Here is a 461,373-nt window from a genome sequence, read left to right as displayed (position 1 = left end):
CGACGTGGATGTCGTCCGCTGGGACCCAGCGCGTTCGCCGGACGAAACCATGCGCGCCAACGTCGCCCGTCTCACGCGGTCGGTGCGCAAGTGGCGTACGCATTTCGGCTGCGACGTGACCGACGCGCGCATCGTGGCCTTCACCGATAGCGTGACCGCTGAATTGACGTCCGCTTCCCTCCCCGATGAACGCTAGCGTGACCGCTGCCTCCACGACCCCGCCCCTGCCGCCCTTCACACTCGATCGCGTGTGCATCGTGATGATGAGTGCGGTCGGGGACGCCGTGCACGTGATGCCGATCATTCACGCGATCAAGGCGCATTCTCCCGCGTCGCGCATCACGTGGGTGCTGCAGCCGGGACCGGCCACGCTGGTACGCGGACACGCGATGGTCGACGACATCGTGCTCTTCGATCGCTCGAAGGGGTGGAAGGCGTTCCTCGACACCCGTCGCGAACTCGCATCCCGTCGCTTCGACGTCGTGCTGGCCCTGCAGGTGTACTTCAAGGCGGGCCTCATCACGAGTTTCGCGAACGCACCGGTGAAACTGGGCTTCGATCGCGAACGCGCACGCGACGCCAACTGGTTGTTCACGACCCATCGCATACCGCCGCACGCCGGCCAGCATGTGCAGGATCAGTACTTCGAGTTCATCGATGCACTCGGCGTACCGCACGGCGCGCCGCAGTGGACGTTGGGCCCGTGGAACGACGAAGAGCGGGCGTGGCAGCGCGACTTCCATGCGCAGTTCGATCGGCCGATCGCGCCCATTGTCGTGGCCACCAGTAAAGAAGCCAAAGACTGGATGCCCGAGCGCTGGGCCGCCGTGTGTCACCTGCTGTGGAACGAATTCGGGCTGCAGCCGGTGCTCGTGGGCGGGCGCTCCCCTCGCGAGGTGGCGGCCGAATCGATCATCCTGCGCGACGCGCCGATGGCGCACTCAGCCCTCGGCAGCGGCCTGCGTCGGCTCGCGGCGATTCTCGACGGAGCGGCGGTCGCGCTCTCCCCGGACACCGGCCCGTTGCATCTGGCCGTGGCGTTGCGCACACCCGTGATCTCGCTGCTCGGGTACACCAACCCCAAGCGGGTCGGACCGTACGATTTCTCGCGCGATCTGATGATCGATGCCTACGGCGATCCTGGTGAGGCGTATCCCCTCGATATGACGTACCGCCTCGACCGGATGCAGCGCATAACGGTGGACGACGTACGGGCCATGCTCACGCGGTGGCAGGAACGCTATCGCGCCCCGCTGTCAGCGACCGTGAGTGGGCCGAAAGCGTAGCTGAACCCCAGATCTCGCAGCAGTCCGACCATACGGCCCAGCGGGAGTCCCATAACGGCGAAGTAGTCGCCGTCGATGCGCTCGACGTTGGTGGCACCGAAGCCTTGAATGCCGTATGCACCGGCCTTGTCCATCGGCTCACCAGTGTCCACGTACGCGGCGATCTGCTCGGCGTCGAGGGGCCGGAAGGTCACCGACACCGACTCGACCCCGGACAGCGTCACGCCGCCGTGGGCGACCGCCACGGCCGTGAACACCGTGTGGGTACGGCCGCTCAGCCGGGTGATCATAGCGATCGCCTCCGCCCGGTCGCCGGGTTTACCCAGGATGTCGCCGTCGATCACGACGATCGTATCGGAACCGATGACCACGGCATCCGGATGCTGTACGGCCAAGGTATGCGCCTTATCCCGTGCCAGACGTTCGCAATGCGGCACCGGCGCTTCGTCGGGATGCACCGATTCGTCCACGTCGGCGGGGCGCACCTCATGGGCGATGCCGATCAGTGCGAGCAGCTCACGACGGCGCGGAGACTGGGACGCGAGAATCACCCGAGGACGGGTTCCCGGAGCGGATGAGAGCGGAGCGGAGGAAGCCATGCGACTAAGTTTAGGCGACCGCAATTCTCCTCGCATCCCACACGCGCATGTCCGACGAACAGGCCCATTTCGAGACGCTCGCCATCCGCACGCAGACGCCGATCTCGGCCGAACGCGAGCACTCCGTCCCGTTGTATCTGACGTCGAGCTTCCGATTCGACGACGCCGAGCATGCGCGGGCGCTGTTCACGGAAGAGATCGCGGGCAACATCTACAGCCGGTATGCGAATCCGAACACCGACGAGTTCGTGCGCAAACTCTGTCTGCTCGAGGGCGGCGACGATGGCATCGCCACCTCCTCAGGCATGTCGGCGGTGTTTACCGCCATCGCGTCGCGCGTGTCGTCGGGTGATCACGTGCTGGCGTCGCGTGCACTCTTCGGCTCGACCCACCAAATCTTTACGCGCATTCTGCCGAAGTGGGGCGTGGCGTCCGACTATGCCGACGCGTCGGATCCGTCGTCGTGGGAGCGCCTGGTTCGTCCAAGCACGAGGCTGATCTTCATCGAGACGCCGTCGAACCCGGGGCTCGAATTGCTGGATCTGCGCTGGCTTGGCGAATTCGCGGCAGCGCGAGGAATTCCGCTGGTGGTCGACAACTGTTTTGCCACGCCCTATCTGCAGCGTCCGCTCGCGCTCGGCGCCAACGTCGTGATTCATTCGGCCACGAAATACATCGACGGACAGGGGCGTGCGCTCGGCGGCGCGATCGTCGGCGATGCCTCGTACATCGCCGACTGTCGCTTCTTCGCGCGGCATACCGGCCCGGCGATGAGCGCGTTCAACGCGTGGCTGCTGTCGAAGTCGCTGGAGACCTTGGCGGTACGCATGGACCGCCACTGTTCGAATGCGCTCGCGCTGGCGCAGCATTTCGAGGGACATCCCGCGTTGTCGGCGGTACGGTATCCGTTTCTCCCGTCGCACCCGCAGCACGATCTGGCCCGCGCCCAGATGTCGCAGGGCGGCGGCATCGTTGTGCTGGAGGTCAAGGGCGGCCTCGACGCGGGACGGCAGTTCCTCGACGCGGTGCAGATGGTGTCGCACTCCGCGAACCTGGGCGATACACGCACGATCGTGACGCATCCGGCGTCGACGACACACTCAAAACTGACGCCGGCAGAGCGCGCAGCCGTCGGCATTACCGATGGACTGATTCGGGTGAGCGTCGGTCTCGAACATGCTGCCGACATTATCGCGGATCTGGAACAGGCGCTGACGCGGGTCGACGCGCAGCGGTAGCCGCTCGCCCAAAGATCTCGCGGTCAAGCGTGCCGTGGCATGGCACGGCATGGCATGGCAAATGCCACATGTTCGGGTGGCATGCCGTAGCCGTGATGGTCGTCACGCGGCTGCATTGGGAAGCTGCGGGTCCGCGGGGCGAGCGGCGGCTGTCAAGCAAACGTGACACCTACGGCGACCGAAATCGTGGCCAAGCTTACAGCGAATCGAGTCCGCTCAGGCAGACGCGCTTACCGCCTCGCGTTCAAGCCAGATCGTGACCGGCCCATCATTTACCAGCTCGACGTCCATCGTGGCGCCGAACTCCCCTGTATGAACAACTATTTCGTGCTGGCGCAAAAGCATCACGAATTGGTTATATAGTGTGATAGCGGTTTCCGGTCGGGCGGCGTCGACGAAGCTTGGACGCTTTCCCTTTCTGACATCGGCGTACAGCGTGAACTGCGATACGACCAAGAGCTCACCTGCGCTCTCGGCGAGATCGTGATTAAGTTTCCCGTTGGTGTCTGCAAAGAGGCGAAGGCCAACGATCTTGTCGGCCATCCACCGGAGTTCCGCGTCGGTGTCAGTGTGCGTGAACCCCACCAACAGCAGATAACCAGACTGGATGCGCCCGGAGACTCTCGATCCCGCCTCGAGATCATTCGGCCGGATACGAACTTCGGCCTTGCTCACACGCTGAAGAAGAATTCGCATAGCGCGAAAGTCTGGCATTGCACTCCGATTCTCGGAAGTGCAACAGGAAAATGTCAATCATGACGACCGTGCAACCACGACTTGCGCTACACTTTGATCTGACGCCGCGCTCTGCCGCGACAGACGCCGACTCTGCCTTTCTGGCCGCGTGTGTTGCGTGGCTCGGACTTGATCAGGGCCAGCAGTTAAGCTGGGAAACGCCCTCCAATCACACGCTCGATGGCGGACGAATCCTCCGGTGGGCACCGTACCGCGAAGGCGGCACGGCATTGGCCGACATCGTGGTGCACGCGCCCGATCCACTCGACCGCTCACTGCAATGGTCCACCCACGTCACGTACGTGGTGACCACGAATACGAGCGGGTCGGTTCACCGTCAGGTGAACATCCGCGTCGGAACCGAAGGAGGCCTCAGCAATGGCGCGCCGCCGCCGGTCCGCCCGCCGCGATTGCTCTCCGAGCTCGACACGCAGTTCACGCTCGTGTCGAACGACGGCCCGCTCCAGCGGATTCCGACGCAGCTCGAAGCAGGCACGCTCGACGCCTTCGTGCGCTTCGTTCTCTGCGATCCGGCCCGCACGATGCCGGTGCTGCTGCTCACGGAATTGCCCGATGGCGGCTACGTGCTGCCACCCGAGCAGTTCGCCGCCGAGATGTTCGGATTGGGCCTCTGTTTCATGCTGCGGCACTCCGATACGTTCGCACTCTCTGACGCCGTGGGCGGTCACGCGCGCAGTGTGTTTCTCGGATCGGCCCGTGCGTACCTGCCTGGCTTCACGCTCGAATCCGATCCATTCCAGCACCCGCTCGTTCTGGCGCGTGCGCTGGCTCTTCCTGGCGAACGTCGCCGGTTGGTCCAGCGCCTGGCCGAAGTGTCGGTGCAGCGACCGTTCTCCGACCCGGCCATCGTGGACACGCTCCGCGATCAGCGGGCGTCATCGTACGGCAAGCGCCCCGACGCCACGGAGGCCCTCGCGGCCGCCGAGTCGGGCGTCGAAATGGACAAGGGCCAGCTGATCTCGCTGGTTCGCCAGTACGAGGACGCCGTGCGTGCCGCCGAGGGTGAGCTGTCCCGCACCCGCGAACGCCTCGTAGAGGCACGCGAGCAGCTCGAAGCCGAGCGTGCCTCGGCCCGTGCCCTCCGGACCACGCTGGCCGCCCACAAGGAGCGCCAGCCGATCTCGAAGCCGGCCAGCGATGCTCCGCAGTCCGTGCTCGAAGCGGTCGAGCGCGCGCAGGCGCTGTACTCGGATGCGCTCCGCCTGCTCCCGTCGGCCTTCTCTTCCTCGCGCGAGTCGTCGTTCCCCGACCCCGACACGGCTTGGTCGTATCTGAAGGCGCTCGGTGAAGTCGGCCGTCGTCGTCAGGATCGTGCCCTCGGTCGCCCGCTCGGCGAAGTCTTCACCGACCTCGGCGTGGATTTTTCACCGGGACCGTCCGACGGAAGTCGGAAGACGCCGTACATCTTCCGCGACGGCGAGCGCGAGATCGAATGCGCCGACCAGCTGCGCAAGGGCGCGAACCCGCTCACCTGCCTGCGGATCTACTTCACGTCGTCGGAAGACGGCGGGTTCGTGATCGGCCACGTTGGCCGTCAGATCGAAGTGGTTGCCCCGCCGGCGCCGGTGGCGGCTCCGCCGGAGTAGGCGCCACGGTGGCTTCTGGTGTGATTTCAGAGCGGAAGCTGTTTGGACATGAACGTGTGAACGACAAACGGAAGTGCCGCTTCGATGATATCCGAAGCGGCACTTCCGTTTGCTGTTCACACGTGCGCCACTGCGCTTACTTCCGGTGTGATATCACACCGCGTGCGACCGCGGCCACATCGCGCCCAACCGTGGTCAGGGGGCCGTTTCGTGGAACACGACGCTCGTTTCGTGCTGCAGCGCGCGGCGAAGCGCCCAAGCATCCGAGAAGAGCACGACCACATGGCCCTTGTGGTCGAACAGCTTGAGCCGCCCCTGCCCCGTGGCCACCCGCTCCACATCGGCCTTCGGGCCCGTGATCCACCGCGGCCAGCGGTACGTCATTTTTTCGAACTTGCAGGGGGCCGCGTACTCGTGCTCGAGGCGGAAGGCCATGACGTCGAACTGCAGCTGCCCCACGGCGCCCACGATGGGCTGTGAGCCGGCCGACGTCTCGGCGAAGAACACCTGTGCGGCACCCTCCTCCGTGAGCTGACGCAGCCCGCTGTCGAACTGCTTGCGCTTGAGCGGATCGGCCGGAATGGCGCGGGCGAAGTGCTCGGGTGGGAAGCGCGGGATGCCCTGGAACTCCAGCTTGCCGTCGCCACCGAGCGTGTCACCGATTCGCAGGTTGCCTCGGTCCATGATGCCGATCACGTCGCCGGGCCACGCCTCGTCGATGCTGACGCGATCGCGCGCCATGAACTGCTGCGGCGCGGCCAAGCGAATCGGCTTTCCACTGCGCTGATGCAGCACCTGCATGTTCGCTTCGAAGTGGCCGGACACGATGCGCACGAATGCCACGCGATCGCGGTGCTTCGGATCCATGTTCGCCTGGATCTTGAACACGAAGCCAGTGAAATCGGTGCTCTCCGGTTCCACGTTGCCGGTATTCGTTTCGCGCGGTCCGGGCGCCGGGGCCAGCTCGAGAAACTCGCGCAGAAACGGCTCGATGCCGAAGTTCGTCAGCGCCGAGCCGAAGAACACCGGCGTGAGCGAGCCGTCGATGACGCGGTCGTGATCGTAGGTGTGGCCAGCGGCATCGAGCAGATCGATGTCGGTCATGAGGCGATCGAATGCACTCTCGCCCATCGTCTCGATCAGTGCGACGTCGTCGATGCTCACGATCGTGTCATCGGCACGGGTGGCACCGCGGTCGCCACTGCGCTCGAACAGGTGCACCTCGCGCTTGAGGCGATCATAGACGCCCACGAAGATGTCATTGTCGAACACCGGCCACGTGGCGGCGAAGCAGTCGATGCCGAGATCGGCCTCGACGTCCTGAATGAGCTTGAGCGGATCTTCGCCGTGGCGGTCGCACTTGTTCACGAGCGTGAAGATCGGCGTGCGACGCCGCTTGCACACCTCGAACAGCTGCCGCGTGCGCTCTTCCACACCGCGGCGGTTGTCGAGCAGCATGATGGCGCAGTCGGCGGCGACCAGCGTGCGATAGGTGTCTTCCGAGAAGTCTTCGTGACCCGGCGTATCCAGCAGATTGAGCTGATACCCCAGGTACTCGAACTGCAGCACGGAGCTGGTCACCGAGATACCACGCTCCTGCTCCAGCTTCATCCAGTCGGACGTGGCGTGCCGCGTGGCACGCCGCGCCTTGACTGAGCCGGCCAGGTGGATGGCGCCGCCGTACAGCAGCAGCTTTTCGGTGAGCGTGGTCTTGCCGGCGTCGGGATGCGAAATGATCGCAAACGTCCGGCGACGGGAGATTTCGTGTGCGAGGCGCTCAGCGGCAACTTCGGGGGAGACAGCGTCAGTCATCCCGAAAGCTAAGCGCCCGTGGGGGGTATCCGAAACGGTTACTCGACCGTCACCGACTTGGCGAGGTTACGCGGCTGGTCGACGTTGCAGCCACGCTTGACGGCGATGTAGTAGGCCAGCAGCTGCAGCGGGACGCTGGCCAGGATCGGTGTGAGCAGGTCGACCGTTTCAGGGATGCGGAACTCGTAATCGAGCTTGCCGGCCAGCGACGGCTCTTCGCGCGTGGTGATCGCGATGATCTTGCCCTTGCGCGCCTTCACCTCCTGGATGTTCGACGTGATCTTGTCGAACACCGCATCATGCGGCGCGATGCAGACCACCGGCATCATCTCGTCGATGAGCGCGATGGGGCCGTGCTTCATCTCGGCCGCCGGGTAGCCTTCGGCGTGGATGTAGGAAATTTCCTTGAGCTTGAGCGCGCCTTCGAGCGCCGCCGGGAAATTGTAGCCGCGGCCGAGGTACAGGAAATTGGACGCGCGCTTGAATTCTTCGGCGAGTTCTTCGATTTCCGGAGCGCGATCCAGAATGGATTGGATCTGCGCCGGGAGGTCGGCCAAGGCCTGTGCGATCTCGCGACCACGTGCCACACTCAGATTCTTGAGGCGCGCGAGCTTGAGCGTGAACAGGGCCAACGCCACGACCTGGCTGGTGAACGCCTTGGTCGACGCCACACCGATTTCCGGGCCGGCGTGCAGATAGATACCGCCGTCATCTTCGCGCGCGATCGTGGAACCGACCACGTTCACGAGTCCGAGGGTGCGGGCACCGCGACGCTTCGCTTCGCGCATGGCGGCGAGCGTGTCCGCCGTTTCGCCCGACTGCGAGATGACGATGCACAGCGTGGTCGGCGTCACGATCGGATTGCGATAGCGGAACTCCGACGCGTACTCCACTTCCACGGGGATGCGGCACAGCTCTTCGATCATCATCTCGCCGATGAGCGCGGAGTGCCAACTCGTGCCGCACGCGGTGATGATGATGTTGTCGACCTTGAGCAGGTCTTCCTTCGAAATGTTCAGACCACCGAGCTTCGAGAAGCCTTCCTCGAGAATGAGGCGACCACGCATGGTGTTCTCCACTGTGGTTGGCTGCTCGAAGATCTCCTTGAGCATGAAGTGCGGATAGCCACCACGCTCGATCTGCTGCAGATCCCACTCGATACGCGTGACGGGCTTGTCGCGAATCGCCGAATCGAGGTCCATCACCTTGTAGCCGTCGCGCGTCACGACGGCGATGTCGCCGTCGTCGAGGTAGACAACGTTGCGCGTGTGTGCCAGAATCGCCGAGGCGTCGGATGCAATGAAGTATTCGTTTTCGCCGACACCGATCAACAGCGGGCTGCCCTTTCGCGCGGCCACGATCTTGTCTTTCTCGTCACTCGTGATGGCGGCGAGACCGTAGGTGCCATCGCACTGGCGCAGCGCTTCGATCACGGCCGCTTCGAGGTTGCCGGCATAGGCCGCCTCGATGAGGTGGGCGAGCACTTCGGTATCGGTGTCCGACTTGAACACGAATCCGCGAGCTTCCAGCCCGGCTTTGAGCGCCGTGGCGTTCTCGATGATGCCATTGTGCACCACCGCGATCTTGCCGTTCTGGCTCGCGTGCGGGTGCGCATTGACTTCCGTTGGCGGACCATGCGTGGCCCAACGCGTGTGGGCGATACCCATCGTGCCCTGCGGCGGATCGATGGCGATCGCCGCCTCGAGACGCGAGATCTTGCCCGCGGCTCGGCGCGTTTCGACACCCTTGCCGTTCATGATGGCGACGCCCGCCGAGTCGTACCCACGATACTCGAGGCGCTTCAGCCCTTCGAGCAGCATGGGGGTCGCGATCCGATCACCAACGTAGCCGACGATTCCGCACATGGTCGTTCGAGGTCTAGAGTGATCCGAGAGCCGACAGCGGCTCCCGGGCCTGCATGATCAACGTGCGCGCATCCTGCTCGGTGGGTCCTTCCGCAATCACGCGTACGATTGGTTCGGTCCCCGACGGGCGCAGGTGCACCCAGCGGTCGGGCCAATCCAGCCGGAGTCCATCTTGAGTATCGGCCACGGCGTCCGGAAATGCGGCGCGCAGCGCCACATAGACGGCGTCGAGCGGTGCCTCCGGACGATCCAGCTTGTCCTTCACGATCACGTACTTCGGCCGCTCGGCGATCACCTCCGACAACGGACGAGCTTCCTCCAACATCAATTGCAACAACAGCGCCGCGCCGACCGGCGCATCCCGTCCCAAATGCATTTCCGGAAGGATGACGCCGCCATTGCCCTCGCCGCCGATCGTCGCGCCCAGGTCACGCATGGTCATCGCTACGTTCACCTCGCCCACTTTGGCGAAATGGAAGGGCACGCCCGCGTCGCGGGCCACGTCGGCCACGACCTTGCTCGTGGAGAGGTTGGTCACCACCGGGCCCGGTCGGTGCCGGAGCACGGTGCGGGCCGCCAAGGCCAGCGTGTAGTCCTCGCCCGGTGCGATGCCGTTGTCGAGCACGAGCGCGAGGCGATCCACGTCGGGGTCCGTCGCGAACCCGATATCAGCTTCGGTGGCCTTCACGAGCGCGGCCAACTCACCGAGGTTCTCCGCAACCGGCTCCGGCGGACGATGAAACTGGCCGTCGGCTTCCATGTTGATCGCGTACACCTCGCAGCCGAGCTCGGTAAGGAGCTGTGGCATGATGACGCCCCCCGCGCCGCGGCAGCAATCGAGCGCGACACGGAAGCGACGGGCCCGGATACCGGCCACATCGAGGTACGGCAGCGCCAGCACCTGATCGATGTGACGCTGGACGGCCTCCGTGTCGTGTACGATCTCGCCGAGCGCGTCCCAGGTCGCTCGCGGAATGCCGCTCTCCATCAGGGCGCGCATTTCGGCGCCTTCGTCAGCCGATAGGAAGAGCCCTGAGGAACCAATGAACTTGAGGGCGTTCCACTCGATCGGGTTGTGGCTCGCCGTGATGCCAAGGCCGCCGGCCGCGTGGTGGTGTTCGACAGCCAACTGAATGGTGGGAGTGGGCGCCATGCCGATGTCGATCACGGTGCAGCCAACCGACTCCAGTGCACCATGCACGATGCGCGTGAACATCGGTCCGGAGACCCGACTGTCACGCCCCACGACGATCGTGCGTGAACCGTGCCGCGAGGCCCACGCGCCGAAGGCGGCGGCGAATGTCGCCACGACTTCAGGAGTCAGCCCATATCCGACACGTCCGCGCACACCGGACACACTCACCATCAGCCCTTCGAAAGCCATCTTACTCCTCGGTAAATCGGCGTGTTTTCGGGTAATCCCGCAAGCTAGACGCAGATCCTCTTCCGGCCAACACGGTCATGAATGTGGATTCATCCGTTCGTCACGGGATCCCGCCGATAGACGATTCAGGACGGTCGCCCGTTACGGCCGTGGCACTCGCCCCCACAGTGCACTACTCTCTGCTGACATGTCCGATCCACTTGCCCTCCTCCCGCTCGCCATCGCGGCCGGCGGCGGCCGTCTCGGCCCGTTTGACGCGTCGCAACTGGTGGCCGCCGGACTCACGCTCCTGCAGCGATCGGCCCCGCTGGTGCGCGCGCTTGCCGGCAAGCGATCGGCGATCCTTCTCACGGACGGCCCCGAATTGCTGGTGGCCCTCGCAGCGTCCGACGGACGGGGCGCTCTGCTGCTCCGGATAGACGCGACGCCGGAGGAGATTGCGTGGCAGCTCGCCGACGCCGAGGTGGGCGCGGTGTTCACCCGCCGGACGCTCGTGAGCCGGCTGCCCGAGGGCCTGCCCGTGGTGCTGCTCGACGATGCGCCGCGTCAGGCGCAGGTGGTCGTGCCGGGTCGCACGAATGACGTCGATCTGGGATCGCACCACGGACTCGAGCTCGAAGGGGATACGGCCGCGGAGGGCCGCCACGAGGAGTGTGTCGTGGTCTATGGCGCTTCGGGACGGCGCGAAGTGCACACCCATCGCGACCTGATTTCCGCCGGACGCGCGGCGGTCAGGGAGTTGCTGCTCACGCCCGTTGATCACGTGTTGTCGCTGTTACCGTGCAGCGATCCGGACGCACTGGCGGTGTGCGTGGCGGCCCCCCTGATGGCCGGCGCCCGTGTGTCATTCCTCTCGCCGCGCAGCGCCGACGACGTACTGACCGCCCTCGAACCGGGCGATGTCTCCATGCTAGCCGGTCGATGGCACACCGCGACCGGCCCTCGCGTCGCGGCGTATGGCGCCACGAGCGCCATACACCAGCTCCGCGACGGACAGCTGGTGCTCGCTTAAGCGACGATTTGCATGCGGGTTTGACGCTGCACGCTGCGATCGGGACGCGGAATCGCACCGGTGGCCAGTGCCCGCTCGAAGGCGGCCACGCACGTCGGATCGAATTGCGACCCGGCACAGCGCCGGAGTTCGATCACCGCGTCCTCGACGTGCATGCCATCGCGATACGGTCGGCCGCTCGTCATGGCGTCGAACGAGTCGGCGACGGCCGTGATGCGCGCCTCGAGTGGGATCTCGTGACCACGCAGGGTGTCGGGCGTACCGTGTCCGTCGAATCGTTCATGGTGCGAGCGCACCACGGCCAGCGCGTGCGGCATGTCGCCCAGCAAAGGTGCCAGCAGTCGCCATCCGATCACCGGGTGCTCCATCACGTGTGCGTACTCGGCATCGGTGAGCGGACCAGCCTTGTTCAGCACGGATTCACGCACGCCGATCTTGCCGATATCATGCAAGCGGCTGCCGAGTTCGAGCTCGTTTAGCAGGGCCGGCGCGACATGCAGCTCACGGGCGATCGCCATCGCGTACCGGCTCACGCGCGTGGAGTGTCCCCATGTGTACGAGTCCTTCACTTCGAGCGCTTCCGCCAGCGACTGCAGGGCGGCGAGAAACAGTTCCTCGTACTTGCGTGCTTGCAGCGCGACCCGCGCCTCGAGCTCAGAGCGATACGACTGATTTTCGATGAGCAACCGTCGCTTTTCGAGCGCCTGCACGACACGAGCGCGTAGCTCTTCGATCGCGAAGGGTTTGGTGAGGTAGTCGAGCGCGCCGGCGTCGAGGCACCGTACGGCCAGGTCGACATCGGACACGGCCGTGATCATCACCACCGCGGTCTCGGGCCAACGTGCGCGGATCTGCGTCAGCAGCTGCGCGCCGTCCATCCCCGGCATGTGGTAATCGGAAAGCACCAACGGCGACGGGGTCGCCGCTTGGATCTCGAGCGCCTCCGCGCCACAGCTTGCTTCGAGGCATTCGAAACCTTCGGCCTGCATGAGACGACGGACCACGGCGCGCATCGACGTTTCGTCGTCCACGATCAGACAGCGGCGCGCGGCGCCGGCGAGTGCACTGGCAAAGCGCATCAGGCCGCCGGCTTCGGATCGCGCGGCAGTGTGGGCCAGACAACGGCCTGCGGCTGCCGTGCGACGGGACGAGGGCGCGCGTCGCGACGCAATCCGAATGGCACGACTCGCCGACGCTCGGTCACGACAGTAGCTTCCGCCCCAAGTTCGCCTCGGACCACACGGAGCCCATGACGCGCATTTACGACGAAGACCTCACGGGTGGCATGGCCACTCGCGCCATCCACGCCGGCCAGCGCCCCGACCCGGTGTCGGGTGCCATCATGACACCGCTCTACCTCACGTCCACCTACGTGCAGGAAAGCATCGGCGTCAACAAGGGGTACGAATACGCCCGCGGGAAGAATCCCACCCGACAGGCGCTCGAACGGAACGTCGCGACACTCGAGGGCGGTACGCACGGGTTCGCGTTCGGCAGCGGCATGGGCTGCCTCGACTCGATCATGAAGCTGTTCCGCGCCGGTGATCACATCGTGTGCGGGGAGAACGTGTACGGTGGCACGTTCCGTTTGTTTGATCGAATCCTGCGTCATTTCGGCTTGTCGTTCACGTACGTGGATACGGATGATCCGCAGCGGGTGGCTGATGCGATGACGTCGTCAACCCGAGCACTGCTCGTGGAGACGCCGACGAACCCCCTTATGCGACTCACCGACCTGGCCGCCATGAGCGACATCGCCAAGCGACACCAGGCGCTACTGATCGTGGACAACACCTTCGCGACGCCGATCTTCCAGCGTCCGTTGGAGCTGGGCGCCGACATCGTCTGGCATTCGACCACGAAGTACATCAACGGTCACTCTGATATGATCGGCGGGCTCGCGGTCGTTCTTGAGGATGAGCTGGCCGATCGGCTCCAATTCATCCTGAACGCGGCCGGCGCCGTCCCTGGCCCGTTCGATGCGTGGCTGGCCCTGCGCGGTACCAAGACCCTCCCGCTCCGCATGAAGCAGCACGACCTCAATGGCCGCGCTGTGGGCGCATGGCTGCTGGAGCGGTTGGGCGAAGACCGGGTGATCTATCCGGGCCTCGCGCACCACCCGCACCACGAGCTCGCCAAGAAGCAGATGAGCGGGTTCGGCGGCATGATGACGCTCGACCTCAAGACCATCGACAATGCCCGGAAATTCCTCGAGCGGGTGCGGGTGTTCTCGCTGGCCGAGTCGCTGGGCGGCGTGGAGAGTCTCACCAACCACCCGTTCAGCATGACGCACGGGTCGGTGCCGGCCGACATCAAGATCGCCATGGGACTGAACGACGGCATGGTCCGTCTGTCCTGCGGCATCGAGGACGCGGAGGACCTGATCGCCGATCTCGACGGTGCGCTCGAAGGGATCTAATCCCGATTCGCCGCTGCGTGGAACTTGAGCACCCTCCCGCCGTAGGGAGGGTGTCTCCAGCCCCCTCATCATGCCCGCCACACCGCTTACGCAGATCTCGTCGGTCACTTGGGAACATCCGGCCGACCGAGCCGCCCTGCAGACGCTGCGCGCCCTCCCTGGATTTGACGAAGTGGTGCGCAAGATCGCCAGCGTGTTCGGCGAACGCGGCGTCCGCAATCTCTTCCTTGGCGACGCCGTCCTGGTCGGTCCGACCCAGCGCCCTGCGCTATACGCCCTCTATCAAGAGGCGCTTCAGGCACTCGACTGGCCAAACGCCGGGCAGCCCATGCCGCAGTTGTACGTGGCGCAGAACCCCATCGCCACGGCCGGCGCGGTCGGTTTCGATCAACCGTTCATTGTGGTCAACTCCGGCGTGCTTGAGTTGCTCGAGCCCGAGGAGCAGCGCTTCATTCTGGCACAGCAGCTCGGGCACATCATGACCGGGCGCACCACGTACCGCACGATCGCCCTGATCGTACTCTTCTTCGGCATGAGCGCGCTGCCGCTGCTGGCGTCGATCGCGCTACTGCCGTTCCAGCTCGCGCTGCTCGAGTGGTACCGCAAATCGGAACTCTCGGCGGACCGTGCGGGCATGCTCGGCACGCAGGACCCGCGCGCCAGCCTCATGACGTTCCTCAAGCTGGCCGGCGGACGCGCCTACGGCGACACGATTGACCTCGACGCCTATCTCGCCCAGGCCGCCGAATACGAAGTAGGCGGCACGGCCTGGGACAGCGTGATCAAGGCGCTCAATACGGCACTGCGCGAGCATCCCTTTCACACTGTGCGCGCCGGTGAACTGCAGCGTTGGCAGCAGTCGGGCGACTACACGCGCGTTGTCGTCGGTGAATACATCCGCCGCGGCACCGAAGCCGAGCGCCCGCTGCGCGATGATCTGCGCGACGCGAAGGATTACTACGCCGACAAGGCGAAGGCCGCCGCGGAGACCGTCGGTGACGTCATCAACCGTGCCGCCGACGCGTTCCGCGATGCGTTCAAGACGGCGGCCAGTGCGGCCAGTATGGGTGACGATATGCCGCCTCCGCCGCCGCCGGCTTCCCCACCACCGCCGCCAGCGCCCGAGCCGCCGGCTGGAGTGTAATGAGAGGGTCGGTTGACCTGATGACGCAGTGAAGCAGAGGGCGCAGAGTACGCAGAGTACGCAGAGAACAGCATTTTTCTCTGCGTACCCTGCGCCCTCTGCATCTCTGCGCGATCGTTTCTTGGAGGATGACTCGTTCGCGCTTCACTTTCGATTTGGACTAGATTTCCCGCCATGAAAATCCTGCTCCTCGGCTCTGGCGGCCGCGAACATGCCCTCGCTGACGCACTCGCGCGCGAGAATACCACCATCGATCTCGTGGCCGGTCCGGGAAATCCAGGGATCGCGCAGTTGGCTCGTGTGGTCTCGGTGAATGCCTCCGACCCGATCGAAGTGGCGGAACTGGCCGAGCGCGAGCAGGTGAAGTTGGTGGTCGTCGGGCCCGAGGCGCCGTTGGCGATCGGTCTGGTGGATCATCTGCAGCACATCGGCGTGCCGGTGTTCGGGCCCACGATGGGTGCGGCCAAGGTGGAGACGTCGAAGGCCGACACGAAGGCGCTCATGATGGCCGCCGGCATTCCGACCGCGCGCGCCGAGACGCACAAAAAGTCGGTGGATGCGAAAGACGCGGTGCGTGCCCGCTTCGGCGTACCCGTGGTCATCAAGGCCAGCGGACTCGCCGCGGGAAAAGGCGTGATCATCTGTCACACGCTCAGGGAAGCCGACGCGGCGATCGAGCGCGTGCTCGAGGACAAAGCGTTCGGCGAGGCCGGTAGCGAGTGTCTCGTGGAGTCGTTCATGACCGGCGAAGAGCTGTCGCTGTTCGCGGTGACCGACGGCTACAACGTGATGCCGATGATCGGCGCGCAGGATCACAAGCGCTTGCTCGACGGCGACGAAGGCCCGAACACCGGTGGCATGGGAGCGTACACGCCCGTGTCGTTCTCCACACCATCGCTCGTAGACGACGTCACCGAACGCATCTTCCTGCCGACCCTGCACGCCCTGCGGAAGCGCGGCACGCCCTTTACGGGACTGCTGTACGCGGGCTTGATGCTCACGGAAGAAGGCCCGAAGGTCGTCGAGTTCAACTGTCGTTTCGGTGATCCCGAGACACAGGCGATCTTGCCGATGCTGACCAGCAGCCTGCTCGATCCCATGATGACCGTGGCCCATGGTGGCCGCATCGGCAGTCTGTCGCCGTTCACGTGGCGCGACGGCGCATCGGTGACCACGGTGGTCGCATCGCAAGGGTATCCCGATGCGCCCGTCACTGGCCAGCACATTACACTGCCGTCGTTCAGCGACGATTTGCGCGTGTATCACGCCGGCACCGCGCGCGCCGACGACGGCTCGCTCCGAACGAGCGGCGGTCGCGTATTCGCCGTCACGGCGATGGCCGATACCTTCGCCGACGCGCAGGACGCCAGCCGTGAGGCGGCGTCGCGCATCGAGTTCGAGGGGGCGATCTTTCGCGGCGACATCGGCTGGCGGGAAGCGGCGCGACTTGCCTGAACTTCCCGAAACGGAAACCATCGCGCGCGATCTCGACGCGATGGTGTGTGGTGCCACCATCGTCGGCGTCGAGGTGCTCAAGGCCGACGTGCTCCGCGAAGCCGACGCCGCGGGCTTTGCCGAGGCGCTGACCGGACTCACGATCGCACACGTCTGGCGCCGGGCCAAACTGATCGTGCTCGACATGCGTCCCCGAACGGCGGCGAGTCACGCCGCCGAGCCACCGTGGCGCGTGGTGGTGCAGCCACGCTTTACGGGCGGCATGGTGGTTGATGAGGGCTCGCTCTCGGCGGCCGATCGGGCCTACGTGGCCGTTACGCTCCGCCTGCAGGATGGTCGGGCCCTGCACTACCGCGATGTGCGGCGGCTGGGCACGGTGGCGCTCATGTCACCCGAACGTTTCACGAACTATTCGACCGCATTAGGTGCCGAACCTCTTGACCCGCAGCTCGGCGACGCCGAGTTTTCGGGACTTGTTCGGGAGTCGCGTCAAGCCATCAAAGTGTTTCTGATGGACCAGAAGCGACTTGCCGGCGTCGGCAACATCTACGCGAACGAGGCTCTGTGGCTGGCCGGGATCGATCCGTCGCGCGAAGCGCGCACACTCTCCGAGCAGGAAAGCGCGGAGCTGCGAGCGCAGCTCTGCGCCGTGTTGACGGCGTCCATTGCGGCCCGCGGCACGAGCTTCCGCGACTACCGGGATGCGCGCGGTGAACGAGGCGCTTTCGTCGAGCAGTTGGCCGCCTACGGTCGCGCCGGCGAGCCCTGTCTCGCCTGCGGCCGTCGTCTGGTCGGCACGCACGCGATCGACGGCCGCAGCACCGTCTTCTGCTCGCACTGCCAGCGGTAGGCTCGACGGTACACGGCGCGGCAAGTCGCGCCCCAAACTGGCCACGCAGCTCGACCTGGCGGTCGGTTCGCCCGACGCCGACGTGCAGCGATTGCGGGAGCAGGTACGCGAGCAGATGCGCAACGAGCCGGGCGTGTACCTCATGCGCGGCGTGCACGGCGAGGTGCTGTATGTAGGCAAGAGCACGCAGGTGCGCACGCGATTGCTGTCGTATTTCCGCCTGCCGTGGCCCGAACACCGTCATGCGCGGCTGCTGCGCGAAACGGCGCGCATCGAATGGGAGCCGATGCCGAGTGAATTCGCGGCATTGCTGCGCGAAGTACGGCTCATTCGCGCGCATCTCCCGAAGTACAACATCAAGGCGGCGCGCCCGCTCGATAAGTGGTGGGTGATCACGGTGGCCGGCGGCCCCGCGCCGCGGCTGCGCATTCAGCGCGCAAGTGCCGCCGCCCGTGCCAAGCAGGCGGCACAGGTGATCGGACCGTTCGCGTCGCGTCGTCCGCTGGTGGAGGCGTTACGCGTCTTGAACGACGCCTTGGGGCTGCGTGACTGTACCGATCGCGTGCCCATGGTATTGCACGACGCGGTCGACCTGTTCGACGATATGGTGCATCCATCGCTCACGCGTACACCCGGCTGCCATCGCTACGAGACGCGACGCTGTCTCGGTCCGTGCGTCGGCGCCACCACGGAGTACGCGTATCGCGCGCAGCTTTCCCGCGCGCGCGCCGTGCTGGAAGGACGCGACGATTCGCCGCATCAGCAGCTCGTGCGCGAAATGTCGGCCGCCAGCGCGGCGCTGAGCTACGAGCGGGCCGGGTGGCTGCGCGACCGGCTCACGGCGCTGCAGGAACTCGACGCTCAACTCGCACGCGTGCGTGAAGCGATCACCAAGCCGAGTTTCGTGTACGCAATGCCGGGGCGCGACGGCGACGACCGGTTGTATCTCGTGCGACACGGTCGCGTGGTGGCCGAAGCGCGCTGCCGCGAACCGGAATCCGTGACGGCGCTCCAGGCGCTGGAGCAGCGCGGCGTGCAGGCGCCTACCGGTGCCGTGGTCGACCAACTCGATGAACTGCTCATGATCGAGTCGTGGTTCCGCACCCGGCCCAACGACGCGGTGTACAAGGCGGAGACGGTCGTGGGGGCACTGGAAACGTTGGTGCGAAATTCGGACAGACTCACGTGAGTTGGGAGTGCTGAGTTCAAGTTCGGAGTTACGAGTTGGCTCACTCACGACTCGAAACTTCGACTCACCACTTAGAACTCACGTGAGTCTATCCACCTACTCCAATTCGTCATCCTCCGCCACGACCTCCTCCGGAATCCCCAGCGGAATCAACTCCACGTCCGCCTTGCCGTTCAGGATGTACAGCTTCGCCACGCTTGGCTGCAGCTTGAACCGACGCGGACCGGCGGCGCCCGGATTGACGACGATGCGCTTCGCCGCCTTGGTGATCAGCTGGACGTGCGTGTGCCCGTACACGATCACATCGGCGTTCATGTATGCGCTCACCAGTCGCGGCGGGTTCACGCTGCTGATTTCATGCCCATGCGTGACGACGATACGCACCCCGTCGATCGTTTCTTCGATGCGCTCCACCAAATCGGCGCGGCCGGGCGCATCGGTGTTGCCCCACACCGCCTGGATCGGCGCGATCGTTGCCAGCTCGATCAGCACTTCGGGCGGCCCCACGTCGCCCGCATGAAAAATGCGCGACACGCCGTCGAGCGCCGCGAAGACCTCGGGGCGCACCAGTCCATGCGTATCGGAAATCAGGCCGATGATCGTGGCTTCCTTCATGTGTTCGTCTGATCCTGTGCAAGGTGGTCGCGTCGTCGGGTGAGTTCGGCGAGCGCGCCCTGTCCGTCGGGTGTGTCGGGAAAGCGATCAGCCATGCGCCGGAGTTCTACCATGGCGCGACCGGGTTCGGCCAACACTCCAAGATACAGGTCGAGGAGTCGATGTGTGGCATAGAGTTCCACGGCGGCCGGCACGTTGGGCACCCGACGCAACTGATTGAGCACCTGCGCGGCGACCTGAGGATTGCCGCCAACGCCGGCTTGAAACTCCGCCTCGACGCGAAGCAAGGGAATATCGTGCGGGTACTTGGTACGCAATGCCGCGAATTCCGCCGCGGCTTCGTCGTACTGGCCGCGCGCCGCCAGTGATTCGGCATGGCTCGTGATCGCCGCCGACGCCCGGGAGCCGCGCGGAAACAGAAAGGCCTGCAATACTCCCGATCCGATCCGTTGCGCGAGCAGAATGGCGAGCAACCCCGCTATGGCCAGAGGGACGGCAAACCCGAGGGCCACGAGAAACCGCGTTGTCCCTTTGTAGCCCAGGATGGACGCGAGCAAGAATCCGAACGGGCACCAGAAGACGAACACGAGAAAGACCTTCGTCGCCTTGGTCTTGAACTCGTGGCGGTACTTGTCCGGCGTCAGCGTGATAGGCTCAATCTTGATTGGCGGCATTCGACGCTACTCGCCTTCTCCGCCCCAGCGCTTGCCCAGCGTGTGCTCCACCTCAAGATGATCGAGCACCCGCGCCACGATGAAATCCACGAGATCGTCGATGCTAGCCGGCTTGTGGTAGAAGCCCGGCGCCGCCGGAATCACCGTGGCACCAGCCCGCGTGACCTGCGTGAGATTCTCGAGGTGAATGAGCGACAGCGGTGTTTCCCGTGGAACCAGAATGAGCTTCCGCCGCTCTTTGAGCGCCACGTCGGCCGCGCGCTCCACCAGCGAGCGTGACGTGCCGTGCGCAATCGCACTCACCGTGCCCATGCTGCACGGGCACACCACCATGCCGCTCGATCTCGCTGAGCCCGACGCCGGTGCGGCCCCACGATCATTGTCATCGAACACCGTGACGCAGGCGTCGAACGCGTCGGCGCCGGCGTGTGCGCGCAACGTGTGCAGGTCGGGGATGTCGCTTTCGGTGGCCAGCAAGCGGAATCCGTGACTCGACACGATCAGCCAAGTGGGCATCTGCCGTTCAACCAGCTGTTGCAGCAAGCGCACCGCATAGGGTGCTCCCGAGGCGCCGGTGATCGCCAGAACGATCGGGTGTCGAGCAGCCGCCTGCGTCATACCCGTGCTCCGGAAGCGAGGAAGCGAGCCACCGCAAAGACCGTGAGAAAGCCCAGCGAGATGATGCCGTTCATCGTGAAGAAGGCCGCGTCGAGCTTGGTGAGATCATCGGCCTTCACCATGCGATGCTCCCACACCAGCATCGCCGCCACGAAGACCACGCCGCCCCACAACACCGTCTGCACAACCGCCACGCCAGTGCCCAGCGGATGCGTGGAGACCACGATGGCCAGACAGCTCAGCGCGATCACGTGCAGCGTGCGCGAAAAGCGAATTGCCTTCGGCACCCCGATCGCCGATGGCATGCTGTGCAAGCCATTGGTGCGATCGAACTCCGCGTCCTGCAACGCATACAGCATGTCGAAGCCGCCGCTCCAGCACACGATGGCTAGTGCCAACACGCACAGAAACCACCACGGGTCGCTCCACGCACCCGTCACCGCGAGATAGCCGCCCACCGGTGCGATGGACAACCCGAGTCCGAGCCACAGATGCGAGTATCGCGTGAACCTTTTGGTGTAGCTATAGCCCAACACCCACAGCAGCGCGACGGGACTCAGAGCAAGACAGAGCGGATTCAGCTGCCACGCCGCGATCACGAACAACACGCTGGCCACGGCCACTGACCCCTTGGCCTGCGCCAACGACAACGTACCCGCCGGCAACTCTCGCTTGGCCGTACGCGGATTGATCGCATCGACATCGCGATCGACGATGCGGTTGAACCCCATTCCGGCAAAGCGCGCCGCGGTAAACGCCAGTAACACCCAACCGACCATCGCGATCGTGACCGGTGCCACCACACTCGCGCAGAGCACGCCCACCAACGCAAACGGCATCGCGAACACTGTGTGCGGCAGCTTCACGAAGTTGGCCAGTCGCACGAGCAGCGATTCGCCGGACATGAGCTGGCCGTCGCGGGCCCCCTTCGGCGGCACGACGCTGCTCACGACTTGCCCAACGGAGGCAGTCCCAACTTCGACCACTTCGCATCGACGGCACGACGGGTGGCGTCGTCCATCGTGATCACCTTGGGCCACGCGCGCGTAAAGCCTTCTTCAGGCCACTTTCGCGTGGCGTCGATGCCCATCTTGCTGCCGTACGTGAATGCGCGGCTGGCGTGATCGAGTACGTCGACCGGCCCCATCGTGAACCGCACGTCGCGCTGCGGATCCATGTTGTTGAGCGCCACCCACCACGCTTCGACGGGGTTGCGCACGTTGACTTCCTTGTCCACCACCACCAGCACCTTCGCCAGTGACATCAGCCCTTGGCCCCACAAGGCATGCATCACCTTGTCGGCGTGCCCCGGATACTTCTTGTCGATGCTCACGAACACGAGGTTGTGAAAGCCCCCCTCGGCCGGCATGTGATAGTCCACAATCTCCGGCGTCGTGAGCTTGAGCAGCGGCAGGAAGATGCGCTCGGTGGCGTGGCCGAGATAGAAATCTTCCATCGGCGGGCGGCCCACGATCGTGGTGGAATACACCGCGTTCTTGCGCATCGTGACGGCCGTGACGTGCACCTTCGGATACAGATCGGCTTCGGAGTAGAAGCCGGTGTGGTCGCCGAACGGCCCTTCGACCACCAGCGCCTCGGCCGGATCGATATAGCCCTCGATCACGAACTCGGCGTCGGCCGGCACCTCGAGATCACACGACACCGCCTTCGTGAGCTTCACGGGATCGCGACGCAGAAATCCGGCGAAGAGAAACTCGTCGATGTTCGGCGGGAGTGGTGCGCTCGCCGAGAACATGCTGGCCGGGTCGGCGCCGACGACGATGCACACCGGCATCTTCTCGCCGCGCTCGGCCATCTGTCGCATATGCTCGGCGCCCGTCTTGTGACGCTGCCAGTGCATCGCCACCGACTTCTTGTCGAGCTGCTGCACGCGGTACATGCCGACGTTGCGAATGCCACGCACGGGATCTTTGCTGATCACCGCCGTCATCGTCACGAACGGGCCGCCGTCTTCGGGCCAGCAGTGCAGTACGGGGATCTTGTCGAGATCGATCTCGTCGCCCTGCCACACGATGTCCTGACACGACGGGCTGCCGCTCTTGGTGCGCGGCGGAAACTTCGACACTTCGAGCAGGCGCGGCAGCAGCGAGAGTTTGCCGAGGAATCCGTCGGGGACCTTGAGATCCATCAGCGCCGTGATGCGGTCGCCGATGGCGTCGAGATCGTCCACACCCAGCGCCATCGCCATGCGACGCATGGAGCCGAACAGGTTGATGGCCACGGGATACTGCGAGCGTGTCCCGTCGCGGAGAATCGGATGTTCGAACAGCAGCGCCTTGCCGCCGCCGGGCATCTTGGACACGCGGTCGGCAATCTCGGTGATCTCGAGATGCACCTTCACCGGTTCGGTGATGCGATGCAGTTCGCCGGCCCGATCGATGGCCGTGATGAAATCGGAAAGCGTATCGAGAGACATCAGAGACCAACCGGGCGGTACGTGATGGCGTTCCTTCGTGCGTTACTCACGCCGTCCCCACGTGAATCGCGGCGATGCCGAAGGTGAGGCGTTCCCACGTGACCGTGGTGAAGCCCGCGCGGCGCATGTGGCCGGCGAGCGTTTCTTCGGTGGGGAAATGCGATACGGACATCGGCAGATACGTGTACGCGCTGCCATGGCCGCTCACGAGGCGTCCCACTCTCGGCAACACGTGATGGAAGTACAGGTGATAGAACGTGCGCACGATCGCCAACGGCGGCGTGGAGAACTCGAGAATGACAAAACGGGCACGCGGCTTGAGCACCCGATGCACTTCGCGCAGTCCCGCATCGAGGTCGGCCACATTGCGGATGCCGAACGCCACAATCGCGCCGTCGAGGGAGGCCGTGGCGAAGGGCAGCGCCAGCGCGTCGGCGCCCACGGGGGCGAGGACCTCACGCGACGCCTTGCCGTTGCCGTGCCGGAGCATCGGGACGGCGAAATCGGCACCGGCCACGAACCCGGTGAATCCCGGCTGCTTCACCAGTGCGGCACCCACGTCGAGGGTCCCCGCGCACAGGTCGAGGTAGCTGCCCGCCGGCCGCTGGGTCCACTGGAGGGCGCGCAGGGCTTTCCGCCGCCACGCCTTATCGATGTTCATCGACAGGACGTGATTGAGCAGGTCATAGCGCGGCGCGATGTCCGAGAACATTTGCTGCACGTACTCGCGCTTCCCTTCTCCACGGGCGGCCTGTTCGGCCCGGCCGGTGGATTCAGCGCGTTCGGTGGCCTCGTTCGGAGGCGGGACGACTGGCATTTGCGAAACATCGACAGGCGGGGGAGTGCGAGCAAGCGCACGCCCGTGCTAGGTTATGCGATCCGATGCAGACTCTCGACGAGCTGGGAACACTCCCCGATGCCGATGTCGTTCGCCTAGCGCAGCAGGGCCGTGAGCTCGCGTTCCGCGAGCTGGTGCGCCGCTACGAACGGCCGGTGTTTTCGCTCGTCTTCCGTATGGTCCGTGACCGGGAGACGGCCGAGGACCTCGCGCAGGACGCATTCGTCAAAGTCCTGAACCACATCGACAAGTACAGCCCCGAGTTCAAGTTCTCGAGCTGGCTGTTCAAGATCGCGAACAATGTGGCGATCGATCATCTCCGCCGACGACGGCTGGATACGATCAGCATGGACGGCTCCCCGCACGCCTCGACGGCCAGCGAGGTCGAGGCCACGACCCTCAACCTCGAGTCCGAGCAGGAGAGTGCTCTTGACGAGCTCGAGGCGAAGGAGCTGGGTTCGGCCATCGAACAGGCCATCGCGAAGCTGCGACCTGAGTATCGGGCCTGCATTATGCTGCGTCATGTGGAAGGCCGCGCGTACGAAGAGATTGCGGCCACGCTCGACCTGCCCCTGGGCACGGTGAAGACGTACATCCACCGGGCCCGCCACGAGCTCCGAAAGGCGCTCGAGGGGCTGCGGGACTGAGAGATCACGCTGGACCCATTCATGAAGTGATCTTCCTCAAGATCACTGAAACCCTGTGAAACCTGACGGCGGGCAGGCGCGTAGTTCCCCGTGGAGGCACCAATGCACGACAGACACCTGAGATCAGACGAAATCGAGCTCCTGCTGGATGGGGAGGAAGGCTTTGGCGTCGCTCCTTTGAGAGCGCACGTCAAATCGTGCATTTCGTGCCGTCAGGAACTGGAGAGTGCTCAGGAGCTGATGTTCGCGCTCGACGCCCTTCCCGACTTTGCCCCCTCCGTGAACTTCTCCGATCGGGTCATGTCGCAGGTTCAGGTGTTTGAGCCGTGGCACGCCGCGGCGACCCGCACCGTCGCGCAGTTCGTCCCGGCCACCCGGCCGGCCCGCATTGCCGCTGGCTTCGGCGCGGCGATCACCGCGGGACTCGCGACCGCCGGTGCGACGTGGGTTGTGGCGCGCGCCGACATGGCATTCATCCTCACGCAGCTTGGCGCCGAAGGCGTGCGCGAGCAGGTCGTGGCCGCCTCCAACGACGTGGCGTCCACGGTGCTGGGTCAGCCGGGCATCGCCGCCATGCAGAGCGGGTCGCCGGAAATGGCGGCCATCGCGGTGGGCGGCTTTGTCGCCATCGTGGGGATGGGGGTCGTCGGGCTTCGCGCCCTCGCCACCGCCTCGCGTCGCGCCCGTTGAGGTCATGACATGCTGACGGCGACCACCAACCTGCTCGCGGTCGCCGGCGTGTTCGGCATCGGCCTGCTCATCGGCCTCGTGGTGCTCATGACCGCCGAAGAGGCGCTCACCGCCGTCGCCAAGACCGCGGCGCGCGACATCTCCGGCAGCTTCTGGGTCGGTCTCCTCTGGCAGCTGTTAGCGGTACCCTTGCTGGTGGTGCTGCTGGTCGCGTGCGCCATCACCATTATCGGCATTCTGGTGATCCCGATCGCCGCGCTGGCATGGGCGCTGGCCTACGCCGGTGCGTTCACGCTGGGCATCCTGGCCGTGGCATTGGTGATCGGTCGTGCTCTAGCCGGACGTGGTGCAAGCAGCAGCGAGCGCGGTGCGGCCTTGCGCGGCTTGGCCGTTGGGTTGGCCACGCTCAGTCTGATTTGGTTCGGCGCGGCCGTGGCTGCCAAGGTGCCGGTGGCCGGCGCCATCGCGCGGCTTGTTGCCGTGGCGTTCACCTGGGCGGTGGCCACGGTGGGACTGGGTGCCGTGGTGAAATCGCGCATGGGCGTCGCGCAGCTCTCGATGCGTTTCGGGGGCTCGCGTTTCGGCATGTCGGGCTTCACGTCGCGGTGGGGGGCGGCATCGACCACCACGACCACCGAAGTCGCGGCGCCCGGTTGGCAGACGCCGACGCCCGTGCAGGGTGTGGTGGCGGCACGGCGACCCGTCAGTACCGACAGCAGCGCGGGGAACGGCGCTGGGTTGTAGTCGGCGCGGCCGAGTTCAGCGCAGCGGGTTCTCGTAGCGCAGTCCGCGAAAGCGCGCGAAGTCGCCATCGGCGCTGTGCAGCGTGGCGCCGCGTTCGATGCAGAGTGCGGCGAGATGCGCGTCGGTGGTGAGGTTGCCGCCACGGCCGGCTTCGGCCAGCAGCGTGCGCATGATCGCCCAATGGCGCGCGCCAGGTTCCAGCGTACTCACCACTGGCTGCGAGAACCATTCATCGACGTTCCCGATGACGTCAACAAGCGCGAGCGGCGAGCGAAAAATCCGCGGGTTCGTGCTGATGCGTACGACGCCCATCACGGTCACCCAGGTGAGACCGACAGGCTCGTCGCCGTTGAGCAGCGTGCGCCACCAATCACGCGCACGAGTGCACTGCGGGCTGTCACGATTGAGCGTGTACACCAGCAGGTTGACGTCCGGGACAATCACCCCTCAGCGCCCCTCGTTCATTTTCCGAATGATCTCTTCGTCTTCGAGATCGTCCACGATCCACCGGGCTTTCACGAGATCGTAGCCCTCTCGTATCGGGCCCATGCTGTACGAGCGAGGCTCGTAGTGCGTCGGGGCGACCGAGGGGGCTTCGTCGAGGCCGCGAAGAATCACCCGATGCAGCAGCGCCTTGAACGGCACGCCTTCGCGGTGGGCGGTGTCACGGAGACGCTGAAGGAGCGCGTCGTCGAGATCGATGGTCGTACGCATAAATGATGCTAACGCATCACCTAAATGATGTCAACGCATCACTGGTGCGAGCTCAACGGCCTGCCCACGCGACAGGCGCAGTCGGGCGGCCGCGTGCCCGTCGCGGACGGCGATCTCCACGAAGCCGCTCGACCCCACCAGCGCCACGAGTTCGCCGGGCGCGGCCTCGCCATACGTGCGCACCACGCGCACCTGGTGGCCACCCACCTGCACCGCCGCGCCGTCGCGGGCGGCCAAATTGGTGATCGCGTTGCCGAAGCGATCGATGGTGAGGATCTCACCGTGCAGGGCGCCGTCTGGAGCGCGGCGCGGCTGCGCCGTGCGCAGTCGTACGGGCTGCGTAAACGGCTCGCCGATCATGTCGATCGAAACGCCGCGTGCCAGCTGCGCGGCCGCCGGCGCGAACACATCACGCGCGTGGAAGGTGGGCGACGCCTGCACGTCGACGGTGAGCGAAACCACACGTGCATCGAGCGCGAACAGCGCCGGCGACAGCACGCCGTTGTCGGGACCCACCAGATACCGCCCTTCGCTGCACACCGCGATCGCCTCGCGCGACGTGCCCACGCCTGGGTCGACGACCACGAGGTGCACGGTGCCCACCGGAAAGCGACGCCAGTAGCGCGCAACCGTGAGACGGGCGAACGCCACATCCTGCGCCGGCACATCGTGCGTGAGATCGAGCAGCGGAATGCCGGGCGCTAGCGTGGTGAGGACGCCCTTCATTTCGGCGACGTAGCCGTCGGCGGTGCCGAAGTCCGTGAGTAACGTGATGGCGGGAGCGATCATGTCGTAACGTGCGCTACACCCGCACGCGACGCCACCGTCCGCTGCCCCACAGCGCCGCCATCAGCAGACCACGCGCGGCGGCCGTGAGCGCCAGCGTCCACCACAAGCCACTCGTGCCCCACTGTGCGGCCGCCCACGCACCGATGGGCAACCGCAACAACGTGATGGTGCTGGATCCGATCATCGGCCACAGCGTCCATCCAGCGCCTCCCATCGCACTCTCCAGCACCACCTCGGCGCCGAGAAACAACTGCGAGAACGCCGCAATGCGCAGATACCGCGCCGCTTCGGCAATCACCGCCGGATCGGTGGAGAAGATCGCGGCAAAGTCTTCAGCAAAGAAGAACGACGCCCCCGCCATGACCGCGCCCACGACACTCACGATCCCGGTCGCAGTCCACCCTGCGCGTTCAGCCCGATCGGGATCGTCGGCACCCATGCTCTGCCCCACGATCGCGGCCACCGCCGCGCCCATGCCCACCGACACGACATACACCACGCTCTCGATGCGAAAGCCGAGCCCGAGTGCCGCAAGGGCTGGCGTGCCGAACTGCGTGGTGATGCGCGTGAGCAGCACGTAGATCGCGCTGAACGCCACGCCCGTGAGCGCGGCCGGTGCGCCAACACGCGCAATGCTCGCGATCACATCCCACCGCGGCTTCGCCCAGCGCAGCATGCTGCGCCGTTGCAGAATGATCACGCCGGCAATGCAGCCGAGTCCGCGCGGTACGAGCGTGGCGAGCGCGGCGCCACGAATACCGAACGCGGGCACGGGCCCCGAGCCGCGAATGAGGATCGGGTCGAGCACGAGCCCGAGCACGGTGGTCACCGCGAGGATGTACAGCGGCGTACGCGTGTCGCCCTTCGCACGGAACGCGGCATCGACGGCGAAGAAGCCGAAGATGAGCGGCATGCCGAGCAGATAGGTGCCGAGATATTCGCGACCGATCGCGCTGACACTGGCGCCGGTGTTCATCACGGCAAAGAGCCAGTGCAACAAGAACGGCGTGGCCAACGCGATCGCACCGCCCAGCAGCAGTGCCAGCACGAAGCCTTCGCTGATCGTGCGCGCCGCTTCCGACGGGCGACGCTCGCCATGACGACGCGCGGCGATCGCATCGAGTCCGATGCTGACCATTTCGCCGATCGAAATCACAAGCCAGATCCAGAAGATCGAGCTGGTGGCGGCGGCGAGCGCATCGGGGCCGAGCGTACGTCCGATCCAATACGTGTCCACGTTGTGAAACGTGGTCATGAGCAGATTCGCGACGACCGCCGGCAGCGCCACGCGGCGAATCGTGAGGGCTAACGGCTCCCCGACGAGTGCGCCGCGTGGCGCGTTGTCTTCAGCGTGCGATTCCGCCTTCGCGTCAGTTCCCGTAGATGCTGACAAGGCGCTCCACGACACGCTGGGCGATCGCTTCGAGTTCCTTCGCGGCGCGCGACGTCGGCTCAGCGTCCACAATGGGACGGCCGGTGTCGCCGCCTTCCTGAATGCGCGGATCGAGCGGCACCTGTCCGATGAGCGGCAGGTTGGTTTCTGTAGCCAACCGCGCGCCACCACCAGTGCCGAAGACGGCGATCGGCTTGCCGGTTTCGGGGTTCTCGAAGTACGACATGTTCTCCACGATGCCGAGCACGGGCACGGCAGTGCGCTCGAACATCTTCACGCCGCGGAGCGCGTCACCGACCGACACCTGCTGCGGCGTGGTCACGATCACCGCGCCGTGTACCTGCGTTGCCTGCACGAGCGAGAGCTGCGCGTCGCCGGTGCCCGGCGGCATGTCGACCAGGAAGTAGTCGAGCTGTCCCCACGCGACGTCCTTCAGGAACTGCGTGAGGATCTTCATGACGATCGGGCCGCGCCAGATGGCCGGCTGCTCCTTCTCGATGAGGAAGCCGATGGACATCACCTTGATGCCGTAGGCCTCGAGCGGGATGATCTTTTCATCCACGACTGCGGGCGCCGCATCGACACCGAGCATGAGCGGCAGGTTGGGGCCGTAAATGTCGGCGTCCATGATACCGACGCGCTTGCCCATCTTGGCGAGCGCGACCGCGAGATTCACGGCCACGGTGCTTTTGCCCACGCCGCCCTTGCCCGACGACACGGCAATGATGCGACCGAGCTGCGGATAGGCGACCGGCTCGGGGACCTTGGGCGGCGCCTTGGGGGCGGCATCCATGACGGGGAGGGCGCGTCCCATGCCACCCGTGGCGGGCGCTTGCGGCTGATTCATGGCTGGCGGTGCGGAGGTCGGCGCGCGACGCGCCGGCGTGGGTTCGGTCTGCGCGGGGTCGCGCACATCAACGCGGACATCGGACACGCCCGCGAGCGCCTCGATGGCCTGGCGGACGTCGCGCACGAGGGTGGCGTCGTCCTGGGCGGCCAGCAGGAGCGTGAGGCGCACCTTGCCGTCGACCGTGGTGGCGATATCCCGCACCATGTCGGCGGCCATGACATCGGCGCCGGTACGGGGGTTGCGGACCGCGGCGAGAGCGCCGGTGATCCGCTCCATGAGAGGCTGCATTGGAGAGTCGGGTTATCGGGATGACTACGTGCTGAAAAGTAGGCATCGCGACGAAGCGCTCCAAGCGGGGGACTGACGTTCCCGACGGCGTCCGGCGGTGAAATGGCCATGCCGGCAGCAATCCGGTGACAGCGCGCTGACGCGGGGGTGCTATGGTGGCTCCGTCGCGCGGATCCGGGCCGCGATGACCGGTGCGACGCACTCCGCGGCGCGCCACTTCACGGATAGATCCCGAGGTTTGTCATGATGATGACCATTCCCCGCGCCGCCTTCGGCGTGTTCGCGTTGCTGTTCACGGTGGCCACCGTCGATGTGTCGCGCGCGATGGCGCAGTCGTCGACGGTGACGTCGACGGCGTGTTCGATGGGCACGCTCACGGCGTGCGGCACGCAGCCGATTACGACGTGCGAGACCTCCATCCAGTTCAACCTCAACGTGTTCATGCAGAGCGGAGGGTTCACGTTCACGCAGACGAAATGCGTCGCAGGCTACAAGACCCTTTATAAGGACCGGACTTCCATCTCGACCGGTACGACGACGACTGGCCCGTTCAAGACGTGCAGCGCCGCGACGACCAGCGGATCGTCGGATGACGGGTTCGAGGCGAACATCGAGCTCTGCGAAGACTGATGCATCGCGCCCCGACCCTTTGGCACTGGGTGGTCGCGGGGCTTGTGGTCTCGCTCGCCGGCGTCGGATACGACGTCGCGCGAGCGATGCCGCAGCGCACGCTTCCCGACGCCATGCGTCACTTTACTCACGAGGCGGCGCCGATCGCTCCGCCGAGTGGGCGGGTGACAGCCGCCGTGCCGGCCGCCGTCCTCCTGCAACTCAGCGATTGCTCCGGCAATCTGCGCATGCTGCATGTGCTTCACCGCGGATCAACGAAGCGGCACATCCAGCTTGCCGTAATCTGGTATGTCGGACCGGTCTCTGACTCGACGAACATCCGGGCCGAACTGCCGGCCTGGACAGCCGCCATCCCGCTACGCCCTGCACCGACTCCCGTCGTGCAACAGTTCGCGTCGTTGGGTCACACCACGACGCCCGCGCTGCTCGTCCTCGACCAGGAAGGGCGCGTGCGCTTCACGACGCAGAGTCCACGTTCATCACGCGAAGTGGCCGGGCTGCGGAAGATCATCGAAGGACTCACCTGGATCGAGGAACTCTGAATGCCTCTGACGCCTCGCCTATCGCATCGCGCGTTTGCCGGGATCATCTTGGCCCTGGTTGTCAGCGCCCCCGACAGCAGCACCGCCGTTCATGCGCAGCAATCACCCACGATTCGTCGATTCCGCGCGGATTCCTTCTATATCCGCGAGTGGGTGCGCGGCGGCACCAAGGATCCGGATCTTCTGGTCGAACCACGCTCCCTCGCTGTCACCGAGCACGTGGTTGTCGTGCTCGACGCAGGCACGCGAGAAATCCACGCGTTCGATCTGACGACTGGGGCAAAACGATTCGTGCTCAATGCGACCGGCGAAGGTCCGGGAGAGTTCAAGCGACCGATGCAGATTGTGGCGTCCGCACGGCATGTGGGTGTGCTCGATGCGGCCACGAGTCGGCTCACCGTCTACTCGGATTCCGGACGATTTCTCTGGACGACTCGCGTGCCGGATGGCCCGGTGGTGGAGACGATATGTCTCCTACCGCGTGGGCTCATCCGCGTGAAGTACCTCGGCGCCACACGAGCAATCGCGATGATCGATAGTAGCGGCAGGACCCTTTCGCGCACCTCGCTGCCGGTCGTCACCGCCCTGCAGAAGGCACCGTCATTCGCCAACTCCGCGTACATCGCCGACGGGTGCGCAGGAGAGTCGATGGCGGTCGCGCCGTTCTTTGGCGGTTCGTGGTACAGCATTTCGTCGAGCGGCGCCGCGAAACGCTTCTCGTACATCGAAGCGGGCGACGAAGCTGTGGTGGTCACAAAACAGCGTCGACTCGAGCGCACGGCAACGCACGTCACGACGCAGACCACGATGACGACGGAAGTGAGTCCCATTGCGCGCGGTGCGATGCAGCGCGGCGACACCGTCATTATCGAGGCGGGAGCCACCAAGACGTATCCGCACCAGCTCCTCGACTATTACCGCGCCAGCGACGGCGCATATCTCTATTCCCGTCGACTTCCATTCACTCCCACCGCACTCGCCATTGCTCCGGACGGTCGACTCTTCGCCGCGTCTATCGGCACGGAGACTTCACTGGTCGTAGCGCTCTCCACCACGCCGCTTTCCCCTCGCGACATCGCCAAACAGAAGCAGAGGAAATAGTACACGGCGACCGCACCCATTCACCTACCCTACCCTGCCGCCAAATCCCCGCCCGTCAGATACGCGCGCGCATCGGCCACCACCTGCTCCTGCACCTCGGCGAGATTCCCCGTCAGCAAGGCGCCTGATGCCTTGGCGTGGCCTCCGCCGCCGTAGCGACGCGCGAACTGCTGCACGTCGACGGAGCCGGTGCTGCGGAACGACACCTTCACCTTGCCGTGGCCAAGATCGCGGAAGAACATCGCCATGCGCGTGCCGGAAATCGAGCGTGGGTGTTCCACGATACCATCGAGTTCCTCGCTCGTGATGTCGAAGCGCTCCATCGCGCCGGCGGCCACCGAGATGTACGACAGGCCTATCTCAGGGTCGGCATGCAAGGTGGAGAGCGCCTCGCGCAGTAACTGCAGGCGTCCCACGCTCACCTGCGCGTAAATGCGCCGGTACATCTCCTCCGGGTTCACGCCCGCGGCCAACAACGCCGCCGCGATGGAATGCGCGCGCGGCGAGGTGTTGCTGAAGCGGAAGCTGCCGGTGTCGGTGAGGATCGCCGCGTATAGCGACTGCGCTACCGCGGGGGTGACCTCGAGCCCGAGCGTCATCGCGATATCGAACACCAACTCGCCCGTGGCACAGGCGGCGGTGTCGGCCACGGCGATGTGCCCCACGGGCTCATCGCCGGCCACGTGGTGATCGACCACCGAAATCGGCACCGTCAGCGCACGCACCGTGTCGGCCAACTGCCCGAGTCGGCGAATGTCGTTGATGTCGAGCACGATCAACGCATCGATCCCGTCAAGCGCGGCGGCCCCGCGCGCGCTCGCCTCCTCGATATCATCGCCGAGGAGAAAATTGAACATCGCCGGCCACGGCGTGGGATTCACGATACGTGCATGTATCCCCCGTTGCGCCAGCAGGCGTGCCAACGCCGTCTCCGAACCGCACCCGTCGCCATCCGAATTGATGTGCGTCGACAGCGCCACCGTCATACCCGGGCGCAGCGTCGCAAACCACGTCTCGATGGCGTCACGGCGTGTCGTCGACGCCGTCAGCACGCCATCACTCATTTGGCGCCGCTGGCCTTGTCCTGCTTACCGATCTTCGAATTGCCCATACCGTACACGAAGTAGACCGTCATACCGATCGCGGTCCAGACACCGAGCAGCGTCCAGGTGAGCTTGGGCAGCTGGTACATCATGTACAGCGTGGCACCGGCGCCCATGATGGGAACGAGCGGCACCCAAGGCGTACGGAACGGACGCTCGAGTTCCGGCGACCGCTTGCGGAGCACAAGCACGCCGATGCAGACGGTGGCAAAAGCCGCCAACGTTCCACCCGACACCAGCTCACCGAGCAGGCCGAGCGGAAAGAAGCCGGCAATGACGATCGCGATAAGACCGACGATCCAGGTAGAAGCCGCTGGCGTCTGATACTTCGGATGCACCTTCGCGAAAATCTTCGGCAGCAGACCGTCACGCGACATCGTGTAGAAAATGCGCGGCTGGCCCATGAGCATCACCAGCACGACCGACGACAAGCCGGCCACGGCGCCGATGTTTACCAGATTCTCGAGCCACTTGAGCTGCGGGACCGCCTCGAGGGCGGCCGACACCGGGTGAGCCACGCCAAGCGACTGGAAGGGCGCGAGTCCGGTCATCACCAACGACATCAGGATGTACAGCACCGTGCAGATCAGCAGCGAGGCAATCATGCCGATCGGCAAGTCACGCTGCGGATTCTTGGCTTCCTGCGCGGCCGTGGACACGGCATCGAAGCCGATGTACGAGAAGAACACCACCGGCGCCGCACGCAGCACGCCCGACATGCCGTACTTCGTACTGCCATCGGAGTTGGTGACCATCTCGGGGATGAACGGGTGCCAGTTGTCGGTGTTCACGTACATGAAGCCGAACCCGATCACCAACAACACGATCACCATCTTGATGGCGACGATGATGTTGTTGAATGTGGCCGATTCCTGAACACCACGCACCAGCAGCATCGTCAACGCCAGGATGAGCAGGATCGCCGGAAGATTGATCAGGCCATCCACCGCATTACCGCCGGCCGCCGTGCACGCTTCGCGCGTGGCGAAGGCAATCTTGGTTGCGGCATCGGCGAGCACACCGCCGGTGTTGGTGTTCACGCACGTAAAGGCGCGGACCACTTGATGCCCGTTCTCTACCGTCAGCGGCGCCGACGCGAACGCGGCAGGGACATGAATACCCACCGTGTCGAGCATCGCGCTGAAGTACCCCGACCAGCCCACCGCGACGGTCGCTGCGGCGAACAGATACTCGAGCACCAGATTCCAACCGATAAACCACGCCACGCCTTCACCCATCGTCGCGTAGCTGTACGTATAGGCCGAGCCGGCGATCGGAATCATCGACGCGAACTCTGCATAGCAGAGGCCCGCGAACAGACACGCGAGACCAGCCAGCACGAAGGACAGCGACACGCCGGGTCCGGCGAAGTTGGCCGCTGCAGTGCCCGTGAGCACGAAGATGCCGGCGCCGATGATGGCGCCGATGCCCAGCATGGTCAGGTTGAGCGCGCCGAGCGTTCGCTTCAGGCCGCCCTCGGAACTTGCGGCCTCGGCGCGGAGCGCCGTGATCGACTTCTTGGACCAGATTCCCATCGGTCGGGGGTTGTGGGGACAGGGTGGGGTAGGACACGGGCGTCGGCGCTGCCGACACCCGGGGATGGATCCTCGGACGGAACGATACGCGCTGGACCGCAAACGTGTTACATGACGTTTGCGGCCTGAGGCGATTTCTCCGCGCGCGTCAGGCGCCGGCCCGAGGGACCAGACGCAGAAATCAAAGCGAGTAGTTCGGCGCTTCGCGGGTAATGGTAACGTCGTGCGGGTGCGATTCCCGCAAGCCGGCGGTCGTGATGCGCACGAATTCCGCTTCCGTGCGCAGCTGCTCGATCGTGCCACAGCCCACGTAGCCCATGCCGCTCCGGAGGCCGCCGATCATCTGGAAGATCACGTCGCCCACCGCGCCCTTGTACGGGACGCGTCCCTCGATGCCTTCCGGCACGAGCTTCTTGGGGGACATCTCGCCGTCCTGGAAATAGCGGTCGGCTGATCCGTCCTGCATGGCCGACAGCGAGCCCATGCCGCGGATCATCTTGAAGCGGCGTCCCTCCAGCAGGAACGACTCGCCCGGGCTCTCCTCGGTGCCAGCCAGCATGGAGCCCATCATGACACTGGAGGCTCCGGCGGCCAGCGCCTTGACGATGTCGCCGGAATATTTGACGCCGCCATCGGCGATCACGGGGATGTCGCCGGCGCCCTCAACCGCGTCCATGACCGCAGTCAGCTGCGGCACGCCAACACCGGTCACCACGCGCGTCGTACAGATCGAGCCCGGCCCGACGCCCACCTTCACGGCATCGACCCCGCGCTCCACCAGCGCCGCCGCACCCGCTCGCGTGGCGACATTGCCGGCCACCAGCTGCACCTCGGGGAAGGCCTCACGCACCTTTGCGGTGGCCTGCAGCACCCCTTCGCTGTGGCCATGAGCCGTATCGATGATCAGCACATCGACGCCGGCCTGGATGAGCGCCCGGGCCCGATCGAGATAGTCCCCACCCGCACCGAGCGCGGCCGCCACGCGAAGGCGGCCGTGAATGTCCTTGTTGGCGTCAGGATACTGACGACGCTTGTGAATGTCTTTCACGGTGATGAGGCCCTTGAGCACGCCGTGCTCGTCGACCACCGGCAACTTCTCGATACGGTGCTTCCCCAGGATTCGCTCAGCCTCATCGAGCGTCGTGCCGACCGGGGCGATCACCAGATCTTCCGAGGTCATCACGTCGCGGAGCGGGCGGTCGAGATCGCGCTCGAACTGCAGATCGCGGTTGGTGAGGATGCCGACCAGCAATCCACTGGCGTCGACAATCGGCACGCCCGAAATCTTGAAGCGCATCATCAACGCCACTGCTTCCCGGAGCGACGCGGTCGGCGACAGCGTAATCGGATTCAGGATCATGCCGCTCTCGCTGCGCTTGACGCGGTCGACCTCGGCCGCCTGCCGGTCGATTGACATGTTCTTGTGCAGCACCCCGATGGCGCCAAAGCGCGCCATCGCGATCGCCATCTCGCTTTCCGTGACCGTATCCATCGCGGCCGATGCGAGGGGGACGTTCAGCGTGATACCACGGGTGAAGCGCGAGACGAGGCTGACTTCCCGCGGATGCGTCAGCGAATGACGCGGGGCGAGGAGCACATCATCGAAGGTCAGCGCGAGATCGTCGCGCACACGTGAGGGCGACCGTGCACCATTGTTGGCGATGCTGGACGGGGAACGCGAAAGCCCGCTCGCCGACGTGGAGTCGGCGGCGGGCTGATGCTGCTGCGATTGGTAGTCTGTCGTCGAGGGTGCCATCTTGAAGAGTAGACGGCCTCCGCAGCGCTGTCCAGCGGTCAGCGCCCGGCCATTTTGCGGAGACGACGACGGAGCCGCACGGGCAGGAAGAATCCGGCCGCACTCACGAGCCGTGCGAGATTCACATCCTCGAGTTCTTCCGGGTCCCCGCGCCAGTGATCGAGCAACACGGTGCGCCCCGCATTGGCGACCAGCCGCTGCAGCGCGGTCATGAGCAGGAACAGATCGTCGATCTCACCAAGGAACGGGATGAAGTCTGGAATGAAATCGATCGGCGACACCATATAGGCGCCGGCGGCCAGCACGAGAAAACGGTCGAACTTCGACACGCGGCTGTCGCCCACCAACCCGAGCAGCAAGCGAAGATAGGCGGGAATCTGTTGGATGGCCCGCAACACCGAGCGTTTCATGCCCGTCTGCGGCCGCGCTGACTCGTCGTCGTCCTCGCTCGGACGGCGACGGCGCGCCCGACGCGGCGCATCGTCGTCGGGAGGCGCCGATTCCTTACGACCGCGGCCTGTGAACAGGCCTCGCTCTGGACGTCCGGCCCGACGGTCGGCCTCGCGCTCCCGGGCCAACTTGTCGAAATGGCGCTCACGCGCCGGCTCCGGCGGCAAATCTTCAAGACGATCCGTGGTCATGCGTTCTCTCGGTCCAACAGGTTCAAGGCCGCGCTACGCGCTGTTGCGCTATGCGGCAGCACTGGGCGGGGTCGGTGGCACTCCCGGAGGTGCAGGTTGCGTGCCCGGCTGCGGCGGCGTGGTCGTCGCTGGCGGCGGAGCACCCACCTGATCGGCGGCTGTCTTGGCCGCGCTCACCACGTCACCCGCCACCGTCATGGTGGTCTGGGCGACGCCGTTCAGAACGCCCATCGCCTTGTTCAGGAAGCCCATCGTTTCAGACACGGTGCTCACGGCGACGCCGCCGGCGCGCAGTTTGTCCTCCACGCCCTCGGCGAACCGCGTGAAGACGTTCGCTACCGGGGCCGACTTCTCGGCGTACTTCGACTCCAGGAACTCGACGTAATCAAGAATCTGATACAGTCGCTCGTCGGCGAGCGTGTCGAGTTTGCGATTGATTCGGTCGCGGACGTACGGGTTCATCGAACCTCCGGCGTCTCTCGGACGCTCATTCGGGCGGGACAGGATGGCTGCCCTGCCCTACGGCTCAGCCGCGCCAGCGTTTCCGTTCGCCGCGCGCATCAATATGGCAATATGGCGTGGAGAAGCGTCGGCTGCTGTACACGCCCAGTCCGCCGGCGAGCTCGGGGTGCAGCCGTTCCACCCAATCCACGGCCTGCTCGACCCGATAGGCGTCGAAAATGGTGAGCTTACCGTCTCCGTCGGCGTCTATCGCGACGTCGGCCGCATCACCATACAAGTGCCGCGAGTCGCGCGCGGATCCTTCGACGCCAGAGTTGTGAATCGGGGTGCGGAAGCCGCTATGCACCTCGACATCGAAATCCATGCGCTCCTCACCACGACGGCGGGCCAGCTCGCGCATGACCAGTTCGATCTTGTCGAGTACGCGCGGGTCGACGGCCACATAGCGAGGCCACACCGTTTGCCGATCATGCGTGACGAAATCGCGCACTTTGATGTGGCGGGTAAGCTGCAGATCGAGATCCGCTTCACGCACCTCGGCAAATCCGGCCGGACGCTCCGCCTGCTCGTCATGCGCCCATTCGGCGGGATAGCGGCCGATCTGGTAGCCGTTCAGCGTGCTCCCGAGCTTGAGCTCGAACGGAACCAACACTGCCAGTCGCGGCTCGGTGATGCGTTGCACGACGCCGGCTCGCGTGACGGCGAGTTCGTAGAATCCCGGCGTGAGCGGGGCAAGCAATGTGTCACCACGCAGCGGACGCGCGACGTCGGCGGAGCTGTTGCTGCGCACCTCAATCCACTGGTACGTGAAGCCCTGCGCGTTCCCACGCACGCGTACCGGAAACGCGACGCGTTCTCCGGCACGCACAAAATGCATCTGCACATCACCGCTCACGCCGCGCGACTCGGGGCCGGCTTCGACCACCGGTACCGCGAGCTTGGCGCTCTCGGCCGATGAACCGGCCAGCAGCTCCGCCGGCGGCTGATACAGAATCGCCGCCGTGATCGCGGCCATCCCGCTCAACACCAGTGCCGCGCGACGACGAATCACAGCGCCCCCCAACGCGCGCGGGTCCCACGCACGTCGATGTGGACGAACGGGCCGTGCGCCGAGGTGGCTTTGTAGATGCCGACACCACCGGTGAACTCGGGATGATCGCGTTCCACGTTCTCGGCAGCCTGAGCGAGGATCTTGGCATCGCGGGTGTCGATGCGACCATCGCGATTGAGATCGCTCATCCAGTCACGCTCACCGTTCACGACGTACACATCGGCCGCATCGCCGTACTGATGCCGGCTGTCCTGCACGCGTCCGCCGGCGCCAACGCCCTGTTCGTTGTACTGCGGGGTGCGGAAACCCGACATCACGCGAAGCCGATTGGCCGGGATGCCCATGCTGCGCAGTTCGGTCAGCACGAGCTCGAGCTTGTCGACGAGCGGCTCGCGGAGCACGAGATACTTCGGCCATACGGTGGCCTGGTCGTGCGTGAGGAAATCGCGCAGCCGGAAATGCTCCGAGATCGGCGTGTCCTGATTGCGCGCCGTGACTTCGAGGAAGCCATCGGGATTGCTGTAGGCCGCCGATCGGATAGAGCGCTTCTCGCTCGGAAAGAAGCCGATGCGATAGCTGCCGATACGTCCCTGCACTTTGTCGGTGAAGGGTCGCATCGTGATGAAGTGAAACGAACCAGCGGTGTCGTTGGCGGCGTAAACGCCGGCTCGCGACACGGCGGAGTCACCGAACAGTTCGCGCAACAGCGGAATACCGGCCGCGCGGGTCGGGCTAAGAAAACGGGCCCGAAGCTTGCGACTACGACCCTTCAGGGAGTCGAGGAGCGGAATGCGCGGCGTGGCCGCGACCGATCGCGAGGTAGACCGGGCAGCGGCGCGCGCCGCTGCGGATTCGGCGTATCCGGGACGGGCAAACGCCACTAATCCGGCGCATGCGGACGCACCGGCTAGCATAATGGCGAGCCGGGTGAAACGCGCTTGCTGACGGCGCCGCGGGGAGGATGTCTTCTCCTGGGCTGCCTGCTGGGTATGGAGAGTTTTCTGGGTCACGGAATCGGGTTTGTCGCTCAATCCAAGGACGATCGAGCGGCAGTCAGGAAATATAGCCGACCCGGTGTTCAGTAGATGTAGACCGGAGTGCCGACCGCGACACGTTCATACAGCGCGGCTATGTCTTCGTTCCGCAATCTGACACATCCATGGCTCACAGCCTGGCCAATCGATGCGGGGTTGTTGGTGCCATGCAATGCGTAGCCATCGCCGAGGTACAGGCGGTGGGTGCCGAGCACATCGGCGTACTTCCGCTGGTTGGTGCCGTAGGGCGGGATCACAATCTTGCCGTCCGCCACGATCTCCCGGCCGTCGCTCGCCGTGAGTGGGCGGGCGGTGCCGTCAGCGCCCCGACGCACCACGTCGTTTCCCTGCACGATGATCTGGGATCCATCGCGAAGCTGGAGGGGCACCCCACGAACGAGCTGTACAATGCCGAGCCTGCGCTTGTTGGCTTGCTCCTGATAGTGCCAGTCTGGCGGGATCCAAGCCGGGGCCGAATCCCGGCGCTGCACGGTGAGGCGCCCTCGGGGCGTCTCGAATCGGAGGATCTTGTTGTTGCCCTTGATGACCAACTGCTTGCCGGAACCGGTCGCAACCCGGGCCGTGAAGAGCACGCTGTCGCGATGCTTGTACCAGACGCGGCGATCGGCGATCGAGACCACCAGATAATCGGAGTCGGTCGGGGGCGGTGCTGGCGTTTCGTCGAGCGCAGCCCGAAGACTGTCGGTCGCGAGACCGGCCTGCAGTTCGGCCTGCTCCAGCGCCTCGCTGTTGTCGTTGAATACCATGCGGGCCACGTCGCGCTCAAAACGGTCGCGCAGCGTCAGCCGAACGAGCCACGCCGCGTGCCCGACCGCCACGGCGACCAGCAGCAAGAGCCAGAGGGGCGCGCCGCGCCATCCGGTGCGGCGCCCTGCGAGCGTGCTGCCGTGCGGATTGATCGAAGTGGTGGTCATTAGAAGAAGTAGACCCGCATGCCAGGGGAAAGATTCTCGCGGATTGCGGCGAGGTCGACCGCAGGTACGCGAATGCTGCCGGGCATCACATATGTGCTGTCGGCAAGTGGCCCCGACGCCGGAAGCGCGTAAATAAGCGTCCCCCCCGAGGTCACGATGGCCCCGCGACCGACCCAGCCGCTATCGGCGCGCACCGCCGGGACCGGCAGGCCTCGATCGATCCAGACCCACGCTGGGAGCTCGTACCGATCACTGGTGGTGAGCAGGCGCTGGACGGCCCGAACGCCACGCGGGATCACCACGTGCACGGTGTCGGGGGCCAGACCGACGCGACGCTCCGGTCCAATCAGGGCCTTGATCTCGCGCAGCCGGGCGGCTCCGCGGTCGAGCGCGAGGTACGCGGAATCGGTGCTGACGGCGAGATGCAGGGCGTCGTCGCCTTCCGCCTGCCGGCGCATGAGTTCCAACATCAACTCGGCCCGGTCCGCCTGCGCGGAAACAATGGCATCGGCGCGGGTACGCTCGAGCGTGGACATGCCGGCGCGCAGCCGCGTGGACTCCTCGCGATAGCGCGCCCGGCGCAACAACAGGAATCCATCGAACAAGCCGATGGCGAGCAGCAGGAGGACCAGCAACAGGCTTCGTCGACGAACGCGCATCAGAGCTCGATTGAGGACAGAACAGCCGGCGGGCGGTGGTGTCGCGGTCGCGGCGTCCAGTAGATTCCAACAGTTGGACCTGCTCCAACGATCCCAAACCGGATCGCGGACGGTGTCATGCTTCCATGGCGCCTCCGGTACCCTCCCAGCTTACCCCATTACCTGATGACCGCGCGACCCGCACGTGCCGTTGCCCTCATCATTCTTGATGGGTGGGGCTATCGGGAAGACCCTGAATCGAATGCGATCCTGATGGCGAGCACGCCCAACTGGAATCGCATCTGGGCCCACGAGTCGCGCACCCTGTTGACCGCGTCTGGACGAGCTGTTGGTCTTCCCGAGGGGCAGATGGGCAACAGTGAGGTCGGACATCTTAATTTGGGTGCCGGACGGGTCGTGATGCAGGATCTGGTGCGGATCGACAGTGCCATCGAGAACGCGAGCTTCTTCCAAAACCATGCGCTGGTACTCGCGTGCGATCGCGTCAACGCATCCGGCGGCACGCTCCACCTCTTGGGTCTCCTGGGTGACGGTGGCGTCCACGCGCACGACGCGCACCTGCTGGCGCTGGTGGAGCTGGCGCAACAGCGCGGGGTGAAGCGGGTCGTGCTGCACGCCATGCTCGATGGTCGCGACACTCCGCCGCAGTCGGCCATGGGCTATTTGCGTGAGATCCTCGCGAACGTGGGTGGCCGCGCGGAATTGGCGTCGGTATCCGGACGCTACTACGGCATGGATCGAGACAATCGCTGGGAACGCACCGGCCTGTGGTATCGCGCCGCCGTGCGCGGCGAGGCTCCCGTGGAAGTCGATGCACTAGCGGCGCTGCAGCGCGCGTACGACGCCGGCACCACGGACGAGTTCGTGCTGCCGTACGTGATGTCCGGGCCCGATGGCGCGGCCCTCGCGCCGATGCGCGACGGCGACGCATTGATCTGCTTCAACTATCGCAGCGATCGGATGCGTCAGACGCTTCGTGCCCTAGCGATGCCCGGCTTCACCGGCTTCGATACCGGCGTGCGTCCGGCGCTGTCCATCACCACGATGACAAGTTACGACGACGCATTTCCCTTCCCGGTCGCCTTCGCGCATCAATCGATGCGCCATCTCGTGGGCGAGGTGATTTCCGACGCCGGTCTGACACAGCTGCGCATCGCCGAGACGGAGAAGTATCCGCACGTCACGTTCTTCTTCAACGGCGGGCGCGATGCACCCTTCCCCGGCGAAGAGCGGCACATGATGCCGAGCCCGAAGGTTGCGACGTACGATCTGCAACCCGAAATGAGCGCCGCCGGCGTCTGCGACATTCTCTGCGATGCGCTGGCCGATCGCACGCATGACTTCATGCTGTGCAACTTTGCCAACACCGATATGGTCGGCCACACCGGATCGATTCCAGCGGCGATCCGCGCGGTGGAAGCCGTTGACTCGTGCCTCGGTCGTATCCTCGAGGCCGCCGAGCGCGGCGGCGCGCGGTTGATCATCACCGCCGACCACGGCAACGCCGATGTCATGGTCGATCCGATCACGCGTCAGCCGCACACCGCGCATACCACGAATCCGGTACCGCTCGTGATACTCGACCCCGATGCATCGGTGCCGCTGCGACGCGGCGGTGCCCTGTGCGATGTCGGGCCGACCGCGCTTGCATTGCTCGGCCTCGCGTTACCTCCAGAAATCACGGGTCGCGACCTGCGCGACCTGCACGATCGCTCGCCTTCAGCCACCGTGTGATGCCCGCTCTGTCTACCGCTCTGTCTACCGTTCTGCGCTCTCCGCTGCCGTCCACGTTGTCGTCCTCCGCGTCCATCGCCCGTGTTCGGCGGTCCGTCGCCCGATTCGGCGTGGTCGCGCTGGGAACCTTGATGCCGACCGTCGTCACGGCGCAGGTGGGTCACCTGCCCGCCAACAGTCCGTTCGAAGACGTGAAGCTGGGGCAGAATCTGTCGATCATGGGTGGGTGGATGGCAATGAAGCGTGACCCGGCCGATGTCGCGCCCAAGTCGTCACTTGCCGCGGCACTGCGCTACGACATTGCGATCGGCGGGCCGGCGTCACTGTACGTGCGCTACCTGGTGGCGCCCTCCGAACGGAAGCTGCTGCTGCCCACGAATCCGCGCGCCACGCGCGTGATCGGTACGCCGGGCGTGACCACGCACGAACTGGATGGCGGTTTGGACCTGGCACTGACCGGCAAGAAGACGTGGCACCGACTGATTCCGTCGCTGAATGGCGGCGCGGGCATCGTGAGTGATTTCTCGTCGGCCGATACGGGATCGTACCAGTTCGGTACGAAGTTTTCTTTTTCGTACGGCCTCGGCGTTCGCTACCTGCCGCGCAAGGGACCGATGATTCGCGTGGATCTCACGAACTTCTTGTGGCAGTACGACTATCCCGACCGCTATTTCGTGAAGGCGGCGGACACGACGTCAGTACTGACCGATACGCGCAACCGCTCGGCGTGGCGCGGATCGCGTACGGTCACGGTGGGCGTTACGCTGCCGCTGTTCCGCTGATCGCGCATGCCGCGCACGTCACTCACCCGCCGCGTGACGTTCGCCGCGGCGCATCGCTATCGTCGCCCCGACTGGAGCGATCAGGAGAACGCCGAGGTGTTCGGCGCGTGCGCACATCCGAACTATCACGGGCACACCTACGTCTGCGATGTGACCGTGGCCGGCCCGGTCGATGAAGAGACGGGCTTCGTGGTGGACCTCGGTTTTCTCGACCGCGTACTGCAGCGGGAAGTACGTGACCGGTTCGACCATCGGAATATCAATCTCGACGTACCCGAGTTCGGGGACGGGCGACTGATTCCCACCGGCGAGAATCTCTCGCGTTTCATTTGTGAGCGCGTGCAGGGAGCGCTCGCGCACACCACCGCCGTCGTGATCCGCGTGCATCTCGCCGAGGATCTCACGCTCAGCAGCACGTATGAGGTGGATGCATGATGGTGCCTTCAAGACTCGGCGTCACGGTGCTGTCGCTCACGTTCGGGGCCGCGTTAGCCGCCGGATGTGCGCGCGGCCCGACGACCTCGATGGTCGGTCCACGGGCGGAGCCGAGTGCACCGATCATGATGCCGGCCGCCGTGGTTCCGGCGCCGACCACGCAGGGCATTCTGCAGGGCATCGTCGACTCGGTGCTGGCGGCGCCGATGTGGCGCAATGCACGCTGGGGGCTGTTGATCGTGGATGCTGAGCGCGGTGACACGATTCTGAGCAACGACGCCGACAGGTTATTCATGCCCGCGTCGAACGAAAAGCTGCTCACCGGTGCCATCGCGTTGCAGACGCTCGGGCCCGACCATCGGTGGCGCACGCCGGTGCTGTTACACGGCCGCCAGCGAGGTACGACGTGGCAAGGCGACGTGCTGGTGTCGGGAAGCGGCGATCCCGGCGTGAGCGACTCTCTGAGCGGCGGCTCGGCCATGAACGCGTTCGTGCCGATACGCGACGCGCTCGCAGCCCGCGGTATCGCGCGCATCTCCGGCCGCGTGCGCGCTGTCGGTGATGCGTTCCCCGGAATGACGACGGGTTTCGGCTGGGCGTACGACGACTTCGATGCGGCGTACAGCGCGGCGGTGGACGAACTGATGTTCAACGAGGGCGTGCTCGTGCTGAAGGCGCGAGCGTCCACCCGGGTGGGTGGTGCTGTCATGGTGACGAGCGCGCCGACTCGAGCGTATCCACGGCTGCTGGTGCAAGCCACCACGCGCGATTCGGTGGCGTCGGCCACTGGTGGTACGCGTCCGCCCCGCCTCGAGGCCGTGTACGACAGTATCGGCGATCGCGTGGTGGTCTCGGGCACGTTGGCGATGGGTGATAGCGCATCGATTACCCTGTCGTATCGACATCCCAACGATGCGTATGTGGCCGCACTCACGCAGTCGCTAAGCGATGCTGGCGTTCAGGTAATCGGACGTGCTCTGGCCAGGGCGGATACGCTCGGCCGTGCGGCAGATACGGTGGTCGTGCTGCAGTCGGCGCCGTTGTCCGCCGTGCTACGTCGCATGCAGAAACCGTCGCAGAATCAGATCGCGGAACTGCTGTTCCGTACGTCGGGGTTACGGGCCAGCGGCGATGGCTCCGCCGACAGCGCGCGCGCCGTGGGCGTACGGACGTTGGCGGGATGGGGCATCACCTCGGCCGATGCGGCGTACCGCGATGGCAGCGGACTGTCGCGGCACGACTACGTGACGCCGCGAGCAATCGTGAAAGTACTCGATGCGATGCGCCGGTCGCCGTGGTTCACGACCTATCGCGATGCGCTGCCCATTGCCGGCGTGGACGGCACGATCGGCAATCGCATGAAAGGCACACCGGCGGCGGGCAACGCGCGCGCCAAGACCGGCACCGTGGACAAGGCCCGCTCCCTCTCGGGGTATGTGACGACGGCCGATGGCCGGCTCATCATGTTTTCGATGTTGAGCAACAACTTCACGGTGCCGACGCGTGAGGTGGAGCGCGTGCAGGATCTGCTGGTCACGACGCTGGCCGGCCGTACACTGGGCGGCATCGCGCCGCGCGTCGAACGGTGAACGACGCGCCGACACCGGCATCGACCGCGCCACTGCCCTTCGACGAGGCGCTCGACGCCATTCTGCGGCAGGCCGACGGCCACACGACCGAAACGGAGCAGCTCGCGCTCGTACAGTCTCTCGGGCGCGCGCTCAGTGCGTCGGTCCGCAGTCGCGTGGCGTTGCCGCCGTGGGACAATGCCGGCATGGACGGCTACGCGGTCCAGCGTGCCGACGTGATGGGAGCCACGCGCGCGGCCCCACGCGTGATGCCCATCCTCGGGATCAGCGCGGCAGGTGCCGACGCGACGGCGCTCCCATGGGTGCAACAGGGCACGGCGCTGCGCATCATGACCGGCGCGCCGATGCCACCGGGCGCCGATGCCGTGATTCGCATCGAAGACACCGACGGAGGGATCGAACGGGTCTCCGTGTTCGATGATCGCGATGCGCAGGGGCGTGCAAACGTGCGCCCCCGCGGTGAAGATGTCGCCGCCGGCAGCGAACTCTTCGCGCGCGGCACCACGATTGGCGCGTCTCACCTGGGCGTACTGGCGAGCATCGGCGCGCACACGGTTCCCGTGTATCGCACACCGCGGGTGACGATCGTGTCGAGCGGCGACGAGCTGGTGCTGCTCGATCGATTCGAGGAGGTCGAGGCCGGACAGCGCATCGTGTCGTCATCCAGCTACGCACTGCCGGCGCTGCTGCGATCGGCGGGCGCCGACGTGCGAACGGTGCCGCTGGTGCCCGATACCCTTCACGCGCTGACCGATGCATTGGCTGGCGCCCTTGATGGCGGCTGTGATTTGCTGATTACGACCGGCGGCGTGTCCGTCGGCGCCCACGACTACACCCGCGAGGCGCTCGCTGCGCTCGGCGGTCGACAGACATTCTGGCGCGCGCGCATCCGTCCTGGCGGACCGATCGGCACCGGCATGGTGCGCAACGTGCCGTGGCTTGGCCTGCCCGGTAATCCGGTGTCGACGATGGTGACCGGCGCACTGTTCGCGTGGCCTTTGATTCGCCTGCTGGGTGGACATGCTGGTTATCGACCGCTACGGATCCCGGTGCGGTTTCTCGACAGCGCTGAAACTCCGGCGCCGCTCACCCATTTCCTGCGCGTGGTCCTCACGGCGGGCGCCGACGGCATGCCCGAAGCACGGCTGGCTGGCCCGCAGGGGTCCAACCTGCTGCGCACCATGGCGCTCGCCAACGCGCTGCTGATGATACCGCCCGACGTATCCCGCGCCGACGTCGGCACGACCTTCACCGCGATTCTCTTGCCCGATGTTCCCCTGATGACTTCATGACTCGTCCGATCCTGACCGACCTGCATGGCGAGGCGCTCGACGAGGCGTTGGGACGCTGCTTCTCCCTCGCCACGGAAACAGTGGATATCGGCGGCCGCGCGATCACGCTCGTGAAACCGGAGAATGCCGATCACTTGATCAGCGAAGCGGACTACGTGATGGACGAACGGCTGCCGTACTGGGCAGACTTGTGGCCATCGGCTCGTGTGCTCGCCGCGACGATCGCGCGCGAAGCCGGCGCGGGACGACGATTGCTGGAGATGGGCTGCGGACTCGGGCTCGCGACGGTGGGTGCCATGCTGGGTGGCTTCGACGTGACCGCAACCGACTACTACGACGACGCGCTCCACGTGACCCGCGGCAATGCCGCGCGCAATCTGGGCCACGAGCCCACCGTGCGTATGGTGAACTGGCGCGAATGGCCCACCGATCTTGCCGTCTTCGACGTGGTCATGGCCGCCGACGTGCTGTACGAGAAAGAGTACGCCATCCTCGTGGGCGAGTGCATGGCGCGCTCGCTGGCGCCCGACGGCGTGGCGATCGTGGCCGACCCCGGTCGCTTGGCCCTGCCCATGTTCCGCGACAATCTCGTGCACGTGGGACTCGAGATCTTCGACACCGTCACCACGAAGTTCGAAGAAGGCCCGGTGAAGCAGGAGATTCAGGTCATGCGCTTGCGACGCTGCTAGCGCGCGGCCGCCAAGGTGTCGGCCATGACGCGGAGCAGATCGTCGGTGCCGAACGGCTTGGCGATCAAGGGAACGTCGCCCATGCCTTCCACCGAGTGCTCTTCGAGCTCGTCGTAGCCCGAGAAGAACACCACCGGGAAATCTGGCGCGAGGCGACGGATGCGCAGCGCGAGCTGCACGCCGTCCATAACGGGCATGCGCAGATCGGTGAGCACAATCGCGATCTGGTCGCGATGGGCAACGAACTGTGCGAGCGCTGCCTCTCCATCGCCTGCCTCGAGCACGCGCCATCCGTGACGCGCCAGCAGCCGACGGGTCGTCGTGCGGACCGCCTCATCGTCATCAACCAGCAGCACGCCGTCGGCACGATCGCCGTCATCCGTCGCGGGCGTGATGGAGACTTGGGGAACGAGCATCGACAACGGCAGCTCGACGTGCATTGTCGTACCCTGACCGAGCGCACTGTCCGCGCGCACCGTGCCGCCGGCCTGCGTGACGACACCGTATACGACCGAGAGCCCGAGCCCGCTGCCGGTCCCCAGCGCTTTGGTGGTGAAGAATGGCTCGAAGATCCGCAGCCGCGTGAGCTCGTCGATACCAACTCCCGTATCGGTCACGGTCAGTAACGACATCGCTCGTGCCTCGTCGACGCGGACCACGATATCCAATTGTCCGCCGTCCGGCATGGCATCCCGCGCGTTCAGCACGAGGTTGAGCAGTACCTGCTCCAACTGACTGCGATCACCCACGACGAGTGCGTTGGCCACGTCCGCATCGATCCGCACGTCCACCGCGGGCGGGATCGAGGAGCGCAGCAGCGGGAGGGTGTCACGAACCAGCGCCGCGAGATCAATACACTCGGTCGCACGAGTTTGCCGCCGGCTGAACGCCAGCAGTTGCCGCGTCAGACCGGCGGCACGATCCGCCGTCTGCAGGGCGCTTTCAAGATCGGCCCGCGTGGCGCTGTCCACGGGCAGCTCATACATCGCGAGTTGCACGGCATTGCGTATCGCCGCCAGCAGATTGTTGAAGTCGTGCGCGACGCCGCCGGCGAGCTGCCCGACGGCCTCCATCTTCTGCGCCAGATCGAGTCGCTGCTGCACGATCGCGCGTTCGCGATCCAGCTCCAATCGGCGCGTCTGGTCACGCCAGGCGACGACGGAGACCCGCCGTCCATTCAGCAGCGTGTGTCGCACACTCACCTCGACCGGGACCTCGGTGCCATCGGGCTGCTGATGCACCCAGTCGAAGGTGTGCGCGCCGCGTTGGAGGGTGACAGCCCCAAGATCCCGCGACTTGGTATCAGAGGGCGTGCCGTCGGGTTGAATCGGTGGCGAGAACTCGGCTGGACGGCGGCCCACGAGTTGCGCTTTATCAACGAGGCCAAGCATACGCAGCGCGGCCGGATTGCAGTCGACGACGCCGGAATGATCGGAGATGAGCAGACCGTCCTGCGCGTGCTCGAACACCAGTCGGAAGCGTTCCTCCGCTTCCTTGCGCGCCGTGATGTCTTGCCCGATGGCCACGATGCCGATCGGTGTGCCGACGGCGTCCAAGACGCGGCTGACGTTCCAGAGCAGCGTGCGCCGTTGCCCGTCCGCCAAGATCGTGTCGTTCTCGAAGTTCAGCGTGTCCTTTCCGCCGAGGACGGCCTGAATGTCGGCGGCCACGGCGACCTGATGCTCGGGTGCGATGAACGTGGCGACGTAGTCCTGCCCCAGCGCATCACCGCGCGGCGTCTGAAACAGATCTTCGGCGGCGCGGTTCCACGCAAAAATGCGCTGGTCCGGATGCAGGCCCAGAATGACACTGCCGGACGTTTCCACGATGGCCGCCAGTAGGGGGCCTTCCGCTGCGTCACCCAACGTCCATTGCGGCTTGTCGAGCATTGGCCTCTGCACATCGTTGACGTCGCGCATGCGTTTCGCCCGCGCACTGCGCCCGCCGCGTCGCGGGACGGAAGGAAGTTATCGGGTCGTCGCGTCGCCTCCAACTGCGTCAGCCACCCCGGCCTCGACAACAGTGACGGGCCGATCCCCCACTGACTGTCGCGCCAGCCCCACAGGTGGGTCGTCGCGGACGCGTGCTTCCCTCTGAGAGCCGGTTGGCACCATCCTTCCAGTAGAGCGGGCCATGACCTCGCCGACGCGTATCACCTGGCTGCGGGCGCCGCTGCTGGCCCTCGCAATTCTGCTCTTCGCGCTCCTGCTGCTGTTGCCCATTGCGGCAATCCAGGCGCAGACGGTATCCGCCTCCGCTCCCGCCGCTGTGGTGACGGTCGACGGCGAAGTGAGCGACATGGTTGTGAAGGGCAAATCGTTGGAGGTGCGCTATCGCAACACCGGTACGACCGCCACCGAGATCGTCGGCGAAGTGCAGGTCCGCCTGGGCGACGACTCGCTGGTCGTGGCGGTGCCGCTGGTGGAGGGCAAGCGCATCGACGCGGGCAAGCGGGAGACGTTCCGCGTCGCGATGCCCTCGCTGCCGCCGGGAAAGTACACGATCTACGCGGTCGTGAATTTCGGCGGTGATTCACTCACGGCGGCCCAAGCCGAACTCGAAATCCGGCCGTAAGCGCGCTACGCTTGGGCATGCTCACTTGCGTGCCCAAAGGATTATCAGTCGTGCGGCCGGCGTTGGCCGGTCTGCTCGTTGCCGCCCTGACCACGGCGGCCTCCGCCGCGGCCCAGGAAGCCCCTTCCCGGCCGCCAGCCGACGCGCCCTACCGCGACGCCCGTCGCGCGCCGTCGGAGCGGGCACAGGACCTCCTCGCGCGCATGACGCTCGACGAAAAGTTCTGGCAGCTGTTCATGATTCCCGGCGATCGTGATGACGCGTCGCACGATTATCGCCACGGGTCGTTTGGTCTGCAGATCAATGCGCCGGCCGGTATGCGCGCCGAGGCATTGCGCAGCGACACGTTGAACGCGGGGGTGGTCGCGCGCGCCCACACTGAGCGCATCAACGCGCTGCAGCGCTGGTTCGTAAGCGACACCCGGCTGGGCATTCCGCTGTTGCCCTTCGAGGAAACGCTGCACGGACTCGGCCGCGAAGGAGCAACCACCTTTCCGCAGGCCATCGGATTGGCCGCCACGTGGGACACGGCCTTGGTGAGCCGCGTGGCCGGTGCGATCGCCAGCGAAGCGCGCAGCCGTGGCATCCGCCTGTCGCTGTCGCCGGTGGTGAATATCGCCAATGACGTGCGTTGGGGCCGAGTCGAAGAGACGTATGGCGAAGACACCTGGCTCACGTCGGCCATGGCCCGTGCATACATCTCAGCCCTCGAAACGCGCGGCGTCATCGCCACGCCGAAGCACTTCGTGGCCAACGTCGGTGATGGAGGGCGCGACAGCTATCCGATCGAGTTCAGCGAACGGCTGCTGCGCGAGCGCTACTATCCGCCGTTTCTCACGGCGATCCGCGATGCCCATGCCGGGTCGGTCATGAGTTCGTACAACTCGGTAGACGGCTCACCATCCACGCAGAACCGCGCCTTGCTGACCGACGTGCTGCGCGGTGAATGGCGGTTCAGCGGATTCGTGATGTCCGACGCGGCCGCCACGGGCGGGTCCACGGTGTTGCACCACACCGAGGCCAGCACGGCCACGGCCACGCGGCACGCGCTCGAGTCGGGACTCGACGTCATCTTTCAGTCGAGCTACGAGCAACACCGCCCGTATCTCGCCGCGTTCCGCACCAGTGGCCTGTCGATGGCGGTGATCGACAGCGCGGTGGCGCGCGTGCTGCGCGCCAAGTTCGCGATGGGGCTGTTCGAGTCGCCGTACGGCAGCGCCGACAGCGCGGCGGCGCTGGCCCGTTCGCCGGCGCATCGCGCGCTGGCGCGTGAGTCGGCCGTGGCGTCGTTCGTGTTGCTACGCAACGAGCGCGCGCGGTTGCCGCTCGCGTTGGGTACCAAGCGCATTGCGCTGATCGGCAGCGACGCCACCGAGGCGCGCGTTGGTGGCTACTCGCCGCCGGGAGCGCGCGCCGTGAGCATCGTCGACGGCATTCGCGCCGCGGTGCCGGCGGGGACCGTGCTGCGCGTGAGTGAGGGCGTGCCACGCATCTGGAAGCCGCTGGTGGTGATTCCCGCCGCACATTTCACGACGGTGCGCGACGGCGCCACGGTGCCCGGGTTACGCGGCGAGTACTGGCCCAACATCAGCTTCGACGGTACCCCCGCGATCACCCGCACCGACGCGCAGATCGACTTCGGCTGGACGCTCAACTCGCCCGGCCGCGGCATCCCGTACGACTGGTACTCGGCGCGATGGACCGGCACGCTCACGGTGCCGGCTGGCGGCGCGCGCACGATCGCGATAGAAGGCAACGACGGCTATCGCCTCTTTGTGAACGATACGCTGCGTATTGACCGGTGGCGCAAAGCGTCGTACGGCACACAGAGCGCACGTGTGTCGATGGCCGGCGGATCACGGCATCGCGTGCGTCTCGAGTACTTCGAGGCCACCGGCAACGCGCGACTCAAGTTTGTGTGGGACGCTGGCGTACGCGACCCGCAGCCGGCAGCGATCGCACGCGCGGTGGCCGATGCCCGCGCGAGCGACGTGGCGATCGTGGTCGCCGGCATCGAGGAGGGCGAATTCCGTGACCGTGCGTTGCTTGGACTACCCGGCCGTCAGGAAGAACTCATTCGTGCCGTCGCGGCCACTGGTACACCCGTGGTCGTGGTGCTCGTGGGCGGCAGTGCCATCACGATGCCGTGGCTCGACCGCGTGGACGCCGTGCTCGATGTGTGGTATCCCGGCCAGGATGGTGGGCATGCCGTGGCCGACGTGATGTTCGGCAAGGCGTCACCGGGTGGAAAGTTGCCGCTCACGTTTCCGATGCACGAAGGTCAGGTGCCGCTGCATTACGCGCACAAGCCCACCGGGCGCGGCGATGACTACCTGGACCTCACGGGACAGGCGCGCTTCCCGTTTGGACACGGCCTGAGCTACACGACATTTGTGTATCGCGATCTCGCCGTCGACGTGCGCCCCAAGAGCGACAGCGTGGCCTTACTCGTGTCGCTCACGGTCGAGAACAGCGGCGCACGCCGTGGCGATGAGGTAGTACAACTCTACCTGCGCGACGTGCTGGCGAGCGTGGCGCGGCCGATGATGGAGCTGGCCGGTTTCACACGCATCGCGCTCGCCCCTGGGGCGTCACAGCGCGTGACCTTCAGCGTGCGTCGCGACCAACTCTCGCTCCTGGATGCAAACATGCGCCGGGTCGAAGAACCCGGCGCATGGCGCATCATGGTCGGCGCGTCATCCAAAGACATCCGCCTGCGGCGTGAAGTCGACGTGCCGTGATCAGGCCGGCACGATCGGCAACAACCGCGACGCCACCACTTCGGAGATGTCGAGCACCGGCACGCTGCTGCCGGCACCGGTCACACCGTCGGTGATCATCGTCATACAGAACGGACAGGCGACGGCAATCTGATCGGCGCCCGTGGCCAGCAGCTCTTCGCTGCGCTCCACGTTGACGCGCTTGCCGACGTTCTCTTCCATCCACATGCGACCGCCACCGGCGCCGCAGCACATACCACGGCTCTTGGTGCGCGGCGGTTCCACGAGCTCCATGATCGGCAACGCCCGCTTGAGCGTGTTGCGCGGCGCGTCGTAGATCTCGTTGTAGCGACCGAGGTAGCACGAGTCGTGGTACGCCACCTTGAGCCGCTGCCCGTGCTCGGTGTCGAGCGGCACACGCCCGGCCTCGAGCAACCGCTCGATGTAGTCGGTGTGGTGAATGACTTCGTAGTTACCGCCGATATCCGGAAACTCGCTGCCCATCTGATGGAAGCAGTGCGGGCAGAACGTGACGATCGTCTTCACGTTATAGCCATCGAGCGTTTCGATCACACCCTTGGCGAGCATCTGGTACAGATACTCGTTACCCATGCGACGCGCCGGATCACCGTGACACGTCTCTTCCTGGCCGAGAATCGCAAAGCGCACATTGGCCGCTTGCAGGATACGCGCGAACGCCACCGTGATCTTCTTGGCGCGATCGTCGAACGACCCCATGCAGCCGACCCAGAACAGGATGTCGGCCTTCTCGCCCTTCTCCACCAGCTCGGCCATCGTGGGGATGTCCATCCCCTCGGCCCACTGCGCCCGGTCCGACGCACTGAAAGCCCACGGACTGCCGTTGCGCTCGAGACTCGTGAGCGCCGGTGCCAGCTCCTCGGGGAAGCGCGACTCCATGAGCACCAGATCGCGACGCAACTCGTTGATGATGTCGAGTTGGTCGATGCTGACCGGGCACTCCTGCACGCAGGCGCGGCAACTCGTGCACGCCCAGAGTTCTTCTTCGGTGATCCAGTCGTCGAGCAGATTCTTGGCAAGGACCGCCGTCTGTTCTTCAGTCGCCGTACCACCGCTCGCCGCGATCGCATCGAGCGTCGTGGCCTTTTCGGTCAAGCGGGCGCGCGTTTTCACCACGATCATGCGCGGCGACAACAGCTTGCCGGTGGTGTTGGCCGGGCACACGGCCGTGCAGCGGCCGCACTCGGTACACGAGTAGCCGTCGAGGAGATTCTTCCAGCTCAGATGCTCCACATCGGCGGCGCCGAACTGCTCGGCGTTCTCCGCTTCCAGATCCATCGGGCGCATAGCGCCGATGCGACCGGGGCCGCTCGTGTTGGAGAACCACACGTTGATCAGCGACGTAAGCACGTGCAGGTGCTTCGAGCCCGGCAGGTGATTCAGGAAGTACAGAATCAGCACCGCGTGAATCCACCACGACGCCCGTGCCACCATGTGGGCGGTTTCCGGCGCCACGCCGCTGAACAGGGGCAGCAGCAAGCCGGAGATGATACGGCCGTCGGTCGGTGCTCCCGTGCGCAGCTCCATCACGAACAGCAGCATCAGCGTGAGCATGAGCGTCGCGATCATGCTCAGGATGAACACGGCGTCGGCGCCACTCACCTCGGCGAAACGCTTCGGCTTGATCACCAGACGACGGTACAGCAAGTACACGACGGGGATCAGCACGAAGACCGCGAAGATCTCCTGCGACACCACGTACGGCAGGTACAGGAACCGCGGAAGGATCAAATCCCACGTGAAGGGCGTGTAGAGCCCCTGGATCATGATCTCGATCGTGCCGAGACCAAGCACACAGAAGCCCCAGAACACGAGGGCGTGCATCATGCCGCCAACCGGGTCGCGCAGAATCTTGCTCTGCCCGAGCCCGATCAGCAGGAAGTTCTTCGTGCGCTGATCGGGGTGGTCGGTACGGACTTCATCGTGGCCGATATTCAGCCAGCGGTTCAATCGTTTCGCGCTGCGGGCGAAGAACCCGAGCGCGACGGCGAGAATGACCGCGAAGACGAGATTCGAGACCCCGAACATGTTCCCGGTCAGCCCTGCGCCTTCGCGGCCTTCACGGCAGCGGTGAGCGCCGGCATGATCTCGAACACATCACCCACGATGCCATAGTCGGCAATCTTGAAGATCGGGGCGTCCTTGTCCTTGTTGATCGCCACGATCGTCTTCGACGTGCGCATGCCGGCCAAGTGCTGAATGGCGCCCGAAATGCCAACGGCCACGTACAGATTCGGGCTCACGTTGCGTCCCGTCTGGCCGATCTGATCCGAATGCGGGCGCCAGCCTTCATCGGTCACCGCGCGGGTTGCCCCCACGGCGGCGTTTCCGAACGCATCAGCGAGATCTTCGCACAGCTTGAAATTCTCGGGTGCCTTGAGACCGCGACCACCGGCCACGATCACCGGCGCGTCGTTGAGATCGAGCTTGCCGGTGTTGCCCTGCTTGAGCTCCACCACCTTCACCCGTGACGACAGCGGATCAGCGGCCGACGTGATCGAGGTGGTGGCGAGCGCACGCGGCGCCTCGGCCGGCTGGAACGCCGCCGGACGCACCGACAACAGCGCAGGCGAACCGGAGAGCGCCAAGGTGGCGATCACCTTGCCGTTCATGTTGAAGTGCTGTCCCAACACCGTGCTGCCTTCGACCGTGAAGCCGGTGAGGTCGGCCGCGAGACCGACGCCCAACTTGGCCGCCACGCGCGGCGACAAGTCGCGTCCCTGCGCGGTCGCGCTGAACAGCGCGTAGCCATAGGTGCCGGTACCCAGCTGCTGGGCCACCGTGGCCGCGAGCGCTTCCGGATTGTACTGCGCAAAACCGGCGTGTTCGAGCACGAGTACCGTGTCGGCGCCGTACTGCGCCAACGACGACGCCTTGGCAGCGATGCCAGCGTCACCAGCGAGCAGCGCATGTACGCTGCCGCCACCGGAGAGTTCGGCGAGGGCGCGACCGGCCGTCACGGCTTCGAGCGCCACCTTGCGCAGGTCGCCGCCACGCACTTCTGCGAATACGAGAACGTTGGCCATCTCAGAGCACCTTCGCTTCGGTCTGGAGGAGTCGCACGAGCTCCGGCACCGCGGCAGCACTGTCACCGAGGATACGTCCGGCAGCCCGTTCGGGGGGCAGCGCCATCTTGTGCACCGTCACCTTCGCGTCGCCGAGCTGCGCCGGCTTCACATCGAGCGGTTTCTTCTTGGCAGCCATGATGCCCTTGAGCGACGGCAGCCGTTCCTTGTTCAGGCCATCGTCGATGGTGAGCACCGCAGGGAGCGGGAACTCCATGACTTCCGTCGCGCCTTCGAGCGCACGTTCGGCGCGACCGGTGGTGCCGGTGATGTCGAGCTTGAAGACGTTCGTCACGCACGGCAGATCGAGCAGCTCGGCCACCATCGGGCCCGTCATCTGATTCATCGAATCGATGGCGATGCGTCCAAAGAGGACGAGGTCATAGCCGCCCTCCTTGATTTCGGCGGCGAGCGCGCGCGCAATGGCGAGCCCGTCGGCCGGAATGCTGTCGGCCTTCAGCAGCACACCACGATCGGCACCCATCGCCAGCGCCTTGCGGATCTGTTCCTGTGCCGCGTCAGGTCCGAGGGAGATCACGGCTACTTCGCCCACATTGCCGTTCTTCTCCTTCAGCTGCAGCGCGGCTTCGATCGCCCACAGATCGAAGTCGTTGACGTCGTACTTGAGGCCCGCTTCATCTACGCGGGAGCCGTCAGCGGTAATGGCGAACTTCACTTCCATAACCGGGACGCGCTTAATGCACACGGCGATCTTCACCGCGGACGCTCCGTAAAAGAGGCTGAAAAGAGGCTGAGAGGTAGGAACTACTTCGAAGGGGAAGCTAGGCGCGGGTACCCCCGCCGGCAATGCGACGGGAGCGTCACCTTTTCGTAGCGCCGCTCACCCCTACTTGAACGCGTTCAGTCCCGTGATCGCCTGTCCGAGAATCAACGAGTGCACATCGTGCGTACCCTCGTAGGTGTAGACGCTTTCGAGGTTCGCCATGTGGCGCATCGCGCTGTACTCGGCGAGGATGCCGTTGCCGCCGAGCAAGCGACGCGCCTCGCGAGCGATGTCGGTCGCGATGCTGACGTTGTTGCGCTTGGCCAACGACACCTGCGTGGGCGTGAAGTTACCGGCGTCTTTCAGGCGACCCAGGTGCAGCGATACCAGCTGCGCCTTCGTGAGTTCGGTAAGCATGTCGGCGAGGCGCACCTGCTGGATCTGGAAGCCGCCGATCGGCTTGTCGAACATCACGCGATTCTTCGAGTACGAGACCGCCTCCTCGAAGCAGGCCATGGCGGCACCGAGCACGCCCCACGAGATGCCGTAGCGCGCCTGCGTGAGACACATGAGCGGGCTCTTGAGTCCCTTCGATTCGGGGAGAATCGCGTCCGCCGGCACATGCACGTCGGTGAGCACCAGCTCCGACGTGTGGCTGGCGCGGAGCGAGAGCTTGCCATGCTGGTCCTTGGCGTGGAAGCCCGGCAGTGACGTGTCGACGACGAAGCCGCGGATGCTGCTATCGTCGGTGCTCTCACCGGTCTTGGCCCAGATGATGGCGACGTGCGCCTTGGATCCGTTGGTGATCCACATCTTGCCGCCGTTGATGATCCAGCTGCCGTCGGCCTGCTGCTTGGCGCGGGTGATCATCCCACTCGGATTCGAACCGTAGTCGGCTTCGGTGAGGCCGAAACAGCCGATCATCTCGGCCTTGGCGAGCTTGGGCAGATAGTGCTGTTTCTGCGCCTCGGATCCGAAGGCGAAAATCGGATACATAACCAAGGCGCCCTGCACCGACGCGAACGAGCGGATGCCCGAGTCGCCGCGCTCGAGTTCCTGCATGATCAGCCCGTAGGCCACGCTCGAGAGGCCGGCGCAGCCGTACTCCTCGGGGAGGTTCGCACCCAACACGCCAAGCTCGGCCATCTCGGCCACAAGCTCGTCGGGGAAGCGTCCCTGCACGTAACACTCGCCGATGATCGGCAGCACGCGCTCGTCCACGAACTTGCGAATCGTGTCGCGAATGGAGCGCTCTTCTTCGGTGAGCGCCGCATCGATGTTGAACAGGTCGGCGGCGTGCGCCTTGAGCTCGACGGAGGGCAGCGCGGGGATCGCGCTCGCGGACAGGAGTTCAGTCGCCATGTAGGAAGCCTTTCAGCTGGAGAAGCGGTGAGTAGTCGGCGAAATCTAGCGTGTTACCAACGTGAAGCGACCATCACGCTCGAGTTTGGTTGACATATGAGTGAATGCGCGGTCGTATGACTTGGTTCACACGACATGACTTTTTTCTCATGAGGACATGATGCTTCGTTGGCCGTCGTTCGTTCGTTCCGCCGTCCTGACCCTCGCCTTGGCCGCCTGTTCGAGCGGCGGCGATGGTGGGACCACCCAACCTCCCGTCACCCAGAGCATCGGGCTGTCGCTGTCCGCCACGTCGGGCACGATCGCCCGCGGCGCCTCGGGAAATTCCACGATCACCGTGAGTCGGGTGGGTGGCTACACGGGAAGCGTGGCGCTCACCGCCGAGAACCTGCCGACCGGTGTCACGGCCGATTTCACGCCGTCGACGTTAGCCGGCTCGGCGACCAGTGCGACGGTGGTGTTCAACGTCGGAACGACGGCTGCGGCCGGATCGAGTACGATCACGGTGCGCGCGGCGGGCGGCGGTGTGACGGCCGTAACGAGCACGTATGCGCTCACGATTCCGACACCCGCGGTGGCGCTCACGGCGGGCACGGGAGCCAGCTCCATCGTGGTGGGCGGATCGGCCACCGTGCCGATTACGATCACGCGGTCCAATGGATTTACCGATGTGGTCACGTTGGCGGCGAGTGGACTCCCCGCGGGCGTCACGGCGACGTTCACCCCGGCGACCATCGCTGCGGGTTCGACCACCAGCACGCTCAGTCTGACCGTGGCCGGCACTGCAGCGGCGGGCGCCAGCACGATCACGATCAGCGCGTCGGGCACCGGCGTAACGACGCAGACGGCGAGCGTGGCGCTCACGCTCACGGCGGCGGCCACACCGGCCATCTCACTGACCTCGACGCCCGCCGCCGTGAGCATTGTGGCGGGCGCGAACGGCACCACGGCGATCGGCCTGTCGCGCACCGGTGGTTTTGCCGGTGATGTCACGCTGGCCCTAGAAGGCGCACCGGCGGGTGTGACGGGCGCATTCTCGGCTAATCCAGTGCTCGCCGCTGGCACGACGAGCACGCTGACGATTACGACCACGGGCGCCGCGGTGCCGGGCATCTACAATCTCACGGTGCGTGGCACCGGTACGGGCGTCACGGCGACGACCACCACGGTGGCGGTTACGGTGACGGCTGCCCCCGGCATCACGGTCGCGGCCACGCCGACGGCGGTGTCGGTGGCGGCCGGTAGTGCGACCACGACGGCGGTCACGATCACGCGCGCCGGCGGCTACGCGGCGGATGTGGCGCTCGCGGCTACGGGACTTCCCGCGGGCGTCACAGCCGGCTTCGCGCCGGCGACGCTTACGGGTGCGACGCTCACGAGCACACTGACGCTGACGTCAACCACTGGCGCAGCGGTTGGTGCGGCGGCGATTACGGTGACCGCCTCGGGCACCGGCGTGACCTCGCAAACGGCCTCGGTGAATCTCACCGTGACTGCAGCGCCGACGTACACCATGGCCGCCACGGCGGTGAGCGCGCAGCAAGGCACCGCGGGCGCCAGCACTGTCACGCTCACGCGCGGCGCAGGCTTTGTCGGTACGGTGAACCTCGCCGTCACGGGATTGCCGGCTGGTGTGACGGCCACGTTCAATCCGGCAGCGGTGACGGGCACGACGTCGACGCTCACGCTCACCGTGGGCGGTGCGGTTGCCGCGGGCAACTACACCGGCGTGATCACGGGCACCACGGCGGGCTTAGCCAACGTGACGGCGAACGTGGCGCTCACGGTCACGTCACCGGGTGGTGGCACGGGGAACGTGAACTGGCAGTTCTGTGAAGCGGGACGCTTCCCGCTGTGGTTCGCGTTCCGTGACGGAACGACCGGCGCATGGACGCGGGTGACCGCCGGCGCCAACCAGACGTACGCGTTCACCATCAATAGCAGCGTGGGCGGCGTGGCGTACGCGCAGCCGCTGAGCGGCGGACCGGCGCAGGTCACGATCAATTATTTCACGCGCGCCGAACTCACGCAGATGGGCACGCTCGAGTGCGTGAACAATCGCGCGACGAAGGCGCTCACCGGCTCGTTCGCCGGACTGGGTGCAGGCCAAACGGGAACGGTGAATGTCGGTAGTTCGCTAGGTTCGGCAGCGTTCCCCACCACCACGTTCAGTCTCGACGCGGATGACGGGGCGACCGATCTCCTTGGGTTCCGGACGACCACGGTCAGTGGCGGAACCTCCGTCTCGATCGTAGCCGATCGAGCGGTTCTCCGACGCGACGTGAATTATGCGGCGAGCAGCGCGATTCCCGTGATTGACTTCAACGGCGCCGAGTCGTTCCCGGTGCAGACCGCGCAGTTCACGGTAAACGGCGGCGGCAGTGACCTCGTTCAGGTCTACGCCAACTTCCAGAGCACCAACGGCAACTTCTCCGGCTTCGCGTTCGGTGCGCTGTTCGGTGGCGCGTCGCCATATACGGTGTACGGCATTCCGCTCGCGCGCACGCGTGACGGCGACCTGCACATGGCGATCGCCCTCGCCAGCACGCTCAGCGGTTCGGAGGTTTCTCAGACGCGTCTCGTTGCGCAGTACAATCGTGAACTGGCGAATCGCACGCTCACGATCGGCCCGTCGCTCACCCTGCCGGCCATCACCGTTACTGGCACGTCCCCCTTCGCCCGACTGAAGTCGAGGGGCACATGGCAGACGGAGTATCCGGATGCGGTCGGCGCCGGATTCACGCAATCCAGCGGTACGGCGCGTTCCTGGACGTTGTTGGCGTCGCGCGGATATTTCGGTGCGTCTGCAGAGTATGACCTCGAGACCCCTGACTTCAGCGGCGTGGCCGGCTTCGACAACAACTGGGGGCTTCGCACCGGCGTCGCGACGACCTGGACGACGAACGCACAGGGCGGCCTCACCGGCTTCAACCAGATCATCGAAGGCGCATCCTTCAAGATTGCTGCGCGAATCGGTACGGTGACGCCGTAGGTCTTACCGATTGAGCAGGTCGTGAAGACGGGAGCCGCGCACGGTGCACGGCTCCCGTCTTCATATTCGTAGTCAACGCGGAACCTTTCACCACGCGTGTGCGCCGTCACCGAGCGCGCGAATATCGGACCGACACTTGCTTGGAACCCATCGCACGTGACCGCGCGTGTTGGCGCGGCGTACTTCTCAGCCTGTTCAAGCGAGACGATGCGATGAAAGCTTGGTTACCGTTCCTTCTCTCCGCGGCTGTTTTCACTTCCGCGTGCTCTGACGATGACATCGTCAACCCGTCCAACACCCTTGGCGTCAGCCTCGGCCAGACCGCCTCAGCCGTCGTGGTCGGCGGCAACACGACGGTGCCGATCACGCTCACACGCGGTGGTGGATTCAGCGGATCGGTGAATCTGTCGGCCGAGAATCTTCCCACGGGCGTCACCGCGACCTTCACGCCCGCCACGGTCGACGGCGCCAGCACGAGTAGTGTGCTCACCCTCACCGCCGCCAGCACCGCCGCCGCCGCCACCAGCACCATCACGGTACGTGCGACCGGCAACAACGTGACCGCCGGCACCGCGACGCTGCCGCTCACGGTGTCCAGCAACGGGCTCACACTGTCCGCCAGCGCGACCACCGCGATGGCCGCGCAGGGAGCCGCCACGACGATCCCCGTGGTGATCAATCGCATCGGCACGTTCACGGGTGATGTCACGCTGTCTGCCGAGAATCTCCCCACTGGCGTGACGGCGGCATTCTCACCGGCCACGATCACCGGCACCAACCGCGTGACCACGCTCACGCTGACGGCCGCCAGCACGGCGACCGCGGGTCTCAGCACGATCACCATTCGCGGCGCCGGCACCGGCGTCGGTGCGCAGACGCAGACGATCGCATTCACGGTCTCGCCGTCGGCAACGGCCGGCTTCGGCTTGTCGATGTCGCCGGCGGCGTTGTCGGTACAGGCCGGACAGTCGGTGGCCAGTGCGATCACGATCGCACGTCAGAACGTCTTTGCCGGCAGCGTTCAGCTGGCGGCCGCCAGCGTGCCAACGGGTATGACGGTGACGTTCACGCCAAACCCGGCGCCGGGCACGTCAGTAGCAGTCACCGTCGCAACGACGTCGGCCACCGCCGCGGGCGTGTACGTCATACCGATCACGGGCACCTCGACCGGCGCCGCGAATTACGTGAGCACGCTCACGGTGATCGTCAGCGCGCCGTAACGACACAACTCAGCCCGTCGCTTTGCGTCGCTTCTCGAGCGGCGTGACATCACGGCGCGCGGCGGGGGTAATGCCCACGTCGCGCGCCTTTTGTCGGAATGCCGTGCCGTGATCCACCGGCTGCCCGGTTTCGTGCTGCCACTGATGCACCATTTCGTGCAGCAGTGTGTGCATCGCCTCGCGCCATCCATGTCGCGTGATGTGCGTCCGTGACATCACGATCTCGGGCGGCGTGTGACGCGAGCCCGGATCGTAATGCCCGAGTCGCGTGGCCATCTTCCCCGACAAGCGCAGCGGAATCGCTGTCAGCGTACCCTCGAACCACTTCGCGTTGAGTTCGCGATGCGCTTCCATGAGCTGCGCGATGATCGCGACGTCACCTGGACGCGCCGGTTCCTGTCGGCGCACCGAGGGGCCGCGCTCGACGTCGAAGGCCAGAATCGCTTCGCGCGCCGTCGTCCGCTCGGTCTTGTTACGTGCCGTTGCGAAGGCTACGATGGCCCGCAGCACCGATTCCGGTGCCTCGGCGTAGCCTTCGTGAATGCGTAGCGTACGGCCGATCAGCGACACCATCACGGTGCGTGTGCGCATGAGCACCAGCGCATCCACGCCGCGCAGCCCGAGATCTTCGAGGCGCGAAAACAGGACCGCGGTGCGGGCCCGCACCGCCGTGCGACCGCGCGACGGACGCGTATCATCGGCCACCGGCTTCGGCGGCACCGGCACGAATGCCGGCGTGAGCACCGGCGAAAACACCTGGGTGAACAGCTGCGACACGGCGCTGGTCACGTTCTGCGTGAACGAGGGCGCGGGCACGGTTGGCGGTGTCGCAACGGGCGCCACCGGCAACGACGATTCCGACGCGGCCGGAGCCGCGTCGAAAAAGTCGAACCCTAATTGCGTGTGCCGGCGACTCATCGAGGCGGAAGATGCGCCCCCTACTGGGCTCCGCGCAACGTATTGACCATTTCGGTGAGCGCGTCGATCTCGTCGCCCACGATGTCATGACCAATTCCCGGATAGATCCGCAAGTCGACCGACGCGCCAAGCTGACGGAACACCTCGGCCGACGACCGCACGATGGCCTCGGGGATATGCCCATCGGCGTTCCCGCACGCGAGCAGCACCGGCGTTCCGCCCAGCGACCCACGGTCATCACGCGCCACCAACGGGTCGCCGATCAAGCCGCCCGCCAGCGCCGCGACGCCACCGAAGCGCACGTCGGACTTCGCCGCCATGGTGGCGTATTCGAGCATCAGACAGGCGCCTTGCGAGAAGCCCACTAAAATGATGCGCTCACTGGGAATGCCCGCCGCCCGTACCTGCTCCACCGCCGCCCCGACCGACGCCAACGCACTGCTCAACCACGGCTCGTTCTGCTCGCGCGGATCGAGAAAGCGCTTCGGATACCAGCTGTTGCCCACGGCCACCGGTGCCACCAACGCGGCGTCGGTGGCCTTCGCGGCCTTGGCGATCGGCAACATGCCCTCGGCGCTGCCGCCGCGCCCGTGCACCAGCACGAGCGCGTACGACGCCTCCGTGAGCGGCGTGCCGGATACGAGTGGGGGCACGCCGCCGTGCGGTCCTGTCCGTTCTGCTGCTGTGTCGCTCACGACATCGCCTCCATCGTTTCAGGAATCGGCAGTGACCGACCCGGGTGTGAGAGCATCCCTCGATCACCGTCGAACCCGTCGTAGGGCCACGGCGACCGGTCGATGTCTTTAATGTTCGCCTCAATCTGCTCGCGATGCTCCTCGAGCCAGGGCGGCAGTCGCAGCGTCGAGCCGGTCGTGCTCACCGGCTCGTCCACGAGGAACCCCGGGCCCATCGTGGCCAGCTCCACGATGTGTCCATCGGGATCCTTGGTGTAGATACTCTTGAAGTACACGCGGTCCATCACCGGCGACACGTTGATACCCGCGTCGAGCAGTCGATCGCGGAACATGAGCTGCTCCGTTTCGTTGGCCACGGCAAGCGCGTAGTGATGGCCCTGCCCCGTGCCCATGTGCGATCGGCGCTCCGTCGATGGGCGCTCGAGATACGTCACCAGCGACCCGGGGCGTGCATCGGGGCTGCCCCACGACCAGTGGCGCGTGCCGGGATCATCGAAGTTTTCGGTCTGCTTCACAAGCGACAGGCCCAGCACGCCGCGCAGGAATTCGTCGGTGCGTTCCACGTTCGCCGTCATCGCGGTGAGATGGTGCATGCCGCGGGTGAGCGCCATTGCCGGATCGATCGTCGTGACCGGCTCCGGCCACGTGAGCGTTGCGATCAGCGCTTCATCGCGACCACCGCGCACCAATTCCGCCGGCGGCGTGCGTTGCATCGTGGTGCCGGCCTGCTCGTTGAAGAGCATGCCAGGGCCGTCGGTGGCGATTTCGAGAATCACACCATCGGGGTCGCGGAAGTAGATCGACGTGAAGTACTGTCGGTCGTACGGACCACGCACGCGCAAGCCGAGATCGGTGAGGCGACGCTTCCAGCGCAGCAGCGCATCGCGGTCAGCGACCCGCAGCGCGAAGTGATGCGTGCCGCCGATGCCGGTACGGCCGCGTGGCGCCCGCGGCCACTCGAAGAAGGTGACCACCGTGCCTGCACTGCCGGTTTCGTCGGCGAAATACAGGTGGTAGCTGCCCGGGTCATCGAAATTGACCGTCGTCTTGACCAACCGAAGGCCGAGCACGCGGGAGTAGAAATCCACGGTCCGCTGCGCGTTGCTGGCGACGAGCGTGATGTGGTGAAGTCCGAGAATCGAAGACGTGGTGGACATACAGTCCTCCTGCCCGTCTGGCGGGCGGTTAATATCTTAGTACTAAGATATACCCCTTTCCGCCTATGTCAAGCGGGACTCCCGCCGGTCCAGTGTGGCGGACATCGGCCCCGGCGCAAAGGCGCCTTGACGGTATCCCCACGCCTGCACGGTCACGTGTGCGGCCGTGGCTTCGATGACGTTCAGGGCCGAAGGGCGATGCTTTCGACTACGGCTTGAGAGCGTGTTGGCCCCGCTCACCAGAAACCGCCCGGTACGGCGCTGCACGACCTCGGTGCGTTCCTCGTGGTCGTGGCCGGTGCAGACCACGTCCACCGGCAGTGCCGCTAAACGGTCGAGCGCGGCTTCCGGCCGCTTGAGTCCCCACCGGTGCGACAGTCGGCCGCGCACCACGTTGTGATGCACCACGAGCAAGCGAAGGTCACCCGCCGGACTCGCGGCCATCTCGCGCTGCGCCCACTCGAACTGCGACGCGGTCAGCCCGCCCTTCACGCGCCAGTCACGCGGATACCACGTGACTGCCTGCGGGAGCATGCCGGCCGCCGAGTTGAGCCCCACCATCGTCACGCCCGGCACGCGCACCACGGGCTCCAGCACCGGGTTGATGTACTGCGTGTAGCCCTCGTGCAGTCGACTGGCATCGCCCCAGCCGAACGGGGCATGCCACCAGGCGGTGTCGTGATTCCCTGGGACCTCGATCGTGGGCGCGATCGCGCGAAACTGATCGAGTATGCCGCGGGCGCGTTCGAACTCTTTCACGCGCGCGCGCTGCGAAAAATCGCCAGAGATCACGATGGCGTCGAAACGCGACGCGGCCGCCACCTCGAGGGCAGCGGCCACGTGCACGGCCACAAACGGGTGGCCGCAGTGAATATCCGATACGTGCAGGACGCGACGGAGCACCGCGCCTGTTTCCGGATCAGCCAAGGCGCGCGATCACAGCGTCGGTGAACTGATCGGTGGTCGAGGTGCCGCCGAGGTCTCGCGTGAGCACAGCACCGTCGCGGATGGTGCCTTCGAAGGCGTTCCGGATGCTCGTCGCGCGACCGCGGTCGCCGATATGATCGAGCATCATGCACGCCGCGAGCACGAGCGCTCCCGGGTTGGCGACGTTCTTGCCGGCGATGTCGGGCGCGGTGCCATGCACGGCTTCGAAGATCGCCGCGTTGGTGCCGAAGTTCGCGCCGGGCGCGAGGCCGAGACCGCCCACGAGCCCCGAGATCTCGTCGGAGAGAATATCGCCGAAGAGGTTGGTGGTGACCACCACGTCGAACTGCTCGGGGCGCATGACGAGGTGCATCGCCATGGCGTCGATGATGCGCTCTTCGAACTGCACACGGCCTTCGTACTCGCGGGCGATCATGCGACCGACATCGAGGAACAGCCCCTGTGAGAACTTGAGGATGTTCGCCTTGTGCACCAGCGTGACCTTCTTGCGGTTGTGCGCGATCGCGTAGTCAAAGGCGTAGCGTACGATACGCTCCGAGCCATGCCGCGTGATGATCGCCACCGACTCGGCTGCCGCCTTCGGATCGTCACCGATCTTCACGTAGTGCTCGACGCCGATGTACAGCCCTTCGGTGTTCTCGCGCACCAGCACGATATCGACGTTATCGAAGCGCCCTGGCACGATCGTGTACGCCGGCCGGACGTTGGCGTAGAGATCGAACGTCTTCCGCAGGGCGACGTTGATGGAGCGGAAGCCTTCGCCGACCGGGGTCTCCAGCGGGCCCTTGAGGGCCACGCGGGTGCGCTTGATCGAGTCGAGAGTAGCGTCGGGGATCGGATCGTTCCAGCGCGCCACGCCGGCCATGCCGGCGACCTGACGGTCCCATTCCACATCGGCGCCAGCGGCGGCCAGGATGCGCACGGTGGCGTCGGCAATGGACGGTCCGATGCCGTCGCCGGGGATGAGCGTTACGGGAGTAGCCATGACGAATAAGATCGTCTGCCGCGCACGGGGAGTGAAGTCGCGTGCTGGAATGCCGCAAATCGGGCGACGGCACGTCCAAACTTGAGTACGCCCTGCCCCAGTTTTCCGAATTTTGCACGGGTCTTCATTGACACGGGCATGTACCAGAGCGTACACCGTATGCCATGTCCTCCCCCTCCCCTACCTCCGGCCTGCTCAAACAGGTCCCGTGGATCGCCATCGCTGTGCTCGGCGCCGGCGCCCTCGCCACCGTCGCCCTGAACAAGGGTGAGACGATCAGCGCTGCGTGGTTGCTTACCGCGGCGGTCTGCACCTACCTCATCGCCTACCGGTTCTACAGTCGCTTCATCGCGGCGGACATCTTCGGCCTCGACGCCACCCGGTCGACACCGGCTGAGCGACTCGATGACGGTCGTGACTACGTGCCGACCAACAAGTGGATCGTGTTCGGCCACCATTTTGCGGCCATCGCCGGGCCTGGACCGTTGGTTGGTCCCACCCTGGCGGCCCAGTTCGGCTTCCTCCCCGGCGCCCTCTGGATTCTCGTGGGCGTGGTGTTGGGCGGTGCGGTGCAGGACTTCGTGATCCTCTGTGCCTCGATCCGCCGCGATGGCAAGTCGTTGGGTCAGATGGCGAAGGAGGAGATCGGGACGGTGGCCGGTGCCACGGCGCTCGTCTCCATTCTCGGCATCATGATCATCCTGATCTCGGTGCTGGCGCTGGTCGTCGTCAACGCCCTGCGCGACAGCCCGTGGGGCACGGTCACGATCGGCCTGTCGATCCCGATCGCGATGTTGATGGGCGTGTATCTGCGCTGGATCCGGCCGGGTGCCGTACTCGAGGCGACCGCCGGCGGCCTGGTGCTGCTGTTTCTGTCGCTGTACGCGGGCAAGTGGGTATCGGAGTCGGCCACGTGGGCGCCGGTGTTCACCCTGAGCGGCGTGACGCTCTCGCTGTCGATCATGGTGTACGGCTTCTTTGCCTCGGTGCTCCCGGTGTGGATGCTGCTCGCGCCGCGTGACTACTTGTCGGCGTTCGTGAAGATCGGCGTGGTGCTGGCGCTCGGCGTCGGCATCATCGTGGTGCTCCCGGACATGGAGATGCCGCCGGTCACGAAGTTCATCGACGGCACCGGACCAGTGTTCTCCGGCAAGCTATTTCCGTTCGTGTTCGTGACGATCGCGTGCGGTGCCATCTCCGGCTTCCATGCGCTGATCTCCTCGGGCACCACGCCCAAGCTGCTGCGTCGCGAGCCGGATGCCCGCTTGATCGGCTACGGTTCGATGCTCACCGAGTCGCTGGTGGCCACGATGGCCCTGATCGCCGCGTGCGTACTCACGCCCGGCATCTACTTCGCGATCAACTCGCCGGCAGCCGTGATCGGCACGACCGCCATGAGCGCGGCCGACACGATCAACGGGTGGGCGTTGTTCAAGACGATTTCTGCCGCGGATCTCGAGCTGCTGGCCCGCCAGGTCGGTGAGAATTCACTCCTGTCCCGCACCGGTGGAGCGCCCAGTCTTGCCGTCGGTATGGCGCACCTGTTCTCGCGCGCGCTCGGTGGTGAATCGGCGATGTCGCTGTGGTACCACTTCGCGATCATGTTCGAAGCGCTGTTCATTTTGACCACGCTCGATGCCGGCACGCGCGTCGGCCGTTTCATGCTGCAGGATCTCCTCGGTCAGGTGTACAAGCCGCTCGGCCGCGTGTCCTGGTATCCGGCGGTCGTGTTCTGCTCGGGGTTGTTCGTGTCGATGTGGGGATACTTCCTGTATCAGGGTGTCACGGATCCTCTGGGTGGCATCAACTCGCTGTGGCCGCTGTTCGGCATTTCGAATCAGCTGCTGGCCACTGTGGCGCTGTGCGTCGGCACGACCGTGATCGTGAAGATGGGTAAGGCGAAGTACGCGTTCGTCACCATCATCCCGTTGGTGTGGCTGGTGATCGTGACGGCGACGGCTGGCCTGCTCAAGATCTTCTCGAGCGATCCGAAGCTGGGCTTCCTGTCGCACGCGCGGCTGATCGAAGGACAGATCGCGGGCGGCACGCTTCCGGCGAACATCAAGTCGCTCGAAGCGGCGCAGCGGATGATCTTCAACGACCACCTCGACGCGGCCGTGGCCGGCTTCTTCCTCGTGTCGGTGGTCGTGATTCTGACCGCGTCGATCATCGAGTGGGTGAAGGTGATGAACGGCAGCAAGGCGGCGGTATCGAGCGAAACGCCGTACGTGCGCACCCAGCTGGTCGACGCGTAACGCGGTTCGCGTAACGCAGTTTGCGTGCGGTACGATGCACACAGGGGGCGACGGCAGATGCCGTCGCCCCCTGTTTCGTCAGCGCAGCGTTCGACAGTAGTCGACGCGCGCCTCGATGGTGTGTGGTAGCAGCCAGCGAAGCATCGGCACGCTGGAGCCGGGGGTCGCGCGCGTTGCCGCCGCCAACCAGGTAGGGCCATCGGAGAACGCGTCGAGCCGCTGATGCATCCGCCGGCGGAGGTCCGGCACGTTCGGCACGCCGGTCATGGCGTCGATCGCGCGATCGAGGGCGGCGTGTCGCGTCGTGGAGGCACCGAACAGCATTTCGCGCGTACGGACGCAGGCGCCGTCGGCGATCGCCTCGAGCAGTCGGACGCGCGACGTGAACGACCGTGTCGTATCAGCGGCCTCAGCGAGCACGGCGGGCGAGAGCGGGTCCACCCGTCCCGCCACGCGGGCAGTGGGCGGAAGCCGTCGGGCCGTATCACCCGCCGCGTACACACTCGCCGCCGTCGACGAGACCACCGCACCCGAGACCGCGAGCAGGGACAAGATCAAGACACGACTTGTCGTCATCGACGTCGGCAGGGACATGGGCGGGACTCTGGCTCTCGCAAAAAGGCGGGTCACGAACGAACTTACGGACAGGCCGCGCGCCGACCGACCCGACGTCGGGCGCTCACCCACCCTACGAGCCAGCACGACCGAGGTCACCCTCGTGTCACGCCGGCGACTCTCATCGTCACGCCATGTCACTCGCAGCGAATGCCACGCCGTGGAAAGTCACGATGCGTCGTTGGATCGCGACCGTGCATCGGATCATCGGCGCCCCGGATTACGAGACGTATCTGGCGCACATGCAGCGCAAGCATCCCGGATGCACGCCGTTGGATGCCCGGGCCTTCGAGAAGCAGCGGCTCGTGGACCGATACAAGCAACCCGGCTCGCGCTGCTGCTGAGCGTGCCGGGCTAGGCCTCGGCGGGGGTCAAGGGCACCAGTGACATGATGACCGCGGCGACGATGGCCAGCGCCGCCCCCATCCCGAATGCCGTCGGCGAGCCGAGGCGGTCCCAGACGACGCCGAACACGATGCTCGCCGGCAACGCTGCCACGCCGACCGTTGCCTGATACCAACCGAAGGCCGTACCACGACGCGCCGCCGGGACCAGATCGGCCACCAACGCTTTCTCCGTGCCTTCCGTGAGGCCGAAGACGACGCCGTACACGCCAAAGAGCGCCCAGGCATGCCACGGTTCGGTCGCCAGCGAGAAACCGGCGTACACGGCCGCGTAGAGCCCCCAGCCGGCCACGATCAGCGGGCGACGCCCCACGCGATCCGACAACGCGCCGGCCGGTGTACTCGACGCACTCTTCACCAGGTGCAGCAGCACCCACACCAACGGGATCAGCGCCGTGGGTACCCCGAGTTGCGAGGCCCGCAGCAGCAGAAAGGCGTCGGTGGAGTTCCCCAGCGTGAACACGAGAATCGGCACCATCGTGAGCCAGAACGAGCGTGGCAGCGCACTCGCCGGACTGGTCGGTGAAGCGGCCACTTTGACACGGGGAACCGCCGGTTCCCGCTGCTCACGGACGAAGGCAATGGCCACCATCACCGCTAGCGCTCCCGGAATCGCCGCCACCCAGAAGACGTGGCGTATGGGCATGCCAAGCCACTGGAGACATGCCAACGCGATCAGCGGACCGACCACCGCGCCGGCGTGATCGGCCGCCCGATGGAATCCGAAAGCCCGACCGCGAAATTCGAGCGGTGTGGATGCGGCCAGCAGCGCATCGCGGGGGGCGCCGCGAATGCCCTTCCCGACTCGGTCGACCAAGCGAATGGCCAGCACCTGCGTGGCGCTCTGCGCAATGGCCACCAATGGGCGCACCAGCGACGCGATCGTGTAGCCGGCCACGATCAGCGGCTTGCGGCGGGATACCCGATCCGACCACCATCCACTGGCCAGTTTGAGCAGCGAGGCCACCGCCTCGGCGCCGCCCTCGATTACGCCCACCATACTGACCGTCGCGCCCAACGTGCCCACCAGAAACAGCGGCAGCAGCGGCGCGATGATTTCGCTCGACGCGTCAGTGAGAAAACTGACCGCAGCGAGCGCCAGCACATTGCGCGTCGGTATCCAGCGCGTGGCGGGCGTCGGTGCAGTCGTTGGCGGGATGGAGCTCATGCGATGACCACGACGGACTCCGGGAAGAACTGGCTGACGCCGCTGCTGGCAAGCTGGCGAGCACAGCGCGCGTGGATTCTCGAACAACAAATCGCGATCGCCCGCGTCGCGGCACCAACGGGGAACGAAAGCGAACGGGCGGCGCTGCTGCAACAGGACTGGCGCAACTGTGGCCATCACGTCACGAGCGACGGCGCCGGCAACGTGATTGCTCGGGTGGATCCCACGGCGACGCCCCATCGCACCGATGGCCGACCGCTGGTCTGTCTGGCGCACCTGGATACGGTGTTCGACGCCGCTGAACCGCTCGCGGTGCGGCAAGACGGTACGCGCACCTATTGCCCCGGCATCGGGGACAATGGACGCGGACTGGCCGCGATGTCGGTGCTGGCGCGCATCCTTCGGCAACCCGACGTACGGGCGCGATTGCAGCGGCCGATCGAACTCGTGCTGACCGTCGGGGAAGAAGGCGAAGGGAATCTGCGCGGCGCGACACAGTGGTTCGACGATGCCTCCGCCCGCGGCGCGATGCCGGTCGCGGCCGTGGCCATCGACGGCCCCGGCGACCGAACCATCGTCCACCACGCCGTGGGTTCACGGCGATGGCGCATCGCCTTCACCGGTGTGGGCGGGCACAGCTGGGCCAATGCGACGACCCCGAACCCGGTGCACGCCGCCGGTGCCTGCATTGCCGCGATCGCCCGTCTTGCCGACGCCTCCCGCCCCTACGGTGTCATCGCCGTCACCCGCATGCACGGTGGCGAACATCTCACCGGCGTGCCGACGCACGCGTGGATCGACGTTGACCTGCGGTCACTCGATCCGGAGCGACTGCGCACGATGGCCGGTGAAGTGGAGCGTATCGTTCGGCGCGCCGCACTCGATGCATCGCAGCACACGCCCGCGCAGGCGCTACGCTACACCATCACCACGCTCGGCGATCGGCCCGCCGGCATGATCGACGAACAGCACCCGCTCGTTATCGCCGCCGCGGCGGCCACCCGCGCCGTGGGACGCGTTCCGCAATCAGCGTCCGCATCCACCGATGCCAACGTGCCGCTCTCACGGGGCATCCCGGCCATCGCGATCGGCGCCGGTGGGTCGGGCAGCGCCGCTCATACGGCGAACGAGTGGTACGATGACACCGATAGTGACATCGGCATCGAGCGGTTACTCCGTCTGATCGTCGCGCTCGGCACCGCCGAGCGGCTGTCCGGCTAGTCCGCGCGGCTACACACGCGCGGCCGCACACGCGCGGCCGCACACGCGCTTACGCCCACGCGCTTATGCGCCGCGTGTGTCGTCGTCGATCACTTCAAAGGCCGGCGCACTCGGCCGCGTGGCGAAAAACAGCGCACGATGCGATGCCGATCCGTGTGTGCGCAGATAACGGTCTCGCCACCGCGACGCAAATCGCTCGGCATCTTGCGCCGAGACCATCGCCCACACACTTCCACCAAAGCCGGCGCCGAACGCGCTCGCGGCGTGCGCGCCGAGTTCGCGCGCGTAGCGCGCGAGATGCACCGTTTCCGCGATCTGATTCTCGAGCGCCCGCTCGGCACCGCCCTGGGAGCGATCCACCAGTGCGCCGAACTGCTTCACGTCACCGTTGGCCAACGCGTCGGCGGCAGTCGGTACGATCACGAACGTCTCGTCGAAGAACTGCTCGAGACGCGCGACGAGATGATTGGCCGTGAACTCCTGATCGGCCACGGCCCGCGCGGCGTCGACCAACGTCGCTGGTACCCGCGTCACGGGGCCCTGAGATGCCAACTCGAAGGCCTCGCGCAATGAACGAGCCGGCGTCTCGGCCTCCCCGCCGCCGTGGAGATTCCATGCATCCACGAGCCGATGCGCCGTGCGCGCCGCACGATTGTACCGCTCCTTGGCCGCGCCGGTTTTCGCCGCGACCACACCGCTCACGCCGATCACGAATGTGAAATCGGCGAGCCAGGGAACCGATCGCTCGTACGTCACCGGCGCCCAGCGAAACATCTCGAGTCTATCGGGTTCACCGCACAGAATCGCCGTCTGATCCTGCGCACCACCGAGGGTGCCCACGCCACGTTCGCCAGCCAGCAGCCCGTAGTCGGCGCCATTCTCGAGAGCACCGATGTAGCCGGCTAGTGCCGCACGATCGGTGATCGTGGTGCGCCACGCGGGCAACGCGGGAAGCTCCGACAGCTCTGCAAAGGCCAGGCTAAGTCCCACGGTGAGTGCACTCGAACTCGAGACGCCAGCCGCCGGCGGCAGGTTGCTCGCCAACGCGATGTCGGCCCCACAGACCGCGCTGCCGAAGTTGGCGATCAGGCGACGCAGGACTGTGCGCGGATACACCGCCCACGGCAGCGCACTGCGGGTCGGTGCATCGAAGGCAATCGAGATCGATTCACGGCGTCGCGCATCGCGCAGCACGGCCACTCTATCATCGCGGCGGCGGGCCACCAGCACGATGCCGCGTTCGACCGTACACAGCAGCGAGCGGCCGCCGGCATAGTCCACATGTTTACCAAGTACTTCGATGCGTCCGGGTAAGATCCACACCCGACGGTGGTCCGATGGCACACTGGCATCATCGAGCGCCTGATGCGCATCGCGCAGCAACGAGCGGTACGCGTTCGCCACGAGTGGCGAGAAGCCGACACTGTTGAACGACCGCCGCACGAACTGTTCGCTGAGTGGCGGAAACGCGTCGAGCGTCATGGCCGCGGATCGACCGATGACAGGCGATCCACGACGCCGGCAATGTCCGAGCGACGTGACAAATCGAGCACCGGCGCACTCAGGCGAACGGCGCGAACCGGCACGCCCTCACGAAGCGCAAGCGCTACGGCTTCCGGCAACTCGAACTCGCCGCGCGCCGACACCGGCACGCGGTGGCAGGCCTCCACAATCGCCGGCGTGACGGCCCACAAGTTCATGCCGACCCACTTCGCCGCGTCGCTCGTGAGATCGAACGCGTCGCCGGGCTTCTCCAGAATGCCGCACAACATGCCATCGCGCGATAGGTCGAGTACCGCGTAGGCGCGCACACGTTCTGCATCGATGTTGCCGTCGCGCACGAGGACCTCCCGATCGAACGCCACGACGCCGGCGCTGTCTTCGGTCGCAAGTTCGCGAAAGGCCGCCACCGGGTAGTAATTGTCGGCGTTCAGCACCAGAAACGGCGCATCGCCGAGCACGGCGGCGGCTACCGTCACGGCGTTGGCCGTGCCAATCGGCGCCGGCTGCACCACGAAGCGAAGGCGCACACGCGTGGGCGGCGCTTCGCGCGTGAAGTACTGTCGCACCGCGTCGTGATCCGGCCCGATCACGAGCAGCACATCGACGATGCCCGCATCGGCCAATGCCGAGAGGACATATTCGAGAAAGGGACGCTTGATCGGAATCATCCCCTTCACCCCGGATTCCGCGGCCGCCACCTGCGAGGCCTCGAGCGTTGCCGTGTCGTCAGTGCGACGCATGCGGGTGCCGAGGCCTCCGGCCATGATGACGGCCGAACGGATCATGTCGGACTTGGGCCCTGCGGTGCAGTGGACGTCCGCCACGCACCGCGGGTGAAGTCGGGGAACTTGATGGGCGCGCTACCCTTCTTGATTGACTGCTCGCACAACGCATACGGCACGCTCCACGCGGCAGCATCGTACACGTCGAAGTCAGGCGCGAGCCCTTCGCGCATGCACTGCACGAGACGGTAGGCCATGATGAAGTCCATGCCGCCATGGCCGCCGTTCTTGCGGGCCATGTCGCCGACCGCCGTCCAGAGCGGATGCTCGTACTTGTTCTTGAATTCGGCCAACGGCGTCCACTTCTCGCCACCGGCGGCGCCGTCGATATACAGGCGTGCGGGATAGTCGTTGAAGATCGCCTTGGATCCCTGCAGGTTGTTCAGCCGCGAATACGGACGCGGATTCACGACATCGTGCTGCAGCAGGATCGTGCGTCCCTTGGCCGTCTTGATCAGCGACGTGTTCATATCGCCGGCTTTGTAGCGTTCCTTCCATTTCGGACTGTCCTTTGGCTCCGCCTTCTCGCGCCACTCGGAGAGTCCGGCTTCCGGCGACGACATCGATACGACGTACTCGAACTTGTCGCCGCGATGAATGCCAAGGTACTGCGCGACCGGTCCGAGCCCGTGCGTGGGATAGAAGTTCGTGTCGCGTTCGGTGTGCGGGAAGCGACGCCAGAGCCCTTCGTCCTTGTTCTCGAACAGGATCTCGCGCAGGTCGTGCAGATACGCCGCCTCCGCGTGCAGCAACGTGCCGAATACGCCTTCGCGTACCATGCGCAGCACAGTGAGCTCGCTGTTGCCGTAGCAGCAATTCTCCATAAGCAGGCAATGCCGCTTCGTCTTCTCGGACGTGTCGACCAGTTCCCAGCACTGGTCGACGGAGAGCGCGATGGGCACTTCGCTGCCGGCATGTTTGCCCGCCCGCATCGCGGCCAGGACGACCGGCGTGTGCCACGGCCATGGAGTGGCGGTGTAGACGAAGTCGATATCGTCACGCTGCACCAGCCGTTCAAAATCGCGTTCTCCGTTGGTGTACAGCGCCGGGGCCTTGCGCCCCGCTTTCACCACCCGGTCGGCCGCGCGTTGCGCCTTCTCCGGGACGATATCCGCGAGTGCGGTAATCTCCACGCCTTCGATGGCGAGCAGTTCGCCCAGCACGGAGCTTCCGCGCAGCCCCGTGCCTACGATCGCGACGCGCACCGTGGCGTACTTCTCGAACGGGACGCCGAGCATGCTGCCGTTTCCGGCCAGCCGCGGCGGGGTGAGATCCACGCGCCAGTCATCCGTGCTGGCCAGCAATCGCGCTGGCGCACCCGTGACTGCCGCAGCGGCCAACGCCGCGGCCGCCCCACTCAACAGGTCACGGCGCGACACGCCTCGCGATTCGCCTCGCGATTCGCTTCGCGATTCACCGTGATCGCCACCGTTCGATTCGTCGCTCACGTGTCCATCCGAATGTCGGAGTCATCGCCGAGGTTCATGCTGCCTTTCACGCCCCGCACCACCACGCGGTCGCCCAGAAATGCGTCGTGCAACTGGGCATGTTCGACTGTCGTGTGCTCGCCGATCACCGCGTTGGCAACGGTCGAATGGCGCACCGTGCTGCCCGTGCCGAGCGACACATTCGGTCCAACGGTGGCATGCTCAATGGTGCAGCCGTCTTCGATGTACACCGGCTCGACGATCGTCGCGCCTTCGCCAAGAGCGGCCGGGCGACGGGCACGTCCTTTCTCGAGCATCGTGCGGTTCGTGTCGAGCAAGGTCTCGAGCTGACCGGCATCGTACCATCCGGCGACGTCCACCACTTTGATCTTGGCGCCATGATCGATCATGTACTGGAACGCATCGGTGAGGTACCACTCGCCTTTGTTTGGCGCCGTAGTCAGCACGTGATCGATGCCCTCGTACAGCAGCTTCCAGTTCTTGATGTAGTACAGGCCGATGTTCGCCCGCTTCGAAATCGGCTCTTTCGGCTTCTCGACGATCTTCGTCATGTGGCCGTGCTCGTCGGTGACCACCACGCCGAAGCGCTGGTAATCCTCGACTTCCTTGGTCCAGATGATGCCGTCGTCGTCGCTGTTCTTGAGAATGCTCAGGTCGGCATCGAAGATCGTATCGACGAAGATGATCAGTACCGGCTGGTCGACGAACGGCTTCGCCAGCGCGACCGCGCCCGCCGTGCCGTCCTGCACCGCCTGCTCGATGAACATGCTCGGGATCTCGTACGTCGCGCGCGTGAACGCTTCGACCTTCTCCTTCAGATGTCCGGTGATGTACACCACCTGTTCCACATTGCCGAGCTTGAGCACGTCGTCCATGACGTAGCTCATCACGGGGCGGCCAGCGACCTTCAGCATCGGCTTCGGCGTCACGTGGGTGTGCGGACGAAGGCGCGTGCCTTTCCCGGCGAGGGGGATAATGACCTTCATGTCGAATTCGATCCCGAGTGGCGGGGTGAGTCGGGCGCTCCTGCAGATCGACGCAAGATGCAGAACGGCGCCGTCCTCGGGGAGGGGCGGCGCCGTTCGAAGTGCTGAGGGATCGCGATCACGAGCGAGCGCGTCAGGGGGCGCTGGTGCCCTCGCGGCCGTATCGATCCTTGATCCGGACCACATCATCCAGTTCCGGCGTGCTGGCTTCCAGCACATCGCAATCAGTGATCGCTTCCATGTAGTGGATCGTGCCCGGCGTGATCCGGAACGACTGACCGGTGGTCAAACGCTGGTCCTGCAGCTCGGTCTCGCCGGGCAGCTGAACCCAGTACTTCATTTCGCCCTGCAGCAGATAGACGGTTTCGTCCTTCCGCTCGTGGTACTGCACGGACAATGCCTGTCCGGCGGTGATATGCAGGATCTTGCCCACGTACCGATCGGTGTGGGCCCAGATCGTCTCATGTCCCCACGGTTTCGGCACATGCCGGACTTCGACGCGACCACTCATGCAACGCTCCAGAATCGTAGACGAATCATGCGACCGATCCGCTGACGTCAGCGGGTCGGCAATACCAATCGATAGAACCGGGCTGTGGGGCTCTCCGTGCTGCCGTATGGATCGAGCCAAAGGGCGTCGGGCGCCTCGTCGAGCCGGAACTGCACCAGCTGTACATCCTTGAGCGGGTCGGTGCGAATCACCGTCCACCCAGTCGCCGTCCGCACGCCCACCGGCATCGGATGCCGGTATTGTCCCACGCGTGCGAGCTGCGCCGTGACGACCCATTGGAACCGCCCAGCCACTTGCTCCTTACGGACGACCGGCGCCCGCAAGGCGTAATCGATGACCCCGGTCTGCTGCACCCACTGATCGAAGAACCAGCCGAGCTTCCGCTCGCCGACGCGTTCCGCCGTGGCCTGCATCGCCCAGCGATCCACATGCCGGAACTGCCACATCGCGTAGTACTCGCGCAGGAAGCGCTGAAACGTTTCCTCGCCCAGCACATCGTGCAGCGCCTGGTACATCGACTGGCCGCGATCATACACCGACGCGTTGTACGCGGCGAAGCTGCGGAACAGATCCGCCCGCGACCCGATCGGCTCCGCGGTCCCCTCGCGCACCGTGGTCGCCTGCTCGCCTGACATGGAATCGAGTCGAGCACGCAAGCGACGAACGGCCGTGTCGGCGGGCTGTGATGGATTCCGATCGTTCGCCATCTCGAGCCGGGCGGCCAGCAGCACGCGTGAGTCTCCGGCTTGCAACAACTCCTGATACGAACTCAACCCTTCGTCCATCCAACCGCTCTGCCACTCGTTGTTGGCGAGAATGCCATAGGTGTACACGTGCCCGAGTTCGTGCACCGTGAGCCCCAGCGTGGCCTCACCGTTCATGAGCAGCATGGGAAATTCCGTGCCGCTGGCGTCGATGCGTTTGACCACGGTGATCTGCGGATACGGATAGTCCCCGTACAGTGCCTCCAGCCAGCGGAGAGCCTTGCGCGTCTGATCCAGCGCCTTGCCACCCTGCCACTGCGTGAGGGACTCGTCCACGCAGCGCTTCTCGGCGCTCTCGCTCAGCGACGCCCGGGAGCAGTCGTCGGCGGCATCGGCCCGATACAGCACGTGCACCGACACCGTGTCCCAAATCGGGAAGCGATAGAACTGCGACGGGGCATGTACATACGACGTGCCTTCATACCGGAATCCGGGCGACGTGCTCCACGCGAAATGGTGCACGTTGCGCGCGATGAAGCGCACCGCTTTGTAGCCTGTCGGCACCCGAACCGTGGTCGCCGCCGGTACATCACGATACGCCTGCGCCGCCAGCCGCGGACGCTCACTGCCGGGCGCCATCACGCGCGCATAGCCCGGGTCGCCGCTCACCGGGACACCCGTGGCGCCCACCGTCTGATCGGCTGGCAAGACCAGCGTGACATCGAATGCCCCGAACTCCCCGTAGAACTCTCCCGCCGGCACGAGTGCATTCGGCTTCCAGCCGTCGCGATCGTACACGGCCACCTTCGGATACCATTGCGAGAAGTCGAAGCTCCGCCCGCGGCGTGCCTGACGTCGAGGCACCGTGCTCGGCCGCGCCGTCCACGCAAACTCCACGGTGACCGAGTCCCCGGGGGCCAACGGCGTGGCCAGAGGCAACCGCACGACGGTGCTGTCCGGCGACAGCGGATACTCCACGGTCACAGTGCGGCCATTCACGCGCGGGGCTGAGGTAAAACGCTCATACGCGTAGTCGGGATCACGCAGTTCCTGAAAGCGCAAACGGCCCTCGCGCTCATCGGTCGCCGACCACCTCGACCCGGGGCGGAACGCATTGAGGTACTGATGCACCCAGAGCTCACGCAGCACTTCGGGGCTGCGATTCACGTACCGCAACGACCCGGTGGCCGTGATCACACCGACGCGCTCATCGAGCGTGGCCACGATCTGATAGTCGGCTCGCTGCTGCCAGTACCCCGTCGTGTCGCCACTCGCCCGCGTGGTCGCGGCGCGGACCGGGATGCGGGGCGCGAGCGCCTGCTGATTCGGGAGGACGGCCGGCTGAGCCGGCGCGCTTTGCGCCGTGACGGCCCGCGCGACGAGCAGGAGAACGAAAGCGAGGCGTTTACGCACGGAGATGATCGGCAGAATGTGAATCGGGGGAGTGCACTCTCGTGCACTCCCCCGTTCCTTCACGAAGCGAGTGGAGCCGAATCAGACGCGCGACGCACCCATGCGACGGCGCAGCAAGCCGAGCTTCCGGCGCAGCGAGCCATCCATCACGGTGTCGCCGATGCGGACCACGATACCACCGAGAATGCTCGGGTCGACGGCGAGGTGCGGCACGACCGTCTTGCCAACGATGGCCGACAACCGCTTGCCGATCTCGTCGCGCTCGTCGTCACCTGTTTCACGTGCCACGGTCACGCGCGCATGTACAATACCGGCCGACGCGTCGAGGAGCGTGTCGTACTCGTTGGCCACGATCGGGATCAGCATCTGCCGACGGTTCTTCACCAGCTGCTGCAAGAAGCGCAGAAACAGACGCGGCACGCGATCGCCGAGGGCCTTGGTCAGCACCGCCGACTTCTGGTCGGCAGCAATGCGCGGCGACTCGAGGAAGCGAAAGAGCGTGATGTCGGTTTCGATCGCGGTCGCGATCTGCCGCAACATCGTGCCCCACCCCGCCGTGTCCTCAGCCTTGCGCGCGAGGTCCAGCAGCGCCTCGGCGTAGTTACGGGCGACCGATTCGCCCTGCACGCCGGCCGGCATCAGCGCGTACCCTTGGCGCCGTCGAGCGAGGCCAGGAAGCTCTCGACAATCTTGCGATTACCGGTCGAATCGAGATTCTGCTCGACCACGCGCGAAGCGCCGGCGATGGCGAGGTCGATCGCTTCCGTCCGCAGCGCGGCAATGGCGGCAGCCTTCTCGCCTTCGATCGCACGGCGGGCCTGCTCGATCATCTCTTCCTGCTGTGTCTTGGTCTGCGCGAGCAGATCGGTCCGCATCTTCTCGGCCGTGGCGCGGCTGTCAGCGATGATCTGCTGCGCTTCCGTACGCGCGGTTTCGAGATGGGCCTTCTGCTGCGTGAGCAGCGACTCGGCAGCGGCACGATCGCGCTTGGCACCTTCGATCGCATCCTCGAGCGCCTTTTCGCGCGCCTCGACGGCAGCGAAGAGCGGCTTGAAGGCAAACTTCGACAGCACGACCATCAGCAGGACGAAGATGACCAGCGTCCACGCCATCACGCCGACATTTGGGTCGAGCAGATTGGGCGGTCCTTCGGCGGCTTCCGACGCAAGCGCCGGAGAGGCGGTGACCGCGAGCAGAGCAGCGAGCGCGCCGATACGGCGGGCGGAAAGAGCGAGCATGGAGAGGTCCACGAGAAGAAGAGAGTGCGGCGGGGCGCCCGGATGGACGCCCCGCGCGCGCGATCACGTTAGAACGTGATCTTGCCCTGAATCAGGAAGCCGACGACGACGCCGAACAGCGCGGCGCCTTCGATGAGCGCGGCCAGGATGAGCGCGGCGGTCTGAATACGACCCGCGGCTTCCGGCTGACGCGCCATGCCCTCAACCGCCGAACCACCGATGCGGCCGATACCCATGCCGGCGCCGATCGCGGCACCACCGGCAGCGATGCCGGCGCCGATCATGGCCATGCCCTTCGGATCCTGAACAACCGGCGCAGCGGCCTGGAGGAGACCCATGATTTCCATCGTAACACTCCGAAAAATAGTCGTTGAGAAATGCACTCCCGGCGGCGGTACCAGGTACCGCGCGTCCCGTCAGCGGGCCGAAGCCCAACGGGAATCACCGATCGCTCGATCGGCTACGTCTCTCGCAGGCGGTGGGAGATTCCGCCGAACGAGTTCAACAGGTGCTAGTGGTGCGCTTCGCGGATCTGTCCGATAAACACACAGGCCAGCAGCGTGAAGATGAAGGCCTGCAAAAAGCTGACGAACAATTCGAGCAAGCTGATCACCGTGGCCATGAGGACCGGCACGCCGGCGAACGCCCACGACTGGAAGGCGAAGATGAGACCGATCAGCGCGAGGAGCAGAATGTGCCCGGCGGTCATGTTCGCGAACAAACGAATGGTGAGCGCGAACGGCTTCGAGATCTTGCCCACCATTTCGACCGGCGACATGATGAAGAACATCATGACGCGCATGACGATCGGCAGATCCTTGTTCCAGTAGAAAATCGTGCTCAGGTAGCCGATACCGTTGGCGCGGATACCGGCGACCTCGACGACCACCGCCGTGATGAGGGCAAGCGTGGCGGTCACGGCGATGTTACCCGTCGCCGTGGCTCCGTAAGGGATCATGCCGAACAGATTGCACGTGAGGATGAAGAAGAACAGCGTGAGCGCGAACGGCACGAACGCTTCGCCGTGGTGCCCGACGTTCGGCAGCACGACTTCGTTGCGCAGATACAGCGCCATCGCTTCCATCGCACCGGCGAAGCCCTTGGTGCGCCCTTCGGTCTCATGCTGCGTGCGCGAAGCCGACGCCGCACTGATCAACACGACGGCCACGACCACGGCGGCCAACAGCATGAACACGACATGCTTGGTCGGCGACAGATCGACTTCCATGCTGCCGATGTGCACCGGCGCAATCTTCGGGAGCTCGATTTCCTTGGCGAGGTGGCTATTCGGCCACGGGATCTCGAGGTGCGAGCCATCGGTGATGTGCGGCGTGATAAAATCCACCGGACCCGCCGCCGGCGTGGCCGGGGCGTGTTCGCTATGCTCCTGCGCGCTCAACGCGACGGGCGCGAGGGCAAGGAGCATGGCACAGGACAACGAGCGGAGCATGGACTGCATCCGAATCAGGTCTTAGTGAGCGTTCAGAAAGATCGGCTCGATCACAGTCGAGACGAAGTAGAAAACGACAAGTGATATGAGCGCGGGAGTCGACGGCAACCCCAACGCTTCAGCTCCCAAGAAGGCCCAGAAGGCCAACGTCGCTCCCCGCAACAACACGCCGAGCCCCCACCCCGCCATCACCTGCGTTCGCGCGACGAGCATCGCGATCGCAAAGGTGAATGTCTGCACGATCACGGCGAGCCACGCACTGGCGCGCACCGCTTCGGCCGACGCGGGGTCAGGCCAGACGAACCGCTGCATGAGGAACGCAGCACTCACCACGAGGGTGAGTTGCGCGGCGGTGAAGCCGAGCAGCGCACGGAGCATTCGATTGGGCGCAACACGATCGGTCGTCATGGCTTCGGCAACGAATCGGTATCGTCCGTGGACCGCGAGCCAGTCGGCTTCGTGAGACGCCGGTAACTCGCGTAGAAAGCTCCTCCCCCACCTCCGAACAGCCCCCCCAACAAGAAGAGGGGCGATGTGTCGAACCGGCGGTCGAGCCAACTGCCGGCGTACACGAACAACAGGATTGACGCGAAGAACTGCATGCCGAGTCCGGCGAGCGCCCACGGAGACTGCTCTCCGGGCGGCGTCGAGCCGGGTGTTGGGTTCCGCGGTTCATCTGCCATTCGGCGCGGAAGCTAGAGGCTTGTGAAATTTTTCGCAAGCTATCAAAATGACCGAACCCGAACAAACACCGACACGCGAATGCGGGCAAGTAACAAAAGGCAAATGTGAAGCAGCATCGTCACTTAGCGCGTCAACTGATGCTTGACAGCCACAGCTGCCGTTGATAACGTGGCGAAGTATCGAAATGTGACCGTGCGTCGTCCAAGCTTATGTCGGTGCTTACGATTGGCATCGGCTACTGCGACCCGACCATCCGACCCACTCCCTGATGCTTTCCCGCATCATCGTTCCACTGCTGGCAGCCGCCGTCCTGATGTTCGCGTGTGGCCCGCGAACGCCGAGTCCGGTAGCCAGCGCGCGCCCCAAAGGTGGGGTCGAGCAGGGTGTGACGTCTCACGTCATGGTAGACACGGCTCAAGGCGTGGTGCGATTCGCGATCGAAGTCGCGAACGACTCCCGCAAGCGGGTCGAGCTGAACTTTCCCGATGGCCGGACGCACGATTTCGTGGTGCTGAACGATGCGGGCCGTGAGGTATGGCGCTGGAGTACGGGGCGTCTCTTCACGCAGGCTATGCAGAACCGCCTGCTCGACGCTCATGACTCTGTCGTCTATGACGAGCGCTGGTTGCCCCCGTCGCCCGGTCACTACACACTCGTGGCGTCGTTGCGCAGCGAGAACTATCCCGTGCAACAGCGCGTCGAGTTCGCCCTTCGCTGATTGCCGGTGGGAGCGTGCATTGCTCGCGCGCCTCGGTTCGCGCGTTACATTCTCTGACACTGCAACGGACGCCCGCGGGCGTCCGTATCTGTTTTCAGGCTCGTCCATTTCGCATCTCACACCGATCTCGTGACTACACCGCCTGTCGAGAACGACCTCGCCCTGCTCGACCGTCTCGCTGAGGCGCGACGTGAGCTCGCCACGCAAATCGGAAAGCGCATCGTCGGACAGACCCAGGTGGTCGACGACCTTGTGACGGCGCTGCTCGCCGGCGGACATGTGGTGCTCGTCGGTGTGCCGGGCCTCGCGAAGACGCTCCTGGTGCAGACCGTTGCGCAGGCGCTCGATCTCACCTTCTCGCGTGTGCAGTTCACACCCGACCTGATGCCGAGTGACATCACCGGCACTGAGCTCATGGAAGAGGAGCCAGGCACGGGCAAGCGCGCGTTTCGTTTTGCCGAAGGCCCCGTGTTCGCCAACATGGTGCTGGCCGACGAAATCAATCGAGCGCCCCCGAAGACGCAGGCCGCGCTGCTGCAGGCCATGCAGGAGCGCACGGTGACCGTGGCGGGACGCACGTACGAGTTGCCGAAGCCGTTCTTCGTGCTTGCCACGCAGAATCCGATCGAGCAGGAAGGCACGTATCCGCTGCCGGAAGCACAGCTCGACCGCTTCATGTTCGAACTCACGGTCGGCTATCCGTCGCGCGAGGAGGAAGAGCAGATCGTGATGTCGACGACGGGTGCGTCGCAGGGCGATGTGCGTCCGGTGGTCGGCGGCGAAGAGTTGCTGCGATTGCAGCGACTCGTGCGTCGGTTGCCGGCGCCGCCGAGTCTGGTGCAGTACGCCGTGAAGCTCGCGCGCAGCACGCGACCGGACGATCCGAACGCGAGTGCGAAGGTGAAGAAATACGTCAGCTGGGGTGCCGGTCCGCGTGCGTCGCAGTATCTCGTCCTGGGGGCGAAAGCGCGGGCGGCGATGGATGGACGGGCGATGCCCGATCTTGACGACGTGCGCAGTGTAGCGAAGGCCGTGTTGCGACACCGTCTTGTGGTCAACTTTCAAGCGGAAGCCGACGGCATTCCAACGGAGTCGTTGATAGAATTTCCGTGAGTTCCCGGGTCGGTGGGCAGTCCGGCAGGGACGGGACGGATGACAGCGGACGGGCGGTTTCTCCACGAGAGAGACCGCCCGTCGTGCATTGTTCACTCGGAGTCACGGGGTGCGCTGTTGGGATCGCTTCACTGCGGCGACATTTACTACTGCTGACGCGTCGCTGACGGTACGAGCTCAGTGTCATGTCGTCCCCGGGTGACGACGTCGATCGCCCAGCCTGTACTCTTGCCGACGGGTGTGCCAATGGCTCGCATGCGACTCCAATCAGCGGCTCGAGACGAGCTGACGTTGCCAGAGGTGGCGGACGACGCGGATCTTGGCGGGCTGCCCTTGGTGTTTCAGACCTTGGGCGCGGCGCGCCTGATGTTGGGTGACGACCGCATCGTGCCGTCGACGGGGACGCTCTTTGCCTTGCTGGTGCGCGTGGCGTACAGCCCCGAGTACCGGCACTCGCGCGACGAGCTACTGACCTCGTTGTGGCCCGGCCAGTCGATCGCGCGTCAGCGCGGCAACTTGCGGCAGACGCTGTACAAGGCGCGGTCGATGGGGATCAACGTGTCGCTCATGGGCGACTGCGTGTGTCTCGATCCGCGGCAGGTGGTGACGACGTTTTCGTTGTCGCACACGCCAGCCTTATTTGATCGGGATGTGGTGCGCGGGAACGAGCCCTTCGGCGTCTTTCTGCCGAGTTTCGTCGCGCCGTGGCCGGACTATCAGGAGTGGGTCGACGCGCAGCGAGCGACCGTGCACGCCGCCGTGCGCCGGGTATTGGTCGAGCTACTGCGTACCCGTCGCGAGCGCGCCGACTGGTCGGGGGCGGAGGCGCTAGCGCGGTGGCTGCTGCAGTTCGACCCGTTGCATGAGGAGGCGACGCTGACGCTGGCCGAGTGCACGATGTTGGCTGGTTCGAAGGCGGAGGCGGTGGCGATCATCGATCGCTATCTCGCGGAGATCGGCCCGTCGGCCGGCGACATTCGGCTGCCGGCGACGCTGCTGCGGAAGCGCTTCACCGAGCCACCCACGAAGAAGCGTCCATCGTTCGTGCCGGCGGAGCGGCATTTCGTCGGTCGCACGACCGAGCTGGCGAATCTGACGATGGCGATGCGGCGGGCCCGGTGGCACGACGGGAGCGCGGTGATGATTGAGGGTTACGCGGGTATCGGGAAGACTCGACTCGCCAACGAACTCTCGAAAGTCTCAACGATTGAAGGATTCCGCGAAATACGTGTGGAGTGCCGTGACGGTGACGTGAACCGGCCGCTCCATGCGTTACTGGAACCCGTCACCGAGCTGCTGACGCTCCCCGGTGCACTTGGCTGCGCGCCGGAGAGTATGAGCATCCTGCGCAAGATTGTCGGCATCAGCGATGCGGAGCTTTCTCGCACCGAAGGCGACGCCTCGTCGACGTCAGCTGCCGCGCGGTCGCTGGAAGGTGTTGACCTGACGTCGATCAGGAGTCAGACGGTGCGCCATTCAATCATCGATTTGATCGGCGCCGTTACGGAGGAGAAGCCGCTCTTTCTGATCATTGAAGATGCCCACTGGATCGACGATGATTCGTGGGATGTCCTCGTTGACCTCGCCGAGAGTGTGGCGCTGATGCGGGTGTTCCTGGTAATCACAACCCGTCCTCCCGCACGGCGTGTGGATCGGTCATCCAAGTCCCCGTCGGCACTGCAAGTTGTCAAGCTCGACGCGCTGCTTCCGGAGGAGTCGCTCTCCCTCGCGCGTTGGCTGAGTAGCGAGATGGCCGCGCCTCTCTCTCCGAAAGTGGAGGACTGGATTGTCAGCGCGAGTGAGGGAAGCCCGTTCTTCCTACTTGCGTTGGTGAATCATTGGGTGGAGACGGGTGATGCGAGTGGTATCCCGCCGACGCTTCAGGGACTACTGGACCAACGCATAGAGCGACTCCCTTCAACGGCTGTTCGAGCGCTCCAGACCATTTCGCTGCTCGGAGAGTATGCGTCGCTCGATCGTATCATGGAATCGTTGCAGCTACCTACGCACGAGTTGCTAGCCGCCCTAGAGCAACTGGAGAAAGAAGGCTATCTCGCGCAGGACGAGGCGGCGCTTGTCGTCTCGCATGAACTTGTGGGTAAGGCTGCTACAAGCCGCATGTCGACTCTAGTTCGTGCAGCGTTGCGATCATCGATTGCCGAAGCTTTCGAACGCGAGTTCGACCGGACAGCGGACGTAAACGTTCTCCTTCAAGGCTTGCACCAGACTGAGCTCAGCGGACGAGGCGAGGCCGTGCTCCGCTTCTTGGTCAAGCACGCCCACTCGTTGGTAGAATCCGGGCGCCCCCGTGGACTTCTTCAGACACTGAACCGCGCTACTTCGGCGAGGGCGCTAGTCAGCACTGCGACCGATCTTCGTTGGCTCCAAGCACGCTTGGAGCTCGACTCGGGAGAGTATGCGAAATTCTTAGCGCTGGGCCCCAATGAGCTTAAACTGCCAACGGACATCGCGTCTGTGACGCACGGAGAGGCTGAGGAAGCCCTGTCTATCGTCGATTCAGCGTACAGAGCAGATCCGTTCGTCGACAAAGACGGACTTGTCGAGTTCACACTACGACTGGTGAACTCCCTACAGCTTCCCCGATCAACCCGACTACGCGCCGCCGAGATCGGCCTGGTCATTTGCTCGAACACCTGCGATAGCATGAAGGCGAACTCGATATTCCAGTCTATCTCTCCGACGGATAAGGAGATCGCGACGGATGATCGAATCCAGCGAATGGCACTTCTGTATCACACGATCTTTGGATCACTAGATATTGCCGAGCTCGTCGCCCAGAGTCTTTACTCGAAGTCGCTAAGACAGGCCGCTTCCACGACCTCGTACCAAGATGCTGGACGAGCAGCGTTCACTCTTCGGATGTGCGGAAAGACAGCTCTCGCCATTGAAGCATTCAACTACAGCTATCGCACTGCGATCGAGATCGACGCTCCGCGGCTTGCGCAGTTTCCTGCCTGGCAGCTTGCCAACCTGTACCTGGAGATGGCCGACGAGCCGAGCGCGAATGACTGGACGAGTACGCTCGCCAAGCTCTTTGAAAGCGAAGAGGATGAAGTCTCGTCAAGCTTTGTTATCGCGTACTTCTGCAGGGTCGCTATCTACAATCGAGACATCGACGGCGCGATTGAGTTGCTCGAAAGATGCAAGCGCGCGTACCCACGTTTTCCGACAGTGAAAGCGCACGCGTATGTGGTAGCACTCGAGATCGGTACTCAGCTACTCAATCCGACATGGATCCCAAGCGATGCGCTCCTTGAGGTAGCCAGTGCGCGGCACGAGTCGACGGCACGATTCGGAACAAGTGATTTTCTTTCGACAGTCTATTTCAGCGCACTGCAACGCGCTGGGCGCTTAGAGGAAGCACGCGAAAAAATAGTGGATTACACAAACTCGCTACGGCGCGATCGATCCCCTCTCGCAGTCAGCCTACTCCACCTGAAGAGTAACCTCAGCGGTTAGACCGCCTAAGCAACTGCGGGAGTCTTCATCCTACGCCGAACGAGCTCGAAGATTTGCGTCAGTGATTGAACACGCCCCGAATCATTCTGATCAAAAAGTCTGGCGAAATCTGGGGACGCTACCAGCACATCGCATATGGTTGGATCGAACTGAATTCCGCGGAACTTTCTAAGTTCTGAACGGACTTCCGCCTCGCCGAGCGCTTTCCGATACGGACGGTCGGTAGTCATCGCATCGATGGTGTCAGCGAACATGATAATTCTTGACCCAAGCGGGATATCCCGACCTTCGAGCCTATCAGGGTATCCAGTTCCGTCCCAATTCTCGTGATGATGGCGAACCGCGGGGATGATATCCTGAAGATCGGAGATCTTCGCGACGAGTTCCGCGCTTTTTATCGGGTGAAGCTCCATTATCGCGCGCTCTTCCGGGGTCAGTCTGCCTGGCTTCGAAAGAATCGGAGCGAAGATCTCATGGATTTTTCCGACATCATGCAGCAGTGCCGCAGTTGAAATTCTCTCGATATCCTTCGGCCCTAGTCCAATCACTTGGGCTATGATGCGCGAATAACGGCTGACGCGCTGTGAGTGACCAGAAGTATATGGGTCACGAAATTCCACCGTTTGGACGAACAGCTCAAGCAGCTCCTTGTTCGTCGTTTCAAGTTGGTGCTTCGACTGATAGGTCAGCCGCAGTCCTAGAACGAGAGCACATAGCACTGCGACGCCCCAACCGCCCCAGTCAACATATGCTCGCGCGAAACCGTAGACGACGGGGATGGCAACGACGTCGTAGACGAGTCCGGCGGAATTTCCTTCATACCAAGTCTTTATTACGCTCTTTCCCTCAGCGAAGCCAATCGCCGCTGCAACGGAAAGCGTATTCACGAATAGGAAAACCACGACCGCGGTCGCATGCGGGATCGCCTGAAACTCCGGATCAAGGAGTAGCGGTAACCCACCAAGCGTTATGTAGACAGCGATCGCAAAACATCCCGCAAGTACGATCTGCGCCACATTAAAGGCGCGCTTGATCGCCATTTTGGGCTTGATCATCTCAGCGATGAACGCACCCGTACCGACGATCGCAACGGTGGCCCACGATGGATACAGGACAAACGCAGTTAAGAACGGGATAAATGAAACTGCGCCAAAAGTGCTTCCCTGTACCCGGTAGCTAAGAACAGTCCCTAGGAAAGCAACCAACGTCAGCCAACCAGCGCCCGCCAAGAATAGAACATTTACGTCCGGCTGATACACATACAGCCCGACAAGCGAGGCAGCGGCAGCTGCCACGATCGCATACACATAGGCGATTACGCTTGTCTTCATGGACATAGAGAAAACCGGTCCCCGTCAACCTAGTGCTTTAGGTCAGCCCCAAAGCTTAAGATCAGCCAACACGAACGACCACATCGCATTCACGAGCTGGGCCACGAATTCCATCTTTGCGTCACCTCCCATCGGGGTAGTCACGTGTGTCCCGCTCGGGACTCCACATGCTTGACGAGGTTGGCTCCGCTCCTACTGCTTGGCCTGCCCGCTCAGCTCCGCTCTGGTTCGGTTGACGGGGACACTTGTTGTTTCGTCTCGTTAGACGATGAGGGGGACGAAAGAAGCGCCAACCCGCGGCGCTCCACGAATGAGCTAACGATCGATGTGCATCCAGCGGTTCGTCGCATCCAGCACCGCGAGCACCGCGCTCGTTTCGGCACTTTCACGCACTTCACAACTTCCAGTCAGTACCACCGGCTCGCGTCCGACGCGCGCCGCCACGCTGACGAAAATGAACTCACGGTCAAAGGCGTCGATCAGCTTCGACCCTTCCAGCGCCAACGAGCGTTCTCCGCCCGGCGTCGCTTTCGTGGCCGATACGATCGCCAACAACGTCGAGCGAGCCGCCAGGTCGATCCGCGATCGCTCGCTTTCCTGACCTTCCGACTCACCCACAAACTCCTGCCCGTCACGGCTCAGCGTCACCCGGCACAGCACACCACGTGAACGCGAGCGACGAACTTCCACATCCTCGAAGACCAACACACGACGACCAGAGGGCGTCGCGTCGCCCAGCGGCGAAATGGCCGCCGCGGCACGCGGAGGTCCCCCTATGTGACCACCGGGGGACGCAGACGCAACGGATGCAGTGGCCGGAACTGCGGGAGCGGGCGCCACTGGCGCCGCCGCACCGCCGGCCATCGCGCTCAAGCCCGCCGGCGATTGAGCCGCCGGCGGCAGATCGGCCGCCCGCGGAGCGTCCAATGTGGTCGCAATTGAGATCTTTCGGTGATTCACCCGGAGACCGAGCTGCGCCATCAGCGCGCTCTCGATGTTGCGAACCGTATTCTTCGGGAGGACCAGGTCGGTGGTCAGCACGTGGATCTCATCCACGGCGCCTGTCTCGTTCGGTACGATACGAACCGACAACACCCCGGGAAGGGTGGCAATCAGCTCTTCGGCCCGACGGATAGGCAGCACACTCCCGGCAATCATACCGGAGGGGGTCTGAGGGGACGTCATGCCGAAATTGACGGGTATGGACAGAAGTGTCTCCGCGGCTGATGCATACCAAACACCTGTGTTCGGTTCTCTGCGGAGCTAATATGTGACCAGAGTCGCGTTCCAGCAAGACTCAGAATTTCACAAGGCGTTGTCCGGCATGGACGTATCGTCCCAGACCTCAAGTCTCGTCGAAGGGGGCGTCCCCCTCGTCTCCCTGCTCTGGGTCCTCGCCGTCGTACTCGCGGAGCTTCCGATAGAGCGTACGCTCCCCGATTCCCAGCAGATCGGCCGCTTTCCGTCGGTTCCCAGCGGTATCCCGCAGCGCCGCCTGAATTGCCAGCCGCTCGATCTCCGCCATCGTCATTCCGGGCCCGAGTGTAATCACCGTGGCCTGCGGTCCCTGCTCTCGAGGTTCGATGCCACGCATCAGTCCGAACCCCGGCATCGGCACCACTTCTCCCGAGATCTCTCCCGCTCCCACTGACGGCGACCGCACATCACCGACCCAGCCTGGCGCGGACGTACGCGTTTCCACGTCCATCCGACGACGCAACTCCTCGACTTGTAACTTGAGTTCGACCAGCGATCGCACGATGAACTCCAGCTCCCGCCCCTGCGCCCGTTCGCCCTCTCGTACCACCGGGCCCACGTGCACCGGCAACCGCCTCCGGCCACCGCCCTCGCGGATCGCGCGCGGGATGTCATCCGGGCCGATCTCACGTCCGTGTGCGAGCACGACCATGCTCTCCACGAGATTACGCAGTTCGCGGACGTTGCCAGGCCAATCGTACTCGACCAACAGTGTCAACGCCTCGGCCGAGATCCCGTGGAACTCGCGATCGTGTAGCGCGGCGAACTCGGTGACGAAGCGCCGCACAAGCAGCGGGATATCGTCGCGACGCTCGCGCAGCGGCGGCAGATAAATACCGAGCACGTTGAGGCGATAGAACAAGTCGGCGCGGAAACCGCCGTCGTCGACATGCTCGCGCAACGGACGATTCGTTGCCGCGACCACCCGCACATCGATTGCGATCGGCTGACCACTACCGACACGCGTCACTTCGCGCTCTTCAAGCACGCGCAACAGCTTGACCTGCGTGCTCGACGGTATCTCACCGATCTCGTCCAGAAACAGCGTACCGGTGTCCGCCAATTCAAAGCGACCAAGGCGACGTTCGGCCGCGCCGGTGAACGCACCCTTCTCATGACCGAAGAGTTCGCTCTCGAGCAACGTCTCGGTCAGCGCACCCACATTCACCGCGATGAACGGCTTCCCCCGACGCGGACTGAGACGATGAATCGCGCGCGCCACGAGTTCCTTCCCGGTACCGCTTTCACCCTCGATCAGCACGGTGCTGGTCACTGGCGATATCTGCTCGACCTTCACCAACACTTCGCGAATGGCCGCAGACTCACCGACGAGTCCGGTGAGCTCGGCCAGGCGCTGTCGCTCCAGCCGACGTTTGATACTGTCAACGACATCTTCGATCCGCACCGGCTTCGGCCACGTCTCGGCGTAGCCGATCTCGCGCAACCGCTCGACCATCTGCGGATCGGAGACATCCGTGAAGCCTAGGACGGCCACGTTCTCCCACAGCAGGCGTCGCACCAACGACATATTCGCGGCGTCGAGCAACGCACCGGTGAGCACGACGACGTCGGGACGCGCGCGATGCAGATCACCGCGCACATCGTCCATCGGCGAAATCGTCACGGTGGTCAATCCGGCGGCCTCGAGCGCGGCGTTCAATCGCACCGCTGGCTCGACATCGGTCATGAGAATCGCCACGACGCTGGCGGCGCCGTCTTCTACGCCGCCACGCCGCATTGCTGCGGGGCGCGGACGCGCGCTCACGCCTTCCCTGCCCGCTTGTAGAACGGCAGCTTCACCACACGGGCCGGCAGCAGCCGTCCACGGATATCGACCTCAAAGGTGGTGCCTTCCACCGCTGCGGCGGCCGGCACATAGCACGTGCCGATCGGTATGCCGAGCGTGGGGCTCATACAGCCACTGCAGACCTCACCGATCGCCACGCCGCCGTACACCACACCGTGACCATGTCGCGGGATCGCGCGTTCATCGATCGTGAAGCCGACGAGCTTGCGGTCGGTGCCTTCCTGATGCTGACGAACCAGCACGTCCTTGCCCAAGAACGGCTCGCGCTTGGCGAGCTTGACAAGCCAGTTCAGCCCCGCTTCGATCGGCGTGGTGCGATCATCGAGCTCGTTGCCGTACAGGCACATGCCCGCCTCGAGGCGCAACGAATCGCGGCAGCCAAGCCCTGCGGGCGTCACCGCACCGGCCGTCATCACGGCGTTCCACACCGTCACGGCGTGCGCGGCGTCGAAGTACAACTCGAAGCCGAGTTCGCCGGTGTAGCCGGTGCGCGAAATGATGCACGGCACGCCGGCCACATTGCCTTCGGTAAACCAGTAGTACTTGATGCCGTCGAGCGGCACATCGGCCAGCGAGGCCACGATCGCCGGCGCCTGCGGCCCCTGCACGGCGAGCAGCGCGATGCTGTCGGAGATATCCGTCATCGTGCAATCGAAGCCGGCGATGTTCTCCTGAAGATGCGCGAGATCCTTATCGCGATTGCTCGCATTGATCACCAGCATCAGATGATCGGCGAACCGATACACGAGCAAGTCATCGACGATGGTGCCATCAGCGCGCAGCAGCGTGGAGTACTGGATCTGTCCGACCGCGAGCGCCTCGACATCGTTGCTCGTCACCGACGACACGAAACGCATCGCGTCGGGACCACGGACGATCACTTCACCCATGTGCGACACATCGAACATGCCGCACGCCGTACGCACCGCATTGTGCTCGGCGGTGATGCCAGTGGGATACTGCACCGGCATTTCGTAACCGGCGAAGGGGACGATCTTCGCGCCTAAGGCGACGTGAACGTCGTGGAGCGGCGTACGCTTGAGCGTGCCGGGAGCGATAGCTGTCATGGCTGGAAAAGAAGCTGGGCGCGACCGGAGCGGCCGCGCCCAGAAACATGACCAGTTTGGCAGGAACGTGCCAGCGAATTGCCACGCTGGCAGTGATTCTCTGCGAAACTCAGGTGATCGCCGCCATGACTTCAGCCGCGTGACCGGCCGGCTTCACCTTGGTAAAGACCTTCGCGATCTGTCCCTTGGGGTCGATCAGAAAGGTGGTGCGCTCGACGCCCATGTACTTCTTGCCGTACATGGACTTCTCCTTCCACACGTCGTACGCCTGCAGCACAGACTTCTCTTCGTCGGCCAGCAGCGTGTACGGCAGTTCGAACTTCGCCTTGAATTTCACGTGCGACTTCACGGAGTCGGGGCTGATACCGAGGATGACCGCCTTCGACGCATCGAAGCGCGGGAGCGCGTCACGGAACTCGCACGCCTCGACGGTGCAGCCGGAGGTGTCGTCCTTCGGATAAGCAAAGAGCACGACCCACTGACCACGGAGGGAGGACAGCGTGAGCGTGTCGCCCGCGTCGGTGGGGAGGGTAAAATCGGGGGCGGGTATTCCTTCAGCGATTGGCATGTGGTGTGAATTCCGGGTTAGAGCGCTTCGTTCCCCATCAGCGCGGCCATGATCGCCTTCTGAATATGCAGGCGATTCTCGGCTTCGTCCCAGACGACACTCTGCGGGCCGTCGAGGACCTCGGCGGTCACTTCTTCGCCGCGGTGCGCCGGGAGGCAATGCAGGAAAATGGCTTGCGGTGCCGCCAGCGCCATCAGTGGCGCGTCCACTTGATAGAGGGCAAACGCCAGCGCCCGCTTGGCCTGCTCCTCCTCCTGCCCCATCGACGCCCACACGTCGGTGGTCACCACGTCCGCACCAGCGGCCGCTTCCCGCGGATCGCGCAGCAGCAGCACCATCCCAGACGAGAGACCGGCCCGCAGGAACGTGTCATCGGGATCGTATCCTTCAGGACAGGCGAGCTTCAGCGTAAAGCCAAGATGCGCGGCCGCCTCGATCCACGAGTTGGCCATGTTGTTGCCGTCGCCGATCCACGCGACGGTCTTGCCACGCACGTCGCCCAGATGCTGCTGGATCGTGAGCACATCGGCCAGAATCTGGCAGGGATGCGACAGATCGGTGAGGCCGTTGATGATGGGCACCTTCGCATACTCGGCCAGCGTTTCCACGTCGGCATGGGCGAAGGTGCGGATCATGATACCGTGCACGTAGCGGTCGAGCACCCGCGCGGTGTCGGCGATCGGCTCTCCGCGGCCCAGCTGGACGTCGCGGGGGGACAGGAAGTGCGCGGTGCCGCCCAACTGGGTCACCCCGACTTCGAACGACACGCGCGTACGCGTCGAGGACTTCATAAAGATCATGGCCAACGCCTTGCCCGCCAATGGCTTACGATCGTAGGCGCCAGTGCGCATGCGTTCGGCCAGGTTGAGCAGGGCGAACGTCTCCGCGGGGGAGAAGTCGGCGATGTTCAGGAAGTCGCGATGCGGCGGATGATTATGCGGCATCCGCGCAAAGTTATGGAACGGACACGGCGGGACCAAGCCTTCGACTACTCATAAAACTTTCCTTGACAGGTCGCCCGCCTTGCGTCATTCTTTGTTCGGTTACTGGACAAACTTATTCGGCGTGCCTCTCCCTCCCCGGCCGCCTGCCAGCGCCTCCGCTATTTCCTCCCGGAGTGAATCGCCATGCATTTGCCCTCGTCCGCGTCCCGCCTGTTTGGCCTTGCCGGCTTGTTGTTGACCGCGGCCTGCAGCCGTGACACGAGCATGCTCGAGCCAGCCCCGTTCCCGTCAGGCGGCACCATTTTCGGCGACGCGTTCGGCGCCGGTGTCGACTTTCAGGGATTCAGCGGCTCGAAGACCGACGCCCTGTCGTCGGATGCGACGATGAAGCGCGAGGGAACGGCAGCGCTCAAGGTGATCGTGCCATCCCCTGGCGATCCGACCGGCGGATACGCCGGTGGCGCGTTCGTGGCGCAGGTGCCGCGCAACTTGAGCAGCTACAACGCCGTGACGTTCTGGGCGAAGGCCAGCATCAGCGCCAAGCTCGATGTTGTCGGTCTTGGCAACGACAACACCGGCACGTCGACACTCACCGCACAGCGGTCGGCGCTCGACCTGACGACGACGTGGACGAAGTATACGCTGCCGATTCCGCTCGCCTCGAAGCTGACGGCGGAACGCGGCATGTTCTACTTCGCCGAAGGACCGGAAAACGGCGTTGGTTACACGATCTGGTTTGACGAGATCAAATTCGAAACGGTCGATCTGGGCACGCCTCGCCCGAGCATCCCGACGCAGTCGATCACGTCGGAAGTCGGTGCGACCGTGGCCCTGACAGGCACCAGGGTTGCGCACACGATTGGCGGCGTCGAGCAGATCACGGAGGCGTCGGCCGGCTACTTCACCTTCGCCTCGTCGAATGCCGCGGTGGCCACCGTGAGCGCGACGGGCGCGATCACCACGGTGGGCGTCGGCACGAGCACGATCACCGCCAAACTCGGCGAGACGACGGCGACCGGAGCGATCACGCTGCGCACGCAGACGGCACCGAGCGCGGCGGCACCGACACCGACGCGCGCAGCGGCTGACGTGGTCTCCCTGTTCAGCAATGCCTACACCAATGTACCGGTGGACACGTGGTCGGCCTCGTTCGACCAGGCAGATGTGGCCGACGTGCAGATCGGTGGAAACGCGACCAAGCGCTACACGAACCTCACGTTCGCGGCGGCCGAATTCATCGGCACGAAGGTCAACGCGACGGCCATGACGCATCTTCACCTCGACGTGTACGTCTATGACGCAGCGTCCTTCCGGGTGAAGCTGGTGGACTTCGGTCCGAACAACGTGTTCGGTGGTGGCGACGATAGCGAGCACGAAGTGGCCATCACGCCGGGCAGCACGCCGCCGCTGGTGGCAAACGCGTGGAACAGCATCGATATCCCGCTGTCGTCATTCACCGGACTCACCCGGCGCGCTAACCTCGCGCAGCTCATTCTCCTGGGATCGAGCGCGACGGTGTACCTCGACAACGTCTACTTCTACAAGACCGCGGCTCCGCCGACGCCGAACGCACCAACTGTCGCCGCACCGACGCCGACGCGCGCATCGGCGGACGTGATCTCGCTGTTCAGCAACGCCTACACCAACCGCACGGTGGGCACGTGGTCCGCCGATTGGGACATCGCCGATGTCGCGGACGTCAAGGTGGCCAACGACGACGTGAAGCGCTACACGGGCATGTCGTTCGCCGGCATCGAGTTCACGACCTCGCAGGTGGATGCCACGGCGATGACGACGATGCACATGGACCTGTGGACGCCCGACGCCACGGCGCTGCCCGCGCTGCTCAAGATCAAGCTGGTGGACTTCGGGGCCAACGGGGTATTCGGCGGTGACGACGTCGAGCACGAGATCTCAATCACGCGCACGACCACGCCGGGCTTCACCACCGGTGCCTGGATCTCGCTCGACATTCCGTTCTCGGCCTTCACCGGTCTCACCACGCGCAAGAATCTCGCGCAGCTCATCCTGTCCGGCACACTGACCACGCTGTACGTCGACAACGTCTACTTCTATCGGTCGAGTGGCGCTCCGACTGCGCCCACGACGGCCGCACCGACACCGACATACACGGCGGCGAACGCCATTGCGCTGTTCTCCAACGCGTACACCAGCAACGGCGCGGACACGTGGTCGGCCGATTGGGATCAGGCGGACGTGGCGGACATCAAGATCGGAAACGATGATGTGAAGCGGTACAGCAACGTCGTGTTTGCCGGCATCGAGTTCATCTCGAAGCAGATCAACGCGAGCACGATGACGCACTTCTCGATGGATATCTGGACGCCGGACGCGACAGCCGCACCGGCCGTCTTCAAGGTGAAACTGGTGAATTTCGGGGCGAACGGCACGTTCGGCGGCGGTGACGACTCCGAGCACGAAGTCACGCTCACGGCCTCCACCACGCCAGCGCTTGTGACGGGGAGTTGGGTCAGGCTGGACATCCCGTTTACGGCGTTCCCGGGTCTGACGGCGCGCGGCAACCTCGCGCAGCTGATCTTCTCCGGCGATCTGAAAACCGTGTACGTGGACAACGTGTTGGTACACAAGTAGCGCTATCTTCGGGGCTGCCCGCTCGAGCCCTACGGAGAGATTGATGACCGACACCATCCGCTGCGAGGTCGGCGCCCCAGGCGCCGACCCGTCCCGCCCCCGCCCGCTCGCCACCACGATCCTGCGATTGATCTGGGACGAGGAGCATATTTCACGCGCCGACATCGCCCGGCGGTTGGAGGTGTCGCGCTCCACCGTCTCGGAGATCGTCGATGCGCTGTTGCCCACGCGCCTCGTGGCCGAGGCGGGCGTGGGTGCATCGAGCGGTGGGCGTCGGCCGATCGTACTCAAGTTCCAGTACGACGCGTTTTCGTTGTTGGGTGTCGACGTGGGTGCCTCGCATGTGTCGGTGGTGCTGACCGACCTGCGTGGTCGCGTGCGTGCGTGGCAGCATCAGGAGTTCCCGGTGCATGGTGATGCCGAGGGAACGCGGCAACTGATCGCGAAGCTCTGTGACGCCTGCCTGGGCATGATCGACGTCGACGCCGCGCCATTGCTGGGAATCGGCGTCGCGCTGCCGAGTCCGATGGACCCGCGTCATCCGGAGCGCGTCTCGCGGCTGGCCATGGTGAACTGGGATGGCCGACACGGGCTCGAGGTTCTGAGCCAGCAATACGACGTACCGGTACTGCTGGACAACGACGCGAATCTTGGCGCTCTCGCAGAGCACTGGTGGGGAGCGGCCCGAGGGCTTTCGGATTTTACGTTCATCAAGATCGCGACCGGTATCGGCGCGGGGCATTTCATAGGCGGACGGATCTTTCGAGGCGCCGGGGGCGTGGCCGGTGAGATCGGCCACGTCACGATCGACGTGCATGGTCATCCCTGCATTTGCGGGAACCGCGGCTGTCTCACGACGTACGTCGGGTCGCAGGAACTGGTAAAACGCGCGAAGGAGTTGGCCCCAGAGTATCCCTCGAGTGACTTCGCCGCCGGCGAAATCACAACCGGTTCGCTGGAAGCTGCAGCCAAGGGGGGTGATCCGCTCGCGTCGCGCGTGGTGCACGAAGCAGCAGAACACATCGGCGCGGTGATTGCCGGTATGCTGAATCTGCTCAACCCTGCCGCCGTGATCCTTGGCGGCGGATTGCCGAAGCTGCGCGAGCAGGTGCTCGTGCCTATTCGCGAAACGGTGTTGCGGCGGACGTTCGTGAGTGCCGTCGCCTCATCGGAAATTCACGTCAGCACACTCGGAGATCGCGCCATCGCCATCGGCGCCGCGACACTCGTGCTCGACGCGGTCTTGCAGGACCCCAAGTCTCTTCTTCCCACCCAGGCTTCGTCGCCTTAACCCCGCCTGCCATGCGTCGTGTCATTGCCGCTGCCCTCCTCTGCTCTGCCGTCGGATGTTCGTCCTCCACCGAAGCGCCTGCTCGCACGTTGGTGTGGGAGGACGACTTCAGCGGGCCGGCGGGACAAGTGGCCAATGCGGCCAACTGGAAGTTCGACGTGGGCGAAGACTGGGGAAATGCGCAGCTCGAGTACGACACCGATCGTGCGTCGAACGCGTCACTCGACGGCACTGGCAATCTGGTGATCACGGCGCGGCGCGAGAACTATCGCGGCCGTCAGTACACATCGGCGCGACTGATCACGCTCGGCAAGCAGTCGTTCAAGTATGGCCGTATCGAAGGGCGCATGAAGCTGCCTCGCGGGCGCGGCATGTGGCCCGCGTTCTGGATGCTCGGCACCGACTTTCCGACGGTGGGTTGGCCGCAGACCGGCGAGATCGACATCATGGAGTATCGCGGTCAAGAGCCGAGTACGGTGGTCGGCACGCTGCACGGCCCGGGCTACTCCGGCGGCGCGGCGCGGACGAAAGCGAAGACGCTCACGCTGGCACGCCTCGACAATGACTTCCACGTGTACGCCGTGGAATGGTCACCCGAGAAGATCGAGCACTTCATCGATGGCGAGAAATACTTCACCTCGACGCCGGCCGATGTGAAGGGTCCGTGGGTATTCGAAAAGCCGTTCTTCATCATCCTGAACGTGGCCGTGGGTGGCAACTTCGTGGGCGCACCCGATGCGATCACGACGTTTCCGCAGGCGATGGTGGTGGACTGGGTGCGCGTGTATGAGGTGGCCAAGTGAGCGATACGCTCACGCTACGCGGTTTGGCACGCGCGGCGGTGTCCGCGTGGCACACGCGATTGGGAACGAAGGGCGGCATCGCCGTCGCCAACACCACGCTCCCTCAGGACCGCATCGCGTTTTCACGCAAGATCGCCTACGGCCTCGGCGCCTTCGTGAACAATCTGCTGGCGGCTGCGATCGGCGGCATGATGATCATTCTGAATCTCGGATTCGGCATGAACCCGGCCCTGGTCGGCATCGCGGGCGCGATTCCACGGGCGACCGACGCGTTGATCGATCCGCTGATGGGGTTCATCTCGGACCAGACGCGGTCTCGCTGGGGACGACGGCGCCCGTACATCTTCGTCGGCGCGATCCTGTCAGGCATCTCGTACGCCGTGCTCTGGGCCATGCCGATCGGCAAGACCGAGTCGTTCTACTTCTGGTACTTCGTGATCGGTTCGAACCTGTTCTACGTAGCCTACACGATCTTTGCGGCGCCGTGGGTCGCGTTGGGCTATGAGCTCACGCCTGACTATCACGAGCGGACACGTCTCATGGGCGTGCAGAACTTCATCGGACAGATCGCCTATCTCGTGTCGCCGTGGTTCTTGTGGATCATGACCCACAAGCCGTGGTTCTCGACGCCGACTGAAGGTGCGCGCTCGCTCGCACTGACCATCGGCATCGTCGCGGCGTGTGTCGGCATCCTGCCGGCGATTTTCCTGCGGGAGCGATTCGTTCATGAGCCGGAGACGGAGGCCTCGACGGCAGCACGCGAGGCACGCACGAGTCTCTGGCAGTCCACGAAACACCACACGATCGAGTTCCTTGCCGGCTGCAAGTCGACCTTGCAGTCGCGGCCGTTTCTGAAGCTGTGCATCGCGACGTTTCTGGTGTTCAACGGCTTCATCATGATCTCGTCGTTTCAATCGTACGTGATCATCTACTATGTGTTCGGTGGCAATCAGGAGCGCGGTGCCGAGTACGCCGGCTATGCGGGTACGCTCGGAGCGGTCTCGACCTTCGCCGTGATTTTCTTCATCACGTGGCTGGCCACAAAGATTGGCAAAAAGCGAGCGTTCTATGTGTCGACCGGGCTCTCGATGGTTGGCTATGCCGTGAAGTGGTTTTGCTACGATCCCAGCCGTCCGTGGTTGGTCATGCTACCGGCGCCGCTGATGGCATTCGGTCTTGGCGGACTGTTCACGCTCATGGGATCCATGATCGCCGATGTCGTCGACTGCGACGAGCTGGAGACGCGGCAGCGCCGCGAGGGAATGTTCGGCTCGATCTACTGGTGGGTGGTGAAGGTCGGCATGGCGGCCGCGCTCGCCGGTGGTGGCTTCCTCGTGAACTGGACCGGGTTCGACGTCGCGTTGGCCGGTGCGCAGACACCGCGCACGCTCGTGCTACTGCGGCTCTGCGACGTGCTTGTGCCGTTCATCGCATCGGGTATCGCGATCTGGGCGATCTCCGGCTATCCGATCACCGAGGAGAAGGCCCAAGACGTGCGCCAGGAACTCGAGCGGCGCCGTGGGCTGGCCAATCAGCCCGTCGTGATTCCGTAGCCTCGGGCGAAACGCGGCGCCTCGTCTTTGTACGACGGCGCCGCACTCTGCGGCCAGGCGAAGGACAAGGTGCCGTGAAACGGGTAGTCGCCGAGCAGGACGTCGGCGACACCCTGCCCTTCGGAGCCGGGCAGCCATGCCGCGACGAACGCCTGCGAGGCGTCGAGTTCCGCGTTCACCACAAGCGGACGTCCGCCCACGAACACCGTGACGACCGGAATGCCCTTAGCCGCGATCGCGGTGATGAGTGCGAGATCTTCCGGGTGGAGCTGCGCGAGTTCGATCGTCTTGCCGTAGGGGGCAAGGTTGTGAGGCTTCGCCGGGTTGTGCGAACCCTTCTCGACGCGTCCGCCCAAACGTAGGTCGCCCATCCCTTCGGCGTACGGCTTTTCGCCGATCACTACGATGGCCACGTCATGCAGCGCGGGGTCGGCCGACGTTCCGTGTTCATCGAGCGCGGCCATCGGCGCGAGGGCCTGAATGCCTTCCCAGATCGACGTGCCACCCACGATCGCCTCATTCGTGGTCTCGCCTTGCCACGCTACCGTGAAGCCGCCGCACTGGTGCCCGCGATTGTGTGCGCTCTTGCCGGCCACGAGGATGCGCGCCGCGCGCGACAGCGGCAGCAGCGCGTCCTCGTTCTTGAGCAACACCAGCGACTTTCGCACCGCCTCTCGGGCAATCTCGCGGTGAGCGGCGCTGCCAAAGCTGTCGCTGTTTGACCACGAGCGATCGGCCGGCCGTGGCTTCTCGAAGAGGCCGAAGCGGAGCTTCACGCTCAAAATGCGGCGCACCGCATCATCGATGCGCGACATCGGCACAATGCCCGCTTCGACCTGTTGCTGGAGCAGTTCAAGGCAGCGCTTCCATTCGAGCGACACCATGAACACGTCCATGCCGGCATTCACCGCCATGCCGATCGCGGTGCCGTAGTCTTCGTGCAGGTAGTCGACGCCGTCCCAATCGGACACGACGAGTCCATCGAAGCCAAGGCGGCCCTTGAGCACATCGGTGAGCAGATAGCGATGCCCGTGACACTTGTCGCCGTTCCAGCTGTTGAACGACGCCATCACGGTGAGCAGACCCGCCTCGAGCGCCGGATAGTACGGCGACATGTGCGTACGCTCGAGCTCCTCCTCGGAGATCGCCGTGTCACCCTGATCATTGCCGGCGGTCGTACCACCGTCGCCGACCCAATGCTTGGCGCAGGCGATCACGCCGTCGGTGCCAAGGTCGTGCTGCACACCACGGACGTACCCGGCGGCGTACGATGCGACGACTGCGGGATCCTCCGAAAAGCTTTCGTAGGTGCGGCCCCAGTGGATGTTCTGCGCCACGGCTAGCGTGGGGGCAAACGTCCAGTCGACGCCGGTGGCCAGGACTTCCTTCGCCATCACGCGTGCCGTGCGCTCAACCAGCTCGGGATCACGCGCGCAACCGAGGCCGATGTTGTGCGGGAAGACCGTGGCGCCGAGCACGTTGGCGTGACCATGTACTGCATCCACCGCATACAGCAGCGGAATAGGTAAGCGGCCGTTCGCTTCGGACATCGAAGCGGTCCAGTACGCGTCGTTCATGGCGACCCAATCGCCTACGGCGTTCGCGCCCGGAGCGGAGCCACCGCCGCTGAGCACGGAGCCCAAGTGGAAGTCGCGAACGTCGTCAGGCGTGGTGGCCATCCGCTCGGACATGATCATCTGTCCGAGCTTCTGAGCGAGGCTCATGCGGGCCAGCAGCGACTCAGCGCGCTCGGCCACGATCTCGTGTCGCGTCATGGTGGTCATGAGAGGGGTAAGGAGAACAGGATCAGGAACGGACGGAGAATTCTACGGAGGTCGTGGTGCCAGCGTTCGGAGCGATCCATGCATGAAAACGTCCGGGCTCGACGGCGCGCTGGAGATCGCAGCCGTGAAAGGCGAGCTGTGCGACCGGCAACGAGAAGCGCACGGTTCGGCGCTCTCCTGCGGCGAGGTGCACGCGCTGGAAGCCCTTGAGCTCTTTCACGGGGCGCGTGGCACTGCCGACGAGATCGCGCACATACAACTGCACGACCTCGTCGGCGGCGCGGGCGCCGCGATTCGTGAGCGTGGCACTGATCTCGACGGTGCCATCGAGCGACACCTCGGCGAGGCGCAGAGACGGCGCCTCGTACTCGACATAGGTATACGTGAGTCCGAAGCCGAACGGATACAGGGGCGACGGATCGACATCGAGATGGAAGGAGGTGTTGCCAACCGACAGCTGCGGGGCGCGCGGATGGATGTCATGCATCGACACGACCGTCTCGGGTGTGGCCGGCTTTCCCGTATTCTTGTGCGCGTAGTAGATCGGGATCTGACCCGTCGCGCGCGGCAGCGTGACTGGTAGGCGAGCCGACGGCGACGCGGCACCAAAGAGCAGATCCACGATGGCGGCCCCACCCATCGAACCCGGATGCCAAGCGTACAGCAGCGCGTGCACCCGATGCGCCACGCGCTCGAGCGCCAGCGCGCGACCGGCCATGACCACGAGCACGACGGGCGTTCCTGTGGCCACAATGGCCTCTACCAGCGCTTCCTGGGCTCCGGGAAGGGCGATGTCAGCCCGACAGTGTGCTTCGCCCGAGAGGATCGATTCTTCGCCGAGCACGAGCAGCGCGACGTCGGCGTTGGCCGCGGCGCGCACGGCGTCGTCGAAGCCACTCGTGTCCTGACTTCGCGTGTTGGGGACACCCTGCGCGACCTCGATCTGCACGGAGTCGGGCAGCGCCTCCCGCAGCGCGCCGAGCACCGTGCGGCTGTGCTGGGCGTCGCCGTCGAAGATCCAGGTGCCGAGCTGCTCGTATGGGTCATCGGCGAGCGGTCCGATTACGGCGAGACGAGTGAGTGCGCCGGCGGCGAGCGGCAGCAGATACTCGCCGTCGTGCATGGAATTGCGGAGCAGGACGATGCTTTCCTGCGCCACTTCGCGCGCCGCCTGTAAATGCTCGACGTTCCCGGCGACCGGGAATGTGCTCGGGTCGGTCATCGCGCGCTCGAAGAGACCGAGCCGCAGCTTCATGCGCAGCACGTTGGCCACCATCGCATCGAGCCGCTCGACGGGCACGAGTCCATCGCGTACCAGATCGGCGAGATGGTCGGCGTAGGTCGTGCTGGCCATCTCCATGTCGACGCCGGCGATAGCCGCTTCCTGCGCCGAGCCGCGATCGTCGGCAGTCAGGCCATGGATGGCGAGCTGGCGAATCGAGTCCCAGTCGCTGACGACGAGGCCATCGAAGCCCCATTGCTCTCGCAGAATACCGGTGAGCAACGGTCCATTCGCGCTGGCCGGAATGCCGTCGATGTCGCTGAAGGACGTCATGATCGACGCCACGCCCGCCTGCACGGCCGCCTCGAACGGGGGCAAGTGCACATCGCGCAGCTCGCGCGGCGCGATGTTCGTGGTGTTGTAGTCTCGGCCACTCTCGCTGGCGCCATAGCCGACGAAGTGCTTGGCGCACGCGGCGATGGCGTCCGGTGCGGTAAGGTCGGCACCCTGATAGCCGCGCACCGATGCCGCCGCGAGCACGCCGGTGAGATAGGGATCTTCGCCGAACCCTTCCGCGACGCGCCCCCAACGCGGATCGCGACCGATGTCGATCATCGGCGCGAACGTCCAATTCACGCCACAGGCCGCCGCTTCCGTGGCGGCCACGCGCGCACCGCGCTCGACGGCGTCGGGATTCCAGCTGGACGCCTGCCCCAGCGGAATGGGAAACACGGTGGCGAAGCCATGGATCACATCGCGTCCGATCAGCAAGGGGATGCCGTGGCGCGATTCGCGCACCGCGATGTGCTGCAGTGCGTTCACCGTATCGACGTGTACCTCGTTGATGACCGACCCGACGCGCCCATCACGAATGGCCTGCGCGAGGTCGTCCGACACCTGCCCGCCACCGCCCTGCACCTGCTGCAGCTGTCCGATCTTTTCTTCGATGGACAGCTGCGCGAGCAGATCGCGGATGCGTGCTTCGACGGACAGCGGTGTGGACACCAGTTCTGACACCCGCCGGCGCTACCAGGCCACGGTGAGATAGGTCCGGATTTCCCACTCCGAGCCGTTCTTCGCCGGTGCGGTGGGATCGCAGGTGGGAACGCCGGTGGTCAGATCGGGCACCCGCTCCGGGCAGAAGCGCGGCGAGTACTTGTCGAGGGCGCGCCAGGTACCGCGCACGCCAAACTTCGTTTCCGGCAAGTCCCACCACTGCGGCGTGCCGATGGAGTACGACACGTCGGTGAGCAACTGCTTCGGGAACGTCAGGTTGAAGTCACGATGGTAGTCGAACGGACCCCAGTCGTTGAGCTTCGCAGCGGCCATCACCTTCACGTGCTGCTTGACCATGCGCACATCCACACCGGAGCGATGCAGCAAGCGCGGATCGTTGCCGTTCGGCTCGGCGGTACCGGTGTAGAGGTTGGCGATCAGGCGGACGTCGTTCGCCACCTTGGACACGATGCGCGAGCGCACTTCGTAGAGGGTGCGCGCCGGCGTTGCGCCGGGGAACGGAAACGTGGTGCGGCCGTCGCCGAGGATACCGATCGCGGCGTCCATCGTGGTGGGCAGGCGACGGTACACGTAGCCCACATTCGCGGCGAAGCGCGCGTCTTCCCGCATGTCGCTGTCCCACGCGTACATCCACGTGGCTGGCGTCGGGTCGAACGTGAGCAGCAGTTCGGCGCCGTACGTTTCGCGATTGGCGCGTACGGCAAACGGATCATCGACCACATTGCGCGGACGCCCGGGCGCCGGCGTGTCGAACGGCACGGGACCGACGATCGGCTTCTGATACAGGAAGTTCGGGGCGATTTCGAATGCGCCGAAGCGCGCCGAGAGACCGGAGATCGTGTTCCACTGATTGTTGAGCCCTGTGTCCTTGAGGCTCCAGCCAGTGAACGTCTGCACCGAGGTCGGACCGCCGTCTGCCACGAGACCCATGATGGCGCCCTGGGCGTACCAGTTATAGCGGCCCTTCGAGTACGTCATGCGCGCCTTGCCACCGAAGGCGTCGCTGTCCTTGATCTTGTCCTGAAGCACACGCGTCGTGCCACCAGAGTAGTCGACGATCTGAAACGGCACGCCGACGCGCGTGGCACCGGCCCAGATACCACCGGCTTCCACACCGAAACCGGCGATGGTGTCGGCGAGATGCAGCGTGGCGCGGCGCGTTTGGGGAATCGGGATGGCGAACGAGCTATTGCTGGCCGACGCATTCAGCTTCGCGACGTCTTCCTGGTACATCGCCGTGATGTACGTCTCGCCGACCTTACGGCCGTATTTCGCGATCGCCGTGGGATTGGCACCCCACCAGAGCTCGGGACCGAAAGCGAGCTTCAGGCCGGCCAGCTTGCGCTTGCCCGTGAACTCGACACCCGCGGGCGCGTTGCCGTTGTAGATGTCGATGTTCTTACCGTAGTTCGCTTCGCGATAGAGGCCGAAGAAGTCGCCTTCGTAACCCCAGTGGTAGTGGCCCGTGCGATAGAATCCGTCCAACCGGAAGTTACGATCATCCCATGACACGCTGGCGCGATACACGGCAAGTCGATCGATGCCGTTCAGGCGAAGTGGTGTACCATCGGTGAGCACATTGCGCGGGCGGCCACGATTCTCGTAGAAAATCTGGTCGATCGGATTGCCGGGGACATTGCCGAGCACATTGAGCGACAACGTGGCCGAGAAGGATTCGCTGGGGCGCGCGGTGATGTCGGCGTAGAACGACTCCATGCGATCGAAGCCCTGGAACGACGGATACACCGTGGAGGCCGCGTCGGCCACCTTGGGCGTGCTGATCTTGGAGCCGCCGGTGTTGAACGTCTGCAGTTCCATGCGCAGGCCGCTCACCGTGACGCGGCTGGTGCCCTCACCGGTGAGCGCGGCGCGATCGGCGCGGGCGCGAAGCTCCACATCGGCCGCACTGATGGCGGCAAAGTGCGACGCGATCTTGGCCGTGCTACTGGAGGTCGCGTACGGGTCGAGCTGATAGGCCTGCTGCAGCGCGTAGAAGGCCGCGCGCGGATAGAGCGGGAACTGTCCCTTGGAGTCAGCCGGGCCCTTGGCGACGATGCCCCACCACTCTTCGTTCATGTTGTTCTCGCCCTTCGCGTAGTCATCACCGTAGGCGGCGTTGGACCACGAGGCGTTGGTGTCGTGCTCGTTGAGGCGGAGCTCCTGGCCGAACTTCCACCAGCCGTCAGTCCACTGGAAGGTGAAGCCACCGATGGCATTGCCGGCGCGTCCGTGTCCAGCCGTCTGCTCGTAGATCTCCTGCCACTGCGCCAAGAGGTACTTGGCCTGCGAGAGCTGATCTTCGCGCATGTCGCGCGCGTTCCACGCGTCTGCGCCGAACTCGGTGAGCATGACGGGAATGCCCATCGATGCTTTCACGCGATCGAACAGATCACGGAATGACGCACCGCGGTACACGTTGGTGCCGAAGACATCGAGGCCCTTGGCTTCCTTGGCGATGATGTCGAGGTACTGCAGATCGCCGTTGGCGAAGGCGACGGGGCGCGAGGCATCCTTGGCCTTGATGGCGCGCGTGACTTCGCCGACGAGCGAATACAGGTAGGTGGCCTTCGCCGCGTCGCGCTCACCGGCGGGGAGATTCTCGGTAGCGGCGGACTTCCAGGAGAGTCCGTAGTTGTTCTCGTTGCCGAGCAGCCACATGAGGACGCCGGGTGTGCCGCGGAATTCCTCGACGATGGCGAGCACTTCGTTGGTGAGCGCGCGGCGCACCTTTGGATCGGAGTAGACTGTCTGCGCCTGAAAGACGCCGTTGATGGTGGTGCCGTACCGGCCGAGCGCGTGATTGAGCACCGTGTAGATGCCGTGCTGCTCGTAGATGTACTTGACCCATCGCGGCGGCACGCCGTTGTACTGCCGGATGACATTCACGCCCATGACCTTGAGCAACCCCATCTCGCGATCGAGGGCCGTCTTGATGACGTCGTCCGGCTGTGCCCAGAGGCTGTAGGAGTAGTTGGTGCCGATGGGGAAGTAGTCCCAGTTCACGCCGCGCAGCAGCATGTCGGTGCCATTCACCTGGATGCGCGAGCCGGCGGCATCGTTGCGGACTTCGATGCGCGGCATCTGGGCGCGGGCGGTTGCGGGCGCGACCACCGCAACGAGCAGGGTAGCGAGCACGGACAAGCGACGGACCCGCGCGGAGCGGGCAGCCAGCTTCGGCATTAGGCGCATGGAGGGGCCTCTTCCACCGGGCGGTGGTCGGGAGAGCGGTGCGGTCGGCGACGGAGGAGGGAACATCTTTGTTCGCCGACACAACAAAGTGCAGCCGGCGGTGGCGGCTGTCAAGCGTTTTGTGGTGGGGGGGCGCGTTCAAGGGGTCAGAGTCGTTGAACGGCGTTCAACGACTCTGACCCCTTGAACGCCTTGAAAGACCCCTTGAGACCGCGCTAGAGGATGTACTTCCGCAAATCCTCATCCTCACTGATCGACTTCAGCCGCTCCCGCACCATCGCCGCGTCCACCACCACGGCGTCCTTCCCGCGGTCCGGCAGGTCGAACAGCACGTCTTCCAGCAGTGTCGTCATCACGGTGTGCAACCGGCGCGCGCCGATGTTCTCCATGCGCTCGTTCACCCGTGTGGCCACCCGCGCCAGCTCGGCGATGCCGTCGTCCTTGAATTCCAGCGACGCGCCGTCGGCTTCGACCAGGGCCGCATACTGCTTGGTGAGCGCGTTCTCGGGCTCCGTCATGATGCGCACGAAGTCCTGTTCGGTGAGCGGCTTGAGCTCCACGCGAATCGGGAAGCGGCCCTGCAGTTCCGGAATGAGATCGCTGGGCTTCGACACGTGAAAGGCGCCGGCGGCGATGAACAGGATGTGATCAGTCTTCACCATCCCGTACTTCGTCTGCACGTTCGACCCTTCCACGATCGGCAACAGATCGCGCTGCACGCCTTCGCGTGACACGTCGGGACCACCACCCTGCCCCCGCTCGCCTGCGATCTTGTCAATTTCGTCAAGAAAGATGATCCCCATCGCTTCGGTGCGTTCGAGCGCATCGTCGGTGATGTCATCGAGGTCGATCAGCTTCTCGAGTTCTTCATCTAGCAGAATGCGCCGCGCCTCGCTCACCTTCACCGTGCGGCGCTTCTTCTTCTTCGGCATCATGTCGCGGAACCACTCCGCCATGCTCTCCATGCCCTCGTTGCCGCCCGGGGTCGCCATGCCGGGCATGCCCGGACCCGACTGCGTAACCTCGAGTTCGACCTCACGGCCGTCGAGCTGACCGTCCAGCAGCAGCAGACGCAGTTTGTCGCGCGTGCGCTTGTGGCGCTCCAGGGCCGCATCGTGCTCGGCCTTCACCTCCGGCGCATCACCGGTGGCGACCGGCGGCACCGGCAGCAGCAAGTCGAGCAGGCGATCGTCGACCTTCTCGTTGGCGAGATCTTCGACTTCCGACTCACGCTCGGTGCGCACCATGTCGATCGCGCTTTCGATAAGGTCGCGCACCATCGACTCCACGTCACGCCCAACGTAGCCGACCTCGGTGAACTTCGAGGCCTCCACCTTGGCGAACGGCGCCCCCGACAGCTTGGCCAGACGCCGCGCGATCTCGGTCTTGCCCACGCCCGTAGGGCCGATGAGGATGATGTTGTTGGGCGAGATCTCCTCACGGATCGCTTCCGGAGCGCGTTGCCGACGCCAGCGATTGCGCAGCGCAATGGCCACCGATTTCTTGGCGTCGGCCTGGCCGACGATGTAGCGATCGAGCTCCGCCACGATCTGCCGAGGCGTGAGGTCGGCGAGCCGAGCGATCGCCTGTTGAGTGCGAGGAGAGGGCATGCCGAACGGTAACGATTCGTCTAGCTTTCGGGGATGTCTTTCCTGCTCAGTTTTGCGGGCGCGCTGCAGTTGACGGTTGCTTCATTTCCCGCCGCGCCCGCGCTCCAGCCGCCCCACGATTCCGCGGCGGCGGTGTACCACGCCATCAATGGCCAGACGGAAGTCCGCATGGGCCGCCCGAGCTCGGCGGTCGTCACGATCGACGGCCGTCTCGACGAGCCGGTATGGTCCACGGCGTCGTTGCTGACCGGTTTTTCGCTGTATAGCCCAACCGACGGACGTCCAGCACCGGACTCGACCGAAGTGCGGGTGTGGTACTCGCCGACGGCGATCTACTTCGGGGTGCGGGCCTACGAGCCGCACGGCATCGTGCGCGCGACGCTGGCCGACCGCGATCGGCTGACGGCCGACGACAACATCGAGATCCATCTCGATCCGTTTCAGGAGCGTCGTCGCGCGTTCGTATTCATCGTCAATCCGCTCGGCATCCAAGCGGACGGGACGAAGGCCGAAGGTGGGGGATTCATTCCCGGCTCGAACGTGATGCCTGGGCAGAACGACCTCAGCGCCGATTTCCTGTGGACGTCGCGCGGGCACGTGGAGGACTGGGGATACGAAGTCGAAATCCGCATTCCGTACACCAGCCTGCGTTTTCCCACGGGCGGTGTGCAGCGGTGGGGCGTGCAGTTCAGCCGCAAAGTGCAGCACAGCGGGTACGAAGAAACGTGGACGCCGGTGCAGCGCGGGGCGGCCTCGTTCATTTCGCAGGAAGGTTGGTTGGCGGGCATGACCGGTCTCACCCGTGGCATCGATGCCCAGATCAACCCCGAACTCACGAGCACCATCAGCGGTATCCCGTCGACCGATCCTTCAAACTTGAAGGATTGGCGTTACACGAGTAAGCCACGCGTAGGTGGTAACGTGCGCGTCGGACTCGGGAGCAACTTCGTGCTCAACGGCAGTATCCGCCCCGACTTCTCGCAGGTCGAAGCGGATGCGACGCAAGTGGCGGCCGACCCGCGCTTCGCGCTGTTCTATCCGGAACGTCGGCCATTCTTCGTGGAAGGCGCCGACCAATTCAACGTGCCGAACACGCTGGTGTACACGCGTCGCATCGTGCAACCGGATGCGGCCCTGAAGCTCACCGGCCGCTTAGGGCGCTCGAACATTGCGATGCTCTCGGCGCTCGATGCAGCGCCAACCACCGTTGGCGCGACCAGACCGCTGGTGGACATCGTGCGCATCACGCGCGACTTCCAACTGCAGTCACAGAGTGGGTTGGTGTACAGTGAGCGCGTGAGCGGGGGACGTGCCAACCGCGTGTTCGGCGCCGATGTGCGCCACGTGTTCGGTGGCAAGTACTACGCGCAGGCGCAAGCGGTGGGCAGTCTGACGCGCGCGGCCGGCGAACAGAAACGCGGCGGCCTGTGGGAAGCGGTAGTGGATCGCACCGGTCGTGGCTGGGGATTCCACTACAACGTGCTCGGCGTGACGCCGGAGTTCCGCACCGACAACGGTTTCGTGGCCCGCACGGGTTTTGTGAATGTGAGCACTGCCAACCGCGTGTCGATCTTCGGCAAGCAGGGGCAGCTGTTCGAGAAGCTGCAGATGTTCTCGCAGGTGAGCGGGCTGTGGCAGTATGGCGACTTCTTCAAAGCCAAGAGCCTGCTCGAGAGCAAGGCGAGCCTTGGCAACACGGTCACGCTGCGACGCGGATGGTCGCTGGGCTACACGCCGGCGCTGGCGACGTATGCGTTCGACCCGACGGTCTACGGTTCCTTGCGCGTGCTCGAGAACAACACCGCGGTGCCGTTCGCGCCGGCGCCGCGCATCACCACGTTCTCGCAGCAGGCGAGCGTGTCTACGCCGCAGTTCCGTCGCTTCGCGGCGTCGGCCAGTGTGCTGCGCTCGAGCGACGTGGACTTCAACGAGACGTCGCGCGTGAACCGCACGGCCTATACCGGCAGCGTGGACTGGCGACCGAACACACGCCTGCGCATGAACGCGACCTACGCCAGCAACGAGTTCGTGCGGCGCGTGGATGATGTGTCGACGTTCTCGACGCAGATTCCGCGTGTGAAGGCGGAGTATCAGGTGTCGCGGTGGGTGTTCGTTCGCCTGATCACGCAGTACGAAGCGAACCGTCGTGAGACGCTGCGCGATTGGCGCACCGGATCCCTGCTGTACACGCGACGGGCCGACGGCACACTCACGCCAACCGTGGCGACGCGCTCGAATCTGTTGCGCGCCGACTGGCTGTTCTCGTTCCGCCCCAGCCCGGGTACGGTGTTCTTCGCCGGCTACGGCAGCAGTCTCACGGAACCTGAAGCACTCGGGCTCAATCGACTGCGCCGCGTGAGCGACAGCTTCTTCCTGAAGGCCAGCTGGGTGAACCGCTTCATGTCGCGGTAAACACCCAACTAGGCCGTGGGTTCGAGCACCGTGATGTTGGTGTTCGTATAAATGCAGATCTCGCCGGCGATCGTCAGTGCTTTCTTCACGATCTCGGCCGGCGACAGCGCCGTTTCGCGCACCAGCGCGCGCGCGGCCGCTTGCGCGTAGGCACCGCCGGAACCGATGGCGAGAATACCGTCGTCAGGCTCGATGAGCTCCCCGTTGCCGCTCAGCATGAAGCCGTGATCGACGTCGGTCACGATGAGCATGGCCTCGAGGCGTCGCAGCACGCGATCGCTCCGCCATTCCTTGGCCAGCTCCACGGCGGCCTTGGGCAAGTTGCCGGGGAAGCGATCGAGCTTCTCTTCGAACTTCTCGAACAGCGTGATCGCGTCGGCGACGGAGCCGGCGAAGCCAGCGATCACACGGCCGCCCTTGAGCGGTCGAACCTTGACGGCCTGCGACTTCGCGATGGTATCCCCGACGGACACCTGCCCGTCGCCGCCGATGGCCACGCGTCCGTTGCGACGCACCGCCAGGATGGTGGTAGCTCGAATGATTGGGAGAGGCATATTTGAGGAATGTACCCCATCACCTACGACGACGTAGTGGCCGCCCGCACCCGGCTGCGCCCGTATCTGGACCCGTCCCCGGTCCGGCACTACCCGCCATTGGACGAGCTCGTCGGACACGGCATTCGCGTGCTCGTGAAGCATGAGAATCACCTGCCGACGGGCAGCTTCAAGGTGCGCAACGGCACCTCGTCGATCACCGCGCTGTCCGACGAGGACGCGGCCCGCGGGGTCATCGCGGCCACGACCGGCAACCACGGACTTGGGCTGGCTTGGTCGGGCGCGCAGCGTGGCGTGTCGGTGACCATCTGCGTGCCGCGCGGCAACAACCCCGAAAAGAGCGCGGCCATTCGCGGACTGGGCGCCACGTTGATCGAGGTGGGTGATCGCTACGACGAAACGGTGGCGGCCTGTCGCGAGATCGCGGAGCGCGAAGGGCAGACACTGGTGCACTCGACGAATCACCACGAGGTGATTTCGGGCGCTGCGACGATGACGGCGGAGTTTCTGGAACAGGCACCGGATCTCGACGCCATCATCATCGCGCTGGGCGGTGGCTCGCAAGCGGTGGGCGCGTCGGTGGTGCGCGATGTGCTCAAGCCCAGCCTCGAGGTGTACGCGGTGCAGAGCATCGGCGCGTCGGCGCAGCACGATGCCTGGCACGACGGCGTCCCGCGCTCCGGCGCACCGGTGCGCACATTCGCCGAAGGGATCGCCACGGGCTCGACCTACGAGCTTACGTTCCCCGCGCTGCGCCAAGGACTCGAGGAGTTCGTGGTGGTGAGTGAAGCGGCTATCGCGCAGAGTGTGCGCGACTTGTGGCGGATCACGCACAATCTGGCCGAAGGGTCGGGGGCGACAGGGCTGGCCGGCTTGCACCTGCTGGCGCCGAGGTTGGCCGGGCGCACCGTCGGCATCGTCATGTGCGGAGGCAATCTCGACGCGGCTCGCGCTGTGACTGTTTTGTCTGGTGGCACACCGGTTTGAGTTTTGAGTTGGTGGTGTGCTTGCGGATGGGTGATGGTCGTCGATGCACCTCCCTTTCGCCGCTTGCTGCGGGCGGGACGCGCGGGTTCGCCACGCGGGTGAGGAGCGGCCGCCCGCAGAGGCGGCTGCAGGGAGATGCACCGCCGACCTACCTGGGGCTGGGGGAGCACACGCACTCGGGGCTCGAGGGTAGCGTGCCTTCGGGGAGCTCGTGGCGCGCGAGCCACGTCGCGGTGATTGCTGTCGGGCTTTGCGGGGGCACGTCGTTCCCCGCGCTTACTCACCCCCGTAACCGCGCGCCGGAGCCTCTCTGGGGGGGCGGGTCTGAATGCAAACGACGCGGGCGTGATTTCCGGCCATCTGCGTGTAGCCGCTCGGCCCGTGGGGCTCCACGGCGGCTCTCTGCGAGGGCCGCACCGCCCTCGCGCGGCGTTCCCACGCTGCACCCCGCAGAAAAGCCGACGAGGAGTTCCCCACGGGCCGACGCGGCGTGCGCGTCCAGACCTGCCACCGCACGCACCACGAACAAAGCCGTAAGCACACCGCTACACATGCAAAACTCAGGCGCGCGGGTGCGCCTGCCTATAGACCTTTTTGAGGCGCTCGACGCTGGTGTGCGTGTAGATCTGCGTGGTGCTGATGCTGGCGTGACCGAGCAGTTCCTGCACGGCGCGCAAGTCCGCACCGCCGTCGACCAAATGCGTGGCGAAACTATGACGCAGTGAGTGCGTGCTGAGCCCTGCCCCTTCGTCGACAGCCGACAGCAGCTGTACGACGGCGTGCTGAATGGCGCGGGGGCTCATGCGCCCGCCGCGTTCACTCAGAAACACGGCACCACGCGCGGGCTTCTTGGTGCTGTCCTTGAGTTTCGCGAGCAGGGCGTCGCGCTTCACGAGGTAGTTGCGCAGTGCGCGCTGGGCGTGATCGCCGAGCGGTACGATGCGTTCCTTGCGGCCCTTGCCACGCACCTTCACCTGTTGTGCGACGAGATCGAGATCGCCGAGGTCGATGCCGCGCAGTTCGGAGAGCCGGAGGCCACTCGAGTAGAACAGTTCGAGCATCGCGACGTTGCGGACGTCGGTGAACTCGAGACTCTGCGCGCGGGTCGCCGCGTGTTCGAGTAACGTGTCAGCTTGCCGTTTGTCGAGATACGCCGGCAGTGTACGCGGCAAGCGCGGCGATTTCACGGCGCGCGCGGGGTTCACATCCACGCGCTCATCGCGGTGCATCCAGCGATAAAAGCTTCGCACCGCCGACAGCTGACGCGCCACCGAGCGTTTGGCGAGTCCACGGCGCGTGCAGTGCGCCATGAAGCCGCGGATGTCGGTGCGTCCGAGCTCGTTCCACCGCCAGCCATCGATGCCGTGCGTACTCGCCAGCCACGTGGAGAATTCGCGCAGGTCGCGCCGGTACGCGGAGACGGTGTTGGGCGACAGGTCGCGTTCCTTGGCGAGATGGACGAGAAACTCGTCGATCTCGGCGGGGAGGGCCGTTTCCGGCACCGCCAGTTCGGGAGGCGCGCCCTCGTCGTTCATCAGCGCATCACCCGCGGATAGCCGTCGGAATGATGCCCGCCTCGTCACGCCACGCTGCCATCGCCGTGAGCGCGCGCTCCGCGAACAGCTCGCGCTTCTTCGCCTTGTCCTTCAACAGCTTCGGCGCGACGCCTTCGAGGTCGTCGAGCAAACCGAAGTTCGCGTTCATCGGCTGGAAGTGCTTGGGGTCGGCCTCGCGCATGTAGCGATACAGCGCGCCCATCATGGTGGCGGGCGGCGGCACAACGGGCTCGTGTCCGTCGATCTGTCGAGCGAGGTTGATGCCGGCCAACAGACCGGTGGCGCTGCTTTCGGTGTACCCTTCGACGCCGGTGATCTGGCCGGCGAACATCAACTGCGGCGCGTCGCGCAGCGACAAGTGCGACGACAGCGCCGCAGGCGCGTTCACGTACGAGTTGCGGTGAATCGAACCGAAGCGCAAAAACTCCGCCTCGGCCAGGCCGGGAATCATGCGAAACACACGCGCCTGCTCGGGAATGCGCAGGCGCGTCTGAAAGCCGACCAGATTCCACATGCGCCCCCCGCGGTCTTCCATCCGCAACTGCATTACGGCATGCGGACGCGAGTTGGAGCGCGGGTCCTGCAAGCCGATCGGCTTCATCGGTCCGAAGCGGAGCGACTCACGCCCGCGCCGCGCCATCTCTTCGATGGGCATGCAGCCTTCGAAGTACGGCACCGAGTCGAACTCGTGCGCCGTGAACTGGTCGGCGGTGGTCAGCGCATCGATGAACGCTTCGTACTCGTCGCGTGTGAAGGCGCAGTTGAGATACGCGCCTTCCTCGCCCGCGCCGTCCATCGTTTCCTTGCCCCAGCGCGAGGCACGGAACGCGATGTTCTGATCGATCGACTCGAGCGATACGACAGGCGCAATCGCATCGTAGAACGCGAGCGATTCGACGCCAAGCCGCGCACGAATGGCATCGGCCAGCGCATCGGACGTGAGCGGGCCGGTGGCGATGATGCCGACGTCGGGGAGCGACGTGACTTCCTCGCGCGACACGCGAATGCGCGGATGCGCGTGGATACGGTCGTGCACGTGTTGCGAGAAGATCTCGCGATCGACCGTGAGCGCCGATCCACCGGGCACGCGCGACTGATCGGCGCAGTCAAGGATCAGTGAACCGAGCTGCCGCATCTCGGCCTTGAGCAGGCCATGCGCGTTGGTGGTCTCGGTGCTCTTGAACGTGTTCGAGCACACGAGCTCACCGAGCTTCTCGGTACGGTGCGCGGCGGTGCCGCGGACAGGGCGCATTTCATGCACCACGACAGAATGTCCGCGCTCGGCGAGCTGCCACGCGGCTTCGCTTCCGGCGAGTCCGCCGCCGATCACCTGCACTTCGTTGGATGCCATGCGTGAAGTCTAACGGGGCGCGCTTTCGTTGGGTTCGTGGCTGCTTTGCGCTTCGGTCGGCGTGGACGCTCGTGCGGCATCGGGGAGCACCCCTTCGCCGCTTGCTGCGCGTGCGGTCGGGCATTGGCGCAGGAAGGTAGGATCCCGGCGCCCACGCAGAGGCGGCGGCGGGGCGTCCCCGTGCCGAACGAGCTACACGGGGGGAGGTGAGCCAGCGCTCGCACGCGACACCGCGCAGGTCAGCGCGCGCCCGCCACACATGGCCCAGGCGGACGCGCGCGATCTGCGGCGGGCGGGAGGATGCGACCGGCCGAATGGCGGGACTCTTCGAGGTGGCAAGGGAGCGCGCGCACTTTGCGGCTACGACGGAGATTGGAGCGTTCGGCTGCGCCGTGGTACGCGTACGACGCAGCCCGGCGCGGCCCGTGGGTCCCCGCGGCGAATCTCTGCGGGGGTGACGCCGGCGCCGGAGCGCAGCGACAGGCGCACGGCCACCCCCGCAGAAAATTTCGCCAAGGGGATCCCACGGGCCGCGCCGGGCGTCTCGCGCACACCAGAAGCCCAAAGCCCAAAGCCCACAGCAAAACGGTCGCACCAGGCATGAAGCCCGTGCGACCGTTCCACGATCCATCCAACGCGAGCCGTATCAGGCCACTTCGGCCACCAATTCGGCTTCGTCCGGGCTCGGCACGTCCCATTCGTTCGCGCACTTGAGACACTTCCGGAACGCGCCGCGGGTCTTATTGCTCTTGGCCTCGGCCCCCACGTACCCGCACTCCGGGCACGTCTCGGCCACGGGCTTATCCCACACGACGAAATCGCAGTTCGGATAATTTTCGCAGCCGTAGAACGCCTTGCCGCGCTTCTTGCTGCGACGCTCGGCGATTTCCCCGCCGTCCTTGGGACACTTCACACCGGTGGGCATGGAGCGCGTACCGCGGCACTTCGGGAACTTGGAGCAGCCCAGGAAGTCTCCCGAGCGGCCGTGACGCACCACCATCGGCTCGCCGCACTCCTGACACATGTACTTCGTGAGCTCGGCCGGCTTCTTCTCACCCTTGATGGGGCGCGTGTACTTGCACGCCTTGGGGTGATTCTCACAGGCCACGAACGGTCCGAAGAACCCACCCTTGGCCACCAGCTTTCCGCCGCAGTCGGGACACTTCTCGGTGGCGAGCGCCGACAGATCGTAGGCTTCGCCGATAAGGACGTCGAGATCGTTGTCGTTGAGCGTGGCTTGGAACGGTGTCCAGAAATCGGTAAGCGCGCGCACCCAGCCCAATTCGCCGTCGGCGATCTTGTCCAGTTCTCCTTCCATCTGCGCCGTGAACTGCACGTTGAAGATGGCGGGGAACTTCTTGACCATCACCTTCTCCACCGTTTCGCCCAGCGGGGTGGGAAAGAAGCGGCGCTGCTCGAGCAACACATAGCGTCGTTCGGCCAGCACGGAGATGATCGACGCGTACGTGGACGGGCGACCGATACCGAGCCGTTCGAGCTCCTTGACCAGCGAGGCTTCGGAGAAGCGCGGCGGCGGTGCGGTGAAGTGCTGCGTCGGTGTGATCGCCTTGACCGGCACCGACTCGTTGAGCTCGAGGTACGGCAACGCCTGCTCGTCTTCGAGCGCCTTGCCGTCACCCTCTTCGCGCGCTTCGCGATAGAGCGTGAGGAAGCCGTCGAACTTGATGACCGAGCCCGTGGCGCGGAACAGGTACGTACGCCCCTGCGTCGGGATATCGAAGTCGACGGTCGTGGTATCGAAAACGGCCGGAGCCATCTGCGATGCCATGAAGCGCTTCCAGATCAGTTCATAGAGCTTGAACTGGTCGGCGGTGAGCTTCTTGGCGAGACGGTCATCGGGACGGCGCGTGGGGTCGGTGGGACGCACACCTTCGTGCGCGTCCTGCGCGTTCGCCTTGCCGCTCGGGTAGAGCTGCATGCCGGCCGCGAGGTACGAGTCCCCGTATTCCGCCTTGAGCCAATCGCGCGCCGAGCCGGCCGCGGTCTCGGAGACGCGCGACGAGTCGGTACGCATGTAGGTGATGAGACCGACCTGGCCCTCTTCGCCACCCACGTCGATGCCTTCGTACAGATCCTGCGCGAGGCGCATGGTGCGCTTGGAGCCGAAGCCCAGCTTCTTGGCGGCTTCCTGCTGCAGCGTGGACGTAGTGAACGGCGCGGCGGGATTCTTCCGCTTCTCGCGACGCTTGACTTCGGTGACCGTGAACTGCGTACGGCCCTTGAGGTCGGCGAGAATGCGCTCGGCCTCATCGCCCGTCGGGATCTCGGGCTTGCTGCCGTCGATCTGATGCAGCTTCGCGGTGAACGGCTGCGTGCCCTTCTGCAGGTCGGCCGCGATGCTCCAGTACTCGACCGGCGTGAACGCACGGATCTCGCGCTCGCGCTCCACGATGATGCGCAGCGCGACGGTCTGCACACGACCGGCCGACAGTCCCTTCTTTACGGTCTTCCAGAGCACTGGGCTGGCCTTGTAGCCCACGAGGCGATCGAGCACACGACGGGCCTGCTGGGCATCGACTTTCTTGTTGTCGATGTCCATCGGGTTCGCCATGGACTCCTTCACCTTGTCCTTCGTGATCTCGTGGAACATCACGCGGCGGATCGGCGCCGTGACGGCGTACCGGGGAGGCTGCGTGAAAAACTGCTCGACGTGCCACCCAATCGCCTCACCTTCGCGGTCAGGGTCGGTGGCGATGAAGATTTCGCGGGCGCCCTTCGCGACGCGTTTGAGTTCGGTGAGAATGTCTTCCTTGCCCTCGATGGTGACGTAGTCGGGGGCGAATCCATGCTCGATGTCGATGCCCAGCTTCTTGGCCGGCAGATCACGGACGTGACCCACGGTGGCCTTCACCGTGAAGCCCTTGCCGAGGTACTTGCCGATGGTCTTCGCCTTGGCGGGAGACTCGACGATGACCAGCGTCGTGCCGCCGGCGGGGGCGGGTTCGTCGTCGTCGGGTGCCGAGTCGTCGATCCGGGCGCGGCTGCGAGCCTTGGTGCTGGAGGCCTTCTTGGCGGCGGTCTTCGAGGCGGCCTTCTTTGCGACCGCTTTCGTCGTCGATCCGGCCGCCGTTTTGGCTGCCGACTTCCGAACAGGCGACGGCGCAGCGACCGGGCCTGCCGCCGTCGCTGTGGTCTTCTTCACCGTCTTCTTGGCAGCCTTTTTGGCCACCTTCTTGACGGCTTTCTTCGCCGCGGGCTTGGCTACGCTAGAAGCCGCCGCGGTCGTGCCCTTCTTGATTGGCATCAGATCAGTGTACCTGGGAGCGCTCGCCGTCCATGGCCCCGTCATCGAACCCCACGTCCTCCGCGATTCCACGGATGTCCGCGAGGTTGATGCGGCCGTCGATATGAACCAGCGCGCGCTCCACCAACTGCTCAAAATCGTTGAGATTCACCGCTCCGGAGCCACCCAACGTGACCAGGTAGCCCCAGGCTTCGGCGGTAAACCGTCCGCGCTCGTGCGGCCCCTGAACGCGGAGCGGCCCGTTGCGCGACATCACAGAACCACCCGAGCCGCGCGGTGGTGCAGTATCGCTATAAAGAAGTGAAAGAATCTCACCAATCTGTCGCCGGTCATATCCTTGCGACGAGAGATACGCCTCAACCTCCACAACATCCGTGTCGGCCGCGAATCGTTCGCGCAAATCATCGATGACAGGCGTCCACCGATCGTTCATCGCCTAACCTATCCCCAGAGTCCCGTCGTGGGCAAGCGCCACCACGGAATCAATAAGTCGTTGTGAATCAACAGCTTCCACGTTTACAGTCACGTCGGCCAAGGCGTACAGCCCAGATCGCCGGTCCCACAATGACTGCATGGCCATGGCCGGGTCCGCTTGAGCCAGCAGCGGCCGCACGATCCGGGACCGGGTGAGGCGTCGCAGCGCCTCCTTCGGGGAAATATGTAAATGAATGATACGCCCCGGAGGACGCAGGAGTGCCATGGCCCCGGGAATGGTCACCCAGCCGCCCCCCGGTGCCAGCACCATCGGCGGCGCCGCAGCCAGCTCCTGCGTGAGCGCAAATTCCAACCCTCGGAACACTGCCTCCCCGCGTTCGGCAAAGATACGCGACACCGAAATCCCTTCCCGTTTCTCGATTTCGGCGTCGAAATCCAGGAACGGACGCGACAGTCGTTTCGCGACCGCGCGCCCCACGGTGGACTTGCCTGATCCCGGCAGTCCAACGAGCACGAGGTGCCCGTCGATCTGAAGGCCGGCCGGTTGGGTCACCCCACCCGCTCGTCGAGGCGGGCCAGATAGGCGTCGACGTTCCGACGCAGCTCTCCCAGCGAATCGCCGCCGAACTTCTCCAAGAGCGCGTCGGCCAGCACGTACGCGGCCATCGCTTCGGCGATCACCCCCATGGCCGGTACCGCGGTGACGTCGCTTCGTTCCGCAACGGCCGAGGCCGCTTGTCCGGTGGCAACGTCAACCGTACCAAGCGGACGCATCAGCGTCGAGATGGGCTTCATCGCAACCCGGATGACCAGCTCCTCGCCGGTCGTCATGCCGCCCTCGGTGCCACCAGCGCGATTCGTCTTCCGACGCACATGACCCATCCGGGTGTTCCCCGGGGCAGCCTCGATCTCGTCGTGCACCTCGGCGCCGGTCCGGCGCGCCGTCTCAAAGCCGAGCCCGATTTCCACGCCCTTCACCGCCGGAATGGACAGCATCGCCTGCCCCAGCCGCCCATCGAGACGCCTATCCCACGACACATGCGATCCCAGGCCCACGGGCAAGCCGGTGACGACGACTTCGCAGATCCCACCCAGCGTGTTGCCCTCCTTCTTGGCGGCATCGATGCGCGTGATCATCTCCGCTTCGGCGGCGGGATCGAGCGTGCGCAGCGGCGAGGCATCGGACGCCGCGTTGATGTCGCCCGGCATCACCGCAGGACGGGCCGCATCGACCCCGCCAAGGTGCACGAGGTGCGAACCGACCTGGATCCCCAGTTCGCGCAGCAAAACGCGGCAGACCGCCCCTGACGCCACCCGCGCGGTCGTCTCGCGGGCCGAGGCGCGCTCGAGAATGTCGCGGGCGTCCGTGCGATCGTACTTGAGCAGTCCCGTGAGATCGGCGTGTCCCGGACGCACCCGGGTGACCTGACGTTTCCGGGGCCCGTCGGCATCGCCCTCGCGCGGGGCCGGGTCCATGATTTCGAGCCAGTTCTTCCAGTCGCTGTTGCGGATCAGCATCGAGATCGGGGATCCGAGCGTCTCGCCAGCGCGAACGCCCGACAGGAACTCGATGCGATCGGTTTCGATCTGCATGCGACGCCCGCGTCCGTACCCCTGCTGACGACGGGCGAGGTCGGTGTCGACATGGGCCGCCAGCAAGGGAACGCCAGCCGGCATGCCCTCGAGGATCGAAACGAGCGCCGGTCCATGTGATTCGCCGGCGGTGGTGAAGCGGAGCATGAGTGTGCGAGGCAGACGGATGGACGCCGGTGGCTCCGGGGCCCGTGTCACAACGTATGACGCGACACCGCGCGATGGCAGCGTTGTCGCACACGAACGTTTCATCATGCGGAGCCAACACGCAGCACGGCCCCGGAGCGAATGCCCCGGGGCCGTGCCGACTTCCCACTTCGATCAACCGTGTTTCGAGACGTTACTGGCAGGTCGTCGTGAAATTGTCAGGCAGTGCGACCACCGTCACGCCGCGGATCGTCGCGCCGACCAGCACCAGCTGGCCATTCGGACGCGTCGTGGCGCGCACCGGACCGATGATCGGGTCGCGGATCGGGATCGACGCGATCTTTCGGTAGCAATACGTGTCGAACACGTCGATGACCGGCTCGCTCGAGGCGATGAACGCGAGACGCGTGCGGAGCGTGGAGTTGGCACCCGTGTTCAGCGGGTGAAAGTCCAGCCCACCACCGCTCGGCCGTGACTGCAGGATACCCTGCAGACGGAGCGTCTTGTCGAACAGATAGGTCGAGTCGCCCTTCACCGCATTCAGTTCGCCGTCGAAGTTGACGCCGACGCCCTGCACGCGGGAGAAGGTGTTGGCCACGAAGTCGCTCACGTCGATCGGACGGGAGATGCCCTTGTCGATCACGGGCACCGGCGGCGTCGAGTCGAAGCCCAGCGTGGCGTCGTACGTCATGGCGCGACTGCCGAGTACCGATCCACCTTCACCGAACACCGCGCGCCGGAAGTTGCCCGAGCCGCGCACGAACGTGGTGTCGCGGAAGGCCAACCGATCGAGTCGGATTACGATGGAGTAGTCGAAGAAACCACCGTTGCCGTTCGGGACGCGCTGCTTGTACGGAACCAGCAGCGAGTCCTTGCCGAAGCCGCCGGCAGCGAAGCGCTCCACTTCCAGCGTGTCGGAGCGGCCGACGGACTGACCGATCGCCTGCTCGAAGAAGAAGTGCGACGTGCGCTGCGTGAGGTTCTCCCATCGAAGCGTACCCTGATTCGGGAACGGAACCGACTGGCCGGGCGTGGGCGTGGTGGAGTACACCGCAATGATGTCCTGACACGGTGCGCCGGGCGTGTTGGCGCCGTTGCAGGTCGCCGCAATGTACTGCGGACGATCGCTGAAGTCGTAGACGGTGCGCTGCGTCATTGGCGCATCGGTGGCTTCTGAACGCACGGTCGTGATGCTGTACGCCACGATGTTCGGCAGCGCGTAACGGAACACTTCGCGTCCCGTCGTGCCGGTCTTCAGGTCGACGTAGCTGATATTCGTACCGCCAGAGTTCGCGACGAGCAGCGTGTCGGCCATGACGCCGTCACGATTGCGCGGCCAGGGCGCGATGCCCCACGGACGCGAGCCTACGGCGATCGGCGTGCGGAACGTCGAGTCGGCCAGGTTGTAGACCTCGAGCCAATTGCGCTCGATGTTTGAGAGATAGATCCGATCGGTGCGCGGGAAGTAGAAGGCGTCGGCCACCTGTCCACCGGTGGGCAACGGACTGGTGTAGCCGGCGACGACGGCCACCGTATCGAGGCGCAGCGCACCCGACGTGAAGCGTGCCACGTCGCGACGTCCGTTCGCGTTCCGGGCAAAGCCCGTGACGGTGACGAGCGTCGGGAACACCGTGACCGGTACCCGGGAGCGGAAGGTACGCACCAGTGTCGAGAAGCCGCCGGTCGACGTCACGGAGTCGGCGACGATGAGTTGGCCGGTGAGACCGCGCACTTCGTAACCCAGCACCGAGATACCCACGGGGTCGGTCGCTTCGACAAAGATGGTGTCCTGCACCTCGAGTCGCGCGGCGACGCCCGTGCGGACAATCGGCACCGTCGTCGCATTCGCCGGGCTCTGTACCGCATACTGCACGGCGGTGCCCAGCACGCGCTGGTTGAGCGAGTCGGTCACGAACGGCGTGACGGTGATGAGCTGCCCCTTCACCGTATCCGGCACGACGAGCGTATCGAGCACCGCCACCGAGTCCCTGAGCGGATTGCCGAAGGACGCTGAGTCCTTCACGTTGTACGCGCCGGTGATCTCGTAGCCCAGCGTGCGCACTTTGTAGCGGGCCTTGCCGGAGAACGAAATCACGAGCGACTTGCCGCTCACGACCGGTGATCCGGTGACTGGGCTGGTCACGACCGCCTGCGGCGGCTCGAGATTGCCGACGGTGAGGGCTACGCGAGAGGTATCCGACACGTTACCAGCGCCGTCGATGGCGACCGCACGAGCATTCACGGTGGCGCCGAGCGGCGCGTTGTTGGGCACCCGGATGTTCACGTTCACCGTGAGCGACGTCACCGCGCTCGTCATGACTGTGTCATACGTAGCGCTGATACCACCCGCCAACAGCACGCGGACGCGCTTGAGACCGATGTTGTCCGTAGCGTTCACCGTCATGGACAGCATCGTGTCGGCAACGGTGTTCCCCTTCGCCACTTGGACACGCGGGACGATCGTGTCCCGGAATGGCGGATCGATCACTTCGTCACCGCTGCACGCGCCTAGGGCGGTCAGTGCGACCACCGCCGCGAGGGCGAGCGGTCGTGCGGTGCGAGGTGTGGGCCGCAGCGAGCTGCGGCCAGCGATGAATTCAGACATGAGTATGTGAGTCCTCGTTGCGTCAGCGGCTCGGCGGGATCACGCCATCATCCAGGATGTGCGGCGTCACCAGGATGAGCAGGTCGCGCTTCGTTTCGTTCTTGGAGTTCTGCGAGAACAGGCGACCGACGAACGGGAGGTTCATGAGAACCGGGATACCACTGCGGAAGCGGTTGGTCTCGGTGACGGTCAGGCCGCCGATGACGGCCGCCTCACCGTCCGCCACGAGTACCTGCGACTCCGCACGCTGGCGGTTGAAGATCACGCCCACGTCCGTGGCCGCGATCTCCGCACTCGAGTTCTCTGCCTTGATGTTGAGCAGCACCATACGATTGTTGGTGATCTGCGGCGTCACGGAGAGCTTGATACCTGCCTCTTCCTTCGAGACCGTCGCGCGGGGGAAGAAGGCTGCCGCGTTCGGCTGACCCTGTCCCGCCGCCACCGCCACCGCCGCCACCGCCACCCTGACCGCCGCCGCCCGAGCTCGCGTCGATGACGCGGATCGGAATTTCCTGGCCGACGAAGATCTCGGCGCTGCGGTTGTTCAGGATCGTGATGCTCGGCTCCGACTGCACGTCGGCCAGCGACGAGGTCTGCAGCGCGTTCAGGAACGCTGTGAGCTGATAGCGACCGAGCGCCGTGCTGTAGATCAGATTGAGCGCGTTCGGCTTGATGGCGTTGTTGGCGTTGGCGATACCGGCCAGCGCGTTGCCGCCGAGCGCGATACGGGCCGGGCCTTCGTAGGCCGTTCCGCCGCCGCGTGAATCCGGCACACCGTCGCCGTCGGTATCGACCGCCGTCAGCGTGTTCGGATCGATGCGCGGTACGAGCTGCTGGAAGAACTGCTTATCACCCTTGCCGAGGTCGTAGGCCAGGCCGATGTCTTGAATGCCCGTGCGATTCACGAAGATGATCTTCGCCTTGATCGCGACCTGCGGCGTGCGGACGTCGAGCTGCTGAACACGCGCCACGATTTCCGGGAGACGTGACGGCACTTCGGTGATGATGAGCTTGTTGGTCGCGCTGTCGGCGGCCACCGAGCCGCGAACGACGCAGCCCTGACCGGCGGTCTGATCCTGCTGACCACCGCTGCCACCGCCACCTTGATTCATCGGCATGCCCATGTCACGGCCAGTGGCCATCGTGGTCAATCCGGTGCAATCGCGGGCCAACAGTTGCTGCACGGTGCCGCGCAGCACCGAGGCCTTCGAGTAGTTGATGTCGATGATCTGCGTCACGAGCGGCTCGAGCGCCTGATTCGTGGCGAGGTTGCGGTAGCTGTCGACCGTGATGATGCCGCTGGCATCTTCGGTGGCCGCGAGCCCCTGCGCCTGCAGGATGGCCTGGAGGGCCACGTCCCACGGCTTATCGGCGATATCCGCCGTCACGTCGCCTGTCACATCCTTACCGACGACGATCGTCCGTCCCGAGAACGTGGCGAAGGCGGCGATCACGTCACGGATGTTCGTGCCATCGTAGCTGACCGTGATGCGCGGCTTCTGCTGCTGACGGCGCGCGGCGGCCATCGACGAAACCGTTGCCGGCGTGCGGGCCGTGAGCGGATCGCCAGAGTGATCATCGAGCACCACCGACTGCGGGCCCGCCTTCACGATCGGCGTCTCGACCTGCTGCACTTCAACCGGCTTGGCTTCGACCGGCTTGGCTTGCGGCTTGGCTTCGACCTGGGCGACCACCGGGGCCGTAGGGGCGGACTGCTCGAGGCGGCCGGCGGCAACCTGCGACGACAACTCGCCGCCGGTGCTGCTGGAACCCCAGCGGGCGAACGCGACGGCTGGCGCGCTGAGGGCAATGCGCACCGAGCCGCCTTCACGGACGACGGTGTAGCTGCGTGATCCGTCGAGATCAATCACGAGACGAACGGTATCGGCGCGATACTGCGACAGGCGCAGGTTGCGCACCGGTCCGCGGGCCTTGCCGTCGTAGTTGGAACGGATGGCCAGGTTGGCACCACCGAGATCCACCACGATGCGCGACGGATTGTCGAGCGTGAAGTGCTTGAGCGTCACGCTCGAGTCGATCGCCAGGACGATGTCGGCACCGGCCGACGCCGGAGCGACGGCAATGCTCGAGACGCGTCCACGCGTCGGCACATCGGTACGGGAGGTGATGGCCACATGGGCCGAGGGGGCAGTGTATCCCGCATATCCGTCTGCGGGGGCGTTCACGTGGGCCAGCGCAAGAGCGCCGGGGGCCAGGAGCGCGGAGATCACTGCAACGGTCGTCGGTCCCATCATGGGTTCCTCACTTTCGTCGTGTCGCTGCTGAGTGGCAGCGTTTCCTGCCGGTTAAATCCGAATTCTTCGATGGTGAACTGCACGGCTTTCTGTCGAATGGCGGAGACGCGCAGCCGTCCGAGCTGCTGTCCGACGCGCACGCGGTACTGCTGCTTGGAGTAGGTGTCGCGCAGAATGGCGACGGAGTTGCTGCCAGCGCCGACGGGGTCGAACGCCACGGCGGTGAGCCGCAGATCGCTGAGCAGCGGACGCACGTCACTGCTGCTCATGAGCGACTTGTAGGGATCGCGCCGTCCGCCACCGCTGTACGCGAACGTCTCGCGCTGCAGCGTGATCTCGGTCGGCATGCCGGCGGTCTTCTTCGGCGAGGCACTGGGCCCGACGGTGCCGGCGGACTCGCCGGAGACGGTGCGCGCCGCGGTGGGGCGAACCGGTTGTTGCGCATCGACGGTCAGTGCGGCAGCACTGAGCGCGAGCGTGGCGACGACGATGGTGAGGCGCTTCATGACGAACGCTCCTTGGCGGCGGGCTTGGCCGGCGTCGTCTTCTCGACGTAGGTCTGCAGCGTGATCGTGGAGGCGAGCGCGCCCTTCTCCGACGTCTTGATCGCGTTGCGCGGGGCATTGGCGCCCGAGCCGGCGACGATCGAGAAGTTCACCGGCGCCACGATGCGGGCCAGCGAACCGACGTTGGCGAGGAACTCGCCGAACTGGTGATAACCACCGATGATGGTGACGGTGTAGCGGTACGTATCGAAGCGCTCGCCGAGGATGACCGGCTCGGGCGTCACGCCGCCGACGTCGAGACCGGCGCGGCGGGCGGCGGTGCTGACCTCTTCGAGCAGCGCCGGCACTTCGTTGCCGGTGGGCACAAGACGTCGCATGACCAGCAGCGCGGAACGATTCTCCGCCGCCTGGACACGCAGGTTCTCGATGCTGCCCGACGCGAACTCGCGCGCGGCGCGCTGATTGGCGTCTTCGAGCTCCGCAACGCGGGTGATGTCGGACGCGAGCTGCTCTTCGCGAGCGGCATACGGATAGATGTAGTACGCGGCGGCGAGGGCGAGAGCCGCGAAGCCGATCAGGAGCTTGACCTGATCACGCTGGGTCTGAGGAAGCAGTGCCATTGTTATCTCTGGTCAGCGCACGGGAACGACGAGGGGCGAGGTTCGCACCACACCCGGAGGCGGCACTTCATACTCCGCCGACAATTCGAACTGCGTTACATCCTTGCCTTCGACGATGACGATCTCCGACTTGCTCAGCGAGACATGCTGGATGAACGGCGAACTCTCCATCTGCCGCATGAACATCGTGAGCGCCTGGATATCGACCGTCTGGCCGACGACACGGAACGTGAGCGGCGGATGGACCTCGATGGTGTCCTGCACCACGGCCGCCTTCTTCGCTTTCGCGGCCGCGGTGGCCGGCACCGGCGTGGCGACTCCGGCCAGCGTGTCAGCCCCCGGTGGCAGCGGCGCCTTGCTCGTCTGCTCGAGCGTCGTCAGCCAGGTGTAGGCCGGCAGCGCGCGGCTGATCTCGTCGAGAATGTGCGCCCAGTTGTAGCGGTTCTCGTCGATCGTGCGGATGATCTGCAACTGGCGCTGCACCGAATCACGCTCGGCAGTCAGCTTGCGGCGCGCGTCGAGCACTTTGGAGTAGCGCGTGGAGTCGCGCACGGCGCGATCGAGCTTCTCGGTGACTTCGCCGGCGCGCGCGTTCTGGGCAGTGAAGAGCAGTCCGACGGTCGCGCAGGCGACGACGACCGCACCCGCGGCGCCGACGAGCCACGGGTCGCGAACGGAGGCGCCGATGGAGCCGAGCGAGCCGGCGAGACTGCCGGCGCCACGCGATGTCTTCTTCGAGCCCGGGAGGAGATTGATTTGGAGCATCATGGTCGGATTCCTCAGGCCGCAGCGCGGAGCGCGAGTCCCACCGGCAGCATCAGCAGCGGTGCGACTTCATCGGTGGACAGGAACTCCAGCGCGCCTTCGCGCACGGTGATCCGGGCGAGAGCGTTGGCCGGCTGAACCGGAATGCGCAGGCGATCGGACATCCACGCCAGCAGACCCGGCACGCGCGACCCGCCGCCGCACGCGTACACGGCGCGGATCTGGCCGAAGTTGCGTGACGAGGACGCGAGGAACGTGGCCGCGCGCTCGAGACCCACGGCGAGCTCCTCGCCGCGCATCGCGATGGTGCCGTCGAGCAACGCCGAGCGATCGAAGCCGCGCAGCATATCCTCGGCCTCTTCTCCGCTGATGCCGTGCTCGCGCTGTACATCCTCACGGAAGCGTCGCGTGCCGACGCCCAGATCGCGCGTGAGAATGGGCACACCCTCATCGAGGATGTTCAGGTTCGTCTGCTCGTTACCGATGTTGAGCAGCGCCACCGTGCCGTGCATGGCGTCGGGATGATTCGCTTCGAACGCATTGTGCAGTGCAAAGGCGTCGACGTCGATCACCGAGGGCGGGAACCCCGCGTCCTCGAGGAGATGTCGCTTCGCTTCCACCAGATCACGCTTTGCCGCAACGAGCAGTACGCTCATGTCGAGACCGTCGCCGTCCGGATCGAGGACCTGGAAGTCGAGTTCGACGGAGTCCATGTCGAACGGCACGTGCTGTTCGGCTTCCCACCGCATCAGCTCACGTGCCTGCGCTTCCTTGACCCGCTCGATCGAGATCTTCTTGACGATCACGTCGCGTCCACCCACGGCCGCCACGAGGCTCTTCGTCTTCACGCCAGTCGCTTCGAGCGTCTGGCGGATCGCATCGGCGACGATGCCGTGATCCATCACTTCGCCTTCGACAATCGCCGTGTCGTTGAGCGGGGTGATGACGACCTTGACGAGCTCCGGCGTGGGTCCGCTGTGGTCGATGACCACTGCTTTCACAAGACCGGAACCGACATCGAGTCCGACGGTGATTTTCTTTCGGCCGAAGAGCGCCATGGCTGTTGGGGTTGAACTGGTGGTTTGCACGCTGCCGTTCGACGCTGAGCGCACCGAAGGGACAGATTGACCTGCCTTCACCGGGCATGTCATCCTTCAAACGACCGTCCCCTCACGAGGTAACGCCCCCTCCTAGAGGAACGGCCGGTACTACTGCCCACACCGTGACAGTGTCGGCCCGCTGCACCGCTTTCCGTAATCGGGCGTTCTGACCTTTCGACGGTCAGTTCAACGGCGAAAACCAGAGGGAGAACGGCTGCGCGCGCGGCACCGCGACCGTGGCCAGCGCGAGCTGTACGGCGCATCGGTCGTAGCGCAGCGTGGTCTGATCGCCGAGCTCCACCGAGGGATTTCCGAGTGAGGCGACGATGAGCGCGCCACGAATCCGTAGTGCGGCGCCACGTGCGTCGAGTCGTCCGCGCACCACCAGGATGCCGTCGACTGTGAGACTACCCGTCACCACGAGATCACCGCTCACCGCAAGCAGACCGCGCCATCTCGACGGTGCTCGCACGGTGACGACCGCCCCATCGAGTAACAAAGCATGCCAGCCTGGTGACGCGGCCAGCAGCTGTGGCGTGGAATCCACCGCACGAACGGGACTTCGCGCCATCACGGAGATCCACGCGAGGTCGAACGCCGCGCGTACCGTTGCCGTATCCACCAGCGCCGACGTGGCCGGACGTGCCGTCCATGCGCCGCCGCTCGACGCACCCAACGCACTCGACGCGACGGGAACGAGTGACAGGGTATCGCGCAGCGGACCACAGGCGTCACCGGCATCGACCAGATCGCGTCCATCGATCGTCGTGGGATCCTGCCCCCGCACCGCGGCGATCGCGGTGACCGCACCGACGATCGGCAACGCGGGTGGCTCAAGCGATACGGCGCGTGTGACATGTCGGCGGACCACGCCAGGCGTCCCCCGTGGCTCGAGCGCGACGTCAGCCGTGAGCCACGCCACTAGCGGCTGCGTGCGTGTGACCCGCACGCGCACGCTGTCCCCCACCGCGGTGGTCTGACGCGTCGACAAGGTCGCGCCGGGTGGCATCGACGCCAGCGACTCTGACGGCCACGCATCGAGTTGCAGCGCCGCTCCTTCGTCGGCGGCAAACTGCGCGCGCACGCCGTTGGCGGCAAGGCGAGTGGCGCGATAGCCACGCCAGATGGTGCTGATCGCAGCCAGCGCGAGCACGGCGACGAGCGCAGTTGCCACGACGACGAACGGCAGCACGAACCCGGCGCGCCGAGCGCGTTCAGCGGCGGCGCTGCGCACTTTCCGCTCGGAGTACCACATCAAAGGTTGCCGTATCACGACGCGCCGCCGTGCGCCCGTCCGGTGCGCGATCGGCCCGCAGCTCGATGCGCACCGCCGCAGCGTCTGAGAGGCGAAGCGTGGCGGTGCCACCGGCGTCGAGCAGCTGTGCGGTCATACCGCGCTGCACTGGCGAGAGAAACGGGCCCGCCACCGGCTGGACGCCGTCCCACACACCGCTGGTCCGGGCGCGCTTGCCCAAATACCACAAGACTCCGCTGCGGTACAACGTGAGTCGCGTGCGGCGATGCAATGCGACCGGTGCGCCGACCACAAGCGCTGACGGACTCGCGTCCGCGAGGGTGAGGCGCACCGTGCGTTGGTCGGCCCACCCTGCCATCCACGGCGAGGCGGTGCATGCCGCGCCCCAGCTGATGGCGCGCACGGTCGTCCGGTGCTCGATGAGTGACGCGAGACTATCCGCGTCTGCGCGCCAGAGTGACAGATCGTCACCGATCTGCACGCTGCTCGCCCACGACACCCCGCGTGCATCGGCGGGATCGGCCGACGCCATCTCCACACGATCGTTCACACCGGCTGCCGCTGCGGTCGCGTCGCACACCACGCCGGCGCCGAGGAGCGCATCAAACTCCAGCGCGGTGTCACTCAGGGCTCGGATATCACCGGCGCGCAACGGACGCAGCTCGCTTTCGAAGGCGGCCTGCGCGTGTCGCAGTTCTCGCGTGCCACCCTGCGAGGCTTCCGCGCGCCGCCCGATTCGCCAGGCACCGATCAGGGTGGCGGCGGCGGCGACCGCTAGCAGTGCGGCAATCGGGAGCGCGATCAACAACTCCACCAGCGTGCCGCCACGGCGCCACCGCGCGACGCGACTCATCGGCACCGAGCCGCACTGCTCACGCGCAGCGCGCGCGAGGCATCGATGGCCAGCGCGGACGCCGTCCACCGAACGTCGACGAGACTGCGATGCAGCGTGCCGGCGTTTGTGAGCGCCGCATCGACCCGCAGCCGAGTGGTTGGCCATCGTGTGGTGACCACGCCGCCGCTGGCCGTATCGCACGGTGCCAACAACGCGCGTCCTGCGGCGTTCGCTTGCTCGCGCTGAGCGCGGGCCAACTGGAGCGCATCGTCGCCCAGCGTGGCGAGGGAGACCGACGTGGTCGCGAGCACCAGACTAGCCAAGGCCACCAAGACGAGCGCCATGAGGCACTCGACCAGCAGCGCCCCTCGACGGGGTCGTGCTTGCGGTCGCCAGGTCGCGGCGAAGGTCGCGGGTGATGATGACGGGGAAGGCATGACCGCACGGTAGTGCGACCCCTTCCCCGACGTGTCACCAGAATCGTGCGCGCGGTATCATGAGACCGCCGCGCGCTCGCCCGACGTCATCGCGAGCAGCCCACTCGACCCGGAATGCAGCGGCAGTAGAATCACGAACGCCGCACCGCCTTCGCGCGCGCGTTGCACCCAGATCGTGCCGCCAAGATTCTCGATTGTACTCGCCACGATCGCGAGTCCGAGCCCCGTGCCCTTTCCCGGCTGCTTCGTCGAGAAGAACGGCTCGAAAATGCGCTCCTCGTCTTCGGGCGCGACACCGGTGCCCGAATCCGCCATGACGATCTGCAGGAACCGCGACGGAGATTCCGGCCGGGCGAGCCAGGCTAGCGCACGCTTGCTGGGCCGGTGCGTCCAGCGCTGAGGCGACGGGTCGGTGCGGCGCTTATCAATTGCCTCCGTGATCGACTCGGCGTCGTTGATGCGGCTGCTGATGACCACATCACCTTCGCGATCCATCGCGTCGACGGCGTTGAGGAGCAGATTCACGAAGACCTGCTCGAGATCGTGCCGTTCGGCATAGACGATGCCATCGGGCGCCTCGAGTCCGCGCGACACACGGAAGCGCCGCACGATGCCTTGGTCGTCGAGCAGCCTCACGACATCTTCGATCACCTCATCGACCACGATCGGCTTGGGGGTGAGCCGACGAGGACGCGCGTAGTCGAGCAGCCCACGCATGATGCGGTCGATGCGCGTGATCTCGCGTTCGAGCGCATCCAGCGGCTCCGTCGTTCCCGGCACGTCGCTCGTCCTCATTCGCAGCAGATGCGCATAGTTCGCGATCGCCGACACCGGGTTGCCAATCTCGTGCGAGATGCCGGCCGCGATCCGTCCCATCGTAGCCAGCTTTTCCACTCGCATTCGCGATTGCGTGGCGGCCAGCATCTGCTCGGTCATGCGATTGATGCTGGTGGCGAGCTGCGCGAACTCGTGGGTCTGCCCTACCGGCACCCGGCGGCTGTTATCGCCATCGGCAATCGCCTCTGCGGCTTCAACACATTGCGCCAACGGAATCTCGACCAGCTCGACGACTTGTCGTCGGAGCACGCTGACCCACACGATCGACACCAGTACCACCAGCAGCACGACGAGCGGCCACCGAAGGTAGGGGGGCAGATATTCGGTGACCCACATGGTCAGGATGATCGCCGCCAGCGCACTGCCGCTGGCAAGGACGAGCACCTGCTTGAGTCGTTGATGGATGCGAGGAGTCGGAATGGCGAGCACCTGCGGAGGATGCGTGCCGCGAGCGCTCGTGGCAACTGGGCAACGCCGTCAGGGTGAAATTGCGTCAAAGCCAAGAGGGGCCGAGCGTCTGCTCGGCCCCTCTTGCGATGCCCGCGGTGAGCCGCGGAACCTCGATGCGACATCGGCAGCGCGACCACGCGCACCGCCGCAGCCGTCATGCCCGACTTACTTGCAGGTCGCGCCGCCCGGCTGGCCTTCGGCGAGGCCGGCCGGCGTGCTCGTGCCCGTTCCGATCGAGCAGGTCGCGCCCGCGGCGTTCGCGTGCGTCGCCGTGCCACTCCAACCCGTCGCCGCGCCAACAAAGGTCAGCGTAACGCCCGACGAACCCGTCGGCGCCGCGTAGCCGGCGTAGGTGTTGTTGTCCGAGAAGTACGCTTCGGCCGACGACACCATGTTCTTCAGATCCGACTTCATGGCCGTCACGTACGCCTTGCGCTTCGTGTCGGCAAACTTCGGGATCGCGATCGCGGCGAGAATGCCGATGATCACGACGACGATGAGAAGTTCGATGAGGGTAAAGCCCTTGCGCGTGCGCTGCATGATCCGTCTCCGTTCGGGGGGTGCGACCGGGCCTCGATGCCCGTTTCGTTGACTCGATGAATGGCAACGTGCGTACCACCGCGCTCCGATCTCGCAAGCTATTGGTGCTGAACGCTTTCCATTCTTGACGCGCGAAGGGGCCGACGCGCGATTGCTTTCATTTCGCAAATTTCACGCATTGTGCAACGGCATCGACACGTGCGCGCCGCGCGTTCGCGTGACCACCAACGACAAAGGGGCCGGGCAAGAGCCCGACCCCTTCGACAAACCCAGCCGCGCTACGCCTGCACAGTCTTTACTTGCAGGTGGCGCCACCCGGCTGGCCTTCGGCCAAGCCGGCCGGTGTGTCGGTACCCGTTCCGATCGAGCACGTTGCGCCGGCCGCGTTCGCGTGCGTCGCGGTGCCCGCCCAACCCGTCGCCGAACCCACGAACGTGAGCGAGACGCCAGACGATCCGGTCGGCGCGACATAGCCGGCGTACGAGTTGTTGTCCGAGAAGTACGCTTCGGCCGCCGACACCATGTTCTTGAGATCCGACTTCATGGCCGTCACGTACGCCTTTCGCTTCGTATCGGCAAACTTCGGAATCGCGATCGCGGCGAGAATGCCGATGATGACGACGACGATCAGGAGTTCGATGAGGGTAAAACCCTTGCGCGTGCGTTTCATGAGGAGCTCCGATGGGAGAAGGCGCGCGAACCAGATGCCCGCGTCGTCGACTGGTATCAAGGCACAGCGCGTACCACCCGCGCGCACAACCGCAAGTCGCTCATACCCATGGTGTTACGAGTACCCTACGAACACCACGCGTCGCGGACACCCTTTCATTTCGCGATCTTTCCGCACAATGCCCTGTTTCGTCCCGAGACTCGAGGATCGGTGGAGACGACGCGAACGGGAACGGCAAAGGGGTCGAGCAGATGCTCGACCCCTTCCCCCCTTCAGGTCGTCCTACACGAAGCGAAGCAGTGCTTCGCCATCGTGAGACGTTACTTGCAGGTCGCGCCGCCCGGCTGGCCTTCGGCGAGGCCGGCCGGCGTGTCCGTGCCAGCACCGATCGAGCAGGTAGCGCCGGCCGCGTTCGCATGCGTCGCCGTGCCCGCCCAACCCGTCGCCGAACCCACGAACGTCAGCGAGACGCCCGACGAACCCGTCGGCGCCGCGTAGCCAGCGTACGTGTTGTTGTCCGAGAAGTACGCCTCGGCCGACGACACCATGTTCTTCAGATCCGACTTCATGGCCGTGACGTAGGCCTTTCGCTTCGTGTCAGCGAACTTCGGGATCGCGATCGCGGCGAGAATGCCGATGATCACGACGACGATCAGGAGTTCGATGAGGGTAAAACCCTTGCGAGTGCGCTTCATATGACTTCTCCAGTGGGGGTCAAGCGACGCTGGTCACCCGTGGTGGTGTCCGACGCGACACCATGGCATATGGCAACTGCCTTGCCACGTTGATGGCACCACGCTAACCCACTGTCATTGAAACACTTGCACCATTTCAACGCCCGCGTGCTCGGCGTACCGCGTCTCGCCTTTCGCAAGGTTCCTTGCAGCGTGCAACGACGGTCGCACCCATGGTATTTCGCGCGCGTTCCCGCGGTGTAATGACCGTGCGCGTCGCGTGACAAACATGCCACGTGAGTCGAGCGACGCGCCGCGATGGCTATTGACAGACTGGCTCACTGGGCGCGTTCGCCGCCAGCGACGAACCCGCCGCGATGGTGCACAGGACGCCCGGCACGCCGACGTGCGTCGCCGTCCCCGACCAGCCAGACACCGTTCCTGTAAACGTGAGCGTGACACCGTCCGAGCCCTGAGGCGCCACGACACTCTCGTACGAGTTGTCCGACGTGTAGCGCGATTCGGCAATTGTGGCCAATCCGCGCAGGTCCGACTTCATCGCGGTGAGGTAGGCGCGGCGCTTCGACTCACCGAATTTTGCGATTGCTACCGACGCCAGAATCCCGATGATCAAGACCACGATCAACAATTCGATGATCGTGAATCCGGTGCGACGTCGCATCAGTGCGGGCATGATCAGGCTTCTCCGTAGCGGGCAAGTTTGCGATACAATGTGGACGGATCGATGCCGAGCATATCGGCTGCACGACTCTTGTTCCCACCTTCGTTCTGGAGCACCCACTGGATATAGGCGCGCTCGATGGCCTCGAGCGTCGGCGAGACCGGGGTGCGTTCACTCACCAGCGGCTCGGCCCGACGGGCCGTCACGCGCTCCGGCAACGCGTCAGGATCGATCACCGATCCCGTGGACAGGATCACCGCGCGCTCGAGCGCGTTCTCGAGCTCACGGACGTTGCCGGGCCAGGCATAGGCCATCAGCGCGTCGAGGGTATCGTCACGGAGCATCTTCACACTCTCGTGGCGCAGCGTAGCACTGCGGGCCAGGAACGACTCCGCGAGCAACGGAATGTCGTCCTGACGCTGACGCAGCGGGGGCAGGTGCACCGCGATCACATTGAGTCGATAGAACAAGTCGGGCCGGAAGCTGCCGCGCTTGATCTCTTCTTCGAGATCGCGATTGGTGGCCGCGAGTACGCGCGTGTCGACCGACACCGCTTCGGTGGCACCGACGGGAATGACTTCACGCTGCTGCAACACGCGCAGCAGCTTCACCTGAATCGACGCCGTCGTCTCGCCGATTTCGTCGAGAAAGAACGTGCCCTGATTGGCCGCCGTGAAGAGGCCGGTTTTGTCCTTGACGGCGCCGGTAAACGAGCCCTTCACATGACCGAAGAGTTCGCTCTCCAGCAGAGATTCCGGGAGTGCACCGCAGTTGATAGACAGAAAGCTGTTGTCCGCTCGCGTGCTCAACTCGTGGATGTATCGCGCGATCACTTCCTTGCCGGTACCCGACTCACCCGTGATGAGCACGGTGGAATCCGTGGGGGCCACCGTTTCAGCAAGCCGCAGCACGTCGAGCCAAGACTTGCTCCGCCCGATCGGACGGCCACTGGTCGTGCGCTCGCGCCGCTTGATCTCCTGCTTCAGCGTGGTGTTCTCCGCGCGCAGATTGCGATGTTCGGCGGCACGACGCAGGATGGCCAGGAGTTCGTCGTTGCGAAACGGCTTCTGGATGTAATAGAACGCGCCCTCGTTCACGGCCTGCATGGCCGACTGCAACGTCGCCTGCGCCGTCATCAGGATCACCGGGACATCGGGATCGACCTGACGCGACGTGCTCAGCACCTGTACGCCGCTCACATCGGGCATTCGAACGTCCGTCAGCACGATGTCCGGCCGCAGTTCCGGGATGCGCTCCACGCCAGCACGGCCACCATGCGCCGTAAAGGGAATGAAGCCCTCGTTCTTGAGCAGAATGCGCAACGACTCGAGGATGCCCGTTTCGTCGTCCACGATGAGCACGCGCGGTGCGTCACCGGCGAGCGCGGGAGGGGTCACGGTGCAACTCCAGTAAGGCGAGGAAGCAGAACATCAGCCGCATCGTCCTGATGCGGCTCGAAGGGGACAGCGTTGTGTACAGGTGTTTCACCGCGACGCGACGAGTCGTTGTCACTGGCGATGGGCAGCAGCATCGTGAAGCGCGTGCCGCGGGCGAGCGAGTCGACCAGCACCACGCCGCGATGTGCCTCGACGGCGCGATGCACCACCGGCAGTCCGAGCCCGGTCCCGCCGGCCTTGCCCGTCACGAACGGTTCGAACAGTCGCTCCTTCAGCTCCGGCGGAACGCCGGGACCGTCATCGGTCACGCTCACGGTCAGCAGCTCGCCGGTCAGCATCGCCGACGCCGCGCCATGCTCCCCAGCCGGGCGATAGCGATCGACCTCGATGAACACGTGCCCCTCGGGCCCGACCGCCTGCACGGCATTGAGAACGAGATTGAAGACGGCGCGATGCAGCAGATCCTCGTCGCCTTCCACCGGCGGCAGTTCCGGTGCGACGCTCACCTGCACCTGTACGCCTGCGCGCCGATCGGGATGCGATCCCGCGATCGTCGACGCCGCGTGCGCGATCGCACCCAAGTCAACGCGGCTCACGCGCGTCACGCGCGCCCGGGCGAAGTCGAGGAAGTCCGCAAGCAACCGACTCAGTCGGTCGGCTTCGCGCACCACGAGGTCGTGCAGAATGCGCTCGTCGTCATCGTCGACTGTGGGCTCCAGCGATCGGGCGCGGCGACGTGCCAGCTGCTCGGTTGCGCTGCGGATCGACGCCAGCGGATTCCGGATTTCATGCGCGAGGGAAGCGCTGAGCTCTGCCACTGCCTGCAGACGCTCAGCGCGAATGTGCAACGCCTGAATGCGCTTGCTATCGGAGATGTCCTGAAAGATCGCGGTCGCCGTCACACCGCCGTCCGACCGTGTGCCATTGGCAATCGTGGTCGTGACGCCGATTTCCACGGTTTCGCCGTCACGATGAATCACGCCCTCGGCCCGGGTGGTCCGGACGCCGTCGCGCGACGACTGCTCGAGGAGCGTGGCCAGCTGCGGCGACACACCGAGAAGAGTGTTCAACACCGGCCGCCCCACGAGCGACCTCAGGTCGAGACCGAGCAGATCGGACGCCGCAGGATTCGCGTACAGCAATCGGCCCTGGGCGTCGACCGTCATGATACCGGAACGAATCGTTCGCAGGATATCCGCTGCTTCGAGCTGGACCTTCACCAGCTGTGCGGCCAGCGCCTCGCGCCCCACACCCGCCTGCCTCAACCGAGAGGAGACGTACCCGGAGCCCAGCGCCACCACAACGAACACCGCGATCTGCACGGTGATGCCGACGTACGGCGTTCCCGGCCGCAGCAGGAGCACATCGGCGGCGTACAGAAGGCACGCGCCGCCCGCTACCGCCAGCCCGCCACGGAAGGGCAACAGCAGCGCAGCGCTGGCGATCACTAAGATGTAGAGCGCCGCGAACTGCGAACTCCAGCCACCGGTGATGTGGACGACCGCGGTCACCAGCGCCAGATCGATCGCGCACTGCAATCCATAGAAGCGCAAACTCAGCGCTCGGCGCTCAAATTCGCCGTAGAGCGCAGAACCGATGGTCGCGAGGGTCGCTCCGGCGAAGGCGAGCGTCGCGATCAGGGTGTCGCTGGGGGCCGCTTCGCTCCACACGAACACCGCTGCCACCAAAATCGCACAGGACAGCACGACACGGCCGAGCCAGACCCAGCGCAGTACGCGGCGCGGGTCGAGCATCTCCTGAATCGGGACCTGCGGGATCGCGGGGGTATAGCGCACAGAAGTCGTGAGTCTTGCAGAATGCCGCAGAAGCGGAATGCCCGGCACTCTTGCAGATTGCACTACCCTGACGAATCACCCGCGTGTCCGTTTCCTTTCAGTATGCTTGCTGACCCTTCTTCGCCGGTCGTCGACGAACTCACCTTCGGGGTGGCTTCGGGCCGATTGCTCGTCGTTCTGCTGCTGGTCCTGCTCAATGCCTTCTTTGTCGCCGCCGAGTTCGCGCTCGTGGCGGTCCGGCGAAGCCGTATCGACCAGATGGCCGCCGAGGGGGACAGCAGCGCGAAGGTCGTGCAGCGCGCCCTCAGCCAGCTGGACCGATACATCTCGGGCACGCAACTCGGCATTACCCTCGCGTCCCTCGCCCTCGGCTGGATCGGTGAGCCGGCCATCGCCGTGTTGGTCGACCGCGCGCTGCATCTGGTGGGCGTTGAGCCAGCGACAGGCGCCGCGCACACCGGCGCCGGGATCGCGGTCGCGTTTCTCGTCATCACCTTCCTGCACATCGTGCTCGGCGAGCTGGCCCCGAAGTCGATCGCCCTTGCACGCCCGGAAAGCGTGAGCCGCTGGGTGGTCCGCCCGCTCATGCTCTTCTCGCGCGTCATGTCACCCTTCATCGGCATGCTGAACGGTACCGCCAACCGGTTGCTCAAGCTGCTCGGCGTCCAGCCGGTCTCCGAAGGGGGACATGTGCACAGCCCGGAAGAGCTGCGATTGCTCGTGATGCAGGCCCGTGCGCACGGCACGCTCGACGAATCCGACTCGGCCATGCTGGCCGGCGTGTTCGACTTCCACAACAAAAAGGCGCTGGACGTGATGCGCCCTCGCACCGACATGATCGCGATTGCCGAAGACGTGGAGCTCGACGAGCTGATCGCGACCCTGCGCCGCGAGCGGTACTCGCGGTACCCGGTATATCGCGAAACCCAGGATGATATCGTCGGCGTGTTTCTCGCGAAGGACTTCTGGCTCGATGAGCATCCCGAGTCGTTCTCACTGCGCGATCACCTGCGTGAACCGATGTTCGTTCCGGCCACGCGCGCGGCCGAACGCGTGCTGGATGATTTGCGACGCACCCGCGCGCACCTTGCCGTCGTGCTCGACGAGTATGGCGGGACGGCGGGCATCGTGACAATGGAGGATCTCATCGAGGAAGTCGTGGGTGACATTGCTGACGAGTACGATCCGCTGTCGCGCGATGCCCTGCTCTTCGACGGCGTGCTCGAACTCGCCGGTTCCATGTCACTCGTCGACGTTCGCTCCGATCACAAGCTTCCGATTCCCGAAGGTGATTGGTCAACACTCGGCGGCTATGCGTTCGCGATGCTGGGGCGGCTGCCCAAGGTCGGCGATCGGGTGACCTATCCTGGCGGTGAACTCGAAATCGTCGCGATGGACGGTCGTCGGGTGGCTGCCCTCCGCGTGCATCTACGAACCGAAGTACCGAGCGCCATATGATCCGTGCCAAGTGGCCACTTTTGCTTGTTGCCGCCGCCGTGGCGTGCGGCGCCGCCATCGATCGCAGCGACAACGCCGTGGGCGGCGCGACCGGCGCCGCGCAGGATACGATCGGTCCGGCGTCGCCTCCCGGCGCGCCGGCGAGTGCCTTTCCGAGCCCGATGCGTCCCGTGGCGGATATCGTCGCGCCGCGTTGGAGCGACGAAGACGATCGCGACGATGTCGGCGAGTTCGCGCGCGTGGTGCAACTGGCCAAGATCGGTCGCGGACAGCGCGTTGCCGACATCGGCGCGGGGGATGGCTACTACGTGACGCGGCTGTCGCCGTTGGTGGGCGCCACGGGTCAAGTGTACGGGCAGGACATCATTCCCGACTACCTCGCGATGCTGCAACGCCGCGTGCAACGGGAAGGACTGCGGAACGTACGGGTGGTTCGTGGCGACACACACGACCCACGTTTGCCGGCGGCAAGCGTGGACGTGGCGATCATGATTCACATGTATCACGAGATCGAGCAGCCGTTCGCACTGCTCTGGAATCTGGCGACGGCCATGCGGCCTGGCGGACGGCTCGTGATCCTTGATCTTGAACGCCCGACTTTCGGACACGGGACGCCGCCGTCGTTGTTGCGCTGCGAGCTGGCGGCGGTGGGCTATCGACAGCTTTCGTTCACCAACACGGCGCCGTCAGAATACGTGGCGATCTTTGCGTCGCCGGACTCGACCGCACGTCCAACTCCTGCGTCGATCTCGACGGCACTCGGCGCGTCGCCGTGTCGTGCGCCGGGCGGTGGCTGAGTTGACAGCGCCATCGCAGGACGACGTGGATGTCGTACCCGGTGTTCGCATTCCCGCGTATGAACTCGATATCACCGCAATCTCCGGCAGCGGGCCCGGCGGTCAGCATGTGAATCGCAGTGCGACGCGCATCGCATTGCAGTGGAACGTGCGGCACACGCGTGCGCTGGGCGACGAGCAGCGCACACTCGTCATGGCGCGCCTCGCATCGCGCTTGGACAGCGACGGCGCACTGCGCATCGTCGCCGGCGAGTATCGCAGTCAACAGCAGAACCGGCGGGCGGCGATCGAGCGGCTTGTGCAGCTCGTGTCGCGAGCGCTGGTGATACAGAAACCCCGCAAGGCAACACGGCCTACACGGGGCTCCGTCGAACGACGACTGACCGAGAAGCGTCAGCGCGGAGAGACCAAGCGGCGTCGACGTCCGGACGAGGACTGAGCGACGCCGGACGCCGGACGCCGGACGCCGGACGGCGGCTTAAAAGACGATCGCGTTGACACCGACGTAGTACGTCACGAAATCGGCGCGGCCGCGAATGGGGACGGGCGGACGATCGTTGCTGTACGCTTCGCGGACGCGATCGGCGTTGAGATATCGCACGTCATCGTGACGCAGGAAGCGCGCGCCCAGATCGATGCGCACCGGATTCTTACCGTTGCTGACGCGGATGTAGCTGCCCACCGCGCCGCCGTACGCCCAGACCGCGTCACTGGCATTGGTCGTCGTGGCAAAGGGGTCGTTCTCGTTGGCCGACCCTTCGATCGCGCTGGAGGTCCAGAATACGGAGAAGCCGCCGAGCGCCGTGGCGTACGGGGTAAAGGTCCCGGTGGGGCCGAGCAGCTGCGGGCCGGTCACGACGGACACAATGTTGCTGGTGGTGCGCAGGTCGAGCTGAATGAGCCCTCCCGTTCCACCAAGCGGAATGCGCCGGGTGGTGTTCCCATACATCAGAAAAGAGACATCGCCGCGGAGATTCACGATCGAGTTCGGATCGAGCCGCATCAGCACGTAGCCTCCGAAGCCGTAGCCGTTGCCCGTATTCCGGCCGAATTCGCCCTTGGGCTCAGAGATCTGCAGATGGACGCCGACCGATCCGCGCCCTGAGGGCGCGCCGGCTTCGCCGCTGGATTGTGCCTTGGCCGGATTGGCCAGAAGGGCGGTCGTGAGGGCGGCCACGAGCGCGGACGCGACACGGAATGAACCAATGGAAACGCGTGACATGGTTTGGCGCGTTAGTCGTTCAATTGGAAGCTACAAAGAGACCGCCGAGTGCGGTCGCTATGGCTGAGCAATACGCCAGCGACTGCCGAAAGTGTCACGGATTGCGCTCCCCCCCCGGTTGCGGCGAGTCTTAATGCTGACACGCCTTGAATCCCGACCAGAGATCTCGTAATTCTTGACCGTATGACCGAGGCGCCTCGTCCCAGCTGGCTCTTTCACCTCACTTTGGCCTGTGCGGCCATGGCGTGCGTGTTGCTTGCCGCTACGTCGATGGTACACCGGCCGCTGCCGAATGCGCTGCCGAGTGCGCTGCACGCCGCCAGGATCGCAGGCGACGGTGCGTTCCGTTTCGAGTCCGTGCGACGCGTCCTGCCGATGAACCACGATGCGCCGATCGATCGCGCGTCGACGCGGCTGGCTCCCACAGCACGCGCCGCCTGGCAGCGCAGCACTGGCCGACGTACGCAGCGCACGGCGTCGTCGCAGATTTCTGGCGTCGAGCGTACGACTGGCCTGATTGCCCGATCTGCCTACGCTCGGAGTCGCGGCCTACCGTCCGTCGCACACTTCGACGTGCACCGTCGCGTTGGCCGCCTGGGCGCAGCACCGACACGGGCTCCGCCGCACCACCGCTGATCGCTCGCGGTACCGGTCACCAGAGCGCGGGCACTCAGGCCCGCCTCTTCCAGCGTTCGCCCTCGTCGCCCGTCGCGACGAGGGGGCGTACTTGCTCATAGCGCCCTCCAATACGTCATGTCGGCTCAGGCCACTCGCGTCAACCAACTCGTAACCGCCGCGCTCGGCCTTGATGTCGAGCAGGCACGCTGGCGCGCGCTCACGCGTCAGATCTTGTCCACCGATCCTCTGCCGAACCGACTGCGGTCGATCGGCGGCGCGGTCGATGTCGGCTACCTCGACCGCCAGATCTCCCTCGACACACTGAAGCTGGCCATTGGGGAGCGTACGGTTCCCATCGTCCTGCTGGACCTACGCAACGACGATGCGATCGTCATGTGTCGCGATGCCGATGACCGGGTGCAGGCGCTCCTCGTTCCGCGCGACGGGAGCGAGGTGGTCATCGACGGACAGGGGGATGCGCTCGCCGAAACCCTGTTCGCTCGGATGGGGTCGGGGAATGCACTGGCGGCACTGGCGCCAATGGCCCTGCGGCCGGCCAACAGCTCCCTCTCGAACGCCTATCCACACAGTCCCGTGGGCGAAACTGGCCGCAATGACGAGCATGAGCCGCGCACACCGATCGACCGCACACTCGCCCTCTTCGCCCGCGAGCGTCGCGAGATTCTCACGGTGTTCTTCTATGCGACGCTGTCCGGCGGCTTGAGTCTGATTCTTCCGCTCGCCGTAGGCGGTATCGTGCAGATCGTCCAGGGTCGCCTGTATCTGCAGCCTGTGATCGTGCTGATCTCCTTCGTCGTGTTGGGGACAATCGTCGCCGGTGTGCTGCAGATCGGCATTCTCAATGTCGTGGAGCGCATTCAACAGCGCGTCTTCGCCCGCATGGCACTCGAGTTCGCCTTTCGCATTCCGCGGCTGCGCTACGCGGCGTCGCTGGAGCAGAATCTCCCCGAGCAGATGAACCGTCTGTTCGAAGCCATCGCCATTCAGAAGGGCGTGCAGAAACTGTTGCTCGACGTGCCGACCGCGTTGCTCACGATCGTCTTCAGCCTCTTGCTGCTCACGGTGTACAGTCCATGGTTCTCCGTGTTCGCCATCGGCGTCACGGCGGCACTCTGGTTTATCATCCGTTGGTCGGGACCTGAAGGACTCGAGACCTCGATCGTCGAATCGAAGTACAAGTACAAGGCCGTGCACTGGCTCGAGGAAATCGCGCGCGCCTTCCACGCCTTCAAGTATGCCGGCGACTCCACGCTACCGGTGGAGCGTATGGACGATGTCGTCACTGGGTACCTCAAGTACCGGCGCAAACACTTCGCCATACTCGTCAAGCAGACGATCGCACTGATTGGCTTCAAGACGTTCATCACGGCTGCCGTCCTGATCATCGGGGCCACGCTGGTGCAGTCGAACCGACTCCTGCTCGGCCAGTTCGTGGCCGCGGAAGTGGTCATCGTGACCGTTCTCGCTGGTGTCGAGAAGCTCATCAACAGCATCGCGACCGTGTACGACGTGCTCACGAGCGTGGACAAGTCGGGCCACGTCGCCGATCTCCCGCTCGAAGCCCGCGGCGGACTCGCCCCGATCCATACACCGGGCGTGGGTGTGTCCATCGTGACCAAGGATCTCCGCTATCGATACCCTTCGGCGCGTTCCGCCTCGGTGGACGGGGTCACCGTGCAGATTGCCCCCGGCGAACGGGTGGCCATCATGGGCTCGGACGGGTCTGGCCAGTCGACGCTGCTCAAGCTGCTCGGTGGGCTCATCGACGACTACGATGGCACCATCCGCTTCGACGGGGTCACGCTGCGCGACCTCGATCGGCCGGCGTTGCGCGCGCGCATCGGACAAATGCTCTCCTGGACGGATCTCTTCGACGGAACGGTGGAGGAGAATGTCAGCGTCGGTCGCACTCACATCACCCCGCGTGACGTTCGCGAGGCCCTCGATGACCTCGCGCTCACCGACGAGATCCAACAGCTGCCGCAGGGCATTCAAACCGAACTCACCAATGGTGGGCGTACGCTGCCCGCGCATCTCGCGAGCAAGTTGCTCGTGGCGCAGGGTATGGTGGGCCGTCCTCGCCTGATCGTGCTCGACGATTTCTTCCAGAATCTCGACGCCGCGTCGCGCACCCTCATCATCAAGCTGCTCACCGACCGTAACCGTCCGTGGACGGTCATCACAGTGTCGCACGATCCGCAGTTGCTCGAGGCGTTCGATCGCGTGCTCGTGGTCGAAGACGGACAGGTCGTGCGCGAAGGCCCGTTCAGCGTCGTCCGGATGGACCCGATGTGCCTCAACCTGCTGCACGAGACGCCCATGACCACGGGAGCCTAGACACCATGGCCTTGTCCGATCTCGATATCGAACGCGAACTCAAACACCTGCCGTTGGAGACGACGGCGCTCTTGGGCGAAGCGAACACCGGCCGCATCGTATCACGCTGGCTGCTGGGCATTCTCATCACGCTGTTCCTCGTACTCTTTCTGCCCTGGCAGCAGAGTGTGCGCGGTGAAGGCACGGTCACCGCTCTCGATCCCGCCGACCGTCCGCAGGAGCTGCCCACGCGGATCGATGGCCGCATCGAGCAGTGGTTTGTGCAGGAGGGCCAGTACGTGAACAAGGGCGACAGCATCGTCCGCATCTCCGAGATCAAGGAGGAATATCTCAACCCCAACGTCCTTCCGCTCACATCGCAGCAGCAGTCGGCGAAGGAATCCGCGATCGGCGAGAAGCAGAACAAGGCGGCTGCCCTCAGCACGCTGATATCGCAGCTCGACGCGCAGCGCGACTTCAAGCTGCAGCAGACCGCGAACAAGATCGAACAGTATCGTGCGGAAGTCCGCCAAGCGGTGCTGGAAGACTCGGTGGCGCGCGATCAGCTGCGTCGCCGCGAGCGACTCTTCCGCGATACGCTCGGTCTCGTCTCGGTGAACGAGTTGCAGGCGTTTCAGATCCGCGCGCAGTCGGCGTCCGCCAAGCTGGTGGAAAAGCAACAGATGCTGCTCAGTGCGCAGACGGATCTCTCGAGCATTCCGGCGGAGTACGGCGAGAAGATTTCGAAGGCACGGTCGGATCGCGCGTCGACGCTCGCCGAGGTGAGCGAAGGCCGGTCTGAAGTGGCGAAGCTCAAGGACAAGGTCGGCTCGCTCACCATTCGCAACAGCTTCTACCTCATCGAGGCGCCGCAGGATGGCTACGTGGTACGCGCCACGAAGGCTGGACAGGGCGAAATCGTGAAAGCCGGCGAGCCGATCGTCACGATTCAACCGGCGCGCCCCAGCAAGGCCGTTGAGCTGTTCGTCAAGCCGATGGACATCGCGCTGCTCAAGCCGGGGCGACACGTGCGCATCTTCTTCGACGGGTGGCCCGCACTGCAGATTTCGGGGTGGCCACAGGTGGCCTCCGGCACATTCGGCGCGCAGGTTGCCGTGATCGACCAATTCCCGAACCGCGCGGGACAGTTCCGAGTGCTGCTGGTTCCTGATACCACTCGGGACGAACCGTGGCCGGCGCAGCTGCGCCTCGGCACAGGCGTGCAAGGTTGGGCGATGCTCGACAACGTGACCGTCGGCTGGGAAATCTGGCGTCAGCTCAACGGCTTCCCGCTCTCGATCAATCCGAACGAAGCGCTGCCGGCGGACGCGGTCGCAGGCGGGAAAGGCACGGGTAAGAGCGATGCGAAAAGCGTAGGCAAGAAGTGACGGGCCCCGTGCGCAGCACGCTCGCCGTCACACTCGGTTTCTGCTGTACGATCTTGCTCTCGGGTCCGATGTCCGCGCAGTCGGCACCGGCCAAGCTCGATACCCTCGGCACGCCGTTCACCTTTCCGGCATTCGTTGACGGCATTCTCGCCAACCATCCGGTGGCCGCGCAGGCTCGATTGGTGGCCGATCAAGCGCGGTCCGATCTGCGCACCGCGTGGGGCGCGTTCGACCCCACGGTGACGGCCTCGTGGGATCAGAAGAAGTTCGGTGGCACGCAGTACTACAACTACTTCGACGCGGAGCTCAAGATCCCGCTGCCGATCGGAGCCGATGTGACGATCGCCTTCGATCGTACGATGGGGCGGTACTTCAACCCGGACCGACGCACCGAGGCCAACGGCACGTTCGAAGCGGGTATTTCCATCCCGCTCGGCCAACGTATCCTCACCGACGAACGCCGAAACGCGCTGCAACAGGCGCGCGCTGCGCGGGATGCCGGCGATGCTGATCGCACCGCCATCGTGAACAAGCTGCTCTTTTCGGCCGCGAAGGACTATGGCGCGTGGTATGAGAGCTGGCGCCGCCGCGTGATCGCGCAGGAAGGCGAAGCGTTGGCCGAGTTCCGGTTGCAGGCCGTACGACGGCGTGTGGCAAACGGCGAGAGTGCCCCCATCGACACGATCGAAGCGCTCCTCGAATTGCAGCGCCGCGAGGTCACCCGCTTCGAGGCCGAAGCGTCGTTCTACCTGTCATCGCTCGACGTCACGGCGTATCTCTGGGACGACGCGGGCCGCCCGGCCCCACTGCCCGCCGATGCGAAACCCGTGCTGCTCGGCATTGATCGCGTGGGGATCGATTCCACGCGCTTGGAGGAGTTGCTCGACGTCGCCACGCGTCGGAATCCGGATCTGCTCAAGGTGCAGGCGCGCATCAAGCAGGCCGAGGCCCAGCGCCTGTTCAGCACGCAGGCGCTCCTGCCGCTGGCCGAAGCGAAGCTGGCCGGACTCGGGGCGAGCGACAGCGAGCAGTCGTTCTTTGACGGCGAGCGACTGGACAACAACTACAAGGCCGGCCTCAGCATCAAGTCGCCCCTGCTCTTCTTGAAGGAAACCGGTCGCTTCGCGTCGGCGGGGCAGCGTCTCGAATTTCAGCGGCTCGAGCGGGATCGCGTACGACGCGAGGTCGAATTCGACGCGCGCGCCGCGATCTTCGACATCTTCAATCTGGAGCGGCTGCGGCAGCGGCAGGCGGCGAACGTTCGCAACGCTGGCTTGTTACGCGATGCCGAGCAGGTGCGCTACGAGAATGGCGAAAGCACGTTGCTCATTCTGAACCTGCGTGAACGCCTGGTGCTCGATGAAGCCGTCAAGCTCGCGGCGGTAGAAGCCAAAGTGGCGGGCGCCCGTGCCGCCCTCGCCGTCGCCACCGGCGACCGGACGCTGCTGTTGAAGCAGAACTAGGTCGCCAGAGGTGGACACGGGCGGTAGCGGCGTTTGATTACGCGCATGCTTACACTGAGCCAACATGGCTGACCGGGAAGAGTGGGACCTGCCTGATGACGTCGGCGATCCCGATGAGGCCGAAGACGCGCTCGACGACGAGGAGTTTCCCCTTGGCGACGGCGTCGCCGATCTCGTTGGGGAGGTGCAGTGCCCGTACTGCGGCGAGCCGGTTGAAATCACACTCGACCCGGGCTCCGGGACGCACCAGCAGTACGTCGAGGACTGTCAGGTCTGCTGTCGTCCGTGGCTCGTGTCGGTGAGCTACGACGACGACGGTACGGCCCACGTGCACGTCGACGCGAACGACGATCACGATGACAACGATGGTTGACGCTTCGCTCCTGACCGCCACCGACCTGCGCCGTCTGCTGCCAGAGGCGCTTCGCCGGCCGGCACAGGAAGGCGCGCGCGTGGTCGCCCTGCACTGGCTCGATCAGCTTTGTGAAGCGCGCGCGCGATGGCAGCCGTCGGCGATCGTGTCGGCGGATGTGCTGCCGCCTGGTGAGGCCGCGCTGCTGGCCGGTGCTCCCGTGGCCTCGGCCGATACCGCCTACGGGATGGAGGCGGAGACACTGCACCGCGCTCGCGTCTCGCTGCGACGGCTGCGCGCGGTGCTTCGCGAGCATGAGAGTGCGCTCGACGGTGCGGTCGACCGGCGCACGCTGCGTTCACTGCAGGCACTCGGACAAGCCACGAATGCCGTGCGTGATGCTGACGTGCAGCGCTCGTGGCTCGACGCGGAAACGGAGCAGCTTCCCGCTGACGCCCGCGACGAAGCGATGCGTCTGCGCGCGATCCTCGACCGTCGGGCCACCCGCTCGACGGCCGACGTCACGCGCGCGTTCGAGAAGCATCTCGATCCGATCGTGGACCGGCTGCTGGCCCGCCTGTCCACGTATCTGCTGATGCATCGCGTGGGTATGCCCTCCACACCGACTCCGTTCGCGCGGCATCTCGCCACGCGAGTCGAACGGGCGTCGGCGCGACTGCGGCGCGATCTGGAGAGCGTCACCAGCGTGGAATCGCGCGAGGCGATGCACCGGGTGCGCATCCGCCTCAAGCGCCAACGCGCCATGCTCGCGCCATTTGCGAAGTCGCGACCGGCACTTGGTGCATGGTATGAACTCGCCACGAGAGGTCAGGATCTGCTGGGCGCGGTGCGCGACGCGGACCTGTTGGCGGAGCGGGCGCTCAAGGCCAAGCTCCCGGCGTTACATCGTGCCCTGGGAGCGGTGGCGCTGGCGCACTACGAAGCGTTCACGCTCGACTGGTGCGCGCGCATCGACAGCGTGATGAAGGCGCTCGAGCTGGCTGTCGTCGAGTTGCGGCGTGACAGCGCACCGGCAACCGAGTCCGGCGTGCCGCTCGAAATCGAACGCAAATATCTCCTCACGCGCGTGCCCCCGGTGGCCGCCGCCGTAACCCCGACACTGATCGAGCAGGGTTGGCTGCCCGGCACCGCACTGCGCGAGCGGCTGCGTCGATCCACCAATCCCGATGGCACGGTCGCATGCTGGCGGAACGTGAAACTCGGTCCGGCGCAGGCGCGCGTCGAGATAGACGAGGGCACAAGCCGCGAATTGTTCGACGCGATGTGGCCGCTGACGGTCGCGGCGCGCGTACGCAAGCAGCGGCACGTCGTGCGCGATCAGGCCTATGCGTGGGAGATTGACGTCTTTCTCGATCGCGATCTCGTACTCGCCGAAGTCGAACTCTCGGGACTCGATGACCGACCGGCGCTCCCCGAATGGCTCGTGCCGTATGTCGCGCGCGACGTCACCGGAGAGCCGGCGTATTTCAATTCCGTGCTGGCGCGCGCGGACCGCGCGCCGCGCTGATCGCGTGAGGGGGAGCCGCCGATGCTGACCTCGCTGATGCCGATTCGCGATCGTCGAGACCGCGTGATTGGGTACGCGGTGACGACCTGTCCGGCCGATCCCCGCCGCAGCGGTTCGAATCCCGACGGTGATGCGCGCCGGCTCGTCGATATGGTCGGGGCGCTCACCCGGCTCGCCGGGCGGAGTCTCGTGGTGCCGATCACGCCCGCCATCGTGCGCGAGGGTGCGATTACCCGGTTTGCCTCGGCCGATGCCGTCTGGCTCCTGGCGACCGAGTCACTCGACGATGCCGCAACGCGGCGTGCGGTCGACCGCTTGATTGGCGCCGGATTTCACTTCGCGCTACAAGGGTTTCCCGACGGCGAACCACTCCCTCCCTCGTTGGTGGGCAGCACCATTGTGCTCGATGCAGCGCGTACACCGCCCAGCGCCCTCGAGAGTCGCGTGCGTGTACTGCTCGACGCCGGGCTGCGGCCGCTGGTTCGCGGGGTGGACGACCGCCTCACGCGGCACCGCGTCCTGCAATCCGGTGTGCCGCTGTACAGCGGGCGCCTACTGGCGCGCGGTGCCGGTGTCCCGGTGGACCGTACCACCGAAGAGAGCGTCGTTCGCGCGATCACGATGCTCGCCGCGTTCGCCGATGGCCGCCCCACCGACTCCTCGTTCGATACGTTCGTGCATGACGATCCGCACTTGGCGGCATCGCTGTTGCGCGCGATGGGCTCCGCGTCGCTCGGTGTACGTGGGCCGCGGTCGGTCACGCACGCTATCACGATGCTCGGTCGCGATGCCATCATGGACCGACTGGTGTCGGTCGCGGCACGACTGATCGGTGATGCCGCGCAGGATGCCGAACTCGGATTCGTGGCGCTACGTCGCGCGCGTGCCTGCGAGCGGGTGGGCGCGGCACTCGACAACGCGCCGCATGCGCGCATGCGACTCATCGCCGGCCTGCTCTCCACGCTCGAGTTCGCGCTCGGCGCGTCGGCACCGATGCTGGCCGAGCGCATGTCGCTGCCGAATGCACTGCGCGACACGATGGTCGATCGCCAGCTGCCGCTCGGACAATTGCTCGATGTCATCGATGCCCTCGAACAAGGGTGGTGGGATGATTTCGCGTCTCGCTGTGGCCGTATCGGGATTGCCCCGGCGGTTGTCGCGGACGCATGGCTGGCGTCGTGGCGCGCCGCACGCGACGAGCTTGGCATTACCCGAAACGACCTCAGTTGATGACTACGACCGCCAGAGACTATCTCGTCAATCGCTTCGAGACCGATGCCGCCGTGTTGCGCGAGCGAGTCGCGCTCATGGCGCGGGGTACGAAAGTGCCCGGCCCCGATGCCTCGACATCGGGCCGCATGGCCGATGCCTGCGACGAAGTCGTTGCCATGCTGATGGCGATTGCCAGTCACGGGGATGCCAGCGCGGAGCTCGACGCGATCATGGCACTGGTTCCATTGCTCGAACGTCGCGCTACCGAGCAGCAATCCAATCCGGCCGTTCGTTCGGTGTACGCCGGCGCGGCCACGCGAATCCGGGAGATTCGATCGGCGGAGGCGCAGTCCGCGCAGGCGGATGGGATTCCCTCCGAGGCGCTCGATGGCACTGAAAACCCGGACGATGAACTGGAACACGACGACGATCTCGACGATCTCGACGATGACGATGTGGACGATGATGTCATCGACTTCGACGAGGATGACGACAGCGCTGACGGGTCGAAGTAGCGAATGCGCGACGATGACGAGCAGTCTCCACCGGGCAAGGTTCGACTCGACAAGTGGCTTTGGGCCGCGCGGTTCTTCAAGACGCGAGCGCTCGCCGCGGAAGCAATCGACGGCGGCAAGGTTGACGTCAACGGCGACCGCGCGAAGCGCGCCAAGTTGGTGCAGGCGGGCGACGAGGTCCGCGTGCAGCAGGGCCCTCTTGCGTGGCAGCTTCGCGTGAAGGATGTCGCTGAGCGCCGCGGCTCCGCCGAAATCGCCCAGCGGCTCTACGAGGAAGTCGCCGACGGCAAGCGGAAACGCGAGGCCGCGCAGGAACAGCTGCGACAGATGCCGACGGCATTTGCCTTCGGCGACAGCAAGCCTGGGAAGCGAGACCGACGCGCTATTCGCCGACTCAAAGGCGACAGTTGACCCCGGGGACCGTTACACGGGTGGACCAACTTCATGAATTGCCATTCATCCTGCCAAATTTGTGACAAAACTGCATTAAAATGTCGGAACAACGGTTAGGGGATCACCTCGCCGACGATGGCGTCTGCCCTCCCCGGGCCGCGGCGCCCATTGACGTCCGCTCCCGCCACTGCTCTCCGACGCATGGTTCCTACTCAATCCGGCACGCGAATGCGGATCTTGGTCATCGAAGACGATCGACTCGTCGCTGATCTGATGCGTCAGGTCCTGATCGACGATGGATACGACGTCGACATCGCACCGGTTGCCGAAGATGGACGACGGCTCGCGCTGTCGACCGCGTACGATGCGATCGTTCTCGATCTCGAGTTGCCCGATCGCAACGGTCTCGCCGTGCTACAGGATCTTCGCCGCGAAGGAAGCACCACGCCGATTGTGGTCGCCACGGCGCACGATACGACCGCGGATGTCGTTCGCGCGCTCGACGCCGGAGCCGATGACTATCTGCAGAAGCCGTTTCCCAACGAAGTACTGGCGGCCCGGGTACGGGCGGCGATTCGCCGCGGTGGCGCGCGATCGATGGAGCGTGTCAGTGCCGGCGATCTGACGCTCAATCGCGTGTCACACGAGGTGCACTGCCACAGCAAGCCGGTCAACCTGACGGCGCGGCAGTATTCACTGCTCGAGTTTCTGGCGATGCGTGCCGGTGAAACGGTCACGCGGCCGATGCTCCTCGAGAATGTGTGGCACTTGCAGTTCGATCCCGGCTCGAACGTCGTCGATGTGCACGTCGCTCAGCTGCGCAAGCGACTGCGGGAGTCCGGAAGCGTGGTCGACATCCGGACCGTACGCGGCGAGGGCTACTCGCTCGACCTCGGCTGATCCGTTTACGTCCCTGCAGCACCGAGCGCCCGCGCGACGATCGCCTCGATCGATTCGCCGGGCGCTCGCGGTATCACGACCGCGCGAGTGACGGCGCGCGCCATCTCCGCGTGACGTTCATCCTCCGCGATGACTGCCGCGATCGTCCCCTCGCCGACGGCCTTGGCGAGCTCCGCCTGTCGACTGGCGAGACGCGCCGCCGCCCCGGCCGCGCGCAGCAGCGCGTCGCACTGCACGCGAAAGGGTCGACTCGTGGCGTACACCACGATCCGCGGCGGCGTCATCGCGAATGCCTAGAGCGCGGCGATCGCCGAGATTTCGACGCGGATGCCGCGCAGCGATGCACCGACCACGGCTCGCGCCGGATATGGCGCTGAGAACACCGTGCGGTACACACGATCGAACGTTCCCCAATCGTTCTCATCGGCCAGATACACCGTGATGCTGACCACGTTGGCCAGCGTGGCACCGCCGGCAATGAGGATCCGCTCCATGTTGGCGAGGGTGAGGCGCGTCTGCGCTTCGACGTCTCCTTCGACGATGTCCCCGGTGGCTTGGTCCCTCGGCGTCTGACCGGAGACGAACAAGAGGCTCCCCATATTTGCGGTGCGCACGCCCGGAGAGTAGGCTCCCGCAGGCGCCGGCAGGTTGGGCAGCACGACGGGAGTCCACGGACGATCGGACGGTGCGTCAGCGTGTGGCATTTTTACGGTCTCGAAGAGAAGGGGGCGCGATGACGACGTATCTCGAGCAGCTCGAGACACCGGTACCGATCGTCGACATGGATCGGCTCGCGTTCAATCTGGACCGAATGGCGGCGTACGCCACCCTGCACGGGCTTCAACTGCGGCCGCACGTCAAAACACACAAGTCGCCACGGATTGCCGCCGACCAACTCCGCCTGGGCGCCGTCGGGCTGACGTGCGCCACACTGCGGGAGGCCGAAGTGATGGCGGAGGTCTGCGAGGATCTGCTGGTGGCGTACCCGCCGGTCGGGGCAGCGAGACTCGAACGGCTCGCGCGGCTGCCGAGAGCGGTGCGTGTGACCGTCGCCGCTGACGACGCCAATGCGCTCGACGCCCTCAACGTCGCGGCACGACTCGGGCAACGACAGTTCGACGTACTCGTGGAAGCGGATCTCGGCATGCATCGCGTTGGTGTGTCATCGCCCGAGCGTGCGGTCGCGATCGCGAAGCACATCGATCGTGCGTCGGCACTGAATTTCGCCGGCATGCTCTTCTATCCCGGCCACATTCGCGAGGCCGTGGGCGAACAGGGCGCGGCGCTCTCGCAGCTCGGTGCGAACATCGCGACCTATGTGCAGGCGTTCGAAGCCGCGGGTTTGCCGCCGCGCATCGTCAGCGGCGGCTCCACGCCGGCCGCCTGGCGCATGCACGAAGTCCCCGGCGTGACGGAAGTGCGACCCGGAACGTATGTGTACAACGATCGCACCACGGCGATGATCGGCGCGTGCGACTGGGATGATTGCGCGCTCACCGTGCTTGCCACGGTGGTGAGCGTGGCGGTGAAGGGACAGGCGGTCATCGATGCCGGCACGAAGGCGCTCGGCCGCGAGCCACTGCGCGCTGAGGGCGACGGCTACGGCGCGCTACTCGATCATCCCGAGGTCGTGGTGTCACGGATGTCGGAAGAGCATGGCATCCTCGATCTCTCCAAGACGGACTGGCGCCCACGACTGGGCGATCAGGTGCGCGTCGTGCCCAACCACGTCTGCATTGTCGTCCATCTGTTCGACGAAATCATCGGGGTGCGTGGCCACGCCGTCGAGACGCGCTGGCCCGTGGAAGCACGCGGTCGCGGACCGGCCCTCGACGAACTGGCCGAAGGCCCGTCGCGTCCGCGAGCGGTGTAACGCGCGCATCAGAGCGACTACGCGCGGGCGATCGGCCCCGTGCGCCCCCGCGAGAGCTTCACCAGATCCATCGGCGCCAACGAGAGTTCGAGTCCGCGACGGCCGGCGCTCACGTAGACGCGTTCGAAGGCGAGCGCAGTCGCATCGATCACCACCGGGAGTTGTTTCTTCTGGCCCAACGGACTGATCCCGCCAACGACGTAGCCGGTGGCCCGTTCCGCCGCCGCTGGGTCGGCCATGCGTACACGTCGGGCGCCCACCGCATCGGCCAGCGCTTTCAGATCGAGCATCATCAGCACGGGTACCACGGCACAGACGAGTCCAACGCCTTCCGCGTCGGCGACGAGTGTCTTGAACACCATCGTGGGCTCGAGTTGCAACAGGTCCACGGCTTCGCGTCCGTACGATTCGGCGGCCGGGTCGTGCTCATAGGAGAGCACGTCGTGCGCGATCTTGGCTTTTCGCACTAACAGGATGGCGGGCGTCATTCTTCAAGATTGCTGCTAGCTTGCGTCAGGGCCACCGCTTTCCCCGGACATGACCACTCTTTCGCCACGCCGCATTCTGCTGGTCGACGCCGACGCGTTCTTCGTGGCCGTGGCACGCCAGGAGGATCCGGACGGTGCGGGCAAGGCGTCGTTGCTGATCGTGGGTGGTCGGCCTGGTTCACGCGGCGTGGTGTGCAGTGCCTCGTACGAGTGCCGCGCCTACGGAGTGCGCTCGGCGATGCCCATCTCGCGTGCGCTCAAACTGTGCCCACAGGCCACCTGCGTGCCGGTACCCCGCGGTGCCTGCAGCGCGCGCAGCAAGCAGATCCAGCAGGTGCTGGCCACTTTCGCCCCGATCGTCCAGGCATCGAGCATCGACGAGTGGTACTGCGACATGGGCGGCACCGAAGCGCTGTACGGTCACGAGTCGCTCGAGGCCACGGCGCATCGTATCCGGGACGCGGTGTTCTCCGCCACCGGTCTCACGGTCTCCATCGGCGGCGGGACATCGCGGTTGGTCGCCAAGATGGCGGTCGAACTGGCCAAGCCAAAGCCCGGTTCTGGCGCTACCGGCGTACGCTGCGTCACGCCCGGCCAGGAATCCGCGTTTCTGGCGCCATTCCGGCTGGCCGACCTGCCGATGGTTGGCCCGCGGTTCTCGGCCACGCTGGAGCGCATGGGGCTGGAGACCATCGCCGACGCGCAGCGGTGGAGCGAGGCCGACCTGCAGTCCCGCCTCGGGGAGCGCGCCGGCGCCTGGCTGCATCGGCGCGTTCGGGGCATCGATGATAGCATCGTGACGCCTCGCGAGGTCCAGAAGCAGGTGAGTCGCGAGGAGACGTTTGGGCGCGACTTGCACGACGACGACCTCATCGAGCGCGAACTGCTCCGGTTGGCGGTCCGCGTGAGCACCGACCTGCGCCGTCAGGGGCTCCGGGCGAGAACCGTCACGGTGAAGCTCAAAGATGCCGACTTCAAGACGCGATCGGCCCAGCGGACGTTGGCCCAGCCGATCGAGTCCGAGAAGTCGGTGATCAAAGCGGCGCGGGTACTGTACCGGGCGCTCCGGGGCAAACGGCGGGTCGGAGTGCGCCTGGTCGGCATCGGGCTTTCGCACTTCGACGACGACAGCGGCTCCGGGACCGGCGCCGTCACCCAGCTCGGCTTTTTCGCGGCCTCGCCGCCGCCCGTGCCGGAAGGGGAACCGGTCGAAAACGCCAAGGATCGGGCGCTCACGCGGGCACTCGACCAGATCCGGGACCGCTACGGGAGTAGCGCGATCATTCCGGCCCGTTTGGTCGATAGCTCGCGCGATACCGGGCCGAGGGTGGAAGAATGACGCGGCCCTGTATAGCTTCCCTGCGCTGAAGTGTTCTTCTTCGCCGTTTGCGCTTTCCCGTCGGGGTGTCTTTATGAGTGTCGCGTACGATCCGAACAAGCTGGGCTGGCCTGCCGCCGCCGTGACCACGGTGGCCACGTTGGGGCTGCTATTCACGGCCTACACGATCCACAAGAATACGTACCGGCATCCGCGCGACCCGATGAACTTCCAGGTGTATCACGCGGAAGACAACGCGAAGCACACTGGTGCCGCGAAGCACGAGGCCGCTCCGGCCGCCGAAGGCGCCGCTGCTGCTCCGGCCGCTGAAGCCAAGCACTAACACTCCGCGTTTTCTTGACGCACGAACGCCGCAGCCCGTAAGGACTGCGGCGTTTTTTGCATTCGCCACCGTCGTGGTCCGCCCTTTTGCCTCATTGACCGTGCCTATGCCCCACGAAAACCGCGATCCACAGGCTGCGCTCGCTGCGCTGTACGCCGGTAACGCACGCTTCGCCAGCGGGGAGATCACGGCGCCGAATCGCCACATGGCGCGCCTCAAGGAAGTCAGCGACACGCAGGCGCCATTTGCGGCGTTCCTCGGCTGTGCGGATTCGCGCGTCCCAGTCGAGATCGTCTTCGACCAAGGGTTCGGCGATCTATTCGTCACGCGCATTGCCGGCAATGTGGCCGATGCCGCGATCATCGGCTCGCTGGAGTTCGGTACCGAGGTACTTGGCGCGCAGGTGTTGTACGTGCTTGGCCACACACGCTGCGGTGCCGTCACGGCCACGATGGAAGGCCACGACGTGCCGGGACAGATCTCGACGCTCTACCAGCATATTCGTCGCGCGGCCAAGGAAGCGAGGGGCGATCTCAACGAAGCAATCCGCCGCAACGTGCAGATCCAAGCGGAGGTGCTCCGCGAGGCTTCTCCGGTAATTGCCCGACGGGTAGCGCGCGGCGAGCTCGTGATCGCCGGCGGTGTGTACGACCTCGATACCGGACTCGTCGCCCCGGTCGTGCTGGAGTGACCGACACCACCGTCGCGGCGTTCGTGGTGTACGCGGCGTGACCAGTGCACGATACGAAGGATTACAGCGGCACCGTGAACCAGAACTCGCTGCCCTCTCCGATCACGCTCTCCACGCCGATCTCGCCGCCGTGTGCTTCGACGATGCCCTTGGCGATAAAGAGTCCGAGTCCCGAACCCGCGCGCAGCAGTCGCGGTGCCTGCCAGTGGCGTTCGAACAGCCGAGGTACGTCGTCAGGGGCGACACCTGGGCCAGTATCGCACACGCTGATCCGCACGTGGTCGTGATGGCGCGAGGCCGTGAGCACAATCTCGCCGCCGTGCGGTGTGAAGCGCACGGCATTGCCGAGGAGGTTGGACAGTACCTGCTCAATGCGATGACGGTCGGCCTGAACCGGTGGCAATTGGTCGTCGATCTGTCGTACGAAACGCAGGATCGCATCTTCCATTACCGGCTCGAACATGTCGGCCGACTCCTTCACCAACTCTGACAGCAATACGGGCTGTCGTTCCACCTGTAGACGCGCGGTCGCGATACGGGAGACGTCTTGCAGATCCTGAATCAGGCCATCGGCCTGCCGGGCCGCGCCGCGAATCGCCTCGACATCATCACGATCCATCAGCGGCCGCTCATCGCCGGGCTCGCGATTGAGGACGGCCCCCGTGAGCATGACGATGGCATTTACCGGATTCCGCAGATCGTGTGACACGATGGCCAGCATGTCGTCGCGCTCACGCACGGCGCGTCGCGATTCCTGATACAGTCTCGCGTTTTCGAGGGCCAAGGCAGCGAGACCGGCAAACTGACCGGCCACGACCACTTCTTCGATGCTGTGCGTCGAACCAGGCCGCGACCGCACGAGATGGAGCGCACCGATCGCCCGCCCACCGGCGCGAAGTGGCACGATCAACACCGCGCTCGCACCAAGCGCTTCCGCCCGCACGCGTGAGGCCGCGTCGTGAAAATTCGCCGACAGCCATGATGCCACGTCGGTGATGCGCTGCGCTTCTGTTTCGTGCGCGACACGTCCGGCGCTCGTTGCCGGAAGGTCGGCTTCGAGCAATTCCGACACGCGGGAAACCAGCGCCGACGATTCATCATGGCGCAGCGGATCTTTATGCGTGGCGGCAACGCGTCGGATGTGTCCCTGCGGCGACAGCAATTCGAGTACGCTCCAGTCGCCCAACAGCGGCACCGGCAGCTCGGTGATTGTCGCCATCGTCGACTCCACATCGAGCGACGCCGCCAAGACCCAGCCGGCCGTGGCCAACAGCTGTTGTCGCTCCTCACCGTAGCGCCGCGCACTGACATCGCGCAACGTGACCATGAAGGTGCGTTCGCCATTGATGGTCACGCGTGCAATCGACGCTTCGGCGGGGAACTGTTCACCGTTGCGACGAAGTCCGGCAATTTCGCGGCGCTCTGCCATTCGGCGCGATTCGGTACTCCCCTCGGCGAAGGTGCGTACATGTCCACGGTGGACAGGACGCGCCGTCATGGGCAGTAACCGATCGAGAGGTTGCTTCAGCATCTCTTCTTCGGTCCAACCAAAAATCTGCTCGGCGCCCTTGTTGAAACGCACGATGCGGAAGTCGTTGTCGAGCGCGATAATGGCGTCAGCGGCGATGTCGACGATTGCCGCGAGCGCTTCAAGCGAATGCGTGTCAGCCATCCCACGAGAATAGCCTCTCGGACCGGTATCTTTCCAGCATCGGGCCGATTCCTACCCGATTGGATTGCCGCACCTTCGGTTTCTCGATTCCTTCACGCAGACCTGCTGATGCGCTGGACGTCCATCCCCCGTTTGCCGGCGGCCGCGCTCGCTTTCCTCGCGGCGGGTGCGGTCGCGCCACTCGTGGTGAGCGCGGATCCCTGGCGCAATCGCATCTGGTTTGTCGGTCTCGTTCTCACGGGAATTCCCGTGGCGTGGCGGACCTTTGCCGGGTTGTTGCGCGGCGAGTTCGCCGCTGACGTGGTGGCGATGCTGGCGATCGCCGGCTCCATCCTGTTGGGACAACCGTTGGCTGGTCTCGTGGTAGTGCTCATGCAGACCGGCGGAGAGGCGCTCGATGCGTACGCGGTGGCGCGCGCCTCGAGTGCCGTGAAGTCACTGGAAGCCGATGCACCGCGCACGGCGCACCGCGTGGTGAAGGGACAGGTCCACGACATCGAGGCCACGGAGATCGCGCCGGGCGATGAGCTGCTCGTCCGTCCCGGCGAATTAGTGCCCTGCGACGGCACCGTGGTGGGCGGCTCGTCGCACGTCGACACCTCACGACTCACCGGCGAGCCGATTCCCGTGCGCGCCGCGACCGGCACGTCGCTGCTCTCCGGTAGTGTGAATCAGGAGGGCGCGTTGACGCTGCGCGCCGTACGCACCTCACAAGACAGTCAGTACGCCAGGATCGTGGATCTGGTGCGGACCGCGCAGGCGTCGAAGAGCCCACTACAGCGTACGGCGGATAAATGGGCCGTGTGGTTCACCCCGCTCACGCTTGGCGCCTGCCTGATGGCGTGGCTCGTGTCACACGACTGGACCCGTGTGCTGGCGGTGCTGGTGGTGGCCACGCCCTGCCCGCTCATTTTAGCGGCACCGGTGGCGATCATTGGTGGCATCAATCGCGCGGCGCGTCGGTCGATCATCGTGCGCAACGGTGGCGCGCTCGAAGCGCTGGCGTCGGTGAACTCGGCGGTGTTCGACAAGACGGGCACCCTTACCGTCGGCAAGCCGCGGGTGCATCAGGTCGTGACTGACGACGGGACGTCAGACGTGACGATGCTCGAGGTCGCAGCCGCCGTGGAACAAGGCTCCGGACATTTGCTGGCCCGCGTGATCGTGGCCGAGGCGGAGTCTCGTGGTGCCACGATGATGATCGCGACCGAGTTGGTGGAAACGCCGGGGCGCGGCGTGACGGGGATGGTGAACGGACGCTATGTCGCGGTGGGGTCGCCCGACTTCGTACGCGAGCGGGTGCCGTCGTTGGCCGCGCGGTTGGCCGCGTTGGAAGTCGGCGTATCGGGGTTGCGCGCGTATGTGGCGACCGACGGCAGTCACGGCGGCGTGGAGAACGGCTTTGTACCTGCGGTCGCCCGCATTGAGTTCGCCGATGAACTGCGCGACGATCTGGCGCCGATGTTCGCGGAACTGGCCGCGCTCGGGATCAGCGACGCGTATCTGTATTCCGGCGACAAGGCCGAGAATGTGGCGAAGATCGCGCGCGAGGTCGGGATTTCGCAGTACGAAGGCGATCTCACGGCGGAGGCGAAGGTCGCGCGCGTGGCAGCCTTGGAAGCGCGCGGTCGTCGGGTGGTCATGGTAGGCGACGGCACGAACGACGCGCCGTCGTTGACCACGGCGACGGTTGGCATTGCGTTGGCCGGACACGGCGGCGGTGTGGTCGCGGAAGCGGCCGATGTGGTGCTGCTCATTGATGACCCGCGTCGCGTGCCGGAGGCGGTGCGGATTGGACGGCGATCGTTGATGATCGCGAAGCAGTCTATTGGTGTGGGGCTCGGGCTCTCGCTGGTGGGGATGGGGTTTGCGGCGGCGGGGATGCTGACGCCGATTGCGGGGGCGCTGATACAAGAGGCGATCGATGTGGCGGTGATATTGAATGCGTTGAGAGCAGCGGGCGCGGGCCTAACGGCGAACGGCGCTAGGAATTAGGGGCGCTAAGAGTTGACCGCGCTATGAATGAGGGGCGCTAAGAATTAAAAGCGGGCAACGGCGCTATTGGTTGCGGCGGCGGCGAGACACGGCGATGAGCCCTAGCAGTCCGGTGGCGACGAGCGCGATGGTTTGCGGTTCGGGGACGATGGCCGTGTAATGGGCGCAGTTGGTGCCTTGGCACTCCACGAGCGCGCAATTGGTGCTGGTGGGATCGCACTTATACGACGCGGCGTCGTCGACGGTGGGCTCGAGTGACTTGGCGCGGAATCCGAATAGCACGTTGTTCGCGAGTAGTGCGGGGGCGCCGGTGTAGGTGAACCGGAACGTGAGAAACGCGCTCGGGTCATTCACGTTGGCGTTGGCGGTTTGCCACCTGGTACCGCCGCCGGCCGAACCGGCCTGGCCGACGATACCGCCGTTCGTGCCGGTTTTGGCCGAAAGCGAGGGAGTGGAAACCGGGCCGCTGATCCATCCGCTTGGGGTGCCGTAGCTCCAGCCAGCGCCGGCGTTGTCCACAGTCACGTCGTTGGAGGCGCTCCAATCATGCAGGGCACCACTGATGCCACCGATGTTCCAGAGCGCGATCGATTCGATGCGCGCTTGCTGGATGGAAGGGCTCGCGTTCCAGACGCGAAGCGACAGGCCGGTGGTCGTGTAGTCGGTGATCTCGTAGCCGACGCAGAGTGACGAGCCCATAGCGCACGCAATGGACTGCGCGCTGGCCTGAGCCGGCATAACGGACAGCAGCGCGGCGGTGAACGCGGCGGCGAGAGCAGACCACTTCATTGCAAGACTCCGACAGATGATGGTAGCGCTGGTCGAGACCCAAGTGGTCGCGGCGCGCGCTTGTCGGATCAGACTGTTGAGCGGCGGGTCGGATCACATTTGCATTCGTTCACGGTGTCGAGACGAGGGCAAAACAAAACCGCCTCGGCGACTGGCCGAGGCGGTGCATTCAGTGGAGCTGCCTGCTGAAGCAGGGGTGGAACGGGGGGACGACTCAGGCGTTGTTGCGACGGCGACGGGCGAAGCCGAAGATGCCGAGCAGGCCCGACGCCATGAGGGCGTAGGTGGAGGGCTCGGGGACGGAGGTGATGTTGAAGACTCCCGTACCGCCCATGGCGATCCACTGTGACTGGCCATTCGGGCCGCTCTGCGCGTGGAAGCCGAAACCGATCGGTGTTGCGGTGTTGTCGCTCAGCGTGAAGTTGAACGTTGCGCTGGCGCCTGCCGCGAGGCCCTGACCGTTGTTGAGGAAGTCAAACTTGTACACGGTGGGGCAGCCGAGTCCGCCGCCCTGGTTGCAGAGCGTGCCGTTGTACCAGATCTGACCATTAAAGGGCTGGTTGTCGATCGACCAGCCAGACGGAAGCGCGCTGTACACCGACGCATTCGCCGTCTTGTCCAGGAACATCAGAATGCTCGTGAACTTCTGGGAAGCCTCTTCATTCTTGACCTGGAAGCTGAAGTAGTTCGGCGCCGTGTACTTCAGCATCTTGCCATCGGCACAGGTCTTAAAGAGCCCCGTAGCGCAGACGTTCTGCAGGTCGAACAGCGTCGTCTGCGCGGCCGACACCGTCGGGGAGGTAACGAACGCGGTTGCAGCAAAAGTCGCAGTCAAAATGAATTTCTTCATCGATGGTACCTGTTGACGTATTTTGGCTCGTGCACTTGGGATCCTCTGTGATCGATACTTCAAGACGCATGCCGCGTTCATGAGCCGGACATAATGAACCTGCCATCATGCAAAGCATTGATTTTGCTTCACTTGCACGGATGAGACTTAGTGTATTTTTCTTCATGATGTGGTGCGGACGCACTTAATTGTTGCGCAACAACTACACTATTTATGTGAACATCAGTTAATCGCAGCTAACATGTTGAAGCGATACCACTTACAGACCGGCGCTACGCCATGAACTCTGGTCCGCATTCTGCTCTACAAGTTAGCCGAGAACATGTCCGAAGCGTCGCTTGTACACCATGAGCGGCCATTGCGGAAAGATCGCTTCCCCCCGAAGCACGGAGTTTTTCATGAATCGTCGACTTATTGCCTCACTCGCTGTTGCCGCTGGTATGACCTTTGGAGCCACGGAGGCGCGCGCTGCTGACCTTTGCTGGGCAAACGGTGGGCTGACCTTTTGTAGCACCTACTCGTTCCAGCTAACCGGTGCAAACAGCTTTTCCGTGCGTCTAGGCGCCGGCGGTACGATGCAGAACATTCGCATCACCGATGTCGGATTCTTCGGAACGAGCAACGCCTTCGCTCTTCAAAGCGTCTCGGGATCGAACTTGCAGGCGGGTTCGGCGGCAAACATCATCAACGGCCCCGTGGTGGGTTCCCCGACGTTTGCCGACGGTGCAGGCAACAATCTCTTCGCGAGCACCGGCCTCACTGGGATCGGTGGAGCGAGTTCTACTCCGCAGCAGCAGGGGCTCATCGGACTCGCTTCGTCGTTCGCTTCTGGCTACTTTCGCGCAGACGGAACAAGCGGCTACCTTCAGCTCAATTTCGCAACATCGCAGGTCATTACGCAGCAGACGCTCAACACGCTCGGGTTTGGATATTTCGCGCAAGGTACGAATCAGAACGGCGCCGCCGTATCGCTCCGCTGTTTCAACGCCACCAACACCGGCGGTTACACCTGCGGCGACAACCCGAACATCACCTCGGTCCCCGAGCCCTCGACCTACGCCCTAATGGCCTCCGGCCTCCTCGGCATCTTCGGCTTCGCCCGCCGCCGTCGGAACCTCGCCGCGTAACTCGCGCGGCCCGTCCGTACGACGCACAAACTCAAAGCGGGCCCGGTCAATTGACCGGGCCCGCTTTGCATTGCCGCCCGCTCAACCGGCCTAATCAGGCCGTTTTGAGCAAGAGGCTTTCCGCCACACACACCCGGTCCCGACCATTCTGCTTGGCCTTGTACAAGGCCTTGTCGGCACGCGCAATCCATTCATCCACCTCTTCGTGCGCTTCCAGCTGGGCCACGCCCACGGACGCACCGATCGAGAACTCCATCGCCGGATGCGGCGCCGGCATGGCCGCTACCTGCTCCTGCAGTCGACGCGCCAAGGTCTGCGCCATCTTCCAGTCGGTGTTGTGCAGGATGGCCACGAACTCGTCGCCGCCGTACCGACAGAGCACATCGCTCTGACGCAGGAACACCTTCGACAACGCGCCGCCCAGGTTCGCGATCGCGGCGTCACCCGCCTGATGTCCGTACATGTCGTTCACCAGCTTGAGCTTGTCGAGGTCGATCATCAGCAGCACCACCGGCTGACGGCCCAGCGCGAACATCTGCACCGCGCGCGGCCCCATCATGTCGAACAGCTTGCGATTGCCGATGCCGGTCAGCGGGTCGGTCGTGCTCTCCTTCCGCGCTTCTTCGAGCTGCTTGCCCATGCGGTCGAGCTTCGTGGCCAGCGACACGTACTGCTCCTGCTGCTGATCGCGGCGCGACTGCAGCGCCCCCTCGATCGCCAGCACGGCGCCCAGCACTTCCTGCTTGATCGACCCGGTCTGCATCCGCTTCAGCGCGTTCTTCGCCCGGTCCATCTGCGTCTCCGTCGACGCGTCGGCCGTATGATCGATCTTCACCGCGTTGTGCACCGTCTCGACGCAGGCCCAGAGGGCCTCACGGAGTTCGGTGATCGACGAGTCCACGTACTTGTGCTCTTCCCGCCGCTGTTCGGTCACCGCACGAACAACACCGTCCCAATCACGGTCGGCCACGCCGAGCGTACCAGCCCCTTCTTCCAGGGGATATCCCATGGTCGCATGACGCTGCCATCGCGCGATCTCTTCCGCGCTCTTTTCCGCGGGTCGATCCGGGAGATCGATCGGATAGCGTGAGAGCGCGGTGAGGACGCCACCGAGGGCATCGAGCACCAGACCGAGAGCGTTCTCGCTGCTCTGTGCGGTGGGCGCGACGGAGATCTCGGTGCCTGGGCCGCCGGAGATCGATTTCAGGACTGGGGAGCCGGACGCGCCGTTCGAACTGCTTCGTTCGATCGAGGGGCGGGGCTCGGACACGAGCTTCTTGAAGAACATGAAGTGGGTGTGAGGTTGCCTTGAACATCGGCACGTCCCACCCAGGAGTTGAGTACCCGCCGCGTGACCGTCACACGGCGGGCACAGTCGTTACGCCCTGCGTCCCTCTAGAACTCGTCGTCAGCGAACGCCATGATCGGCGCGGAGCCAGCCTGAATCGCCGCCAGCAGCGTCGCCGCTTCCGGCAACAATCGCCCGAAATAGAAGCGCGCCGTTTTCAGCTTCGCCTGCAGGAAGCGCTTGTCACCCTTCCCCGCCGCCAGCTGCTCCTGCGCAACGGTGGCCATGCGCAGCCACTGCCACCCCACCGCCACGTATCCCATGAGATGCAGATACTCCGTGGCCGCCGCACCGACTTCATCAGGATTCGCAAAGCCCTTCTCGGCCAGCAGCATCGTCGCCTTCTGCAACTGATACAGCGAACCGCCCAGTGGCTTCGCGAACTCCTCGAGGCCGTCCACCTGCGCCGCCGCATCCACGTCGCCCTTCACCAGCTCGAAGAAGCGACGTACCAAGCGCCCGCCTTCCATCGGCAGCTTGCGACCCACGAGGTCGAGCGCTTGCACGGCATTCGTGCCTTCGTAGATCTGCGCGATACGCGCATCACGCACGTACTGCTCGATGCCGTACTCCCTGATGTACCCGTGCCCGCCCAGCGTCTGCAACGCGATGTTCGTGTTGTCGAACCCCTTGTCGGTGAGGAACGCCTTGATCACCGGTGTCATCAGCGCCACCAGATCTTCGGCCGCCTCACGCACCGCGGGATCGGCATGTCGATGCTCGAGATCGATGCGGATACCGACCCAGTACGCCAACGAACGCATGCCTTCGTTGAACGCCTTGATGCGCAACAAGCCTTTGCGCACATCGGGGTGCACGAGGATCGAATCGGCGGGTCCCGAAGGATTCTTCGGTCCTGTCAGCGAGCGTCCCTGCAGACGGTCCTTGGCGTACGACAACGCATTCTGATACGCGACCTCCGCCAGTCCCAATCCCTGCAAGCCGACGGCGAGGCGCGCACCGTTCATCATGACGAACATCGCCCGCATGCCTTTGTGCGGTTCGCCCACCATCCAGCCCGTGGCGTCTTCGAAATTCAACACGCACGTGGCCGAGGCCTTGATGCCCATCTTGTGCTCGATGGAGCCCACCGTGACGCCGTTGCGAGTGCCGGGCGAGCCGTCTTCCTTCGGCAGATACTTCGGTACCAGAAACAGCGAGATCCCCTTCGTGCCGCCGGGGGCATCCGGCAATTTGGCCAGCACCAGGTGGACGATGTTTTCCGTCAGATCGTGATCGCCAGCCGAGATGAAGATCTTCGTGCCGTTGATCTTGTAGGCGCCATCACCGGCGGGAACGGCCTTCGTGGTGATGATGCCGAGGTCGGTGCCGGCGTGCGCTTCGGTCAGGCACATCGTACCACCCCACGTGCCGTCGATCAGCTTGGGAAGAAAGCGATCCTTGAGCTCGTCCGATCCGTGACTCAGCAGCGCGCTCACCGCGCCGTGCGTGAGCCCGGGATACATGCTGAACGACAGGTTCGAGGAGCAGAGCATCTCCTCCATCACGAAGCGCACCGACTCGGGCAGCCCTTGTCCGCCGTACTTCGCATCGGCCGCCACGCCGGTCCAGCCACCCGCCGCGTACTGCGCGTACGCCTCCTTGAAGCCGCTCGGCGTGCGTACCTCGCCGTTCTCGTACTTCACCCCTTCCGTGTCGCCGCTCTGATTGATCGGGAAGAGCACCTCCTCGCAGATCTTGGCGCCTTCGACGAGCACGGCATCGATCATGTCAGGCGTCGCGTCCTCGAAGCCGGGGAGTGCGGCCAACTGCGCGACATCGTGGACGTCATGCAGCAGAAAGCGGATATCGTCGAGTGGGGCCTTGTAGGCGGGCATGGACGGACGTCCTCCAGGCGGGTGTACAGCGGGGGTACGGCGGGGTGACCTGCTCCCTTGGAAGCTGTGGCCGGATCAGGACGTCGGCAAGCCCCAATTGCGACGCCACCGTCATGTTTTGAGGAGACTGGGCCTCGGGTATACCCTTCTGGAGCTTTTTCGACGCGAACAACGTAGGAGCTTCTGACCACGCGCGCCGATTCCTCTCGAGTCCGGATCATGATGAAGCAGTTTCTGACCGCCATCGCCGCCAACCTGCTCACGATCGCGATCTGCGTCGTGGGCGGCATCCTGCTGATCGTCGGCATCGCCGCCTCGGCCGGCTCAAAGGCTCCCGTGGAGGTCGCCGATGGCTCGGTGCTCGTGATCGATCTGGATCGCGCCTTCTCTGATCGGCCTGCCGAAACGAAGCCGGGATCCTTTCTCGACGACGCACTCTCGGCCGGGCGTGGTGGCGCCATCCCACTGCGCGCCGCGACCATCGCGCTCAAGGCCGCCGCCGACGACGATCGCATCAGTGGCATTCTCCTGCGTGGCTCCATTTCCGCTGACGGCTACGCCTCGGGCTTCGCGGCGCTGCGCGAACTGCGCGCGGCGATCGCCACCTTCCGGCAGTCGAAGAAGCCGGTCCATGCCTACCTCGTGAATCCGGATACGCGCGACTACTACGTGGCCTCGGCCGCCAGCGTCGTCACGCTCGACCCCTTCGGATCACTGCTGATGCCGGGTCTGGCGTCGGAGCAAGTGTTCTTCACCGGCATGTTCGAGAAGTACGGCATCGGCATGCAGGTGAGCCGCGTCGGCCGCTTCAAGGCGGCGGTCGAACCATTCACGCGGCAGGAGATGAGCCCGGAGAATCGACTGCAAACCGAGTCGTACCTGGGCGATCTGTGGAGTGAAGTGAAGCGCGGTGTCGCGCAGAGTCGTGGCATCGACACGGTTGCGCTGCAGACCATCGTGGATACACAGGGCATCATTCTCGCCGCCGACGCCAAGGCGGCCAAGCTGGTGGACCGTATCGCGTACTTCGACGACGTGTTGGACGACTTGCAGAAGCTCGCCTCGGCGGCGCGTTCGGCCGATGGGGCCAAACCGAGCGCCAAGGACAGCACCCGCGCTGCGGAGATGGCCAGGCTGCTCGACCGGCCGACGCTGCCGCAGATCACGTTGGGCGAGTACGCCCCGATCGCCGTGGCGAAGGATCGCAGCTTCAGCGCCAGTCAGACGATCGCGATCGTGTATGCCGAAGGCGATATCGTGGATGGCGAAGGCGGCGACGGCACGATCGGCGGCGCATCAATGGCGCGCGAACTGCGCCGCGTACGCAACGACGCGAAGGTGAAGGCTGTGGTGCTGCGCGTGAACAGCCCGGGCGGCAGTGCGATCGCCTCCGAGCAGATCCAGCGCGAATTGACGCTCATCGCCAAGAAGAAGCCGATCGTGGTGTCGATGGGCACGGTGGCCGCGAGCGGTGGCTACTGGATCAGCACGGCGGCCGTCCGCGTGTTCGCCCAGCCGAACACGATCACGGGATCGATCGGCGTGTTCTCGCTCGTGCCAAACATCAAGACGCTGGCCAATCGCAATGGCGTGACCTTCGATACTGTGAAGACCGGACGCTATGCCGACCTGTTCTCGATCGCGCGTCCTCGGTCCGAGGCTGAACTCGCGGTGTTGCAGCGCGGGACCGACGCCGTGTACGAGGCGTTCATCACGCGCGTGTCGACGGCGCGCAAGCTGACGCCGGACTCGGTCCGGGCGATTGCCGAAGGGCGCGTGTGGTCGGGCGACGATGCGATGCGCATCGGTCTCGTGGACTCGATGGGCGGACTCGATGCCGCCCTGAAGAGCGCCGCCACACTGGCGAAGATCACCGGCGACTACGACGTGCGCGAGTACCCGCGCGTGAAGAGCGCGACCGAGAAGCTGACGGATATGCTGGACAACAAGCCGACGCCGGTGGCAGCGGCGATCCGTGCGGCCTCGCCGGCCGGTGCCAACGCCCTCCTGTCGGGACGCGGCCCGGCCAGCTCACTGGCTCGTGACATCACACATGAGCTGGACGTGCTGCTGCGCTACAACGACCCGCGCGGCGTGTACGCGCGCATGCCGTTCGTGCTCCGCATTCACTAAGAATCGCAGAAATACTCGCGACTCCAAACTTTCACTCAAGACTCTAGACTCACGTGAGTCTCGAGTCTTGAGTCGAAGTTTGGAGTCGTGAGTTACTGAAAGGCTACTCCGGCCGAAACGAATTCACGACGCGCAGGCGCTCCGACCACAGGGCGGTCGCGGCACGCGCTGTGGCGAGCGTCGCTTCCGCCTTCAAGATGCAAGCGGGAAGGTTCTTCGCCGTCACATCACCCAGCGCCCATTCCGCGATTTTCTCGCGCGCCGTCGCTTCCTGCAGACGCTGCGCATAGCGCTCGGCGTGCGGACGACTCCACATCGCGACCGGACGGTCGTCATCGATGCCGTACAGGCTCCAGATGCCGTCGTGCACGGGGACGAAGTCGAGGAGAAATCCGTCAAAATCCTCGGGAACGGTTGTCGTTTCGTTCATGGCAGCGGGACGAATGGAGGAGACTGGCGTGCGCGAGTCGTGCGATGGAACACTAACTCAACCAGCCACACAATGAGACCGGTTCCCGTATCGTGCCAGTCGGTCATCTAGATTGTTCCAGATGACTTCTCGTGTTTCGCCGCGCGTGATCGCGGCATCCATACTGTTTGTCCTCGCGACCACGCGCGTCGTATCGCCGCTCACTGCGCAAGACTCCACCAAGCAGGCACAGGTTAGGGCTACGAAGCCGGCAGGGAGTACACTCAAGCCCGACTCAGGCCCAAAGTACGCCTATCCGGCCACTGGCACGTCGGCAGCGGCCCGTGCTCTCGCCGGTAAACCCGTGCCGGTGTGGCCCGTGCCAGGCCCCGCGCCGCTGCCGGGCAGCGTGCTCCCAGCCAAGCGCATCATCGCGTACTACGGCAATCCATTTTCGAAACGCATGGGTGTGCTGGGCGAATATCCGAAGCCCGAGATGCTCGCCATGCTCGACCGCGAAGTGGCGGCCTGGACGAAAGCCGATCCCTCCACACCGGTACAGCCGGCACTGCATCTGATCACCACGGTGGCGCAGGGCGACGCCGGCAAGGATGGCAAGTACCGCATGCGCCACGGCGACGCGCTCACCGAGAAAGTGTACGGTTGGGCGAAGGAGCGAAACGCGCTGCTGTTTCTTGATGTGCAAGTCGGGCTGAGCACTATTCAGGAAGAACTGCCGCGCCTCGAATCATGGCTGTCCAAGCGCGACGTGCACTTCGGCATGGACCCCGAGTTCGCCATGAAAAACGGCACCAAGCCCGGCCGGAAGATCGGCAGCTACGATGCCGCCGACGTGAACTGGGCCATCGACTATCTCGCGAAGCTCGTCACGGAAAAGAAGCTGCCGCCGAAGATCCTGGTGGTGCACCGCTTCACCAAGCCGATGCTGACTAACGCCACGAAGATCAAGCGCGATCCGCGCGTGCAGGTGGTGATGCACATGGACGGCTGGGGACCGCCGAGTCTCAAGCGGGATTCGTACGCGGCGTATGTGTACGCCGAGCCGGTCCAGTTCGCGGGCTTCAAACTGTTCTACAAGAACGACCGGCGTTCGGGGAGCACGATGATGACGCCGCGCGATCTGCTCGCACTCACCCCGAGGCCGTTGTACATCCAGTATCAGTAGTGCGTGATGTGCGCTCGACTCGTCTACTCTGCTTGAATGCGCATCACGAAGGTGAGTCGGCGCGGCAGGCCGGGCTCAAAATAGCGAGAGCGTGTCGCGTTGATCACTACCGAGCCGGCGTAGCGACGATCGAACATGTTTTCGATCCCGACCGTCGGCTCGAGTCGTACATGCCCCACGCGTGGGGCCGTGTAGCCGGCGCGCACATTCCACGCGGCGTAGCCCGCCGCGAACACCGTGCTCGCATCGTCGGCGCTGACGCGCGACGACGCGGTGCCGTCAACCGTGGCGAACCAGCCAGCGCGACGGGCCGTGACGTACGCCTGCAGCAGGTGCGCCGGAATACCGGGAATCACTTTGCCGTCGTAGTTGGCCGCGCCCACGCGGTAGGTATCGAATTCGAAGCGCGACCAGGTGTGCGCCACGCCAATATCGAACATCGATGTGGACGCGGTGAGATTGGTTTCGATGCCCTGACGTGAGGTACGCCCGGCGTTACGGAACGCGCGGCGCCCCGGTTGGTTGGGCACATCGAATGGCACGAGCTCCTCGAGCACGGTCGCGCGGAACAGCGCCACGTCGGCCCGCAGCCGCGACCAGAGCATGCCCTGTACGCCGACTTCCGCCGTGCGCGTCCGCTGCGGATCGAGCAACGCATTCAAGCCGGCCGCGCCGTTGTCCTGATTCGTGAGCTCGGTGATGGTCGGCGTCTCGAAGGCCGTACTCAGATTCGCGTAGACCGACAGCAGTGGTCGTGCACGCCAGGCGATGCCCAGCATTGGGCTGACCGCACTGAGCACGCGCTCGCCAGAGTCATCGAGATTGGTGCCCGTGATGAAGCGGTCGCGCACCGCGAAGTTCACGCGGTCGTATCGCAGCGCCGCGCTGGCGAAGATCCGATGCGGCGCCTCCACCTCGGCGCGGACGTAGCCGCCGAGCCCACCCACACGTTCCTGCTGGTTGAGGCGTACGGACCCGCGTTCGTTGCCCGGCTTCGGGCAGAGCGCAGTGGCCGGCGCCGATGCGGCCAGTGTGCTGCAGTTCTCGAAATTGAGTCGATCGTCGACTTGACGTTGCGCATCGACCCCCGCACCGAGCCGTAGGGGCCACGACAGCCGCGTCGTGCGCCGTGCGCCATGCAGCGACCCACCGGCGACATGCCGATCGACAGCGACGATCGCAAACGGGAGGGGATTGTCGAGCGTGCGCGTGCCCACGAAGAGGGACGCGTTGAGTGTATTCGCTCCGTCGCCGCGCGCCGCCAGCAGCGACAGCTGCGACTGTTCAACGGCTTTGCGCGAGCGACGGGTGATGTTCAGCGAGTCGGGGAGTCGCGGATCGCGCGCCAGCTCGGCCGCCGTGAGCGCCCCGGTGTTCTCGGCGCGCGGTGTGTCGTATCGCGTGCCCTGCACTTCGAAGCGCGTTCCACCCAGCGTCGCCATCGCACGGCCGAAAGCACTGGTGGCATCGAGATGCGACCACTGCCGCGGGCCATCGCCCGTGGTTCGTGTGACCGACCCGAGCCAGCCGCCACCCTGCACCGTACCGGTGGTATCACGCCGACTGCCCGAGGCGAGCACGGAGCCGCGCTGCAGGCCACCGCCATCCCACAGTCGGGCATCAATCGCAAAGGGACGCGCCGAGGGCGCGCGCGAACGGAAATCGATCACGCCACCGGCGGCATTTCCGTACAGAGCGGCTGCCGTGCCGCGGATGACATCGACGCGACCGACCGATTCGAGATCGAGCCAATCGAGCGGCGTCTGGCCATCGGGAAGTGTGAGCGGAATGCCGTCGCGCAGGACGCGCACGCCGCGTACCCCGAAGGCTGAGCGCGCGCCAAAGCCGCGAACGGCGATCCGTGGATCCTGCGACGGATTGGCCCGATCCTGTACCTGCACGCCGGGGATACCGAGCAGCACATCGGCGACGCCGCTGCGGCGCAGGGCCGGGCGGTCATCGATAGTGGCGCGCGACCAGGCGAAGGGTAGTTCGAGGGGCGAGCGGGCGGCGTCTCGCGTGACGGTCACGCGGACGCCCTGCAACGCCTGCGCGCTGGTCGTTCGCGCGCTGTCGGCTTTCGCGCTATCGGCACGTGTGCGCGCTTGCGCGTGCGCCGTCGTCGCGGCGAGCGTGAGCATGACCGCGCCGAGGGCGGCGATCGGGTCGCGGCGGCGGATCCGGCGCAGCGATGAAAATCGAGGTTCGTTATGCACGCTCCGATCTATCGCCCGCAGCAGGGAATCGGAACCCGCGTCGACGATTCCCGCCGAACTGATTTCGTCGGCTACTTCCCGGGCTCGCGGCACACCGGGCGGCGTTCGTCCGGGCTCTCGTCGAACAATTCGCCCGTCTTGTCGCAAATCACGCCGGTTGCGCTGTCCCGAACGGACACGAACCAGTGCGATGCCGTGGCGTTCGACTTGACCACCGCCTGCTCGGTGGGCAGCCGCATGCCGCGGGCTTCGAGCTCACGCCAGGTCGCGAAGCGCTGATTCAACAGGCGGAACGTCGACTGCCGTTCGTGCACCGCCTTGAGCGTGCCGGAGACGGCATCTTTGCTTTGGGTCACGCGCATGTTGCCTCGCACGCGCAGCGATCCGACGGCGAGGACGACCAGCACGAACGCGACGACCAGGCTGGTCACGATCTGACTGTCCTTCTCCGACTTCGCGGCACCCTTGGTGAGTGCGCGCGTTCGCGCTGTCTCCCGCTCCGGCAGGGCACCCGCCCCCCGTACGCCAGCGGCAACCGGCGAGGCGACGCCAGGAGCTCGCGCTCCCGGGTACGCCGTCGCAACAGGAGCAGGCGGCCGCGCAGACCACGTCATCGCGGCCTCAGCGGGGCGTGCCGGTGCACGCGGGTCAGGCGCCCAGCCGATCGGCCGCGTCGCTGCAGAGAACTTCTCCGCAGAAAGCGTCGATGGGCGGCGCGGGGGATTCGAGGACATGGGAACATGCTATTTCAATGACGAGCAACCAGGCATAGCGACATCGGCACCACCGTTACGGCGCGGGAATTGTCTCAAACTTTTTGTGACAAGCCGCTCGACCCAGCCTTCGGTATATTCCAAACATGTTCTTTCGCGAACTCTATGATCCGGCGCTCGCTCAGGCGAGCTACGTGATCGGATGCCAGGCGACCGGCGAAGCCATCGTGATCGACCCCCTTCGCGATCCCGCGACGTATCTCGATGTCGCGCGCGCTGAAGGGCTGCGCATCACGCATGTTACCGAAACACATATTCACGCCGACTTCGTGTCCGGCTCCCGTGAGCTCCGCGCGGCGACCGGCGCGCGCTTGTATCTGTCAGCCGAAGGCGGCCCCGAGTGGCAGTACGCCTTTGCCGCGCAGGATGACGCAGTGCTGCTGCACGACGGCGACACGATTTTTGTGGGCAACATCCAGCTGGATGTGCTGCACACCCCCGGACACACACCCGAACATCTCTCGTTCGTAGTGACCGATCGTCCGCGCGGTGCCGGCCCGATGGGGATTCTCACCGGAGACTTCGTGTTCGTGGGCGATGTGGGGCGCCCCGACCTGCTGGAACGGGCGGCCGGCATCGCTGACACGATGGAAGCGGGAGCGCGAACGCTGTTCCGTTCGGTCCAGCGGTTCCGGGCGCTTCCCGATCATCTGCAGGTATGGCCCGGGCACGGCGCAGGATCCGCCTGCGGAAAGGCATTGGGTGCCGTGCCGTCGTCCACGGTCGGCTACGAAAAGCTCTCGAACTGGGGTGTCGCCGAGTCGGACGAGGCGGCGTTCGTGGCCGCTGTGCTCGACGGGCAGCCCGAGCCGCCACGCTATTTCGCGGCGATGAAGCGCATCAACCGGGATGGTCCGCCGATCTTGGGCCGGCCGCCGTTCGCGCCACGCTTGGCCGCGGCCGATGCGCTCCGTGGTTCGTCGAGCCACACGCGCTGGATGCTCGACATGCGGCCGGCCAGCGAATTCGCCTACGGCGCGATCGACGGGAGTCTGTCGTTACCCTACTCCAAGAGCTTCAGCACCTGGGCGGGGTCGATCATTCCGGTGACGGACGAGCTCGTGCTGATGGCGGACGCGGAGAGCGACGACGTGCAGCGCGCGGTCCGAGATCTCTCACGCATCGGATTTGATCGAATCGTCGGCTGGGTTGATGCGCACGAGGCTCTTCAGGTGTGGCGCGAGGCCGGCCACGACCTGCACACCATTCCGCAGATCTCGGCGACGGACATCCCCACGACGACGGCGAACGGCGGCGCCACGGTGATCGACGTGCGAGGCCGCACGGAGTGGGACGCGGGGCATATCGCTGGTGCGCTCCACGTTCCGCTGGGCGACCTGCGTCAACGACTCGACGAACTCCCCGCCACGACGCTGCTCGTGCACTGCCAGTCCGGCGTGCGCTCCGCGGTGGCGACCAGCCTGCTCCACCGTCTCGGTCGAACCGACGCGGTGAACCTCCGCGGCGGGTTCGCCGCTTGGAGCGCGGCGGGTTTTCCCGCGTCGGGACGAAACGAATGACGCTTGGCTGACGCAACGAGAGTACTGTCAGCGAGCTGGTTAGCTTGACCGGCTCCGTGGCGGCGCTGACCGACACCGGAATCCCGCTTCTGTGTGTTGGCTTTGTGAGTCGACTGTGTGGATTGCTTCAATGCATTGAGCCGCCCCGGATTCCGGAGCGGCTCTTTGTGCATCGTAGACGATTGCCTCAGAGGGCTGGCCGCCAGTCAGGCAAGCGAAAGCCGTTGCGCGAGCACGTCAGCCGCCACGTCGCGCTGGGCGCTGTTGCCGACTCGAATGACATCCACGCACGCCAGCAAGTGATGGAGCCTGGCATCCCGGGTTGCCACCTTGGTGACGCCATTAAAGAGCGGCACCAGCGCTTCGCCGCGCACCACGCCTCCTTCCATTGGCCACACGATCGACTTCATGGCCGATCCGTTGCCGAACAGGGGCGAGAGCTCTGGATGCGATCCGGCGGTCGGCATTCCGAGCCGCTCCGGACCGTGCACCGGCGGAAACGCGTAGCGAACGCCGTGCACGAGGAACTCCCGGCAGGCACTCCGATTCACCGTTCGGCTGGACGGTTCGCAGAGCCCTGCGTGCTGGAGCCTGGCTACCGACCGGTGCGCAGCGCTCGTGCTCGTGGCCAACGCGTTGGCGAGCGGCTCGTAGCGGTCCTCCGGCACCAGCAGCAGGCGAAGGGCCACAGCGACGTCAAACGGGCGAAGTGAAGGCTGAGTTGGCATGCGAGACGATAACCCCATTCCCGATTCTGCACAGGACTGGTCCCACTCCTACCGTCCCCTCCAGCACACTGCTCAGCCCCAGCTAACTGTACTTGGTCCCGTTTTTTTCACGTTTCAGCAAATAGGAGTTAAAGCGATCTTAATGTTGACGCATGAGTTCGTCACGGCGTGATACGCTTCGTCCCCCAGCTGTTGTTCTTCCGATCCACGTCGAGCAGGCGCTGCTCAGGGTCGAGCTCGAGGTGCACGAGCTGCTTTCTCACGAACGCATATTCGCGCACGTACTGACGTGAGTTGGTGCTCCAGACTTCAGCGGGATACACGTAGTCCTGTGTCGTCCCATCGCTGAAGGTGAAGCGCGCGCGCACGGGCAAAACACCGCGCTCGCGATTGCCGTACAACACGCCGACGAAGGTCGTGTCACCTTTCGTGCGCGTGACCACACTGTCGACGCTCTGGTCGAACCGCGCATTCTCGACGAACCACTGACGCCAGAACCAATCAAGGCGACGGCCGCTGACGTCCTCCATGGTGCGGAAGAAGTCCGCCGGAGTGGGATGTTTGTACGCCCACCGTGCGATGTACGTGCGGAAGGCGTCGTCGAACGCCTCAGGTCCGAGGATCTCCTGACGCAGCAGCTGCAGGCCAACGCTTGGCTTCACGTACGCCGCTTCACCGAGCAACGCCGGATTGATGCGATCGGGATTGATGTCGACCGGCTTGTCGACGCCTTGCACCATGTACTGCTCAACCATTCGCCGCTCTTCGGCCGCGCGTGCGAGCTGATCGCCACGCTCCGGATAGCGACGACCTTCGGAAAAGGTATTGATGAAGGTGTTGAAGCCTTCGTCCTGCCACATGTACGACCGTTCGTTGCTGCCGACGATCATCGGGAACCACATGTGTCCGATCTCGTGCGTGATGACGTTGTACAGATCGTAGATGTCGTTGCTGATGTTCTCCATCGCGATCATCGGATACTCCATGCCGCTGATCGGTCCTTCCACGGCCGAGATGTGCGGCCACGGATACTGGAACCAGCGTTCCGAGTATTCGATGATCGACATGCGCGACTGGTCGGCCGCGTCATGCCAATTCACCGCCGCCGAGGGGCGATAGTAGGCGTAGGCCATGATCCCCTTCCAGCTCGACGCATCCCACTGAAAGTCGGGCGACGCCGCCCACACGGCGTCACGCACATTCTTCGCGCTGAACCGCCACGTCATCATGCCGGTGGTGCGCAGGCGCGCGCTCCCGTTGGCCAGTTCATCGGCGGTAATCAGCCGGATCACCGTGTCAGACTTCGCGGCCACCGCGTGACGAGCGATCTGTGTCGGGGTGAGCACCTCGCGCGCATTCTGCAGCGCGCCGGTCGCGGCCACGATGTATCCGGACGGCACGGTGATGGCCAGGTTGTAGTCACCGTAATCGAGATAGAACTCGCCCTGGCCCAGATACGGTTCGATGTTCCATCCGCGTACGTCGTCGTACACGGCAGCACGGGGGAACCACTGCGCGATCTCGTACAGCGCACCATCACGCCCCATGCGATCGGCGCCGTGCTCGGGCACCGGAAAGGTCCACGCCATATCCAGCACGGCGGTGCGACCCGGGGCCAACGGCTCGGCGAAATCGACTTTCATCATCGTCTCGTTCATCCGGCGCGCGAGCGGCGACCGCTTGGGCGCCCCGCCCTTGGCCGACGCCACGAGCTGATCGAGCTTCGAGAACGTGTAGCCGCCTTCGAAGCCGCGGGCTCCGAAGCGGGACTCCTCGGGGAAGATGTAGGAGTTGAGTGACCTGGATCGGAACGCGTTCTGCTCGACCTGCAACCACATGAAGCGCAGCGTGTCGGGCGACCGGTTCGTGTAGCGCAGGGTGAGTTCGCCCTTGACGAGTTTGGCCGCCGTATCGAGCGTGGCGGCGAGGGTGTAGTCAGCCCGGTTCTGCCAGTACTTCGCACCGGGCGCGCCGCTGCCGCTGCGCGATTCGTTGGGCGTGGGCAGCACGAGCGGTGCGAACACCGACGTATCGGACACGGCGCGTGGCCGTGCGGTGCCGGCCGGCGCAGACTGCGCGGAGGCCACCGCGGCGGCAGCCGTGGCGACCAACGTGGCGGCGGCGAGCCGTGTCGCCAGAGCGGCCGCACCACGCGGGAGAAGCCGACGCGCCATCGTACCGCGCGGCTGAGGAACAGGGCATGTGGACATGCGGACGCGGAGCGAAGGGAAAGGGCGGGTCCCGAGGTGCTGGCTACGTCGTACCCACGAATGATAGTAGCTTTCGGTATGTCCTCCGCCATCACTTTTCATGCGACGCCGGTGTTTCCACGCGGCTTTCGCTGCGCCAGCCGCAATGTCGGCCTGAAGCCGTCGGCTCGCGATCTGACGCTGTTTGCCAGTGAGGTCGACGCCGCTGCGGCGGCCGTGTTTACCCGCAATCATTTTCCCGGCGCGCCGATCATTCTCGGTCGCGAAACGATCAAGGGCGGTGTGCTGCGGGCGATCATTGCGAACAGCAAGGTGAGCAATGTCGCGACAGGCACCCGTGGCGTGGAGCACGCACGGCGGATGGCCATGGCGGCCGCCACCGAACTGGGCACGGCTCCGGATCGCGTGCTCGTGAGCTCGACCGGGGTGATTGGCGTGCAGCTGCCGATCGAGAAGATCGAGGCGGGCATCGCCGGCATGACGTCTGATCTGCAAGACAATCCCATGGTCGGCGCCGAGGGCATCATGACGACGGACACGCATCCGAAAGCGCTCTCGGCGTCGGTCGGCACGGCCACGATCACGTGGGTGGCGAAGGGGTCGGGCATGATCGAGCCGAACATGGCCACCATGCTGTCGTACATCTTCACCGATGCAGCGTTCGACGCGCCGACGCTTGATCGACTCCTGCGGGCCGCCGTGACGCCGACATTCAACATGCTGTCCGTCGACACCGATACGAGCACGTCGGACACCTGCGCGATCCTGGCCAACGGATTGGCCGGCGCCGTCGACGAGGCGGAATTTCTCGCGGTGCTCACGGCGGGCTGCCGTCGTATGACGGAGATTCTGGCGCGCGACGGCGAGGGCGCCGAACATCTGGTGCGCGTGACGGTTCGCGGTGCGCTCAACCAGACGGAAGCGCATGTGGTCGCCAAGTCGATTCTGAACTCGCCGCTGGTGAAGACCATGGTGCACGGCGCCGACCCGAACGTCGGCCGTTTGCTGATGGCGGTCGGCAAGTGCTTCGACTGCACGATCCGTCCGGCCACCACGGATGCGTGGATCAACGGCTTCCAAGTCGTGGGCCACGGCGAGCGCCTGGCCTTCGACGATGCGGTGGTACGCGAGACGCTCTCGCGTGAAGTGGTAGATCTTTCGGTGTCACTCGGCGTCGGTGACGGCGAGGCGATCGCCTACGGGTGCGATCTCACCAAGGGCTACGTCGACGAGAACGCGTCGTACTACAGCAGTTGAACGGCGGCGGCAACGGCAACTACCAAAGCAACAGCGGGAACACGGAGTCGACGGATTTCACGAATTACACAGATAAGCAAAGTGCGATTTTTCGTTTATCGGTGTCATCGGTGTCATCAGTCATGTCCGTGTTCCCGCTGTTGCTTTTGCTTTCACAGTTGCTTGAATGTGCTCAGCGCGCTTGAAGTACCGGCGCGCGACGATGCTTGGTGGCTTGCTCGTAGTCGTACACAAGCTGAATGAGCCGCGCTTCGCTCCAGGGCCGCCCCAGGAAGCTCACGCCGGCGGGTAATCGATTGTCGCGCGTGTAGCCCATCGGCATGGTGATGGCCGGGAAGCCGGTGCTTGGCGAGAAGAGTTGACTGTTGTCGCCGTGCGGCGTGTTCAGGTCACCGATCAGGCGCGGCGGATTGCTCCACGTGGGATAGATCGCGGCGTCGATCTTGAGCGAGTCCATCATCTGCAGTACGGCGTCGCGGAGTGCAGACCGCACGCGCTCACGGCTCTGACAGCCGGCGCTGGCCTCGGGCATTTCGGTGGACTGCGCGGCGTCGCGGAGACGCTGCTCCACGGTGGGGTGGAACTTCCGGCTGCGGAGCACCTCGTCGATGGTCTTCACGGGTGCGTTCGAACCGCGCGCGACGAAGTAACGCTCGAGATCGGCCTTGAACCGATTACACCCACCCTGCTGTCGGCGCTGGATGGCGTCGAGCGAGTCGACCCGCGCTTCCACGATGACGGCGCCTTGGGCCTGCAGGTCGGCGACGGCGCGCTCGAAGACGCGCTGTACTTCCGGATCGAGCGTGGGACGCTCGTACGCCTGCCGAAGAATGCCGATGCGCGCGCCTTTGAGCGCGCCGCGCACGAGGAAGGCTGCGTACGAGGCACTGCGCTTCGCGTCGGCCGGTGCGGTGACGGAATCTGCCGGATCGCTGCCCACCACGACATCGAACACGGCCACGGCATCGGCGACGGTGCGGGCCATCGGGCCAGCCACGTCGGACGACGCATTGAGCGGGATCACGCCGGCGCGCGAGGTGAGCCCCATGGTGGAGCGAATGCCGACGAGCGCCTGATGCGCCGAGGGGCCGCGAATCGAGTTGCCGGTATCGGTGCCCAGTCCGACGGCGCCGAAGCTGGCGGCGACGGCGGCGGCGGTGCCGCCACTGGAACCGGCGGTCACCCGATCGAGGGCATACGGATTGTGCGTGTAGCCGGGCAGTATCGAGCTCACGGTTTCGTACGGCGTGAACGCCCATTCGGCGAGATTCGACTTCGCCAGCACGATCGCCCCAGCGTGCTTGATCTGCCGCACCATCGTGGCATCCTGCAGCGGCTTCCACCCCTCGAGCGCCAATGACCCACCGGTGGTCTGCATGCCAACGGTCTCGAAGTTGTCCTTTACGATCATCGGAACGCAGTGTAGCGGGCCGGTGGGCCCGCCAGTTGCGTATCGCTTGTCGAGCGAATCGGCCACGGCCAACGCATCGGGATTCACCAGAATGATCGCGTTGATGGCCGGGCCACGCTTGTCGAGCGCCTCGATGCGATCGAGATATGCCTTCGTGAGCGCGCGACAGGTGAGTGTCTTCGCCTTGAATGCGGCGTGAATCTGCGCGATGGTCGCTTCTTCAATCCGAAAGGGTCGACGGGCTGATTGCGCGGAGAGCGACGTCGCTGACGCAGCGGCGAAGAGGAGAGCGGTGGCGAGCTGGGCGTGTCTGGGCATGGACCCAAATTACCTGTTTGGTTGCGTGGCGACAGGTCGAAACGGCGACAGCAAAAGGCAACGGCAAAAACAACAGCGGGAACACGGAGTTGGCGGATGACGCAGACATCACAGATAAGCAAAAGCGCCCTTTGCTTATCTGTGTGACCGGTGAAATCCGCCGACTCCGTGTTCCCGCTGTCGCTGTTGCCTTTCGCGGTGGCGACCTAGGCCGCCAGCACATTCGGCGAGCGGACCAGCGGCATCACCTGCTCGGCGAATCGCTCCATTTCTTCAAGCTGTGGACTGCACTGCAGCAGCAACAGCCCGACACCGGCCGCCTCGAACTCGCGCACCCGATCGGCCACTTGTTCGGGCGTGCCGACCAGACCAGCGCGCAGGCCGCGGTTTGACACGGAGTAATCCTGCAGCGAGAGGTGCTGATCGAGCTGCGTGTTGGCGATCCAGTCCTGATAGTTATTGAAGCCCGGTGAGCCCGGCTGCACGTTGGTGATGCGCTCGAGCTCGCGCTGCGCATCGGCTTCGGTATCGCGGACGATGGCGTAGGCAGCCATGCCGTATTGCATCGGCGCAAGACCAGCCGCGTCACGACGGCGCTGCATGTCGGCCACCTTCGGTGCTACGCGATCGGGCGGATCGCCGTGCATCACGTACGCATCGCAGGCGCGCGTAATCAGTGACTTCGCGGCGTCGGACTCGCCGCCGGCGTACAACACCGGATGCGGGCGGCCACGGCTGCCGATCGGCTTCGGCTGCACGATCAGCTCGTCGACCTGGTAGTACTTGCCGTGGTAGCTCAGCGACGACTGCGACCATGCGCCATGCAACACGTCGAGCCATTCGGCCGTGCGCGCGTAGCGATCGTCGTGTTCGTCGAACTGACTGCCGTAGCGCCGTGCTTCATCCTTCCACCAGCTCGACACCACATTCAGCGAGAGACGCCCGTTGCTGATCCGATCGATGTTCGCGGCCTGCTTGGCGAGCGTGGCGGGATGGTGATAGGTGGGACGCACGGCCACCATGAGCTCGAGGCGGCTGGTCACCGCGGCCAGCGCGGCCGCCGTCGACCACGCGTCGAGGGCGGGCGCGTCGATGCCCTTGATGTCGTTGAGAAAGAGCTCGGCGATGAGCGTGAGGTCGTAGCCGATCTCTTCGCTGCGCCGTGCGAGTCGCTGCACATACGGCCAGCTCGCCTCCATGCCCTCGTCGGGCACGTTGCGTAGCCAGCCGCCGAACACCGGGAGCCAGTAGCCGAAACGCATTATGCCCCCACCGCGTCGAGCACGCCGGCACGTTCCGCCAGATAGTCCACCAAGCGTTCGAACGGATCGAAGCGGACCACGTTGATCGCGTCGGCCACGAAGTTGGACAGCGCGTTGACGTCGTAGAAGTAGTGCTGGCCGTCGCGGTCATCGACGAGATACTCAATGCCACCCACGTCGATCTTGGCAGCCTGCGCGATGCGTTCGACTTCGGCAATGATGTGTGCAGGCGGATCGGCGCGCTCCACGCGCATGCCCGACTTGGGCGCGTCGATGGCGCACGCGCCGCGCACGAGTTCTACACCATTCGTGGTCTGGCACGCGTCGGCCGGGCAGAGATCGAACGAGCCCGCGGCCGGAAACACGTTGATGGCGTAGAGGTACTTGCCGTTGAGCGTCTCCACACGCGTGATGTGCCCCTCGCGCAGCGGCGCCGCCTCTTGCACGAGCGCAGTGCCGTCGACGCCAAGGTCCACCACACCGGCCGCCACGGCATCAGCCAGTGCCTGCTCCGAGTCGTACTTCACGATGCCGGCGCCGCTGCCGCCTACGTTTGCCTTGACCAACACGGGATAGCGGAAGCCGCGAGCGGCGGCCACCGCACGCGACGGATCGTTGATCACGCGCGAACGCGGGTACGGAAGTCCGAGTTCTCGCAGCAGATCGAGTTGGGTAGCCTTCGAGAGTTCGAGTGCGTAGGCGTCGGCACCATTCACGACGGGAACGCCGAGCCGCTCCAGATGACGTAGCCAGTGCAGCGTGTAGAACGTGGTTTGGGCGTGACCGCGCAGATATGCCGACGGGCTGGCCCGGTTGAATACCAGCGAGTACGGCGTGTCGGTGTTGGCCGGCTCGAATTCGTGCGCGGCGGCATCGAGCCGCTCGTACGCAATCCCGCGACGCTCCAGCTCCGCGAACAGCGGGCGGAACCAGTCAGGGTGCTCGTGATAGATGGCGATGGGGCGCGTGGACATGAGGAGCTCCGGTAGCGATGGCGCCGTCCCAAACGACAAAGCCCGAGCTATTGGTTCGCCCGGGCAGTCGCGTTTTAGCTCGTTGTTTTACGTGGCGGCAATAGGCGGCAAATGACCACGATCTCAGTTGTTTGCGGAGGTTAGCAGCCGAACGACGCTTTAGTCAAGTGCTGAGATAGTTGAGTCTGCATTATCAGTCGCGCGGCGCCGGAACAGACGACTAGAATGCTGGGGAATGCTCCACCTGTTGACTCATTTCTCCTTCCAAATGCGCATGCTTCTCCTCTCCCGTCAGTTCCCCCTGTTCGCCGCCGTGCTGGCCCTCGCGCCGGCGTGGTCCGCCCTCTCCGCGCAGGCCGTGGCACCAAAGTTCGCGTGGCCGGCGGGTACCTCGGCTGATCTCGTCACGCGCACCGTCGCGAAGTCGAACGTACCCGGTCAGCCCGACTCCACCGTCACCGTGACCCGCTCGCGCTTGGCGGTGGCCCGCCACGCCGAGGGATTGCAAGTGCAGACCGGCCCGGGCACGGTGGAATCGGGACCAACGACCGGTCCATCGGGAATCAGTTCAGCGGCGATGGCCGCGATGCGCTCCACGTACATCGTGTCCACCAGCGGCGTGTTCCTACGTCTCGACGACACGCTCGCCACGAAACAGCAGATGGAGGCGTTGCTGGCACCCCTGCTTCAGCAGCTGGCAAGCGCTCCGCCCGCCACGATAGCGGCGGTCAGGAAGTCGATGAGTATCCAGTCGATCGCCGCGACCGTCGCCCTTGGATGGGAAACGACCAACGCCGACTTTACAGCCAGAAGCTGGGCGGTTGGCGACACATTGGTGCGCATGTCCGATCTGCCCTTCCCCGGCGCTGACGGACTGACGTTTCAGGCCAGGCGTGTCGTGCGCTACGAGGGGACGGCCGACTGCCCCGCTGACTCGCAGCTGTCGGCATGCTGGAAGTTCGGGACCAAACTCGTGATCACGCGCGAGACGATGAAACCCGCCATGCTCGCCATGCTCAAGCAGATGGGCATCGCCGACGAGTCGATGCTCGACAACGTCCCAGTGCCGGAAACCACCTCGCTCACGACGATGTTGGTGGAGAGCCGTACACTACGACCGGCCGAGTCGGTGACCGACGTGTCGGTGAATATGCAGTCGCCGCTGACCGGCGCGATCGAAACCCGTTCGACAACCCGCGCGAGCTATCGTTGGTCCAAATAAGGCGGCGCCACTCTACGCGACCTTTCGGCGACGCGCATTCAACGAGCGCGTGTCGTCCTGACGCGTTTCGATATCACGCGTCTTGAACCCGCGCACCGCCTCCGCGAGCGCACCGGCCTGCCCCAGCAGCTCTTCGGAAGCGGCCGCACTCTCCTCGGCGTTGCTGGCCACCGTCTGGGTGACCTCGCTCATCAGCGCTACACCACGGCTGACCTCATCGAGTCCCCGTGCCTGCATAGCCGACGCCGTCACGATCTCCTCGACGACAACGCCCACGCGCTCCACCTGCGCACGTGCGGTGACGAGCTGCTCGCGCACCGACTGCTCGCGTGCCACGCCACGACCCACATTCTGAATCTCTTCCTCGATCAGGGCGGCCGTCTGCTTGGCCGCTTCGGCGGAACGGATCGCCAGCGCGCGCACTTCTTCGGCGACGACGGCGAAGCCGCGACCGGCGTCACCGGCGCGCGCCGCTTCGACGGCGGCGTTGAGCGCGAGCAGGTTCGTCTGGAACGCGATCTCGTCGATGGTCTTCACGATGCGCTGCGTCGCATCGGCCGACTGCTTGATGCGTAGCATGTCCTCTCCCATCGCCACCATGGATTCGGCACCGAGCTGCACGCTCTCCTGCGCGAGCCGCGCGGCAGCTTGCACTTCAACGGACTGGGTCGCGGCGCGCTGCGCCAACGTCTGCAATTCGGTGACCGATGCACTGATCTCTTCAGCGCTGGCGGCCTGCGTCGAGGCGCCGTTGGCCAACTGCTGGCTGCCCGACGACAGTTGCGTGGCGGCGTCGTCGACCTGAAAAGCCGCCGCGCGCACCTGCCCGAGCGTGCTTGACATGTTCCGCACTGCGGTATTCAGCGACTCTTGCACGTGTGCAAACTCGCCGGCGAATTCGCCATCCATGCGCGCTTCGAGATTGCGGTCCGCCATTTCGGCCAACGCCTGCCGCGCGGCGCTGAGTGGCGTCGCAATGGCCGTCATGAGCCCATCCACACCGGCCAGCACATCGGCGTAGCGGCCCTGCACTGCGGCGACGTCACTGCGCCCATCGAGCACGCCCTGACGGGCCTGTCCGGCGATCCGTTCGATCTCTTGCACCGTGTGCGTGACCGCGTGCTGCGCCCGTACGCAGGCCGCGAGCGACTCCGCGCATTCACCGGCCATGCGATCAACCGCCGCCGAGACGGCGCCGAGTTCATCCGGCGACCGATCATCGAGCGGCGCGATCGTGTGAGCGTGCGTGGGCAGCATCTCGCCGCGGGCGAGGGCGGCGAGCGCACGCGACACGACTTCGACCCCCTGTTCCTGCAACAGCGTGACCTGCGCGGCGATGCGATCCATGCGCGTACCCAACGCTTGCGCAATGCGCCACGCGTAGGTCAGGCCGAACACGAAGAAGACGGCAAAGATGGCCCAGATCAACTGCGTGGCCTGCGAAAAGCGAGACGCCGTGCGTGCTTCGACTGCGCGCGAGTTGCCTTGAATCGCGTCGCCGAATGCTTCCATTCGCCCTTCGACAACCGTGAACTGCGTGCGGAAGGTTTCATAGGTCGCGCGCGCCTGCAATGAATCGCCGAGCGCCACGTTGATCACCGCCGCGGCGGCGTCGGCGTACGCGACGACTTCCTTTCGCGTTTCGGGCAGCGACGCCACGATCGTCGCGTCCTCGATCGACGCCGCCGCACTGTCGAGCGACGCTACGAATCGCGCCTCGTGCTCGCGAAGTGCCTCCTGCGCGGCGTTGACACCGCTGCTGTCCCCGCGTTGGCCCATGAGCATCGCTTCGAGCACGTCCGCGCGCATCGCGTCATGCATCATGTCGCTATCCATTTGATAGCGCTGCGCGACGTTGTTATGGCCAAGATCCGCCGTGGCGGACTTCGCCACGCGGAGTGCGACCTGACCAGCGATAGCGACGGCAAGTATGCCGACGGCTCCAATCAATGCAATGGCGCGTAAACGAGCACGCAGCGAACGAAGGGCGAACATGGCGACGGAGCACAGGAGGCCAGCCAATGTGGCCGACTACGTTGCCGGCACGAGAGAGCCCACCAACCGAATGGTTGGCAGGCGCTCTCTTGAATTATCGGGACGGTCGCCGAAGTACTTGAGTCTTAAACTATTTCGTGGGCGACGAGCCTGGCGGCGCCGCCGCTGGCCACACGTTGTCGGCCGGATTGCGATCGGGAGAGCGCCGGGCTGGATCGAGCGTGATCTGTTCGATCTTCCGACCGCCGAACACGAGGTCGGCCGTGAAGGTCCGGCTTCCGTTGAACCAGACGTCCACCGGCCACGTGACCCGCGCGGTGAGGCTATCGAGCATGACGGCATTCCTCATGAGGCGAATGGCCGGTCCCTTCGCCGCGAACTTCACGTCGAGCACGATCGGCGACGGCATATTGCCGTCCTGTGCCACCGTCACCGTGGTCCGGATGCCCTGCGTCTTCACGCTGGCCAAGCGACCGTCTACGCTTTCGGTGGTGAACAGCCAACTGTTCCAGAACCAGCTGAGATCGCGACCGAGCGCCTTGTTCATGAAGAACATGTAGTCCCACGGCGACGGATGCTTGAACATCCACGCCTGCGCCCACTCGCGATGCGCGCGCTGCACCGCGCTGTCGCCGACGATGCCACCCAGCGCCGACAGCATCAGCGGCGTCTTTTGATACGTGGTGAAGCCGTAGAAGCCGGGCCCGGCGTAGTTCGCATTCCACATCATCGGCGGCTCGGCTTCGGCGCCGCTGGTGCGTCCGTAGTTCTGGCCAAGCCCATCGAACACCGGCGCTTTCGAGGCGGCGTCGGCATCGGAGAGGATGTTCATGTACTGATTGAATCCCTCGTCCATCCAGCCGTACCACGTCTCGTTGTTGCTGACGACCATCGGCCACCACTGGTGCCCCGTCTCGTGGTCGGCCGCGCCCGAGTTGGAGTTGATCACCATGGGATATTCCATGCCCGAACTCGGTCCGTCCTGCAGCGTGAGTTGCGGGAACTGATACGGGAACCAGAGCTTCGAGTAAAACTCGAGCGCGTGGCGGCTGATCTCACCCGCCTTGGCGAACAGGTTTGCACGACCGGGCAGAAACAGCATGTGTACCGGGATCGCACCCTTGCCGGGGATCGTGGCCCGGGTTGCGTTCCACACATACTTCTTGGCCGTGGCCCAGGCAAAATCGTTCACCGTGTCGGCGTGGAAGCGCCACACCAGTCGTCCGTTGGCGTTGCCCGTAGCAGTGGCCTGCCCCGGACCGATTTCATCGGGGCCCACAATGGTGGTGACGGCGTCGGACTGCGAGACCTTGGCGAGGCGTTCGCGTGCGGCCGCGGTGAGTACCTGATCAGGATTCTTCAGCACCCCGGTGCCGCTCACGATCCAACCGGCCGGCACGTCGATGTTCACATCGAACGTGCCGAAGTTGTTGTAGAACTCCGACGGTCCGACATAGAGCTCATTGTCCCAGCCTCGCAAGTCGTCATACACGGCGACGCGCGGGTACCACTGAGTGGGCTGATACAGCGTGTCGGCCCATCGCTGCACCATGCGATGTCCGGTGCCTGGTCCGCCGGGAAGCTTATGCGACCATTCAATCTCGAGCACCGCGTTGGCGCCGGCGGCAATCGGCGTGCCGAGGCGGACGCTGGCCGACGTGGAGCGGCCGTTGCGCAGCACCGCTTCGCCGGAGGGCGCATTGGCGGCGTTCTGCTGCGCGGCCACGATCGCCCGAGCGCCCGATCCGCCGTCGCCTGCGGGGACGGCATTCGACGCGAGATTGACCGGCTTACCGTCGATGGTCATGCGCGAGATGACCATGCCGTCGGTCACTTCGGCGGGTACCCAGGGCGCCGCGTGCGGGGCGTTGCCGAGGAAGTGGTTGGGATCGAGCCGAAGACCGATGTCGCGCAGTTGATCGGGGCTGCTGTTGTGCACCGTGATGCGCGCCTTACCGGTCAGTCGCGACGTGGCCGGATCGAGCGAGACGTCAATCGCGTAGTCGGTACGGAGCTGCCAGTAGCTCCGACCCGGACGCCCCGTTGAATCACGGGTTCCAGCCGCGTAAGCGCGACGGATGGTGTTGGTAATCGGCACGTCGCGCCGGATCGCACGCGGCGGAGTTGACGCCGACGCGGCGGTGGCGGCCGCGGTCTGAGCGCGCAGGAGTCCGGGCGCGGCGGCCAGGCAGAACACCAGCGCGGCGGCGATTAAGCGGTGGGGACGAGCAACGACAAGAAACGGAGACATCGGCAGAGGGGCCGGGGATCGATGAACCTGCGTCCCTGAATGTCTAGCTCGTCGGGGCTGACGGCGCGAGGCGTGTATGCTCGACGAGTAGCGCGTGAATGGTCCTGGGCGAGATCGGCTTGACCAGGTGATGATCGAACCCCGCTTCCTGCGAGCGCCGACGATCCTCGCCCTGTCCCCAGCCCGTCAGTGCGATGAGCAGCAGGGGGTGGTCACCCTGTGCCAGGCGCATGGCCCGGGCGGCCTCGTAGCCGTCGAGGAGCGGCAGGCCTATGTCCATCACGACCGCTTCCGGACGCTGTTCGGCATAGACCCGCACCGCGTGCTCCCCGTCGTAGGCGACGGAGATCTGATGGCCCTCGCGCTCGAGCAGCAGGGCAAGACTGTCGGCGGCGTCGATGTTGTCGTCGACCACCAACACGCGCCGACCGGCGACGACTGGCACGAACCGAGGAGTAGACATGGGCAACGGGCTATCGGGAACGTTCTCCGACGCACGCGACCGATCGGCGTCGACCTTGAGGAGCTCATCGTGATGGGAATCGGAACGTACGACGCGCGGTAAGGTAAAGCGAAATGTGCTGCCCTGCCCCACACCCGCGCTGTGCGCGGTCATGGTGCCACCGTGCATTTCCACCAGTCGGCGTGCCAGCGCCAGTCCGATCCCTAGCCCGGCCGGCATTCGACTGCCATGGTCGTACACGCGGGAGAACATCTGAAACACGTGCTCGAGCTGCTCGGCCGGAATGCCGATTCCGGTATCGGACACTTCGATGCGCACGTCGTCTGTCGTCATGTGCACGGCCACCAGAATGTCGCCATTCGGGTCCGTGTACTTCACGGCGTTGCTGAGAATATTCGTGAGGGCCTGCGCCAGACGTGCCGGATCGACGAACAACCCAATCGATTCGTCCGGCATGTTGACGGTCAGGTGCAGATTGCGTTCGATGATCATCGGCCGCACCGCTTCGAAGGCCAGTTCGAAGACATCACGCAGTAACACCACTTCCCGACGCAATTCGAGGCGGTCCTGCGTCACGCGACTGACGTCCATCAGGTCGTCGATCAGACGGACCAACTGACTGGACTGTCGGTCGATCGTCGCCTTGGCACGCGCGACCCCGCTGTGTGAGCCAGCCACACGCTCGAGCATGGCCACCGCATTCACGATCGGCGTAAGCGGATTGCGCAGCTCGTGGGCGAGGGTCGCCAGGAAACGGTCCTTCCGCTGATCGGCATCGCGTAGCGCATCGATGAGGTCGAGATTCTCGATCGTCACGGCGGCCACCTGCGCCACCTGCACGGCGATGGAAATCTCGTCGGACGTGAACGGTGCCGACGCGCGCGACAGTACGACTTCGCCCAGTCGACTACCGTCTCGTCGCGCGAGCGTAATGCGCAGCGGCTCACTGGCGGCGTCGCTGAGCCCGACGGAGAGGATGGGCACATCGCCGACCGCATGATGCTCGGTGCGACGCACGCCGCGCAGCACGTCGACGTCGACACGGTCGGCCGCGCACATGAGGCGCAGTTCGTCGCCGAGTCCCTGCACGACATCGCCGACGTGACCCGCCACGTTGAACGCCACGATGATATCGGAGAGGCGACGCAGTCGCTCGGAGTACCGCTGAATATCCGACTCCGGGCGTATCGGCGCAGTGACGTCGGCGACGTATCCGACCACGCGCGCCACTTGGCCCTCTGCGTTCATGGTCATCGACGAAAACTCCGAGACGTGGTGCGTACTGCGATCGCGATGTCGAACTCGAGGACGAATTCGCCGTGATCGGGAATCGATCATCCGCACGCTGCACACTCGCAAGAATCGGGCGCGTTTCCCGAGCGACGTGGTAGCGGTATCGGAAGGATTCTACGGACTTCCTGCCGTGCTCGGCAATGCAGCCGACTGGCTGCGTGTCAAGTGCACCGTCGAGACGACGGCCAACAGGCCCGGGGTATCAGCCGTGAGGCTGCACCGTCACAAAGGCCTGCTCTAGCCGCGGTTTCGTGATGCCGCCGTGCGAGGCATCCCAAAGCACCCGCCCCTCACGCACGATGAGCGCCTGCGGCGACTCATGCCGCAGACGGCTCACCGTCTCCAGCGCATTCGAAAGCTCGCGCTCCTGCTGCACGATCACGAGTCGGGTGGGCACGTCGGGATTGGCCGCCACAAACTGATCGTATTGCCGCTTGGCGGTAAACGACACGGGGCAACTGTTGCTGTGCTTGAAGACCAGCATCGCTTCGCCGTGCGCGAGAAGCTCCCGCGCTTCGCGGATGGCATGGCTCTCCGCGGGGGTCGGCGGGAGCGGCGCCACGGCGCGCTCCAGCGACGACACCGCGGTCACGGCCATGCCCGCCCGGTTCAGATGCGCCTCGATGGCATCGACGTAAGAGCCCAGAGCGCGCGCTCCGCTGAGCCGCTCAACCAGCACGCCGCCCTGAAAGATCAAGACCGTCGGCAGGGCGCGAACATCGTAGCGGGTGACCGTTTCCAGATTGGCGTCGGCATCGAGTTTGGCCACGCGAACCCGGCCGTCGAAGCGCACGGCCAGTGCTTCGAAAATCGGGACCAGGGCTCGGCACGGCGTGCACCATTCGGCCCAGACGTCGACCACAACGAGTCCCGAGTGGGCGAGCACATCAGCGGAAAACGCACCGTCAGTCAGCAGCGCTACAGGCATGCTGAAGAGTACTCGATCACGCGACCTGATTGCAGGGTTTGCGAAACGCTGAACGCTCGCTAGACGGGAGCGAGCGTATCGTGCAAGGCGTCGAGGAGTCCGCGAGCGGTGTACGGCTTCTGCAGGAAGCGGGCTTCGCCCCGCCGCACGTGCCCTTGGGCCTCGTCTTCGGCGTCATACCCGCTGATCAGGAGCACTGGTGCGACACTTCCTCGCAGACGCAGCTGCCGAAGACACTCCGCGCCACCCATCACCGGCATGGCGAGATCGAGCACGACGCCGCGCGGCGGCTCGGTCATTCGGTCGTACAGGTCCAGGGCCTCACGCCCGTCGGCCGCCTCGACCACCGTGTAGCCCACGCGCGTGAGAATCCGACGCGCAGCGGTGCGCGCCCCCGTATCGTCGTCGACCAGCAGAATCACACCCGACTCCACGCGCGCGAACGCGTCGATCACCGGGGTACCTGGATACGGCGTCAGTCCACGGACCAGGGGAAGCAGCACGCGCATGGTCGTCCCGTGTCCATGTTGCGACGTCACGCCGATCGCGCCGTCGTGTCCGTTCAGGATACCGAGCGTTGACGCCAGCCCGAGGCCACGTCCGGGACCCTTGGTGGTGAAGAACGGATCGAACATCTTCGCCTGGACATCGGCGCTCATGCCGATGCCGGTATCACGCACGGTGATCACGGCGAACCATCCGGGCTCACGCGAGGTACCGAGCGCGACGTGGGACAGCGCCGCTGCATCGAGGTGTTCACGCGATACCGTGACGTCCACGCGCCCATGCCCATCACCGAATGCCTCGACGGAATTCGTGATGAGACTGAGCAATACCCGACGTAGCTGCGTCTCGTCGCCGTCGACTATCGGCGACGACGGTGGCAACTCGATGGCGAGCGAAACGACGGACGGGATGTACGCACCCACCTGTCGGGGCACATCAGCGACGAGATCACTGATGATCACCGTGCGCCGTTCGACGCGCGCGCGGCCCGCGTACGCGAGCAGATGCTTGGTGAGCTCGGACGCGCGGTGTGCGGCCTGTTCGATGTCCGTGAGCACCTCGTGTCCGCGAGCGTCCAGCGGGATCACCGCGCGGGCAAGTGATGCGTTCCCGAGTATACCGACCAGCAGATTGTTGAAATCGTGCGCGACGCCGCCGGCGAGAAGTCCGAGCGACTCGAGCCGCCGCACCTCCTCCAGCTGTACTTGCAGTCGATCGCGCTCGTCGGCGGCCGCGCGTTCACCGGTGGTGTCGAGCACCGAGCCGACCTGACCGATTACCGTCGTGCCTTTGGGACACATGACCGCCTGCGTGCGCACCCGAATCCAGCGGACATGCCCGTCGACTACGACGCGATACTCTTCGTCGAAGCTCTGCGCCTTCCCGATGCTTCGCTCCATTCCCGCGCGAACCTGCGCGACGTCGGCCGGATGCACGCAATCGAGCCACCTGCCCGTGGCAAACTCGTCGAGTCGCAATCCAAACCAGTCAAGCAGTCGCTGGTTGGCGTAGGTCGGCGTTCCGTGCGCGTCCGCGAGAAACACACCGGTTGGCGACGACTCCGCGAGCGTGCGGAAGAGCGCCTCACGCGCCAGCAAGGTTTGCTCGGCGGGCTCGGTCGGCTGAACGCCGTCGTTGCGGGATGCATTTCCAATGTCCACTTGGTGCGGCGCCTCCGAGTAGCGGCAGGGCGAGCGGGGCTGTGGCGAGAGGATAACTTCATGCATTCTGGACCGATAGTCCGAACAGAGCTACGGAGTTATAACGGATTCTTCATGCAGATTTTCCACAAAGCGAATATTCAACTAACACGGAATGCATTAGCCAACGCTAAGGGCATATAGAAAACCGTGGGGGCACATCGCGTCACGCGATGTGCCCCCACGCCCTGCTTCTCGCTGCAAGACTCAGCGACCGCCGACTTTCACCTTCCGGCTCGCACTGCGCACGCCGTCTGAGAAGACTACCTCGACGTCCGCTCCGGCAGCGGCGATGTCGGCGCTGCCGCCGCGCGCAAACGAGAGGATCTCGCCGCTCGCCGCATCCCGCACGACCACCATCGGATATGCCGTCGCATTCCACTGGACACGCGCCCGACCGACACCGTTGGCGCGCACCGAGGCGTTCGCCGCGGCGGCATCCAGAGCGGCCTGCGAGCCACGGGCCGAACGTTCCGCCGCTCGACCCTTGCCTCGCACGCGCACGGTGGCGAGGCGCGCCTGCGCGGCGTCGCTGACCGGGATCATGAAAGCAAAGTGTTCGTCGTCGAGCGTGTTGGATTCGTCGGCGACCTGGTCGGGGTCGAACGACACCGAGAAGATGGTGTTCCCGGCGGCGTCGGTGGCTTCGACTGTATAGTTGCCGGCTCGGGCCGGCAGCACGCTGCGGCCGGTCAGACGCACGGCAGGCTCGAGTTCGATCTCGCCATCGGCATCGATGCGGCCCCACACGAGCAACGACGGCTGCACCGACGCCGACGTGATCGTCGCGGAGGTGGTGGACGTCCCGCGATACGACATCACACCGAGATAGGTGTAATCACTGATCCAGGTGGGGGAGCAATAGCCCATCAGATCGGCCGTACTCGACGACAACAGCTGATTCAAGCGCACGTTGAAGCCGAACACACCGATCGTACCGCCGGCGTATGGATAGTTCGCGTCGGGTCCGCCCACGCCGCCGCAGGGCGCGTGCTGCCGACCCCAATTGTGCCCAAGTTCATGCGCCATCACTTCGCTGGCGCTGGGCAGATAATCCCAGCCCATCGAGACCGGCGCGCCGATGTACCCGATGCCAGCCACGCCGCTCGAGTAGCTCACCTTTGCCACGCCGTAGTAGTTCTGCGAGGCGCCGTCGGCAGTGCGCAGGGCGCGCAGTTCGCCGAGTAGGGGGCTCCAGTTCGTGCCGTCGCTGCTGATGTTCAGTGTCGTGGTATAGGCCGCACGCGTGCTCGAGGTGACTGCGTTGAGCGGATGGATATCGCGGGTCCGCGTCAGGAAGGCCGCGGCGTTGGCGTCGGAGATGGTGCCAAGCAGTCCGTTGCCCTGCTGCACCGGCACAAAGCGCACGGCGAGCGCGGGCACGTAGCGCACGTCGAGCGCGCGCGGCGTCCCGGATACCGGGAACAGGTTGTCCGTCTCGAGGTCTTCGGCGACGGCGTTGTCAGGATCGACATCGGCCAGCACGGTGAGGCCAGGCTGCAACAGCGCGCCCGGCACCACGATGTTCCACGAGGCCGTGATCGACCCTTCGTTCACGGCGGTGGGCACCGACGCGGCCGGGGCCGCCGCCGTGAGGGTGGAGACGAGCGTACCGTTCTGGAAAAAGCGGGCGCGCACGGACGGGCGCGCCGTATTGGAGGCGTTGGCGAGCGCAAAGACGCGGAGGACACCATCGCGCCCGGACACGAGCGGCACGCCGCCGTTCATCGTCTGCACACTCTGCGTGATGTACATGCCGAGGATCTGCAGATTGAGGCCGGGCGTGGGGGTGACGTTCGTCGCGGCGTAGGCGACGGCAGCAGAGGCCGTGGCACCAGCCGTGACGCTGGCCGTCTGCGAGACGGGCGTTGGCACCAGCGATACGCCGAGGGCGCTGGTGACCGTCGCGGCCGAAATAGTGTACGTACCGGGTGAGAGCTGCGTCAGCGACGCGGAGGAGCTCAGCGCGGCGCTATAGCCGTTCGGGCCGGTCACGGTGACGGACGCCGGCGTGGCATCAGGCATGGTGATCGACACGCCCAAAGAGCCCGTGGTGACCACGACGCCGTAGACGAAGGACGTGGTGGCCGTCGCGCCTTTGGTGACGCTGACGGTTTGGGTCGTGGGCGAGGTGGCGTAGGTGGAGCCGCCGGCGATCACCGACGCGGCGGTGAAGGTGTAGCTCCCGTTCGTCAGTCCGGTGAGCGTGGCCGTGCCGGTGAGCGTACGCGCGTAGCCATTCGGTCCGGTCACGCCAATCGCGGCGGCGGTACCCGAGGGTAGTCCGCTCACGTTCACCTGAATCGTGCTCGTGGTGTTGCGGACCTGTCGGGCGAGCGCGGCATCGTTCGGTTGCGCGGGGTCAGCGGCGGTGGAGGGATCGCCGCAGGCGGCGAGCAGCGCGGTTGCGACCAGCGCGAGACAGCGACGGGTGGTATGCGCAACCGAGAACGAAGGCGTCATGAAATGGGGTGACGAATGGAGGGACGAACGGTACGAGAACGCTGTGCTATATCGTTCGCACGCGCGGTGACGGTTGTCACCCAACAGACGAGATCGCTTTATTGGATTGTGATGATGCGGTCCTTTTCCGTGACGCCGCTCACCTCGCGGACTACGATTCGGCATGACCTCGACTCTTCAGGCGTTTTCGTTGCTCGTGGCTTGTGCACTGTCGCTGGCCTGCGCGCGCGGACCGATGGCTTCTTCGGCAGTGCGCAGTGCAGCCACGGACGAGGTCACCAGCGTGGCGCTTCGGGAGTCGATCGATCGCTCGCTTCAGGACGTCCGTCGCGGTGCCGACCTCGAGATCGTGTGCGTGCGGGTGCAAATGGGCGATCCGCCGGCAGCGGTCCTCTCGGCGCTCGCGGAATCCGTTCCCTTCGCGCTGCGCCCCGCCTCGGCCTGTCGGATCGAGCGCGGCGAATCGTCGGTGTTCGATCGCGCGCAGGTCGTGGAGGCCGAGTCGGGCAAGCGGGGCGTGGAGATTTTCGCGGAGTCGCTCGTGTTCACCAGTGCAACGACCTTCACGGTGCGGATCGGCTTCTTTCAACACGCCGCGGTGTCAGGCCGCTGGGTCTGCGCCGGACGCCAAGGCGCAACCGGCTGGACCGTGGATCGCTGCGACGACGAATAGCGCGGCAGATCTCGCGCTCGGTTGGCGCGTCTCCGCATCCGGCGTGGGATGCATATGGCACCATTCGTGAGGAGATGGGTTCATCTGCAGCCCCCGATTCACACCCTCATCGGCCGCGCGCCCAGGTCATCATGTTACGACCGCCGCGGCTTCGGCGAGTCGGGAAAGGCCACCGCGTGGCCTTTCTTGACGGCTTCTTCACGAATTTCTACAACACCGACACCGGCTCAGCGCCTGCCGACTTCGTGCCGTTCAGCAAGTGAAGCGCCTGGGCTGCTTCGCCACTTGGCACGCAGCAGTGCATCATGGCCAGGCGTAGTCGGCGTCAGTGAAACAGAACGCGCCAAGCCCAGGAGGCCGCCGCGGGGCCCGATCAGGTCCCGCGACGACCGCCGTTCTTGGCCGTGGTTGGCGGCTTCTGCGGCTGACGCGGGCTCGGCTGCGTCGACTTCTCCCCGGCGGCGGTGGACGGCGTGCCGGGAACCGGACGCTTACGGGAGAAGTCGGGGACGGCGGTGTTGTGCTTCTTCTTCATATTCGGCTCCGGTGGCGACGTGGAGCGCGGGCAGGTGCCCGAACGCCACGTCGATACACCTTGAAAGGTAATCGAGGCCACGAGGACCATTAATTCCGTTTGTTGCGTCCGTCGGTCGGGGCGCGCAGTATCACGGATGATCGATCCCCGTTTGTCGTCGGCGCTGGCCGACCGTTACCGCCTCGAGCGCGAGATTGGCACCGGCGGTATGGCGACCGTGTTTCTCGCCGAGGACGTACGCCACCGACGTCAGGTGGCGGTGAAGGTGCTACGTCCCGAGCTCTCTGCAACGCTGGGCCACGATCGATTCCTGCGCGAAATCACCACCACGGCCGGACTGCGACACCCCAACATTCTGCCGTTGTACGACTCCGGCGAGGGAGCCGGCTTCCTCTTCTACGTGATGCCGTACGTGGAGGGCGAGAGCCTGCGTGACCTCCTCGCGCGCGACGGGCAACTGCCGATTGAAGACGCGCTCCGGTACGCCGATGAGATCGCGAACGCGCTCAGCTATGCGCATGGGCGTGGCGTCATTCATCGCGACATTAAGCCGGAGAACATCCTCATCGAGAACGGCCACGCGATCGTAGCCGACTTCGGGATCGCGCAGGCCGTCGGCGCCTCGGCTGATGAGAAGCTCACGGTTGCCGGCATGGCCGTCGGCACGCCGACATACATGAGCCCCGAGCAGGCGAGCGGCGATGTGATCGACGCGCGCAGCGATCTCTACGCCTTGGGGTGCATCGTGTTCGAGATGCTGGCCGGCACACCACCGTTTTCAGGCCCGACGGCGATCGCGGTGATGATGCGTCACGCGATCGAGCCCGTGCCGAAGCTCGGGACGCTCCGTGCGGCCGTGACGAGGCCCGTGACCGACGCGATTGAACGCGCGCTGGCGAAGGCGCCCGCCGACCGCTTTCCGTCGGTCGAGGAGTGGCGCCGGGCGCTCACGCGCGCGAGCGGCAGCCATCCCACGGCGACCGTCGCGCGCGCGGCACCGGCGATCTCGCGACCGGCACCGACACCAGCCAACGCGTTGCTCGGGCGCGAATCCGCGCTGGTGCAGGCCGTGCAGCGCGTGAAGGGTGGTGCACGCGTTTTGACGGTGACCGGTGCCGGTGGTACGGGCAAGACGCGCTTCGCGATCGAACTCTTTGCGCAGCTGCAGGGTGATTTCCCCGATGGGTCCGCGTTTGTGTCTATCGCGGCCGTGTCTCAGGCGAGTGACGTGATTCCCACGGTGGCCACCGCACTGGGCATCGCCGAAGCACAGGGTCGCTCCGCGCTGGATGCGATCGGCACCGTGATCGGTGGCGGCCGCACGCTGCTGCTCCTCGACAATCTCGAGCAGGTGCTCGAATCGGCCAGCGACATCGCCGAGCTGGTGTCGCGGTGCTCCGGCGTGTGCGTGATCACCACCAGCCGCGCGCCACTCAAGATTGGCGCGGAGAGTGAGCTCGCACTCGCGCCCTTGGCGCTCCCCGAGGCGGATGCCACGCTCGTTGACGACGTCATGCAGTCGCCGGCCGTGATGCTGTTCGTGCAGCGCGCCGTGAAGGTTCAACCCACATTCGCGCTGACGAGCGCCAATAGCGCGGCCGTGGCGACCATTTGCGTCCGGCTGGATGGCCTGCCGTTGGCCCTCGAGCTGGCTGCCGCCCGCATTCGCATTCTCGAACCGGCGGCGCTGCTGAAGCGCCTCGACGACGCGCTCGATCTGCTCACCTCGGGCGATCGTGATCTGCCGGTGCGTCAGCGTACGCTGCGCGCAACGATCGACTGGAGCTATTCGCTGCTCGATGCGGGAGAGCAGCGCCTGCTGCGCAGGCTGTCGGTATTCGCCGACGGCTGGACACTGGAGGAGATGGACGCGGTGTGCTACACCACGCGCGAACGGGTCCGCTCCCTCGATGAACTCACTTCGCTGGTCGAGAAGGGACTCGTGCGCGTCGTGGGCACGGGCGAGCGCTATTTGCTGTTGGAGACAATCCGTGCCTTCGCCGCGGAAGCGCTGCAGTCAAGCGGCGAAGCGGAGGACGTACAACGCGCCCACGCCAATGTGTTCCTCGCGTTTGCCGAGGCCGTGAACACCGACATCACCGGAACGGCACAGCTCGACGCGATGCAGCGTGCGCGCCGCGACAACGCCAACATGCACGCGGCAATTCGCTGGTTCACGCGGGAGGCACGGACGGCGCACGCGCGCACGCAGCAAGCGCACGGGTCTAATGCGCCTGATGCCGTCGAACGGGGGCTGATGCTCTGCGGATCGCTCAATTGGTTCTGGCATATCGGCGGACAGCATTTCACGGCCCGTGAGGCGATCGATGCCTTGATGCCGATGGCCGTCGGCCGCGCGCCGAGCAGGGGACGTGCAAGGGCATTACTGGCGCGTGGGATGGTGTCGGTGAACACGGACGAGATGGATCGCGGACTCGACGAGTGGGCTCGGGCGTTGGCCGACGCGATCGCCCTGTCCGATGAAGCGCTGATGGCCGAGGCGCATATGTGCGTTGGCTATGGACACTTGAGTAGCGGTCGTATGGACGAATCGGGCCGGGCGCTGGATGAGGCGATTGCGGTCAGCCAGCGTGCACAGCACGACTTTCTGTTGTCGCTGTCGATGTCGATGAAGGGCCTGCTGCTTTTTATCTCCGGCGCGCTCGATGCCGGATTCGAGATGTTGACGGACGCGCGAAGAATTCAAACACGGATCGGCGACTACGAAGGCGGCGGACTGGCGCTCAGCTTTCTCGCGCAGATGACGGCGGCGAAAGGCGAAGTCGGGCGTGCCTTCGAGCTCTACGGGCAAGCCCTCGACTCGTTCAAGCGGGTCGGCGACCGACCGGAGCTCGCTCGGGTGCACAGCGAGATTGGTTGGACGGCGCTTGGCGCGGCGCGTATTCCCGTTGCCCGTGAGGCCTTCCGTCGGTCACTCCGCGTGTATGACGAAGTCGGCAGTGCGCGCGGCATCGGCTTGGCCCTGACGGGATTGGCGGCGGCGGAAGCGGCCGACGGTCGGGCCGAGCGTGCGGTGACGATCGCCGCCGCCGCCGAGGCGATGACCGAACGCACCGGGGTGGTGGTCGTCCATCCGATGGGGCCTGAGATGGGCGGTCAGGTAGACGCCGCGCGCGCGACGATCGGGAAGGAGTTATTGGACGCGCTGGTGGCAGCGGGTCGCGACATGTCGCCTGGCGATGTGCTGACCATGATCGCGGGCTAGCCACGCGCTCGACGCTCCCGCGACGCGCTCAGCTTAGGCGAACCCGGCCATTGGCGTGACGAGCGGGCACGGCTGTTGCATATGCAGATTGTGTCCGAACCATTGCCTGTGAAACTTCAGCACACCGGGGTCACCTATGACACGCATCACACAGCTCCTGCTCGCCACCACCGTTGTATTTGCGACCGCCTGTGGCAACACGGCTGACGGCGCCAAGGAAGACACGAAGAACGCCGCCGAAGCGACGAGCGAGGCCGCGTCCAGCGCCGGCGCCGCTATGGACGCGGCCGGCGAGACCGCCGACGTGAAGTCGGCCTTGATGGCCGATGCGACTGTAGACGCCGGTGACATTAATGTGGACACGAACAAGGACACGAAGACGGTCACGCTGAACGGCAGCGTGAAGAGCGAAGCACAGAAGGCTCGTGCGGAAGTCGTCGCCAAGACAAAGGCGCCGGAGTACACGGTCGTGAACAATCTGGTCGTCAAGTAACGCCGGCTTCGGGGTCGGGCTGTCTCACGGTACGACACATCTCGTCACTGCGCTCAGCGCACGACGTCGGCGCGTTCGACCGTGGCGCGGCCCGGCCCCTTGACGTTCTGTAGATAGACGGTGCGATTGGCGCCGAATCCCACCAATGTCCTGCCGGCGGGCAGCTGCACGCGCTCGACGATGCGTCCTTCGCGGTTCACCACGTCATACAGCAGGCCGTCTTTGGCGGCCGCCGACGTGCTGGGGAGAATCCAGATATTGCCTTCCGCGTCCGCACGCACCTGTCCCTGTCGAACCGCTGGATAGAAGTCCGGCAACTCCTTGGGCTCCAGCGTCATGAACGGTCGACGTGGCATCACGGGCTGACCAGGCGTCGGCGGAGGAGGCGGTGGTAGCTTGGCTTCGCGCTCCGCGTTCGCCTTCTTCACGGAATCGATCAGCGCCTCCTTCTCCTCGATCGGCAATCGTCGCCAGTCGAATGGCATCTTCGGTGACGATGACAATTTGCCGTCGGGCGCCCGCCAATCGATGTGGTAGTCCTGCCCTCGCACAATAGCGATGGTGCCGTCGGGCAGCATGGCCCACTCGTCACCGAGCGGCAACGGATTGATGACCTCGTACGTCAGCATCATGTTCTGCGTGGCGACGATCACCATTTTCGACGTTGGCGCCTTCAGCAGCGCGATGGTATCCACGGTGCGCTTGTCGAAGTCCATGCGCAACACGGGCGCCGAGTCCGGCATCTCCACCACGCGCGGCTTGCCGGTGGGATCGCGCTGGGAGAAATAGTCATTGTTCGGCGACCGTCGCTGCGTGCGATAGATCATGCGGCCCTTCGGATCGAAACCGGCCGCACCGAATCCGCCACTGGCCACGAAGAAGAGGTCGTTGGCGCGTGTTGGTGCCATGACGCGCACGAACCGACCGGTCGGATCGATCACCAGGAACGCGCTCGACTCGGTATCGACGAACAGCGACGAGTCGGCGACGTACGGAATGAGTCCGCCCATGCTGCCGCGCAGGCCGTAGCTGTTGGGCGAGTTCGTGGAGGTATCGGCGATGACCCTGTGCGTGCGCAGCGTGGAGTCGAAGAGCACCAGCTGCCGACGAGTGGCGTCGTTCACGATCACGCCGCCGTTGGGCAGATGACGCACCGACGCGACGCCCATCAGGATCGCACTATCGGAGCTGACCACGCGTCCGAGTGCGCGGATCGGAATGGCCGAAGCAGGCGCGGCGCCCGATGACGGAGCGGGTCCCTGCGCGCCAAGCAGCGTGGCACACGTCGTGGAGAGGAGCACGCCGACGAGCGCGCGCGAGAAAGCAGGCGTCATGGGAGTACTCCGGTTAGAAGAAGAAGGCGAATTCGCTGCCGGCCTGCCCAGACTTGAGCAGCTCGAGATAGCGCGGTTCGATGATGTTGGCGATGTACGGCGGCAGCATGCGCAACTGTCCCTTGGTGAGCATCTTCTTGGCGTTGGGAGCGGCCTCGAGCAGGTAGCCCACGGCGATTTCACGCGCATTGATCAGCCGCCGGCGGGCCTCGGTGTGATCGTAGTCCTTGGGCAGCGCCGCCATGTACTTCGCGGCTGGCGTCCACACCGAATCCACCAGCTTGGTGAAGCGACGACTCATCGTGGCGAGACTGTCCGCCTGACGCCGGTCGAGATGCAGCTCTTCCATGTTCTGCAGCAGCATCGACATCGCGTTGGGGAAGAAGTTGCCCGAGATCTGTCGCACCTGGGCCTCCGACATCTTCACGCCCCCGCGATTGCGGCCGCGATCGAGTTGCTGGCGAAGATTCTGCCAATCGCGCGACGGGGCGAGATCGATGGCCATCTGCATCGTCAGCACCACCGGCGTTCGCGAAGTAGTCTGGGCGGCACGGGTGGAGCCGAAGCGCTGATTGACTTCATACTTGAAGCGCTGCGTGCCAGGGTCGAACCCGCGCACGAAGAGCAACGACTGGTCGATGAACGGCGCTTGCCCCCACCCGCGCAACTTGCGATCGCCGTGCAGCATCAAGTCGGCCGCGCCGATGGGGTTGGACACGGTGAACGAAAGCGTGGTGCGCTGTGGCAATCGAATCCGTGCCGGGTTGAACGCGATGCGCAGCGTGGTGTTGCCAGTGGTCCACGGGCCACTGCAGCTGTTGCGACCCGCGAAGCGCCCAATCTGGCGCGACAGGCACTCGCGCGCTGCGCTCGATCCGCCACTCAGCAACGACTGCATGGACGACGCGAGCACGGGATCGCCGACCGTAGCCGGGTCGAACACGAACGCGCGATCATTGCTGCGGCCGTCGCCGTTCACGTCTCCCGCGACGACGGGCGTAAACTGTTGCCCCGAGGTGACGCGTCCTCCCCACGTGAACGTGACCGAGTTCGCGAGCGTGTAGACCAACGAGTACGAGATGTCGTGCTGCGGCGCCGCACCAAGGCCGGCGTAGATCGACCGCGGATCCCCGATGGCGCTGGAGAACCCGCGATACTGCTCGTTGAGCCGCAGGAAGGCGTAGCCGAACGACCAGCGAAACGTGCGAGGCGTGGTATAGTACGGCGAGAAGTTGACCGACAGCTGTTGGCTGTGCGAATGCAAATCAGAGCGCTGCTGCGTGACTGCATTGAACGCCGAGGAGACACGGGCATCGCGCACCGCCAGCAGGCCGGATCGTGGATCGATGCTGCTGGGCGCGACGAACACCGGCCGCCCCCCTTCGCTGACGAGCGTAAACTGCGGCGTCGTCCGCAGGTTCAGGTCGACGTTGTCGGCCTGATGACGATTGAACGAGTACGTCCCGTTCGCCGTGAGAAAAAAGCGATTGTCCAGCACCGCTCCGGACCAGCTGAGATTAGAGCGCACGCTCTGCTCCTGCGCGTAGTTGCGCCCGAACAACGTGACGCTGGGCAGGGCGTTGGAGAACACCGTGCCGGACGTGCCATCGGCACAAGCGGTGGGAATGGCTCCCGGGTTTGACTGGAGCGCATCCCAGGGTACGAATGGAGTGGCACTGCCGGTGCAACTGAGCTGCTGCGCCGACCCCGCGAGCCCAGTGTTGGCGATGGCACCACTCACCAGGTCGGGGCCGCGCATGTTCTGGAAGACACCAATGCCTCCGCGAATCGTGGCGCGGGGACCAGGAAAGAAGCCGCCAGAGTAGGCGATCTGCGGCGCCTTGCCGTACAACCAGGAGAAGCCGAGCCGCGGACTGACATAGACGCCGTTCGGCACGCGCGCGTTCGACACATCGAAGGCGTCGAGTACGAGCAGATTGTCGTTCGGCGTGGTGAGGAATCGGTTGCCATCGATGCGCACGCCATACTGCACCTGCAGATCCTGATTCGGCCGCCAGGCATCGCCCACGGCGATCGCGCCGACGAGCGCCGAACCGTTACGCCGTACGGGATTGAGCGAGCGACTGAACGACGAGGGGAGCTGCGCATCAAGATCAGCCAGTGACTGGTAGCTATAACGTCCCAGCAGGTTGAAGGCCTGCTCGGTGTTGTTCTGATCCAGTCGCAATTCGGTGATCAGCTTGATGCGATGCTTACTGTTGTCGCTGAACCACGACAGCATGTTACGTGCGGAGACCGACGCTGACCGATTGCTGGTGGCGTTCGCGCCTCCGCCGAACGAAAGCGAGCGCGCGGTCGCGGTACCGTCATTGAGCGTCGACGTGACCAGAACAGTGCCGCCCGGCAGTGCGAGATACGGGTCGCTGGTGAGCTGCGATGCCGTGGCACTGAACATCGATTCGGTGAGCACGCCCGAGCCGAAGTAATTGGTATGCCGCAACTGCAGTCCGCCGCTGGCCGTGGTGCTCGAGGCCAGCGATGCCGGCGTCTGCGAGGCGAGTGCGGTGCCCTGCGGTCCGCCGGAGTTGTACGTCAGGTTGTACGCGAGATTGAAGGCGTTGCCACTCGTTGGCGCTTTCGACGCCCAATCCAGACTGCCCAGCACCGAGGCCGTGGTGCGAGGCGAAGAGCGGCCGAGTCCACTGGCGCTGAGCGGCACCCCGAGACGCGACAGAATGCCGGTGAGCCGTGCCGCCGAGTCGCTGGCGATGCCCGCACTTTGAAAGACCACCGGCGTGGACGACAGCAGCGTGGGAAGCTCCTGCGCCCGTCGGTCAAACTGAAACGAAAGATTGTAGAAGTTGCGGTCCATGGCGATCGGACCGGAGAAGCGTCCGCCCACCGACACGTTGGAATACTGCGAGGCCTGTCCGACGCGATCATTCCACTGGGCCTGCGGGGCATTGAACAGACCGCTGAGGGAGCGGGCGAAATAGTTGGTGCCCGACTGCGTGCTGACGTTCACCTGCGCGCCGCTGAATCCCCCGTTCGCGACATCGTAGCCGGCGCGCATCTGCGTCGACACGGCCGCATCGCGCGGAATGTTGCTGATGCCGTTCTGCTGCCCGTTCAGCGCCGAATTATTTTGCGCGCCGTCGAGGCCGAAGATCGAGAAGCGATCGGGATTGCCGTCGATGCCCGGAATGAGCTGGATCCCCGGCGACGTGGCGGCCATCGCGGCGAGATTGCCGGCCTGTTCGGGGGACAACAGTCCACTCCCCATGAATCGGTCGGCGCCGGAAACGTCGGACTGGTTGGCCGCGTCGGATCGGCCAGGGGGTTGCGCTGGTCCAGAGGCGGCGACGCGGACGGTGGCCAGCGTTTGGGTGTTCGAGAGGCGAATGTCGGCCAACAGCACCTCTTCATCCGCCACGCGCTTGATCTCGAAGCGGCGAGGTTGGAAGCCGATCGCGGCGAACGACAGCCAGTAGTCGCCTTCGCCGTTCGGATAGGTGATGGAGTATCGACCGTTCTTGTCGGTGCGGGCGGTCTTGGTGATGCCCCCGAAGTACGACACCGCCGTGATTTGCGCACCCACGATGGGCAAACTGTCAGGGCCGCTGACCCGACCACGAATGACATCGGCCGTTTGCTGGGCCCACAGCGTGGCGGGAACAGCCACGAGGAGAAACAGCGCAGAGACACATTGCAGCGACAACAACCATAGCGAACGGACACGCGTACGCGGAGCGAGAGGCATTGGTCTGGCAATAAAAGGCGGGAGTCGACTGGACTGGGTTGCCTCGCCTTGTAACGCAGATCACACCCTTTGTTCCGCCACTCCGTCGGCTGGCAGAAGAAAACTGGGACGAACCGCTACCAACTGACCGACGCGACCACGGCGACATCGGCCGCCGCCGTCGGCACTTCCGACGCGTTGAGCAGCATTACCATCGCGTCGGGCAGCTCCCTGCCCTCCGCCACGTCCGTCGCGAGTTCGTCGTTCAGATACGCCGTGGCAGCCGCGTTGGCGGCGTCGAGCGTCGCGCCCTGTACGAGCAAGGTGCCCTGAATCGGGTAGTTGCCCCCCTCGCGCATGAAGGCCACCAGAAAGGTGGGTACGCTGGGACGCGCCGGCGCCATCAGGGGTGCCAGCTCGGGCGCCACCGTCACGGTGGATGCGGCGGCCAGCGATTCGGCGTAGCGCGGCGCGGTCGGATCCAGCTCGAGGCAGGCCGCGCGAATGGTGCAGTCGGTGCCCGCCGCGTAGCCGCTCTGCGGCGGCGCTGCGATGACGTTGAGCCGATAGGGCGTGCCGAGCGGCAGATCTTTTCGGGCCTGCGCGTCGATGCCGGTCACGCGTCCGCGAACGGGTCCGCCCGCCACCTGAAACTGGACACCATCGCCGGGCGCAAACACGGGAAAAGTTCCGGGCGCGCTGAGCCGGCGCACGGAATGAATCATCGGGGTATGCAGAACGAACGACGCCATGCAGGGAGTATCGCCCGCACATCCGCCGTTCTCCAATCCATTCACGTCATTCCCCACGAAATTCCCAAGATGCCGTTCGTGTCCGCCTTTGGGCTCCTCGTGCTGCACCTCGTCGCTGACGCGACCGCCGTCCCGATTCGGGATGCCGTGCGGGCGCTGGAGCCGCGGGTTCACCAGGCCGATTGAAGCGACTCTAGGTCATTCGGCGTCGCCAGCGTGCGCGACCAGAGCGTCGCGCGCGTAGCCGCCTGCGACGGCACGGTGTCGATCGTAAAGTCACGGGGATCGAGATCATTGGTGAGCTCATCCCACCTGAGCGGCGTCGACACCGACGCCGCCGGTTGCGCGCGCAGACTGAACACCGACGCGACGCTCTTGCCCTGCACATTCTGCAAGTAGTCGACGTACACGCTGCCTCGTACGCGCTTACTCACGGTGCGCGTCACGGTCGCTTGCTTGCTGTGCCCTTTCACAACCCGCGTCGCGATCACCTTTGCCAACAGCAGCGCACTGTCGTAGCTCGTGCCCGGCGGGAGCGGCAGGTAGATGTGGAGGCCGCTCGCTCCCGACGTCTTGAGTGCGCCGGCGATCCCGAGCTCGTCCATCACCTCCCTGGTCCAGCGCGCCACGTCGATCACGCGACGAAAGGTGGCGCCTTCGCCGGGGTCGAGGTCGATGATCGAATAGTCGGCAGCCGACAGCGTCGCGACGCGGGAGTGCCACGGATTCACGTCGATGGCACCGAGCTGCGCACAATACAGCAGCGTGGTCAGCTCACCACCGACGATGCGTCGCTCGCTCGAGCCGTCGGGTTGCGGCACCATCTCGGTGCGCACGGTCGACGGCACCCCTTTGGCGACACGCTGCTGAAAGAATGCCGGCTGACCGATGCCGTTCGGATAGCGCCGCAAAACCAGCGGCCGGTCAGCGATGAAGGGTAGCAATAGCGGCGCGATGGTCGTGTAGTACCGCACCATGTCGCCTTTGGTCTTCTTTGCTTTGGGATAGAAGATCTTGTCGAGGTTGGTGAACTGCACCTCGGCGTCGGCGCTTGGTGTCGCTGTCGCTCGTGGCATAACCGCCTCCCGCACGATATCGCGCGCACGCTTGTCGGTTCGGACGCCGAGATAGGCCGGCTGTCGGAGGTGACCATCGTTGGTCCATTCGTTGAAGCGGACTTCGACCACCAGTATCGGCCGGACCCAGTGTGCGGTGGCGTTCGCCGCCGGCGTCGTGACAAATGGACTTGACCCGCGCTCAAGGCGCTTCAGGTGAGCGTGCAGCCACGCCAGCTCGTCGTGCGTAAACCCTGTGCCGACATGGCCCGCGTAGTGCAGCGCCCCGTCCCGATAGTATCCCAGCAGGAGTGCGCCGAGGTACGGTCGGCTGTTCCGCGGCTCCGTCCAGCCGCCCACCACGAACTCCTGTTGACGCTCCAGCTTGAGCTTGAGCCAGTCGCGTGAACGCACACCGACGGCATACGGCGCATCCGCGCGCTTGGCCATGATGCCTTCCCAGCCTTCCGCCGTCGCCCGGGCCAACAGCGCGTGATGGTCGTGCAAGACGGCATCGCCCAGTCGAAGCGCGCCGAGGGCGCGGCCGCCGGACACCGCACGCACCGTGAATAGCCGCTCGAGTGCGACGCGCCGCTTACGCCATGGCGCATCAACGAGTGATCGCGCGCCATCGTGCAGCAGGTCGAACACCATGAGCGCGACCGGCTGGGCCGACCGGCGCGTGGCGATCACCTGCGCGTCGCGTTCATGCACGCGAGCCTGCATTGACTGGAAACGGCCGAGGGCGCCGCCTTCCACTCCCACCAGCTCACCGTCCAGCACGAGGGTGCTGCGCCGGCGCCCCACGAACGCCTGCAGCGCTTCCACGACCTCGGGGAATTGCGCGGACTTGTCGATCCCGTTTCGCGATAGCAGCTGCACGTTCGTGCTCGACGCCACGGCGATCACCCGTATCCCGTCATACTTGGGTTCGAACGCCCAACCGTCAGCCGCGGGGAGCACGGTTCCCGACGTGGCCAGCATCGGTGCGAACGTCGCCCTCATGCGGACTTGCGGGCCTTCTTCGTGGCGGCCTTTCGCGCGGCCACCTTTTTGACGCCGGACTTCTTGGTGAGGCTTTGCTTCAGCATGCTCATCAGGTCGAGCACCTTGCCATCTGCCGCATCAGGCGGTGGAGCGTCGAAGCTGATCGGCTTGCCCTTCGAACGCGCCTTGATGATGCGCATGAGGTTGGCCCGATAGTCATCGGTGTACTTCTCCGCGTCGAAGTGCGCCTGCATGCTCTTCACGAGCTGCACGGCCATTTTGCGCTCTTGCGGACGGGCGGCCGTGGCCGGCGGGAAGGTGTACTTGGAGGCATCCACCACCGCGGCGGAGAATCGCATGAGCTCGAGTACCAACGCATCTCCGACCACATGAATCCCCGCCAAATGCTGATTCTTACGCATGATGATCTTGCCGATGCCCACCACGTCGCCTTCCCGCATCGCTTCGCGCAGCAAGGCATAGCCCCGCTCACCCCCCTTGCTCGGCAACATGAAGTAGGGCGTTTCAAAAAACCTCGGGTCGATCTCCTTGGCGTCGACGAAGTCGCAAATGTCGATGGTCTTGGAGGACTCGAGCGCGGCCTTCTTGAAGTCTTCCTCGGTGAGCACGATGTACTGTCCCTTCGCGTACTCGAACCCTTTCACAATCTCTTCCCAAGGCACCGGCGATCCGTCGCTGGCGCGTACTCGCTCGTACTTCACCGGCGATCCTGTTTCGGCGTCGAGCATGCGAAACGAGATATTGTCCGCTCTCACCGCGGCGGCGAGCTCCACTGGAATGTTGACCAATCCGAAACTGATACTGCCCTTCCAGATCGGAGCCATATCGACTGTCTCGGCTAAGGGAGCGTGTGCGTACACTCGCCGCAGGACGCAGGCGAGCTCAGGGTGCCGCCGTGCGCACAGCCCCTGCCATAAGCGGGGCCCGCTTGCCGGCGCGTTCAGCGTACAGTCGTGTGAACTCGGCACCGAACAGCACGATCTGCGCCGAGTAGTACACCCACACCAGAAGGATGACGACGGTGCCGGCGGCTCCGAACGGCGAGGCCAGCGAGCTGTTGCCCAGGTAAAGCCCGATGAGCCACTGTCCGATCGCGAACAACACGGCGGTAACCGTAGAGCCCACCGCCACATCGCGCCACCGCAGATGAACATCGGGAAGCACGCGAAACAGCAGCCCGAACAGGACGCTGCTTACTACGACCGAAAGTAGCTGATCGATGACTGCGACAAACGCTTCGAGACCCGGCGCCAAGCGGCTCATGTATGCGATGGCGAGTCGGACCCCCGCGCTCACGGACAGCGAGACCAGCAACAGGAATCCAATCGAGACGACAACACCGAGCGAGCGCAGTCGACGCCGGACAATCTGCGGTACGTCGATGCCGCCTGAATCCGTTGTCCGCACGCGCCAGATCATGTTGAGTGCCGCCTGCAGTTCAAGGAAGGCACCCGTCGCAGCGAAGACGAGCCCGCCAATTCCAAGCACGGTGGCCAATACGCCAGCCTCGCGCTTTCCGGCGCGCTCGAGCATGGCGCCGACCGCGACGGCGCCGTCGCGTCCGATCAGTCCGGCAATCTGCGTAAGCAGTTCACTGCGGACCACGTCTTCACCAACAACAAATCCGGCGACCGCGATCACCAGCAGCAGCACGGGAGCCAGCGCGAAGAGTGTGTAATACGCGATCGCGGCTCCGTGGCGCGGCGCATTGTCACTGAAGAAGTCGACGACGGTTTGCTTGAGCAGTGGCAGCATGTGTGACCCCGTGTGCAACGGACGTGCCGCCTCGCATGATTCCTGCACTTCGGTGCGGGCTCACCTCACAAAGGAGTTCAAGTGGCCGAAATCAACATCACGGAGAAGCGCGGCTCGTGGTTACCGTGGGTGTTTGGTGTGCTCCTGCTTGGTGCACTCATCTGGTTCGTGGCGATGAGAAGCACGCCCGACGCTTCTACAGCAGAGCGTACGGGTGCCTACGACACCAACAGTGCCGCCGGCACGCTCGCCTCACCGCGCGACAGCGCCGTGATCCGTACCGACACGATGCAGGTACCGCCAGCGCGATAGCCCGACGGCGTATCGCCGCCATTTGCTCATCCTACCGCACGGAGATAGCACCATGGATTCCACCAGGCACAACGAAGAGACGCCTCGCCCTCGGCTCGTTCATCTCAAGGACGCGTCGGACCTCGAGGTAGCCGACGGCGACCCGGATATCCGCGGGTGGGACTTGCGCACACTCGATGGAGAGAAGATCGGCACGGTCGAGGATCTCGTCGTGGATACGAGTCTCATGCGCGTGCGATACATCGACGGAGAGGTCATGCTGCACGATGTCGCACAGCAGACCAAGCGGCGCGTTCTGATTCCTATCGAGTCCGCGCGTCTCGATGAAGACGAAGATGACGTGATCATTGAACTGAGCTCCGCCGCTACTCGAGCACTCCCGACGTATGACGGCGAGCGCATTCCCGATGCGCCTGTCGACGAGCTGTATGCATTCGACGACAGCAGCTTCTTCGGCGCACGTCGCTTCGGGCGGGAGGCGTCGCCGTACATCGCTCCACTCGCGGACGGCGACCCGCGTCGGGTGGAACGCCCCGACGAGCGGCTTCTGTAGGGCGGACGGGAAGTCGCGGGGACGAACGGCCTCAGGTTTCGGCGTCCCCGCGCCGATCCTCTATCTCGCCGAAAGGTTCTGGGGCGATGCGGCCTCCATTGCTCCCTAGCCGCATCCCGACCGCCCCATGCTCAGCGCCACACTTCGTCCGTCCAGCGTGACGTCCGACCTCCTTCGGGTTGGTCGAGCCGGTGCCGATCACCTGAACGGCGTCCTGCTGCTGGCGCATTTTCCGGTCGCGTGCCTGCTGGCGTCGATCTATGGCGATTGGCCGATCGCGCTCGCGTTCGGCGCGCCGACTTCGGCGCTCGCCTTCGCCTTGACGAGAAAGCATCCCGGACGGTCGTCGACACGCATCGTGGTCAGCGTCGCGTACATGTTATACTCGGCGCTGTTCATTCAGCTTGCGCATGGTCTGACCGAGCTGCATTTCCACGTGTTCGCGGCGCTGGCTCTCTTGCTCGTCTATCGAGACTGGCGCCTGCCATTGATCGCCGCGGCGGCCATCGCCGTACACCACACGCTGTTCCTCTACGCACAGCAGATCATGCCGGGCGTGCACGTCATGGTGAACGCGATGTCCGGCACGGCCGGACTGTACATGCTCGCCGTGCACATCGTATTCGTGCTGGTCGAGTCGACCATTCTCGCCTTGATGGCGTGGCGCCTCGAGATGGAGGCCGAGCAGACGCAGGTTGTCTTCAAGACACTCGGCGAACTGGGGTGGCAAGGGCGGCAGAATGCGAGTACCGACGACGTGGTGGCGGCGCAGCGTACTGTCGTGGACGCCATCCGCGCGCTCGAAGAGTGCAGCGCGGAGCTCGAGTCGGCGGTGATCGAGCAGCGGGCCATCGACCTGCCGCCGTCGGAGGCGCTGTACGGCGCGTTTCTGAACGTCGCGGTCCAGATGCGGCGAGCGGCGGAATGCGTGGAGTCACTGCGTGTCGAGGCGGATGAATCCAGCGATCGTTTGCGCGAATCCAATCGGGTACTCGCCGCCGAGATCGAGCGCGCCACGGCGCTGACGGAGCGCGCCGAGGCGGCTACGATCGCCAAGAGCGCCTTCCTGGCCAACATGAGCCATGAGATCCGCACGCCGCTCACGGCGATTCTCGGCTACGCCGGCATTGTGAAATCGGAGTCTCGCAACGACGACCTACTCTCACCGCGATTGATGGCCGTCGATACGATCGAACGCGCCGGCGAGCACCTGCTGGCCGTGATCAATGACATTCTGGACTTGTCGAAGCTGGAATCCGGCAAGGTCGTGTCCGAACATCTCGACAGCTCAGTGGCACAGATCCTCTGCGACGTGGACAGCATCGTGCGCGCAAGGGCCGTCGCGAAGGGCGTGTCGCTGCAGACGCGTGTGCTGACCCCGATTCCCGAGCGCATCCTCACCGACCCGACGCGCCTGCGCCAGATTCTGCTCAATCTCGCCGGCAATGCCGTCAAGTTCATCGAGCAGGGACAGGTCGAAATCCTCGCGAGTGTCGCGGTTGCTGGCGGCCGTGAAGTACTACGACTCGCCGTGACCGATACCGGCCCAGGCATGACACCGGAACAGGCAGCACGACTCTTTCAGCCATTCTCGCAAGCCGATGCGTCAGTGACCCGTCGCCACGGCGGCACCGGCCTCGGCCTGACGATCTCGCAACGACTGGCCGTACTCCTCGGCGGTGCTGTGCACCTCGAGAGGACCGCGCCGGGCGTCGGATCGTGCTTTGCATTCGAGATTCCGTTGCATGAGGTGCCCGGCAGCATCCGACTGGATACCTTCGCGGCGTGCATCGCGCGCAGTGTCACCCAAGCGCCGCTCGGTGCCGAGGCGGAGACGCCGACGTTGTCCGGTCGGATCCTGCTGGCGGAAGACGGAGAAGACAATCAGCGCCTGATCGTGCACCATCTCCGTAACGCGGGAGCACAGGTCACCGTCGCCGACAACGGACGGATTGCTCTCGACCTCCTCGACGCGCAGCAGGGCTCTCCGTCGCCGTTCGATCTGCTGATCACCGACATGCAGATGCCGGAACTGGACGGCTACAGCTTAGCGCGGACCGTGCGGGAACGTGGCTGGAGCATTCCAGTCGTTGCCCTGACCGCGCATGCGATGTCCGAAGACCGGGAGCGATGCATCGAAGCGGGGTGCGATGACTATGCGACAAAGCCGATCAATCGATCGGTACTGATACGGACGTGCCATCGCTGGCTGTCGAACGCAGGCATGCACCGTGACGTGGCCGCCACGCTACCGAGTCAGTTCGAGGGCGACCCGGAGATGCGCGAGTTGATCGGGGATTTCCTGGTCCGTCTCGACGAGCGGGTGGAGTCGATGCATAACAGCTGGAACGCCGGCGAGCTCGATCGCGTGCTGGTGGAAGCGCACAAACTCAGAGGCTCGGCGGGCGGGTACGGCTTTCCGACGATTAGCGCTGCCGCCGGACGACTGGAAGGGTGCCTTCGTGAGCGTGCCGACCACGCGCTGTGTGTCATCGCGCTCGATGCGCTCACGTCACTGGCCCGCGCGGCCGTTCGGCATGAGACGGCGCACGCGTGAAGCCAGTGAGCACGAAAGGGCGGCCTCCGCTCGCGCCGTGAGAAGGGCGTGCGCATCGCCTTCGCGTGCGGCTTGTCGGATCTGCTCGGTCGCCTCGCCGGCGACGATCGCGGTGCTGGCCTCTCGGCGCTAGTTGCGCGAGTGCAAGAGCAGCGTGGCGAAGGCGCCGTCCGCATCGAGCTGGACGCCGGCGTGCTTTTGGCCAATCGCGAGGCGCCGCCGAGCGAGGCGATCGCCGCGCTGCGACTCAGCAAGGAGGCGCACCACCTGCGTGCGCTGCATTGTCAATCGTCGGCGACCGCACGCGACCTGGTTCACCGCGTCAGCCGCGCAGTGCGATCCCGCTGATCCGTCGACTCCTCGAAGATGCCGACGACGACACGCGGACACGTGCCCAGGCGATCCAGCTGCCCATGCAGCCCGCATAGATCTCAGCGGCGTCGGTCAGCGGATGTCGTCGTCCTCACCGTGTTCATGCGCCCCATCGTCATACGCGATGGCCGCCGTCTCCGAGAAGCGACGCGAGACTCGTATCTGCCACGACGCGTCCCGCTGCAGCTCGGCGGGCAGTGGCGCGGCGCCAACCCCGGCATCGGCGCACACATCGGCCAGCAGTTCCTTGCCGTCGACGATCACCAGCGTGTCGGCGTGCAACCCCGAGAACACACGCACGCCATCGGCCTCGACAACATAGGCGAGTAGAAACTCGCTCGGGCCGAGGTCGTGCGTGAGATCCGGCTCGTGGACGAAGCAGGTGGTATTGCTGAATCGATCCGTGATCGTCGCGCCGACCCCAGCTTCGACGGTCTCGACTTCCCACAGGCCAAGCGGTGCGCGCAAGGCGGCGCTGACGAGGGCGCGCGTGTCGACATCGGCGCGCTTGCCCGCCGCATCATCAAGCCAGGCGGCGGCGATAGGCCTGCCGAGAGAGTTGGGCTCGTAGTTGAAGAGCGACCAAGTGGTGAACAGATCGGCGACCCCTTCGTCGATGTCTTCATCTTCCGTCACGCCCCACGCGTCAAGCGACGCATCGATCCACTCGGCGCCCATCTTCTTCTCGGCCCAGTCGAGGAGTTCCTGCCCCACGCGCTTCTGGCGCTGCAGCACGACGTCGCCGCGCAGCCACTCCGCGCGCGCCTCGGCGGGTAGCGCCGCCGCTTCGGGGGGCACGGCGGCGCCGTGACACTTCTTGAACTTCTTGCCGGAGCCACAGGGGCAGGGTGCGTTGCGATCCATGTGGAGCAATCTAGCGCGCGGCCGTTCAGCGCAGCCTTCAGCGCGCGATCCGCACGCCGATCTGCACCTGATACGGATCTCCCCCCTTGGGCAACACGCCCGCCGACTCGTTCACGCTGTAGCGATACCGCTGGGTGGCCGGATCGAACCCGACCACGCGCAACAGTGGCACCCGGTTCACCACCGGGTTCTGCGACGAAATCCCGACCGGAAGCAGATACTGCGCCCCCCAGCGTCGATTCAGCAGGTTGCCGACATTGTACACATCGATGATCAGCTCGGCGCTTCGCAGCGCGCCACTGCCACGTGCCCGGAACTGGCGCGCGATGCGCGCATCGACCCGGTTGGTGAATGGCGTGGTGATCGTGTTACGCCCCGAGACCTGCCCCAAGTGTGACGCGATGTATCGCCGCGCCAGGTTGTTGGGGTTGGCAAGCACCCGACGCATGGAGGCCGCGACATCGGCCGGCGTGGTCGGATTCCCCGGGTCGAAGAGAAAGGCACGGTCGTTGCCGTTCGCCTCATCGCCGTTGATGTCGCCGTCAACCACCAGCGAGAATGGGCGCCCGGTGGTGCCCACGTAGCGCGCGGTGATCGCCAGCTTGAACGGCGCACGCACACTCAGCGCCCCCGTCAGTCGATGCCGTGCGTCGAAATCGGACACCCCCCACGCTTGCCCGAGTGCTCGCGGATCGTCGACCACGGGGGTGAAGGTGGTCGTCGTGCGCGCCAGACAGCAGCCGTAGCTGGAGTTGTCACGGGCGCGCGACCAGGCATAGCCCATCGTGCCCTGCGCGCGATCACCAAGGCGAAAGGCGACCTCGCCGGTCACCGCGACCTGTTCCGCACGCGCACCCGACTCGAGCGCGAGGACACGCGCGTAGGCCGGATGCTGCGACGCGTTCCGCACGTCGGTCACGCCGGTGGCTGCAGGGATGGTGTTCGCCGGCACCCACACCGCACGGTTGCCCTCGGCCGTGAGCACAAACGCCGGCACGTTGCGCAGATTGCGGTCGACGTAGGCGTAGCCATCGCGCATGCGTGACGCCTGCACGCCAAGCGTCACCGTCGTGCCGTCACCGATGCGGTGCCACCATGTCGCAGACCCTTTCCAGGTGCGCGGTGCCCGCACCGCGCCTGCCACGTTCACGTAGGCGGGCGACAGAACCGCCCCGGCAGGAAGTCCTGGTACCGCGAGCGGCGCGGCGCGATAGCGCGCGAAGTCGGGTGTGGGGACCGCCGTGCCACGTAGATCGATATCGGCCAGCGTGCTCCCCGTGTAGAGCAGTTGATTGTGCCCCGCGTAGTACGGCAGCTGCGCGGTGAATGCTCCGGCGCCTACCCGAATGATGTCGCGGGCGTCGTGTTGCAGGCGCCATACGAGCTGCGTGCGGGGTTGCAGTTGGGCGAGATCACGCGGTGCGCGCGCCGTACGCACCTGAAAGACGCTATCGATCGCCGCATTCGCGGCCGGTGCGTCGAGAAATGCCGTCGCGTCCCACCGCATGCCGTTCGTCCAGGTGATGCGATCGGTCACCTGCCACTCCACCTGGCCATACGCGCCGAGTTCGAGCACACGCTGTCGCGTGACCGGGGACGCGCCGGAAAGCGGCACGGTGCGCGTAAACCGATTCGGCTGTCGCGCCTCGAGCGCGGCCAACGAGGGGAATACGAAGAGGCCACCCTGCGCTTCGGCGATGAGCGTGCGCGTAGCCACCAACGAGTTGTCGGTGCCCAACGTCCACAACACCGACCCGCGCTGCGAGGTGAGGCGATTCATGAGTTGCAGCTGCCACTCGCGACTCTCATCGGGTGCGAGCCGGTTGCCGCCGAACTGGATCGTGGAGTTCCCGGTGGTGCCGTTGGGCAGCAGCGAGCGCACCTGCACGAAGCCGCGCGGCACGCCGGGCGATTCGGGGATGAGCGCTCGACGAGAGGTGCCGAAAGCGATCTGTACTTCATTCAGCGTGCGCTCACCCAGGTGCGACGTGAGCGTCGAGAGCAGCTGTGCCTCGCGCGACGAAAAGCCCGAACGCGCCTCGCGCAGGGCAATCGCTTGATCCACACCGCCGCTGAGTGGGCTGACCCAATCGCTGGCCGTCAGTCGCACCGTCGCGCGATGGGCCGCCGCGAGCTGCCAATCCACCCGCGCGAACAGCGTTTGCGAGACCGACCGCCGACCCAACTGACCGGTCTGCGAAACGGCCGGGTCGGTACCGTATTGCCGCGTCAACACGTCGAGCAGTCTCACCAGTGAATCGCGGGCGATGCCGGACGCCACCTGTGCCTCGGCGGTGCTGACGTCGCCCGTGGTGAGCGGCTCGCTGGCGTCCTGTCGTTCGTAGGCGAGAAAGTAATGCGCGCGATCGCGCACGAGGGGCCCTCCCAGCGACAACGCCGTTTGGAGCGTCTGTGCGGTGCGTGCCGCTCGGCTGCGGCCCTGAAAGTCGGTGCTCGCGGCGAGGTGTTCGTTGCGGAAGCCGGTGTACAGGCGGGCTTCGGGGCTGTTAGCGCCGGCACGCGTCACTGCCGCGATCTGTCCGCCGCCCTGCCTCCCCTGCCCCACATCGAACACCGCGGTGTTCACCTCGAACTCGCGCACCGCCTCGAGAGAAATCGCGGCCGGACCGCCGTTGGCTTCTCCGGCGCGCAACAGATTGCGCGACTGCGCCCCGTCGATGCGCAGGTCCGTGCTGGTCCAGCGCTGCCCGCCCAGCGACAGCTGATTGCCGGCCAACGGGCTCAGCGACGCGAGTCCGGAGAAATTGCGATCCGGAATCGGCAGCGCGTCGATCTGTTCCCGGGCGATACGTGTGCTACCGCCGATTCGCGATTCCCGGCCGGCCTCTGCATCCGCGCGCACGTTCAGTTCGGTCAGGCGCACCGGTACTACGCGGAGCACGAGGTCGACGATCTCACGCGCTCCAATGGTCAGCGTGATACCGGGGCGGTCGCTGCGGATATAGCCCACGCGTCGCGCGCTCACAACGTAGGGGCCGCCCAGCGGCAATCCGAGCAGGATGTACCGCCCCGTGCTGTTCGTCGCGGCACGTTGTACATATCCGGTGGTACCGTCGCGCGCCTCCACGACCACCGCATCGATCGGATGGCCCACTGAGTCACGTACGGTGCCGATGATGCCGCTTGCCGCGCTCTGACTGTGCGCCGTGGCGACTACCACGGGCAGCAGCATGGCCGTCGCCACTCCACGTCGTATCCACTGATCCCACGCCATGACCACGTTCTTCCTACGCATCTTGTTCGACGACGCGGAACGGCTCGGCCCTGGCAAAGTCGCGCTCCTCGAGGCCATCGCAGCCGAGGGCTCCATCAGCGGCGCGGCGCGCATGATGGGGATGTCGTATCGACGGGCCTGGCTGCTGGTCGAGACGATGAACGACATGTTCACAGAGCCCGTGACCGAGGCAGCGCACGGCGGCGTGCACGGCGGCGGCGCTTCCTTGACGCCGTTTGGCCATCAGATCGTCGAACGCTACCGCTCGATCGAGGAGACGTTGCGACGCGCGGCCGTGCAGGACGTAGCGTTTCTGGAACGGCATCTTCGGAAGCGGACGGGATAGGACGGGCGGGTACCGAGCGTTATATACGCTCGGATACAACGCCTCGCCAGTCTGTCGAGTCCCGTCGTCGTCGCATCGCGAGCAGCGCGATGCCCAGCAACACCCCGTTCGCGGACCACATGGCCAGCATCGGTGACAGCACGAGCCGCTCGGCAAGCGCTTCTCCGGCCATGATGATCGCGTAGTAGACCGTGAACACCACCCCGCTGGCGAGCAGCTGCACGATCACACCGGCGCGTGGTGCGCGCTGCGAGATCGCGAGCGCCAACAATGCGAGCACCACGCACGCCGCCGCAATCGCGGGTTTCTTGTGAATCTCGATGCCGTAGCTCGCCACTTCCGCCAGCCTCGTGGTGCCCGCCGCGGTCACCGGTCGTTGCGCCGCGCGTCGTGCGGCGGTGCGCAGCTCGCCCAACGTCATGGTGCGATCGCTGGGTGCCGCCACCGGTTGATTCGACTGCAGCGCCGCGAGCCGTGCGTTCGCGCGCGGGACGACCTCGGCATTCCACGCAAAGGCGAACAGCGCAAGGGCGGAGGCAAGTCCAATCAACGGTGCTCGTCGAAGCCGTGCGGCGGCGCCGTCACTCGTGGCCGCGGAACGACTCGCTGTCGAGAGTACGGCGATGAACATCGCCATGGGCAGCGTGAGCGCGGCGGTGAATGGTATCGCAAATACAAGGAGCTCGATCAACGTGGTCGGCGAAATCGCGTGCGCGCTCCACCGTTCGACCTGCCGCCACGCGTACGTCGCGAGCAACACACTCGTTAATGCGACGAAGGCCACGACGTACCCCTTGCTCAACTGTCGGAGCAGTTGCCGGTTCGGTGCCGTCATCGCCGTGCGTTCTTCGACGACGCGCTCGTAGAGTCCGCGTTGTACCAAGTCGCCGAGGCCAACGGCCGCGGTCCAGATTACGGCCGCACGGCCGGAGCCTGCGCTGCGCTCGAGCTCACGCACGAACAGCTCGCTCATGGCCGCGCCATGCTTGTCGCGCATCGCGCTTGGCATCAACACCGAGAGGGCGCCGTACACACGACGCCAGCCGCGATGCGTCGAGTCGGACGTGTGGTGACCGCTCATACGCTGAGCCCCTGCGGTGTGAGACGCGCACGCGCCAGCCGCACCATCGAGTCGAGTCGAGCGCTCTCTGCCTCTAGGGCGGTGCGCCCGCCACCGGTGAGACGATAGAAGCGCTCGCGTCCCGACCCGCCGTCCGGACGATCGTCGTCGGCCACCTCCTCGATCCAACCCACGCGCACCAGCTCTTCGAGGGATCCGTACAGCGTGGCCGGCCACAGACGCACGCTGCCGTCGCTGAGACTGCGCACGTCATCCTGGATGGCCGTGCCGTATCGTGGCTCGGCGGCCAGGGAAATCAGGATAAAAAACAGATGGGTCTTCATCGAGCCTCGCGGTGAGGAAATTGCACTACACATGAATACTATTATTTTATACTATGCGTCAATACTATATGTTCCAAGCGTTGTGCTACTTCTTGCGCACCCAGCGGAAGCCGATGCCCAGCGTGCCGATCGAAAGTGACTCGCCGCTCTGGCTCCCGAGAAAGGAACCGCTATAAAAGATCGTGGGCGTGGAGCCGCGCAGTCGTGGGGATGCCAAGTCGAGGCGCACCGCGGTGCCGACTCGCCCGCCCTGCCCTTCGACGCCGAAAAGCGCCGGGCCGACCATGACGCGCAGGACCGTGGAGCGGATATCGAAGGCACCGCCGGTCAGGAGCTGCACCTGCTCCTCGAAGCGGCGATTCTGGCAGTCGGCGCTGCCGCGGACGATGTAGCAGGACCCGTTGTTGCCCAGGTTGAGCGGCGTGGCCCGCAGCCCGACAACCCAGGCGCGCTTCGGCATGCGCTTGAGCGGGGCCGTCAGCAGCGCCGACAACGCGAAATTCGGCGCCTCTGCCCGCGAGGTGCTCGCGCTGACCGCTCCTCCTTCGACCTCACCGGTGAGCAACCCGGTGGTGGTGTAGAAGCCCATCGCCACGCCGGGGCGGCGCTGGGCGGACAGCGCGGCCGGCGCGGCCACCGACAGGGCAACGGAGACGGCCGAGACGGCCAGGGAGACGGCAGCGGTGCTGATCGCCAGGCGGCGGGAGCGGACGCGCATTGGAAGTCCTCGTGGGGGTACCCGGACAACATAGACAGCGACGCAAACCCGCGGCGCAGGCCTTACGATTCTCCCATGCCTCTGTCCCGATCCACGGCGCTCGCCGTGCTCTCTATTGCCGCGGTGTGGCTCGTCGGCCTGGCCGCCCCCCTTCGCGCCCAACCGGCCGACAGTGGTCGCGTGCAGATCACCGTCCAAGAGTCGATGGGTATGCGCTCCGGCTTTCTCGTGCAGGCCGCGGGACGCAGCGCCACCACCGACAGCGTCGGCATCGCGCGACTCACCCTCCCGTCAGGACGCCAGCTCGTGACGGTGACGCGCACAGGTTTCCTTCCACTCCGCCTCGCCGTGCTTGTGGTGCGGGACAGCCTCGTGACCGCGAATGTCACGGCGTCGATGGGCGCGCCGGCGACGGGCTCCGATGCCATGAGCACGATGGCGATGCCCGAGGTTCGCGTGAGCGCCACGCGCACCGAACGATTGGCTGGCGAGTCGCCCATCCGTGTGGAAGTGGTGGACGAGATGGAGGTCGATGAGAAGACACTGATGGCGCCGAGCGGAATCAGCATGCTGCTGAACGAGACGCCGGGACTGCGCGTGCAGGCCACCGCACCCGGCCTCGGCACCGGCAGCGTGCGCATTCTCGGACTGCCAGGCGAATACACGCTCATGCTTGCTGACGGCTTGCCGCTCTATGGTGCGAGCTCAAGTGCGCTCGGCCCGCTCGATGTCTCGCCGGTGGACCTGCAGCGCGTCGAGATCATCAAGGGCGCCGCGTCGGCGCTGTACGGCGGGCAATCTCTGGGCGGCGTAATCAACCTCGTGTCGAAGCCGCCCACGGGAAGCAAGGAAGTGCTGTTGAATCGCCGCACGATGGGCGTGACCGATGCCGCGACGTGGCTCAGCCATCGCCTCAGCAAGGGCGTGGGCGTGTCGCTGCTCGGCACCGGCACGACGCAGTCCGCGCAGGATGTCGACAACGACGGCTGGGCCGACCAGGCGCGCGCCACGCGGTGGAGCGTGCGCCCGCGATTGAGCGCGGTGGACTCGCACGGCCGTTCGCTGTTCCTGACCGCCGGCGCCGGCCACGATGATCGCACCGGGGGCTCGGTCGGCAGCGCGTTCACGGTGAATGGCGCGCCGTTCCGTGAGGCACTGCGCAGTGATCGCGCAGATGTGGGAGGCACCGCGCGGATTCCACTACAGAACGGAGGCAGCGCGTCGTTGCGCTTCGCGGTGGCGAATACGGCGCGTGCGCGCACCTTTGGCACCGGCGCGCGCGAGGACGACCGCACGACGACGGGCTTCCTCGAAACGACGCGTACGTTCGAGGGATCCAGGCGCGTATTCGTGGTCGGCGGCGTGCTGCAGCTCGACCAGTATCGGAACGCGCTGAACAGCGCCTTCGATCACCGTTGGCTCGTGCCGGGTGCGTTCGTCACCACCGAGCAGAAGCTCGGGCCGGTCACCCTGTCTGGCAGTGTTCGCGCGGATGCGCATCCCGACGCGGGCACGCAACTCACGGAGCGAGTGGCCCTGCTTGTCAGTCCGTCACCGGGGTGGTCGGTACGCGGTAGCGTCGGCACGGGCTACACGGCACCCACTGGCCGAACGGAGGAGACGGACGCGATCGGGCTTCGCGCGGTGCGGGCCACGCGCGCGCTCGATCCCGAGCGGAGCCTGGGCGCGATGGTCGACGTGAACGGTTCGCTCGCCGGCGCGGAAGTGCTGCTCACGGCCTACGGCTCGCGCATTGCCGACGCCGTGCAACTGGGCGAGGTCGCGGGTGCGGTTGGCCAGGCCGAGTTGCGGAATGCGCTGGCACCCACGCGTGTCGGCGGCGTCGAAGCGCTTGCCGTCTGGCGATTCGCGGCCGGCAAGTTCATCGCGAACTATGGCTATTCGAAGGGAAGCCGGACCGATGTCGCGTCAGGCGTTCGCGAGGCACTTCCGCTGCTCACGCGTCACCGTGTTGGCGGTGATCTCATGATCGAGCGCCCGGGCGTGTATCGCTGGGGCATCGAGGGCACGTGGTTCGGTGCGCAGCCGCTCGACGACAACCCCTTCCGCACCACATCGAGGCCCTATCTGTACGTGATGGCGATCGTCGGCCGGCAGCTCGGTCCGATCGAACTCATCGCGAACTTCGAGAATTTGCTCAACGTGCGACAAACCGACACCGACCCCCTCGTGCGTCCGACGCCGGGTTTAGGCGGCCGGCGCACGACGGACGTGTGGGCGCCGCTCGAGGGATTCATGGCGAACGTGGCGGTGCGGTATCGCTGGAAGTAGGGGACGGTTCCGCACACTTACCGACGACGCAGGCCGAGACCCCGATACCGACGCGGCTCGCTAGCGGGGACGCACCAGATACACGTTGGAGACGACGCGCCGTTCCACGGCCGTCGCCCAGCGACCATCTCGTGAAAAGTTGTAGGACGCAAACGGTACGGCGAGCTCTCCCAGCCGCGTCACGGTTCCGCGTCGCGGGTCAAGCCGATACAGCTCACTGGCTGACACCGAGCTGGTGATCGTGAACTCGACACTGCCTTCGGCTAGCCAACGCATCGTTCCGGTGCCCTCGGCAAACAATCGAGTAAACTCCTTCCACGCACCGGACCGTAGGTCAAGGCTGCCGATCACGAGCGAATCACCGCTCGCGGTCCAAGACATCGTCGCCGCGTCTGTGCCGTCGGGGGCAGCAACGAGCACGGTGACCGCCTGTCCTCCGGGTAACGGGAAGCGGCGTACCCGCTCGCCGGTATCCCTGGCGAGGTGCTCCACACTCGCGCCGTCTTCACCGATGGTGAACAATGACTCGTCAGGCATCACCGAAATAAGATTCAGCGAACGCCCCGGGTAGGTGCCGACCAGTTGTCGACGGTCGGTGGCGCGATCCCAGCGCGTGAAGCGAGTTCCGACGCCCTCTTCGTACGACGCGTAGATAAGCGCCGTGCCATCGTTCGTCCACACCGCGTCGACGAAATGCTGGAGCGGCGGAGAGATCTCGCGCTCCTGCCCCGCGGCCACGTCGAAGGCGATGAGTTGGTCGGTCGCCGAACCTTTATGGGCAGCCAGTCTGGTGAACGCGATGGTGCCGCCGTTTGGCGAGATGAACGCGCTCAATCGACCGGTCTGTCCAACAATGCGACGAACGACCGAGGGAACAGTGCCGGCTCGCGTTCTCGACATCAGCTGCAAGACACGGGGCGTCACCCCGCTCACGTACGCGATCGTGCCATCGTCGGCGATATCCAGGCGGCGGCCAGAAAAGGACTGCGGCATGTCGAACGGCACCGTGACCGCTCTTGGTGATCCGCGGAAGCGGCCGCTAGCGCGATCGACCTCCACCCGCACGACCCGCAGGCCGACATCGCTGTTGGCGTCGGCGACCCACAGCAGCGCGTCGCCCGGTGGCGACCAGCGCGGCTGCGAGTAGTACTCCGGGACCGACAGTGAGTCGAGTGTGCGCCAACGCCGGTCTACCAACCGGATTTGGTTCTGACCGCCACGCTGTTGCACCAACGCGATGCGTGCGGCATCTGGCGAGATCGCCCACGCGTCAAGGCCAACAAACGAGGCGGTGTCGCGCTGCGCCGTCTCGCCGGGGAGCAAAAAACCAAGTCGAATGAAATTGGAAACACTAACACCAACGAAGAGTGAGTCTGTCCGGCCAACCGATTGGGCAAAGCCGAAGAGTCCGAGGTAGGCCACGGGGCCGCCGAGCGACGACACGCGAAAGAGACCAAACCGTCCAGTGGAGTCAGCTGCGGTGACGTCGACGTAGCGGCCGTCGCGACTCCATCGCATGTCGTACGTGGCGAGGAATCGCGCCAACGGCAGGGAGATGCCGCCACGCACGTCCCGGACCTCCACCACGGTTTCACAGCGGCCGCGTTCCGGACAGGCCAGTCGACCCAGCGCCAGTCGCTGCGCATCGGGCGAGAGGGCGAAATCCAGCACGTCGCCGAAGTACGTGGCTGGCACCCCAGCTTCCGGGATGTTCGCCGTCGTCGCGGCAACACCGCGCGTACCGAGCAACAGCCACGTTGCCGTGACAACGGCGAGCCCGATGCCAACGCCAAGCATCATTGGCTTCCACAGAGACCGCTGCGATGGTGGGGACTCCGAGCCGCGTTCCGGTTGGGTGAGCCCGGCCGCGATCGCATCGCCGAACGTGTTGGCTCCGGTGAAGCGGTCGGCGGGCACTTTGGAGAGCGCTTTGAACACAGCCTTTTCGAGTGCGTCCGGCACCGTATTGCGAAGCGTGCGCAGTGACGTCGGCTTCTCCGTCAGCAGCTTGGCGATGACGGCCTGCACTGTGGTGCCCGCATGCGGCGGATCGCCGGTGATTAATTCGTAGAGCACCGCACCCAGACTGTACACATCGGATCGGGCGTCGAGCTCTCGATCGCCAGTCGCCTGCTCCGGGCTCATGTACTGGGGCGTGCCAAGGCTGAGCCCCGATTCAGTGAGGCGCGTGCCGCCGGCTTCGCGCAGCGCGAGCGCAATCCCGAAGTCGGTGACGACGGCTTCGCCCTCGTGCAGCAGGATATTCTCGGGTTTGATATCGCGGTGCACCACGCCGTGGCTGTGGGCGTATGCCAAGGCGGACGCCACCTGCCGCACGAGTCGCACGGCGTCGTCGAGCGGAAGCTGCTTTTCGTGATCGAGCCTGGCGCGGAGGCTTTCGCCACGCACGTACGGCAGCACGTAGAACAGCAGTCCGTCGGCCTCACCCGAGTCAATCAGCGTGAGGATATGGGGATGGTCGAGCCGCGCGGTGAGCCGGATTTCGTCGAGAAAGCGCTCAGCACCGAGGACCGCCGTGAGTTCCGGGCGGAGCACCTTGAGCGCCACCGCACGATCGTGGCGAAGGTCTCGCGCAAGCCACACCGTGGCCATGCCACCGGCACCGAGCTCGCGCTCGAGGACGTAGCGTCCAGCGAGCGCAGAAGTGAGTCGTTCGGCAATGGTGCGTGGCATAGGCAGAAGATGGGTGGAGCGACGGGGAGCCGCCAGCCGACGTTGCGACGCGAGTCTTCGCGCGCTTGCCGGATACGCCACCACACTCCGCGCGGCATCACCGGGGTCCTTCTTTCGCACTCCTATCTCCGTACCCCAATCATCGGACGGTTCACGGCAGAACGACCCCGCAAACTCGTCATCGCTCGTCAACCGCGGTACGTTCCCGCATGCGCTCTCCTCTCATCGCTCTCGTCGCCATTGTCTCGGCACTGGCGCTCTCGATTGGCCGTGTTCGTGCGGCGCACGCGCAGCTGCACGCCCAGTCGCCCACTGACGCGGCCCTTTTCGCGCCGCTCCGCTGGCGCAATATCGGCCCCAACCGCGGCGGCCGCTCGATCGCGGCCACCGGCTCCGCGCAACGACCGCTCGAGTACTACTTCGGCGCCACCGGTGGCGGCCTCTGGAAAACCAGTGACGGCGGGACGAGCTGGGCGCCCGTGACCGACGGTCAGCTCAAGAGTTCGTCGGTGGGCGCCGTGGCGGTGGCCGAGTCGAATCCGGATGTCGTGTACATGGGGATGGGCGAGGCCGAACTGCGCGGCAACATCATGCAGGGCGACGGGGTCTATCGCAGCAGCGATGCCGGCGCGCACTGGTCACACATCGGCCTCGCCAACACGCAGGCCATCGCGCGCATCCGCATCGATCCACGTGATCCCGACCGCGTCTACATCGCGGCACTCGGCCACCCGTACGCGCCGAACGACGAGCGCGGCGTGTTCCGTACGACAAACGGCGGCCAGAGCTGGACGCGGATTCTGTTTCGCAACGATCGAACCGGCGCCGTCGATCTCATCATCGACCCCAACAACCCGCGCGTGCTCTACGCGACGCTGTGGGAAGTGTACCGCAGGCCGTGGATGCTCTGGAGCGGCGGCGCGGGGTCGGGCCTTTTTAAATCCGTCGACGGCGGTGATACCTGGACAGAACTCACGCGCAACGCCGGCCTCCCGGGTGGCGTCTTGGGGAAGATCACTGTGACGGTGAGTGGGGCCGACAGTCGTCGCGTGTGGGCGAATGTCGAAGCAGAGCGCGGTGGGCTGTATCGCTCCGACGACGCGGGCGCGACGTGGGCGCTGGTCAATGCCGGTCGCAATCTCTGGCAGCGCGCATTCTACTTCATGCGGCTGACCGCCGACCCCACGAATCGCGACGGCGTGTACGTGCTGAATTTTCTGATCGAGAAGTCGGTGGACGGCGGCAAGACGTTTACGACCATCGATGCCCCTCACGCGGACCATCACGACTTGTGGATCGACCCACGCGACCCGCGACGGATGATCGAAGCGAATGACGCGGGCGCGATCGTGTCCGTCACGGGCGGTGCCACGTGGACCGGAACACGCTATCCCACAGCGCAGATCTATCGGGTGGCCACCACCGACGAAACGCCGTATCACGTGTGCGGTGCACAACAGGACAACTCCACCATCTGCGTGCCGAGTGATGCCGCGAGTGCGATGGCGCCTCCGGGTTCGCGACCTGGCGACTGGTACTACGAGGTCGGCGGTGGTGAGAGCGCGGACATCGCACCCAAGCCGGGTGCGCCGGACATTCTCTTCGCCGGCGCGACGAACACGCTCACCCGATTCGATCGACGCTCCGGACAGGCGCGTGACGTGCAGCCGAATCCGCGCCTTGTCATGGGGGAGCCTGCCTCGGCCATGCCGGAACGATGGAACTGGACCTATCCCATCGCGGTCTCGCGCTTGGGCGCGCGGCCCGGGCCCGTCGCGCTGTACGCGGGGTCACAGCATCTGTGGAAGTCCCTCGACGACGGTCGCACCTGGCGGAAGATCAGCCCGGATCTCACGCGGGCCGACAGCGCGACGATGGGGAACAGCGGTGGCCCGATCATCCTCGATCAGGATGGTCCTGAGATCTACGCCACCATTTTCACCATCGCGCCGTCGCGGCGCGAGGCGAGCACCATCTGGACCGGTTCGGACGATGGATTGGTCCACCTCACACGCGATGGCGGCGGGCACTGGAAGAACGTGACTCCGCCGGGCCTCGCGCCCAACTCGCGCGTCAGCCGCATCGACGCATCACCGCATCGCGCCGGCGCGGCGTATGTGGCCGTCGAGCGACAGCAGATGGATGATCGCGCGCCGTATATCTGGCGCACCGAGGATTACGGCGCCACGTGGACGAAAATCATCAACGGCATTGCTGACGACGACTTCGTGCGCGTGGTGCGCGAAGATCGCGTACGCGCCGGGCTGCTCTTCGCCGGCACGGAACACGGCGTGTACGTGTCGTTCAACAATGGGGCGGCGTGGCGACCACTGTCGCAGAATCTGCCCGACGTCCAGGTTTCCGATCTGGTGGTGGAGCAGCGCGATGTCGTGATCGCCACGCATGGTCGCTCGTTCTACGTGATGGACAACATCGAGCCGCTGCGGCAGTTCACCACGGAGATGCTGGCCGGCCGTGTCACGGGTACGCACTTGCTCAAGCCGGCCACGGCGGTGCGCCGCGTTTACTCGGCAGAGTTCGACTATCTCCTCCACGCCGCCGCCGACAGCGTGCGCCTTGACGTGCTGGAGCCGAGCGGCGCGGTTGTGCGCACCATGGCGATCTCGAGCCGCGACGCCCTTACGCGCGGCCTGCATCGTGTCACGTGGGACGGGCGTTATACCGGCGCCACCAGTTTCCCCGGCATCGTGCTGGAAGGCGGCGATCCGCGCCGTGGTCCGTGGGCACCACCCGGACGATATCGCGTACGGTTCACCGCCTTTGGCGGCGCGCTGCAGGACACCACTCTCGGCGGCACGAGCACCGCGCCTGGCACGGTCACCGAGCTGCAAGACCTCGTGCTGGTCAAGGATCCGCGCCTCACCGACGTCACCGATGCCGACCTGCGCGCGCAGTTCGTTCTGGCGCGAGCCATTCGCGATGCGGAAAGCGCGGCCAACGAGGCGGTCATACGCGTGCGGGCGATTCGCCGCGAAGTGATATCGCGGAACGGTGAGGCGGCACAACTCGCGGCCACGGCCACGAGCGCGGTGACCGCCACGATGATGGACAGTCTCCGCAGCGCGGCGACGACGCTTGATCGCGAGATGAGTGCGGTCGAGCAGCAGCTGTATCAGGTGAAGAACCAGAGCCCGAAGGACAAGATCGCGTTTCCCATCCGGCTGAACGATAGGCTGACCGGGCTGCGCGCGAATCTCGAGCAGGGCGATGCGCGACCAACGGCGGCCTACGTGCGCATGCACCTGGAACTCTCGCGTGAGCTGGACACGCACCTCAGCAAGCTCGACGGCATCCTGCGTCGCGATGTGGCGCGCTTGAACAATGCGCTGCGAGCCATTGGGCTGCCGCCGATTGCGACCGGGCCGAAGATGTAGGGTGCAGCGGGTCGCAGGGATGTCACACCATCGGCGCGGGCAAACCGGCGAGTAGCGTATTCAGGGCGACGGGATCGACCGGCTTCACCAGGTGCGACGTGAACCCGGCTTCCTGCGACATCCGCACTTGGTCTTCCTGCCCCCAGCCAGACTGGGCAATGATGACGATGTTCTGTCCCCACGGCTCACTCCGGATACGGCGACACGCGTCGTAGCCGTTCAGCTTCGGCATGCCGATGTCCATCACGATCACGTCCGGCCGGAATGCCTCGGCTATGATCAAGGCCTGCTCGCCGTCGAAGGCCGTCTTGGTGTTGTTCCCCATGACGTGCAACAACTCAGCTAAGCTGGTCGCTACGTCGTGGTTGTCATCGACCACCAGGATGCGGCGCCGTACCGGCGTGCTTCTTGGCTCATGCTTGTGGTCGACTGCACCGTTGGTTCCTGGGGCCAGTGCCGCTGGAAGGCGCACGACAAACCGGCTCCCTGCTCCATAGCCGCCGCTTTCGACGATAATGCTGCCATCGTGCAGCTCTACCAGCCGCTTCACGATGTACAGGCCGAGGCCCAGCCCGCCGTGCGACTTCTCCAGCGAGCCGTCGATCTGCGTGAACATGTCGAACACATGAGACAACTTGTCGGCCGCAATGCCGTCTCCGTTATCATCGACGCTCACCACCGCGTCGATCTCCTGCTGCTCGACGGCCAGCCGAATGCGTCCGCCCCGGCCGGTGTACTTGGCCGCGTTGTTGAGCAGGTTGGCAAAGACCTGCGACAGCCGGGCGACGTCGCCTTCGACGTAAATGGGTTCGAGAGGAACGTCGACGACGAGTTCATGGCCCTGCACCTCAATCAGCGCGCGGCTACTCTCCACAGCACTTTGCACGGCATCCGCCAGTGACATCGTCGCCGTTCGCAACTGGATTTTGCCCAAGCTGATGCGACTCACATCCATCAGATCGTCAATCAGCCGAGTCATGTGCTCAACCTGTCGCTCCATCATGGAGCGTGTTTTCTCCACCATCCCGGTATCGGCCTCGGCGAGCTCCATGATTTGCAAGCCGTTGCGGATGGGGGCCAGCGGATTCCGCAATTCGTGGGCGAGCGTCGCCAGAAATACGTCCTTCCGGCGGTCGACCTCGGACAGATTGGCAGCAAGCCGGCGCAATTCCGCTTCGGCGCGAAGGCGTGCGGAGACGTCCAGCACCACCGCGATCATTCCGACGAGCTCGCCGGCGGGAGACAAGATGGCGGTGACGTGGCTCTGCGCGTGAAGCACCGAACCGTCCTTGCGGCAGTAATCGAGCTCGATCACGATATCCGGTCCACCGGAGGCCACACCACGGAACGCCGTCGCGGTCGCATCGACGCACGCGGGGTGGGTGAAATCGAGGATGGTGCGGCCCAGTAGTTCTGCCTCGGCGCGGCCCAACATCTCACACCAGCACGGGTTGACCAGCGTCATGGCGCCGTGAGCGTCGGTTTCGACGATGCCCACCGGTGAGTGGCGCAGAATGCCGCTCAGGCGGGCCTCGCTCTCGCGCAGCGCGCTCTCGGCGCGCGCCCGTTCAACCGCCGCCCACGTCCGCTCGGCGGTGTCCTCTGCCATCGCGAGCTCCGCGGCCGACCACGTCCGCACGGTGTCGGTGTGCACAGAAAGGCCCGCCACGAACTGCCCATCCTTGATCAACGGCACCGTGATGTAAGCGCGAACCTGCAGGTGAGCAAAGACCGCTTGCTCATCCGGCGTTATAGGCTGACCGTGCACGTCCCGCTCGGCCGAAGTGCGGCCGGTCCGTAACACGGCCAGGATCGCTGGTGCAAACGACGCGACGGGGTGTGACCCGACGATGGACGGGACCGCGCTCGTGTAGTCGCGCAGGACGATGAAGTCGTCCCCGTGCACCTCGAAGTACGCGACCCGGTTGGCGCCGAGCCGCTCGCCCAACACGCGACTCGCTTCGACCTGGATCGTGACGGGGTCCGACAGCGGGCGCAGGGTGTCGGCCAGCATCACCAGAAACGCGTTGCGGGCCTCGCTCGCGCTGAGCGCCTCCTGTGCGTTCCGTCTGTCGGTGATGTTGCTCGCGGTGCCAAACCACGCGGTCACGGTTCCGTTCGCATCGAGAATTGGCACGGCGCGAGACAACGTCCAGCCGACCGAGCCGTTGGAATCACGGACGCGATGCTCCAACTCAAAAAGCGCCTGTGTGGCGACGGCTTCGCTGATCGCCCGCCTCACGCGCGGGTGCTCGTCGGTCGGGATGTTTTGGTTCAGCCACGCCCATTCGACGAGCGAGGCATCCGAACTGGCCACCACGTCGCGTCCGTCCAGCGGCAGCATCTTGGACCAATCCGCTGACATGCGGTAGGCCACCTCGGACGTGGCGGTTGCCAGTGCGCGATAGTTTCGCTCGCTTTCCAGCAGCGCCATCTCCACGCGTTTGCGTTCGGTGATGTCAAAGGCGATGCCTTCCAAGCGGGTTGCCGCGCCATCGGCGTCGGTGTAGGCGCGGCCGAGCGACACTGCCCAGTGCTCACTGCCATCGGGCCAGACGGTACGACACTCGATGCGGTATTCCGCGCCGTCCTGCAGCGCGCTCCGCACGGCCTCGTCGGCGCGAGCGCGATCGTCGGGATGCAGCGCGCCGAGAAAGGTCTCGTAGGTCATGGCGGTACCCAGCGGAATACCGAAGATCGTGAGGCACCGCTCTGACCACTCCAGCGCTCCCGTGCGCAGGTCCCAATGCCAGGTCCCCAGATCCGACCCGACAATCGCCAGCCGCAGCCGCTCCTCACTGTCGCGCAGCGCCGCCTCGGCGCGCTCCCGCGCGGTGATCTCCTGGAAATAGCAGACCACCCCGGGCTGCCCGTCGGACAGGGTAATGCGCTGCGTCTCCCATTGGAACGCTTGCTCCACGCCGATGTCGTGGCGCTGCTCCGAGAAGCGCGGCGAGACATAGCGCTCGCCCGTTGACAGCGTGTGTCGGAAGATGGTCGCGATCTGCGGCCCGACCTCCGGTCCCCACACGATCTCCAGCGCTTCATCGAAATCGTGCCCGATCAGCGGCTGCACCGCCGCGAAGTACGGCCGCGTCTCCGCGTTCATCGCCGCCACACGAAACTGCGCATCCACCACATACACGCCGCCCGGCGCCTGCTCGATGATCGTGGAGAACAGCGCTTCGTTTCGACGTTGCGCCACCTCCGCTTCATGCCGCGGGTCGGCGTCGCCCTCCGCCACGAGCGCATCCGTCTCGCGGACGCCGCTAGCCCGGAGCATTGCCTCTGCCTTGTCGAGGCGCACGCGCAGCGCGGCATTCTCGGCGAGGAGTGACTGGTCATTAGGAAGCGACTGCGACACGCTCACTCCGGCTTGGGCGCCGACTAGAAGCTAGGGAGCGAAACGCGCGCGCTGTAGGTTGCGCGGCGAAGTCGCCTAGGAACGCCGGAACAACTGCGCCGGGACTGAACACCTACGTACCCACGCGTAGTCGCCTGTTGGCCCGCGTCACCCTGAGGGAATACACCGCGAATCTGCCATCCAGGATCGGCCACGAGTGTGTTTGTATTGAAAACGTACGACAGCGCGGAGTGCGTGGTAAGGCTCGCGTTCGCGAGTACGGCGCGGCCGCGGCGACGACGCCGCCAGCGATTTCGCCTTCTTATCGGTCCCGCCTACGCCAAACGTCGGGTCGCCGACGGTACCGCCTGCGACCGTGGATCGCCTCGGAAGCGACGCGCTACTTGTTCAACGACCGCCTGAGTGGCTCCGCCAACTCCAGGTCCCTCGCCGAATTCCGCGTCCGTTGCAGGATCTCACGTCCGTCAGCGGTGCGGCCGAGTGAGCGTCGCGCGATGGCCTTGCGCTGGATCGTGGACACCAGCGGTGCCGGTGCACGATCGTAGAACGGGCTGGTCCACGGCACACACCGCGGATACTGCGCCTCTGACACCGCGTACCCCGGTGTCAGCGGTGAGTACTCGAGCGCCATGAGATCCAGGATGTACTCACTCGGCACCCGCGCGGATGTGCGAGGGGTGCAACCGCTAGCGCCGCAATACGGGACGTCAACAGGCGTCACGAACGGCCGCGCCGCTCGCGAGAGCAGTACATGCTGCAAACTCCCGCTGAAATAGGGGAGGCCACGTCCGAACACGCCGGCAGTGGTGCCGTACACGCGGACCATGTTGACCGATTCCGGATTGTCCACGTCGCCATCGGTCCAGAATTGCTCGAACTGTGCGCGAGACAGGTCGACCTGCTCCTTTTCGGGCGCGGCCACCATGTGATTGACGGCATCCATCGCCATCACCTTTGCCTCGCCGGGTCTGATCGGGTAGTCCTGGCCTGATCCTGGGAAAGCGATGATGGTACCGGTGTACACTGCCGTGCTGTCGAGTCGTGCGGAATTGGGCGACTGGTCGCACGAAGGCCCGCCGATGCTGGTGACGGAACTGTGCAACCCGGACGCCTGCAGCAACAACATGCCGTCGAGGTACGCCGTCGTGTCGCCGTTGTTGTACACCTCGAGATAACTGCCGTACACGTAGTTGTTCGTGCCGCTGCCGGGCGGGCCATAATTGCCAAAGATTTCGGAGATCACCACTGACCCGCGACGCGCGCCGACGAGAGCGATCGATGCATCGCGCGATGCGGGTGGTGTCAACACGACCTGTCCCCCGCCGGCAAATACCGCTGCTTCGCGTTGCCCCACAGGAAGTCGCTGCAACTCGGCCGCAGTGAGCGCCCGATCGACGCTGGCGGTGTAGATACCCTCGAGCAGATTGTCGAAACGTGCCGTGCCATCGGCGCCGGTGACGGCAGTGCGCACGGGTTCGCCCGCGCGCGATGACGTGAGACGCACGGTGAGTCCGTCGACGCCGATTCCCGCCTGCTGCGCAAGACTCGCGTCGGCGGGGTCGATCGTGACGCGCGCCGTGACCGACGCCCGTTGCACTGTTGGTGGACGTGTCGTGTCGGTCGGTGTGGTTGGACCTCCACCGGTGTCGGCGACGCCCCCGCCGCCGCACGCAGTCGCGAGGGCGGCAGCCGCGGTCAGCACGACGGCGTACATGGTCGACGCCCTAAAGCGACCGACCCGATTGGGCATCTCGGTACCGCGGAGTGAACCGGCGAGTGCAAACGCGGGTGTCATGCGAACCTCACTTGCGAAGCGTACGCAATAGCGGCGGGCCCTGCTCGAAATCGCGCACCGACGTGCGCGTGCGCTGCAGGATTTCCTTGCCGGCAGCCGTCCGCCCGAGAGACCTGCGGGAAATCGCGACACTCTTGCTCGTGTTGAATAGTGGCGCCGGCGCGCGATCGAATGACGCCGCCATGAACGGCGAGCAGGTGATCCCGGAAACATTCGCGTATCCGGGAGTGGTCGGATCGCTGTTGAAGCTCGCCAGATCGAGCACATACTCCCGCGGAACCCGCGGCACCTTCATCGGGCTGCCGACGGCAGGAGGTGTACCGTACGTCTGCGTTATGACGACGGTATCGATTACCGCGGAGGCACCTGCCCGGAGCAGTACGTATGCAATGTTCGACGTGTTGTAGAGTGTCCCACGGCCGAACGGGCCCAGGCTGCTGGTGCGTCTCACCATGTTTACGGCAAAGGGATTATCGGTGTCCGCGTCCGATCCGATGTTCTCGAAATCAGCCCGCGACAAGTCGAGCTGTTCCATGCCTGGAGCCGCCGCGTTATGGTCGATCGCGTCCATGGCAACTACGCGCCCTTCGCCCGGAGGCAGGGGAAAGTCGCGCCCTGTGCCGGGGAACTCATTCCCGAGATTGCTCAGCCGCAAATACACGGAGTCCATGCGAGCCGCGAGATTGTTTTGCGCGCATGGATACTCGGGCCACCCGCCGTGCAGCGCCAACGGTGTGTTAGCGATCGTGACACCATCCAGATAAACAGTCGTATCGCTGTTGTTGTACACCTCGATGTACGTGCCGAAGCCGTAGCCGAAGCTCGCGCTGGCGGGGGCCTGAAAAGGCCAGAGCTCGGAGATGATCAGCGAGCCGCGACGCGCCGACACCAAGGGCACTTCGACTGACGCATTCCCGGGTGGACTCAAGACGGCATCAACGCCACCCGCGAAGAGCGAGGCCTCGCGATCGCCGGGCGTAAGTCGCTGCAGCTCCGTGCTGCTCAGGGTACGTTCGATCGATAGCTGGTACCGCCCCTCGAACAGGTTGTCGAAGCGCACCGTGCCATCGGCGGCCGTCACGGCGGTGACAGGAGTAAAGCCTGCGGCGGACCGGGTGAGCTTGGCGGTCAAGCCACCCACGGTGATGCCCGCTTGTTGCGCAATGGCTGCGTCCGCGGGATCGATGGTCACGCGCGCCGCGATCGACGCCCGTTGCACCGTCGGCTGGCGGGTCGTGTCGGTCGGCGTTGCCCCAGGCCCGGTGCCGGTGTCGACTACCGTGCCGCCACCACACGCTGTCACTCCAAACGCAAGACAAATCGCCGCGTTGGTGAGCGCGTCCCGCATGCATCGCATCATTGCCAGCCCTCCTCGTTTGCGACGTGCATCAGGCATGTCTCTCGGCACGTTCGTTGACACGTTCGTTGACACGTTCGTTGACACGTTCACCGCTGCCACCCCACGCCAAGGCTCCACGCCGTCCTGTCGCCAACCGGTTGCAACCGCGTGGGTGAAGCGGTGCTCGGTGACGCCCGTTCCATCCGCGCCGAGATCACCAGCAACTGCGAGGAAACCGGCACCCGCACCGATGCCCACCCCGCCACCGCCTGCGACTGAGCGGCCTCGTACGCCAATTCGGGCTGTAGTAGCCGTCGATAGGTCGGAGCGACTTGCGGGGCGGGAATGGTCGGGATACCACCCGTCGCCGCACGTGTTGCCAAGGACGCGCCGAGCGCGAGGCCACCGCGACCCAGCTGTCGCGCGACTTCGCCACCGACGAATGGCGTACTGATGTCGAGAGCGGTCCGGCGCTCAGCCACGTAGTCCACACGTGCATGGGAGCGCTGCGCGAACCCGCCGAGCAGTGCGGCCATCCAGTGCCCGCGGGAAGCGCGCACGTCTGCCTCGACACTCGATGCCTCGTCGCCGCCGTCGATCGCGACGCCCGTGAGATCGGAGCGCGTCCCAACGCCCGTCAACTTTGTACGTGATGCAACGACCGTCGCGCGCAGCAACCGGCCGACGCCACGCGATAGCTGCAGGTGCGATGTGCTACCGGTCGCGCGCCATCGATCGGTGGGCGTGTTGCCGGAGACAAAGTTCTGATATTGGTCTTCGGCGCGCTGGGCCTGTTCGTGTGCGACGACGAGGCGGGTCCCGAGGACCGTGAGCTGTGCGGTACCGCCAGTAGCCCGCAGCTGTCGGTCATTGCGAACGAAGACCGGATTGGCGTCCGTCACGATGAAGCCGAACGGTTCGTCGTAGCCCTTGAGCTGGTACATGATGGTCGGCAGCGGAACGGCGTTCAGCACATTCGTTTCGTTGGGCTCGGACCATTTGTAATACGCGCCGACGACCAGCCCCAGCCATGGCAGCGCACGGTCCGCGCCAAGCACCACCGCGGGTGTGGCCGCCCGTCCTGACCGACGCAGCGGCACGTTGACCGAGTTGTGCTCGCGCGACTCGACACCGGCCGATACGCCGAGTCCGAACCCCGCCACCTGCCAGCCGACCGCGCCCTCGAGGCGCACGCGCGTGCGTTGCATGGGCGGGGTGACCGAGTCGGTCACAATGAACGGCGACGACCAGTACGGGGCGACCCGTTGCGAGTAGCCAGTGGCATCATGTCGTTCGCGGTCCAGGATAAACCGGCCCACCGCGACACCGCGCGACCCTATCGGCGCCCACCCCTGCCCGATCGCCTGCGTGACGTTCGCGTCGGCGACATCGAGTGGACGTTTGTATGTGCCCGACTCACCGCTCTGACGCATACGCAGCTCGCTCCAGTGTGCCGTGTCACCGGCAAGCCACGGGCGGAAGTCGCGGACGATCGCCCCCGGTGCGCCGGCCAGCACGAACGCGCCCGTTAGTGGTGCAGGCGCGTCGAGCAGTCCGGGGGCGAGCGGGGCACGCAGCAGCCCGCGAGGCACATCGAGCACGGGGCGCAGCGGGGACCATGCGCCAAACCATGCCGCGCTCGCCGCCGACGACGCACTGTTGCTGTCGATCGCGCGCCCCCATCCGGAAGCGGGGACGTCTTGCGCATGGATCGACAGGGGCGCGAGGCTTATAATCGATGCGGTAACCAGCACTCCCGTAACGCGCCGCCCGATCATGGCCCACCTCGCATCCACGACGCGGTCGGTACCGTGAGCTCAGCGCCAAAGCGGGTACTCGGGAGTGCGCGCGCCGAGCCGCCGCTGATGGTGACGAGCTTATCGAGCACGTTGAAGATGTAGAAGCTGAGGCGGCCGTTCCCTGGTAGCGACTTGGCGACCTGAATCGACGCGAGCCAATCATCCGCCAGGCGTGACGTGCCTGCACCGGTACTCGGCCGCAGTTGCCGCAGGTCTGCGAATTCGGGCTTGAGCTTGTCCGCCTCGGGCACTGGCACGAGCGTGCCGGTGCGCGTGATGTACCCGTCGAAGGCGAGCGAATCGAACCGACTCAGCACACGACGAACGTCACCCAGCCGTTGCTGCACGGTGGCCGTGACCACAAAGCCAAGCTCGGGCTGATGATGCACGAGCCGCCACGTCAGAATGCCGCGCTTGTTCACGGTGCTCGCTCGGCCAAAGTACGCGATGCGCTTGATGATCGTGTCCACCTGGAAATCGTTCACGCGCGTCGCCGGCCCGTAGTCACGATCGTCGGTGGCAAAACTCGATTCCAGTTGTGCGCCGCTGATCTCGAGACGTGTACGCAGCGACGGGATGACTGGCAGCGTGACGACGTATTCGACGCCGCGCGTGTCCAAGCGACCGCTGTTCACGTAGCGGTCACGAAATACCGGCACCGGCTCATAAAAGAGCGGCGGCTGCAGAATGCGACCCGGCTGTCCGGTGCCGCGGCCGGTATCGGCCAGCGCGTAACGCGCGCGTTGCAAAAAATCCGGATCGCGACGCAGTGTCACCGCGCCACGGATACGATCGTCGAACCACGTCACCGAGATGGAGCCGCGCCGTGCGCCACCGTCCAGTTCAAAACCCACTTCCTGCTTCTGCGCGCGCGACAGCCCCAAATCAGGATTGCCCACATCGCGGATGTACGTGGTCAGCGCCGACAACCGCTCACTTGGCGCTGGAGTGAACCGGTTCACGTTGACGAGATCATAGTACTGCCTCGCCGGGTTGAGCTGTGCGATGGTCGGCGACTTGCTCACGACACCCACGCCCCCACGGAACCGCAGCCAAGGCCATGGTGCGGCCTGCGCGGTCAGACGTGGCTGGAGTTGCGAGGAGCGTACGCCGCTGGTCCACCACGACCCGTCGTGCAGTGTCTCAAGTCGAATACCTGCCTGCAGGTCAACGGTGCGAGTACCGCTACGGGCCGACAGTCGCGCGTCGGTGTAGATGCCGCTCGTGGCGGACGGCGGCGTATCGCGGAAGTCCCGCGGGCGATCATACCCCGCCGTGCCATTGAACTGACTGGCCTGTGGCGGACGACTGACGTCGAACAGATAGCCTTCGCCCACATTCCACTCGCGCCGCACTTCGCTGCCGATGCGTAGCTGAGAGAGATGCAGACCTGAGCCAGTCGTGCGACTCCGATCCCACTCGAGGCGCGAGTACAGCAGACGTGGGGCACCCTGAAGTTCATAGGCACCGTTGTACGTCCCCTCGACGTAGGTGCCGAGTGCGAAACCACTGTCGAGCTTGTTGGTGAAGGGCGTGGTCGGGCGTGAGATGCGGCGCGTTTCGCGCGTCTCCTGACGCTGGTGATCGTACGCCGCGGTCCACTCCAGCAGGCCACCGCCGATGACGGCGCGGGCACGCTCACCGAGCCTGAGGCCATAGTCGTCCTGAAAGGAATTGCGTCCGACTTCGAGATCGGGTCGCTCCGGACTGTCGAACTTGAGACGCCACCAATCCACGCGGGTATCGAGTGTGACGCGTGCGTTCAGCGGCCGACCGTCGAGCGTTACACGTTGGCCGAGGCTGAGCCGATGCGCGACCTGCCCTGCTCCGCGAAGCGCCGTGGCACTGCTCAGGGTGCGTGCGTTTCGGGTTTCGGCGAGGTTGGTGGTGATAGTGAGCGCCTGACGCTCGGTCGCGAAACCACGGCCGCCCACGAGGTTGCCTTCGGTGGTACGCGGATCGAAGCGCCCGGCGAATTCCGGCATGGTTGCCGCGGCCCGCGTATCCACGATGATCGCGCCCTGCGTGAGATCGCCCCACCGCGCCGACGGGATGCCGCGAATCACCTCCACACGCTCAAGCGTTGTGGCGGGAATGCGGCGCAGATCGATGCCGCCGCCGGCGGCAGACGATTGCGACACGATTTCGCCGCGAACACCGACGGTTTGCAGGTTGGCGTTGTTGGAAAGTGGGATGCCGTCCAGCACAATCAACGTACCGGCCGCTCCGATATCTGCGGCGCCAGGACCGGAGACGCCGCCCACACCGGTCGTGCCAAGGCCCGCGAGCGCGCGCAATGAAAACTGCCCTGGAGCGTCGAGCCCTGGCGGCTGCAGCGGAACACCGGGAATGAGTTCGAGCACTCCGGACAGACTGGAGGCGATCTGATTGGCGATGGCGTCCCGATCGATCACACTGGCTGTGCCAAGCTCGCCTTTGGCGCGCCCGGTGCGGTCGGCGGTGACGATGAGCTGGTCGAGTTGGAGCGCGCTCGTGGCGAGGACGATGTCAACGGTGCGCGCCCCTGCCGCAGGAACGGTTACCGGAACACGTGTCGACGCGTATCCGAGACGTCGGGCGATCAGGACCTGCGGGCCCGCGGGTACACGGACCAGCGCATAACGGCCGAGTGAGTCCGTGCGGGCAGTGATGTCGGTGCCTTCCACACCGACCGTTGCGTCCGCAACGGCAGCATTGCTGCCGCGCAGTCGTACCTTACCCTCGATCCGGGCAGCCGACGATTGCGCCGGCAGCCGATTTGGTTCCAGCTGCGCGGCGAGAAAGGCGAGCCAGAACGCCACACGCCGTCCGGTCGCACGCGCGCAATGATTTGTCGAAGACGCCCATGGGCTGTCGTTCGTTCTCGTCACCAATGAACGCTCCCCAAGCAATGTCTGACGCGGGATCAACCCGAGGCCGTCGCCCCGTAGGGAAGCTTTGCCAAAGGGAGAGAATGTCGCAATAGCATTCGTCCCATGGCCGCGCGCAGGCGGCTGCCCAGCCGTCCAATCAGCCGCTCGCGTGCTCGCAGCTAGGCGGCAGGGTGTTGTTCGGAGTTTCGACGACGATTTCGGACTACGTCGCCCGTGCCTACGTCGACCGACCTGCAATACGGACAACACGTTCGCTGCTTCGGATCGAAGCAACTGTCTGATGCGGACGGAGTCAACTGTCCGCGGCAAGCAACAATAGCGGTATGCGAGGGCGCCAAAAGCTGCATTGGTGCACGATCTCTCATTCGACGCGCACGCCGTCGCCGACGTCTATCTACCATGTCTCGCCGGTGGATCGAGGCCGTGCAGTCGGCCAAACATATGCGGCCACCCTCGCGTGACGAGGGTGACCGCCTGGCTGTGCTTCCATGCTGCAGGCCGACTTGCATCTCGCATCGACGGTTCGTGGTCAGCGCGCCACCACGGCGCGGTTGGCGCTGCTCTGCTGGTTGGGCGCCAACGTGCTACTCGATGGTATTCTCAACCGCCTGATTCTCGCCAACATCCCGGTGGCCGCGTTGGCGTTTACGCACTTGGCCGGGTTTCACTGGCCGCGCGCGACGACAGCCGGCGCGTGGGCGTCCGCAGTGGTGAGGGGGCGTGGGGCATCGGTCGCTTCGTGCTGGTGGGCGATGCCGGAGGCTACACGTGGCCTTGGGCGATGTACGGAATTCCACTGATCTTCGGCACAGCCGTAACCGTATCGCTGCTGACTCCCGTCGGTTCGTCTGAGCTAGCGCGCACGCGCAGCATGACGGCTGGCGCCGAAACGCTGCCGCGTGCGTCACATTCATTTGCCGAACCGCGACGCCAGTTCCAGCAACTGATCGGAATCGCGCAAGACTGGGCCGTGCCCGAAGCCAATCACCCGCGGGTTGAGCGCCGCAATCTTGTGAATGGATTGACGGTTCTGGGCGACGTCATGAGTAAACATGGCTGGCGGTTCGTGCAGGCCAGGCCGGGTCGTGAACATGTCCATGTTCACGAGCACATCGCCCGCGATCAGCACGCCGTCGCGTTCGCGCCACAAGGCGAGATGACCACTCGCGTGCCCCGGAGTTTCGAGCACGCGGAAGTCGCCGACCATGTCGCCTTCGCGCAGGGTGCGGGTGACGGGGTGCCCCGGCCCAGCCCACAGGCGCTGTTGGAGTCGGGCAATCGGGTGGCGCGGGTTGGGGTATTCGCCGGTCACTTGGCCGGTTTGGGCGGCATATTCATCTGGCGCGCCACACCACAGTGGCAGGCGGTACTGGTCACACAGAAAGGCGCTGGAACCTTGGTGGTCGGCGTGGGCATGGGTCAGCATGTGCGAGGTCAATGCGCGCTTGCCCAACGCCTTTTTCAGCTGGGCGGCGGACGAGCGCACCCCCGCGTCCACGATGATTGCACCAATCAGATACGCGTTGACCGCGTTGCGCGGAAAAACCGAGATTTGGAAGACGTCGTCAGCAATTTCAAGCATGGGGCTCCGTGGCGGAATCGTGGTCGACACCAAACACCACCTGCGACAGATCCGGTGCGAGTCGAAAGGTCTGCGCAATCCGATCCCACCACGAAAAGAGCGAACTGAAGTTCGCATTCTGCTCAGCGATGACCACGGAGTGATGCACCTTGTGCAAGTGCGGCGTGACGATGACGGTGCGCAGCGCGCCATCGATCCAGTCCGGCAGGCCAATGTTGGCATGGTGAAACTGCACCACCGCGAACAGAAGCACCTCGTACAGCGCAAGTTCTTCCATCCCACAGCCGATGAGCGCCAGGATTGGCACACGCGCCAGCGACGACAGCGTGATCTCGCCGAAGTGAAAGCGGTTCGCTGTCGTCACATCCATCGCGCGATCGGAATGGTGCAGCCGATGAAAACGCCAAAAGAATGAGACGGTGTGATTCAACCGGTGCCAGGCGTACGTCCATGCGTCGAGCAGAAAGAGCACGACGATCCAGCGAAATTCCGGCGCCACGGAGAGCCACTGGAGCAGGCCCACGCCCGCGGTCGCCGCCCACTGCATCGTCGCAATCCAGAGCGCCAGAAATCCGAACCGGATCGCCAGTCCGTTGAGCACGCCGATACCGATGTTGGTGGCGGCGTGACGCAGTCGCGTTCGCCATGGATGCGGCGCGCGCGCGAACAGCGCGAGGAACGGCTGGGCCGTTTCCCACCCGAAGAGCAGCGACATCACGCCGATCGAGGCCGGCGCGCGCCACGAGGCCAGTGTGACGGCGTCAATCACGGCGCGCCCGGTGCCCGCAGGCGAGGTTCGAGGAGCTGTCCGAAGAACCGATTGTACGGATGCACCACTGCAGTGGGCCGGCCATCGGCTTCGAGCGCGCGGCCTTCGTTGGCCCACTGAAAGATCGAGCCGCGCAGGTTGGCGACCGTATGGCCACCATCACGCATCAACAGGTCTGCCGCCTTTGACGAACGCACCCCGACCGAGCAGTACAGCACGATCAGCTGCGTGGCGGGAACGTTGAGTACGGCGTCGCGCAACTGCGCAGGGCTCTCCGCCCAAACGGCGCCCGGAAGATGACTGACGAGGTACTCGCTTTTCGCACGTGTATCGATGAGCAGCACGGGTTCGTGAGCCTCTATCCGCTGTGCAAGTTCAGCGGTGGAGAGCTGCTGCACCGACGGCCACTTGTGCGCAATCATTTTGAATATCGACGACCAGAGCAGAGAGCCCGAGCTCTCGGCCGAATTGCCCGAACCGGTGGCGCCGACGGGAACCACGAGAGTGGCCGACAACGCAAGCGATCCAAGGCCAAATCGCCAGCCACGGCGGGCAAACGAACGCAGGACACCGTCGCCGCGATGCATGGGTGCGTTTCGAAGTGCGTTGTTCATGCGGCAATCCTCAGTGGAGAACGAAACCACTCGGCGCTGTCGCGTAGGGTTTCGGAGACGTCGCCAGTCACGAAAATCCGAGTTGTTGCCACCAGCGCACCTCTCGTTGGCCGAGGAGAAAGGTTTTGAGATACCGATCAGTATGTGAATAGATACTGACTAGTATCTGAAATGCAAGGGCACGATATTCAACTACCGCAGTTCCTGACCATTTTGCCGACGACATCCATGCCCGCGAGTCCAAAAACCAGCAAAAAGCGCCGGGCGCTCGCCAAGCCGTCCACGGCGTCCGCGCAAGACAAACGTCCTCGTTCCACCCGGGCGCTGAGTCAGGCTGAGACCCGAGAGCGACTCCTCGACGCGGCGCGAGCCGTGCTGGCCGCCGAGGGCTATGCTGGCGCTTCGATTGACCGCATCGCAGCGGCCGCCGGCTATACAAAGGGCGCGTTCTACGCAAATTTCCCAACGAAGGAGGCGGTGTTCATCGAACTCTTCGAACAGCACAAGCAGCGAGAACAGGCAGCGTTCCGGGCCTTCCTCGCGAGGGATGGAGATGTCGCGTCGGTGCTCGATGCCATTGGCCACGACTTGCAGTCCGCGCGCGCGAACGCAGACTGGCCGCGCCTCAGTGTAGAGATTCGTCGACAGGCAGAGCGCAGCACCGCACTGGCTGCTCAGATCGATGCGCTGCAGGTCGCGCAGCGCACCGCACTGGCCGAAGTGGTCGCGGCATTGTTTGCCAAGGCGGGGCGCGAGCTACCGGCGACGGCGGATGCGCTGGCGAACCTGTTTGTCGCCGTCGCGCATGGCCTCGCCATGATGCGACCCACCACATCGCCGCGCACGCCCACGCCGAACGCAAACGAAGGTGCCATGCTCATGCTCGTCATGCGCAGCGTTATTGCGGCGGCGCCGCCTGCGCGCTGAAAGGGTCAGGTTCACCTGGTCCGTCAGGCATGGTCCGAGGCGGCGCGCTGTGCGGCGCGCTCATTATGCGCCGCCGCGCGAATACGAGCGAAGAATACCATCACTGGTGAGCATGCAACGCCGCAGCCATGCACCTTGCAACGGACCTGATAGCCAAAATGCTGCGACCGAGCCCGCTCCCAGATGAGAGTTCGCCTCCCGGTCCCGAGCGCCAACTCAAAACGGTTTTGCCGACAGATGTCCCAAGAGGTGTGTCCGGGGAACGTGTCGTTTGCGACGGAGCTGCGTGCGGAGCTGGTGGGGCTCAGGCGGAATGCGGCTGTGGTGCTCACCAACGCCACTGAACGCTAACCACAGTCACGCGCGGCGTCTCGTCGTCAAACGAGAGCGTTCTGCATGCTGATGTTCTCCGCGCACGACGTCGCAGGAGTCAATGTCACCCCCGGCCAGGCGGCGTGACATACCTCAGGCAGGCCGTCTCTGGCCCCGCCAGGCGACGTGGCCTCCGAGTCGAAGCGTGAGCGTCCGGCTCGCGGGGGGCGTGGGTCCGGAGGTGCGCGAGAATCTGGTCGATCGCCGACGCCTGAGTGATGAACGCGACGACCTGCCACCCGAGACGATGCCCGACGATTACTGAAGTGGGTACTGGAACTTGTCGCTGTAAGAATCCAGCACCTTGGCGACCTTGAGCAATCGCCGGTCACTGTACCGTTTGCCCGCGACCTGGATGTTCACGGGAAGACCGGAGTGGCCCAAGCCGATTGGCATGGAGACCACGGGGCTGTTGGTGGTCGAGAAGATGGTCGTGTACGACTGAGTGGCGACGTAATAGTGGACGTCAGCACCATCCACTTGCAACGGCGTGTCGTAGATCTTGAAGTCGCCAAGCATCTTGCTGTGCGCGTGGTGTTTGAACGCGGTGGTCGCGCTGACTGGGCACAGCCACGCGTCGTAATCCGAAAGAAAGTTGTCCATCTTCGTGATGTACCGGCTTTGCAGTTCAAAGGCCTGCATCAGCTTCTTCACAGAAGTCGGGCCCACAATCTTTCGCTGCATCGGAAGATTTTTCAGTGTGCCTTTTGAGAACAGATGACCGATGGCGCGCTTCACGTTCGACATGTCGTAATTGCCTTGTGCCCCCACGAAACTGCCCCAGGTCTCCCAGATTTCGTTGTAGTCCAGTCCTTGCGGTTCAAGCTTGTGGACGGTGGCACCCGCTTGAGCCAATGTCTTCACATAGGCGTGCAGTTTGTCCTTGATCTCTGCACTCACCGGAACCCCACCAAAGTCATCGGTCCATGCAATTTTTAGGTTGGCGATGTCGACGTTGCCGCCCATGTCAGCAAGCAGCGGCGCGATATTTCTGTCCTGAGACGTCGGTTGTGTGAGTACGTCCAACGCGAGCGCCAGATCATCAATCGAACGCGCCAGCGGCCCAGCAACGGCCAGCGTACGGTAGCCATTGATCTCCCCAGGGAGCGGCACAATGTGTCCTTCAAACGACACGACGCCGTGGGTCGGCTTCAATCCATAGACTCCGCAAAAGCTCGCAGGCAGTCGAATCGAGCCCGCCAGATCACTTCCCAGCGAAAGGGATGTCATGCCTGTTGCCAGCGCAGTGGCGCATCCGCCGCTGGAGCCGGCTGATGTACGAGTAACGTCCCATGGATTATTGGTCTTGCCGAAGACGGGATTGTCGGTTTGCATGTCCATGGCAAGGGTCGGCGTGTTGGTCCTGCCAACAATGATTGCGCCGGCCTCTTTCAGCAGCTGGACCGCCACCGCATCGGTATCGGGGATGTGGTCCTTCAGCGGGAGGTAACCCGCCGTGGTGCGCGAGCCCTTGACGCGATACGTGTCTTTGATCGTAATCGGAACTCCATGCAGTGGACCACATGGTTTGCCATCGCGCCTGGCTTGATCTGCCTGGTCTGCCTGGGCAAGCGCCTCAGCCTCGTGGAGAGTAACTATGGCGTTGTACGTGGGGTTCTGCTTTCCTATTTGCGCGAAGCAAGCCTCAACGACTTGCCGAGAAGTGGTATCGCCAGCGCGGATCATTTCGGCGAGCGTGCTGGCTGGAAGGAAATTGAGGGATGATTTCATGGTCTCTCCATTGAGACGGCCTGGATTGTGGGTTGCACTGAAAGCAGCGCTGCTAGATGCGGCACACGTTCGCATCACCGCCAGTGCTGTACTCGAATAGTTCCAGCGCAAGCACCGAGGCGAACAGTCGCGGATGGAGTGACTTGGTGCTCATGAGGCTTTGCCACGTAGGAGGGAGATACCGAAGGCAATCAGGAAGAGCGGCAGCAGCACGTTCGTCACATCGGCCGCGAGTTGCACAGTGGGCGTGATGTTGCGGAACATGCCGATCCAGCCAGCCAGCGCAGTGACAGCGCCCAGCGCGGCAACCTTCTTTGCACCGTTGTGATGGAGCGCGATCGCAAACGCGAGGAATGAACCGTAGAGCGTGAGCTCCCCCACGAACTCACCGATGCCGTTGCCGAGGAACACGTTCAGGACATCAAACATTGCGGCCAGGCCGACCCGCTGTGCCGCATCGGCGAGCTGCCAACTGGTGGCGAGCGACCACTGCGCGGTGCTCCAGCGCGCCAGGCCGAGCGTCATGCAGAGTGCGGCGAACACTTGCAGTTGCAGACCAATGCGCACGGCGGTGTCACTGCGACCGTCGGCGCGCTTCAGTGCGCCAACCGCACCGGCCGCCGCAGGAATCAGCATCAACGGCAGCAGGGCGTACATGGCCCAGACGGCACGACCAGCACCACCGAGTGACAGCAGGCGCGGGAGCACTTCGGCGGCGGGGAGGTCGAGCACGTCAGGATAGCCGAAGCGACTGGCCAGCCACGAGAAGACGATCAGGAAGCCGACGCTCGCCGCCACGTACGTCGCTCCGGCCAGGCGAGGAGCGATCGATTCAGGGGAAGCCTTGATCGTATCCATCAGAACTGCACTCCGAAGCCGACCAACCGGTTGATCACCGTCGTAGAGAGTGCGACGAAGGCGGCGAAGTGGCCGCGGGATTTCTGCCGCCCGGTGCCTGGCGTGCGGAACAGCGTCACGGTGGCGCGCCAGTCACCGGACGCTATGGTTGAGGTGGGCTGTGGCGCGGGCGACTGCGCGCTGGCCGACGGGGGGAGGCTGGCGATCAGGGCGGCAGTGAGAAGCATGCGCATGGCGATATTGACTGGTGTCGGTTGGTGCGTTGAGGCGAGCAGCGACAACGGGACGATGCCGGTTTGCGGTGACCGCCACAGTGACCGGATGCGCCAGCCCGATGGCCGATCGCGACGGGTTTTGCGGGCCGAGACCGACGATGTGAGGGACGGCCATACGTAGCGCCACGGTGGCGGCCTTGGAGTCATGGCGAAATCCCGAGCACAGCGATTTAGTGCTCACGTCCGCGAGCGCGCCGTGCGGTTGGAACGGGAGCAAACGCCTCACCACACCTCGCAGTGGGCCACCATCGGCGCGATTGCCCCCAGATTGCCCCCCTGCTGGGGTGTACAGGAGACGTCGCGCCGGTGGGTCCGTGACGCGGAGCGGGAGGTCGGCGAACGGCCCGGCTCGCCGCGGGCCGTAATTGGGCTGTGCACAACCGAAGTGATCCATCGCGACGGGGAGTGGCGGAGCGTCGACGACGTGGAGTTCTCGACCCGTACGAGCGACACGGACACTACCCTGGATCTTCTCGGCTAAACCAGCCTCCCGGGCGGTTCATGATCCCGTCTGCGAAACACGATACTCGTCGTAGCAGACACGACGACACTGGCCAGGAGCAGCGCAAATTTCGTCACGGTGACCAGCCCGAGGACATTGCCGAGGGTGTCGTTGGTCAACGGATACTGGCCAATCAAGTGGTAGACCATGGCATTCTCCAACATGTCAAACCCGAACCAAACCAGCGGCAACCCTTGCAGGATGAAGCGCAAGCCAGAACCCACGGCACTGCGATCTCCCACAAACCGCCCCAGCAAATAGACAAAGCCGAGCAGCGACAGTGGAAAGACAACATCATCGGTGTAGGTGAACCGCTGGTACATGCTTCGGCCTGCTTCCCCAAACGCCGTCAAACGAACGTAGACCTCGGAGGAAGAGAACGATGGACGTTGATCAAAGAGGGCCTGCCCTCCCAAATGCACGGACAGACTGTGCGCTCCGCTGGTGTGCGATAGCAAATGCGTAAACACAAACACCAGTGCGAACACGGCAGAGGCCAGTGCAACCGCTTTGGCAGAAGTCGCCCGACGGCTCAGTTGACCGGCTGCCACCCCGAAGCGTCGTCGCGGTAGCAGCCCGCCGAAGAACAGTCCCAAGAAGAACACAATGGGAATGAAGAAAAAGTGTGCGGCGGTTGGCATCGTTTGGGTTGTCGAGTTCAGGCTCGCCGCAGGTGGTTCATCGCGTCCATTCCCAGCCCATGTGCAGCGAACCGTTCGGCGCCCACTTGGCAACACGGTAGGCCTGGCCCTGAAGACTGGCCGATCCCGATGCGACGGTGTTGTACGTGAAGGCCGTCGTCGGATACAGGTACAGGTGCTTCCCCAGATGGATGTAATACCCGGCGGTCACGCCTACGCTGAGCGGCTGGAACTTCGTCTCGCCGGTCAGCTTCTCGCCGCGCAGGCGCCAGTTCTGGTTCAGAACGATCGCTCCGAGGGCGAGCCCGTTCTTCATTGGTCCGTGAAAACGGTACATGGCGCGTAGCACCTGGATCGACGTGGCGGTCGCTTTCCAGCGCGCGGTGTCGAAGTTGGCGTCGCCCTCGAGCAGGAACGTGGGCACGTCGTAGCGACCGGCGCCGAGGGCCATCTGGAGTCCGCTGGCGAAAGAGGCGCTGACGATCCCGGAGTAGCCCTTGAGACCGTACGAAAGCACGTCCGATTCGATCGCGACGGACATGCGGCGGGGGTCGGGGCGGCCTGGGCCGAAAAAGGGGGCGTTGCGGTGGGGATCGCGATGGCGAGAGCCAGGGCCACGGACAGCAGACGCATTCTGAGACACTCCGTTGAGGTGATGGACGAAGCGTACGGGTCGCGGCCAGGGGCGCCGATGACCGGGCGCGACAGTAAATTGACTGCAAGCGCCCATCACCCATCTGGAGGCTCGTTGCGCGAGACGACCATCGCCGCGTCGATCGTGGCCGACATGTACCAGTACCTCGACGCGCGTGGCGTATCGTCCGTGGACGCCGCGACGGCGTGCGACATCGAGATCAGCGTGCCGCCCGGTAGCGATGAGCGCGTCGCGGGATCGAGAATCGAACGCCTTTGGGCTCACGTCGTGCGCGAAACCGGCGATCCCGCCGTCGGCCTCCACATGGCCGAGCGCTACAGTCCCGGGAGCCTCGACATCCTCGGCTACGTCGTGCTCAGCTGCTCGACAGTGGGTCAGGTCCTCGATCGCCTCTCGCGCTACGTAGGCGTGCTCAACGACGGACTGCGCCTCGAGGTGGTACGCGAGGCGACGACGGCGTACTGCCGCTGCACCTTCGTCGAAGGGACCGACAATTACCTGTTGCGCCGACCCCGCGAAGCGATGGACACCATGTGGGGCGGACTCGCGCGCGAACTCGGCCGCCTCACGGCGAAGCCGCTCACCGCATCGGCCGTCTGGTTCCGGCAACCGGCGCCACCACCCGAGGAGTTGGCGGACTACGAGCGCGTGCTGGGCGCGCCCGTGCACTTCGGCATGAGCGAGTACCGATTCATGATCCCGCTGGCAGATGTCGACGAACCGCTCCTCTCGGCGAACCCGGCGCTGCTCGCCGTCTTCGAGCGACACGCCGACGAAGTGCTCGCACGCCTCGAGCACCACGGAACCCCATCCCGCCGCGTGATGGAGGTGGTGGCCGCGCGGATGAAGGGCGTGGTGCCGACGCTCACCGAAGTCGCGCGCGAACTGGCGATGAGCGAGCGCAACCTGCAGCGCGTGCTGCGCAGCGACGGCACGACGTTCCAGCAGCTCGTCGATGCCCTGCGCCGCGACCTCGCCATCAGTCACCTCGCGAACCCCCATACCTCGGCCGGGCAGGTGGGGTTCCTGCTCGGGTTCTCGGAGCCGAGTGCGTTTCATCGCGCGTTCCGGCGGTGGACAGGCAAGGCGCCGCATGCGTTCCGACGTGAGGCGCAGCTTGACCGGTCGATGAGACAGTGACCTGAGTCGGTGAGGATCGGAAATCGATACCGGAGTACCTCGCCCGGCATCTGCGTACCCGAGGCCTCCAACGATCCCCCGTGAGACGTCATTACGAAAGCCCCGGCGCGGATTTCTCGCGGCGGGGCTTTCGTTAATCACTTTCTCTTAGTCGTCTTACCGTGCAACACGTTTTCTGGCGGGTCCGCGACATCAACTCCGGCTAGTTCCGGACATCAATTGCGGCGCGATGTACGCTCTCACGCTCTATCGACAGGCTCTCACGCTGTTTCGTCAGCTTCGTCGTAGGTCGTTCTAAGTACCATACCCGGCGCACTTCAGTGCGCCATTCTCGCGCAGATTTTGTCGCTACCGGAACCCACGCGTTGAGGCCCGCTTCGAGCACCACGCGCGGGGAGGCGGAACGTGGGCCTGCCCAACCCGTAGACGCCGCCCCGGAGCGGACAGGAATGGAATGCCAGAAGGAACGCGAACACCACCGTGGCTAGCCCGGCGATCAGCATCCAAGTCGGCAGGTGGTGGTCGCGCCAGAAACGAATCAACCCGTCGCGCACGCGTCGCAGCAGATTTACGCTGAGGGCGAGGCGGTTGTACGTCTAGGAAACGATGCGTCTTCCCACGCGAGCAAACCGCCATGGGCCCGAGCCGCTACGAGTGAGGAACACTTCCGTGGAAGCTGAGGAGAGGTAAGATCGCTTCGGGAACGTAGTTGCCCACTCCACGTGCACCCACACGGCAGTCTCGGTCGCCGAGGCGGAGATGAGCTCGACAGCGACATATGCCGACCGTCCCAGTCGCGAACACGCCTGACTCCCCATCTGATCGCAATCCTCAAGGAGCGCTCTTGACCCCTCGGCGACGGCGCGAGTCAAACGAAGCTGTTCGCGCGCCTCCGGACTATCCGCCCTCTTGAACGTCGCCAACGTGCGGCCGTAATCGAAGCGGATTCCTCGTTCCTCAACCGTGTAGCTCGTGAGGCGGTTCTCGGGCGGAGTCACCGTGCGTAAGGCCTCATCAATGATCTGGCCAATCTCATTAGGCGATTGCGTGGGGGCCTGCGCGTTAAGGGCACCTGTCGTCAGGGCCGCTCCCAGGCAAAGGCACCGCATCAACCGCGAACGAACCGGCATGGGATGCCTCCTTAAGCTTGCGAGTTGAGACAGGCGTCCTGCGCTGCAAGCTACTGCTTCTTCAAATTGCGTGGGGCTGAAATAGTGGAGTGTCGTGGCACGCACACCCTTGCGGGCGCCGAAACGCCTGAACTGCGGAAACGAACGAGGGCCCCGGAGACTTCCCGAGGCCCTCGGCACATCCAGCATCTCTATATCGTCAACCACTTTCCGCTCACCCTCGATCTGATTGTCGACGCAACCTGAAAGATTGTCGATAGAGCGTGAGAAACCGTATCGATGAGCGTGAGAGCGTACAGGTCCCCCCTTACTTCACCGCATTCACCATGTCGAAGATCGGCAGGTACATCGCGACGATCATACCGCCCACCACGACGCCGAGGAACACGATCATGACCGGCTCTAGCAGCGACAGCAGGGCACTCACCGCGGCGTCGACTTCGTCATCGTAGAAGTCGGCGATCTTGCTGAGCATTTCGTCCAGGCCGCCGGTCTGTTCGCCGACGGCGATCATGCTGATCACCATGGGCGGAAACACTTCGGACTTCTGCAGCGGGCCCGCGATCGTGTCACCACCGGCGATGCTGGCGCGGCTGCCCATGATGGCGTCCTGCACCACGCGGTTGCCCGACGTGCGCGCAGTGATTTCCAGGCCGTCGAGAATGCTGACGCCGGACGAGATCAGCGTACCGAGCGTACGGGTGAAGCGTGACACGGCCGACTTGCGGAGCACGTCGCCGAGCACGGGCACCTTGAGGAGCGCCTTGTCGATGACCAGCTGACCACCGGGCGTGGCGTAGAAGCGCTTCGTGAAGAACGCCGCGCCGGCGCCGGAGATCAGGATGCCCCACCAGTATGTCGTCAGGAAGTGCGACAACCCGATCACGACCTTCGTGGGGAGCGGCAGTTCCATGCCCACGCTGTCGAACATGCTGCTGAATACCGGAATGACCTTCCAGAGCAGAATGACGACGCACAAGCCGGCCACGCAGAGAATGACCGTGGGATAGATCATGGCGCCCTTCACCTTGCGGACGAGGGCGTCGTTCTTTTCCATGAAGATCGCGAGGCGGTTCAGGATGGTATCGAGGATACCGCCCGCTTCGCCAGCCGCGACCATGTTGGTGTACAGGTCGCTGAACGCCTTCGGATGCTTGCGCATGGCATCGGCGACCGTGTTACCCGACTCCACGTCGAACACCACTTCGCGCACCACCGCCGCCAGCGCCTTGTTCTCGCTCTGGCGCGCCAGAATGTCGAGTGCCTGCACGAGCGGCAGGCCGGCGTTGATCATGGTGGAGAACTGACGCGTGAAGATCACGATGTCGCGCATGCCGATCGACCCACCGGTCTTCTTCGGCGTCGATCGCGACTCGTCGACCTTGATGATCGTGAGACGCTGGCGGCGGAGCTGGGCGACCGCGTCGTCGCGACTGGGCGCGTCGATCGTGGCCGATTTGAGCTCGCCGTTGGTGCCGCGCGCGGTATAGGTGAACGTAGGCATGGTATCAGATAGTCAAAGTGCGGAGAACCACTACAACAGCTTCAGAGACAGCGGGTGCGGAGCTACCGTTTCCCGAGGCCGCCGACCACGGCGCGATCGCCGTTACGGTTGGCCTGCGGCGGGGCCGAGAGATTGTCGTCGGTCGGCCCCTTGCCGATCATGCGCAGGAACTCGTTCGGATCGCCCGACGCGCGAATGCACTCGTCGGCGCTCACCTGGCGCGACACGTACAGCTGGTACAGCGCATCGTTCATCGTCTGCATGCCGAACTTCTTACCGGCCTGCATGAGCGAGTAGATCTGGTGCACCTTGTCGTCACGAATCAGCGCGCGCATGGCTGGCGTCATCACCAGAATTTCCGCGGCCATCGCCCGGCCACGACCACTGATCTTGGGCATCAGGACTTGCGTGATGATGCCCTCGAGGGTGAACGCCAACTGCGCGCGGACCTGACTCTGCTGGTGCGCCGGAAACACGTCGATGATGCGGTTGATCGCTTCGGCCGCACTGTTGGTGTGCAGCGTGGCGAACACGAGGTGACCCGTTTCGGCGATGGTGAGCGCGGCCTGGATCGTTTCAAGGTCGCGCATTTCGCCGATCAGGATGACGTCGGGATCTTCACGGAGCGCGTACTTGAGGGCCGACGCAAAGCTCTTGGTGTCGGCGCCGACCTCGCGCTGATTGATGATGCAGTTGCGATGCCGATGAATGAATTCGATCGGATCTTCGACCGTGATGATGTGCCCGCGACGCTCGGTGTTGATCTTGTCGATCATCGCCGCGAGCGTGGTGCTCTTGCCAGAGCCGGTCGGGCCGGTCACGAGCACGAGGCCGCGCGGACGGTCGGCGAAGCCGGCAATCACCGGCGGGAGATTGAGATCGTTGAACGTCTTGATGTGGAACGGAATGCAACGAATCACCATGCTCACGCAGCCGCGCTGCTTGAACACGTTGCCGCGGAACCGGGAGAGATTCGCGATGCCGAACGAGAAGTCGAGCTCGTCCTCCATTTCGAATCGCTTCTTCTGATTCTCGGTAAGCACCGAATACGCCAGCTGCAGCGTGTCCCGGGGCGTGAGCACATGTTCGATGCTGGAGTTCACGATATCACCATCGACCCGCAGCTTCGGCCGGTCACCGGCGGAAACGTGCAAGTCGGAGGCATCCCGCTCGATCATTTCATCGAGCAGGGTGCGCAGTGATACGGGTGTCTGGGCGGGAGCTGTCATCGCGCGGGCAGTCGTGAACGGGGCGTCAATCGGCGTCCCGGATGTGGACGAGCGTTTCGGCGGGAGGAAACCCCACCGTCACACAAACTCAACTTGCTGTTTCACGGATGACCTGATCGAGCGTGGTCACTCCTTTGAGCACCTTGAGCCAGCCGTCCATGCGGAGCGACAGCATGCCCTCATCGATCGCGGCGTTGCGCAGCACCTGCACGTCCGCGTTCTGCATCACCAGCTTCTTGAGCGTCTGCGTCAGGAACATCACTTCGTACAAGCCCTGTCGACCTTTCAGTCCGGTCCCGCCACACGCGTCACAGCCATGTCCCTTGAAGTACGGGAGCTCGCCGATCGTGGTATCGAGCGACAGGTTCGTCAGGAACGGAACGGCTTCCGGCGTGGCGCGCGACTTGGCGTTGTCGAGCGCTTCGTCGGTGAACTTGAGTTCGCGCATCGTGGTGGTTGACTTCACCTTGGCGCCGGCGAATTCCGCGGCGTCGGGCTCGTACTTCACCTTGCACTTGCTGCAGATCCGGCGCACGAGTCGCTGCGCCAGAATCAGGTTGAGCGCCGAAGCCACGTTGAAGGGCTCGAGACCCATGTCCAGCAATCGTGTGATCGTTTCGGGCGCGGAGTTCGTGTGCAGCGTGCTCATGACCATGTGGCCGGTGAGCGCGGCCTTGATGGCGATGCCGCCCGTCTCCAGGTCTCGGATTTCGCCGACCATGATGACGTTCGGGTCCTGACGCAGGAACGCCTTCAGGGCGGCCGCGAAGGTCATGCCGATCTCGGTGCGCACCTGTACCTGATTGATGCCGAAGAGGTTGTACTCGACGGGATCTTCGGCGGTCATGATGTTCGTGTCGCCGTTGTTGATCTTCGACAGCGCCGAGTACAGTGTCGTGGTCTTGCCCGAACCGGTCGGGCCCGTAACCAACACCATGCCGTACGGATTCGAGATCGCTTCCATCAGCTCGCGCTCGGCGCGCGGCTCGATACCGAACTTCTCGAGATCGAGGGTGAGGTTTCCCTTGTCGAGGATTCGAAGCACGACCTTTTCGCCGAACAGCGTGGGCAGCACGCTGACGCGGAAGTCGATGACCTTCTTGCCAACCTTCAGCTTGATGCGACCGTCCTGCGGCACTCGGCGTTCGGCGATATTCAGCGACGCCATGATCTTGAAACGCGAGATCAGCGCCGCACGCATCTTCAGGGGCGGCTTCATCACTTCGGCGAGCGCGCCGTCGATGCGATAGCGCACACGCAGTTCGTGTTCGAAGCACTCGAAGTGGATGTCCGACGCGCCCTTGTGCACGGCATCGACGAGGATAGCGTTGATGAGCTTGACGACGGGCGCTTCATCAACCTGCGCCGCCAGCACACTGGCGTCCTGGGCGTCTTCCTGGGCCTCCAGGACTTCGACGTCGTCTTCCTCAGCCGCCGCGATGTCCTGCAGCAGCGACTGCATGTGCACTTCGTTCGCTTCGTAGTGCTTCTCGATCGCCGCGCGCATCGAGTACTCGCCTGCCAGCACGGGGACGATGTCGTAGCGCGTAATGAACTTGAGATCGTCGATCACCGACATGGCGGTCGGATCGGCGATGGCCACGGTCAGCTGACGTCCGTCGCGCTTGAGCGGCAGCACGGTGTGCTTTGACGCCAGCTCCGCCGGGATCAGCTTCAGCAGGCGCGTGTCGACCTCGAAGCGTGCCAGATCGACGGCCGGCATCCGGTACTGTCGTGCGAGCATGCGCACGACTTCCGTTTCCGGCACCATGCCCATCTTGACGACGGTCAGCCCGATGCGTTGGCCGGGCGTATTGGACTGCTCCTGCAGCGCCTTTGCCAGCTGTTCGCGAGTAAGTAGCCCCTCTTTGACGAGGAGATCGCCGAGCCGTTCGGTGGCTCGACCAGAGAGCGGGGAAACAGTAGCAGCCATGAGTACTGATTTCGGCTAGGACACGTACGGGGCGCGGGGGCTGGCGAGGCAGGTGCCTCACTTTGGGATGGACTGTGCCGCCCCGAAAACGTCACCAGAGGGGCGAGCAGCCGTGCCGTGGCCGGCCCGATGCCACGCACGTGACGGAGGCTTTCCAAAGATTCGAACGGACCGTTCTTCACGCGCCACGCCACGATGCGGGCGGCTAGCGCGGGTCCGACACGTGGCAGACGCTCCAGCTCTGCGGCCGTCGCCTCATTCACATCGATCGAAAGGACCGGCTCCGGCACCCGTGCGCTGTCGAGTGTCGACTGCCGGGCGCGGCGGCTTGATGTTGCTCGCGTAGCGGATTTCTTCGTCTTGCCGCTCCGACGGGCGGAGTCGACCGCGGCGATCTGCGCGTCGAGGGCGCGCGTGGCGAGATCGGTGTTCGGAGCGGGCCCCTGCTCTGCCTCCGCGACGTCGCGGGAGAGCTGGCGTGTACTCAGCACTCGTGCGCCGCCGCCGATCACCGCGACGGCCGCGAGAAACAGGAGGGCCTGACGTTCCGCGGGCGTGGGCATGATGCCACGGTAGTGACAGTCGGCGCCGCGGTGGTAACCCGCACGACGCCAGTATCATCTTTATCACGCGCCGGAACGCCGGAGCTACTTCAGATCACCCGCAAAGAAGCGGAGCTGCAGCACCGCACTGAAGATCAGGTTCGACGTCTGCCGGTTGAAATTGCGGTCGAAGTTCACGACCCGCGACCCGGTCAGACTGAAGGTGAGCAGTTCCGACAGATCGGTATCCGCGTTGAAGTTGAACGCCCGACGGCCGTTGTCGGTGAGCACTGACGGCGGGATCGTGATGACCTCGCCGGCCGCGTTGGTGGACGACGATCCCTGCACGATCGACTGCGACTCCTCGCTCTGGTACGACAGCGAGGTGCGCACCGTGGCGTTCCGCGTGGTGAATCGCTTCGGCACTTTGAACCGCCGGGCCACATCGAACGAGACGCGCCGCGTGTCGCCGTTGGTGAGCGAACCGGGGCGACTGTCTTCGCGGTGCGTGCGGTCGAGTGACGCGTTGGTGGTCAGTCCACCGAGGAAGGCCCAGGTGATCGCGCCCGATAGCGGCTGACTGCGGGCCGTGGTGCGGCTGCGATCGGCCAACCCGCCGGTTTCGTTGGGGATGGTCGTTTCCTGCTCACTCACGAGATAGCGCCCGTTCACGTTCAACATCGTGATCACCTTCCGCAGCCGCACGGGGCGCCAGCTCCAGCGCACGGAATAGTCGGGCTTTACCAGCTGCGTACTGGTGATGACGGCCTGAAAGCCGTCGAAAGTGCGACGCGTCCACGTTTCGGTAGTGCCGTTCTCGACGCGTGACTGCACTGTGAGCGAGAAGGGCAGATTGAGCGAGCCGGTGGCGGTGGCGCGCCGCAGGCGCCCGGCCGTGGTGGCCAGGCGGGTATCGAGCCCGCGGAACGATTGAATACCCCCAAGCCCCAACTGATAGCCCCACCCGGGAATGAAGGCGGTGTTGTCGTAGTTCGACGTGAGACTCTGTTGCCACGACACATCGATGGGCGCGAACATCCGTCCCAGTCGATTCACCAGCGTCTTCTCCTTCGTGCGCGTCGCAATCAAGCGACCGAAGTCGAAGGTGGTACCGGTGCTCAGTGTCTGCGCCGCACCGAGTCGCTTGGGCAAGCGATACGCACCCGTGGAATCCTGTTCACGCAAGAGCGCGCGTGCATTCGGATCCTTGTTCAGGTTGAACGTGGAGTTGAAGTCGATTCGCGGCCGCAACCACACGGCCAGCGTGGGCTGGAACAGGATCGCCGAAGTGAGCGACCGTTCGCGCTCGAGCCCGAGCGTCGTACCCAGTACCTGCAAGCGCTCGGCGGCCGCCGCCTGTCCACGGTCGGTGCTGTCCGGCAATAGCGACGTGGTGCGGTAGTCGCGCAGATCGAGCAGCTGACGCGCGTTCATGGAGGCCGTGAGACCGGCCGATGGACGGAACTCCAGCGTACCGCTGTTCTGCCAGAAATGCGTGAGTCCGTTCGCGACCTGACCCGTATCGGTCGGCGACTCGGCCGCCTTCGTGAACGACGTACTCGAGTTGGCCTGGCGCGCCATGGAGCTCGACAGCCGCAAGGCGGTCGGCGACCAGCGGAACCGCTGTCCACGGAAGTTGCGAATCGCGTCACTTTCACGGAGCCCACGCGGCAGAATGCCGAAGAGCACATCGACCACGCGCGGCAGCTTCGACTCGCGACGATCATCGGAGAGATTGAGCGACGCGCCGAGCGCATAGGCGCTGTTGGTGGCCTTCTGGAACGCGCTCTGTGACGCAGCGTTCGACCACGTGCCGTTGAGTGCGAGTCCGTTCAACAGGGGCGCATACCACCCACCGCCCATCGGCGTGGCCCTTCGCAGCGCCAACGAGTAGTTCACGCGCCGATCGCTCGGATTACGCAATCCTTCGATGCCACTGGCACGCACGTCCGTCCGATTGATGAACAGCTGATTGACCCCCGAGCCCGCGTAGTCGACGCTGAACGGCATGACGATGCCAAGGCGCGACGGCAGCATCCGCTCCAGGTGCAGCGTCGTGCCCACGCTCACGCCGCTCGTGGTCAGGAACGATGGCGTTTCATTGAGCTGACGGAAGTTCGGATCGCGACGACTCACATTCATGCGGAAGTCGGCCAGATCGCCGGCATTCACGGCGAGTCCAAGCTCGCCGGCGAAGCCGATATCGTCGACCACGTCGGTGAGGCGAATGTCGTTGATCCACAGTTCGAGCGTATCGTTGCTCATGATGCCGGTGCCGCCGCGCGGCACGCTATCCACGCGCACGAGGCCGACCGCCATTTCCTGCACGCCAGCGAGGTTTGGTGGCGTGACCGTGGGATCGGCGCTGTAGACGATGTAGCCATCCTGACAGACGGCAAAGCGACGCACGGCGACACCTCGTGGCAAGCCGGAGCGACGAATCAGCTCGAGATCCGCGCCGGAGCAGGACACCGAATCGGCGGAGCCCTTCAGGAAGTTGTTCTCGAGCTGCGCGCGCAGGATCTGGAACTTCTGCAGGTCGACCCGCACTTCGGGCTCCCAGGCACTGAGCCCCGGGCCGGCGTTCACGGGCGTGCGATACATGTAGAAGTTGTTCTCGTCACGCCCGATCTTCACGTAGCCGTTCAACTCGCCACTCTGCCCCCAGCCGTTACCGCGACCGCGCATCCACAAGCGCAGCGTCTTGTAGCCCATGAAGGTCTTGGTACCCTCCTGGAACCGGAAGAACGCCTCGGCGCGATCGAACGCGCGGAACTGACGGCCAGGAATACCTGCCTGCAGTCGCAGTGCGCGCTCGTTCACCTGCAGACGCGTGTTCTCGTAGCCGGACTGTCTGTTCTCGGGCGCTTCAACCACGCCAGGGGGCGGTGTGTACGGCACCAACGAGGTGGAATCGAGTGTGCCGATCACACTGGCAATCACATATCCGCCCACCACCCCGGCCGAGTCGCCGGCCATGCCCGACAACGGCTCCACGCTGCGCTTGAGCCACGGCGCGCCGACCAGCTTCAAGCGCGTGAGCGCGACGCGCACGAACGCATCATCGGCCGATTCGGCACTCGATACCATCGTGAGTCGAAGCGCGCGCATGCGCCGGTCGTTCGGATTGTTCTGCTCTTCGGCCGGCGCGCGCCAGTTGATGCGCACCTGTACCCAGCACAACGAATCGCTGACCACGCCGTTTGCTGTCGAATCCTGCTGCTGATAGCACTTACCCACGCGCGTCCAGTTGCGCGTGTCGGCAAGATCGACCACGAAGCGCTTGTACTGCTCCTGATCGATAGCGGCATTGGGGATGTTCAACTGGCCATCGAGATCGATGTCTTCTTCATCGAGCCGGTTGTTACGCGCGCCGCAATTCGCGCGGCTGTCGCCGAGCACCTGCACGATCTGCACGGCCTGCGTGCAGATGGCCACCTTGTTCTGCGTGGTGGTCACCGGCGTCGGGCCGGTGCGGTTCACCACGACAATCGTATCCGCTACATCGCCCGGCAGACCCTTGTCGTTCTCCGCCGCGTTGAAGGCGCGCGAGAACGGATCGCGTTCGGAGTCGAAACGATCGAAGCCCACGAGCCGCTTGCCTTTGTAGGTCGTGTCGGCCGGGAGCCCCTGACGTACCGGCGAATTCACGATAAGCGTTTCGGGCGCGAAGGCTACGCTGTTTTCGCTGATCTCACCGAAGTCGAAGACCAGCGTGGGATTACGCTTCACCTTCAACTGTTCGGACTGAACGAGCGCGAAGAACTCGATGTTTTCCGTGCGCGACAGGTCGGCCCCGCTGGGATTGATGACCGTGCGCAACGAGCGCCACCGACGACCGGACGGCGTATTGCCCACCAGCGTATTGTCACCGATCGTCCAGGCAAACCGGCGTTTCGCCGTGCCCGGTTCGAAATCGAAGATGCCGCCGGTCTTGAGCGGATACAGCGTCATCCAGAACAACTGCTCGGGCGACTGCACACCGCTACCCACGATGCGCACCGACGGATCGATCTGCTGGATGTTGAACTGAATGAAATTGCCGGCGACATCGACGCCGTTGTTCTGGAAGGCCATCGTCGCGGCACGGTTCACCGAGAAGGTGCTGCTGCCGAAGCGCGCGGCCAACGTATTGCCGAGCGATGGACGCGAGCTGTAGTACCACGATCCTTCGGAGAGCGAGATGCCGGGAATGGCGCCTTCCCCTTCGAACGATTCGATGTACGCCTGCCCCGCCGCGTTGGGCTGCGGTTTGCTCATCGCGAACTCGCCCTGCAGGCTCACGCGTGACGGCGTGGAGCTCTGCTTGAACGGCAACTTGCCAAGGGCTCGCGTGAGGAGCGGCGCATCCCACGCCAGGTTGCCGGTCACGCCGGCCACCAACGAGCCCACGGGTTCGAAACCCAGCGGCGGCCGGTTGTATCCCGAGCGCTGACTCTGCGAGATGGCGGTGAACGCCAACTGGCCGTTTTCGAGTGGGAACTGTGACGCGAAGCCGAGAATCGTGGTGGGCGCCGCCGCAAACAGCGGGTTCTCTTCGTAGCGCACCGACACCTGCCGCGGCGTCGCGAACAGCGTGTCAGGGCGGTTGAAGGTGATCATGCCGAGGTCGTAGTCGATCTCGTAGTCGGTGGTCTTGGTCAGCAGGCGGCCGTCCAGCGACACGCGCTCGGAGTTGGGCCGTACCTGAATGGTGCTCAGCTTGATCGACTGGGTGCTGCCGCCGCCCTCGGACAGGTAGCTGGCCACCATGCGATAGATGGCCTGCGGGCGCTGCGCCGAATACAGGTACTCGTTGGGATAGCGGTACAGCGTATCGTTGGCGGGATTGGCCAGAGGCTGCGCCAGTCCTCCGCGCGCGAACGGCTGCAGCGACGGATAGAACACGAAGTAGTCGCGGATCAGCTTCTGCTGGCCGTTGCCGCCAGCGAATGACGCCAGCGTGTTCGGATCATTGGGACGCGGCCACACGCGATTCTCCACGTCGAACGCCGCCGAGTTGGTCGCCTGCGAAAGGCCGAACAGCTGCAGATACGTTTCGCCGCGCGAGGGATCGATCGGCTTTTCCTGATCGCCCGACGTGCCGGTCACGAGCTTGAGCTTGATCGTCTGACGCTGCAGATCTTCGCCGCCGAGGCGGTACACCGACTTCAGTTCGCGCAGGAAGTAGGCGGTGTTCGTGGGCTGCAGCTCGGGTTCCCAGAGCAGATTTGCGAACTGTGGATCGGCGGTGAACTCGATGTCGGGCGTACCGCCGGTGTTCACGTTGCGCCCGGACGTGCCATTCACGGTCACTTCGTACGCAACGGCGAGGCGCTCGTTGTTGGGATTGAGCGGACGGACCAGCGCAATCCAGAGCTGCGAGGGATCGACGTAGTAGTCGACGTTCTCGCGCAACACCTCGTAGATCTGGCGCGACGGGTTGCGCGCACCGCGCACCGAGAACTGTGGACCGCGCGGATTCTGATTGGCGGCGCCGATGAGCTGGCGATACACGTACAGCCGTGCCGGTCGCACCGAATCGGGCAGTGATGCGGCCAGCTGCTGCATCTGCTGCCGGTTCAGCAAATCGATGTTCGGGTATCCGCCGAGCAAACGTGGATCGACCGTGAAGAAGAACCGCCGCGTTTCGACCTGGATGTCTTCGATGACGCGGTCGACCTGCTGTTGCGAGCGTTCGCCGATGGTGAAGACGTTGTCCTTCGAGACGTTGCCTTTCTGCTGCGCCACGATGGACGTGAAGCGCATGGGGCCAATCTGGCCGGTGGCCTGGATGCCGTAATTGCCCGACGGAATACCGGCGGTGAGAAAGCGCGAGGCCGGCGGTTGGAAGGTGACGTTGCCGACTTCCAGCGTCTGCAGCGCTTCGTCCGACTTGCCCTGATAGCGCACCGAGATGTTGTTCGACGCGTCGAACTCGCGCTGCGAGTCGTAGTCGACATTCACAAAGATGCGATCGGCGACGACGCCGCCGGTGCGCACGTTGAACTGAAAGTCGAAGGCGGGCTGGAAGATGCCGAAGCAATTGTTGCCGAGGATGGTCAGCTGCGCCGTGGTGCATCGCTCGTTGCGACTGCGCTGCACCTTCGACTCGAGGCGCGACTGGAGCGCGATCCCGAGGTCGCCGATGTCGCCCAGCAGGTCGGTCGCCAGCTGGGTGGCCGCGTCGGCACCCACCCGGCGCTGCGGGACGAGCGGGACGAGGGCGCCCGGGGTCGGACCGCTGTCCGACCGGACAACCGCGACCGTCGGCCCGGGCGCGGAGAGTCCGCGCACCACAGTTTGTCCCCAGCGGGCCACAATCCGCTCGTCGTGGAGCCGGCGGGCGATGGCCACGGCACGGTCGGCGACCCGGGCCGGATCCGGGCGCAGCGCCGTAGCGACCCCGAGAGGGCCGAGTATGGAGGGGACCCTGAGCCGCAGCGTGTCCGCGGCCAGACGCGCCCCTGGAGGCAGCGGCGCAGGCCTCGGGACGACCTGTTGAGCCGCGAGCGGCGACGCCAAAAGGGAAACGGCCGGGAGCAACGCGATCGGCAGCGCCATGGGCCAGGCCATGGGCACTACCGCGAGCGCCCATGTTTGGAGCAGCCTGCGCACCGAACTCCGGTCGTGGGGTACCAGCGGCCAGCCATGTCGCCGCGGTACGGTCAAAAACTGCGAGCGCATATTGTCGACTCTAGGCCGACGCGCCCTTGATAATGCGGGTGGTCACCAAGGAATTTACGTCGTGAAGCTTGTTACCCGCTATGTCGTGCGCGAGCACGTCGGACCTCTCCTGTTTGCGCTGTCTGCGCTGACGTCGCTGCTCATGCTGCAGTACGTCGCGCGCCAGCTTGCGAACCTTGCCGGCAAGGGACTCCCCTGGTCGGCCATCGGTAAATTCTTCGTCCTGTCGCTGCCATTCACCGTCGCGATGACGATGCCGATGGCCGTGCTGGTGGCGACCTTGTACACCTTCGGCCGTATGGCCGCCGAACACGAGATCACCGCTTTCAAGGCGAGTGGTGTGCGTGTCCGCACGTTGATGCTGCCGGTGTTGACCTGCGCCTTCCTGTTGTCGATCGCGATGGTCGCGTTCAACGATCAGGTGCTGCCGCGCGCCAACCACGAACTGCGTATTCTGCAGAACGATATCGCGAAGACGAAGCCGACGCTCGCCTTGAGGGACCAGGCGATGAATGCGATCACGGACCAGTTTTTCATGCGGATTGCCCGCAGCGATGCGAACACGAACAAGATGTACGACGTCGTGATCTACGATCTCACCAGGGGACCGGAGCGCAAGACGATCTACGCCGACAGCGGCGTGTTCTCGCTGACGTCGAACGGGCAGGATCTGCTGCTGCGGCTGTTCGATGGATATACGCAGGAGTTTGTCCGTGGTGATGCGAAGCGGCTGCAGCGCAGCTTCTTCATAGATCAGACGGTGAAGGTGCGCGGCATCACCCGTGGCTTCGAGAGCACCAGCAAGGACGACTTCCGCAGCGACCGCGAGATGACGGTGTGCGAGATGCACCGGCGGTACGCGGCCGATGCGCTGGAGTTCCGGCGAGTGCGTCAGGAGTACATCATGTACGCCAGCCGCCTCGTGGCACCGGGCACCAAGACGCTCACGGCGCCGCGTGACCGGCCCCCAGAGGAAGGCCTCTCGCGCTTCTACTGTGTGACGTTGCCGTCGCTCTTCCTCCCCAAGAAAGCCAAGGCGCAAGCACCGGTAGTGTCAACCATCCCACAGGCTCCCGTGGTCACACCGCAGGGCGCCCCGGTGATTGCGCAGCCCGGCGCCCCCGTGATCGCGCAGCCCGGCGACACGTTGAAGAAGGACACGCTCGGCGCGGTCGTCCCTACGCCGCCGCCCGCCGTGACGATGTCGGCGCCGATTCCGCCGGCACTCGATACCGTGACGATGTATCGCGGCGCGATGAACGCGGCCGATGCCCAGCTGGTGGCGTCGCGCGAAGGACTCGACAGCCTGACGGTCGAGATCCACAAGAAGTTCGCGCTGTCGTTCGCCTGCCTCGTGTTCGTGCTCTTCGGCCCACCGATCGCGCTGCGCTTTCCGCGCGGCGGTGTCGGGGTGACGATCGGCGTCAGCATCGGCGTGTTCGGGTTGTACTACGTGTGTCTGATGGGTGGTGAAGCACTGGCCGACAAGGGTCTGGTGCCACCGTCGATCGCGATGTGGATCGCGAATGCCATTTTCACGGTGACCGGTGTGGTGCTCTTGTGGCGAGTGGAGTCGACGACCGATACGTCGCGCGGCGGCGGGATTCGTGACTGGTGGGCGGATCGCGGGGCGCGACGCGCGCTGGCGACCCAGATGAAGCAGGAACAGGCCGCGAAGGCGGCGGGCAAGGGATCGGCGGCGGCGGTGGGCGCGTGAGCCGTCGCTTCATTACGCCGCTCGATCGGTACGTGGCGGCCGAGTTCACCCGCATCTTTACGATCACCACACTGGGCTTCCCGGTGCTGGTGTTCGTGATCGATCTGGTGGACAACCTGCGGAAGTACACCGAGCGCAAGCTCGCGCTCAAAGCGGTGGCCCTCAGCTACGTGTACTGGATTCCCGACACGCTGTTCATGGTGCTCCCGGCCGCCGTGCTGTTCGCCACGGTATTTTCCATTGGCACGTTCACGCGCTATTCCGAGATCACCGCCGCGAAGGCGTCCGGGATCAGCTTCTATCGATTCATCGCGCCGATCCTCTTTATGTCGATGGTCGCCATGGGCATCGACGTGGTGTTCGCCGAGATTGCGCCACCGGCCAACGCGCAGCGTCTCAAGCTGCTGGCCGGTAAAGGTCAGGACCGCGACAATAATCGCTACAACTTCGCGTTTGCCAGCGAAACGGGCCGTGTCTACCGTATCTACACGCTCGACGTGAAGCAGCGCTTCGTCGAGAACATGGAGATCGAAGAGCGCGGGTCGGCCAAGCGACCTGGACTGCTGGTGGCGGCCAAGAATGCGACGTGGTACGACAATCGCGGTTGGGTCCTGAAGTCGGGGATCGTGCATATGGTCCCCAACGACTCCACCGACCGTGCCGTGGCCTACGATTCCCTCGTGGACCGGCACTTTACGGAGAAGCCACAGGATCTACAGGCGACCGAGCGGCAGCCGAGTGAAATGAATTTCGCGGATCTCACGCGATTCATCACCGCGCTGGAACGCTCGGGGGCCGACGTGAACTTGCTCAGGGTGGAACGGATGCTGAAGTTGGCGATTCCGGTCACCTGTCTCATCATTGCCTTGTTCGGTGCACCGCTGGCGACCAGTTCGCAGCGCGGTGGAGCCGCTTACGGTATCGCGGTCAGTCTGGCCACGACCATTCTCTTTCTCGTGCTCATTCAGTTGACCAAGGCGATCGGTGGAAAGGGGCTCATGCCCCCCGACCTGGCGGCATGGGTCCCCAACGTGGCGTGCGGGCTCTTCGCGCTGGTGCTGCTCTATCGGGTGCGTACCTGATGCTCGGTATGGACCTCGTAGTCCGGTTGGCCGAACGGCGCACCGGGGGCATTCTGCGCGCGCTCGGCAAGCGCGGCTACTTCGCGCGAGATATCGTGCGCGGCGTACGCGACCCCGGCACGTGGGTCCCCGAAACGATCAGGCAGATGCGGACGATGGGCGTCGAGTCCGTGCCCCTCACTATTATCGTGGCGGCGTTCCTGGGCGGCGTGACAGCCTTCCAGACGCGCTATCAGCTCTTTCCCGGCGTGCAGCTCTCGGTCGTCGGTCTGATCACGCGACAGAGCATCGTGCTGGAACTGGGGCCGCTGCTCACGGCACTGGTGCTCACGGGCCGCGTCGGCGCACGGATGACGGCAGAAATCGGCACCATGCGCGTGACCGAGCAGATCGACGCGCTTGAAACGCTGTCGTTCGATCCGGTGGCGTATCTCGCGTTGCCTCGCTTTCTGGCCGGTATCGTGATGTTGCCCGCCTTGGTGATTCTGGCGAACGCCACCGCCATCGCGAGCGCGTGGGCCATTCTGGTGACGGCCACCGACGTGCGCACCGACGACTTTCTCGCCGGGCTGCGTCTGGCCTTCACGGCGTTCCAGGTGGTGTATTCGCTGATCAAGGCGTTCCTGTTCGGAGCGGCCATTTCCTTCGTCTGTTCGTACGAGGGCTACGTCACCGAAGCGGGCGCTGAGGGCGTGGGTCGTTCCACCGCGCTCGCCGTCGTCATCGCGTCGGTGTGCATTCTGGTGCTCGATGCCCTCGTGGCTGCCGTCCTTGCTCCATTCATTCAGGCCTGACCGCCTGCTCTCTCTTCATACATGACGACGAAACGACGCGACGAACTGCTTGTCGGTCTGCTGCTGCTGGTGGCGGTGATTCTTGGCATCGGCGGCACGATCTGGATCGCCCGTGGCGGTCTCGCCAGCGGCTACCCCATGTTCGCCCGCTTCAAGTGGGGCGCCGGACTCAAGCAGGGGCAGCCTGTGTTGTTGGCCGGTGTGCAGGTGGGCTATGTCGACAAGGTCGACCTGATTCCCGACGGCACGATCGCGGTCGCACTCAAGCTGCAGTCGCAGTACAAGGTGCCGGCCGGCACCACAGCGACGGTGCAGGCCAACGGTATCTTCGGCGACCAGCTGATCGCCCTCACGCCGATCATCGGCCGCCAGGGCTACATGTCGGAAGGCGATACGATTCCGACCGGCACCGGCTCGCCGGGCGTACCGGAGTTGCTGAGCAAGGGCGATTCGATCGCGCTCAACATCCGCGCCCTCACCGACGAAGCACGCACGCAGTTCGTGGAAGGCGGCGGTGTGAAGGATGTGCGGCAGACGATCGCCGACCTCACGAAGCTCGTGGCGCAATTGAGCTCGGTGACGGCCGAACAGTCGAAGCAGCTCACGCTCACCCAGCAGACCGTGCGTCGCACCCTGGCCAGCGTGGATTCCACCAAGGTCGATTCGACGGTGAAGAATCTGCAGGCCACGTCGGCGCAGCTCGAGCAGCTCACGCGCGACTTCAAGCAGACCAACGTGCAGGTGCAAGGCGTGCTGGACAAAGTGAGCAACGGCAACGGCACCGCGGGCAAGCTGCTGAACGATCCGGCGGTGTACGCGCGCCTGGACACGCTGCTGCTGCGCGTGGACTCGCTGGTGATGGATTTGAAGAAGAATCCAAAGAAGTACATCAACCTGAGAATCTTCTAAGATTGAAAATGCCAACTGCTTAGGAGGCAGGAGGGAGGGTGTCAGGGGGGAGGGGGCAGGTCGCTTGGGCGGCTTGCCTCCTTTCCTTTGGCGGCTGCTTTTTCATCGGCTGCTTTGCGGACGAAATGTTGCCGGAGGCCGTAGGTCATTCGGCGGACCTGGCGGGTTTCGTCTATGGCGTCGCCGATGCCGGGAAGTCGGAGGCCGAGCTTCTCGGCGAGGACGAGGTGGCTTTCCACCTCGAACGCGGACGAGATCGCGTAGCTGAGAAATCGCGCGCAGTCGGCCGCTGTCGGCTGGCCGACACCCTCGGCGATGTTGGTGGGAATTGAACCCACCGCCCGTCGAAGCTGCGACGCGAGTCCAGGCGCTTCGGCGCGGCGGATGCTCCGCGTGATCCGATGAACGCGCACCGCCAGCTCTATCGCGCGGTGCCACGCCTGAATGTTGGCAGGATCTTGCATGCCGCCGAGGATACTGGCGGTCCACACTATCGGTGTCACCCGAAGTACGCCGCCGCTCTCGCCGCGACGCCCCCTGCACCCTCCTCCCTGACACCCTCCTCCCTGCCTCCTAAGCAGTTGGCAGTTTTCAGTCGGCGCAACGGAAAAGCGGCGCCGTCTCCGGCGCCGCTCTCCTTACACCATCACCATCACCATCACCAAACAGCTTAGAACGACAACCGCAAGCTGGCCTGCAGCTGATAAAACTGGCTGAAGTTGAGCGGCGTGAACTGCGTGTTGAAGTTGTTCGTGAACGTCACGACCGGCACCTGCGTCGACGGATCGGCGCTGGTGAACGACTGGACCTGCAGCAGCGTCGCGTTGCCGTTGGCCGTGGCGGACTTGATCCGTCCCCACTTGCTGTTGAGCAGGTTGGCGGCGTTGAAGATGTCGAGGCGGAGCGTCGCGCGCTCTCCACGGATCGTCGGGAGCTGCTGTTCGATCGTCAGGTCGAAGCGATCGAACATCGGGTTGCGGCAGGACGTCGGCTTCATGATCGTGCCACGCTGCGTTTCGAGGCAGCTGTTGTCCTTGATGAACTGGTCGAGCAACGCGGCCTGCTGCGCCGGCGTGTACGTCACCCCGCTCACCGTCGTGGCCACGAAGCCCAGCTTCGGATCGGTCGGACCCGTCGGGATGTAGATCGGGTCATTCGCATTCGAGCCGTCGCCGTTCATGTCGCCACGGCCACCATTGCCGCCGTACACGAACGAGTACGGGGTGCCCGACGCCTTGCTGTAGTAGAACGTGATGTTCGTCTGGTTCGACTTCCACGGCGCCGTGTAGGTGCCGTTGACCAGCACGCGATGCGGCTGATCGAACAGCGACGCGTTCACCGGCTGGTCGGTCTGCAGCCCCGAGTACACGCGGCCGAACTGCCAGTTGGAAAGCGCCACCGACGACGTCAGGTCGGTCACCGAGTAGCTGCGACCGTACGTGTAGGCCACAGACCCTTCGAACGCGCCGTTGAAGCGCTTGCGTAGCTGGCCCGTGCCGCTATACGCGTAATCCTTGCTCTGGTTGGAGAGCTCGATCACGTTCGAACCATACACCGGGAAGAGCGGCGCGACGGTCGGGATGCCGGTCGCCGCGAAATTGGCGAATACGGTGCGTCCCTGTGCGTCGATGCGACCCGTCTGCGGGATGTTGATGTTGTTGTAGAAGAAGTTGTTGATCGACTTCGAGTACAGTGCGTCGAACGTCGCGATCACATCACCCGGCAGCTTGCGGTCATAGCCGAGCGTGGCGCGCAGCAACTGCGGGAACTTGAGGTCGGGATCGGCCAGATTCACAGTGCCGAGGAAGGTGCCGTCATCGAGGCTGCGTCCCGGCGTGTTGTTCGTCTTCAGGCCGCAACCACGCGGCGACACCGGCGACGCATTGAACAGCGGCGAGGCGCCGTTGGTCGCGGTTACACCACCGCCGCAGGTGAACTGCGCGAGACCGGCACCGGTGTTCTGGAACTGGTTCGACATCCACACATAGGCGGGGATACCCTGGAACAGACCGACACCACCACGGATCTGATTCATCTGGTCGCCGGTGGCATCCCAGTTGAAGCCGATACGCGGCGAGAACTGCAAGTTGCCCGACGGGAGGTCGGCGGTGCTGCGGCCGAAGTCGCGCTGCACGGAGGCGGAGAACGAGGGCTTGTCGAAGAAGAGCGGCACGTCGATACGCAGGCCGAGCGTGGTGGTGAAGCGCGGCGTCACCGTCCACTGATCCTGAATGTATCCGGCGAGCTGTGCGGCCGAGAAGTTGGCCACGACGTCACCACCGAGTCCGCCCGAACCCGAGAACGAAGCCGGGGCGCGGTTGGCCACGAAGTCGTTCAGCGAGTTGAAGGTGTAGTTGCCGTACGAGTTCTGCAGGAAGGCGTTGTAGGCCTTGTAGATCTCGTTACGCGTTCCGATCGACACGATGTGATTGCCGAGCGGCATCGTGAAGTTGTTCTGGATTTCGTACAGGTCTTCACGCAGCTCATTGCCCTGCGAGCTGTTTTCCGTACCGGCGCGGAACCCAATGCCCGAGCCCGTGCCACCGATGTTCTGCACCAGCACCTGCGGCGCGAGCACATCCGAGACACGCTTGAAGCGCGTGGTCGTGAGACCGACGGTGAATTCGTTCGAGAAGCCGTTCGAGAAATTCGTGAACGCCTGGCCGACGATCTGGTTCGACTTTTCGGTGCGGCGGAAACCGTTCGACGAGAAGTTGAAGGTGCCGAGCGACCGGGAGAAGTCGAACGCCTCCTGATCGTTGTAGATGTTGCGGAGCACGAGACGCGTGTTGCCCGACAGCTGGTAGTCGAGACGCACGAACGTGTTGAGCAGCGGGTTCTCGTTGGTCGTGAGGCCCGCGCTACCGGCGGCGATGCCCTTGCTCGAGAGATAGTTCACGAACGAGTCGACCTGCGCGGGGGTGATACGCGCGGTGGCGACCGACGAGTTGACCAGGCCGGTGGGCGACGTCGGATCGTAGAACGGTCCCGACGACGGCGACACGTTCTGGCTGGTTTCGACGGTGGCGAAGAAGCGCAGCTTGTTCTTGATGATCGGGCCACCCAGCGAGAAGCCGAGCTGGCGTCGCACGAACGGCGACGTGCGGAGGAACGCCGTGTCACGACCCATCTGCTGGTCGCGATAGTAGATGAAGGCCGAGCCCGTGAACTCGTTTGTGCCCGACTGCGTCACGGCGTTGACGAGCGCGCCGGTGAAGTTGCCCTGGCGCACGTCGTACGGCGACACGAGCACCTGGAATTCCTTGATGGCGTCGAGCGGCAGCGCGCGGCCACCGACCTGCGCACCGACCGTCGGCGACGCGCCAAGACCGAAGCGGTTGGCGAGCGACACACCGTCGATCTGGATATTGTTGAAGCGGTTGTTCTGGCCGGCGGCCGAAATACGGCCGTCCTGCGAGACGCTGACCTGCGGCGAGTTGCGGATCAGGTCCGTCACGTCGCGATTGAGCGTCGGCAAGCGACGCACGAGCGTATCGGTGAGGACCGTCTGCACGCCCTGACGGGTGGCCGAGAAGTCGGAAGTCGTGGTCACCGCTTCCGTGCGAACGGCGGCGAGCTGCGTCGCCTGTTCCTTCAGCTGGAAGTCGAGGCGTGTCGCCTGCGTGAGGCTGACGACGATATCGGTGCGCGTCTGCGGCATGAAACCGATGCGGCGCGCCGTGACGCTGTAGGTGCCGACTTCAAGGTTCGGGATGAAGAAGCGCCCGTTGTCGCGCGTGATCTGGCTGGCCTTCGCACCATTGGTGCGATTGACCACTTCGACCGCGACGTTCGGTACCGGGGCGTTCTTTTCGTCCGTCACTGTACCGGTGATCGCGCCCGTCGTGGTTCCCTGCGCCGCGAGCGGCGTGGTGGAACCGACGGCGAGAGCCGCGACCGCGACGGCCAGGCTAAGCCAACGTTGGATACGCATAGATGCAGTTTGTCCGTTTGTGGAGGAGACTTCTCTCGGCGCTGGACAGACCAGACCGGCCACCAAGATCGGGAAAGCTAGGGTCGCCGTTACAGAGGGGCAACACAGTGGTGTAACCGGCGGGTCACGCTGAACTGCCAACTGCCGAGGAGGCAGGGAGGAGGTGAAAAGGGAGGATGAGGCAGGTGAACCACGTATGGCCCCTGCCTCCTCCTCCCTGACACCCTCCTCCCGGCCTCCTAAGCTGTTGGCAGTCAGGGCCTTGAGGCCCTTCTCCCAACCGTCAGGTAGTACACCGGCACCCCCAGCAGAATCACGCCAAACACGCCCAGCGTGGGCACCCGTTGTGCGTCGTCCATCAGCGCGTTCACCAACAGGAACAGCGTTGCCAGACAGAACAGTGCGGGGACCAGCGGATACCACGGCGTGCGTACCGGTGGATTCCAGTCAGGGCGCTGCCGCAGCTTGAAAACGGCGCCGATGCTGAGGATGTAGAACACCAGCGAGGCGGTCACGAAGATGTCGGCCAGCTGCTCGAAGGTGCGCACCAAGACGAAGGCGATCGCGATCGTCGCGGTGAGCAGAATCGCCACGTAGGGCGTCTTGAACGTCGGATGCACGGCCGCGACTTTTTTGAAGAACAGCCCGTCGTCGGCCATCGCGAAGAAGATGCGAGGGCCGGTGAGGAGCGAGCCGTTCACCGAGCCGAAGGTCGACAGCAGCACCGTAATCGCGACCAGCGTGACCCCGATCGGGCCGATCAGCTTCTCGGCCACGTCGGCCGCGACCAGCCGGGCGCCGCGGATCTCGTCGACCGAGAGCACCGACAGGTAGGCGATGTTGGCCAGCAGGTAGATGAAGATGATGCTGAGCGTACCGAGGACGATCGCCTTGGGGAGCGTCTTCTCGGGGTCCTTCACTTCGCCAGCCACCTTGGACAGGTCGCCCCAGCCGTCGAACGCCCAGAGCACCGAGACCAGGGCCAAACCGAAGGCGGAGACCGAGAAGCTTCCCGGCGGCATGGCCGGGGTAAAGTGCCCGCCGGTTTGTGGGAGCCCAAGAATCAGGGCGAGCAGGATGATCAGCATGAGGCCGCCGTACTTGGCGACCGTGGTGAAGTTCTGGACGAGGGCCCCCCATTTGAGCCCCACCACGTTGATCACCGCCATGAGGGCGACCGTGGCCGCCGCGATCCAATGCGCGTAGGTATCGTATGGCGCTAGGGCGGGATTATAGCCCAGCCCGCGTAACAGGTACTCGGCGAAGGTGGTCGAGATACCGCCAAGTGCTGCGGCCCGGATGAGCGTGAGCTCCGACCAGCCGTACAAGAAGGCGGGCAAGCGACCCCACGCTTCGCGGATGTACACGAAGTAGCCACCGGTCCGCGGCATCGCTCCAGCCAACTCGGCCAGGGTGAGGGCACCGCAGAGGGCGAAAATGCCGCCGGTGACCCAAACCGCCATCAGGGGCAGCGGTCCGGGGAGCTTATCGGCGATCCCGGCCGGGGACCGAAAGATGCCCGAGCCGATGGTGGTACCGACCAGAACGGCGATGGCGCTCCACAGCCCTAAGCGGCGCGGCAGCTCCGTGCTGGTTCCGGAATTTCTGCTCGTCGAGGAAACCGATGGTGAGGTCATGACGCTATGGTAGTACGCCGCGCACAGTACCGCACGGGGTGCCGTCGTCTACTTTTCAAGGGCTATGACTTCCGTCCTCACTGTGTCCCTTCCGCCGGCTGTTGTGACCGCGCTGTTCTGGAGCGCCGTCGTGGCCTGCGTGATCGCGCAACTGTTCATTTTGCGCGCTGTGTTCCGTACACTGCCCATCCTGCCGTCGTCGTCGCAGGTGCCGACGCCGCATCGCCTCACGGAAATCCTGTGGGTGGTCCTGCCGGTGGGTGGACTGATCGCCGTCTTCATTGGCGCGTATCGCGCCCTGCCTCTATGAGCACGTCTCTCTCGCTGCCGCCGGCCTCGGTGCGTCGGTCGGCTTACGCCGCGCTGTTCGTCTCGCTGGTGCACATCATTTTTGGCGCCATCGTGCGCATCTCCGGCTCAGGCATGGGATGCGGCGACAACTGGCCGAAGTGCTACGGCTACTGGTTTCCGCCACTCGAGCGTATGGACCTCATCATCGAGGTCTTCCATCGCTATCTCGCCATCGCCCTGTTCGTGAGCATCGCGGTGTTGGTGGCAAGTGCGTGGACGCATCGTGCGCATCCCTCGGTGGGTGGACGCGGTGGCGTCTGGAATGCGTCGCGCGTGGCCCTCGGGCTGTGGTTTGCGCCGGCGCTGTTCGGTGCGGTGACGGTGTTCACCGGAAATCCGGCGTGGGCGACCGTGGTGCACAAGCTGCTGGCCGCGTCACTGCTGGCGGTGCTTACGGTGGCGACGATTCGGGCCGGCGGACTCGGTGGCACGTCGATCTTGACCGCGAAGGGCACGACGAAGGCCGTGGGCGGTGCCACGGGCGCTGCGGTGCTGGCGTTGCTGGTGGTGTTGCTGGGCGGCCTCACGGCGAAGATTCCCGGTGCGGCGGTGGCCTGTGCGGGCTTCCCGCTCTGTGGTGAAGGCTCGCTCGGCGGTGGCGCGCAGCATGTGCAGCTCACGCATCGCATTCTGGCGTACCTGCTGGTCGCGCACCTGATCTCACTGCCGATGATCTTCCGCAAGCGAGGGGAACCCTCGGCCATGTTGCGGGCGGCGTGGATCGGGCTCGGGCTCGGGGTGCTGCAGATCGTGTGGGCCGGCTGGATGGTGACCGGTGGCTTCCCTGGCGTGGTGCGCTCGCTGCATCAGGCCACGGGCATTCTGATCTGGGTGACGACGTTCGCCATGGTGTATCTGGCGCGCATCGCCGCCGGCCGTACGGTGGTGGCGTCGCAGGCGAAGGGAGCAGGCACCGCTCCGGTGTCGGCTCGTGCGGTTCCATCGATTTCATGACCGGAGTCGCGCTGGACCCCGACAAAGCCCCAACGCCGCTCTCGCGCGATCTGATCGCGCTGACCAAGCCGCGTATCATCTCGCTCCTGCTCGTGACGACGGTAGCGCCGATGTATGCGGCGGGCTCGCCGACGTTGCTGACGGTGCTGCTGGTCAGCATCGGTGGCTATCTCATGGCCGGCGGCGCGAATGCGGTGAACATGTATCTCGATCGCGATATCGACGACGTCATGGCGCGCACGCGCCTGCGTCCGATTCCGAGCGGACGCATGTCGCCGATTCAGGTGCTCGCCTTCGGGGTCGCCTGCGCGACCTTCGCCACGTGGCTGCTCGCGCACTTCGTGAATGTGCTCACGGCCGGACTCGCACTGGCCGGTTTCTACTTTTACGTGTTCATCTATACACGATGGCTCAAGCGGTCGTCGCCGCAGAACATCGTGATCGGTGGCGCGGCCGGTGCGTTTCCGCCGTTGGTGGGTTGGGCGGCGGTGACGGGTACGCTCGACGTCTCCGCGCTGTGCATGTTCCTGATTGTGTTCTACTGGACGCCGCCGCATTTCTGGGCGCTCGCTCTGCTCAAGCAGGTCGACTACGGCCGCGCCAAGGTGCCGATGGCCCCGTTGGTGTGGGGTGAGCGCGAAACGATGTATCAGATGGTGTGGTACACGGTGATCCTCATCGCGCTGACGCTGCTGCCGGTGTTGTTCGGGGCGTTCGGCACGCTGTATCTGCTGTCGGCGATCCTGTTGAACGCGCTGTTGATGGGCGGCGTACTCAAGGTGCTCTTCGCCGCGCGCGCGTCGAAGCCGTGGACCGGTCCGGCGTGGTGGGTCTACAAGTATTCGTTGCTGTACCTGGCGCTGCTCTTTCTCGCGATGGCGGTCGATCGGGCGATTACGCGGTGACGTCACGCCGCTCGGTGTCGCCGCGCCCGCTGGCGCGGCTGGTGCCGCTCGTGCGGCCGTACACGTCGCGACTAGTTGTCGCGTTTCTCTTTCTGGTCGTCGCCGCGGCGGCGGGGCTGGTGTTCCCCGCCGTGCTACGGTATCTGCTCGACGCCGCGTTCGAACTGAAAGACCGTGACGCGCTGGACCGCATCGCGCTTGGTCTCCTCGGCGTGTTCGCGGTGCAGGCGGTCGCGAACTTCGCGCAGGTGTTTCTGCTCAGCTCCTCCACCGAGCGGATCGTCGCGACATTGCGCGAACAGACCTATGCGCATCTCATTCGGCTGTCGCCGGCGTTCTTCACCGAGCGGCGCACCGGTGAGCTCACCAGCCGCCTGAGCAGCGACCTCGCCTTGCTGCAATCGCTGCTGAGCACGTGGATCTCCGAACTGTCGCGACAGACGCTCTTTCTGATCGGCGGCATCGCGATGATGTTCGTGACGAACCCGCGGCTCACACTCACCACGCTGGCCGTGGTCCCGCTGGTGGTCGGCGCGGCCTTCACCTTCGGCCGAGCGCTGCGTAAAGCCAGCACGAGTGTGCAGGACCGCATCGGCGAGGCGATGGGCATGGCCGATGAATCGTTCGGCTCCATTCGCACCGTGCAGAGCTTCACGCGCGAAGGGATCGAGACCGAACGCTTCGGCGCGCTGTTGTACGACCTCGTCGGGGTGGCGGTGTATCGCGCGCGCATGCGGGCGCTGTTTTTCGGCGTGGTTGGCTTCGTGGCCTTCGGCTCGGTGGCGGCGGTGCTGTGGCAGGGCGGCGCGCAGGTGCTGGAGGGGAAGCTCACAGCCGGCACGCTGGTGGCGTTCCTGTTTTACGCGTTGTTCGTCGCGGCGGCCGTGGGCTCGTTGGCTACGCTCTTCGGCAACTTTCAGGAAGCGGTCGGTGCCGCCACGCGCGTCTTCGAGCTGCTCGATGCCGAGCCCACGGTGCGCGACCCCGCGCAGCCGCATCGCTTCACCGGGCCCGTGCGCGGTGCGGTGGCGCTGGAGTCGGTGGCATTCCGGTATCAACCCGATCAGCCCGACGTGGTGCAGGACATTTCGCTCGACATCGCGCCGGGTGAAGTCGTCGCGCTGGTCGGGCGCTCCGGCGCCGGCAAGACTACGATCGCGAGTCTGTTGCCGCGCTTCTGGGACGTCACGTCGGGCCGCATCACGCTCGATGGCATTGATATCCGCGACCTGTCACTCGACACGCTGCGTGGCGCGATTGGGATCGTGCCGCAGGAACCGGTGCTGTTCAGCGGCACGATCCGCGAGAACATCGCGTACGCGCGCCCCGACGCCAGCGACGCCGACGTGTTACGGGCGGCGCAGGCGGCGCATGCCTGGGAGTTCATCGAGCGGCTCCCCGACCAGTGGAACGCGCGCGTGGGTGAACGCGGCGTGAAGCTCTCTGGCGGCCAGCGTCAGCGCATCGCGATCGCGCGCGTGTTTCTGAAGGACCCCGCGGTGGTGATTCTCGACGAGGCCACCTCCAGTCTCGACACTGAGAGCGAACGGTACGTGGAGCAGGCGCTCGAGCAGTTGCTGCAGGGTCGCACCACGCTGCTGATCGCGCACCGCCTCAGCACCGTCCGCCGCGCCGACCGCGTGGTGGTGCTCGATCAGGGCCGCATCGTGGAGACCGGCGGCCACGACGAACTGCTCGGCCGAGAGGATGGACTCTTTGCGCGGTTGCATCAGCTGAGCTGAGCAACAGGGCGGGTGAGTTTGGAGTTGTGAGTGGAAGTTTCGAGTCGTGAGTCAAGCCACCACAGTTCGCCCACTCACGACTCCGAACTTGAACGCACGACTCCCAACGCACGTGAGTGCCTGGGTCGCGCAGCAACGCCAGAGACGTCAGTACGCCAGCTCCACCCGCGTCTCCACGTGTGCGTCGACTTTTACTCGCTGCTGCTTCGTGCCGAACCGCTCGTGCCACACCACCAGCGTGTACGATCCGGGCGGGACGTTGTCGAAGCGGAACTGGCCGTCGGCGGCGGTAATCGCGACGAACGGATGCGGTGTGACCGCGAGATAGGCGCGCACCCACGGATGGAGATCGTCGCGGATCTGCACGAGCCCAGGCGCTTTGGCCGCATCGCTCGTGGGCACCACCTGCCCCGCGTCGTTGAACAGCACCGTGCCGCGCGACGCCGACGAGGCGCCCACGTCGATGAACTGCAATCGTGTCATCATCGCGTCGCGTGACGTGATCATGACCGTGCCACCGGCCGCGACGCGCTGCACGCGCGGATCGAGCCGACAGCCGTCGAGCATCACGCGCACGCGACGCGGCGCGTCGTCGCGGGGGCCGGTGGCGACGCCCACCAGCCACACCACGCTATTCCCCACGCCACCGTCGCGACTGGGCACCAGCGATTGCGTGAAGGGACGGCACACCGACAGATCGTGCGTGGGCGCAATGCTGGTGTCACGCGGTGCGCCACCGCCGATCTTGCCCACGATGAATCCGCTGCTAGCCTGCGCCGACAGGGTGTACTGCGTTCCGTCGGCACCGCCGGCCGCTCGCGTGAGCGACAACACCGCGCTGTCGCGTGACACCGCGCCCGCCTGATCGGCGCCCGCCCGATCGGCGCCCGCGCCGGCGGTGGTCTGTACATCCGCGATGCGTCCGTTCGCCTCGTTCGACGATCGCGACTCACCGCAGGCGACGAGTGTCGCCAGCAGCACCAAACTCCAACGGCCGTACGCGCGAGCCGTCAAACGACGATCAGGTCGCGCTGCACGTCGCCGGGCGTCACCAGCAACGAATCTTCGGCCACGTACGCGTTCACTTCCGACCGCACACCCAACTCGCCGGGCAAGTAAATACCCGGTTCGATCGAGAAGCCCACGCCCGGAATCAGCAGGCGATCATCACGCGATTCCAGATTGTCGATCTGCGGACCCGAACCGTGCAGTTCACGCGAGTCGATGCTGTGCCCCGTGCGATGCCAGAACTGCGGGCCGAACCCGCGCGCTTCGATCACGGCGCGCGCCGCGTCATCGGCTTCGCCGCCGCGCACCGGCAGGCCGGCCGTGATGCGACTCTGCAGCAGCGACAGCGCCGCGTCACGCGCGTCGCGCACCGCTTCCCACACCGTCACCACGCGCTCGGTCGGGGCGCCCATCGATGCCATCCACGTCTGATCGGCGTACACGCCGCCGTTCTTCTCGCGCGCCCACAAGTCGATGAGCAGCGTGTCGCCGCGCTGAATGAGCCGGGGCGAAGCGGCCGACGGCATGTAGTGCGGGTTGGCCGCGTTCTCGCTGGCGGCCACGTCGGGGCCGTGATGCGTCTCGAGTCCGGCCCGTTCGAACGCTTCGAGAATTCGCGCCTGCAGCTCGTGCTCGGCCACCGGCGTGCCCAGCGCGACCATGTCACCGGCGTAGGCGATCGCCCCGTGCGCTATGTGCATGATGCGTTCGGCCGCCCGCTCGTGCGACAGCAATTGGTCGGGTGTCCACGTGGCGTAGATCTGCGACACCAAATCGCCAGAACAGACTACCGTCGCGCCGGCTGCGCGCACCATTTCCAACACACCGGCCGGCACGCGATCGAGATACGGAATCGCGTCACCCGGCGAGTACTCCATCGCTACCCGTTTGCCCTGCACCAGTGACGCCACTTCCGACTCGAGCGCGCGCCAGCCGCTGTAGGTCCGCAGAGGCCATGCCTTCGGCCACTGTGCCCACGGGCCGGGTTCGATCGCGTGCGCAATACCGATCGGCAAACCTTCGCGGGGAATGAGCGCGAACACGCGACGCGACACGAGGCCGTCGAAGCCCAGCAGCCCCGACGCGATGGCGTTCGTACCGCGGAAGTCGTACAACAACCAGCCGTCGAGATCGGCGTCGGCAAGCAGCTGCTGGAGGCGCGGCAGCATTTCGGGGGTCAGCATGGCAGTCTGGATGTCAGGATCAGTGCACGGCAGTGCACCATCGACGCTCCGCCGACGATTCGACGGGGCCTATCAACAAATCAGCGGCGACGCCACTCGGCGCGCCACTGACAGTGGCGATCACCGCGCGTGCGGCACATCACATGCTCGATCGCACCATCGGCGTCGGCCAGCAGCAGAAGCGCTTCCCTGAACGCCGCTTCGTAGAGACCACAGCCGACGGCCCGGGGCGCGGCATCGGCGGACACGGGCGACTCCACGTCGAGCAGCAAGGTGCTGCCCTGGCGCACGAGCACGCCGTTCATGTAGCGACGCGACAGCTTTCGCAGCAGTCGCAACGCGATCGGTCGCCCGATCAGCGACGGGAGCGAACGGGCGGCGCCGCGCTGGAGTCCGCTGATGGTCAACACGTACGAGCGCGCCCACCGCCGTCCGGCTTCGCGGAACGCGAGGTCGGCATCTGGACGACGGCCGATGAGGCGCGCAAGCGCGAGCACTTCGTCGAAACCCACGCGCTGACGAGCCCGGACCGCGTCGCTGTAGCGACGGATCTGCTGGTAGACCGTATCGCTGAGACCAAGCCGCTTGTTGCGCAGTTCATGCACCAGCTCGGCATCGAGTTCCGCTTCCGGCGTATCGATCGCCTTGACGGCCTCGAGCAGCGCCAGCGGGAGCCGCGCGTCGAGCGGTTTGCCCGAGAGCACCAGCGTGGATTCAGCAGGGACAGTGGCGCGGGCAGGCCGGCCGTCAATCAGAGAGGACACGCGGTGGATGCTAACGTGTCCCCGGTCACGATTACAAGCGCAGAACGACGCAAAGACACGCCGAACCTGATGAGATCGGCGACGCCGACCCGCTCATGGTTCGGCTCGTCATCTTGCGCGAAGGCGATTCAGTAGGCAGCGTGTTCGTTAAGATGGCTCAGCACCTCCCGCCCGACGCGCCCGTCGCGTCCCTCACCGATTGCGCACACATCCGGATGCATCTGGATGCCTTCGTGGATGGTGAGCTCACCGCGTTCGATGGCCACGACCACCCGCTCACGGAGCTGGTCGGTGCGCATGTGCGCGTGTGCGAGCCCTGTGCGCGGCTCGAACGGCAGCTGCAGGCACTGCGTGCCGCGCTGCGCGCCCTCGCGCGACGGGAGCAGACAACAGCCTGCGCGAGCGACGCGCTGCGTCGGCGCGCGGCGCAGATCCTCGCGTCGCGCTGATCTCCATCGTGTCGGCGGCCGTGCCCGCGTGGTCGAGCGTGGCGGGCCCGTCCACCCCGGTGGCGCTCGGTCTCGCCATCCTCATCGCTGGTGCCGCGTGGCGCCAGCAGAGTCTTCGTACGAGCGGCGCGCTGGCCGCGGCGGTGGTGGGGGCAATCGCCCTTCGCGCGGGCTGGCCCTGGGGCGGATTCCTGATCGCCTGGTTTGCGTGGGCAACGCTCGCCTCTCGACTGGGACGTGCTCGAAAGGAACAGCGAACCGCCGGCGTTGTGGAGAAAGGCGCGCAACGCGACGCGGTCCAGGTCATGGCCAACGGTGGCGTCTTCGCCATGGCCGCTACACTGACCCTCGTGCGAGGCGATCCGTGGGCGCAGGTGGCAGTGTGGGGCGCGGCGAGCCTCGCGGCAGCCGGTGCCGACACGCTGGGCACGGAAATCGGCACCTGGATCGGCGGGATCCCGCGCTCCGTACGGACATGGCGTCCGGTGCCCACCGGTACGTCTGGTGCCGTGAGCGCTGCCGGAAGTTTTGCCACGCTGCTGAGTGCGCTCGTGCTGGCCGCCATCGCTGTAGCGATGGGACTCGTACCGGCCCCACAGTGGTGGATCGTGGCCGTGGCGGCACTGTTCGGGGCGATCGTCGACACCGTCGCCGGCGCGTTGGTGCAGCAGCGACGCTGGTGCCCCTCCTGCGAAATGGCCACCGAGCAGTCTCGCCATTCCTGCGGCACCGATACGCGGCACCGGGGAGGCTGGCGATGGCTCGGCAACGACGAGGTGAACTTCGTGTGCACAGCGTCGGCGGCCCTGCTGGCCTGGCTCATCAATGGCGCGGTCGCCTAGCGACGGCTCACGTCCACTCGCCCGGCTGGCCCCTCGCTTGCACCTGGGATCTGTGAGCCCGCTCGAGGAGTTAGCTTCTCTGGATTCCTCTGGTTTTGTGTTGTCCCATTCCGAACTTCATGTCCGACTACTCGCGCGCCTGGCAGGTGATCGTCGTGGGCGGTGGCCCCGCCGGCAGTTCGGCGGCCTGGCATCTCGCCACGGCGGGCCTCGAGGTGTGCCTGCTGGACCGGGCGCGGTTTCCCCGGGCCAAGCCCTGCGCTGAGTACGTCAGCCCGGAAGCCAGCCGCATTCTCGATGCCATGGGGGCGCTGGCGCCGCTCGAACACGGCGGTGCGGCGTCGTTGACGGGAATGGTCGTGCATGCCCCATCGGGTGACCGCATTCACGGCGAGTTCGTCGCGCGTCATGGCTTTCGCGGATTCCGCGATCGCGGACTCGGCGTGCGACGCGAGATTCTCGACACGCTGCTCATCGAGCGTGCGCGGGCGGCCGGTGTCTGCGTGTTGGAAGACGCGAAAGTCGAGGGCGTCACTCTCGACGCGAGTGGCGCCGTGAGCGGCGTCGAGGTGCGCACCGACGAGGGCATGCGTACGATGCGCGCCTCACTCGTGATCGGCGCCGACGGACTGCGTTCGATCGTGTCGCGCCGCCTGGAACTGGCGCATCAATCGCGTTGGCCGCGACGCGTGGCGCTGGTGGCGCACTATCGGGGGGTGCGCGACATCGGCACCCTTGGCGAGATGCATGTCACGCGCAACGGCTACGTGGGACTCGCCGCGGTGTCCGGTGGCCTGACCAACGTGGCGTTGGTCGTGCCGCGAAGTGCGGCCCAAGGGATGGCGGGCGATCCGTCGGCGTTTCTCGAGGCGTGGATTGCCGCGCAACCGGCGTTGCACCCGCGTTTTCTCGACGCCGTGCGTGAGACGCCCGTACGCGCGACCGGCCCGTTCGCATCGCACGCGACCCGAGCCTGGGCGCCGGGCGCGATGCTCACCGGAGACGCCGCCGACTTCTACGATCCCTTCACCGGGGAAGGCATCTACGCCGCCCTGCGCGGCGGTGAGTTGCTGGCCCCGTTCGCCGTCGACGCGGTGCATGCCCGCGAGCAGTCCGACGCGCGCGGCATGCGCCGAGCACTCAGGGCCTATGAGCAGGCGCGGAAGCGTACCTTCGCGGGAAAGTGGCGCGTCGAAAAGCTCATTGGAGCCGCCGTGGCCTTTCCGACGTTGATGAATCACGCCGCGCGAGTGCTGACGCGCGATCGCGATCTCGCTGACCTGTTGATCGGGGTCACGGGCGACTTTGTCCCGCCGTCGGCGGTGCTTCGCCCGCGCACCCTGCTCCGATTCCTTTCCTGATGATCGATCAAGACCTGTTCCGGGCCGTCCTCGGCCGCTTCGCTTCCGGCATTACCGTCATCACGACCCGTGATGCGAGCGGGACGCCGCACGGCATGACCGTTAGTGCCTTTTCCTCGCTGAGTCTCGACCCGCCCCTCGTGCTGGTGTGCATCGGCAACGACGCCACTATGGCACCCGTCATGACGCAGGCTACGAGCTTCGCGGTCAATGTGCTTGCCGACTCACAGGAGGCGCTATCCCGCCGTTTCGCCGGCAAGGTAGACGATCGTTTCGCCGGAGTGGGCTACGTGGACGGTGAGCTGGGCGATGCCGTGCTCGATGACGTGCTGGCCTCGATGCAATGCCGCATCGTGGCGCGCCATGAAGCCGGCGACCATGTCATCGTGGTCGGACATGTCGAACAGGCGGCCGCACGCGATGCGAAGCCGCTGCTCTACTATCGCGGTGGTTACGCGCAGTTGGAACGATAGACTCGCCCTTCGCCTCCATGTTCACGCCGGCTCGCCAACGCGGCAGTGAGATCCTCGACGACCCCGGCGAGGATCCCGCGCTCGCGTTGCGCTCGCTGCGTGATGTCGCGTTGGCGAATCGTTTCTTTGGTGGGCGCCGAGCCGTGCTCGCAGAGGTTCGGCGCGAGCTGCTTCGGCAGCGGGCGCTCGATGGAGCCAGCACCGCGATCACGCTGCTCGATATCGGCACCGGACTCGGCGACATCCCGCGCGCCGCGCAACGCATGGCCGCCGGAACGGCAGTGCCACTCACCACCATCGGTGTAGAACTCGTACCGGCGCTGGCGCACGCAGCGAGCGCCGCCTGCACGCACGCGCTGGCCGCTGACGCGATGGTGCTGCCGTTCCACGATGGAAGCATCGACATTGTGACCTGCTCGCAGGTGCTGCACCACTTCGACGGGGCGGAGGCGGAGCGCTTGTTACAGGAATGCACGCGCGTGGCGCGGTCGGCGGTGATCATCGGCGACCTGCGTCGCAGTTGGTTTGCGGTGGCCGGGCTCTGGGCGGCATCGTTCGTGCTGGGGTTTCATCCCGTCAGCCGCCACGACGGCATCGTCTCAATTCTGCGTGGCTTTACGCGCGACGAGTTGCAGCGGCTCGTGGAGCGGGCCACCGGATGTCCGGTACGCACGGGCCGGGCGTTGGGGTTCCGTGTTGTAGCCGTCTGGTCACCATTGCAACAGGCCAGTAGGCGCTCGTAGTGTCGCCCAATTTTCCCTCAGCCTCGACCATGCACGCGAACTACGAACTGGGTCCGCCACCGGCGGATCAACTGGTGACACAGATCGACGAGCGGATCGTACGAGCGCCGGTCGCGCGCATCTTCGAGATCGCGCGCGAGGTGGAGCATTGGCCGGCGTATCTGCCGCACTACCGGTTCGTACGGTTCCGTCATCGCACGCCCGATGGCGGTGGTATGGTGGAGATGGCGGCCAATCGCCCGTTCGGCCTGTTCAACTGGCCCACGTGGTGGCTGTCAGAGATGGCGGTGAATCATGACGTACCGTGGGTTCGGTTCAAGCACGTTGGTGGTGTCACCACGCGCATGGATGTGGAGTGGAGCTTCACGCCGGTCGAGGGCGGTACGCTCACGCGTATCGTGCACGTGTGGAACGGCCCGTTGTGGCCGGTGATCGGACGGTTCGCGGCCACGCAGGTGATCGCTCCGGTATTTGTGCACGGCATCGCGTCGCGCACGCTGGCGGGTCTGGCCGCCGTCGCTGAACGGGATCCTTCATGACCAATCCGCCGCAGTCGCACACCACGCCCGAATCCTCACCATCCCGACGCCGGGTCGCCATCACCGGCATCGGGTGCGTCACACCGATCGGCACCGGCGTCGAAGCGCTTTGGCAGGGGTTGCGCGCCGAGCGTTCGGCGGTGGTTCCCGCCACGCGCTTCGATGCGTCGATCTATCGATCGCAGTGCGCCGCGCAGATCGACGACTTCGATGCCACGAAGTGGATCGATGCGAAGCGCGTGAAGCGGCTCGACCGCTTCAGCGAATTCGCGGTCGTGAGCTCCATACTCGCGCTCGAAGACGGCAATCTCGATCTGGCCAACGAAGATCGTGATCGCGTGGGCGCGATGATGGGTACCGCGCTGGGCGGCGTCGGCTACGCCGAGGAACAGGCCGCTCGCTTTCTGCACGGAGGACTGCGCGCCGTCGATGCCACGCTCGCCCTCGCGGTGTTCGGCGGTTCGGCCAGCTGCAACATGGCCATCGAGTTCGGCGTGTCAGGCCCCAACTCCACCAACGCGATGAGCTGTGCATCGGGCTCCATGGCCATCGGCGAAGCGTTCCGTCAGATCCGCGATGGCTACGCCGACGTGATGCTGGCCGGCGGATCGGAAGCGCCGCTGGCCACGCTCTGCTTCGGCGCGTTCGCGCTCATTCGCGCGATGTCGACGCGCAACGACGATCCGGCGCGCGCGTCGCGTCCGTTCGACAAACACCGCGATGGCTTCGTGATGGGCGAAGGCGGCGCCGTGCTGTTGCTGGAGGAGTGGTCACACGCGGAAGCGCGTGGCGCCCGCATTTATGCGGAGCTGAGCGGCTACGGTACCACCAACGACGCGCATCACATGACCGCACCGCGCCCCGACGGCGCGCAGGCCGCACGCTGTATGCGCAACGCGCTGCGTGATGCGTCGGTCGGCGTGGAGCAGATCGACTACATCAACGCGCATGGCAGCAGCACGCCGCTCAATGACCCCACGGAAACGATGGCGATCAAGCAGGTGTTCGGCGATCACGCGTACCGCGTACCGGTGTCGAGCACCAAGGGCTACTACGGCCACGCGCTCGGTGCGTCAGGCGCGTTCGAAGCCGCGATCAGCGCGCTCACGATCTCACGCGGCTGGATTCCGCCCACGCTCAATCTGGAAACGCCCGACGACGGCTGCGATCTGGACTACGTGCCGCAGCACGGGCGCGAGCTGAGCCCGAAGGTGGTGCTGTCGAACAGTTTTGGGTTTGGTGGGATTAACGCCGCGTTGGTGCTCAAAAAGCCAACTGCCTAGGAAGCAGGGGGGAGGGTCTCAGGAAGGAGAACGCAGAGAAACCGCGCGTGGTCTCCCTGCCCTCTCCGCCCTGACACCCTCCTTCCTGCACACTAAGCAGTTGGCAGTTTCAGTCCCGTTTACGCACCCTTCAAGTACGTCTCCGCATACCGCTCAATGGACCGCTGAATCACCTTGAACGCCACCTCACTCTTCTCCCATCCCTGAATCTCGACGCGCTTGCCCTCGAGATCCTTGTAGATGCCGAAGAAGTGTTCGATCTCCTTGAGGTAGTGCGCCGGCATGTCGGCGATGTCGTAGATGTCGTTGTGATACGGATCGTCGCTGGGCACGGCGAGGATCTTCTCGTCGGGCTCACCCTTGTCCAGCATTTTCAGCACGCCGATCGGGCGGCAGGTGATCTGGCAGCCGGGGAACGTGGGCTCGTTGATCCGCACGAGAATGTCGAGCGGATCGTTGTCCTCGTGCAACGTGCGCGGAATGAAGCCGTAATCGCCCGGGTAGTGCACGGCCGAATACAGCACGCGATCGAGCTTGAACTGTCCGGATTCCTTATCGAGCTCGTACTTGTTGCGCGAGCCCGCGGGGATTTCGATGATCGCGGTGACCAGCTCCGGCACATGCGGACCGGGGGGCATGTCGCGCCAGGGATTGTGCATCGACGAAGGGGTGTTGAAAGAAGACAAATCAGCGGTTGCGCAGAGCAGCGGCCGCTTCGAGTGCGAAGTAGGTAATCGTCATGTCGGCGCCGGCGCGGGCGATGGCCACCAGGGATTCCATCATGGCGCGATCGCCGTCGATCCAGCCGCGTTCGGCCGCCGCCTTGATCATCGAGTACTCGCCACTCACCTGATAGGCCGCGAGCGGCATCTGCGTCTCGCGCTTCACGGCGGAAATGATGTCGAGGTACGCGCCCGCTGGCTTCACCATCAGGATATCGGCCCCCTCCTCCACGTCGAGCTTCACCTCACGCAGTGCCTCTCGGCCGTTGGCCGGGTCCATCTGATAGCTGCGGCGATCGCCGAACGCCGGTGTCGATTCCGCGGCTTCACGGAACGGGCCGTAGAACGCCGACGCGTACTTGGCGGCGTAGCTCATGATCGGCGTCTGTGTGAAGCCGGCCATGTCGAGGGCGCGACGCATGTGCCCGATGCGCAGGTCCATCATGTCGCTGGGCGCCACGATATCGGCACCAGCTTCGGCGTGCGCCAACGCTTCGCGCGAGAGCAGTTCGAGCGTGGCGTCGTTGTCCACCTCACCAGAGGGCGTGAGCAAGCCGCAGTGTCCGTGATCGGTGTACTCGCACATACACACGTCGGTCACGACGACGAGATGCGGGAACTCTCGCTTTACCGCACGCACCGCGGCGGGCACCGGGCCCTGCGGATCCCACGCCGACGAGCCGGTGGCATCCTTCGTGTCCGGGATACCGAACAGCAGAATGCCGCCGATCTGCGCCGCCACCGCTTTCTCGGCGTCACGCAGCATCTCATCCACCGACGTCTGCGACACACCCGGCATCGACCCGATCGGTGCGCGCACGCCCGTGCCCGAGCGCACGAACAACGGCCAAATGAACTGCGCCGGGTCGAGCCGCGTTTCGCGCACCATGCGGCGAAGTGCCTCGGTGCGCCGCAAGCGACGCATGCGCATCGGCATCAGCTGGCTCCCTGCGCGGCCGCCTTCTCGGCCGCCTTCGCTGCCGCCGCTTCGGCCAGCTCTTCGCGCAACTCTTCCAGAATGCCGGCACCACCGGCCGCGTGCAGCTGCCGGGCGAGTTCACGTCCGCTCGACGCCGGATCATCGGCGTTGATCGGCAATCCGCCGCGCACGACCGACACACCGTCGATCGACGCAATGATGCCGTGCAGCATCGGGCCGTATTTCGCTTCGTACGTGGTGCACGCGCCGATCGGCACCTGACAACCGCCTTCGAGCGCGGCCAGCAGTGCACGTTCCGCCGTCACCGCGGCGCGCGTGTGCGCGTGATCGAGCGTGGCCAGAATCGCCGTCATGCGCTCGTCGTTCGCGCGCGCCTGCACGGCGATGGCCCCCTGCCCCGGCGCCGAGATCCAGTCGGGCGGATCCATGAACGCGACAATGCGATCGCCGAGTCCGAGACGGCGCAAGCCGGCGGCAGCGAGCAGCGCGGCGTCGACTTCACCAGCGTCGATCTTCCGCAACCGCGTACCCACGTTGCCGCGCAGTTCTCGCACATCGAAGTCGGGACGCAGCGCGCGCAATTGGGCGCGACGACGCAGTGATGACGTACCGACCTTCGCGCCCTTCGGCAGCTCCAGAAGGGTACGCGCGGTCGTGTTCGGACCGACGACCAGCGCATCACGCGGATCCTCGCGCTCGAGCAGCGCCACGATGGTGAGCCCTTCGGGATCGGCCGTGGGCAGATCCTTCAGCGAGTGCACCGCACAATCGGTGCGACCGGTGATGAGATCGGCTTCGAGTTCGGCCGTAAACAGCCCCTTCTCACCGATTGCGTTGAGCGGGCGATCGAGAATGCGATCGCCGATGGTGGTGTACTCCACCAGTTCACTCGCGACGCCGCGCTCGGCGAGCGCAGCAGCAACTTGGCGCGCCTGACGCAGCGCCAACTCAGAGGAACGGGTTCCGATGCGGACGACAAGATCAGTCATGCTACAACTTATTGGGGGAGCCGCAGGTTCAGTTAGCCCCCGCCATTCCGGATTACTTGCCGCAGGCCTTCACGATACTGATCACCCACCCCTCCATCGTGGCGGCCCCCGATTCCACCTTCACGGGGAAGCCGGCCACTTTCGCGGCGCGCGCGGTGACGGGGCCGATACACGCCACCGGCAGTCGACCGGCATGCTCGGCCGGGAGGGCATCGAGCAACGCGTCTACGGCACTCGGCGCTGCCACCGTGACCAGGTCGATCTCTCCGGACTTGACCAACTCGCGGACGCGGGCCTGACCGTCGGCATCGGGGGCCGTGCGATAGGCCGGCACGCCCTCGACCAGCGCCCCTAACGCCCGCAGGCCGTCGGGCAGCACGTCGCGAGCGGCCGCGGCGCACGGGTACAGCATGCGGGCGCCCTCGATGTCCGATCGCGATGCCATGGCATCGAGCATCCCGACCGCCTGCGCGTTCTCGGGCTGAACCGTGGGCGTACGCCAGCCACACTGTTCGGCGGCGGCGGCAGTCGCGGTACCGACCACGGCCAGGCGCCGCGTGGCCATGGCCGCTTCGGCGCCTCGGTCGGTCACCACGCGGGCCAGATGCTCGACGGCGTTCACGCTGGTGAGCAACACCCAGTCGAATTCGACCAATCGCCGCACGGCATCGTGCAACGGTGTGAGGTCCAGTGTCTCGATGCGGGTGAGCGGCACCTCGTACACCGTGGCCCCCTTGGCCCGCAGCGCCTGGGCCAACGGCGACCCACGCTCACCGGCACGCGTGACCGCGATGCGCACGCCCTCGAGCGGCCGCGGCTCGGGTGCGCGTGCCACCATGATCATCGGCCGATCACCTGTTGATCAACGTCCGCGCTTCGCCCGCGCCATGCGGCGAAGCAACAGCACGATGTATCCGCCGTAGGTCACCGCAACAATGGCGTAGCCCGCCCACATGTACCCACTGCTATCAGGCGGCCCGCCCACCTTGGGCACATAGGCCACCTTTCCGGCCGTGTCCTGTACGGTGGCAACGGTCAACATCGGCGCCGAGGACAGCAGCGCGCTGCCATGCACGATCACGCCGCCTCCATGGCCGCGCGTGCGTCACGCAGCGTCGCCCACCGAAAGCGAAGTCGAAGCAGCGCGAAGAACAGCAGCAGGAACGCGGCCATCGACAGGCCGAACGACATGAGCATCTCGGGCGGCATCTTGGGCTTCTCCGGCGCCAGCACGACGGGCTCCGGGTGCATGCCGCGGAACAGCTTCACGGTGAGGTGAATAAACGGCACCAGCAACGCGGCCAACGTGCCCATCACCGCCGACAACCGCGCGCGCACCTCGATCGACTCCACGCCGCTGCGCAGCACGAGATAGCCCACGACCAGCAACCACAGGAACAGCGTGCTTGTGATGCGCGCTTCCCACACCCACCAGGTGCCCCAGCTCGTGCGCGCCCAGACCGGGCCTGTCACCAGTACGATGCCCATAAACACGAGACCCACTTCAGCCGATGACTCGGCTAAGCGATCGAGGCGCTCGTCTTTGATCCACAAATACATGATGCTGCTGATGAACAGCAGGCCGCAGGCGAAGTACAGACCGATGATCGCCGCCGGCACATGCACATAGAAGATCTTCTGTGCCGCGCCGAGCATCGCATCGATGGGCGTGAAGAAGAGCGCGCGCGCACACGCCGCGATCACCGCGACGATCGCGATCGCGAGAAACGCATCGAATCCCTTCGGCTCCGGCAACGTGGCCGGACGCGGGGCAGCAGACGACACCGACGACATACCTACTCCTCGATGGTGAACGGAAACACCACGATACAGGCTGAGACAAACACGAGATCGAACGCGAGCAACACCTTGAGCCACGCCATACCCTCGGCGATCGGCTGCCCCCGCAACACCACCGCGGTGGCCTGCGCTGCCGGAATCACCAGCGGCACAAAGAACGGCAGCGTCATCATCGGCAACAACAACTCAGCCAGTCGCGTGTTCGAGGCGATCGCCGCGAACAACGTACCGACCGCCGACAACCCGAGGGACGCGAGCAGCACGATGCCCACGATGATCCCCCACGACGGACCGACCGAAAGATCGAAGAAGAGCGCCACGGCGGGAAGCGCCAACGCTTGAACGCACATCACGAAGACGAAGTTCGCGATCACCTTCCCGGTAAAGATGGCCTCGCGCGACACCTGCGACGCGAGCAGGCCGTCGTAAGCCCGTTCGGCGAGTTCCAGCCCGAACGAGCGGTTGAGCCCCAGCAGTCCAGAAAAGGTGAAGATCACCCACAGCACACCCGGCGCGAGATCCATGGCCGGAATCGCCGTGGGGTCCCATGTGAAACGGAAAATCACGACCGCCAGCACGGCGAACACTGTCGCCGCCAGAAACGCGCTCCGAGTCCGGAACTCGATCAGCAGGTCTTTTCGGGCGATTCGCCAGGCGTCGGCCAGATACGACGGTGCCTTGTGGGTTGCACCCGTGTGCCCCCCGCTCACGCCAGCCCCTCGTGTACGAGGGCGCGATATTTCGCCTGGTAGCCCGGCACGTCGATGCCGGACGACGACACGAGCTGCTCATCCACGAACTTACCGCTCTGCATGATGGCCGAGTGGGTGGCGAGCGCGAGCCCTTCGCTCAGGTTGTGCGTCACCAGCACCAACGTGGCGCCATTCGCCTTGAGCGCCCCCAAGGCATCGGTGAGCGCTTGGGCGCCGGTTTCGTCGAGTCCCGTGTACGGTTCGTCCAGCAGCACCAGTTGCGGCCCATGCACCAGCGCGCGCGCGATCGACACGCGCTGCTGCAAGCCGCGACTGAGATAGCGGACCGCGGTGTCGGCGCGATCGAGCACGCGCAGCTGGGTCAGCACACGCGTTGTGGCGTCGTCGGCGTCGATCACACCCTGACACTCGGCGGCAAAACGCACGTTCTCGCGCACGGAGAGCGCCGGGTACAGCATGGCGTGATGTGAGATCAGTCCGACCAGTCGCCGTGTTTCGGCCTCACCGGGGAGCGGCTGGCCATGCAGACGGGTGGTCCCGGTGGTGGGCTTGAGCAGCCCACCCAGCAGGCGCAGCAGGGTGGTTTTGCCCGCGCCGTTCGGGCCAAAGAGCGCCAGACAGGCGCCCTCTTGCAGCGTGAGCGACACCCCATTCACGGCGCGCCGGCCACCAAAGGCGCGTACGAGCGCCTCAGCCGTCAGCGCCGGACCCGCGGCATTCGCGGACGCGACACCTGTCGCACCTGTTTCGTGGGGTGACTGCATCGCTCTACATTAGCAGGACGCCCGCGATCCGCGCACTCCCCCGTCGGACACCCCACCGCGCCGGTTCGTACCGGACACCAGGTCTCCATGAGCGATATCGACGTTCTCCTGCAGGAAACGCGCTCCTTTCCGCCGCCGAGCGACTTCCGCGTCACGGCCCGCGTCCACGATGCGCGTCTACAGGACGACGCGTCGATGGACCCGGTGAATTTCTGGGCGCGCGAAGCAAGTGAACTGACCTGGAGCAAGCCGTGGGACACGGTGCTCGAGTGGACGCCGCCGCACGCCAAGTGGTTCCAGGGCGGACAGCTCAACGCGTCGGTGAATTGCGTCGATCGCCACATCCACGGGCCGCGCCGCAACAAGGCCGCGATCATCTGGGAAGGTGAACCGGGCGACCGCCGCACGTTCACGTATTGGGACATGTATCGCGAGGTGAATCTCGCCGCGAACATGCTCAAGAAGCTCGGTGTGGTGAAAGGCGATCGCGTGGCGATTTATCTGCCCATGATTCCCGAAGCCATCTTCGCGATGCTGGCCTGCGCGCGCATCGGCGCCGTGCACACGGTAGTGTTCGGGGGCTTCTCACCGGAATCGCTGCGCGACCGTATCAACGATTGCGGGTGCAAGGTGCTGATCACGGCCGACGGCGGGTATCGTCGCGGACAGATCGTCCCGCTCAAGCGCAACGCCGACGAAGCGCTCAAGGATTGCCCCACCATCGAGCATGTGCTCGTGGTGATGCGTCGCCGCAGTGGTGTGGGCGACGAAACGTTCGCCGAAATGCAGGAAGGGCGCGACCACTGGTGGCATCGCCTGAAGCGGCAGGTGCCGAAGCACTGCGAACCCGAAGTGATGGACGCCGAGGACCTGCTGTTCATTCTCTACACGTCGGGCACGACGGGCAAACCGAAGGGCATCGTGCACACGACGGGTGGCTACATGACGGGCGTGGCCAGCACCACCAAGTACGTGTTCGATTTGAAGGAAGAAGACGTGTACTGGTGCACCGCCGACATCGGCTGGATCACCGGGCACTCGTATCTGGTGTACGGGCCGCTGGCGAATGGTGCCACGCAAGTGGTGTACGAAGGCGCGCCCGACTGGCCAGAAAAGGATCGCTTCTGGCAGATCTGCGAGCGCTACGGCGTGTCCATTTTCTACACGGCGCCGACGGCGATTCGCGCCTTCATGAAGTGGGGCACCCCGTACGTCGAGAAGCACGATCTGTCGCAACTCCGCTTGCTCGGGTCGGTCGGTGAGCCGATCAATCCGGAAGCATGGATGTGGTACCACAAGCACATCGGGCAGGAGCGTTGTCCGATCGTGGACACGTGGTGGCAAACGGAAACGGGCGCGATCATGATCACGCCGCTGCCGGGTGTCACGGCCACGAAGCCCGGTTCCGCCACGACGCCGTTCCCCGGCATCAAGACGGCGCTGCTCGACACGGCCGGCAACGAAATCGGCGTGGGTGGCGGTCTGCTGGCGATCACGCATCCGTGGCCGAGCATGTTGCGCACGATCTGGGGCGACGACGCGCGGTATGTCGACACGTATTTCACCAAGTGGCCGAACCGTCTCGACCTGTACTTCCCCGGAGACGGCGCCAAGCGCGACGACGACGGCTATCTCTGGATTCTCGGCCGCGTGGACGACGTGTTGAACGTGGCCGGTCATCGCATCGGCACGATGGAAGTGGAGAGCGCCCTGGTGGATCACCCGGCGGTGGCGGAAGCGGCGGTCGTGGGCAAGGCGCACGAGATCAAGGGTCAGGCGATCGCGGCGTTCGTGTCGCTGCGCGCCGGGTTCACACCGAGCGGCAGTTTGCGCGACGAACTTCGCGAGCACGTGGCGATGAAGATCGGTGCGCTGGCGCGGCCCGACGACATCCTGTTCAGTGCGGATCTGCCGAAGACGCGCTCGGGCAAGATCATGCGTCGCCTGCTGCGGGACATCGCTGAGGGTCGCGCACTTGGTGACACCACGACGCTGGCGGATCCTTCCGTGGTGGCGGCTCTGAAGGATCAGTATGAGGCGCAGGAGTCCTGAGTAACTGCGCTTGAACTGCGCTGGTGTGCGGGAACGCCCGGGCCGCTCCGGGTCGATCCCGTTCGCCGCTTGCTGCGGGGGGACGGACTGGGGAGCGCCAGTCGGGTGAAGAGCGGCCCCCCGCAGAGATCGGCTCACGGGACGCCCGTCGCGCCCGTGCTCGCGCTGGCGCGGGGCGCGGACCTTTGACCCGCGGGGGGGGCTTCGCGACGCATTGGGGTTGGCCCTAGCGCGTGTGGTGCACGGCCCGCACGGGTCTTGGCGGGTGCACGCCTACCACGTGCCCGACCGGCATGCCGCCCGTACCACGACCCCAGCCAAAAGGCACTAGGCACGAGATTCGCACAGGGGAGTGATCGCGGTCACAGGGTTCGAAACACACGCTCCCTCAAATTCGTCAGTACCCATATGTCTATTCTGAACAAACTGTTTCCTGAAACACTGTTCCCCCGCAAGCTGTCGGCCGATACCGAGCAGCGGTTGCGTCTCGTACAGGCACGTGCGGAAGAAGCGTTAATTCGTACGCACGTCGAGAATGCGTTGCTCTTCGTCGACACGCTTTCTACGGACGTGGGCTATGAGCGCGCGCTCGACATTTACGTGCGGGAAATGGGTGTGCCTGACCCTCTGGCGTCCGTGGTGGCGACCCGCGCGCTCGTGGCGCTGGGCGAGGCGCTCGTGCCGGCGGCGTCCTTGAATACCGTGAACGACGAAGGCACCGCCGAAGCGGTGCCTATGCCGAGACTGCGACTGGATGAAGCGGCGGCACGACGGCGGGCGTAACCCGCTCGTCGAGCCGTTCGGCGAGTCGCGTTACTTCTTCGCCGTGTCCGTCGCGACGGGCGCTGCCGCCGGCGCTGCCGGTGCCACTGCGCGAAGGCTGTCCACCAGCTTCTTGAGCTGATCGAACGTCAGGCCGCCCGCGTACACCTTATTGCCCACCACGAGCGTCGGCGTGCTGCTCACGCCTCGCTCCGTGCCGGCAGCGGCGTTCGCCTGAATCTTGGGCAGATTCTTCTGCGTGTCGAAGCAGCTGTTGTAGGCCGTCATGTCGAGACCGAGCTGACCGGCGTACGAATCGAACACCTTGCGCGGGTTCGTGGTCGCCTGCGAGTTCCAGTCCATCTGACCGGCGAACAGCGCGTCATGCATTTCCCAGAACTTGCCTTGATCGGCCGCGCATGACGCGGCGAGGTGCGCCGCCATGGTGTTCTGGTGAATCGACGTGAGCGGGAAATCGTAGAAGCGAAAGTTGGCGAGGCCCGCGTCGACGATGCGCGTCTTGATGTCGGGACCCTGCAGCGCGGCGAACTGACCACAGCCCGGGCATTCGAAGTCCGCGAACTCCATGATCGTCACGGGCGCGTTCGGATCGCCACGCAGCTGACCTTCGGCCGTCGGCAGCGCGGTGCCCGGCGCCAGCTCGATGGGCTTCGGCTTGTTCTGCACTTTGTAGTAGATGGCGGCGCCGCCGACGGCGAGTACCACCAGCACGATGGGCAGGAACGCGTTGTTGGACTTCTTCTTCGTTGCCTTTACCACTCGATCTCCTCGTCGTCTTCCGGCGTCCAGCCGGTCGGTTCCCATACGCTCTCGTCGGGACGACGGGCTTCGTCGACCAGACGGCGATGTTCAGCAACTTCAGGGGTGTCGTACGTGCAGCGCACTTCGTAGTGAAAGAGCTCACTGCGCACGTCACCGATCAGCTTCATCAGCTCGCCGGCATGCGGTAACATGGCGTCGTCCGCATCGAGCGCCCGGATGCGATCGGCGAGTGCCCGAAGCATGGCTTTCAGGATCTCGGTGCGTCCGTCATCGTACGTCTGATCTTCCGCCATCACGCCTCCGGAACTTCCTTCGCGTCCTCCGGCTACGGACCACTGCGGCCGCGGCGGTAAGCTATCTGTCGCACCATCATCGGCGCTATCCTGCATGGGCGCTCCGACTCCCGTTGCCCTGAGGCCATGTACACCGAACATCTCCGAATTCCCGTGGGTGCCGGCTCGCTACACGTGGAGCGGGTGGGACGGGCGGGACCAGCCGTGGTGCTGCTGCACGGCTTCGGCAGCTGCAGCTTTCTCTGGCGCGCCGTGGCGCCGCGATTGGCCGACGCCGGATATACGGCCCTCTCCATCGATTTGATGGGGCACGGCGAGTCGGACCGGTCACTCGACGTGTCGTACGGCCTCGGCGCGCAGGCAGAGTACGTGGAACGGGCGCTCACCGCGCTGCGATTGGCCCAGGTCACGCTCGTGGGCCAGGACATGGGCGCCCTGGTCGCGCTACTGGTCGCGGCACAACGTCCTGAACGGGCCGCCCGGTTGGCCCTACTCGAGCCGCTCGACCCCGACGATCTGCCAGGGCCAGCCATCCGATCGCTTCAGCGCACCTCTGCCCTCTCGGCGCTGACTGCTAACGCCCTGTTCGGTGCGCGGCCGCTGCTGGAGCCGTACCTGCGCGACGCCGTGGCCGACCGCGACCATATGCCCGACCTGCTGGTCGCGCGGTATCTGGCACCGTTCGTGGGCAGCAGCGGTGCGGCGCAGCTCCTGCAGCGCGCGAGCGCCGTGATCCTCAGCGACGACGAGCGCCAGCGCTTGGGTGACGTGCGCGGCGACGTCCTCCTCTGGACAGGCGCTCGAGAGGCCGACGACGATCTCGCGCCCCGCATCGAGCGCTGGCGCGGCGTACTCCCCTTGGCATCAGTGCGTCCGATCGCCGTACGCCCCTGTGGAACGCTGGTGGCGGAGGATGCGCCGGCCGCGCTTGTCTCAGCGTTACTGGCGTGGATCGCGTAATAGGGGTGAGACGCCACTAGGAAGCCGGTGTCTCATCGGTTAGGTTTATGCAGCTGATCCGGAGTTCCCCGGCAGCGATGTTCGACGCACTACCCAGAGGAAATGGCCAAGCCCAAGCTTCGTCCGCGTCGTGACGCCATGGTGCCCTCTCCGTATCAGGAGGCCCGTGACGAGCTCTTCCAGCAGATCATGCAGTGTGGTGTGATCGGGTGTCACCCCGACGACCAGAAGGAGTGGTTCGACAGCACGATGGAGTATCTCACGGGTCGCTATCCCGAGATCAAGGCTCCGGAAATTGCCGAACTGCGCACGTTGGGCGAACGTTTTGCCCAGCCGACCAGGAAGCAGGCGCAGGAAGCGGCTGCAGTCTGATCGCTTCATCCGGCGCCGGACCCAACGGGACCTTGGCGTCTAGATCGCACTGACATATCTGACCAGCCTCAGCTGGCGCGATATACGAAATACATCGAACGCCTCCTCCGGGAGGCGTTCGTCGTTCGCGGGTGTGGTTCGCTGACTCTGGAGAACAGATCACGCGGAGGCGCCGAGAGCGCAGGGGTCGCAGAGCACAACGCTTAAATTTTTTCTTGTTGCAGTTCTCTGCGAGCTCTGCGTTCTCTGCTTCTCTGCGTGATCAGGTCACGATCTCAGCCCCGGGCCCAGCCCCCTAGCCCAGCGCCTCACCGCACCCGCTCGCGCCAGAGCATCAGCGTGTAGTCAACCGTCGCCACCAAGCCCAGCACACCGACCGCGATGACCAGGCCGTCTACCGTGGCCGGTGCCAGCAACACGGCGATGAAGGTCAGCAGCTGCAGCCCCGTCACGATCTTGCCCAGTGGGCGCGCCCGGAACCGGATGGGGCGCAGCCAGCTCACGTTGCGGGCCACGAACCAGCCGATCAGCGACATGATGTCGCGAAAGAAGATCACCACCGCCTGCCAGACCGTGAGCTGATCGCCCAACACATACGCGATCACCACACAGAGCACGAAGAAGCGGTCGGCCACCGGATCGATCAGCGCGCCAAAGCGCGACGCCACCTTGGTGCGGCGGGCGATCCACCCGTCGAGGAAATCGGTGAGCGACGCCACCGCAATGAGGGCCAGTCGTACCGGAACGGCATCCATCGCCAGAAAACCCACCGCCAGCACCACGCGCGACGTGGACACCAGGTTGGGCACCGTCAGGACGGTCGGAGTCTCTGTGTGGGCCATGGTGGAAACTACCGACGGCGGGGTGCGGGGTGCCAGCGACGACGCGCGTTGTGTATCCTGCCCGCATGACTGATCCGCTTGCACTGCTGGTGCTCGGCGTAGCGATGGCCGTGCTGGCGTGGGATATCGCGCTCGCCGGATGGATCGCGGCCCGACGTGAAGCACCGCGGGTCTTCACCAATCTCACCGCCTTCTGCGGCCTGCTGGTCGCGCCGGCGTTGCTCGTGGCGGTCGCCACCGGCACCGAGACCGGCGCACGAACGATCTCAGGCATAACGTGGCTGATGCCGATGATCGCCTGCGCCTTCGTGCTGCAGGTGCTCTACTCGCTGGTCACACGCCTGGTGTCGGTGGTCGTCGCGCTGCCGATTCTGCTGTACGACGTGGTGATCGCCGTGATTGCGATCGGCGACTATCTCGCGTCGCAACAAGGCGTCGCCCCGCTTCAATTGCAGGCGGCGGTCTCGGCCCGCGATGTGATTCTCGGTATGACCGCCGGACGCGCTGCCCTGGTGTCGCCACTCGCGATGCTCGTGCCGATGATCGCGCCGGCGTATCCGGCGCGCTGGCGCCTGTCCGGTGCCGTACGCGCGGTGCTCGTCCTCGCTGCGACCGCGCTGGCCACGCTGCTCATGCTCGAATGGCCGCGCGGCATCGCCGCCGTGCGAAGCTACGAAGCCGCGTACGCCGAACCGATGCAGGCGCGGCCGGCCGGTGACTTCGCGATCGGCATGCGCATCTTCCCGATTCTCGACGGTGCGCCGCCGGCGCGCGCGGTGCAGTCCGATCGACGTCTCATCGAAGCGCTCGAACCAGAAGTGGTGCTCGTCGTGATCGACGAGGACGGGTGGCGCGGCGGCGCGCTCGACTCGCTCTCGCGGGTGTTGCAGCCACTGCGCGACGATAGTGTGCAGATCGCGGTGGCGCTGCGCATCGCGCGTGGCGTCGCAGCGCCAGACGACGCGGAGCGACAGGCGGCAGTGGAACGCGTGCTGCTGCGCATTCGACCCGATGTCATCTTCCCCGGTCTGATCGATCCACTACCCTCCATCCTCGGCACGACGCCACGGTCATCCGACTGGTGGCGCGCCCTCCTGCTACGGAGCGCCACCACGGTGCAGCGTGTCCGCCCCCGCACGCGCATGGGCTGGAGCGCGTCGAGACTCGACGCGATCGACAGCGCGGTGTATGTCTGGGCGGCATCGCCGTCATCACCGGTCTCGCTGATCGGTGCGGTGTCGTTTCCGTCCTTCTCCGGATTGCCCGCCGTCGACGCACGCCTGCGCGCCTTCGACCGTTGGCATCAGCGCGCCGTCACCCGCGGCGGTGGCGCGAAGCCGCACTGGCTGGTCACCGCAGGCGGACTGCCGCACGCACACGGTGACGCCGCGCAGCTGGCGGCTATCCGTCATGCGCTGGCGTGGGGATCGCGACGCGCGTGGGTCACGGCCGCGATTATCGGAGAGCCGGCCGACTACGACGGATGGGTTGGACTGCGCGCCGCCAACGGACGGATTCGCAGTAGTGTGCCCGCGCTGTCTCGCGCCGCGCGCCAGATGCGAGACGTGCGACCAGTGTCGCCGCCGTGACGATGCCCGAACTCGGTTAGCCGAGTGGACTAACCGAGCGAGCCGCGCACGACACCTTCCGCCACACGCGATGGATCGAACGACGCCCGCGCCATGCGCAGCACATCAGCGCCCTGCACCGCGGCCAGACGATCCACCACTTCATGGCGCTCGTGCAGTCCTTCACCGAACAGCCACGCGTCCACCAGGTCGCCGAGGACACTACCACCCGACTGCTGCGCGATGGCGTGCGTGCCGATGAGATAGCGGCGCGCCCGCTCCATTTCGTCGTCGGTCGGCGCGGCGTCGCACAGCTTGGCGAATTCGCCGAGTAATCCATCGCGCGCCTCCTGCTCGCGCGACGGCGACGTGGCGATGTACGCCGCAAAGACACCTCCCGCCCGGCGCTCGATGGGGAACGCGCTCACGGTGTACGCTAGCGATTGCTTGTCGCGAAGCTGCTCGAAGAAACGGCCACCAAGTCCGCTTGCCACCGCCGACAACACCCGCGCCGCGAAGCGATCGTCGTGGTACCGCGACGGTCCCGGAAACAGCATCGCCAGTGCCGTCTGCTTCTTGGCGCGCTCCTCCCGCAACACATGCCCCTCGTGCGGCCACTGCACTCGGGGTGGAGCGACTTCCTCCTGCCATCGCATTTGCGGAAAGGCGCGATCGATCACGCCAGCCACGTCGTCGGGGGTGACGTCGCCCACGACGGCAATCACCGACGCGCCACGCGCGATGTGATCGGCGTGAAAGCCGCGCACGCTGTCCGTTTCGACCAGCGCCAGCGACGCCTCGGTGCCGATCACCGATCGGGCGTACGGATGCGCACCGTAGGCCGCGATCGCCGCGAGGCGCATGGGCCAGCGTGACATATCGTCGCGGGCACGCGTGACTTCGGCCAGCGCAAGCGCCCGTTCGGTGCTCACGCCTTCGTCGGGGAACACCGGATGCTGTAATACATCACCCAGTAGCTCGGTGGCTGCCGGGAAGTGCCGCACCGGCACCGACATCGTCCAGCCAATGCTCTCGAGCGCCGCACTGACGCCGATACTGCTTCCCAGCTCTTCGGCCAACTCGGCGATCCGCGCGCCACTGCGCCGCTCGGTGCCCTTGAGCATAGCCTGCGCGGTGATGCGAGAGAGCCCTTCATGCGACGTCGGCTCCACGCACGACCCGCCACGCTGAAACACGCCCACATTCACCAGCGGCGATCCCGGTCGAGGCAGCACCAGTACCGGCACCCCCTGCGCGGTGCGATACACGTGCACGTCGCGCTCCACCCGCTCGGCCCGAAGACCAACGTGCACGGCCGATGCATCAATCACGTCACTCGACATCGGCGTGAGCACGCCGGGGTCGACCAGCACACTGCTGCCCTGCCCTTCCTCGGCGCGCAGCATGTCGCGCAGCGCCGCTTCATGTTCCGCCAACGGCGCGGCGCCATTCGGGCGATATGAAATCACCGCCAGCTGCTCGGGGTCGAGGTGCGCCGCCAAGGCGTCCTGCAAATCCCGCGGCGACAGCGACAACAGGGCATCGTAGTAGCGGCTGGCGAGATCGAGTCCGCCCTCCGCTTCCCACGACGCGAGATACGTGGCCTGTCCGTCCATACTCTCGAGCCGACGCAGCCAACGCGCCTCGATGATGCTCTGGGCACGGGCCACTTCGCTGCGGCGAAAGCCGACTGTGCGTGCGGCCTGCAGCTCGCGCCACAAATAGCGCGTGGCTTCGCGCGCATGCTCCGCCGGCGATTCGGTGTGCGCCACGAACACGCCGATGTCTCCGGCGGTGTAGTCCCATGCTGAGACGGCCGAGGCCAGCTGACGCTCACGGATGGCGCGATAGAAACGCGAGGCGCGTCCGGAACCGAGCGCGAGGCCGGCCAGATCGAGCGCCGGCGTGTCGATGTGCTCCAGCGACGGCGTACGCCAACCGAACGCGACGTGCTGTTGCGCGATGTCGCCGCTCCACTCGCGCAAGCGGAACCCCGGCGGCGTCACTTCGATGGGACCGCGGTCGCGCGGCGGCGTGCTGTTGTCGAGCTGTCCATGCCGCGAAGCGACCTCGCGCCGCACCTCATCGATATCGACATCGCCGACGATCGACAGCACCGTGTTATCCGGACGATACCAGCGCTTGTAGAACGACATGAGCTGCTCGCGCGTGAGCGCCCGCAGCTCCGGTTCGTCACCCATGCGCCAGCGTCGGATGCGATGTTTGTCGAAGAGCGTCGCGTACAGCGTCTCGATCGCCATCGCCGACGCGGTGTCCCGCTTGCGCTTGGTCTCCTCGATGATCACTTCCAGTTCGCGCGCCAGCTCCTCGGCGTCGATAATGGAGCGGGCGTACGCGTCGAACTGAATCTCGAGCCCCTGCACGAACGACGACGACGGCAGTACCGTGTAATAGGTGGTGTGGTCGTAGATCGTGTGCGCGTTGAGATAGCCACCGTTCGCCTTCGTTTCGCGGGCGATCTGGCCGACACCACGCGTCGGCGTGCCTTTGAAGAACATGTGCTCGAGCACGTGCGCGATGCCGACGACATCGTCGGCTTCATCGAAGTAGCCGACTTTCACATGCGTGACGATCGCGACCACCGGAGCCGACGGATCGCGACGTACGAGCAACGTCAGGCCATTGGGAAGGATTTCGCGAACGGTCTCATGGTGCAGCGCGAGCGCATCGCTCGGCCGCTGAATACGTGAGGTCATCGAGGAGGTAAAGTCGGATAGCCGGGAGCCGGCATGGCGGCAGGCATCTGGCCCGGCAGTGGCATCGGCGCGATGCAGCGGGACCAGTCTCCCGGTCCGGCGCGATCGGCCCACCGTCGTGCTTCGTCGAAACGATTCAGACGAAACAGCGCGCACCCCAAAAACCCCTGCGCCACACGATCGGTAGGATCGAGTTGCAGCGCTCGGACGTAGAATCGACGGCCGATTTCCGGCTGCCCATCGGCCAACATCACCGACCCGAGTTCGCGATTCGCCAGCGCACTGTTCGGCGCAATGCGCACCGCCGTGGTGAGGAATCGACGCGCGCGCGGCAGATCACCCTCTTCGCGCGACATGCGCCCGAGGAAGACGAGGGGACCGGCGTCGTCGGGATGCTGCTGCGCGGCCTGTGCGAATGCCGTACGCGCGACTTCGCGCGCGCCACGGCCATAGGCGGCCACGCCGTCCTGGTACGCGCGGTCGGAGCGCTGGGACAGCATCCACCACGCACCTGCCGCAATCACGATGATCGTGACCAGTACACCGATGATGAGCCCAGCCGAGACACGTCGCGAGGTCGGCGCATCCGGCGCACGCTCGCCGCTGTACGGTTCGCGCAGACGAGGTTCTCCCTCGCGCGGCTCAGCGCTGATCGCCGGCATGTCGTTCACAGTGGGGCGAAGCGGTGCCTCGGCGACCGTCGAGCGGTTCATGCTGACCGCATGCTCGAGCGCGAGCCAGGCTTCACGCAGCAGCGCACGTTCCGAGTCGCTTTCGGCGGGCCGATCTGAGGCGTCCGCCCAGGTCACCAGTGCCACCAGGGCGTGGGCGTCGGTCAAGGTGAGCGCGCCCATGCGACGCGCCTCGCCGATGAGTGCTTGGCCGCCGAGCTCGGGACGCGCGGTGACGGCCCGCAGGACCTGTTGTGCACCCGCCCACACCGCCGGGGCCGGCGACGTGCTCTCGGGGCTCAAGACGAAACGCGCCGCGTTGAGCGCGGCGCGTGCGTCGGATGTGGTCGGTTCGAATCCGGTAGTCATGCTACGTGATACCCACTAAGGGTCGATCCGGAGCATCCCGGCGTCGGCACCGCCACGGAGAAAGGCCTCGGGCGCGTCGGACGCGACCTGCTTGCCGGTGGCGCCATAAAAGCGGCGCGCTTCGGCGGCCATGTATTCGTTGAGGGGGCGACCGGCGTCACGCGCGTCACGTAGCGCCCGCACGATCTCCTCCCAGGTGCCCTCGAACACGCTCCCGTCACGCATGATCACGCGGTGGGAGGTCTCCGCCGCGAGCACGTCGGTGGAAGCCGGCTCGGCCTGCTCACCCTGGTGTTGGTTCACCAGTCCGGTGAGCAGGCTGCCCAGTGCCTCGAGCTGTCCCTGCGCCTCGGGCGTTCCCTCGGCGTCCTGCTCCATCATCGACTGCTCCACTTCTTCGAGCAGATCGTCAATGTCGTCAGCCTCGTCGGCCAGCTCGATGAGACGGGCTTCCCACGGCTTCAACTCGCCGTCGGTGTCCTCGAGCTTGTAGACCGATTTCTTGAGTTCCACCAGTCGCCAGATGCCGAGTTCGTCCCAGTGGTCTTCGGGCTTGGTTTTCTCGAACTCGACGAGGGCCTGATCGAGATCGCCGGCATCGTACATGAGATTGGCGAGGTACACCCGTGCCTCGACCAGCTGCGGATCGAGATCGAGTGCGCGCGTGAGCGACTCGATCGCCTCGGCGTCGCGTCCCATGCGATGCTGCGCGTACCCTACGCACGCAGCGGCCTCCGCCGAGTCGTCGGCGTGGGCTACGGCGCGGTCGAAATACGTGAGTGCCGTATCCACGAACCCTTCGCGAAAGAGCGCGCGGCCGATCTGGAGCATGAGATCGACATCATCATCGTAGCCGAGCGTGACGGTCCTTTCGAAGGCGCGCAATCCGGCGTCGACCTGACCGAACTTGAGTAAGACTTCGCCGAGGCCGGCGAGGGCGTCCTCATGGTCGGGATCGAGCACCAACGCTTCCTCGAAGCTGCGTCGAGCCCAGGCGTACTCCTCCCGGGCCAGTCGCGCGTAGCCGAAACCGACGTGGAGCTCGACGGCATTCGGATACAGCGCCACGGCTTCGCGCAGCAGGGCGAGCGCCTCGTCGTACTTGCCCTCGTTGTAGAGGGCGTGAGCGCGCTCGTCGTATTCCTCGGAACTCAGGAACGGGGTGGGCATTGTCTGTCAGACCTCCGGAGCGAGCGGGTTACCGGATAGTACCGTGCGCTTCGTGCTTCGTTCACTCGTGTTCCCTCGTCGTGCCCTACGTCGAGCTCCTGCACCCACAAAACGTCGACTCATAACGGAGCCGATTCGAAACGGGCGGCGGTCAGCGCCACCGCGATTCGCCCGGCCAATCTGGCGTTGCTTTCGAGCAACGCCAGATTAGCGACGACCGACTTTCCCTGCGTGCGCTGCTGAATATCGGCGAGAAGGAACGGCGTGACGGCCGCGCCACGCACCCCGGCCGCTCTCGCCGCAGCCAGCGCCGACGCGGTGGCATCGTCCACCAGCTCCGCCGGCAGGGCGCTCTCGGCCGGGGGGGGCTGCACGACCAGCATGGCACTACGACCGCCAACCGCGCGATGGGCCAGCCAGGCGGTAGCGATCTGCTCGGGCGTATCAAGGGACGCCGTGAGGGCGAGCCCGGTGTTCATGGAGAAAAAGCCGGGCAGCTCGTGCGTGCGATAGCCGACCACCGGCACGCCTAGCGTTTCAAGCCGCTCCATCGTGGCCGGCAGGTCCAGAATCGATTTGGCACCGGCGCACACCACGATCACCGGGGTGTGCGAAAGGGCGACCAGATCGGCCGACTCGTCGAACGGAGCATCGCGGTGAACACCGCCGATGCCGCCGGTGGCGAAGACTTCGATGCCGGCCAGCGTACACATGGCGAGCGTTCCCGCCACCGTGGTGGCACCGTCGGCATGCTGCGCGATCGCGATGCCCAGGTCGCGCGACGACACCTTGCGCACGCCATCGCGGGCCAGGAAGCGCTCCAGATCGGCCGGCTCGAGTCCGAACGACGGCACGCCCTTCACGATGGAGGTGATCGCCGGGGTCGCTCCAACTGCCTCGACCGCGGCCAGCATACGCTCGGCGGCGTCGCGATTGTGCGGCGGCAACAGTCCCTGCGCGAGCACCGAGCTCTCGAGGGCGACGACAGCGCCCCCGCGGGCAAAGGCGGCTTCGATGACTACGGTGCTGCGCGTGCGCACTCGGCTCTCATGCACAACTCGATTGTACAGCGCAAACCTCGGTGTCGCAACGCCACCGACGCGACGAAGTTCGTCAGGCGGACGCGTCGTCGAAGGCGTCGCTCTTCTTGGACTCCACCAGCTCCCATTCTTTCGACGTGGGGTCATACACGGCCATCACCTTGATCGTCTCGCCCGACCAGACATCGAACACCTTGCCCGTGTTTTGATAGATCTTGATCTCGTGTCCGTCTTCGAACTTGAGCACGACCATCGGATACGCGCTGTTCGTGTACTGCTTGCGCAACTTCTTGGGCGGGTGATTGGTCGGCGAGTTCATCGTCTCTGGGTCAGGGGTCGTGAATGATCCGAAAAACATGATCAGGTGACTTACTTGGCGCCAGCTCAGGTCACCGTGCTGTGCACCCCGGCGAACGCCGTCCACGCACCGGTCGCGAGGATGTCATCCATCGCCGCCACACAGGCCTCGAGCTCTCCGTCGGTCGTGTAGAAATGGGGGGCCACCCGAATGCCAGCCCCGGGGCGGTAGTCGATCACGACATCGCGGGCGAGCAGCGTTTTGGCGACTTCGGCGGCGTGCGGTACGTCGAACGCCACGGTACCACCGCGTCGCTCCGCCTCCCGCGGAGCATGCACCCGCCAGCCACGCGCGTCCGCCATCTCGATCAAACGCGACGTCTGCCGCGTGCTCTTGGCGCGAATGGCCTCCAGTCCCGCTTCAGCGATGATGCGCGGCCCCTCGAGGCCCGCGAACAGTGCCGGCACCACCGGCGTGCCGCCGAGCCATCGCCACGCCCCCTGCGCGTAGTCCATCTGCTCGGCAAACGCGAAGGGCGCGCGATGCGCCTGCCAGCCAGTCAGCGCCGGAGCCAACTGCTCGCTCGCCCCGGGCGACGCGTACAGGAAGCATCCGCCCGGGCCACCACACAACCACTTCAACACGCCACCGCACAGGAAGTCGGCACCAAGTGCCTGCACATCCACCGGGATGACGCCCACGCTGTGATACGCGTCGAGCGCGATGAGCGCGCCCACTGATTTCGCCTTCGCGCAGATCGCCGCGGCGTCCATGATGTACGCCGAGCGGAAGAGCACATGCGAGATCGCCACGAGTCGCGTGCGCTCGGTGATCGCGGCGAGGATCCGGTCGAGATCGATAGCGATGCCGTCATCGCTGGGCACCACCGTTACGCGAGCGCCGAGTCGCGGCGCGAGTGCATCGTAGGCATAGCGCACCGACGGGAAGTCGAGGGCCGTCATCACGACTTCGTTGCGCTCGGGCGGGAAGTCGATGGCCGACAAAATCGCGCTCATTGCCTGCGTCACCGTGGGCACCATCACCACGGTTCCAGGGGCGGCGCCGATGAGCGGCGCGATCTCGTTGCCCATCTTCACCGGCAACTCCCACCACCCTTCCGCCCACGCGCGCACCCCACGCGTTTGCCACTGCCGCGCATAGTCGGCGAGATGATCGGTCACCGCCGCCGGCATCGCCCCGAGCGAGTTCGAGACCAGATACGTGGATGTCCCGAGGATCGGGAAGGCGTCGCGGAATCGCAGCAAGGTGTCAGGAGAGGTAGTCACGTCTCAACGATAACGCGCGGAAAGCGGCGCCGCAGGCGCCCGGCCTGGGCATGCAGCCTCATCGCTGCGCTTCCGCTCGCGACCGCTGGGCACGAACGTTGCTCCGTAGGCCGTTGCTGTCTTTTCACTCAGAACAACTGGAGATTCCATGGTCCATCGCTCCCGCACCACCGTCTTGGCGGCGCTCGCCGCGGCCTTGTTGCTGCCCTCGATCAGTAGCGCACAGGACATCGCGCCCGTGGCCGCCCCGGCCGTGCCGACGCTCATCATGGCGCCCGCCACCGTGAGCGTTCCGGCTGCCACGCCGTCGACCATGACACTCGACAACGCCACCGGCCCGCTCACCACCACGCGCGCCGTGGGTCTGCAGCGCTATGTCGCCGACTCGGCCACCGCGCCGATGATGCACATGAAGAAGAGCCGCAACAGCAGCGTCACGCTGATGGTGTTTGGGCTGGCCACGCTGCTCGTCGGCACCGTCGTGGACGGCGATACCGGCACCGTGATCGTGTTGACCGGCGCCGGAATCGGCCTGGTGGGCCTGTACCGTTATCTCAACCAGTAACGGGCACCGCTGAGGAGTGTGCCTGGCGTGTCGCCGTTCGACGCGCCAGGCGCGCCTCCCGTCGGTCTTCGAGCCAGCCGTACAGGACGGGCAGTACGAACAGGGTGAGCACCGTGCTGGTGATCAGGCCACCGATCACCACGCTCGCCAATGGCCTCTGCACTTCGCTGCCTGGGCTCGTACTGAGCGCCATCGGGACGAAGCCGAGGCTCGCCACCAGCGCCGTCATCAACACCGGCCGCAGCCGGTCGGCCGCGCCCAGTAGAATGCGATCGAGCACGTTCAACGTCTGCTCGTCAGGAGCGTGACGCAGATGATTGAGATGCTCCACCATGACCACGCCGTTTAGTACCGCGATGCCGAACAGCGCAATGAAGCCGATGCTGGCCGACAAATTGAGATTGAGCTGGCGCACCCACAGTGCGGCAATACCGCCGACTAAGGCGAAGGGCACGTTGGCCAACACGAGCAGTGCCTGCGAAATAGAGCGAAATGACAGGTAGAGTAGACCGAAAATCAGAAACAGCGCGCCAGGCACCACCAGCATGAGCCGCGACGTCGCTCGCTGCTGATTCTCGTACTGGCCGCCCCACTCCAGAAACACACCGGCCGGCAGCACGGCGTCGCGCGCAATCCGCGCCCGTACTTCCTGCACGAAGCTGCCGAGGTCGCGGCCGCGCACATTGCTGAGCACCAGCGACCGACGCTGCGCATCTTCATGGCCGATCATCTCCGGTCCGGTGGTCGTCTGCACGTTGGCAACCGCCGACAGTGGCACGAGTTCACCACCCGGCGCGCGGATCGTGAGCCGCGACAGCGACGCGGCATCGGCGCGCGACGCTTCCGGCAGACGAACCACGATGGCCACGCGTCGGAACCCATCGATCAACTCGGCGGCGACCTGCGAGCCCATGGCCAGCTCGATGGCATCCCGCACATCTGCCACGGATAGACCGTACTGCGCCAGCGCTTCACGCTTGATCTCCATGCGTACCTGTCCACTGCCATCGGCGATCTCGACAGCCACGTCGGCACTGCCCGGCACCGAGGCCACAATCGCGCGGAGACGCTCAGCGATCGTTTCGTTCTGACCGAGATCGGGTCCCACCACTTTGATGCCGAGGTCAGTCTTGATGCCGCTTTCCGCTTCGTCGAGTCGCATGGCGAGCGGTTGGGTGAACGACACCCACAAGCCCGGCACCACGCGCAGCGCGGAATCGAGCGCCGCGACCAATGCTTCGGGATCCTTCGCCGTCGTCCACTCGACGCGCGGCTTGAGAATCACGTACATGTCGCCTTCGAATAGTCCCATCGCCTCAGTGGCGAGGTCGGGCCGCCCCTCCTTCGTCACCACGGTGACGACTTCCGGGAACTGCTTCACGATGCGCTCGGCCGCCATCGAGAGCTTCGTGGCATCCTGCATTCCCACGCTGGGCAGACGGCGGGTGGTAATGAGGATCGATCCCTCATCCAGCTTCGGCATGAACTCGGTGCCGATCTTCGACAACGAGCCCACGGCGATGACCACCAGAATGACAGCGGTGATCAGCAACGGCTGCGGGCGCTTCATCACGCTGGCCAACACGCGACGATAGCGCGCCGTGAGCTTCGTGAGCCACGGCGCCTGCGTGGCCTCGCCGTCGCGCAGCGCCCACGACGCCACGGCCGGCACATACGTGAGGGCCAGGAACAGCGAACCGAGTACCGCACACACCACCGTGAACGCCATCGGCTTGAACATGCGGCCTTCCATGCCGTCGAGCGTGAAGATCGGGATGTACACGGCCACGATGATCGCGATGCCGAACAGAATGGGTCGTCCCACCTCTACCGCGGCACGCTCGAACAGTCCCAGCCGGTGCGTGTCGCGATGCGACTCAATGCGTCGGATGAAACTCTCGATCATCACGATCGACGCATCCACGATGAGTCCGAAGTCCAATGCACCAAGGCTCATCAGGTTGGCCGAGTAGCCGAACAGGCCCATACCGATGAAGGCGATCAGCATCGAGATCGGGATCACCGAGGCCACGATCAGCGCCGCGCGCACGTTGCGCAGGAACAGGAAGAGCACGGCGATGACGAGCAGTCCGCCTTCCACCAGGTTCTTCACGATCGTGGTCGTCGTACGGCCAACAAGCTCCGTCTGATCATAGAACGGCGTGACCTTCACGCTGGGCGGCAACGCCTTCTGAATCTCGGCCATCCGCTCGCGCACGAGCTTGATGACATCACGCGAATCGGCACCCTTGAGCTTGAGCACCATACCGCTCACGACCTCTTCCTTACCGTCGTGCGTGACCGCGCCGTTTCGTGGCAGGGCTCCGACGACCACGGTGCCGATATCGCTCACCCTCACGGGGGCGCCGAGATAGGCGCCGACCTGCACGCGCAGCACGTCGTTCGTGTTCTCCACGCGGCCGAGGCCACGTAGCGTGTAGCGCTCACCACCCTGCTCGAGGTAGCTGCCACCGAACGCCAGCGTGTTCCGGGCCAGCGCATCGTGCACGTCGGCGATGGTCAAGCGGCGGGCCGCCAGCTTCACGGGATCGACGATCACTTCCACGCGCTCGGTGAGGCCGCCCCACGAGTTCACCTCCGACACACCCGGCACCGTGCGCAACCGCGGTCGTACCGTGTAGTCGTGGAGCGTTTTCAGTTCGGTCAGCGACAAAGAGTCACTGGTGAGTACGTACTGATACAGCTCGCCCATCGGCGTCGACACGGGACCGAGTGCGGATTCGACACCGGCTGGTAGTGCGGCCTTGGCATCATTGAGCCGCTGTTGCACCAACTGCCGCGCGAAGTACACGTCGACGTTGTCGGGAAACGGCACCGTAACCAGCGACAGTCCGAACTTGGATACGGAGCGAACGCCTTCCGCATCGGGAACGCCCATGAGCGACGACTCGATCGGATAGGTGACGAGCCGTTCCACTTCTTCGGGCGCCATTCCGGGAGCGACCGTGATGACTTCCACGCGCGTGCCGGTGAGATCGGGGAATGCATCGAACGCGATGTGCTGCAGGGCGTACAGCCCGGCCGCCATCAAACCGAGTGTCACACCGATGACAAGGCCGCGCCGGTGCAGCGCGAAATGAATCAGGGCTTTCACGGCGTCATTCTCCTTCGGGTGAGCGCCGCTTGATCAGCTCTGCTTTCGCGATAGCGGCACTGCCCGAAATCACTCGACGACCAGGCGAGACGCCCGACAGAATCTCGGTGCGATCCCCGGCGCGTCGTCCGGTGCGCACCCGCACGGCTTCGATGTGCAGTCCTTCTCCGCGCTGATCCGCCACGATCACGACCGTGTCACCCTCGAGTGCCTGCACGGCCGACGACGGCACCACGAGCGCCTGCGACCCGCCCGTTCCCGAGATCTCGGCCTGCACGAACGACTCGGCGCGTGCGCTGCGCACACCGCCCTTCGGCATCGCGATCACTTCGATGGTTCGGGTGACGGTGTCGACCGTAGGCGCCACGCGCGTCACCGTAGCCGTCATCGTGGACGTCGGCGACTCCGTCAATGCGAAGCGCACCGTCGCCCCCACCTGCACCCCCGCGGCCGCGTCGCCACTGACGTGCATCTGCAACTGCAACCGGTCGGGATTGCCCACCGACACCAGTGGCGTCCCCGGGAGCACCACCGTGCCCGGTTGCGCGTCGCGCGACGTCACCACGCCGCCGATCGGTGTGCGAACGAGTACGTCATGCTCGTCGGCGAGCTTGGGCACGTTCCCGGAGCCCACCAGATGATCGATCATGGCCAGCGCGCGATCGCGCTCCGCCACCGCCTGCTGGTATGTGGCCGCGGCCACGCGCTTGCCGACGTCGGCCCGCTCGACCTCGGCCTTGGACATCGCCTTCGCCTCGAGCAAACGCGCCGCACGCTCGGCCGAACTGACGGCGAGATCCCGTTCTGCTTCGGCGGCCGACAGCTTCGCGGTGGCGCTGGCGAGCGCACTGCGGGCGTCCATGATCTCGTGACTGTGAATAAGCACCAGCACCTGCCCGGCCTGCACGCGGTCACCCACGCGCACCAGCACGTGCGTGATGCGGCCCTCGGTAATCGACCCAATGGTCTCGAGGGCACTAGGGTCGAGCATGAGTCGACCGGGCACCGTCACCGACGACTGCCACGGCACCAGGCGCGCGGTATCGTAGGTGAAGCCGCCGATGGCGACCGTCTTGGCCGAAAGCGTCGCCGTGTCAGCGGTCGGCAAGGCTGGGGCGTCAGCGGTCGCTTTCGCGTTGGCCGCGTCGGATGCACCGCCGCAGGCGACGGCAAACGCACTGCCGAGGAGCAGACCGGCAGCACCGAATCGACGAGGGATCGGGGAGCAGAACGTCGAGGGCATCATCACGATCCGATCGTCAGCAGGGTGGAGAGCAAAGGCAGGTCGAGGGGGCTGGACTCATCCAACCGCGCGCCCAATGCACGCTCGAACTCGAGTCGGGACAGCCAGGCGTCGGCGGCCCAGCGAAGTTGCGTATTCATGGCATCGGTGGCCGCCCGCTCGGCGTCGAGCAGTTCCGTGAGCGTGAAATGGCCCTCTCGATACGCCACGCGGGCGATGCGGGCGATTTCGCGGCCCCGCGCATCGAACGTGGAGGCCGCCTGTGCCGCACCGCGCGACGCGACATAGGCCCGCCACGCCGCGTCGACACTGCCCGCGATCTGATTGAGCATATCGTCGCGCAGCGTCTGCGCTTCGGCGTACTCGCCGCGGGAGCGCTGACGCGCGGCGTCATTGCGATTGAACAGTGGAAACGGCATGGCGAGCCCGATCTGTCCGGTCATGAAGCCGCTGGTCTGCTTCGTCCCACCCTGTAGCTGCATGTCGCCGATCAAGCCACGACGTTCAGCCGTGTAGCGCCGCTGAGCTTCTCGCAGTGCTGACTCGCGAGCGCGGACCTCGGGGCGCGCGCGCAGGGCGACAGACTGCACGATGTTGCTGTCGGGGGCCGCTGGCATCACCGGGGCGGCAAGCGCCGCGAGGGCCGGAAGCGCGTCGGGACGAATGCCAATCGCCCGGGCCAGCTGAGCCCGGGCGCGCGCCGCGTCTCCGGTGGCCGTGACCAGCGCTACCCGCGCGCGATCCGCCTCGAGCTGCGTGCGCAGCCCGACCGCCTCCGACACCAGTCCCTCACGGAGTCGGGTGGCGTCGATGCCGGCGATCTCGGCGAGTGCTTCGAGTTGCCTCGTGGCAACCGCCAGCGCGCCATCGGTGGCGGCGGCGTGGAGCCAGGCGCGGGCCACTTCGATCTCCGCTTCGCGACGTTCGGCCACGGCGTCGGCCTGCACGCGCTGTCGGCCGGCGCCGGTGGCCTGTCGCAGGGCAAGCCGTCGGCCGGTGAGGTCGAGCGGGATGTAAGCCGTGGCAAAGATGTCGGGTTGCAGCGAGCTCCCAAGATTCTCGCGGCGCCATTCGATGCTCGGGTTGGGATACTGGCCCGTTTCGCCGACCCGTCCCGTGCCGGCCACCTCGCGCGCGTCGGCGAGCTTGCGGAGGGGTCCACTCGTGCGCGCCACCTGCAACGCCGCGGCCAGGTCGAGCGGAGCGGCTTGCGCGCGCACGGGCGCCGGGCTCGCCATCCCCAGTCCCCAGAACGCCAGCCCGCCAAGGGCAGCTCGGGGCACGGTTAGGGACACAGTTCGAAAGGGTACGAATACGTTCATGCGCCAAGGTATCAGGCGAGGATGAACGTTTCGTGAATGGCCCGACCGTCACGTCCCGAACCCGGTCGGCCAGTGATGTGACGTTCGTCCCACTTTGGTTTCGAATTTCCTCAAGTCGAAACGGGCCGGAGCCGATGAACCTTGTGTGGCGCAGCAGTCCCGCGCCCTGCGAATCGCCCTGCGAATGACCTCAGCTCTCCGCACAGTGCCCGTACCCACGCCTGCATTCTCACACGCGGTGATCGACGTCGATCACCAGGCGCCTGATCCCCTCACCTGTCTGGTTCGTGCGTACGACCGCGCCATCCGCGCGTGCGAAGCGTTCGACCACGACGGCTCGCGAGAAGCGATCAGTGTGCTGCGATGCGCACTGGAGCTCGACTCCCCCGCCTCAAAAAGCTTCGACGCGCTCTATGCGTGGTGCGAAGAGTCGGTGGACTGCCGTGACTTCGTCGGCGCCGCCCAATGTCTGCGCTCGCTCCGTGACGCCTGGCGTCGCGCCGCGCGGCCCACGCCCACGACATTCGCACGCTTCCGGGCCGGCCAGCAGGTCTGCTGATCGCGAGAGTCCGCTCGTTAGTTCACGGCGAGCGGCAGTCGCACCTGCACCAGCGTCCCGCCGTGCGCACCCGCCGTCACGGCAATCGTGCCGTGATGCTGCTGCACGATCCAGGCAGCGATGGCGAGCCCGAGTCCACTGCCGTCGGGACGTTGGATACGGGCGGCATCGCCACGGTAAAAGCGATCGAAGATGCGCGCACGATCCTGCTCGGGAATGCCGATGCCGTCGTCTTCGACGTCGAGCACCGCCGCCGCGTCGGCCGGACGCACCCGCACCTGAACTCGGCCACCATCGTGACCATAACGGATCGCGTTGTCCACCAGGATGCTGATCATGCGCGGCAACAGTGACGCGTCGCCAACTACCGGCGACTCCTCCAACGCACTGTAGTCGAGCGTCATGTGGCGACGCTGTGCCTCGGGTTGCCAGCGCGGGAGTTCGTCCATGACCACATCATCCAAAAACAGCGACTCGGCCCGCATTGGCGCGTCCTCGCCGGCGGCATCGGCGCGCGCGAGCTGCAGCAATTCATCCACGTGCTGCGACACGGCGCGCAGCTCCTGATCGATCGCCGGCAACACACTGCTGTCACCCGCGATCGACGGTTTGAGCATCGCCACCTCGACGCGCGCACGCAGCCGGGCAATCGGCGTGCGCAGTTCGTGCGCCGCATCGGCGAGGAAATCACGCTGCTGCGCGAGGGCGCCGTCGAGCCGATCGAGCAGTGCGTTGAAGCGAAGGCCCAGGCGCCCGAGTTCGTCGGTGGGATCATCGATCGGCAGCCGCGCGCCACTGGCGGGCGCGATGCGCGACGCGGCATCGGCCATGCGTCCGACCGGGCGCAACGTGCGTCCGGTGAGCCACCAACCGGCCACCGCCGCACATAACACGAGCAACGGAATGCCGACCCCGAACCACCGGTCGATCCGTGCCTGCAACGCGATCACGTTGGCTTCGCTGGCATCGACTTCGATGTTCCACTTGGGCGCCAGATCAGGGTCGAGGGCAAAGCGTACGGTGCGCACGGGCCCCGACAGCGGGCGTCGGGCGCGACGCACCGGAGCGCCAACGATCTTGAACAGCGAGCCATCCGGCTTGCGAATGCGAATCGCGCGCTCCTCGAACACCAGTTCGCCGGCGATGTGCGCGAGCGTGGCTTCCACCGTCACGTACTCCTCGATCTCGGCCCGGAAGAACTGCTGCACGAGTCCCGCCGACGCGAGCACCGACTTGTCGAACTCTCGCTGCAAGGCGTCGTGCACGGCGTAGCGCAGCGTCGCCGCAGCGCCGAGCAGTACGACCAACAGCGTGACCGCATACAGGGCGGTGAAGCGCAGCCGGATGCGCGGACGTTGCTGGTCCATTACTAGGACTTGGGGAGCGCGAGCCGATAGCCCGCGCCCCGCACGGTCGAGAGCAATGGCGTCTCGTGCGGTCCGTCAACTTTCTTGCGCAGCCGAGCGATGTACACATCGATCACGTTGCTCATCGGATCGAAGTTGTCGTCCCAGGCATGTTCGCCGATGTATTCGCGGGTGAGGACGCGGCCGCTGGCGCGCATGAGCACCTCGAGCACCGCGAACTCCTTCGTGGTCAGCGAGATGGGCCGCGCGCCGCGTCGTCCCTCGCGAGTGGCCGGGTCGAGCACCAGATCACCGACCTGCAGCAGCGTCGGCGCGGCATTGTCCGGGCGCCGCAGCAGGGCGCGCACGCGGGCCACCAATTCACCCAAGGCGTACGGTTTGACGAGGTAGTCGTCGGCCCCGAGATCGAGGCCGGCAATACGATCCGACACGCCATCGCGGGCGGTGGCCATCAGCACTCGGGGGGCGGGAACCTTGGCGCGGAACGCGGTGCACAAGGCAAATCCGTCGTCGTCGGGTAGCCGGATATCGAGGATCACGGCGTCGTAGGGGCTGACGGCCGCGAGTTCACGGGCCATCTTCCCTGTTGCCGCCGCATCCACCGCAAAGCCGGACGCGCGCAGAAAGGCCGTTGCGCTCTCCCGCAGCGTATCGTCGTCCTCTACCAGCAGCACTCGCATATCGGAGAATGTACCGCGTGGATGACGGCAGCATGAACACGAATCCGCATGGCGACGGAACGACCCACGAGATCGACCGCGGTGGCCCCGCGATCGCGTCGACAGGCACGTTCACGTCGGTGTTCCCGGCGACCGGGAGTGGCAGCGGCCCGCGCATCCGACCCCGGATCGGCGTGGTCTTCGGTGGCGGCGCCCTGAAGGGCATGGCTCACGTCGGCGCGCTCAAAGCGATCCGCGAGGCCGGCATCAAGCCGCGGTTGTACGCCGGCTCCAGCATCGGCGCCATGATCGCCGCCGCCGCCGCGAGTGGCCGGAGCGTTGATGAGCTCACCGAACGCGCGCTGCGCTTTCGTCGTCGCGATCTGTTCCGCATCAACCACGTAGGCATGCTGATGGATCGCATGTTGTCGCGGTCCATCTACCTCGAGTCGCCCCTGCGCAGCCTGTGCGACGATCTGGTGGCGGAAGGCACGTTCGAGGAGCTGGAGACACCGCTACTGGTCACGGCGGTCGACATCGAGCGCGGCATTCCGCTGGTGTTCGGCCGTCCGGGGTTCCGCGATGTACGGGTCCGCGACGCCGTGTATGCGTCGTGCGCGCTGCCCGGCTTCTTCCCGCCCGGCGTAGTTGGCAATCGCGTCTGCATTGATGGGGGCACGACCGATAATCTGCCGGTCTCGATCGCCTCGATGGGCATGGACGCCCTCATCGCGGTGGACGTGGGGATCGCCGACGTGCCGCTGGCCACCGGCATCGCCGAGCAGGGCTTCGCGTCAATATTTATGCGCGCGGCCACCATGATGATGCACGAGCAACAGCAGGCCACGCTCGACCATTGGACCACACCGCCGCTGTTGCTGGTGCGTCCCAAGGTGTCGCACATCGGGTGGTTCAGCTTCTCGCATGTGGAGGAGCTGCTGCAAATGGGCTACGACGCCATGAAGGCGGCGCTGGTGCATCTGGACACCATGCTGGCGGCCCCGGGCGGCATCTTCCCACGCACAGCGGTGGAGATCGTGGTCGATCGCCCCAAGTGCACCGGCTGCGCGCTGTGCGTGGCGCGCTCGCCGGGGCTGATGGCGCTCGACGCGCAGCGGAAAGCGTACGCGCTGGTGCGGGTGCATGAATTCTCCCCCGCCGATGGCTCAGTGGCGAACTGCTGTCCCACCGGCGCGATTTCGGTCGTGCCCGTGAGTGCAGATCGGGATCCGGTGGAAGAGGTGCTGGAGATCAGCGCGTAGGACGGCAAGTCGGCGCTCCCGCCTCCCGTGACGCAGCCGTTACGTAACGGCTTCGGTCCGCCGAGTGTAGTGGGCGAGAGGCGCGACGATACCTCAAAGCATCCTCGCACTCTACCCACATGCCGCTGCCGCACACCACGTCATCCTCATTTCGCGCCATCGTCCTTCCGGCCGCCCGTCAGGCGCGCGCGACCGCGCTGGCCTTCCTCGGCGGCGCCTTGGTGTTCTTCGTCTTCGAGGCGAGCAAGTCGGCCGTCTTCCCCACGCTGACCATCTGGGAGTCGCACAGCATCACGATCGTGTTTGGGTCGTGCATCGCCGCCGGCGCCGCGTTCCTGGCGATGCAGCGACAGGCGTCGATGCTGAGCAAGATCGCCGCCGAGGCGGCGCTGCGTGAGCGACTCGAAATGCGTCAGCGCGTCCTACAGGAGAGCGAAGCACGATATCGGCTGTTAGTCGAGAACTCTCCTGAGGCCATCGCGGTACACCGCAACGGGTACGTCGTCTACGTGAATGCCGCGGGTGCGTCCCTGATCGGCGCCGAAACCTCCGACGGCCTGGTGGGACGCCGCGTGACCGACTTCGTGCACCGTGACGATCTCGCGTTGGTGCAGCAGCGCATGAGACCCGACGCGTCGCGCGTACAGTACCGCCTCATTGGCGTCGACGGCATGATCCGCGAGGTGGACGCGGCGTCGGTCGGTATTCCCTACGAGGGTACGTCGGCCATTCAAACGGTGTTCCGCGACGTCACGCAGCGAAAGCAACTCGAGGCACGCCTCATGCACGAGGCGTTCCATGATTCTCTCACGGGCTTGCCGAACCGCTCGCTGTTTCGCGATCGGCTCGAGCACGCCGTCGCCATGCGCATGCGCACGCCTGACCTCCGTGTGGCCGTCATGTTCCTCGATCTCGACGATTTCAAGGCGGTCAATGACAGTCTGGGCCACGAGGCGGGTGATCAGCTACTGCAGGCGGTTGCTGAGCGTATCCGCGAGGAGACTCGGGCCGCCGACACCGTGGCACGATTCGGCGGCGACGAGTTCGCGATCCTGATGGAGCAGATCGCCGCGCCCGCGGAAGTCCTGACCATCGTCAACCGTCTCAAAATATCCTTGCGACGGCCACTGTTGCTGCAGGGACGCATCATGTCGGTGTCGGCGAGCGTCGGCGTGGCCTTCGCCGAGCCGGGCGAAGATGTCGACACCTTGCTGCGCAACGCCGACGTGGCCATGTACGAAGCGAAGGAAGCGGGCAAGGCACGCCACGCCGTGTTCGAGCCCGCGATGTACACCGCGATCATGCAGCGGCTGCAGCTGGAGTCCGACTTACGGGCGGCGACGGTGGCGCCGGAGTCGGCCGGGCTCTTCCTCGCCTATCAGCCTATCGTTGACCTGCGTACTGGTCAGATGCGCAGCGTCGAGGCGCTGTTGCGGTGGCATCACGCGACACGCGGCCCGATTGCGCCGATGGTCTTCGTTCCCGTCGCCGAGCATACTGGAACCATCATTCCACTCGGGAATTGGGTGCTGGAAACGGCGTGCCGCCAGCTGGTGGCCTGGCGCACGCTCTGGTGGAGTGAGCGCTGGGACCCCGCCTCGATGCCGTCGGTGGCCGTCAACATTTCCGGCAAGCAACTGCAAGAGCCCGACTTCGTCACGACCGTCGCCGACATTCTTGCTCGCACGAATGCGCCGGCGCATTGCATCACGCTCGAGATCACCGAGAGCGTCATCATGCGGGATACGGAGGCCTCGTTGCAGACCCTGCGCGCGCTGAAGACGCTCGGCGTTCGCCTCGCGATCGATGATTTTGGCACGGGATACTCCAGCCTCAGCTACCTGCAACGATTCCCGGTGGACGTCCTCAAGATTGACCGGGCGTTCGTGGAAGGTGTGTCGCGAGGCGGTTCCGACGCCGCGTTGGCTCGCACGATTCTCACGCTGGGTGAAACACTCGGGTTGCAGACGGTGGCCGAGGGCGTGGAAGACGAGTCGCAGCGAGTGCAGTTGGAGCGCATGGGTTGCGTGCTGGCTCAGGGCTATCTCTTCTCGCGACCCAAGCCTGCCGACGAGCTGACCGCGTGGATTCGCAGCCGAGCCGAGGCGTCGCCGGATGCGTGGAAGGCGGCGGTGTAGCGTCAGGGCACGTCGTCGTTCGAGGCATCGCCGGGCCGAGTCGCGAAATCGGCAGATTGCCGGCGAGCCGCCCCGTCCCCTCGCCTTCCCGCCCCCGCCGCCCGATATTTCGCGGTAGCCTCGTCGGAACCGGTTGCCACCCGCAGGACGGCATCACGGCGCGATGAGTGGCTCCGTCCAGCAACGCGTGCGGTCGACCCCTGGGGAAAGGCCCGCGCAGGACCAACCCTTCCATGTCGCATCCCAATTCGTTCGGCAGCCGCTCCACCTTGTCGGTGGGCGACCGTCAGTACGCGTACTTCCACCTCGGCGCCCTCGATGCGCTGCCGGGGAGTACCGCTCCCACGCTGCCGTTCTCGCTGCGCGTGCTGCTCGAGAACCTGCTCCGCGGTGAAGACGGCGCCTTCGTGAAGCGCGCCGACGTCGAGACGCTGGCCCGTTGGAATGTGAAGGCCGCCGTCGACAAGGAAATCGCCTTCCGCACCGCCCGCGTCCTGCTGCAGGACTTCACGGGCGTCCCCTGCGTGGTCGACCTGGCCGCTATGCGCGACGCCATGGTCGCCCTCGGCGGCGACCCGACCAAGATCAACCCGCTCCAGCCCGTCGATCTCGTGATCGACCATTCGGTGCAGGTCGACGAGTACGGCACCGAAGCCTCGCTGCTGATCAATACGGAACTCGAGTTCGAGCGCAATCTCGAGCGCTATCAGTTCCTCAAGTGGGGCCAGACGGCACTCCACAATTTCCGCGTGGTCCCGCCCGGCACGGGCATCTGCCATCAGGTCAATCTCGAGTACTTGGGCCAGGTGGTCTTTACGGCGAAGGATGGCGCCGAGACGCTGGCCTACTGCGACTCACTGGTGGGCACCGACTCGCACACCACGATGATCAACGGCCTGGGCGTGATGGGCTGGGGCGTGGGTGGCATCGAAGCCGAGGCCGCCATGCTTGGGCAGCCGGTGAGCATGCTGATTCCGGACGTGGTGGGCTTCAAGCTGCACGGCAAGCTGCCCGCCGGCGCCACGGCTACCGACCTGGTGCTCACCTGCACCGAGATGCTCCGCAAGAAGAAAGTCGTGGGCAAGTTCGTGGAGTTCTACGGCACCGGTCTCTCCAGCCTCGCGCTGGCCGACCGCGCCACGATCGCCAACATGGCCCCCGAGTACGGCGCCACGATGGGCTTCTTCCCGGTCGACGAAGAGACGCTCAAGTACCTGCGCCTCTCGGGCCGCAGCGACGAGCAGGTCGCGCTGGTGGAAGCGTACACGAAGGCGCAGGGGCTCTTCCGCACCGACGCCACGCCTGATCCGGTGTTCACCGACACGCTCGAGCTCGACCTGAGCACGGTGGTGCCGAGCCTGGCCGGTCCGAAGCGTCCGCAGGATCGTGTGCCGCTCTCGCAGAGCAAGGCGATGTACCGTGAGGCGCTCGCGGCGCAGCGTCTGGCGAACGGCGTGCCGAATGGCAGTGCCGTCGCCACGATGGTCGCGGAAGGCGGTCACGATGATGCCGGCGGCGTGGCAGTCGACTATCAGGGCCAGTCGTTCACGTTGTCCGATGGCCATGTGGTCATTGCCGCCATCACGAGCTGCACCAACACGTCCAACCCGAGCGTGATGCTCGCCGCGGGCTTGCTGGCGCAGAAGGCCGTGAAGCTTGGCCTCAAGACCAAGCCGTGGGTGAAGACGTCGCTGGCGCCGGGCTCGAAGGTGGCCACCGATTACTTCGTCAAGGCCGGCGTGATGGACTCGCTCAACACGCTTGGCTTCAACGTGGTCGGCTACGGCTGCACGACGTGTATCGGCAACTCCGGTCCGCTGCCCACGGTGATCAGCGAAGCCATCGACGAGGGCAAGCTGAACGTCGCCGCGGTGCTCTCGGGCAATCGCAACTTCGAAGGCCGCGTGAATCCGCAGACGCGCTTCAACTATCTCGCGTCGCCGCCGCTGGTGGTGGCCTTCGCACTGGCCGGCCGCATGGATATCGATATGGCGACTGAGCCGCTCGGTGTCGGCACGGATGGTCCGGTGTTCCTGCGCGACATCTGGCCGTCGGCGCAGGAAGTGGAAGACACGATTCTCTCCAGCGTGAAGCGTGAGCAGTTCACCACGCAGTACGCCAACGCGTTCCTCGGTGACAAGTACTGGCAGGCCATCGAGGCCAGCACCGGCGCGCGTTACGGCTGGCAGGCCGATTCGACGTACGTGCAGGACCCGCCGTACTTCGACGGCATGACGATGACGCCGCCGGGCATTCGCCCGATCAACAGCGCGCGCGTGCTCGGCATGTTCGGTGATTCGATCACCACCGACCATATCTCGCCGGCCGGTTCGATTGCCGGTGCGAGCCCCGCCGGCAAGTATCTGCTGTCGCTCGGCGTCGAGAAGAAGGATTTCAACTCGTACGGCGCGCGTCGCGGCAATCACCAGGTGATGATGCGCGGCACGTTCGCGAACATCCGCCTCAAGAACGAACTCACCGGCGGCAAGGAAGGCTGGTGGACGGCCGATGCGCCGGGCGCCGAGCCGGAAGCGCTGTACGATGTCGCGATGGCCCGTCAGGAAGCGGGCGTCGCGCAGATCGTGATCGCCGGCAAGGAGTACGGTACCGGTTCGTCGCGCGACTGGGCGGCCAAGGGCACGATGCTATTGGGCGTGCGGTCGGTGATCGCCGAAAGCTTCGAGCGCATTCACCGCAGCAATCTGGTAGGCATGGGCGTGCTGCCGCTCGAATTCGTGAACGGCGAAACGCGTCAGTCGCTCGGGCTCACGGGCTTCGAGACGTACGACATCGTTGGGCTCGACGACACGCTCACGCCGCGGGCCACGCTCACGGTGAAGGCCACCGCGAACGACGGCACCGTGACGTCGTTCAGCGCGCGTTGCCGCATCGACACGCCGGAAGAGATGCAGTACTACAAGAACGGCGGCATTCTGCCGTACGTACTGCGCAGCCTGATCGGGAAGTAGTTGAGGGCTGGCTGATCTGGTGAGTTTTGAGTTTTGAGTAAAAGTGGTGAGTAGTGAGTCGAAACACGACGTGAAGCTCACAAGAAACGGGCTGCGGAGAGTGAATCTCCGCAGCCCGTCGTTATACTCGCGACTCCAAACTTGAACTCACCACTTCAGACTCACGTGAGTCTCAATCCTCGCGCCCATCTTTGTTGCGGTCCTTGAACGCCCGGAACGCATTCCGGATGTTGTTCTGCACCTGCGCCCGCGTCTGCCCCGGCGTGTTGGCGGCGGCCGGTGAATAGAGCCCGCCCGACGAACGCAGGAACCACGTGCTCAGGTCGATCGTGACCGTGACATCGTCGCCACCGGTGCCCACCACCAGCGGCTCGGCGAGCGGCACCGTGAGCTTGGCGTTGACATCGTTCACGAAGATGAACGGCGTGCCGTTGAAGGTGCCTTCGAGGCGCAGGCTGATGTCGCGGAAGTCGGGATTGGCCTGACGGAACGCCACGTCGGCGGAATCGCCGCTCGTGACCTTGTACAGCCACAGGCGGATCGACGAGTATGTGCCAGCCGGCACTTCCACCGCCACGCGCGCGCCGTCGGCGCCGCTCACCGGGACATCCACCAGATACGGACCGACGCGAATCACGGCGCACTCATCGTCATCCTCACGGCGTGACGACGAACCCGACGTCGAGGTGGACGGTTTGCCTGTCGCCTCGTCGTCATCGTCGTCCGCGCAGGCCGCCGTTGCCGACTTGAGCTTCACGTTGCGCACCACGAGCTGCGCCTTCGTGACGAGCAGCACGTCGCCATCGCGCGAGATATTCATGCCGGCGGGGGACGCGGTGATAGTGGGCATGCTGCCCGGCACGCTCCGTGTGCTGCCGTCGACACTGGCGGCCGTCATCGAGGCGGCTGTAGAGGTGCGGGCCAGTTGAAATCCGACACCAACTTTGTTGGCGGATGACGGGCTCGTGCCGTCGCTGCAGGCGGACAGCGCGAGCGCCGCGACGGCGGCGGTGAGCACAGACGGAATAGACTTCATGTGGTGGCTCTCCTTGGAAGTACAGCATCAGCGGCGCCTGCCGGAATGTGATCCAGCGGACCGAGCGGGTACGGAGGTAAGTTGACCGCTATGCGGTTTCTACTCCGTGACGTATGGCACGCCTTTCCGACAAAGTGCGTTACGCTGCTGGCATACATTCGCACTGAAGGAAAGATCGATCATCATCACGCATCGACATGATGTCTTTATGATGCTTTCTCCATCTGATCGCATCCACGCGCCGGTCGTGTTGCTGGTGAATCCTGCCGCGGGACGCGGCCGCGCCGGACGTGTGGCGCAAGCGGCCAGTGAGGCGCTACGTGCGGCCGATCTTGCGGTGGACGTGCACGAAACTCGCGAGCGTGGCGACGAAGCGCGCATTGCGGCGGAGGCCAGCGCCACCGGCGCGCGCGCACTCGCCGTGGTCGGCGGTGACGGCGCCATCAGTCATGCCGTGCGCGGTCTGCTCGACGGCGAAGCCGGTGGTGGCGCGCGAGTGCCGATGGCCATCTTCGCCGCTGGTACCGGCAACGATTTCGCGAAGTCGCTCGTGGTGCCGGTGCACCACGTGGCGCGCATGGCGAGGCACATCGCCGCCGGAAACACCCACGTGGTCGACGTCGGATTCGTGGACGACGTGCCGTTCGTGAATGCCGCCGGTTTTGGATTCGACGTGGAAGTCCTCGAGCACATGCGCACACCGGGCGTGCTACGCGGCACGGCGGCGTATGTCAGCACCGCGCTCGGCGCATTGTTCGGCTATCGCGGATTCCGCGCCAACATGGCGAATGACTCCGCCATCATGAGCCGGAAGCTCATGACGGTCTTTGCCAACGGCCGCTGCTTCGGCGGCGCGTTTCGTATCGCGCCCGACGCGCGGCTCGATGACGGCGCGCTCGACTGCGTCACGATTCGCGATATCTCGCCGTGGGCGAGAGTGCCGTTGTTCGCCCGTGCGATGCGCGGCACGCACCTGACGTCGCCTCATGTGTCGTTCCATCGCGACCACCACTTTCACCTGCGGTTTGATACGCCGCCGATGTTCGAGACCGATGGCGAATTGCAGCAGGCCGCGACGTGCGATGTGTCCGTGAGCGTTCGCGCCGGCGCGCTGACGGTCATCGCGTAGCGCTTATAGCGTAGCGACGGACATACACGCAGAACACGCCGCCACCGGAATCCCGGTGACGGCGTGTGCGCGCCCCTCCACGAAGCACGTCCTGCAACTACTCCCTCACGGACCCGCTACGCTTCTTGATCTGATGACCAATGATGCCGCCCAACACGGCGCCGCCCAACGCGCCGATCGCTCCACCCTTCACCTTGTCACGCGACGTAGCGACACCGATCGCCGCCCCCGTCGCCGCGCCGATGATGGCGCCCTTCTGTGTATTGGCCGGCTGCGTGCCCGACCGCGTTCCAGAACTGCCGGTCGAACCCCCGCCGCTCCCGGCGCTGCTCGTCCGTCGTACGGTGCTCTGCTGCGGCACATACACCACCCGAGTCTGCGGCTGCGGCGCCGGATAGCCCTGGGGATACGCCGCCGGCGGATAGCCCTGCGGGTACCCAGGCTGCGGATAGCCATACTGCGCTGGATACTGACCCGGATACTGCGGCGCGTACCCCTGCGGATATCCCAACTCGGCCGGACTCGCAAACTGACCGCGAGCGCCGGGCGCCTGCGCGGCGGCGGCCAGGTCGGCCTTCAGCTGCTCGTCGAGGCGCGAATCGGCTCCGCCACACCCCGTCAGGACTCCAAAGGCCAAGGGGGCCAGCAGCAACGAGGCGTGACGGATGCGCGTACGGATTTGAGTCATGGATCCTCCTGAGATGATCGTGCTTGCACCACCATCACCAGGCAGGGGTCGTGCCACGCCGAATCGATCGATTTCCGGTCGAAATGGGCCGGAAACGTTAGTTTGGAGTAGTACGTTGTCCACAGGCGTGGTCAGCGACCCGTCTCCGTTCAGCGACACCCGCTCAATCCCCGTTCATACTCTTCCGGAGTTCTTGATGTCCATTCGCTCACGTGCCGCACGTTTCGTTGCGGTGCTCGCCGTCGCCGCAATCGCTCCGTCCATCGCTGGCGCGCAGGCCGCGCCCGCGCCGACGCCGCTCAAGGTCGGCGAGATGGCACCTGATTTCACGGTGACGGTCGTCACGGCGGATGGCGTCGCCAAGAAGCCGTTCAAGCTTTCGGAGCACAAGGGCGAGACGGTCGTGCTGGCGTTCTTCCCGAAGGCGCGCACCAGCGGCTGCACGGTGCAGATGGAGTCGTATCGCGACAAGTACGCGCAGACATTCCAGGGCGGGAAGAAGGTCACGCTCGTAGGCGTCAGCATCGACAGCGACACCGCGCTCGTCTCGTGGGCCAAGGACGCGAAGTTCCAGTTCCATTTCGCCGCCGACACCGACCGCAAGGTTGGCGTGGCGTACGGTGCCAACGCGGGCACCGGCTACCACAAGCGCACGCTGTACGTGATCGATCCGTCGGGCAAGATCTCGTACGTGGCCGCGCCGTTTAACCAGATGGCGGCTGACGCCTACACCGACCTCGGTGCCGCGATTTCACACGCCGGCGGCTCGCACTAACCCGTTCGCACAGCGACGTCCGCCTGTGCGAACTACGATACTCCGTTCGTGAATACCTCGCAGCATCCCCGCGCCCTGCTCGCGGCACTCTATCGTGCCGCGGTGCAGGGCGCGGCGCCGTTTCCGCGGACACGTGACGCGGTGGGCGCCTGGTTCGACGCACGTTCCATGCTGTCCGCGCATGCGCCCGTCTACGTGATCGCTTTGGGAAAAGCCGCGCCGGCGATGATGGCCGGTGCCCTCGACGCGCTCGATCAACGCGGGCGCACGGTGCACGGTGGTCTCGTGGTCGCGGCGCACGAACCGAAGCGAGACGAGGTGGGCGGTGACTTGCCTGCCCGTATTCGGCTCATGGTCGGTGATCATCCGGTGCCCGGGCCTGCGTCGCTCGACGCCGCCGACGCGCTCGATGATCTCGCCCATAGCATCGACGACGGCAGCATCGTGCTCGTGCTGCTGTCGGGTGGCACCACCTCGCTCTGTGCGGCGCCGATCGCGACACTCTCGCAGGAGGTTGGTGATGCCGATCGCGCGCAGTCGCATCTGGCCACCCTCGCCGAAACACTGCTCGAGTCAGGGCTCGCCATTCACGAGATGAATGCGATCCGACGTCGCGTGCTGCGATGGGGCGCCGGTCGTCTCGCGGTCAGTCTCGTGCAGCATGGCGCGGAGCACGTGCCGGTGTTCGCGATCTCCGATGTGATCGGCGACGATCCGGCGGTGATCGGCTCGGGCCCCTGCACCGCCGATCCGCTCGACGACGCGACCTTCCTGGCTCTACTCGACGCGCACGACATGCGTTCGCGTGTCGAGCGCGTGATGGGCACGGTGCTGGGGCTCGAGGGTGCCAGCGATCCTCCGCGCGTTCCGAGTACCGACCATGCCGCGTTCGCGCGCGTGGGCTACACCCTGGTCGCGCGCAACGCCGATGCGGTGCAGGCGCTGGCGCATGAGGCGCGTGCCCTCGGCATCGCGCAGGTGGTGGTCCAGCAGATGCCGCTCGAGGGCGACGCCGCACAACTGGGCGATCAGCTCGCGCGGCTGGCGCTGCAGACAGCGCCCGAGGCGCACGGCGATACGCTGCTGGTGTGTGGCGGCGAGCCCGTTGTCAACTTGCGCGAGACGGCTGATCGGGCAATGTCGCGCAATGAAGACGAGTCGCTGGAGGTGCCGTGGTCGGACGAACCACTGCGCGGCGGTCGCATGCAGGTGCTCGCCCTGTCGGCCGCGCTGGCACTCGAGGAAGCGGCCGCCTGCGGTGACTCGCGCTCGTGGAAGATCAGCGTCTTGGCGGCGGGCACCGATGGGCGTGACGGTCCGACCGATGCCGCCGGCGCCATCGTGGATGCGGCAGTGCCGGCGCTGGCCCGCCGCGCGGGACGCGTACCCGAAGACGACCTCAGTACCGGCCGGTCGTGGTTTCCGCTCGATGCGGCCGAGGCGCTGCTGCGCCCCGGCCCGACTGGCACCAACGTCATGGACGTCGTCGCGCTGTATATCCGCGCCTGAATTGGCTTAACGCGGGTAACTCATCGCGAGCCCATCGCGACGAATGTTACTGACAGTCCGTGTTGTACGCGTCGCGCGTAAATCCGGCGTCCTGCGCGTCCTTCATCGACACGAAGCCGACTTTGTCGTCCGCCTTGATCAGCTTCACCGTGTGGCAGCTCTGCGGATAGAACTTCTTCGTCTTGAGCGAGCCCACGAATGGCGCCGTGCTCGCGTCGATCGCGTTGGCGATCGCCTTCTGTGAGGCACTGGGCACGCTGTTCTGCGTGCCTTCGGTTCGGGCGGCCGTCGCCGCGCCACCCGAGGCGCAGGCCGTGAACAGGAGTGATGCCGACGCGACGACGACCGCCGTCGTGACATGACGGAATGAACGCATAGGACCTCTGGGAAGTGGCGCGTGGAGAACGATGTTCTATTTACCTAACGCCGTTAAATCTTGACGGTAGCGTCGCATTGTCAAGGCCTCCCGGACGCGGTATCGTTGGCGATGCCCGCCAAACGTGCGCCTCGTCCCACTGCCAGACCCATCGCCGTCGAGTCGGTAGCGGCCGCCACGGTGCAGCTCGCTCGTGCGCCGGTTGCCAGCGCGCCGGTCGCGAACGCGCCGGTTGCGATCGCGCCGGTTGCGATCGCGCCGGTTGCCTCGACGCCGAATGCCGATAGCGGATCACCCGACGCGTATCGGCGGCGGCCTCGACAGTCGCGCGGACAAGCGCGGGTCGAACTCCTGCTCGACGCGGCGGCCGCCGTAATCGCGGAACAGGGACTGCACGCCGCGACCGCGGAAGCCATCGCCCTGCGCGCTCGTACCGCCAAGGGCTCGCTGTACCAGTTCTTCCCCAATCGCGATGCCGTGCTGGCGGCGCTCGCGCTGCGGTATGCCGACGAAATGCGCGCCATTCATGAGCGAGCATTCCCGATCGACCCGCACGGCCTGCCCCTCGATCGGCTCATCGACCGCATCGTGAAGCCGCTGGCCGAATTCCACGACACGCACCCCGCCTTCCGGCGCGTGTTCGCCACCGTGGAAGGCCCCGGCGACGACACCCGGTCGGCGCCGACGCGCCTACGCGCTCAGCTCTTCGATTCATTCGTCGACCGGCTCGATGTGCTGTTCGCCGCGCGCAATCCGAAGCTCGCGACCCGCGATCGACGCCGCGTGGCGCTTGTGGCCGCTTCGCTGGGACAGTCGTTGCTGGCCCGTCGCGGACGCGCCGTCGCCGCCGAGAAGAAGCCGTTGCTCGACGACCTGCGGCGCATTCTGCTGGCCTATCTCCAGCCCGTGCTCGAGCCACCCGCCGTCAAGACAAAGGGTGAGGCGAAGCCGGCACCGAAAAAACGGTGATCCCGCCACGTTGCCACTGGCCTCGGGATCGATGACTTTTCGTCATGGCCAACATCGTGAACATCGGTGTCATTCAGGACACCGCCTCGGATGATCTCGCCGCCAACGTGACGCGTGCGGTGGCGCGTGTGCGCGAAGCCGCCGCGCGCGGTGCGCAGATCATCTGCTTGCAAGAGCTCTTCAACGCGCCGTATTTCTGTAAGAGCGTGAAGCCCGAGCGGTTCGACATCGCCGAACCAGCCGACGGTCCAACGGTGCACACGTTTCAGGCGCTCGCCAAGGAACTCGACGTCGTCATCGTCGTGCCGTACTACGAGCGTGAGGCGGCGGGCCTCTATCGCAACTCGGCCACCGTGATCGATGCCGACGGCAGTGTGCTCGGCACGTATCGCAAGATGCACATTCCGCACGATCCGCTGTTCGAGGAGAAATATTACTTCGCGCCCGGCGACGTCACGGCGGATCTGCGGCACGATGCGCATCCGGGCATCAACGGCTTTCGCGTGTGGCATACCAAGTACGCGAACATCGGCGTCTTGATCTGCTGGGATCAGTGGTATCCGGAAGCGGCGCGCATCACGGCGTTGCTCGGAGCCCAGGTGCTGTTCTATCCCACGGCGATTGCGTGGCATCCGGGCGAGAAGGCGACGTTCGGCGACGCGCAGGTCGACGCGTGGCGCACCGCGCAGCGCGCGCATGCGATCGCCAACGGCGTGTTCGTCGCGTCGCCGAATCGCGTGGGCTTCGAGCCGGAGCCCGGCACCGATGGCCTCGAGTTCTTCGGACAGTCGTTCATCGCCGATCCGTTCGGACGCTATCTCGCACAGGCCGGTACCGAACCGGAGATTCTCGTTGCGGCATGTGACCTTGGCCTGATCGAAGAGACGCGTCGCAACTGGCCGTTCCTGCGGGATCGCCGCATCGATGCCTACGGTCCGATCACGCAGCGCTGGCTGGCCGGTCGTTGAGTCACCTCATCGACTTGTCAGCACTCGGTCCGGTGCGGATGCCTGCCGAATGGGAGCGTCACGACGCAACGTGGATCGGGTGGCCCACCCACGAACCCGACTGGCCCGGCAAGTTCGCGCCGATTCCCTGGGTGTACGCCGAGATCGTGCGGGCCCTCGCGCCGTTCGAGCGCGTGGAGATTCTCTGTCAGGATGACGCCGTGTGCGAGGACGCACGTGCCGCGCTCACGATGCACGGTGTGCACGCCGATCACTATCGACTGCACGTGCAGCCCACCGACCGGGTGTGGCTGCGCGACTCGGGGCCGACCGGCGTGCAGCGCGCCGACGGCAGCGTGGCGCTCGTGCACTGGGGCTTCGACGCGTGGAGCAAGTACGACAACTATGCGCTGGACGTGTATGTGCCGGAGGCGGTCTCGCGGGTGACGTCACTGCCGCGTGTGGAGGCGATGTGTCACGACAACGGGCAGCGCCTGATTCTCGAAGGCGGCGGCATCGAGACCGATGGACTCGGGACGATGCTGGTGACGGAAGAGTGGTTGTTGTCGGATGTGCAGGTGCGCAATCCGGGCTTCACGCGCGCCGACTACGAGCGCGCGTTTCATACGTACCTTGGCATCACGCACACCGTCTGGCTGGGCGAGGGATGCGTGGGCGACGACACGCATGGGCACGTGGACGACATCGCGCGCTTCGTGTCGCCGGGCGTCGTGGTGCTGGCGCACGAAGAGGATCCCGCCGACGAGAATCATGCGCGATCACTCGACAACCTGCACCGCTTGCAGCGCGCGCGCGATGCGCGCGGTGAACCGATCCGGGTGGTCACGCTGCCGTATCCGCGCGCGGTGATCATGGACGGTACGCGGCTGCCGGCGAGCTACGCGAACTTCTACATCGCCAACGGGGTGTGCATTGTACCCACGTTCAACGACCCGAACGATCGAGTTGCGTTGAACAGTCTTGCTGCGCTCCTGCCCGAGCATCGTATCGTGGGCATTCACGCGGTGGATCTGGTGTGGGGCCTCGGCACGCTGCATTGTCTCAGTCAGCAGCAGCCCGCTGCCGCTTCAGCGGAGGTGGCGTCATGAACGAGTTGCCGCGCTGGGCGCAAAAGCAGAATCAGGAGCGATCGCTCGAGCAGCCAAGCGATGCGGAGATGGAAGCGTTCATCGGTCCCAAGTGGGAGAAGGTGTATCGCCGCAAGTTGGCGCCGTTTCTCGACGACGCGTCGTTCGTGCCGACCTGGAACTGGAGCGCGGCAATCGCCTTTCCGCCGGCGTGGTTCCTGTACCGAAAGTTGTACTTGCCGTTCGCCTTTTTCTTCCTGATGCCGGGGATCGCGTTTCGTTTGTTGACCGGCACCGAGAAGCCGCTCACGATGGCGGCGATGCAGCAGCCGGAAAACGAGTGGCTGCTGATGATGAACGCGGCAGTGTTCGTCTCCACGATGTTGGCGTCTGGCGGGACGGCGAACTGGTTTCTCTACCGTCGGGCCCGAGCGGCAAACCGCTTGGTGGTGCAGCAGCAGTTGCCACAGGCTGAGTCGGAGCTGTTGCTTCGTCGGGTCGGTGGCGTAAACAGGATGGCGACCTCGTTGTTCGTGGCGCTGTCGATGATGCTTGCCGTAGCAACGATCGGGGGATGATCGGTGCACTGGGGTCGCGTTGGGTCGGAACCGGGGATTCTGGTGACGCGCATCGCGGCTGGGCTGTTGTTCATCGATGACTGACGCGGAGCTGGTTGTTCGGACCCGCGCAGGTGACCCCGACGCCTTTGGGACTTTGGTGTCGAGGTACTACGACGCGTGCTGGCGTTTCGCGTACCACATGCTGGGGGAGCGAGCGGATGCGGAGGACGTGGTGCAGGACTCCTTCTTACGCGCGTATCTCGCCATCGGTCGGTACGACGAGCGTGATCAGTTCCGCGGGTGGCTCTTTCGTATCCTGACCAACCAGTGCCGCAACGCCCTTACCTCCCGCGGTCGTCGCACGCGTCGGTTCGTGCAAGACGAGATCGCTCTTGAGACCGCGCCTGCCCCTCCACTCGGGCTCGCGACCGGCGTCGAAGACGCCGCGCTCGTGCATGCGCTCAGTCAGCTCGACCCGCTTCAGCGGGAGGCGCTGTTGCTCAAATACGCCGAAGGACTGGAGTACGGCGAGATGTCGGCGATGACCGGCGCCGGCGAATCGGCGCTCAAGATGCGCGTGAAGCGCGGCAGCGAGCGGCTGCGTGCGCTGCTCGGGAGGTCGCTTGAATAGCGATCGCCCACACAAACCGAACGAGCCTAACGATCTCGATCTCACCGGGTTCGTCGACGATCCGTTGCTCGTCGCGCGCGTTCGGGCGTCGTACGCTCAGCTGCCGGCCCCCGATGCCGCCCAGATTGCCCGCTGCACCACCTCGGTGCTCGCGGCGGCGATGCATGCGCCGGCCCGCCGGTTCGGCGGTGCATTACGCCCTCGCTGGTGGTGGGGCGCGGCAGCCGCGGCGGTCCTGGTGGTCAGTGTGCTGCGCCCCTGGCGGCCTGAGGTCGCCGTGCGGCATGCCGACAGCGCCTTTGCCGGGGCGTCAGGTGAGTCGCGAGCGGCGTCCGCCGTCGGCACGACCGCGGCCAGCGGCGACGCGATTCGATTCGACCTCACCCTGCCGAACGCCGCCCAGGAGGTCGCGCTCGTTGGCGACTTCAATGGCTGGGATGAACACGCCACGCCGATGCTCCGCCGCAGCAACGATGGCGCCTGGACGGCAAAGGTGCCTCTGCCGCCCGGCCGCCATGTGTACGCCTTCGTGATCGATGGTCGAACCTGGCTCGTCGATCCGCTCGCGCCACAGGTGCCCGACGAGGGGTATGGTCCGGCCAACGCGGTCGTCGTGGACGGTCCGCGATGAGGCCCCGCGCACGCACGACGCTCTGGCTCTCCCTGCAGCTGCTCTCCACGACGATAGCCTCGCCGGTGGCGGCCGCCACGCTGATCGCCACGAGCCGCACCGACTCCGTGCAATCGGCGGCCGCGCTCGTGGCATCGATCGACACGGTGTTCTTTCGGGATCCGCAGGGGCAGTTCGACGCCGCACGATTCGACACGCTCACCGCCAACGCCCTGCGCCTGCTGCTCGATGACGCCGCGGCGAAGGGGCTGCCCACGGCGCCGTTGATCAATCGCGCGTTGGAGGGCGCCGCCCGGCGGGTGGGCGGCCAACGCATTTTGCTGGTGGTGCGCGCCCATGCGGCCGCGCTCGCGGAGGCCAAGGACGCGCTGGGTGATGGAAGCACTGTCGCCGAGCTCGACGCTGGTGCGACCGCGCTCAGAGCTGGCATCGACGCCAGAACGCTGATGGTCCTGCGCAATACGCGCCCGGCCGGTACCGCAGTAACGGCGCTGGTGGTGCTGACCGATGTGGTCCGACGCGGCGTCCCTACTGCAACGGCGCGCGAGGCGGTATCGACCATCGCCCGGATGCCCAAGTCCGACGACGCACTGCTGGGCTTGCAATCCACGGTGGCAAAGAATTCGCAGCGTGGGCCCGGTATGGCTGTCGACGCGTTGAATCGCTATGTTCGAGGTACGGTCTCCGGTGCCGTGTCGCCGTCCACTCCCGCGACGAGCGACCGCAAGCCGGTCCGCCCTCCTGATTCGTGACGCCCGCTCGCCTCCTCCTCAGCGCGTCGCACCGTCGCTCCTTGCCGAGCCGCGGATGGGCCTTGCCGCGTGTGTTCGCGCCGCGTGCACTGGTGCCGTGCGCCTTGGCGAGCCTCACGTTCGCTCCGTCGCTTGCCGCGCAGGTTCGCGGCGACGCGCCTATCGCGCCGGCGGCTACGATTGGTCCGGTCACCGACGCCTCCACGCTGTCGGTACTTGGCATCGCGGCGCTCCCCGACGGCACGGGCAACGCGCTCACGCAACGCAACGACCTGTGGCTTGGCGCCACGCAGCCCCTCGGTCGCATCGGCCGCGTACGTCTTGCTGCGCTTGGCACGGGCAATTGGCGCGTGCCGCAAGGCGTGGGGACCGACGGCCAGCTCGAGGGCACGCTCGCGCTTCGCGCGCGGGCCCGCGTGGGCGAGCAGCGCGTGTGGAGTGCGATCAGCTATGGTCACGCGTCGGTGAACGGCGCCAGCCCCACGGCCGACATTCTGGGCAACGCGATGCCCCCCATATCGGCCGGTGGACTCGACCTGCGCGCGGCCGACACCACGGTCTCACGTCGCGTCGACGTCGGTGCCATCAGCCGCGCCGAGGCGGGCATGATGACGAATGTGGCGGGCATGGAGTTCTCGTTTGGTTTCTCCGTGGAACGTGCGACACGCACGACCACGCAGACGCTGACGATCGACGAGCCCGACGCGATCACGATGCCGACGGTCGGTGGATTCACGCGACTCGTGAGCAATCGCACCACGCGATCACTGCAGCGCCGCGACATTGCCACCGGCATCGCCTCGCTGGGCTTCAACACCGGGCCCACCACGTGGTTGGTGTCGGTGACCTCGCCGGTTGCCACCTGGATTTCCAGCGACGCGCTCGCGCCGAAACCCAGTATGCTGCCGACGGTCGCATCACTGGCGGTTGTGCAGCCGGTCACCGCGTGGCTGTCGTTGGTGGGCGCCGCGGCGACCAACGCCGCGACCGTTGGTGGCACGGCACTGCGCGATGATCTCGACAATCATCGTGCGCGTAGCTTTGCCCCGGTGCTCGCCATTGGCGTTCGCATTTCGCGCCTACCCTTCCGCGGCACCGATGGCACGCCGGGCGGTATTCTGGCCTTCGAAACGCGCACGCTCGGCGCCGTCGATTCGCTCGCGGTGGAACAGGGTGTGTCTGCGCCCGATGGCGACACGCTACGCGTGGTGTTGCTGATCGATGCGCCGCGCGCAGAATCGGTGGAGCTCATGGGTGATGCCACCGAGTGGACGGTCACGCAGATGCGTCGCGCCACGAACGGACGCTGGCGCGCCGAGCTCAAACTTGCGCCTGGCATGCATCGCATCACCGTGCGCGCCGATGGCGGCGCGTGGATCGCGCCGCCGGGTTTGCCGATGGGCAATGATGACTACGGCAGCCCGGTCGGGATGATCACGGTGCGCGGGAAGCGGCGGTGAGGGAAAGCGATTGGATTGGGCGGATTCAGGGTACAGTGGTCTGAATTCTGACGTCAGACTTTTTATAGTGTTCAGAATTCAGCAGCTACAGTCCACAGTCGCGAGGGTATTTGATGAAAAGCAACGGGCCCTGTCGAAGCGATCGACAGGGCCCGTTGTTGCTCCGAAGACGCTCAGAACTGTTCACTGTCGTTGCTGAACTCGGAGCACGATACGCGGTCAGACGCCAGAGCTCTGTGCACTGAGCACTGATCCGCGGAATCCGCTATTTCCCGCCCTTCACCCGAATCACCTGCGTCGTGCTGTCCGTGATTCCCGCCCCTGACACCATCAGCGTCAGCTGGTAATCACCCGCGGGCACCTGCGGAAAGTTGATGGTCAGGCTGCGTCCCGGCCCGCCGTCGGGGCGACCATTGTCGTTGTACTTGATCGACACCGGCGTAACGGATTTCGAGAGACCGAACGAACTGCCGAGTTTTTGCATGAAGCCCGCGCCTACGCGGGTGGCCCGCAGCGACACTTGCAGCGGCTGACCCGGCGACGCCTGGCGATACATCTCCCAGTAGATACCGATCGACGTGCCCCCTTCGATCTCGTTGCTGCCATACGCTTGCAGCGCGTTGCGATCGAGCATCGGTGTGGCCGACACATCGCCGCGCTGCAGCAGCAGGTATTCCGACAGGCGTGTACCAGCCGGCAACGGCTTGATCACCGTGCGCACGCGCGCGGCGCGCTTGCCGACCGGTGCCAGCACTTCGAGGCTGGCCAGCATCGGTGACGGTACCGGCAGCAGGAGGGCGCCGTTGGCTTGCGCGCTATCCCGCTTGGCCTGCAGCGGCTCGCGTCCATCGAATGCATCGAGCGTGAGCGCGGCGGTGTACGGAGCACGGCCCATCTCGAGCTCGCGCATCAAGCGGTATCCGCCAGCCACGATCGTGGTGTCACCGCGCAGGAATCGCGCAAACTGATTGGGCAAGGCGCCGAAGCCGGTGGCAAAGCGCGGCGCGTAGCGCATGCGCGCCTTCTGACGTCGCGGATTCCAGTCACCCGGCGTAGCGGAAAGCGGCGTGGCGATGGCCTCGGCGACCGGCATGAAATCATAGCTCGGCGTAGGCTCGTGTCCGATCACCGAGGGCGGACGCGGATCGGCCACGCCGCCGTTCTGCACAGACCACGCGGTCGGCCAACCGTAGCGCATTTGCGACTCGAGCAGATCGTCGCCCCACTGCAGGTCGTACGGAATGCGCGCCAACGAGTGCACGCGCGACATCGTGCGACGGGCGTACAGTTCGTTCTGAATGTCGTTGGCGGGAATCATCCACAACGGCTGGGCAAGTCGCAGGATGCGCACGTTTTCGGCGCCGCGGTTGGCGCACGGCGTCGCCTTGTACGCGGCATGCATGGAGGGATCCAGCCACCACGAGAGGTCGGTCCAGGTGCATTGCTGTGCGACCGGCATCGACGCGAGCGCGCGCGCAAACGCGGCCGTGGCGTCCTTGTGCTGATTCGCGTTGTGCAGCGCGAGTCCCTCGAGCGCCTCGCACCACCACAGCGTCCCCTTGCACGCACGCGCTGCGCTGATGGCCACGTCGCGCTGCTCCGACTCGATCGCGTAGCGCACACGCATGCCGTTTACCCAGTCATCCTTCGGGTCGGCGGCCTGTGCCTGTGCCAGCAACTCCAGCAACTGTTCGCGTTCGAGCTTCGCGTCATTGCGCTCGGCCGGCGGCGGGACGTCGCCGTTGTTGTTCCAATAGCAGATGCGCCCCAGCGGGACCTCGCACGACGCATCGGCACCGCCGTTGTAGAAGCGGAGCCCGGTGCGGTGGTTGCGCTCGAATCCGTCTTGCATGGTGCGCGCCTGTGAGCCGAGTGAGCTCATCGTGGCCGGATTGCCGCGCAAGGGATCGGCCGGAAGGCTCGCCATACCGCCGACGAGCGGAGGCCGCGTGGTATCAGTCGGCGGCTGCGTCGGCGGCGCCTGCGCCGACAACACGGGCAACCACGCCGCCGACAGAGTCGTGACGACAGCCAGCGCCCACGAGTGCCGCGCGGCGGACATCAACCGGCGGCGAGCGATCTGATTCACCAAGGGCCTGCTCCTGAGAGAAATCGACAGTGCGCCGCGCGACCGGTAGCGGTCGGCGCGGCGCCTCATCGACACGACATCGAGGCGCCCGAATCGATCGAGACGCGTCGTGCGAAGTTAACGCTCGGAGGAGCGCCCCGGGATTCAGAACGTCAACTTCACCCCGGCCGTGAGCGCCCAGTTGTGCGCGAGATTCCCCTCGGCACGGAAACCCACCGCATCCTCCGAATTGAATCGGCTCACCCAGTCCTTCGCCTGCACCCGGAGGGCAAAGCTTTCGGCGAGACCGATATCGAGACCTACCCCGCCGGTATACGCAATGTTCGAAGCGCGAACGTCGAACAGGGAGTTCTTGATGTCGTTGGTAAGTCCACCGATACCGACCTGCACGAATGGCGCGATGCCGACCTTTTTGCCGGGAAGACCGCCAAGCTCGAGGCCGGCGTCGTACAGCCACGTCTTCACCGTTCCCACGTTGACACCACCGAGCAGCGGCAACCCTATGCGCAAGTCGCCCGACGCGTAGGCCAGGTTACCGACGAGCGCGATGCCCTTGGTGAGCGGAATGCTGGCCTGTCCGCCAACCATCGGCGCGTTCGTGGTCGAGAGGCTCGTGCCGATCGGGCCGTCATACCAGTTGCCGGTAATCAAGTACCCGGCGTACGGCGTCACGCTGGCCCCAACGCCCGTCTGGGCCTTCGCGGTTGAGGCCACCAGAACCGTGGCCAACAAGGACGACGCAACGACGACGGCCAACGTGCGGGACGCCGAGGAAGGACGGGGAAGCGAATCGGTACGAGCCGCCGTGCGGACAGAATTCGACATAGCTGATCTCCAGAAGGTGACGTCCCCTCCAGGTGCACGTCGCGGACCGTTGCCCCCGCCCCGTGTGGCGGGCGACGGTGGCCGTGGTCAAGTCATTGGAGGAAAGAGACTTATCCGTCGCTCACCGCACGACCGCTCGCTCCGGAAGTGAAACGAGCGTCCCCAAAAGAGGACGCTCGTCTGTATCAACCGACCGACATCCGACCAGTCGCCTATTCGTCGTCCGGCGGCTGCGGCACCCCTCTCAGTTGCACGGCCTCAGACTTCGTGCGCGCGCGGATGTTGAGCATCTCCACGATGACGGAGAAGGCCATCGCCATGTAGGTGTACCCCTTTGAGATGTGCTGTCCCAGACCTTCGGCCACGAGGTTGGTGCCGATGAGCACGAGGAAGGACAGCGCCAGCATCTTCACGGTGGGGTGCTTGTCCACGAAGTCGCTGATGGGCGTGGCAGCGACGAGCATCACGCCGAGAGCGATCACGTTGGCCGCGATCATGATGATCACACTGTCGGCCATACCCACGGCCGTGATCACCGAGTCGAGTGAGAAAACGATATCGATGACGGCGATCTGCGCCACCGTCGCCCAGAGCGACCGCCCTCCCTTCGTGGTCGTCGTCGACTCCTCCGGCCCTTCGAGCTTGCTGTGGATCTCCAGCGTAGCCTTGCCGATCAGGAACAGGCCGCCGACGATGAGAATCAGATCGCGTCCAGAAACGGCGCGCCCGATGAGCGTGAACAGCGGCTCCGTGAGGCGCATGACCCAGGTGATCGACAGCAGCAGCGCCACGCGCGACAGAAAGGCGCCCATGAGGCCGAACCGGCGGGCCTTCGGCTGATCTGCCGGTGCGAGCTTCCCCGCCAGGATCGAAATGAAGATGATGTTGTCGATGCCGAGTACGACTTCGAGCACCGAAAGCGTCAGCAGGGAAATCCACGCCTGCGGATCAGAGAGCAAATCGATCATCGGGACAACTTAATTGGCTATCTTTGGTAAATGTCTGCCTTTTCGACCACTACCGCATCGCCTGACGCCGCGTCCCCCGACGCCTCTTCAACCGTTCGTCCAGCCGTCGTGCTCCTGTCAGGCGGTCTCGACTCCACGACGGTGCTGGCGGTGGCGCGCCGGGACGGGTTCACCCCGTACGCCATGACCTTCCGCTATGGTCAGCGCCATTCCCTGGAGATCGACGCCGCCCGCCGCGTTGCGGCCGCGCACGGCGTCGCCAAGCACGTGGTGGTGGACATCGACCTGCGGCAATGGGGCGGCTCGGCCCTGACCTCGGATGTCGAAGTCCCCAAGGACCGCGACGTCGAGCATCCGACCGACGAGATCCCGGTCACCTACGTGCCCGCGCGCAACACGATCTTTCTGTCGTTCGCGCTGGCTTGGGCGGAGACGCTCAACGCGCAGGCCATCTTCATCGGGGTGAATGCGCTCGACTATTCGGGCTACCCCGACTGTCGGCCCGAATACATCGCGGCGTTCGAGCACATGGCGAACCTGGCCACCCGTGCTGGCGTGGAGGGGACGCAGCGGCTTACGATCCATGCACCGCTGCAACACCTGAGCAAAGCAGACATTGTTCGGCTTGGCCGAGAGCTTGGCGTGGACTACTCGATCACCACGAGCTGTTACGACCCAGCCCCCGATGGAACGGCCTGCGGCCACTGCGATGCCTGCCAACTCCGGTTGCGCGGGTTCGCCGAGGCCGGATCGGCCGATCCGATCGCGTACGCGGCCGGAGCCTGAGCCATGACGTACACCGTTCGCGAGTGTTTCTACACGCTCCAGGGAGAAGGTGTGCAGGCCGGACGCGCGGCCGTCTTTTGCCGTTTCTCCGGGTGCAACCTGTGGACCGGGCGCGAAGCCGACCGCGCGACCGCCGTGTGCACCTTCTGTGACACGGACTTCGTGGGAGTCGGGCGCGACGGGGGCAAGTTCGCCACGGCGGCCGAATTGGCGGCCTTCGTGAAAAGCCGGTGGCCGGCCGACGCGCCGGCCAGCGTGCGGCCGTTCGTCGTCTGCACCGGCGGGGAGCCGTTACTGCAGCTGGACGACGCGGCGGTGGCGGCCTTGCATTCTGAGGGCTTCGAGATCGCCGTGGAGACCAACGGCACACAGAATCCACCGCAGGGGCTGGACTGGACCTGCGTGAGCCCCAAGGCCCAGGCGCCGCTCGTGCTGACCTCGGGCGATGAGCTGAAGCTGGTATACCCGCAGGCCACCGCCATGCCCGAACGCTTTGCTGGGCTCGCCTTCCGTCACTTCCTGCTGCAGCCCATGGATGGACCACAGGCCACCGAGAACACGGCCGCCGCCTTGGCCTACTGTCTCGCGCACCCCCAGTGGCGGCTCTCGGTGCAGACGCACAAGGCGCTCGGAATCCGGTAGCCAAGGAGCGGGAAAAGCCGGGGGCCGCGGATGTACAGAAAGTTGCCACCGGTGTGACGGTAGCCGGTAGCGTGACGGCCATGGCTGGGCTAGGTTCCTCGCTCCGGACCGAACTCGCCCCCCCCCGCGCATTGCGTATCGTGATCTCACTCTCGCGCCAACTGCTTTCGCTCAGCCTGTGTGGCGCGCTTGTCGCGCTGGCACCGCGCGTCGACGGTCAGACGGTCGAGAAGCTCGAGAGCCGGAAGCCGTTCGCGGCGTGGAGTGCATCGGCGCAGAATCTGCGCGACTCCATCGTGGCGAAGGCGCGCGGACAGATCGGCACCCGCTACAAGCTTGGCGGCACCAAGCCCAACCTCGCGCTCGACTGCAGCGGCCTCGTGAAGTACGTGATGGGCGCGCTCGACGTGATGCTTCCCCGCACGGCGCAGAAGCAAGCGACGATCGGTCAGGAAGTGCCGAAGGATCTCGCCGCGCTCAAGCCGGGCGATCTTCTCACCTTTGGTCGCGGCCAGCGGATTTCGCACATCGGCATCTACGTCGGTGAGGGCCGCATGGTGCACGCGAGCACGTCGAAGCGCCGAGTGATCGAATCCCGTCTCTCCGAGCGCTCGCCGCTCATTCGGCAGTGGCAGGGGGTGCGCCGCCTCGTCGGCGGGGCCGGCGCCAATGTGCGCGATTCACTGCTCGCCTTCGCCGACTCCATCAAGCCGTAACGCGCCGGCCTTGTTGCCAATCGATCGATTCGCCCCCAGCATAGGGGGCGTTTTTGTTTTCGAGCCGCCCCCGGGGAGGAATTCATGTCCGCACTGATCGCCCGCACCACCCGCGCCGTGTTGTTTGCCGCGCCCCTCTGTTTCGCCAGCGCATTGCCCGCACGCATTGCGGCACAGCCGTCGGCGACGATGTCGTTACCGAAGGATCGACTGACCATCGCCGATTACTTCAATTGGGAAGACGTCGCCGCACCGAGCATGTCACCGGACGGCCGTCAGATCATCTACAGGCGAACGTGGATCGATCAGCTGAACGACAAACGGGAATCGTCGGTGTGGATCATGAACGCCGACGGGACGAAGAACCGCTTCCTCGTGAAAGGCGCCGACGCCAAGTGGTCACCCGACGGGTCGCGGATCGCGTACGTCGCGCCCGGTGAACCCGGCGGTGCGCAGCTCTGGGTGCGCTACATGGACGCGGAAGGCGCGACCACGCAGATCACGCGCCTCACAGAGGCACCGGCCGATATCGAGTGGTCACCCGACGGCAAGACGCTCGCCTTCGGCATGTTGGTGCGCGGCACGGACACGTGGCGCATCGCGATGCCGACGCCACCGAAGGGCGCCAAGTGGACAGAGCCGCCGCGCGTGGTCACGAAGGTGAAGTATCGGGCCGATCGTCAGGGATTTCTCGAAGACGGATTGCGACAGCTGTTCACCGTGCCCGCCGACGGCGGCACACCGAGCCAGGTCACGAGCGGTGATTGGGCGGCCAACGGCACCACATGGATGCCCGACGGCAAGAGCTTCGTGTTCACCTCACTGCGCACGGCCGACGCCGAGTACGCTTGGCGTCAGAGTGACATCTACAAAGTGGATATCGCCACCGGTGTGGTGTCGGCACTCACCTCGCGCAATGGTCCGGACAACTCGCCGGTGCCGTCGCCCGATGGCCGCTTCATCGCGTACACCGGCTACGACAGCACCGATGCGACGTGGAAGGACGCCACGATGTACGTGATGGATGCCGACGGCAAGAACGCGCGCGCCCTCACGGAAAAACTGGATCGCTCGCCGAGCGGCATGATGTGGGCACCCGACGCGAGCGGCGTGTACTTCAACGTGGAGAACGAGGGATCGCGCAACCTGTACTTCGTGTCGCTCAAGGGCGACGTCCGGCAGGTCACCAAGGGTGCGCACGTGCTCACGGTGAGTGATATCAACAAGAACTTCATGGCGGTCGGCGTGGCCACGTCGCCCACCAAACCAAACGACATCGTGGCGTTCGATGTGCGCACGCCAGCGATCAAGCAGCTCACCGATGTGAACGGCGATGTGCTGGCTGGCAAGAAGCTGGCAAGTACCGAGGAGGTGTGGTACACATCGGTGGATGGACAGCGCATTCAGGGGTGGATCGTGAAGCCGGCCGACTTCGATGCGAAGAAGAAGTATCCGCTGATGCTCGAGATTCACGGCGGGCCGCACTCGATGTACAATGTGGGCTTCAATTTCTCACGCCAGGATCACGCGTCGAATGGCTTTGTGATGCTCTACACGAATCCGCGCGGCTCTACCGGCTACGGTTCGGCCTTCGGCAACGCGATCAAGAACGCGTATCCCGGCAAGGACTACAACGACCTCATGGCCGGCGTCGATACGGTGATCAACCGCGGCTTCGTGGACAGCAATCGCCTCTACGTGTTCGGCTGCTCGGGTGGCGGCGTGCTCACCGCGTGGACGGTCGGCCACACCGACCGATTCGCCGCGGCGGCATCGATGTGCCCCGTCATCAACTGGCTCAGTTTCGTCGGCACGACCGACGGCTCGAGCTGGTACTACAACTTCGCCAAGTATCCGTGGGATGATCCCAGCGAACATCTCAAGCGCTCGCCGCTGATGTACGTGGGCAGCGTGAAGACGCCGACGCTGCTCATGACCGGTGTGAACGATCTGCGCACGCCGATCAGTCAGACGGAGGAGTTCTACGAAGCGCTGAAGATCCGGAAGGTGCCGACGGCGATGATCCGCTTCAACAACGAGTGGCACGGTACCAGTTCCACGCCGTCGAACTTCGTGCGAACGCAGCTCTATCTGCGCAGCTGGTTCGACAAGTATCAGGCGCCGCCCAAGGGCCAGCGTGTCACGCAGGATCAGCAGTGAGTGGACGTGAGTGACCTGTTGTTTCGGGGGCGCGGCGCCGATGTCGGCGGCCGCGCCCCTGCGTGGTTGGTACGCAGTGCCGGCGCCGTACTGGGACTGGCGATCATGCAACTCGCGGCGGTGCTCGGCGTGTGGACTGCCGTCGGCGTATCATCGTTCACCGCGCGCCTCGTGTTGATGAGCGCCGGCGCGCTGCTGGCCACCTCGTCCCGCGGCGCCTGGCTCTGGCTGATCTCCGGGCTGCTGAGCACCGCGCTCATGCTGGTATCGTATACGCCACTGGTCGCGCCGCTGGTCGTGCCGTTCGTGCGTCGCGATGCGGTAACTCCGACCTCGCCCCCGGCCGACGCGGTCGTTGTGCTGTCAGGCGGCGTGACCTCCGAGGGGCGCGTGACCGGCGCCGCGCTCGAGCGCCTCATCAGCGGGTTCCAGCAGGCGCGCCGACTTGGCATACGCGTCGTGGCCTTGTCGGTGGTCGGCGATGACGCCGACCCGTCGGTGGAAAGTTCCGAGCGGGATCAGCGCGAACTGGCCCAACTCATGGCCCCCGATCTGGAGCTCCGCTTCGTGAAGAACGTGCACAGCACCCGCGACGAAGCGCTGGCCTTCGCGGCGATGGCGCGGACGCACGGATGGCGGCGCGTCGTGGTGGTCACGTCCCCGCTGCATTCGCGGCGAGCCTGTGCCGCCGTCGAACACGCCGGGCTGCCGGTGCGCTGCACGCCGGCCGCGTCCCGCGAGTACGCGCTCTCCCGCCTCGATCGCCCGGAAAACCGACGGCTGGCCTTCGCCGATGTGGTCTACGAGAGCGCCGCCACGCTGCTCTATGCGCTACGTGGCTGGACGCCGTGAGAAAGCAACCTTTCACGCCTTCGATTTATCGAATGCGTGATGCACGACACTTTCATGTGATGCTCGAGACCGGTACGTTTTGCAGGCTGTTCTCCCTCTCGCCACCAATTCCATGAGCTCTTTTTCATTCCGTAAGCGTGGAGCGTCCGCGCTTGCCGTTGTGCTCGCCTTCGCGTTGAGCGCCTGTACCGACACCGCCGCGCGGGCCCGTGCCGACTCGCTATCGGCCGCCCTGGCCAGTGCGAGCGCGGAACGCGACTCGCTGCAGGGGCTGATGCAGGGCACGAGCGCCGACAAGGATCGCGCGTTGGCGCAGGTCGTTGAAGCCTCGAAGTTCGCCGACGAAGTCGACGCGGAACTTCGCAAGGTGCGCGGCCTCTCGAGCAAGGTGGGCGTGACGAAGAGCGACGAGTCGGGCAAGACGGAAGCGGCCGCCGCGCAGAAAGACATCCTCGACCGCCTCACGCAGATGCGGCAGCGGTTGGCGGCTCGCCAGCGTCAGGTGGCGGCCCTGCTCGACACGATGAAGACGATGCGCACCGACTCCAGTGCGGCCGCTACGCTGCTGGCCGATCTGAACGCGCGTCTCGCGACGCGCGATAAGGAGATCGCGGTCTTCCAGGAAGAGGTTCGCGCGCTCCGCACGCAGAACGAACAGCTCACGGTCGAGAAGGCCGTTCTCACCGACACGGTGAAGGCGATGGACGTGCGCGAGAACAAGGTGTTCTACGTGGTCGGGTCTCGCCGTCAGCTCATCGCCGACAAGCTCGTCGCGGAAGAAGGCGGCTCTCGCGGGCTGCTCATCGTGAAGCTCGGCAAGACGCTGGTACCGGCACGTTCACTCGACGAGTCGCGCTTCACGCGGGCCGATCGTCGCGAAGTGCTTACCATCCCGCTGCCGCGCAGCGATCGCCCGTATCGCATCGTGTCGCGTCACGATGTGGGCCTGATCGAAGCGGCCAAGAAGGAGAAGGACGGCGCGTTCCGCGGTGAGAGCATCCGCATTACCGACCCGGTGAAGTTCTGGGCCGCCTCGCGCTACCTGATCATCGTCGAGAAGTAAGGACGGTCAGACGTGGGGAAGTTCACGCTCCCCCACGTCGCCGCCTTGACGATGCCAATCCAACTCTTCGGCTGACAGCGGCCGAATGGCCAGGTCGACGGCAAGCCACGTGGTCTTCGCGAACGGATAGCAGAACACGCAGCCGGACAGCATCAGAAACGCCGTGACATACGTGATCAGATCCCAGGGCGGATCAGGCCATGTGAAGTACACGAAGCCGCAGACGCAGAAGAACAGAATGAGTTCGACCGCAATCAGATTGAACAGATACGCGCCGACGAAGTAGTCCTTCTCGCCGCGCTCGAGACGGATGCCGCAGGTGGGGCAGCGTTCCTTGAGCTCGAAGAACGACGCGAAGATCTTGCGACCGCCACAGTGCGGGCAGCGCAGCTGCAGCGCACGGAACACCAGTTGTGTGATCGACGGCTTTTCAACAGAAAGCGTGCCGGCGTTCATCGCTGGGGAAGCGCGGCGAGAAACGCGCTGAGGTAGCCGCCCCACACTTTGGGCGCCGAGTGTGTGCCGTGTCCGCGCGTTTCCGGCGTGATCGGCAACAGAATGAACTTCGTGCGCGGCATCATCGCCGCATACCGCTCGGCTAGACCCAACTCGGGCGGATTCACCTGGTCGTCGGCCGAATTGATGAACAGCGCGGGCGCCGTGATGCGCTTCAGGTTCGGCGACGGATCGTAGTCGCGCGACGCGTCGAACTGATACAGAAAGTCGTTGGCGTCGGTGCTGGCCATGCGCGCATCGAGGTAGGCGCGAATCACGCTGTCGGCCTTATCGCGCGTGGGCGCCTGCGTTTGCTGCACGAGCGGAGCGCTGGACATGATGTACAGCATCATCTGCGCGGCGCGCAGTCCCGGCGGCGCACTGGTGTATTCGCCACCCTTCCAGGCCGGATCGTTGCGGATGGCGTCCATCGCCATCGTGCGGATCATGCGATTGCGACCGGCAATTTGCGCGGGCACGCAGGCGTACGGCGCGAGCCCGTCCATGAACTCCGGATACGTGTGTCCCCACACCCAGCCGTGCATGCATCCCATGGAGGTACCCATGATGAGCCGCAGGTGGTTCACCTTGAGGTGCTCGGTGAGCAACCGGTGCTGTGCGGTGACCATGTCGTCGTACGTGTACTTCGGGAAGCGGGCGTGCAGTCCATCGCTGGGCTTGCTGGAGCCGCCGTGACCGATGCCGTCGGGGAGCACGATGAAGTACTTGGCGCTGTCCAGCAGCTTGCCGGGCGCGAAGAGTTCGCCGGCGTAGCCGTTGGACAGGAAGCTTCGCCCTGCCCCGCCGGTACCGTGCAGGATCATCACGGCGTTCCGGACGACGCCGTTGGCGTCGCGCTGCGGGGTGCCGAGCGTGGTGTAGTGGAGGCGCAGCTCGGGGAGTCGTTCACCCGAGCGGAAGGTGAAATCCTTGACGACGAAGTCGCCCTGAGTGCCGGCGCGAGCCCAACCGGCGGCGGAAGTTGGCGTCTGGGCGTTGCCGACCGACGCCGTTATGGCCGAGCTCGCAACGGAGAGCGAACTGAGCAGGAGGCGAAGAAGCGATGCACGTGACATTCTGGAAGATAATGACTGTCAGCAACTTACGCTGGGTAGCGGGCTAAACGCCGTGTCAGTCGGCGCTTACCGAGCGCGACTGTGAACCGGATCTCACGGCGTAACGCTTGCTTAACACAGTTCTTCCTTTAGGTTCGCCAATCGTGGACGCTCGCAAGGTGTGCCCCCAGTGTGGGGAAGAGTATGACAGCTCGGTTGCCTTCTGCGCGAAGGACGGCACGGGGCTCGTGTCGCCCGCCGCCCAGGCGGACCTCGTCGGTCATGTGATCGGCGGGCGCTATCGTGTAGTCTCGCACTTGGGTGAAGGTGGCATGGGCACGGTGTACCTGGCCGAGCACGTGCGCATGAAGCGCAAGAGCGCGATCAAGATCATGCGTCCGGCGCTGGTGGGCGACGCCGAGGCGTTGCAGCGCTTCACCCGTGAAGCCGAGAACGCCAGCAAGATCTCGCACCCGAACGTGGCGTCCATCTTCGACTTCGGCGAGACGGACGAAGGGATGGTGTATCTCGCGATGGAGTTCGTGGACGGCGAAGCGCTTGCCGCCACCCTCAAGCGCGAAGTGGCGCTGCATCCCGTGGTCGCGGCCGACATCATCGGCCAAGCCGCCGACGCACTGCAGGCCGCGCACGACCTCGGCATTCTGCACCGCGACTTCAAGCCCGACAATCTGATGCTCACGAAGCGCTCCGACGGCACGTTCGTCGTGAAGCTCGTGGACTTCGGTATCGCACGCATGATGGAGAAGGGGGCCCAGCAAGTGACGCGCACCGGCTTCGCCGTCGGCACGCCGGAGTTCATGTCGCCGGAGCAGCTGTCTGGTGATGTACTCGATAGTCGGTCCGATCAGTATTCGCTGGCCCTGGTGGCGTTCATTGCGCTCACGGGGCACGATGCGTTCACGAACTCGTCCTCGAAGGAGTCGCTGATCGCGCGACTCACGAGCCGTCCGCGTCGACTCGACGAAGTCCGCAGTGATCTCGAGTGGCCGAACTCGCTGCAGGACGTCTTCGACAAGGCGTTGGCCCCTGATCCGGTCGATCGGTTCGCCAGCGTGTCCGATTTCGGCGTGACGCTGGGCAACGCGGTGATGGAGATGACGCCGTCACAGACGGCCGAGATCTATCGGCATGCGCTGGGGAATCGCATGCTGAGCGTGGCCTCGCGCACACCGAGTGACATCACTGGTGTGCGTACGCCGTCGTCGAGCGAAGCCACGGCCAAGGCGAAGAAGGCCAAGAAGGAGCCGAAGCGTCGCAACGATCCCGTGGCAGTGCGGCGTCGACAGTCGGTGGTGCCGTATATCGTGCTGTTCGGCATCGCGACCTGGGGCACGTGGTGGTACGGCTCCAAGCAGGAATCCGGGCTCGCCCGACAGGCCGCCGATAAGATCGGCATCTATGCCGGTGCCGCGCGTGACATGGTGAACGGCTACATCGAACGGGCGCCGGACAAGGCGCCTGAGGTGGTGCTGCCGGTGGAGCCGACACCCGCGCCTGTCGCGAAGAAGCCGAGTGCGCGTAAACGGAGCGCCGATACGACGACGAAGGCGAAGGCGGATTCAACCGCGTCGGCGGCGGCAGCCGCGCCGGAAACGACGAAGGTGAAGGCGGATAGTCTGCGGTAATTGAGAACTGCCAAAAGCTTAGGGGGCAGGGTGGAGAGTGTCAGGAGGGAGGATGCAGGAGACACCGCGGCGAATGCGCTGTCCTGCTGACTCCCTCCTGACACCCTCCCTCCTGCCCCCTAGGCATTTGGCAGTTCGCCCAGCTTAAAACCCGAAGCGAATTCCCAAGCTCACCGGCACGATCTGCAGCGAGGCACGATTGCACCCAACATCACCGATGCAATTCAGCTTCGGCGTGCCGTCAAAGACGTGGTGAAAACGCGATTCCACGAACGCCGCCATACCGCCCATGCCGAACTCGATGCCGGCGCCGCCGTTGAGACCGAACTTGGTCGTGTTCTCTTCATTGTTGTTCAGCAGCGAACCGCAGCCCGAGCCCGCGCACTTCGGGCTGTTGCGCACGTAGTAGCCACCGACGCCGCCGGTGAGGTACGGACGAACCGGTGAATTCTCGAGCGGAATGCCGAGCATCGCGTTGAGCGTGCCGGTGATCATGCTGTACTTGTTGGAAATGGTCACCTGCGTGGTGCTGCTGCCGGTGGTGACGAGATTGCGATCACCAAAACCGTGGTACATCACGTCGGCACGGATACCGAACGGGCCAACGCGACGACCGAAGTCAGCGAAACCACCGACGTGAAAACCAGCGGGCGCCACGTCGTTGTAATCACCGACGGGGAAGGTGGCACCACCGAGAATGCCGAATCCAACGGCCGGCGCCGGTGTGGTCGAGCTGGTCTGTGCCTGCACGGCGAACGGCATCGCGATGGCCACGAGGCCACAGAGTGCACGAGTCAGTTTCATGAATGTTCTCCTGTTGAGTTGGGATTGCATCCATGGGTTAGGGCACAACGCGTGCCGCGGGGGCGCGGCGTACGTGCTGAGGCGCACAACTGCCAACGGCTTAGGCAGCAGGAAGGAGGGTGTCAGGGAGGAGGAAGCGGGACGGCGCGACTGCGCGGTTTCCCTGCATCCTCCTTCCTGACACCCTCCTTCCTGCTTCCTAAGCTTTTGGCAGTTCCAGTCCCGCGCGGCGTGCCCTATTTGCCCGCGTCCAAATCATTCCAGTTCAGGATCGCGTTGAAGCCGAGGAAGTACGTGCCCTGCGTTTGCCATCTCCAGAACGGACGGATGGCGAACATCACCACGTGCCCCTTGCCGACCGGGGCATCCACCAGCTGCGCGCGGTTGGCCAACCCTTCACCATTGGCGAGCGTGCCGGAGAGCAGCATGTCGGCGGCATTCGCCGGGAACTGCATAATGACGCGCGGACGCGAGCCGTCGATGCCGGTGGCCCCGCCGAACACGTTGCCACCGGCGGCACCAGGCGTCGCCGCGCCAGGCGCCGCACCAGCGCCTCCGGCACTGCCACGGCCACCCTGCCCTGCCCCAGGCGCGCCAGCGGCCCCAGGGGCGGCCCCACGGCCCGTGGCGGGCGTCGGCGTTCCGGTCGAGTCGCTCGCGCCGAACGTCCACGGCGAAATGCGCAGTGGCACCGCATTCGGCGTCACGTTCTGGCTCAGCGCCGACCCGCGGCCACCGCCACCACCGGCGAAGAGTCCGGCCGAGCCGGCCACGGCCAGCACGGGGTCCTGGTTGAAGTACACCGGCAGCTGCGCGTCGAAGCCGTAGGACAACGGGCTCGTGCGATCGGTGACCACGCCACGCAGAATGGTGCCGCGGGCGAAGAGGCCGGCCGGCGATTCGACGGTGATGCCGCTGGTGAGGTTATACGCCGGGAAGATCGTGGTCGTGGAGCCTTCCACGATCAGCGTACCACCGGCCTGCACGAACTTGTACAACTCGGTGAGTCCCTCGATACCCATGCCGCCGCGGATGTCGTCGGCGCTGTCGTTGGCACCGAGGTTCGGTGTGGCCGCCGACTTCTTGTACGGCAACGGTGTATCGCCCGACTTGATGATACCCGCCACGTGCGACTGTGCGCTGCCGCCTACGCTCGGATAGATGATCACGTCGTACTTCGCGCGCAGATTGCCGTCCTTGAGCTTGATGTCGGCGAAGTACGTGTACGGTACGCCGTACGTATCGAGCGCCGCCCGCACCCAGCCTTCATCCTGCGTGCGCTGCCAGGCATGGACGTAGCCGATTCGCGGCAGATCCAGATCGTGCATCTTCACCGCGGGGGCACTCGCCACCGCATATCCGCTCAGTCCCAGCTCCTTGAGCGTCGGCTCCAGCTTGGCGCGATCAGCCGCCGGCACGATGAAGGCGCCCGCGCGGAACGTGCGACCTGCCGCCGTGAACTCGGCTTCCGCCGCCTGCATGCGCACCGCGGCGTGCGTGGTGCGGAACTTCATCAGGTTGTTGTCGGTGGTGTGATCGACGATCAGCACCGGTCCCGTTCCCTCGATGCCGCCGGCCGCGTGCACCTTGGCCGTGACGGCCGACATCCCCTGATCGAGAATGCTCTTCTCGCTGACCGGCAGCACGGCCACGTTGCGCATGTACTGGAAGGTCCAACCGGTATCGTCGTACGGGCTGGGGTTGGCCGGCGAGTAGTTCTGGATCGAGAAGTACATGTCGGCGAGCGTGCGATACGGCTGATCGCCGCGCACGATGTAGTCGCCGGCCTTCACCGCCAGCGATCCCACCGAGAAAGCGCTGTTGGCCGTGTGCACTTCGAGCCCCTGCTTGCGCAGTTCGTTCACCGCGTCGGCGGCGTCGGCCTTCCGGCGCTGCGTGGCCGGAATCACCCACGCGAACGGCCCGGCGCCCGTCTTGCCCTTGTCCACCGCGCGCTTGCTCTTGATCCAGAAGTTCTCCAGGTACAGCGACTTGTTGTCGGCGAAGTGCTTGAGCGAGAAGAGGACCGCCGACTCCTGGATGTTCGTGTTGTTGCGCGGGCCCCACTTGATGTACGGCAGCGGCGGGTTCGGACGGAACCACTCACGGCTCGTGGTCGTCGCCGGCGGACGCACTTCGTAGTTGTCCGGACCGTAGCTCTGCACTTCGTAGAAACGGCCGATCGCATTCTTCGTGTGCGCCGCGAAGAACATGTAGTTCGGCGTCCAGCCATCGTAGAAGCCGTATGTCCACACGCCCGGCACGCCGCGCTTGGTCATCTCCTGCACGTCGACCTGCGCCATCATCCACCACTCGGTCACCGTGATCGGATCGATGGCATCGTTGTACGGGCCGGTACCGGTGCTCGAGTACAAGTACGTGACCGACTCGTGCAGGTCGTGCATCACCTGCGGCTTCCACTGCAGGAAGAAGTCGTTGACGTTCTTCGTCAGCGACAGGAACTGCCCCATGCCATCGCGATTATTATCATGCGCCACGTACTTGCCCCAGTACATCAGCGGCAAGCGCGCCGCGCCCGGCGGCAGCTTCTTGTTGTAATAGTACGTGTCGACCTGCTTTTCGCGGCCGTCCACTTCGATCACCGGCGTGATGAACGTGATGATGTTGTTGCGGATCTGCTGGATGAACGGCGTCTCTTCGACGATGAGACGGTACGCCAACTCCTGCAGCATTTCCGGACCGCCGGTCTCCGGCGAGTGAATGCCGCTGGTGAGCCAGTACATGGGCTTCGTCGTGCCGATCAGCCGCTTGGCCTCGGCTTCGCTCGTCTTGCGCGGGTCACTCAGCGCGGCGAGGTCGCCCTTGAACTTGTCGAGATTGGCGATCGTGGCCGAATCGGCGATCGCCAGCACCACCATGTCGCGTCCTTCTTCCGTCTTGCCGATGGTCCAGTACTTCGCGCGCGGCGACGCCTTGTCGAGCGCCTCGAAGTAGCGATGAATGTCCTTCGCATAGGTGAGCTCGCCGGGCGTGCCGACGATGCGACCGTGAAATTTGAGCGGCGTTGGCACCGTGGCAGACGACGGCAGGTGATCGACCAACTCGGTGGTGATGCGAGGGTCCTGCAGGAATTCTTTGATCTTCGCGGTGTACGCTTCGTCGATCTGCTGCGCAGCGGCTCCCGTCTGTGCCGCTGCCGGCGCCGCCGCCAGCATCGCCGTGGCGACCAGCGTCCCAACAGCCATCGGGTGAACCAGCGTTGCGCGCCATCGATGCATCCTGCCGACCATGTGCTGTCTCCTCGAGAGTGTGGACCACCTGCTGCATGGAGACTACGCGGCAGATGGCGTGAGCGCTCACGCGAGCTGCCTGCGGTGCACATTAGTGGTGGAAACACCGGCCACCTTCTCCGAATTCCCGCCATGCGCTCTCTGCCGTCCGTCGTTCACACCGTCGTTCGCACCGTCACGCTCACCCTTGGCATCCTGGCCTCGGCGAGCGCCGCCCGCGCGCAATCCTCGGGATTCTCCACCACGCCGCCACTCCCGTGGCCACCGGTGGCCACCTTTTCCATTCTCGGCTACGATCCGGCCACGGGTGAAGTCGGCGGCGCCGTGCAGTCGCGCGTGTTCTCCGTGGGCAACGGCGTACTCTGGGCTGAGGCCGGTGTGGGCGCGGCGGCCACCCAGGCCATCGTCGACGTGAGCTACGGTCCGCAGGCCATCGCGCTGCTGCGTCAGGGCGTGAAGCCAGCCGAAGTGATCAAGCGCGTGTGGCAGGGCGACCCTGACCCTCGGCCGGTGGACTGGACCAAGGAGGGCCGACAGTTCGCGGTGATCGACGCCCAGGGCAACGTGGCCGCCTACACCGGCCCCAAGGCGACCGTGTGGGCTGGTGACAAACAGGGAAAGTTCTGCACCGCACAGGGCAACATTCTGGCCAGCGCCGAGGTGGTAAACGCGATGGTCAGTGCGTTCGAGAACACCACCGGGCATCTCTCCCTGCGGCTGATGGCGGCCCTCGAGGCGGGCCAGATGGCCGGCGGCGACAAGCGCGGTATGCAGTCGGCCGCGATGCTCATCGTGAAGAAAGACGGCGGCGTGTGGCTGCACAACGATGTCGTACTGCGATTGCAGGTCGACGACAGCCCTGAGCCGATCAAGGAGTTGCGCCGGCTGGTGGAGAAAGCGGCGACGATGCGGAGACCGCGTTGATGATGCGCGGTGTTTGCCACGCGCTCGCGGCGACGCTGCTGCTGGCCGCCTCGATCGGACACGCGCAATCCACGCAGGCACCACCCGCCGCACTGAAAACGCAGTACGTGATGCTCGTGATCTCCGACGGCGTACGCTGGCAGGAAGTGTTCGGTGGGGCCGACGCGTCGCTGATGGGCAAGGACGGCGGTGTGTCGGATACGGCGTCGCTGCGTCGCGACTTCTGGCGCGACAGGCCGCAGTCGCGGCGCGAGGCCCTCTTTCCCTTCCTGTGGGGCACGGTTGCCGCGCAGGGCCAGATCTTCGGCGATAGCGCGGCGGGCAGTCAGGCGCGCATCACCAACACCATGAAGTTCTCATATCCGGGATACAGCGAAACGTTCACCGGCTTTGCCGACCCGCGCATCGACAGCAACAATCATCCGCCCAATGCGAACACCACGGTCTTCGAATGGCTCAACCGCGATGCCGCATTCCAAGGGCGGGTGGCCGCCTTCGCCACGTGGAACGCGTTCGGTCGTATCTTCAACGCAGAGCGGAGTGGACTACCGGTCTACGACGGGTGGACACGTGGCGTGGCCCCGTCGTCGTCACCGCGATCGGCGCTGCTGCGCGATCTCTACGCGACCACGATTCGTCTGTGGCCCGACGTGGCCTTCGATGCGCTCATGCAGCAGTCGCTGCTCGAGTATCTGGGCACGCACGATCCGCGTGTGCTGTTCGTGGGATACGGCGAGACCGACGAGTGGGCGCACGCGGGCAAGTATGACCTGTACCTGCACTCGGCGCGCAACATGGACGGCTATCTCGCCCAGCTGTGGGCGCGGGTGCAGGGTGATCCGCGCACCCGCGACAAGACGACGCTGATCGTGAGCACCGACCATGGTCGCGGGTGGGCACGCGAATGGACGGACCATGGGAAGGACGTGGGCGGCGCCGAGTTCATCTGGGCGGCGGTGATCGGTCCGGATACGCCGGCGCGCGGGGTACGCACCAGCACGCCCGTGCAACAAGCACAAGTGGCGGCCACGATCGCGGCGCTGCTGGGGCGGGATTGGCAAAGGGCGGAGCCGAAAGCGGCCCCGCCCTTGCCCATCTTCCGCTAGCGCGACTGTTGTCGCGCGCGCGTGGTCTTACTGACCACGCACGGGAGCGTCCGGCACCGTGATGCCGGCCACCTGCAATGACTTGAGCAGCGCCGGCAATTTGGCCGACTTCACCGACGCCACACGAGCGCCGTGCTGCTCGAGTTCGCGGGTGAGCCCCCCCAGCATCGACTGCTGCGCCGCCGACAGTGGGAAGCTGCTGTTGAGCGCACTGTTCAACAGCGCCGCGCGGCCCGTGAACGATCCGTCGGCCTGACCCGACGCGCCGACATCGTCGTCACCACCCGCTGGCGGACCACCGGCCGGTGCACCACCAACGCCGCGTGGACGCGCACCAGGTGCCTGTCCGACTTCCTTCACGTAGCTCGCGAGTTCCTTGTCGATGTCGGTGAGAGATTGCTTGAGCTCCGGCGTGAGCTTGGCCGTGTTCGCTTCAGCCGCCTTCTTCACCTCGGCAAAGCGCGACACCACACTGTCACCACGCGTCTGCTGCGCTGTCACGGCCTTCTGGAACTGCACCACCTTGAAGCGGAAGGCATCGAGCGCCTTGAGCTCACCCTCGGACATCGCCTGTCCGGCGTCGCGCAACAGTGCGAAGCGCTGCGTGAGCACCGTGCTCGCGCCCGCCTTCGGGGTGATGGTGAGTCGCGCCATGTAGTTGCCCGGCGCGGCCGTGTAGCTCGGCGTGCCGCCACGGCCGAAGCCACCAAAACCGCCACCACCGAATCCACCGCCGCCGCCCGCCGACGGCACGCGTCCTGCCGAGACATTGCTATCGACGGCGGCCGTGAGCGGTGCACCGACGCGCATGTCCCACACCGGCCGGAACATGCCGGTGCGACGCGGCACCGGGAGTTCACGCACGGTCCGTCCGCCACCGTCGATGATCTCGAGCTTGGCCTTATCGTCGGCCGTGATCTTGTTGAGGAGATACGCGAGACGCACGCCGTTCTCCGGGTTCTGCCCCGTGAATCCGGTGGAGCCCATGCCGGAGTTGCGGCTGTTGTTGAGCGTCATCGCAATCTCGTTGCGCGCCGGGAACAGGTATGCCACCTCCGCCCGCTTCGCTTCGGCCAGCTTCTCCAGCGGACCGAGGTCGTCGAGGATGTACACACCACGACCGTGCGTGCCGAGCACGAGATCGTTCCAGCTCTCCTGAATCTGCATGTCCCACACCGGCACGCCGGGGATGCCGGACTTGAGCTGCGTCCAGTGCACGCCGTTGTCGACGGTAAAGAACGCGCCGAACTCGGTGCCGACAAAGAGCAGATTCGGCTGGCGGAAATGCTCGCGGATCACCTGCACCGAGCCACCGTCGGGCAGGTCGCCGGTGATCGACGTCCACGTGCGTCCGAAGTCGGTGCTGCGCATGACGTACGGCTTGAAGTCGTTGCTGCGATGACCGTCGAACGTGGCGTAGAGCGTGCCTTCGCTGTGCGTCGAGAACTGCACGCGGCTCACGAATGTGGTGTCGGGTACGCCCGGGAACACCGACGACTTCGTCCACGACTTGCCGTCGTTCTGCGTGACCTGAATCAGCCCGTCATCGGTGCCGACAGCGAGCAGGCCGGCGCGGCGCGGGGACTCGGATACCGTGGAGATGTTGCTGAATTCCGCGGTGCCTTCGTGCAGGCCGAGTACGTCACGCGACGGCACGGCCCCGCGCATGGGCAGACTGTCGCGATCGAGTCCACGCGTGAGGTCGGGGCTGATCGTCGTCCACGAATCGCCGCGATCGGCGCTCTTGAACAGATAGTTCGCGGCCATGTACAGGGTGCGGCCGGTGTGCTGCGACGGCACGATCGGCGCGCTCCAGTTCCAGCGATGCCGCTCACCGTTCTTCGGATACGGCTTGATACTCTTGGTCTGCCCCGTGCGCGCATCGTAGCGCACCACGCCGCCGTTCTGCGATTCTGCGTACGCGATGTTGTGATCGAGCGGATCCGGCACGTTGTAGAAGCCGTCGCCGCCGGCCATGCGATACCAGTCGGCGTTCGACGGACCGAAGGCGTTGCGCGTGCGGCTCGGGCCGCCCCAGGTCTGATTGTCCTGCAGTCCGCCGTACACGTTGTAGAACGGCTTGGCGTTGTCCACCGCGATGGCGTAGAACTGCGCGCCGACGATGTTCTCGACGTTATACCAGGTGCGGCCGCGATCGTACGAAATGTCGACGCCACCGTCGTTGCCGAGCACGATGTGTTCGCGATCTTCGGGATTGATCCAGAGCGCATGTGCGTCGCCGTGCACGCCGCCACCGCCGGCGAAGCCGATCCACGTTTTGCCGCCGTCGTACGACTCCTGCGAGTTGGCGTTCAGGCGATACACGTGTTCGGCGTCGGTCGGATCGCAGCGTACCTGGCTGTAGTACCACGCGGTGCCGTTGCTGGTGTTGACCAGCTTCCAGGTGCTGCCGGCGTCGTCGCTGCGATAGAAGCCGTTGGCGGCCGCCTTCGCGTGCACCGAGGCGTAGACCGTGCTCGGACGCGAACGGCACACCGTGAGGCCGATGCGGCCGATCTCACCCGTCGGCAGGCCGCTCGTGAGCTTGGTCCACGTCTTCGCGCCGTCGGTGGTTTTCCAGATCGCGCTCTCGGTACCGCCGGGGAGGAATCCGTACTCCCGACGTTCACGCTGCAACGAAGCGGCATAAAGCACGTCGGGATTGGCCGGATCCATCACGAGTTCGGTGAAGCCGGTCTGAGCGGAGATTGACTTGGTATTCGTCCACGTCTTGCCGCCGTCGATCGTCTTGTAGAGACCGCGGTCGCCACCGGGCGCCCAGAGCGGCCCCATGGCAGCCACGTACACGATGTCCGGGTCGCGCGGATCGATGACGATGCGACCGATGTGCTGCGTCTTGGGCAGCATCGGCTTCGACCAGGTCTTGCCGCCGTCGGTGGACTTGAACACGCCCACGCCCCACGACGAGCTGCGCATGTTGTTGGCCTCACCGCTGCCGACCCAGACCACGTCACCATTCGACGGAGCGGCGGCCACGGCGCCGACAGAGCCGACGCCGATGGAATCGGAGACGGGCGCCCACGACAGACCGCCATTGGTGGTCTTCCAGATGCCGCCGGTGGCAACGGCGACATACATCGCGGTGCCTAGTCGACCACCGCGCAGCGTGCGCGGGCCTTCGACCACCGCGATGTCCGAGATGCGACCGCTCATGGAGGCGGGGCCGATGGCGCGGAAGGCGAACGGACGCGCGAGCAGCGAGTCGGCGAGCGACGTCGACGGGGCTTGCGCCGCTGCCACGGCAGGGAGTGCCGACGCCGCCGCCACGGCGAGCGCGGCGACGGTGCGGGCAGTGGAGCGAATGAACAGGTGAGGCATGGCGAATTGAGACGGGGAAACCCGACGGACCGAACGGCCGTAGTCAGAGGAAAGTACGCTGCGGAACCACCTCTCGTTGTGACGTCACATGCCAATGCCAATACGCACTCGCCCCCGCGCCCTGTCAGCGCTGCTCCCGCTGGTTATCACCACGCTCATTTCCGCTGGATGCCAGGACGACAGCGCGACCGGTCCTGGTCCCCAGCCGCTGCCGTCGTTCGATCTCGTGTTCGAGGAGACATCGGCGGTTGGACTCAATTCCGACCGGCTGATGGTGCGCCGACTCGATGACGCTGTGTCGGTGCCCCTCTTCGGCACCCAGGTGCTGGGGGGCAACCCAAGCCCATCGGCCGATGGCGCACGGGTGATATTCGTCGGCTCGCGCGATGGCGACACCGACGATGTTCAGGATCTGTTCGTGGTGGGTCGCGATGCCCCGCCGCAGCGAATCCCCCTGGCCGCGGGAACGGAGTCGAGTCCCACCTTGTCGCCGGACGGCACGCGCGTGGCGTACATCAAGCGCGGTGCCGACGCGGTCGGACGCCTGTACGTGGCGCGCGTCGACGGCAGCAGCGAGGCCGCCGTGCCGATCGCCTTGGCCCCTGGGCTCTCCTACGCCTATGCGTATCCAGCGTGGTCCCCTGACGGGTCGACGTTGCTCTTCTCCGCCGGTGCGCCCGGCAACCTGCACCTTTTCAGTGCTCGCGCCGACGGCGCTGGGCTTCGTCAGCTCACGACGGGAGCCGAGAGCGATACCGAGGGGGCGTGGTCGCCCGATGGCCGGTCGGTGGCGTTCGTGCGCGGCACCTCGCCCGCGCGCACGGTGCTCATGACCAAGGAGCTGGCATCAGGCGTCGAGCGCGCCTTCGACTTTCCGTGGCGCAATCGCTCCCCGTCCTGGTCACCCGACGGCGAGCGCATCGCTTTCGCGTCAAACATGGCCGATAATCTCGACTACGAGCTGTACGTGGTGCGAGTGGACGGCTCCGCCCTCCAGCGACTCACCAACGACGAGCTGCAGCAGCGCGCTCCGCGGTGGATCAGGCGGTAACGCGGCGCACGATCGAGGAGCGGTTGCGGCTTCCGTCGTTGCGACGAGGCGCCCGCAGTGTGACCCTCCGCTCAGACCCGATCGCCGCGGGTGCTCCGTTCCATCAGATGCGTCAGCATGTCGATCTGCTGTTGCTGCTGCGCCGCGAGCGCGGCCCAGTCTCGCTCTCGTAGGGCATCAAGCTTCTCGTGGAGTTCGCGAATCTCGATTTCCGCCTTGAGGTTCACCGCATAATCGTTCGCGGCGTGCAGGCGATCACGTTGCGACTGCCGGTTCTGGCTCATCATAATGACCGGGGCTTGCAGCGCTGCCAGCATGGAGAGAAACAGATTGAGGAAGATGTACGGATAGGGATCGAACGCTTGGTTGCGCGGTCCGAGGATCTCGGTGTTCAGCACTGCCCACGCAAGCAGAAAAGCGAGGAAGAGCAGGATAAAAGTCCACGACCCCCCGAAGACCGCGATGCGGTCGGCGAGTCGCTGGCCAAGCGTGACATTGTGCTGCGACACGGCGAGGATGTCTTGGGTGACGGGAGACCAATCCTTCCGTGGTACTGCAGAGTCAGTGCGCGGTGACATAGGGCGTTGGAAGATTGGTGGGAGAGGCGACGGAGCGCGACCGGCAGGGGAACCCCCGTGGCCCCTTAGATGAATTCGAAGGCGATCAATGCGCCGATGGCGACCATGCCAGAGAGTCCGACGAGAAAGCAGGCGTCGGCGACGCGCTCGAGACGCTGCCACCGACGTTCATCCCGAGTACGCAACGCGAGATATGCGAAGAAGCAAGCGGCGAGGAACGCGGCGGCGTCGATAGCGAGCAGGTTGTCAGCTTTTCCTCGAATCTCGCCGGCATAATTCAGGACATTGAAGAGGCCGATCACCGTAAGGCATGCCCCAACGAGGCCCGCCGACACGGAAAAGATATGACCGCTCAGATTCCGTTCGTTGGCCGTCGGTGCCGCAGGGTGTTCAGAACGGTCAGGGGACGTATGCGGAAGCGGTGTCATGGGCGTGGCCGGGGGTCGGAGATCGCAGACCAGTACCCGGTTGCGTCTCCTCAGTGCCCGTGGTCGTCCATCGCGTCGCCGCGAGCCAGCGCCATGTGATGTGCGGCGTGATGGTCACCGGCGGTCATGAGGCCGATGAAGCCCAGCCCCCGGAGCTTCGCCAAGGCAGCGGCATCGTTGGTGTCGGCCGCCGTGACGACGAGGCGCACGCCGTCGGGGAGCTCCGTGCGCACCACGCGCGGGCCACCGCTGTTCATCACCATGGTCGCGTGCGCACCCGTCATGCGTTTGATGGCCGCGATCGCGTCGCCGGTGCCGCGCACCAGGAACTGGGCACCACCAGCGACGGGTGTGTACACCACGCGACTGCGTAGCGTCACCAGATCCATGTCGACGAGATGCAGACGCAGGCGCTCGATATTGACCTTCGACCAGTCGGTGTTGGCATCGGCCTGCAGCATCGCGACGATCTCGGCGATCGCTGCGAAGGTCGCCTGCCCCCCCTGGGTGGGGAGTTGCACCGGGGCCGGATGGGTCATCCCCGGGGTATGCGCATGTTCCTGCGCCGCGAGTGTCGTGGAGGAAAGCAGGCTGGCGAGCACGATCGCCGCCGCGCCTGCCGATACGAAGTGAGGACGGCGCATGAGGGACCTCGAGCAGAGTGATGGCACGGTGAACTTGGAAGGTACCTCCGTCGCGATCTCGCGGAGACTGGCCGTCGCGTGTAACGACACGTCCAGCCGTCCCATCGCGAATTTCTGTGCGCGTGAACTCCTGCGGGGGAAGGCGGGTATGTTCGGATGCACGCCGGAGCTCCGCGCCTGACATTCACGGAATCCCATCGATGACCACCACCAGCGCCAAGAAGGCGGTGCTCCCCTGCACCGCCTGCGGCAAACTCAACCGCGTCGACCTGTCCCGGTCCGACGCCCAGCCAAAATGCGGCACCTGCCGGGTGCCACTGGTGCTCGATGCGCCCGTGGTGCTGACCGACGCCAACTTCGACACCGTCGTCGGCAACAGCACGGTGCCGGTGATGGTGGACTTTTACGCCGACTGGTGTGGGCCCTGCAAGATGATGGCGCCGGTGTTCGCTCAGTTCGCGAAGCAGCAGCGCGGGCAGGCCATCGTGGCGAAGGTCGACACCGATCGCAATCCAGGAGTGGCTTCCCGCTTCGCCATCCGGAGCATTCCTACGATCGCGCTCTTGAAGGACGGGAAGGAAGTGGCGCGACAGGTCGGCGCCGTACCGATGGGCCAGCTGGAGCAGATGGTGATCAGCGCCCGCTGATCACCTTCTTCCGCTCCGCCAGTTCACTTTCCAGTCGTCCGCACACCAACTCGCACAGCTTGAGCACGTCGGCGTCGGCGAGTTCGTAGCGCACGTACACGCCATCGCGCTCGCGGCTCACCAATCCGTGATTGAACAGAATGGCCAAATGCCGTGAGACGTTGGCTTGGCCCATGCCGGTCGCTTCGACCAGTTCATTCACCGTGCACGAGCCGCCACGCAGCTCCTGCAGGAGACTGAGTCGAGCACGGTCACTGAGTGCCTTAAACCGGTCCGCGACCAGGTCGAGCAACTCCGGACGCATGATCTTCTGCGCCATCGGACCCCCGTGCAGTAAATTCACGTATACACACGTATGAATATATAAGACCGAGGACGAGGACGGCAACCCTCGCCGTCCTCGCGCTGTGTCGCGGAGCGCCCTACGCTAGCGTGGCTTCCAGACTGATGTCGGCCTTGAGCACGCGCGACACCGGGCAACCCGCCTTGGCGTTCTCGGCCAGCGTCTGGAACTGCTCGGCGGTGATGCCGGGAATGGTGGCCGTGAGCTTCAGCACGATCTTGGTGATCGTCTGGTTGCCGTCCACCGGCTCCATGGTCAGCACGGCGGTGGTGTTGATCTCGTCGGCGGTGAAGCCGGCGCCAGCCAGCTGGAACGACAACGCCATCGAGAAGCAGCCGGCGTGCGCGGCGGCGATGAGTTCTTCCGGGTTCGTGCCATTGCGCCCGTCTTCATCCTGGAAGCGAAGCTTGAACGAATACGGCTGCGCGTTCAACACGCCGCTGGGCGTCGTGAGCGTGCCGCTGCCTTCCTTGCCCGTGCCCTTCCACTGTGCCTGTGCTGTGCGCTGCATCGACCAACCCTCGCGTACGAGATCATATCGGACGGGCACCGGACGGCACCCTCCCCAGCTCCTGAGCAAATATGGGGCCTTGCCGTGCGGCGCGCCGAGCCCTCTTTTGGGGAACGTTTCCCTCTGCCCCGGCTTCCGATGTCCGCATTCCTTGCTCTGCCCCGCCGCGCCCTCGTGGCGCTGCTCACTCTCTCTGCCCCGACGCTGTCGGCCCAGGCGGCCCCGGATGCCGCGGCTTTTCCCGTCGTGCTGCGCGCCTCGCGGGTCATCGATGGGACGGGACGTACCCTGCGTAATCAGGACGTCACCGTGCAAGGTGGCCGGATCACCGCCATGCGCGCGTCGGTTGGCCCCCTGCCGGCGAGAGGCATCGATCTGGGTGCGCGCACGCTGCTGCCGGGACTCATCGATACGCACGTCCATCTGGGCTGGTACATCACCGACAAGCAGCGGCTTCATGAGGATCGCGATGGCGATACCCCCGACGTGAGCACGCTCCAGCGCGCGGGGAATGCCTGGGCCACGCTGCGGGCGGGCTTCACTACGGTGCAGAGCATCGGCGAGGCCGACAACGCCGTGCTGCGCGATGCGATCAATGCGGGTCGTATTCCCGGTCCTCGCGTGCTCACGTCACTGGGCTCGCTGAACGAACGCACCGGGGGCGGATCACCCGATTCACTGCGCGCGTCGGTACGTCGATTCAAGGCACGCGGCGCTGACGTGATCAAGATCTTCGCGTCCAAGTCGATTCGGGACGGCGGCGAGGCGACGATGACACCGGAGCAGCTCGAGGCAGCCTGCGGCGAATCGAAGGCGCAAGGGCTGCGCTCGGTGGTGCATGCGCATTCGGCGGAAGCCGTGCAACGCGCGGCGCGGGCAGGCTGCACGCAGGTAGAGCACGGAGTGTTCGCCGACGATGCCACGCGTGCCTTGCTCGTGCAGCGCGGCACGTTCTTCGACCCGCAGTGCGGACTCGTATTTCACAACTATCTCGACAACAAGCCGTGGTTCGAAGGCATCGGCAACTACAACGCCGCCGGCTTCGCCTCGATGGAGCAGGCAATTCCGCTGGCCGAGAAAGGCATCGGCCTCGCGGCCAAGTTACCGACGTTGAAGTTGGTCTTCGGCACCGACGCGGTCGCCGGCGCGCACGGCCGGAACGCCGAAGAACTGGTGTGCCGTGTGCGTCGCGGCGGACAGCCGGCGATGGACGCCATTCTCAGTGCGACCAGCCGGGCCGCCGAGTCGCTCGGCCTCGAGAAGGAGATCGGCCGCGTCGCCGTGGGCTACGCAGCGGACCTCATCGCGACCGACGGCGATCCCGTGGCCCAGATCGAAGCGTCGCAGCTCGTGTCGTTCGTGATGAAGGGTGGCCGTGTGTATCGCAACGACGGAGCACGCCTTACCGGAGCTCGGAAGTGACATCCAGACGCAGCTTCCTCAAGACCGCCGGCGCCCTGACCGCCGGTGTCGCCGCCGTTGGCACTAGCACCGCCTGCGCCGTAAAAGACCCGACCGCAAGCAATGCGACCGGACAGGAGAACAGCGCAGAGCGCGTGCGCGGATTCGATCGCGTACTGCTCGATGCCGTGGCGACCGCGGTCTTGCCGGCATCACTCGGCGCGACCGGAATCCGCACGGCGACCAATGCGTTCGTCGCATGGGCCGACGGCTACGAACCGGTGGCAGAGGAGATGCACGGATATGGCTACGCCGACGTGCGCTATCTGCCGGCCGACCCCTCTCCGGCGTGGCGCGCGCAGCTCACCGCACTGGATTTGCTGGCGCACAGGTACGGTACCGACAGCTTCTCCACCCTTCCGCTCCCACGCAGGCGGGAGCTGCTTCGCGCCGTCTTGCGTGACCAGCGCGGCGACCGGCTGCCGTCTCCACTCGATGCGAACCACGTCGCAATTGCACTACTGGCGCATTGGTCGTCGGGTCCTGATGCGTGGGACGCCGCTATCGGCGCCCGTGTCGCGCCCGGGGTGTGCCGCACGTTGGGCGATGCCACGCGCAAGCCGTTGCCTCTCGCCACGGAGCCACGCGCATGATCACGCATAGTGCAGACATCGTGATCGTCGGCAGTGGCATCACGGCCGCGCTGATGGCAGCGTCGCTCGCCGAAAAGACCACCAAATCCATTCTCGTCGTCGAGGCAGGCAAGCCCACGACACCGTTCGCCGATCGTGTCAAGGCGCGCGAGCGTTGGCGCGCGTATGGAGAGAGCCCCTGGAAGCAGGATCATCTCGACGACCAGAACGCGACGGGCACGACGTGGGGCTTCTCACCCAGCATGAACGTGGGCGGCTTGGCGATGCACTGGGGCGGCGTGTCGCCGCGCTATTCGCCGGAAGACTTCCGCTTGCGCTCGATGTACGGCGTGGGCAGCGACTGGCCGTTCAGCTACGACGATCTCGATCCGTTCTATCAGGAAGCGGAAGAGCGGATGGGTGTGGCCGGTGAGCAGGGGCCGATTGCCCTCGACCCGCGCGGCAAGCCGTATCCGTTGCCACCGCTACCGATTAATTACAACCTCGCGCAGTTGCAGCAGTGGGCTACCAAGGCCGGCATCGCCACGTGGAGCACGCCGAGCGCGAAAAACTCGATACAGCACGACGGACGCGCGCAGTGTCAGCGGTGTGACACCTGTTATCCCGTGTGCCCTACCGGCGCCAAGTACTCGCCCGATTTCACGTGGGACGCGTTGATCGCGCGGAAGCGCATCACGCTCGTAACCGAAACGTTGGTGCGCCGGCTCGAGGCCGATCCGAAAACGGGGCGCATCACCCGCGCCACGGGCAATCGCACGAACGCCTCGGGCGAGGACGTGACCATCGAAGGTGGCACGTTCGTGCTGGCGGCCGGCTTCGTGTGGTCGCCGCATTTGCTGCTCTTGTCGAAGAGCAGTGCGTTCCCGAATGGATTGGCCAACCGCAGCGGATTGGTGGGCAAGTATCTGGCGGGCCATCGCAATGTGAACGCGTACCTGCGATTGCCGATGGAACTGTTCCCCGGCATCAACGTGCAGCATTCGCTGGTATCGAAGCAGTTCATGCGCGTGCCCCGCTCGTCGCGCTATCTGCGCCATGATTTGCGCATCTGGGAATCGAGCGTCGGGCGTGAGCCGCGTCTACGCGGTGATGATGGCCAGGTGCAGTTCGGTGATGACCTGATGAAGGACTGGCAGCGACGCGCGAAGGGCGCGACGGCGCGCGTGCGTGGCTACTACGACGTGCTGCCCGACAAGGAGAGTGCCTTGTCGCTCGACGCGTCGACGGCCAACCGCTTCGGTGATCCGATGCCGAAGGTGTCGTTCAAGGACGCGCCGGAAAGCGCCGCGCTGAAGGACTGGCAGGAGGAGCAGCTGCGCGAGCTGTTCCGCACCATGGCGAAGGCTGGCGGCGGCGAAATCCTGCGCATGGAGAACAGCGCCAACGACCTCGGCCAGGAACACCCGGTCGGTGGCTGCCGCATGGGGATCGATCCAATGGAGAGCGTGGTGGATGCGCATGGCCGCGCGCACGATCACGAGAACCTCTGGGTAGCCGGAGCGCCAGCGCAGCCGACGGCGTCGTGCTGCAACGGCACGCTGACCTTCGTCGCGGTGGGCCTGCGCACGGCGGCGGCGATCGCGGGAGCCGCCGCGATCTGATCGAGCGACAACCGTCGAAACTGCAACAGCTGGAACACGGATTGTGGAGGGTTGCGCGGGTCACACGGACCAATGCAGATCTCCGGCGGATCGTTTCGGCTTCGGGCTTTCCCTGACATGGGCCTGTGGGGCACCTTTCAGGAGTACGCACCCTCCACCCATCCTGCCGATGCGCCGCTCTCTTCTTCGTGCCGTTCTTGCCGGCCCGCTCCTGGCCGCCCCTCTGCTTGCCCAGTCGCGCGCTATCACCGCCGCCGACTACGCGCGTGCCGAGCGCTTCCTCGCATTCAACACGTCGAATCTCGTGTCGCGCACCGGCGTGCAGCCGACGTGGCTCCCCGATGGCCGGTTCACGTACCGCGTGCGGCTCGCGGACGGGAGTTCGCCGCTCGTGGTGGTCGACGCGATCAAGGGGACCAAGACGGACTGCACCGCCGCTGGCGCCAACTGCCCGGCTGAACCTGCACGTGCCAACGGCCGCCCGGCCGCCCGTCCTGGTAGTCGCGCGCCCGAGCACGTCTCACCCGACGGCAAGACCGCCGCGTTCATCCTCGACTGGAACCTCTGGGTGCGCGATGTGGCCACGAACAAGGAAACGCAGGTCACGACCGATGGCGTGAAGGACTTCGGGTACGCCACGGACAACGCCGGCTGGATTCACTCGGATCGCGCAATTCTCACCTGGTCGCCCGATTCCAAGAAGATGGCCACGTTCCAGCAGGATCAGCGCAACGTCGGTGACATGTACCTCGTGAAGACGAAGGTCGGTCATCCCGAGCTGAGCGCGTGGAAGTATCCGCTGCCGGGCGACAGCGCGGTGTCGATGATTCACCGCGTGATCGTCGATCTGTCGGCGTCGACGCCCAAGGTGGTGCGCTTCAAGATGCTGGCCGATCAGCATCGCTCGTCGGTGTGCGATCACATCTCGTGCAGTGGCGGTGAACTCTCCGACGTGGAATGGTACGCGGACGGCTCCAAGCTCGCGTTCCTGTCGAACTCGCGTGACCACAAGATCGCGACGCTGCGCATCGCCGACGCCAACACGGGTGACGTGCGCGACGTGCTGCGCGAGGAAGTGGCCACGCAGTTCGAGAGCGGTGACAACGTGGCCAACTGGCGTGTGCTGCCGGCCACCAACGAAGTGATCTGGTTCTCCGAGCGCGATGACTGGGGACAGCTGTATCTATACGACCTCACCACGGGCGCGCTCAAGTCGAAGATCACGACTGGCGACGGTCCGGTGCTCTCGGTCGAGCGCGTGGATGCGAAGGCCCGCATGATCTGGTTCGTCGCCGCCGGCAAGATTCCGGGACGCGATCCGTACTTCCGGCATCTGTATCGCATCGGCATGAACGGGAAGGGGTTGACGCTCCTCACGCCAGAGGACGGCGACCACAACACCACGCTGTCTCCCAACGGCGCCGTGTTCGTGGACAGCTGGTCGCGCGCCGACCTTGCGCCAACCGCCGTGCTACGCAATGCGAGCACCGGCAAACTGATCTCGACACTGGAACAGGGTGACATTTCGAAACTGATCGCGACCGGCTGGAAGGCCCCCACGCGCATCACCGTGAAGGATCGCGCCGGCAAGTGGGACCTGTACGGGCTGATGTGGACGCCCACCGCGCTCGACTCGACGAAGAAGTATCCGATCATCAACTACATCTACCCGGGTCCGCAGGGCGGCAGTGTGGGCAGCCGTCAATTCTCGGCCGCGACGCGCGATAATCAGGCGCTGGCCGAATTGGGATTCGTCGTCGTGGCCATCGACGGCACCGGAAACCCGACGCGCTCGAAGTCGTTTCACGATGCGTACTACGGTCGCATGAGCGACAACACGCTTCCCGATCAGATCGCGGGCATGAAGCAGTTGGCCGCGCGCTATCGCTTCATCGACCTGGAACGCGCGGGCATGTGGGGCCACTCGGGCGGCGGCTTCGCGACGGCGTCGGCAATGTTCCAGTATCCCGACTTCTTCAAGGTCGGCATTTCCGAGTCGGGCAATCACGACAACCGCAACTACGAAGACGATTGGGGCGAGCGTTACCACGGATTGCTCACGAAGAACGGCGCCGTGGACAACTACGACAAGGAAGCGAATCAGAGTCTGGCGAAGAACCTCAAGGGCAAGCTGATGCTGGCGCATGGCACGATGGACGACAACGTGCCGCCTGACAACACATGGCTCGTCGTCGACGCCCTGATCAAGGCGGGCAAGGACTTCGACCTCGTCATGATTCCGAACGCAGCACACGGCTACGGAGCGGCGTCGAACTACATGATGCGCCGTCGCTGGGATTATTTCGTGCAGCATCTCCTTGGAGCCATGCCGCCCAAGGAATATCAGATCGGCCCGAAGAACTGAGCCATGGACCGACTCTTTGTGATCATCGGCGCGCTGTCGGGCGCGATCGGCGTGGCGGCAGGCGCGTTCGGCGCCCATGCCCTTCGCGCCCGCCTTGAACCGCGCATGCTCGAGGTGTTCGAGACCGGCGCCCGCTACCAGATGTATCACGCCATCGCGATGCTCGCGGCTGCCTGGATTGTCACGCGATTCCCGGGCTCGCTGGCGAATGCGAGCGGGTGGCTGTTTCTCGCCGGGACCGTCCTTTTCTCGGGATCGCTCTACGCGATGGCGCTCTCCGGCATTCGCGCGCTTGGCGCGATCACGCCGCTTGGGGGCGTGTGCTTCATCGCGGGATGGGCGTGTCTCGCCTTGGCCGCGACGCGTTCGCGATAAGCTCAGCTAGGCTATTGGCGTGTAACGCGGCGCGTTTCTCAGCGCCGCGTTCATAAAAAGCGCCGGAGTGGACCGCAGCTTGCGTTGCGGTGAGTGATGCACGCATCACACCGCTCGCACATCGGTGCAGCCCTGTCCGACTTTGCCGCGCGGCTGAGTCTGCCGATTCTCCTCACGATTTTGCTGCTTGTGCCGTCGGCCGCCCGATTGGGCGCACAGCAGAGCTCCAACCGTGAGCAAGGCGGTACGCAGCGAGAGAGTCCGGAGATTCGCGAGCTCCGTATCACCGGGATCACGCGTGTACCCGAGGGGGACCTGCGCGCGAGCCTCGCGTCGAAGGCCTCGAGCTGCAGAAGCTTGCTGCTGAAGCCGTTCTGTTGGATCACGAAGTCGCGGTACATCTACGAGCGCAGCTACCTCGACCGCGACGAGTTCCAACGCGACGTACTTCGCGCGCTCGTCTTCTACTTTCGCCGTGGCTACCGTGATGCGGCGATCGACACGAGCGTCGTCCGCGTCGGGACCAACGCGGTGCGGATCACCATGTCGGTCCGGGAGGGCCCACCGACGCGCGTGGCGTCTACCGGGATTATCTCCACGATACCGGTACCTATCGACAGTGCCCGGCTGATCCGGCCGCGCGTGAATGAGCCGCTCAGCCTGCTCGCCATCGATTCCACCGTCGCAAGGGTCCGCGATGCGCTCTGGGAGCTTGGATTCGCCGACGCGACCATTGCGCCGGTGACCAATGTCGATTCGGCCGCCGATAGCGCCTCACTGCGCTTCCGGGTGGATCCCAAGCGTCGAGTCAGCATCGGGGAGATCAAGATCGAGGGCGCCGAGAAGATTGCCGAGCGCGACATCCGCCGATCGCTCCGCGTCGAGCCCGGCGATGTGTTCCGTCGTTCGCGCATCACGCGAAGCCAACGCGCCCTCTATGAATCGGCGCTCTTTCGTCGAGCGACCATCGACACGCTCCCGCACACGGCGGGCGCGCCCGACAGTGTGAAATCGCTGGTCGTGCGCGTGATCGAGGCGCCGCAGCGAGAGGCCCGCGCCAGCGTTGGCTTCACCACCGCCGACTTCGTTCAAGCCGAAGCGCAGTTCACGCACAACTACTGGCTCGGTGGTACGAGAAAGTTCGACGCCACGCTCACCGTGGGCAACCTGTTGGCCCAGCAGCTCACGCGCAGTCCGTTGTTCGTGAACTTCACCAACATCTCGCGAGGCAATGAGTTGGGGCGATTCTACTCGCCGACATACCAAGCGAGCGTGGACGCACGGCAGCGGTGGTTCCAGTCGCCGAGAAACACCATCGGTGCTGGCATCTTCTCGCATCGACGTAGCTCGCCCGGTGTATTCGTAGATCGTGGCTACGGCGCCAGCGCCACCTTTACGCGCGAGCTCGGCATTCGCATGCCGGCGAGCGCTACGTACCGCTTCGAGATCAGCAGTGTCGAGGCCGGTGATGTGTACTTCTGTGTGAACTACGGCGTCTGCGACGGCTCGACCATTCAAGCGCTCCGCGGCCAGCAGCGCCTGTCGCCCGCCGCCGTGACGGTGTCGACGGATCGCAGCGATGCACCACTGTCCCCGACACGTGGCGTGCGCTTTCGTGCCGAAGCCGAGCATGCGTCGGCGCTCACGGCATCCGACTTCCGGTACAATCGGGCGACGGCGGATATCGCGGTATACCGACCGTTGCCGTTCCGTCGAATCGTCGCAGCCCTTCACCTCAGGGCCGGCTGGGTTCAGCCGATCTCCGGCACCGCCGCTGCGGTAGGCTTGCCGGGCGCTGCGAGCGGTGCCGAATTCGCAGAGATCTTACATCCGCGGAAGCGCTTCTACGCCGGTGGAGCGCAAAGCGTTCGCGGCTTTGGTGAGAATCAGCTTGGCCCGCGCGTGCTGACGATCGCTCCCGACGTGTTGCGCGGTCGTACGGTGACCGACGGTGATACCACCTTCCAGTGCGCGCCATCTACCCCGATTACATCGTGTAGCGTGAACGCTGCCTCGCTTCGCGACAGCGACTTTCAGGTGCGGCCGTTGGGTGGCACGACCCTGCTGGAAGGCAGCGTTGAGCTGCGCGTTCCGGTGTGGCGATCGGTGGTCGGGGCCGTATTCCTCGATGGCGCCATTCTTGGTGAGGGTACGCTGAACTCGATCACTCGAGGCACCGGGGCACTCACGCCAGGATTCGGCGTACGCTACGAGTCGCCGGTCGGACCGATTCGCGTCGACCTTGGGCTTCGGCCAACGCTCCGTCGAGCGCTCCCGGTCATCACGCAAACCACCGATAGTCTTGGCCAAAGTGTGCTGGTCGCTCTGGCGCCGGTGACTGGCTGTGGTGCGGAATCCACTACCGGCTGTCGAACCTTTCCCGATCCGGCGGAGCGACTGAGCTTCCTCCGAAAGCTCACGAACCGTCTCACGCTTCACCTCAGCATTGGACAGGCTTTCTGATGCCGATACGAATGCGTCGTGTGATCCAGGCAGTGGCGGCAGTCGTGCTTGTGATCAGCGCACTGGCAGTAGCCGCCGTCTTCCTGATATCGAACTCTGACTGGGGACGCGGGCAGATACGCATCCGTGCGCTCTCGGCTCTCAATGGCGCGGCGCACGGCATCGTGAAAGTGGGGGCGGTCAGCGGAAATCTGCTGAAGGGCATCACGCTCCACGATATCTCGATCACGGACAGCGCCGGTGCACCGTTCATTACCGCCAAGGCGCTACGGGCCGGCTACGGACTGCGGGCGTTGATCGGCCGTCGCATTGACCTCCGCGACGTGCGCCTGAGTGATGCCGCGATCGTGATCGAGCGTCCTACCGACGGCGCGTGGAACTACGATCGCATCTTTCCCAGGGATACGGTCGCGGCGAGCGACAGCAGTCCCAGCTTTGGCGACTGGATCGTGCTCAGCGATGTCATTGTCGAGCGCTCACGACTCACCGTACGCATTCCATGGCTGCCGGACACGGCGTTGCGCGGTGCGGCGCGGGACAGCGCCATCGCATTCGCCGTGGCCGGCAATGAACGCGCCGTCATTGCGCCCGCCACCACCGGAACTGGTTGGCAGGCGACGCAAGAGTATCGTGCCATCAACGGACGACTCCCCTTGGTGCGAATTGCGCATCCCGACTACACCACCCAACTCATTCGCACCGACTCACTTCGACTTCAAGCCTTCATGTTTGCACCGCCCGGTGCTGACGTACGAGCGCTGTCCGGTGAGTTCGAAATCGACACGGATTCGGTGTGGTTTCGCGACGTCGCGGTCTCGCTTCCCTCGTCGAAAGCGCGATTGACAGGCCGATATGTGATCGAGAACGGCGACCTTGCGCTTCGAACCATCGCGGCACCGATCGCGCTCGACGACGTTCGATTCCTCTATCCGGCGCTGCCGACAACTGGGGGAGGGCGCCTCGATCTATCGCTCGACTGGACAGGACCCGTTCAGCGCTATGAAGCTCGCGAACTCGATGTGTCGACGCTCGGCGGCCGGGTTCGCGGCGCCCTTGGTCTCACCATCGGAGACACGCTCCGCTTCGACAACACCGATCTGGAATTCGAAACGCTGAGCACGGCTCTGATCGAACAACTGGCACCCAGTCTCGATCTTCCGCGCACGGGTACCCTGAGCGGTCGGGCGATCGTGAGTGGGACGGCCACCGGGATGCAATTGGACGGCGACGTGACATTCGACGACGAGCGCTCGGGCCGAAGTCGGGTGTATGCCGTCGGTGAACTTGGCGCCGCCAACGGCGTGTTCCGCGCGCGAGAACTGCGCGTCACACTCGCGCCGTTGCAGGTTGACCTGGCCCGCATCGCAATGTCGTCACTGCCGGTGGGCGGAACGTTGTCGGGCAGCACGATTCTGAACGGACAAACGGACACTCGCCTCGATGCACGCCGTATCGCGCTGACCCATCTCGACCGGGGGGAGCGCTCGCGTGTAGAGGGACAGGCCGCGTTTCGCATGGCGACCGCGTCGAGCCCAAGCTGGCTCGACGCGCGCGTCACAGCGCGTCCGCTGTCGCTCGTGACCGTCGGACGCTTCGCGCCGGCAGCGGGATTGCGAGGTGCCGTGTCTGGGCCGATCCGCGCCACCGGCCCGCTGAGCGCGCTCGGCATCAGCAGCACGCTCCGCACGTCAGACGGCGGCGTAGTCAGTGCCCGAGGTCGGCTCGACCTGGCAAGCGAGGAGCTGGGCTACGCGCTCGATGTCGCGACGCAGCTCTTCAACGCCAACGAGCTGGTGGAGAAGGCTCCCCGAAGTTCTATCAGCGCGCAAATGCAAGCGCGCGGACGTGGACTCGATCCCGCGACCATGCGCGGCGAGTACGCGGCCGACGCCCTGGCTTCGCGTGTCGACACCGTCGCCGTCGACTCGCTCCGGTTGCGTCTGCGCATCGGCGACGGCATAGCGACCCTCGATACACTGACCCTCAACGCTCCCGGTGTCGCGGCCGACGCAACTGGCACGTTCGGTCTCTCCAAACCGTCGTCCGGCGATCTCCGCTATGCGGTGCGTGTTGATTCGCTGGGTCTGCTCGCTCGATACCTGCCCCGCGACACCACCACAGTATTTCCCCGTCCCCTTTCCACCGCCGAGCGTCTGCGTGGGGCGCGGGCCGACTCGTCGCGAATCGCAACGCAACTGGCGGTGGCACGGGCTGCGGGGGTTGAACCGCTGGCGTCGCCCGTTGTCGTTGATTCGCCGCCGAGTCTGCGTCGCGATACGCTGGCCGGTTCACTCACCGCCTCGGGACGCATCGCTGGCGGTCTCGGTGGATTCAATTTGACCGGCGTCGCGAACGGGCTGGGCATCGTGGCGATGGGCAATCGCGTACAGCGGGCGCAAGCGGAGTACAGCTGGCTCGGCGCGCTCACCGATAGTGCACAGGTCCGCCTTCGTGCCAACGCCGACACCATCGTGGCAGCTGGGTTCGCGCTCGACAGCGTCGTGCTGCGCGGCGACTACTTCGCGCCGGGAGGAACGGCACAGGTGGCGATCTTCCAGAGCACCGATCGCGATTACACGCTGAATGCTCGCTACGCCATTCGTCCGGAGCAACGCGAGATCACGTTCGAGGCCTTGCGGTTGCGCTTCGATACGACGCTGTGGACTGCGGTCGCCCCCGGTACGGTCCGTTGGGGGCAGCCGGGCATCGCGATCGACAGTTTGGATCTGCGGAGCAACACCAATGGACGGGTATTCGCCAACGGCTTGGTGCCGACCGATGGCGTCGCCGACCTTCGATTAGTCGTACAGAACTTCCAGATCGGTGACCTGCTCGGCTTGGTGCAGAGCGATCTGGAAGCGCAGGGCCTAATCGGTGTCGATACCCGCATTACCGGGTCGGGGCGTAATCCGCGCGTCGTGGGTACCGCCGGCATCACGCGCGGCACGTATCGCGGCACGACCGTACCCGATCTTCAAAGCCGATTCGACTATGCCGACCGCATCATGCAGGTCGACGCGCTCCTCACCGACTCGGCGCGGGGTGTAGCTAGGCCTTCGGCCACGGCGAGCGCACGGCTTCCTCTCGATCTTGCCTTTAGTGGAGTCGAAGGTTCGCGCGTGCTCGACGGCGAGGCGTCGGGCGAGCTTCGCGCTGACAGTCTGCCACTCGATCTGCTGTCGCGCGTCACAGATGCGATCGCGAACGTGCGCGGGGATGTGAACGGTCAGGCGAGTCTACGCGGCACGTTACGAAAGCCCGATGTGACCGGCGCGCTCGCGTTGCGCAACGGGCGAAGCGACGTCGTGGCGCTCGGTATCACGCTCGACCGCATGAACGCGTCCATGCGCCTCGACGGCGATAGCGTGGTGATCGACTCGCTTACGGCCGACAGCCACGGACGTATTGCCATGTCGGGCGGCATCGGTATCAAAAGTCTCGCGGCGCCCAGCTTTGACCTGCGCGTAACGGCAGAGCGCGCCCGTGTGCTTGACAACGAGCAAGGACGAGCCAGAGCCGACGCGGACTTCACCATGCGCGGTCCATTCGACGATGTGTCCGTACAAGGCCGTGCGCGGATTCGGGACGGCGTGTTCTACATCCCGAAGCCCGACAGCAGAGAAGTCATCAATGCCGGCGATCCGGCGGTGTTCGCGGTCGTGGATACCGCAAACTTTCGGTACCGCGAGCTGCTACCTGAGTCGTCGCCGCTCCTTGCGAACATGCGTATGGACCTCACCTTGGGGGTCGATCGCGACACGTGGGTGCGCTCCCAGGAAGCCAACATCGAAATCTACAGCGAGGACGATCTTCGCATCACGATCGATCGACGCCGACAGGCGCTGGCGCTCGATGGTATCGTGAACACCGACCGCGGCGAGTATGAGTTTCTCAGCAAGCGGTTTCAGGTGAAGCGCGGAGCGGTGCAGTTCATCGGCACCCAGGAAATCAATCCGCTGGTGCAGATCACCGCCGAGTACACGGTGCAGCAGCCGTCTCGTCAGGCGATTGATATCCGTGTACTGATCGGCGGCACGTTGCTTTCCCCGCGCCTCTCTCTGGAGAGCGACGCACAGCCGCCGATTTCGCAGAGTGACTTGTTGAGCTATCTGGCGTTCGGCAGCGACGCGGGCTCACTGCTGCAGTTTGGCGGATCGAGCTTGTCGGGCGGATCGGCCGGTGGCGGACTCGTTGGTACCAGCGCGGCGCTCGCGACGCGTCAATTGACCGGTGTGGCGCTAGGCGCCATCGTGAGCGAGCTCGAGGGACAGGCGGCGCGTTCACTCGGCGCCGACGTCTTCAACATCACGCCGTCGAACATTCCGACAGAATTGGCAAGCGGCAACTTCGGTGGGCTCACGACATTTCTGAAAGGCACGCAATTCGAGTTCGGCAAGTATTTCACGACGCGGACGTTCGTGGGATTGCAGGTGCAGGCGACGACGACTCCCGGCTTTCGCGTTGAGCATCAGCTCAGCCGCAATCCCGGACTCTCGATCGAGTCCACGTTTCAGCCGCGCTTCTTTCTCCCTGAACCGTCGTTGTCACTACAAGAAATCACCAAGGCCAATGCCTTCGGATTGTTTCTGGTGCGTCGCTGGCGCTTCTGATTCTTGGACTTTGCGTGCTTTCTGACCGTTGAGTCGGGCGCGGAGAACCCGAAGGTTCACGCGAAGAGCGCGAAGGTTCGCGAAGGCACGCGAAGAACGGCGGTGCGTTGGAACGGAACTCTCGGCGTGGACGCCTTCAAACAATGTTTCTCCTTTGCTGTTCTTCGCGTGCCTTCGCGTTCTTCGCGAGCTTCGCGTGAACCTTGGATACCTGCTGTGCAGGTACGGCCTGTCCGAATGCCACTTTTCACGGCCAATACGGGCAGCTGAATTGCACAGGATATGCGCATAGCGCACAAATGTCCGTTCGCGTGGCACCGTTGCTGCACCGGAGACGCATCACACGCTGCCCGGAGAGCAATGCATGAGGAACGATGACTTCGAAGTTCGGCTCGATCGACAACGAGAAGGCTCACTGCCACTCATAGACGTCCGCGTCAACGACCGACAGGATGCACCACTCGGCACGCTGTTGAAGCAGTTGACCGGCGACACCGCCGATCTGCTTCGACAGGAACTGGCGCTCGCCAAGTCGGAAGCGCGTGAAGCCGGCACCCGCTTGATGCGTGATGCAGCGAAAGTCGGTATCGCGGCGGGGCTGACGCTGATGGGTGGCTTGGCACTCACGACGTCGCTTATTGTCGGCCTCGGCGTTCTGCTGAGCGGCAACTACTGGCTCTCGGCACTGATCGTTGGAGTGGCCGCATTCGGCGCCGGCTATTCGATGGTGCAGAGTGCGCTACGCGATCTCAGCGATCACGGATTCGCGCCCAAAGAGGCGATCGCGTCGTTGAAAGCGGATCAGCGCTGGGCGAGTCGCGAGGTGCAAGACCTGAAGCACGAGCTCACTGACAAGAGCGATCCCCCACACGTCCGACCCTGAGGAGGGTGTCATGTCCGATCACGAGATGAATGTTGGCGCTAGTACAGCTTTTACGGGAGCAGCGTCGAACGCCATACCGCACAACCTTGGCGAACAAACGCGAAAGGTCGTTGCTGATGTACAACACAAGGCTGGCGAGCAGGTACGGAGTGGCCTCGACAGTGGCAAGCGGCGAGCCGCTGGCGCGTTGCTGGGTGTTGCCGATTCGCTGATGCACGGCAGTGCCACCGAGCAGTCCGGCGCCGGGCAGTATATCCGGCAGGCGGGCGAGCAGGTGCAGCGGGCTGCGGACTACCTGGAGAAGGCCGACGTCAAGCAGCTGACCCGCGATGCGGAGTCCTTTGCGCGCCGGCAACCCATCGCCTTTATCGGAGGTGCCTTTGTGCTCGGCGTTGTGGCGGCGCGCTTTTTCAAGAGTTCGCAGCAACCCGACGGTGCGAAGGACATGTCTGACAACTCTCGCATGACGCAATCGTTCTCTGTCCCCGTCGCCGACGGTCCGCTCGCGGATCAGGGACCGGAACGTGGCGGTTGGTACGAAGGCGAGCAGCCCGTCAACCGCTATCGGGAACCGCTGCCGCCCACGCTGGGAGAGTGACCATGTCACCAATGCAGCCCACGACGGATGCGGTCGAGACGGAGCTGGATACCGGGCGTGAGTCCAACAGCCACAATTCCAGCGATACGGATGTGATGCGTGCAGAAATCGAATCGACACGCATGCGGATGAGCGATACGCTCGATGAAATCGGCGATCGACTCAATCCTCAGACGATCAAGGAGAACGTCAAAGACTCCATCAGAGAAGCCACCATCGGGAGGGTAAGCCACATGGCGCGAAATGCGACCGAAAGCGTACAGCGAGGCACCAGCGGTATCACGAACGCGGTGCGAGAGAATCCAATCCCTGCCGCGATGATCGCGTTGGGAATTGGCTGGATGTTCTTCAACAGCACGTCAGAGCGCACGGAGCGTGGTGCGCAGCAGGTCGCGAGCGGCGTGAAAGACAAGGCCGGTGAGCTGACCGACAGCGTCAAAGCACGCGCTCGGAGCATCGCCTCATCGGTGTCCGACACCAGCCGTCGCGGTCAGGGGCGGATCGAAGAAGCCTACAGCGCCAATCCGTTGGCGCTCGGCGCCGTGGCGATCGCGGCCGGCCTCGCCGTCGGCCTCTCGGCCCCAGTAACCGATCGGGAATTCCGGATCATGGGTGGAGAGAGTCCAACCTTCGTGTAAGGCGGAAAGTGTTGAACAAGGGGTGACGAACTGGAGCGCACCTGCGATTGTTCGGTCATGCTCCTAGCGCACCCCTCCGTTCCTCAGCTCGCGGCGATCGCCGCCATCTCGGCTGTGGGCGGCGCCGTGAACTCGATTGCTGGCGGCGGCACGTTGCTCACCTTCCCGGCCCTTCTGGCGCTGGGCGTACCACCGGTGTCAGCCAACGCCACCAGCACGCTCGCGCTCTGGCCCGGCTCGTTGGCCAGCATGTGGGGCTACCGGCGCGAACTCGTGGGCGCCGAGCGCTGGGCGCTGCGTCTCGCGATCCCGAGCATTCTCGGCGGCGGTATCGGTGCAGCCCTGTTGTTGGCGACGACGGATGAGCAGTTTCGGGCGCTCGTACCGTGGCTGGTGTTCGGCGCGACCGTGCTGTTCGCGTTGCAGGGGCCGGTGATGAAGCACCTGCGCAAGCGGGCCAGCGCGTCACCGACGGGCGTGATCGAACGCCCGATCAATCCGACCACGGGCATGCTCATCGCGCAGTTCGTGGTCGGTATCTACGGCGGCTACTTCGGCGCCGGAGCGGGCATCGTGATGCTCGCGGTGTTCGGGCTGATGGGGCTCACGAACATCCACCAGATGAATGGCCTCAAGAACTTCAATGGCATTTGCTTCAACGGCATCGCCGCCATCACCTTCGCCGTCATGGGGCAGGTGAACTGGCCGATCGGCGTCGTGATGGCGGTAGGGTCGAGCGCCGGCGGCTACCTGATGTCGGGCCTCGCGCAGAAGGTGCCGCAGGCGTGGGTTCGCAATGCCGTAACGGCGATCGGATTCGCCAGCGCGATCTGGCTCTTCGTCGCGAAGAGCTGAGACCGCGCCGGCGAATCCGACGCGCACTACTTGACGGACACCTGCTTGATCATGCCGTGCGCGAGATGCGGCTTCCCGTCCTTCATGTCGGGCGTGAAGCACATGAACGCGAACTCGCCCTTCGGCACATCGACCTGCAGATACACCACATCACCCGGCACGATGTCGGTGATGCCACCCATCGGCTTGCCCGGAGGCGCACCTACGGGATTTTCGGCGAACTTCGCCATGTCCATCGGTGACTTGCCCGGCATGAGCATCGCCATGAAGAACTCGTGCGGCTGCTTGCCCGTGTTGCGCACCGCGATCACATGCTTGCCCGGCGCCAATGGCTTGGAGAAGGCGAGGTCGTAGTCGGACAGCGTCAGCGTAACGTCGGCCACCGGTGCGGTGGTCTTGCGCGCGGACGGCGTCACGGTGAGCGCCTTAATCATGCCCTTCATCACGTGCGGCGGTCCGCCGGGGCTCGGGATGACGCACAGCGCGACGTAGTCGCCCGCTTCGAGGTTGCTGGTGAAGGCCGTTTCATCGCCGGGGGCCGGAGCGTTCGGCCCGCCCACCGGCTTCATCCACTTCGGCGGCGGTCCACCAGCCTTGAAGAAGGCGAGCACATCGTCGGGCTTCTTACCCTTCTCCACCTTCACGAGATAGACATGGTGGAGCTCCTTGCCCTTATTCGAAAAGCGAATCGTCGTGAGTCCGGCCGGCACACTCGCCGGCATGTCGAAGGCGTAGTCCGACGCGACCACGGAAATGACATTGGCACCGGGCAGCGCTGCGAAGCGCGCCGGGACTGCGGACTTTGCCGCTGATGGTGCGGCGGGCTGCGCCCCCAGCAGCGTAGCCGACACAACTGTTGCAGCGACCGCCAGCGCGACGCGGGGAAGACGACTCATTAGCCGACGTTTATGCATGATGACTCCTGATACGATTGTCTAAGGGTGGTGGATTGGCACCGCGGTACAAACGGTGATGGAGACTCGTACGGCCGGAACCCCGAACCGGGTTTCAAACGAACAGGTTGAGCTCGACAGGCTGCACGACGTCCGCCGTCTCCACGCGCAACGTGAGTGACGAGACGGTCGTAGCCGGGACTCGACGCAGCTGCCGGTGTCCGATTGTCGTGCCGCTCGCCAACAGTTGCGGGCGGCTACCACTCGTGGACACACTCCACGACGACACGCGCTGTCCCTGTGAGATCGGTTCACGCAGATCGAGCAGCGAGACGGACTGTGGCGCCCGCAACTGAATCGTGCGCACGCCCGCGCGTACACCGTCGGTGCGCCAGGCGCTGTTGCGTACCGCGAGGGGGCGGGCGAAGAGCGACGTGAGCGACGCGCGCATGCCGGCCAGTCGTGCTACATCCACATCATGCAAGAGTCCATCGCGCGTGGGAGGCACGTTCAGCAACAGCTTGGAGTTACGCCCTACGCTCGTGAAGTAGAGCTGCACGAGATCGTCGACACTCTTTACTTTCGCATCCTCGGCTGGATGGTAGAACCAGCCGGGGCGAATGGACACATCCGTTTCGCTCGGGCGCCACACCGACCCGTCGGGATGCCCGTGCTGCAACGACGCGATCACATCATCACCGCTGGCCCCGATATACGGCACCGACTCCGGACGGATCGTGCTCCAATGCGTTTCGCCGGCGACGCCGCGCTCGTTGCCGATCCAACGCACATCAGGACCCGCGTCGGAGAACATGATCGCATCAGGCTGCAGCTTGCGCACCAGCGCCCACGTGCGCGGCCAATCATACGTCTGACGCTTGCCGTTCGGCCCTTCGCCGTTCGCGCCGTCGAACCACACTTCGTGCAGCGTACCGTACCGCGTGAGCAGCTCCGTGAGCTGCGCCATGTACACGTCGTTGTAGCGCGCCGAATCGCCATAGGTGGGATGGTTGCGATCCCACGGTGAGCAGTAGAGTCCGGGCTTCATGCCCTCTATCCGACAGGCATCGACGAACTCGCGCACCACATCGCCCGCGCCCCGCCTCCACGGACTCGACGCCACCGAATGCGCGGTGGTCGCTGTTGGCCACAAACAAAAGCCGTCATGATGCTTTGCCGTGAGCACCATCGACTTCGCCCCGGCCGCCTTCGCCGCGCGCACCCACTGCCGCGCATCGAGGCGCGCAGGGTTGAAGAGCGACGGAGATTCGGTGCCGTCACCCCACTCGCGGTCGGTGAACGTATTCACACCGAAATGCACAAAAACAGCCAACTCGTCGCGCTGCCAGGCGAGCTGCTGCGGCGTCGGGCGCGGTCGCGATTGAAAGCCGAGCGAGGGCACTGCACCGAGGCGAGCGATCGCCGCGGACGCCGTGAGCTGCGTCAAAAAGTGTCGACGACTGAGAGGCATGTATGCGCGAGGATGACGTCAGAATACTCGCGCGAAACATGCGGCGATCAGCGCCCGGGCGCGAGCACGTCGGCGCGCGGCGGCACCCAGGGCGGTATCCACTTCCCGGTGAGCGGGCAGCCGGTTCCCGGTGCCACCGACAGCCCGGCAAAGCCGCCACCGCCAACGCCGAAGCGCGCGTCGGTCACGATGGCCATGCCGCTGGCGTCGAGCGACCACACCGGGGTGCGCATGAACCGCATGGCGGCAGCGAACTCGCAGCGCGTGGCCGCCAGCGCCACGAACTCGGCGCGCGGCACGGCCCACGTCTCCCCCCACGCCACCGCCGGCGACGCAGCGAATGGCACGGACGGGGAGGTACCAGGCAGTGCTCCCAGGGTGTTGCGCCCAGCGCCTGAGCCGGTGGACAGGCATCCCGCCGCATTCAGCCCTGAGCTCCACGGGGCAACGGTTGCCGTCGTCACGCGGTATTCCGTACTGGTGGAGGTGACGACCATGGCCGAGAAGCAGCGCGGGTCGGCCGCCGCCGGCGTGAGGACCACATCGCGCAGGGAGCCATCGTTCACCAATTCCGTCACTACGGCGCGCGCCTGAACCGAGGACAGAAAGAACATGATCGTCACCACAACCCACGCCGCAATCCCCGTGAGTGGGCGCGCCGCAGCGGAGACGGCGCGCTGCAGGAGCATCCCCACGAGCGACATGATCGTGATGCCGAGGGCGACGGGCGGCGACACCTGGCCGGCAAACCAGCAGAGCGCGAGGATCGCGACCAGCGCGAGCAGCAACAAGACGCGTCCGGCTATGCCTCGCGGCCCCCAGGCGAGCGGTGGGATCGCCACGACCATCAACCACGGCTCCACAATGAACACCGCGTCACCGTAGTACCAGCGATTGTCGAACGGCCAAAACGGGTGCACGCCGTAGCTGTTCGTGAAGTCGAGTGCCAAATGCGACAGCGTGCCGACCAGCGCGAGCATGAACAACGCCCGCGCGCCAACGCGGGACACGATCGCCGACGAGGCGTCCGCCCGCTCTCGTCCCTTCAGCCCGCGCTGCCACCACCAGCGCGTGGCCCACCACAGCACCACGGCACTCACCAGCGCCCAAACGACCGTGTGGGTGTGCCCTCGATGATGCAGCAGATAGCCGAGCTTCCCCATGGCGACCATCGGACCGGAATACACCAGATCCGCGTCAGGAAATTCGGCCGCCGCGATACCCAGGACCACCGCCGCGCGGCGGAATCGTGCCAGCGATGGCGCTTCCGCCCCCATGGGAGAAGCGCGGCCGATGCGACGCTGAACATATGAAACGGTGGCGTCAGCCAGGAGCAGGCCGGCCAGTGCGTGAGTGACGTTGTCCACGCGTGGTAGTTGAGCGCCTGTACAGTGGCTGTCAACCGACCGACACGACGTTTACCGGAGTCGCGTGGGGCGGTACACCGTGACCTGCGATCCTTCGGCCACGAACATCGACCGCGGCGGCACCGACAGCGGTGCTTCGAACGCGTCGCCGTATAAACCGCGCACATCGGCATCGAACGACGGGTCCGCCCCCTGCCAGACCCGCCATGAGGGATGCGCGACCTGATACTCCACCGTGCTGCCATCCCGCTGCGGCGTGTAGCCCCAATAGTGCTCAGCGATGAACTCCGGCTCCGACCCCGATACCAGCGGCGCGGGCTCGCCGACCGCCGTCACGCTCACCTGCTGATGCTGCGCGTTGTCGAACCAGCCGTACATCAGACGTCCGGGGGACGGAATGAGCGTGGGCGGCACACGGCTGTGCATCGTCAACGCGGAGTACGGCTCGTTGTAGAACAACCGCGCAGTGTAGGCGATCGCAGCCCTGGGCACGAGCTCGCGCACGAACACGACGCCGCGGCGGGCCGAGCCATCGGGCATCGGCCGCTTCACGTAGAAGCGCAGGTTCACTTCGTCGAAATCGCGGTGGAATGGCACCGGGATGCCGAGCACGCGCGTGTGGAGGAAGCGGAACCCGACGATGCTCGCGAGGGCGCGCCCTTCGAACAGATCGAGCACCGTGTGCTTCGGCACGAGCGGCTCGAGCACAGCCGGCGGGATCTCGTAGTTCAGCATCACGAGATACCGCCATTCGGCGGTGAGAAACGGACGGCGGGCGACTTGATCAGGTGTGGTCACACCAGATCAACCCGCCCGCCGTCGTCGCGTTCCCGCCAACGCTCACCCACGAGCTACATCGCGGTCTTCATCGCGTTGCCAAGGGTGAACCTCGCCAGCCATTCGTACTCACGCTTCATACGGTCCATCTGGTGATAGTACTCGGTGAAGCCGTGGCCTTCGCGCGGATAGAACACAAGCTCGGTGGTCTTGCCGCGGTCCTTCAGCGCGCGGTAGAACTCCATGGGTTGGCCGATTGGCACACGCTCGTCGTTGCCACCATGCAGGATCAGCAGCGGCGTCGTCACGTTGTTGCTGTAACTGATACCGGATCGCTCGAGATACTTCCGGATGTTGGCATTCACGATCGAGCCGTCGTACTGCGGATCGCCGAAGAACGTGTTGATGTAGCCCGGAATGTCCGTCGTGCCCGCCATCGACAGCAGCGACGGCAGTCCCGCGCCCATCATGGCTGCCTTGAAGCGTCCAGTCTGCGACACTACCCACGACGTCATATAGCCGCCGTAGCTCCAGCCTTCGAACGCCATACGCGTGGAATCGGCGATGCCGCGCTTGATGAGATCATCAACGCCGGTCATGATGTCGCGGTAATCGCCACCGCCCCAGTCACCGGTGTTCGCGTGCATCCACCATTCGCCGTAGCCGGTGGAGCCACGGGGATTCGGGTAGAGCACCGCCCAGCCGCGCGCGGCGTACGTCTGTCCGGGGCTGGTGCCGCCCTTGAAGCCGTTGGTGTGGGCGCCGGTCGGACCACCATGCGCCGATACCACCAGCGGCACGCGTGCGCCATCACGGTATCCCACGGGCAGCAGCAACACGCCTTCCACGTCGCGACCGTCCTTCGACTTCCAAGTGATCACGCGCGACGCACCGAGGGTGCGCTCGCCGAGCCACGCATTCGTGGTCGTGATGCGCGATGGCGTACCACCGCCGCTCTGCACGTACACTTCACCCGGCATGTCTGGTGTGTCGAGCACCATGGCGAGCTTCGATCCGTCGCTGCTCGGCGAGAGTCCCTGCACCAGGACATCCTTCGTGCGCTTGCTGTAGCTCTTGCTCGCAAGGTCGTATGCATACAGCGAGTTCCACACACGATCGCTGGCGGTGAACCACAGCTGCTTGCCATCAGGCGACCAGCGGAGTGCGCCCGGACTCACATCAAAATCAGCGCGGGCATGATTCGTGAGCGCGCGCGTCGCGATATCGAACGTGACCACACGCGCGTTCCGCAGCGTGCGCGGCATGATGCCGTCCTTGTGTGGCGCCATTTCGTGAGGCAGCATCGTGAACGCGAGCGTCTTGCCGTGGGGCGAGAACTGCGGCGCCGTCTCTGCGTCGTTCGTCGTCGTGATCGCATCCAGCACGAGCGAGGCGACATCCACCACATACGCGTTGCCACGTTCATCGCGAATCATCGGCGTCGGTGACGCGCGGAAGCCCAGCTTCTTCCCGTCTGGTGACCAGTTCGGTACACCGCTCACCGTGTATGCACCGGACGTGATCTTGCTCGCCTTGCCCGATGCGACATCGACTACCCAGATGTGATTCAAGCGGAAATCGTCTTCGTACACCTTGGGATCGTCACGTCGGCGCACCTTCGCTTCCTGCTCGCGCGTGAGCGAATCGGTGGTCACGACCGCGATGCGCGAGCCATCAGGCGACCACACGTACGACGAGACGCCGTCACGCACCGTGGTAAGCTGTCGCGACTCGCCACCGTCAGCCGGCAGCAGCCAGAGTTGCGGCCTCGGCGCATCCTCGCCGGTGCCCGTACCGCGCGCCGCCACGAACGAAATCGTGCGACCATCGGGAGACCACTGTGCCTGCGCCTCACCGCGCTCGCCAAACGTGAGCTGACGCGGCGCACCACCGCCGGCCGGCACCATGAACACGTGCGAACGACGCTCGTGCCGATCGCCCAGAGCGGTGTCACCCTTCGCGTTCGGATGCTCCCACGCGCTGATGGCATACAGCACGCGCGCGCCGTCGGGCGACATCGCCACGCCGCCGACCGACTTGAGACGCATGATGTCGCTCTCGTCGAGTCCCTTCGACTGGGCGAGGGTGAGCGACGGCACGGCCACGCAGGCCGCAATGAGTACGGCAGACGGACGCAGACGGAGCGACATGGCGGCCTCTTACTTGAAGATGTTCAGCAAATTGGTGACGAACCCGCTGTGTTCGGCCTGTGCCTTCTCGAGAATCTCGAGCTCGCCCTTATCGAGCCAGATGCCTTCACAGGTGGGACAGGTATCGACGGTCACATGATGCGTTTCGCGCGGCACGAGCGGCGTGCCGTCGCGCGGGCACTTGTTGCGGTCGGCGGCCACCTGAGCGGCGCGCTCGGCGTCGGCCTTGGCGCGCATTTCCTTGCGCAGGTCGGCGTCGATCCGAGCGAAGTACTCTTCTTCGTTGCGACTGGGCTTGTTCTCGATGGCCATGGCTCTGCTGGTGCGTGAGGGAAGCGGACGTGATACGCTAAGAAACGCGTCGGCTACGGTTGAGCGCAAGGCGTTTGGTACTGCCTGGCGCTAGCACTCCGTGGGTCGGGAGCACGCAAATGCCGATCGACAGTATCATCGATCGGCGGCAACGTGGTCCAACGGGCGCACGCCCTGTACGACCCGGCTACGCGGCGACGTTCGCGCGCGCGTAGGGGATGATGTCGAGTCGTTCGAACGGGATCTCTTCCCCCGACTGCTCGTCGAGCCCGAAGGTCTCGGGTGCGGTGGCCAGGCGCTCCAGCGCGGCGTCGATCTCGGCGATCTCCGCCGAGCGCCGGGTGGCAACGGAGGCCTCGAGCTCTTCGTTGGCGGCGTCGGTGCCGAGGTCGGCCGCGTGCGTCGGGAACTTGGACAGGTCGCCGGCCAAATCCTGGCTGTCTTCCGACGATTCCTCGCCTACGAAGTCCTGAAGCTGCTCAAGGAGACGGGTGCGCTCCTCGTGGAGGCGCTTCTCGAGGTGCTTTAGCTGTGAGGCGGTCAGTGGCATTGATACTCCGAATCCAAGGTTATCGTGGCGGGCTGAAGAGCAGCCCGGCGCGGTGAGCGTAGCGATTCACTTGCATGGATCGGTCCACCCGCTCGGGCGCGACCGCGTCGGCAGCACCGGAGGCCGCGCTTTCCGCTAGGTTCCTGTTGCGGGGGCGGCGCAGGTCGCGGCCTCCCTGCCCCATTTCCCGAAGAGGAGCCGCTCGATGTCCGATCAGAGTTCGTTTACCGCCGAGCACCGCTCGTTCGAATGGGAACTCGTCCTCAAGTACGAGGACCTTTCACTCCCCGCGTCCGAGTGGAACGAAGCGACGCTCGCCGTGATCGCCGGGTGGTACGCCAAGAATCTGCCCAGCGAGCAGGCGGAGGCGCGGTATGAGAAGTCGTATCATCGCAACCGGCGTCGCCTGTCAAACCGCCTGGATCCCGCGTCGGTGGACACGGCCGCGATCGAGAAGCTCGACGGTGTCTGGGAGTCGCTGCTGACGCGGGTGCTGCAGGCGAAGAAGTAGCGCCTCGCCTCGCGTGCCACGGTGTGACGGTTCGGGCCAGTTCGCGCTGGCATTCGCGCCGCCCCCCTTGCCCCACGGATCGCCGACGCCAATGCTGTAGGGATACCAAGTGCGCGCGATACGGCGATTGGAAACACTCTGCACCGTAGGCAATGACCGTCCCCGAACTTCCGCCGGACCAGTCGACGACGACTGGTCAGCACGACGCCGAGCGCACTGCGCGGACGTACGCCGCGCACGTTCTGGCGTGGGTGCGTGGTCACGGCCCAGTTCCCGCGCCGCACAGTGTGTCGCGACTGGCTCACGACGCGATCCAGTCGCTGCGTGTGGAGCGCGAGTTGGCGTTGGCCGATCGTCGCCATCGCGCGCCGGCCGAGAAGACGCCGGTCATGCCGAGAGGGATCATGACGGCGCTGCTCGATCCCACGCTGATTGATTTGCGGCATCATGACGTGGTGCAGCTCCATCGGAGCCCGACGCAGTACTTCGTGGCATTCGACCCGACCACCGACGAATTGCTCTCGTGGGAGATGGGCGATCCCGGACGGGTCAAGCGGTGGGGACCGTCGGTGTGTCGGGGAGACGTGCAGCTGGCGTCGTTACTGCGCGCGGGGCGCGAGGCGCGCTATCCGTGGGTGTATCCGGATGTGGCGGCGGCCGGCGTTGTCCCTCCACCGGCGGAGTCGAACTAGCACTCGGGCGACGGATTCGCAGGCGAGCGTCCATCGCGAAGCACGAGTTGCACGGCGTCACGAAGCTGGATTGGCGCGTACGGCTTCTCGAGCTGCAGGTTGCTCGATTCCGCGAGAAACGCTTGCGTGCTGGGCGTGAACGCGCCCCCCGTCAGAAACATCATGCGATGCGCCTGGTCTGGCGCCATGCGCATCAGCTCACCGTACAGGTCGACCCCCGTCATCTCGGGCATCATGATGTCGCAGAGAATGACGTCGAACCGATCGCCTGCTTCGAGCAACGCCAGCGCCTCTCGTGCGGCGGTCACGCCAACGACGTCGTGCTCTCCCCCGAGCGTTCGCACTAGGCTGCGCACGATGAGCTCCTCGTCGTCGACAATCAGGATGCGCGCGCGAGCCCCGCGTTCGTTGGCCGGAACGGGAAGCGGTTTAACGACCGACGGCATCGTTGCGATCGGCAGGGAAACGGAGAACGTCGTTCCCGTCCCCAGCTCGCTTCGTACGGTCAACTCGCCATCGAGATCGGTGACGATCCGCTGGCAAATGGCGAGTCCCAGACCGGTGCCGAGGCCGACGTCTTTGGTGGTGAAAAAGGGGTCGAAGATACGGTTGATGTGTTCCGGCGAGATCCCAACGCCGGTGTCACGTATTTCGACCATGACCCGCTGCCGGTCACGGTCAAACCACGTCGAGAGGCTGATCGCATGGTGTTCCGCGTGTCCTTCGGGAAGCGCCTGCGCCGCGTTGACCAGCAAGTTGAGCATCACTTGACCGAGTCGAGCCTCGCTGGCGCTGACCAGTGGCACCGAACCATAGTTGCGGACGAGCTGCGCGCGGTGCCGGATTTCGTTCCATGCCATACGAACCGTCGAATCCAAGACACGATGCACGTCGACCGCTCCGATCAGCTCGTCCGGCCGCGCGCGAGAGAAGATCATCAGGTCACGCACGATGATCCGCACGCGTTCAGCCGCCTCGCGGGCATCCTTGATCGCATCCTGCATACTGGGCTGCCCACTGACCTCGCAGCCATCGGCAGTCGGCGAGAGCGCACCACCGCAACGGCAGTGCTCCGCGATGAACGCCAAGTTTGCCGTCACCGCAGCCAGCGGGTTGTTGATCTCGTGCGCCACCCCCGCAGCCAGCGTGCCGACCGACGCCATGCGATCGCTGACGATCAATTGTGCTTCGATCTTGCGCAACGCCTCTTCGGCCTGCCGCCTTCGGGTCCGATCTGTCATCATGGCCAGCATGCCAACATGTTTCCCGTGCTCATCCCGCACGACGCTGGACTTCAACTCGACATGCAGCTCGGTGCCGTCCTTCTTGAGGATGGTGACTTCGCTCGCCCCATCGACATCGTGATCCAGACTACTGATACGCAGCATGGCGCGTTCGTACGCGTGCGCCGGCAGCAGCTCGAGTAACGATCGTCCAATCAAGTCAGCGGGCGTATATCCGAGCAGGTCCGCGATTCGTCGGTTGGCGAACGTCAGCGTGGCGTCCAGCGCCACCGTGAAGATCCCCTCGTTCGATGTCTCGACGATGCTGCGGTACCGGGCCTCGCTCTCCCGCAGCGCCTGTTGCGCCATCGCGAGCAGCACTGGCGAGCGACTGCGACTGTCGACCACGGCGTCGATCTCGCCGGAAACGAGAGCGGCGATCGTCGCATCGGCCTCGGCGAGCCGGCGCCTGAGCGTGCGTCCGTTATTCATGGCGCCGATCGGTGCCGACGAGGGCCATCAGGACCTGTTCGGTGTCACTGAGGTTGCCGATGATGCGTTGCGTTGGTCGTGGTGCCAACTTCAGCAACGTCGGCGTGACGATAATGCCGTCGGCCAAGGCCCGCTCGGGAGAGTCGAGCAGATCCACCACCTCGAGTTCATACGCGCTGGGGAAGTGCTGCTCGCAGATCGCCCTCGCGTTGACCACGGCCCGCACGGAGTTCGGCGCGCTGCCAGCGATGTACAGTCGGAGCCGCATCAAGGCGGACTTAGCACTGATTCTCGGCATGCTACGGCGCCTTGCGGCTGATGGACTTGCGCCGAGCGGTCGGCCCCGTTGCCGGTCGTGCGCGAGGCCCCGTGACCATCGCCTCGGCGTCGGCATGTCGCATCTCGAGCAGGGCGGTGCGGTCCGTATCGAGCAGGTCGGACGCCTCGCCCATCGTGCGCGCCAACAGTGCGATCTCCGCGCTTCGTGCTTCCATCTCCGTTTGCACCACCTGCAAGCGAGCCGCCGCTTCTGCCTGTTTCAGCTGCAACTGCAGCCGCTTGAGCTCCGACGCGACTTCGTTGCGCTGTCTTGCGGCAATGCCTTCCTGTTCCCACTGCCAGCGCGCGACGCCCATCAACACCTTGCCGTGCGCCACGAAGACGTCGGTCAGCGTGACCCCGTTATCCGTGAGGGTGAGTTCTCGCACCTGGTTCGAATGGCCCGTGCCGCGAGACTTCACGATGGTCAAGGCGCGATTGCGTTCACCGTCCTGGACCAGATACGACATGTGAATCCATGTATCGGCGAGCGTGGAGATCCCGGTCGCGGTGGCTTCATCGGTGTTGACCCCGTCGAGTAACGACGTGTTGACGACGGTGATCCCCTCAACCTTGAGAAAGTCGAGAAACTGTTGCGCGGCATCGGCGGACGCGATGTGCGCGAGCTTGCTGGAAAGCGCCGACAACGGATCGATGACCAGACAGCGCGGATTGTGCAGCCGCACCATGGCGCGAAGCTCACCGAACTGATCTTCGACATTCGGTCCGCGTGTGCGGGTGGAGTACATCTTGAGCAGCCCGGAGCGCAGATACGGCGTCAACTGAATCGCTACGGACTGCAAGTTGCGTACGATCTGCGCTGCCCCCTCGTCGAAGCTCACATACATCGTCCGCTCGCCGCGTTCACAGGCGGCCGCCGTGAACAGTCCGGCTAGCGTGGACTTGGCCGTTCCGGGCGCCCCCGAGATCAGGATGTTGCTGCCGCGGTGATAGCCGCCACGCAACATGTGATCGAGTCGCGGCAAGCCCGTGGACACCCGCTCGTCGGACACGTCGTAGCGGAGCTCGACCGGACCACGATTGGTGAGTTGAAGCCCGGCGGTCGTGAGCGTAATCGGAAATTCGTCACCAGCGAATCCCGAGCCGCGATACTTCATCACCCGAAGATTGCGGAAGGCCGAACCTTCGACCACCTGATGTCGGACGATGACCACGCAATCGACAATGAACTGCAGATCGCTGTCACTGTGATCGACGGCCGCGGGGCGCGCCTTCTGCGTGATGATGCCCGTGAGACCGGTACGGGCGAGCCAATCGCGTATGCGATAGATCTCGCGGCGCGCGGCCACGGGATCGTCGAGCAGACCGAGGAGCACGTCCAAGCCGTCGAAGACGATCCGCTGCGCGTTGCTTTTTTGCGCGATCGATTCGAGGATGGCGAGCATGCCGATGAGGTCGAACTCACCCGTCTTCACGATCTCCGGCGAGAGGCGCGCGTCGAAGAACTGCAGCCGTTTCCTGGCGAGTCGCGGCAGGTCCCAGCCAAACGCCGACGCGTTGCTGATGATCTGGGCGACGCTTTCCTCGAACGCGACGAAGATTGCCGATTCGTTCGACTCGCGCACGCCGTTTACCAGCGACTGTAGGGCGAACACCGTCTTGCCGCTGCCCGCTCCTCCCATGATCAGCGTCGTCCGACCGCGCGGAAGACCGCCTCGGGTGATTTCGTCGAACCCCCGGATGCCGGTGAGAATCTTGGGCGAAGCCAACGTCGGAGTGATGGTCACGATCGGATGTCCTTCTCGAGGTACCGAAAGACGAGCCGCAGAAGGCGGCCATGCGCTCGGCAACAATCGAGTCGGCGTCTTGCTCAGTGCAGGTCCAGTCGCATGCAAGCCTCCGCCGGGGCGTGGCTGGCTCCTCTCTCAGGAGGACCGAAAGGCGGGGTCGTGTTCACCCGCCGTGCAAAGCGATCTGGATCTCGAGATGAGCGAGGAGGGGCAAAACGCGCACCTCTCCCCGAACGGCGCTGCATCGCGCGCCGCTACCGGTTCCTGCACGATCTGTGGGAGGAACGATTGGTCAGCGCCCACTCGCGGGTGACCACCGTATCCCTCGGACTCTGGAAAGGTAGCGGACGCAACGGGGAGGCGCTGGACGACTCGGCGATCGGCCCCGCTGCGGCGAGCGATTACCGCAGGAAAGGCGCGCGAACGGACTCCTCGCGCCGCCAGTCTGGTGGCCAACGGGCGCGATCTGAAAGGCGACGGCGCCGACGGGGCACCGGCGAACGTGCTCGCCGGTGCCCCGTCCGTTCAGCATCACCCGCGCTACCGCGTGCAGAAGCGGCTAGCGGCCGGCTGCCGGCTTCACGACCACCTTGCCGCTGAGCATGGGCGCCGGCGACACCACCTCGTACCAGGCATACTCAGGAGTCTGCCACAAGCGCAGGCGCACGGTCTGATCGATCGCCGAGATCCAAATACGGAATTTCATCGGCAACGAGGACTCCCCAATCTTGACGATGCCCTCGCCTTGGTATTCGGCTGCATCAGGCCCGGAGAAAATCAGATAGCTGTGCGACGTGCTCTCCAGTGTGAAAACACGTCTGCGAGCACCCACCTCACTGACGCGCAGGGTAGTCTTTCCGCTCGGCACCGTTGCTCCCGGCCGGTAGTCCGCCGTGAAGTGCAGCTCGACTTCGTCGTCGTACCGAATGCCATCATACACGTATGACGTGCGAACTTTGCCGTTGCCGGCGATGATGCCGCCTCTCGGCTCATACGCCACCAGCTCGTGACATTCGGGCAGGTTGGTGTTGCCCGCGGCATCCGTGGCCGGCACGCACACCGTGTGTGAGCCGATGGTCGACACCGTGAGCACCGCGGTCGCCGTTTCGCGTGCAGTGTCGAACGCGCCATCCTGTGGCGTCATGTTCATCCACGAGCCGCCTTCATCAAGACGCGCTTCGAGGCGCGCGACAACACTGTTACCCGTATTCTCGTCGGTCGCCGACGCCGTCACGAGCGTCGTGGCCCCTACCACCACGACATCGGGATTCACCGTCAGGAAGCCTACACTCTCGGGTGCCTCGCGATCGGGGACTCCCCAGATGGACTCCGAGATCCATTGCCGCAGGCGGAACACCGACGTGTGCCCCGAACCAATACCGCAGGGGATAAATCCGAAACTGGTCAGTCCGACAATGTCGCCCGCAGCGTTGATGGCCGGCCCACCGCTGTCTCCCTGGCATGTGCCGGACTGTGGCGCACTGGCCCAGAAATGCGTGGCGGTGAGCAGCAAGCTGAAGTCGCTCCCGCCGACGGTCAGGCTGGTCGCGCGTAGCTCATCGGACGTGGAACCGCTTTCGGTCACTCCGAATCCTGCCGCGCGAACGGTCTCGCCGGCAACGACGTCCGCGTCGGGGAGGCGCGCCGGTGTCACGTTGGCGTCGTCGTTCAACTCCAACAGCGCCACATCGTTGACGAGCGTGTTCATGTTGAAGCGCGGGTGCGACAGGATCCGGGTAACGGCGATCGTGCGGGAGGCGCTGCTACTAATATCCCGATCGCCCACCAGCACAAAGGCCCGGCTGGCCGGGAGGCCAATCACGCAGTGCGCGGCCGTGACCACCCATCGCTGGGCCAGAACGGAGGCCGTACAGGTCCCGTAGTTCCCGATCTCATCGTACATCCGTAGACCGACCACAAAGGGCCACGTGGTCGAGAAGTCCGCGACCGAGACCGTCGACCCGTTGATGATGCGGCTGGGGCCGACCGGCTCGGCGGCCGTGGGAAGCTGTTGATCCTGGCAGCCGATGACGGCCAGCAGCACGGCCGCCAGCGCGAACCGGCGGCGAACGCTGGCGCGTCCGTGAGCAGAGGGTCCCGCGGTGCGTCCGAGCCGCGTAGGAGTGATGTGCATGGGTGATGCTCCGAGTCGTCGTGTGAACGGCACCATCGCACGGCGTCACGACGACACGACGTCGACGACAGGCTTCGTCCGAATGGCTGCGAACAACGACAGGATGGGTCGAACCGGAGCGTTCGGCGCAGCACCCACATTGCGGGATAGTGCGTGGATGTTGCCGGGATCGTGGCGATTGGTCGCGCACCGCGGGGACACGGCGTGAGGCACTTGGGGCACGGGAGTCGATCAACGGCGGAACAGCAAAAGGGCCACCCCCGACACGCGTCGTGGATGGCCCTAGCCTGCTATCTATTGCCCCTCTAGGAATCGAACCTAGAACCTTCTGAGTCAGAGTCAGACGCTCTGCCAATTGAGCTAAGGGGCAGCTGGCACCCAACGGGCCGAAACCCTTTGGAACCCCAAATATAGAAGACTCACGGCTGGACGGTAGTGCCCTCGGCGTCTGTGTCGTCCGATCCCAGAATCGCGAGCATCAGCGCTCCCACGTCCAGCTCGAACGCCTCCCCAGCGCCGGCTGGTTGCCACGACAGTCGGCCGGCGCAGATCTCGGGTCGGTCTACGTCGGGTGTCCACCGTTCGATCAGCTGCGAGTCCAGGTCGATCAACCAACACTCGATCGCCGCGCGCTGATACCGCGGCCGCTTTCGAAGGCGATCGGCCCGCGCCGTGCTCGGCGACACGACTTCGACCGCGAGATACGGCGGCGGCGGCGCCACTTTCCCGCGCACCACGTCGAGGCCCACCGGCGCGATCACGAGCACGTCCGGCTGCATCAGCGTATAGGGGTCGAGTACGACATCGTAGGGCGAGAACATCATCTCGCCGACGCCCTGACGCTTCACATACGCGCCGACCATGAGCCCGAGCTCGGCGACCGCGCGCTGGTGCGCGAACCGCGGCATAGGGCTCACCAGCAGCTCCCCATCCACGGTCTCGTAGCGACGGTGAGGATCGTCCGGCAACGCCCAGACGTCCTCAACCGACCAGCGACGCTCGTGCGCGATTGGCATGCCCATAGTTTGCTCGGCTCTCGGCGGTTTCCGCAACTCGGCGGCGACATGTTCATGCCACAACGTGCAACGGGGGCGACGGAACTCCGTCACCCCCGTTACGCATGCATGACTAATTCGCTTCACGCCGTCTTCCTGCTCGGAACTCATCACACGCTGCGCATCGTGCGCGCGCGATGGCGCAAATCAGACGCGCTGACGACGTGCGCGCCCCGCGAACCCCAGCCCAGCGAGTCCCGCCGCGAGCAACACTACCGTGCTCGGCTCCGGGACCACCGTTGAGCTACCCATCGCGCCGATCGTAAGGTTGTCCTGACCATAGCTACCCTCCTGCGTCGTCCCGCCGTTTGCGAGTCCGATGTCCACCGTGGCGACCAGTTTTTCTGAGGTCACGCCGAAGAAGCCCCGATCGGCATTCGACGCGCTCGCCAGTTGGAGATTCGTGGTCGTGCCGTCGCCGAACGTGATGTACGCGGAATACGGGAGAGACTCTTCGTTGAAGAAGTCGAAGCCGACGCCGTACACGCCGAGGCCACCGCTCGACACCGTCGTATTCCGAAAGTCCATTCGGAATGAGCCGTTGCACCCCGCGCAATAGTATCCATTCGGGACCAGGTTCCAGTTCTGGAAAGCCGTCGACGTGTAACGCGTCTCGCCGAGCACGGCGCTCATCGCCAAATTCGACTGAAGGAACGCATAGTTCGGGTTCGAATAGTCGTCGATGACCATCGTGCCTAGCTGCGCTTCGTACGACGCCCGATCGGTGTAGGTCGAGTACTGGGCCTGCGCCGGCGACGAGACAAGCGTGGCGGCAACAGCGATGGCGAGAAGAGCGCGCATTGGAGCGGGACCGGAAGGGAGAAGATGACTGCGTTTCTGCTCTCCAGGTAAGGCAATTGAGATGCCAGTGGCGACCTCGACTATTCGATGCATATAAAGCTTTGTCCTGTATTGTTTTACCAGATGTGTTGCCAAACGGGATTGGCAACCGACCTTTACCATTGGTGCGTCGGGGAGACATAACTAAGCGGACTGTGCCTTAACAAAGCCACAGTCCGCTTTGCCTGTCCGGCCAATCAGCCTTTCTTCACTTCCTTCGCCCAGCTGTCCCGCATCCCCACGATCCGGTTGAACACCAGCTTCTCCGGCGTGCTGCTCTCGACGTCACTCATGAAGTAACCGGTGCGCTCGAACTGATACCGCGACCCGATGGGATCGTTGGCCACGCTGGGCTCGATCTTGGCGTCGGGGATCACCACCAGCGAATGTGGGTTGAGCGCTGAAATGAAATCCTGCCCCTCGGGCACGGCGTCGGGATCGGGCTGCGAGAACAGGCGATCGTACACGCGCACTTCGCACGACAACGCCTGCGCTGCGCTCACCCAATGGATCGTGCCCTGCACCTTCCGGCCATCCGGCGCCTGCCCGCTGCGCGTGGCGGGATCGTACGTGCACCGTAGCTCGATCACGTCGCCCGCGTCGTTCTTCACGACCTCGTTGCAGGTAATGAGATAGCCGAAGCGCAACCGCACTTCCTTGCCCGGCGCGAGGCGATAGAACTTTTTCGGCGGATCTTCCATGAAGTCGTCGCGATCGACATACAGTTCGCGTGAGAAGGGCATGCTGCGCGAACCCGTCTTCGGCACATCGTGCGGGAAGCTCGGCGCGTCGAGATCCTCGACCTGACCCTCGGGATAGTTCGTGAGCACGACCTTGAGCGGATTGAGCACGCACAACACGCGCGGCACTTCCATGTTCAGGTCGTTGCGCACAGCATGCTCGAAGGCCGCGATTTCCACGCGTGCATCTTTACGCGCGACACCGATCGTTTCGCAGAACTCGCGAATGGCTTCCGGGCGCACGCCACGACGGCGCAGACCGGCGAGGGTGGGCATGCGCGGATCATCCCATCCCGTCACGTGCCCTTCGTTCACCAGGCGCAGCAGCTTGCGCTTGCTGAGAATGGTGTAATCCAGCTCGAGCCGTGCGAACTCGATCTGCGTGGGCGGATTTTCGAAACCCGCCTCCTTCACCAGCCAGTCGTAGATCTCGCGACTGTCCTTGAATTCGAGCGTGCACAACGAGCGCGTGATGCCTTCGATCGCGTCACTCAGGCCATGCGCAAAGTCATACAGCGGGTAGATGCACCAGTCGTTGCCGCGACGATAATGATGCGCGTGCCGGATGCGCAGCAGCAGCGGATCACGCATGATCATGTTGACGTGCGCGAGATCGATCTTGGCGCGCAGCACGTGCGTGCCATCGGCGAACTCGCCGGCGCGCATGCGACGCAGCAGGTCGAGATTCTCCTGGACCGTGCGATCGCGATACGGCCCCGGCGTGCCAGCCGTGGTCACGGTGCCGCGCCCCGCGCGAATCTCTTCTTCGTTCTGCGAATCGACGTACGCCTTGCCCTTCAGCACCAGCGATTCGGCGATGTCGTACAGCTGCTCGAAGTAGTCCGACGCGTAGTACAGCCCGTCCCACTCGAACCCCAGCCACTGCACGTCGCGCTGAATCGCTTCCACGTACCGCACGTCTTCGGTGGCCGGGTTCGTGTCGTCGAAACGCAGATTGCAGGTGCCGCCGAACTCCTTGGCGATGCCGAAGTTCAGGCAGATCGACTTGGCGTGTCCCATGTGCAGGAAGCCGTTGGGCTCGGGCGGGAAACGCGTAGCGGGGCCACGGCCGAAATGACCGTTGGCGACGTCGTCGGCCACCATTTCGCGAATGAAATCGCGGCGCGGGGCGGACGTGGATTCAGAACCGGCTTCGGGTGCGGAGTCAGACACGGCGGATACCGAGAGGTGCAGCGTTCAATAGGCGAACCGAATCACGAGATGCGAATCACGAAAAGTAATCGCAGGCGGGCGCTTGCCGAGCGGGGTATGTCACTTGAGTGTTCTACGGTGTACTGGAATCCCATGCGACAACTTCCGCGAACAACGGCTCAACGCCTTGCCACGCTCTTGGTGACCGCCGGGGCCACTGTCCTGCTGTTGGGCGGCTGCCGGGCGGCGGCGTTGGCCTACGGACCTGACATCGCCTCCGCCAAGGCGAACGCGGACGCCCTCGCGGCGGCGATCGAAGCGCGCTTCACGAACGTCGCGCGGAATCCCAAGTTCTCGGCCGCGCGTATGCGCATTGCGCGCTACGCGTTTGCACCGTCGAAGCTGGGGAGCGACACCTCCCTCTGGACGTCGATGCGGACCACCCGTGCGGGGGCAGATCTCGATCTCGAGATTCAAGCCGGGCTGAGCGGCGCGCAGTATGTGTTCACGGCGCGGCCTGGCGTGCCAATGCCGGTCAGGACCGGCGACTCACGGCACCTGATCGAGCTCGAACAGCTCGGCGAAAGTGATTGGGCGTGGCGCACGCGCGTGGACCATGCCGTCGGCGCCATGCCACCCAATCGGGCCGACGACATTTTTCGCGCGCTGTTCCTATCGTCAGAGCGGTCGGCCGCGGCAGTTCGGGCCGACTACCACGCGGCACTCCCCCGTACGACGGCTGCGTTGGGCCGACTGCTCACGATCGACTCGATCGCGACGGCGCCGCAGGGTGATGGCTCCACGCTGGTCACGCTGCAGATCACCGTGAGCGGAGACCGGCTCAAGCGCGGCTTCCCCGCCTTCGCCAAGTACATCTCCAAATACGTCGAGCCGGCCCGCTACCGGTATCGCCTGACCGACCGCAGCGGGTCGGACTGGTTCGATGCCGAGGCGCGAAACCAGCTGCTGACCGTGCGCTTCCGCTCGCACGACGGCCAACTGCAGCCCCTTCTCGGCTCGGCGCGTCGCATGCCCGACACGCTGCAGATCCACGTGGACGCGCTGGCCAAGATTTCGTTCTTCACGGTCGGCGTGACCAACATGCAGGGCGAGTTCGTGCACACGAAGACGGCCCGCGAGCGGGGCTGGGCCATGCACTTCACCAAGGACCCCGAGTGGCATCTCCCCCTGATTACAGAGCGTCTGCTGCGGTCGCCGCTGCGCCGCCCCTTCGAGGGCAAAGGCGTGCTGTTCACCCTTGGCTTCCGCATGGGCCCCGAGGGTCAGACGCTGCTCACCCGCGAGTTCGACGTCACGGTGCGCGAGAGCGCGATCATGCGCTTCATCGGCAATCTCGGGTTCACGGCGATGAGCGACTACGCGGGGAAAGTCGAGGAAGAGGAGAGCCGGTTCATCTCGGAGAGCATGGCGGCGTTTCGCGCCGACGTTGCGGCGCTGACAGCGAAGTAAGGGGTCGGGAGCTTCGCTGTCATAAAAGCAAAGAACCCCTGGCAGCCTTTGCAGGCCCCAGGGGTTCGAAAACTGCCACGCGCACCGTCATTGGAACTCTCCGTCCTACCGAACGGCGGCGGGCTTCACTGTCTGTACACTGGACGATGCAGAAGGTTCCCGCGTCACACCAGCGCCGAAACCGTCACGGAACGGTCTCGTTTTCCTACACCAAGTGGAGCTGAGGGGGCTCGAACCCCTGACCTCTGCAATGCGAATGCAGCGCTCTCCCAGCTGAGCTACAGCCCCGGGACCGTGAAACTCACGGCGGTTACTCGGACAAAAATGGCCCCGCTCCTGTTGGCGCGGGGCCGATCGGGTAACAAGCGGAAGGTAGCGGCCGAAGCACGGGTGTCAAGCGGTGACACGTCGGTTTGGGCCCGTTCCGAAGGCACTTTCCGTCGGCGTCGCGCGTTCCGGACTCTCTATGACTACACCAGTGATCCGCTCTGCCTCCACTCCGCACGCTCTCGCTGCCGACTACGTCCGCGACCAGCTGGTGGCGCGCACGGTCGACGTGAACGGGAAGACGTACAACCCTGATGGCGAGTACGTGCTGTACTGGATGCAGTCATCGCACCGCCTCGACGAGAACTGGGCACTGCGCGCGGCTATCCGCACGGCCGATCGCGTGAATCGCCCGCTGGTGATTCATCAGGGGCTCGACCCGAGCTATCCGTACGCGGCCGACCGGCATCACACGTTCATTTTGCAGGGCGCGCGTGATACGGCGCGCGACGCCGAGTCGCGCGGGCTGTACTACCAGTTCGTACTGCGTCCATCACGCAACGATGATCGGCGCGTCGTCGACCGCCTGGCCGCGCGCGCCTACGTGGTGATCACCGACCTGTTTCCCACGGCGGGCATTCGCGAGCGCGTGGAGCGTTTCGCTGAGCGCGTGAACTGTCGCGTGCTCGCCATCGACGGTGTGTGCACCGTGCCCAGCGGCGCCTTCGAAAAGCCGGAGTACGCGGCGCGCACGATTCGTCCGAAGATCGCCAAGCTGCTCGATCACAGCATCGAGCCGGTGGCCGACGCGCTGCCGCGGGTGCCGGTCACCGAGGCGTTGCGCGCGTCGCTCCGCGCCACCGTTGGTGAGCATGGTTTGTCGCTCTTGCCGATCGCGACGATGAGCGATGTCGACATCGCCGCGGCCGTCGCAGCGTGCGATATCGATCACACGGTGCCCGCCGTGCCGTTGATTGGCGGCAGCGTGGCAGCGGCCGACCGTCTGTCCACATTCGTGTCACGTGAACTCGCGCCGTACGCCGACCGTCGCAATGAAGCCGGCGTGCATGACGGCACATCGCGACTCTCGCCGTATCTGCACTTCGGACAGATCGCGTCGGCGCGTGTAGTGCGCGAGGCCCGCGCGACTGGAGCGTCGCCGGAGAGCCTCGACGCGTTTGTGCAGCAAGTCACGACGTGGCGCGAACTCGCGTTCAACTGGTGCATTCGCACGCGAAACTTCGATCGACTCGAGGCCCTGCCGGCGTGGATCCAGAAAACCATGGCGGAGCACGTTCGCGACGCGCGACCCGTACTGTACGACCTCGAGACGCTGGAGTCGGCGCAGACGCACGACGCGCTCTGGAATGCGGCGCAGCGGGAACTCGTGGAGCAGGGCATCATCCACAACTATCCGCGCATGCTCTGGGGCAAGACGGTGCTGCTCTGGACGGAAGATTACGAACAGGCGCGCTCCTGGCTGTATCTCTTGAACGACAAATACGCGCTCGACGGCCGCGACCCGAACAGCGTAGGCGGCATCATGTGGTGCCTGGGACTCTGGGATCGGCCGTGGGGGAACAAGCCAATTTGGGGTGGCATTCGGCCCATGGTCACGTCACGGGCGAAGCTCAAATTCGACGTGGCGGGCTACATCCGGCGCGTCGGCTCGCGCGGCGAATCGTCCCGGTCTCCGGAAGACGGGGTGCTGCTTTAGGGTTCGCGTGCGTGCTATTGTGGTGGCATGACGACACGTCCTGCCCCCGATCCGAGCATCATCCCTGCCATCGCCGCGGTGCGCACTGCCGCCGAACGCTTGCGCCCCGTGCTTGCACCCAGCCGCGTGATTCGCTCCGATGTACTGTCCGAGGCGTTCGGCGTGGAGGTGCTCTTCAAGCTGGAACTCGAAAATCCTACCGGCTCGTTCAAGGTGCGCGGCGCCTACAACGTGTTGGCGGGGCTGTCGGACGACGAAAGGGCCAAGGGTGTGGTGGCATCGAGCGCCGGCAACCACGGGCTGGGTGTGGCCTACGCCGCGAAGGCGTTCAATACGCGCGCGACGCTCTATGTGCCGATCAACGCGCCGCAAGTGAAAAAGGACGGCATTCGCGCACTCGGCACGATCGTGAACGACGAAGCGGCCGACTACGACGCGGCCATGATCGTGGCGAAGGCTCACGCGGCCCGCGAGGGCATTCGGTTCATTAATCCATGCCTCGGCCTCGATTTGCTGGCCGGACAAGGCACGGTCGGCTTGGAGCTATTGGAGCAGGTGCCCGATATGCACACCGTCGTGATCTGCACCGGCGGCGGTGGACTCCTGGGCGGTATGGGCGCGGTGCTGCGCGAGTTGGCGCCGGCGGTGCGCATTGTCGGGGCGCAGAGCGTGGAGACATCGGCCATGGCGCAGAGTCTCGCCGCCGGTCACGTGGTCGACACCGTGGTCACCCCCACGCTGGCGGATGGACTGGCCGGGCAGATCGACGCCGAGGCGCTGCACATCGGGCAGTATTGTGCCGATGAGATGGCGCTCGTGTCGGAAGCGCAGCTGGGCGAGACGATCGCTTGGCTGCACCGCATGACGGGCATGGCGGTGGAAGGGGCTGGTGCGGTGACCGTGGCGGCGTTGCGTCACGGGAAAATCGCGGTTACGAAGGGGCCGATCGTGCTGCTGGTAAGCGGGCGGAACATCGACCCCGCGAAGTTGCAGGCGCAGCTGGATCAGTATCCGGCGTGATCCCCCTTTCAAGGGGTCAGAGTTTCAAGGGGTCAGAGTCGTTGAACGTCGGTTCAACGACTCTGACCCCTTGAAATGACGCTTGAACACGCGTTGAACGCGAGAAAGCCTCCCGGAATCATCCGGGAGGCTTTCGAACCACTGTCACACCGTCGGCAAAATGACCTTCGCCCGTGCGACGTCAACGCGCGATGATCAGCGTGCCGACGACTCGTCGCTGCGAGGCATTTCGGGTGCACGATCTGCTACCGGCGACGCTGGTCTCGACCGATCGCCATCGCGGGCGACCTGCATCGGGACTTCGCGCTCCGCGTTCCGTCCGCCCATTCGAGCTTCACGGGCCGCCGCACTACGCGACTCTCCACCCTCACGGCCGATAGCAGCCATGTGGGCACGATCGCGACTGACGGTGACACCGCCTTTACGCCCCGCGTTCCGCGCTTCGTCGGACGACCATTCGTGCGCCGTCCCCTTCTCATGGGCTGCCCGCCCACCTTTACTCGCGATCTCACGCTGACGCGTGGGATCCATAGACGCGAATCCGCGCCGACTTTTTCCGGTCATACGCCCCCCGGCTCCGGAAGTACTGAATTAGTGCGGCGGGCCGGGACGAGGCGAAGGGCATCCGTCACAGAACCAGCATACCGCGGCGATACTTCACTAACTCTTCTGCAAACCTCAGGCCGCTTTGAGCGGTCCGGGCCAACAAGCCCATGTAACGCAAGCATGGGGCCGCGTTCATCCGTTTCGTCCGCGGATTCTGAACTGGCGACCAGGAGTTTCCGCCTATATTGCCGCGATGCCGCTGCTTGTCCGCTTCCTCGGAACCGCCGCCTCCCGCCCCACCGTGGAACGGGGGGTCAGCTCCCTCGCCATCATTCGCGAAGGCGAGACCTTGATGTTCGATTGCGGGGAGGGGACGCAGCGCCAGATGATGCGCTACGGGATCTCTTTCGCGTTCGATGATCTGTTCTTCACCCATGTCCACTCGGATCACATTCTGGGACTAACCGGACTGATCCGCACGATGGCACTGCAGGGGCGAACTGAACCACTGAGATTGTGGGGACCGCGTGGCGCTGGTAAAACGTTGCGCCAATGCATCAGCTTAGGTGGCGAGCGCACCACGTTTCCCATCGAAATCACGGAGCTGGAGCCAGGCGAGCCGGTCAAACGTCCCGACTACCACCTCGATACATTCGCGGTGTCCCACGGCCCGTCCCAGTCGCTCGGCTACGCGCTCGTCGAGGAAGAACGACTCGGTCGCTTCAACCCTGACCTCGCGCGCGAGATGGGAATTCCCGAGGGGCCGCTCTGGGGTCGCATTCACAAGGGCCAGTCGATCACCCTCGACGATGGGCGCGTCATCGAGCCGTCGGTGCTCGTGGGTGAGCGACGCCGCGGCCGCCGCATCGTCATCACGGGTGACACGCGTCCGTGCGAGAACACCATCGCGGCGGCGCAGGACGCAGACCTGCTCATTCACGAGGCGACGTTCGCGGACGACGAAGCGGCGCGCGCACTCGAGACGGGACACAGCACGGCGCGCGAAGCCGCCGAGGTGGCGCGCAAGGCGGGGGCGCGACGGCTGGTGCTCACGCACATCTCGGCCCGCTACTCGCGCGACGCGCACGAACTCGAGCGCGAAGCGCGCTCAGTGTTTCCGCGCTCGAGCATCGCGCGCGACGGCACGGAGATCGAGTTGTCGCTCACCGAGGAGTTGGCGGCGGTGACCGAGGCAGAAGGTGCGAACGGCATCGTGAACTGATCACGCAGAGATGCGGAGAGCGCAGAGGCCGCAGAGAACAATCAACATGGTTTCTTCTCCGCGGGCTCTGCGCTCTCTGCGACTCAGCGTGATCTGTTCAGGAAGCGTCGGTGTTACTTCACCAATTGCTTCAGCCGACGCAAACTCGGCACGCGCCACGCGACGGTCGCGACCACTACCAGCGTCGCCACACCACCCACGACGACGGCCGTGACCGCGCCCCACCAACGCGCGGTGAGGCCCGATTCGAACGAACCAATTTCGTTCGATGAGCCAATGAAGATCTGATTCACCGACGACACGCGACCGAGCAGCGCTTCCGGCGTGCGGATCTGCAGCATCAGGCTGCGAATCACCACGCTCACCATGTCGAACGCACCGGCCAACGCCAACGCGCCCAGCGACAGCCAGAGACTGCGACTGAGTCCAAACAGGATCGTGCACGCCCCGAAACCCGTCACCGCGATGAGGAGATTGCGGCCCGTATGTGCGAAGGGTGGCCAGCGCGTGAGCGCGATACTGGTGATGACCGCGCCAACAGCCGGCGCCGCGCGCAAGAGGCCAAGTCCCGACGGCCCCGTATGCAAAATCTCGGCAGCGAACACCGGCAACAACGCGATCGCGCCGCCAAACAGCACCGAAAAGAGGTCGAGCGTGAGCGCCGAGAGTAGCAGCGGTTCGCCAAGGACGAAGCGGAGACCACCGGTGATGGAGGACAAGATCGGCTCATCGGTCACCTCGCGAACCGGCGAACGATGGCGCACCGAGAACAGCGCACCGACCGCAAAGGTCATCAGCACGGCATCGACCGCGTAGCCCAAGGTCGTACCGCCAAGCGCGTACAAGCCGCCACCCAGCGCCGGCCCCAAGACGGCCGCCAGCTGCCAGCTGCCGGTGCGCCAGGTGATTGCATTGCTGTACAACGTGCGCGGCACCAATTCGGCGCTGAGCGCCTGCCGAGCGGGCTGCAGAAAGGCACGGGCCAAGCCGCTGAGCACGATGACCGCGTAGATCGCACGCACGCGCGCGGGCGCAGCAAGCGCCAGATCACCGATCGGTGCCGGATGCGCCAGCCACCAAAGCCCGAGTGAACAGATCACCAGGAGCGACAACGCCCACAACGCGATGCGACGGCGATCGTGACTGTCGGCCACATGTCCAGCAAAGAGCGACATGCTGATCGCCGGTAGCGCTTCGGCCAGCCCCACGATCCCGAGGGCGAGCGGATCGTGCGTGAGGTCGTAAATCTGCCAGCCGACCACCGTACCCTGGATCTGGATGCCCAGCGTCAGCGTGAACAGCGCCAGCAGATACCGCCGGAAGTTCGGAATGCGGAGCGCCGCGTACGTGTCACTCGGCGCGTCGATGGGTTCTTGGTTCACGCTAGCGATCGGCGCGCGCCTCATCCTGCCGTTCTTCGAGCCGGCGACGCCGACGGGCCTGCGCGGCGTCGTACCGGCGGAACTGATCGTCGGCTTCCGGCTGCACCAGGGCGATCGGTACCGGCCGGCCGTTTCGGTCAATGGCGACGAACGTGAGATAGCAGGTGTTCGTATGGCGACGCGCGCCGGTGATGAGATCTTCAGCCTCTACGCGCACGCCGATTTCCATCGATGTCGTGCCGACAAAATTCACCGACGCCTGACAGGTCACGAGATCCCCCACGTGAATCGGCTCACGAAAATCCACGCGGTCGATCGATGCGGTGACGCACGCCGTACGCGCGTGACGGAACGCCGACACGGCCGCCGCCTTGTCGACCATCGCCATGATGGCACCACCGAACGCGTGGCCGAGGATGTTTGCATCGTGCGGCATGATGAGCTCGCTCGTGACGTGCTGCGAAGCGGACACCGGGCGCGAAAGACGCGCGGGCAACGAGTCGGTCATCGGGTTCTTGAGAATGAAGTGGCTCGCAGCGGGGTGATCGCGCGATGCGGCCAGCTGGCGCGCTGCACGAGGCCGTCGAGCGACGTCGAAATGTCGAAGGCGCGCGACAGCGCGGCACGCGCGGCACTGTCGATCGGCGGCGTGTCCAACGGAATGAGCTGGTACGCCGGTGCGGCGACCGTGGCGATCGGCCATTCGTGCGCCTTGCCGCCAGCGCCGCCGATCAGCACGAGGGCCAGCGCGTCGCCGTCAGCCGAGGGACGCGCGGCCACCTCGTACTTGGCCCGATCCCAGGTGACCCGCACCGAGTCCTTGGCCCACTCGGGCAACGTGGCGCGCACTGACTTCCACCACACCGGCGCCTTCACCGTGATCGGCGGCAAATACAGTGCGAGTGCTTCGCCGTCGGTGCCATGTCCCGGCACCATGAATGCCACGGCGGGATCACGCCCGATATCGGTGAGACCAAAGCTGGTCGCGTCGAACCGGAAGCCGTCGAGTGACTCGGTGGCGACCGACGCCCGTTCATCGCCAGCGGCGCCAGCGGTACGGATCGAGTCCACCAGTTGCGCCAGCGACGCCTGCGCGGCGGCGGTGACGCGTCGCGACTCGTCAGCGCCCACCAGCACCTCCAGCGATGCCGTCGCGCCACTGCGCACGTCGACCACCATCCGGCGACCTTCGTGCCGATGCGGCGGCCCGGCGTCGATGTCGACGTTGAGCAGATGTTCGACGGTGATATATGGTCCGTGTACGTCGATGATTTCGATTTCGTCGCTCACCACCGTGCGCGGATCATCGGGCATCTCTTCGTCGGCCGGATCGATCTCGGCATCGCGAGGATGGGCGCGACGCCACGCCGCGAGTTCGTGAATCACGGTGGAGTCGCCGAACAGCAGCGTGCTGTCGCGATGCTGCAGTTCACGTGACCAGAGGCGCGCACTCGCGAACGACGCGTCGGGATACTCCGCGCCGTCGTCGCCGAGGAAGATCTCGAACATCCGGCCATCGACTTCGGTCAGCAGGATCGGTGCGCTGCGCACGCGCATGCCGTCGACGCCGCTGCGCACCCAGTACGTGGAGTCACCGGCGGCGAAGAGAAACTCCGCCGGCGGCAACGCCTCGCCACTCGACGCGCGATCGCTACAGGCAGCCGCCAGCGCTGCCGCCACGACCGCCGAACACGCGACGAATGCGCGCGCGCGGCGCGATGTCCATAACGTTGTCCTATGCGACAGGGCACGCAGGATGGGCGGCATCATTCAGGCCGTTCCCTGCACGAGCGCGCGCACGCCGTCGAGCAGCCGCGCGATCTCGCTGGCGGTGCTGTAGCAGGAGCACCCTACGCGCACGAGTCCCTCGTGGGCGAGGCCAAGCCGGCGCGCCACAGTGGCCGCGTAGAAATCGCCGTTCGACACGTACACGCCGCGCGGTGCGAGGAAGCGCGCGACCTGCTCCGACTCGTGTCCCTGCACGTGAAAGGAGACGGTCGGCGTCCGCGCCGTGCCCGGCGGCGGCCCGAACACGGTCACACCGTCGATGGCATGCAGTCCGACCCACAGTTCGCGCAGCAGCGCATCGCCGCGCTCGTGCAACGCGTGCATGACCGTGCTGAGTCGCTCACGCCGGGAGGCCGTGCCGTCGATGGCGAGGCTGGCCAGGAAGTCCACGGCGGCGGCGGCGCCCACGATGCCCTCGTGATTCTGCGTGCCGGTCTCGAGAATCTCCGGTACATAATCGGGGGCCGGTTCGAGGCGCGGAACGTCAAGCGCGGCAGTGGCATCATGTCGTCCATAGCAGATGCCGATATGCGGCCCGTAGAACTTGTACGCACTGCACAGCACGAAATCGGCGCCGATCGCTTTCACGTCGACCAGCGCGTGCGGGGCGTAGTGCACGGCGTCGATCACGGTGATCGCACCGACCGTCTTCGCCAGCGCCACCATTGCCGCCACATCACTCACCGTGCCGAGAATGTTCGAGGCGGCGCCGATGGCCACGACCTTCGTACGCGGCGACAACAGCGCCTCGAGTGCCCCCACTTCGTGACGATACGTCTCGAGGTCGAGGGGCAGCCACTTGAGCACGGCGCCGCGTTCCTTGGCCAGCGCCTGCCACGGCGCCACGTTCGCATGGTGATCCAACTCGGTGACAATGATTTCGTCGCCGGGCTTGAGCGATCGCCCGATGGCGCGAGCCACGTGAAACAGGATCGTGGTCATGTTCGCGCCGAACGAGATCTCCCCGGGCGTGGCGCCGAGGAAATCGGCCAGCGTCACCCGCGCCGCAGCAAGCATCGCATCGGTCTCGACGCTGGTGGGATAGACCCAGTGCGTATTGGCGTTGTGATGCAGCAGATAGTCGGTCATCGCCTCGGCGACGACACGCGGCACCTGCGTGCCGCCCGGTCCGTCGAAGAACGCCACCGGGTGCGCGCCTTCACGACGCGCGAGCGCCGGGAATTGCGCGCGGATGGCGTCCACCGACGCGACGGCACTGACCACGGCGGTCGTACTCATGACTGGCGACCACCGATCTGCGCGCCACCGATCTGCGCGCCACCGAGCCGCTCGACGACCTTCGCCGCCTCCACGTGATCGGCCTCTTCGCCGAGTTCGTTGTGCGCCATGCGAAAGAGTTCGGCGGTGAGTTGGAGCAGCGGTGACGGCACCTGGTGCTCACGGGCGAGGTCGGCCGCGATGCCGACGTCCTTGTCGAGCAACGCCAGCCGGAAGGTGCGAGGAAAAGCGCGCGTGAGCACGCGCTCCGGGAAGAGGTTCATGCTGCTGTTGGATCGGCCGCTCGACGTGTTGATCACATCGAGGGCGATCTCAGCCTTCACACCGGCTTTCTCGAGCGCGACGAGCCCTTCCGCCGTACCCCAGATGTGCATCGCGAGCAGGGCGTTGTTCACCGCCTTGAGCGCATCCCCGGCGCCGACCGCGCCGCAATGCACGATGCGCTTGCCGAAGCAGGCCAACACCGGATGTACACGCTCGAGCGTGGCCGCATCGCCCCCTACCATGACGGTCAGCGCGCCCTGCTCGGCCCCGACCACGCCACCCGATACGGGCGCGTCGAGAAAGCCGATGCCGCGTTCGGCGAGCCGCGCGGCCATGCGGCGCGATGTGGCCGCGTCGCCCGAGGTGCAGTCCACGAGCACGGCACCCGACCGCATGGTGGCCAGCAAGCCGTCAGGGCCGTCGAGCAGCGCTTCCACGTTGCGCGACACCGGCAGACAGGTGATCACGACATCGCATTCGCGCGCGGCGTCGGCCGGCGTGAGCGCGTGACGCACCCCGAGCTCGCTCGCCATGGCTTCGGCCTTGGGGCCGGTGCGATTCCACACGGCCAGATCGAATTCAGGACGTGCAAGGTGACGGGCCATCGGAGTGCCGATAGCACCGAGTCCGAGAAAGGCGACGCGAGGCATTGCGAGACGGGTAAAGGGGCACAGCGCCGTCGATCAGCCGGTTGAGGTGGCGGGGCTGATCGTGGAGATTGAAAGATGCCACGTCAACGGATCCACGTGCAGCTCGACGGCCTCGTGGCCGTTCACGCCGTGCGCGCGGTGTGGACGGCGCTGGGGGCCGTTCCCGGGGTGCTGAGCGCCGAAGTCACCATGCAGGGAGCCGTGCTGGAAGTGGAGGGCGACCTCGATCGTCCGGCGCTGGACGCCGCCCTCGACGCCGCTGGGGTGTCGGTCCGGAGTATCCGGGTCGAGGCGAGGGTCCTGCCCATTTTGTAACGACGGCCGGTCCGCCTTGTGCCTTTGATCGCTGGGTGCGTCCAACTAACTTGACCGCCAGACCGCCGCCCTTCGCCGATGCCACCTCACGCAAACAAAGACCGGCCGCTCGCGGCGCTGATCGTGCCGGATCTTCTCGAGTTGCTCGAGGAGCACCCGGAGAGCATCGGACCGCAGACGGAGGAGATGCACCCGGCCGACCTCGCCGACATCGCGGAGGCGCTGCCGGAGGATATGGTGCGCGCGTTCCTGTCGGCGCTGCCGAAGGAGCGGGCGGGCGAGGTCCTCGAGTATCTCGACGAGAGCCTCCGCACCATGGTGCTCGAGGAGCTGACGGCCGTCGAAGCCGCCTCGATCATGTCGGAGATGACGCCCGACGAGCGGGCCGACGCGCTCGAGGAGCTCGACGACGAGACGGCTGACGAGATCCTCGCCGAGTTCGAGCCCGAGGAGAAAGCCGAGACCGAGCGGCTGTTGGAGTACGACCCATACACGGCCGGCGGTCTGATGACCACCGAGTTTGTGTCGGTCGACGAGAATCTCACGGCCGAAGAAGCGCTGGTCGCGGTGCGGGCCATGTCGCGGGCCGGCCGTCGCGAAGCCATGTACACGGTCTACACCATCGACGGCAACGGACGTCTGCGCGGCGTCTTGTCGCTGCGTGAGCTGTTGGCGTCACCCGACGGTACTCCCCTGAGCGAACTCGCCTGGAGCGAGGTCGTGAGCGTCGCACCCGACCTCTCACAGGAAGAGGTCTCGCAGATTACGTCGAACTACGACCTCGTCGCGCTGCCGGTCGTGGATGCGGAGAAGCGGCTGCTGGGCGTGGTCACGGTCGACGACGTCATCGACGTCATCCAGGAAGAAGGCACGGAAGACGCGCAGAAGTTCGGTGGTATGGAGGCGCTCGAAGAGCCTTACATGCAGATCGGCCTCTGGCAGAACGTGCGCAAGCGTGGCGGCTGGCTGGCCGTGCTGGCTGTGAGCGAGATGCTCACGGCGTCCGTGATGGTACGCTACGAGGGCGAACTCGGTCGCGTGCTGCTGCTGTCGCAGTTCATTCCGCTCGTCATGAGCTCTGGCGGCAATTCCGGCTCTCAGGCCACGTCGCTGATCATTCGTGCCATGGCGCTGGGGGAAGTGCACCTGGACGACTGGTGGCGTGTGGTGCTTCGTGAACTGCCGGCCGGCATCATCCTCGGCTTGCTGCTCGGCGCGATCGCGTTTGGACGGATTCTCGTCTGGAATGCGCTCGGGCTGTACGACTACGGGCCGCACTCGTTCATGATTGCCGTCACGGTTGGGCTGGCGCTGGTCGGCATCGTCCTTGTGGGGTCACTGACCGGCTCGATGCTTCCGTTCCTGCTCAAACGCTTCAACTTCGACCCGGCCAGCGCCTCGGCTCCCCTTGTCGCCACGCTCGTCGACGTCTCCGCGATCAGCATCTACTTCAGTATCGCCTACCTGCTTCTCAGCGGCACGCTGCTGTGAGTCCAGAGCAGGAAGCCTCGTCGTCCGCGCAATTGCTGCGGGCGACGCTGCTGGTCGTGCTGAGTGCCTGTTGCTTCGGCAGCATCTCCCCGCTCACCGTGATCGCGATCGGCCACGGCATGGCGCTGGAGTCGGTACAGGCCTGGCGATACACCACGAGCGCCGTGCTGCTGGTCGCCTACGGCTGGTGGCGCGGGACTCCCCGGCGCAGCGGCGTGGCCCCCTGGTTCACACCGCGCATTCTGCTTGTGGCAGGGGGCGGTCAAGCGACGATCGCCACGCTGGCGCTGCTCGCGCTGCAGTGGCTTCCGGCGGCCACGGTGTCGTTTCTGTTCTACACGTTCCCGGCCTGGGTCGCGGTCATCACGGCCTTGCGCGGTATCGAGCGTCTCGATCGCACCCGCGTGACCGCGCTTGTGCTGGCGCTGGGCGGCATCGGCTTCATGGTGGGCGCGCCGAGTGCGGCGTCGCTCAATGCGCTGGGCGTCGCGGCAGTGCTTACCGCGGCGCTGGTCTATGCCATCTATATCCCCGTCCTTGGCACGTTGCAGCGCCAGCGCGAGGCCATCGACGTGTCCCGGGCCATTGCCGTGGGAGGGGCGATGCTGTTCGCGACCTGGGCCGTCGTCACCGGCACGCTCTTTCGTATTCCCGATGGCACCGCCTTCGGGTTGAGTGCGCTGCAGGGGGTGCTGACAGCCATATCCTTCGTCACGTTTTTGGCGGGGCTCCGGGTATTGGGTCCCGTTCGTACGGCGATCACATCCACCGTGGAACCGTTCTGGACGACGATGCTGGGCCTGGTGCTGCTGCGGCAGTCGGTGGGTACCGGTACCTTGATCGGTGGTGTCGCGATCATGGGCGCGGTCCTGCTTTTGCAACGGCCGCCCGTGGCGCACCGCCCCGCTCAATCGTCGGCAGCGGACACGTAGCACCCGACCTTTCTTCCCGAATGGCGATCAGCGCATGGCAAAAATTCTGGTGACCGGAGCCGCGGGCTTCATCGGCTATCATACCAGCGAGCGGCTGCTCGCCCGCGGTGATGAAGTGGTGGGCCTCGACAACGTCAACGACTACTATGATCCCACGCTGAAGGAGGCGCGCATCGCGCGACTCTCAGCCAAGCCGGGATTCCGTCTGTTCCGCATGGACCTGGCCGATCGTGACGGCGTGGAGCGTCTCTTTCGCGAAGAGCGCTTCGATCGCGTGATCAACCTGGCGGCGCAGGCCGGCGTGCGATACTCGATCACCAATCCGCACGCCTACATCGAGAGCAACCTCGTCGGGTTCATCAACATCCTCGAAGGGTGCCGACACACCGGCGTGCAGCATCTCACCTACGCGTCGTCGTCGAGCGTGTATGGCGCCAACACCGCCATGCCCTTCTCGGTGCATCAGAACATCGACCATCCGGTGTCGCTGTATGCCGCCACGAAGAAGGCCAACGAGTTGATGGCGCACACGTACAGCCATCTGTATGGACTGCCCACCACCGGACTTCGCTTCTTCACGGTGTACGGTCCGTGGGGCCGTCCGGATATGGCCATGTTCCTGTTTACCAAGGCCATTCTCGAGGGCAAGCCGATCGACGTGTTCAATCACGGCAAGATGCAGCGTGACTTCACGTACATCGACGACATCGTGGAAGGGGTGATTCGCACCAGCGATCACACCGCCGAGCCGAACCCGGAGTGGAACTCCGACGCACCCGATCCGGCCACGAGCAAAGCGCCGTACCGGATCTACAACATCGGCAACAACAACCCGGTGGAATTGATGTATCTCATCGAGACCATCGAAAAGTCGCTGGGCCGCACGGCGGAGAAGCGCATGCTGCCGCTGCAGCCCGGCGACGTGCCGGCGACATATGCGAACGTGGACGCGCTGGTGCGCGACGTCGGTTTCGCGCCGAAGACGCCGATTGAAACGGGCGTGGCGAACTTCGTCGCCTGGTATCGCGAGTACTTCCAGATCGGAGACTGACGTATCATGAAGATTGCCATGATCGGCACAGGTTATGTCGGCCTCGTGTCCGGTGCCTGTTTTGCCGAGTTCGGCCCCGACGTGACCTGTGTAGACGTCGATGCGGCCAAGATCGAGCGGCTGCTGAAGGGCGAGATCCCGATTTACGAACCGGGTCTCGATGCGCTGGTGGCCAAGGGCATCAAGAGTGGTCGTCTGTCGTTCACGACCGACCTCGCCAAGGCGGTGTCGGAAGCGGATGCCGTGTTCATCGCCGTCGGCACGCCCTCGCGTCGCGGTGACGGACATGCTGACCTGCGCTACGTGGAGGCCGCCGCGATCGAGATTGCCAAGTCGCTGCAGGGCTACACGGTCGTGGTCACGAAGAGCACGGTGCCGGTCGGTACCGGCCGCCGGGTGGCCGAGCTCATTCGCGGCGCCAACCCGGCCGCCGAGTTCGACGTGGCGTCGAATCCCGAGTTCCTGCGCGAAGGCTCGGCGATCGGTGATTTCATGCGTCCCGATCGCGTGGTCATCGGGGCCGAGACCGATCGTGCGCGGGCCGTAATGCAGGCGCTGTATCGTCCGCTCTATCTCATGGAGACGCCGGTCGTGATGACGACGCTCGAGACGGCGGAGCTCACGAAGTACGCCGCCAACGCGTTTCTTGCCACGAAGATCACGTTCATCAACGAGATCGCGGATCTCTGCGAGAAGGTCGGTGCCAACGTGCAGGATGTCGCGCGCGGCATGGGGCTCGACGGTCGTATCGGCAAGAAGTTCTTGCACGCCGGTCCAGGGTACGGCGGCTCGTGCTTCCCGAAGGACACCATCGCGCTGGTGCGCACGGCGCAGGAATACGGATCGCCGGCGCGGCTCGTGGAGACCGTGGTGCAGGTGAACGACACGCGAAAGGGCGCGATGGCGTCACGCGTGATCGCCGCGTGCGGCGGCTCGGTGCGCGGCAAGACGATCGGCGTACTTGGCGTGGCGTTCAAACCGAACACCGACGACATGCGCGACGCGCCGAGTCTGGCGATCGTACCGGCCCTGCAGGACGCCGGCGCCATCGTGCGGGCCTACGATCCGGCCGCGATGCATGAAGCGAAGGCGCTGCTGCCCGGCGTCCACTGGTGCGATGATGCGTACGACGCCGCGGTGGGTGCCGACGTGCTGGTGATCATTACCGAGTGGAACGAGTTCCGCGCGCTCGATCTTGATCGCGTCGGTTCATCCATGACGCAGAAGGTGCTGGTGGACCTTCGCAACGTGTATCGCGCAGAGGATGTGCGAGCGCTGGGCTTCCGGTACACGAGCATCGGTCGACCGTAGGTCTCCATTTCCGCACGATTCCGCACAGCGCCCGGCCCTCTCGGCCGGGCGTTTTGTGTTGGCACAGCCCGTGCTTTTCTCACAGGGAGTGGGAGGGATGACCATGCAGGGACACGTCACCGCCGTCGGCGACGAGATTTTGCAAGTCCTTACGTGACATACCGTTAGTAAAGTCGTCTTCTCACTGACCCCCGAGAACGTGGCCGACGCCGGGCACGATACACGGAAGGAACTGCCCGTCACACGGCAGGTTCTTCCGTTACACAGGTACTCGAAGGACCCGAGTCACTGACCTGACATGTGCGGGATTGCCGGATTCTGGACGGGCGCGTGCGACGAAGATGCAGCGCGAGCTGCACTGACCCGCATGACCGATGCCTTGGTGCATCGGGGGCCCGACGCATCCGGCGCGTGGCTCGATGCGCCACGCGGCATCGCACTCGGTCATCGCCGCCTGTCGATCGTCGATCTCAGCCCCCTTGGCCAGCAGCCCATGATGTCGACCTCCGGTCGCTTCTGGCTCGTGTTCAACGGCGAGATCTACAACTACCGCGCGCTTCGCGAGACGCTGCACGCGCAGGGCGCGACCTTTCGCGGCCACTCCGACACGGAAGTACTGCTCGCGCTTATCGAGCGCGACGGGTTCGAAGCCGCACTCGGCCAATGCGTGGGCATGTTCGCCATCGCCCTGTGGGATCGCGAGGCCGGACAACTCGCCCTCGCCCGTGACCGCTTCGGCGAGAAGCCGCTCTACATCGGACGGTGTCAGGGCGGACTGGCGTTCGCGTCGGAACTGTCGGCGCTGCGCACACTCCCGGGCGTCTCCAGCGACATCGAGCCGGCCGCACTCGCCGCCTACCTTCGTCACGGTTACGTGCCGGCGCCGATGTCGATGCTGCGCGATGTCGTCAAACTCGAGCCAGGCACGATCGCCACCTTTTCGCAGCCGGTATACGGCAGCGCACAGCAGACGCGCTATTGGACGGTGCGCGACACCGCCTTGGCCGGACTGGCGACCCCGTTGGCCGGAAGTGACGCGGATCGCGTGGAGCATCTCGACACGCTGTTGCGTGGCGCCGTGGCTGACCAGATGGTCGCGGATGTTCCCCTCGGCGCGTTTCTCTCCGGCGGCATCGATTCGTCCTTGATCGTGGCGCTGATGCAGGCGCAGAGTGCGCGGCCGGTGCGCACCTTCACCATCGGATTTCGCGAGTCGGCGTTCGACGAGGCGCCGCACGCCGAAGCGGTAGCGCGTCACCTCGGCACCGAACACACGACCATGTTCGTGACGGCGCAGGACGCGCTCGATGTGATTCCGCGACTCCCATCGATTTACAACGAGCCGTTTGCCGACTCGTCGCAGATCCCCACTGTGCTCGTCTCGAAGCTCGCGCGCGAGCATGTCACGGTGGCGCTCAGCGGCGATGGCGGCGACGAACTCTTTGGCGGGTATTCACGCTACCCGCTGGCGATGCGCGCCTGGCCGCGACTGACCCGCCTGCCCCTCTCGATGCGTCGGGCAACGCGCGCGCTGGTGACCTCCGTGGGCGCCGGTACGTGGAATCGCGCGCTCGGCCCAATGGGGCTCGTGGCGCGCGGTGTCACCGGCGATCGCATGCACAAGCTGGCCACGCTGATCGACACGCGCACGTTCCCGGACTTCTACCTGCATCTGGTGTCGGCGTGGCGGCATCCGCAGGAGCTGCTGCCCGGCGTCGACGAGCAGGACACGGCCATCCGCGCTCCGTTCAACGCGGGGCGAGGCGGACTACTGGCCGACATGATGTTCCGCGATCAGGTCAGCTACATGCCTGATGACATTCTCGTGAAGGTCGACCGTGCCGCGATGGCCGCCAGTCTCGAGACACGCGCGCCGTTGCTCGATCATCGGGTGGCCGAGTTTGCGTGGCAGCTGCCGGTGAATTGCTGGCAGCGCGACGGTCAGGGTAAGTGGATCGTCCGACAGGTGCTGGACCGCTACGTGCCGCGCGCACTGATCGACCGGCCCAAACAAGGCTTCGGCGTGCCAATCGCCGAATGGCTGCGCGGTCCCTTGCGGGACTGGGCGGACGATCTATTGTCGCCGGAGGCATTGCGACGCGACGGTATCTTCCGCGCCGAGCCAGTGCTGCAAACGTGGAAGGAGCATCGCGACGGCACGCGGAATTGGGCACCGTCGCTGTGGCATCTGTTGATGTTTCAAGCATGGAGACGAGGCTGATGCGCGGCCTGCTTCGTGCCGCGTTCGCGGTTGGCGGACTGACGGCTGCGGTGAAGCTCGTGGCGTTGCTCAAGGACGGTCTCGTGGCCGCGCAGTTCGGCAACGGCGCTGCCCTCGATGCGTTTCTGCTTGCACTGGTCATCCCCACGTTTCTCATCAGTGTCGCCGCTGGCACGCTGCCGGCGGCGCTCACGCCCGCTTACATCGCGCAACGCGAGCATCGCGGCACCTTGTCGGCCATGCTGCTCGCCGGCGCCGTGCTGCGACGGAGCTATCGCTGGCTTGTCGTGCTCTCCGGGGTCGCCGCTATCGCGTCCCTGCTGCTCGGCTGGCTCCCCGGCGCGCGCCTCGACGCCGAAACGCGCGCCATGCTTCCGCTCCTCGCCCTGGTGCTCGCGCCGTTCACCCTGCTGCAAGGCCTTTGCGCCGCATGGAGCGGCCTGCTGGCCGCCGAGGGAGCATATGGCGCCAGCGCCTTCGCGCCGATTGCACAGCCGCTTGGCATTGCCGTCGGTATCGTCTTGGTGCCCGACCCGACGGTGTGGACGCTGGTAGCGGGCCTGCTTGCCGGTACGCTCGTGCAGGCCGGCTGGCTCGCCTGGGCGCTGCGGTCGCGCGGACTCTCGATTCGCGGCGTCTCGATGTCCCATGTTCCCCACGACGAGCGCACCGCGCTGAGCGCCGCGCTTGACCGCGTGCGTGTGCAATACCTGCCGGCGGTTGCCGGCGCGATCCTGATGAGCGCCACCACGCTGGTGGATCAGACGATGGCCGCGTGGCTGCCGGTAGGAAGCGTCTCGGCGCTCGGCTACGGCACCAAGGTCAGCTCCGTGCTCATGACCGTCGGGGCGATGGCACTCAGTACCACGCTGCTGCCGCATCTCTCGGCGCTGGTAGCGCGCGCGGAGTGGACGGCGCTGCGTGAGCTCGAACGCCGACTCCGTTGGCTGCTGCTCGGTACCACCATTCCGGTGACGATCGCGTTGGTGCTCTTCTCGGCACCGATCGTCCAGCTGCTCTTTGAGCGCGGCGCCTTCTCCGCGGCGGAAACGGCGACAGTCTCGCGGGTTCAGGCAGCGTACTTGCTGCAGGTCCCGGGACATCTGCTCGGCATTCTGTATGTGCGACTGATATCCGCGCTGCAGGCGAACCGTCTACTGACCATCGGCTCGGCGATCAATCTTGTCGTGAACATCGCCCTGAACGTGGTGTTCATGCGCCGGTACGGTGTCGCTGGCATCGCGCTCTCCACCGCCGCCGTGTACGCGGTCTCGTGCGCGTATCTCGCCGTCGTCGCACACCGGCGGTTGCGCGCAGCGGAAGCGGAGTCGCGCCACGCGGTGCAGCCCGGATCCAAGCCTCCACTCACCCGTGTCGCGGAGGCATCGTGCGCATCGGCTGCGTGATTGCATCGCTTGGATCGGGTGGCGCCGAGCGCGTCATGTTGTCGCTGTGCACCGCGTGGGCGGCGCGCGGCGACACCGTCACGTTGTTCACGTTCGATGACGGGCGGCAGGACTTCCACGCGGTACCAGACGGCGTCACGCGCGTAGCGCTCGACATCGCCGGCGTGAGCTCGTCGCCAATTGGAGCCATCCGCGCTAACGCCGCGCGACTGCGCACACTGCGACGTGCCCTGCGCAGCGTTGTCCTCGATGTCATCGTGAGCTTCACCGACCGCACCAATGTGAGCACGCTGCTTGCTGCGCGTGGGCTTGGCGTTCCCGTCGTGATCTCAGAGCGCATCGATCCGCGACGGCACGACATCGGCACCGCGTGGTCGGCCCTGCGACGCCTTACCTATCGTGGGGCGACCGCCTTGGTCGTGCAGACGGAGCGCGTGCGCTCGTGGGCGGAGACGCACGTCTCAGCTTCCCGCGTGCACGTGATCGGCAATCCGCTGCGCGAGGTCGCCGCGCCGCCGGTCACCGCCGGCAACCGTGCTGCGACGATCGCTGCCGTGGGGCGATTGGTGCCGCAGAAGGGGTTCGACAACCTACTCCGTGCCTTTGCACTCGTGCACCGCTCACACCCGGCGTGGCGTCTGGTGATCAGCGGTGAAGGGCCGCTGCGCGCGTCGCTGGAAGCGCAGGTACGGGAGCTCGGGCTGGATGCCGTGGTGTCACTCCCTGGCCGGACGTCAGCGGTGGACGAGGTACTGGCCGGATCGGCGGTGTTCGTGCTGTCATCGCGCTACGAGGGCTTCCCGAACGTACTGCTCGAAGCCATGGCCTGCGGCTGCGCCTGTGTTGCGACCGACTGCGACTCCGGGCCGTCGGACCTGCTGGAGCACGATGACGTCGGGTTGCTCGTGCCGGTGGATGACGCCGTCGCGCTCGCCGGTGCCATGACGCGCGTGCTGGATGATCCGGCGCTCCGGAGTCGCCTCGGTGACTCGGCGCGCGTGTCGACGCAGCGATTCGCACCGGCGCGTATGCTGCAAGCGTGGGACAACGTGTTCGTTGCCTCGCGGAGGCGCGCCGCATGACCGCCGTCATGATTCCCACGATCGTCATCGACCGCACCTCGAAGCTGGCACGTGTCGCCCGACACGTCGGTGCGTTGGTGGCAGTTGCCTTTCTGTTCTCAGGCTTCAGCACGTGGGCCTTCAACACCGGGGCGCTTCCGCTCCCACCACTGGCGTTCATGCTGGTGGTGCTCGCCTGCGCCGGCGCCGCGCTGCTGCTCGAACCGGCGCGAGTTGGCGGCGCGCGCGTGAAGATCTGGAGCGCCGCGAGTGCGTGTTTCGCCATGCTCGCCTTTCTCTGGTCTTCGGGCAGTGAAGTGGCACTGCAGGAGGCGCAGACGCGCACGCTGTCAGCCATGCTGCTGGTGGGATTCTCGCTGCTGATGGCCGATGCCTCAACGCGGACGCTCACGCGCCGCGCCATTGCGGTATGCACCCTGCTTACGGTGGCGATCAACGTCTGGGAGATCACGCACCCGATGACGTTCAGTATGGCGCTCGGTCGATCGGCCAGCTTCTACGTCAACCCGAACATTGCCGGCGCCGCACTCGTGAGCGGCATGCTGCTGGCCTTCCCGGTTGTGCCGGCGCGCCTGCGCGAGGCCTTTGTGCTGCTCGTCGGCGCCGGCGTCTTTCTCACGCTGTCGCGTGGTGCCCTACTCTGCTTCGGCATCGTCGTCGCTGTGCTGCTTGCTTCGCGCATGCTGCGCGTGAAGCGTCTGTCCTTGCTGTCCGGCGGCAGCACGCTACTTGTCGCGTCGGTGATGGGCGCGATGATGGCCAGCGGAGAGCTGAGCTACCTGAGCGGTGGCGCCGAGCGCTTCGTGAAGCAACGACTCGGCATCGGGTCGCGTGAAGAATTCAGTGCGGATGTCAGTGCCTCGTCGCGTTCACAGCTGGCGATGCACGCCCTCGATATGTTCGGCGATCGTCCGCTCACCGGGTACGGCACCGGAGCCACGGTCGAGTGGAACGAACCCGAGTCTACGCACAACATCTATGTCCGGCACCTCGCCGAGTACGGTGTGCTTGGGGCGCTGTTGATGCCTGCGCTGCTCTTGCTGGCGTGGCCGCGTCACCGGCAACGTGCGTCCCGTGTGTACCACGGCGCGGCGCAAGCCTTCGTCACCTTCGTGGCCCTCTGGGGGCTGTTCTCGCATAACGTCGCCGACGACACCTTCGTGTTGATCGGCCTTGCGCTCATCACCGCCCTCCCGGATCAGCACGATCCCGAGTCTGTGCCATGAACGCCACGATGAGCGACCGCGCAGTCACTCGGAATCCATCCGCCGCACCATCCCAATTGCGGGTGATGATGCTGCTGGGTGGACTGGGTATCGGTGGCGCCGAGACGCAGGCCATCGCACTGGCAGCCGGACTGCAGCGCGATGGTCATACGGTTGAACTCGTGGCCCTGGCAGATGGCGCCCTGCGCCCCATGGCGGAGTCTCTCGGGCTCACGCTGCATGTCATGCCGCGCGTCGCCGGTCTCGCGCTCACCGCCATACCGGCGCTGACGCGACGGCTTTCGGCATCCCAGCCGCAGGTGGTGTACGCGTTTCTGGAAGTCCAATGGCTGCTGGCGCTGGCGGCGGTCTCGCGTCTGCCAAGAGCGCGGCGCCCCCGCGTTGTGCTCGGGCTTCGCACCAGCGACTACGACGCACGTCCGACGCAGCTCAAGGCACGTGTGGTCCGGACGCTCGCCAAATACTCCTCGCCGCGCGCGGATCTCCTGATCGCCAACAGCCGCGCGGGGCTCGACAGCTACCGCCTCGTCGTGCCCGACGCACCGCATGGCGTCGTCGTGCCGAACGGCATCGATGTCACGCGGTTCGTGCCGTCGGCGCCGTCGCGCGAGCACTGGCGCCGCACCTGGTCGATTCCGACGGACGCGGCCGTAGTCGGACACGTCGGTCGTCTGGATCCGGTAAAGGATCACGAACTACTGCTCCGCGCATTTGCCGTAGCCTGCGTGCGTGACCTCCCGTGTCACCTCGTCTGCGTGGGCCATGGGGATCCAGAGCGCGTCGATTCGCTCGAGCGCATCGCCGAGTCGCTTGGCATCGCGAGTCGCGTGCACTTCGTCGGCGGTCAGGCGGACGCCAGCACGATCTATCCCGCCTTCGACATCCTCGCGTTGACATCGCGTCGCGAGGGGTTTCCGAATGTTGTGGCGGAAGCGATGTCGTGCGGAGTACCGGCCATCGTCACGAACTGTGGTGCGTCGGCAGACATCGTCTCCGGCCTCGGCGAAGTCGCACCGGTCGGTGACGCGGACGCCTTCGCCATGGGGTTGTCTCGACTGCTCGTGCGCCGCTCGTCGGCGCTCGCGCAGGACAATCGCACCCACATCGTCTCCAATTTCAGTCTCGGGGCAGCGGCATCGCGCACTGCTGCCGCCCTGCAGTCCTTGTTTCAGGTGAACACCGTATGACACCGACACCGATTTCTTCCGCCGTGGTCACGGGCGGCATCCTGCCCCCGTCACCGCACACCACGTTGACGGCTCTCGACGTGCTGCGACTGGCACTGCGCAAGCGACGGCTGCTGCTCGTCGTGCCAATCATTGTGGCTGCTATCGTTGTCGGCGTCGGACTGCTGGCCGACCGCCAATGGGTCTCGCAAGCCACGTTCGTCGCGCAGTCGCCGGGAGGGGGCATCTCGCGCTTGGCGGGACTGGCGGCGCAGTTCGGCGTGAACGTGCCCAACGCGCAGGCGGGACAGTCGCCCGACTTCTACGCCGACGTGTTGCGTGGCGACGGGATGATGCGACAGCTGCTGACCAGCCGCTACACCGCCGCGAGCGGCAACCCAGTCGATCTCGCCGTACACTTGGTGCCGGGCGTGGCCGATACGGCACGCCGCGCCGAACTCGCCCTGCGCCAGTTGCGTACGATGGTCAGCGCGAGCGTGGGGATCAAAACTGGTCTGGTGCGACTGGCGGTTCGACTCGACGACCCTGAACTGGCACGCCAGGTCGCGGCACGGGCCCTCGAAGAGTTGAATCGCCTGAATGTGCTGGCGCAGCAAGCGCAGGCGTCGCAGGAACGCGTGTTCACCGACGCACGGCTGTCGATGGCGCGAGGTGAATTGCGTGTGGCCGAAGACCGTCTCGAGGACTTCCTGCGCAGCAATCGCGTCTTCAGCGGTGCTCCACAGCTGGTGTTGCAGGAAGATCGGCTTCGCCGCGAAGTAAGCCTGCGTCAGCAGGTGGTGTCCGGACTCGCGCAGGGCCTGGAGCAAGCACGCCTCGAGGAGAGCCGCAATCTGCCGGTGATCACGGTGGTCGAGGCTCCGGTCCGACCGGCGCTCCCCGATAGCCGGCGACTCGTCCTGAAGGCGCTATTCGCGGCGATCGTGTCGACCACGCTCCTGCTGGCGCTGGTGGTGGCCGGTGAGTGGCGTCGGCGTCTTGCCGTGCTGAACCCGGCGCTGTCGGCGGAGATGGAGTCGCTGGCCGCCGAGGCCGCGGGCGATCTCCGCCGTCCATGGCGGATGATGTCCAAGACCCGTTCTGACGATACGTCGCGCGCGGCCTGACCGGCATGATGCTCCGGTCCGACGCGTCGCCACGTCTCCTGCATATCATCACCGGCCTTGGTACCGGTGGTGCCGAGGCGAGCCTCGTCCGTGTCATTCGCGGCGCGGAGGATCCGTCGCGTCACGCCGTGGTGTCGCTGACGACACGTGGCACCAGAGCGGACGAACTGGAGGCGATGGGCGTACGCGTCTGGGCACTCGGGCTCGCGCGCGGACACGCCTCGTGGCAGGCGTTGCACGACCTGCGGTCGATCGCGCGCGACGTACGGGCTGATGTGGTTCAGGGATGGATGTACCACGCGAGCCTTGCCGCCTCGTTGCTCTCGATGACAAGTCACGAGCGGTGGCCGGTGCTCTGGAACGTGCGGCACGCGCTTGATGCGTGGGACGCAGAGCCACGAAAGCTCCGTTGGCTCATTCAGCTCATGGCGCGATTTTCGAGTCACCCGAAAGCGGTGATCTACAACTCGTCTCGCGCGGCGCGGCAACACGAAGCGCTCGGATATGCTGCAGCGCGCACGGTCGTGATTCCCAACGGTGTCGATGCCGAGCGCTTCAAGCCGGATACGGCGAGCAGAGCCGCCACGCGCGTGTCGCTTGGATTGCCGGCGAACGCCGTCGTCATCGGTATGGCTGCACGAGTAGATCCGCTCAAGGACCACGACACCTTTCTTCGCGTGGCCGCGTATCTCGCGGTGCGAAACTCGTCAGTCCACTTCCTGTTGGTCGGCACGGGCACCGAAGCGGGCAGCGCAGCACAGCCATCGGCGCTCGACGCGGCGATGGCGCAGCGGGTCTCCGAGGTGCCAGCCCTGGCCGGTCGCGTGGTACGCTGTGGCGAACGCCGCGACATGCCCGCCGTTTACAACGCGTGCGACATCGTGATGCTTACGTCGCGCAGTGAAGGGAGCCCCAATGCCGTGGCCGAGGCGATGAGCTGCGGCGTGCCCTGTGTTGTCACCGACGTGGGCGACGCGGCGCAACTCGTTGGTCAGAGTGGAGACGTCGCCGCAGTCGGAGATGTCATCGCGTTGGCTGAGGCGGCGTTCCGTCTCGTAAACCACGGGGAGGAGCGCGCGGAGCGCGGGCGACTGGCGACGGCACGCATCCACGCGCACTACACGGCCCCCCTCGAGTGCACGGCGTATGCACGCCTGTGGGCCTCGACGAGCGCCGGCGCGGTATCGGTGCAGTGGCACGGTGCATCGCCCGCCAAGCGCGCACCACGCGTGCTGGTGGTGACCACCATCAGCACGACGCTGGATGCGTTCCTATTGCCCTTCGCCGATCACTTCCGTGCGCGCGGATGGCAGGTGGACGCACTGGCGGCGGGCGCCACGTCGCACCCCGGACTCGCTGCCCGATACGATCGCCTCTTCGACGCCTCATGGCAGCGTCGCGTGGGCGGCGCAGGGCATGCGTGGCGTACGCTGTGTGCGATCTGGGGCGCGCCACGACAGGTGCGCGCCATCGTGGCCGATGGCGCATACGATCTCGTGCATGTGCATACGCCGATCGCGGCGTGGATCACGCGTTTCGCACTGCGCGATCGCGCACCGTCCACGAAGGTGATCTACACGGCGCACGGCTTTCACGCGTATCCGGGCGCGAGTCGGTTGCGCAACGTGCTGTTCCGAGTGGTCGAGCGTCGGGCGGCCGCCTGGACCGACTATCTGGTAGTCATAAATGCCGACGACTTCGCGCTGGCGACGCGCGATCGTCTGGCGCCGAACGACCGGATTGTGCAGCACCCCGGTATCGGCGTTGACACCCGGCATTATCGTGCCGCGTCGGCCGTCGATCGGCGTACCATGCGGCATACGCTCGGTTTCAGCGAAGGCCAGTCGCTCGTTGCCGTCGTGGCGGAGTTCAACCGCAACAAGCGTCAAGCGGACGTGATCGAAGCGCTCGCATTGCTCGCCAAACGGGCGACGACGATGCCGACGATACTGTTTCTCGGCGACGGCCCGCGTCGCGCCACGATTGAGTCCCTTGCCGTCGCACGTGGTGTATCGGAGCACGTGCGCTTCCTGGGCCATTGTCGCGATGTGGCCGCCGTCGTGGCCAGCACGGATGCGCTGCTGCTGCCGTCTCAGCGCGAAGGCCTCCCACGCTGCCTGCTCGAGGCCATGGCAATGCGCGTACCGGTGATTACGTCCGACGCCCGCGGATCGCGTGATCTCGTGGCACAGGGACGTGGCAGGAGCTATCGCACCGGTCATGTCGCCGAACTGGCGGACGCGCTGGCCGATCTGCTGCGACAGCCATCGGACGCGCGCGCGCGCGCTGACCGTGCCGCTGAGTGGATCGAGCGGGAGGCGGCGCTGACACACGTCCTGACGCTCCACGACCAGTTGTACGAGGCCGCACTGCGTGGTATCGCCCTGGATGTCGATCGATCGGGCGCGGCGGAGCCAAGCGCAGAAGTTCACGGACGGGCGGCGTGATGATCAAGCGCACGCTCGACATCGTCATCGCCGCGTCGGTACTGCTCATCGCCTCGCCGCTGCTGCTGATCGTGGCGCTCGCGGTGCGCGTGAACCTGGGCACTCCGGTGTTGTTCCGCCAACGGCGCCCGGGGCTGCACGGCCGTCCGTTCACGATGGTCAAGTTCCGCACGATGCGCGATGCGGTCGGCCGCGACGGTCGTCCGTTGCCGGATGCGGATCGTCTCACGCCATTCGGGAAGCTGCTGCGCTCTACGAGTCTCGATGAAGTGCCGGAACTGTGGAACGTGCTACGTGGTGACATGTCCTTGGTTGGCCCACGTCCGCTGCTGATGGAGTATCTCGATCGCTATACCCCCGAGCAGGCCCGTCGTCACGAGTCACGCCCGGGCGTGACCGGATGGGCGCAGGTGCATGGACGCAACGCGGTCTCGTGGGAAGAGCGATTCCGCCTCGACGTGTGGTATGTCGAGCATCAGTCGCTCACGCTCGACCTGCAGATTCTCATGCGCACATTCACGACGGTGCTGCGGCGTACGGGCGTGAGCGCCAAGGGAGAAGCCACGATGGCGACCTTCGAGGGGAAGGCGCGATGAACGAGATCGTGATCTACGGCGCCGGCGGCCTCGGTCGTGAAGTCGCACAGATACTGGAAGACATCAATGCGTGCGAATCACGCTGGTCGGTACGCGGATTTCTTTCCGACGATATCGCGCTTCACGGCACGATCTCTGGAGACTTGCCCATTATCGGGAGTAGCGAGTGGGTGCGTGCGCGCACGACGCCGGTGGCAGTCGTGGTCGCCGTGGGCAACCCCGCTCTGAAGCATCGACTGGTGCAGCGCGTGCGAAGTCCACTCACGACGTTCCCGACCATCGTGCATCCGTCGGTCGTGATGGGACGGCGCGTCTCACTCGGCGAGGGCACCGTCGTCGGCGCGGGGGCCGTGTTCACCGTGGACATTCGGGTGGGTGCGTTCGTGACCGTCGGAATCGGCTGTACGGTCTCACATGACGATGTGCTGTGCGACTACGCCACCCTCGCGCCTGGCGTGAACATCAGTGGAAACGTCAGGGTGGGCGAAGGGACCGACGTGGGCACCGGCAGTCAGGTGATCCAGGGTGTTTCGATTGGTGAGTGGAGTATCGTCGGCTCGGGCGCGGTGGTGTGCCGCGACCTGCCGGCGAATGTGACCGCGGTCGGCGTTCCGGCCAAGACGATCAAAGAACGCCCACAGGGCTGGCATCGTGACAAGCATGCATGAACGCATCTATCTCTCGCCGCCGCATCTCGGCGAGCGCGAAGAACAATTGGTGCTCGAGGCGTTCCGGACGAACTGGATCGCGCCACTCGGTCCGCACGTGGATGCGTTCGAGCAGGAGCTCTGCGCGTATACCGGCGCCGCGCATGGCGTAGCCCTCAGTTCCGGCACGGCGGCGCTACATCTCGCGCTCGAAGCGCTCGGCATCGGCGCCGGTGATGAAGTGTGGGTCAGCTCGCTGACCTTTGCCGCATCGGTGTTCCCCGTGCGCTACGTCGGCGCGGTGCCGGTGTTTGTCGATGCGGACGCCAGCTCGTGGAATATGGACCCTGCGCTGTTGGTGGAGGCGTTGCAGGACGCGGCACGACGCAATGCGCTTCCACGCGCGGTGGTGCTGGTGCATCTGTACGGGCAGTGCGCCGACGTGCGGCCGATTGCCGACGCCTGCGCCGCCCACAGCGTGCTACTGATCGAGGATGCGGCCGAAGCGCTCGGTGCGACGTATGACGGTCGCGCCGCCGGCACGTTCGGCGATGTCGGCTTCTACTCGTTCAACGGCAACAAGATCATCACGACGTCGGGCGGTGGTATGCTGGTCACACCGCATGCCCATGTGGCGCAACGTGTGCGCGCGCTGGCCACGCAGGCACGCGAGCCGGTGCCGCACTACGAGCACCGTCACGTAGGCTACAACTATCGGCTCAGCAACGTGTTGGCCGGTATCGGTCGCGGACAGCTCGAACAGCTCGACGCACGCGTTGCCGCTCGACGGGCCGTCTTCGACCGCTACCGCGTGAGTATCGGTGCGTTGCCAGGCATCGCGCTCATGCCCGAGGCCACGTACGGCCGCAGCGGCATGCGCTCCACGCGGTGGCTCACCACGCTCACGATCGACGCCGCGCGCTTTGGGGCCGATTTCGAGACGGTGCGGCTGGCCCTCGAGGCGCAGCAGATCGAAGCGCGGCCTGTATGGAAGCCGATGCATCAGCAGCCGGTGTTCGCGGGCTGTCGCGTGATCGGCGGCCACGTGTCCGATGCGCTCTTCGCGACAGGACTCTGCCTGCCGAGTGGCTCCTCGCTCACGGTCGCACAACAGGATCGCGTGATCGACATCGTGCGATCATGCGCCGGAGTCGGAATCCCCCAGACGAGAAGCGCCGCGGCGTGATGCCGCGGCGCCGCTGAATCGCTGGTGCGAGTGGTTACCAGTACAGCCCGAAGCTCTTCGTGCCGTTGCCGCTCATGACGAGCGCCGGGCCCGGCAGGCGTACCGAGTGCAGAAAGTTCTTCACGTGCACCCAGGCCGGGTTGTTGCCCGGCAAGCGTGCCGCGTCGAGATCGAGACCGACTACATACTCGCTCGGCGTGGTGCCACCGAAGGCGCGACGTCCGACCGACAGGCGAACCGGCGACGGCCACGCCTTCGCCGCGGTAGACGGCAGCAGATCGTGGACGTTGGCCGACAGCCAGACGGTCTGGTTCGAATAGTCCACCAGCGCGCCACGCGGGCCACGCGTGTTCAGGAATGCGCGTGGCGCCACCGAGAACGACGGAGTGATCTTCTCGAGCACGGGGAGGTACGCCTGCGCCACCGCGTAGCCGGCGCCCATCGCGTCCACGCCCAGATCGACTGCGCTGAAGCCGTTGTAGTAGCCGTCGGCCACTTCCTTTACGGTGCCGATCGCCATCGCCACGCCGGCGCTCTTCCATGCGGCCTGCACCCGGCTGGCCCGATCGGCGCATGTGGCGTGCACCGCCGTGCGCGCCAGGTGATACGAACCGAGGGCGTGGAGATGCGAACTCGGATCGGCCACGATCGCCATCGGCGCGCGCTCGTCGGCCATCCGCCACGCGGCGCCGCGCGTCATCGACTGGTATTCGAGGCCGGTGGCGAGGGCGCTGAGCGCGACCTGGGTCCCGATGCGGCTGGCCGAGGTGGCCGTTTCACAGGCGCCAGACTGCGCGGCGACCGGCTGCGCGCCGAGCAACAGGGCCGCTCCGGCAACGGCCAGTACCGCGCTTCCCTTCGTCCAGCCCCGCGTACGCCGCATCGCGTGCATCGTGTCTCCAGTTCGTGAAGGCCGGACAGCATGTCCGGCGCAGACGAAGAGGAAGCAACGGCTGTGCCCGCTCAGGTTCTAGAGCACCTTTGTGATATTGCCGCTCTGACGATGCAGGACCACTGGCGTATCAGGCGGGCTTCTCGTAACGGCGTTGAGAGCCAGCAGCGTATCAGTCGTGCCGGTGGCGTGACGGCACCGGTCGTCCATATTCGTGCATCCGGATGGCCCGAATCGTCACACGCACGGCATACTGTCGCGCTCCCTCTACAGCAATCGTGGCGATCGGCGTACAGTCGAGCTCGTTTAGTCGATTCACGGTCGCGCAACTTTTTCGTTCTGGGCATTCCCCAGGCCGCCCATATCGCGGTTCGCATCGTTTTCAGACGCCCCGTCCGCTCTACCGCGCGCCGGCCCCCAGGTAAACGCCACGAAGCCCACGAGAAACACCAGGGCGAACCCGAACCACTGCACGGCGTACGACTGATGCGGTCCTTCGGACGGCGACGGCGGCGGCACGCGGGCGGCTTTCGCGATGTCGTACATGGCCGTGTCGCCAAGCGCCAGCAACAGAAACGGCGCCAGGGGATGACCGGTGAGCGCGGCGATCGTGTCGCGGTCAAGCAGGCGAACAGCGCGCGTCGCCGTCTGCATCTGCACCATGCCGGGCTTGTGCGCAGGGAAGGAGATCACGAGCGCGTCGAGATCGAGCGTGTCGGACTCCCGCGCCTTCTCGCGATCGAACGTTCGTCCGTCGGGGGAATACACGAAACCACGCAGCACGAGCACCGCGGTATCGCCCCACGCACCGTCGACCGGTCGCACCGGCGTAAGCAGATGCACGCCGGGCGAGCCTGCCTGCGACCGCGTGGCGTGCACCACTTCGCCGGCGTAATCCGCGACGCCTCGAAGGTGCACACGGCGCCAATGTGACTCGGTCGTGTCGACGCGCTGCAGCGTGGACACACTGACCACCGGCATCGTGCCGCGCGCCAGCACGATCGCATTCTGCGCACGCCGATGTGCGAGCCGGTCGAGCTGCCAGATACCCAGTCGAATGCACACGGCAGCGGCCAACACCGTGAGCACGCCGAACACCAACGTCTTTGTGCTGCGACGACTCATGATTCGTTTGATTCGTTCGTCGGCGTCGTGGGCGGCGGCGGCGACTTCGTGGGGCGCACCGCACGCGGAGCCGGCCGACTGCCTTTGCGCACGGCCGCGGTCGATGCGGGCGACTTCACCGTGGGCTTTGCCGCCGGCTTCGACGCCGGCTTGAGATCCGGCTTCGAGACAGGCTTCGGCGCCTTCGCTCCCGTCACGGCCTTCACCGGCTTCGACGCCTTCACCGGCTTCTCGCGCTTCGGCTCCTTCGCTGCCTTAGCCGCCTTCGGCTCCTTCGCTGGCTTCGAATCCTTCGCTGCCTTCGGCTCCTTGGCTGGCTTCAGAGCCTTCGCTGGCTTCGGCTCCTTGGCGGCCTTCAGAGCCTTCGCTGGCTTCGAATCCTTCGATGCCTTCGGCTCCTTGGCTGCCTTCGGCTCCTTGGCTGGCTTGGGCTCCTTGGCTGGCTTGGACTCCTTCGCTGGCTTGGGCGCTTTCTCCGGCTTCGGCGCCTTGAGGGGCTTCGGCATCTTCGGCGCCTTCGGCTCCTTCACCAGCGGCGCCTTCTTGGAACGCGATGCGCCGGAATCCGGCAGAGTAGAGACGACATCGACCACCGCGCGTGCTTCCGGCTGCTCGGCCGGCAGCAGCACCAGCATGCTCAGCGGCGGCAACGACACCGTGAGCGACTGCGGGAATCCGTGATACGGCACGAGCTCCGCCTCCGCCGTGTCGGCTCCCGCGTACCCGCTACCGCCGAATGCCGTCGCATCGGAGTTGAGTACCACGTGGTACGTGCCCATGGCTGGCGCACCGAGGCGATACGCGTCACGCGGCACCGGCGTGAGGTTGAGCACCACCATCGCGTGCGACGACCCATCGTACCGGGCATACGACAGCACTGACTGCTCCTTGTCGGAGACGTCGATCCAGCCGAAGCCCGAGGGTTCGTGGTCTCGGCGCCAGAAGCACGAATGCTGGCGGTACAGGGCGCCGAGCGATTCCATGAACGCCATCAGCCCCTGACGTCTGGCATCGCCCATCAGATGCCATTCGAGACTGATATCGTGATTCCACTCGTGGTGCGAGCCCAGCTCGGTACCCATGAAGAACAGCGATTTGCCGGGTCGCGTGATCGAGTAGCCGATCAGCGCCCGCAGATTCGCGAAGCGCTGCCAGAGATCGCCGGGCATCTTCTCGATCAACGACTGCTTGAGATGCACGACTTCATCGTGCGACAGCGGATTCATGAACCGTTCGCTGTACTCGTACATCATCGCAAACGTCAGCTTGTCGTGCGCGCCCTTGCGGAAGAACGGATCGACCTTGAAGTAGTCGAGGGTATCGTGCATCCACCCCATGTTCCACTTCAGCGTGAAGCCAAGCCCGCCCTCGCTGATCGGGTGCGTGACCTTCGGCCACGACGTGCTCTCCTCGGCCACCGTGATCACGCCCGGATGCAGCGAGTGCACGGCATGATTCAGCTGCTTGAGGAACGATACGGCTTCGAGATTCTCACGTCCGCCGAATCGATTGCGGAGCCACTGGCCGGCTTCGCGGCCGTAGTCGAGGTAGATCATCGAGGCCACCGCATCGACGCGGAGACCGTCGATATGGAACTCCTCGATCCAGTACAGCGCGTTCGCGAGCAGGAAGTTGCGCACTTCATAGCGCGCATAATTGAAAATGTGCGTTCCCCACTCGGGGTGATCGCCGAGTCGCGGATCTTCGTGTTCGTAGCAGGCCGTGCCATCGAAGCGGCGCAGGGCCCAATCGTCCTTCGGGAAATGCGCCGGCACCCAATCCAGCAGCACGCCGATACCCGCCTCGTGCATCGTGTCCACGAAGGCACGGAAATCATCGGGCGTGCCGTGCCGCGACGTCGGGGCGAAATAGCCGCCCACCTGATAGCCCCACGAACCGCCGAACGGATGCTCGAGTACTGGCAGCAATTCGACGTGTGTGAAACCCATGCGCTTCACATGCTCGGCCAGACGCGGGGCGAGCTCGCGATAGGTGAGCAGGCGATTGTGTTCACCACGCATCCAGGAGCCGAGATGGACTTCGTACACGAGCATCGGCTCGCGTAGTGGATCGGCGTCGGCGCGCTGAGCCAGCCAAGCGCCGTCCCTCCAGTCGTACGTGCCGCGGGCCTGCACGATGGATGCGTGCCCGGGGCCGGGCTCCATCTTGAATGCATACGGATCGGTCTTGACGCGCAGCGCACCGCCAGGCGACCGGATCTCGAACTTGTACATCGCTTCGGCGCCGATACCGGGCACGAACAGCTCGAACACGCCGCTGGCGCCGAGCAGTCGCATCTGATGTGCGCGTCCATCCCATCCGTTGAACGCGCCGATCACCGAGACGCGTGTGGCATTCGGCGCCCAGACCGCGAACGATGTGCCGGCCACGCCGTCGATCTCGCGGACGTGGGCACCAAGCTTCTCCCACAATCGCAGGTGGCGTCCCTCGTTGAAGAGATGGAGGTCCATCTCGCCGAGCGTGGGGAGAAAGCGGTACGGGTCGTCGCGCAACACCACACGGCCATCGCCGAAGGTGATCTCGAGGCGATACGACATGGGGGTGGTGCGATCGCTCAGGAAGACCGCGAACAATCCATGCTCGTTGCGCTCCATCGGCCAGCGCTGCTCGCCGAGCACCACGGCGATGGATGCCGCGTTGGGTTGGAAGGCGCGAATCACGACCCCGTCCACACCGTCACGGGTGATCGGATGCGCACCCAGCAGGTCGTGCGGGAGCGCGGATTCGCCTCGAACGAGCCGGAGCGCGGCGTCGGCTGATGCAGTGGGCACAGTCATGCGTGAAGTATATCCCCCGAGGAGGATCGCGTCAGAACAGCGACGGCTGATCCCCGATCGAACGCGGGTCCACCGTCGGAAGACCGAGCCGTTCCTGCAGCATCCGCACTGAGGCGGGGCCGTGTCCGGCAAAGTGGTTGTTCACGAACCCGTAGACCTCTCGCACCTGCGACTGCAGCGCAGGGATCATGCGACTCCACGCGTCGAGCTCGGCACCGCGGTCCACCTGAAGGCGTGAGTAGTCGACGATGCTCCGATCCGGTCCCATCCAGCGCAGATAGGCGAAATCCGCCGTCGGCTGTTCGCAGAGCTTCAGCAGCCACTCGCGGGGAATCCATCGGCCGTCGCTCAGCGCGAGCGCGACGCCGTGGCGTTCGAGCATCGCCAACGTTCGCTTGCGGATCCAGGCCGCCTGCCTGAATTCCACGGCGAAACGGAGGTCGGAGGGCAGCAACGGCAGAAAGGCGGCGAAGGCATCGACTTCCGCTGGCGAGAAGTCGGGGCCGCATTGTATCAGGATGGGACCGAGGCGCGGTCCCAACTCGCGCATGCGATCGGTAAACGCCTGCAGCACGTCGGCCGCACCGACAAAGCGTCGTTCGTGCGTGATTTCCTGCGGCAGCTTGCACGTGAACGTGAACTCGGGGGGCGTGCGCGACGCCCAGCCGCGGACAGTGCTGGCCGGAGGGATGGCGTAGAAGGTGGAGTCAATCTCTACCGCGTCGAAGGCGCGCGTAAACGTGCGCAGAAAATCGACCGCGCGGGTGCCCTCCGGATAGAAGGGCCCGACCCACGCCGGATAATTCCAGCCTTGCGTACCCAGCCGCAGCCGCGCGCTCACCGGCGCCCTCCAGCGCGACTCACAGGCATGCCCCACGTGCCGTTGGGCCCACGCCATGGCCTCCGGTCCCGCAACCGACACCGCGAAGGGCGTTTGACGTATCGGACATGGTAACACCCGCTGTTCGAACCATCACTCCAGGAGGAGTCGCCATGTTTCAGCTCGCGCTCGTTGCCATGACTGCCCTGCAGGCTTCCACGATTACGCTCCCCAGTGCCCCGTCGTCCGCTGCCGCCACGCGCGCGGCCGTCGTGGCCGAACCGATTGTCTCCAGCCCCGAACATATTGCGCGTGCGCGTCTCGCGCTCGCCAACGGAGAGTTCGATATCGCCCGCCGTGAATTCGTGACGGCCGCGGCGATCGACCGCGACGAAGGCAAGCTCCCGGCCGAAGCGTCGTTCGGACTCGCCCACGTGTTGTACGCACAGTCGTACAATCGAGAGGCCGCCATGGTGCTCGAACGTCTGGCCGCCGACGCCTCGACGGCCGGTGACGTCGACACGGAAGCCAAGGCGTTGCTGGATGCCATGTGGCTCAACGTCGACGCCAAGCAGCGACTGCAGGCACGCGCCGATGCGTCGCGGTTGCGCGTACTGCTCCGGGACAAGCGCCTGTCGAACGAAACGCGCAAGCTCGTCGCCTCGCGCGTGAACTGACCCAGCCGCGCACTACCGATACGTTTCGAAGAAGCCACGTCCGCGGCCGCTGAGTACGCGACCGCGGACACGGCCTTCGAGCCGTGCCTCTCCGGCCATCTGCACAAACCACGGTCGGCGGAGTGCGCGCGCCGCGTCACTGTCGCCCCGTTCCACCAGTCCGATCCGTGTATCCGTCGCCACCGCGTCATCCACGGTCAGCAGCAGTCGCAGCGTGTCGGTCCCGCGCACGTCGAGCAGTTCCGCGGTGGCCGGCACCCTGAGCACGCCCTTCGCCGTCCGCACGTCGCGCGCATCGTCGTAGCGAATCACGCGCGGTCGGAAGAGCGCGAGAAATCCCTGCGCGTCGGTGACATAGACAAACAGCGGTGCGGTGCCGCCCGCTGAGTCTTCGGGCGTGACGCGACCGTACAGCAGCGTGTACTCGCCGGCTCGGGCCGAGCCCCACTCCCACGTGACGCCGCGCCACCCACCCCAGTTGTGATCGTGGTACGCCTGCGCGCCGTCGAACTGCTCGCACACGCGCGACACGCACAGGGAGCCCGAGGCATCGGCGCGTAGCGCCGGCACAGCGTACCCCGACGTAAAGTCACCACTCACCAGCGTGGCCCCCGGAAAGTCGACACGCGGCGCGGGCGACAACACCAGATCGAGCGTGAGCGGCGTGCCGCTGCCTTCTTCAAGCACGTCAGCCCGCACCGCGTACCGTCCGTCAGGCAGCACGCGCACGCTGTCGTTGCCGATCGTGAGATTCGCATCGCGAGTGGAGAAGCGCACGCGCTCCTTCGCGATCGTGCGACTGAACCGGCGTGGCGCACGGCCGCGCTCGTGCAACGTCACGAGCACCTGCCCTCCCCACTCGTCGCCGGTGACATCACCGCCCACGATGAACGAGATGAATGCCCACCGGTTTGCGTCGGGAGAGATCACGTTGAAGTAGTGCCACTCGCCCCACGAATTGCGGTTCGCCATGCCTGGCGTCGGCACGTGAAAATGATCGATATCGTGACGCAGTTCCGCCGGTGTCGGGGTCATCCACCGGCGATCCCCGTCATCGTCTTCCCACGCACCCGCCGCCACCAAAGGCAAGGCGCCCAGCGCGCGCGTGGCCGATGGGATCTCGCCGCTCGCCCGCACGGGATGCTCGATGCCATCGCTCGTGGTGACATACAAAAGCTTACCTTCGAGCTGTGGCGCCGCTACGCTGACCACGTCACCAAGGCGCGGCGCGCTGAGCACTTGCCGATGCACGAAGCGCGCGTTGGGCACCGAGAAAAACAGGCCGCCCAGACCACCGGTGGTGAGCACCTCGATGTCGATGCCCTCGGGCAGCACGGTGATCGTGCCGCCGCCAACCAGCCGCTCCTGACTGGCCTGTCGCACCATCGCTTCACCGACCGCCAACAGCACGATCATCACACCCACGCCGACGCCAAATCCACCACACAGCAACAACGCACGGAGCGGCCGTGACGACACCGATCGCCACGCCAGCAGCTGCGCCATCGCCAAGCGGATCGCCCCGGCGCTCCCGCTCACGCACCGCTCCGCGCATGCACCGCAGTGTCGGAGGCGACACGACCATCGTGCAATCGGATCACGCGTTGCGCGGCCTGCGCCACCACGGCATCGTGCGTCACGAACACCAATGTGCGACCATCGCGGTGCAGCTGCCCGAACAACTCCAGCAATCGCACACCGGTGTCGGCGTCGAGTTCGCCCGTCGGCTCATCGGCCAGCAGCAGCGCCGGCTCGTTCGACAACGCCCTCGCAATGGCGACTCGCTGTTGCTCGCCGCCCGACAATTGCGTGGGTCGGTGATCGAGCCGATCGCCAAGACCGACGTACCCCAGTAGCTCACGTGCCCGTGCCTTGCGCGCGCGCTTGTCCATGCCCGCTTCAGCGAGGGGCAACTCTACGTTCTCCGATGCCGACAGCGTCGGCATGAGATAGAAGCGCTGAAACACGAACCCGATCTGTCGCAGCCGGAACTCCGTGGCCTCCCGATCAGACAACGACGCCGTGTCGCGCCCGTTCACCAGCACACGACCCGTGGTGGGAATGTCCACCGCGCCAAGTAGATGCAGCAGTGTGCTCTTCCCGCATCCCGATGGCCCCGTGATCGCCGCGAACTCACCGCGCCGGATCGTCAGATCGATGCCGCGGACTGCCTGGACGGTGGCGCCGCCCATGGGATAGCTACGTACAACCTGCTCGCAGGCGATCACCGGCACGTCCGACGTGCCGGCGGTGCTGTCGGCCCGATGTTCAGACACGTTAACCAATGGCTTCCTCGCGCAGCGCGCGAGCGATGGGGATGGAGGCGGCGCGCCACGCGGGCAGCAGTCCGGCGAGTGTTCCGGATGTCAGCAGCAGCACCAACGCACGCCACCCGGCGTCGGAACTCCAGACGAAGAAGTCGAATGCCGACGGCAAGCCCGGGAAGTCGCGCAGGATGCCGTTCAACCATTCGGCGGTGACCAATCCCAACGCGAGTCCGCCAATGATGCCGGCACTGGTCAGCAGTAAACCTTCCAGAAAGACCTGCTGCAGCACGCCGACGCGCTGTGTCCCGATGGCGCGCAGGACAGCGATCTCGCCGCGACGTTCATTCACCGACAACGTGACCAGCGTCGCCACCAACAGGAAGCCGATGCCGAGACTGATGGCGCCAAGCACGAAGGCCAACTGCCGGAAATAGGACAGTCGCTCTTCCACCTGGCGAATGGCGGTCTCGGTGGAGATGGCGGTCACGCGCGGCTGCGTCGTGGCAATCCAGGCCCGAACGGCCTCCACCGACGTCGAGTCGCCGCGGCGCGACTCGGCCATGGCGAGCGACATGCGATCTCGAAAGCTCGGCCCGAGCAGTTCGCGCAGCAGCGCCAGATCGAGTGCAATGACCGGTGTCTCACCGGGTACGTAGATGAAGCGCCCCATGCCGCCAATCACCACGCGACTGGATCTGGCTGCGGTCCGCAGCTGCGCGTCCAGTCCCGACGAGATGGTGATGGTATCACCCACGACGCGTCCCGCGCGCGTGAGAAACGTCTGACTCACGACGATGCGAGGAAGCGAAGCGGCCGACGTGGAATCGGCGCGCGTGATATCGGTACCGGCTTCGACGGTGTAGTCGCCTTGCACCTCGCGCTCGAGCCCCAGCGTAAATGCCGAGGGGATGCCGCTGTCGTCAATGGTCAGCGTCGCGCCAAGCGTTGGACTGACCGCCTTGATATCAGGATTCGCCCGCAACGCGCGCACGATGGCCCCGGCACCATCGATGGTGGCCTCGCTATCGAAGGGTAACGTACCCTTGGGCGACACCCGCAGCTGATAGCCGCGCGTGAGCAGCAGCGAGCGGAATGACTCGCTCATGCCGGTGGCCAACATCACCATGTCGAGCAGCAGCGCGGCAGCGACGGCGATGCCCAGCATCGCCAGCGTGGTGCGGGCCGGGTGTCGACGCAGGGTGGCCCAAGCCATCATGAAGCGCATCGCTCAGCGCCCCATGAGCGACAGCGGCGACGACTTCACCAGTCGCCAGCCGGCCGCCGCACCCGAACCGATGCCCAGAATGAGCGAGAGGCCGGTGGCGAAGGCAAAGATCTGCGGCGTGAGCAGCGCGAACACCAGCGGCGTGCGATAGAGCTGCTGAAAATGCGCGTTCACGAGCAGCGAGGCGATCCAGCCGACGCCGGCGCCGAGCACGCTGCCGATCAGTGACACGATGGCGGCTTCGATTACGATGGCACGTACCACAGTGGCGCGGGAAATTCCCATCAGGCGCAGGGCCGCGATATCCCGTCGGCGCTCCTCGACGCTCAGCAGCAGCAGACAGAGGAGGAACACGGCGCTGGCCACGACGGTGATGATGCCAATGGCGGTATGAAAGCGTTCGACCACGCGAAAGGTGCGCGAGCTCTGCACGGCCACGTCACGCGACTTGTGCGCGCGGAATCCGAACGCCACGTGGTTGATGCGCGCCAAGGCGGAGTCGACGGACTTTCCATCGCGCGTACCGACGGCAAAGCGATCGACCCGATCGTCGAGCTCCATGAGCTGCTGCAGCTGATCGAGGTGCAGCCGCACGCGGTATTCGCGCCGTGCGACTTCGGCCGGATCGGCCTTTCGTTCGTAGATCGCCGCGATCGTCGCGCTATCTCCCGGTTCACCGGGCTTGGCCGAAATTCTGACCTGTGCGCCGACGGCGAGGCCGAGATCCTCGGCCATGCGTGCGTCGATGGCGATACCGCGTGGCGCGGAGCGTTGCGCGGAACGTTGCGCAGCGAGGGGCGCGGCGCTGGCCAAGCCCAACGCGATCGCCACGACTAGCGAGAGGAACGCCTTCACCAGCACGCGCTCAACGAGCCGTCGACTTTCGCCCTTTCGGCTTGGGAGCAGCGGCGGCTGCGGGTGTGGTGGACGGAAGCGAGCCAGTGGAGCCTGCAGCATCAGAGGAGCGTGGACCAGTCGAGGGCATCGCTTCCACCAATACCTGAGCGGCCAGATTGGGTCCCACCACCGGCTCGTTTTTCCCAATCCGCAACGTGAGCGGCCCATCAAAGGGGGCACGAGAGACCATCGTGACCTCGGCGCCCGGCTGCAATGCGATTTCCGCGAGATAGCGCAACAGCGACGGATTCTTGTCGCTCACGCGCAGCATGCGCGCTGTCTCACCGACCGGCAGCTCGGCGAGCGTGCGATGCGGCTGCTCCGCGACGATACCATCGACGGTGGGGATCGGCGCCCCGTGCGGATCAGCCGTGGGATGGCCGAGCGCGGCCGCCATGCGCTCGATCAGATCGTCGGAGGCCGCGTGCTCGAGACGCTCGGCTTCGTCGTGCACGCGATCCCACGGATAGCCCAGCACGCCGGTGAGATACGACTCGAGAATGCGATGACGGCGGATCGTGCGCAGCGCCGCCTGACGACCGCGCGCGGTCAGCTGCACGCCACGATACGGCACGTGATCGAGGTAGCCCTGCGTGGCCAGCCGACGCACCATTCCGGTCACCGACGCTGGAGCCACGTCGAGCGCGTTCGCCACGTCACTCGTGGCGGCCGCGCCGAACCGGCTCTCGAGTTCGTAGATGGCCTTGAGATAGTCCTCGACCGGCTCGGTCAGCGCCGGAGGCGAACCGCTCGCTGGAGAAACATCGTCACGCGCGCTCATGCTCAAAGATCAGCGGGAGGCGACACGAACGGGACCCCCAACAGGGCCTCTCACCATCAGAACCGGCACCATCGTCCGGTGCCGCACGCTATTGGCCGTCGTGCCGTAGATCACGTCCTGTATGCCCTTGTGACCGTGCGTCGCCATCGCAATCAGGTCGCACGCCTCGCGCTCCGCGGCCGCCACGATCTCGCCCGCCGGATCGCCACCGGCGAGGATGGACTCGGTTTCGAAGCCATCACCACGCAGCGAAGCGCAGCAGGATTCGATGTATTCGCGGTCGAGCCGCATCTCTTCCGATTCGCGCAGCTTGAGCGACAGCTGGTTTCGTGCCGCCCAGCCGTCGGCGACATGAATCAGTACGAGCGATGACGAGCAGAGCTGGGCCAGCTTCCGCACGTGGGCGAGAATGACCTGGTCGTACGCGGAGTGCTCGAGTGGCACGAGAATGCGACGGTACATCAGGCGATCCACCCGCGAATGGTTTGGAAGAGCAGCCAGAGATTGAGCGAGGCGATGATGCCGGCGACCACATACGCCGCGAGGCGCAGGGCGATCGAGTTCACGAACTCACCCATCTTCTCGCGGTCGGAGGTGAACCGCACCAGCGGGAACACCGCAAAGGACAGCTGAAGCGAGAGGATCACCTGACTCAGAATCAGCAACTTGGCGGTTCCGCTCTCCCCATAAAGTACCGCCACGATCGCCGCTGGCACGATGGCGATCGCCCGTGTGATCAATCGGCGAAGCCAAGGACGAATGCGAAGGTTGAGAAATCCTTCCATGACGATCTGGCCGGCGAGCGTGCCCGTGAGCGTGGAATTCTGTCCTGAGGCCAGCAGGGCGAGGGCGAACACGGCGCTCGCGCCGGCCACACCCAACAGCGGCGTGAGCAGCTTGTAGGCGTCCTGAATTTCGGCGACTTCGGTATTCCCGCTGGTGTGGAACGTCGCCGCCGCCACGATCAGGATCGCCGCATTGATGAACAAGGCAAAGCTGAGTGCAATGGTGGAGTCGAGGAAGGCGAAGCGTACCGCCTCGCGCTTCCCGGCCGCGGTCTCCTCGTACTTTCGCGTCTGCACGATCGAGGAGTGCAGATACAGATTGTGCGGCATCACCGTCGCACCGAGGATGCCGATCGCGATGTACAGCATCTCCGGATTCGTGAAGATCTGCGTGGTCGGGATGAATCCCCGCGCCACAGCGCCCATGTCCGGCTTCGAGATAAACAGTTCGAACAGGAAGCACCCGCCCACGACCGCTATCAGGGCGATCACGAGCGCCTCGAGCATGCGGAAGCCCTTGTTCTGCAGATACAACACGATCAACACGTCGACGGCAGTGATCGCAATGCCAACCGGCAGGGTGATGCCGAACAGCAGATTGAGCGCGATGGCGGTGCCGATCACCTCGGCAAGATCGCAGGCGGCAATGGCGATCTCGCACAGCACCCACAGCGCGAACGCGACGGGAGGCGAATAGTGATCGCGACACGCCTGCGCGAGATCGCGTCCAGTGACGATGCCCAGCTTCGAGGCGAGGCCTTGCAGCAGCACCGCCATCAGGTTCGACAGCAGGATCACCGACAGCAGGGTGTAGCCGAACCGAGAGCCACCAGCCAGATCGGTCGCCCAGTTGCCCGGATCCATGTAACCAACCGCGACCAAATAGCCCGGGCCAGCGAACGCCAGCATTTTCCGGAACCAGGTCGCGCCGTTCACGTCGACGGAGCGATGCACCTCGGCCAGCGATGGCGCGAGTCGCGCCCGACGCCAGCCGGGCTCATGTGCAGGAGGCGCGTTGGCGCCAGAGACGGGATCGGGAGTGTCGGTCGGTTCAGTATTCGCAGCAGCCATATCTTCAATTTAGGGTCAACTAATTTTCAAAACAAGTCGAACTGACCAAGCGGCGCCGATTTGACGTAGCCACCGGTTCGCCCGAGTACGTCAGACGACGTATCCTTTTCCCGACGGCGTAAGCGCACCCTGTACCGGTCACGACCCCCCGCCCCCTGACCGAGTCTCTTATGACCGCCGGCAATCGCTCTGTTCTTCGCTGTTCGTCCCTCCGTGTTGCGCGCTCCGTCATCCGTTCGATCTCCTTCGGCGAGGCGCTTGGCGTGGCGCTTGGCGTGGTCCTGAGCCTGGCAGGAGCGCCGACCAGTACGCGGGCGCAGTCTGTCTCCGACTCGACCGTGGGTCGACGGCGCATTCAGCCGCTTCCGGCGCTCGGATCGGCGCCCGAAACCGGACTCCAATACGGCGCCACGGTGCTCGCCGTCTTCGACGCGCCGGCGCAGGACCACGCCCGCCCCGCCTCGCTGATTGCCACGGCGCTTCGCAGCACGAAGTCACAGACGCGTATTTCGGTCGAGGGCGAGCATTGGTCCCGTCAGAATGCCCGTCGCCTGAACGCCCTGGTGGCGTGGCAGAAGTTCCCGCTGCCGTTCTATGGAATTGGCGATGCCACGGCGGAGGGCGACAAGGAGATCTTTACGCCGAAGGGGATCGAGGCGATCGCCGGCATTCAGCAGCGCGTTCGCGGGAGCTGGTATGCGACTGGTGGTATTCGCCTGCTGGATCAATCGATCACCGCGGACACGATCGGGGTGCTCCGTCGAGGCACGCTGACCGGAAGCGACGGTGGACGACTGGTCGAGTTGTCGGTCGGCGCCTTGCTCGATTCACGCGACAATCTGTTCGCACCCCGACGGGGGACCTTTGCCCACGTCACCTACACGCACAACGATGACGACCTCGGTTCGCCCTTTCAGTACGACCGCGTGCGCCTCGATGCACGCCACTATCGTACGCTCACTGGTACACACGTCGTGGCCGCGCAGCTGCTGGTGCTGGGCGTGACCGGCGACGCGCCGTTCGATCAGCTAGCCCTCGTGGGCGGCGGCGACATCATGCGCGGCTACTCGCGTGGACGGTACCGCGACCAGCGAATGGCTGCCGCCCAGGTCGAGTACCGCACACCACTCGTGCATCGCCTTGGTCTCGTCGCCTTCGCGGGCGCGGGCACCGTCGCGAGCAAGTGGGACGCGCTGACCGATGCCCGCCTCCTTCCCACGTACGGTGGCGGTGTTCGCGTGCAGATCGACCCGCAGCAACGCACCGCCGTGCGCCTCGACTATGGTCTCGGCCGCGACAGCTCCAGTGGGTTGTACATCGGATTCAACCAGGCCTTCTGATGCATGCCGCCTCGCCATCAAAACTCCCGTTTACCGGACGAAGCGCCGAGCTCGACGTGTTCGGAACCGCACGCGCGGAAGTCGCTCGCGGCCGTGCGCAGCTAGTGCTCCTGAGCGGCGATGGTGGTGTCGGCAAAACGCGGCTCGTGGAAGAGACCGCGGCATCCGCCGCCGCGGGCGGATGGCAGGTAGTGACCGGCCGCGCGTATCCGCTGGAGACGGCCATCCCGTACGCCGTGTTCGGCGACGCCCTCGAGCCGTTATTCGCGACGCTCGACGCCGCCGCGCTCACGCGCCTCACACGCGGCGACCGACGCTTGCTCTCGGCCCTTACGCCCCGATTGGTGAGCGAGGCGGATCTCGCGCAACTCCGTCTCACCGACGGCGTCACGCTGGCGGAACAGCGCCTACGGCTGCACACCAGCATTCTGCAACTGCTTGGCCGCCTCTCTGATCGACAGCCTTTGATGCTGTGCCTGGAGAATCTGCAGTGGGCCGACAGTTCGTCGATCGAGCTCTTGCACTTCGTGAGCCGGCAGCTCGGCAAGGAACGCGTGCTGGTGGTGGCGAGCTGGAACGAGTCGGATCGTCCGCTCAACGAGGAGCTGCGCCTGGCGTTGCGCTCGCTCCGCACTGTTCGCGTCGTGACCGACCTTCGGCTGGCCCCCCTTTCACGCGACGACGTCGCGTCGTTGCTCTCGACCGCGTTTCACGTGGAGCGCGAGGCCGTGGCGCCGTTCGCCACACTCTTGCAGGACACGACGCGCGGCAATCCGTTCTTTGTCGATCAAACCCTCCGCGAGTTGGTATCCCGCGGAGAACTGCGCGAGCAGGGCGGCGTGTGGGTGGGCTGGCACGTCGACCAGCTTCTGCTACCGCCATCCGTGCGCGAGGTGCTGCTCGCCCGACTGGACCGCCTGAGCGCGAACGCCCGGCTGGTGGGCGATGTGATCGCGGTGATCGGCACGACCGCCGCGCACGATGTCGTCCGCACCACGAGCGGATTGTCGGAAGAGGCACTCCGAATTGCGCTGCTTGAGCTGCGCGGCGAAGGCATCGTGACCGAGCAGGCTGACGGTGCAGCCGTGACGTACGACTTGGCGCATCCGATGATGCGACAAACGCTGGTCGCGCACGTGGGGCTCGCGCGTGAACGGGAGCTGCACGCCAGCATCGCGGCCGCGATCGAGTCGGTCGCGGGACATCGCGCCGACCGTGAGGCTGAGGCAATCGCCGCGCACTGGCGCAAGGCGGACTCGCGGGTGGAGACGGCGCGCTCGGTGAGCTGGTTGCTCAAAGCCGGACGACAGGCGCTCGATCGACTCGCGCGTCGCGAAGCCGCGGTCATGCTGCGGGCCGCCCTCGATCGCATCGATGAGCATCTGCTCGATGAATACGTCGCCGAGGTCCCGTTGCTCCTCGACGAGCTGGCACGCTTGTATCGCCGGCTCGGCGAATACCACGAGGCGATCGCGATGTGCGCACGCGCGTCGGCGATGGCCGAGACCCGTGGCGACCTGCTCGGCGTGGCGGTCGCGGAGCGTCGACGTGGCCTCGCGCAGCAGGGACTTGGCCGTCGCGAAGAGGCCATCCGCCACTTCGACGTGGCGCTCGCACACGCCAACGCGAGCGTCGGCGACATCGCGCCGACCGAGGTCTTGGTGGCACGTATCCGCTTGGCGAAGGGCGACTGTCAGCAGGCGCTCGCCCTACCCGAGGACGCGAAACGGGAAATCACGCTGGCGGTCGAGATCGCCGAACGACTTGGACAGGTGCCATTGCTGGCCCGCGCGCACCGTATGCTGCTGATGGTGCATCTCTGGTCCGGGCCGGCGCATCGGGCGTGGGCGCACGCGCGGAGCGCCGTGGCGCTGGCCGAGCAGAGCGGCGAGCGCAATCTGGCGTGGTCGGCGCATTGGTCGGCGGCGGTGCTGGCCGCGCTGACCGCGCACATCAGTGCACTCGAGACGCATCTCAGAGAGGCGACGCGACTGGCCGCCGAGCTGAACTCGCCGCTGCTCGAACTGCGCACCATGGAGATCGTGATCGAATACCGCGCGGGCACCGGTGAGTGGGATCGCGCCATCATGGACGGCGAGCGTGCCATCGCGATGGCGCGCGCGCTCGATCAGACGACGCTGCTCGCGCGCCTGCTCTACTGGGTGAGCGGCGTGTATTTGCAGCGTGGTGACTTCGCGACGGCCAAGCGGCTCATCGATGACGCATGGGAGGTGTCCGGGGCGGCCGATCTCGACCTCGAGCGTCCATTCGAGGTGCATGGCGTACTGCCCGCATGCGTCGCGCGCACATCCTACCTCAGCTCGGTCGGCGAGCACGCGCAGGCACTCGCCCTCGGACAGACGGCTATCGCCATCGCGGATCGTACCGGCTATATCGCGTGGGCGGTGTATCGACTTCTGCCGACGTTGGCCGAGGCGGCGCTGGCGGTCGGAGACGACGTCACGTTGCGTGCGGTGCGCCGCCGGCTCGAGCACGACGCGACACATCTCGCGCACCCTATCGGCGCCGCGTGGGTGCTGGTCATCGACGGCGCGTATGCCCTGCGTGAAGAGCGAACGGCCGACGCGATTCTGTTGCTGCAGCGCGCGGTGGCCACACTGGAAGCGGTGCCGTATCCGTACGACGCCGCGCGCACGCGCCTGCGACTCGCCCGTGCGTTGCAGCTCTCGGGCGCCCTGACCGACGCCAAACACGAAGCTCAGGAAGCGCTGCAGATGCTCGAACGCCTTGGTGCCCGGCCGGCGGCAGAGGAAGCGCGGACGGTGCTGCGGTCACTCGGCGGAAAGGTGGCCAGCGACCAGCACAGCTCTCGACTGGCCACACTCACGCCACGTGAATTCGACATTGTACGGCTCGTCGCGCAGCGGCTCAGCAACAAGGAAATCGGCGCCCGGCTCGGCATCACCGCGCGAACGGCAGGCACGCATCTCGCCAACATCTTCGACAAGCTCGACGTGCGTGATCGTACGGCGCTGGGCGACCTCGCTCGGGACCAGGGACTGCACCGGGCCACGTAGTTCGTGGCCCGGATGCTCGAGCGTGAGACCGATTACCAGCCCGCGGCGGTTCCGTCGCGTCGCGGGTCGGCCACGCCGATCCGCTTGCCGTCTTTGCGCACGAACACCGCGTGCACACCGCCGAAGCTGATGTCGCGCACCCGGCTCGACGGTGCATATCCACGCGTCACGAGCGCCTGATACACGCTGGTCGCGAAGCCCGGCTCGACTTCGACTTCCTTCGTGTTTTCGCTGGCGTGGATGCGCGGCGCCGACAGCGCAACGGCCGGATCCTCGCCGAACGCGAGCATGCGAATCGTGACCTGCGTAATCGCCGGCTGAATGTACTGCGAGCCGGCGGCACCGACGACGAGACGCACCTTGTCGCCGTCGAGAATGAGCGTGGGTGACATCGTGGAGTTCGCATAGCGATTGGTGCCACGCGTCGCCGCATCAAAGTTGTTGCCCGCCGAGTTCAGGAAGAACCCGTCGGTGTACACGCCCGAGCCAAAGAGCACGCCAACGGTGGTCGTGGCCGACACTGCACTGCCGTCGCCGTCCACCACGGCGAGGTGTGACGTGAAGCTCTGACCTTCCTCGACCGTTGTGGTGTCGCGCGGCGCGTTGTTGCCGGAACCGGTGCGCAATACCGCTGACGCTGGATACGGATTGAACTTTCCGCAGTTTCCCGGCGACGCGAGCGTATCGAAGGCCCACGGATTCCCCGCGACAGCCGTGTCGGGCAGCGCACCGCCAACGAGTCCCGCGCGCTGCCGCGCAAAGCCGGGATGCACGACGCCGTGGGCGGGTACGCGCTGCGCCGCCGGATCGCCGCGATAGTCACCCGCGTCGGCGTTTCCGATGCGCATGATGTCGGCGAGCTTCGCGACCGCCGCGCCGTTCTCGGTGAACGATCCGGCATCGGCGACGCCCGAGGCATCGGCCATCTGCAGCATCTCGAGCACCGACGCGCCACCCATCGGCGGCGGCGCGCCCAGCAGTGTGTATCCACGCCACATCGTGCAGAGCGGCCGCATCGACGTGACGAAATACGTATTCATGTCGCGCACGGTGATCAGGCCACCCTGCGCCTTGACCTTCGCCGACAGTCGCTCCGCGATCCCCCCGTTGTAGAACACCGTGGCGCCGTCACTTGCGATGCGTTGCAGGGTGGCCGCGAGTTCCGGCTGGATGAGCCGGTCACCGGGCCGCAGCGCCTCGCCACGCGGCATGAACCGCGCGGCCGCCAGAGAATCGGCCATCAGCTTGTCACGTGACGACACGATAGTACGCGCCAGCAACGGCGACACGATGAATCCGTCGCGCGCCAAGGCGATGGCCGGCGCCATCACCTGCGCGCGCGTGAGCTTGCCCCACCTGGTATGCGCGTCGAGCACGCCGCCAACCATGCCGGGGGTGGCGGCGGCGCGTCCCGGACGACGGCCGCGCGAGGTATCAGCGCGTGCCCATGCTGCGTCTTCCCCCGCCCGCGGATAGAACGACAGATGCTCGACCGTGTTGGTCTTCGCATTGAAGAAGGTCATCGCGCCACCACCGCCGAGTCCCGTCTGCGAGACGTCGGTCACGGAGAGCGCGAAAGCCGTCGCCGCAAACGCGTCGACGGCGTTGCCGCCTTGCGCGAGGATGGCCGCACCGGCGGCAGCCGCATCGGGATGCGAAGCGGCTACCATGCCGCGGTCGCTCTCGACGCGCTTCCCCGACATCGGCGCGACGGACGTGGCCGACGGGCGCATGCAGCCGGCGGCCATGCTCCCCGTGAGAAGAATGGCCATCGTGGCCGCTGGACGAGCGGAACGGAGAAGCGCGAAACACGTCGGCAACGTCATGCCCTCGAGTGTGGTACGGAGAAGTGCACTGGTGGTGCTGCTGCTGGTACTACGGACCGACGAGGGCGAGGAGCTGGCGGACGATGCGTTCCGTCAGTCCCCACACGATGTGCTGCTCCACGCGAAACGCCGGAAACGTGGCGCGATTGCCATTGATCTCCACGACGTATTCGGCCTTCGAGCTGTCATGCTGCAGTCGCGACAGCGGGACCCAGAAGGTGGCCGCGACTTCTTCGCTGGGCGTAAGCGTTACGTCGGGCTCGACGATGGCCACAAAGGGCCTGACGATGATCGGCGGCAGCGATCGATTGCGTGGCGCCAGATCATCGAGGCGCCCGAGCATACGTCCCAGGGTGAGATCGAGCGCGAGCTCTTCCTGCGTTTCGCGGACGGCGGTGACTTCGAGAGAAGCGTCACCGGGTTCGAGACGGCCTCCCGGGAACGCCATGTGTCCGCTCCACGGATCGCGCTCCAGCTCCGCGCGTTTGATGAACAACAGCTCGGGCTCATCATCGACCACGCGCAATACGGCGGACACCGCGGCGAGCCGTGACTCGGCCACCGGTGACGCATCGACCGGGACACGGCTCGCCAGTCGCCTCGCGAGCCGTGATACGTCGGCGTGCTGCAGTGCGCGCTGCAAGAGTTGGTCGCGCGCTGAGTCGCTCAGTCGGCCACCGCGCCACCGGAGGCGACCCAATCACGGAATCCACCGGCCAGCGACGCCACGTTCGTATAGCCCATCTCGTGCAACGTGCGGGCCGAGAGCGCCGAGCGATTGCCGCTGGCGCACATGAGCACGACCTGCGCGTCACGGGGCACGCGCGATTCGATCTGGCTCTCGAGCACACCGCGCCCGATGTACTGCGCCGGCGCCGCGTGCCCGAGGTTCCACTCGTTCTGTTCGCGAATGTCGATGAGCACGACCGGTTCACCGGCGGCGAGACGGTCCTGCACTTCGCGCGCGGTGACTTCCGAGATGCTCGCCTTCGCTTCGGCGATGAGTTGCTGTGCGGTCTTCATATGCGTGCTCGTCTGGTGAGTCAGTGAAAGCGCGTAACAGTGGCAGTGAGAACGGACAGCGTTCGCGCGTCGGCATCCAACGTGGCAATCGCGCCGAACGGCACCGTCCACTGGTCGGAAATATGTCCAACCGGAATGCCCTGCAGCGTCGGGACCTGTAACGCGTCGGCCAGCTCGGTCACGATCGCGTCGACCGTCCGCGTGCCATCCTCGGTGGTATCGGGACAATCGGTGCAGTGTCCGAACGCCACGCCGACACAGCCCTCGAACGCGCCGGCCAGCCGCAGCTGCGTGAGCATGCGATCAAGTCGATAGGTGGCCTCACCGATATCCTCCAGCACGACGATCGCGTCACGACAATCGATCGCCCACGGCGTCCCGCAGAGCGATGACACGAGCGCGAGATTACCGCCGACCAGTCGTCCGGTCGCGCGACCACCATGCACCATGCGCGCATCGGGCGCCTCGCCGCAACTGTCGGTGCCGTTCTGCAGCGCACGCACGAGCGAATCGCGCGAGAACGCCGAAAGGGGCGCGCGCGCGGTGGGACCGTGATAACTCACGAGGCCGGCGCGTTGCCACGCGGCGTGGAGCGCGGTGATGTCGGAATAGCCGATCAACGCCTTCGGGTGACGCTGCAACAGCTCCGCGGACAAGCGCGGAAGCAGCCGCGCGGCGCCGTAGCCGCCCCGAAGGCACCAGATCCCGTCGATACGGTCGTCCTGCAGCGCGTCGAGGAGATCGTCGCCACGCTGGGCATCGTCACCGGCGAAATAGCCGGTGCGAAGCAGCGCGTGTTGACCGACCTGAACCTCCCATCCCAGCGATTCGGCCGTGGCGACTGCGCGTTCGAGCTCGTGGGGTCCCTGCAACGGACCGGAGGGGGAGATCATCGCGATCCGGGCGCCGGCAGTCAGCGGCGGCGGCACTCGCAGGGAGCGCGCGTGGTGCGCGTCGCGAGGATCGCCCTCGGGAAGATCGAAAGTACCAGCAGCCGCGACCATGTCGGAACGTATCGGTCCTGACTCGGGGGAGCAACGGAATTGCCCCGACTCGTCACGATGCACGGGTGGCGGTGCCGTTTACCGAGCCGGACCGCCAGCTTATGCGGATCATGCTGAGCTTTCTCCCGGGTCTGTCGCCGATCTCGCTGCTGGGCGCCGCAGCGGTGGCCATCGCCGCCACGCCCTGGGTGGCCGCTCCGTTCGTGCTCGCGGCCCGCCTCCGCACGACCCCAAGCCTCGACGACATCGACGTGCAGGCACTCACCGCCGCACCGACGCCGCGGGTCAGCATCGTGCTCCCCGCGCGCAACGAGGCGGTCCATATCGCGGCCTGCATCCGCAGCATTCGCGCGTCGACCTGGCCCGACCTCGAGCTCATCGTGGTCGACGATCACTCCACGGATGGCACCGGCGTGCTCGCGCGCGAGGCGGCGGCCGACGACTCCAGAGTGAAGATCGTGAACGCCCCCGATCTTCCCGCCGGCTGGTTCGGAAAGCAGTGGGCCTGTCAGTCGGGCGCGGCCTACGCCACCGGATCGCTTTTGCTCTTCACCGACGCCGATACGCGTCACGCTCCCGAGCTGGTGGGACGCATGGTGCGCATGCGCGAGCGCCGCGACGCCGAATTGCTATCGGTAGCGGGACACCAGGAGATGGGCACCGTGTGGGAGCGCGCGGTGCAGCCGTCGGTGTTCACGCTCATTCTCACGCGGTACGGTGGGGCGGAAGCCATGGAGCGGGCGACCGATCGGCGCGATGTCGTCGCCAACGGGCAGTGCTTCATGCTGTCGCGACGCGTGTATGACGCGATCGGCGGCCACGAGCCAGTACGTGGATTCGTGGCCGAAGACGTGATGATGGCGCAGGCGATTCAAGCGCGTGGCGATCGGGTGTCGCTGGCGCTTGGCATTCGTCAGCTGAGCACGCGCATGTACGATGGCCTGGCCAGTCTCATGAAGGGCTGGGGCAAGAACATGTACGCGGGTGGCCGACACGCGATGTGGTGGGGTGCGGTGGGGCAGCGGCTCTACCCGCTCTTCCTGCTGTCGTTTCCACTGGGTGTGCTGATGCCGTTCGTGACGCTCACGTGGTGTGTGCTCGCGATGGCCACGGGCGGCACCGCGAGCACTGCCCTGCTGCTCTGGAGCGGCGCGAGCAGCGCGGCGGTGCTCACGTCATTCGCCGCCGCGAACCGGATCAACGGGGACCCGATGCGCCGCGCGCTGCTCGCGCCGCTGGGCGGGGCCATCGTGCTGGCGATCTGCGTGAGCGCGATCGCGCGCGGCAACAACGTGCGCTGGAAAGACCGCGGCTACGTGTCGCAGTAAAGCGGTCGCGCACTGGTGCGGTCGCGCGCTACTGCGTGAGCCGGTCGGCGCGTTCGAGGTAGGCCGCGCGCAACCGCTGCGTGATGGCGCCAGGAGCGCCGGCGCGCACGGCATCGTGGTCGATCGTCGTGACCGGCAGAATGAAGCTCGTGGCGCTACTCATGAAGCACTCGTCGGCCGCCTTCGCCTGCGCCACGGTGAATGCCCGCTCGCGCACCGGCACGCCCGCGGCGTGGGCGAGTTCGAGCACGACATCGCGCGTGATGCCGGCGAGAATATCGCTCGAGAGCGGACGCGTCTGCACGACGCCGTCGTTCACGATCCACAGGTTACTCGAGCCGCCTTCGGTCACAAGTCCGTCTTCGTGCATCATCGCTTCGAAGGCCCCACCGGCGCGCGCGGCCTGCTTGGCGAGCACTTGCGCCAGCATACTGGTGCTCTTGATGTCACACCGGTTCCAGCGCATGTCCGGCACCGTGAGCAGACGCACGCCCGACGCATTCGGATCGGCGCGTAGCAGCTTCGGTCGCGCGTACGCGAACATGGTTGGCGTCACGTGCGCCGGGAACGGAAAATCCCGCTCGGCCACGCCGCGCGTGACCTGCAGATAAACCAATCCTTCGCGGACCCCGTTGTCGGTGGCGAGCTGCTGCATCACGCCCAGCCACGCCGCGGCCGGCTGCGTATTCGGGATGCCGATCGCGGCCAGCGAGCGGCCCAGCCGAACGAGGTGCCGGTCGGCATCGAGCAGTGTGCCATTCAACACGGCCGCGACTTCGTACACGCCGTCGCCGAACAGCAGACCGCGATCGAAGATGGACACCTGCGCGTCCTGTTCGGCGACGAAGGATCCGTTGAGCCAGCAAACGGGCATGGGAGAACGTGCGATGAGGAGGAAGAGCGCCGCGACAAACTCTAGGCTGTACGGCAGGCCGGGAGCGCGGCAGAGGCCCATTGTAAGATAGTCCATACCGCCGTGCGCTGTGAAAGCACCGCCTGCGCACTTCGGGTGACACACGTTCGCGGGACTGCTCCCACTGTGGCGGCGTGCTCACACTCCGCGCCGCCGCCCAACTGCTTGCGCAGGCCGACTCTCGCGAGTCGCTGCGTCCGATCGCCCAGGCTCTGGGCTTCACCGCGCCCCCCACCAGGCTCGCCGCCGACGGGCGCGAGCGCTTCGGCATCGAGACGCTCACGACCAGCGCCGATCTGGTGCGCGGTGTGGGCACGCTGCGATTGCTCTGCGCCGAGCTGGCGCATCCTACCGACCTCGCCGGTGCCAGCGATCCGCGCGAACTCACGAAGCGGCTCGCGGCCACGATGCTACAGCAGGCGCCCACGCGACAGTGGTGCTTCATCACCCTCGACGCGCGCCAGCGCACCCTGTGTATTGCCACGGTGTGCGCGCACAGCGGCGGTCCGCGGGTGGCCGCGCTCCGGATCGATCGCACGCATGTGGTCGACTCCGACGCGGACACGCTGCGCACGCTCGCCGCCGTGACGGAGCAGGATGCGCTGCTGCGCCATGCGCGCTTCACCGATATCCTGCGACGTGAAGCGCTTTCGAATCGCTTCTACGGCATTCTGGAGCGCGCGGTAACCACACTCGCCACCGATGTGACCGGTCCGGCGGCGCAGACCGCGCTCCCGGCCGAACGGCGCGAGCTCGCCCTGCTCTGCACCAGCCGCTGCCTCTTCCTCGCGTTTCTGGAAGCCAAGGGCTGGCTCGACCATCGACTCGACTTTCTGCTGCACCACACCACCGCCCAGCTCGAGGTCGGCGGTCAGCTACATCAGCGACTGCTGCGCCCGTTGTTCTTCGGCACGCTCAACACCCCACGTCGCGATCGTGCCCCCGCCGCGCGTCGGTTCGGCGCTGTGCCGTTTCTGAATGGCGGCCTGTTCGCCCCGACGCCGCTCGAGAAGCGTCACCGCACGCTGCGCTTCAGCGACGACGCCATCGCGCATCTCGTGGGAACGGTGCTCGACCGGCATCGCTTCACGGCGCACGAAGACTCCGCGAGTTGGTCGGAAGCGGCGGTCGACCCCGAAATGCTGGGGCGCGCGTTCGAATCGCTCATGGCCACCGACGAACGCCGACGGTCCGGCTCGTTCTATACCCCTCCCGCCCTCGTCGATCAGGTCGTCCGCGACGCCCTGTATTCGGCACTCCCGGATCTCCCCGCCGATGCGCTCGACGATACGACCGCGCCGCTCCTCCTCTCATCGGCGACCAGTGATGCCCTGCACCACCTGCGTATTCTCGACCCGGCCTGCGGATCAGGCGCCTTTCTGGTGCACACGCTCGAACGCCTCAGCACCCTGCATCGACGCACCCAACTCGCCACGGGCGCAGCCTCGGCAACCGACGCGCATCGCATCCGACGACAGATCCTCACGCACTGCATGTTCGGCGTGGATCGGAATCCGGTCGCCGTCTGGCTGTGCGAACTTCGGCTCTGGCTGTCGGTGGTCATCGAATGCGCGGAATCCGACATCACGCGCGTGCCGCCGTTGCCCAATCTGGACCATCACATCCGCGTGGGCGACTCGCTCGCTGGCGGCAACTTCCGCTTCGCTCCGCCAAGCGCCCGCGCGCTGACCGTGCTGCGGGAGCGCTACACGCGCGCCAGCGGCCCACGGAAGCAGTCCATCGCGCTTGCCCTCCAGCGGGAAGAACGGCAGCGCGCGATGGCCGCCCTCTCTACGCAACGCGATGGGCTCCGCACCGAACGCGCGGCGCTCCTCAGCACACTCCGCGCGCGCGATCTCTTCGGACAGCGCCGCAGTCCCACGCGCGCCGACCACACCAAACTCGATGCTTTGCGCGCACAGTGCCGCGAGCTCTCATCGGCCCGCGCCAAGCTCGCCGATGGCGGCGCGCTGCCGTTTCGCTTTCTCACCTACTTCGCCGACGTCGCGGCCGCCGGTGGCTTCGATGTCCTCGTCGGAAATCCACCCTGGGTCCGACCGCACGCCCTCGCCCCACGCGATCGCGAACAGCTGCGCCGCGAGTTCCGCAGCATGCGGGCCGCTACCTGGCACGCCGGTGCCGCCCGCGCCGGTGCCGGCGTCGGCTTCGCCTCGCAACCCGATCTCTCCGTTGCGTTCATCGAGCGTAGCCTCGAACTGCTCGCGCCCGGCGGCACGCTCGCGCTGCTCGTGCCGGCAAAGCTCTGGCGCACCCTTTCGGGCGGCGGCATTCGCCGCGCAATCACACAGGTCGCGACCGTGCGCACGATCCGCGACTGGAGCGACGCCCCCGCGCTGTTCGACGCCGCAACGTATCCATCGCTGCTCGTCGCCTGCAAACACCAGCGCGCCGACAGCGCCCGCAATGACCTCACACGCGCCGCGACACGCGACATCGAGGTTTCCGTCAGTGCCGCTCGCGGCGAGCGTCACTTTCCGATTCCGACATCACGCCTCGCCCTCGACGGCGATCCCGCCGCGCCGTGGATCCTGCTCCCGCCATCCGCGCACGCCGCCTTCGAACGGCTCCGAACGGCCGGCCCGGCCCTTGGCGACTCACCTATCGGACGCCCCCTGCTGGGCGTGAAGTGCGGCTGCAATGCGGCGTTTCTCGTACACGCGCAGGAGCACGACGACGATTCGGCCACGGTCGTCGCCTCCGACAATCCCGCCCCTGGCAAGACCTCGGTGTCACGGTCGGCCGTCATAGAACGCCGACTACTGCGTCCCGCGCTGCGCGGTGAAGGCATCACGACGCGACCCTCCGTGGGCCGTCCGACGCACTCGGTCGACGAACTGCGCATTCTGTGGACGCACGGCAGCGATGGACTCCCGCTGCGCACGTTGCCACCGGCGACCACCCGATGGCTCGCGCACTGGCGTCCCCGTCTCGAGAGTCGACGCGACGCCCGCGCCCGCATGCCGTGGTGGACACTCTTTCGCACCGAAGCCGCCCGCGCCGATACGCCGCGCGTGGTCTGGGCCGATATCGGCAAACGACTGCGTACGCGCGTGCTCGATGCCGGCGATCCCACGGTACCGCTCAACAGCTGCTACGTGGTCCGCACCACTTCGCTCGACGATGCCTACGCGCTCGATGCCTTGCTCAACTCCACCATTGCGGCCGCGTGGCTCGATGTCCTCGCTGAACCGGCCCGCGGCGGCTTTCGTCGGTTCCTGGGCTGGACTGTGGCGGCGCTGCCGGTCCCGCACGATTGGCTCCGGGCCCGCACCCTGCTGGCTCCCATCGGTCAACGTCTCTCCCGACAGGAGCTCGTGACCACACGAGAACACGACGTCGCGGTCGCTGATGCCTACGACGTGCCATTGCGTCAACTCACCCCATTGCTCGAGTGGTACACGCCATGACGTGGTCCCTCCACAGCGCACGCCACGTGCAGGCCCGACTTGCTGGCGCGCTCATTCCTCCTCTGCCGCCGGCGGAGCTGGGCGACATCACGCTGCTACCCCACCAGTCTGATGCCGTCGCTCGCATTCATCGTGCCATCCGCGTGCATCACGGCGCGCTGCTGGCTGACGATGTGGGACTTGGTAAGACGTACACCGCACTCGCCGTCGCCCGGACATACGCACAGGTGCACGTCATCGCACCGGCAGCGCTACAGCCCATGTGGCGAACAGCCATCACGCACGCGCAACTGTCGCATATCCGCCTGCATTCCGTACACGGATTCTCACGAAAGGATATCGCTCCCAGCGCCGCCTTGGCGGGCGATGTGCCGACGGGCGTCGTGCGGGAGCGCGCGGGGCAGCGCACGCTCGTCATCATCGACGAAGCGCACTATCTGCGCACCCGCCGGACCGCGCGCTATGCCGCCATCGCTCGCTTCGTGTCCGGTTGTGACACCCTGCTGCTCTCCGCAACGCCATTGCACAACCGAGCGGCCGAGCTGCGGAATCTGCTGGCGCTCTTTCTGGGATCGCGCGCCGATCTCCTGTCGGATACGATGCTCGGCCAGGTAGTGATTCGCCGATCGAATACGAACACCAATACGGACACCAACACGAGCACGAGCTCGGGAACGCGTACGCGTCCGCCAACGGCGAACGAGACACCGGCCGCCAGCCGACCGCCGGTGCTGCAGCACGCACCGCTGCCCATGCCGCACGACCGCGCCACGCTCACCCATATTCTCGCCCTCCCCGCTCCACTGCCGGCGCATGATGGTGCCGTCGCCGGCGCACTCATCCGCTTGGGCTTGCTGCGTGCGTGGTGCTCCAGCGACGCGGCGCTCGCGCACGCCTTGCGCCAGCGGCGCCTGCGCGGCGACGCGTTACTCCAGGCATTGCGCGCCGGTCGGCATCCCACGCAGGTCGAGTTGCGCAGTTGGTTGGTGGGCGATCACGAAGTGCAGCTCGCCTTCCCTGAGCTGATGGCGCAGCAGGAAGTGGAGAGCGCGCCGTTGATTGAACGGGTCGAGGTGCATCTCGAGGCGCTCGCAACGCTCGCCGAACACCATGAGCAGACCGCGCGCGCCGACGGGGCGCGGGCCGATGCGCTGCGTGCGCTACTGCAGGCACACCCCGGTACGCCGATCATCGCCTTCTCGCAGTTCACCCAGACGGTCGGCGCGCTCCACCGCGCGCTATCGGACATCGCCGGCGTCGGATTGCTCTCCAGCAAGCACGCCCGCATTGCCAGTGGCCGCATCAGCCGCAGCGAGGCCCTCGCGCGCTTTGCGCCGCTCGCGCAAGAACGTCCGCCACCGCCGCCGCACCACGCCATCCGACTGCTGCTCGCCACCGACCTATTGGCCGAAGGCGTGAACCTGCAGGACGCTGGCGTAGTCGTGCATCTCGATCTGCCGTGGACCGACGCGTTGCGCGAGCAACGCGTGGGACGCTGCGCGCGCATCGGTTCACCGCACGGCGCCGTGCACGTCTACAGCTTCGCGCCACATCCGGATGGTGACCGCGCACTGCGCCTACAGCGCCGACTCGCCACCAAAGCCGCGCTGTCCCGGCGTTTTGCCGGGGGCGACGCGGTCAACGGGTTACGCAATGACTGGCGAGACGGCGCACGTGAAAGCGCGGCCGATGCGGCCTCGCGGTTGCACGCGCGACTGCAGCGGTGGACCGATGCCGACGCGGTCACGGAGTCGGCGCGTATGACGGTGATCGGCACCCTCCGGTCCGACCAGGAGACTGCGTGGATCGCGCTGGTAGAGTATCAGGGGCAGTCACGACTGCTCTGCTCGTTTGCGCGCCGCGCCACCGCGCGTCGACGCGTCGTCAGCGCGCGCGTGCGTGCGCTGTTACGCGTCGCGACGATCGCCGATGATGCGCGCAGCGCCGCCGTTGTATCGAGCGCGGGGCTGGAGCGAGCGGTTCGTCGGGCGTTCCGGGACATTCGCCGGTGGTGCGCGCGTGCGGCCGCGCGCGACGACGTCGGCCCTGGCGACCAGGCACTGGCGCCGCTCGCCCAGCGCGCCGCCAGACACCTGGCTCAAGTGGTGCAGCGCTGCGGCCCGATCGAGCGCACGGCGCTTCGGGGAGCGATTGCGGCTGCCGAACGGGTCGTGGGGACGGCGCGTGGATCTGGCGCGGAGGAGGCGATGGCACGGTGGTGTGCGCAGGCGGAAGCCACGCCGCGGTGGGCGCCAAGAGCGTGGTTGACGGCGTGGGAGGGCGAGCCCACGCTGGCAAACTTCGCACGAGACCAGCCCGGAGCGCCGGAGCGCGCGCAGGAGTCAGTGGCGCGCGTCCGGGCCCTGCTGCTGATCGGTCCGGATTACAGGCCCGATTACACTTCGGCATGTCTCGACACGCGCTCCTGTTCGACCTCGACGGCACCCTGATCGACTCCATCGGGTTGCTTCTCGAGTCCATGCGCTTTGCGTTCGAAGGACGCGAGCGCGCGCCGACCACTGAACAGTGGGTGGCCGGCATCGGGACGCCGCTGCGCACGCAGCTGGCCGAATGGTGCGACGACGGGGCCGAGGTGGAATCGCTGGTGGTGCGCTATCGTGACTATCAAGGCATTCATCTGCCCCGGCTCACCACCGCCTATCCCGGCGTGCTTGACACGATCGCCTGGGCTCGGGCCCAGGGGCACGGCACCGCCCTCGTGACCAGTAAGGGACGTGGCATGACCGCTCGCTCCCTCGAGCACGTGGGGCTGGCCGGCGCCTTCGATGCGATCGTCACGTTCGAGGAGACCGAGCGCCACAAGCCGCTGCCCGACCCCGTCCTGTTGGCCCTCGACCGACTGTCGCTGCCGGCGGCAGGCGCGCTGTTCGTGGGCGACTCACCGCACGACATGCACGCCGGGCGGGCCGCCGGGGTTCGGACGGCGGCTGCCCTATGGGGGCCCTTCAGTCGGGCGGAACTGGCGGTCGCGGCACCGGACTATTGGATGAACAGTATCATAGAATTGCCCGCCATCGTCGCGTCGCTCGCGATCTGACGTACAATCTGAGCGATCGCTTCAAACCCTCCGGCCTCATGGGTCATCCAATGGGGTGACCTGCTACCGGAGCCCCATTGCTCGCCCTGCGTGTGACTACCCCTGTGTTCGCCTCGCTGCAGCCCGCCGTCCCGGCCTCATCGCCGGGCGCGGTCGCTGCTGTGACCGAAGCGGGTATCGTCGTCTCGGCGGGTTCGGGGCTCGATACGGGGCTCGAGACCGACGTCGCGGCCGCGGCCACGGGCGACCGGCGCGCGTTCGAGCGGCTCTATCGGGCGCATGTCGACCGGGTGTACGCGATCTGCACGCGCATGCTGGCCGACCAGCAACTCGCCGAGGAAGTCACGCAGGACGTGTTCGTGCGGGTGTGGCAGAAGCTGCCGGGCTTCCGCGGCGAGTCGGCATTCAGCACGTGGCTGCATCGGGTCGCGGTGAACGTGGTGCTGTCGCGTCGCAAGCGGGCCAGCATTCACGGCGCCCGAACTGCCGACGACGATGCCCTCGACGAGGCGCCGTCCCGTGCGGTGTTCGTCGGCGAGCGCCTGGATCTCGATGCGGCGATCGCCGGACTGCCGGCGGGTGCGCGACGGGTGTTCGTGTTGCATGACGTGGAAGGTTTTACGCACGAAGAGATCGGCGAGCAGCTCGGCATCACGCCGGGCGGCAGCAAGGCCCAGTTGCACCGTGCGCGCATGTTGTTGCGTGCCGCCCTGAATCGGTAACCGAGCATATGGAGCACACAGATATCGTTCCCCCGACCGGCGCCTCCGTCGACTGCACGCGCTTCGAAGCGCAGTGCGGCGGGTATCTAGAGCGCGATCTCGACCAAGCCGAGCGGGCGTGGATGACGGCCCACCAGTCGGGGTGTGCCGAGTGCGCCGCACTCGTACGTGAGCTCGAGACGATCGTGGCGGAATCGCAGGCGCTTCCCGGCATCTCGCCCTCACGCGATCTCTGGAGCGGCATCGAAGCGCGTCTCGACACCGCCGTGATCCCGATCTCGGCCGCCGCCACCCGCACGCGAATCGCCCGCACGGTCTCGGTGCGCACCTTCGCGATCGCCGCCACGATGTTGGTGGCGGTGACGTCTGGCATTACGTGGCGCATCGCGGTGCGCAGCGAGGCGCAGACGGCTTCGCCGACCGCGTCCTCGATCGGCGTGCCGAGCCCCGTGGCCGCGAAGCCCGATAGCCTCAACGATCTCGGGCTGCCCGGAGCGGCCGTTGAACTCGTCGCGGTATCGCCGTCCACGACGTCGAGCGCACCGGCGCGTGCATCCGGATCGACCACGCGACTCGCGTCACGCAACGCGGCTCGCGACACGCGCGACGACACCGACGCTGATGTGGTGTATGAACGGGAGATCTCGGCGCTGCGTCGTATCGTCGATGATCGCGTCGTGGAACTCGACACCGCGACGGTGCGTGAGTTGCGGCGCAATCTGGATATCATCGATCGGGCCATCGGCGACAGCCGGAAGGCGCTGGCGCGGGATCCGCGCAGCGCGTTGCTGTCCACGCAGCTCGATCGCGCCTTGGAAACCAAGCTCGCGCTGCTCCGGCGCGTGGCGCTGCTGTGATGCGGTCCTCTCTCGTGCCCACGTTCCCGATGCGCTCCCGCTTGCTCATTCCGCTCGGCGCGCTGTTGTTGCTACCGCTCGCCGGAGGCACATCGCCGCTCCAGGCGCAGGTCGACTCCAGCTTCGCCCTGGCGCGCAACGCCGTGGTCGATATCACCGTGCGCACCGGACGCTTGGTGGTGCGTGGTGGGTCGGCGAGCACCGGTGCGATCCGCGGGCGCAGTGGCGACTATCAGCTGCGCACCACGGGCGTGGGAGTCACGCTGGAAGCGTCGGATGACATGCGCTCGAGTCGCTCCGATCGCTCCAGCAGCCGCTCCGCCAGTCGCCGTAACGACGCGACGCTCGAACTCGACCTGCCGCGCAATGTGCGGTTGGTCATCTCCACCGCGTCGGCGGATGTCGACGTGTCGGGCATCGACGGCGACGTGGAGATTCGCACGACCAGTGGCGATGTCGGTCTCGACGACATCAGCGGACGACTCACGCTGGAAACGCTCTCCGGCGATGTCCGGCTGGGTGGCCGCTCGGGGCCGGCGCGCGTGACGACCATGAGTGGCGACATCACACTGCGCGGCGTGCGCGACGAAGCGAATGTGCACACCACCAGTGGCGATGTCATGCTGGGTATGGAACGTGCGGCGCGGGTCGAGGTGGAAAGCATCAGCGGTGACATCACCTTCGATGGCAACACGACCGACGACGCGCGGCTGCAGCTCACCACGCACTCGGGCGACGTGACCCTGCGTCTCCCCGAGACTGCCCGTGGCAGCATGGACGTCTCCACCTTCAACGGCGACCTGACCGCCTCCGGGTCGCTGACGCTCATGCCCAACAGTCTCACGTCGTCACGCAGTGAGCGCGCGGTGCGTCGCTACGAGATCGGCGGTGGCGGTTCCACCCGCTTCACCATCTCCACGTTCA

381 protein-coding genes, 2 tRNA genes and 2 pseudogenes (2 of these 385 only partly in view) are annotated in these 461,373 nt (G+C 65.4%); 165 read left to right on the top strand and 220 right to left on the bottom strand.

Annotated features, from left to right (window positions below):
- Both HKW67_RS02385 and HKW67_RS02380 read left to right on the top strand, forming a co-directional pair.
- Positions 1-196, top strand: the 3' portion of a protein-coding gene (locus HKW67_RS02385; protein WP_171223878.1) for a lipopolysaccharide kinase InaA family protein. The gene continues 584 nt to the left of window position 1, outside the view; the window shows 196 of its 780 coding nt (coding positions 585-780); its start codon lies beyond the left edge, outside the window; its stop codon occupies positions 194-196.
- A 1-nt stretch (position 197) separates the two neighbouring features.
- Positions 198-1,286 (top strand): glycosyltransferase family 9 protein, encoded by a 1,089-nt coding sequence (locus tag HKW67_RS02380; RefSeq protein WP_171223877.1) that lies wholly within the window; start codon positions 198-200, stop codon positions 1,284-1,286.
- Here the strand turns inward: HKW67_RS02380 and HKW67_RS02375 are convergent.
- On the bottom strand, positions 1,241-1,885 hold the full coding sequence (locus HKW67_RS02375; RefSeq protein WP_171223876.1) for a Maf family protein: 645 nt from the start codon (positions 1,883-1,885) through the stop codon (positions 1,241-1,243). The genes HKW67_RS02380 and HKW67_RS02375 overlap by 46 nt on opposite strands.
- Positions 1,886-1,932: 47 nt before the next feature.
- On the opposite strand from HKW67_RS02375, the gene HKW67_RS02370 reads away from it, so the two are divergent.
- Complete coding sequence (locus tag HKW67_RS02370) at positions 1,933-3,123, top strand: trans-sulfuration enzyme family protein (protein WP_171223875.1); 1,191 nt, start codon at positions 1,933-1,935, stop codon at positions 3,121-3,123.
- A gap of 216 nt (positions 3,124-3,339) precedes the next feature.
- Here HKW67_RS02370 and dtd read toward each other — a convergent pair whose 3' ends face one another.
- Positions 3,340-3,819: a D-aminoacyl-tRNA deacylase gene (gene dtd / locus HKW67_RS02365; protein WP_171223874.1), complete on the bottom strand. Its 480-nt coding sequence runs from the start codon at positions 3,817-3,819 to the stop codon at positions 3,340-3,342.
- 59 nt (positions 3,820-3,878) lie between these two features.
- Here dtd and HKW67_RS02360 point away from each other — a divergent pair, with 59 nt between their 5' ends.
- Entirely contained in the window at positions 3,879-5,465 is a 1,587-nt protein-coding gene (locus HKW67_RS02360; RefSeq protein WP_171223873.1) for a hypothetical protein, read from the top strand.
- Positions 5,466-5,660: 195 nt separating this feature from the next.
- Here the strand turns inward: HKW67_RS02360 and HKW67_RS02355 are convergent, their stop codons facing one another.
- The 3 genes from HKW67_RS02355 to glmM are packed head-to-tail and all read right to left on the bottom strand — an operon-like array spanning position 5,661 to position 10,526.
- Positions 5,661-7,277, bottom strand: coding sequence for a peptide chain release factor 3 (locus HKW67_RS02355; RefSeq protein ID WP_171223872.1), 1,617 nt, complete (start codon positions 7,275-7,277; stop codon positions 5,661-5,663).
- A 38-nt stretch (positions 7,278-7,315) separates the two neighbouring features.
- Positions 7,316-9,142, bottom strand: a complete 1,827-nt coding sequence (glmS, locus tag HKW67_RS02350) for a glutamine--fructose-6-phosphate transaminase (isomerizing) (protein ID WP_171223871.1) — start codon at positions 9,140-9,142, stop codon at positions 7,316-7,318.
- A 13-nt stretch (positions 9,143-9,155) separates the two neighbouring features.
- On the bottom strand, positions 9,156-10,526 hold the full coding sequence (gene glmM / locus HKW67_RS02345; RefSeq protein WP_171223870.1) for a phosphoglucosamine mutase: 1,371 nt from the start codon (positions 10,524-10,526) through the stop codon (positions 9,156-9,158).
- A gap of 187 nt (positions 10,527-10,713) precedes the next feature.
- Here glmM and HKW67_RS02340 point away from each other — a divergent pair, with 187 nt between their 5' ends.
- Positions 10,714-11,538, top strand: coding sequence for an AMP-binding protein (locus HKW67_RS02340; protein WP_171223869.1), 825 nt, complete (start codon positions 10,714-10,716; stop codon positions 11,536-11,538).
- Here the strand turns inward: HKW67_RS02340 and HKW67_RS02335 are convergent.
- Positions 11,535-12,617: an HD domain-containing phosphohydrolase gene (locus HKW67_RS02335; protein WP_171223868.1), complete on the bottom strand. Its 1,083-nt coding sequence runs from the start codon at positions 12,615-12,617 to the stop codon at positions 11,535-11,537. The genes HKW67_RS02340 and HKW67_RS02335 overlap by 4 nt on opposite strands.
- A 170-nt stretch (positions 12,618-12,787) precedes the next feature.
- Between HKW67_RS02335 and HKW67_RS02330 the strand changes: the two genes are divergently transcribed.
- The 5 genes from HKW67_RS02330 to HKW67_RS02315 all read left to right on the top strand — a co-directional run bounded on the left by HKW67_RS02330 (position 12,788) and on the right by HKW67_RS02315 (position 18,595).
- Entirely contained in the window at positions 12,788-13,957 is a 1,170-nt protein-coding gene (locus tag HKW67_RS02330; protein ID WP_171223867.1) for a trans-sulfuration enzyme family protein, read from the top strand.
- Between the two features lie 70 nt (positions 13,958-14,027).
- Positions 14,028-15,101 (top strand): M48 family metallopeptidase, encoded by a 1,074-nt coding sequence (locus HKW67_RS02325; RefSeq protein ID WP_171223866.1) that lies wholly within the window; start codon positions 14,028-14,030, stop codon positions 15,099-15,101.
- A gap of 174 nt (positions 15,102-15,275) precedes the next feature.
- Entirely contained in the window at positions 15,276-16,556 is a 1,281-nt protein-coding gene (purD, locus tag HKW67_RS02320) for a phosphoribosylamine--glycine ligase (protein WP_171223865.1), read from the top strand.
- Positions 16,549-17,406 (top strand): bifunctional DNA-formamidopyrimidine glycosylase/DNA-(apurinic or apyrimidinic site) lyase, encoded by an 858-nt coding sequence (gene mutM, locus HKW67_RS22395; RefSeq protein ID WP_230981104.1) that lies wholly within the window; start codon positions 16,549-16,551, stop codon positions 17,404-17,406. The genes purD and mutM overlap by 8 nt, the downstream gene beginning before the upstream one ends.
- Before the next feature lie 115 nt (positions 17,407-17,521).
- Positions 17,522-18,595, top strand: a complete 1,074-nt coding sequence (locus HKW67_RS02315; protein ID WP_269141428.1) for a GIY-YIG nuclease family protein — start codon at positions 17,522-17,524, stop codon at positions 18,593-18,595.
- 96 nt (positions 18,596-18,691) lie between these two features.
- Here the strand turns inward: HKW67_RS02315 and HKW67_RS02310 are convergent, their stop codons facing one another.
- From HKW67_RS02310 to HKW67_RS02285, 6 genes are read right to left on the bottom strand one after another with little or no spacing between them, the layout of a single operon-like run.
- Positions 18,692-19,210, bottom strand: coding sequence for a metallophosphoesterase family protein (locus HKW67_RS02310; protein ID WP_171223863.1), 519 nt, complete (start codon positions 19,208-19,210; stop codon positions 18,692-18,694).
- Entirely contained in the window at positions 19,207-19,884 is a 678-nt protein-coding gene (locus HKW67_RS02305; protein WP_171223862.1) for a tetratricopeptide repeat protein, read from the bottom strand. The genes HKW67_RS02310 and HKW67_RS02305 overlap by 4 nt, the downstream gene beginning before the upstream one ends.
- 6 nt (positions 19,885-19,890) lie before the next feature.
- Positions 19,891-20,502, bottom strand: coding sequence for a UbiX family flavin prenyltransferase (locus HKW67_RS02300; protein ID WP_171223861.1), 612 nt, complete (start codon positions 20,500-20,502; stop codon positions 19,891-19,893).
- On the bottom strand, positions 20,499-21,452 hold the full coding sequence (locus HKW67_RS02295) for a UbiA-like polyprenyltransferase (RefSeq protein WP_171223860.1): 954 nt from the start codon (positions 21,450-21,452) through the stop codon (positions 20,499-20,501). The genes HKW67_RS02300 and HKW67_RS02295 overlap by 4 nt, the downstream gene beginning before the upstream one ends.
- Positions 21,449-22,939 carry a menaquinone biosynthesis decarboxylase gene (locus tag HKW67_RS02290; RefSeq protein WP_171223859.1) on the bottom strand — a complete coding sequence of 497 codons (1,491 nt, stop codon included), beginning with the start codon at positions 22,937-22,939 and terminating at the stop codon, positions 21,449-21,451. Before HKW67_RS02290 ends, HKW67_RS02295 begins: the two co-directional genes overlap by 4 nt.
- 46 nt (positions 22,940-22,985) lie before the next feature.
- A complete protein-coding gene (locus tag HKW67_RS02285) occupies positions 22,986-23,756 on the bottom strand; it encodes a class I SAM-dependent methyltransferase (protein WP_171223858.1) in 771 nt (256 codons plus the stop codon).
- Between the two features lie 65 nt (positions 23,757-23,821).
- Between HKW67_RS02285 and HKW67_RS02280 the strand changes: the two genes are divergently transcribed.
- The 3 genes from HKW67_RS02280 to HKW67_RS02270 all read left to right on the top strand — a co-directional run bounded on the left by HKW67_RS02280 (position 23,822) and on the right by HKW67_RS02270 (position 25,858).
- Positions 23,822-24,424, top strand: a complete 603-nt coding sequence (locus HKW67_RS02280; protein WP_171223857.1) for an RNA polymerase sigma factor — start codon at positions 23,822-23,824, stop codon at positions 24,422-24,424.
- A 240-nt stretch (positions 24,425-24,664) separates the two neighbouring features.
- Positions 24,665-25,114 carry a hypothetical protein gene (locus tag HKW67_RS02275; RefSeq protein ID WP_171223856.1) on the top strand — a complete coding sequence of 150 codons (450 nt, stop codon included), beginning with the start codon at positions 24,665-24,667 and terminating at the stop codon, positions 25,112-25,114.
- Positions 25,115-25,123: 9 nt separating this feature from the next.
- A complete protein-coding gene (locus tag HKW67_RS02270; RefSeq protein ID WP_171223855.1) occupies positions 25,124-25,858 on the top strand; it encodes a hypothetical protein in 735 nt (244 codons plus the stop codon).
- A gap of 15 nt (positions 25,859-25,873) precedes the next feature.
- On the opposite strand, the gene HKW67_RS02265 is transcribed toward HKW67_RS02270, so the two are convergent.
- Genes HKW67_RS02265 through HKW67_RS02245 form a run of 5 tightly spaced genes read right to left on the bottom strand, consistent with a single transcriptional unit; the run spans position 25,874 to position 29,892 of the window.
- On the bottom strand, positions 25,874-26,302 hold the full coding sequence (locus HKW67_RS02265; protein WP_171223854.1) for a type II toxin-antitoxin system VapC family toxin: 429 nt from the start codon (positions 26,300-26,302) through the stop codon (positions 25,874-25,876).
- Positions 26,303-26,305: 3 nt separating this feature from the next.
- Positions 26,306-26,572, bottom strand: a complete 267-nt coding sequence (locus tag HKW67_RS02260) for a hypothetical protein (RefSeq protein ID WP_171223853.1) — start codon at positions 26,570-26,572, stop codon at positions 26,306-26,308.
- A gap of 30 nt (positions 26,573-26,602) precedes the next feature.
- Entirely contained in the window at positions 26,603-27,361 is a 759-nt protein-coding gene (locus HKW67_RS02255) for an SAM hydrolase/SAM-dependent halogenase family protein (RefSeq protein WP_171223852.1), read from the bottom strand.
- Positions 27,362-27,374: 13 nt separating this feature from the next.
- The gene (locus HKW67_RS02250) at positions 27,375-28,754 is read right to left on the bottom strand and encodes an MATE family efflux transporter (RefSeq protein ID WP_171223851.1); all 1,380 of its coding nucleotides are present in this window, start codon (positions 28,752-28,754) and stop codon (positions 27,375-27,377) included.
- Positions 28,732-29,892 (bottom strand): Mrp/NBP35 family ATP-binding protein, encoded by a 1,161-nt coding sequence (locus HKW67_RS02245; protein ID WP_171223850.1) that lies wholly within the window; start codon positions 29,890-29,892, stop codon positions 28,732-28,734. The genes HKW67_RS02250 and HKW67_RS02245 overlap by 23 nt, the downstream gene beginning before the upstream one ends.
- Before the next feature lie 243 nt (positions 29,893-30,135).
- On the opposite strand from HKW67_RS02245, the gene HKW67_RS02240 reads away from it, so the two are divergent.
- From HKW67_RS02240 to HKW67_RS02230, 3 genes are read left to right on the top strand one after another with little or no spacing between them, the layout of a single operon-like run.
- Positions 30,136-30,522, top strand: a complete 387-nt coding sequence (locus tag HKW67_RS02240) for a hypothetical protein (protein ID WP_171223849.1) — start codon at positions 30,136-30,138, stop codon at positions 30,520-30,522.
- A complete protein-coding gene (locus HKW67_RS02235) occupies positions 30,522-31,064 on the top strand; it encodes a hypothetical protein (protein WP_171223848.1) in 543 nt (180 codons plus the stop codon). Before HKW67_RS02240 ends, HKW67_RS02235 begins: the two co-directional genes overlap by 1 nt.
- Positions 31,065-32,165, top strand: coding sequence for a 6-bladed beta-propeller (locus HKW67_RS02230; RefSeq protein ID WP_171223847.1), 1,101 nt, complete (start codon positions 31,065-31,067; stop codon positions 32,163-32,165). It abuts the gene before it with no gap.
- Between the two features lie 29 nt (positions 32,166-32,194).
- Here HKW67_RS02230 and HKW67_RS02225 read toward each other — a convergent pair whose 3' ends face one another.
- From HKW67_RS02225 to HKW67_RS02185, 9 genes are all read right to left on the bottom strand, one after another.
- Complete coding sequence (locus tag HKW67_RS02225) at positions 32,195-33,229, bottom strand: DHH family phosphoesterase (protein ID WP_171223846.1); 1,035 nt, start codon at positions 33,227-33,229, stop codon at positions 32,195-32,197.
- The gene (locus tag HKW67_RS02220) at positions 33,226-34,803 is read right to left on the bottom strand and encodes an amino acid permease (RefSeq protein ID WP_171223845.1); all 1,578 of its coding nucleotides are present in this window, start codon (positions 34,801-34,803) and stop codon (positions 33,226-33,228) included. Before HKW67_RS02220 ends, HKW67_RS02225 begins: the two co-directional genes overlap by 4 nt.
- A 181-nt stretch (positions 34,804-34,984) precedes the next feature.
- Entirely contained in the window at positions 34,985-36,559 is a 1,575-nt protein-coding gene (gene guaB / locus HKW67_RS02215; RefSeq protein WP_230981103.1) for an IMP dehydrogenase, read from the bottom strand.
- A gap of 38 nt (positions 36,560-36,597) precedes the next feature.
- Complete coding sequence (locus HKW67_RS02210; RefSeq protein ID WP_171223844.1) at positions 36,598-37,200, bottom strand: YkvA family protein; 603 nt, start codon at positions 37,198-37,200, stop codon at positions 36,598-36,600.
- Positions 37,201-37,248: 48 nt separating this feature from the next.
- A complete protein-coding gene (locus HKW67_RS02205; protein WP_171223843.1) occupies positions 37,249-37,662 on the bottom strand; it encodes a hypothetical protein in 414 nt (137 codons plus the stop codon).
- Positions 37,663-37,726: 64 nt separating this feature from the next.
- Complete coding sequence (locus HKW67_RS02200) at positions 37,727-38,713, bottom strand: D-Ala-D-Ala carboxypeptidase family metallohydrolase (RefSeq protein WP_171223842.1); 987 nt, start codon at positions 38,711-38,713, stop codon at positions 37,727-37,729.
- Entirely contained in the window at positions 38,710-39,594 is an 885-nt protein-coding gene (locus tag HKW67_RS02195) for a D-Ala-D-Ala carboxypeptidase family metallohydrolase (RefSeq protein WP_171223841.1), read from the bottom strand. Before HKW67_RS02195 ends, HKW67_RS02200 begins: the two co-directional genes overlap by 4 nt.
- A gap of 197 nt (positions 39,595-39,791) precedes the next feature.
- A complete protein-coding gene (locus HKW67_RS02190; RefSeq protein ID WP_171223840.1) occupies positions 39,792-40,682 on the bottom strand; it encodes a L,D-transpeptidase in 891 nt (296 codons plus the stop codon).
- The gene (locus HKW67_RS02185) at positions 40,682-41,341 is read right to left on the bottom strand and encodes a hypothetical protein (RefSeq protein ID WP_171223839.1); all 660 of its coding nucleotides are present in this window, start codon (positions 41,339-41,341) and stop codon (positions 40,682-40,684) included. Before HKW67_RS02185 ends, HKW67_RS02190 begins: the two co-directional genes overlap by 1 nt.
- A gap of 165 nt (positions 41,342-41,506) precedes the next feature.
- Between HKW67_RS02185 and gpmI the strand changes: the two genes are divergently transcribed.
- The 6 genes from gpmI (at position 41,507) to HKW67_RS02155 (ending at position 47,862) form a co-directional block, all read left to right on the top strand.
- Positions 41,507-43,075, top strand: coding sequence for a 2,3-bisphosphoglycerate-independent phosphoglycerate mutase (gene gpmI, locus HKW67_RS02180; protein WP_171223838.1), 1,569 nt, complete (start codon positions 41,507-41,509; stop codon positions 43,073-43,075).
- 131 nt (positions 43,076-43,206) lie between these two features.
- Entirely contained in the window at positions 43,207-43,857 is a 651-nt protein-coding gene (locus tag HKW67_RS02175) for a hypothetical protein (RefSeq protein WP_171223837.1), read from the top strand.
- A gap of 6 nt (positions 43,858-43,863) precedes the next feature.
- A complete protein-coding gene (locus tag HKW67_RS02170; RefSeq protein WP_171223836.1) occupies positions 43,864-44,292 on the top strand; it encodes a 6-pyruvoyl trahydropterin synthase family protein in 429 nt (142 codons plus the stop codon).
- Positions 44,289-45,881, top strand: coding sequence for a D-alanyl-D-alanine carboxypeptidase/D-alanyl-D-alanine endopeptidase (dacB, locus tag HKW67_RS02165; protein WP_171223835.1), 1,593 nt, complete (start codon positions 44,289-44,291; stop codon positions 45,879-45,881). Before HKW67_RS02170 ends, dacB begins: the two co-directional genes overlap by 4 nt.
- Positions 45,878-47,173, top strand: a complete 1,296-nt coding sequence (locus tag HKW67_RS02160; protein ID WP_171223834.1) for a molybdopterin molybdotransferase MoeA — start codon at positions 45,878-45,880, stop codon at positions 47,171-47,173. Before dacB ends, HKW67_RS02160 begins: the two co-directional genes overlap by 4 nt.
- Positions 47,170-47,862 (top strand): class I SAM-dependent methyltransferase, encoded by a 693-nt coding sequence (locus HKW67_RS02155; protein ID WP_171223833.1) that lies wholly within the window; start codon positions 47,170-47,172, stop codon positions 47,860-47,862. Before HKW67_RS02160 ends, HKW67_RS02155 begins: the two co-directional genes overlap by 4 nt.
- Here the strand turns inward: HKW67_RS02155 and HKW67_RS02150 are convergent.
- The gene (locus tag HKW67_RS02150) at positions 47,859-49,781 is read right to left on the bottom strand and encodes a hybrid sensor histidine kinase/response regulator (RefSeq protein WP_171223832.1); all 1,923 of its coding nucleotides are present in this window, start codon (positions 49,779-49,781) and stop codon (positions 47,859-47,861) included. The two genes, HKW67_RS02155 and HKW67_RS02150, sit on opposite strands and share 4 nt — an antisense overlap.
- A 214-nt stretch (positions 49,782-49,995) precedes the next feature.
- Between HKW67_RS02150 and HKW67_RS02145 the strand changes: the two genes are divergently transcribed.
- Positions 49,996-50,436, top strand: a complete 441-nt coding sequence (locus tag HKW67_RS02145) for a hypothetical protein (RefSeq protein ID WP_171223831.1) — start codon at positions 49,996-49,998, stop codon at positions 50,434-50,436.
- Positions 50,437-50,486: 50 nt separating this feature from the next.
- A complete protein-coding gene (locus tag HKW67_RS02140) occupies positions 50,487-53,177 on the top strand; it encodes a glycoside hydrolase family 3 N-terminal domain-containing protein (protein WP_171223830.1) in 2,691 nt (896 codons plus the stop codon).
- Here the strand turns inward: HKW67_RS02140 and HKW67_RS02135 are convergent, their stop codons facing one another.
- The 4 genes from HKW67_RS02135 to HKW67_RS02120 all read right to left on the bottom strand — a co-directional run bounded on the left by HKW67_RS02135 (position 53,178) and on the right by HKW67_RS02120 (position 58,346).
- Complete coding sequence (locus HKW67_RS02135; protein WP_171223829.1) at positions 53,178-55,223, bottom strand: (Fe-S)-binding protein; 2,046 nt, start codon at positions 55,221-55,223, stop codon at positions 53,178-53,180. It lies immediately after the preceding gene.
- 8 nt (positions 55,224-55,231) lie between these two features.
- Positions 55,232-56,221 (bottom strand): electron transfer flavoprotein subunit alpha/FixB family protein, encoded by a 990-nt coding sequence (locus HKW67_RS22245; protein WP_206044575.1) that lies wholly within the window; start codon positions 56,219-56,221, stop codon positions 55,232-55,234.
- A 1-nt stretch (position 56,222) separates the two neighbouring features.
- Positions 56,223-56,978: an electron transfer flavoprotein subunit beta/FixA family protein gene (locus tag HKW67_RS02125; protein WP_171223828.1), complete on the bottom strand. Its 756-nt coding sequence runs from the start codon at positions 56,976-56,978 to the stop codon at positions 56,223-56,225.
- A 129-nt stretch (positions 56,979-57,107) separates the two neighbouring features.
- On the bottom strand, positions 57,108-58,346 hold the full coding sequence (locus HKW67_RS02120) for an acyl-CoA dehydrogenase family protein (protein ID WP_171223827.1): 1,239 nt from the start codon (positions 58,344-58,346) through the stop codon (positions 57,108-57,110).
- Positions 58,347-58,503: 157 nt separating this feature from the next.
- Between HKW67_RS02120 and HKW67_RS02115 the strand changes: the two genes are divergently transcribed.
- Both HKW67_RS02115 and HKW67_RS02110 read left to right on the top strand, forming a co-directional pair.
- Positions 58,504-61,338, top strand: coding sequence for a beta strand repeat-containing protein (locus HKW67_RS02115; protein WP_171223826.1), 2,835 nt, complete (start codon positions 58,504-58,506; stop codon positions 61,336-61,338).
- Between the two features lie 212 nt (positions 61,339-61,550).
- Entirely contained in the window at positions 61,551-62,558 is a 1,008-nt protein-coding gene (locus HKW67_RS02110) for a hypothetical protein (protein WP_171223825.1), read from the top strand.
- A gap of 9 nt (positions 62,559-62,567) precedes the next feature.
- Here the strand turns inward: HKW67_RS02110 and HKW67_RS02105 are convergent, their stop codons facing one another.
- The 5 genes from HKW67_RS02105 to HKW67_RS02085 form a co-directional block, all read right to left on the bottom strand.
- Positions 62,568-63,476 (bottom strand): SprT-like domain-containing protein, encoded by a 909-nt coding sequence (locus HKW67_RS02105; protein WP_171223824.1) that lies wholly within the window; start codon positions 63,474-63,476, stop codon positions 62,568-62,570.
- A 20-nt stretch (positions 63,477-63,496) separates the two neighbouring features.
- The gene (locus tag HKW67_RS02100) at positions 63,497-64,171 is read right to left on the bottom strand and encodes an alpha/beta hydrolase (RefSeq protein ID WP_206044574.1); all 675 of its coding nucleotides are present in this window, start codon (positions 64,169-64,171) and stop codon (positions 63,497-63,499) included.
- Positions 64,168-65,328 carry a VOC family protein gene (locus HKW67_RS02095; protein ID WP_171223823.1) on the bottom strand — a complete coding sequence of 387 codons (1,161 nt, stop codon included), beginning with the start codon at positions 65,326-65,328 and terminating at the stop codon, positions 64,168-64,170. Before HKW67_RS02095 ends, HKW67_RS02100 begins: the two co-directional genes overlap by 4 nt.
- 63 nt (positions 65,329-65,391) lie before the next feature.
- Positions 65,392-66,231, bottom strand: coding sequence for a metallophosphoesterase family protein (locus HKW67_RS02090; protein WP_171223822.1), 840 nt, complete (start codon positions 66,229-66,231; stop codon positions 65,392-65,394).
- Positions 66,232-66,247: 16 nt separating this feature from the next.
- A complete protein-coding gene (locus tag HKW67_RS02085; protein WP_171223821.1) occupies positions 66,248-67,261 on the bottom strand; it encodes an isocitrate/isopropylmalate dehydrogenase family protein in 1,014 nt (337 codons plus the stop codon).
- A 164-nt stretch (positions 67,262-67,425) separates the two neighbouring features.
- Between HKW67_RS02085 and HKW67_RS02080 the strand changes: the two genes are divergently transcribed.
- Complete coding sequence (locus HKW67_RS02080; RefSeq protein ID WP_171223820.1) at positions 67,426-69,516, top strand: carbon starvation CstA family protein; 2,091 nt, start codon at positions 67,426-67,428, stop codon at positions 69,514-69,516.
- Between the two features lie 78 nt (positions 69,517-69,594).
- On the opposite strand, the gene HKW67_RS02075 is transcribed toward HKW67_RS02080, so the two are convergent.
- A complete protein-coding gene (locus HKW67_RS02075) occupies positions 69,595-70,110 on the bottom strand; it encodes a hypothetical protein (protein ID WP_171223819.1) in 516 nt (171 codons plus the stop codon).
- 155 nt (positions 70,111-70,265) lie between these two features.
- Between HKW67_RS02075 and HKW67_RS02070 the strand changes: the two genes are divergently transcribed.
- Positions 70,266-70,475: a YbdD/YjiX family protein gene (locus HKW67_RS02070; protein WP_171223818.1), complete on the top strand. Its 210-nt coding sequence runs from the start codon at positions 70,266-70,268 to the stop codon at positions 70,473-70,475.
- Between the two features lie 10 nt (positions 70,476-70,485).
- Here HKW67_RS02070 and HKW67_RS02065 read toward each other — a convergent pair whose 3' ends face one another.
- Positions 70,486-71,703, bottom strand: a complete 1,218-nt coding sequence (locus HKW67_RS02065; RefSeq protein WP_171223817.1) for an MFS transporter — start codon at positions 71,701-71,703, stop codon at positions 70,486-70,488.
- A 3-nt stretch (positions 71,704-71,706) separates the two neighbouring features.
- Here HKW67_RS02065 and HKW67_RS02060 point away from each other — a divergent pair, with 3 nt between their 5' ends.
- Positions 71,707-72,924 carry a M20/M25/M40 family metallo-hydrolase gene (locus HKW67_RS02060; protein WP_171223816.1) on the top strand — a complete coding sequence of 406 codons (1,218 nt, stop codon included), beginning with the start codon at positions 71,707-71,709 and terminating at the stop codon, positions 72,922-72,924.
- Positions 72,925-72,987: 63 nt separating this feature from the next.
- Here HKW67_RS02060 and HKW67_RS02055 read toward each other — a convergent pair whose 3' ends face one another.
- The 12 genes from HKW67_RS02055 to HKW67_RS22740 all read right to left on the bottom strand — a co-directional run bounded on the left by HKW67_RS02055 (position 72,988) and on the right by HKW67_RS22740 (position 83,561).
- A complete protein-coding gene (locus HKW67_RS02055) occupies positions 72,988-74,406 on the bottom strand; it encodes a galactokinase family protein (protein ID WP_171223815.1) in 1,419 nt (472 codons plus the stop codon).
- A complete protein-coding gene (locus HKW67_RS02050) occupies positions 74,403-75,212 on the bottom strand; it encodes a sugar phosphate nucleotidyltransferase (protein ID WP_171223814.1) in 810 nt (269 codons plus the stop codon). The genes HKW67_RS02055 and HKW67_RS02050 overlap by 4 nt, the downstream gene beginning before the upstream one ends.
- On the bottom strand, positions 75,209-76,588 hold the full coding sequence (locus HKW67_RS02045) for a Gfo/Idh/MocA family protein (protein WP_171227509.1): 1,380 nt from the start codon (positions 76,586-76,588) through the stop codon (positions 75,209-75,211). The genes HKW67_RS02050 and HKW67_RS02045 overlap by 4 nt, the downstream gene beginning before the upstream one ends.
- A gap of 65 nt (positions 76,589-76,653) precedes the next feature.
- Positions 76,654-77,643: a sugar nucleotidyltransferase gene (locus HKW67_RS02040; protein WP_171223813.1), complete on the bottom strand. Its 990-nt coding sequence runs from the start codon at positions 77,641-77,643 to the stop codon at positions 76,654-76,656.
- Positions 77,644-77,776: 133 nt separating this feature from the next.
- A complete protein-coding gene (locus tag HKW67_RS02035) occupies positions 77,777-78,154 on the bottom strand; it encodes a cupin domain-containing protein (RefSeq protein WP_171223812.1) in 378 nt (125 codons plus the stop codon).
- Positions 78,155-78,201: 47 nt separating this feature from the next.
- Positions 78,202-80,271 (bottom strand): M1 family metallopeptidase, encoded by a 2,070-nt coding sequence (locus tag HKW67_RS02030; RefSeq protein WP_171223811.1) that lies wholly within the window; start codon positions 80,269-80,271, stop codon positions 78,202-78,204.
- An 81-nt stretch (positions 80,272-80,352) separates the two neighbouring features.
- Positions 80,353-80,910: a F0F1 ATP synthase subunit delta gene (locus HKW67_RS02025; RefSeq protein WP_171223810.1), complete on the bottom strand. Its 558-nt coding sequence runs from the start codon at positions 80,908-80,910 to the stop codon at positions 80,353-80,355.
- Positions 80,910-81,509, bottom strand: a complete 600-nt coding sequence (atpF, locus tag HKW67_RS02020; RefSeq protein WP_171223809.1) for a F0F1 ATP synthase subunit B — start codon at positions 81,507-81,509, stop codon at positions 80,910-80,912. Before atpF ends, HKW67_RS02025 begins: the two co-directional genes overlap by 1 nt.
- 68 nt (positions 81,510-81,577) lie before the next feature.
- The gene (gene atpE, locus HKW67_RS02015) at positions 81,578-81,847 is read right to left on the bottom strand and encodes an ATP synthase F0 subunit C (RefSeq protein WP_206044573.1); all 270 of its coding nucleotides are present in this window, start codon (positions 81,845-81,847) and stop codon (positions 81,578-81,580) included.
- Between the two features lie 173 nt (positions 81,848-82,020).
- Positions 82,021-82,959 (bottom strand): F0F1 ATP synthase subunit A, encoded by a 939-nt coding sequence (gene atpB / locus HKW67_RS02010; RefSeq protein WP_171223807.1) that lies wholly within the window; start codon positions 82,957-82,959, stop codon positions 82,021-82,023.
- A 21-nt stretch (positions 82,960-82,980) separates the two neighbouring features.
- Positions 82,981-83,367, bottom strand: coding sequence for a hypothetical protein (locus tag HKW67_RS02005; protein ID WP_171223806.1), 387 nt, complete (start codon positions 83,365-83,367; stop codon positions 82,981-82,983).
- Positions 83,364-83,561, bottom strand: a complete 198-nt coding sequence (locus HKW67_RS22740; protein WP_425486269.1) for an AtpZ/AtpI family protein — start codon at positions 83,559-83,561, stop codon at positions 83,364-83,366. Before HKW67_RS22740 ends, HKW67_RS02005 begins: the two co-directional genes overlap by 4 nt.
- Before the next feature lie 350 nt (positions 83,562-83,911).
- Here HKW67_RS22740 and HKW67_RS01995 point away from each other — a divergent pair, with 350 nt between their 5' ends.
- The 3 genes from HKW67_RS01995 to HKW67_RS01985 all read left to right on the top strand — a co-directional run bounded on the left by HKW67_RS01995 (position 83,912) and on the right by HKW67_RS01985 (position 88,954).
- A complete protein-coding gene (locus tag HKW67_RS01995) occupies positions 83,912-84,361 on the top strand; it encodes a BsuPI-related putative proteinase inhibitor (RefSeq protein WP_171223804.1) in 450 nt (149 codons plus the stop codon).
- 129 nt (positions 84,362-84,490) lie between these two features.
- The gene (locus HKW67_RS01990; RefSeq protein ID WP_171223803.1) at positions 84,491-85,474 is read left to right on the top strand and encodes an AAA family ATPase; all 984 of its coding nucleotides are present in this window, start codon (positions 84,491-84,493) and stop codon (positions 85,472-85,474) included.
- 246 nt (positions 85,475-85,720) lie between these two features.
- Entirely contained in the window at positions 85,721-88,954 is a 3,234-nt protein-coding gene (locus tag HKW67_RS01985; protein ID WP_206044572.1) for an ATP-binding protein, read from the top strand.
- 5 nt (positions 88,955-88,959) lie between these two features.
- Here HKW67_RS01985 and HKW67_RS01980 read toward each other — a convergent pair whose 3' ends face one another.
- The 6 genes from HKW67_RS01980 to argF form a co-directional block, all read right to left on the bottom strand.
- Positions 88,960-90,291, bottom strand: coding sequence for an HD-GYP domain-containing protein (locus tag HKW67_RS01980; RefSeq protein WP_171223801.1), 1,332 nt, complete (start codon positions 90,289-90,291; stop codon positions 88,960-88,962).
- Positions 90,292-90,600: 309 nt separating this feature from the next.
- Entirely contained in the window at positions 90,601-91,470 is an 870-nt protein-coding gene (locus HKW67_RS01975; RefSeq protein ID WP_171223800.1) for a hypothetical protein, read from the bottom strand.
- Between the two features lie 160 nt (positions 91,471-91,630).
- Positions 91,631-93,307: a sigma-54 dependent transcriptional regulator gene (locus tag HKW67_RS01970; RefSeq protein WP_206044571.1), complete on the bottom strand. Its 1,677-nt coding sequence runs from the start codon at positions 93,305-93,307 to the stop codon at positions 91,631-91,633.
- Complete coding sequence (gcvT, locus tag HKW67_RS01965; RefSeq protein ID WP_171223799.1) at positions 93,304-94,416, bottom strand: glycine cleavage system aminomethyltransferase GcvT; 1,113 nt, start codon at positions 94,414-94,416, stop codon at positions 93,304-93,306. The genes HKW67_RS01970 and gcvT overlap by 4 nt, the downstream gene beginning before the upstream one ends.
- Before the next feature lie 109 nt (positions 94,417-94,525).
- Positions 94,526-94,984: a peroxiredoxin gene (locus HKW67_RS01960; RefSeq protein WP_171223798.1), complete on the bottom strand. Its 459-nt coding sequence runs from the start codon at positions 94,982-94,984 to the stop codon at positions 94,526-94,528.
- 17 nt (positions 94,985-95,001) lie between these two features.
- Positions 95,002-95,928, bottom strand: coding sequence for an ornithine carbamoyltransferase (argF, locus tag HKW67_RS01955; protein WP_171223797.1), 927 nt, complete (start codon positions 95,926-95,928; stop codon positions 95,002-95,004).
- Between the two features lie 183 nt (positions 95,929-96,111).
- Here argF and HKW67_RS01950 point away from each other — a divergent pair, with 183 nt between their 5' ends.
- The 4 genes from HKW67_RS01950 (at position 96,112) to HKW67_RS01935 (ending at position 102,188) form a co-directional block, all read left to right on the top strand.
- On the top strand, positions 96,112-98,541 hold the full coding sequence (locus HKW67_RS01950) for an Ig-like domain-containing protein (RefSeq protein WP_171223796.1): 2,430 nt from the start codon (positions 96,112-96,114) through the stop codon (positions 98,539-98,541).
- A 43-nt stretch (positions 98,542-98,584) separates the two neighbouring features.
- Positions 98,585-99,832 carry an ROK family transcriptional regulator gene (locus HKW67_RS01945; protein WP_171223795.1) on the top strand — a complete coding sequence of 416 codons (1,248 nt, stop codon included), beginning with the start codon at positions 98,585-98,587 and terminating at the stop codon, positions 99,830-99,832.
- Between the two features lie 11 nt (positions 99,833-99,843).
- A complete protein-coding gene (locus HKW67_RS01940) occupies positions 99,844-100,635 on the top strand; it encodes a glycoside hydrolase family 16 protein (protein WP_171223794.1) in 792 nt (263 codons plus the stop codon).
- A gap of 77 nt (positions 100,636-100,712) precedes the next feature.
- The gene (locus HKW67_RS01935) at positions 100,713-102,188 is read left to right on the top strand and encodes an MFS transporter (protein ID WP_171227508.1); all 1,476 of its coding nucleotides are present in this window, start codon (positions 100,713-100,715) and stop codon (positions 102,186-102,188) included.
- Here HKW67_RS01935 and HKW67_RS01930 read toward each other — a convergent pair.
- From HKW67_RS01930 to hslU, 4 genes are all read right to left on the bottom strand, one after another.
- The gene (locus tag HKW67_RS01930) at positions 102,167-103,972 is read right to left on the bottom strand and encodes a glycoside hydrolase family 3 protein (protein WP_171223793.1); all 1,806 of its coding nucleotides are present in this window, start codon (positions 103,970-103,972) and stop codon (positions 102,167-102,169) included. The genes HKW67_RS01935 and HKW67_RS01930 overlap by 22 nt on opposite strands.
- 22 nt (positions 103,973-103,994) lie before the next feature.
- Positions 103,995-106,199 carry a glycoside hydrolase family 3 N-terminal domain-containing protein gene (locus HKW67_RS01925; protein WP_206044569.1) on the bottom strand — a complete coding sequence of 735 codons (2,205 nt, stop codon included), beginning with the start codon at positions 106,197-106,199 and terminating at the stop codon, positions 103,995-103,997.
- A gap of 21 nt (positions 106,200-106,220) precedes the next feature.
- Positions 106,221-109,400: a glycoside hydrolase family 2 TIM barrel-domain containing protein gene (locus HKW67_RS01920; RefSeq protein WP_206044568.1), complete on the bottom strand. Its 3,180-nt coding sequence runs from the start codon at positions 109,398-109,400 to the stop codon at positions 106,221-106,223.
- A 215-nt stretch (positions 109,401-109,615) separates the two neighbouring features.
- Positions 109,616-111,010 (bottom strand): ATP-dependent protease ATPase subunit HslU, encoded by a 1,395-nt coding sequence (gene hslU, locus HKW67_RS01915; RefSeq protein ID WP_171223791.1) that lies wholly within the window; start codon positions 111,008-111,010, stop codon positions 109,616-109,618.
- A gap of 33 nt (positions 111,011-111,043) precedes the next feature.
- Here hslU and HKW67_RS01910 point away from each other — a divergent pair, with 33 nt between their 5' ends.
- Entirely contained in the window at positions 111,044-113,422 is a 2,379-nt protein-coding gene (locus tag HKW67_RS01910; protein ID WP_171223790.1) for a carbohydrate binding family 9 domain-containing protein, read from the top strand.
- An 8-nt stretch (positions 113,423-113,430) separates the two neighbouring features.
- On the opposite strand, the gene hslV is transcribed toward HKW67_RS01910, so the two are convergent.
- Positions 113,431-113,976 carry an ATP-dependent protease subunit HslV gene (gene hslV, locus HKW67_RS01905; RefSeq protein WP_171223789.1) on the bottom strand — a complete coding sequence of 182 codons (546 nt, stop codon included), beginning with the start codon at positions 113,974-113,976 and terminating at the stop codon, positions 113,431-113,433.
- A gap of 9 nt (positions 113,977-113,985) precedes the next feature.
- Between hslV and HKW67_RS01900 the strand changes: the two genes are divergently transcribed.
- Complete coding sequence (locus tag HKW67_RS01900) at positions 113,986-114,963, top strand: threonine ammonia-lyase (protein WP_171223788.1); 978 nt, start codon at positions 113,986-113,988, stop codon at positions 114,961-114,963.
- A 560-nt stretch (positions 114,964-115,523) separates the two neighbouring features.
- Here the strand turns inward: HKW67_RS01900 and xerC are convergent.
- From xerC to HKW67_RS01785, 23 genes and pseudogenes are all read right to left on the bottom strand, one after another.
- Complete coding sequence (gene xerC, locus HKW67_RS01895) at positions 115,524-116,498, bottom strand: tyrosine recombinase XerC (protein ID WP_171223787.1); 975 nt, start codon at positions 116,496-116,498, stop codon at positions 115,524-115,526.
- A gap of 7 nt (positions 116,499-116,505) precedes the next feature.
- Positions 116,506-117,870 (bottom strand): methylenetetrahydrofolate--tRNA-(uracil(54)-C(5))-methyltransferase (FADH(2)-oxidizing) TrmFO, encoded by a 1,365-nt coding sequence (gene trmFO, locus HKW67_RS01890; protein WP_171223786.1) that lies wholly within the window; start codon positions 117,868-117,870, stop codon positions 116,506-116,508.
- A gap of 646 nt (positions 117,871-118,516) precedes the next feature.
- Positions 118,517-121,135 carry a type I DNA topoisomerase gene (gene topA / locus HKW67_RS01885; RefSeq protein WP_230981101.1) on the bottom strand — a complete coding sequence of 873 codons (2,619 nt, stop codon included), beginning with the start codon at positions 121,133-121,135 and terminating at the stop codon, positions 118,517-118,519.
- Between the two features lie 4 nt (positions 121,136-121,139).
- Positions 121,140-121,568 (bottom strand): DUF494 family protein, encoded by a 429-nt coding sequence (locus HKW67_RS01880; protein ID WP_171223785.1) that lies wholly within the window; start codon positions 121,566-121,568, stop codon positions 121,140-121,142.
- A 3-nt stretch (positions 121,569-121,571) separates the two neighbouring features.
- Positions 121,572-122,123, bottom strand: a complete 552-nt coding sequence (locus HKW67_RS01875) for a shikimate kinase (RefSeq protein WP_171223784.1) — start codon at positions 122,121-122,123, stop codon at positions 121,572-121,574.
- On the bottom strand, positions 122,120-123,310 hold the full coding sequence (gene aroC / locus HKW67_RS01870; RefSeq protein WP_171223783.1) for a chorismate synthase: 1,191 nt from the start codon (positions 123,308-123,310) through the stop codon (positions 122,120-122,122). The genes HKW67_RS01875 and aroC overlap by 4 nt, the downstream gene beginning before the upstream one ends.
- A 193-nt stretch (positions 123,311-123,503) precedes the next feature.
- Positions 123,504-125,915 carry a YncE family protein gene (locus HKW67_RS01865; protein ID WP_171223782.1) on the bottom strand — a complete coding sequence of 804 codons (2,412 nt, stop codon included), beginning with the start codon at positions 125,913-125,915 and terminating at the stop codon, positions 123,504-123,506.
- A 22-nt stretch (positions 125,916-125,937) separates the two neighbouring features.
- Positions 125,938-126,270 (bottom strand): type II secretion system protein GspD, encoded by a 333-nt coding sequence (locus tag HKW67_RS22390; RefSeq protein WP_230981100.1) that lies wholly within the window; start codon positions 126,268-126,270, stop codon positions 125,938-125,940.
- Positions 126,271-126,859: 589 nt separating this feature from the next.
- Positions 126,860-128,167: pseudogene (locus HKW67_RS22385) on the bottom strand (AMIN domain-containing protein); the annotation flags it as partial.
- Positions 128,167-128,676 (bottom strand): hypothetical protein, encoded by a 510-nt coding sequence (locus tag HKW67_RS01850; RefSeq protein ID WP_171223780.1) that lies wholly within the window; start codon positions 128,674-128,676, stop codon positions 128,167-128,169. The gene HKW67_RS01850 and the pseudogene HKW67_RS22385, both read right to left, overlap by 1 nt.
- Positions 128,673-129,296, bottom strand: a complete 624-nt coding sequence (locus HKW67_RS01845) for a type IV pilus inner membrane component PilO (protein WP_171223779.1) — start codon at positions 129,294-129,296, stop codon at positions 128,673-128,675. Before HKW67_RS01845 ends, HKW67_RS01850 begins: the two co-directional genes overlap by 4 nt.
- 12 nt (positions 129,297-129,308) lie before the next feature.
- Positions 129,309-130,064 (bottom strand): PilN domain-containing protein, encoded by a 756-nt coding sequence (locus tag HKW67_RS01840; protein WP_171223778.1) that lies wholly within the window; start codon positions 130,062-130,064, stop codon positions 129,309-129,311.
- Positions 130,065-130,075: 11 nt separating this feature from the next.
- Positions 130,076-131,119 carry a type IV pilus assembly protein PilM gene (pilM, locus tag HKW67_RS01835; protein ID WP_171223777.1) on the bottom strand — a complete coding sequence of 348 codons (1,044 nt, stop codon included), beginning with the start codon at positions 131,117-131,119 and terminating at the stop codon, positions 130,076-130,078.
- A 223-nt stretch (positions 131,120-131,342) separates the two neighbouring features.
- Positions 131,343-132,419 (bottom strand): hypothetical protein, encoded by a 1,077-nt coding sequence (locus HKW67_RS01830; protein WP_171223776.1) that lies wholly within the window; start codon positions 132,417-132,419, stop codon positions 131,343-131,345.
- Positions 132,376-133,269, bottom strand: a complete 894-nt coding sequence (locus HKW67_RS01825) for a hypothetical protein (protein ID WP_171223775.1) — start codon at positions 133,267-133,269, stop codon at positions 132,376-132,378. Before HKW67_RS01825 ends, HKW67_RS01830 begins: the two co-directional genes overlap by 44 nt.
- Positions 133,266-133,595 (bottom strand): hypothetical protein, encoded by a 330-nt coding sequence (locus tag HKW67_RS01820; RefSeq protein WP_171223774.1) that lies wholly within the window; start codon positions 133,593-133,595, stop codon positions 133,266-133,268. The genes HKW67_RS01825 and HKW67_RS01820 overlap by 4 nt, the downstream gene beginning before the upstream one ends.
- A 150-nt stretch (positions 133,596-133,745) precedes the next feature.
- On the bottom strand, positions 133,746-134,954 hold the full coding sequence (locus HKW67_RS01815) for a sensor histidine kinase (RefSeq protein WP_171223773.1): 1,209 nt from the start codon (positions 134,952-134,954) through the stop codon (positions 133,746-133,748).
- Positions 134,955-135,140: 186 nt separating this feature from the next.
- A complete protein-coding gene (locus tag HKW67_RS22590; RefSeq protein ID WP_171223772.1) occupies positions 135,141-135,515 on the bottom strand; it encodes a type IV pilin protein in 375 nt (124 codons plus the stop codon).
- 295 nt (positions 135,516-135,810) lie between these two features.
- Positions 135,811-136,185, bottom strand: a complete 375-nt coding sequence (locus HKW67_RS22520) for a type IV pilin protein (RefSeq protein ID WP_171223771.1) — start codon at positions 136,183-136,185, stop codon at positions 135,811-135,813.
- A gap of 320 nt (positions 136,186-136,505) precedes the next feature.
- Positions 136,506-136,880, bottom strand: coding sequence for a type IV pilin protein (locus HKW67_RS22585; protein ID WP_171223770.1), 375 nt, complete (start codon positions 136,878-136,880; stop codon positions 136,506-136,508).
- A gap of 301 nt (positions 136,881-137,181) precedes the next feature.
- The gene (locus HKW67_RS01795) at positions 137,182-137,553 is read right to left on the bottom strand and encodes a type IV pilin protein (RefSeq protein WP_171223769.1); all 372 of its coding nucleotides are present in this window, start codon (positions 137,551-137,553) and stop codon (positions 137,182-137,184) included.
- A gap of 2 nt (positions 137,554-137,555) precedes the next feature.
- Positions 137,556-138,938: a sigma-54-dependent transcriptional regulator gene (locus HKW67_RS01790; protein ID WP_171223768.1), complete on the bottom strand. Its 1,383-nt coding sequence runs from the start codon at positions 138,936-138,938 to the stop codon at positions 137,556-137,558.
- Entirely contained in the window at positions 138,935-140,734 is a 1,800-nt protein-coding gene (locus tag HKW67_RS01785) for a two-component system sensor histidine kinase NtrB (RefSeq protein ID WP_171223767.1), read from the bottom strand. The genes HKW67_RS01790 and HKW67_RS01785 overlap by 4 nt, the downstream gene beginning before the upstream one ends.
- A 102-nt stretch (positions 140,735-140,836) precedes the next feature.
- Between HKW67_RS01785 and HKW67_RS01780 the strand changes: the two genes are divergently transcribed.
- From HKW67_RS01780 to arfB, 3 genes are read left to right on the top strand one after another with little or no spacing between them, the layout of a single operon-like run.
- Entirely contained in the window at positions 140,837-142,192 is a 1,356-nt protein-coding gene (locus HKW67_RS01780) for a hemolysin family protein (protein WP_171223766.1), read from the top strand.
- Complete coding sequence (locus HKW67_RS01775; RefSeq protein WP_171223765.1) at positions 142,189-142,989, top strand: class I SAM-dependent methyltransferase; 801 nt, start codon at positions 142,189-142,191, stop codon at positions 142,987-142,989. The genes HKW67_RS01780 and HKW67_RS01775 overlap by 4 nt, the downstream gene beginning before the upstream one ends.
- Positions 142,982-143,428, top strand: coding sequence for an alternative ribosome rescue aminoacyl-tRNA hydrolase ArfB (gene arfB / locus HKW67_RS01770; RefSeq protein WP_206044567.1), 447 nt, complete (start codon positions 142,982-142,984; stop codon positions 143,426-143,428). The genes HKW67_RS01775 and arfB overlap by 8 nt, the downstream gene beginning before the upstream one ends.
- A 39-nt stretch (positions 143,429-143,467) precedes the next feature.
- Here arfB and HKW67_RS01765 read toward each other — a convergent pair whose 3' ends face one another.
- The gene (locus tag HKW67_RS01765) at positions 143,468-144,211 is read right to left on the bottom strand and encodes a hypothetical protein (protein ID WP_171223764.1); all 744 of its coding nucleotides are present in this window, start codon (positions 144,209-144,211) and stop codon (positions 143,468-143,470) included.
- A gap of 183 nt (positions 144,212-144,394) precedes the next feature.
- Here HKW67_RS01765 and HKW67_RS01760 point away from each other — a divergent pair, with 183 nt between their 5' ends.
- The 10 genes from HKW67_RS01760 to HKW67_RS01715 all read left to right on the top strand — a co-directional run bounded on the left by HKW67_RS01760 (position 144,395) and on the right by HKW67_RS01715 (position 154,917).
- Positions 144,395-144,847, top strand: coding sequence for a hypothetical protein (locus HKW67_RS01760; RefSeq protein WP_171223763.1), 453 nt, complete (start codon positions 144,395-144,397; stop codon positions 144,845-144,847).
- A 117-nt stretch (positions 144,848-144,964) separates the two neighbouring features.
- On the top strand, positions 144,965-147,187 hold the full coding sequence (locus HKW67_RS01755; RefSeq protein ID WP_171223762.1) for a peptidase domain-containing ABC transporter: 2,223 nt from the start codon (positions 144,965-144,967) through the stop codon (positions 147,185-147,187).
- A 5-nt stretch (positions 147,188-147,192) separates the two neighbouring features.
- Complete coding sequence (locus tag HKW67_RS01750; RefSeq protein WP_171223761.1) at positions 147,193-148,554, top strand: HlyD family secretion protein; 1,362 nt, start codon at positions 147,193-147,195, stop codon at positions 148,552-148,554.
- A gap of 8 nt (positions 148,555-148,562) precedes the next feature.
- On the top strand, positions 148,563-150,017 hold the full coding sequence (locus HKW67_RS01745) for a TolC family protein (RefSeq protein ID WP_171223760.1): 1,455 nt from the start codon (positions 148,563-148,565) through the stop codon (positions 150,015-150,017).
- A gap of 64 nt (positions 150,018-150,081) precedes the next feature.
- Positions 150,082-150,390, top strand: coding sequence for a CPXCG motif-containing cysteine-rich protein (locus HKW67_RS22735; protein WP_171223759.1), 309 nt, complete (start codon positions 150,082-150,084; stop codon positions 150,388-150,390).
- On the top strand, positions 150,383-151,897 hold the full coding sequence (locus HKW67_RS01735; RefSeq protein WP_171223758.1) for a CHAD domain-containing protein: 1,515 nt from the start codon (positions 150,383-150,385) through the stop codon (positions 151,895-151,897). Before HKW67_RS22735 ends, HKW67_RS01735 begins: the two co-directional genes overlap by 8 nt.
- Before the next feature lie 21 nt (positions 151,898-151,918).
- Positions 151,919-153,127, top strand: a complete 1,209-nt coding sequence (locus HKW67_RS01730; RefSeq protein ID WP_171223757.1) for an HDOD domain-containing protein — start codon at positions 151,919-151,921, stop codon at positions 153,125-153,127.
- Positions 153,127-153,624, top strand: coding sequence for a hypothetical protein (locus tag HKW67_RS01725; protein WP_171223756.1), 498 nt, complete (start codon positions 153,127-153,129; stop codon positions 153,622-153,624). The genes HKW67_RS01730 and HKW67_RS01725 overlap by 1 nt, the downstream gene beginning before the upstream one ends.
- Positions 153,625-153,627: 3 nt before the next feature.
- Entirely contained in the window at positions 153,628-154,035 is a 408-nt protein-coding gene (locus HKW67_RS01720; protein ID WP_171223755.1) for an RNA-binding S4 domain-containing protein, read from the top strand.
- A 210-nt stretch (positions 154,036-154,245) separates the two neighbouring features.
- Positions 154,246-154,917, top strand: coding sequence for a response regulator transcription factor (locus HKW67_RS01715; protein ID WP_171223754.1), 672 nt, complete (start codon positions 154,246-154,248; stop codon positions 154,915-154,917).
- Positions 154,918-154,922: 5 nt separating this feature from the next.
- On the opposite strand, the gene HKW67_RS01710 is transcribed toward HKW67_RS01715, so the two are convergent.
- Complete coding sequence (locus tag HKW67_RS01710) at positions 154,923-155,201, bottom strand: hypothetical protein (protein WP_171223753.1); 279 nt, start codon at positions 155,199-155,201, stop codon at positions 154,923-154,925.
- Between the two features lie 9 nt (positions 155,202-155,210).
- A complete protein-coding gene (locus tag HKW67_RS01705; protein ID WP_171223752.1) occupies positions 155,211-155,621 on the bottom strand; it encodes a RidA family protein in 411 nt (136 codons plus the stop codon).
- Positions 155,622-155,650: 29 nt separating this feature from the next.
- Between HKW67_RS01705 and HKW67_RS01700 the strand changes: the two genes are divergently transcribed.
- Complete coding sequence (locus tag HKW67_RS01700; protein ID WP_171223751.1) at positions 155,651-156,790, top strand: alanine racemase; 1,140 nt, start codon at positions 155,651-155,653, stop codon at positions 156,788-156,790.
- Positions 156,791-156,807: 17 nt separating this feature from the next.
- Here HKW67_RS01700 and ybaK read toward each other — a convergent pair whose 3' ends face one another.
- The gene (gene ybaK, locus HKW67_RS01695; protein WP_171223750.1) at positions 156,808-157,278 is read right to left on the bottom strand and encodes a Cys-tRNA(Pro) deacylase; all 471 of its coding nucleotides are present in this window, start codon (positions 157,276-157,278) and stop codon (positions 156,808-156,810) included.
- A 49-nt stretch (positions 157,279-157,327) separates the two neighbouring features.
- On the opposite strand from ybaK, the gene dinB reads away from it, so the two are divergent.
- The 3 genes from dinB (at position 157,328) to HKW67_RS01680 (ending at position 159,630) form a co-directional block, all read left to right on the top strand.
- Positions 157,328-158,617 (top strand): DNA polymerase IV, encoded by a 1,290-nt coding sequence (dinB, locus tag HKW67_RS01690; RefSeq protein WP_171223749.1) that lies wholly within the window; start codon positions 157,328-157,330, stop codon positions 158,615-158,617.
- Positions 158,618-158,690: 73 nt separating this feature from the next.
- Positions 158,691-158,939, top strand: a complete 249-nt coding sequence (locus HKW67_RS01685) for a hypothetical protein (protein WP_171223748.1) — start codon at positions 158,691-158,693, stop codon at positions 158,937-158,939.
- 106 nt (positions 158,940-159,045) lie between these two features.
- On the top strand, positions 159,046-159,630 hold the full coding sequence (locus HKW67_RS01680; protein WP_206044566.1) for a carbonic anhydrase: 585 nt from the start codon (positions 159,046-159,048) through the stop codon (positions 159,628-159,630).
- A gap of 61 nt (positions 159,631-159,691) precedes the next feature.
- Here the strand turns inward: HKW67_RS01680 and HKW67_RS01675 are convergent, their stop codons facing one another.
- Positions 159,692-161,302, bottom strand: coding sequence for a sensor histidine kinase (locus HKW67_RS01675; RefSeq protein WP_171223746.1), 1,611 nt, complete (start codon positions 161,300-161,302; stop codon positions 159,692-159,694).
- A 108-nt stretch (positions 161,303-161,410) separates the two neighbouring features.
- Here HKW67_RS01675 and HKW67_RS01670 point away from each other — a divergent pair, with 108 nt between their 5' ends.
- Positions 161,411-163,297, top strand: a complete 1,887-nt coding sequence (locus tag HKW67_RS01670; protein ID WP_171223745.1) for a heavy metal translocating P-type ATPase — start codon at positions 161,411-161,413, stop codon at positions 163,295-163,297.
- A gap of 63 nt (positions 163,298-163,360) precedes the next feature.
- Here the strand turns inward: HKW67_RS01670 and HKW67_RS01665 are convergent, their stop codons facing one another.
- Together HKW67_RS01665 and HKW67_RS01660 are read right to left on the bottom strand one after the other, a co-directional pair.
- A complete protein-coding gene (locus HKW67_RS01665; RefSeq protein ID WP_171223744.1) occupies positions 163,361-164,086 on the bottom strand; it encodes a PEP-CTERM sorting domain-containing protein in 726 nt (241 codons plus the stop codon).
- Between the two features lie 214 nt (positions 164,087-164,300).
- Positions 164,301-164,876 carry a PEP-CTERM sorting domain-containing protein gene (locus HKW67_RS01660; RefSeq protein WP_171223743.1) on the bottom strand — a complete coding sequence of 192 codons (576 nt, stop codon included), beginning with the start codon at positions 164,874-164,876 and terminating at the stop codon, positions 164,301-164,303.
- Positions 164,877-165,334: 458 nt separating this feature from the next.
- Here HKW67_RS01660 and HKW67_RS01655 point away from each other — a divergent pair, with 458 nt between their 5' ends.
- Positions 165,335-166,063 (top strand): PEP-CTERM sorting domain-containing protein, encoded by a 729-nt coding sequence (locus HKW67_RS01655; RefSeq protein ID WP_171223742.1) that lies wholly within the window; start codon positions 165,335-165,337, stop codon positions 166,061-166,063.
- Positions 166,064-166,157: 94 nt separating this feature from the next.
- Here the strand turns inward: HKW67_RS01655 and HKW67_RS01650 are convergent, their stop codons facing one another.
- Positions 166,158-167,351 carry a GGDEF domain-containing protein gene (locus tag HKW67_RS01650; protein WP_171223741.1) on the bottom strand — a complete coding sequence of 398 codons (1,194 nt, stop codon included), beginning with the start codon at positions 167,349-167,351 and terminating at the stop codon, positions 166,158-166,160.
- Between the two features lie 107 nt (positions 167,352-167,458).
- Positions 167,459-169,249: an acyl-CoA dehydrogenase C-terminal domain-containing protein gene (locus HKW67_RS01645; protein ID WP_171223740.1), complete on the bottom strand. Its 1,791-nt coding sequence runs from the start codon at positions 169,247-169,249 to the stop codon at positions 167,459-167,461.
- Positions 169,250-169,468: 219 nt separating this feature from the next.
- Here HKW67_RS01645 and sppA point away from each other — a divergent pair, with 219 nt between their 5' ends.
- Positions 169,469-171,382: a signal peptide peptidase SppA gene (sppA, locus tag HKW67_RS01640; protein WP_206044565.1), complete on the top strand. Its 1,914-nt coding sequence runs from the start codon at positions 169,469-169,471 to the stop codon at positions 171,380-171,382.
- A gap of 103 nt (positions 171,383-171,485) precedes the next feature.
- Here sppA and HKW67_RS01635 read toward each other — a convergent pair whose 3' ends face one another.
- The gene (locus HKW67_RS01635; RefSeq protein WP_171223739.1) at positions 171,486-171,812 is read right to left on the bottom strand and encodes a hypothetical protein; all 327 of its coding nucleotides are present in this window, start codon (positions 171,810-171,812) and stop codon (positions 171,486-171,488) included.
- A 121-nt stretch (positions 171,813-171,933) separates the two neighbouring features.
- Here HKW67_RS01635 and HKW67_RS01630 point away from each other — a divergent pair, with 121 nt between their 5' ends.
- Positions 171,934-172,977, top strand: a complete 1,044-nt coding sequence (locus HKW67_RS01630) for a hypothetical protein (RefSeq protein WP_171223738.1) — start codon at positions 171,934-171,936, stop codon at positions 172,975-172,977.
- 23 nt (positions 172,978-173,000) lie between these two features.
- Here the strand turns inward: HKW67_RS01630 and HKW67_RS01625 are convergent, their stop codons facing one another.
- Together HKW67_RS01625 and HKW67_RS01620 are read right to left on the bottom strand one after the other, a co-directional pair.
- Positions 173,001-175,193 (bottom strand): TonB-dependent receptor family protein, encoded by a 2,193-nt coding sequence (locus HKW67_RS01625; protein ID WP_171223737.1) that lies wholly within the window; start codon positions 175,191-175,193, stop codon positions 173,001-173,003.
- Between the two features lie 71 nt (positions 175,194-175,264).
- A complete protein-coding gene (locus HKW67_RS01620; protein WP_171223736.1) occupies positions 175,265-175,807 on the bottom strand; it encodes a hypothetical protein in 543 nt (180 codons plus the stop codon).
- Positions 175,808-176,052: 245 nt separating this feature from the next.
- Here HKW67_RS01620 and HKW67_RS01615 point away from each other — a divergent pair, with 245 nt between their 5' ends.
- The gene (locus tag HKW67_RS01615) at positions 176,053-177,486 is read left to right on the top strand and encodes an MBL fold metallo-hydrolase (protein WP_171223735.1); all 1,434 of its coding nucleotides are present in this window, start codon (positions 176,053-176,055) and stop codon (positions 177,484-177,486) included.
- Between the two features lie 206 nt (positions 177,487-177,692).
- On the opposite strand, the gene HKW67_RS01610 is transcribed toward HKW67_RS01615, so the two are convergent.
- Both HKW67_RS01610 and HKW67_RS01605 read right to left on the bottom strand, forming a co-directional pair.
- A complete protein-coding gene (locus HKW67_RS01610) occupies positions 177,693-178,214 on the bottom strand; it encodes a MarR family transcriptional regulator (RefSeq protein ID WP_171223734.1) in 522 nt (173 codons plus the stop codon).
- Between the two features lie 161 nt (positions 178,215-178,375).
- On the bottom strand, positions 178,376-180,424 hold the full coding sequence (locus HKW67_RS01605; protein WP_171223733.1) for a M1 family metallopeptidase: 2,049 nt from the start codon (positions 180,422-180,424) through the stop codon (positions 178,376-178,378).
- 78 nt (positions 180,425-180,502) lie between these two features.
- Between HKW67_RS01605 and argJ the strand changes: the two genes are divergently transcribed.
- A complete protein-coding gene (argJ, locus tag HKW67_RS01600; RefSeq protein WP_171223732.1) occupies positions 180,503-181,681 on the top strand; it encodes a bifunctional glutamate N-acetyltransferase/amino-acid acetyltransferase ArgJ in 1,179 nt (392 codons plus the stop codon).
- Positions 181,682-181,853: 172 nt separating this feature from the next.
- Here argJ and HKW67_RS01595 read toward each other — a convergent pair whose 3' ends face one another.
- From HKW67_RS01595 to HKW67_RS01585, 3 genes are all read right to left on the bottom strand, one after another.
- Positions 181,854-183,410, bottom strand: coding sequence for an amidase family protein (locus HKW67_RS01595; RefSeq protein WP_171223731.1), 1,557 nt, complete (start codon positions 183,408-183,410; stop codon positions 181,854-181,856).
- A 206-nt stretch (positions 183,411-183,616) separates the two neighbouring features.
- On the bottom strand, positions 183,617-184,672 hold the full coding sequence (locus HKW67_RS01590) for an LLM class flavin-dependent oxidoreductase (RefSeq protein ID WP_171223730.1): 1,056 nt from the start codon (positions 184,670-184,672) through the stop codon (positions 183,617-183,619).
- Positions 184,672-185,646, bottom strand: a complete 975-nt coding sequence (locus tag HKW67_RS01585; protein WP_171223729.1) for an ATP-grasp domain-containing protein — start codon at positions 185,644-185,646, stop codon at positions 184,672-184,674. The genes HKW67_RS01590 and HKW67_RS01585 overlap by 1 nt, the downstream gene beginning before the upstream one ends.
- A gap of 268 nt (positions 185,647-185,914) precedes the next feature.
- On the opposite strand from HKW67_RS01585, the gene HKW67_RS01580 reads away from it, so the two are divergent.
- On the top strand, positions 185,915-186,868 hold the full coding sequence (locus tag HKW67_RS01580; protein WP_171223728.1) for a hypothetical protein: 954 nt from the start codon (positions 185,915-185,917) through the stop codon (positions 186,866-186,868).
- A 12-nt stretch (positions 186,869-186,880) separates the two neighbouring features.
- Here the strand turns inward: HKW67_RS01580 and HKW67_RS01575 are convergent, their stop codons facing one another.
- The 6 genes from HKW67_RS01575 to HKW67_RS01550 form a co-directional block, all read right to left on the bottom strand.
- Entirely contained in the window at positions 186,881-188,863 is a 1,983-nt protein-coding gene (locus HKW67_RS01575) for a methyl-accepting chemotaxis protein (RefSeq protein ID WP_171223727.1), read from the bottom strand.
- Positions 188,864-188,993: 130 nt separating this feature from the next.
- Positions 188,994-191,114: a M1 family metallopeptidase gene (locus tag HKW67_RS01570; RefSeq protein WP_171223726.1), complete on the bottom strand. Its 2,121-nt coding sequence runs from the start codon at positions 191,112-191,114 to the stop codon at positions 188,994-188,996.
- 43 nt (positions 191,115-191,157) lie between these two features.
- Positions 191,158-192,831: a hybrid sensor histidine kinase/response regulator gene (locus HKW67_RS01565; RefSeq protein WP_171223725.1), complete on the bottom strand. Its 1,674-nt coding sequence runs from the start codon at positions 192,829-192,831 to the stop codon at positions 191,158-191,160.
- A gap of 241 nt (positions 192,832-193,072) precedes the next feature.
- The gene (ytxJ, locus tag HKW67_RS01560; RefSeq protein ID WP_171223724.1) at positions 193,073-193,798 is read right to left on the bottom strand and encodes a bacillithiol system redox-active protein YtxJ; all 726 of its coding nucleotides are present in this window, start codon (positions 193,796-193,798) and stop codon (positions 193,073-193,075) included.
- 59 nt (positions 193,799-193,857) lie between these two features.
- Positions 193,858-195,465: a hybrid sensor histidine kinase/response regulator gene (locus HKW67_RS01555; RefSeq protein ID WP_171223723.1), complete on the bottom strand. Its 1,608-nt coding sequence runs from the start codon at positions 195,463-195,465 to the stop codon at positions 193,858-193,860.
- A gap of 246 nt (positions 195,466-195,711) precedes the next feature.
- Positions 195,712-197,967 carry a hypothetical protein gene (locus tag HKW67_RS01550; protein WP_171223722.1) on the bottom strand — a complete coding sequence of 752 codons (2,256 nt, stop codon included), beginning with the start codon at positions 197,965-197,967 and terminating at the stop codon, positions 195,712-195,714.
- Between the two features lie 163 nt (positions 197,968-198,130).
- Between HKW67_RS01550 and HKW67_RS01545 the strand changes: the two genes are divergently transcribed.
- Entirely contained in the window at positions 198,131-198,640 is a 510-nt protein-coding gene (locus HKW67_RS01545; RefSeq protein WP_171223721.1) for a hypothetical protein, read from the top strand.
- Positions 198,641-198,771: 131 nt separating this feature from the next.
- Positions 198,772-198,903, top strand: coding sequence for a hypothetical protein (locus HKW67_RS22515; RefSeq protein WP_269141210.1), 132 nt, complete (start codon positions 198,772-198,774; stop codon positions 198,901-198,903).
- 110 nt (positions 198,904-199,013) lie between these two features.
- Here HKW67_RS22515 and HKW67_RS01540 read toward each other — a convergent pair whose 3' ends face one another.
- Positions 199,014-199,256 carry a hypothetical protein gene (locus HKW67_RS01540; protein ID WP_171223720.1) on the bottom strand — a complete coding sequence of 81 codons (243 nt, stop codon included), beginning with the start codon at positions 199,254-199,256 and terminating at the stop codon, positions 199,014-199,016.
- A 55-nt stretch (positions 199,257-199,311) separates the two neighbouring features.
- On the opposite strand from HKW67_RS01540, the gene HKW67_RS01535 reads away from it, so the two are divergent.
- Positions 199,312-202,401: a protein kinase domain-containing protein gene (locus HKW67_RS01535; protein ID WP_171223719.1), complete on the top strand. Its 3,090-nt coding sequence runs from the start codon at positions 199,312-199,314 to the stop codon at positions 202,399-202,401.
- Between the two features lie 136 nt (positions 202,402-202,537).
- Positions 202,538-202,894 (top strand): BON domain-containing protein, encoded by a 357-nt coding sequence (locus HKW67_RS01530; protein WP_171223718.1) that lies wholly within the window; start codon positions 202,538-202,540, stop codon positions 202,892-202,894.
- A gap of 53 nt (positions 202,895-202,947) precedes the next feature.
- On the opposite strand, the gene HKW67_RS01525 is transcribed toward HKW67_RS01530, so the two are convergent.
- From HKW67_RS01525 to HKW67_RS01500, 6 genes are all read right to left on the bottom strand, one after another.
- Positions 202,948-204,228 (bottom strand): hypothetical protein, encoded by a 1,281-nt coding sequence (locus tag HKW67_RS01525; protein WP_171223717.1) that lies wholly within the window; start codon positions 204,226-204,228, stop codon positions 202,948-202,950.
- A gap of 13 nt (positions 204,229-204,241) precedes the next feature.
- Complete coding sequence (locus HKW67_RS01520; RefSeq protein WP_171223716.1) at positions 204,242-207,871, bottom strand: TonB-dependent receptor; 3,630 nt, start codon at positions 207,869-207,871, stop codon at positions 204,242-204,244.
- Positions 207,872-208,065: 194 nt separating this feature from the next.
- Positions 208,066-208,680, bottom strand: a complete 615-nt coding sequence (locus HKW67_RS01515; protein WP_171223715.1) for a hypothetical protein — start codon at positions 208,678-208,680, stop codon at positions 208,066-208,068.
- A gap of 170 nt (positions 208,681-208,850) precedes the next feature.
- Positions 208,851-210,740 carry a DNA ligase D gene (gene ligD / locus HKW67_RS01510; protein ID WP_171223714.1) on the bottom strand — a complete coding sequence of 630 codons (1,890 nt, stop codon included), beginning with the start codon at positions 210,738-210,740 and terminating at the stop codon, positions 208,851-208,853.
- The gene (gene ku / locus HKW67_RS01505; RefSeq protein ID WP_171223713.1) at positions 210,737-211,567 is read right to left on the bottom strand and encodes a non-homologous end joining protein Ku; all 831 of its coding nucleotides are present in this window, start codon (positions 211,565-211,567) and stop codon (positions 210,737-210,739) included. The genes ligD and ku overlap by 4 nt, the downstream gene beginning before the upstream one ends.
- Before the next feature lie 58 nt (positions 211,568-211,625).
- The gene (locus HKW67_RS01500) at positions 211,626-212,498 is read right to left on the bottom strand and encodes a YihY/virulence factor BrkB family protein (protein ID WP_171223712.1); all 873 of its coding nucleotides are present in this window, start codon (positions 212,496-212,498) and stop codon (positions 211,626-211,628) included.
- Between the two features lie 81 nt (positions 212,499-212,579).
- Between HKW67_RS01500 and HKW67_RS01495 the strand changes: the two genes are divergently transcribed.
- The 4 genes from HKW67_RS01495 (at position 212,580) to HKW67_RS01480 (ending at position 216,268) form a co-directional block, all read left to right on the top strand.
- A complete protein-coding gene (locus tag HKW67_RS01495) occupies positions 212,580-212,810 on the top strand; it encodes a hypothetical protein (RefSeq protein ID WP_171223711.1) in 231 nt (76 codons plus the stop codon).
- A gap of 52 nt (positions 212,811-212,862) precedes the next feature.
- Positions 212,863-213,363: a PRC-barrel domain-containing protein gene (locus HKW67_RS01490; RefSeq protein ID WP_171223710.1), complete on the top strand. Its 501-nt coding sequence runs from the start codon at positions 212,863-212,865 to the stop codon at positions 213,361-213,363.
- A 127-nt stretch (positions 213,364-213,490) separates the two neighbouring features.
- Positions 213,491-215,920, top strand: a complete 2,430-nt coding sequence (locus tag HKW67_RS01485; protein ID WP_171223709.1) for an ATP-binding protein — start codon at positions 213,491-213,493, stop codon at positions 215,918-215,920.
- A gap of 48 nt (positions 215,921-215,968) precedes the next feature.
- The gene (locus HKW67_RS01480; RefSeq protein ID WP_171223708.1) at positions 215,969-216,268 is read left to right on the top strand and encodes a hypothetical protein; all 300 of its coding nucleotides are present in this window, start codon (positions 215,969-215,971) and stop codon (positions 216,266-216,268) included.
- Between the two features lie 96 nt (positions 216,269-216,364).
- Here HKW67_RS01480 and HKW67_RS01475 read toward each other — a convergent pair whose 3' ends face one another.
- Entirely contained in the window at positions 216,365-217,156 is a 792-nt protein-coding gene (locus tag HKW67_RS01475; protein WP_171223707.1) for an SEC-C domain-containing protein, read from the bottom strand.
- Positions 217,157-217,193: 37 nt separating this feature from the next.
- Positions 217,194-220,391: a carboxypeptidase-like regulatory domain-containing protein gene (locus HKW67_RS01470; protein ID WP_171223706.1), complete on the bottom strand. Its 3,198-nt coding sequence runs from the start codon at positions 220,389-220,391 to the stop codon at positions 217,194-217,196.
- Between HKW67_RS01470 and HKW67_RS01465 the strand changes: the two genes are divergently transcribed.
- Positions 220,390-220,737, top strand: coding sequence for a winged helix-turn-helix domain-containing protein (locus HKW67_RS01465; RefSeq protein WP_171223705.1), 348 nt, complete (start codon positions 220,390-220,392; stop codon positions 220,735-220,737). The genes HKW67_RS01470 and HKW67_RS01465 overlap by 2 nt on opposite strands.
- Positions 220,738-220,756: 19 nt before the next feature.
- Here the strand turns inward: HKW67_RS01465 and HKW67_RS01460 are convergent, their stop codons facing one another.
- The 3 genes from HKW67_RS01460 to HKW67_RS01450 all read right to left on the bottom strand — a co-directional run bounded on the left by HKW67_RS01460 (position 220,757) and on the right by HKW67_RS01450 (position 222,859).
- Entirely contained in the window at positions 220,757-221,818 is a 1,062-nt protein-coding gene (locus HKW67_RS01460) for an LptF/LptG family permease (RefSeq protein ID WP_171223704.1), read from the bottom strand.
- Positions 221,815-222,141, bottom strand: coding sequence for a PadR family transcriptional regulator (locus HKW67_RS01455; protein ID WP_171223703.1), 327 nt, complete (start codon positions 222,139-222,141; stop codon positions 221,815-221,817). The genes HKW67_RS01460 and HKW67_RS01455 overlap by 4 nt, the downstream gene beginning before the upstream one ends.
- 85 nt (positions 222,142-222,226) lie before the next feature.
- A complete protein-coding gene (locus tag HKW67_RS01450) occupies positions 222,227-222,859 on the bottom strand; it encodes a hypothetical protein (protein WP_171223702.1) in 633 nt (210 codons plus the stop codon).
- A gap of 75 nt (positions 222,860-222,934) precedes the next feature.
- Here HKW67_RS01450 and HKW67_RS01445 point away from each other — a divergent pair, with 75 nt between their 5' ends.
- A complete protein-coding gene (locus HKW67_RS01445; RefSeq protein WP_171223701.1) occupies positions 222,935-225,151 on the top strand; it encodes a TonB-dependent receptor plug domain-containing protein in 2,217 nt (738 codons plus the stop codon).
- 60 nt (positions 225,152-225,211) lie between these two features.
- Here the strand turns inward: HKW67_RS01445 and HKW67_RS01440 are convergent, their stop codons facing one another.
- Entirely contained in the window at positions 225,212-227,845 is a 2,634-nt protein-coding gene (locus HKW67_RS01440; protein WP_171223700.1) for a serine/threonine-protein kinase, read from the bottom strand.
- Positions 227,846-228,054: 209 nt separating this feature from the next.
- Between HKW67_RS01440 and HKW67_RS01435 the strand changes: the two genes are divergently transcribed.
- Positions 228,055-231,240, top strand: a complete 3,186-nt coding sequence (locus tag HKW67_RS01435) for a VPS10 domain-containing protein (RefSeq protein ID WP_171223699.1) — start codon at positions 228,055-228,057, stop codon at positions 231,238-231,240.
- A 22-nt stretch (positions 231,241-231,262) separates the two neighbouring features.
- Here HKW67_RS01435 and HKW67_RS01430 read toward each other — a convergent pair whose 3' ends face one another.
- The 5 genes from HKW67_RS01430 to HKW67_RS01410 form a co-directional block, all read right to left on the bottom strand.
- Positions 231,263-234,604: a PAS domain S-box protein gene (locus HKW67_RS01430; RefSeq protein ID WP_171223698.1), complete on the bottom strand. Its 3,342-nt coding sequence runs from the start codon at positions 234,602-234,604 to the stop codon at positions 231,263-231,265.
- A gap of 379 nt (positions 234,605-234,983) precedes the next feature.
- The gene (locus HKW67_RS01425; protein WP_171223697.1) at positions 234,984-236,399 is read right to left on the bottom strand and encodes a DUF4876 domain-containing protein; all 1,416 of its coding nucleotides are present in this window, start codon (positions 236,397-236,399) and stop codon (positions 234,984-234,986) included.
- Between the two features lie 7 nt (positions 236,400-236,406).
- Entirely contained in the window at positions 236,407-237,759 is a 1,353-nt protein-coding gene (locus HKW67_RS01420; RefSeq protein ID WP_171223696.1) for a DUF4876 domain-containing protein, read from the bottom strand.
- A gap of 86 nt (positions 237,760-237,845) precedes the next feature.
- Entirely contained in the window at positions 237,846-239,516 is a 1,671-nt protein-coding gene (locus HKW67_RS01415; protein ID WP_171223695.1) for a DUF6850 family outer membrane beta-barrel protein, read from the bottom strand.
- Positions 239,513-242,338, bottom strand: a complete 2,826-nt coding sequence (locus HKW67_RS01410; RefSeq protein ID WP_171223694.1) for a TonB-dependent receptor — start codon at positions 242,336-242,338, stop codon at positions 239,513-239,515. The genes HKW67_RS01415 and HKW67_RS01410 overlap by 4 nt, the downstream gene beginning before the upstream one ends.
- 560 nt (positions 242,339-242,898) lie before the next feature.
- On the opposite strand from HKW67_RS01410, the gene HKW67_RS01405 reads away from it, so the two are divergent.
- Positions 242,899-243,210 carry a hypothetical protein gene (locus HKW67_RS01405; protein ID WP_171223693.1) on the top strand — a complete coding sequence of 104 codons (312 nt, stop codon included), beginning with the start codon at positions 242,899-242,901 and terminating at the stop codon, positions 243,208-243,210.
- Positions 243,211-243,320: 110 nt separating this feature from the next.
- Here HKW67_RS01405 and HKW67_RS01400 read toward each other — a convergent pair whose 3' ends face one another.
- The 3 genes from HKW67_RS01400 to HKW67_RS01390 are packed head-to-tail and all read right to left on the bottom strand — an operon-like array spanning position 243,321 to position 245,375.
- Complete coding sequence (locus HKW67_RS01400) at positions 243,321-243,992, bottom strand: MBL fold metallo-hydrolase (RefSeq protein WP_171223692.1); 672 nt, start codon at positions 243,990-243,992, stop codon at positions 243,321-243,323.
- Positions 243,985-244,761, bottom strand: a complete 777-nt coding sequence (locus HKW67_RS01395; protein ID WP_171223691.1) for a sterol desaturase family protein — start codon at positions 244,759-244,761, stop codon at positions 243,985-243,987. The genes HKW67_RS01400 and HKW67_RS01395 overlap by 8 nt, the downstream gene beginning before the upstream one ends.
- On the bottom strand, positions 244,758-245,375 hold the full coding sequence (locus HKW67_RS01390; RefSeq protein WP_171223690.1) for a rhodanese-like domain-containing protein: 618 nt from the start codon (positions 245,373-245,375) through the stop codon (positions 244,758-244,760). Before HKW67_RS01390 ends, HKW67_RS01395 begins: the two co-directional genes overlap by 4 nt.
- A 228-nt stretch (positions 245,376-245,603) precedes the next feature.
- Here HKW67_RS01390 and HKW67_RS01385 point away from each other — a divergent pair, with 228 nt between their 5' ends.
- Positions 245,604-246,302 (top strand): TetR/AcrR family transcriptional regulator, encoded by a 699-nt coding sequence (locus tag HKW67_RS01385; RefSeq protein WP_206044564.1) that lies wholly within the window; start codon positions 245,604-245,606, stop codon positions 246,300-246,302.
- A gap of 630 nt (positions 246,303-246,932) precedes the next feature.
- Here the strand turns inward: HKW67_RS01385 and HKW67_RS01380 are convergent.
- The 5 genes from HKW67_RS01380 to HKW67_RS01360 form a co-directional block, all read right to left on the bottom strand.
- Positions 246,933-248,405: an amidase gene (locus HKW67_RS01380; RefSeq protein WP_171223688.1), complete on the bottom strand. Its 1,473-nt coding sequence runs from the start codon at positions 248,403-248,405 to the stop codon at positions 246,933-246,935.
- 150 nt (positions 248,406-248,555) lie between these two features.
- Positions 248,556-249,263, bottom strand: coding sequence for a hypothetical protein (locus HKW67_RS01375; protein WP_171223687.1), 708 nt, complete (start codon positions 249,261-249,263; stop codon positions 248,556-248,558).
- On the bottom strand, positions 249,263-249,496 hold the full coding sequence (locus tag HKW67_RS01370) for a hypothetical protein (RefSeq protein WP_171223686.1): 234 nt from the start codon (positions 249,494-249,496) through the stop codon (positions 249,263-249,265). The genes HKW67_RS01375 and HKW67_RS01370 overlap by 1 nt, the downstream gene beginning before the upstream one ends.
- A gap of 519 nt (positions 249,497-250,015) precedes the next feature.
- Positions 250,016-250,681 (bottom strand): hypothetical protein, encoded by a 666-nt coding sequence (locus tag HKW67_RS01365; RefSeq protein ID WP_171223685.1) that lies wholly within the window; start codon positions 250,679-250,681, stop codon positions 250,016-250,018.
- Positions 250,682-250,718: 37 nt separating this feature from the next.
- The gene (locus tag HKW67_RS01360; RefSeq protein ID WP_171223684.1) at positions 250,719-251,222 is read right to left on the bottom strand and encodes a hypothetical protein; all 504 of its coding nucleotides are present in this window, start codon (positions 251,220-251,222) and stop codon (positions 250,719-250,721) included.
- A 207-nt stretch (positions 251,223-251,429) separates the two neighbouring features.
- Between HKW67_RS01360 and HKW67_RS01355 the strand changes: the two genes are divergently transcribed.
- Positions 251,430-252,476, top strand: coding sequence for an AraC family transcriptional regulator (locus HKW67_RS01355; RefSeq protein ID WP_171223683.1), 1,047 nt, complete (start codon positions 251,430-251,432; stop codon positions 252,474-252,476).
- Between the two features lie 1,437 nt (positions 252,477-253,913).
- Here HKW67_RS01355 and HKW67_RS01350 read toward each other — a convergent pair.
- The 5 genes and pseudogenes from HKW67_RS01350 to sov all read right to left on the bottom strand — a co-directional run bounded on the left by HKW67_RS01350 (position 253,914) and on the right by sov (position 265,369).
- On the bottom strand, positions 253,914-255,110 hold the full coding sequence (locus HKW67_RS01350) for a type II secretion system F family protein (RefSeq protein ID WP_171223682.1): 1,197 nt from the start codon (positions 255,108-255,110) through the stop codon (positions 253,914-253,916).
- Between the two features lie 62 nt (positions 255,111-255,172).
- Positions 255,173-256,339: a type IV pilus twitching motility protein PilT gene (locus tag HKW67_RS01345; RefSeq protein WP_230981099.1), complete on the bottom strand. Its 1,167-nt coding sequence runs from the start codon at positions 256,337-256,339 to the stop codon at positions 255,173-255,175.
- Between the two features lie 88 nt (positions 256,340-256,427).
- Complete coding sequence (locus HKW67_RS01340) at positions 256,428-258,272, bottom strand: GspE/PulE family protein (protein ID WP_171223681.1); 1,845 nt, start codon at positions 258,270-258,272, stop codon at positions 256,428-256,430.
- Positions 258,273-258,376: 104 nt separating this feature from the next.
- Positions 258,377-258,835 (bottom strand): annotated as a pseudogene (locus tag HKW67_RS22885) (ComEA family DNA-binding protein); the annotation flags it as partial.
- 84 nt (positions 258,836-258,919) lie between these two features.
- The gene (gene sov / locus HKW67_RS01330) at positions 258,920-265,369 is read right to left on the bottom strand and encodes a T9SS outer membrane translocon Sov/SprA (protein ID WP_171223680.1); all 6,450 of its coding nucleotides are present in this window, start codon (positions 265,367-265,369) and stop codon (positions 258,920-258,922) included.
- Between the two features lie 172 nt (positions 265,370-265,541).
- On the opposite strand from sov, the gene HKW67_RS01325 reads away from it, so the two are divergent.
- From HKW67_RS01325 to HKW67_RS01310, 4 genes are read left to right on the top strand one after another with little or no spacing between them, the layout of a single operon-like run.
- Positions 265,542-267,197 (top strand): LptF/LptG family permease, encoded by a 1,656-nt coding sequence (locus HKW67_RS01325; RefSeq protein ID WP_171223679.1) that lies wholly within the window; start codon positions 265,542-265,544, stop codon positions 267,195-267,197.
- The gene (locus HKW67_RS01320; RefSeq protein WP_171223678.1) at positions 267,194-268,279 is read left to right on the top strand and encodes an LptF/LptG family permease; all 1,086 of its coding nucleotides are present in this window, start codon (positions 267,194-267,196) and stop codon (positions 268,277-268,279) included. The genes HKW67_RS01325 and HKW67_RS01320 overlap by 4 nt, the downstream gene beginning before the upstream one ends.
- Before the next feature lie 8 nt (positions 268,280-268,287).
- Positions 268,288-269,073, top strand: coding sequence for an MlaE family ABC transporter permease (locus tag HKW67_RS01315; protein ID WP_171223677.1), 786 nt, complete (start codon positions 268,288-268,290; stop codon positions 269,071-269,073).
- Positions 269,074-269,094: 21 nt separating this feature from the next.
- Positions 269,095-269,982, top strand: a complete 888-nt coding sequence (locus HKW67_RS01310; RefSeq protein WP_171223676.1) for an MlaD family protein — start codon at positions 269,095-269,097, stop codon at positions 269,980-269,982.
- A 41-nt stretch (positions 269,983-270,023) separates the two neighbouring features.
- Here HKW67_RS01310 and HKW67_RS01305 read toward each other — a convergent pair whose 3' ends face one another.
- The 3 genes from HKW67_RS01305 to HKW67_RS01295 all read right to left on the bottom strand — a co-directional run bounded on the left by HKW67_RS01305 (position 270,024) and on the right by HKW67_RS01295 (position 275,553).
- A complete protein-coding gene (locus HKW67_RS01305; protein WP_171223675.1) occupies positions 270,024-270,446 on the bottom strand; it encodes a four helix bundle protein in 423 nt (140 codons plus the stop codon).
- A 206-nt stretch (positions 270,447-270,652) separates the two neighbouring features.
- Complete coding sequence (locus tag HKW67_RS01300; RefSeq protein WP_171223674.1) at positions 270,653-273,916, bottom strand: TonB-dependent receptor; 3,264 nt, start codon at positions 273,914-273,916, stop codon at positions 270,653-270,655.
- A 254-nt stretch (positions 273,917-274,170) separates the two neighbouring features.
- The gene (locus HKW67_RS01295; RefSeq protein ID WP_171223673.1) at positions 274,171-275,553 is read right to left on the bottom strand and encodes an APC family permease; all 1,383 of its coding nucleotides are present in this window, start codon (positions 275,551-275,553) and stop codon (positions 274,171-274,173) included.
- A 103-nt stretch (positions 275,554-275,656) separates the two neighbouring features.
- Between HKW67_RS01295 and HKW67_RS01290 the strand changes: the two genes are divergently transcribed.
- Genes HKW67_RS01290 through HKW67_RS01275 form a run of 4 tightly spaced genes read left to right on the top strand, consistent with a single transcriptional unit; the run spans position 275,657 to position 279,505 of the window.
- Entirely contained in the window at positions 275,657-275,863 is a 207-nt protein-coding gene (locus HKW67_RS01290; protein ID WP_171223672.1) for a hypothetical protein, read from the top strand.
- On the top strand, positions 275,860-276,858 hold the full coding sequence (locus HKW67_RS01285; RefSeq protein WP_171223671.1) for a COX15/CtaA family protein: 999 nt from the start codon (positions 275,860-275,862) through the stop codon (positions 276,856-276,858). The genes HKW67_RS01290 and HKW67_RS01285 overlap by 4 nt, the downstream gene beginning before the upstream one ends.
- On the top strand, positions 276,855-277,763 hold the full coding sequence (locus HKW67_RS01280) for a heme o synthase (protein WP_171223670.1): 909 nt from the start codon (positions 276,855-276,857) through the stop codon (positions 277,761-277,763). The genes HKW67_RS01285 and HKW67_RS01280 overlap by 4 nt, the downstream gene beginning before the upstream one ends.
- Positions 277,760-279,505, top strand: a complete 1,746-nt coding sequence (locus tag HKW67_RS01275; protein ID WP_171223669.1) for an ABC transporter ATP-binding protein — start codon at positions 277,760-277,762, stop codon at positions 279,503-279,505. The genes HKW67_RS01280 and HKW67_RS01275 overlap by 4 nt, the downstream gene beginning before the upstream one ends.
- 147 nt (positions 279,506-279,652) lie before the next feature.
- Here the strand turns inward: HKW67_RS01275 and HKW67_RS01270 are convergent, their stop codons facing one another.
- The 3 genes from HKW67_RS01270 to HKW67_RS01260 form a co-directional block, all read right to left on the bottom strand.
- Positions 279,653-280,519 (bottom strand): carboxypeptidase-like regulatory domain-containing protein, encoded by an 867-nt coding sequence (locus HKW67_RS01270; protein WP_171223668.1) that lies wholly within the window; start codon positions 280,517-280,519, stop codon positions 279,653-279,655.
- Complete coding sequence (locus HKW67_RS01265; RefSeq protein WP_171223667.1) at positions 280,516-281,697, bottom strand: M24 family metallopeptidase; 1,182 nt, start codon at positions 281,695-281,697, stop codon at positions 280,516-280,518. The genes HKW67_RS01270 and HKW67_RS01265 overlap by 4 nt, the downstream gene beginning before the upstream one ends.
- Before the next feature lie 80 nt (positions 281,698-281,777).
- Complete coding sequence (locus HKW67_RS01260; protein ID WP_171223666.1) at positions 281,778-282,461, bottom strand: hypothetical protein; 684 nt, start codon at positions 282,459-282,461, stop codon at positions 281,778-281,780.
- Between the two features lie 152 nt (positions 282,462-282,613).
- On the opposite strand from HKW67_RS01260, the gene HKW67_RS01255 reads away from it, so the two are divergent.
- From HKW67_RS01255 to fabF, 7 genes are all read left to right on the top strand, one after another.
- Positions 282,614-282,910 (top strand): hypothetical protein, encoded by a 297-nt coding sequence (locus tag HKW67_RS01255; RefSeq protein WP_171223665.1) that lies wholly within the window; start codon positions 282,614-282,616, stop codon positions 282,908-282,910.
- 8 nt (positions 282,911-282,918) lie between these two features.
- A complete protein-coding gene (locus tag HKW67_RS01250) occupies positions 282,919-283,752 on the top strand; it encodes a DUF92 domain-containing protein (RefSeq protein ID WP_171223664.1) in 834 nt (277 codons plus the stop codon).
- A gap of 119 nt (positions 283,753-283,871) precedes the next feature.
- Positions 283,872-285,113, top strand: coding sequence for an NAD(P)/FAD-dependent oxidoreductase (locus HKW67_RS01245; protein ID WP_171223663.1), 1,242 nt, complete (start codon positions 283,872-283,874; stop codon positions 285,111-285,113).
- A complete protein-coding gene (locus HKW67_RS01240) occupies positions 285,113-285,586 on the top strand; it encodes a flavin reductase family protein (RefSeq protein ID WP_171223662.1) in 474 nt (157 codons plus the stop codon). Before HKW67_RS01245 ends, HKW67_RS01240 begins: the two co-directional genes overlap by 1 nt.
- A gap of 17 nt (positions 285,587-285,603) precedes the next feature.
- Positions 285,604-286,329, top strand: coding sequence for a methyltransferase domain-containing protein (locus HKW67_RS01235; RefSeq protein WP_171223661.1), 726 nt, complete (start codon positions 285,604-285,606; stop codon positions 286,327-286,329).
- A 29-nt stretch (positions 286,330-286,358) separates the two neighbouring features.
- Positions 286,359-286,868: an SRPBCC family protein gene (locus HKW67_RS01230; protein WP_171223660.1), complete on the top strand. Its 510-nt coding sequence runs from the start codon at positions 286,359-286,361 to the stop codon at positions 286,866-286,868.
- Positions 286,865-288,151 (top strand): beta-ketoacyl-ACP synthase II, encoded by a 1,287-nt coding sequence (gene fabF, locus HKW67_RS01225; RefSeq protein ID WP_171223659.1) that lies wholly within the window; start codon positions 286,865-286,867, stop codon positions 288,149-288,151. Before HKW67_RS01230 ends, fabF begins: the two co-directional genes overlap by 4 nt.
- 119 nt (positions 288,152-288,270) lie before the next feature.
- On the opposite strand, the gene HKW67_RS01220 is transcribed toward fabF, so the two are convergent.
- From HKW67_RS01220 to HKW67_RS01185, 8 genes are read right to left on the bottom strand one after another with little or no spacing between them, the layout of a single operon-like run.
- The gene (locus tag HKW67_RS01220) at positions 288,271-288,810 is read right to left on the bottom strand and encodes an inorganic diphosphatase (protein ID WP_171223658.1); all 540 of its coding nucleotides are present in this window, start codon (positions 288,808-288,810) and stop codon (positions 288,271-288,273) included.
- A 28-nt stretch (positions 288,811-288,838) separates the two neighbouring features.
- A complete protein-coding gene (hemB, locus tag HKW67_RS01215) occupies positions 288,839-289,810 on the bottom strand; it encodes a porphobilinogen synthase (protein WP_171223657.1) in 972 nt (323 codons plus the stop codon).
- Positions 289,810-290,802 (bottom strand): hydroxymethylbilane synthase, encoded by a 993-nt coding sequence (gene hemC, locus HKW67_RS01210; RefSeq protein ID WP_171223656.1) that lies wholly within the window; start codon positions 290,800-290,802, stop codon positions 289,810-289,812. Before hemC ends, hemB begins: the two co-directional genes overlap by 1 nt.
- Before the next feature lie 52 nt (positions 290,803-290,854).
- Complete coding sequence (locus HKW67_RS01205; RefSeq protein WP_171223655.1) at positions 290,855-291,646, bottom strand: uroporphyrinogen-III synthase; 792 nt, start codon at positions 291,644-291,646, stop codon at positions 290,855-290,857.
- Positions 291,647-291,664: 18 nt separating this feature from the next.
- Positions 291,665-291,883, bottom strand: a complete 219-nt coding sequence (locus HKW67_RS01200; RefSeq protein WP_171223654.1) for a hypothetical protein — start codon at positions 291,881-291,883, stop codon at positions 291,665-291,667.
- On the bottom strand, positions 291,880-292,596 hold the full coding sequence (locus tag HKW67_RS01195) for a cytochrome c biogenesis protein (RefSeq protein ID WP_171223653.1): 717 nt from the start codon (positions 292,594-292,596) through the stop codon (positions 291,880-291,882). Before HKW67_RS01195 ends, HKW67_RS01200 begins: the two co-directional genes overlap by 4 nt.
- 2 nt (positions 292,597-292,598) lie before the next feature.
- Entirely contained in the window at positions 292,599-293,312 is a 714-nt protein-coding gene (locus tag HKW67_RS01190; RefSeq protein WP_171223652.1) for a heme exporter protein CcmB, read from the bottom strand.
- Positions 293,309-294,079 (bottom strand): ABC transporter ATP-binding protein, encoded by a 771-nt coding sequence (locus HKW67_RS01185; RefSeq protein WP_171223651.1) that lies wholly within the window; start codon positions 294,077-294,079, stop codon positions 293,309-293,311. The genes HKW67_RS01190 and HKW67_RS01185 overlap by 4 nt, the downstream gene beginning before the upstream one ends.
- 87 nt (positions 294,080-294,166) lie before the next feature.
- On the opposite strand from HKW67_RS01185, the gene acs reads away from it, so the two are divergent.
- Complete coding sequence (gene acs / locus HKW67_RS01180) at positions 294,167-296,131, top strand: acetate--CoA ligase (protein WP_171223650.1); 1,965 nt, start codon at positions 294,167-294,169, stop codon at positions 296,129-296,131.
- A 408-nt stretch (positions 296,132-296,539) separates the two neighbouring features.
- Positions 296,540-296,914: a hypothetical protein gene (locus tag HKW67_RS01175; RefSeq protein ID WP_171223649.1), complete on the top strand. Its 375-nt coding sequence runs from the start codon at positions 296,540-296,542 to the stop codon at positions 296,912-296,914.
- A gap of 30 nt (positions 296,915-296,944) precedes the next feature.
- Here HKW67_RS01175 and HKW67_RS01170 read toward each other — a convergent pair whose 3' ends face one another.
- Positions 296,945-297,673, bottom strand: a complete 729-nt coding sequence (locus tag HKW67_RS01170) for a thioredoxin domain-containing protein (protein ID WP_171223648.1) — start codon at positions 297,671-297,673, stop codon at positions 296,945-296,947.
- Positions 297,667-297,969, bottom strand: a complete 303-nt coding sequence (locus tag HKW67_RS01165) for a hypothetical protein (protein ID WP_171223647.1) — start codon at positions 297,967-297,969, stop codon at positions 297,667-297,669. Before HKW67_RS01165 ends, HKW67_RS01170 begins: the two co-directional genes overlap by 7 nt.
- A 126-nt stretch (positions 297,970-298,095) precedes the next feature.
- Between HKW67_RS01165 and HKW67_RS01160 the strand changes: the two genes are divergently transcribed.
- Positions 298,096-298,929 carry an alpha/beta fold hydrolase gene (locus tag HKW67_RS01160; RefSeq protein ID WP_171223646.1) on the top strand — a complete coding sequence of 278 codons (834 nt, stop codon included), beginning with the start codon at positions 298,096-298,098 and terminating at the stop codon, positions 298,927-298,929.
- A 102-nt stretch (positions 298,930-299,031) separates the two neighbouring features.
- Positions 299,032-299,301 carry a hypothetical protein gene (locus tag HKW67_RS01155; protein ID WP_171223645.1) on the top strand — a complete coding sequence of 90 codons (270 nt, stop codon included), beginning with the start codon at positions 299,032-299,034 and terminating at the stop codon, positions 299,299-299,301.
- A 308-nt stretch (positions 299,302-299,609) separates the two neighbouring features.
- On the opposite strand, the gene HKW67_RS01150 is transcribed toward HKW67_RS01155, so the two are convergent.
- The gene (locus tag HKW67_RS01150) at positions 299,610-300,143 is read right to left on the bottom strand and encodes a CDP-alcohol phosphatidyltransferase family protein (protein WP_171223644.1); all 534 of its coding nucleotides are present in this window, start codon (positions 300,141-300,143) and stop codon (positions 299,610-299,612) included.
- Between the two features lie 65 nt (positions 300,144-300,208).
- On the opposite strand from HKW67_RS01150, the gene HKW67_RS01145 reads away from it, so the two are divergent.
- Entirely contained in the window at positions 300,209-301,732 is a 1,524-nt protein-coding gene (locus tag HKW67_RS01145) for a hypothetical protein (RefSeq protein WP_171223643.1), read from the top strand.
- 29 nt (positions 301,733-301,761) lie between these two features.
- On the opposite strand, the gene HKW67_RS01140 is transcribed toward HKW67_RS01145, so the two are convergent.
- The 6 genes from HKW67_RS01140 to HKW67_RS01115 form a co-directional block, all read right to left on the bottom strand.
- Positions 301,762-304,428: a M16 family metallopeptidase gene (locus HKW67_RS01140; RefSeq protein WP_171223642.1), complete on the bottom strand. Its 2,667-nt coding sequence runs from the start codon at positions 304,426-304,428 to the stop codon at positions 301,762-301,764.
- Positions 304,425-305,468, bottom strand: a complete 1,044-nt coding sequence (locus tag HKW67_RS01135; protein ID WP_171223641.1) for a tetratricopeptide repeat protein — start codon at positions 305,466-305,468, stop codon at positions 304,425-304,427. Before HKW67_RS01135 ends, HKW67_RS01140 begins: the two co-directional genes overlap by 4 nt.
- A gap of 15 nt (positions 305,469-305,483) precedes the next feature.
- Complete coding sequence (locus HKW67_RS01130) at positions 305,484-306,638, bottom strand: tetratricopeptide repeat protein (RefSeq protein WP_171223640.1); 1,155 nt, start codon at positions 306,636-306,638, stop codon at positions 305,484-305,486.
- A gap of 119 nt (positions 306,639-306,757) precedes the next feature.
- A complete protein-coding gene (locus HKW67_RS01125) occupies positions 306,758-307,693 on the bottom strand; it encodes a pseudouridine-5'-phosphate glycosidase (protein WP_206044563.1) in 936 nt (311 codons plus the stop codon).
- Positions 307,694-307,751: 58 nt separating this feature from the next.
- Positions 307,752-307,997, bottom strand: coding sequence for a hypothetical protein (locus tag HKW67_RS01120; RefSeq protein ID WP_171223638.1), 246 nt, complete (start codon positions 307,995-307,997; stop codon positions 307,752-307,754).
- Between the two features lie 65 nt (positions 307,998-308,062).
- Positions 308,063-309,262, bottom strand: a complete 1,200-nt coding sequence (locus HKW67_RS01115) for an aminotransferase class V-fold PLP-dependent enzyme (protein WP_171223637.1) — start codon at positions 309,260-309,262, stop codon at positions 308,063-308,065.
- A gap of 148 nt (positions 309,263-309,410) precedes the next feature.
- On the opposite strand from HKW67_RS01115, the gene HKW67_RS01110 reads away from it, so the two are divergent.
- Positions 309,411-309,827, top strand: a complete 417-nt coding sequence (locus HKW67_RS01110) for a hypothetical protein (RefSeq protein WP_171223636.1) — start codon at positions 309,411-309,413, stop codon at positions 309,825-309,827.
- Here HKW67_RS01110 and HKW67_RS01105 read toward each other — a convergent pair.
- The 3 genes from HKW67_RS01105 to HKW67_RS01095 are packed head-to-tail and all read right to left on the bottom strand — an operon-like array spanning position 309,817 to position 315,468.
- Positions 309,817-312,942: an efflux RND transporter permease subunit gene (locus HKW67_RS01105; protein WP_171223635.1), complete on the bottom strand. Its 3,126-nt coding sequence runs from the start codon at positions 312,940-312,942 to the stop codon at positions 309,817-309,819. The genes HKW67_RS01110 and HKW67_RS01105 overlap by 11 nt on opposite strands.
- A 4-nt stretch (positions 312,943-312,946) precedes the next feature.
- Complete coding sequence (locus HKW67_RS01100) at positions 312,947-314,188, bottom strand: efflux RND transporter periplasmic adaptor subunit (RefSeq protein ID WP_230981196.1); 1,242 nt, start codon at positions 314,186-314,188, stop codon at positions 312,947-312,949.
- Positions 314,188-315,468, bottom strand: a complete 1,281-nt coding sequence (locus tag HKW67_RS01095; RefSeq protein WP_171223633.1) for a TolC family protein — start codon at positions 315,466-315,468, stop codon at positions 314,188-314,190. Before HKW67_RS01095 ends, HKW67_RS01100 begins: the two co-directional genes overlap by 1 nt.
- A 223-nt stretch (positions 315,469-315,691) precedes the next feature.
- Here HKW67_RS01095 and fliS point away from each other — a divergent pair, with 223 nt between their 5' ends.
- Positions 315,692-316,066, top strand: coding sequence for a flagellar export chaperone FliS (gene fliS / locus HKW67_RS01090; protein WP_171223632.1), 375 nt, complete (start codon positions 315,692-315,694; stop codon positions 316,064-316,066).
- A gap of 17 nt (positions 316,067-316,083) precedes the next feature.
- Here the strand turns inward: fliS and HKW67_RS01085 are convergent, their stop codons facing one another.
- Positions 316,084-317,433, bottom strand: coding sequence for a sensor histidine kinase (locus tag HKW67_RS01085; RefSeq protein ID WP_171223631.1), 1,350 nt, complete (start codon positions 317,431-317,433; stop codon positions 316,084-316,086).
- 2 nt (positions 317,434-317,435) lie between these two features.
- Positions 317,436-318,113, bottom strand: a complete 678-nt coding sequence (locus HKW67_RS01080; protein ID WP_171223630.1) for a response regulator transcription factor — start codon at positions 318,111-318,113, stop codon at positions 317,436-317,438.
- A 17-nt stretch (positions 318,114-318,130) separates the two neighbouring features.
- Between HKW67_RS01080 and HKW67_RS01075 the strand changes: the two genes are divergently transcribed.
- The 3 genes from HKW67_RS01075 to acnA all read left to right on the top strand — a co-directional run bounded on the left by HKW67_RS01075 (position 318,131) and on the right by acnA (position 324,461).
- Complete coding sequence (locus HKW67_RS01075) at positions 318,131-319,354, top strand: patatin-like phospholipase family protein (RefSeq protein ID WP_171223629.1); 1,224 nt, start codon at positions 318,131-318,133, stop codon at positions 319,352-319,354.
- Positions 319,355-319,473: 119 nt separating this feature from the next.
- A complete protein-coding gene (locus HKW67_RS01070) occupies positions 319,474-321,492 on the top strand; it encodes a putative bifunctional diguanylate cyclase/phosphodiesterase (RefSeq protein ID WP_171223628.1) in 2,019 nt (672 codons plus the stop codon).
- A 233-nt stretch (positions 321,493-321,725) separates the two neighbouring features.
- Positions 321,726-324,461, top strand: coding sequence for an aconitate hydratase AcnA (acnA, locus tag HKW67_RS01065; RefSeq protein ID WP_171223627.1), 2,736 nt, complete (start codon positions 321,726-321,728; stop codon positions 324,459-324,461).
- Positions 324,462-324,633: 172 nt separating this feature from the next.
- On the opposite strand, the gene HKW67_RS01060 is transcribed toward acnA, so the two are convergent.
- Positions 324,634-325,497: a hypothetical protein gene (locus tag HKW67_RS01060; protein ID WP_171223626.1), complete on the bottom strand. Its 864-nt coding sequence runs from the start codon at positions 325,495-325,497 to the stop codon at positions 324,634-324,636.
- Between the two features lie 208 nt (positions 325,498-325,705).
- On the opposite strand from HKW67_RS01060, the gene HKW67_RS01055 reads away from it, so the two are divergent.
- Entirely contained in the window at positions 325,706-326,626 is a 921-nt protein-coding gene (locus HKW67_RS01055) for a diacylglycerol/lipid kinase family protein (protein WP_171223625.1), read from the top strand.
- A 97-nt stretch (positions 326,627-326,723) separates the two neighbouring features.
- Here the strand turns inward: HKW67_RS01055 and HKW67_RS01050 are convergent, their stop codons facing one another.
- Complete coding sequence (locus HKW67_RS01050) at positions 326,724-327,314, bottom strand: glycine zipper domain-containing protein (RefSeq protein WP_171223624.1); 591 nt, start codon at positions 327,312-327,314, stop codon at positions 326,724-326,726.
- 196 nt (positions 327,315-327,510) lie between these two features.
- Between HKW67_RS01050 and HKW67_RS01045 the strand changes: the two genes are divergently transcribed.
- Both HKW67_RS01045 and HKW67_RS01040 read left to right on the top strand, forming a co-directional pair.
- Positions 327,511-328,089: a peroxiredoxin family protein gene (locus HKW67_RS01045; protein WP_171223623.1), complete on the top strand. Its 579-nt coding sequence runs from the start codon at positions 327,511-327,513 to the stop codon at positions 328,087-328,089.
- Positions 328,090-328,137: 48 nt separating this feature from the next.
- Complete coding sequence (locus tag HKW67_RS01040) at positions 328,138-329,598, top strand: DUF4147 domain-containing protein (protein WP_171223622.1); 1,461 nt, start codon at positions 328,138-328,140, stop codon at positions 329,596-329,598.
- Between the two features lie 46 nt (positions 329,599-329,644).
- On the opposite strand, the gene HKW67_RS01035 is transcribed toward HKW67_RS01040, so the two are convergent.
- A complete protein-coding gene (locus tag HKW67_RS01035) occupies positions 329,645-329,974 on the bottom strand; it encodes a hypothetical protein (protein ID WP_171223621.1) in 330 nt (109 codons plus the stop codon).
- A 111-nt stretch (positions 329,975-330,085) separates the two neighbouring features.
- Here HKW67_RS01035 and HKW67_RS01030 point away from each other — a divergent pair, with 111 nt between their 5' ends.
- The 8 genes from HKW67_RS01030 to HKW67_RS00995 all read left to right on the top strand — a co-directional run bounded on the left by HKW67_RS01030 (position 330,086) and on the right by HKW67_RS00995 (position 337,012).
- Complete coding sequence (locus HKW67_RS01030; protein ID WP_171223620.1) at positions 330,086-330,943, top strand: TetR/AcrR family transcriptional regulator; 858 nt, start codon at positions 330,086-330,088, stop codon at positions 330,941-330,943.
- 44 nt (positions 330,944-330,987) lie between these two features.
- Complete coding sequence (locus HKW67_RS01025) at positions 330,988-331,911, top strand: carbon-nitrogen hydrolase (protein WP_171223619.1); 924 nt, start codon at positions 330,988-330,990, stop codon at positions 331,909-331,911.
- Positions 331,912-331,949: 38 nt separating this feature from the next.
- Positions 331,950-332,999, top strand: coding sequence for an agmatine deiminase family protein (locus tag HKW67_RS01020; protein ID WP_171227503.1), 1,050 nt, complete (start codon positions 331,950-331,952; stop codon positions 332,997-332,999).
- On the top strand, positions 332,996-333,556 hold the full coding sequence (locus HKW67_RS01015; protein ID WP_171223618.1) for a DUF2628 domain-containing protein: 561 nt from the start codon (positions 332,996-332,998) through the stop codon (positions 333,554-333,556). Before HKW67_RS01020 ends, HKW67_RS01015 begins: the two co-directional genes overlap by 4 nt.
- 76 nt (positions 333,557-333,632) lie before the next feature.
- Positions 333,633-334,169: an RNA polymerase sigma factor gene (locus tag HKW67_RS01010; RefSeq protein ID WP_171223617.1), complete on the top strand. Its 537-nt coding sequence runs from the start codon at positions 333,633-333,635 to the stop codon at positions 334,167-334,169.
- Positions 334,162-334,800, top strand: coding sequence for an isoamylase early set domain-containing protein (locus tag HKW67_RS01005; RefSeq protein WP_171223616.1), 639 nt, complete (start codon positions 334,162-334,164; stop codon positions 334,798-334,800). The genes HKW67_RS01010 and HKW67_RS01005 overlap by 8 nt, the downstream gene beginning before the upstream one ends.
- Positions 334,797-335,552 carry a hypothetical protein gene (locus HKW67_RS01000; RefSeq protein ID WP_171223615.1) on the top strand — a complete coding sequence of 252 codons (756 nt, stop codon included), beginning with the start codon at positions 334,797-334,799 and terminating at the stop codon, positions 335,550-335,552. Before HKW67_RS01005 ends, HKW67_RS01000 begins: the two co-directional genes overlap by 4 nt.
- Positions 335,549-337,012: a glycogen-binding domain-containing protein gene (locus tag HKW67_RS00995; protein WP_171223614.1), complete on the top strand. Its 1,464-nt coding sequence runs from the start codon at positions 335,549-335,551 to the stop codon at positions 337,010-337,012. The genes HKW67_RS01000 and HKW67_RS00995 overlap by 4 nt, the downstream gene beginning before the upstream one ends.
- A gap of 265 nt (positions 337,013-337,277) precedes the next feature.
- Here the strand turns inward: HKW67_RS00995 and HKW67_RS00990 are convergent, their stop codons facing one another.
- From HKW67_RS00990 to HKW67_RS00980, 3 genes are all read right to left on the bottom strand, one after another.
- Positions 337,278-339,101, bottom strand: a complete 1,824-nt coding sequence (locus HKW67_RS00990) for a hypothetical protein (protein WP_171223613.1) — start codon at positions 339,099-339,101, stop codon at positions 337,278-337,280.
- Between the two features lie 144 nt (positions 339,102-339,245).
- Entirely contained in the window at positions 339,246-339,926 is a 681-nt protein-coding gene (locus tag HKW67_RS00985) for an outer membrane beta-barrel protein (RefSeq protein WP_171223612.1), read from the bottom strand.
- 212 nt (positions 339,927-340,138) lie between these two features.
- On the bottom strand, positions 340,139-340,894 hold the full coding sequence (locus HKW67_RS00980) for a TerC family protein (RefSeq protein ID WP_171223611.1): 756 nt from the start codon (positions 340,892-340,894) through the stop codon (positions 340,139-340,141).
- A 108-nt stretch (positions 340,895-341,002) separates the two neighbouring features.
- Here HKW67_RS00980 and queC point away from each other — a divergent pair, with 108 nt between their 5' ends.
- The 6 genes from queC to HKW67_RS00950 all read left to right on the top strand — a co-directional run bounded on the left by queC (position 341,003) and on the right by HKW67_RS00950 (position 347,113).
- Positions 341,003-341,680, top strand: a complete 678-nt coding sequence (queC, locus tag HKW67_RS00975; protein WP_171223610.1) for a 7-cyano-7-deazaguanine synthase QueC — start codon at positions 341,003-341,005, stop codon at positions 341,678-341,680.
- A gap of 3 nt (positions 341,681-341,683) precedes the next feature.
- Complete coding sequence (queE, locus tag HKW67_RS00970) at positions 341,684-342,322, top strand: 7-carboxy-7-deazaguanine synthase (protein WP_171223609.1); 639 nt, start codon at positions 341,684-341,686, stop codon at positions 342,320-342,322.
- A 140-nt stretch (positions 342,323-342,462) separates the two neighbouring features.
- Positions 342,463-343,038: a C40 family peptidase gene (locus tag HKW67_RS00965; RefSeq protein WP_171223608.1), complete on the top strand. Its 576-nt coding sequence runs from the start codon at positions 342,463-342,465 to the stop codon at positions 343,036-343,038.
- 84 nt (positions 343,039-343,122) lie between these two features.
- Complete coding sequence (locus HKW67_RS00960; RefSeq protein WP_230981097.1) at positions 343,123-345,198, top strand: alpha/beta hydrolase family protein; 2,076 nt, start codon at positions 343,123-343,125, stop codon at positions 345,196-345,198.
- 6 nt (positions 345,199-345,204) lie between these two features.
- The gene (locus HKW67_RS00955; RefSeq protein WP_171223607.1) at positions 345,205-346,050 is read left to right on the top strand and encodes a YdcF family protein; all 846 of its coding nucleotides are present in this window, start codon (positions 345,205-345,207) and stop codon (positions 346,048-346,050) included.
- 112 nt (positions 346,051-346,162) lie between these two features.
- On the top strand, positions 346,163-347,113 hold the full coding sequence (locus tag HKW67_RS00950) for a Cbp1 family collagen-binding glycoprotein adhesin (RefSeq protein WP_171223606.1): 951 nt from the start codon (positions 346,163-346,165) through the stop codon (positions 347,111-347,113).
- A 6-nt stretch (positions 347,114-347,119) separates the two neighbouring features.
- On the opposite strand, the gene HKW67_RS00945 is transcribed toward HKW67_RS00950, so the two are convergent.
- Complete coding sequence (locus tag HKW67_RS00945; protein ID WP_171223605.1) at positions 347,120-347,569, bottom strand: DUF983 domain-containing protein; 450 nt, start codon at positions 347,567-347,569, stop codon at positions 347,120-347,122.
- Positions 347,566-348,684 (bottom strand): alpha/beta fold hydrolase, encoded by a 1,119-nt coding sequence (locus tag HKW67_RS00940; protein WP_171223604.1) that lies wholly within the window; start codon positions 348,682-348,684, stop codon positions 347,566-347,568. The genes HKW67_RS00945 and HKW67_RS00940 overlap by 4 nt, the downstream gene beginning before the upstream one ends.
- Before the next feature lie 143 nt (positions 348,685-348,827).
- Here HKW67_RS00940 and HKW67_RS00935 point away from each other — a divergent pair, with 143 nt between their 5' ends.
- A complete protein-coding gene (locus HKW67_RS00935; protein ID WP_171223603.1) occupies positions 348,828-350,309 on the top strand; it encodes a serine/threonine-protein kinase in 1,482 nt (493 codons plus the stop codon).
- A gap of 144 nt (positions 350,310-350,453) precedes the next feature.
- Here HKW67_RS00935 and HKW67_RS00930 read toward each other — a convergent pair whose 3' ends face one another.
- Together HKW67_RS00930 and HKW67_RS00925 are read right to left on the bottom strand one after the other, a co-directional pair.
- Complete coding sequence (locus tag HKW67_RS00930) at positions 350,454-351,113, bottom strand: outer membrane protein (protein WP_171223602.1); 660 nt, start codon at positions 351,111-351,113, stop codon at positions 350,454-350,456.
- Between the two features lie 236 nt (positions 351,114-351,349).
- Positions 351,350-354,319 (bottom strand): M14 family zinc carboxypeptidase, encoded by a 2,970-nt coding sequence (locus HKW67_RS00925; RefSeq protein WP_230981096.1) that lies wholly within the window; start codon positions 354,317-354,319, stop codon positions 351,350-351,352.
- Between the two features lie 177 nt (positions 354,320-354,496).
- Between HKW67_RS00925 and HKW67_RS00920 the strand changes: the two genes are divergently transcribed.
- Positions 354,497-355,288 carry a DUF1028 domain-containing protein gene (locus tag HKW67_RS00920; RefSeq protein ID WP_171223601.1) on the top strand — a complete coding sequence of 264 codons (792 nt, stop codon included), beginning with the start codon at positions 354,497-354,499 and terminating at the stop codon, positions 355,286-355,288.
- Positions 355,288-356,394: an alkaline phosphatase family protein gene (locus HKW67_RS00915; RefSeq protein ID WP_171223600.1), complete on the top strand. Its 1,107-nt coding sequence runs from the start codon at positions 355,288-355,290 to the stop codon at positions 356,392-356,394. The genes HKW67_RS00920 and HKW67_RS00915 overlap by 1 nt, the downstream gene beginning before the upstream one ends.
- 27 nt (positions 356,395-356,421) lie before the next feature.
- On the opposite strand, the gene HKW67_RS00910 is transcribed toward HKW67_RS00915, so the two are convergent.
- Positions 356,422-359,733: a WD40/YVTN/BNR-like repeat-containing protein gene (locus HKW67_RS00910; protein WP_171223599.1), complete on the bottom strand. Its 3,312-nt coding sequence runs from the start codon at positions 359,731-359,733 to the stop codon at positions 356,422-356,424.
- A gap of 94 nt (positions 359,734-359,827) precedes the next feature.
- Here HKW67_RS00910 and HKW67_RS00905 point away from each other — a divergent pair, with 94 nt between their 5' ends.
- A complete protein-coding gene (locus tag HKW67_RS00905) occupies positions 359,828-360,784 on the top strand; it encodes a PD40 domain-containing protein (RefSeq protein ID WP_171223598.1) in 957 nt (318 codons plus the stop codon).
- Between the two features lie 71 nt (positions 360,785-360,855).
- On the opposite strand, the gene HKW67_RS00900 is transcribed toward HKW67_RS00905, so the two are convergent.
- The 3 genes from HKW67_RS00900 to HKW67_RS00890 form a co-directional block, all read right to left on the bottom strand.
- The gene (locus tag HKW67_RS00900) at positions 360,856-361,293 is read right to left on the bottom strand and encodes a DUF1003 domain-containing protein (protein WP_230981095.1); all 438 of its coding nucleotides are present in this window, start codon (positions 361,291-361,293) and stop codon (positions 360,856-360,858) included.
- Between the two features lie 134 nt (positions 361,294-361,427).
- A complete protein-coding gene (locus HKW67_RS00895) occupies positions 361,428-361,790 on the bottom strand; it encodes a hypothetical protein (protein WP_171223596.1) in 363 nt (120 codons plus the stop codon).
- Between the two features lie 50 nt (positions 361,791-361,840).
- Entirely contained in the window at positions 361,841-362,434 is a 594-nt protein-coding gene (locus HKW67_RS00890) for a hypothetical protein (protein ID WP_171223595.1), read from the bottom strand.
- A gap of 200 nt (positions 362,435-362,634) precedes the next feature.
- Here HKW67_RS00890 and trxA point away from each other — a divergent pair, with 200 nt between their 5' ends.
- Entirely contained in the window at positions 362,635-363,081 is a 447-nt protein-coding gene (trxA, locus tag HKW67_RS00885; protein WP_171223594.1) for a thioredoxin, read from the top strand.
- Here trxA and HKW67_RS00880 read toward each other — a convergent pair.
- Complete coding sequence (locus HKW67_RS00880; protein WP_230981094.1) at positions 363,068-363,400, bottom strand: ArsR/SmtB family transcription factor; 333 nt, start codon at positions 363,398-363,400, stop codon at positions 363,068-363,070. The genes trxA and HKW67_RS00880 overlap by 14 nt on opposite strands.
- Positions 363,401-363,503: 103 nt before the next feature.
- The gene (locus HKW67_RS00875) at positions 363,504-363,935 is read right to left on the bottom strand and encodes an OsmC family protein (protein ID WP_171223593.1); all 432 of its coding nucleotides are present in this window, start codon (positions 363,933-363,935) and stop codon (positions 363,504-363,506) included.
- 138 nt (positions 363,936-364,073) lie between these two features.
- Between HKW67_RS00875 and HKW67_RS00870 the strand changes: the two genes are divergently transcribed.
- From HKW67_RS00870 to HKW67_RS00820, 11 genes are all read left to right on the top strand, one after another.
- Positions 364,074-365,357 carry an amidohydrolase family protein gene (locus HKW67_RS00870; protein WP_171223592.1) on the top strand — a complete coding sequence of 428 codons (1,284 nt, stop codon included), beginning with the start codon at positions 364,074-364,076 and terminating at the stop codon, positions 365,355-365,357.
- Entirely contained in the window at positions 365,354-365,989 is a 636-nt protein-coding gene (locus HKW67_RS00865; protein ID WP_171223591.1) for a twin-arginine translocation signal domain-containing protein, read from the top strand. Before HKW67_RS00870 ends, HKW67_RS00865 begins: the two co-directional genes overlap by 4 nt.
- Positions 365,986-367,590 carry a GMC family oxidoreductase gene (locus HKW67_RS00860; RefSeq protein WP_171223590.1) on the top strand — a complete coding sequence of 535 codons (1,605 nt, stop codon included), beginning with the start codon at positions 365,986-365,988 and terminating at the stop codon, positions 367,588-367,590. The genes HKW67_RS00865 and HKW67_RS00860 overlap by 4 nt, the downstream gene beginning before the upstream one ends.
- A 169-nt stretch (positions 367,591-367,759) precedes the next feature.
- Positions 367,760-369,955, top strand: a complete 2,196-nt coding sequence (locus HKW67_RS00855) for a S9 family peptidase (RefSeq protein ID WP_171223589.1) — start codon at positions 367,760-367,762, stop codon at positions 369,953-369,955.
- Between the two features lie 3 nt (positions 369,956-369,958).
- Positions 369,959-370,330, top strand: a complete 372-nt coding sequence (locus HKW67_RS00850) for a DUF423 domain-containing protein (RefSeq protein WP_171223588.1) — start codon at positions 369,959-369,961, stop codon at positions 370,328-370,330.
- Positions 370,331-370,426: 96 nt separating this feature from the next.
- Positions 370,427-372,793, top strand: coding sequence for a BamA/OMP85 family outer membrane protein (locus HKW67_RS00845; protein WP_171223587.1), 2,367 nt, complete (start codon positions 370,427-370,429; stop codon positions 372,791-372,793).
- An 11-nt stretch (positions 372,794-372,804) separates the two neighbouring features.
- A complete protein-coding gene (locus tag HKW67_RS00840) occupies positions 372,805-377,403 on the top strand; it encodes a translocation/assembly module TamB domain-containing protein (RefSeq protein WP_206044562.1) in 4,599 nt (1,532 codons plus the stop codon).
- Between the two features lie 364 nt (positions 377,404-377,767).
- Complete coding sequence (locus HKW67_RS00835; RefSeq protein ID WP_171223585.1) at positions 377,768-378,286, top strand: phage holin family protein; 519 nt, start codon at positions 377,768-377,770, stop codon at positions 378,284-378,286.
- Positions 378,287-378,296: 10 nt separating this feature from the next.
- Positions 378,297-378,884, top strand: coding sequence for a hypothetical protein (locus HKW67_RS00830; RefSeq protein ID WP_171223584.1), 588 nt, complete (start codon positions 378,297-378,299; stop codon positions 378,882-378,884).
- 2 nt (positions 378,885-378,886) lie between these two features.
- The gene (locus tag HKW67_RS00825; RefSeq protein WP_171223583.1) at positions 378,887-379,522 is read left to right on the top strand and encodes a DUF3618 domain-containing protein; all 636 of its coding nucleotides are present in this window, start codon (positions 378,887-378,889) and stop codon (positions 379,520-379,522) included.
- 57 nt (positions 379,523-379,579) lie between these two features.
- A complete protein-coding gene (locus tag HKW67_RS00820; protein ID WP_171223582.1) occupies positions 379,580-380,377 on the top strand; it encodes a sulfite exporter TauE/SafE family protein in 798 nt (265 codons plus the stop codon).
- 26 nt (positions 380,378-380,403) lie between these two features.
- Here the strand turns inward: HKW67_RS00820 and HKW67_RS00815 are convergent, their stop codons facing one another.
- The 7 genes from HKW67_RS00815 to HKW67_RS00785 all read right to left on the bottom strand — a co-directional run bounded on the left by HKW67_RS00815 (position 380,404) and on the right by HKW67_RS00785 (position 387,897).
- Positions 380,404-381,273 (bottom strand): hypothetical protein, encoded by an 870-nt coding sequence (locus tag HKW67_RS00815; RefSeq protein WP_171223581.1) that lies wholly within the window; start codon positions 381,271-381,273, stop codon positions 380,404-380,406.
- A gap of 112 nt (positions 381,274-381,385) precedes the next feature.
- Positions 381,386-382,741 (bottom strand): alpha-L-fucosidase, encoded by a 1,356-nt coding sequence (locus HKW67_RS00810; RefSeq protein ID WP_171223580.1) that lies wholly within the window; start codon positions 382,739-382,741, stop codon positions 381,386-381,388.
- Between the two features lie 47 nt (positions 382,742-382,788).
- On the bottom strand, positions 382,789-384,108 hold the full coding sequence (locus tag HKW67_RS00805; protein WP_171223579.1) for a metal-dependent hydrolase: 1,320 nt from the start codon (positions 384,106-384,108) through the stop codon (positions 382,789-382,791).
- Between the two features lie 51 nt (positions 384,109-384,159).
- Entirely contained in the window at positions 384,160-384,843 is a 684-nt protein-coding gene (locus tag HKW67_RS00800; RefSeq protein ID WP_171227499.1) for a YqjF family protein, read from the bottom strand.
- A 116-nt stretch (positions 384,844-384,959) separates the two neighbouring features.
- Positions 384,960-387,035 carry a S9 family peptidase gene (locus tag HKW67_RS00795; protein WP_171223578.1) on the bottom strand — a complete coding sequence of 692 codons (2,076 nt, stop codon included), beginning with the start codon at positions 387,033-387,035 and terminating at the stop codon, positions 384,960-384,962.
- 9 nt (positions 387,036-387,044) lie between these two features.
- The gene (locus HKW67_RS00790) at positions 387,045-387,347 is read right to left on the bottom strand and encodes a TFIIB-type zinc ribbon-containing protein (RefSeq protein ID WP_171223577.1); all 303 of its coding nucleotides are present in this window, start codon (positions 387,345-387,347) and stop codon (positions 387,045-387,047) included.
- A gap of 187 nt (positions 387,348-387,534) precedes the next feature.
- Entirely contained in the window at positions 387,535-387,897 is a 363-nt protein-coding gene (locus HKW67_RS00785; RefSeq protein ID WP_171223576.1) for a TraR/DksA family transcriptional regulator, read from the bottom strand.
- Positions 387,898-388,102: 205 nt separating this feature from the next.
- On the opposite strand from HKW67_RS00785, the gene HKW67_RS00780 reads away from it, so the two are divergent.
- Both HKW67_RS00780 and HKW67_RS00775 read left to right on the top strand, forming a co-directional pair.
- Positions 388,103-388,408, top strand: coding sequence for a hypothetical protein (locus HKW67_RS00780; protein WP_171223575.1), 306 nt, complete (start codon positions 388,103-388,105; stop codon positions 388,406-388,408).
- 152 nt (positions 388,409-388,560) lie between these two features.
- Complete coding sequence (locus HKW67_RS00775; protein ID WP_171223574.1) at positions 388,561-389,100, top strand: hypothetical protein; 540 nt, start codon at positions 388,561-388,563, stop codon at positions 389,098-389,100.
- Here HKW67_RS00775 and HKW67_RS00770 read toward each other — a convergent pair.
- From HKW67_RS00770 to HKW67_RS00735, 8 genes are all read right to left on the bottom strand, one after another.
- Entirely contained in the window at positions 389,097-390,815 is a 1,719-nt protein-coding gene (locus HKW67_RS00770) for a hybrid sensor histidine kinase/response regulator (protein ID WP_171223573.1), read from the bottom strand. The genes HKW67_RS00775 and HKW67_RS00770 overlap by 4 nt on opposite strands.
- Positions 390,808-391,083, bottom strand: a complete 276-nt coding sequence (locus HKW67_RS00765) for a circadian clock KaiB family protein (protein WP_206044561.1) — start codon at positions 391,081-391,083, stop codon at positions 390,808-390,810. The genes HKW67_RS00770 and HKW67_RS00765 overlap by 8 nt, the downstream gene beginning before the upstream one ends.
- A 31-nt stretch (positions 391,084-391,114) precedes the next feature.
- The gene (gene kaiC, locus HKW67_RS00760; RefSeq protein WP_171223571.1) at positions 391,115-392,881 is read right to left on the bottom strand and encodes a circadian clock protein KaiC; all 1,767 of its coding nucleotides are present in this window, start codon (positions 392,879-392,881) and stop codon (positions 391,115-391,117) included.
- A gap of 562 nt (positions 392,882-393,443) precedes the next feature.
- Complete coding sequence (locus HKW67_RS00755) at positions 393,444-395,018, bottom strand: S1 family peptidase (protein ID WP_171223570.1); 1,575 nt, start codon at positions 395,016-395,018, stop codon at positions 393,444-393,446.
- A gap of 297 nt (positions 395,019-395,315) precedes the next feature.
- Positions 395,316-395,388: transfer RNA gene (locus tag HKW67_RS00750), tRNA-Gln, on the bottom strand.
- 49 nt (positions 395,389-395,437) lie between these two features.
- The gene (locus HKW67_RS00745; protein ID WP_171223569.1) at positions 395,438-396,040 is read right to left on the bottom strand and encodes a Uma2 family endonuclease; all 603 of its coding nucleotides are present in this window, start codon (positions 396,038-396,040) and stop codon (positions 395,438-395,440) included.
- Between the two features lie 180 nt (positions 396,041-396,220).
- Positions 396,221-396,874 carry a PEP-CTERM sorting domain-containing protein gene (locus HKW67_RS00740; protein WP_171223568.1) on the bottom strand — a complete coding sequence of 218 codons (654 nt, stop codon included), beginning with the start codon at positions 396,872-396,874 and terminating at the stop codon, positions 396,221-396,223.
- A gap of 236 nt (positions 396,875-397,110) precedes the next feature.
- Positions 397,111-398,826, bottom strand: coding sequence for a glutamine--tRNA ligase/YqeY domain fusion protein (locus HKW67_RS00735; protein ID WP_230981092.1), 1,716 nt, complete (start codon positions 398,824-398,826; stop codon positions 397,111-397,113).
- Between the two features lie 132 nt (positions 398,827-398,958).
- Between HKW67_RS00735 and HKW67_RS00730 the strand changes: the two genes are divergently transcribed.
- Positions 398,959-400,275 (top strand): hypothetical protein, encoded by a 1,317-nt coding sequence (locus HKW67_RS00730; RefSeq protein ID WP_171223567.1) that lies wholly within the window; start codon positions 398,959-398,961, stop codon positions 400,273-400,275.
- Positions 400,276-400,490: 215 nt separating this feature from the next.
- Here the strand turns inward: HKW67_RS00730 and HKW67_RS00725 are convergent.
- Positions 400,491-400,563, bottom strand: a tRNA-Ala gene (locus tag HKW67_RS00725).
- Positions 400,564-400,753: 190 nt separating this feature from the next.
- On the opposite strand from HKW67_RS00725, the gene HKW67_RS00720 reads away from it, so the two are divergent.
- Both HKW67_RS00720 and HKW67_RS00715 read left to right on the top strand, forming a co-directional pair.
- A complete protein-coding gene (locus HKW67_RS00720) occupies positions 400,754-402,259 on the top strand; it encodes a deoxyribodipyrimidine photo-lyase (RefSeq protein WP_171223566.1) in 1,506 nt (501 codons plus the stop codon).
- Between the two features lie 27 nt (positions 402,260-402,286).
- Positions 402,287-403,279 carry a threonine ammonia-lyase gene (locus tag HKW67_RS00715; RefSeq protein ID WP_171223565.1) on the top strand — a complete coding sequence of 331 codons (993 nt, stop codon included), beginning with the start codon at positions 402,287-402,289 and terminating at the stop codon, positions 403,277-403,279.
- Positions 403,280-403,474: 195 nt separating this feature from the next.
- Here HKW67_RS00715 and HKW67_RS22630 read toward each other — a convergent pair whose 3' ends face one another.
- Entirely contained in the window at positions 403,475-403,843 is a 369-nt protein-coding gene (locus HKW67_RS22630) for a KGG domain-containing protein (RefSeq protein WP_171223564.1), read from the bottom strand.
- Positions 403,844-404,078: 235 nt separating this feature from the next.
- Here HKW67_RS22630 and rnz point away from each other — a divergent pair, with 235 nt between their 5' ends.
- Positions 404,079-405,047: a ribonuclease Z gene (rnz, locus tag HKW67_RS00705; protein WP_171223563.1), complete on the top strand. Its 969-nt coding sequence runs from the start codon at positions 404,079-404,081 to the stop codon at positions 405,045-405,047.
- Positions 405,048-405,160: 113 nt separating this feature from the next.
- On the opposite strand, the gene HKW67_RS00700 is transcribed toward rnz, so the two are convergent.
- Genes HKW67_RS00700 through HKW67_RS00680 form a run of 5 tightly spaced genes read right to left on the bottom strand, consistent with a single transcriptional unit; the run spans position 405,161 to position 410,394 of the window.
- On the bottom strand, positions 405,161-406,429 hold the full coding sequence (locus HKW67_RS00700) for an MFS transporter (protein ID WP_206044559.1): 1,269 nt from the start codon (positions 406,427-406,429) through the stop codon (positions 405,161-405,163).
- 1 nt (position 406,430) lies between these two features.
- Positions 406,431-406,937, bottom strand: coding sequence for an acyl-CoA thioesterase (locus HKW67_RS00695; protein ID WP_171223561.1), 507 nt, complete (start codon positions 406,935-406,937; stop codon positions 406,431-406,433).
- Entirely contained in the window at positions 406,934-408,199 is a 1,266-nt protein-coding gene (locus tag HKW67_RS00690) for a hypothetical protein (RefSeq protein ID WP_171223560.1), read from the bottom strand. The genes HKW67_RS00695 and HKW67_RS00690 overlap by 4 nt, the downstream gene beginning before the upstream one ends.
- Entirely contained in the window at positions 408,200-409,456 is a 1,257-nt protein-coding gene (locus tag HKW67_RS00685; protein ID WP_171223559.1) for a cysteine desulfurase-like protein, read from the bottom strand.
- Complete coding sequence (locus tag HKW67_RS00680) at positions 409,453-410,394, bottom strand: NAD(P)-dependent oxidoreductase (protein ID WP_269141426.1); 942 nt, start codon at positions 410,392-410,394, stop codon at positions 409,453-409,455. Before HKW67_RS00680 ends, HKW67_RS00685 begins: the two co-directional genes overlap by 4 nt.
- A 51-nt stretch (positions 410,395-410,445) precedes the next feature.
- Here HKW67_RS00680 and HKW67_RS00675 point away from each other — a divergent pair, with 51 nt between their 5' ends.
- The 15 genes from HKW67_RS00675 (at position 410,446) to HKW67_RS00605 (ending at position 428,574) form a co-directional block, all read left to right on the top strand.
- On the top strand, positions 410,446-410,685 hold the full coding sequence (locus HKW67_RS00675; RefSeq protein ID WP_171223557.1) for a heavy metal-binding protein: 240 nt from the start codon (positions 410,446-410,448) through the stop codon (positions 410,683-410,685).
- 78 nt (positions 410,686-410,763) lie between these two features.
- A complete protein-coding gene (gene mgtE / locus HKW67_RS00670; protein WP_171223556.1) occupies positions 410,764-412,176 on the top strand; it encodes a magnesium transporter in 1,413 nt (470 codons plus the stop codon).
- Positions 412,173-413,108, top strand: coding sequence for a DMT family transporter (locus tag HKW67_RS00665; RefSeq protein WP_171223555.1), 936 nt, complete (start codon positions 412,173-412,175; stop codon positions 413,106-413,108). Before mgtE ends, HKW67_RS00665 begins: the two co-directional genes overlap by 4 nt.
- A 34-nt stretch (positions 413,109-413,142) precedes the next feature.
- Entirely contained in the window at positions 413,143-414,159 is a 1,017-nt protein-coding gene (locus HKW67_RS00660; protein ID WP_171223554.1) for an NAD-dependent epimerase, read from the top strand.
- 6 nt (positions 414,160-414,165) lie between these two features.
- Positions 414,166-415,470 (top strand): UDP-glucose dehydrogenase family protein, encoded by a 1,305-nt coding sequence (locus HKW67_RS00655; RefSeq protein WP_171223553.1) that lies wholly within the window; start codon positions 414,166-414,168, stop codon positions 415,468-415,470.
- A gap of 298 nt (positions 415,471-415,768) precedes the next feature.
- On the top strand, positions 415,769-417,691 hold the full coding sequence (gene asnB, locus HKW67_RS00650) for an asparagine synthase (glutamine-hydrolyzing) (RefSeq protein ID WP_171223552.1): 1,923 nt from the start codon (positions 415,769-415,771) through the stop codon (positions 417,689-417,691).
- Positions 417,691-419,097 carry a murein biosynthesis integral membrane protein MurJ gene (gene murJ / locus HKW67_RS00645; protein ID WP_171223551.1) on the top strand — a complete coding sequence of 469 codons (1,407 nt, stop codon included), beginning with the start codon at positions 417,691-417,693 and terminating at the stop codon, positions 419,095-419,097. Before asnB ends, murJ begins: the two co-directional genes overlap by 1 nt.
- On the top strand, positions 419,094-420,179 hold the full coding sequence (locus HKW67_RS00640; RefSeq protein WP_171223550.1) for a glycosyltransferase family 4 protein: 1,086 nt from the start codon (positions 419,094-419,096) through the stop codon (positions 420,177-420,179). The genes murJ and HKW67_RS00640 overlap by 4 nt, the downstream gene beginning before the upstream one ends.
- Positions 420,176-421,405 carry an O-antigen ligase family protein gene (locus HKW67_RS00635; protein WP_171223549.1) on the top strand — a complete coding sequence of 410 codons (1,230 nt, stop codon included), beginning with the start codon at positions 420,176-420,178 and terminating at the stop codon, positions 421,403-421,405. Before HKW67_RS00640 ends, HKW67_RS00635 begins: the two co-directional genes overlap by 4 nt.
- Positions 421,402-422,592 (top strand): glycosyltransferase, encoded by a 1,191-nt coding sequence (locus HKW67_RS00630; protein ID WP_171223548.1) that lies wholly within the window; start codon positions 421,402-421,404, stop codon positions 422,590-422,592. The genes HKW67_RS00635 and HKW67_RS00630 overlap by 4 nt, the downstream gene beginning before the upstream one ends.
- The gene (locus HKW67_RS00625) at positions 422,589-423,698 is read left to right on the top strand and encodes a GumC domain-containing protein (protein WP_171223547.1); all 1,110 of its coding nucleotides are present in this window, start codon (positions 422,589-422,591) and stop codon (positions 423,696-423,698) included. Before HKW67_RS00630 ends, HKW67_RS00625 begins: the two co-directional genes overlap by 4 nt.
- Positions 423,699-423,703: 5 nt before the next feature.
- Positions 423,704-426,145 (top strand): glycosyltransferase, encoded by a 2,442-nt coding sequence (locus HKW67_RS00620; RefSeq protein ID WP_171223546.1) that lies wholly within the window; start codon positions 423,704-423,706, stop codon positions 426,143-426,145.
- Complete coding sequence (locus tag HKW67_RS00615; RefSeq protein WP_171223545.1) at positions 426,145-426,741, top strand: sugar transferase; 597 nt, start codon at positions 426,145-426,147, stop codon at positions 426,739-426,741. Before HKW67_RS00620 ends, HKW67_RS00615 begins: the two co-directional genes overlap by 1 nt.
- Positions 426,738-427,409, top strand: coding sequence for an acetyltransferase (locus HKW67_RS00610; RefSeq protein ID WP_171223544.1), 672 nt, complete (start codon positions 426,738-426,740; stop codon positions 427,407-427,409). The genes HKW67_RS00615 and HKW67_RS00610 overlap by 4 nt, the downstream gene beginning before the upstream one ends.
- Complete coding sequence (locus tag HKW67_RS00605) at positions 427,402-428,574, top strand: DegT/DnrJ/EryC1/StrS family aminotransferase (RefSeq protein ID WP_171223543.1); 1,173 nt, start codon at positions 427,402-427,404, stop codon at positions 428,572-428,574. The genes HKW67_RS00610 and HKW67_RS00605 overlap by 8 nt, the downstream gene beginning before the upstream one ends.
- 34 nt (positions 428,575-428,608) lie before the next feature.
- Here HKW67_RS00605 and HKW67_RS00600 read toward each other — a convergent pair whose 3' ends face one another.
- The 4 genes from HKW67_RS00600 to HKW67_RS00585 form a co-directional block, all read right to left on the bottom strand.
- Positions 428,609-429,466 carry a hypothetical protein gene (locus HKW67_RS00600; RefSeq protein ID WP_171223542.1) on the bottom strand — a complete coding sequence of 286 codons (858 nt, stop codon included), beginning with the start codon at positions 429,464-429,466 and terminating at the stop codon, positions 428,609-428,611.
- A 315-nt stretch (positions 429,467-429,781) separates the two neighbouring features.
- Positions 429,782-430,591 (bottom strand): SURF1 family protein, encoded by an 810-nt coding sequence (locus tag HKW67_RS00595; RefSeq protein ID WP_171223541.1) that lies wholly within the window; start codon positions 430,589-430,591, stop codon positions 429,782-429,784.
- The gene (gene glgB / locus HKW67_RS00590) at positions 430,588-433,389 is read right to left on the bottom strand and encodes a 1,4-alpha-glucan branching protein GlgB (protein ID WP_171223540.1); all 2,802 of its coding nucleotides are present in this window, start codon (positions 433,387-433,389) and stop codon (positions 430,588-430,590) included. Before glgB ends, HKW67_RS00595 begins: the two co-directional genes overlap by 4 nt.
- A 31-nt stretch (positions 433,390-433,420) precedes the next feature.
- A complete protein-coding gene (locus HKW67_RS00585; RefSeq protein ID WP_171223539.1) occupies positions 433,421-434,230 on the bottom strand; it encodes a DUF72 domain-containing protein in 810 nt (269 codons plus the stop codon).
- Positions 434,231-434,382: 152 nt separating this feature from the next.
- Between HKW67_RS00585 and HKW67_RS00580 the strand changes: the two genes are divergently transcribed.
- Positions 434,383-434,886 carry a hypothetical protein gene (locus tag HKW67_RS00580; protein ID WP_171223538.1) on the top strand — a complete coding sequence of 168 codons (504 nt, stop codon included), beginning with the start codon at positions 434,383-434,385 and terminating at the stop codon, positions 434,884-434,886.
- A gap of 12 nt (positions 434,887-434,898) precedes the next feature.
- Here the strand turns inward: HKW67_RS00580 and HKW67_RS00575 are convergent, their stop codons facing one another.
- From HKW67_RS00575 to HKW67_RS00545, 7 genes are read right to left on the bottom strand one after another with little or no spacing between them, the layout of a single operon-like run.
- Positions 434,899-436,425 (bottom strand): hypothetical protein, encoded by a 1,527-nt coding sequence (locus HKW67_RS00575; protein WP_171223537.1) that lies wholly within the window; start codon positions 436,423-436,425, stop codon positions 434,899-434,901.
- Complete coding sequence (locus HKW67_RS00570; RefSeq protein ID WP_230981091.1) at positions 436,422-437,162, bottom strand: ABC transporter ATP-binding protein; 741 nt, start codon at positions 437,160-437,162, stop codon at positions 436,422-436,424. Before HKW67_RS00570 ends, HKW67_RS00575 begins: the two co-directional genes overlap by 4 nt.
- A gap of 1 nt (position 437,163) precedes the next feature.
- On the bottom strand, positions 437,164-438,369 hold the full coding sequence (locus HKW67_RS00565) for an ABC transporter permease (protein WP_171223536.1): 1,206 nt from the start codon (positions 438,367-438,369) through the stop codon (positions 437,164-437,166).
- 12 nt (positions 438,370-438,381) lie between these two features.
- Positions 438,382-439,233 carry an ABC transporter permease gene (locus HKW67_RS00560; RefSeq protein WP_171223535.1) on the bottom strand — a complete coding sequence of 284 codons (852 nt, stop codon included), beginning with the start codon at positions 439,231-439,233 and terminating at the stop codon, positions 438,382-438,384.
- Positions 439,234-439,243: 10 nt separating this feature from the next.
- A complete protein-coding gene (locus HKW67_RS00555; protein ID WP_171223534.1) occupies positions 439,244-440,056 on the bottom strand; it encodes a metal-dependent transcriptional regulator in 813 nt (270 codons plus the stop codon).
- Between the two features lie 9 nt (positions 440,057-440,065).
- Positions 440,066-440,518 carry a universal stress protein gene (locus HKW67_RS00550; RefSeq protein ID WP_171223533.1) on the bottom strand — a complete coding sequence of 151 codons (453 nt, stop codon included), beginning with the start codon at positions 440,516-440,518 and terminating at the stop codon, positions 440,066-440,068.
- Complete coding sequence (locus HKW67_RS00545; RefSeq protein WP_171223532.1) at positions 440,518-441,912, bottom strand: Nramp family divalent metal transporter; 1,395 nt, start codon at positions 441,910-441,912, stop codon at positions 440,518-440,520. Before HKW67_RS00545 ends, HKW67_RS00550 begins: the two co-directional genes overlap by 1 nt.
- A 170-nt stretch (positions 441,913-442,082) precedes the next feature.
- Here HKW67_RS00545 and HKW67_RS00540 point away from each other — a divergent pair, with 170 nt between their 5' ends.
- Both HKW67_RS00540 and HKW67_RS00535 read left to right on the top strand, forming a co-directional pair.
- Positions 442,083-443,252, top strand: coding sequence for a BamA/TamA family outer membrane protein (locus HKW67_RS00540; protein ID WP_171223531.1), 1,170 nt, complete (start codon positions 442,083-442,085; stop codon positions 443,250-443,252).
- On the top strand, positions 443,252-446,290 hold the full coding sequence (locus HKW67_RS00535; RefSeq protein ID WP_171223530.1) for an ATP-binding protein: 3,039 nt from the start codon (positions 443,252-443,254) through the stop codon (positions 446,288-446,290). Before HKW67_RS00540 ends, HKW67_RS00535 begins: the two co-directional genes overlap by 1 nt.
- 32 nt (positions 446,291-446,322) lie before the next feature.
- Here the strand turns inward: HKW67_RS00535 and HKW67_RS00530 are convergent, their stop codons facing one another.
- The 4 genes from HKW67_RS00530 to HKW67_RS00515 form a co-directional block, all read right to left on the bottom strand.
- Positions 446,323-448,062: a gamma-glutamyltransferase family protein gene (locus tag HKW67_RS00530; RefSeq protein ID WP_171223529.1), complete on the bottom strand. Its 1,740-nt coding sequence runs from the start codon at positions 448,060-448,062 to the stop codon at positions 446,323-446,325.
- A 103-nt stretch (positions 448,063-448,165) separates the two neighbouring features.
- Positions 448,166-448,816: an NUDIX hydrolase gene (locus HKW67_RS00525; protein WP_171223528.1), complete on the bottom strand. Its 651-nt coding sequence runs from the start codon at positions 448,814-448,816 to the stop codon at positions 448,166-448,168.
- Positions 448,783-449,139 carry a rhodanese-like domain-containing protein gene (locus tag HKW67_RS00520; protein ID WP_171223527.1) on the bottom strand — a complete coding sequence of 119 codons (357 nt, stop codon included), beginning with the start codon at positions 449,137-449,139 and terminating at the stop codon, positions 448,783-448,785. The genes HKW67_RS00525 and HKW67_RS00520 overlap by 34 nt, the downstream gene beginning before the upstream one ends.
- A 20-nt stretch (positions 449,140-449,159) precedes the next feature.
- A complete protein-coding gene (locus tag HKW67_RS00515; RefSeq protein ID WP_171223526.1) occupies positions 449,160-450,032 on the bottom strand; it encodes a S66 peptidase family protein in 873 nt (290 codons plus the stop codon).
- 221 nt (positions 450,033-450,253) lie between these two features.
- Between HKW67_RS00515 and HKW67_RS00510 the strand changes: the two genes are divergently transcribed.
- Positions 450,254-451,471 carry a glycosyltransferase family 2 protein gene (locus HKW67_RS00510; RefSeq protein ID WP_171223525.1) on the top strand — a complete coding sequence of 406 codons (1,218 nt, stop codon included), beginning with the start codon at positions 450,254-450,256 and terminating at the stop codon, positions 451,469-451,471.
- Between the two features lie 28 nt (positions 451,472-451,499).
- Here the strand turns inward: HKW67_RS00510 and HKW67_RS00505 are convergent, their stop codons facing one another.
- Positions 451,500-452,345 (bottom strand): D-amino acid aminotransferase, encoded by an 846-nt coding sequence (locus HKW67_RS00505; RefSeq protein ID WP_171223524.1) that lies wholly within the window; start codon positions 452,343-452,345, stop codon positions 451,500-451,502.
- 173 nt (positions 452,346-452,518) lie between these two features.
- Here HKW67_RS00505 and HKW67_RS00500 point away from each other — a divergent pair, with 173 nt between their 5' ends.
- From HKW67_RS00500 to HKW67_RS00475, 6 genes are all read left to right on the top strand, one after another.
- Complete coding sequence (locus HKW67_RS00500; protein ID WP_171223523.1) at positions 452,519-455,812, top strand: Eco57I restriction-modification methylase domain-containing protein; 3,294 nt, start codon at positions 452,519-452,521, stop codon at positions 455,810-455,812.
- Positions 455,809-458,262, top strand: a complete 2,454-nt coding sequence (locus tag HKW67_RS00495; RefSeq protein WP_171223522.1) for a helicase-related protein — start codon at positions 455,809-455,811, stop codon at positions 458,260-458,262. Before HKW67_RS00500 ends, HKW67_RS00495 begins: the two co-directional genes overlap by 4 nt.
- Positions 458,220-458,870 carry an HAD family hydrolase gene (locus HKW67_RS00490; RefSeq protein ID WP_171223521.1) on the top strand — a complete coding sequence of 217 codons (651 nt, stop codon included), beginning with the start codon at positions 458,220-458,222 and terminating at the stop codon, positions 458,868-458,870. The genes HKW67_RS00495 and HKW67_RS00490 overlap by 43 nt, the downstream gene beginning before the upstream one ends.
- Positions 458,871-458,962: 92 nt before the next feature.
- Positions 458,963-459,592, top strand: coding sequence for an RNA polymerase sigma factor (locus HKW67_RS00485; RefSeq protein WP_206044558.1), 630 nt, complete (start codon positions 458,963-458,965; stop codon positions 459,590-459,592).
- Positions 459,593-459,600: 8 nt separating this feature from the next.
- Positions 459,601-460,449 carry a hypothetical protein gene (locus HKW67_RS00480; RefSeq protein ID WP_171223520.1) on the top strand — a complete coding sequence of 283 codons (849 nt, stop codon included), beginning with the start codon at positions 459,601-459,603 and terminating at the stop codon, positions 460,447-460,449.
- Positions 460,449-461,373: the 5' portion of a DUF4097 family beta strand repeat-containing protein gene (locus HKW67_RS00475; protein WP_171223519.1), read on the top strand. The gene runs 38 nt beyond the window's last position; 925 of the gene's 963 nt are visible here — the first part of the coding sequence; it begins with the start codon at positions 460,449-460,451; the stop codon falls past the right edge of the window. The genes HKW67_RS00480 and HKW67_RS00475 overlap by 1 nt, the downstream gene beginning before the upstream one ends.

Origin of the sequence: Gemmatimonas groenlandica, assembly GCF_013004105.1 — a bacterium.
Taxonomy (GTDB): domain Bacteria; phylum Gemmatimonadota; class Gemmatimonadetes; order Gemmatimonadales; family Gemmatimonadaceae; genus Gemmatimonas; species Gemmatimonas groenlandica.
The sequence above is the reverse complement of the archived record's forward strand: the minus strand, read 5'-3'. Positions and strand labels throughout refer to the sequence as shown.

What these genes read in the sequence shown, in the direction of transcription:
- HKW67_RS02230 (WP_171223847.1), top strand. Translation starts at nt 31,065, where the DNA reads ATGCCTCTGACGCCTCGCCTATCGCATCGCGCGTTTGCCGGGATCATC.
- HKW67_RS02085 (WP_171223821.1), bottom strand. Translation starts at nt 67,261, where the DNA reads ATGGCTACTCCCGTAACGCTCATCCCCGGCGACGGCATCGGACCGTCC.
- HKW67_RS01435 (WP_171223699.1), top strand. Translation starts at nt 228,055, where the DNA reads ATGCGCTCTCCTCTCATCGCTCTCGTCGCCATTGTCTCGGCACTGGCG.
- HKW67_RS01315 (WP_171223677.1), top strand. Translation starts at nt 268,288, where the DNA reads ATGGACCTCGTAGTCCGGTTGGCCGAACGGCGCACCGGGGGCATTCTG.
- HKW67_RS01840 (WP_171223778.1), bottom strand. Translation starts at nt 130,064, where the DNA reads ATGATGCTCCAAATCAATCTCCTCCCGGGCTCGAAGAAGACATCGCGT.
- HKW67_RS01530 (WP_171223718.1), top strand. Translation starts at nt 202,538, where the DNA reads ATGACACGCATCACACAGCTCCTGCTCGCCACCACCGTTGTATTTGCG.
- HKW67_RS01775 (WP_171223765.1), top strand. Translation starts at nt 142,189, where the DNA reads ATGATCCGTGCCAAGTGGCCACTTTTGCTTGTTGCCGCCGCCGTGGCG.
- HKW67_RS01985 (WP_206044572.1), top strand. Translation starts at nt 85,721, where the DNA reads ATGGCTCGCATGCGACTCCAATCAGCGGCTCGAGACGAGCTGACGTTG.
- HKW67_RS01255 (WP_171223665.1), top strand. Translation starts at nt 282,614, where the DNA reads ATGGCTCAGCACCTCCCGCCCGACGCGCCCGTCGCGTCCCTCACCGAT.
- HKW67_RS01020 (WP_171227503.1), top strand. Translation starts at nt 331,950, where the DNA reads ATGCCTGCCGAATGGGAGCGTCACGACGCAACGTGGATCGGGTGGCCC.
- HKW67_RS00845 (WP_171223587.1), top strand. Translation starts at nt 370,427, where the DNA reads ATGCACGCATCACACCGCTCGCACATCGGTGCAGCCCTGTCCGACTTT.
- HKW67_RS00800 (WP_171227499.1), bottom strand. Translation starts at nt 384,843, where the DNA reads ATGCTGAACTACGAGATCCCGCCGGCTGTGCTCGAGCCGCTCGTGCCG.
- HKW67_RS02105 (WP_171223824.1), bottom strand. Translation starts at nt 63,476, where the DNA reads ATGAGTCGCCGGCACACGCAATTAGGGTTCGACTTTTTCGACGCGGCT.
- topA (WP_230981101.1), bottom strand. Translation starts at nt 121,135, where the DNA reads ATGCCAATCAAGAAGGGCACGACCGCGGCGGCTTCTAGCGTAGCCAAG.
- HKW67_RS01760 (WP_171223763.1), top strand. Translation starts at nt 144,395, where the DNA reads ATGACCGAGGCGCCTCGTCCCAGCTGGCTCTTTCACCTCACTTTGGCC.
- HKW67_RS01685 (WP_171223748.1), top strand. Translation starts at nt 158,691, where the DNA reads ATGAGTGTCGCGTACGATCCGAACAAGCTGGGCTGGCCTGCCGCCGCC.
- aroC (WP_171223783.1), bottom strand. Translation starts at nt 123,310, where the DNA reads ATGCTCCGCTTCACCACCGCCGGCGAATCACATGGACCGGCGCTCGTT.
- HKW67_RS00840 (WP_206044562.1), top strand. Translation starts at nt 372,805, where the DNA reads ATGCGTCGTGTGATCCAGGCAGTGGCGGCAGTCGTGCTTGTGATCAGC.
- HKW67_RS02155 (WP_171223833.1), top strand. Translation starts at nt 47,170, where the DNA reads ATGACTCGTCCGATCCTGACCGACCTGCATGGCGAGGCGCTCGACGAG.
- HKW67_RS00480 (WP_171223520.1), top strand. Translation starts at nt 459,601, where the DNA reads ATGGAGCACACAGATATCGTTCCCCCGACCGGCGCCTCCGTCGACTGC.
- HKW67_RS00795 (WP_171223578.1), bottom strand. Translation starts at nt 387,035, where the DNA reads ATGTCGCTCCGTCTGCGTCCGTCTGCCGTACTCATTGCGGCCTGCGTG.
- HKW67_RS00685 (WP_171223559.1), bottom strand. Translation starts at nt 409,456, where the DNA reads ATGAGTACGACCGCCGTGGTCAGTGCCGTCGCGTCGGTGGACGCCATC.
- HKW67_RS01820 (WP_171223774.1), bottom strand. Translation starts at nt 133,595, where the DNA reads ATGGCGCTCGTCTTGGTGGCCTTGGCTAGTCTGGTGCTCGCGACCACG.
- argF (WP_171223797.1), bottom strand. Translation starts at nt 95,928, where the DNA reads ATGCCGCATAATCATCCGCCGCATCGCGACTTCCTGAACATCGCCGAC.
- HKW67_RS00630 (WP_171223548.1), top strand. Translation starts at nt 421,402, where the DNA reads ATGAACGCCACGATGAGCGACCGCGCAGTCACTCGGAATCCATCCGCC.
- HKW67_RS02210 (WP_171223844.1), bottom strand. Translation starts at nt 37,200, where the DNA reads ATGACCACGGATCGTCTTGAAGATTTGCCGCCGGAGCCGGCGCGTGAG.
- HKW67_RS22515 (WP_269141210.1), top strand. Translation starts at nt 198,772, where the DNA reads ATGTTACGACCGCCGCGGCTTCGGCGAGTCGGGAAAGGCCACCGCGTG.
- HKW67_RS01350 (WP_171223682.1), bottom strand. Translation starts at nt 255,110, where the DNA reads ATGCCTACGTTCACCTATACCGCGCGCGGCACCAACGGCGAGCTCAAA.
- HKW67_RS01720 (WP_171223755.1), top strand. Translation starts at nt 153,628, where the DNA reads ATGCGCGACGATGACGAGCAGTCTCCACCGGGCAAGGTTCGACTCGAC.
- HKW67_RS01705 (WP_171223752.1), bottom strand. Translation starts at nt 155,621, where the DNA reads ATGCCACACGCTGACGCACCGTCCGATCGTCCGTGGACTCCCGTCGTG.
- HKW67_RS02070 (WP_171223818.1), top strand. Translation starts at nt 70,266, where the DNA reads ATGTCACTCGCAGCGAATGCCACGCCGTGGAAAGTCACGATGCGTCGT.
- HKW67_RS02205 (WP_171223843.1), bottom strand. Translation starts at nt 37,662, where the DNA reads ATGAACCCGTACGTCCGCGACCGAATCAATCGCAAACTCGACACGCTC.
- HKW67_RS00915 (WP_171223600.1), top strand. Translation starts at nt 355,288, where the DNA reads ATGATGCGCGGTGTTTGCCACGCGCTCGCGGCGACGCTGCTGCTGGCC.
- queE (WP_171223609.1), top strand. Translation starts at nt 341,684, where the DNA reads ATGACGTACACCGTTCGCGAGTGTTTCTACACGCTCCAGGGAGAAGGT.
- HKW67_RS02330 (WP_171223867.1), top strand. Translation starts at nt 12,788, where the DNA reads ATGACGCGCATTTACGACGAAGACCTCACGGGTGGCATGGCCACTCGC.
- HKW67_RS01035 (WP_171223621.1), bottom strand. Translation starts at nt 329,974, where the DNA reads ATGCGTTCATTCCGTCATGTCACGACGGCGGTCGTCGTCGCGTCGGCA.
- HKW67_RS00810 (WP_171223580.1), bottom strand. Translation starts at nt 382,741, where the DNA reads ATGCCTCTCAGTCGTCGACACTTTTTGACGCAGCTCACGGCGTCCGCG.
- dacB (WP_171223835.1), top strand. Translation starts at nt 44,289, where the DNA reads ATGATGGTGCCTTCAAGACTCGGCGTCACGGTGCTGTCGCTCACGTTC.
- HKW67_RS01060 (WP_171223626.1), bottom strand. Translation starts at nt 325,497, where the DNA reads ATGAAGTCTATTCCGTCTGTGCTCACCGCCGCCGTCGCGGCGCTCGCG.
- HKW67_RS01615 (WP_171223735.1), top strand. Translation starts at nt 176,053, where the DNA reads ATGTTCTTTCGCGAACTCTATGATCCGGCGCTCGCTCAGGCGAGCTAC.
- gcvT (WP_171223799.1), bottom strand. Translation starts at nt 94,416, where the DNA reads ATGACAGCTATCGCTCCCGGCACGCTCAAGCGTACGCCGCTCCACGAC.
- sov (WP_171223680.1), bottom strand. Translation starts at nt 265,369, where the DNA reads ATGGCCTGGCCCATGGCGCTGCCGATCGCGTTGCTCCCGGCCGTTTCC.
- HKW67_RS00520 (WP_171223527.1), bottom strand. Translation starts at nt 449,139, where the DNA reads ATGAAGACCGCACAGCAACTCATCGCCGAAGCGAAGGCGAGCATCTCG.
- HKW67_RS01135 (WP_171223641.1), bottom strand. Translation starts at nt 305,468, where the DNA reads ATGACTACCGGATTCGAACCGACCACATCCGACGCACGCGCCGCGCTC.
- HKW67_RS01165 (WP_171223647.1), bottom strand. Translation starts at nt 297,969, where the DNA reads ATGGCGGAAGATCAGACGTACGATGACGGACGCACCGAGATCCTGAAA.
- HKW67_RS00875 (WP_171223593.1), bottom strand. Translation starts at nt 363,935, where the DNA reads ATGCAGCGCACAGCACAGGCACAGTGGAAGGGCACGGGCAAGGAAGGC.
- HKW67_RS01485 (WP_171223709.1), top strand. Translation starts at nt 213,491, where the DNA reads ATGCTCAGCGCCACACTTCGTCCGTCCAGCGTGACGTCCGACCTCCTT.
- hemB (WP_171223657.1), bottom strand. Translation starts at nt 289,810, where the DNA reads ATGCCGATGCGCATGCGTCGCTTGCGGCGCACCGAGGCACTTCGCCGC.
- HKW67_RS01230 (WP_171223660.1), top strand. Translation starts at nt 286,359, where the DNA reads ATGCACGCGAACTACGAACTGGGTCCGCCACCGGCGGATCAACTGGTG.
- HKW67_RS01235 (WP_171223661.1), top strand. Translation starts at nt 285,604, where the DNA reads ATGTTCACGCCGGCTCGCCAACGCGGCAGTGAGATCCTCGACGACCCC.
- HKW67_RS01375 (WP_171223687.1), bottom strand. Translation starts at nt 249,263, where the DNA reads ATGGATACGATCAAGGCTTCCCCTGAATCGATCGCTCCTCGCCTGGCC.
- HKW67_RS01420 (WP_171223696.1), bottom strand. Translation starts at nt 237,759, where the DNA reads ATGATGCGATGCATGCGGGACGCGCTCACCAACGCGGCGATTTGTCTT.
- HKW67_RS01360 (WP_171223684.1), bottom strand. Translation starts at nt 251,222, where the DNA reads ATGTCCGTCGCGATCGAATCGGACGTGCTTTCGTACGGTCTCAAGGGC.
- HKW67_RS01425 (WP_171223697.1), bottom strand. Translation starts at nt 236,399, where the DNA reads ATGACACCCGCGTTTGCACTCGCCGGTTCACTCCGCGGTACCGAGATG.
- HKW67_RS01655 (WP_171223742.1), top strand. Translation starts at nt 165,335, where the DNA reads ATGAATCGTCGACTTATTGCCTCACTCGCTGTTGCCGCTGGTATGACC.
- HKW67_RS02075 (WP_171223819.1), bottom strand. Translation starts at nt 70,110, where the DNA reads ATGTCCCTGCCGACGTCGATGACGACAAGTCGTGTCTTGATCTTGTCC.
- HKW67_RS00635 (WP_171223549.1), top strand. Translation starts at nt 420,176, where the DNA reads ATGACCGCCGTCATGATTCCCACGATCGTCATCGACCGCACCTCGAAG.
- HKW67_RS01455 (WP_171223703.1), bottom strand. Translation starts at nt 222,141, where the DNA reads ATGAAGACCCATCTGTTTTTTATCCTGATTTCCCTGGCCGCCGAGCCA.
- HKW67_RS00545 (WP_171223532.1), bottom strand. Translation starts at nt 441,912, where the DNA reads ATGGCTGCTGCGAATACTGAACCGACCGACACTCCCGATCCCGTCTCT.
- mgtE (WP_171223556.1), top strand. Translation starts at nt 410,764, where the DNA reads ATGCCACCTCACGCAAACAAAGACCGGCCGCTCGCGGCGCTGATCGTG.
- HKW67_RS01910 (WP_171223790.1), top strand. Translation starts at nt 111,044, where the DNA reads ATGTCTTTCCTGCTCAGTTTTGCGGGCGCGCTGCAGTTGACGGTTGCT.
- HKW67_RS00790 (WP_171223577.1), bottom strand. Translation starts at nt 387,347, where the DNA reads ATGGCCATCGAGAACAAGCCCAGTCGCAACGAAGAAGAGTACTTCGCT.
- HKW67_RS00540 (WP_171223531.1), top strand. Translation starts at nt 442,083, where the DNA reads ATGACCGCCGGCAATCGCTCTGTTCTTCGCTGTTCGTCCCTCCGTGTT.
- HKW67_RS00850 (WP_171223588.1), top strand. Translation starts at nt 369,959, where the DNA reads ATGGACCGACTCTTTGTGATCATCGGCGCGCTGTCGGGCGCGATCGGC.
- sppA (WP_206044565.1), top strand. Translation starts at nt 169,469, where the DNA reads ATGATGAAGCAGTTTCTGACCGCCATCGCCGCCAACCTGCTCACGATC.
- HKW67_RS02270 (WP_171223855.1), top strand. Translation starts at nt 25,124, where the DNA reads ATGCTGACGGCGACCACCAACCTGCTCGCGGTCGCCGGCGTGTTCGGC.
- HKW67_RS02060 (WP_171223816.1), top strand. Translation starts at nt 71,707, where the DNA reads ATGACCACGACGGACTCCGGGAAGAACTGGCTGACGCCGCTGCTGGCA.
- HKW67_RS01015 (WP_171223618.1), top strand. Translation starts at nt 332,996, where the DNA reads ATGAACGAGTTGCCGCGCTGGGCGCAAAAGCAGAATCAGGAGCGATCG.
- HKW67_RS01975 (WP_171223800.1), bottom strand. Translation starts at nt 91,470, where the DNA reads ATGACGTCCCCTCAGACCCCCTCCGGTATGATTGCCGGGAGTGTGCTG.
- HKW67_RS01725 (WP_171223756.1), top strand. Translation starts at nt 153,127, where the DNA reads ATGACTACGACCGCCAGAGACTATCTCGTCAATCGCTTCGAGACCGAT.
- HKW67_RS00625 (WP_171223547.1), top strand. Translation starts at nt 422,589, where the DNA reads ATGACACCGACACCGATTTCTTCCGCCGTGGTCACGGGCGGCATCCTG.
- HKW67_RS00775 (WP_171223574.1), top strand. Translation starts at nt 388,561, where the DNA reads ATGACCGTCCCCGAACTTCCGCCGGACCAGTCGACGACGACTGGTCAG.
- HKW67_RS01405 (WP_171223693.1), top strand. Translation starts at nt 242,899, where the DNA reads ATGCTGCAGGCCGACTTGCATCTCGCATCGACGGTTCGTGGTCAGCGC.
- HKW67_RS00580 (WP_171223538.1), top strand. Translation starts at nt 434,383, where the DNA reads ATGTTTCAGCTCGCGCTCGTTGCCATGACTGCCCTGCAGGCTTCCACG.
- HKW67_RS01000 (WP_171223615.1), top strand. Translation starts at nt 334,797, where the DNA reads ATGAGGCCCCGCGCACGCACGACGCTCTGGCTCTCCCTGCAGCTGCTC.
- HKW67_RS01680 (WP_206044566.1), top strand. Translation starts at nt 159,046, where the DNA reads ATGCCCCACGAAAACCGCGATCCACAGGCTGCGCTCGCTGCGCTGTAC.
- HKW67_RS00755 (WP_171223570.1), bottom strand. Translation starts at nt 395,018, where the DNA reads ATGCACATCACTCCTACGCGGCTCGGACGCACCGCGGGACCCTCTGCT.
- HKW67_RS02035 (WP_171223812.1), bottom strand. Translation starts at nt 78,154, where the DNA reads ATGAGTGGTCGCGTCGAAGTCCGGCATGTGCCGAAACCGTGGGGACAT.
- HKW67_RS00825 (WP_171223583.1), top strand. Translation starts at nt 378,887, where the DNA reads ATGTCACCAATGCAGCCCACGACGGATGCGGTCGAGACGGAGCTGGAT.
- HKW67_RS01930 (WP_171223793.1), bottom strand. Translation starts at nt 103,972, where the DNA reads ATGACCACCATGACGCGACACGAGATCGTGGCCGAGCGCGCTGAGTCG.
- HKW67_RS01100 (WP_230981196.1), bottom strand. Translation starts at nt 314,188, where the DNA reads ATGATGCCCTCGACGTTCTGCTCCCCGATCCCTCGTCGATTCGGTGCT.
- HKW67_RS01735 (WP_171223758.1), top strand. Translation starts at nt 150,383, where the DNA reads ATGGTTGACGCTTCGCTCCTGACCGCCACCGACCTGCGCCGTCTGCTG.
- HKW67_RS01280 (WP_171223670.1), top strand. Translation starts at nt 276,855, where the DNA reads ATGACCGGAGTCGCGCTGGACCCCGACAAAGCCCCAACGCCGCTCTCG.
- HKW67_RS01535 (WP_171223719.1), top strand. Translation starts at nt 199,312, where the DNA reads ATGATCGATCCCCGTTTGTCGTCGGCGCTGGCCGACCGTTACCGCCTC.
- HKW67_RS01585 (WP_171223729.1), bottom strand. Translation starts at nt 185,646, where the DNA reads ATGTCCACGCGCCCCATCGCCATCTATCACGAGCACCCTGACTGGTTC.
- HKW67_RS22245 (WP_206044575.1), bottom strand. Translation starts at nt 56,221, where the DNA reads ATGGCCAACGTTCTCGTATTCGCAGAAGTGCGTGGCGGCGACCTGCGC.
- HKW67_RS22740 (WP_425486269.1), bottom strand. Translation starts at nt 83,561, where the DNA reads ATGCAGTTCTTCGCGTCAATCCTGTTGTTCGTGTACGCCGGCAGTTGG.
- fabF (WP_171223659.1), top strand. Translation starts at nt 286,865, where the DNA reads ATGACCAATCCGCCGCAGTCGCACACCACGCCCGAATCCTCACCATCC.
- HKW67_RS01525 (WP_171223717.1), bottom strand. Translation starts at nt 204,228, where the DNA reads ATGACGCCTGCTTTCTCGCGCGCGCTCGTCGGCGTGCTCCTCTCCACG.
- HKW67_RS01795 (WP_171223769.1), bottom strand. Translation starts at nt 137,553, where the DNA reads ATGCCCGCACTGATGCGACGTCGCACCGGATTCACGATCATCGAATTG.
- HKW67_RS02355 (WP_171223872.1), bottom strand. Translation starts at nt 7,277, where the DNA reads ATGACTGACGCTGTCTCCCCCGAAGTTGCCGCTGAGCGCCTCGCACAC.
- HKW67_RS01610 (WP_171223734.1), bottom strand. Translation starts at nt 178,214, where the DNA reads ATGCCAACTCAGCCTTCACTTCGCCCGTTTGACGTCGCTGTGGCCCTT.
- HKW67_RS01490 (WP_171223710.1), top strand. Translation starts at nt 212,863, where the DNA reads ATGGATTCCACCAGGCACAACGAAGAGACGCCTCGCCCTCGGCTCGTT.
- HKW67_RS01240 (WP_171223662.1), top strand. Translation starts at nt 285,113, where the DNA reads ATGATCGATCAAGACCTGTTCCGGGCCGTCCTCGGCCGCTTCGCTTCC.
- purD (WP_171223865.1), top strand. Translation starts at nt 15,276, where the DNA reads ATGAAAATCCTGCTCCTCGGCTCTGGCGGCCGCGAACATGCCCTCGCT.
- asnB (WP_171223552.1), top strand. Translation starts at nt 415,769, where the DNA reads ATGTGCGGGATTGCCGGATTCTGGACGGGCGCGTGCGACGAAGATGCA.
- HKW67_RS00605 (WP_171223543.1), top strand. Translation starts at nt 427,402, where the DNA reads ATGCATGAACGCATCTATCTCTCGCCGCCGCATCTCGGCGAGCGCGAA.
- HKW67_RS02315 (WP_269141428.1), top strand. Translation starts at nt 17,522, where the DNA reads ATGCGCAACGAGCCGGGCGTGTACCTCATGCGCGGCGTGCACGGCGAG.
- HKW67_RS01110 (WP_171223636.1), top strand. Translation starts at nt 309,411, where the DNA reads ATGGTCCATCGCTCCCGCACCACCGTCTTGGCGGCGCTCGCCGCGGCC.
- HKW67_RS00695 (WP_171223561.1), bottom strand. Translation starts at nt 406,937, where the DNA reads ATGACCGACTCGTTGCCCGCGCGTCTTTCGCGCCCGGTGTCCGCTTCG.
- HKW67_RS01565 (WP_171223725.1), bottom strand. Translation starts at nt 192,831, where the DNA reads ATGACCATGAACGCAGAGGGCCAAGTGGCGCGCGTGGTCGGATACGTC.
- ku (WP_171223713.1), bottom strand. Translation starts at nt 211,567, where the DNA reads ATGGCTCCGATCTGGAAGGGCAGTATCAGTTTCGGATTGGTCAACATT.
- HKW67_RS01025 (WP_171223619.1), top strand. Translation starts at nt 330,988, where the DNA reads ATGGCCAACATCGTGAACATCGGTGTCATTCAGGACACCGCCTCGGAT.
- HKW67_RS01050 (WP_171223624.1), bottom strand. Translation starts at nt 327,314, where the DNA reads ATGACTCAAATCCGTACGCGCATCCGTCACGCCTCGTTGCTGCTGGCC.
- HKW67_RS02120 (WP_171223827.1), bottom strand. Translation starts at nt 58,346, where the DNA reads ATGGCGACTGAACTCCTGTCCGCGAGCGCGATCCCCGCGCTGCCCTCC.
- HKW67_RS00600 (WP_171223542.1), bottom strand. Translation starts at nt 429,466, where the DNA reads ATGCACGCGATGCGGCGTACGCGGGGCTGGACGAAGGGAAGCGCGGTA.
- HKW67_RS01220 (WP_171223658.1), bottom strand. Translation starts at nt 288,810, where the DNA reads ATGCACAATCCCTGGCGCGACATGCCCCCCGGTCCGCATGTGCCGGAG.
- HKW67_RS00715 (WP_171223565.1), top strand. Translation starts at nt 402,287, where the DNA reads ATGACGACACGTCCTGCCCCCGATCCGAGCATCATCCCTGCCATCGCC.
- HKW67_RS01635 (WP_171223739.1), bottom strand. Translation starts at nt 171,812, where the DNA reads ATGAACGAAACGACAACCGTTCCCGAGGATTTTGACGGATTTCTCCTC.
- HKW67_RS00550 (WP_171223533.1), bottom strand. Translation starts at nt 440,518, where the DNA reads ATGTACCGTCGCATTCTCGTGCCACTCGAGCACTCCGCGTACGACCAG.
- HKW67_RS01195 (WP_171223653.1), bottom strand. Translation starts at nt 292,596, where the DNA reads ATGTCGTCGGTGTCGTCTGCTGCCCCGCGTCCGGCCACGTTGCCGGAG.
- trxA (WP_171223594.1), top strand. Translation starts at nt 362,635, where the DNA reads ATGACCACCACCAGCGCCAAGAAGGCGGTGCTCCCCTGCACCGCCTGC.
- HKW67_RS01950 (WP_171223796.1), top strand. Translation starts at nt 96,112, where the DNA reads ATGCATTTGCCCTCGTCCGCGTCCCGCCTGTTTGGCCTTGCCGGCTTG.
- HKW67_RS02225 (WP_171223846.1), bottom strand. Translation starts at nt 33,229, where the DNA reads ATGAGTGATGGCGTGCTGACGGCGTCGACGACACGCCGTGACGCCATC.
- HKW67_RS01295 (WP_171223673.1), bottom strand. Translation starts at nt 275,553, where the DNA reads ATGACCTCACCATCGGTTTCCTCGACGAGCAGAAATTCCGGAACCAGC.
- HKW67_RS02025 (WP_171223810.1), bottom strand. Translation starts at nt 80,910, where the DNA reads ATGCCGGCCGGCGTGCAGGGCGAATCGGTCGCCCGTAACTACGCCGAG.
- HKW67_RS02285 (WP_171223858.1), bottom strand. Translation starts at nt 23,756, where the DNA reads ATGCCAGTCGTCCCGCCTCCGAACGAGGCCACCGAACGCGCTGAATCC.
- HKW67_RS00925 (WP_230981096.1), bottom strand. Translation starts at nt 354,319, where the DNA reads ATGGCTGTTGGGACGCTGGTCGCCACGGCGATGCTGGCGGCGGCGCCG.
- HKW67_RS01620 (WP_171223736.1), bottom strand. Translation starts at nt 175,807, where the DNA reads ATGACGTGGTCTGCGCGGCCGCCTGCTCCTGTTGCGACGGCGTACCCG.
- HKW67_RS01460 (WP_171223704.1), bottom strand. Translation starts at nt 221,818, where the DNA reads ATGAGCGGTCACCACACGTCCGACTCGACGCATCGCGGCTGGCGTCGT.
- HKW67_RS01285 (WP_171223671.1), top strand. Translation starts at nt 275,860, where the DNA reads ATGAGCACGTCTCTCTCGCTGCCGCCGGCCTCGGTGCGTCGGTCGGCT.
- HKW67_RS22630 (WP_171223564.1), bottom strand. Translation starts at nt 403,843, where the DNA reads ATGACCGGAAAAAGTCGGCGCGGATTCGCGTCTATGGATCCCACGCGT.
- HKW67_RS00530 (WP_171223529.1), bottom strand. Translation starts at nt 448,062, where the DNA reads ATGGCCATTCTTCTCACGGGGAGCATGGCCGCCGGCTGCATGCGCCCG.
- HKW67_RS00985 (WP_171223612.1), bottom strand. Translation starts at nt 339,926, where the DNA reads ATGTCGAATTCTGTCCGCACGGCGGCTCGTACCGATTCGCTTCCCCGT.
- HKW67_RS01945 (WP_171223795.1), top strand. Translation starts at nt 98,585, where the DNA reads ATGACCGACACCATCCGCTGCGAGGTCGGCGCCCCAGGCGCCGACCCG.
- xerC (WP_171223787.1), bottom strand. Translation starts at nt 116,498, where the DNA reads ATGAACGACGAGGGCGCGCCTCCCGAACTGGCGGTGCCGGAAACGGCC.
- HKW67_RS01160 (WP_171223646.1), top strand. Translation starts at nt 298,096, where the DNA reads ATGTACACCGAACATCTCCGAATTCCCGTGGGTGCCGGCTCGCTACAC.
- HKW67_RS00820 (WP_171223582.1), top strand. Translation starts at nt 379,580, where the DNA reads ATGCTCCTAGCGCACCCCTCCGTTCCTCAGCTCGCGGCGATCGCCGCC.
- HKW67_RS01080 (WP_171223630.1), bottom strand. Translation starts at nt 318,113, where the DNA reads ATGCGAGTGCTGCTGGTAGAGGACGACGATACGCTGCGGGAGAGCGCA.
- HKW67_RS02145 (WP_171223831.1), top strand. Translation starts at nt 49,996, where the DNA reads ATGACCTCGCCGACGCGTATCACCTGGCTGCGGGCGCCGCTGCTGGCC.
- HKW67_RS01900 (WP_171223788.1), top strand. Translation starts at nt 113,986, where the DNA reads ATGTACCCCATCACCTACGACGACGTAGTGGCCGCCCGCACCCGGCTG.
- HKW67_RS01780 (WP_171223766.1), top strand. Translation starts at nt 140,837, where the DNA reads ATGCTTGCTGACCCTTCTTCGCCGGTCGTCGACGAACTCACCTTCGGG.
- HKW67_RS01370 (WP_171223686.1), bottom strand. Translation starts at nt 249,496, where the DNA reads ATGCGCATGCTTCTCACTGCCGCCCTGATCGCCAGCCTCCCCCCGTCG.
- HKW67_RS22735 (WP_171223759.1), top strand. Translation starts at nt 150,082, where the DNA reads ATGGCTGACCGGGAAGAGTGGGACCTGCCTGATGACGTCGGCGATCCC.
- HKW67_RS02300 (WP_171223861.1), bottom strand. Translation starts at nt 20,502, where the DNA reads ATGACGCAGGCGGCTGCTCGACACCCGATCGTTCTGGCGATCACCGGC.
- HKW67_RS00675 (WP_171223557.1), top strand. Translation starts at nt 410,446, where the DNA reads ATGCCACGTCAACGGATCCACGTGCAGCTCGACGGCCTCGTGGCCGTT.
- HKW67_RS02370 (WP_171223875.1), top strand. Translation starts at nt 1,933, where the DNA reads ATGTCCGACGAACAGGCCCATTTCGAGACGCTCGCCATCCGCACGCAG.
- HKW67_RS02280 (WP_171223857.1), top strand. Translation starts at nt 23,822, where the DNA reads ATGCAGACTCTCGACGAGCTGGGAACACTCCCCGATGCCGATGTCGTT.
- HKW67_RS02055 (WP_171223815.1), bottom strand. Translation starts at nt 74,406, where the DNA reads ATGACGCTCGACGCGTTTCCGCCACTCAGCGAACAGTTCGTGCGGCGG.
- HKW67_RS02255 (WP_171223852.1), bottom strand. Translation starts at nt 27,361, where the DNA reads ATGATCGCTCCCGCCATCACGTTACTCACGGACTTCGGCACCGCCGAC.
- HKW67_RS01500 (WP_171223712.1), bottom strand. Translation starts at nt 212,498, where the DNA reads ATGCTGCCACTGCTCAAGCAAACCGTCGTCGACTTCTTCAGTGACAAT.
- hslU (WP_171223791.1), bottom strand. Translation starts at nt 111,010, where the DNA reads ATGCCCTCTCCTCGCACTCAACAGGCGATCGCTCGGCTCGCCGACCTC.
- HKW67_RS01185 (WP_171223651.1), bottom strand. Translation starts at nt 294,079, where the DNA reads ATGCAGTCACCCCACGAAACAGGTGCGACAGGTGTCGCGTCCGCGAAT.
- HKW67_RS01305 (WP_171223675.1), bottom strand. Translation starts at nt 270,446, where the DNA reads ATGCAAGATCCTGCCAACATTCAGGCGTGGCACCGCGCGATAGAGCTG.
- HKW67_RS02220 (WP_171223845.1), bottom strand. Translation starts at nt 34,803, where the DNA reads ATGGGAATCTGGTCCAAGAAGTCGATCACGGCGCTCCGCGCCGAGGCC.
- HKW67_RS00690 (WP_171223560.1), bottom strand. Translation starts at nt 408,199, where the DNA reads ATGATGCCGCCCATCCTGCGTGCCCTGTCGCATAGGACAACGTTATGG.
- HKW67_RS02305 (WP_171223862.1), bottom strand. Translation starts at nt 19,884, where the DNA reads ATGCCGCCAATCAAGATTGAGCCTATCACGCTGACGCCGGACAAGTAC.
- HKW67_RS01960 (WP_171223798.1), bottom strand. Translation starts at nt 94,984, where the DNA reads ATGCCAATCGCTGAAGGAATACCCGCCCCCGATTTTACCCTCCCCACC.
- gpmI (WP_171223838.1), top strand. Translation starts at nt 41,507, where the DNA reads ATGACCGCGCGACCCGCACGTGCCGTTGCCCTCATCATTCTTGATGGG.
- HKW67_RS02310 (WP_171223863.1), bottom strand. Translation starts at nt 19,210, where the DNA reads ATGAAGGAAGCCACGATCATCGGCCTGATTTCCGATACGCATGGACTG.
- murJ (WP_171223551.1), top strand. Translation starts at nt 417,691, where the DNA reads ATGCGCGGCCTGCTTCGTGCCGCGTTCGCGGTTGGCGGACTGACGGCT.
- HKW67_RS01470 (WP_171223706.1), bottom strand. Translation starts at nt 220,391, where the DNA reads ATGGCGTGGGATCAGTGGATACGACGTGGAGTGGCGACGGCCATGCTG.
- HKW67_RS01605 (WP_171223733.1), bottom strand. Translation starts at nt 180,424, where the DNA reads ATGTCCACATGCCCTGTTCCTCAGCCGCGCGGTACGATGGCGCGTCGG.
- HKW67_RS00910 (WP_171223599.1), bottom strand. Translation starts at nt 359,733, where the DNA reads ATGCCTCACCTGTTCATTCGCTCCACTGCCCGCACCGTCGCCGCGCTC.
- HKW67_RS00610 (WP_171223544.1), top strand. Translation starts at nt 426,738, where the DNA reads ATGAACGAGATCGTGATCTACGGCGCCGGCGGCCTCGGTCGTGAAGTC.
- HKW67_RS02095 (WP_171223823.1), bottom strand. Translation starts at nt 65,328, where the DNA reads ATGTCCACCACGTCTTCGATTCTCGGACTTCACCACATCACGCTCGTC.
- atpF (WP_171223809.1), bottom strand. Translation starts at nt 81,509, where the DNA reads ATGCTCGCTCTTTCCGCCCGCCGTATCGGCGCGCTCGCTGCTCTGCTC.
- HKW67_RS22520 (WP_171223771.1), bottom strand. Translation starts at nt 136,185, where the DNA reads ATGAAACGCACGCGCAAGGGTTTTACCCTCATCGAACTCCTGATCGTC.
- HKW67_RS00830 (WP_171223584.1), top strand. Translation starts at nt 378,297, where the DNA reads ATGTCCGATCACGAGATGAATGTTGGCGCTAGTACAGCTTTTACGGGA.
- HKW67_RS01145 (WP_171223643.1), top strand. Translation starts at nt 300,209, where the DNA reads ATGACTGATCCGCTTGCACTGCTGGTGCTCGGCGTAGCGATGGCCGTG.
- hslV (WP_171223789.1), bottom strand. Translation starts at nt 113,976, where the DNA reads ATGCCTCTCCCAATCATTCGAGCTACCACCATCCTGGCGGTGCGTCGC.
- HKW67_RS01450 (WP_171223702.1), bottom strand. Translation starts at nt 222,859, where the DNA reads ATGCGCGTCCGCTCCCGCCGCCTGGCGATCAGCACCGCTGCCGTCTCC.
- HKW67_RS02340 (WP_171223869.1), top strand. Translation starts at nt 10,714, where the DNA reads ATGTCCGATCCACTTGCCCTCCTCCCGCTCGCCATCGCGGCCGGCGGC.
- HKW67_RS02115 (WP_171223826.1), top strand. Translation starts at nt 58,504, where the DNA reads ATGATGCTTCGTTGGCCGTCGTTCGTTCGTTCCGCCGTCCTGACCCTC.
- dinB (WP_171223749.1), top strand. Translation starts at nt 157,328, where the DNA reads ATGACCACTCTTTCGCCACGCCGCATTCTGCTGGTCGACGCCGACGCG.
- HKW67_RS00535 (WP_171223530.1), top strand. Translation starts at nt 443,252, where the DNA reads ATGCATGCCGCCTCGCCATCAAAACTCCCGTTTACCGGACGAAGCGCC.
- HKW67_RS01590 (WP_171223730.1), bottom strand. Translation starts at nt 184,672, where the DNA reads ATGCGTTTCGGCTACTGGCTCCCGGTGTTCGGCGGCTGGCTACGCAAC.
- HKW67_RS01475 (WP_171223707.1), bottom strand. Translation starts at nt 217,156, where the DNA reads ATGGATCGCAACGCACCCTGCCCCTGTGGCTCCGGCAAGAAGTTCAAG.
- HKW67_RS01380 (WP_171223688.1), bottom strand. Translation starts at nt 248,405, where the DNA reads ATGAAATCATCCCTCAATTTCCTTCCAGCCAGCACGCTCGCCGAAATG.
- glmM (WP_171223870.1), bottom strand. Translation starts at nt 10,526, where the DNA reads ATGGCTTTCGAAGGGCTGATGGTGAGTGTGTCCGGTGTGCGCGGACGT.
- HKW67_RS01755 (WP_171223762.1), top strand. Translation starts at nt 144,965, where the DNA reads ATGTCGGCTCAGGCCACTCGCGTCAACCAACTCGTAACCGCCGCGCTC.
- atpE (WP_206044573.1), bottom strand. Translation starts at nt 81,847, where the DNA reads ATGGGTCTCCTCCAGGCCGCTGCGCCGGTTGTTCAGGATCCGAAGGGC.
- HKW67_RS01980 (WP_171223801.1), bottom strand. Translation starts at nt 90,291, where the DNA reads ATGTCCATGAAGACAAGCGTAATCGCCTATGTGTATGCGATCGTGGCA.
- HKW67_RS01995 (WP_171223804.1), top strand. Translation starts at nt 83,912, where the DNA reads ATGCTTTCCCGCATCATCGTTCCACTGCTGGCAGCCGCCGTCCTGATG.
- HKW67_RS00565 (WP_171223536.1), bottom strand. Translation starts at nt 438,369, where the DNA reads ATGATGGCTTGGGCCACCCTGCGTCGACACCCGGCCCGCACCACGCTG.
- HKW67_RS01765 (WP_171223764.1), bottom strand. Translation starts at nt 144,211, where the DNA reads ATGTCACGCGTTTCCATTGGTTCATTCCGTGTCGCGTCCGCGCTCGTG.
- HKW67_RS00655 (WP_171223553.1), top strand. Translation starts at nt 414,166, where the DNA reads ATGAAGATTGCCATGATCGGCACAGGTTATGTCGGCCTCGTGTCCGGT.
- HKW67_RS00945 (WP_171223605.1), bottom strand. Translation starts at nt 347,569, where the DNA reads ATGAACGCCGGCACGCTTTCTGTTGAAAAGCCGTCGATCACACAACTG.
- HKW67_RS00785 (WP_171223576.1), bottom strand. Translation starts at nt 387,897, where the DNA reads ATGCCACTGACCGCCTCACAGCTAAAGCACCTCGAGAAGCGCCTCCAC.
- HKW67_RS01545 (WP_171223721.1), top strand. Translation starts at nt 198,131, where the DNA reads ATGACCTCGACTCTTCAGGCGTTTTCGTTGCTCGTGGCTTGTGCACTG.
- HKW67_RS01175 (WP_171223649.1), top strand. Translation starts at nt 296,540, where the DNA reads ATGTCTATTCTGAACAAACTGTTTCCTGAAACACTGTTCCCCCGCAAG.
- dtd (WP_171223874.1), bottom strand. Translation starts at nt 3,819, where the DNA reads ATGCGAATTCTTCTTCAGCGTGTGAGCAAGGCCGAAGTTCGTATCCGG.
- HKW67_RS01390 (WP_171223690.1), bottom strand. Translation starts at nt 245,375, where the DNA reads ATGAACAACGCACTTCGAAACGCACCCATGCATCGCGGCGACGGTGTC.
- fliS (WP_171223632.1), top strand. Translation starts at nt 315,692, where the DNA reads ATGACCTCAGCTCTCCGCACAGTGCCCGTACCCACGCCTGCATTCTCA.
- ligD (WP_171223714.1), bottom strand. Translation starts at nt 210,740, where the DNA reads ATGAGGGCGACGTTCGCACCGATGCTGGCCACGTCGGGAACCGTGCTC.
- HKW67_RS00770 (WP_171223573.1), bottom strand. Translation starts at nt 390,815, where the DNA reads ATGAATAACGGACGCACGCTCAGGCGCCGGCTCGCCGAGGCCGATGCG.
- HKW67_RS01515 (WP_171223715.1), bottom strand. Translation starts at nt 208,680, where the DNA reads ATGGCGTCGTTCGTTCTGCATACCCCGATGATTCATTCCGTGCGCCGG.
- HKW67_RS00835 (WP_171223585.1), top strand. Translation starts at nt 377,768, where the DNA reads ATGAGGAACGATGACTTCGAAGTTCGGCTCGATCGACAACGAGAAGGC.
- guaB (WP_230981103.1), bottom strand. Translation starts at nt 36,559, where the DNA reads ATGGCACCCTCGACGACAGACTACCAATCGCAGCAGCATCAGCCCGCC.
- pilM (WP_171223777.1), bottom strand. Translation starts at nt 131,119, where the DNA reads ATGGCGCTCTTCGGCCGAAAGAAAATCACCGTCGGACTCGATGTCGGT.
- HKW67_RS02335 (WP_171223868.1), bottom strand. Translation starts at nt 12,617, where the DNA reads ATGCGCTTTGCCAGTGCACTCGCCGGCGCCGCGCGCCGCTGTCTGATC.
- HKW67_RS00515 (WP_171223526.1), bottom strand. Translation starts at nt 450,032, where the DNA reads ATGATCTCCCCCTCCGGTCCGTTGCAGGGACCCCACGAGCTCGAACGC.
- HKW67_RS01400 (WP_171223692.1), bottom strand. Translation starts at nt 243,992, where the DNA reads ATGCTTGAAATTGCTGACGACGTCTTCCAAATCTCGGTTTTTCCGCGC.
- HKW67_RS01140 (WP_171223642.1), bottom strand. Translation starts at nt 304,428, where the DNA reads ATGACCTCACGTATTCAGCGGCCGAGCGATGCGCTCGCGCTGCACCAT.
- HKW67_RS01595 (WP_171223731.1), bottom strand. Translation starts at nt 183,410, where the DNA reads ATGCCCAGACACGCCCAGCTCGCCACCGCTCTCCTCTTCGCCGCTGCG.
- acnA (WP_171223627.1), top strand. Translation starts at nt 321,726, where the DNA reads ATGTCGCATCCCAATTCGTTCGGCAGCCGCTCCACCTTGTCGGTGGGC.
- HKW67_RS01345 (WP_230981099.1), bottom strand. Translation starts at nt 256,339, where the DNA reads ATGACAGCTCCCGCCCAGACACCCGTATCACTGCGCACCCTGCTCGAT.
- HKW67_RS00940 (WP_171223604.1), bottom strand. Translation starts at nt 348,684, where the DNA reads ATGTCACGTGCATCGCTTCTTCGCCTCCTGCTCAGTTCGCTCTCCGTT.
- HKW67_RS02110 (WP_171223825.1), top strand. Translation starts at nt 61,551, where the DNA reads ATGAAAGCTTGGTTACCGTTCCTTCTCTCCGCGGCTGTTTTCACTTCC.
- HKW67_RS01850 (WP_171223780.1), bottom strand. Translation starts at nt 128,676, where the DNA reads ATGAAGCGCCTCACCATCGTCGTCGCCACGCTCGCGCTCAGTGCTGCC.
- HKW67_RS01700 (WP_171223751.1), top strand. Translation starts at nt 155,651, where the DNA reads ATGACGACGTATCTCGAGCAGCTCGAGACACCGGTACCGATCGTCGAC.
- HKW67_RS00890 (WP_171223595.1), bottom strand. Translation starts at nt 362,434, where the DNA reads ATGCGCCGTCCTCACTTCGTATCGGCAGGCGCGGCGGCGATCGTGCTC.
- HKW67_RS01070 (WP_171223628.1), top strand. Translation starts at nt 319,474, where the DNA reads ATGCCGCTGCCGCACACCACGTCATCCTCATTTCGCGCCATCGTCCTT.
- HKW67_RS00555 (WP_171223534.1), bottom strand. Translation starts at nt 440,056, where the DNA reads ATGAGCGCGCGTGACGATGTTTCTCCAGCGAGCGGTTCGCCTCCGGCG.
- HKW67_RS02360 (WP_171223873.1), top strand. Translation starts at nt 3,879, where the DNA reads ATGACGACCGTGCAACCACGACTTGCGCTACACTTTGATCTGACGCCG.
- HKW67_RS01120 (WP_171223638.1), bottom strand. Translation starts at nt 307,997, where the DNA reads ATGAACTCGCCGACCAATCACCCGCCCAAGAAGTTGCGCAAGCAGTAC.
- HKW67_RS01415 (WP_171223695.1), bottom strand. Translation starts at nt 239,516, where the DNA reads ATGATCGGGCGGCGCGTTACGGGAGTGCTGGTTACCGCATCGATTATA.
- HKW67_RS00615 (WP_171223545.1), top strand. Translation starts at nt 426,145, where the DNA reads ATGATCAAGCGCACGCTCGACATCGTCATCGCCGCGTCGGTACTGCTC.
- HKW67_RS02185 (WP_171223839.1), bottom strand. Translation starts at nt 41,341, where the DNA reads ATGCGCGTTCGTCGACGAAGCCTGTTGCTGGTCCTCCTGCTGCTCGCC.
- HKW67_RS01630 (WP_171223738.1), top strand. Translation starts at nt 171,934, where the DNA reads ATGACTTCTCGTGTTTCGCCGCGCGTGATCGCGGCATCCATACTGTTT.
- HKW67_RS00510 (WP_171223525.1), top strand. Translation starts at nt 450,254, where the DNA reads ATGCTGAGCTTTCTCCCGGGTCTGTCGCCGATCTCGCTGCTGGGCGCC.
- HKW67_RS01055 (WP_171223625.1), top strand. Translation starts at nt 325,706, where the DNA reads ATGATGCTTTCTCCATCTGATCGCATCCACGCGCCGGTCGTGTTGCTG.
- HKW67_RS22590 (WP_171223772.1), bottom strand. Translation starts at nt 135,515, where the DNA reads ATGCAGCGCACGCGCAAGGGCTTTACCCTCATCGAACTTCTCATCGTC.
- HKW67_RS01880 (WP_171223785.1), bottom strand. Translation starts at nt 121,568, where the DNA reads ATGAACGATCGGTGGACGCCTGTCATCGATGATTTGCGCGAACGATTC.
- HKW67_RS00920 (WP_171223601.1), top strand. Translation starts at nt 354,497, where the DNA reads ATGCGCTCTCTGCCGTCCGTCGTTCACACCGTCGTTCGCACCGTCACG.
- rnz (WP_171223563.1), top strand. Translation starts at nt 404,079, where the DNA reads ATGCCGCTGCTTGTCCGCTTCCTCGGAACCGCCGCCTCCCGCCCCACC.
- HKW67_RS00870 (WP_171223592.1), top strand. Translation starts at nt 364,074, where the DNA reads ATGTCCGCATTCCTTGCTCTGCCCCGCCGCGCCCTCGTGGCGCTGCTC.
- HKW67_RS01675 (WP_171223746.1), bottom strand. Translation starts at nt 161,302, where the DNA reads ATGGCTGACACGCATTCGCTTGAAGCGCTCGCGGCAATCGTCGACATC.
- HKW67_RS00895 (WP_171223596.1), bottom strand. Translation starts at nt 361,790, where the DNA reads ATGACACCGCTTCCGCATACGTCCCCTGACCGTTCTGAACACCCTGCG.
- HKW67_RS02150 (WP_171223832.1), bottom strand. Translation starts at nt 49,781, where the DNA reads ATGCGCGACGTCAACGATGTGCAGAGGCCAATGCTCGACAAGCCGCAA.
- HKW67_RS01845 (WP_171223779.1), bottom strand. Translation starts at nt 129,296, where the DNA reads ATGGCACTGCTTCCTCAGACCCAGCGTGATCAGGTCAAGCTCCTGATC.
- HKW67_RS01340 (WP_171223681.1), bottom strand. Translation starts at nt 258,272, where the DNA reads ATGGCTGCTACTGTTTCCCCGCTCTCTGGTCGAGCCACCGAACGGCTC.
- HKW67_RS01085 (WP_171223631.1), bottom strand. Translation starts at nt 317,433, where the DNA reads ATGGACCAGCAACGTCCGCGCATCCGGCTGCGCTTCACCGCCCTGTAT.
- HKW67_RS01300 (WP_171223674.1), bottom strand. Translation starts at nt 273,916, where the DNA reads ATGCGTATCCAACGTTGGCTTAGCCTGGCCGTCGCGGTCGCGGCTCTC.
- HKW67_RS02375 (WP_171223876.1), bottom strand. Translation starts at nt 1,885, where the DNA reads ATGGCTTCCTCCGCTCCGCTCTCATCCGCTCCGGGAACCCGTCCTCGG.
- HKW67_RS02325 (WP_171223866.1), top strand. Translation starts at nt 14,028, where the DNA reads ATGCCCGCCACACCGCTTACGCAGATCTCGTCGGTCACTTGGGAACAT.
- trmFO (WP_171223786.1), bottom strand. Translation starts at nt 117,870, where the DNA reads ATGGCATCCAACGAAGTGCAGGTGATCGGCGGCGGACTCGCCGGAAGC.
- HKW67_RS01445 (WP_171223701.1), top strand. Translation starts at nt 222,935, where the DNA reads ATGCCTCTGTCCCGATCCACGGCGCTCGCCGTGCTCTCTATTGCCGCG.
- HKW67_RS01920 (WP_206044568.1), bottom strand. Translation starts at nt 109,400, where the DNA reads ATGCGCCTAATGCCGAAGCTGGCTGCCCGCTCCGCGCGGGTCCGTCGC.
- HKW67_RS00855 (WP_171223589.1), top strand. Translation starts at nt 367,760, where the DNA reads ATGCGCCGCTCTCTTCTTCGTGCCGTTCTTGCCGGCCCGCTCCTGGCC.
- HKW67_RS01385 (WP_206044564.1), top strand. Translation starts at nt 245,604, where the DNA reads ATGCCCGCGAGTCCAAAAACCAGCAAAAAGCGCCGGGCGCTCGCCAAG.
- HKW67_RS01030 (WP_171223620.1), top strand. Translation starts at nt 330,086, where the DNA reads ATGCCCGCCAAACGTGCGCCTCGTCCCACTGCCAGACCCATCGCCGTC.
- HKW67_RS01940 (WP_171223794.1), top strand. Translation starts at nt 99,844, where the DNA reads ATGCGTCGTGTCATTGCCGCTGCCCTCCTCTGCTCTGCCGTCGGATGT.
- HKW67_RS02050 (WP_171223814.1), bottom strand. Translation starts at nt 75,212, where the DNA reads ATGATCCGTTCGGCCGTCATCATGGCCGGAGGCCTCGGCACCCGCATG.
- HKW67_RS02170 (WP_171223836.1), top strand. Translation starts at nt 43,864, where the DNA reads ATGCCGCGCACGTCACTCACCCGCCGCGTGACGTTCGCCGCGGCGCAT.
- HKW67_RS01865 (WP_171223782.1), bottom strand. Translation starts at nt 125,915, where the DNA reads ATGTCTGAATTCATCGCTGGCCGCAGCTCGCTGCGGCCCACACCTCGC.
- HKW67_RS00905 (WP_171223598.1), top strand. Translation starts at nt 359,828, where the DNA reads ATGCCAATACGCACTCGCCCCCGCGCCCTGTCAGCGCTGCTCCCGCTG.
- HKW67_RS01665 (WP_171223744.1), bottom strand. Translation starts at nt 164,086, where the DNA reads ATGAAGTGGTCTGCTCTCGCCGCCGCGTTCACCGCCGCGCTGCTGTCC.
- glmS (WP_171223871.1), bottom strand. Translation starts at nt 9,142, where the DNA reads ATGTGCGGAATCGTCGGCTACGTTGGTGATCGGATCGCGACCCCCATG.
- HKW67_RS02005 (WP_171223806.1), bottom strand. Translation starts at nt 83,367, where the DNA reads ATGACGACCGATCGTGTTGCGCCCAATCGAATGCTCCGTGCGCTGCTC.
- HKW67_RS01550 (WP_171223722.1), bottom strand. Translation starts at nt 197,967, where the DNA reads ATGACGCCTTCGTTCTCGGTTGCGCATACCACCCGTCGCTGTCTCGCG.
- glgB (WP_171223540.1), bottom strand. Translation starts at nt 433,389, where the DNA reads ATGACTGTGCCCACTGCATCAGCCGACGCCGCGCTCCGGCTCGTTCGA.
- HKW67_RS02245 (WP_171223850.1), bottom strand. Translation starts at nt 29,892, where the DNA reads ATGCAGCCTCTCATGGAGCGGATCACCGGCGCTCTCGCCGCGGTCCGC.
- HKW67_RS01045 (WP_171223623.1), top strand. Translation starts at nt 327,511, where the DNA reads ATGTCCATTCGCTCACGTGCCGCACGTTTCGTTGCGGTGCTCGCCGTC.
- HKW67_RS01440 (WP_171223700.1), bottom strand. Translation starts at nt 227,845, where the DNA reads ATGCCACGCACCATTGCCGAACGACTCACTTCTGCGCTCGCTGGACGC.
- HKW67_RS00765 (WP_206044561.1), bottom strand. Translation starts at nt 391,083, where the DNA reads ATGCGGCTCCGACTGTACATCGCTGGCAGCGCGCCGAACTCCGTGCGG.
- HKW67_RS01150 (WP_171223644.1), bottom strand. Translation starts at nt 300,143, where the DNA reads ATGGCCCACACAGAGACTCCGACCGTCCTGACGGTGCCCAACCTGGTG.
- HKW67_RS02275 (WP_171223856.1), top strand. Translation starts at nt 24,665, where the DNA reads ATGTTCGCGCTCGACGCCCTTCCCGACTTTGCCCCCTCCGTGAACTTC.
- HKW67_RS00660 (WP_171223554.1), top strand. Translation starts at nt 413,143, where the DNA reads ATGGCAAAAATTCTGGTGACCGGAGCCGCGGGCTTCATCGGCTATCAT.
- HKW67_RS02080 (WP_171223820.1), top strand. Translation starts at nt 67,426, where the DNA reads ATGTCCTCCCCCTCCCCTACCTCCGGCCTGCTCAAACAGGTCCCGTGG.
- HKW67_RS01580 (WP_171223728.1), top strand. Translation starts at nt 185,915, where the DNA reads ATGCGCATGCTTCTCCTCTCCCGTCAGTTCCCCCTGTTCGCCGCCGTG.
- atpB (WP_171223807.1), bottom strand. Translation starts at nt 82,959, where the DNA reads ATGCTCCGCTCGTTGTCCTGTGCCATGCTCCTTGCCCTCGCGCCCGTC.
- HKW67_RS01365 (WP_171223685.1), bottom strand. Translation starts at nt 250,681, where the DNA reads ATGCCAACCGCCGCACACTTTTTCTTCATTCCCATTGTGTTCTTCTTG.
- HKW67_RS01710 (WP_171223753.1), bottom strand. Translation starts at nt 155,201, where the DNA reads ATGACGCCGCCGCGGATCGTGGTGTACGCCACGAGTCGACCCTTTCGC.
- HKW67_RS00815 (WP_171223581.1), bottom strand. Translation starts at nt 381,273, where the DNA reads ATGAGTCGTCTTCCCCGCGTCGCGCTGGCGGTCGCTGCAACAGTTGTG.
- HKW67_RS00490 (WP_171223521.1), top strand. Translation starts at nt 458,220, where the DNA reads ATGTCTCGACACGCGCTCCTGTTCGACCTCGACGGCACCCTGATCGAC.
- HKW67_RS01465 (WP_171223705.1), top strand. Translation starts at nt 220,390, where the DNA reads ATGACCACGTTCTTCCTACGCATCTTGTTCGACGACGCGGAACGGCTC.
- HKW67_RS00950 (WP_171223606.1), top strand. Translation starts at nt 346,163, where the DNA reads ATGAGCTCTTTTTCATTCCGTAAGCGTGGAGCGTCCGCGCTTGCCGTT.
- HKW67_RS01010 (WP_171223617.1), top strand. Translation starts at nt 333,633, where the DNA reads ATGACTGACGCGGAGCTGGTTGTTCGGACCCGCGCAGGTGACCCCGAC.
- HKW67_RS00505 (WP_171223524.1), bottom strand. Translation starts at nt 452,345, where the DNA reads ATGCCCGTTTGCTGGCTCAACGGATCCTTCGTCGCCGAACAGGACGCG.
- acs (WP_171223650.1), top strand. Translation starts at nt 294,167, where the DNA reads ATGAGCGATATCGACGTTCTCCTGCAGGAAACGCGCTCCTTTCCGCCG.
- HKW67_RS01265 (WP_171223667.1), bottom strand. Translation starts at nt 281,697, where the DNA reads ATGCTGACCCCCGAAATGCTGCCGCGCCTCCAGCAGCTGCTTGCCGAC.
- HKW67_RS00620 (WP_171223546.1), top strand. Translation starts at nt 423,704, where the DNA reads ATGATGCTCCGGTCCGACGCGTCGCCACGTCTCCTGCATATCATCACC.
- HKW67_RS00595 (WP_171223541.1), bottom strand. Translation starts at nt 430,591, where the DNA reads ATGAGTCGTCGCAGCACAAAGACGTTGGTGTTCGGCGTGCTCACGGTG.
- HKW67_RS02175 (WP_171223837.1), top strand. Translation starts at nt 43,207, where the DNA reads ATGCCGACCGTCGTCACGGCGCAGGTGGGTCACCTGCCCGCCAACAGT.
- HKW67_RS01155 (WP_171223645.1), top strand. Translation starts at nt 299,032, where the DNA reads ATGGCCAAGCCCAAGCTTCGTCCGCGTCGTGACGCCATGGTGCCCTCT.
- HKW67_RS01310 (WP_171223676.1), top strand. Translation starts at nt 269,095, where the DNA reads ATGACGACGAAACGACGCGACGAACTGCTTGTCGGTCTGCTGCTGCTG.
- argJ (WP_171223732.1), top strand. Translation starts at nt 180,503, where the DNA reads ATGTCCTCCGCCATCACTTTTCATGCGACGCCGGTGTTTCCACGCGGC.
- HKW67_RS22585 (WP_171223770.1), bottom strand. Translation starts at nt 136,880, where the DNA reads ATGAAGCGCACTCGCAAGGGTTTTACCCTCATCGAACTCCTGATCGTC.
- ytxJ (WP_171223724.1), bottom strand. Translation starts at nt 193,798, where the DNA reads ATGCCTGTAGCGCTGCTGACTGACGGTGCGTTTTCCGCTGATGTGCTC.
- HKW67_RS01570 (WP_171223726.1), bottom strand. Translation starts at nt 191,114, where the DNA reads ATGTCTCCGTTTCTTGTCGTTGCTCGTCCCCACCGCTTAATCGCCGCC.
- HKW67_RS02235 (WP_171223848.1), top strand. Translation starts at nt 30,522, where the DNA reads ATGCATCGCGCCCCGACCCTTTGGCACTGGGTGGTCGCGGGGCTTGTG.
- HKW67_RS01645 (WP_171223740.1), bottom strand. Translation starts at nt 169,249, where the DNA reads ATGCCCGCCTACAAGGCCCCACTCGACGATATCCGCTTTCTGCTGCAT.
- HKW67_RS00780 (WP_171223575.1), top strand. Translation starts at nt 388,103, where the DNA reads ATGTCCGATCAGAGTTCGTTTACCGCCGAGCACCGCTCGTTCGAATGG.
- HKW67_RS00980 (WP_171223611.1), bottom strand. Translation starts at nt 340,894, where the DNA reads ATGATCGATTTGCTCTCTGATCCGCAGGCGTGGATTTCCCTGCTGACG.
- HKW67_RS02240 (WP_171223849.1), top strand. Translation starts at nt 30,136, where the DNA reads ATGATGATGACCATTCCCCGCGCCGCCTTCGGCGTGTTCGCGTTGCTG.
- HKW67_RS00745 (WP_171223569.1), bottom strand. Translation starts at nt 396,040, where the DNA reads ATGGGCATGCCAATCGCGCACGAGCGTCGCTGGTCGGTTGAGGACGTC.
- HKW67_RS01715 (WP_171223754.1), top strand. Translation starts at nt 154,246, where the DNA reads ATGCGGATCTTGGTCATCGAAGACGATCGACTCGTCGCTGATCTGATG.
- HKW67_RS01650 (WP_171223741.1), bottom strand. Translation starts at nt 167,351, where the DNA reads ATGTTCTTCAAGAAGCTCGTGTCCGAGCCCCGCCCCTCGATCGAACGA.
- HKW67_RS00960 (WP_230981097.1), top strand. Translation starts at nt 343,123, where the DNA reads ATGTCCGCACTGATCGCCCGCACCACCCGCGCCGTGTTGTTTGCCGCG.
- HKW67_RS01130 (WP_171223640.1), bottom strand. Translation starts at nt 306,638, where the DNA reads ATGCCCACCCCGTTCCTGAGTTCCGAGGAATACGACGAGCGCGCTCAC.
- HKW67_RS00860 (WP_171223590.1), top strand. Translation starts at nt 365,986, where the DNA reads ATGATCACGCATAGTGCAGACATCGTGATCGTCGGCAGTGGCATCACG.
- HKW67_RS01750 (WP_171223761.1), top strand. Translation starts at nt 147,193, where the DNA reads ATGGCCTTGTCCGATCTCGATATCGAACGCGAACTCAAACACCTGCCG.
- HKW67_RS01205 (WP_171223655.1), bottom strand. Translation starts at nt 291,646, where the DNA reads ATGATCATGGTGGCACGCGCACCCGAGCCGCGGCCGCTCGAGGGCGTG.
- HKW67_RS02065 (WP_171223817.1), bottom strand. Translation starts at nt 71,703, where the DNA reads ATGAGCTCCATCCCGCCAACGACTGCACCGACGCCCGCCACGCGCTGG.
- ybaK (WP_171223750.1), bottom strand. Translation starts at nt 157,278, where the DNA reads ATGACGCCCGCCATCCTGTTAGTGCGAAAAGCCAAGATCGCGCACGAC.
- HKW67_RS01670 (WP_171223745.1), top strand. Translation starts at nt 161,411, where the DNA reads ATGCGCTGGACGTCCATCCCCCGTTTGCCGGCGGCCGCGCTCGCTTTC.
- HKW67_RS02040 (WP_171223813.1), bottom strand. Translation starts at nt 77,643, where the DNA reads ATGAAGGTCATTATCCCCCTCGCCGGGAAAGGCACGCGCCTTCGTCCG.
- HKW67_RS02190 (WP_171223840.1), bottom strand. Translation starts at nt 40,682, where the DNA reads ATGACCACCACTTCGATCAATCCGCACGGCAGCACGCTCGCAGGGCGC.
- hemC (WP_171223656.1), bottom strand. Translation starts at nt 290,802, where the DNA reads ATGACTGATCTTGTCGTCCGCATCGGAACCCGTTCCTCTGAGTTGGCG.
- HKW67_RS02290 (WP_171223859.1), bottom strand. Translation starts at nt 22,939, where the DNA reads ATGTCTCTCGATACGCTTTCCGATTTCATCACGGCCATCGATCGGGCC.
- HKW67_RS02260 (WP_171223853.1), bottom strand. Translation starts at nt 26,572, where the DNA reads ATGCGTACGACCATCGATCTCGACGACGCGCTCCTTCAGCGTCTCCGT.
- HKW67_RS00740 (WP_171223568.1), bottom strand. Translation starts at nt 396,874, where the DNA reads ATGCGCGCTCTTCTCGCCATCGCTGTTGCCGCCACGCTTGTCTCGTCG.
- HKW67_RS01825 (WP_171223775.1), bottom strand. Translation starts at nt 133,269, where the DNA reads ATGAGTCGCGTCGCGCGGTGGCGCCGTGGCGGCACGCTGGTGGAGTTG.
- HKW67_RS00880 (WP_230981094.1), bottom strand. Translation starts at nt 363,400, where the DNA reads ATGGCGCAGAAGATCATGCGTCCGGAGTTGCTCGACCTGGTCGCGGAC.
- HKW67_RS01245 (WP_171223663.1), top strand. Translation starts at nt 283,872, where the DNA reads ATGTCCGACTACTCGCGCGCCTGGCAGGTGATCGTCGTGGGCGGTGGC.
- HKW67_RS01575 (WP_171223727.1), bottom strand. Translation starts at nt 188,863, where the DNA reads ATGTTCGCCCTTCGTTCGCTGCGTGCTCGTTTACGCGCCATTGCATTG.
- HKW67_RS00495 (WP_171223522.1), top strand. Translation starts at nt 455,809, where the DNA reads ATGACGTGGTCCCTCCACAGCGCACGCCACGTGCAGGCCCGACTTGCT.
- HKW67_RS00930 (WP_171223602.1), bottom strand. Translation starts at nt 351,113, where the DNA reads ATGAAACTGACTCGTGCACTCTGTGGCCTCGTGGCCATCGCGATGCCG.
- HKW67_RS01730 (WP_171223757.1), top strand. Translation starts at nt 151,919, where the DNA reads ATGCTGACCTCGCTGATGCCGATTCGCGATCGTCGAGACCGCGTGATT.
- HKW67_RS02135 (WP_171223829.1), bottom strand. Translation starts at nt 55,223, where the DNA reads ATGTTCGGGGTCTCGAATCTCGTCTTCGCGGTCATTCTCGCCGTCGCG.
- HKW67_RS00730 (WP_171223567.1), top strand. Translation starts at nt 398,959, where the DNA reads ATGCGACAACTTCCGCGAACAACGGCTCAACGCCTTGCCACGCTCTTG.